Annotated in this window: 440 protein-coding genes, 10 tRNA genes, 2 pseudogenes and 1 other annotated feature (2 of these 453 only partly in view); of the genes and pseudogenes, 243 read left to right on the plus strand and 209 right to left on the minus strand. The window is 67.8% G+C overall.

The genetic code is table 11. The features are described from left to right. Together EO081_RS02650 and argJ are read right to left on the minus strand one after the other, a co-directional pair. Nucleotides 1–534, minus strand: the 5' portion of a protein-coding gene (locus tag EO081_RS02650; RefSeq protein ID WP_129340386.1) for an inositol monophosphatase family protein. 264 nt of this gene lie to the left of the window's left edge; the window shows 534 of its 798 coding nt (coding positions 1–534); it begins with the start codon at nt 532–534; its stop codon lies beyond the left edge, outside the window. Nucleotides 535–538: 4 nt separating this feature from the next. Further along, entirely contained in the window at nt 539–1,768 is a 1,230-nt protein-coding gene (gene argJ, locus EO081_RS02655; protein WP_129340387.1) for a bifunctional glutamate N-acetyltransferase/amino-acid acetyltransferase ArgJ, read from the minus strand. 191 nt (nt 1,769–1,959) lie between these two features. Between argJ and EO081_RS02660 the strand changes: the two genes are divergently transcribed. Together EO081_RS02660 and secA are read left to right on the plus strand one after the other, a co-directional pair. Continuing rightward, on the plus strand, nt 1,960–2,220 hold the full coding sequence (locus EO081_RS02660; protein ID WP_129340388.1) for a hypothetical protein: 261 nt from the start codon (nt 1,960–1,962) through the stop codon (nt 2,218–2,220). Between the two features lie 117 nt (nt 2,221–2,337). Further along, nucleotides 2,338–5,073, plus strand: a complete 2,736-nt coding sequence (gene secA / locus EO081_RS02665; protein WP_129340389.1) for a preprotein translocase subunit SecA — start codon at nt 2,338–2,340, stop codon at nt 5,071–5,073. Nucleotides 5,074–5,217: 144 nt separating this feature from the next. On the opposite strand, the gene EO081_RS02670 is transcribed toward secA, so the two are convergent. The 4 genes from EO081_RS02670 to moaA form a co-directional block, all read right to left on the minus strand. Next, the gene (locus EO081_RS02670) at nt 5,218–5,805 is read right to left on the minus strand and encodes a CC0125/CC1285 family lipoprotein (RefSeq protein WP_240697513.1); all 588 of its coding nucleotides are present in this window, start codon (nt 5,803–5,805) and stop codon (nt 5,218–5,220) included. A gap of 351 nt (nt 5,806–6,156) precedes the next feature. Next, nucleotides 6,157–6,231, minus strand: a tRNA-Asn gene (locus EO081_RS02675). A 123-nt stretch (nt 6,232–6,354) separates the two neighbouring features. Further along, the gene (locus EO081_RS02680; RefSeq protein ID WP_129340390.1) at nt 6,355–7,131 is read right to left on the minus strand and encodes an NAD kinase; all 777 of its coding nucleotides are present in this window, start codon (nt 7,129–7,131) and stop codon (nt 6,355–6,357) included. Further along, nucleotides 7,128–8,126: a GTP 3',8-cyclase MoaA gene (moaA, locus tag EO081_RS02685; protein ID WP_129340391.1), complete on the minus strand. Its 999-nt coding sequence runs from the start codon at nt 8,124–8,126 to the stop codon at nt 7,128–7,130. Before moaA ends, EO081_RS02680 begins: the two co-directional genes overlap by 4 nt. An 82-nt stretch (nt 8,127–8,208) precedes the next feature. Here moaA and EO081_RS02690 point away from each other — a divergent pair, with 82 nt between their 5' ends. Further along, on the plus strand, nt 8,209–10,281 hold the full coding sequence (locus EO081_RS02690; protein WP_129340392.1) for a putative bifunctional diguanylate cyclase/phosphodiesterase: 2,073 nt from the start codon (nt 8,209–8,211) through the stop codon (nt 10,279–10,281). Here the strand turns inward: EO081_RS02690 and EO081_RS02695 are convergent. Further along, nucleotides 10,187–11,818 (minus strand): M1 family metallopeptidase, encoded by a 1,632-nt coding sequence (locus EO081_RS02695; protein ID WP_240697514.1) that lies wholly within the window; start codon nt 11,816–11,818, stop codon nt 10,187–10,189. The genes EO081_RS02690 and EO081_RS02695 overlap by 95 nt on opposite strands. Nucleotides 11,819–12,031: 213 nt before the next feature. Here EO081_RS02695 and lon point away from each other — a divergent pair, with 213 nt between their 5' ends. The 3 genes from lon (at nt 12,032) to EO081_RS02710 (ending at nt 15,079) form a co-directional block, all read left to right on the plus strand. Continuing rightward, entirely contained in the window at nt 12,032–14,428 is a 2,397-nt protein-coding gene (lon, locus tag EO081_RS02700; RefSeq protein WP_129340394.1) for an endopeptidase La, read from the plus strand. Between the two features lie 214 nt (nt 14,429–14,642). Further along, nucleotides 14,643–14,915 (plus strand): HU family DNA-binding protein, encoded by a 273-nt coding sequence (locus EO081_RS02705; RefSeq protein WP_125962450.1) that lies wholly within the window; start codon nt 14,643–14,645, stop codon nt 14,913–14,915. An 89-nt stretch (nt 14,916–15,004) separates the two neighbouring features. Then, a tRNA-Val gene (locus tag EO081_RS02710) sits at nt 15,005–15,079 on the plus strand. A gap of 82 nt (nt 15,080–15,161) precedes the next feature. Here the strand turns inward: EO081_RS02710 and EO081_RS02715 are convergent. Next, a complete protein-coding gene (locus tag EO081_RS02715; protein WP_240697515.1) occupies nt 15,162–16,163 on the minus strand; it encodes a PQQ-dependent sugar dehydrogenase in 1,002 nt (333 codons plus the stop codon). A 598-nt stretch (nt 16,164–16,761) separates the two neighbouring features. Here EO081_RS02715 and EO081_RS02720 point away from each other — a divergent pair. Continuing rightward, nucleotides 16,762–17,151: a glycine zipper 2TM domain-containing protein gene (locus tag EO081_RS02720; protein ID WP_375781639.1), complete on the plus strand. Its 390-nt coding sequence runs from the start codon at nt 16,762–16,764 to the stop codon at nt 17,149–17,151. Nucleotides 17,152–17,199: 48 nt separating this feature from the next. On the opposite strand, the gene EO081_RS02725 is transcribed toward EO081_RS02720, so the two are convergent. Beyond that, complete coding sequence (locus tag EO081_RS02725; RefSeq protein ID WP_129340396.1) at nt 17,200–19,980, minus strand: TonB-dependent receptor; 2,781 nt, start codon at nt 19,978–19,980, stop codon at nt 17,200–17,202. A gap of 344 nt (nt 19,981–20,324) precedes the next feature. Then, nucleotides 20,325–20,867, minus strand: a complete 543-nt coding sequence (locus EO081_RS02730; protein WP_129340397.1) for a c-type cytochrome — start codon at nt 20,865–20,867, stop codon at nt 20,325–20,327. Nucleotides 20,868–21,089: 222 nt separating this feature from the next. Here EO081_RS02730 and EO081_RS02735 point away from each other — a divergent pair, with 222 nt between their 5' ends. From EO081_RS02735 to EO081_RS16740, 4 genes are all read left to right on the plus strand, one after another. Further along, the gene (locus EO081_RS02735) at nt 21,090–22,670 is read left to right on the plus strand and encodes a hypothetical protein (RefSeq protein WP_183947808.1); all 1,581 of its coding nucleotides are present in this window, start codon (nt 21,090–21,092) and stop codon (nt 22,668–22,670) included. Nucleotides 22,671–22,740: 70 nt separating this feature from the next. Continuing rightward, entirely contained in the window at nt 22,741–25,419 is a 2,679-nt protein-coding gene (locus EO081_RS02740; RefSeq protein ID WP_129340398.1) for a TonB-dependent receptor domain-containing protein, read from the plus strand. 218 nt (nt 25,420–25,637) lie between these two features. Next, nucleotides 25,638–25,805 carry a hypothetical protein gene (locus tag EO081_RS16735; protein ID WP_165284457.1) on the plus strand — a complete coding sequence of 56 codons (168 nt, stop codon included), beginning with the start codon at nt 25,638–25,640 and terminating at the stop codon, nt 25,803–25,805. Continuing rightward, nucleotides 25,795–25,965: a hypothetical protein gene (locus EO081_RS16740; protein WP_165284459.1), complete on the plus strand. Its 171-nt coding sequence runs from the start codon at nt 25,795–25,797 to the stop codon at nt 25,963–25,965. Before EO081_RS16735 ends, EO081_RS16740 begins: the two co-directional genes overlap by 11 nt. Before the next feature lie 28 nt (nt 25,966–25,993). Here EO081_RS16740 and EO081_RS02745 read toward each other — a convergent pair whose 3' ends face one another. After that, nucleotides 25,994–26,659, minus strand: coding sequence for a prolyl hydroxylase family protein (locus EO081_RS02745; RefSeq protein ID WP_129340399.1), 666 nt, complete (start codon nt 26,657–26,659; stop codon nt 25,994–25,996). A gap of 137 nt (nt 26,660–26,796) precedes the next feature. Between EO081_RS02745 and EO081_RS02750 the strand changes: the two genes are divergently transcribed. From EO081_RS02750 to EO081_RS02785, 9 genes are all read left to right on the plus strand, one after another. Continuing rightward, a tRNA-His gene (locus EO081_RS02750) sits at nt 26,797–26,873 on the plus strand. A gap of 31 nt (nt 26,874–26,904) precedes the next feature. Then, nucleotides 26,905–27,951 (plus strand): Glu/Leu/Phe/Val family dehydrogenase, encoded by a 1,047-nt coding sequence (locus EO081_RS02755; protein WP_129340400.1) that lies wholly within the window; start codon nt 26,905–26,907, stop codon nt 27,949–27,951. A gap of 234 nt (nt 27,952–28,185) precedes the next feature. Further along, nucleotides 28,186–28,911 carry a heme ABC transporter permease CcmC gene (gene ccmC / locus EO081_RS02760; RefSeq protein WP_129340401.1) on the plus strand — a complete coding sequence of 242 codons (726 nt, stop codon included), beginning with the start codon at nt 28,186–28,188 and terminating at the stop codon, nt 28,909–28,911. Continuing rightward, complete coding sequence (locus tag EO081_RS17165) at nt 28,908–29,036, plus strand: hypothetical protein (RefSeq protein WP_260153560.1); 129 nt, start codon at nt 28,908–28,910, stop codon at nt 29,034–29,036. The genes ccmC and EO081_RS17165 overlap by 4 nt, the downstream gene beginning before the upstream one ends. Continuing rightward, entirely contained in the window at nt 29,033–29,467 is a 435-nt protein-coding gene (ccmE, locus tag EO081_RS02765) for a cytochrome c maturation protein CcmE (protein WP_129340402.1), read from the plus strand. Before EO081_RS17165 ends, ccmE begins: the two co-directional genes overlap by 4 nt. Next, entirely contained in the window at nt 29,464–31,419 is a 1,956-nt protein-coding gene (locus EO081_RS02770; protein WP_129340403.1) for a heme lyase CcmF/NrfE family subunit, read from the plus strand. The genes ccmE and EO081_RS02770 overlap by 4 nt, the downstream gene beginning before the upstream one ends. Then, nucleotides 31,416–31,940: a redoxin family protein gene (locus EO081_RS02775; RefSeq protein WP_129340404.1), complete on the plus strand. Its 525-nt coding sequence runs from the start codon at nt 31,416–31,418 to the stop codon at nt 31,938–31,940. Before EO081_RS02770 ends, EO081_RS02775 begins: the two co-directional genes overlap by 4 nt. Continuing rightward, nucleotides 31,937–32,350 carry a cytochrome c-type biogenesis protein gene (locus tag EO081_RS02780; protein WP_129340405.1) on the plus strand — a complete coding sequence of 138 codons (414 nt, stop codon included), beginning with the start codon at nt 31,937–31,939 and terminating at the stop codon, nt 32,348–32,350. The genes EO081_RS02775 and EO081_RS02780 overlap by 4 nt, the downstream gene beginning before the upstream one ends. After that, a complete protein-coding gene (locus tag EO081_RS02785; protein ID WP_129340406.1) occupies nt 32,350–33,012 on the plus strand; it encodes a tetratricopeptide repeat protein in 663 nt (220 codons plus the stop codon). The genes EO081_RS02780 and EO081_RS02785 overlap by 1 nt, the downstream gene beginning before the upstream one ends. 3 nt (nt 33,013–33,015) lie before the next feature. Here EO081_RS02785 and EO081_RS02790 read toward each other — a convergent pair whose 3' ends face one another. Beyond that, the gene (locus EO081_RS02790) at nt 33,016–33,912 is read right to left on the minus strand and encodes an AraC family transcriptional regulator (RefSeq protein ID WP_129340407.1); all 897 of its coding nucleotides are present in this window, start codon (nt 33,910–33,912) and stop codon (nt 33,016–33,018) included. A gap of 160 nt (nt 33,913–34,072) precedes the next feature. Between EO081_RS02790 and EO081_RS02795 the strand changes: the two genes are divergently transcribed. Further along, nucleotides 34,073–34,810: an SDR family oxidoreductase gene (locus tag EO081_RS02795; RefSeq protein WP_129340408.1), complete on the plus strand. Its 738-nt coding sequence runs from the start codon at nt 34,073–34,075 to the stop codon at nt 34,808–34,810. A 47-nt stretch (nt 34,811–34,857) separates the two neighbouring features. Here the strand turns inward: EO081_RS02795 and EO081_RS02800 are convergent, their stop codons facing one another. Continuing rightward, nucleotides 34,858–35,823, minus strand: coding sequence for a DMT family transporter (locus tag EO081_RS02800; protein WP_129340409.1), 966 nt, complete (start codon nt 35,821–35,823; stop codon nt 34,858–34,860). A 237-nt stretch (nt 35,824–36,060) separates the two neighbouring features. Between EO081_RS02800 and EO081_RS02805 the strand changes: the two genes are divergently transcribed. Further along, nucleotides 36,061–37,407 (plus strand): glycoside hydrolase family 27 protein, encoded by a 1,347-nt coding sequence (locus tag EO081_RS02805; protein WP_129340410.1) that lies wholly within the window; start codon nt 36,061–36,063, stop codon nt 37,405–37,407. Here EO081_RS02805 and EO081_RS02810 read toward each other — a convergent pair. The 3 genes from EO081_RS02810 to ald form a co-directional block, all read right to left on the minus strand. Next, a complete protein-coding gene (locus EO081_RS02810; RefSeq protein WP_129340411.1) occupies nt 37,392–38,288 on the minus strand; it encodes an alpha/beta fold hydrolase in 897 nt (298 codons plus the stop codon). The two genes, EO081_RS02805 and EO081_RS02810, sit on opposite strands and share 16 nt — an antisense overlap. Before the next feature lie 106 nt (nt 38,289–38,394). Then, on the minus strand, nt 38,395–38,616 hold the full coding sequence (locus EO081_RS02815; RefSeq protein WP_129340412.1) for a DUF3072 domain-containing protein: 222 nt from the start codon (nt 38,614–38,616) through the stop codon (nt 38,395–38,397). Between the two features lie 36 nt (nt 38,617–38,652). After that, on the minus strand, nt 38,653–39,765 hold the full coding sequence (gene ald / locus EO081_RS02820; RefSeq protein WP_129340413.1) for an alanine dehydrogenase: 1,113 nt from the start codon (nt 39,763–39,765) through the stop codon (nt 38,653–38,655). A 200-nt stretch (nt 39,766–39,965) separates the two neighbouring features. Between ald and EO081_RS02825 the strand changes: the two genes are divergently transcribed. From EO081_RS02825 to queE, 6 genes are all read left to right on the plus strand, one after another. Then, entirely contained in the window at nt 39,966–41,864 is a 1,899-nt protein-coding gene (locus EO081_RS02825) for a potassium transporter Kup (RefSeq protein ID WP_375781648.1), read from the plus strand. Further along, nucleotides 41,861–42,400 carry a 2'-5' RNA ligase family protein gene (locus EO081_RS02830; RefSeq protein ID WP_165284461.1) on the plus strand — a complete coding sequence of 180 codons (540 nt, stop codon included), beginning with the start codon at nt 41,861–41,863 and terminating at the stop codon, nt 42,398–42,400. Before EO081_RS02825 ends, EO081_RS02830 begins: the two co-directional genes overlap by 4 nt. 54 nt (nt 42,401–42,454) lie before the next feature. Continuing rightward, nucleotides 42,455–42,531, plus strand: a tRNA-Met gene (locus tag EO081_RS02835). A gap of 96 nt (nt 42,532–42,627) precedes the next feature. Continuing rightward, entirely contained in the window at nt 42,628–43,173 is a 546-nt protein-coding gene (locus EO081_RS02840) for a DUF4142 domain-containing protein (RefSeq protein ID WP_129340415.1), read from the plus strand. A gap of 138 nt (nt 43,174–43,311) precedes the next feature. Further along, nucleotides 43,312–43,998: a 7-cyano-7-deazaguanine synthase QueC gene (gene queC / locus EO081_RS02845; RefSeq protein ID WP_129340416.1), complete on the plus strand. Its 687-nt coding sequence runs from the start codon at nt 43,312–43,314 to the stop codon at nt 43,996–43,998. 16 nt (nt 43,999–44,014) lie between these two features. After that, nucleotides 44,015–44,647 carry a 7-carboxy-7-deazaguanine synthase gene (gene queE, locus EO081_RS02850; RefSeq protein WP_129340417.1) on the plus strand — a complete coding sequence of 211 codons (633 nt, stop codon included), beginning with the start codon at nt 44,015–44,017 and terminating at the stop codon, nt 44,645–44,647. Between the two features lie 19 nt (nt 44,648–44,666). Here queE and EO081_RS02855 read toward each other — a convergent pair whose 3' ends face one another. From EO081_RS02855 to lipB, 3 genes are all read right to left on the minus strand, one after another. Further along, nucleotides 44,667–45,344, minus strand: coding sequence for a hypothetical protein (locus tag EO081_RS02855; RefSeq protein WP_129340418.1), 678 nt, complete (start codon nt 45,342–45,344; stop codon nt 44,667–44,669). 261 nt (nt 45,345–45,605) lie between these two features. Next, complete coding sequence (locus EO081_RS02860; protein WP_129340419.1) at nt 45,606–45,878, minus strand: hypothetical protein; 273 nt, start codon at nt 45,876–45,878, stop codon at nt 45,606–45,608. 66 nt (nt 45,879–45,944) lie between these two features. Beyond that, nucleotides 45,945–46,652 carry a lipoyl(octanoyl) transferase LipB gene (gene lipB / locus EO081_RS02865; protein WP_129340420.1) on the minus strand — a complete coding sequence of 236 codons (708 nt, stop codon included), beginning with the start codon at nt 46,650–46,652 and terminating at the stop codon, nt 45,945–45,947. A gap of 63 nt (nt 46,653–46,715) precedes the next feature. Here lipB and EO081_RS02870 point away from each other — a divergent pair, with 63 nt between their 5' ends. Together EO081_RS02870 and EO081_RS02875 are read left to right on the plus strand one after the other, a co-directional pair. Next, complete coding sequence (locus EO081_RS02870) at nt 46,716–47,549, plus strand: hypothetical protein (RefSeq protein WP_129340421.1); 834 nt, start codon at nt 46,716–46,718, stop codon at nt 47,547–47,549. Further along, on the plus strand, nt 47,546–48,274 hold the full coding sequence (locus tag EO081_RS02875) for a hypothetical protein (RefSeq protein ID WP_129340422.1): 729 nt from the start codon (nt 47,546–47,548) through the stop codon (nt 48,272–48,274). The genes EO081_RS02870 and EO081_RS02875 overlap by 4 nt, the downstream gene beginning before the upstream one ends. On the opposite strand, the gene EO081_RS02880 is transcribed toward EO081_RS02875, so the two are convergent. Genes EO081_RS02880 through EO081_RS02890 form a run of 3 tightly spaced genes read right to left on the minus strand, consistent with a single transcriptional unit; the run spans nt 48,250 to nt 50,184 of the window. After that, a complete protein-coding gene (locus EO081_RS02880; RefSeq protein WP_129340423.1) occupies nt 48,250–48,840 on the minus strand; it encodes a GNAT family N-acetyltransferase in 591 nt (196 codons plus the stop codon). The genes EO081_RS02875 and EO081_RS02880 overlap by 25 nt on opposite strands. Nucleotides 48,841–48,844: 4 nt before the next feature. Continuing rightward, entirely contained in the window at nt 48,845–49,687 is an 843-nt protein-coding gene (hemF, locus tag EO081_RS02885) for an oxygen-dependent coproporphyrinogen oxidase (protein WP_129340424.1), read from the minus strand. A gap of 41 nt (nt 49,688–49,728) precedes the next feature. After that, nucleotides 49,729–50,184, minus strand: a complete 456-nt coding sequence (locus EO081_RS02890) for a tRNA (cytidine(34)-2'-O)-methyltransferase (protein ID WP_183947809.1) — start codon at nt 50,182–50,184, stop codon at nt 49,729–49,731. A 224-nt stretch (nt 50,185–50,408) separates the two neighbouring features. On the opposite strand from EO081_RS02890, the gene petA reads away from it, so the two are divergent. Genes petA through EO081_RS02910 form a run of 4 tightly spaced genes read left to right on the plus strand, consistent with a single transcriptional unit; the run spans nt 50,409 to nt 53,735 of the window. After that, entirely contained in the window at nt 50,409–50,990 is a 582-nt protein-coding gene (gene petA / locus EO081_RS02895; protein ID WP_129340426.1) for a ubiquinol-cytochrome c reductase iron-sulfur subunit, read from the plus strand. A gap of 13 nt (nt 50,991–51,003) precedes the next feature. Continuing rightward, nucleotides 51,004–52,308 carry a cytochrome b gene (locus tag EO081_RS02900; RefSeq protein ID WP_129340427.1) on the plus strand — a complete coding sequence of 435 codons (1,305 nt, stop codon included), beginning with the start codon at nt 51,004–51,006 and terminating at the stop codon, nt 52,306–52,308. 15 nt (nt 52,309–52,323) lie between these two features. Then, a complete protein-coding gene (locus EO081_RS02905) occupies nt 52,324–53,190 on the plus strand; it encodes a cytochrome c1 (RefSeq protein WP_129340428.1) in 867 nt (288 codons plus the stop codon). Beyond that, a complete protein-coding gene (locus EO081_RS02910) occupies nt 53,187–53,735 on the plus strand; it encodes an adenine phosphoribosyltransferase (protein WP_129340429.1) in 549 nt (182 codons plus the stop codon). Before EO081_RS02905 ends, EO081_RS02910 begins: the two co-directional genes overlap by 4 nt. On the opposite strand, the gene EO081_RS02915 is transcribed toward EO081_RS02910, so the two are convergent. Then, nucleotides 53,732–54,640, minus strand: coding sequence for a DMT family transporter (locus tag EO081_RS02915; protein ID WP_129340430.1), 909 nt, complete (start codon nt 54,638–54,640; stop codon nt 53,732–53,734). The genes EO081_RS02910 and EO081_RS02915 overlap by 4 nt on opposite strands. 506 nt (nt 54,641–55,146) lie before the next feature. On the opposite strand from EO081_RS02915, the gene cas5 reads away from it, so the two are divergent. Next, nucleotides 55,147–55,710 carry a CRISPR-associated protein Cas5 gene (gene cas5 / locus EO081_RS02920; RefSeq protein WP_165284463.1) on the plus strand — a complete coding sequence of 188 codons (564 nt, stop codon included), beginning with the start codon at nt 55,147–55,149 and terminating at the stop codon, nt 55,708–55,710. An 8-nt stretch (nt 55,711–55,718) separates the two neighbouring features. On the opposite strand, the gene EO081_RS02925 is transcribed toward cas5, so the two are convergent. Together EO081_RS02925 and EO081_RS02930 are read right to left on the minus strand one after the other, a co-directional pair. Beyond that, entirely contained in the window at nt 55,719–56,738 is a 1,020-nt protein-coding gene (locus EO081_RS02925; RefSeq protein WP_129340432.1) for an NAD-dependent epimerase, read from the minus strand. Further along, nucleotides 56,738–58,099 carry a UDP-glucose dehydrogenase family protein gene (locus EO081_RS02930; RefSeq protein WP_129340433.1) on the minus strand — a complete coding sequence of 454 codons (1,362 nt, stop codon included), beginning with the start codon at nt 58,097–58,099 and terminating at the stop codon, nt 56,738–56,740. Before EO081_RS02930 ends, EO081_RS02925 begins: the two co-directional genes overlap by 1 nt. 510 nt (nt 58,100–58,609) lie before the next feature. Between EO081_RS02930 and EO081_RS02935 the strand changes: the two genes are divergently transcribed. From EO081_RS02935 to EO081_RS02955, 5 genes are all read left to right on the plus strand, one after another. Continuing rightward, nucleotides 58,610–59,071, plus strand: a complete 462-nt coding sequence (locus EO081_RS02935) for a hypothetical protein (protein WP_129340434.1) — start codon at nt 58,610–58,612, stop codon at nt 59,069–59,071. Between the two features lie 610 nt (nt 59,072–59,681). Continuing rightward, a complete protein-coding gene (locus tag EO081_RS02940) occupies nt 59,682–60,659 on the plus strand; it encodes a replication initiator protein A (protein ID WP_129340435.1) in 978 nt (325 codons plus the stop codon). Nucleotides 60,660–61,051: 392 nt separating this feature from the next. Continuing rightward, nucleotides 61,052–61,894: a helix-turn-helix domain-containing protein gene (locus EO081_RS02945; RefSeq protein ID WP_129340436.1), complete on the plus strand. Its 843-nt coding sequence runs from the start codon at nt 61,052–61,054 to the stop codon at nt 61,892–61,894. A gap of 204 nt (nt 61,895–62,098) precedes the next feature. Next, on the plus strand, nt 62,099–62,755 hold the full coding sequence (gene parA / locus EO081_RS02950) for a ParA family partition ATPase (protein WP_129340437.1): 657 nt from the start codon (nt 62,099–62,101) through the stop codon (nt 62,753–62,755). Then, a complete protein-coding gene (locus EO081_RS02955) occupies nt 62,752–63,042 on the plus strand; it encodes a ribbon-helix-helix domain-containing protein (RefSeq protein WP_129340438.1) in 291 nt (96 codons plus the stop codon). The genes parA and EO081_RS02955 overlap by 4 nt, the downstream gene beginning before the upstream one ends. Before the next feature lie 291 nt (nt 63,043–63,333). Here EO081_RS02955 and EO081_RS16990 read toward each other — a convergent pair whose 3' ends face one another. Further along, on the minus strand, nt 63,334–63,846 hold the full coding sequence (locus tag EO081_RS16990) for a type II toxin-antitoxin system ParD family antitoxin (RefSeq protein WP_240697516.1): 513 nt from the start codon (nt 63,844–63,846) through the stop codon (nt 63,334–63,336). A 371-nt stretch (nt 63,847–64,217) separates the two neighbouring features. Here EO081_RS16990 and EO081_RS02975 point away from each other — a divergent pair, with 371 nt between their 5' ends. Continuing rightward, on the plus strand, nt 64,218–67,565 hold the full coding sequence (locus tag EO081_RS02975; RefSeq protein ID WP_129340439.1) for a S8 family serine peptidase: 3,348 nt from the start codon (nt 64,218–64,220) through the stop codon (nt 67,563–67,565). A gap of 59 nt (nt 67,566–67,624) precedes the next feature. After that, entirely contained in the window at nt 67,625–68,074 is a 450-nt protein-coding gene (locus EO081_RS02980; protein WP_129340440.1) for a hypothetical protein, read from the plus strand. On the opposite strand, the gene EO081_RS02985 is transcribed toward EO081_RS02980, so the two are convergent. The 7 genes from EO081_RS02985 to EO081_RS03015 all read right to left on the minus strand — a co-directional run bounded on the left by EO081_RS02985 (nt 68,075) and on the right by EO081_RS03015 (nt 70,635). Then, the gene (locus tag EO081_RS02985) at nt 68,075–68,626 is read right to left on the minus strand and encodes a GNAT family N-acetyltransferase (RefSeq protein ID WP_129340441.1); all 552 of its coding nucleotides are present in this window, start codon (nt 68,624–68,626) and stop codon (nt 68,075–68,077) included. After that, nucleotides 68,623–68,931: a type II toxin-antitoxin system TacA family antitoxin gene (locus EO081_RS02990; RefSeq protein WP_129340442.1), complete on the minus strand. Its 309-nt coding sequence runs from the start codon at nt 68,929–68,931 to the stop codon at nt 68,623–68,625. Before EO081_RS02990 ends, EO081_RS02985 begins: the two co-directional genes overlap by 4 nt. A 51-nt stretch (nt 68,932–68,982) precedes the next feature. Then, the gene (locus EO081_RS02995; RefSeq protein ID WP_129340443.1) at nt 68,983–69,294 is read right to left on the minus strand and encodes a hypothetical protein; all 312 of its coding nucleotides are present in this window, start codon (nt 69,292–69,294) and stop codon (nt 68,983–68,985) included. After that, complete coding sequence (locus EO081_RS03000; protein ID WP_129340444.1) at nt 69,291–69,692, minus strand: hypothetical protein; 402 nt, start codon at nt 69,690–69,692, stop codon at nt 69,291–69,293. Before EO081_RS03000 ends, EO081_RS02995 begins: the two co-directional genes overlap by 4 nt. Next, nucleotides 69,689–69,916 carry a conjugal transfer protein TraD gene (locus EO081_RS03005; protein WP_129341407.1) on the minus strand — a complete coding sequence of 76 codons (228 nt, stop codon included), beginning with the start codon at nt 69,914–69,916 and terminating at the stop codon, nt 69,689–69,691. Before EO081_RS03005 ends, EO081_RS03000 begins: the two co-directional genes overlap by 4 nt. Nucleotides 69,917–69,977: 61 nt before the next feature. Next, nucleotides 69,978–70,259 carry a conjugal transfer protein TraD gene (locus tag EO081_RS03010; RefSeq protein ID WP_129340445.1) on the minus strand — a complete coding sequence of 94 codons (282 nt, stop codon included), beginning with the start codon at nt 70,257–70,259 and terminating at the stop codon, nt 69,978–69,980. Between the two features lie 13 nt (nt 70,260–70,272). Further along, nucleotides 70,273–70,635, minus strand: a complete 363-nt coding sequence (locus tag EO081_RS03015) for a hypothetical protein (RefSeq protein WP_129340446.1) — start codon at nt 70,633–70,635, stop codon at nt 70,273–70,275. A 140-nt stretch (nt 70,636–70,775) separates the two neighbouring features. Between EO081_RS03015 and traA the strand changes: the two genes are divergently transcribed. Both traA and EO081_RS03025 read left to right on the plus strand, forming a co-directional pair. Further along, entirely contained in the window at nt 70,776–73,688 is a 2,913-nt protein-coding gene (traA, locus tag EO081_RS03020) for a Ti-type conjugative transfer relaxase TraA (RefSeq protein ID WP_129341408.1), read from the plus strand. Between the two features lie 12 nt (nt 73,689–73,700). Then, on the plus strand, nt 73,701–74,399 hold the full coding sequence (locus tag EO081_RS03025) for a DUF6118 family protein (protein WP_183948014.1): 699 nt from the start codon (nt 73,701–73,703) through the stop codon (nt 74,397–74,399). 26 nt (nt 74,400–74,425) lie between these two features. Here the strand turns inward: EO081_RS03025 and EO081_RS03030 are convergent. After that, nucleotides 74,426–75,581 (minus strand): annotated as a pseudogene (locus EO081_RS03030) (IS3 family transposase). 57 nt (nt 75,582–75,638) lie between these two features. Between EO081_RS03030 and EO081_RS03035 the strand changes: the two are divergent. Further along, nucleotides 75,639–75,800 (plus strand): annotated as a pseudogene (locus EO081_RS03035) (IS3 family transposase); the annotation flags it as partial. A gap of 74 nt (nt 75,801–75,874) precedes the next feature. Here EO081_RS03035 and EO081_RS17310 read toward each other — a convergent pair. Then, the gene (locus EO081_RS17310) at nt 75,875–76,033 is read right to left on the minus strand and encodes a hypothetical protein (protein WP_183948016.1); all 159 of its coding nucleotides are present in this window, start codon (nt 76,031–76,033) and stop codon (nt 75,875–75,877) included. A gap of 250 nt (nt 76,034–76,283) precedes the next feature. Between EO081_RS17310 and EO081_RS03045 the strand changes: the two genes are divergently transcribed. From EO081_RS03045 to EO081_RS03060, 4 genes are all read left to right on the plus strand, one after another. Beyond that, complete coding sequence (locus tag EO081_RS03045) at nt 76,284–77,450, plus strand: nucleotide sugar dehydrogenase (RefSeq protein ID WP_129340448.1); 1,167 nt, start codon at nt 76,284–76,286, stop codon at nt 77,448–77,450. Between the two features lie 44 nt (nt 77,451–77,494). Further along, nucleotides 77,495–78,622, plus strand: a complete 1,128-nt coding sequence (gmd, locus tag EO081_RS03050; RefSeq protein ID WP_129340449.1) for a GDP-mannose 4,6-dehydratase — start codon at nt 77,495–77,497, stop codon at nt 78,620–78,622. Nucleotides 78,623–78,638: 16 nt separating this feature from the next. Next, nucleotides 78,639–79,607 (plus strand): GDP-L-fucose synthase, encoded by a 969-nt coding sequence (fcl, locus tag EO081_RS03055; protein WP_129340450.1) that lies wholly within the window; start codon nt 78,639–78,641, stop codon nt 79,605–79,607. A 68-nt stretch (nt 79,608–79,675) separates the two neighbouring features. Then, nucleotides 79,676–80,908 (plus strand): WcaI family glycosyltransferase, encoded by a 1,233-nt coding sequence (locus tag EO081_RS03060; protein WP_129340451.1) that lies wholly within the window; start codon nt 79,676–79,678, stop codon nt 80,906–80,908. A 9-nt stretch (nt 80,909–80,917) separates the two neighbouring features. On the opposite strand, the gene EO081_RS03065 is transcribed toward EO081_RS03060, so the two are convergent. The 5 genes from EO081_RS03065 to EO081_RS03085 all read right to left on the minus strand — a co-directional run bounded on the left by EO081_RS03065 (nt 80,918) and on the right by EO081_RS03085 (nt 86,177). Continuing rightward, on the minus strand, nt 80,918–81,931 hold the full coding sequence (locus tag EO081_RS03065; RefSeq protein ID WP_129340452.1) for an NAD-dependent epimerase/dehydratase family protein: 1,014 nt from the start codon (nt 81,929–81,931) through the stop codon (nt 80,918–80,920). Nucleotides 81,932–82,072: 141 nt separating this feature from the next. After that, entirely contained in the window at nt 82,073–82,693 is a 621-nt protein-coding gene (locus tag EO081_RS03070) for an LbetaH domain-containing protein (protein ID WP_129340453.1), read from the minus strand. A gap of 75 nt (nt 82,694–82,768) precedes the next feature. Next, nucleotides 82,769–83,602 (minus strand): GDSL-type esterase/lipase family protein, encoded by an 834-nt coding sequence (locus tag EO081_RS03075; RefSeq protein WP_129340454.1) that lies wholly within the window; start codon nt 83,600–83,602, stop codon nt 82,769–82,771. Beyond that, on the minus strand, nt 83,586–85,415 hold the full coding sequence (locus EO081_RS03080) for an acyltransferase family protein (RefSeq protein WP_129340455.1): 1,830 nt from the start codon (nt 85,413–85,415) through the stop codon (nt 83,586–83,588). Before EO081_RS03080 ends, EO081_RS03075 begins: the two co-directional genes overlap by 17 nt. A 132-nt stretch (nt 85,416–85,547) precedes the next feature. After that, the gene (locus EO081_RS03085) at nt 85,548–86,177 is read right to left on the minus strand and encodes an SGNH hydrolase domain-containing protein (RefSeq protein WP_129340456.1); all 630 of its coding nucleotides are present in this window, start codon (nt 86,175–86,177) and stop codon (nt 85,548–85,550) included. A gap of 363 nt (nt 86,178–86,540) precedes the next feature. Between EO081_RS03085 and EO081_RS03090 the strand changes: the two genes are divergently transcribed. The 6 genes from EO081_RS03090 to EO081_RS03115 are packed head-to-tail and all read left to right on the plus strand — an operon-like array spanning nt 86,541 to nt 94,156. Next, entirely contained in the window at nt 86,541–87,659 is a 1,119-nt protein-coding gene (locus tag EO081_RS03090) for a glycosyltransferase family 4 protein (protein WP_129340457.1), read from the plus strand. Between the two features lie 33 nt (nt 87,660–87,692). Further along, a complete protein-coding gene (locus EO081_RS03095; RefSeq protein WP_129340458.1) occupies nt 87,693–89,516 on the plus strand; it encodes a right-handed parallel beta-helix repeat-containing protein in 1,824 nt (607 codons plus the stop codon). Between the two features lie 9 nt (nt 89,517–89,525). Beyond that, on the plus strand, nt 89,526–91,121 hold the full coding sequence (locus EO081_RS03100) for an oligosaccharide flippase family protein (RefSeq protein WP_129340459.1): 1,596 nt from the start codon (nt 89,526–89,528) through the stop codon (nt 91,119–91,121). Further along, nucleotides 91,118–92,575: an O-antigen polysaccharide polymerase Wzy gene (gene wzy / locus EO081_RS03105; protein WP_129340460.1), complete on the plus strand. Its 1,458-nt coding sequence runs from the start codon at nt 91,118–91,120 to the stop codon at nt 92,573–92,575. Before EO081_RS03100 ends, wzy begins: the two co-directional genes overlap by 4 nt. A gap of 22 nt (nt 92,576–92,597) precedes the next feature. Further along, complete coding sequence (locus EO081_RS03110; RefSeq protein WP_129340461.1) at nt 92,598–93,104, plus strand: DapH/DapD/GlmU-related protein; 507 nt, start codon at nt 92,598–92,600, stop codon at nt 93,102–93,104. 2 nt (nt 93,105–93,106) lie between these two features. After that, on the plus strand, nt 93,107–94,156 hold the full coding sequence (locus EO081_RS03115) for a glycosyltransferase (RefSeq protein ID WP_165284465.1): 1,050 nt from the start codon (nt 93,107–93,109) through the stop codon (nt 94,154–94,156). Between the two features lie 64 nt (nt 94,157–94,220). Here EO081_RS03115 and EO081_RS17315 read toward each other — a convergent pair whose 3' ends face one another. Continuing rightward, nucleotides 94,221–94,388, minus strand: coding sequence for a hypothetical protein (locus EO081_RS17315; protein WP_165284410.1), 168 nt, complete (start codon nt 94,386–94,388; stop codon nt 94,221–94,223). A gap of 101 nt (nt 94,389–94,489) precedes the next feature. After that, entirely contained in the window at nt 94,490–94,684 is a 195-nt protein-coding gene (locus EO081_RS17260; protein WP_240697517.1) for a helix-turn-helix domain-containing protein, read from the minus strand. Here EO081_RS17260 and EO081_RS17265 point away from each other — a divergent pair. From EO081_RS17265 to EO081_RS03155, 7 genes are all read left to right on the plus strand, one after another. Beyond that, nucleotides 94,608–94,916 carry a TniB family NTP-binding protein gene (locus tag EO081_RS17265; RefSeq protein WP_375781676.1) on the plus strand — a complete coding sequence of 103 codons (309 nt, stop codon included), beginning with the start codon at nt 94,608–94,610 and terminating at the stop codon, nt 94,914–94,916. The genes EO081_RS17260 and EO081_RS17265 overlap by 77 nt on opposite strands. 124 nt (nt 94,917–95,040) lie before the next feature. Then, complete coding sequence (locus EO081_RS03130; protein ID WP_129340463.1) at nt 95,041–95,439, plus strand: hypothetical protein; 399 nt, start codon at nt 95,041–95,043, stop codon at nt 95,437–95,439. Nucleotides 95,440–95,888: 449 nt separating this feature from the next. Then, nucleotides 95,889–96,161: a hypothetical protein gene (locus EO081_RS03135; RefSeq protein WP_129340464.1), complete on the plus strand. Its 273-nt coding sequence runs from the start codon at nt 95,889–95,891 to the stop codon at nt 96,159–96,161. A 35-nt stretch (nt 96,162–96,196) separates the two neighbouring features. Further along, a complete protein-coding gene (locus EO081_RS03140) occupies nt 96,197–97,504 on the plus strand; it encodes an O-antigen ligase family protein (RefSeq protein ID WP_129340465.1) in 1,308 nt (435 codons plus the stop codon). 19 nt (nt 97,505–97,523) lie between these two features. Further along, on the plus strand, nt 97,524–98,231 hold the full coding sequence (locus EO081_RS03145) for a polysaccharide biosynthesis/export family protein (RefSeq protein ID WP_165284467.1): 708 nt from the start codon (nt 97,524–97,526) through the stop codon (nt 98,229–98,231). Nucleotides 98,232–98,248: 17 nt separating this feature from the next. Continuing rightward, nucleotides 98,249–100,459, plus strand: coding sequence for a GumC family protein (locus EO081_RS03150; RefSeq protein ID WP_129340467.1), 2,211 nt, complete (start codon nt 98,249–98,251; stop codon nt 100,457–100,459). A gap of 196 nt (nt 100,460–100,655) precedes the next feature. Next, nucleotides 100,656–101,615 (plus strand): hypothetical protein, encoded by a 960-nt coding sequence (locus EO081_RS03155; RefSeq protein WP_129340468.1) that lies wholly within the window; start codon nt 100,656–100,658, stop codon nt 101,613–101,615. A 143-nt stretch (nt 101,616–101,758) separates the two neighbouring features. Here the strand turns inward: EO081_RS03155 and EO081_RS03160 are convergent, their stop codons facing one another. Next, nucleotides 101,759–102,478 (minus strand): recombinase family protein, encoded by a 720-nt coding sequence (locus EO081_RS03160; RefSeq protein WP_206364341.1) that lies wholly within the window; start codon nt 102,476–102,478, stop codon nt 101,759–101,761. A 616-nt stretch (nt 102,479–103,094) separates the two neighbouring features. After that, nucleotides 103,095–103,646, minus strand: coding sequence for a GAF domain-containing protein (locus tag EO081_RS03165; protein WP_129340469.1), 552 nt, complete (start codon nt 103,644–103,646; stop codon nt 103,095–103,097). Nucleotides 103,647–103,830: 184 nt separating this feature from the next. Here EO081_RS03165 and EO081_RS03170 point away from each other — a divergent pair, with 184 nt between their 5' ends. Together EO081_RS03170 and EO081_RS03175 are read left to right on the plus strand one after the other, a co-directional pair. After that, the gene (locus EO081_RS03170; RefSeq protein WP_240697518.1) at nt 103,831–105,408 is read left to right on the plus strand and encodes a sensor histidine kinase; all 1,578 of its coding nucleotides are present in this window, start codon (nt 103,831–103,833) and stop codon (nt 105,406–105,408) included. Further along, nucleotides 105,405–106,001 (plus strand): response regulator transcription factor, encoded by a 597-nt coding sequence (locus tag EO081_RS03175; RefSeq protein ID WP_129340470.1) that lies wholly within the window; start codon nt 105,405–105,407, stop codon nt 105,999–106,001. Before EO081_RS03170 ends, EO081_RS03175 begins: the two co-directional genes overlap by 4 nt. Before the next feature lie 525 nt (nt 106,002–106,526). Here EO081_RS03175 and EO081_RS16995 read toward each other — a convergent pair. After that, entirely contained in the window at nt 106,527–107,813 is a 1,287-nt protein-coding gene (locus EO081_RS16995; RefSeq protein WP_240697519.1) for a sugar transferase, read from the minus strand. Between the two features lie 830 nt (nt 107,814–108,643). Here EO081_RS16995 and EO081_RS16755 point away from each other — a divergent pair. From EO081_RS16755 to EO081_RS03195, 3 genes are all read left to right on the plus strand, one after another. Further along, on the plus strand, nt 108,644–108,793 hold the full coding sequence (locus EO081_RS16755) for a hypothetical protein (protein ID WP_165284469.1): 150 nt from the start codon (nt 108,644–108,646) through the stop codon (nt 108,791–108,793). Between the two features lie 124 nt (nt 108,794–108,917). Further along, nucleotides 108,918–110,543, plus strand: coding sequence for an alpha-D-glucose phosphate-specific phosphoglucomutase (locus EO081_RS03190; RefSeq protein ID WP_129340472.1), 1,626 nt, complete (start codon nt 108,918–108,920; stop codon nt 110,541–110,543). A gap of 13 nt (nt 110,544–110,556) precedes the next feature. After that, nucleotides 110,557–111,657 carry a M48 family metallopeptidase gene (locus EO081_RS03195; RefSeq protein WP_129340473.1) on the plus strand — a complete coding sequence of 367 codons (1,101 nt, stop codon included), beginning with the start codon at nt 110,557–110,559 and terminating at the stop codon, nt 111,655–111,657. A 207-nt stretch (nt 111,658–111,864) separates the two neighbouring features. On the opposite strand, the gene EO081_RS03200 is transcribed toward EO081_RS03195, so the two are convergent. Next, nucleotides 111,865–113,208: a UDP-glucose dehydrogenase family protein gene (locus EO081_RS03200; protein WP_129340474.1), complete on the minus strand. Its 1,344-nt coding sequence runs from the start codon at nt 113,206–113,208 to the stop codon at nt 111,865–111,867. A gap of 565 nt (nt 113,209–113,773) precedes the next feature. Here EO081_RS03200 and EO081_RS03205 point away from each other — a divergent pair. The 7 genes from EO081_RS03205 (at nt 113,774) to EO081_RS03235 (ending at nt 122,635) form a co-directional block, all read left to right on the plus strand. Then, the gene (locus EO081_RS03205; protein ID WP_129340475.1) at nt 113,774–115,009 is read left to right on the plus strand and encodes an EAL domain-containing protein; all 1,236 of its coding nucleotides are present in this window, start codon (nt 113,774–113,776) and stop codon (nt 115,007–115,009) included. Between the two features lie 310 nt (nt 115,010–115,319). Beyond that, on the plus strand, nt 115,320–117,497 hold the full coding sequence (locus EO081_RS03210) for a sensor histidine kinase (RefSeq protein ID WP_240697520.1): 2,178 nt from the start codon (nt 115,320–115,322) through the stop codon (nt 117,495–117,497). A gap of 66 nt (nt 117,498–117,563) precedes the next feature. Further along, a complete protein-coding gene (locus tag EO081_RS03215; protein ID WP_129340476.1) occupies nt 117,564–117,956 on the plus strand; it encodes a response regulator in 393 nt (130 codons plus the stop codon). Nucleotides 117,957–118,216: 260 nt separating this feature from the next. Further along, on the plus strand, nt 118,217–119,785 hold the full coding sequence (locus EO081_RS03220) for an alpha/beta hydrolase (RefSeq protein ID WP_129340477.1): 1,569 nt from the start codon (nt 118,217–118,219) through the stop codon (nt 119,783–119,785). A 209-nt stretch (nt 119,786–119,994) separates the two neighbouring features. Next, the gene (rpsU, locus tag EO081_RS03225) at nt 119,995–120,201 is read left to right on the plus strand and encodes a 30S ribosomal protein S21 (protein WP_125961043.1); all 207 of its coding nucleotides are present in this window, start codon (nt 119,995–119,997) and stop codon (nt 120,199–120,201) included. Nucleotides 120,202–120,321: 120 nt separating this feature from the next. Continuing rightward, the gene (locus tag EO081_RS03230; protein WP_129340478.1) at nt 120,322–120,897 is read left to right on the plus strand and encodes an FKBP-type peptidyl-prolyl cis-trans isomerase; all 576 of its coding nucleotides are present in this window, start codon (nt 120,322–120,324) and stop codon (nt 120,895–120,897) included. Between the two features lie 328 nt (nt 120,898–121,225). Beyond that, nucleotides 121,226–122,635, plus strand: a complete 1,410-nt coding sequence (locus tag EO081_RS03235; protein WP_129340479.1) for an exopolysaccharide biosynthesis polyprenyl glycosylphosphotransferase — start codon at nt 121,226–121,228, stop codon at nt 122,633–122,635. 36 nt (nt 122,636–122,671) lie between these two features. Here EO081_RS03235 and EO081_RS03240 read toward each other — a convergent pair whose 3' ends face one another. Then, on the minus strand, nt 122,672–124,042 hold the full coding sequence (locus EO081_RS03240; RefSeq protein ID WP_165284473.1) for a sugar transferase: 1,371 nt from the start codon (nt 124,040–124,042) through the stop codon (nt 122,672–122,674). A 339-nt stretch (nt 124,043–124,381) separates the two neighbouring features. On the opposite strand from EO081_RS03240, the gene EO081_RS03245 reads away from it, so the two are divergent. The 3 genes from EO081_RS03245 (at nt 124,382) to EO081_RS03255 (ending at nt 127,866) form a co-directional block, all read left to right on the plus strand. Beyond that, nucleotides 124,382–124,774 (plus strand): hypothetical protein, encoded by a 393-nt coding sequence (locus EO081_RS03245; protein WP_129340481.1) that lies wholly within the window; start codon nt 124,382–124,384, stop codon nt 124,772–124,774. 169 nt (nt 124,775–124,943) lie between these two features. Further along, the gene (locus EO081_RS03250) at nt 124,944–126,101 is read left to right on the plus strand and encodes a hypothetical protein (RefSeq protein WP_129340482.1); all 1,158 of its coding nucleotides are present in this window, start codon (nt 124,944–124,946) and stop codon (nt 126,099–126,101) included. A 235-nt stretch (nt 126,102–126,336) separates the two neighbouring features. Next, on the plus strand, nt 126,337–127,866 hold the full coding sequence (locus tag EO081_RS03255) for a lipopolysaccharide biosynthesis protein (protein WP_129340483.1): 1,530 nt from the start codon (nt 126,337–126,339) through the stop codon (nt 127,864–127,866). A 5-nt stretch (nt 127,867–127,871) separates the two neighbouring features. Here the strand turns inward: EO081_RS03255 and EO081_RS03260 are convergent, their stop codons facing one another. After that, nucleotides 127,872–129,164 (minus strand): polysaccharide pyruvyl transferase family protein, encoded by a 1,293-nt coding sequence (locus EO081_RS03260; RefSeq protein ID WP_129340484.1) that lies wholly within the window; start codon nt 129,162–129,164, stop codon nt 127,872–127,874. Beyond that, nucleotides 129,161–131,065, minus strand: a complete 1,905-nt coding sequence (locus EO081_RS03265; RefSeq protein WP_129340485.1) for a polysaccharide pyruvyl transferase family protein — start codon at nt 131,063–131,065, stop codon at nt 129,161–129,163. The genes EO081_RS03260 and EO081_RS03265 overlap by 4 nt, the downstream gene beginning before the upstream one ends. A 163-nt stretch (nt 131,066–131,228) precedes the next feature. Between EO081_RS03265 and EO081_RS03270 the strand changes: the two genes are divergently transcribed. Then, nucleotides 131,229–132,575, plus strand: coding sequence for a polysialyltransferase family glycosyltransferase (locus EO081_RS03270; RefSeq protein ID WP_129340486.1), 1,347 nt, complete (start codon nt 131,229–131,231; stop codon nt 132,573–132,575). 74 nt (nt 132,576–132,649) lie between these two features. Here EO081_RS03270 and EO081_RS03275 read toward each other — a convergent pair whose 3' ends face one another. The 5 genes from EO081_RS03275 to EO081_RS03295 form a co-directional block, all read right to left on the minus strand. Further along, complete coding sequence (locus EO081_RS03275) at nt 132,650–133,927, minus strand: glycosyltransferase family protein (RefSeq protein WP_129340487.1); 1,278 nt, start codon at nt 133,925–133,927, stop codon at nt 132,650–132,652. A 167-nt stretch (nt 133,928–134,094) separates the two neighbouring features. Next, on the minus strand, nt 134,095–134,979 hold the full coding sequence (locus tag EO081_RS03280; protein ID WP_129340488.1) for an N-acetylneuraminate synthase family protein: 885 nt from the start codon (nt 134,977–134,979) through the stop codon (nt 134,095–134,097). 173 nt (nt 134,980–135,152) lie between these two features. Further along, the gene (locus tag EO081_RS03285) at nt 135,153–136,481 is read right to left on the minus strand and encodes an O-antigen ligase family protein (RefSeq protein ID WP_165284475.1); all 1,329 of its coding nucleotides are present in this window, start codon (nt 136,479–136,481) and stop codon (nt 135,153–135,155) included. Between the two features lie 208 nt (nt 136,482–136,689). Continuing rightward, nucleotides 136,690–137,664, minus strand: coding sequence for a hypothetical protein (locus EO081_RS03290; RefSeq protein WP_129340490.1), 975 nt, complete (start codon nt 137,662–137,664; stop codon nt 136,690–136,692). After that, nucleotides 137,648–138,997 (minus strand): acylneuraminate cytidylyltransferase, encoded by a 1,350-nt coding sequence (locus tag EO081_RS03295; protein ID WP_206364342.1) that lies wholly within the window; start codon nt 138,995–138,997, stop codon nt 137,648–137,650. The genes EO081_RS03290 and EO081_RS03295 overlap by 17 nt, the downstream gene beginning before the upstream one ends. A gap of 72 nt (nt 138,998–139,069) precedes the next feature. Between EO081_RS03295 and EO081_RS03300 the strand changes: the two genes are divergently transcribed. The 3 genes from EO081_RS03300 (at nt 139,070) to EO081_RS03310 (ending at nt 143,246) form a co-directional block, all read left to right on the plus strand. Further along, entirely contained in the window at nt 139,070–139,792 is a 723-nt protein-coding gene (locus tag EO081_RS03300; protein ID WP_165284477.1) for a polysaccharide biosynthesis/export family protein, read from the plus strand. Nucleotides 139,793–139,850: 58 nt separating this feature from the next. Further along, complete coding sequence (locus tag EO081_RS03305; protein ID WP_165284479.1) at nt 139,851–142,037, plus strand: GumC family protein; 2,187 nt, start codon at nt 139,851–139,853, stop codon at nt 142,035–142,037. Nucleotides 142,038–142,145: 108 nt separating this feature from the next. Further along, nucleotides 142,146–143,246 carry a tetratricopeptide repeat protein gene (locus EO081_RS03310; RefSeq protein WP_129340493.1) on the plus strand — a complete coding sequence of 367 codons (1,101 nt, stop codon included), beginning with the start codon at nt 142,146–142,148 and terminating at the stop codon, nt 143,244–143,246. Between the two features lie 204 nt (nt 143,247–143,450). Here EO081_RS03310 and EO081_RS03315 read toward each other — a convergent pair whose 3' ends face one another. From EO081_RS03315 to EO081_RS03325, 3 genes are all read right to left on the minus strand, one after another. Beyond that, on the minus strand, nt 143,451–143,726 hold the full coding sequence (locus tag EO081_RS03315; protein WP_221214946.1) for a hypothetical protein: 276 nt from the start codon (nt 143,724–143,726) through the stop codon (nt 143,451–143,453). A 109-nt stretch (nt 143,727–143,835) separates the two neighbouring features. Further along, a complete protein-coding gene (locus EO081_RS03320; RefSeq protein WP_129340494.1) occupies nt 143,836–144,930 on the minus strand; it encodes a glycosyltransferase family 4 protein in 1,095 nt (364 codons plus the stop codon). A gap of 76 nt (nt 144,931–145,006) precedes the next feature. Then, on the minus strand, nt 145,007–145,774 hold the full coding sequence (locus EO081_RS03325; protein ID WP_129340495.1) for a metallophosphoesterase family protein: 768 nt from the start codon (nt 145,772–145,774) through the stop codon (nt 145,007–145,009). A 113-nt stretch (nt 145,775–145,887) separates the two neighbouring features. Here EO081_RS03325 and EO081_RS03330 point away from each other — a divergent pair, with 113 nt between their 5' ends. Beyond that, nucleotides 145,888–146,892, plus strand: a complete 1,005-nt coding sequence (locus EO081_RS03330) for a M48 family metallopeptidase (protein WP_165284481.1) — start codon at nt 145,888–145,890, stop codon at nt 146,890–146,892. A gap of 3 nt (nt 146,893–146,895) precedes the next feature. On the opposite strand, the gene wecC is transcribed toward EO081_RS03330, so the two are convergent. Then, nucleotides 146,896–148,194: a UDP-N-acetyl-D-mannosamine dehydrogenase gene (wecC, locus tag EO081_RS03335; protein ID WP_129340497.1), complete on the minus strand. Its 1,299-nt coding sequence runs from the start codon at nt 148,192–148,194 to the stop codon at nt 146,896–146,898. Continuing rightward, nucleotides 148,178–149,317: a non-hydrolyzing UDP-N-acetylglucosamine 2-epimerase gene (wecB, locus tag EO081_RS03340; protein ID WP_183947811.1), complete on the minus strand. Its 1,140-nt coding sequence runs from the start codon at nt 149,315–149,317 to the stop codon at nt 148,178–148,180. Before wecB ends, wecC begins: the two co-directional genes overlap by 17 nt. A gap of 114 nt (nt 149,318–149,431) precedes the next feature. On the opposite strand from wecB, the gene galU reads away from it, so the two are divergent. Beyond that, entirely contained in the window at nt 149,432–150,301 is an 870-nt protein-coding gene (gene galU / locus EO081_RS03345; protein ID WP_129340498.1) for a UTP--glucose-1-phosphate uridylyltransferase GalU, read from the plus strand. A gap of 28 nt (nt 150,302–150,329) precedes the next feature. Here the strand turns inward: galU and EO081_RS03350 are convergent, their stop codons facing one another. From EO081_RS03350 to EO081_RS03390, 9 genes are read right to left on the minus strand one after another with little or no spacing between them, the layout of a single operon-like run. Beyond that, nucleotides 150,330–150,689 (minus strand): DsrE family protein, encoded by a 360-nt coding sequence (locus EO081_RS03350; protein WP_129340499.1) that lies wholly within the window; start codon nt 150,687–150,689, stop codon nt 150,330–150,332. Beyond that, a complete protein-coding gene (locus EO081_RS03355; protein WP_129340500.1) occupies nt 150,677–151,429 on the minus strand; it encodes a HesA/MoeB/ThiF family protein in 753 nt (250 codons plus the stop codon). The genes EO081_RS03350 and EO081_RS03355 overlap by 13 nt, the downstream gene beginning before the upstream one ends. After that, nucleotides 151,426–151,845, minus strand: a complete 420-nt coding sequence (locus tag EO081_RS03360; protein WP_240697522.1) for a hypothetical protein — start codon at nt 151,843–151,845, stop codon at nt 151,426–151,428. The genes EO081_RS03355 and EO081_RS03360 overlap by 4 nt, the downstream gene beginning before the upstream one ends. Further along, complete coding sequence (gene dut / locus EO081_RS03365; RefSeq protein ID WP_129340501.1) at nt 151,842–152,291, minus strand: dUTP diphosphatase; 450 nt, start codon at nt 152,289–152,291, stop codon at nt 151,842–151,844. The genes EO081_RS03360 and dut overlap by 4 nt, the downstream gene beginning before the upstream one ends. Then, nucleotides 152,288–153,079 carry an alpha/beta hydrolase gene (locus tag EO081_RS03370; RefSeq protein WP_240697523.1) on the minus strand — a complete coding sequence of 264 codons (792 nt, stop codon included), beginning with the start codon at nt 153,077–153,079 and terminating at the stop codon, nt 152,288–152,290. Before EO081_RS03370 ends, dut begins: the two co-directional genes overlap by 4 nt. Continuing rightward, complete coding sequence (gene coaBC / locus EO081_RS03375; RefSeq protein WP_129340502.1) at nt 153,066–154,241, minus strand: bifunctional phosphopantothenoylcysteine decarboxylase/phosphopantothenate--cysteine ligase CoaBC; 1,176 nt, start codon at nt 154,239–154,241, stop codon at nt 153,066–153,068. The genes EO081_RS03370 and coaBC overlap by 14 nt, the downstream gene beginning before the upstream one ends. Beyond that, nucleotides 154,238–155,341: a hypothetical protein gene (locus EO081_RS03380; RefSeq protein ID WP_129340503.1), complete on the minus strand. Its 1,104-nt coding sequence runs from the start codon at nt 155,339–155,341 to the stop codon at nt 154,238–154,240. The genes coaBC and EO081_RS03380 overlap by 4 nt, the downstream gene beginning before the upstream one ends. Then, nucleotides 155,341–156,873: a 2-polyprenylphenol 6-hydroxylase gene (ubiB, locus tag EO081_RS03385; protein WP_129340504.1), complete on the minus strand. Its 1,533-nt coding sequence runs from the start codon at nt 156,871–156,873 to the stop codon at nt 155,341–155,343. The genes EO081_RS03380 and ubiB overlap by 1 nt, the downstream gene beginning before the upstream one ends. 31 nt (nt 156,874–156,904) lie before the next feature. Then, nucleotides 156,905–157,636, minus strand: a complete 732-nt coding sequence (locus tag EO081_RS03390) for a class I SAM-dependent methyltransferase (protein WP_129340505.1) — start codon at nt 157,634–157,636, stop codon at nt 156,905–156,907. Nucleotides 157,637–157,694: 58 nt separating this feature from the next. Between EO081_RS03390 and mutM the strand changes: the two genes are divergently transcribed. From mutM to dnaA, 3 genes are all read left to right on the plus strand, one after another. Beyond that, nucleotides 157,695–158,507, plus strand: coding sequence for a bifunctional DNA-formamidopyrimidine glycosylase/DNA-(apurinic or apyrimidinic site) lyase (mutM, locus tag EO081_RS03395; RefSeq protein WP_129340506.1), 813 nt, complete (start codon nt 157,695–157,697; stop codon nt 158,505–158,507). A 97-nt stretch (nt 158,508–158,604) separates the two neighbouring features. Next, nucleotides 158,605–158,868, plus strand: a complete 264-nt coding sequence (gene rpsT, locus EO081_RS03400; protein ID WP_125961013.1) for a 30S ribosomal protein S20 — start codon at nt 158,605–158,607, stop codon at nt 158,866–158,868. Between the two features lie 394 nt (nt 158,869–159,262). After that, nucleotides 159,263–160,750, plus strand: a complete 1,488-nt coding sequence (gene dnaA / locus EO081_RS03405; RefSeq protein WP_129340507.1) for a chromosomal replication initiator protein DnaA — start codon at nt 159,263–159,265, stop codon at nt 160,748–160,750. Nucleotides 160,751–160,793: 43 nt separating this feature from the next. Here the strand turns inward: dnaA and EO081_RS03410 are convergent, their stop codons facing one another. Continuing rightward, entirely contained in the window at nt 160,794–161,171 is a 378-nt protein-coding gene (locus EO081_RS03410) for a winged helix-turn-helix transcriptional regulator (RefSeq protein WP_129340508.1), read from the minus strand. Between the two features lie 99 nt (nt 161,172–161,270). Here EO081_RS03410 and EO081_RS03415 point away from each other — a divergent pair, with 99 nt between their 5' ends. After that, nucleotides 161,271–162,332 carry an SDR family oxidoreductase gene (locus EO081_RS03415; RefSeq protein WP_129340509.1) on the plus strand — a complete coding sequence of 354 codons (1,062 nt, stop codon included), beginning with the start codon at nt 161,271–161,273 and terminating at the stop codon, nt 162,330–162,332. 31 nt (nt 162,333–162,363) lie between these two features. Here the strand turns inward: EO081_RS03415 and trpS are convergent, their stop codons facing one another. Genes trpS through secB form a run of 3 tightly spaced genes read right to left on the minus strand, consistent with a single transcriptional unit; the run spans nt 162,364 to nt 165,527 of the window. Next, nucleotides 162,364–163,368, minus strand: a complete 1,005-nt coding sequence (gene trpS, locus EO081_RS03420; protein WP_129340510.1) for a tryptophan--tRNA ligase — start codon at nt 163,366–163,368, stop codon at nt 162,364–162,366. 39 nt (nt 163,369–163,407) lie between these two features. Continuing rightward, a complete protein-coding gene (murJ, locus tag EO081_RS03425) occupies nt 163,408–164,970 on the minus strand; it encodes a murein biosynthesis integral membrane protein MurJ (protein WP_129340511.1) in 1,563 nt (520 codons plus the stop codon). Nucleotides 164,971–165,011: 41 nt separating this feature from the next. Further along, nucleotides 165,012–165,527, minus strand: coding sequence for a protein-export chaperone SecB (gene secB, locus EO081_RS03430; protein ID WP_129340512.1), 516 nt, complete (start codon nt 165,525–165,527; stop codon nt 165,012–165,014). Nucleotides 165,528–165,699: 172 nt separating this feature from the next. Here secB and EO081_RS03435 point away from each other — a divergent pair, with 172 nt between their 5' ends. From EO081_RS03435 to EO081_RS03450, 4 genes are all read left to right on the plus strand, one after another. Beyond that, nucleotides 165,700–166,344 carry a Tim44/TimA family putative adaptor protein gene (locus EO081_RS03435; RefSeq protein ID WP_129340513.1) on the plus strand — a complete coding sequence of 215 codons (645 nt, stop codon included), beginning with the start codon at nt 165,700–165,702 and terminating at the stop codon, nt 166,342–166,344. Nucleotides 166,345–166,349: 5 nt separating this feature from the next. Then, nucleotides 166,350–167,621: a murein transglycosylase A gene (mltA, locus tag EO081_RS03440; protein ID WP_129340514.1), complete on the plus strand. Its 1,272-nt coding sequence runs from the start codon at nt 166,350–166,352 to the stop codon at nt 167,619–167,621. A 163-nt stretch (nt 167,622–167,784) separates the two neighbouring features. Continuing rightward, entirely contained in the window at nt 167,785–168,171 is a 387-nt protein-coding gene (locus EO081_RS03445) for a Smr/MutS family protein (protein WP_311720195.1), read from the plus strand. A 61-nt stretch (nt 168,172–168,232) separates the two neighbouring features. Beyond that, nucleotides 168,233–169,918: a putative bifunctional diguanylate cyclase/phosphodiesterase gene (locus EO081_RS03450; protein WP_129340516.1), complete on the plus strand. Its 1,686-nt coding sequence runs from the start codon at nt 168,233–168,235 to the stop codon at nt 169,916–169,918. 3 nt (nt 169,919–169,921) lie between these two features. Here the strand turns inward: EO081_RS03450 and dapE are convergent, their stop codons facing one another. After that, complete coding sequence (gene dapE, locus EO081_RS03455; RefSeq protein WP_129340517.1) at nt 169,922–171,073, minus strand: succinyl-diaminopimelate desuccinylase; 1,152 nt, start codon at nt 171,071–171,073, stop codon at nt 169,922–169,924. Here dapE and EO081_RS03460 point away from each other — a divergent pair. Beyond that, nucleotides 171,073–171,516: a cupin domain-containing protein gene (locus EO081_RS03460; RefSeq protein ID WP_129340518.1), complete on the plus strand. Its 444-nt coding sequence runs from the start codon at nt 171,073–171,075 to the stop codon at nt 171,514–171,516. The two genes, dapE and EO081_RS03460, sit on opposite strands and share 1 nt — an antisense overlap. On the opposite strand, the gene EO081_RS03465 is transcribed toward EO081_RS03460, so the two are convergent. Continuing rightward, nucleotides 171,513–172,184 (minus strand): glutathione S-transferase family protein, encoded by a 672-nt coding sequence (locus tag EO081_RS03465; protein ID WP_129340519.1) that lies wholly within the window; start codon nt 172,182–172,184, stop codon nt 171,513–171,515. The genes EO081_RS03460 and EO081_RS03465 overlap by 4 nt on opposite strands. Before the next feature lie 64 nt (nt 172,185–172,248). Here EO081_RS03465 and EO081_RS03470 point away from each other — a divergent pair, with 64 nt between their 5' ends. Continuing rightward, nucleotides 172,249–172,875: an exopolysaccharide biosynthesis protein gene (locus EO081_RS03470; protein ID WP_129340520.1), complete on the plus strand. Its 627-nt coding sequence runs from the start codon at nt 172,249–172,251 to the stop codon at nt 172,873–172,875. 13 nt (nt 172,876–172,888) lie between these two features. On the opposite strand, the gene yihA is transcribed toward EO081_RS03470, so the two are convergent. Genes yihA through rpmH form a run of 5 tightly spaced genes read right to left on the minus strand, consistent with a single transcriptional unit; the run spans nt 172,889 to nt 175,984 of the window. Further along, nucleotides 172,889–173,548 carry a ribosome biogenesis GTP-binding protein YihA/YsxC gene (yihA, locus tag EO081_RS03475; RefSeq protein ID WP_129340521.1) on the minus strand — a complete coding sequence of 220 codons (660 nt, stop codon included), beginning with the start codon at nt 173,546–173,548 and terminating at the stop codon, nt 172,889–172,891. After that, complete coding sequence (yidC, locus tag EO081_RS03480; protein WP_129340522.1) at nt 173,545–175,245, minus strand: membrane protein insertase YidC; 1,701 nt, start codon at nt 175,243–175,245, stop codon at nt 173,545–173,547. The genes yihA and yidC overlap by 4 nt, the downstream gene beginning before the upstream one ends. Before the next feature lie 25 nt (nt 175,246–175,270). Then, nucleotides 175,271–175,483 carry a membrane protein insertion efficiency factor YidD gene (gene yidD / locus EO081_RS03485; RefSeq protein WP_129340523.1) on the minus strand — a complete coding sequence of 71 codons (213 nt, stop codon included), beginning with the start codon at nt 175,481–175,483 and terminating at the stop codon, nt 175,271–175,273. A gap of 43 nt (nt 175,484–175,526) precedes the next feature. After that, nucleotides 175,527–175,853 (minus strand): ribonuclease P protein component, encoded by a 327-nt coding sequence (gene rnpA, locus EO081_RS03490; protein WP_129341417.1) that lies wholly within the window; start codon nt 175,851–175,853, stop codon nt 175,527–175,529. Next, entirely contained in the window at nt 175,850–175,984 is a 135-nt protein-coding gene (rpmH, locus tag EO081_RS03495; protein WP_125961091.1) for a 50S ribosomal protein L34, read from the minus strand. The genes rnpA and rpmH overlap by 4 nt, the downstream gene beginning before the upstream one ends. 246 nt (nt 175,985–176,230) lie before the next feature. Here rpmH and EO081_RS03500 point away from each other — a divergent pair, with 246 nt between their 5' ends. From EO081_RS03500 to EO081_RS03510, 3 genes are all read left to right on the plus strand, one after another. Further along, nucleotides 176,231–177,736, plus strand: coding sequence for a YifB family Mg chelatase-like AAA ATPase (locus tag EO081_RS03500; protein WP_129340524.1), 1,506 nt, complete (start codon nt 176,231–176,233; stop codon nt 177,734–177,736). A gap of 80 nt (nt 177,737–177,816) precedes the next feature. Beyond that, complete coding sequence (locus tag EO081_RS03505; protein ID WP_129340525.1) at nt 177,817–178,215, plus strand: DUF805 domain-containing protein; 399 nt, start codon at nt 177,817–177,819, stop codon at nt 178,213–178,215. A gap of 90 nt (nt 178,216–178,305) precedes the next feature. Further along, nucleotides 178,306–178,390 (plus strand) — tRNA-Leu (locus EO081_RS03510). Between the two features lie 39 nt (nt 178,391–178,429). On the opposite strand, the gene EO081_RS03515 is transcribed toward EO081_RS03510, so the two are convergent. From EO081_RS03515 to EO081_RS03540, 6 genes are all read right to left on the minus strand, one after another. Then, nucleotides 178,430–180,103 (minus strand): sulfatase-like hydrolase/transferase, encoded by a 1,674-nt coding sequence (locus tag EO081_RS03515; RefSeq protein ID WP_129340526.1) that lies wholly within the window; start codon nt 180,101–180,103, stop codon nt 178,430–178,432. A gap of 5 nt (nt 180,104–180,108) precedes the next feature. Further along, nucleotides 180,109–180,969: a diacylglycerol/lipid kinase family protein gene (locus tag EO081_RS03520; protein ID WP_129340527.1), complete on the minus strand. Its 861-nt coding sequence runs from the start codon at nt 180,967–180,969 to the stop codon at nt 180,109–180,111. 124 nt (nt 180,970–181,093) lie between these two features. Then, nucleotides 181,094–181,645, minus strand: a complete 552-nt coding sequence (locus EO081_RS03525; protein ID WP_129340528.1) for a sugar O-acetyltransferase — start codon at nt 181,643–181,645, stop codon at nt 181,094–181,096. 59 nt (nt 181,646–181,704) lie between these two features. After that, nucleotides 181,705–181,780: transfer RNA gene (locus EO081_RS03530), tRNA-Thr, on the minus strand. A gap of 16 nt (nt 181,781–181,796) precedes the next feature. Next, nucleotides 181,797–182,702, minus strand: coding sequence for a hypothetical protein (locus EO081_RS03535; protein ID WP_240697598.1), 906 nt, complete (start codon nt 182,700–182,702; stop codon nt 181,797–181,799). Then, nucleotides 182,657–183,985: a replication-associated recombination protein A gene (locus tag EO081_RS03540; protein ID WP_129340529.1), complete on the minus strand. Its 1,329-nt coding sequence runs from the start codon at nt 183,983–183,985 to the stop codon at nt 182,657–182,659. The genes EO081_RS03535 and EO081_RS03540 overlap by 46 nt, the downstream gene beginning before the upstream one ends. Nucleotides 183,986–184,093: 108 nt before the next feature. Between EO081_RS03540 and EO081_RS03545 the strand changes: the two genes are divergently transcribed. Continuing rightward, complete coding sequence (locus EO081_RS03545) at nt 184,094–184,732, plus strand: PadR family transcriptional regulator (RefSeq protein ID WP_129340530.1); 639 nt, start codon at nt 184,094–184,096, stop codon at nt 184,730–184,732. Further along, nucleotides 184,729–185,058 carry a DUF2218 domain-containing protein gene (locus tag EO081_RS03550; RefSeq protein WP_129340531.1) on the plus strand — a complete coding sequence of 110 codons (330 nt, stop codon included), beginning with the start codon at nt 184,729–184,731 and terminating at the stop codon, nt 185,056–185,058. Before EO081_RS03545 ends, EO081_RS03550 begins: the two co-directional genes overlap by 4 nt. 21 nt (nt 185,059–185,079) lie before the next feature. Here the strand turns inward: EO081_RS03550 and EO081_RS03555 are convergent, their stop codons facing one another. After that, nucleotides 185,080–186,231 carry a glycosyltransferase family 4 protein gene (locus tag EO081_RS03555; RefSeq protein ID WP_129340532.1) on the minus strand — a complete coding sequence of 384 codons (1,152 nt, stop codon included), beginning with the start codon at nt 186,229–186,231 and terminating at the stop codon, nt 185,080–185,082. Nucleotides 186,232–186,321: 90 nt separating this feature from the next. Here EO081_RS03555 and EO081_RS03560 point away from each other — a divergent pair, with 90 nt between their 5' ends. The 6 genes from EO081_RS03560 (at nt 186,322) to EO081_RS03585 (ending at nt 191,206) form a co-directional block, all read left to right on the plus strand. Next, entirely contained in the window at nt 186,322–186,534 is a 213-nt protein-coding gene (locus EO081_RS03560) for a hypervirulence associated TUDOR domain-containing protein (RefSeq protein ID WP_129340533.1), read from the plus strand. Between the two features lie 70 nt (nt 186,535–186,604). Continuing rightward, nucleotides 186,605–187,975, plus strand: coding sequence for a DNA repair protein RadA (radA, locus tag EO081_RS03565; protein ID WP_129340534.1), 1,371 nt, complete (start codon nt 186,605–186,607; stop codon nt 187,973–187,975). Between the two features lie 65 nt (nt 187,976–188,040). Continuing rightward, a complete protein-coding gene (locus EO081_RS03570) occupies nt 188,041–188,583 on the plus strand; it encodes a CvpA family protein (protein ID WP_129340535.1) in 543 nt (180 codons plus the stop codon). A gap of 58 nt (nt 188,584–188,641) precedes the next feature. Beyond that, on the plus strand, nt 188,642–189,076 hold the full coding sequence (locus tag EO081_RS03575; protein ID WP_129341419.1) for an iron-sulfur cluster assembly scaffold protein: 435 nt from the start codon (nt 188,642–188,644) through the stop codon (nt 189,074–189,076). Then, complete coding sequence (locus tag EO081_RS03580) at nt 189,076–190,857, plus strand: cation:proton antiporter domain-containing protein (RefSeq protein ID WP_129340536.1); 1,782 nt, start codon at nt 189,076–189,078, stop codon at nt 190,855–190,857. The genes EO081_RS03575 and EO081_RS03580 overlap by 1 nt, the downstream gene beginning before the upstream one ends. A gap of 16 nt (nt 190,858–190,873) precedes the next feature. Then, on the plus strand, nt 190,874–191,206 hold the full coding sequence (locus EO081_RS03585; protein ID WP_129340537.1) for a DUF423 domain-containing protein: 333 nt from the start codon (nt 190,874–190,876) through the stop codon (nt 191,204–191,206). A 2-nt stretch (nt 191,207–191,208) separates the two neighbouring features. On the opposite strand, the gene aroB is transcribed toward EO081_RS03585, so the two are convergent. Both aroB and EO081_RS03595 read right to left on the minus strand, forming a co-directional pair. Beyond that, on the minus strand, nt 191,209–192,309 hold the full coding sequence (gene aroB / locus EO081_RS03590) for a 3-dehydroquinate synthase (RefSeq protein ID WP_129340538.1): 1,101 nt from the start codon (nt 192,307–192,309) through the stop codon (nt 191,209–191,211). Then, on the minus strand, nt 192,306–192,845 hold the full coding sequence (locus EO081_RS03595; protein ID WP_129340539.1) for a shikimate kinase: 540 nt from the start codon (nt 192,843–192,845) through the stop codon (nt 192,306–192,308). The genes aroB and EO081_RS03595 overlap by 4 nt, the downstream gene beginning before the upstream one ends. A gap of 81 nt (nt 192,846–192,926) precedes the next feature. Here EO081_RS03595 and EO081_RS16760 point away from each other — a divergent pair, with 81 nt between their 5' ends. The 4 genes from EO081_RS16760 to EO081_RS03610 all read left to right on the plus strand — a co-directional run bounded on the left by EO081_RS16760 (nt 192,927) and on the right by EO081_RS03610 (nt 196,770). Continuing rightward, nucleotides 192,927–193,064: a hypothetical protein gene (locus tag EO081_RS16760; protein ID WP_165284483.1), complete on the plus strand. Its 138-nt coding sequence runs from the start codon at nt 192,927–192,929 to the stop codon at nt 193,062–193,064. Then, the gene (locus EO081_RS03600) at nt 193,045–194,823 is read left to right on the plus strand and encodes a hypothetical protein (RefSeq protein ID WP_129340540.1); all 1,779 of its coding nucleotides are present in this window, start codon (nt 193,045–193,047) and stop codon (nt 194,821–194,823) included. Before EO081_RS16760 ends, EO081_RS03600 begins: the two co-directional genes overlap by 20 nt. Next, nucleotides 194,820–195,740: a tyrosine recombinase gene (locus EO081_RS03605; protein WP_276319821.1), complete on the plus strand. Its 921-nt coding sequence runs from the start codon at nt 194,820–194,822 to the stop codon at nt 195,738–195,740. The genes EO081_RS03600 and EO081_RS03605 overlap by 4 nt, the downstream gene beginning before the upstream one ends. 82 nt (nt 195,741–195,822) lie before the next feature. Beyond that, nucleotides 195,823–196,770 (plus strand): acetyl-CoA carboxylase carboxyltransferase subunit alpha, encoded by a 948-nt coding sequence (locus EO081_RS03610; protein ID WP_129340541.1) that lies wholly within the window; start codon nt 195,823–195,825, stop codon nt 196,768–196,770. Nucleotides 196,771–196,853: 83 nt separating this feature from the next. Here EO081_RS03610 and EO081_RS03615 read toward each other — a convergent pair whose 3' ends face one another. Further along, nucleotides 196,854–197,027: a Flp family type IVb pilin gene (locus tag EO081_RS03615; protein WP_129340542.1), complete on the minus strand. Its 174-nt coding sequence runs from the start codon at nt 197,025–197,027 to the stop codon at nt 196,854–196,856. A 128-nt stretch (nt 197,028–197,155) separates the two neighbouring features. Further along, entirely contained in the window at nt 197,156–197,344 is a 189-nt protein-coding gene (locus EO081_RS03620) for a Flp family type IVb pilin (RefSeq protein WP_129340543.1), read from the minus strand. Nucleotides 197,345–197,427: 83 nt separating this feature from the next. On the opposite strand from EO081_RS03620, the gene EO081_RS03625 reads away from it, so the two are divergent. Then, nucleotides 197,428–197,814, plus strand: coding sequence for a (deoxy)nucleoside triphosphate pyrophosphohydrolase (locus EO081_RS03625; RefSeq protein WP_240697526.1), 387 nt, complete (start codon nt 197,428–197,430; stop codon nt 197,812–197,814). 3 nt (nt 197,815–197,817) lie between these two features. Here EO081_RS03625 and EO081_RS03630 read toward each other — a convergent pair whose 3' ends face one another. After that, nucleotides 197,818–198,651, minus strand: coding sequence for a class I SAM-dependent methyltransferase (locus EO081_RS03630; RefSeq protein WP_183947813.1), 834 nt, complete (start codon nt 198,649–198,651; stop codon nt 197,818–197,820). A 44-nt stretch (nt 198,652–198,695) separates the two neighbouring features. Here EO081_RS03630 and EO081_RS03635 point away from each other — a divergent pair, with 44 nt between their 5' ends. Genes EO081_RS03635 through EO081_RS03650 form a run of 4 tightly spaced genes read left to right on the plus strand, consistent with a single transcriptional unit; the run spans nt 198,696 to nt 200,963 of the window. Beyond that, a complete protein-coding gene (locus EO081_RS03635) occupies nt 198,696–199,427 on the plus strand; it encodes a ComF family protein (RefSeq protein WP_129340545.1) in 732 nt (243 codons plus the stop codon). A 32-nt stretch (nt 199,428–199,459) separates the two neighbouring features. Continuing rightward, complete coding sequence (grxC, locus tag EO081_RS03640; protein WP_125960935.1) at nt 199,460–199,717, plus strand: glutaredoxin 3; 258 nt, start codon at nt 199,460–199,462, stop codon at nt 199,715–199,717. Next, entirely contained in the window at nt 199,714–200,538 is an 825-nt protein-coding gene (locus EO081_RS03645) for a nitrilase-related carbon-nitrogen hydrolase (RefSeq protein WP_129340546.1), read from the plus strand. Before grxC ends, EO081_RS03645 begins: the two co-directional genes overlap by 4 nt. Beyond that, nucleotides 200,535–200,963, plus strand: coding sequence for a DUF1178 family protein (locus tag EO081_RS03650; RefSeq protein ID WP_129340547.1), 429 nt, complete (start codon nt 200,535–200,537; stop codon nt 200,961–200,963). The genes EO081_RS03645 and EO081_RS03650 overlap by 4 nt, the downstream gene beginning before the upstream one ends. Nucleotides 200,964–200,967: 4 nt before the next feature. Here EO081_RS03650 and EO081_RS03655 read toward each other — a convergent pair whose 3' ends face one another. Continuing rightward, on the minus strand, nt 200,968–203,019 hold the full coding sequence (locus EO081_RS03655; RefSeq protein ID WP_129340548.1) for a hybrid sensor histidine kinase/response regulator: 2,052 nt from the start codon (nt 203,017–203,019) through the stop codon (nt 200,968–200,970). After that, entirely contained in the window at nt 203,009–204,508 is a 1,500-nt protein-coding gene (locus EO081_RS03660; protein ID WP_129340549.1) for an ATPase domain-containing protein, read from the minus strand. Before EO081_RS03660 ends, EO081_RS03655 begins: the two co-directional genes overlap by 11 nt. A 164-nt stretch (nt 204,509–204,672) precedes the next feature. Between EO081_RS03660 and EO081_RS03665 the strand changes: the two genes are divergently transcribed. After that, nucleotides 204,673–204,749 (plus strand) — tRNA-Arg (locus tag EO081_RS03665). A gap of 62 nt (nt 204,750–204,811) precedes the next feature. Here EO081_RS03665 and EO081_RS03670 read toward each other — a convergent pair. The 9 genes from EO081_RS03670 to EO081_RS03710 form a co-directional block, all read right to left on the minus strand. Further along, the gene (locus EO081_RS03670; protein ID WP_129340550.1) at nt 204,812–206,113 is read right to left on the minus strand and encodes an OmpP1/FadL family transporter; all 1,302 of its coding nucleotides are present in this window, start codon (nt 206,111–206,113) and stop codon (nt 204,812–204,814) included. Between the two features lie 32 nt (nt 206,114–206,145). Continuing rightward, nucleotides 206,146–206,556, minus strand: coding sequence for a DUF2147 domain-containing protein (locus EO081_RS03675; protein ID WP_183947870.1), 411 nt, complete (start codon nt 206,554–206,556; stop codon nt 206,146–206,148). A 368-nt stretch (nt 206,557–206,924) separates the two neighbouring features. Then, complete coding sequence (gene sugE, locus EO081_RS03680) at nt 206,925–207,242, minus strand: quaternary ammonium compound efflux SMR transporter SugE (RefSeq protein ID WP_129340551.1); 318 nt, start codon at nt 207,240–207,242, stop codon at nt 206,925–206,927. A 1,306-nt stretch (nt 207,243–208,548) separates the two neighbouring features. After that, the gene (locus tag EO081_RS03685) at nt 208,549–209,484 is read right to left on the minus strand and encodes an electron transfer flavoprotein subunit alpha/FixB family protein (RefSeq protein ID WP_129340552.1); all 936 of its coding nucleotides are present in this window, start codon (nt 209,482–209,484) and stop codon (nt 208,549–208,551) included. Then, nucleotides 209,481–210,230 (minus strand): electron transfer flavoprotein subunit beta/FixA family protein, encoded by a 750-nt coding sequence (locus EO081_RS03690; RefSeq protein WP_129340553.1) that lies wholly within the window; start codon nt 210,228–210,230, stop codon nt 209,481–209,483. The genes EO081_RS03685 and EO081_RS03690 overlap by 4 nt, the downstream gene beginning before the upstream one ends. After that, complete coding sequence (locus tag EO081_RS03695; RefSeq protein WP_129340554.1) at nt 210,227–211,135, minus strand: NAD(P)H-dependent flavin oxidoreductase; 909 nt, start codon at nt 211,133–211,135, stop codon at nt 210,227–210,229. The genes EO081_RS03690 and EO081_RS03695 overlap by 4 nt, the downstream gene beginning before the upstream one ends. An 11-nt stretch (nt 211,136–211,146) precedes the next feature. Further along, nucleotides 211,147–212,937, minus strand: a complete 1,791-nt coding sequence (locus EO081_RS03700) for an acyl-CoA dehydrogenase C-terminal domain-containing protein (RefSeq protein ID WP_129340555.1) — start codon at nt 212,935–212,937, stop codon at nt 211,147–211,149. Nucleotides 212,938–212,982: 45 nt separating this feature from the next. Then, nucleotides 212,983–215,304, minus strand: a complete 2,322-nt coding sequence (locus EO081_RS03705) for a 3-hydroxyacyl-CoA dehydrogenase/enoyl-CoA hydratase family protein (RefSeq protein ID WP_129340556.1) — start codon at nt 215,302–215,304, stop codon at nt 212,983–212,985. After that, a complete protein-coding gene (locus EO081_RS03710; RefSeq protein ID WP_129340557.1) occupies nt 215,301–216,440 on the minus strand; it encodes a thiolase family protein in 1,140 nt (379 codons plus the stop codon). The genes EO081_RS03705 and EO081_RS03710 overlap by 4 nt, the downstream gene beginning before the upstream one ends. A 228-nt stretch (nt 216,441–216,668) precedes the next feature. On the opposite strand from EO081_RS03710, the gene EO081_RS03715 reads away from it, so the two are divergent. Further along, nucleotides 216,669–218,360, plus strand: a complete 1,692-nt coding sequence (locus EO081_RS03715) for a long-chain-fatty-acid--CoA ligase (protein ID WP_129340558.1) — start codon at nt 216,669–216,671, stop codon at nt 218,358–218,360. Further along, complete coding sequence (locus tag EO081_RS03720) at nt 218,357–218,815, plus strand: MerR family transcriptional regulator (RefSeq protein WP_129340559.1); 459 nt, start codon at nt 218,357–218,359, stop codon at nt 218,813–218,815. The genes EO081_RS03715 and EO081_RS03720 overlap by 4 nt, the downstream gene beginning before the upstream one ends. A 13-nt stretch (nt 218,816–218,828) precedes the next feature. On the opposite strand, the gene EO081_RS03725 is transcribed toward EO081_RS03720, so the two are convergent. The 3 genes from EO081_RS03725 to EO081_RS03740 all read right to left on the minus strand — a co-directional run bounded on the left by EO081_RS03725 (nt 218,829) and on the right by EO081_RS03740 (nt 221,704). Continuing rightward, entirely contained in the window at nt 218,829–219,521 is a 693-nt protein-coding gene (locus EO081_RS03725; RefSeq protein WP_240697527.1) for a hypothetical protein, read from the minus strand. A gap of 136 nt (nt 219,522–219,657) precedes the next feature. Further along, complete coding sequence (locus EO081_RS03730) at nt 219,658–221,151, minus strand: SulP family inorganic anion transporter (protein WP_129340560.1); 1,494 nt, start codon at nt 221,149–221,151, stop codon at nt 219,658–219,660. Between the two features lie 66 nt (nt 221,152–221,217). Then, nucleotides 221,218–221,273, minus strand: a sequence feature (sul1 is cis-regulatory element that is thought to sense ions involved in sulfur or methionine metabolism; They are found in Alphaproteobacteria). Between the two features lie 152 nt (nt 221,274–221,425). Continuing rightward, a complete protein-coding gene (locus tag EO081_RS03740; RefSeq protein ID WP_129340562.1) occupies nt 221,426–221,704 on the minus strand; it encodes an SWIB/MDM2 domain-containing protein in 279 nt (92 codons plus the stop codon). Between the two features lie 392 nt (nt 221,705–222,096). Here EO081_RS03740 and folE point away from each other — a divergent pair, with 392 nt between their 5' ends. Continuing rightward, entirely contained in the window at nt 222,097–222,720 is a 624-nt protein-coding gene (gene folE / locus EO081_RS03745; protein ID WP_129340563.1) for a GTP cyclohydrolase I FolE, read from the plus strand. A gap of 233 nt (nt 222,721–222,953) precedes the next feature. Here folE and leuA read toward each other — a convergent pair whose 3' ends face one another. The 6 genes from leuA to miaA form a co-directional block, all read right to left on the minus strand. Further along, the gene (gene leuA / locus EO081_RS03750) at nt 222,954–224,624 is read right to left on the minus strand and encodes a 2-isopropylmalate synthase (protein WP_129340564.1); all 1,671 of its coding nucleotides are present in this window, start codon (nt 224,622–224,624) and stop codon (nt 222,954–222,956) included. A 283-nt stretch (nt 224,625–224,907) separates the two neighbouring features. Then, nucleotides 224,908–225,519 (minus strand): YceI family protein, encoded by a 612-nt coding sequence (locus tag EO081_RS03755; protein ID WP_311720229.1) that lies wholly within the window; start codon nt 225,517–225,519, stop codon nt 224,908–224,910. A 222-nt stretch (nt 225,520–225,741) separates the two neighbouring features. Continuing rightward, entirely contained in the window at nt 225,742–226,761 is a 1,020-nt protein-coding gene (ilvC, locus tag EO081_RS03760; RefSeq protein ID WP_125962288.1) for a ketol-acid reductoisomerase, read from the minus strand. Nucleotides 226,762–226,845: 84 nt separating this feature from the next. After that, complete coding sequence (gene ilvN, locus EO081_RS03765) at nt 226,846–227,361, minus strand: acetolactate synthase small subunit (RefSeq protein WP_129340565.1); 516 nt, start codon at nt 227,359–227,361, stop codon at nt 226,846–226,848. A gap of 52 nt (nt 227,362–227,413) precedes the next feature. Next, entirely contained in the window at nt 227,414–229,159 is a 1,746-nt protein-coding gene (locus tag EO081_RS03770) for an acetolactate synthase 3 large subunit (RefSeq protein WP_129340566.1), read from the minus strand. 82 nt (nt 229,160–229,241) lie between these two features. After that, nucleotides 229,242–230,171 carry a tRNA (adenosine(37)-N6)-dimethylallyltransferase MiaA gene (miaA, locus tag EO081_RS03775; protein ID WP_375781640.1) on the minus strand — a complete coding sequence of 310 codons (930 nt, stop codon included), beginning with the start codon at nt 230,169–230,171 and terminating at the stop codon, nt 229,242–229,244. Between miaA and serB the strand changes: the two genes are divergently transcribed. Further along, nucleotides 230,170–231,051: a phosphoserine phosphatase SerB gene (gene serB, locus EO081_RS03780; RefSeq protein WP_129340568.1), complete on the plus strand. Its 882-nt coding sequence runs from the start codon at nt 230,170–230,172 to the stop codon at nt 231,049–231,051. The genes miaA and serB overlap by 2 nt on opposite strands. Nucleotides 231,052–231,348: 297 nt before the next feature. On the opposite strand, the gene EO081_RS03785 is transcribed toward serB, so the two are convergent. Continuing rightward, nucleotides 231,349–232,356, minus strand: coding sequence for an SPOR domain-containing protein (locus EO081_RS03785; RefSeq protein ID WP_183947814.1), 1,008 nt, complete (start codon nt 232,354–232,356; stop codon nt 231,349–231,351). 203 nt (nt 232,357–232,559) lie between these two features. On the opposite strand from EO081_RS03785, the gene EO081_RS03790 reads away from it, so the two are divergent. Continuing rightward, complete coding sequence (locus EO081_RS03790) at nt 232,560–233,801, plus strand: SPOR domain-containing protein (protein ID WP_165284484.1); 1,242 nt, start codon at nt 232,560–232,562, stop codon at nt 233,799–233,801. A 12-nt stretch (nt 233,802–233,813) separates the two neighbouring features. Here EO081_RS03790 and EO081_RS03795 read toward each other — a convergent pair whose 3' ends face one another. The 5 genes from EO081_RS03795 to EO081_RS03815 are packed head-to-tail and all read right to left on the minus strand — an operon-like array spanning nt 233,814 to nt 238,242. Beyond that, the gene (locus EO081_RS03795; protein ID WP_129340571.1) at nt 233,814–235,031 is read right to left on the minus strand and encodes a dihydroorotase; all 1,218 of its coding nucleotides are present in this window, start codon (nt 235,029–235,031) and stop codon (nt 233,814–233,816) included. Then, nucleotides 235,028–236,017, minus strand: coding sequence for an aspartate carbamoyltransferase catalytic subunit (locus EO081_RS03800; protein WP_129340572.1), 990 nt, complete (start codon nt 236,015–236,017; stop codon nt 235,028–235,030). The genes EO081_RS03795 and EO081_RS03800 overlap by 4 nt, the downstream gene beginning before the upstream one ends. Before the next feature lie 56 nt (nt 236,018–236,073). Beyond that, nucleotides 236,074–236,622, minus strand: a complete 549-nt coding sequence (locus tag EO081_RS03805; RefSeq protein ID WP_129340573.1) for a hypothetical protein — start codon at nt 236,620–236,622, stop codon at nt 236,074–236,076. A 52-nt stretch (nt 236,623–236,674) separates the two neighbouring features. Further along, nucleotides 236,675–237,136, minus strand: a complete 462-nt coding sequence (ruvX, locus tag EO081_RS03810) for a Holliday junction resolvase RuvX (RefSeq protein WP_129340574.1) — start codon at nt 237,134–237,136, stop codon at nt 236,675–236,677. Then, complete coding sequence (locus EO081_RS03815) at nt 237,133–238,242, minus strand: DUF3089 domain-containing protein (protein WP_129340575.1); 1,110 nt, start codon at nt 238,240–238,242, stop codon at nt 237,133–237,135. The genes ruvX and EO081_RS03815 overlap by 4 nt, the downstream gene beginning before the upstream one ends. A 152-nt stretch (nt 238,243–238,394) precedes the next feature. Between EO081_RS03815 and gatC the strand changes: the two genes are divergently transcribed. The 4 genes from gatC (at nt 238,395) to EO081_RS03835 (ending at nt 242,962) form a co-directional block, all read left to right on the plus strand. After that, on the plus strand, nt 238,395–238,682 hold the full coding sequence (gene gatC / locus EO081_RS03820) for an Asp-tRNA(Asn)/Glu-tRNA(Gln) amidotransferase subunit GatC (protein WP_125962276.1): 288 nt from the start codon (nt 238,395–238,397) through the stop codon (nt 238,680–238,682). Then, nucleotides 238,682–240,166, plus strand: a complete 1,485-nt coding sequence (gene gatA, locus EO081_RS03825) for an Asp-tRNA(Asn)/Glu-tRNA(Gln) amidotransferase subunit GatA (RefSeq protein ID WP_129340576.1) — start codon at nt 238,682–238,684, stop codon at nt 240,164–240,166. Before gatC ends, gatA begins: the two co-directional genes overlap by 1 nt. Nucleotides 240,167–240,193: 27 nt before the next feature. After that, nucleotides 240,194–241,696: an Asp-tRNA(Asn)/Glu-tRNA(Gln) amidotransferase subunit GatB gene (gene gatB, locus EO081_RS03830; protein ID WP_129340577.1), complete on the plus strand. Its 1,503-nt coding sequence runs from the start codon at nt 240,194–240,196 to the stop codon at nt 241,694–241,696. Nucleotides 241,697–242,041: 345 nt separating this feature from the next. Continuing rightward, nucleotides 242,042–242,962 (plus strand): oxygenase MpaB family protein, encoded by a 921-nt coding sequence (locus tag EO081_RS03835; protein WP_129340578.1) that lies wholly within the window; start codon nt 242,042–242,044, stop codon nt 242,960–242,962. Between the two features lie 20 nt (nt 242,963–242,982). Here EO081_RS03835 and EO081_RS03840 read toward each other — a convergent pair whose 3' ends face one another. Then, entirely contained in the window at nt 242,983–243,201 is a 219-nt protein-coding gene (locus EO081_RS03840; protein WP_129340579.1) for a hypothetical protein, read from the minus strand. Between the two features lie 11 nt (nt 243,202–243,212). Further along, a complete protein-coding gene (locus EO081_RS03845; RefSeq protein WP_129340580.1) occupies nt 243,213–243,446 on the minus strand; it encodes a hypothetical protein in 234 nt (77 codons plus the stop codon). A 416-nt stretch (nt 243,447–243,862) separates the two neighbouring features. On the opposite strand from EO081_RS03845, the gene EO081_RS03850 reads away from it, so the two are divergent. The 7 genes from EO081_RS03850 (at nt 243,863) to EO081_RS03880 (ending at nt 249,122) form a co-directional block, all read left to right on the plus strand. Beyond that, a complete protein-coding gene (locus EO081_RS03850; protein ID WP_129340581.1) occupies nt 243,863–246,517 on the plus strand; it encodes a DNA-directed RNA polymerase in 2,655 nt (884 codons plus the stop codon). Between the two features lie 193 nt (nt 246,518–246,710). Then, nucleotides 246,711–247,337 (plus strand): DUF2815 family protein, encoded by a 627-nt coding sequence (locus EO081_RS03855; protein WP_129340582.1) that lies wholly within the window; start codon nt 246,711–246,713, stop codon nt 247,335–247,337. A 7-nt stretch (nt 247,338–247,344) separates the two neighbouring features. Continuing rightward, nucleotides 247,345–247,752 carry a hypothetical protein gene (locus tag EO081_RS03860; protein ID WP_206364344.1) on the plus strand — a complete coding sequence of 136 codons (408 nt, stop codon included), beginning with the start codon at nt 247,345–247,347 and terminating at the stop codon, nt 247,750–247,752. 17 nt (nt 247,753–247,769) lie between these two features. Beyond that, a complete protein-coding gene (locus tag EO081_RS03865) occupies nt 247,770–248,276 on the plus strand; it encodes a glycoside hydrolase family protein (protein WP_129340584.1) in 507 nt (168 codons plus the stop codon). An 11-nt stretch (nt 248,277–248,287) separates the two neighbouring features. Further along, nucleotides 248,288–248,524: a helix-turn-helix domain-containing protein gene (locus EO081_RS03870; RefSeq protein ID WP_165284486.1), complete on the plus strand. Its 237-nt coding sequence runs from the start codon at nt 248,288–248,290 to the stop codon at nt 248,522–248,524. Further along, nucleotides 248,508–248,693 carry a hypothetical protein gene (locus EO081_RS03875; RefSeq protein WP_129340586.1) on the plus strand — a complete coding sequence of 62 codons (186 nt, stop codon included), beginning with the start codon at nt 248,508–248,510 and terminating at the stop codon, nt 248,691–248,693. The genes EO081_RS03870 and EO081_RS03875 overlap by 17 nt, the downstream gene beginning before the upstream one ends. A gap of 228 nt (nt 248,694–248,921) precedes the next feature. Next, the gene (locus EO081_RS03880) at nt 248,922–249,122 is read left to right on the plus strand and encodes a hypothetical protein (protein WP_129340587.1); all 201 of its coding nucleotides are present in this window, start codon (nt 248,922–248,924) and stop codon (nt 249,120–249,122) included. Between the two features lie 36 nt (nt 249,123–249,158). Here EO081_RS03880 and EO081_RS03885 read toward each other — a convergent pair whose 3' ends face one another. Next, nucleotides 249,159–249,434 (minus strand): hypothetical protein, encoded by a 276-nt coding sequence (locus tag EO081_RS03885; protein WP_129340588.1) that lies wholly within the window; start codon nt 249,432–249,434, stop codon nt 249,159–249,161. 222 nt (nt 249,435–249,656) lie between these two features. Between EO081_RS03885 and EO081_RS03890 the strand changes: the two genes are divergently transcribed. From EO081_RS03890 to EO081_RS03905, 4 genes are all read left to right on the plus strand, one after another. After that, complete coding sequence (locus EO081_RS03890; RefSeq protein WP_165284488.1) at nt 249,657–251,237, plus strand: DnaB-like helicase C-terminal domain-containing protein; 1,581 nt, start codon at nt 249,657–249,659, stop codon at nt 251,235–251,237. A 42-nt stretch (nt 251,238–251,279) separates the two neighbouring features. Further along, the gene (locus tag EO081_RS03895; RefSeq protein WP_129340590.1) at nt 251,280–253,463 is read left to right on the plus strand and encodes a DNA polymerase; all 2,184 of its coding nucleotides are present in this window, start codon (nt 251,280–251,282) and stop codon (nt 253,461–253,463) included. A gap of 222 nt (nt 253,464–253,685) precedes the next feature. Next, nucleotides 253,686–254,150: a hypothetical protein gene (locus EO081_RS03900; protein ID WP_129340591.1), complete on the plus strand. Its 465-nt coding sequence runs from the start codon at nt 253,686–253,688 to the stop codon at nt 254,148–254,150. Then, entirely contained in the window at nt 254,150–254,410 is a 261-nt protein-coding gene (locus tag EO081_RS03905) for an amino acid ABC transporter substrate-binding protein (protein WP_129340592.1), read from the plus strand. Before EO081_RS03900 ends, EO081_RS03905 begins: the two co-directional genes overlap by 1 nt. A 7-nt stretch (nt 254,411–254,417) precedes the next feature. Here the strand turns inward: EO081_RS03905 and EO081_RS03910 are convergent, their stop codons facing one another. After that, nucleotides 254,418–254,720 carry a hypothetical protein gene (locus tag EO081_RS03910; protein ID WP_129340593.1) on the minus strand — a complete coding sequence of 101 codons (303 nt, stop codon included), beginning with the start codon at nt 254,718–254,720 and terminating at the stop codon, nt 254,418–254,420. A gap of 39 nt (nt 254,721–254,759) precedes the next feature. On the opposite strand from EO081_RS03910, the gene EO081_RS03915 reads away from it, so the two are divergent. The 11 genes from EO081_RS03915 to EO081_RS03965 all read left to right on the plus strand — a co-directional run bounded on the left by EO081_RS03915 (nt 254,760) and on the right by EO081_RS03965 (nt 259,330). Then, a complete protein-coding gene (locus EO081_RS03915) occupies nt 254,760–255,200 on the plus strand; it encodes a hypothetical protein (protein ID WP_129340594.1) in 441 nt (146 codons plus the stop codon). Next, nucleotides 255,190–255,561, plus strand: a complete 372-nt coding sequence (locus EO081_RS03920) for a hypothetical protein (RefSeq protein ID WP_129340595.1) — start codon at nt 255,190–255,192, stop codon at nt 255,559–255,561. Before EO081_RS03915 ends, EO081_RS03920 begins: the two co-directional genes overlap by 11 nt. Further along, the gene (locus EO081_RS03925) at nt 255,558–255,920 is read left to right on the plus strand and encodes a hypothetical protein (protein ID WP_129340596.1); all 363 of its coding nucleotides are present in this window, start codon (nt 255,558–255,560) and stop codon (nt 255,918–255,920) included. The genes EO081_RS03920 and EO081_RS03925 overlap by 4 nt, the downstream gene beginning before the upstream one ends. Then, complete coding sequence (locus EO081_RS03930; RefSeq protein WP_129340597.1) at nt 255,910–256,107, plus strand: hypothetical protein; 198 nt, start codon at nt 255,910–255,912, stop codon at nt 256,105–256,107. The genes EO081_RS03925 and EO081_RS03930 overlap by 11 nt, the downstream gene beginning before the upstream one ends. After that, nucleotides 256,107–256,346, plus strand: a complete 240-nt coding sequence (locus EO081_RS03935; protein ID WP_129340598.1) for a hypothetical protein — start codon at nt 256,107–256,109, stop codon at nt 256,344–256,346. Before EO081_RS03930 ends, EO081_RS03935 begins: the two co-directional genes overlap by 1 nt. Before the next feature lie 104 nt (nt 256,347–256,450). Continuing rightward, a complete protein-coding gene (locus EO081_RS03940; RefSeq protein ID WP_129340599.1) occupies nt 256,451–257,239 on the plus strand; it encodes an exonuclease in 789 nt (262 codons plus the stop codon). 238 nt (nt 257,240–257,477) lie between these two features. Continuing rightward, nucleotides 257,478–257,690, plus strand: coding sequence for a hypothetical protein (locus EO081_RS03945; protein ID WP_129340600.1), 213 nt, complete (start codon nt 257,478–257,480; stop codon nt 257,688–257,690). An 8-nt stretch (nt 257,691–257,698) separates the two neighbouring features. Then, entirely contained in the window at nt 257,699–257,893 is a 195-nt protein-coding gene (locus EO081_RS03950) for a hypothetical protein (RefSeq protein ID WP_129340601.1), read from the plus strand. Then, entirely contained in the window at nt 257,893–258,570 is a 678-nt protein-coding gene (locus EO081_RS03955; RefSeq protein ID WP_206364345.1) for a deoxynucleotide monophosphate kinase family protein, read from the plus strand. The genes EO081_RS03950 and EO081_RS03955 overlap by 1 nt, the downstream gene beginning before the upstream one ends. Next, nucleotides 258,570–258,866, plus strand: a complete 297-nt coding sequence (locus EO081_RS03960; protein ID WP_129340602.1) for a DNA ligase LigA-related protein — start codon at nt 258,570–258,572, stop codon at nt 258,864–258,866. The genes EO081_RS03955 and EO081_RS03960 overlap by 1 nt, the downstream gene beginning before the upstream one ends. Continuing rightward, nucleotides 258,863–259,330, plus strand: a complete 468-nt coding sequence (locus tag EO081_RS03965; protein ID WP_129340603.1) for a hypothetical protein — start codon at nt 258,863–258,865, stop codon at nt 259,328–259,330. The genes EO081_RS03960 and EO081_RS03965 overlap by 4 nt, the downstream gene beginning before the upstream one ends. Before the next feature lie 334 nt (nt 259,331–259,664). Here EO081_RS03965 and EO081_RS16940 read toward each other — a convergent pair whose 3' ends face one another. The 9 genes from EO081_RS16940 to EO081_RS04000 all read right to left on the minus strand — a co-directional run bounded on the left by EO081_RS16940 (nt 259,665) and on the right by EO081_RS04000 (nt 265,085). Then, complete coding sequence (locus tag EO081_RS16940; RefSeq protein WP_206364346.1) at nt 259,665–259,814, minus strand: hypothetical protein; 150 nt, start codon at nt 259,812–259,814, stop codon at nt 259,665–259,667. A 489-nt stretch (nt 259,815–260,303) separates the two neighbouring features. Beyond that, the gene (locus EO081_RS16765; protein ID WP_165284490.1) at nt 260,304–260,468 is read right to left on the minus strand and encodes a hypothetical protein; all 165 of its coding nucleotides are present in this window, start codon (nt 260,466–260,468) and stop codon (nt 260,304–260,306) included. Beyond that, complete coding sequence (locus EO081_RS03970; protein ID WP_129340604.1) at nt 260,465–261,352, minus strand: SprT-like domain-containing protein; 888 nt, start codon at nt 261,350–261,352, stop codon at nt 260,465–260,467. The genes EO081_RS16765 and EO081_RS03970 overlap by 4 nt, the downstream gene beginning before the upstream one ends. A gap of 80 nt (nt 261,353–261,432) precedes the next feature. After that, nucleotides 261,433–261,669, minus strand: coding sequence for a hypothetical protein (locus tag EO081_RS03975; RefSeq protein ID WP_129340605.1), 237 nt, complete (start codon nt 261,667–261,669; stop codon nt 261,433–261,435). 63 nt (nt 261,670–261,732) lie between these two features. Then, nucleotides 261,733–261,882, minus strand: a complete 150-nt coding sequence (locus EO081_RS16770) for a hypothetical protein (protein ID WP_165284492.1) — start codon at nt 261,880–261,882, stop codon at nt 261,733–261,735. Beyond that, nucleotides 261,882–262,115 (minus strand): hypothetical protein, encoded by a 234-nt coding sequence (locus tag EO081_RS03980; protein WP_129340606.1) that lies wholly within the window; start codon nt 262,113–262,115, stop codon nt 261,882–261,884. The genes EO081_RS16770 and EO081_RS03980 overlap by 1 nt, the downstream gene beginning before the upstream one ends. A gap of 404 nt (nt 262,116–262,519) precedes the next feature. Continuing rightward, entirely contained in the window at nt 262,520–263,839 is a 1,320-nt protein-coding gene (locus EO081_RS03990) for a hypothetical protein (RefSeq protein ID WP_129340608.1), read from the minus strand. Nucleotides 263,840–264,279: 440 nt separating this feature from the next. Further along, complete coding sequence (locus tag EO081_RS17240) at nt 264,280–264,606, minus strand: DUF6771 family protein (RefSeq protein WP_311720260.1); 327 nt, start codon at nt 264,604–264,606, stop codon at nt 264,280–264,282. Then, nucleotides 264,606–265,085, minus strand: coding sequence for a lyase (locus EO081_RS04000; RefSeq protein WP_129340610.1), 480 nt, complete (start codon nt 265,083–265,085; stop codon nt 264,606–264,608). Before EO081_RS04000 ends, EO081_RS17240 begins: the two co-directional genes overlap by 1 nt. A 184-nt stretch (nt 265,086–265,269) precedes the next feature. On the opposite strand from EO081_RS04000, the gene EO081_RS04005 reads away from it, so the two are divergent. The 10 genes from EO081_RS04005 to EO081_RS04050 all read left to right on the plus strand — a co-directional run bounded on the left by EO081_RS04005 (nt 265,270) and on the right by EO081_RS04050 (nt 276,202). After that, complete coding sequence (locus tag EO081_RS04005) at nt 265,270–265,458, plus strand: hypothetical protein (protein WP_129340611.1); 189 nt, start codon at nt 265,270–265,272, stop codon at nt 265,456–265,458. An 861-nt stretch (nt 265,459–266,319) separates the two neighbouring features. Continuing rightward, on the plus strand, nt 266,320–267,126 hold the full coding sequence (locus EO081_RS04010) for a phage tail protein (protein ID WP_129340612.1): 807 nt from the start codon (nt 266,320–266,322) through the stop codon (nt 267,124–267,126). A gap of 61 nt (nt 267,127–267,187) precedes the next feature. Beyond that, nucleotides 267,188–268,810, plus strand: coding sequence for a hypothetical protein (locus EO081_RS04015; RefSeq protein ID WP_129340613.1), 1,623 nt, complete (start codon nt 267,188–267,190; stop codon nt 268,808–268,810). Further along, on the plus strand, nt 268,810–269,046 hold the full coding sequence (locus EO081_RS04020; protein WP_129340614.1) for a hypothetical protein: 237 nt from the start codon (nt 268,810–268,812) through the stop codon (nt 269,044–269,046). The genes EO081_RS04015 and EO081_RS04020 overlap by 1 nt, the downstream gene beginning before the upstream one ends. Beyond that, nucleotides 269,021–269,341 carry a hypothetical protein gene (locus EO081_RS04025; protein ID WP_129340615.1) on the plus strand — a complete coding sequence of 107 codons (321 nt, stop codon included), beginning with the start codon at nt 269,021–269,023 and terminating at the stop codon, nt 269,339–269,341. Before EO081_RS04020 ends, EO081_RS04025 begins: the two co-directional genes overlap by 26 nt. An 8-nt stretch (nt 269,342–269,349) precedes the next feature. Further along, nucleotides 269,350–270,345: a hypothetical protein gene (locus EO081_RS04030; RefSeq protein WP_129340616.1), complete on the plus strand. Its 996-nt coding sequence runs from the start codon at nt 269,350–269,352 to the stop codon at nt 270,343–270,345. Nucleotides 270,346–270,369: 24 nt separating this feature from the next. Beyond that, a complete protein-coding gene (locus tag EO081_RS04035) occupies nt 270,370–271,206 on the plus strand; it encodes a hypothetical protein (protein WP_129340617.1) in 837 nt (278 codons plus the stop codon). Continuing rightward, nucleotides 271,206–271,850 carry a hypothetical protein gene (locus EO081_RS04040; protein ID WP_129340618.1) on the plus strand — a complete coding sequence of 215 codons (645 nt, stop codon included), beginning with the start codon at nt 271,206–271,208 and terminating at the stop codon, nt 271,848–271,850. The genes EO081_RS04035 and EO081_RS04040 overlap by 1 nt, the downstream gene beginning before the upstream one ends. Before the next feature lie 2 nt (nt 271,851–271,852). Further along, a complete protein-coding gene (locus EO081_RS04045; RefSeq protein ID WP_129340619.1) occupies nt 271,853–274,246 on the plus strand; it encodes a hypothetical protein in 2,394 nt (797 codons plus the stop codon). 150 nt (nt 274,247–274,396) lie between these two features. Next, nucleotides 274,397–276,202: a hypothetical protein gene (locus EO081_RS04050; protein ID WP_129340620.1), complete on the plus strand. Its 1,806-nt coding sequence runs from the start codon at nt 274,397–274,399 to the stop codon at nt 276,200–276,202. 29 nt (nt 276,203–276,231) lie between these two features. Here EO081_RS04050 and EO081_RS04055 read toward each other — a convergent pair whose 3' ends face one another. Beyond that, nucleotides 276,232–276,456 carry a hypothetical protein gene (locus tag EO081_RS04055; protein ID WP_129340621.1) on the minus strand — a complete coding sequence of 75 codons (225 nt, stop codon included), beginning with the start codon at nt 276,454–276,456 and terminating at the stop codon, nt 276,232–276,234. Nucleotides 276,457–276,491: 35 nt separating this feature from the next. Between EO081_RS04055 and EO081_RS04060 the strand changes: the two genes are divergently transcribed. From EO081_RS04060 to EO081_RS04160, 21 genes are all read left to right on the plus strand, one after another. Then, nucleotides 276,492–277,028, plus strand: coding sequence for a hypothetical protein (locus tag EO081_RS04060; protein WP_129340622.1), 537 nt, complete (start codon nt 276,492–276,494; stop codon nt 277,026–277,028). Between the two features lie 6 nt (nt 277,029–277,034). Further along, nucleotides 277,035–278,684: a terminase large subunit gene (locus EO081_RS04065; RefSeq protein ID WP_129340623.1), complete on the plus strand. Its 1,650-nt coding sequence runs from the start codon at nt 277,035–277,037 to the stop codon at nt 278,682–278,684. Nucleotides 278,685–278,691: 7 nt separating this feature from the next. Further along, entirely contained in the window at nt 278,692–280,746 is a 2,055-nt protein-coding gene (locus EO081_RS04070; RefSeq protein ID WP_129340624.1) for a portal protein, read from the plus strand. Nucleotides 280,747–280,754: 8 nt separating this feature from the next. Beyond that, nucleotides 280,755–281,072, plus strand: coding sequence for a hypothetical protein (locus EO081_RS04075; protein WP_129340625.1), 318 nt, complete (start codon nt 280,755–280,757; stop codon nt 281,070–281,072). A gap of 14 nt (nt 281,073–281,086) precedes the next feature. Continuing rightward, nucleotides 281,087–282,025, plus strand: a complete 939-nt coding sequence (locus tag EO081_RS04080) for a hypothetical protein (protein WP_129340626.1) — start codon at nt 281,087–281,089, stop codon at nt 282,023–282,025. Nucleotides 282,026–282,087: 62 nt separating this feature from the next. Next, complete coding sequence (locus EO081_RS04085; RefSeq protein ID WP_129340627.1) at nt 282,088–282,990, plus strand: SU10 major capsid protein; 903 nt, start codon at nt 282,088–282,090, stop codon at nt 282,988–282,990. A gap of 68 nt (nt 282,991–283,058) precedes the next feature. Then, nucleotides 283,059–283,418 (plus strand): hypothetical protein, encoded by a 360-nt coding sequence (locus tag EO081_RS04090; protein WP_129340628.1) that lies wholly within the window; start codon nt 283,059–283,061, stop codon nt 283,416–283,418. 6 nt (nt 283,419–283,424) lie between these two features. Then, nucleotides 283,425–284,033 carry a phage adaptor protein gene (locus EO081_RS04095; protein WP_129340629.1) on the plus strand — a complete coding sequence of 203 codons (609 nt, stop codon included), beginning with the start codon at nt 283,425–283,427 and terminating at the stop codon, nt 284,031–284,033. A gap of 3 nt (nt 284,034–284,036) precedes the next feature. After that, entirely contained in the window at nt 284,037–284,573 is a 537-nt protein-coding gene (locus EO081_RS04100) for a collagen-like protein (RefSeq protein WP_129340630.1), read from the plus strand. Between the two features lie 35 nt (nt 284,574–284,608). Then, on the plus strand, nt 284,609–285,538 hold the full coding sequence (locus tag EO081_RS04105; RefSeq protein WP_129340631.1) for a hypothetical protein: 930 nt from the start codon (nt 284,609–284,611) through the stop codon (nt 285,536–285,538). A 264-nt stretch (nt 285,539–285,802) separates the two neighbouring features. Further along, entirely contained in the window at nt 285,803–286,081 is a 279-nt protein-coding gene (locus EO081_RS04110; RefSeq protein WP_129340632.1) for a hypothetical protein, read from the plus strand. 146 nt (nt 286,082–286,227) lie between these two features. Continuing rightward, nucleotides 286,228–286,578: a MarR family winged helix-turn-helix transcriptional regulator gene (locus EO081_RS04115; RefSeq protein WP_129340633.1), complete on the plus strand. Its 351-nt coding sequence runs from the start codon at nt 286,228–286,230 to the stop codon at nt 286,576–286,578. An 85-nt stretch (nt 286,579–286,663) separates the two neighbouring features. Beyond that, on the plus strand, nt 286,664–287,812 hold the full coding sequence (locus EO081_RS04120) for a tyrosine-type recombinase/integrase (RefSeq protein WP_129340634.1): 1,149 nt from the start codon (nt 286,664–286,666) through the stop codon (nt 287,810–287,812). A gap of 22 nt (nt 287,813–287,834) precedes the next feature. After that, nucleotides 287,835–287,919: transfer RNA gene (locus EO081_RS04125), tRNA-Leu, on the plus strand. Nucleotides 287,920–287,988: 69 nt separating this feature from the next. Beyond that, nucleotides 287,989–289,653: a trigger factor gene (gene tig / locus EO081_RS04130; protein ID WP_129340635.1), complete on the plus strand. Its 1,665-nt coding sequence runs from the start codon at nt 287,989–287,991 to the stop codon at nt 289,651–289,653. 198 nt (nt 289,654–289,851) lie between these two features. Further along, nucleotides 289,852–290,595 carry a dienelactone hydrolase family protein gene (locus EO081_RS04135; RefSeq protein ID WP_129340636.1) on the plus strand — a complete coding sequence of 248 codons (744 nt, stop codon included), beginning with the start codon at nt 289,852–289,854 and terminating at the stop codon, nt 290,593–290,595. 17 nt (nt 290,596–290,612) lie between these two features. Further along, the gene (locus EO081_RS04140; RefSeq protein WP_240697528.1) at nt 290,613–291,038 is read left to right on the plus strand and encodes a hypothetical protein; all 426 of its coding nucleotides are present in this window, start codon (nt 290,613–290,615) and stop codon (nt 291,036–291,038) included. Between the two features lie 105 nt (nt 291,039–291,143). After that, on the plus strand, nt 291,144–292,061 hold the full coding sequence (locus EO081_RS04145) for a glycosyltransferase family 2 protein (RefSeq protein WP_129340637.1): 918 nt from the start codon (nt 291,144–291,146) through the stop codon (nt 292,059–292,061). Between the two features lie 89 nt (nt 292,062–292,150). Further along, the gene (gene clpP / locus EO081_RS04150; RefSeq protein ID WP_129340638.1) at nt 292,151–292,777 is read left to right on the plus strand and encodes an ATP-dependent Clp endopeptidase proteolytic subunit ClpP; all 627 of its coding nucleotides are present in this window, start codon (nt 292,151–292,153) and stop codon (nt 292,775–292,777) included. Nucleotides 292,778–292,921: 144 nt separating this feature from the next. After that, complete coding sequence (clpX, locus tag EO081_RS04155) at nt 292,922–294,187, plus strand: ATP-dependent Clp protease ATP-binding subunit ClpX (RefSeq protein WP_125960446.1); 1,266 nt, start codon at nt 292,922–292,924, stop codon at nt 294,185–294,187. Between the two features lie 114 nt (nt 294,188–294,301). Then, nucleotides 294,302–294,796 carry a DUF2141 domain-containing protein gene (locus EO081_RS04160; RefSeq protein WP_129340639.1) on the plus strand — a complete coding sequence of 165 codons (495 nt, stop codon included), beginning with the start codon at nt 294,302–294,304 and terminating at the stop codon, nt 294,794–294,796. 30 nt (nt 294,797–294,826) lie between these two features. Here the strand turns inward: EO081_RS04160 and EO081_RS04165 are convergent, their stop codons facing one another. Beyond that, the gene (locus EO081_RS04165; protein WP_129340640.1) at nt 294,827–295,597 is read right to left on the minus strand and encodes a helix-turn-helix transcriptional regulator; all 771 of its coding nucleotides are present in this window, start codon (nt 295,595–295,597) and stop codon (nt 294,827–294,829) included. 78 nt (nt 295,598–295,675) lie between these two features. Here EO081_RS04165 and EO081_RS04170 point away from each other — a divergent pair, with 78 nt between their 5' ends. Then, entirely contained in the window at nt 295,676–296,455 is a 780-nt protein-coding gene (locus tag EO081_RS04170; RefSeq protein ID WP_129340641.1) for a class I SAM-dependent methyltransferase, read from the plus strand. A gap of 24 nt (nt 296,456–296,479) precedes the next feature. Here EO081_RS04170 and mfd read toward each other — a convergent pair whose 3' ends face one another. After that, a complete protein-coding gene (gene mfd / locus EO081_RS04175; RefSeq protein ID WP_129340642.1) occupies nt 296,480–299,938 on the minus strand; it encodes a transcription-repair coupling factor in 3,459 nt (1,152 codons plus the stop codon). Nucleotides 299,939–299,990: 52 nt separating this feature from the next. Next, nucleotides 299,991–300,257: an FAD assembly factor SdhE gene (locus tag EO081_RS04180; protein WP_129340643.1), complete on the minus strand. Its 267-nt coding sequence runs from the start codon at nt 300,255–300,257 to the stop codon at nt 299,991–299,993. A gap of 106 nt (nt 300,258–300,363) precedes the next feature. Here EO081_RS04180 and recG point away from each other — a divergent pair, with 106 nt between their 5' ends. Continuing rightward, on the plus strand, nt 300,364–302,424 hold the full coding sequence (gene recG, locus EO081_RS04185; RefSeq protein WP_129340644.1) for an ATP-dependent DNA helicase RecG: 2,061 nt from the start codon (nt 300,364–300,366) through the stop codon (nt 302,422–302,424). Here recG and EO081_RS04190 read toward each other — a convergent pair. Both EO081_RS04190 and tyrS read right to left on the minus strand, forming a co-directional pair. Beyond that, entirely contained in the window at nt 302,376–302,762 is a 387-nt protein-coding gene (locus tag EO081_RS04190) for a PilZ domain-containing protein (protein WP_129340645.1), read from the minus strand. The two genes, recG and EO081_RS04190, sit on opposite strands and share 49 nt — an antisense overlap. A gap of 414 nt (nt 302,763–303,176) precedes the next feature. Next, a complete protein-coding gene (tyrS, locus tag EO081_RS04195) occupies nt 303,177–304,406 on the minus strand; it encodes a tyrosine--tRNA ligase (protein ID WP_129340646.1) in 1,230 nt (409 codons plus the stop codon). Between the two features lie 129 nt (nt 304,407–304,535). Here tyrS and EO081_RS04200 point away from each other — a divergent pair, with 129 nt between their 5' ends. Genes EO081_RS04200 through EO081_RS04210 form a run of 3 tightly spaced genes read left to right on the plus strand, consistent with a single transcriptional unit; the run spans nt 304,536 to nt 308,157 of the window. Continuing rightward, nucleotides 304,536–305,717: a hypothetical protein gene (locus tag EO081_RS04200; protein ID WP_129340647.1), complete on the plus strand. Its 1,182-nt coding sequence runs from the start codon at nt 304,536–304,538 to the stop codon at nt 305,715–305,717. Between the two features lie 35 nt (nt 305,718–305,752). Further along, nucleotides 305,753–306,796, plus strand: coding sequence for a DUF2336 domain-containing protein (locus EO081_RS04205; RefSeq protein WP_129340648.1), 1,044 nt, complete (start codon nt 305,753–305,755; stop codon nt 306,794–306,796). Then, nucleotides 306,793–308,157, plus strand: coding sequence for a PAS domain-containing sensor histidine kinase (locus EO081_RS04210; RefSeq protein WP_240697529.1), 1,365 nt, complete (start codon nt 306,793–306,795; stop codon nt 308,155–308,157). The genes EO081_RS04205 and EO081_RS04210 overlap by 4 nt, the downstream gene beginning before the upstream one ends. 17 nt (nt 308,158–308,174) lie before the next feature. Here the strand turns inward: EO081_RS04210 and EO081_RS04215 are convergent, their stop codons facing one another. From EO081_RS04215 to EO081_RS04225, 3 genes are all read right to left on the minus strand, one after another. Further along, entirely contained in the window at nt 308,175–309,590 is a 1,416-nt protein-coding gene (locus EO081_RS04215) for an aldehyde dehydrogenase family protein (protein ID WP_129340649.1), read from the minus strand. A gap of 133 nt (nt 309,591–309,723) precedes the next feature. Beyond that, entirely contained in the window at nt 309,724–311,136 is a 1,413-nt protein-coding gene (gene glnA, locus EO081_RS04220) for a type I glutamate--ammonia ligase (protein ID WP_129340650.1), read from the minus strand. A gap of 89 nt (nt 311,137–311,225) precedes the next feature. Next, nucleotides 311,226–311,564 carry a P-II family nitrogen regulator gene (locus EO081_RS04225; protein ID WP_129340651.1) on the minus strand — a complete coding sequence of 113 codons (339 nt, stop codon included), beginning with the start codon at nt 311,562–311,564 and terminating at the stop codon, nt 311,226–311,228. 306 nt (nt 311,565–311,870) lie between these two features. Between EO081_RS04225 and EO081_RS04230 the strand changes: the two genes are divergently transcribed. Both EO081_RS04230 and EO081_RS04235 read left to right on the plus strand, forming a co-directional pair. Beyond that, entirely contained in the window at nt 311,871–312,965 is a 1,095-nt protein-coding gene (locus EO081_RS04230; protein ID WP_240697530.1) for an energy transducer TonB, read from the plus strand. 79 nt (nt 312,966–313,044) lie between these two features. Further along, nucleotides 313,045–313,563, plus strand: a complete 519-nt coding sequence (locus EO081_RS04235; RefSeq protein WP_129340652.1) for a hypothetical protein — start codon at nt 313,045–313,047, stop codon at nt 313,561–313,563. An 83-nt stretch (nt 313,564–313,646) separates the two neighbouring features. On the opposite strand, the gene acs is transcribed toward EO081_RS04235, so the two are convergent. Then, entirely contained in the window at nt 313,647–315,605 is a 1,959-nt protein-coding gene (gene acs, locus EO081_RS04240; RefSeq protein ID WP_129340653.1) for an acetate--CoA ligase, read from the minus strand. A gap of 352 nt (nt 315,606–315,957) precedes the next feature. Here acs and EO081_RS04245 point away from each other — a divergent pair, with 352 nt between their 5' ends. The 3 genes from EO081_RS04245 to EO081_RS04255 all read left to right on the plus strand — a co-directional run bounded on the left by EO081_RS04245 (nt 315,958) and on the right by EO081_RS04255 (nt 319,814). After that, nucleotides 315,958–317,628, plus strand: coding sequence for an MFS transporter (locus EO081_RS04245; RefSeq protein WP_129340654.1), 1,671 nt, complete (start codon nt 315,958–315,960; stop codon nt 317,626–317,628). Nucleotides 317,629–317,763: 135 nt separating this feature from the next. Then, on the plus strand, nt 317,764–318,474 hold the full coding sequence (locus tag EO081_RS04250) for a response regulator (RefSeq protein WP_129340655.1): 711 nt from the start codon (nt 317,764–317,766) through the stop codon (nt 318,472–318,474). Continuing rightward, nucleotides 318,471–319,814 (plus strand): ATP-binding protein, encoded by a 1,344-nt coding sequence (locus tag EO081_RS04255; protein ID WP_240697531.1) that lies wholly within the window; start codon nt 318,471–318,473, stop codon nt 319,812–319,814. The genes EO081_RS04250 and EO081_RS04255 overlap by 4 nt, the downstream gene beginning before the upstream one ends. Nucleotides 319,815–319,826: 12 nt before the next feature. On the opposite strand, the gene EO081_RS04260 is transcribed toward EO081_RS04255, so the two are convergent. Both EO081_RS04260 and map read right to left on the minus strand, forming a co-directional pair. Continuing rightward, complete coding sequence (locus EO081_RS04260) at nt 319,827–320,396, minus strand: GNAT family N-acetyltransferase (RefSeq protein ID WP_240697532.1); 570 nt, start codon at nt 320,394–320,396, stop codon at nt 319,827–319,829. A 192-nt stretch (nt 320,397–320,588) separates the two neighbouring features. After that, entirely contained in the window at nt 320,589–321,416 is an 828-nt protein-coding gene (map, locus tag EO081_RS04265) for a type I methionyl aminopeptidase (RefSeq protein ID WP_129340656.1), read from the minus strand. A 64-nt stretch (nt 321,417–321,480) separates the two neighbouring features. Between map and EO081_RS04270 the strand changes: the two genes are divergently transcribed. Then, nucleotides 321,481–322,236, plus strand: a complete 756-nt coding sequence (locus EO081_RS04270) for a competence/damage-inducible protein A (RefSeq protein WP_129340657.1) — start codon at nt 321,481–321,483, stop codon at nt 322,234–322,236. 43 nt (nt 322,237–322,279) lie between these two features. Here EO081_RS04270 and EO081_RS04275 read toward each other — a convergent pair whose 3' ends face one another. Next, entirely contained in the window at nt 322,280–324,238 is a 1,959-nt protein-coding gene (locus tag EO081_RS04275; RefSeq protein ID WP_165284494.1) for an energy transducer TonB, read from the minus strand. Between the two features lie 45 nt (nt 324,239–324,283). Between EO081_RS04275 and EO081_RS04280 the strand changes: the two genes are divergently transcribed. The 3 genes from EO081_RS04280 (at nt 324,284) to EO081_RS04285 (ending at nt 325,404) form a co-directional block, all read left to right on the plus strand. Next, a complete protein-coding gene (locus tag EO081_RS04280; protein ID WP_165284495.1) occupies nt 324,284–324,733 on the plus strand; it encodes a TlpA family protein disulfide reductase in 450 nt (149 codons plus the stop codon). Nucleotides 324,734–324,850: 117 nt separating this feature from the next. Continuing rightward, the gene (locus EO081_RS16775) at nt 324,851–325,006 is read left to right on the plus strand and encodes a hypothetical protein (RefSeq protein ID WP_165284497.1); all 156 of its coding nucleotides are present in this window, start codon (nt 324,851–324,853) and stop codon (nt 325,004–325,006) included. Nucleotides 325,007–325,330: 324 nt separating this feature from the next. After that, nucleotides 325,331–325,404: transfer RNA gene (locus EO081_RS04285), tRNA-Gly, on the plus strand. Between the two features lie 43 nt (nt 325,405–325,447). Here EO081_RS04285 and EO081_RS04290 read toward each other — a convergent pair. From EO081_RS04290 to EO081_RS04305, 4 genes are all read right to left on the minus strand, one after another. Further along, nucleotides 325,448–326,302: an HpcH/HpaI aldolase/citrate lyase family protein gene (locus EO081_RS04290; RefSeq protein ID WP_129340660.1), complete on the minus strand. Its 855-nt coding sequence runs from the start codon at nt 326,300–326,302 to the stop codon at nt 325,448–325,450. Further along, nucleotides 326,299–327,336, minus strand: coding sequence for a tRNA preQ1(34) S-adenosylmethionine ribosyltransferase-isomerase QueA (gene queA, locus EO081_RS04295; RefSeq protein WP_129340661.1), 1,038 nt, complete (start codon nt 327,334–327,336; stop codon nt 326,299–326,301). Before queA ends, EO081_RS04290 begins: the two co-directional genes overlap by 4 nt. A gap of 30 nt (nt 327,337–327,366) precedes the next feature. Further along, complete coding sequence (locus EO081_RS04300) at nt 327,367–328,023, minus strand: peptidylprolyl isomerase (protein WP_129340662.1); 657 nt, start codon at nt 328,021–328,023, stop codon at nt 327,367–327,369. 90 nt (nt 328,024–328,113) lie between these two features. Then, on the minus strand, nt 328,114–329,931 hold the full coding sequence (locus EO081_RS04305; RefSeq protein WP_183947815.1) for an ABCB family ABC transporter ATP-binding protein/permease: 1,818 nt from the start codon (nt 329,929–329,931) through the stop codon (nt 328,114–328,116). 118 nt (nt 329,932–330,049) lie between these two features. On the opposite strand from EO081_RS04305, the gene EO081_RS04310 reads away from it, so the two are divergent. Then, nucleotides 330,050–330,286, plus strand: coding sequence for a hypothetical protein (locus tag EO081_RS04310; RefSeq protein WP_129340664.1), 237 nt, complete (start codon nt 330,050–330,052; stop codon nt 330,284–330,286). Nucleotides 330,287–330,367: 81 nt separating this feature from the next. On the opposite strand, the gene ctrA is transcribed toward EO081_RS04310, so the two are convergent. The 3 genes from ctrA to EO081_RS04325 all read right to left on the minus strand — a co-directional run bounded on the left by ctrA (nt 330,368) and on the right by EO081_RS04325 (nt 333,135). After that, nucleotides 330,368–331,069, minus strand: coding sequence for a response regulator transcription factor CtrA (ctrA, locus tag EO081_RS04315; protein WP_129340665.1), 702 nt, complete (start codon nt 331,067–331,069; stop codon nt 330,368–330,370). A 135-nt stretch (nt 331,070–331,204) separates the two neighbouring features. Next, complete coding sequence (locus EO081_RS04320; RefSeq protein ID WP_129340666.1) at nt 331,205–332,230, minus strand: AI-2E family transporter; 1,026 nt, start codon at nt 332,228–332,230, stop codon at nt 331,205–331,207. Then, nucleotides 332,230–333,135, minus strand: a complete 906-nt coding sequence (locus EO081_RS04325) for a LysR family transcriptional regulator (RefSeq protein WP_129340667.1) — start codon at nt 333,133–333,135, stop codon at nt 332,230–332,232. The genes EO081_RS04320 and EO081_RS04325 overlap by 1 nt, the downstream gene beginning before the upstream one ends. Before the next feature lie 128 nt (nt 333,136–333,263). On the opposite strand from EO081_RS04325, the gene EO081_RS04330 reads away from it, so the two are divergent. Together EO081_RS04330 and wrbA are read left to right on the plus strand one after the other, a co-directional pair. Further along, nucleotides 333,264–333,962: a pirin family protein gene (locus EO081_RS04330; protein ID WP_129340668.1), complete on the plus strand. Its 699-nt coding sequence runs from the start codon at nt 333,264–333,266 to the stop codon at nt 333,960–333,962. Nucleotides 333,963–334,076: 114 nt separating this feature from the next. Then, nucleotides 334,077–334,679, plus strand: coding sequence for an NAD(P)H:quinone oxidoreductase (wrbA, locus tag EO081_RS04335; protein ID WP_129340669.1), 603 nt, complete (start codon nt 334,077–334,079; stop codon nt 334,677–334,679). Nucleotides 334,680–334,713: 34 nt separating this feature from the next. On the opposite strand, the gene EO081_RS04340 is transcribed toward wrbA, so the two are convergent. Further along, complete coding sequence (locus EO081_RS04340) at nt 334,714–335,604, minus strand: M15 family metallopeptidase (protein WP_240697533.1); 891 nt, start codon at nt 335,602–335,604, stop codon at nt 334,714–334,716. Nucleotides 335,605–335,694: 90 nt separating this feature from the next. Between EO081_RS04340 and EO081_RS04345 the strand changes: the two genes are divergently transcribed. From EO081_RS04345 to EO081_RS04355, 3 genes are read left to right on the plus strand one after another with little or no spacing between them, the layout of a single operon-like run. Continuing rightward, nucleotides 335,695–336,345, plus strand: a complete 651-nt coding sequence (locus EO081_RS04345) for an RluA family pseudouridine synthase (RefSeq protein ID WP_129340670.1) — start codon at nt 335,695–335,697, stop codon at nt 336,343–336,345. A gap of 12 nt (nt 336,346–336,357) precedes the next feature. Continuing rightward, a complete protein-coding gene (gene arfB / locus EO081_RS04350; protein ID WP_129340671.1) occupies nt 336,358–336,783 on the plus strand; it encodes an alternative ribosome rescue aminoacyl-tRNA hydrolase ArfB in 426 nt (141 codons plus the stop codon). A gap of 29 nt (nt 336,784–336,812) precedes the next feature. Further along, complete coding sequence (locus EO081_RS04355; protein ID WP_129340672.1) at nt 336,813–337,301, plus strand: GAF domain-containing protein; 489 nt, start codon at nt 336,813–336,815, stop codon at nt 337,299–337,301. 7 nt (nt 337,302–337,308) lie between these two features. Here EO081_RS04355 and EO081_RS04360 read toward each other — a convergent pair whose 3' ends face one another. Both EO081_RS04360 and EO081_RS04365 read right to left on the minus strand, forming a co-directional pair. After that, on the minus strand, nt 337,309–337,926 hold the full coding sequence (locus EO081_RS04360) for an OmpA family protein (RefSeq protein WP_129340673.1): 618 nt from the start codon (nt 337,924–337,926) through the stop codon (nt 337,309–337,311). Further along, nucleotides 337,923–339,749, minus strand: a complete 1,827-nt coding sequence (locus tag EO081_RS04365) for a cation:proton antiporter (RefSeq protein ID WP_129340674.1) — start codon at nt 339,747–339,749, stop codon at nt 337,923–337,925. Before EO081_RS04365 ends, EO081_RS04360 begins: the two co-directional genes overlap by 4 nt. A gap of 76 nt (nt 339,750–339,825) precedes the next feature. Here EO081_RS04365 and EO081_RS04370 point away from each other — a divergent pair, with 76 nt between their 5' ends. Continuing rightward, complete coding sequence (locus EO081_RS04370; protein ID WP_165284499.1) at nt 339,826–340,863, plus strand: glycosyltransferase family 2 protein; 1,038 nt, start codon at nt 339,826–339,828, stop codon at nt 340,861–340,863. Here the strand turns inward: EO081_RS04370 and EO081_RS04375 are convergent. From EO081_RS04375 to EO081_RS04430, 12 genes are all read right to left on the minus strand, one after another. Further along, entirely contained in the window at nt 340,860–341,606 is a 747-nt protein-coding gene (locus tag EO081_RS04375; RefSeq protein ID WP_129340676.1) for a nucleotidyltransferase family protein, read from the minus strand. The genes EO081_RS04370 and EO081_RS04375 overlap by 4 nt on opposite strands. Then, on the minus strand, nt 341,603–342,517 hold the full coding sequence (locus EO081_RS04380) for a hypothetical protein (RefSeq protein ID WP_129340677.1): 915 nt from the start codon (nt 342,515–342,517) through the stop codon (nt 341,603–341,605). Before EO081_RS04380 ends, EO081_RS04375 begins: the two co-directional genes overlap by 4 nt. Next, nucleotides 342,517–343,503, minus strand: a complete 987-nt coding sequence (locus EO081_RS04385) for a diacylglycerol/lipid kinase family protein (RefSeq protein WP_129340678.1) — start codon at nt 343,501–343,503, stop codon at nt 342,517–342,519. Before EO081_RS04385 ends, EO081_RS04380 begins: the two co-directional genes overlap by 1 nt. Before the next feature lie 188 nt (nt 343,504–343,691). Further along, the gene (locus EO081_RS04390) at nt 343,692–344,165 is read right to left on the minus strand and encodes a DUF2141 domain-containing protein (RefSeq protein WP_165284501.1); all 474 of its coding nucleotides are present in this window, start codon (nt 344,163–344,165) and stop codon (nt 343,692–343,694) included. A gap of 72 nt (nt 344,166–344,237) precedes the next feature. Further along, entirely contained in the window at nt 344,238–345,581 is a 1,344-nt protein-coding gene (locus EO081_RS04395; protein WP_129340680.1) for a lipopolysaccharide biosynthesis protein, read from the minus strand. After that, nucleotides 345,578–346,708 carry a CDP-alcohol phosphatidyltransferase family protein gene (locus EO081_RS04400; protein ID WP_129340681.1) on the minus strand — a complete coding sequence of 377 codons (1,131 nt, stop codon included), beginning with the start codon at nt 346,706–346,708 and terminating at the stop codon, nt 345,578–345,580. The genes EO081_RS04395 and EO081_RS04400 overlap by 4 nt, the downstream gene beginning before the upstream one ends. Before the next feature lie 46 nt (nt 346,709–346,754). Next, nucleotides 346,755–347,882: a hypothetical protein gene (locus EO081_RS04405; protein ID WP_129340682.1), complete on the minus strand. Its 1,128-nt coding sequence runs from the start codon at nt 347,880–347,882 to the stop codon at nt 346,755–346,757. Beyond that, entirely contained in the window at nt 347,882–348,604 is a 723-nt protein-coding gene (locus tag EO081_RS04410; RefSeq protein ID WP_129340683.1) for a phosphocholine cytidylyltransferase family protein, read from the minus strand. Before EO081_RS04410 ends, EO081_RS04405 begins: the two co-directional genes overlap by 1 nt. Before the next feature lie 67 nt (nt 348,605–348,671). Continuing rightward, a complete protein-coding gene (locus EO081_RS04415) occupies nt 348,672–349,433 on the minus strand; it encodes a sulfite exporter TauE/SafE family protein (protein ID WP_240697534.1) in 762 nt (253 codons plus the stop codon). A 141-nt stretch (nt 349,434–349,574) separates the two neighbouring features. After that, nucleotides 349,575–351,956, minus strand: a complete 2,382-nt coding sequence (locus EO081_RS04420) for a TonB-dependent receptor (RefSeq protein ID WP_165284503.1) — start codon at nt 351,954–351,956, stop codon at nt 349,575–349,577. Nucleotides 351,957–352,124: 168 nt separating this feature from the next. Continuing rightward, a complete protein-coding gene (locus EO081_RS04425; protein WP_129340686.1) occupies nt 352,125–353,969 on the minus strand; it encodes a right-handed parallel beta-helix repeat-containing protein in 1,845 nt (614 codons plus the stop codon). 106 nt (nt 353,970–354,075) lie between these two features. Then, nucleotides 354,076–354,678 carry a peptidylprolyl isomerase gene (locus tag EO081_RS04430; RefSeq protein WP_129340687.1) on the minus strand — a complete coding sequence of 201 codons (603 nt, stop codon included), beginning with the start codon at nt 354,676–354,678 and terminating at the stop codon, nt 354,076–354,078. A 158-nt stretch (nt 354,679–354,836) separates the two neighbouring features. Here EO081_RS04430 and trxB point away from each other — a divergent pair, with 158 nt between their 5' ends. Next, a complete protein-coding gene (trxB, locus tag EO081_RS04435; protein ID WP_129340688.1) occupies nt 354,837–355,805 on the plus strand; it encodes a thioredoxin-disulfide reductase in 969 nt (322 codons plus the stop codon). Between the two features lie 147 nt (nt 355,806–355,952). On the opposite strand, the gene EO081_RS04440 is transcribed toward trxB, so the two are convergent. Genes EO081_RS04440 through EO081_RS04450 form a run of 3 tightly spaced genes read right to left on the minus strand, consistent with a single transcriptional unit; the run spans nt 355,953 to nt 357,816 of the window. Beyond that, a complete protein-coding gene (locus EO081_RS04440) occupies nt 355,953–356,741 on the minus strand; it encodes a hydrolase 1, exosortase A system-associated (RefSeq protein WP_240697535.1) in 789 nt (262 codons plus the stop codon). Further along, a complete protein-coding gene (locus tag EO081_RS04445; protein ID WP_129340690.1) occupies nt 356,726–357,547 on the minus strand; it encodes a hypothetical protein in 822 nt (273 codons plus the stop codon). Before EO081_RS04445 ends, EO081_RS04440 begins: the two co-directional genes overlap by 16 nt. Beyond that, nucleotides 357,544–357,816 (minus strand): acyl carrier protein, encoded by a 273-nt coding sequence (locus EO081_RS04450; RefSeq protein WP_129340691.1) that lies wholly within the window; start codon nt 357,814–357,816, stop codon nt 357,544–357,546. Before EO081_RS04450 ends, EO081_RS04445 begins: the two co-directional genes overlap by 4 nt. Before the next feature lie 113 nt (nt 357,817–357,929). Here EO081_RS04450 and EO081_RS04455 point away from each other — a divergent pair, with 113 nt between their 5' ends. The 12 genes from EO081_RS04455 to EO081_RS04510 all read left to right on the plus strand — a co-directional run bounded on the left by EO081_RS04455 (nt 357,930) and on the right by EO081_RS04510 (nt 373,209). Then, nucleotides 357,930–359,465, plus strand: coding sequence for an acyl-CoA ligase (AMP-forming), exosortase A system-associated (locus EO081_RS04455; RefSeq protein WP_129341432.1), 1,536 nt, complete (start codon nt 357,930–357,932; stop codon nt 359,463–359,465). After that, nucleotides 359,462–360,712, plus strand: coding sequence for a pyridoxal-dependent decarboxylase, exosortase A system-associated (locus EO081_RS04460; RefSeq protein WP_129340692.1), 1,251 nt, complete (start codon nt 359,462–359,464; stop codon nt 360,710–360,712). Before EO081_RS04455 ends, EO081_RS04460 begins: the two co-directional genes overlap by 4 nt. Before the next feature lie 185 nt (nt 360,713–360,897). Continuing rightward, complete coding sequence (locus EO081_RS04465) at nt 360,898–361,536, plus strand: XrtA/PEP-CTERM system exopolysaccharide export protein (protein WP_129340693.1); 639 nt, start codon at nt 360,898–360,900, stop codon at nt 361,534–361,536. A 10-nt stretch (nt 361,537–361,546) separates the two neighbouring features. Next, a complete protein-coding gene (locus EO081_RS04470; RefSeq protein WP_129340694.1) occupies nt 361,547–363,076 on the plus strand; it encodes an XrtA system polysaccharide chain length determinant in 1,530 nt (509 codons plus the stop codon). Then, nucleotides 363,073–363,981 (plus strand): AAA family ATPase, encoded by a 909-nt coding sequence (locus tag EO081_RS04475; RefSeq protein ID WP_129340695.1) that lies wholly within the window; start codon nt 363,073–363,075, stop codon nt 363,979–363,981. Before EO081_RS04470 ends, EO081_RS04475 begins: the two co-directional genes overlap by 4 nt. After that, complete coding sequence (locus tag EO081_RS04480; protein WP_183947817.1) at nt 363,978–365,597, plus strand: hypothetical protein; 1,620 nt, start codon at nt 363,978–363,980, stop codon at nt 365,595–365,597. The genes EO081_RS04475 and EO081_RS04480 overlap by 4 nt, the downstream gene beginning before the upstream one ends. A 13-nt stretch (nt 365,598–365,610) precedes the next feature. Next, nucleotides 365,611–366,696 (plus strand): AAA family ATPase, encoded by a 1,086-nt coding sequence (locus EO081_RS04485; protein ID WP_129340696.1) that lies wholly within the window; start codon nt 365,611–365,613, stop codon nt 366,694–366,696. A 10-nt stretch (nt 366,697–366,706) separates the two neighbouring features. Further along, a complete protein-coding gene (locus tag EO081_RS04490) occupies nt 366,707–367,546 on the plus strand; it encodes an XrtA system polysaccharide deacetylase (protein ID WP_129340697.1) in 840 nt (279 codons plus the stop codon). Then, a complete protein-coding gene (locus EO081_RS04495; protein ID WP_129340698.1) occupies nt 367,543–368,613 on the plus strand; it encodes a FemAB family XrtA/PEP-CTERM system-associated protein in 1,071 nt (356 codons plus the stop codon). The genes EO081_RS04490 and EO081_RS04495 overlap by 4 nt, the downstream gene beginning before the upstream one ends. Next, nucleotides 368,613–369,797: a TIGR03087 family PEP-CTERM/XrtA system glycosyltransferase gene (locus EO081_RS04500; RefSeq protein WP_129340699.1), complete on the plus strand. Its 1,185-nt coding sequence runs from the start codon at nt 368,613–368,615 to the stop codon at nt 369,795–369,797. The genes EO081_RS04495 and EO081_RS04500 overlap by 1 nt, the downstream gene beginning before the upstream one ends. Then, on the plus strand, nt 369,794–371,323 hold the full coding sequence (gene xrtA / locus EO081_RS04505) for an exosortase A (RefSeq protein ID WP_129340700.1): 1,530 nt from the start codon (nt 369,794–369,796) through the stop codon (nt 371,321–371,323). The genes EO081_RS04500 and xrtA overlap by 4 nt, the downstream gene beginning before the upstream one ends. Then, nucleotides 371,323–373,209: an XrtA/PEP-CTERM system amidotransferase gene (locus EO081_RS04510; RefSeq protein ID WP_129340701.1), complete on the plus strand. Its 1,887-nt coding sequence runs from the start codon at nt 371,323–371,325 to the stop codon at nt 373,207–373,209. The genes xrtA and EO081_RS04510 overlap by 1 nt, the downstream gene beginning before the upstream one ends. Nucleotides 373,210–373,239: 30 nt before the next feature. On the opposite strand, the gene EO081_RS04515 is transcribed toward EO081_RS04510, so the two are convergent. From EO081_RS04515 to EO081_RS04530, 4 genes are all read right to left on the minus strand, one after another. Beyond that, complete coding sequence (locus tag EO081_RS04515; RefSeq protein ID WP_129340702.1) at nt 373,240–373,488, minus strand: PEP-CTERM sorting domain-containing protein; 249 nt, start codon at nt 373,486–373,488, stop codon at nt 373,240–373,242. A gap of 122 nt (nt 373,489–373,610) precedes the next feature. Then, the gene (locus EO081_RS04520) at nt 373,611–374,591 is read right to left on the minus strand and encodes an alpha/beta hydrolase (RefSeq protein WP_129340703.1); all 981 of its coding nucleotides are present in this window, start codon (nt 374,589–374,591) and stop codon (nt 373,611–373,613) included. Nucleotides 374,592–374,696: 105 nt separating this feature from the next. Then, a complete protein-coding gene (locus tag EO081_RS04525) occupies nt 374,697–375,755 on the minus strand; it encodes a 1,9-bis(guanidino)-5-aza-nonane synthase (RefSeq protein WP_129340704.1) in 1,059 nt (352 codons plus the stop codon). A gap of 108 nt (nt 375,756–375,863) precedes the next feature. Further along, a complete protein-coding gene (locus tag EO081_RS04530) occupies nt 375,864–377,093 on the minus strand; it encodes a type III PLP-dependent enzyme (RefSeq protein ID WP_129340705.1) in 1,230 nt (409 codons plus the stop codon). A 144-nt stretch (nt 377,094–377,237) separates the two neighbouring features. Here EO081_RS04530 and EO081_RS04535 point away from each other — a divergent pair, with 144 nt between their 5' ends. Both EO081_RS04535 and EO081_RS04540 read left to right on the plus strand, forming a co-directional pair. Continuing rightward, entirely contained in the window at nt 377,238–378,206 is a 969-nt protein-coding gene (locus EO081_RS04535) for a threonine ammonia-lyase (protein WP_183947818.1), read from the plus strand. A 116-nt stretch (nt 378,207–378,322) separates the two neighbouring features. After that, on the plus strand, nt 378,323–378,766 hold the full coding sequence (locus EO081_RS04540) for a GNAT family N-acetyltransferase (protein WP_129340706.1): 444 nt from the start codon (nt 378,323–378,325) through the stop codon (nt 378,764–378,766). Between the two features lie 278 nt (nt 378,767–379,044). Here the strand turns inward: EO081_RS04540 and EO081_RS04545 are convergent, their stop codons facing one another. From EO081_RS04545 to EO081_RS04575, 7 genes are all read right to left on the minus strand, one after another. Then, the gene (locus EO081_RS04545; RefSeq protein WP_129340707.1) at nt 379,045–379,410 is read right to left on the minus strand and encodes a response regulator; all 366 of its coding nucleotides are present in this window, start codon (nt 379,408–379,410) and stop codon (nt 379,045–379,047) included. Next, nucleotides 379,397–380,086, minus strand: coding sequence for a sensor histidine kinase (locus tag EO081_RS04550; RefSeq protein WP_129340708.1), 690 nt, complete (start codon nt 380,084–380,086; stop codon nt 379,397–379,399). Before EO081_RS04550 ends, EO081_RS04545 begins: the two co-directional genes overlap by 14 nt. Further along, nucleotides 380,083–382,596, minus strand: a complete 2,514-nt coding sequence (locus tag EO081_RS04555) for a PAS domain S-box protein (protein ID WP_129340709.1) — start codon at nt 382,594–382,596, stop codon at nt 380,083–380,085. The genes EO081_RS04550 and EO081_RS04555 overlap by 4 nt, the downstream gene beginning before the upstream one ends. A 355-nt stretch (nt 382,597–382,951) precedes the next feature. Further along, nucleotides 382,952–383,290 carry a GFA family protein gene (locus tag EO081_RS17320; RefSeq protein ID WP_129340710.1) on the minus strand — a complete coding sequence of 113 codons (339 nt, stop codon included), beginning with the start codon at nt 383,288–383,290 and terminating at the stop codon, nt 382,952–382,954. 127 nt (nt 383,291–383,417) lie between these two features. Then, nucleotides 383,418–384,206, minus strand: coding sequence for a TerC family protein (locus tag EO081_RS04565; protein ID WP_129340711.1), 789 nt, complete (start codon nt 384,204–384,206; stop codon nt 383,418–383,420). A gap of 48 nt (nt 384,207–384,254) precedes the next feature. Further along, on the minus strand, nt 384,255–385,034 hold the full coding sequence (locus EO081_RS04570; protein WP_129340712.1) for a hypothetical protein: 780 nt from the start codon (nt 385,032–385,034) through the stop codon (nt 384,255–384,257). A gap of 88 nt (nt 385,035–385,122) precedes the next feature. After that, nucleotides 385,123–385,779, minus strand: coding sequence for an alpha/beta hydrolase (locus EO081_RS04575; protein ID WP_129340713.1), 657 nt, complete (start codon nt 385,777–385,779; stop codon nt 385,123–385,125). Between the two features lie 94 nt (nt 385,780–385,873). On the opposite strand from EO081_RS04575, the gene EO081_RS04580 reads away from it, so the two are divergent. The 5 genes from EO081_RS04580 to EO081_RS04600 all read left to right on the plus strand — a co-directional run bounded on the left by EO081_RS04580 (nt 385,874) and on the right by EO081_RS04600 (nt 390,907). Beyond that, nucleotides 385,874–386,929, plus strand: a complete 1,056-nt coding sequence (locus EO081_RS04580; protein WP_129340714.1) for a cysteine desulfurase family protein — start codon at nt 385,874–385,876, stop codon at nt 386,927–386,929. Further along, nucleotides 386,926–388,017 (plus strand): cysteine desulfurase family protein, encoded by a 1,092-nt coding sequence (locus tag EO081_RS04585; protein ID WP_129340715.1) that lies wholly within the window; start codon nt 386,926–386,928, stop codon nt 388,015–388,017. The genes EO081_RS04580 and EO081_RS04585 overlap by 4 nt, the downstream gene beginning before the upstream one ends. Further along, on the plus strand, nt 388,014–388,343 hold the full coding sequence (locus EO081_RS04590; RefSeq protein ID WP_129340716.1) for a 2Fe-2S iron-sulfur cluster-binding protein: 330 nt from the start codon (nt 388,014–388,016) through the stop codon (nt 388,341–388,343). Before EO081_RS04585 ends, EO081_RS04590 begins: the two co-directional genes overlap by 4 nt. Continuing rightward, nucleotides 388,343–389,218, plus strand: coding sequence for a class A beta-lactamase (gene bla, locus EO081_RS04595; RefSeq protein WP_129340717.1), 876 nt, complete (start codon nt 388,343–388,345; stop codon nt 389,216–389,218). Before EO081_RS04590 ends, bla begins: the two co-directional genes overlap by 1 nt. 234 nt (nt 389,219–389,452) lie before the next feature. After that, nucleotides 389,453–390,907, plus strand: coding sequence for an ATP-binding protein (locus tag EO081_RS04600; RefSeq protein WP_129340718.1), 1,455 nt, complete (start codon nt 389,453–389,455; stop codon nt 390,905–390,907). A 312-nt stretch (nt 390,908–391,219) separates the two neighbouring features. On the opposite strand, the gene EO081_RS04605 is transcribed toward EO081_RS04600, so the two are convergent. Genes EO081_RS04605 through EO081_RS04615 form a run of 3 tightly spaced genes read right to left on the minus strand, consistent with a single transcriptional unit; the run spans nt 391,220 to nt 392,823 of the window. After that, on the minus strand, nt 391,220–391,660 hold the full coding sequence (locus tag EO081_RS04605) for a cytidine deaminase (RefSeq protein ID WP_129340719.1): 441 nt from the start codon (nt 391,658–391,660) through the stop codon (nt 391,220–391,222). Then, a complete protein-coding gene (locus EO081_RS04610; RefSeq protein WP_129340720.1) occupies nt 391,657–392,331 on the minus strand; it encodes a glycoside hydrolase family 25 protein in 675 nt (224 codons plus the stop codon). Before EO081_RS04610 ends, EO081_RS04605 begins: the two co-directional genes overlap by 4 nt. 9 nt (nt 392,332–392,340) lie before the next feature. Beyond that, nucleotides 392,341–392,823, minus strand: a complete 483-nt coding sequence (locus tag EO081_RS04615) for a UPF0262 family protein (protein WP_129340721.1) — start codon at nt 392,821–392,823, stop codon at nt 392,341–392,343. A 126-nt stretch (nt 392,824–392,949) separates the two neighbouring features. Here EO081_RS04615 and EO081_RS04620 point away from each other — a divergent pair, with 126 nt between their 5' ends. Both EO081_RS04620 and EO081_RS04625 read left to right on the plus strand, forming a co-directional pair. Beyond that, nucleotides 392,950–394,464, plus strand: coding sequence for a replicative DNA helicase (locus EO081_RS04620; RefSeq protein WP_129340722.1), 1,515 nt, complete (start codon nt 392,950–392,952; stop codon nt 394,462–394,464). Next, on the plus strand, nt 394,457–394,822 hold the full coding sequence (locus EO081_RS04625; RefSeq protein ID WP_129340723.1) for a DUF3088 domain-containing protein: 366 nt from the start codon (nt 394,457–394,459) through the stop codon (nt 394,820–394,822). The genes EO081_RS04620 and EO081_RS04625 overlap by 8 nt, the downstream gene beginning before the upstream one ends. Before the next feature lie 799 nt (nt 394,823–395,621). On the opposite strand, the gene EO081_RS04630 is transcribed toward EO081_RS04625, so the two are convergent. The 7 genes from EO081_RS04630 to EO081_RS04660 form a co-directional block, all read right to left on the minus strand. Beyond that, on the minus strand, nt 395,622–396,389 hold the full coding sequence (locus tag EO081_RS04630) for a phosphoadenylyl-sulfate reductase (RefSeq protein ID WP_129340724.1): 768 nt from the start codon (nt 396,387–396,389) through the stop codon (nt 395,622–395,624). Beyond that, complete coding sequence (locus EO081_RS04635; RefSeq protein WP_129340725.1) at nt 396,382–396,834, minus strand: DUF934 domain-containing protein; 453 nt, start codon at nt 396,832–396,834, stop codon at nt 396,382–396,384. Before EO081_RS04635 ends, EO081_RS04630 begins: the two co-directional genes overlap by 8 nt. Then, nucleotides 396,827–398,458, minus strand: a complete 1,632-nt coding sequence (locus tag EO081_RS04640) for a nitrite/sulfite reductase (RefSeq protein WP_129340726.1) — start codon at nt 398,456–398,458, stop codon at nt 396,827–396,829. Before EO081_RS04640 ends, EO081_RS04635 begins: the two co-directional genes overlap by 8 nt. A gap of 58 nt (nt 398,459–398,516) precedes the next feature. Beyond that, nucleotides 398,517–398,813, minus strand: a complete 297-nt coding sequence (locus EO081_RS04645; protein ID WP_129340727.1) for a DUF2849 domain-containing protein — start codon at nt 398,811–398,813, stop codon at nt 398,517–398,519. Next, on the minus strand, nt 398,810–399,598 hold the full coding sequence (gene cobA / locus EO081_RS04650) for a uroporphyrinogen-III C-methyltransferase (RefSeq protein ID WP_129340728.1): 789 nt from the start codon (nt 399,596–399,598) through the stop codon (nt 398,810–398,812). The genes EO081_RS04645 and cobA overlap by 4 nt, the downstream gene beginning before the upstream one ends. Before the next feature lie 84 nt (nt 399,599–399,682). Continuing rightward, complete coding sequence (locus EO081_RS04655) at nt 399,683–401,098, minus strand: succinylglutamate-semialdehyde dehydrogenase (protein WP_129340729.1); 1,416 nt, start codon at nt 401,096–401,098, stop codon at nt 399,683–399,685. A 79-nt stretch (nt 401,099–401,177) separates the two neighbouring features. Then, nucleotides 401,178–402,566 carry a protein adenylyltransferase SelO family protein gene (locus tag EO081_RS04660; protein ID WP_183947819.1) on the minus strand — a complete coding sequence of 463 codons (1,389 nt, stop codon included), beginning with the start codon at nt 402,564–402,566 and terminating at the stop codon, nt 401,178–401,180. A gap of 18 nt (nt 402,567–402,584) precedes the next feature. On the opposite strand from EO081_RS04660, the gene EO081_RS04665 reads away from it, so the two are divergent. From EO081_RS04665 to EO081_RS04675, 3 genes are all read left to right on the plus strand, one after another. Beyond that, nucleotides 402,585–403,469, plus strand: a complete 885-nt coding sequence (locus EO081_RS04665; protein WP_183947821.1) for an alpha/beta fold hydrolase — start codon at nt 402,585–402,587, stop codon at nt 403,467–403,469. A gap of 10 nt (nt 403,470–403,479) precedes the next feature. Beyond that, nucleotides 403,480–404,619 carry a glycosyltransferase family 4 protein gene (locus EO081_RS04670; RefSeq protein ID WP_129340731.1) on the plus strand — a complete coding sequence of 380 codons (1,140 nt, stop codon included), beginning with the start codon at nt 403,480–403,482 and terminating at the stop codon, nt 404,617–404,619. An 88-nt stretch (nt 404,620–404,707) separates the two neighbouring features. Further along, a complete protein-coding gene (locus EO081_RS04675; RefSeq protein WP_129340732.1) occupies nt 404,708–406,111 on the plus strand; it encodes an NAD(P)H-dependent flavin oxidoreductase in 1,404 nt (467 codons plus the stop codon). A 74-nt stretch (nt 406,112–406,185) separates the two neighbouring features. Here EO081_RS04675 and EO081_RS04680 read toward each other — a convergent pair whose 3' ends face one another. After that, nucleotides 406,186–406,380 (minus strand): hypothetical protein, encoded by a 195-nt coding sequence (locus EO081_RS04680; RefSeq protein WP_129340733.1) that lies wholly within the window; start codon nt 406,378–406,380, stop codon nt 406,186–406,188. A gap of 149 nt (nt 406,381–406,529) precedes the next feature. On the opposite strand from EO081_RS04680, the gene EO081_RS04685 reads away from it, so the two are divergent. Together EO081_RS04685 and EO081_RS04690 are read left to right on the plus strand one after the other, a co-directional pair. Continuing rightward, on the plus strand, nt 406,530–407,018 hold the full coding sequence (locus EO081_RS04685) for an SH3 domain-containing protein (protein ID WP_129340734.1): 489 nt from the start codon (nt 406,530–406,532) through the stop codon (nt 407,016–407,018). Nucleotides 407,019–407,035: 17 nt separating this feature from the next. Next, on the plus strand, nt 407,036–407,797 hold the full coding sequence (locus tag EO081_RS04690; protein WP_129340735.1) for a prepilin peptidase: 762 nt from the start codon (nt 407,036–407,038) through the stop codon (nt 407,795–407,797). Nucleotides 407,798–407,800: 3 nt separating this feature from the next. Here EO081_RS04690 and EO081_RS04695 read toward each other — a convergent pair whose 3' ends face one another. The 4 genes from EO081_RS04695 to EO081_RS04710 form a co-directional block, all read right to left on the minus strand. Next, the gene (locus EO081_RS04695) at nt 407,801–408,280 is read right to left on the minus strand and encodes a TonB family protein (RefSeq protein ID WP_165284505.1); all 480 of its coding nucleotides are present in this window, start codon (nt 408,278–408,280) and stop codon (nt 407,801–407,803) included. Between the two features lie 229 nt (nt 408,281–408,509). Beyond that, nucleotides 408,510–409,112 (minus strand): DUF1989 domain-containing protein, encoded by a 603-nt coding sequence (locus tag EO081_RS04700; protein WP_375781649.1) that lies wholly within the window; start codon nt 409,110–409,112, stop codon nt 408,510–408,512. Next, a complete protein-coding gene (gene gntA, locus EO081_RS04705; RefSeq protein ID WP_125960349.1) occupies nt 409,112–409,795 on the minus strand; it encodes a guanitoxin biosynthesis heme-dependent pre-guanitoxin N-hydroxylase GntA in 684 nt (227 codons plus the stop codon). The genes EO081_RS04700 and gntA overlap by 1 nt, the downstream gene beginning before the upstream one ends. A gap of 95 nt (nt 409,796–409,890) precedes the next feature. Next, nucleotides 409,891–410,961, minus strand: a complete 1,071-nt coding sequence (locus EO081_RS04710; protein WP_165284507.1) for a YihY/virulence factor BrkB family protein — start codon at nt 410,959–410,961, stop codon at nt 409,891–409,893. 218 nt (nt 410,962–411,179) lie between these two features. Here EO081_RS04710 and EO081_RS04715 point away from each other — a divergent pair, with 218 nt between their 5' ends. Then, nucleotides 411,180–413,330 carry an autotransporter assembly complex protein TamA gene (locus EO081_RS04715; protein WP_129340738.1) on the plus strand — a complete coding sequence of 717 codons (2,151 nt, stop codon included), beginning with the start codon at nt 411,180–411,182 and terminating at the stop codon, nt 413,328–413,330. Further along, complete coding sequence (locus EO081_RS04720) at nt 413,330–417,574, plus strand: translocation/assembly module TamB domain-containing protein (protein WP_129340739.1); 4,245 nt, start codon at nt 413,330–413,332, stop codon at nt 417,572–417,574. The genes EO081_RS04715 and EO081_RS04720 overlap by 1 nt, the downstream gene beginning before the upstream one ends. 112 nt (nt 417,575–417,686) lie before the next feature. Here EO081_RS04720 and EO081_RS04725 read toward each other — a convergent pair whose 3' ends face one another. The 3 genes from EO081_RS04725 to hemN are packed head-to-tail and all read right to left on the minus strand — an operon-like array spanning nt 417,687 to nt 420,553. Beyond that, the gene (locus tag EO081_RS04725) at nt 417,687–418,910 is read right to left on the minus strand and encodes a flavin monoamine oxidase family protein (RefSeq protein WP_129340740.1); all 1,224 of its coding nucleotides are present in this window, start codon (nt 418,908–418,910) and stop codon (nt 417,687–417,689) included. Further along, nucleotides 418,907–419,191, minus strand: coding sequence for a hypothetical protein (locus tag EO081_RS04730; protein ID WP_129340741.1), 285 nt, complete (start codon nt 419,189–419,191; stop codon nt 418,907–418,909). Before EO081_RS04730 ends, EO081_RS04725 begins: the two co-directional genes overlap by 4 nt. Before the next feature lie 51 nt (nt 419,192–419,242). Beyond that, the gene (hemN, locus tag EO081_RS04735; protein ID WP_129340742.1) at nt 419,243–420,553 is read right to left on the minus strand and encodes an oxygen-independent coproporphyrinogen III oxidase; all 1,311 of its coding nucleotides are present in this window, start codon (nt 420,551–420,553) and stop codon (nt 419,243–419,245) included. A 124-nt stretch (nt 420,554–420,677) separates the two neighbouring features. On the opposite strand from hemN, the gene EO081_RS04740 reads away from it, so the two are divergent. After that, a complete protein-coding gene (locus EO081_RS04740) occupies nt 420,678–421,223 on the plus strand; it encodes a hypothetical protein (protein WP_129340743.1) in 546 nt (181 codons plus the stop codon). Between the two features lie 9 nt (nt 421,224–421,232). On the opposite strand, the gene EO081_RS04745 is transcribed toward EO081_RS04740, so the two are convergent. Both EO081_RS04745 and EO081_RS04750 read right to left on the minus strand, forming a co-directional pair. Beyond that, nucleotides 421,233–421,943: a Crp/Fnr family transcriptional regulator gene (locus EO081_RS04745; protein ID WP_129340744.1), complete on the minus strand. Its 711-nt coding sequence runs from the start codon at nt 421,941–421,943 to the stop codon at nt 421,233–421,235. Nucleotides 421,944–422,140: 197 nt separating this feature from the next. Beyond that, nucleotides 422,141–423,028 (minus strand): SMP-30/gluconolactonase/LRE family protein, encoded by an 888-nt coding sequence (locus EO081_RS04750; protein WP_129340745.1) that lies wholly within the window; start codon nt 423,026–423,028, stop codon nt 422,141–422,143. Nucleotides 423,029–423,355: 327 nt separating this feature from the next. Here EO081_RS04750 and EO081_RS04755 point away from each other — a divergent pair, with 327 nt between their 5' ends. Further along, the gene (locus tag EO081_RS04755; protein WP_129340746.1) at nt 423,356–424,087 is read left to right on the plus strand and encodes a hypothetical protein; all 732 of its coding nucleotides are present in this window, start codon (nt 423,356–423,358) and stop codon (nt 424,085–424,087) included. Between the two features lie 112 nt (nt 424,088–424,199). Beyond that, nucleotides 424,200–425,837, plus strand: coding sequence for a Na+/H+ antiporter (locus EO081_RS04760; protein WP_129341437.1), 1,638 nt, complete (start codon nt 424,200–424,202; stop codon nt 425,835–425,837). 166 nt (nt 425,838–426,003) lie between these two features. Here EO081_RS04760 and EO081_RS04765 read toward each other — a convergent pair. After that, a tRNA-Cys gene (locus EO081_RS04765) sits at nt 426,004–426,077 on the minus strand. Nucleotides 426,078–426,259: 182 nt separating this feature from the next. On the opposite strand from EO081_RS04765, the gene EO081_RS04770 reads away from it, so the two are divergent. Genes EO081_RS04770 through EO081_RS04785 form a run of 4 tightly spaced genes read left to right on the plus strand, consistent with a single transcriptional unit; the run spans nt 426,260 to nt 431,750 of the window. Further along, the gene (locus EO081_RS04770; RefSeq protein ID WP_129340747.1) at nt 426,260–426,925 is read left to right on the plus strand and encodes a protein-L-isoaspartate O-methyltransferase family protein; all 666 of its coding nucleotides are present in this window, start codon (nt 426,260–426,262) and stop codon (nt 426,923–426,925) included. A gap of 26 nt (nt 426,926–426,951) precedes the next feature. After that, nucleotides 426,952–428,520 carry a TolC family outer membrane protein gene (locus EO081_RS04775; RefSeq protein WP_129340748.1) on the plus strand — a complete coding sequence of 523 codons (1,569 nt, stop codon included), beginning with the start codon at nt 426,952–426,954 and terminating at the stop codon, nt 428,518–428,520. A gap of 33 nt (nt 428,521–428,553) precedes the next feature. Further along, nucleotides 428,554–429,015: a DUF2497 domain-containing protein gene (locus EO081_RS04780; RefSeq protein WP_183947878.1), complete on the plus strand. Its 462-nt coding sequence runs from the start codon at nt 428,554–428,556 to the stop codon at nt 429,013–429,015. Nucleotides 429,016–429,071: 56 nt separating this feature from the next. Further along, nucleotides 429,072–431,750, plus strand: coding sequence for a valine--tRNA ligase (locus tag EO081_RS04785; RefSeq protein WP_129340749.1), 2,679 nt, complete (start codon nt 429,072–429,074; stop codon nt 431,748–431,750). Between the two features lie 343 nt (nt 431,751–432,093). Here the strand turns inward: EO081_RS04785 and EO081_RS04790 are convergent, their stop codons facing one another. Beyond that, nucleotides 432,094–433,779, minus strand: a complete 1,686-nt coding sequence (locus EO081_RS04790; protein ID WP_129340750.1) for an alkaline phosphatase family protein — start codon at nt 433,777–433,779, stop codon at nt 432,094–432,096. Between the two features lie 84 nt (nt 433,780–433,863). On the opposite strand from EO081_RS04790, the gene EO081_RS04795 reads away from it, so the two are divergent. The 4 genes from EO081_RS04795 (at nt 433,864) to EO081_RS04810 (ending at nt 439,278) form a co-directional block, all read left to right on the plus strand. Then, complete coding sequence (locus tag EO081_RS04795) at nt 433,864–435,882, plus strand: protein-disulfide reductase DsbD family protein (protein ID WP_129340751.1); 2,019 nt, start codon at nt 433,864–433,866, stop codon at nt 435,880–435,882. Nucleotides 435,883–436,017: 135 nt separating this feature from the next. Beyond that, complete coding sequence (locus tag EO081_RS04800) at nt 436,018–437,517, plus strand: circularly permuted type 2 ATP-grasp protein (protein ID WP_129340752.1); 1,500 nt, start codon at nt 436,018–436,020, stop codon at nt 437,515–437,517. A gap of 10 nt (nt 437,518–437,527) precedes the next feature. Further along, nucleotides 437,528–438,463: an alpha-E domain-containing protein gene (locus EO081_RS04805; RefSeq protein ID WP_183947879.1), complete on the plus strand. Its 936-nt coding sequence runs from the start codon at nt 437,528–437,530 to the stop codon at nt 438,461–438,463. Continuing rightward, nucleotides 438,463–439,278 (plus strand): transglutaminase family protein, encoded by an 816-nt coding sequence (locus tag EO081_RS04810; RefSeq protein ID WP_129340754.1) that lies wholly within the window; start codon nt 438,463–438,465, stop codon nt 439,276–439,278. The genes EO081_RS04805 and EO081_RS04810 overlap by 1 nt, the downstream gene beginning before the upstream one ends. A 30-nt stretch (nt 439,279–439,308) precedes the next feature. Here EO081_RS04810 and EO081_RS04815 read toward each other — a convergent pair whose 3' ends face one another. Then, nucleotides 439,309–440,088 (minus strand): arginyltransferase, encoded by a 780-nt coding sequence (locus EO081_RS04815; protein WP_129340755.1) that lies wholly within the window; start codon nt 440,086–440,088, stop codon nt 439,309–439,311. Nucleotides 440,089–440,270: 182 nt separating this feature from the next. Between EO081_RS04815 and EO081_RS04820 the strand changes: the two genes are divergently transcribed. The 3 genes from EO081_RS04820 (at nt 440,271) to EO081_RS04830 (ending at nt 443,652) form a co-directional block, all read left to right on the plus strand. Further along, complete coding sequence (locus EO081_RS04820; protein WP_129340756.1) at nt 440,271–441,134, plus strand: NAD(P)-dependent oxidoreductase; 864 nt, start codon at nt 440,271–440,273, stop codon at nt 441,132–441,134. After that, nucleotides 441,131–442,804, plus strand: coding sequence for an amidohydrolase (locus EO081_RS04825; protein ID WP_240697536.1), 1,674 nt, complete (start codon nt 441,131–441,133; stop codon nt 442,802–442,804). Before EO081_RS04820 ends, EO081_RS04825 begins: the two co-directional genes overlap by 4 nt. Nucleotides 442,805–442,872: 68 nt before the next feature. Continuing rightward, nucleotides 442,873–443,652 carry a metallophosphoesterase family protein gene (locus EO081_RS04830; RefSeq protein ID WP_129340758.1) on the plus strand — a complete coding sequence of 260 codons (780 nt, stop codon included), beginning with the start codon at nt 442,873–442,875 and terminating at the stop codon, nt 443,650–443,652. 48 nt (nt 443,653–443,700) lie between these two features. Here the strand turns inward: EO081_RS04830 and EO081_RS04835 are convergent, their stop codons facing one another. The 5 genes from EO081_RS04835 to EO081_RS04855 form a co-directional block, all read right to left on the minus strand. Then, nucleotides 443,701–444,450, minus strand: coding sequence for a class I SAM-dependent methyltransferase (locus EO081_RS04835; protein WP_129340759.1), 750 nt, complete (start codon nt 444,448–444,450; stop codon nt 443,701–443,703). A gap of 171 nt (nt 444,451–444,621) precedes the next feature. Further along, a complete protein-coding gene (gene rpsI / locus EO081_RS04840; RefSeq protein ID WP_129340760.1) occupies nt 444,622–445,182 on the minus strand; it encodes a 30S ribosomal protein S9 in 561 nt (186 codons plus the stop codon). After that, nucleotides 445,182–445,661 carry a 50S ribosomal protein L13 gene (gene rplM, locus EO081_RS04845; RefSeq protein WP_129340761.1) on the minus strand — a complete coding sequence of 160 codons (480 nt, stop codon included), beginning with the start codon at nt 445,659–445,661 and terminating at the stop codon, nt 445,182–445,184. The genes rpsI and rplM overlap by 1 nt, the downstream gene beginning before the upstream one ends. 132 nt (nt 445,662–445,793) lie before the next feature. Beyond that, the gene (gene cutA, locus EO081_RS04850; protein ID WP_129340762.1) at nt 445,794–446,129 is read right to left on the minus strand and encodes a divalent-cation tolerance protein CutA; all 336 of its coding nucleotides are present in this window, start codon (nt 446,127–446,129) and stop codon (nt 445,794–445,796) included. After that, the gene (locus tag EO081_RS04855) at nt 446,126–447,193 is read right to left on the minus strand and encodes a COX15/CtaA family protein (protein ID WP_129340763.1); all 1,068 of its coding nucleotides are present in this window, start codon (nt 447,191–447,193) and stop codon (nt 446,126–446,128) included. Before EO081_RS04855 ends, cutA begins: the two co-directional genes overlap by 4 nt. Before the next feature lie 119 nt (nt 447,194–447,312). Between EO081_RS04855 and EO081_RS04860 the strand changes: the two genes are divergently transcribed. The 3 genes from EO081_RS04860 to dxs are packed head-to-tail and all read left to right on the plus strand — an operon-like array spanning nt 447,313 to nt 450,187. Beyond that, complete coding sequence (locus EO081_RS04860; protein WP_129340764.1) at nt 447,313–447,687, plus strand: MerC domain-containing protein; 375 nt, start codon at nt 447,313–447,315, stop codon at nt 447,685–447,687. Between the two features lie 55 nt (nt 447,688–447,742). Continuing rightward, nucleotides 447,743–448,201 (plus strand): Fur family transcriptional regulator, encoded by a 459-nt coding sequence (locus tag EO081_RS04865; protein WP_129340765.1) that lies wholly within the window; start codon nt 447,743–447,745, stop codon nt 448,199–448,201. 60 nt (nt 448,202–448,261) lie between these two features. Then, complete coding sequence (dxs, locus tag EO081_RS04870; protein ID WP_129340766.1) at nt 448,262–450,187, plus strand: 1-deoxy-D-xylulose-5-phosphate synthase; 1,926 nt, start codon at nt 448,262–448,264, stop codon at nt 450,185–450,187. Nucleotides 450,188–450,314: 127 nt separating this feature from the next. Here dxs and EO081_RS04875 read toward each other — a convergent pair whose 3' ends face one another. Both EO081_RS04875 and EO081_RS04880 read right to left on the minus strand, forming a co-directional pair. Then, nucleotides 450,315–450,728 carry a group II truncated hemoglobin gene (locus EO081_RS04875; RefSeq protein WP_129340767.1) on the minus strand — a complete coding sequence of 138 codons (414 nt, stop codon included), beginning with the start codon at nt 450,726–450,728 and terminating at the stop codon, nt 450,315–450,317. A gap of 86 nt (nt 450,729–450,814) precedes the next feature. Further along, nucleotides 450,815–451,816, minus strand: the 3' portion of a protein-coding gene (locus EO081_RS04880) for an acetyl-CoA hydrolase/transferase family protein (RefSeq protein WP_129340768.1). 510 nt of this gene lie beyond the right edge of the window; 1,002 of the gene's 1,512 nt are visible here — the last part of the coding sequence; its start codon lies off the right edge, out of view — the gene reads right to left on this strand; the stop codon is at nt 450,815–450,817.

Here is a 451,816-nt window from a genome sequence, read left to right on the forward strand (position 1 = left end):
GACGCGCTCGGCAAGCGCCGCGCGATCCTCCTCCGACATGAAATAGGTAGCGAGTGCGGCGACCGGCTCGGCCGCACCCGTTGTTCGCCCGGTCACCGGCTTTCCGTCGACGAAGGCGCCGCCGCCGCGAACCGCATGGCACATCCGGTCCGCTACCGGATCGTAGAGCCAGCCGGCTTGCGGCACCCCGTCTTCCACCAGCGCGATCATCATCCCGAAGGGGGTCCGGCCGGCTGCGAAATTGTTGGTGCCGTCGACCGGATCGATCAGCCACACGCGGCCGCTACCCACCGTCTCGAGCAGCGTCGGATCGGCCGCACAGGCCTCCTCGCCGACGATGCGCGCCTCCGGGTCGATGCCGGCAAGCCCATGGGCAAGCTGCACCTCTGCCTCCCGATCGGCGACCGTGACCAGATCGTCCTTCGCCTTTTCCTCGATGTCGGCGGCGTCGAGGTGGCGGAAGCGCGGCAGCACGACCGCCGCCGCCACCTCGCGCAGCAATGTGCAGACGGCGGTGTGGCGGGCATCGGTCATGCGGTCAGCTCCGATAGTCGGCATTGATCGAGATGTAGCCGTGGGTGAGGTCGCAGGTCCAAACCGTCGCCCGGCCATCGCCCAGCCCCAGGTCGACGCCGATCTCGACCGTCTGCCCCTTCAGGTGCTCGGCAACCGGCGCCTCGTCGTAGCCGGTGACGGCAAGGCCATCGCGCGCCACCTGCGTGGTGCCGAAGCGGATCGAGAGCTTGTCGCGCTCGGCCGGCTCGCCCGCCTTGCCGACCGCCATGACGACGCGGCCCCAATTGGCGTCCTCACCGGCGATCGCGGTCTTCACCAGCGGCGAGTTGGCGATGCTCATCGCGATGCGGTGGGCGCTGCGATCGCTCTCGGCGCCCTCCACGTCAATCTGGATGAATTTTGACGCGCCCTCGCCATCACGCACCACCTGCTGGGCGAGGCTCAGGCAGACGTCGAACAGCGCCGCGGCAAAGGCGTCGGCGCCGTCGCTGTCCGCATCCACCAGCGGCGTGTTTCCCGCCTTCCCGGTCGCGAATGCCAGCACCGTGTCGCTGGTCGAGGTGTCGCCGTCCACCGTGATGCACGAGAAGCTCTTGGTGTTGGCGGCCGACAGTGCCGACTGGAGGAAGGCCGGATCGACCGCCGCGTCGGTGAAGACGAAGCCGAGCATCGTCGCCATGTCGGGCGCGATCATGCCCGATCCCTTAACGATGCCGACCAGCGTCACGGTGCGGCCGGCGACGATCGCGGTGGCGGTCGCGGCCTTGGCGAAGGTGTCGGTGGTCATGATCGTCTCGGCCGCGGCTTCCCAGCTGCACGGCTCCGCGACAAAGGCGGCGTCCAGCCCGGCCTCGGCCTTGTCGATCGGCAGCGGGACGCCGATCACGCCGGTGGAGGCGACGAACACGTCCGAGGGCTGGCAGCCGAGGTGCGCGGCGGCGCGAGCGGCGACCGCCTCCACCGCCTCACGGCCGCGGTGGCCGGTGAAAGCGTTGGAATTGCCCGCGTTGACGACCAGCGCGCGCGCCTCGCCGAGCACCAGCGCCTTGCGGCACCATTCGACCTCCGGCGAGGGGCAGCGGCTCTGCGTGAGCACGCCGGCGACCGAGGTGCCGGGTTCCAGCGTGACGAAGGTGAGGTCGGTGCGATCCCACGCCTTGTAGCGCGCGCGGGCGACCCGGGGGGTCACGCCGGCGATCGGCGGCAGCAGGGGGAAGGCGGCGGGGGCGAGCGGGGAGCGGGCGGTGGACATAGCCGTTCCATGCGATCCCATGTGCGATCCGTCGAGTGGTTTGTGCCCAACGGAAGTGGTTGCGGCCCATCTCGTAGGCCGTTCGCGGAAAGGAAAGGAACTACCGGTGGACGGATCGACGCCCGGCCATTATCTCCACGCTGCCCGGTGCCGTTGCGGCACGGGCTAGCTCTTCGCCGATGGATCGTCGCTTGCGTCTCCTGCTGTTCCTCTCCGCGCTGCTGACCGGCCTCACCGGGGCCCTGGTCGGCGCGACTCCGGTGGAGGCGCGGCAGGTCGAGCAGGTCGCGGGCAAGATCGCGGCGGAGGTGGCGACCGATGTTGCCGATCATGCGCCTCTCGTCCGCCGCGCCGTGGGTGCGCTCGACGGCGCCCGCTTCTCGCCGGTGCCGGCACCCTATGCCGTACCTCCCGTCGATGTCCGCTCCCGGGTCGACAGCGCACTCGAGTGAGCGTGCCGCCCGCGTGTGCGGGCGTCCTCCACCCCAGTTTCGCCGCGCCTGACGGGCGCGCCTCTCGGGATGCCGCGCACCGGGCGCGGCTCCGCTCCCCATCATGAAGGAACAGCCATGTTCGGCGGCCTTGCCAAGTCCCTTTTCGGTTCTTCCAACGATCGTTACGTCAATTCGCTGGGTTCGATCGTCAACAAGATCAACGGCTTCGAATCGACCATCCAGGCGATGGACGACGAGGCGCTGTCGCAGCAGACCGTCCGCTTCCGCGAGCGGCTGGCGAACGGCGAGAAGCTCGACGCGCTTCTTCCGGAGGCGTTCGCGACCGTTCGCGAGGCATCGAAGCGCGTGCTCGGCATGCGGCACTTCGACGTGCAGATGATCGGCGGCATCGTGCTCCACCGCGGCGAGATCGCCGAGATGCGCACGGGCGAGGGCAAGACGCTGGTGGCGACGCTCGCCACCTATCTCAACGCGCTGCCGGGCGAGGGCGTGCACGTCATCACCGTGAACGACTATCTCGCGCGCCGCGACGCCGAGCAGATGGGTCGGATCTACGGGTTCCTGGGGCTCACCACGGGCGTGATCGTCCCCAACGTGTCGGACGGTGAGCGTCGCGCGGCCTATGCCGCCGACATCACCTACGGCACGAACAACGAGTTCGGCTTCGACTACCTGCGCGACAACATGAAGTATGATCGCGAGTCGATGGTGCAGCGGCCGTTCGCCTTCGCGATCGTGGACGAGGTGGACTCGATCCTGATCGACGAAGCACGTACCCCGCTGATCATCTCCGGGCCCACGGACGACAAGTCCGACCTGTACCTGTCCGTCGACGCCATCGTGAAGCAGCTCGAGGAAGCCGACTACGAGAAGGACGAGAAGCAGAAGAGCGTCATCCTGACCGAGGACGGCACCGAAAAGGCCGAGCGGCTGCTCGAGGCCGCCGGGCTGCTCCAGGGAGCGAACCTCTACGACTTCGAGAACACCCAGGTCGTCCACCACCTGAACCAGGCGCTGCGCGCGAACATGATGTTCCGCCGCGACGTCGACTATCTGGTGAAGGACGGCAAGGTCGTCATCATCGACGAGTTCACCGGCCGCATGATGGACGGTCGCCGCTGGTCCGACGGTCTGCACCAGGCGACCGAGGCCAAGGAAGGCGTGACGATCGAGCCGGAGAACCAGACGCTCGCCTCGATTACCTTCCAGAACTATTTCCGCATGTATCCCAAGCTGTCGGGCATGACCGGCACCGCGGCGACCGAAGCGGCCGAATTCTTCGACATCTACAAGATGAACGTCGTCTCCATCCCGACCAACGTGCCGGTGCAGCGCATCGACGAGGAGGACGAGTTCTACAAGACCACCCAGGACAAGTTCCTGGCGATCGCGCGCAAGATCCGCGAGCATGCCGAGCGCGGCCAGCCGGTGCTGGTCGGCACGGTCTCCATCGAGAAGTCGGAGCTCTTGTCCGAGTTCCTGACCCAGGAGAAGGTGCCGCACAAGGTGCTCAACGCGCGCTACCACGAGATGGAAGCGCACATCGTCGCCCAGGCCGGCCGGCTGGGGGCAGTGACCATCGCCACCAACATGGCGGGTCGCGGCACCGACATTCAGCTGGGCGGCAACCTGGAGTTCCGCATGCTCGACGAGCATCCGGAGTTGGAGGCCGGGACGCCGGAGTATGAGGCAGCGGCCGAGAAGATCCGCGTGGAGATCGCGGCCGAGAAGCAGGCAGTGCTCGCGGCCGGGGGCCTGTTCGTGCTCGGCACCGAGCGCCACGAGAGCCGCCGCATCGACAACCAGCTGCGCGGCCGTTCGGGCCGCCAGGGCGATCCGGGCCTGTCGCGCTTCTACCTGAGCCTCGACGACGACCTGCTGCGCATCTTCGGCCCGGACACGCTGTTCGCCAAGATGATGCGGTCCAACATCGCCGACGGCGAGGCGATCGGCTCCAAGTGGCTGTCGAAGGCGATCGAGACCGCGCAGAAGAAGGTCGAGGCGCGCAACTACGACGTGCGCAAGCAGGTCGTCGAGTACGACAACGTGATGAACGACCAGCGCAAGGTCGTGTACGAGCAGCGCGCCGACATCATGGATGCCGAGACCGTGGGTGACGTGGTTGCCGACATGCGCGCCGAGACGGTCAATGCGATCGTTGGTGCGGCGGTGCCGCCCAATTCCTATCCGGAACAGTGGGACGTGGCGGGCCTGACCGAGCGGGCCGCCGAGGTGCTGGGCGTCGACGTGCCGGTCGCGCAGTGGATCGCAGAAGAGGACGGGCTGGAGGCGGAGACGCTGGAAGAGCGCATCCGCACCCTTGCGGACCAGCTGGTCGAGGCGAAGGCAGCCGAGCTGGAGCCGACCGCCTGGACGCAGATCGAGAAGTCGATCCTGCTCCAGAACCTGGATCACCACTGGAAGGAGCATCTGGCGATGCTCGACGCGCTGCGCGCGGTGATCCACCTGCGCGCCTATGCGCAGAAGACGCCGATCAACGAGTATAAGCAGGAAGCGTTCGCGCTGTTCGAACGCATGCTGGGCAGCATCCGCGAGGATGTCACCCGCACGCTGGCGGTGGCGAACTTCAACTTCGCACCGCCGCCGCTGCCCGAGCTGCCGGACTTTCTGACCAGCCACTTCGATCCGCTGACCGGCGACGACGACACCTGGGACCAGGATGCAGGCAGCGGGTACCTGACCACCCGCATGCCGCCGATGCAGATGCCCCAGCCCGACGCACAGGCGCTGGGCGAGGATCCGGCCGAGTGGGTCGGCCGCGTGAGCCGCAACGCGCCGTGCCCGTGCGGCTCGGGCCTCAAGTACAAGCACTGCCACGGCCAGCTGTAAGGGCGGCCCGGGGGTGGGGCCGGTCGGCTCCACCTCCGATGGGATCGCCTGCTGGGGGCGGCTCCGCGTCGGCGGCAGTCGCCGACGCACAAAAAAGGGGTCGCTGCCGATGGGCAGCGACCCCTTTTGCTTGGCGCAATGTGCTTAGCGCGTTTCCGGCATCTGCACGCGCGGACCCAGGTTCTCGATCACCGCACGCGCGTCAAAGGCGCGGACGTTGTTCGCCGGCTTGGGCCCGCGACCGACGATGATCTCCGCCATCGCCTCGTACTTGTCGACGGTGCGGATGTCGTTGTTGAAGAACGGATCGCCGTAGGGGCCCCAGCCGCGCCAGCCGTAGCGCGGACCATGGAAGCGCCAGTAGGGGCTCCACGCGCCGAAGCCACCATAGCCGCCCCAATAGGGATCCGGCGTCGAATAGGTGCGGGTGCGGCGTTCGGTATCGCGATCGACCAGGATGAAGTGGTCGAAGCCGCGCTCGACCGTCAGCTGCGCGGCCCGGAACAGCAGGTAGCGCTCGACCGTCTCACGCGAGGTAAGGGTGTTACCCGCGAAGCTGACCTGGAAGCGATTGGGTTCGATCTGCTCGTCGGAGTAGCCGGTGCGGGCAAAGCCGCTTCCGGTGGCCGGCCGGTACGGAGTAGGCGTGGCGCAGGCGGCGAGCACCAGTGCGCCGACGATCGCAGTGCCGAACCCGGCGAGACGCTTGCGATCGAATCTGGATGACAGCATCGAGTTTCTCCACTGCCGCGTTTTTTCGCCGACGAAGGGGTGGCGGCACAACCTGAGGAACGATCGTCGGAGCGTTTGGGTTCTTTGACCCGCTACGATGAGTTGTGCAACTTCGTAGCTTAGCCGTTGCTGAACGTACGCTGGCCTGATCCGGAAAAAGCGCGGGACCACAGGGGCTTAGTGCTCTGCTTCCGGCATCGGGCTCCCGCCGGATATGGCGTCTCACGCGGGCTTTTCCAGAGCGGGCATCGCAGCTTTCGCGAGAGGGGCCTCGCAGGAGAGGGAAGCGCGCGTATCCAGGCCTCGGTTCGGAAGAACCCATGAGGCGATCCGGCGATGTCTGGAAGAGAGTGGCTCCCCGGGCCTGATTCGAACAGGCGACCGATCGATTAACAGTCGATTGCTCTACCGCTGAGCTACCGGGGAACGCTTCGGAGGCGCGCCTATAGCAGCGGGTTTTCGGATCTGGCAAGCGCCCTGCGCGGCTTTTTTCCGATTTTCGCCCAAGTGCCTGAACGGGCGTGGGAATATGCGAGAATGCGCCGCGCCTCAGGCGATGAACTGCTCCATCGTGATTCGATCGTCGAGCGCATGCTCGGGGTCGAACATCAGCGTCAGGTCGCGCATGCGGTCGATCTCCACCTGGACGCGCGCGACATCCCGCACCTCGCGCTGATCGGCGACCGCGCTCACGGGCCGCTTCTCCGCCTCCAGGACGCGGAGCGAGATGCGCGCACGGTCGGGCAGGATCGCGCCGCGCCAGCGACGCGGCCGGAACGGGCTGATCGGCGTCAGCGCCAGCATCGCGGAGCCCAGTGGCAGGATCGGGCCGTTCGCGGACAGGTTGTAGGCGGTCGAGCCCGCGGGGGTCGCCGCCAGGATGCCGTCACAGACCAGTTCGGGCATCACCACCCGGTCGTTCACGCTGACTTCGATCTTGGCGGCCTGGCGCGTCTCGCGCAGCAGCGACACCTCGTTGATGGCGGGGAGGCGGCGCACCTCGCCCGAGATCGTCTCCGTCAGCATTTCGAGCGGCGACACCTTGAACGGCTTTGCGCGCGCCAGCCGCTCGTCGAGGCCGCCGAGGCGCCACTCGTTCATCAGGAAGCCGACGGTGCCGAGATTCATGCCGAAGACGGGCACATTGGGCCGACGCTCCAGCAGCTGGTGCAGCACCTGGAGGAGGAAGCCGTCGCCGCCGAGGGCGACCACCAGCTCGGCCTCGTGCAGCGAGACCCACTCATAGTGTTCGCGCAGTTCCCGCTCCGCCTCCTGCGCGGCCGGGGTGGGGGAGGCGAGCAGCGCGCGGCGCAGCGTCGCGCTCATCCGCCGGTGACGCTCATGTGACGGGCGACGGCCGGTGCCGCGCCGGGCGCGATCCGGAAGTCGTGTGCGGCGGGCTTGCGCGCCATGGCAGCCTCGATCGCGGCGTCGACGGCGGGCGGACCGCCGTCGCGCAACGCCGCGCGGAGATCCACATGCGCATCCTGCCCCAGGCAGAGGTAGAGCAATCCTTCGGTCGTCAGTCGCACGCGATTGCACCCATCACAGAAATTGGCGGTCAGCGGGGAGATGAGGCCCAGCCGCGTGCTGGTGCCCGTGAGCTGCCAGTAGCGGGCGGGGCCGGCGGTGCGGAAGCTATCCCGCACGAGAGAGAACCGCGACGAAAGCGCCTCGAACACCCCAGGTAGCGGCAGGAACCGGTCGGTACGATCCTCGTCGATGACGCCGAGCGGCATGGTTTCGATAAGGGAGAGGTCGAAGCCCTGCTCCCCGCACCAGGCGAGCATCGGGGCGATCTCGTGTTCGTTGAGGCCCTTGAGCGCCACCATGTTGATCTTGATGGCGATGCCGGCCGCGCGCGCCGCCTCGATCCCGTCCAGCACCCGCGCCAGGTCGCCGGTCCGGGTGATGTGCCGGAAGGTGTCGGGATCGCGGCTGTCGAGGCTGACGTTGATGCGCCGGATCCCCGCTGCCGCCAATGCCCCGGCATGCCGCGCGAGCCGAGTGGCGTTGGTCGTCATGGTGAGCTCGTCCAGCCCATTGCCCAGCCGGCTTCCCAGCCGCTCCGCCAAAGCCACCGTGTCGCCGCGCATCAGGGGCTCGCCGCCCGAAAGGCGGATCTTGTGCACGCCGCGCGCGATGAAGCACTCCGCAAGGCTGGCGATCTCGTCGGCGCTCATCAGGCGTTCGCGCGGCAGGAACTGCATCGTCTCCGCCATGCAATAGCGGCAGCGCAGGTCGCATCGATCCGTCACGGAGATGCGCAGGTAGCGAATGGTGCGGCCATGCGCATCGATCAGGGCGGAGGCGCTTGCCATCCCCAAGAGCTAGGGCTTCCCCTCAGAGGAGACAAGGCCGCGGCGGATTGGCGAACCCGTGCCGGGCGGCTAGGGTCCGCCCATGGGGCAGATGGGCGCAGTGGGCACGAGCCAGGGCATCGCGAACCCGATGCTGTTCCTTCTCTCCTTTCGGCAGCGCGACGAATTGTCGAACCTGTACGCCAGGGCCGGGTGGCAGGTGATCGCCGCCCGGCGGAGGGATGGTGCTGCACAGCGGTTTCGAACCAGCGGCGCCCATGTCGCGGTGGTCGACGCGCGCGGGGCGCTGGAGGACGGGCTTTCCGCGCTGGCGGACCTCGCCACGCCGGTCGCCGATGCGCCGGGGGCGCTGTTGGCCCTGCTTTCGAAAGGGGATGCGGCACGCCTGGACGACGTGCTCGCCGCAGGCGCCACCCACTTCCTGGTGAGCCCCGTGACCGAAATCGAGCTGGCGCAGGCGGTGCGTTTCGCCTTTCGCCACGTCGAGCGCCTGGGCGGCGGCTGGCGGGACCTGGATGGCGGCGGTGGGGCGCTTGCCTGGTCCTATGACCGCGGGGGCGATCGCCACCGCCTTTCGCCTGCCTTGGCCTCGATGCTCCATCTCGATCTTGCGCCGACGACCCGCGCCCTGCTGGCCGCACTGCCGAGGTCGGCGCGCGCGAGCGTGCGCGATGCCCGCCGCAGCCTGGACCGCGGGCGTCCGGCGGTCGCGTTTGCGCAGACCGTCCCGGGGCGAGGCCGGATGGTGGTGCATCTGCAGCGCGATCTGCAGGGAGGCGGCATGCGCGCGCTGGTGGAGCCCCTCGTCGCGGACGGCGGCGCCCCGGCGCCGGCCGGGCCGGAGGTGTGCGACCTCGCCGGTGCGACCGCCTGGATCGACGGGCGTATCGGCGCGGGGCACCCCGTATCCCTGTCGCTGGTGGCGCTGGGCGGCGTGGAAGCGATCAACCGCGACCTTGGGCGTGAGGCAGGCGACTGGCTGCTGCGCGCGGCCTTGCGCCGGATCGAGACGGCGGTCGGGGAACCGCTCGGCCGGCGAGCGGTGATCGCGCGCGCGGAAGGCGCCGAGTTCCTGATCGGGGCGTTCGGCGCCGGCGAAGCGCAGCTGCAGCGGGCCGATACCGCCGTCCGGCATGCGCTGGCACGCCCGTTCGTCGCGGGCGAGCAGGTTGCGCGGCTCTCCACGCGGATTGGCCACGTGACGAGCGTGCCCGGCGAGACCGCGGCCCAACTGCTCCAGAGGGCGCGGTTCGCGGTCGACGCCGCGGAGGGCGATCGGCGGCGGCGCGAGGAGCTCGACGGCCTCGCGCTCGATATCCCGCAGGCGATCGAGCGGGACGAGGTGGAGATCCTGTTCCAGCCGCAGGTGGCGATCGGTGGCGGCCGCATCGTGGGCGTGGAGGCGCTCGCGCGCTGGCGGCATCCCACGCGGGGCGAGATCGGCGCGGAGGCGCTGTTCGGGGCAGCGGAGCGCGCCGGCCGCATCGTCGCGCTTTCGGAGCATGTCCAGCGTTGCGCCCTGCGCCGTGCCGCATCCTGGCCGGACAGCCTCGCGCGTCTGCGCCTGTCGATCAACGTGACGGCGGAGGATGTGGCGCATCCCGGCTTTGCCGACCGGCTGCTCGAGCGCGTCGACGCGAGCGGCTTTCCGCGCAGGCGGCTGACGGTGGAGATCACGGAAAGCGGGCTGATCGAGGATCTGGGGGAGGCGTCCGGCCTGCTCGCCGAACTGCGTACCGGCGGATGCCGCGTGGCGATCGACGATTTCGGGACGGGCTATTCGAGCCTTGCGTATCTGAAGGCGCTGCCGCTCGACTATCTCAAGATCGACAAGAGCCTGACCCAGGACATCACCGGATCGCCGCGCGACCGGGTGGTGGTGCGCGGGGTGATCGACATGGCGCGGTCGCTCGGTCTCGCGGTCGTCGCCGAAGGGGTCGAGACGGAGGAGCAGCTCGACCTGCTTGCCAAGGAAGGCTGCCAGTTCTTCCAGGGCTATCTCTGTGCCGAGCCGCTCGCCCTGCCGGCGCTGGAGGCGCTGGTCGGCGCCTCCTCAGTCGCTACTTCGCCGCCTGCTGCGCCTGATACCGCTCCACGGCTTCCGACCGGCGCAGGATCCGCGCCATCGGATCGAGGACCACATGGGTCCCGGTAGGGACGGTCAGGCTCCCCTGATTGCCGGTCATGGCAAGGGTCTCCAGACGTTCGCCCACCTGCACCTCGACCGGCATGGGGAAGGGGCGGTCGTTCGGCGTCTTCCAGCGCAGGTGCAACTGGTCCCCGTCGCGCGTCTCGACCAGCTCGGGCAGTGCCGCCTCGTGCAGATAGATGCCGAAGAACCAGTCGAGGTCGCGTCCGGCCGCCTGTGCCGCCAGCCTTTCGAACTCGGTGGTGGTGGCGAAGCGTGGCTCGAAGTTGCCCGGGCGCGGGTCCGGCCGTCCATAGACCAGCCGGCGGGTGGCGTCGAAAAAGGCGGCATCGCCGATCAGGTTGCGCAAGGTGTGGAGCACCCACGCGCCCTTGAAGTAGATGTCGCCGCCCGGGCCGCCCTTGCCGTCCTCATAGACTTCCTCGCTGGTGCGCGAAGTCCCGGAAACCAGCGGCGCCTTGTTGAAGATGCGCAGGCGCTGCTGCGCCATCATCGCGGCATAGCGGGCCTCGCCCTCGCGCCAGCGGCCGTAGAGCGGCTGCATGTACTGGCCGAAGCCCTCGTGCAGCCAGAAGTCGTCCCAGTCGGCCGCGGTCATCTGGTTGCCGAACCATTCGTGGCTCAGTTCGTGCTGGAACAGCCAGTCGAAGCCCTCGGGCGCCTGGGCATAATTGTTGCCATAGGCGTTGATGGTCTGGTGCTCCATGCCCATGTGCGGCGTCTCGACCACGCCCAGCTTCTCGGCGCCGAACGGGAAGGGGCCGATCAGCGTTTCGAAGAAATCGAGGGTGGGCGCGAACTCGGCGAACAGCCGCTTCGCCTGCGGCTCCTTTCCGGGCAGGTACCAGTAGTGCAGCGGCACGCTGTTGCCGAAGCGGCTGCGGTAGCTTCCGGATAGCTCGGCATAGGGGCCGACGTTCAGCGCGACGTCATAGGGGTTGATCGCCCTTGCCCGCCAGTTCCAGGTCGTCCGCCCGTCCGACAGCGTGTCGACGCCGAGCAGCACGCCGTTCGAGGGCGCCTTCAGCCCCTTGGGCACGGTGATGTGGAGCGTGACGACGGCGGGCTCGCCCTGGGGGAAGTCGAGGCACGGCCAGAACAGGTCGCAGCCATAGCCCTGTGCCGTGGTGGCCGCCCAGTGGGAGCCGTCCGGCGCCTGCGACCAGACGAAGCCATCGTCCCAGGGTGCGCGAACCGCAACGTGCGGCGTGCCCGCATAGGTGATGCGCAGGGGCAGGCTTGCACCGGCGGCAACGGGGCTGTCCGGCGTCACGGTCAGCACGCCGTCGACATGGCTCCAGGCCGCGCGCGGCAGCGTCTCGCCGGCGAGCGCCACCTTGGAAACGGGTAGGTTGGTATCGAGGTCGATCCGCAGCTGCTGGACCGGAGCCAGGGTGCGCAACTCCAGCGTCGCGACACCGGACAGCTGCTGACGGGTGGGGATCACTTCGATGGCCAGATCAGCCGAATGCAGCCGCAGGGCGGCGCGCCCGGCGGTCAGGGCGCCACCCGACCGCTGGGTCTGCGCACTGATGGGCGGCATGCCTTTTTCGATTGGCTGGGCGGACGCGGAGAGCGGGAGCAGAAGCGGGAGCAGCCGCGCGGCGATCTTGAACATCGATCCTTCATGGCCGACGTGGCTGCGCCTCACAAGCCAGCGGAACGCGCGCTCGCGGTCGAGCGGCGATTGATGCCGCCGCGCCACATCCCCATATACAAGCCAATGGCGCCGGCGTGCGGCGCCGCCGGAGTTTGCATGAACAAGTCCTATCCCGTCCTGCCGCTGCGCGACATCGTCGTCTTCCCGCACATGATCGTTCCGCTGTTCGTCGGCCGCGACAAGTCGGTCGCGGCACTGGAGGCGGCGATGGCGGCCGACAAGGAGATCTTCCTGGTCGCCCAGCTCGATCCTGCGGAGGACGATCCCAGCCGCGACGACCTCTATGACATGGGCGTTACCGCCGAGGTTCTGCAGCTGCTCAAGCTGCCGGATGGCACCGTGCGCGTGCTGGTGTCCGGCAAGGAACGCGCGGCGCTGGAAACGCTCGACGAGAGCGGCAGCTTCCTGACTGCCAATGTCGTCCCCGTGGAGGGTGCCGTCGCCGAGGGGACCGAAGTCCAGGCGCTGATGCGCTCGGTCGTCGACCAGTTCGAGAACTATGCCAAGCTCAACCGCAAGCTGCCGGCGGAAACAGCGGGCCAGCTCGGCGAGCTGGAGGACGCGTCGCGCCTCGCCGATGCGGTCGCCGGCAACATCGCCGTGAAGGTCGCCGACAAGCAGTCGCTCCTGGTCGAGGGCGATCCGGTCAAGCGGCTGGAGATGGTGTTCGCCTTCATGGAAGGCGAGCTGGGCGTGCTCCAGGTCGAGAAGAAGATCCGCAGCCGCGTGAAGCGGCAGATGGAGAAGACCCAGCGCGAGTATTACCTCAACGAGCAGTTGAAGGCGATCCAGCGCGAGCTCGGCAACGAGGGCGAGGAAGGCGAGGGCGACGAGGTCGCCGAGCTAACCCAGAAGATCGCGACGCTCAAGCTGTCGAAGGAAGCGCGCACCAAGGCGACCGCCGAGCTCAAGAAGCTCAAGACGATGGCGCCGATGTCGGCCGAGGCGACGGTCGTGCGCAACTATCTCGACGTGCTGTTGGGCCTGCCGTGGGGCAAGCGTTCCAAGCTCAAGAAGGACCTGCCGACCGCACAGGCCGTGCTCGACCAGGACCATTATGCGCTGGAGAAGGTGAAAGACCGGATCGTCGAGTATCTCGCGGTCCAGGCGCGCACCAACAAGCTCAAGGGGCCGATCCTGTGCCTCGTCGGCCCGCCGGGTGTGGGCAAGACCTCGCTCGGCAAGAGCATCGCCAAGGCGACGGGGCGCGAGTTCATCCGTCAGTCGCTGGGCGGCGTGCGCGATGAGGCCGAGATCCGCGGCCACCGGCGCACCTATATCGGCTCGCTGCCGGGCAAGATCGTCACCAACCTGCGCAAGGCGGGGGCGAGCAACCCGCTGTTCCTGCTCGACGAGATCGACAAGCTCGGCCAGGATTTCCGCGGCGATCCCGCCTCGGCGCTGCTGGAAGTGCTCGATCCGGAGCAGAACGCCAAGTTCAACGACCATTATCTGGAGATCGACGTCGATCTTTCGGACGTGATGTTCGTGTGCACGGCCAACACGCTCAACCTGCCGCAGCCGCTGCTCGACCGCATGGAGATCATCCGGCTGGAGGGCTATACCGAGGACGAGAAGGTCGAGATCGCCGAGCGCCACCTGATCGCCAAGCAGGTCGACGCGCACGGGCTTAAGGAAGGCGAGTTCGCGCTCACCAACGAGGGCCTGCGCGACCTGATCCGCTACTATACCCGCGAGGCGGGAGTCCGCACGCTGGAGCGCGAGGTTGCGAAGCTCGCGCGCAAGGCGCTGCGCCGCATCTTGGAAGGCAAGGCCGAGAGCGTGACCGTCACGCCCGAGAACCTCCACGAATTCGCGGGCGTTCGGAAGTATCGCTTTGGTATTGGCGAGGAGGAGCACCAGATCGGTGCCGTCACCGGCCTCGCCTGGACCGAGGTCGGCGGCGAGCTGCTTACGATCGAATCCGTGACCGTTCCCGGCAAGGGCGCGATCAAGACGACCGGCAAGCTGGGCGACGTGATGAAGGAATCGGTCGAGGCGGCGATGAGCTTCGTCAAGGCCCGCGCCCCGACCTATGGCATCAAGCCCAGCCTGTTCCACCGCAAGGACGTCCATGTCCACCTGCCCGAGGGCGCGGTGCCCAAGGACGGCCCGTCGGCGGGTATCGGCTTGGTCACCTCGATCGTCTCGACGCTGACCGGGGTTCCGGTGCGGCGCGAGGTGGCGATGACCGGCGAGGTGACACTGCGCGGCCGCGTGCTGCCGATCGGTGGGCTCAAGGAAAAGCTGCTCGCGGCGATGCGCGGCGGCATCACCACCGTTCTGATCCCGCAGGAGAACGAGAAGGACCTGGCCGACATCCCCGCGAACATCCGCGAGGGGCTGGAGATCGTGCCCGTCAGCCACGTCGACGAGGTGCTGCGCCTGGCGCTCACCGGTCCGCTGGAGGCGATCGACTGGACCGATGCCGACGAACTGGCGGTGCAGCCGCCGGCCGCGGTTCCGGGCATCGGCGAGGTACGCCACCACTGATCGCCGAGCTGCGGCCGTGAGCCGTGCGGGGGGCGGCGCAACCGCCCCCCGCACGGTCGCGCCGGTGCGGCTGGCTGGCGCATCTCTGGGACAGGGTGCGGGCGAATTGCTTTGACAGGGCCGAGGAGAGGCGCATTAACTGCCTCGGCTGCCGGGGGGGCGGATCGGCCGATCGCGTGCCCTGCTCCCCAACGACAAAAAGGGGTTAGAACGAATGAACAAGCAGGAGCTGATTGGTCAGGTCGCCGATCTTTCGGGGCTGGGCCGCGGTGATGCGACGAAGGCGGTCGAGGCGGTGTTCGAGTCGATCTCGGCCGCGCTGAAGAAGGGCGACGAGGTGCGTCTGGTGGGTTTCGGCACCTTCTCGGTCAGCAAGCGCAAGGCATCGACCGGCCGCAACCCGCGCACCGGCGAGCCGATGACGATCAAGGCGTCCTCGCAGCCCAAGTTCAAGGCGGGCAAGGGCCTGAAGGATTCGGTCAACTGATCGATCCTGCGGGTTTTTGGGTGAAGGGGCTGGACAGCCCGGTTTCCACCGCCTAAAGGCCCGCTTCCCGGTTTCGCCGCAAGGCGCACGGGCGCGTAGCTCAGTGGTAGAGCACTGTGTTCACACCGCAGGGGTCGCTGGTTCAATCCCAGCCGCGCCCACCATATCGAACCCTCGCCGTCCGGCCGCTTCAGCATCTTGCTGAAGAGACCGGGCGGCTTTGCGGTTTATGGGGCCGAGGCCCTTCTATCGCGGGGTGAGCTCGACCAGCGCGCCGTCATCGCCATCGCGCAGAACCCAGAGCAATCCGCCGGGCCCTTCCTCCACCTCGCGGGTGCGGGTGCCCAGGCCGATCCGGGCCACTTCGCGCGCCCGGTCGCCGGTGACGCGGACGCGCACCAGGCCCTGCTGCACCAGACCGGCGAGGAGGAAGTCGCCCGTCCAGCCGGTGAAGGCCGAGCCACGATATTGGATCATCCCGCCCGGTGCGATCACCGGCGACCAGCTGACCAGCGGGGCCATGTAGGCGCTGTTCGTCGCGTGCCTGGGGATCGAGGTCCCGTCGTAATTGTCCCCTTCGGACACCCGCGGCCAGCCATAGTTGCTGCCCGCGACGATCAGGTTGAACTCGTCCCCGCCGGCAGGGCCCATCTCGGATTCGAACAGTCGTCCGTCCGCTGCGAAGACGAGCCCATAGGGATTACGGTGGCCCAGGCTCCAGATCTCGGGCCGGGCGCCGGCTGTGGATGCGAAGGGATTTCCGGCGGCCGGGGCACCGTCAAGGGTGATCCGGACGATCTTGCCAAGGGTCCCCGCCATGTTCTGTGCGGGCGCCCCCTGCTGGCGCTCGCCGGTGCTGACGAACAGGTATCGGCCATCCGGCGCGAAGGCGAGCCGCCCGCCGAGCTGCCCGCCCGTCGTCGTCGGGGTGGCGCGCCAGACTACCACGAGATCATCGAGGCGCGCCGTGCCCGTGAGAGTGAGTGTCGCACGCGCCACCGCGAGCCGTTCGCCGCCTGAAGCGGGCTCCGCATAGGTGATCCAGATGCGGTTGTTCGAAGCGAATCCGGGGTCGAGCGCGACGTCCTGCAAGCCCAGCTGACCGGCATATCGCACGGAGGGCACGTTCCCGACCACGGTCTTGGCACCGGACCGGGTGACGAGTTGCAGGCGACCGGGCTTCTCCGTCACGAGCATGCGACCGTCCGGAAGGAACACCATCGCCCACGGGTTGTCGAAGGTGGCCACCACCCGTTGATCCACCGCCGCCACCGGTTCAGGCGACGGGGAGGGGGTGGGCGTGGGAGTCGGCGACGGTGTCGGCGTCGTGGTCGGCGGCGGCGAACTGCTCTCGCCGCCGTCATCGCCACCGCACGCTGCCAGGCTCACCGCCAAGAAGGCCGACAGAAACGAACTTGCCCGCATCCTGTGCTGCTCCATCCGTGCCCGCCCACCCGAGTGGATTAGCGCACCTCTCGCGTCCGGATGCAACGGGAACTCTCCGGTATCTTGTTGTCGCCGAACAATTTCATGTTCTCCGGCCTCTTCGCCCGGTGACGCCCCCGGCTATTCTTCCCCGCAAGGGCGATCGGGATCGGGGTTCCGGAGATGGGCGGCGTTTTGCTTTCCCCGGATCCCGGGGCGATCCCCGACGGGCGGCAGACCCGCACGAGTCTGCGCGAGCAGGCGATGCCAGCCGCGGCCGGGCGACGCGACCTCGGTCCGGCTCGTCGTTTTGCAATGAACCAAAGCCGGGGGCGGGGGTTAGCCACGAAGACGCGTTGCGGACCTCGATCCGGGCCCTCACGCGCCTTGGCACTTCCCGCTAGATAAGGGAGCTTTATCGTTGAACACCACCCTCTTGAAGATCGCCGTGGGCATGGCCTGCGCATTGCCGCTGGGCGCCTGCATGGGCGACGATTATGGCCGCCCCGGCTACAATAGCCAGAACGGCTATGGGCAGCCCGGCTACCGACGCGGGGATGATCGCCGCCGCGAGGGCGAGCGCAGGCGGCGCCTGTCCGAAAACGACCGGATCTATCGGGGCCAGGACGGCCGCTACTACTGCAAGCGCGACGACGGCACCGAGGGAACCATCATCGGCGGCCTTGCGGGCGGCGTGCTGGGCAACATCATCGCGCCCGGTGGCTCCAAGACGCTCGGCACGATCCTGGGTGCCGGCGCCGGTGCGCTGGGTGGCCGCGCGATCGACCGCAACAGCGTCGAATGTAACTAGGCCCGGAGGTCCGGCGCGCGATCAAGTTGCACGCCGGACCTCACGCCATCAGAAGCGCGTGCGCACGCCTACCGCATAGACGCTGTCGTCGGTACGCGTGTCGCGCCACAGGTAATCCTGGTCGATGTAGCTGCGATAGCGCGAGCGCAGGATGTTGCTGCCCTCGACGGTCAGCGTCACATGCTCGTTGACGTCATAGCCCAGGCTGAAGTCGAGGCGGCCGTTGGGGCGCACGTAATTCAGCCAGGTGTCCGTACCCACCGGCCGCACATCGCCGGCACCCGTGCGATCCTCGTCGAAATACTTCGAGCGGTAGGTGTAGACCAGGCGAGCCGAGATGCCGCTGCGGTCATAGAGAAGCCCGGCATTGAAGTTGTACTTCGATACGCCCTGCAGGCTGTAGCCGGCCAGCGCGTCCTCGCCCCCGATCTTGGAGTCGGCGAGGGTGAAGTTGCCGAAGACGCCGAAACCCGCGAGGTCGCCGGGCAGGAACGAGAAGAAGGTCTGAGCGCTGACCTCGATGCCCTTCAGCTTGGCGCTGCCGACGTTGCGCGGGCGCGAGATGTTGTAGACGATCCCGTCGATTTCCTCCGCCGTCACGCCATTGACGACGCGATCGCTGATGTCGCGGTAGTAGCCGGCGATCGCGAAATAGCCGTCGTTCCAGTAATATTCGAGCGTGGCGTCGAAGCTGTCCGACTTCTGCGGGCGCAGGTCGGGATTGCCTCCGGAGCCACTGTTGCGGATGTTGGGGTTGGTCGAGACGATGTAGTTCAGCCCCGGGTTGAGCGAGCCAAAACCGGGTCGGGCAAGCGTGCGCGCATAGGTCGCGCGGAGCTGGAGGCCGCCGCCGAGCTGGAGTCGTGCGCTGGCATTCGGCAGCCAGTCGGTGTCGCTGTTGGAGCTCGTGGTCGTCACCGGCGAGCCGCTGACCACGCCGGTGCCGGTGATATCCCGGTCGGTGCGCGTGTATCGGACGCCGAGCTTGCCGTCGAGGACCACCGGCCCGCTGCCGAACGGCACCTCGTAGCCGGCCTGAACATAGCCGGCGTAGCTCTTTTCCCCGACGTTGAATTCACGGGTCGGGTCGAAGGCCGGCTGACCATCCGGCGCGCCGAAGAAGTTCCGGATCGTGGCCTGACCGGAATTCGACAGCAGATAGTCGCGGGAAGGGAGCAGAAAGGGTGCTCCGTTGTTGATCTGCGGAATGCCCGGACCGCGCTCCAACGGCAGGTCGATCGCAGCGATCGGGGTTGCAAACGAGCCTCCCGGAGGTGCGACGCCAAGCTGCACCTGCTGGAAGCGGGCGCTACGATCAGCATAACGCGCGCCGACCTCGATCGTCTTCAGGATCGTGTCGACCTCGTACGTCGCGTCGCCCTTGACGGCGAGAAGTCCACCGCTGGAGCGCAGATAGTCCTGGAAGAGCGCGTTGATGAAGGTGAAGCCTGTCGGATCCGCCATCGGGTTGCCGGGCGCGGTGATCGTCGCGGTCTGGTCGTCGTTGACGAGCGCAAGCGTCGCCTCCGGCACACGCTTGCCGATGTCGACGATGAAGTTCTCGTTGTTGACGATCGAACGCTCGTAGCTGACGTCGACGTTCGCCTTCAGCCGGTCGCGATCGAAGCGGAAGCCGCCTGCCGCAAGCCAGGTGTCGGTGCGGTTGTTGTGCGCCTGGGTAGAGGTGAACGCCTCCAGGTTGTTGAACGTCGCGGAGGTGAAGCCGCAGAGCTGCTGCTGCGTGATCTCGGTCGGGCTGGTGGTGGCGTTCGGGTTGAAGCCGTCCGGGCCGACGTTTGCCGTGAAGCAATTGTCGCTGCGCACGATGTCGGAGACGCTCTGCGCCGTGCCGAGCCGGTATTCGTAGAAGCCGGTCGAGAACTTGCTGCGGTACGCCGAATAGAGGCCGTCGATGTAGATCTCGAGGCTAGGCGTCGCCTGCCACTGGATCGAGCCATTGGCCTGCGGGCGCTGGTAGCGGCCATATTCGTTGAGGCCGCCGGTCGAAATCGGCAGCAGGATGCCGGCGCTGCTGCCGCTGCCGGCACGGCGCTCCGCCACGTAGTTGTACGGCCGGTTGAACGGCATGTCGTACCAGGAAACGTTGAGCAGCGCGCCGATCTCGCCGACGCCGGTGTCCCAGCGATCGGTGGCGAGGAAGCTCAACTGCGGGCCCAGCTTCTCGGCGTTGGACGGATAATTGAGCTTGCCGCTGATCGCGATCGTCGGGTCGGTGTAGTTGAACGGCTTGTTGAGGCGCAGGTCGATGGTGCCGGCGACGCCGCCTTCGATCAGGTTGGCGGTGTTCGACTTGTAGACGTCCAGTCGCGCGATCGCCTCGGCGGGCAGATCCTGGAAGGCGAAGGTGCGGCCCTCCGCCGTGAAGATCTCGCGCCCGTCGAGCGTCGTCAGAATGTCGCCGAGGCCGCGCACCAGCGGGTTCTGGATCTCGTTGTTGCCCCCGACGGTCACCTGCACGCCCGGAACGCGCTGGAGCGCGGCGGCGGTGGTGGGGTCGGGGAACTTGCCAATGTCCTGCGCGACGATCGAGTCCACGACCTGGGCAGCGTTCCGCTTGATCTCGGCAGCGCGGGCGAGGCTGGCGCGGATACCGGTGACGACGATCTCGGAGCCGCTGTCGGCAGCGCCTGCGTCGGCGACCGCATTGGGCGCTTCGGCGGGCGAGCCCGCGGTCGTCTGCGCAGTGCCTGCGGCGGCGTTATCCTGCGCGTTGGGTGGGGTGGTCCCTTCCTGTGCTGCCTGGGCATGGGCCTGTCCGGCAATGGCAAGGGCGATCACGGACGCGGAAAACGCGGAAATCCTGCGCATGCATACTCTCCTGAACTCCCGGCGTGATCGTCAGGCACACTCCGCCGGTTCGTTCGCCCATTGTACGCCGCGCAGGCAAGCTGTTCAACCATACTTGTATTATAATAAATCACAGCGTTGGCCGAGCTCCCGTAAATGGGAGCGGGTAGCCGTTTCTCCGGCTGCTGCGCGAACGCGCTGCCGCAAGCCGCCGTGACGAGCCTCTCTCGGGCAAGACCGCGCAGCCGCGAGAACGACCGACCGCCGGCCCGGAACGGCAGACGAACCCCGGCAGGAGCGACGACGAATGGGGAGGCCAGGACCTCGGAGCGCGCGTGGCGCGGCCCGGACCCGGTGATTGCTGGCTACTCCACCGGCGGGGTAGCGCCTCCGGCGGGCGGGCCCTGCTGCCGCAGGAAGGCGATCACATCGGCGCGATCGACGCCGTTCGGCATGCCGGCGTAGATCATCGAAGTGCCGGGTGCGAACCGCTGCGGGTTCTGAAGCCAGGCGTCGAGCCGTTCCGGCGTCCAGGTCCCACCGGCCGCCTCCAGCGCGGCGGTGTAGCCGAACCGGCGGCTACCGGTCGCTACCGGGCGCCCCACGACTCCATGGAGGTTCGGTCCGTTCCGATCGCCGCCACCGGCAGCAATGGTGTGGCACGCCGCGCATTGCCGGAACAGCCGCTTCCCCTGCGCGACGTCCGCCTGCGCCAGGCGCTGGGCGAGCGGCGCGCGGGAGCGCTCCTCCGCGCGGCGAGGATCGCTGGACGAGTCGTCACAGGCGACCAGCACCGGGAGCGCGGCGAAAGCGGACCACCGGAGCGGAGTGCGGCCAGCGGCGGCCAGGCGCCCGAGGCCGCGGAGGAGCAATCCGCGCAGGTCTTGTGTGCCGAAGGAGCCGTTCATGCCCGGAGACATAGGGCGCGTCGGCGGCCCTGGCGAGCGGCCACGGCTCGCCGGGCGCGCTTGTCACGCTTCTGTAACGTCCGTGTCATCGCGCTGACCTCGAAATCGCATCAACGTGTCACCTCCGCTGCATAGCAGGGCCGCCGAGGCCGACGGGGGGAACGTCTCTCCGATCCGTCGCGCCTGTCCTGCAAGCCCGGGTCATCCCGGAACGGAGATTTCATGGCCGACCTGAAGCGCATGAGCCTGATCCTGCTGACGAGCTGCGCCGCGGTGGCGCTGGCCGGCTGCGACGGTTCCTCGAGTGTGGCATCGCCCGGCGAAGGGACGGTCGTCGTTCCCGGAACGCCGACCCCGACGCCGACTCCGAACCCGACGCCGACCCCGACGCCCGGCACGCCAGCCGCGGATTGCCCGACCGGCACCAGCAACGTCGGCGTCATCGGCAACTACCGCAGCTGCCGCCTGCCGTCGCAGATCACCTCGGCGCTGTCGCTGCCGAAGCTCGCCGGCGTCGCCTACGAGATGAACGGCCGCGTGGACGTGGGTGTTGACATCGGCGGTGCGGGCAATGCCCCGGGCGGCGTCAGCGCGACGCTGACCATCGCGCCCGGCGCGATCGTCTATGCCAGGGCGGAGGGCGATAACGACTTCCTGGTGGTCAACCGCGGCTCGCGCCTCGTCGCCGAGGGTACCGAGACCCAGCCGATCATCTTCACCGCGCAGCAGAACCTTACCGGCGAAGTGACCGACGAGACGCAGGGCCTGTGGGGCGGCATCATTCTTGCCGGTCGCGCGCCCATCTCGAACTGCAACGCGACTGTCGCGCCGGGTTCGGCGCAATGCGAGAACGTCGTCGAAGGCACCAGCACCGCGCTCTACGGCGGCGCGAGCGCGACCGACAACAGCGGCACCATCCGCTACGTGCAGATCCGCTATTCGGGCACCATCATCAGCCCGAACAACGAGCTGCAGGGCCTGACGCTGGGCGGCACCGGTTCGGGCACCACCATCGACCACGTCCAGGTTCACAACAGCTCGGATGACGGCATCGAGATCTTCGGCGGCCGCACCAACCTGCGCTACCTGGTGATGACCGGCGCAGACGACGACAGCCTGGATACCGATGTGGGTTGGCAGGGCTTCGTCCAGTTCCTGCTCGCGATCCAGAAGCCGAACAACACGCAGAGCGACAACTACGCGACCGAGATCGACTCGAACGGCAACGAGGACGTGCTGCCGCGCCAGCGCTACAACCTCGCCAACTTCACCTTCGTGCACACCTCAAGCGCGACCAACGCGGCGATCCGCATCCGCGGCGGCGCCGATGCGCGCTTCGTCAACGGCATCGTGGTGAGCCCGGTCGCCTGCCTCAACATCGTCGCGGGTGCCGATGCGGGCGGCAAGACCACGATCCGCCCGGCGAATCCGGCGCTCGAAGATCAGGGCCCGCCGCGGTTCGACTCGGTGCTGTTCGGCTGTGCGAGTCCGTTCGCGGAGACCACGGTCAACAACATCACCGTCACCAGCGCAGAACAGCGCGCGGTGTTCGCGGCCGGCACGAACAACCTGGAGAATGGGTCGGGCCTGCTGTCCAACACCTACTTCCCGGCGGGCGCCGCGCTTTCGGCGACGCCGTTCGACGCTTCCACCCTCAACCCGGCGGGCACCAGCTTCCTGGTGAAGACCAGCTACGTCGGCGCGGTGAACGGCGCGAACGACACCTGGTACCGCGGCTGGACCTGCAGCTCGAACCGGGCGGCCTTCGCGACCAGCGCCAGCTGCACCGCGCTTCCCAACTGAGACCGATGGGCGGGGGACGTTCGCGTCTCCCGCCCCGCAATTTCCCGATCAGACCGCCGGGGCAGCAGCCATGAAGAAGACCGTGTTCCTGACCACTCTGCTCGCCTCGACAGCCTGGGCGCTGCCGGGTCAGGCACAGACCACCGCCACGCCTGCGACCCCGCCGGCCGGCACGACCGTGGCGCCCGACGCCGGCGCGGTTGCCGAGCCGGACGTCGACGTCTCCACGCCCGGTGGAGACATGGGCGGAGAGATCGTGGTGGTCGGCCGCAACATCCCCGATGCCGTCCGTGCGACGCCGCAGGTGGTGAACGTGCTCTCCACCGCGGACATCGCACGTACCGGTGAAGGCGACATCGCCGGCGCCCTGCAGCGGGTGACCGGCCTCTCGGTGGTCGGAAACGGCTTCGTCTATGTCCGTGGCCTCGGCGATCGCTATTCTTCGTCGCTGCTGAACGGCTCCCCTCTGCCCAGCCCCGAGCCGCTGCGGCGCGTGGTGCCGCTGGACATCTTCCCCACCAACGTCATCGCCTCGGCGCTGGTGCAGAAGAGCTACTCGGTGAACTATCCGGGTGAGTTCGGCGGTGGTGTGGTGAACCTGACCACGCGCGCCGTGCCCCAGGAGACGTTCCTCCAGATCGGCGGGTCGATCAGCGCCGACACGGTCACGACCAGCGAACTCGGCTATGTCTATGACGGCGGTCGATACGACTGGACCGGCTTCGACAGCGGCGAGCGCGATGTGCCGGGCTTCGTCAACGGCGCAGGTGCGGACGGCACGTCGCTGACGCCGGCGCAACTCACCCAGATGTCGAATGCGCCGACGACGCTGCTTCAGGAGAATGCGCAGCTTCCGGCGAACTATTCAGGCGAGCTGAGCTTCGGCACGGCCAAGGACCTTGGCGGCACGCGCATCGGCCTGATCGCGGCGGCCGGGTTCAGCAACACCTGGCGCACCCGTGATGCGACCCAGCAGGTCACCGACAGCCCGGACGCGATCCTGCTGCGCGATTTCCACACGGTGCTCACCGACAACCGCGCGATCCTGAACGGGTTGCTGGGCTTGGGCGCGGAGTTCGGCGAGAACCGCATCCGTTTCACCAACCTCTATGTCCACGACACGCTGAAGCAGGCGCGACTGTCGCGCGGCTCGACCGCGAACATCGGGACGCTGCCGAACGGGGTGGACCCGTTCATCACCCAGAACACCAACTGGTTCGAGCGGCAGCTGATCGACAGCCAGGCCGTTGGCGAGTTCAAGCTCGGCGACGTTTCGCTCGACCTGCGCGGTGCCTATGCCAACACCCAGCGTAACGCGCCGTACGAGCGCGCCTTCACCTACCAGTACAATGAGGGGCTGGAGCGCTACACCAACAACCTGTCGGGTCTCCAGTCGGCCAGCGTGGCCTTCAGCGAGCTGGACGAGGACCTTTGGTCCGGCCAGGCGAACGTCAGCTGGAAGATCCCCGCCGCACGGGAGATCGTGCTGTCGGCGGGCTATGCGTACAACGACACCGATCGGGACTCGACCCGCTACACCTTCCAATATTCGGCGGCGAACAACGGCGCGCTCGACCCGGTGATCTCGCAGCTGCGTCCCGACTATCTGCTGTCCGACTACACGGTGCTGACCAACGGCATCTATCTGCGCAATACCTCCACCGGGCAGGGCGCGGCCGCTTATAGCGCGAGCCTGCGAGTCCATGCCGGCTACGCACAGGCCGAAGCGGAAGTCCTCGACGGCCTGCGTGGCACGCTGGGCGTCCGCTACGAGGATGCGGTGGAAGAGGTGCTGCCGTCGGGCGGTGCCGCCGGCACGCGGCTTGCGAACGATTACTGGCTGCCGGCCGCTACGATCACCTGGAACTTCGCGGAGGACATGCAGCTGCGCCTCCATGCCTCCAAGACGCTGGCGCGGCCGCAGTTCCGCGAGCTGGCGCCCCAGCTCTACCAGGATTTCGAGAGCGACCGCCTGTTCTTCGGCAACGCGTTCCTGAAGGACTCACAGCTGTACAACGGCGAAGTCCGCTTTGAATGGTATTTCGCGCGCGACCAGCGGCTTTCGCTGGCGGGCTTCTACAAGAAGATCGACGATCCGATCGAGGCCGTGGCGTTCTTCCCCGCAGGCACGGATACGCTGCAGACGGGCTTTGCCAACGCGCCGTCCGCACGGCTGTTCGGCGGCGAAGTCGAGTTCCAGAAATACGTGCCGCTCGCCGGATTGGGTGGCGACTTCTTTGCGACCCGCCGCCTCGTGCTGATCGCCAACTACACCTACACCGACTCCAAGATCAAAGCCGACGACAGCTTGATCGCAAGCCCGCTCCAGTCGGGTACCGAGCCGGTGCTCCGCCCCGCCAACGTGTTGTTCCAGGACGGTGCGCCGCTGGTGGGCCAGTCCGACCATCTGGTGAACCTGCAGTTCGGCATCGAGGATACCGAGCGGCTGTCCCAGCTGACGGTGCTGTTCAACTACGCAAGCGATCGCGTCACCAACCGCGGTCCCGTGGGCGGTGGCGGCGGCGTGCGCCTCCCGGACCTGGTGGAGCGGCCCGGCATCCGCCTGGATCTTGTCGGCCGTCAGGGGATCGTCGTCGCCGGCAAGACCATCGAGTTGAAGGCGGAGGCCCGCAACCTGACCGGCACCCGCTATCGCGAGTCGCAGACCTTCTCCGAAGGCCAGCGGGTCGACATCAACAGCTATCGCCTCGGCCGCATCTTCTCCCTGGGCGCGAGCATCACCTTCTGATCGGGAGGGGCAGGAGGCGGCGGAAATAGCGCTAACGAACTAGCAAAATCGGCCGAAAGCACCGCTCCAGTCGCTGTCATGGAATCTCCACCGATCGCGTGCATAGAAGAGGGGGCTCCTGCGGACTTTCGCAGTATATAACTCAGGTGAGTGTCGCGTGAGCTGAGGAGGATCATACTCGCGTCGGTGTAATTCCGGCACCGCCAATGGAGAGTACGATGCAGAGGGAAGACGATCTCCAGTATTATTACAAGCGCGCCGAGACCGAGCTGGAGCGGGCGCAGAGCGCGGCGGATCCAGCGGCGGTGAAGGCACATTATCTGCTCGCCGGCTATTATCTCGACCGGGTCTACAATCGCGAGCTTCCGGCCAGCCATGGCCGCTAAGCAGCCGCCGAGCCCGGAAGAGCTGGAGCGCCAGGCGCTCGGCACCCCTTCGCTGGCGCAGGCTCAGGCGATCGCCCAGCATGCCGACCAGCTCCGGCGGCGCAGCGGCGCGGGCGCGTTGCGGGCGCGCGGCGTGCTGTCGCCGATCTTCCGGAACTGACGACGGCCGATTCCGGCCAGGAGCCGGCTCACCAGCCCCAGGGACGCTCCCGAAACCATTTCGTGAGCACGTACTTCGTACCCGCCCGCACCTTCATGCCGTGGTGGATCGTGGACGGGTTGCACGTTCCGTCCGGCCGCTTGTTGTTCCACGCGAGCAGCTTGCCGATCTCGGGCTGAACGATCTTGTCGATCGCCTTGAACCGCGTCGCGCCGCCTGCCTCCGGCTCGTTGAGGTACAGCATGACCGTCCACGTACGGTTTCCCGCCACCCCGCAGTATCGCTGAAAGTCGACGCCCGTCGGCTCGAAATAGTCGGTATGGGCCTTGAACTCCTGGCCCACGGCATAGCGCTGGCCCTGCAGCGGCTCCCCATGTGCCGGGTCGATGCCGCAGAAGCGGTGGATCCGCGCCTCCACTTCCGCCACCTCGGGATCGAACCGGTCGAGATCGCAGGTCTCGCTGGTGCGAAAGGCCGCATCGCCGTTGGAGTCGGAGATGGTGGAGGGCCGGCGCTGGGCGTCGATCCGGCCGATCATCGCCGCGCAGAGTTCCGGCGGCAGGAAGTCGCGGACCATGAACAGCGTGAGCTTCGGGCTTGGCACCCGCTGCACCCCCGGCTGCGAGAGGATGTGCGCGATGATCGGCTCCGCCGGGAAGCCGGAACCGAGGGATGGGGAGGCCAGCGTCTGCATGAGGGTGTCTCCTGCCAAACTCCGGGCGGCGTTTCCAGCCGGGGCCGCATCGCGGGGCGGACGGACAATCTTTGCGCCGGATGTGCGACACGCGCTTGACGAAGTTCACCGACCGCGTCTAAGCGGCCGGCTTCGCGGCGACCGTAGTTCAATTGGTCAGAGCGCCGGCTTGTGATGCCGGAAGTTGCGGGTTCAAGTCCCGTCGGTCGCCCCACTCCTTTCCCTGACACGCGGATATTCAGCCAGTGCAGACCGACTGGGGCTTCCCCGATTTCGACGATCACGAAGGCGTGCATCTGTTCTCGGATCGGGAGACCGGCCTTCAGGCGGTGGTCGCGGTCCACTCGACGAAGCTGGGTCCTGCCGCGGGCGGCGTGCGCTTCTGGCATTATGCCGACAGTGCTGCCGCGATCACGGACGCGCTGCGCCTGTCGCGCGGCATGAGCTACAAGAACGCGATGGCCGGCCTGCCGCTGGGCGGCGGCAAGGGCGTGGTGCTGGCCGATGCGGCACGCACCAAGACGCCGGAAATGCTCCAGGCATTCGGCCGCGCGGTCGAGTCGCTGGGCGGGCGTTACATCACGGCCGAGGACGTCGGCATTTCCGAAGCCGACATGATCGCGATCGCCACTGCGACGCGCTACGTGTCCGGCCTTCCGGCCGAGGGCGAGAACGTCGGGGGCGATCCGGGCCCCTATACGGCCAAGGGCGTGTACCTGGGCGTTCGTGCCGCAGCCCGCCGTGCGCTGGGCGCCAGCGACATGAAGGGCGTTCGCGTCGCGGTCCAGGGCCTGGGCAGCGTCGGTGGCCGCCTGGCCGAGATGCTCGCCGCCGATGGCGCCGTGCTGACGGTTGCCGATGTGGATGCAGCCCGCGCGCAGCGCTTCGCCGAAGCGCATGGCGCGACCGTGGCGGCGCCCGACGCGGTGCTGACCAGCGAGGTCGACATCGTCAGCCCGAACGCGCTGGGCGCGATCCTCGATGCGGCGACCATCGACGCGCTGCGCTGCAAGGCGGTGGCGGGCGGTGCCAACAACCAGCTCGCGGCGCCCGGCGACGGTGCGCGGCTGCACGGCCGCGGCATCCTCTATGCCCCCGACTATGTCATCAACGCCGGCGGGATCATCAACGTCGCGCTCGAGTATCTCGGGCAGGGCGACCGCGCCGAAGTCGATGCGCGCCTGGCGCAGATCCCCGAGCGGCTGGTCGAGGTGTGGGACGAAGCGGACCGCACCGGCGACTCGCACGCCGACGTCGCCGACCGCATCGCCCAGCGCCGCATCGGGCGCTGAGCGGCACCCGTCCTCCCGACGAAAGTCAGGATTCATCGCCGCGCCGCGCGAGCCTCTTGCGGTGCGTGTCTGGATGCTGACTTCCGTCAGCAGGACGATGCTGGGAGGGAGTGCTCCCAAAGCTCCGGCATCACGTAATTTGATCGGGCGCAATGTTGCCGGGCGGCGGCTCGCCGAATAAGCGCACGCCGGGGTGACGCCCCGGGCAATTTCGCTTAACCCTTGTGGCTGATCGTGCCGACCCTCCACGCCTTTGCCAATCCGACGCGCTTCCTGTCGATCGCCCGTCCGCTGACGCCGGTACTGCTGGCGCTCGGCGCGGCGTTGCTGCTGTTCGGAAGCTGGGCGGGGCTGACCCAGACGCCGCCCGACTATCTGCAGGGCGAGACGGTCCGCATCCTCTACATCCACGTCCCCACCGCCTGGCTGGGGATGGGCGGCTGGACCGGCATCGCCGTCTCCAGCATCGTCTATCTCGTCTGGCGGCATCCGCTGGCGGCGATCGCCGCGCGCGCGGTGGCGCTGCCGGGCGCGGTGTTCGCGGGGCTGTGCCTCGCCACCGGTTCGATCTGGGGTCGCCCGACCTGGGGCACCTGGTGGCAGTGGGACGGACGGCTGACGTCGATGCTGCTGCTGTTCTTCGTCTATCTCGCCTATCTGGCGCTGTCGCGCGCCGATGCCGAGCGCGACGGCGACGGGCGCATCCCGGCGCTGTTCGGCATCGCCGGCACCGCGCTGCTGCCGATCATCCGCTATTCGGTGATCTGGTGGCGCACCCTGCACCAGGGGCCCAGCATCACGCTCACCAAGTCGAGCGTCGACAACAGCATCCTGTGGCCGCTGGGCTTCACGCTTGCCGGCTTCTCGCTGCTGTTCGTCGCGATCGTGCTGATGCGAATGCGCGCCGATCTCGCGCGCATCAAGGTGGAGGCGCGGATGCGCCGGATGGCCGCCGCATGAACCCGTGGCCCTTCGTGATCGGCGCCTATGCGCTCACCCTTGGCGGCACCGCGGCAATGGCCGCGGCCGCCTGGATCGCCATGCGACGCGCCGAAGGCCAGGCCGAGCGCCAGAGGAAAAAGTGAAGCCCAAGCATCAACGCCTGACCCTGGTGGGGCTTGCCGTCGCCGCCGTCCTCGGTGCGAGTGGGCTCGCGCTCTCCGCTCTCCAGGGGGAAGCCGCCTTCTTCTATGCGCCTTCGGACGTCGCGAAGGCCGCGCCTCCCGTCGACCGAGCCGTGCGGCTGGGCGGCATGGTTGCGCCGGGATCCATCCAGCGCCAGCCGGACGGGGTGACCATCGCCTTCACTGTGACCGACGGCGCGGCGCAGGTGCCGGTTCGGTTCAGCGGCATCGCGCCCGACCTGTTCAAGGAGAACTCCGGCGTGGTCGCCGAGGGTCGCTTCCGCCCCGACGGCAGCTTCGTCGCGGACAATCTGCTGGCCAAGCACGACGAGCGCTACATGCCGCCCGAAGTCGCGGGCAAGATGCACAAGAGCGAGACGCTGGAGCCATGATCGCCGAAGCCGGGCTCGCGGCGCTGTGGCTGGCCGCCGCGCTCGCGCTGTTGCAGCTGGTGGCAGCCGCGCTGGGGCTGCGCATGACCCGTACGGAAACGGCAGGAGCGGGGGGCGCCGAACTGATCGGCGCCGTTCGGCCGGTCGCGGTGGTGCAGGGGCTGCTGACCGCCTTCGCCCTTGGCGCGCTGGTGCTGGTGTTCGTCCGCACCGACCTGTCGGTGCTGCTGGTCGCGCAGAACAGCCATTCGGCCAAGCCGATGCTCTACAAGGTAGCGGCCGCCTGGGGAAACCATGAGGGCTCGATGCTGCTGTGGGTCACGGTTCTCGGGCTCGCGGGTGCTGCGATCGCGCTGCTGGAGAAGCGGCTCGATCCGCGCACGCTGGTCGCGACGCTGGGTGGGCAGGCGGCGATCGCGCTCGGCTTCTTCGCCTTCCTGCTGATCGCGTCCAATCCCTTCGCGCGGCTCGATCCCGCGCCGGCGGAAGGCATGGGGCTCAACCCGCTGCTGCAGGATCCCGGCTTGGCGTTCCATCCGCCGACGCTCTACTTCGGCTATGTCGGCCTGTCGGTGGCGTTCTCCTTTGCGATCGGTGCCCTGGTGACGCGAGACGTGGGCCCGCAGTTCGCCCGCGCGATGCGGCCTTGGGTGCTCGGCGCCTGGATCTTCCTGACGCTCGGGATCACCGCCGGCAGCTACTGGGCCTATTATGAGCTCGGCTGGGGCGGCTGGTGGTTCTGGGACCCGGTGGAGAATGCCTCGCTGATGCCGTGGCTCGCCGCCACCGCGCTGCTCCATTCGGTAACCGTGCTCGCCACCCGTGACGGCCTGCGTGCCTGGACGGTGATGCTGGCGGTGGTCGCCTTCTCCATGTCGATGGTCGGCACCTTCCTGGTTCGCTCCGGCATCCTCACCAGCGTCCATGCCTTTGCCGTCGATCCGAGCCGCGGCAGCTTCATCCTGGCGCTGCTGGTGCTCTACATCGGTGGCGCGCTGACGCTGTTCGGGCTGCGCATCGGCACCGTGCGGCAGGGCGCGACTTTCGAGCCGATCAGCCGGGAGGCGGGGCTGGTGCTCAACAACCTGCTGCTGTCGGTGATCCTCGGCATCGTGCTGATCGGCACGCTCTATCCGCTGGTCGCGCAGGCGCTGGACGTGCAGCTCTCGGTCGGTCCGCCCTTCTTCAACAAGACGGTGGGGCCGATCGCGCTGCTGCTGGTCGTGGCGCTCGCCGCCGGGCCGCTGCTGCGCTGGCGCCGCGACGATGCACGGGCGCTTGGGCGGCGGATGCTGGTACCGGCGGTGGTTACCGCAGTGGCGCTGGTGGCGGTGCTGCTGCTCGCGCCGGGGACCGGCGTGCTCTCGCTGCTCGGCCTGGCGCTGTCGGCCGGTCTTGCGGTCGCAAGCGTGGCGCCGCTGTGGGGTCGCAATCTGCGCCGCACGCCGCTGTTCACCTGGGGCATGGTGATCTCGCATCTCGGCGTAGCCGTCAGCCTCGCCGGCATGGCAAGCGAAAGCGCCTTCACCCGCGAGGTGCTGGTCGCCGCCGGGGTGGGGGAGACCCAGCAGGTAGGCCCGTATCGCGTGACGCTGGAAGGCGTCCGCCCGGTGATCGGTCCCAACTGGACCGCCATCGAGGGGCGGATGCGCGTCGAGCGCGGCAGCCAGCGATCCTGGATTGCGCCCCAGCAGCGCTATTTTGCGGCGCCGCCGACCGAGACGAGCGAGGCGGCGATCACCAGCGCGCTCGACGGCCAGCTCTATGTCGTGCTCGGCCAGGCGAGCGAGGGCGGCCGCCGCCAGCTGCGCCTGTGGTGGAAGCCGCTGGTGACGCTGATCTGGCTGGGCGGCGCGCTGATCGCGATCGGCGGCCTGCTGTCGCTGGTCGGACGGCTCTGGCGCGAGCGGCGCCCGGGCCGCCGCGCGAGGGATGCGGAGGTGCTGGCATGAAGCGGTGGCTGTTCTGGGTGCCGCTGGCCGCATTCGTCGTGCTGGTAATTGTGGTCGCGCTCAACCTGCGCCCCACCGATACCACCGTGCGCTCGCGGCTGGTGGGCAAGCCCTTGCCCGCATTCACCCTTGCCGCGTCCGTGCCGGGCAAGCCCGGCCTTTCGGATGCCGCCTTCCGCGACGGCAAGCCGAAGCTGCTCAACGTGTTTGCCAGCTGGTGCGTGCCGTGCCTGGCAGAGGCGCCCAAGCTGCTGCGGCTGCAGGAAGCGGGTGCGGACATTCGCGCGGTGGCGATCCGCGACCGATCGGCCGACGTGGAGCGCTTCCTGGCGGAGAACGGCGACCCCTATGCCGCGATCGGGGACGATCCGACGAGCCAGGTACAGCTCGCGCTCGGCTCGTCCGGCGTGCCGGAGACCTTCGTGATCGACGGCAAGGGGATCATCCGCGCGCAGCACATCGGCGACATTCGCGACAGCGACGTCCCCGAACTGCTCCGCACGCTGGAGGCGGCGCGATGAGCCGCACGACGCTGGCCGCGCTGGCGCTGCTGCTTGGCGCCCCCGCGCTCGCCCAGTCGGGCCTGCCGCCGGCGCCGCTCGCCTATACGCAGCTGCCGGACCCCGCCCAGGAGGCCGAGGCAAAGGCGCTGATGAACACGCTGCGCTGCCTGGTCTGCCAGGGGCAGTCGATCGCCGACAGCGATGCCGAAATGGCGGGCGACATGCGCGCGCTCGTGCGCGAGCGGATCGCGCAGGGCGAGAAGCCCGAAGCGGTGCGCGCCTGGCTGATCGAACGCTATGGCAGCTATGTGAGCTACGATCCGCCGCTCGATGCCGCGACGCTGCCGCTGTGGATCGCCCCGCTGGTGCTGCTGGCGGCGGGCATCCTGCTCGCGCGGCGCAGTATCCGCCGGCGCAGGAGGGCGTGATGGGCTGGGGGATGCTGGGCCTGCTGGCGCTCGCGTCGGGGGTGCTGCTGTGGCGGCTGCGGGTCGCGCCCGCGCTCTGGTCGCTGGTCGGTGCCGCGATGATGCTGGGCGCGATCGGCTATTCGGTGCAGGGCCGGCCGGGCCTCCCCGGCGTCTCGGCCGAAGGGCAGCGCGAACGCCGCACGATCGATCCGAGCCTGATGGACTTGCGGCAGGCGATGTTCGGCCGCTTCAACTTCGAGGAGAGCTATTTCATCGCCTCGGACGCGTTGCTGTCCTCGGGTGCGGTGGCGCCGGCCGCGCAGGTGATGCTGGGCGGCGTGCAAAAGGCGCCCCAGAGTGCGGCCTTGTGGACCTGGCTGGGCATGATGCTGGTGGAGAAGGACGGCGGCACGCTGTCCCCCGCCGCCAAGCTCGCCTTCGAGCAGGGGATGCGGCTGGCGCCCGAGCATCCCGGGCCCGCCTTCTTCTATGGCCTGGCCCAGGCGCGGGCCAACGACTTCGCCCGCACCCGCGCGCTGTGGATGCGGGCGCTGGCGCTGACGCCGAAGGACGTCTCCTACCGGGAGGACATTGCCGTGCGGCTGGTGCTGGTCGACCAGCTCCTGGCGTTGCAGGCGCGCGAGCGTGCCGCCGGGATCGCGCAGCCCCAGCGGGAATAGGCCTCAGGCAACCAGATGGTCTGTGGACGCCCGCAGCCGCTCGACATCGCGGCTGGGGGGTAGTCCCATGGTGCGGGCATATTCCCGGCTGAACTGGGAGGGGCTACCGTATCCCACCTGGAATCCGGCGGTGGCGGCGTCGAGACCCCGCGCGATCATCAGCCGCCGGGCCTCCTGGACGCGAAGCTGGGTGCGATAGCGCAGCGGGCTGAGCCCGGTCACGGTGCGGAAATGCTGGTGGAGGGCGGAGGGGCTCATGCCCGCCACCTCGGCCAGCGTGTCGATCGAGACCGGTTCGGCATAATGGTGCCGCAGCCACTGAAGGGCACGGTTGAGCTTGTCGCTCTGCGGCCCGCCCGCCATTTGCTGCAGCAGTTGCCCCGCGGGGCTGCGCAACAGGCGCCAGAGCAGCTCGCGCTCCAGCAGCGGGGCGAGGGCGTCCCGGTCTTCCGGGGCATCAAGCAACGCCAGCAGCCGGCAGGCGGCGTCGATCATCTCGGCGGTGGTTTCGCCCAGGATGAGCCCCGGGATCGGGCGGTCCTCTTGGCGATCCGCGATCGGGTGCTCGGCCACCATTTCGGCGACCCGCGCGGCATCCAGGTGCAGGACGAGGCAGAGATAGGGCGCGTCCGCACTCGCCTGGGTGACGGCGCCCACCACCGGCAGGTCGACCCCCGCGAGCAGGAAGCTGCCGGGATCATAGCAGAACCGGCTCCGGCCCAGCTGGGCTTCCTTGGCACCTTGCGCGACCATGCACAGCGACGGCGCATAGACGGTGGGCGTCGGCGTGGTCACCGCGGCGGATCGTATAAGCGTGACCGAGGGAAGCGCGGTATCCTGGAAGCCATCTTCCGGAGCGTGGCGCCCGATCAGCGCGGCAAGATCGGTGATGCGGTTCATGGCCTCCTTGCTTCCACGCGGGAGCTCCCTGCGCAAGCCGCCGAACGCCCGGATGGAGGATCGTGCAAGCATCACGGACTTCGCGTCTACCTCTCCTCGCGCCCGACGGGGCAAAAAGGCTGCGGGCCAGCGGCGGTCGCTGGCGGATGGAGGAAACACCATGTCCGACCTGAACGAGAAGACCATCCTGATCACCGGCGCCAGCAGCGGCATCGGCGAGGCTACCGCGCGCCTGCTGGCCGGTGCCGGCGCCCGCCTGATGCTGGGTGCCCGCCGGACCGATCGCCTGGAGCGGCTCGCCGCCGAGCTCGAAGCGGCCGGGGGCACGGTTGCATGGCAGCGGCTCGACGTGACCGATGCTGGCAGCTTCGCCAGCTTCGTGGGTGCCGCGGCCGAGCGCTATGGCCGCGTCGACGTGCTGGTGAACAATGCGGGCATCATGCCGCTGTCGCCGCTCGCGGCGCTCAAGACCGACGAGTGGGACCGGATGATCGACGTCAACATCCGCGGCGTCCTGAACGGCGTTGCTGCCGCGCTGCCATGTTTCGTCGAGCAGGGCTCGGGCCAGTTCGTGAACGTCGCCTCGCTCGCCGCGCACTATGTGGTGCCGACCGGCGCCGTCTATTGTGCGACCAAGTTCGCGGTGTGGGCGATCACCGACGGGATCCGGCGCGAGCATGACAACATCCGCGCCACGATCATCTCGCCCGGCGCGGTCGAATCCGAGCTTGCGGACGCCATCACCCACCTGGAGACGGCAAAGGCGATGGAAGTCTTCCGTGCGTCGATCCTGAAGGCGGACGCGATCGCCCGTGCGATCCTTTTCGCGGTCAGCCAGCCGGGCGATGTCGACGTCAGCGAAATCGTCGTTCGGCCGACCGCCAGCGACGCCATCTAGACCGCCCCGCCGCCGCTCGCCCAGGGCAGGGGCGTGCGGCGGCGCCCTCATGCGGCTGCGGCCGAGATCGCAAGGCCGGCGCGCCGTCGGTGGGCGGCGATGCAGGTGAGCACGCTGGCGACCACCAGCACGAACGCGGCCGCTTCGAGGGGGGTCGGCAGGCGCCGTTCCCAGGCGAAGGCGTAGAGCAGGCCGAACAGGGTCTCGAACAGGATCATCTGTCCGACCAGCGTGAGCGGCAGCAGCCGGCTCATCCGGTTCCAGAGCAGGTTGCCGCCGATCGACGCGAGAAGCGCGACCGCGATCGAGACGCCGGCATATTCGAGCCACGCCTGGGGCGCGTGGCTCAGCGGCTCGAGCAGCAGCGTCACCGGGATCAGGGCCGCTGCCTGGAGCCCCGTGACCACGCCGGTCAGCAGGTTCCAGTCCTGGGAGGAGATGTGAGCGAACCGGCCGAGCGAGCGGGTGTTGCCGATGGCGTAGGCCGTCCAGGACGTCAGCGCCCCGACGGCGAACAGGAGCCCCGTGACCGCGCCTGCGGCCGGTGCCGCGATCGCCTGCCAGCCGATGCAGACGGCACCTGCCACGCACAGCAGGAGGGACGGCAAGAGCTTTCGCAGCGGGACCGCGCCGGAATCGCGGCTGCCGATGATCGTCACGGGAACCGGCAGGAAGCCGAGCACGAGGGACGTCATGGCGATGCCGCCCGTCTGCACCGCAGTCGACAGCAGGACGTAATAGAGCGTGTTGCCAGCCAGCGAGAGCCAGGCAAGCGAGAGCCAGCCGCGCGCCGGCACCGCCGCGATCAGTGTACGCCAGCGGGAACCGATCAGCCCCGCCGAGATCAGCCCGAAGGCGAGATACCGTCCGATCGCGAGTTGAAGTGGGGTGAAGGCCCTCACGAGATCGGGAGCAAGAAACACCAGGCCCCAGAGCGCTCCGGCTCCCATGCCACAGGCGATCCCGAGAAACGTCCTGCTGGTGCCGGGAGCGCCGGCCGGGGTGCTGATCATTGTTCTCCTCGTCGCGAGTCCCATGGCCGATAGCACCGCCTCTGCGAGACGTTGCGCTTACTCTCGGCCTTCGATGCGACAAAGGCTCGCCAATGGTACCCGCGACTGCCCACCGCCGGATCGCCCAGGACCGGGTGACATTCGGGGCGGAGATCAGGATCCCTGATGCCGGCATGGCCCTTGCGCCGGGGCGCTGCTAGCGAGAGCTGGTCAGACCAAAAAAAGGAGAGGGAGACGATGCGGATCGGCCGGAGGGGATTGTTGGCGGCGGGCATGGTCGGAACGGCGGCCTCCGCCTTGCCGGGGCGCTCCCGCGCCGCACGGGCCGCGCCGGCATCGATGCTCGCGCCGACGCCGCCGATGGGATGGAACAGCTGGAACAGCTTCGCCACGACCATCACCGAGGCGCAGGCGCGAGAGACGGCTCGCATCATGGCCGACAAGTTGCTGCCGTTCGGCTATGATGTCTTCACCGTCGACATCCAGTGGTACGAACCCGACGCCGCGAGCTACACCTATAATGCGAAGCCGGTGCCGGCGATGGATGGCAACGGCCGGCTGCTGCCGGCACCGAACCGGTTCCCCTCCAGCGCGAACGGGCGTGGCTTCGCGCCCCTTGCGGCGGAGGTGCACGCCCTGGGCCTGAAGTTCGGCGTCCACCTGATGCGCGGCATCCCGCGCCTGGCGGTCGAGCGCAATCTTCCGGTGATGGGCACCAAGGTCCGTGCCGCCGACATCGCGGACACGGGCAGTACCTGCTCCTGGAACCCCGACATGTACGGCGTCGACATGCGGCGGCCGGGCGCACAGGCCTATTACGACAGCGTGTTCCGCCTGTTCGCGTCCTGGGGCGTGGACTTCGTCAAGATGGACGACATGAGCCGCCCCTATGACGCCCATGCGCTGGAGATCGAAGCCGCGCACAAGGCGATCGCGGCGAGCGGCCGGCCGATGCTCCTGAGCCTTTCTCCGGGGGAGACCCCGGTGACGCGCGGCGAGCACGTCCGTCGCTTCGCGCAGATGTGGCGGATCAGCGATGACTTCTGGGACGAGTGGCCGCTGCTGGAGGCGCAGTTCACCCGGCTGGAGAATTGGAATGCGTGGCGGCAGCCCGGCGGGTGGCCCGACGCCGACATGCTGCCGCTGGGGCGGCTCGCGCTCGGCGAGCGGAACACCAAGTTCACGCCGGACGAGCAGCGCACGCTGATGACGCTCTGGTCGATCGCGCGCTCGCCGCTGATCATGGGCGGGGACCTCAGGCACCTCGACGGTCCGACGCTGGCCTTGCTGACGAACCGCGAGGTGCTGGCGGTGAACCAGGCGAGCACGGACAACCGGCCGCACTTCCTGGCCGATGGCGTGCGGATCTGGTCCGCGCGCCCTGCGGACGGCGGCGGCCGCTATGTCGCGCTGTTCAACACCGGCAAGCAGGCGCGGGACATCACCCTCCCGCTCCGCGAAATCGGGTTGAGCGGCACCCAACGCGTGCGCGATCTGTGGGAAGGCAAGGCACTGCCACCCGCGAAGGATCGGCTCATCCGCCGTATCCCCTCGCACGGTGCCGGGCTCTACCGGGTCGGTTGAGCCCGCCCGGCCGGGCTCTGCGCGCGCACCGCCGCAACGCCCTGCAGGATGTTGTCCACCACGAACTGCGGCGCTTCGTGCGGCAGGCCGTGGCCGGCGGTCGCGGCGATGTTCTGGTGGGCGTTGGAGGAAAGCGCGAGGAACTGCTTCTGCATGCGCTGGCTGGCCTCTTCCAGGCGGATGGCGAGCGGCTCCGAAAGCCCAGGCACCATGCGGAAGCGCGGGCTGTGCGTCGCCACGATCACCGGCTTCTCGCCCAGCGTCTTCAGCAGACGCGCCTGTGCCGCGCTCGTACGCCAGTCGAGCCGTTCCTCGTTGCGGTTCGGCTCCTCGATCATGCCGGAGAGAAAGTCGCGCGTGTCGGTCAGCGGCTTCTCCTCCCCGGGTGCGGCAGCGGGCAGCATCGAAAGCCAGCTCGTCATCTGGTCCGGATGGGTGGAGGAGACGAGGACCAGCCCGGCCGTGTCGTTGGGAAAGCGGCTCGCGAACACCTGCGCGTGGAGACCGCCGATCGAATGGCCGATCAGCAGAAACGGACCCCGCACACCCGCTTCCTGCAAAACGGCGTGCAGATCGTTCGCCGCATCCAGGCTTGTCCGGATCCGCTCCGGCGCTCGGTCGCTGCTGCCCAAGCCGGCGCGATCATAGAGGCAGATCCGTGCGACGGGTGCGATCCGTTCCGCGATCCGTTGCCAGCCTGCGTCTTCGACGGGTGCGGTACCCATCCCGGCGTCCACGACCACCGTGGGCTCGCCGACACCCCGGCAATGGAGCCGGATCGCGAGGTTTCCGATGGCAAAGCGGCCGTCCACTTGCGGGGCTGGGCCTGCGGGTACCATCAGCGTCAGCGACGCAAGAAGGGCGGCAAGCAGGTCGTGCATCGCGCAGGGCTCCCGGTTGGACGCTGCAATCTACGCTGGCGCGAACAACCTGTCTCTAACCCTTGGCGAGGGGAAACGCCGCCACCCGAAGGTGACGGCGCCGTGCCTAATTCGCTCCGCGGCCGGTCTTTTCCTGCAGCGCATCGATGCGCTTGGAAGCCTCTGCCTTGGAGAGGCCTTGGTCGTATCCTTCGCCGGCCTCCTCACTCAGCGTCTTGAGGTAGGATGCCTGGGCACCGGTCATCGGCTCGTCACCAGTGGTCCAGTCGTCCGGGTCCTTTTCGGCGTTGGAAAAAGGCTCGCTCTTGGGGTTCTGGTCATTTGCCACGGGACATCTCCTTCCCCGGGACAAACGCCTTTGTTCTTACTCCGTTCCGGACCATGCTTCCATCGGAAGCGCCAGTGCCTCGGCCACCGCGGCATGCCGGATCTTGCCGCCCGACACGTTCAGTCCTGCTGCCAGGTGCCGGTCGGCCCGCATGGCGGCTTCGGCGCCGAGCTTCGCCAGGCGCATCACGAACGGCAGGGTCGCGTTGTTGAGCGCGAAGGCGGAGGTGCGGGCGACCGCCCCCGGCATGTTGGCGACGCAGTAGTGGATGACGTCCTCCTCGATGAACACCGGATCGTCGTGGGTGGTCGCGCGGGAGGTCTCGAAGCAGCCGCCCTGGTCGATCGCGATGTCGACCAGCACGCTTCCGCGCTTCATCGTGCGCAGCATCTCCCGAGTGACGAGCTTCGGGGCGGCGGCACCCGGGACCAGAACGGCGCCGATGACCAGGTGGGCGCGCGCCACCGCGGACGCGATCGCCGCGCGCGAGGCATAGGCGGTCTTGATCTGGCTGCCGAAATGGAGGTCGAGTTCCGCCAGGCGCTCGTTGCTGATGTCGTAGATGGTGACGTCCGCACGCTGGCCGACCGCCATCTGCGCCGCGTTGATGCCGGCGACTCCGCCGCCCAGGATCGCGACTCGTGCAGGTGCGACCCCCGGGACGCCGCCCAGCAGCACGCCGCGACCGCCCTGTTCCTTCTCCAGATAGTGGGCGCCGACCTGGATCGACATGCGGCCGGCGACCTCCGACATCGGCTTCAGCAACGGCAACGAGCCGTTGTTCGACGTCACCGTCTCATAGGCGATGCAGGTGGCGCCCGAACGCATCAGCCCCTCGGCCTGCGGCTTGTCCGCGGCCAGATGGAGGTAGGTGAACAGCGTGTGTCGCGGCTCCAGCAACGCGATCTCCGACGGCTGCGGCTCCTTCACCTTCACGATCATGTCGCTTTCGGCGAACACGGTCGCCGCATCCGCCACGATCCGCGCACCCGCCTCGACATAGTCCGAGTCGGTGAAGTCGATTCCGGCACCTGCGGACGTCTCAACGATGACCTCATGACCAGCCGCCGTGAGCTCCGCCACCGAGGGCGGGGTCAGTCCGACGCGATATTCGTGGTTCTTGATTTCCTTGGGAACACCGACGCGCATAAACCTCTCCGAAAAGGTAGATGACCCGCTATAGAACGGGTGGCCGGGCTTGTCCCGTTGCGACCGCATGTTGCGCGTGCTAACGGCCGGCGCTTTCACGGCGAAACGAGTAGCGTTCAGGCGATGGTCATGTTTCACGCGATCCTGCGATTGCCGCGCCCGTGAATCCCCCGGTTTCTGCCCCGACAGGGGCTGCCCTGCTGCCATCGGACCGCGTCGAGGACGGGCACGCCCATTCACGCGAGCAGGCAACGTGGAAGCTGATGCTAGGTGCCGTCGGCATCGTCTTCGGCGACATCGGCACCAGCCCGCTCTACGCGTTTCGTGAGACGTTCGACGGCCACCACAAGCTGGCGCTCGACCCGCTGCACATCATGGGCGTCATCAGCCTGATGTTCTGGTCGATGATGATCGTGGTGACGCTGAAATATGTGTCGATCATCATGCGTGCGGACAACAAGGGGGAGGGCGGCAGCCTGGCGCTGCTCGCGCTCGTCTCCGGTCGCACTCAGGGTAAGCGCTGGACCAGCGGCATCGTGCTGCTGGGGGTGTTCGCGACCGCGCTCTTCTATGGCGACAGCATGATCACGCCGGCGGTCTCCGTCCTTTCGGCGGTCGAGGGCGTCGCGATTGCAGCGCCCGCCTTCGGCGGCCTCGTCCTGCCGATCGCGGTGCTGATCCTGGTGGGCCTGTTTTCGATCCAGCGGGGCGGCACGTCGCGCGTCGGCGCCTTCTTCGGCCCGATCATGCTGTGCTACTTCACGGTCATCGCGGCGCTCGGCGTCGTCAGCATCGTCCAGACGCCGACCATCCTGCACGCGTTCCTGCCGACCTATGCGATCAGCTTCTTTGTCCATGATCCGCTGGCGGCATTTCTTGCACTGGGCTCGGTGGTGCTGGCGGTGACCGGCGCTGAGGCGCTGTACGCCGACATGGGCCATTTCGGACGCAAGCCGATCGCGTTCTCGTGGCTGTGGGTCGTGCTGCCGGCGTTGATGGCCAATTACATGGGGCAGGGCGCGCTGCTGATGCGCGAAGGCGCCGCGGCGCTGGAGAGCCCCTTCTACATGCTCGCGCCCGAAGGCTTTCAGCTGCCGATGGTGTTCCTGGCCACGGCCGCGGCGATCATCGCCAGCCAGGCGGTGATCTCCGGCGCCTTCTCCGTGACACAGCAGGCGATCCAGCTGGGTTTCATCCCGCGGCTGCGCATCGACCATACCAGCGCCGCCACCGCGGGGCAGATCTACATCCCGCTCATCAACTGGGCGCTGATGGTGATGGTGATCCTGCTGGTGCTCACCTTCCGCACCTCGTCCAACCTGACCGCCGCCTATGGCATCGCGGTGACGGGGGCGATGCTGATCGACACCTGCCTGCTGGCGGTGCTGCTGTTCGCGCTGTGGCGCTGGCCGGTCTACTACGCGCTGCCGCTGCTGGCCGTCTTCTTCCTAGTCGACGGCGCCTATTTCGCGGCCAACCTGACGAAGGTGCCCGACGGCGGCTGGTTCCCGCTGATGATCGGCATCATCGTCTTCGTGCTCCTCACCACCTGGGCCAAGGGGCGCAAGCTGATGATCGAGCGGCTGCGCGAGGCGGCGATGCCGATCAAGGTGTTCATCCAGTCGGCTGCGAACTCCGCAAGCCGGGTTCCGGGGACGGCGGTGTTCATGACCTCCACGCCCGATGGCGTGCCCCATGCGCTGCTCCACAACCTGAAGCACAACAAGGTCCTGCACGAGCGCGTCGTGCTGCTGACGGTGAAGATCACCGACGAGCCGTTCGTGGCCGAGGAGAACCGCGTGAAGGCCGACGACCTGGGGCAGGGCTTCCACCGGCTGATCCTGCGCTACGGCTTCATGCAGGATGCGGACGTGCCTGCCGCGCTTCGGCAGGTGAAGGTCGCGGGTGGTGACTTCCGGATGATGGAGACCAGCTTCTTCCTTGCCCGCCAGACGCTGCTGCCGTCGTCCCGGCCCGGCATGATGATCTGGCGCGAGAAGCTGTTCGCCTGGATGCTGCGCAACGCCGAAAGCGCGATGGAGTTCTTCCGCCTGCCCACCAATCGCGTGGTGGAGCTCGGCAGCCAGGTCGAGATTTGACCGGCGCCGCGCCCCCAGCCTCCGTGCCGGGCGCGCCGATCATCGTCTCGGCGTTGTTCGGGGCGGCGGATCATGCGGCGCTGGACGGGCTCCGCCGCCGCCACTTCCCGCCGGAGCGCAACCAGCTCCCCGCGCATCTGACGCTGTTCCACCATCTGCCGCCGCACCTGGCGCCCGAGCTGCGGCAGCGCCTCGCCGCGGAGACCCGCGGCATCGCGGCGCCGCGCGCCAGGATCGCGGGGCTGCGCAACCTCGGCCGCGGCGTCGCGCTGCGGATCGAATCGCCGGAGCTGGAGGAGATTCGCGCGCGCCTGGCAGACGCGTTTGCGATGCTGCTGACGCCGCAGGATCGAGCCGGCTGGCGACCGCACGTCACCATCCAGAACAAGGTCGAACCGGCAGAGGCGCGTGCGCTGCTGCACGCGTTGGAGGCCGATTTTCGTCCGCGTCCGCGTCCGCTCGCGATCGCCGGGCTGGCGAGCTGGTGGTATCGCGGCGGGCCCTGGGAGCCGATTTCCCGTCACATGTTCGCTTGACCGACGCGAAACGCCTTCGTATAGGCGCGCCCTCGCCACGGCGAGTGCCCATGGGGCGGAGTAGCTCAGTTGGTTAGAGCAGCGGAATCATAATCCGCGTGTCGGGGGTTCAAGTCCCTCCTCCGCTACCATTTCCCATTCAGAAGCAGGTGCGCGCGGATCGCTTCGGTCCGCCGGAACACTGTACCGCACCATCCGTTTCGCGCTCACCAAATTGGGAGACGAACATGCGGAAGCTGCTGATCACGATGAGTGCACTTGCGCTGGGGGCCATGCCCGCAGCCGGCATCGCGCAGACGATGACGCCCGAGCAGGTCGGCGCCGCGCCAATGAGCGGAACCCCGTCGGAAAACTATGCCGCCTGGGCGGCCGACAGCGACAAATACGAGATCCAGTCCAGCCGGATCGCTCTCTCGAAGTCCAAGAGCGATGCGACCAAGGCGTTCGCGCGCGAGATGATCGCGGATCATACCACGACCACCAAGGCGCTGATGGCGGCACTCCCGAATACGGAACCCAAGATCAAGCGCCCGCCGAGCGCCCTCTCGGAGCCGAATGCCGCGAAGATCGCCGCCCTGAAGGCTGCGGATGCCGACAGCTTCGACGCGCTCTACATGCAGCAGCAGGCCGAGGCGCACCGCGCGGCCTGGTCGCTGCACAAGGGCTACTCGACCGACGGGCAGGACCCGGCGCTGAAGCAGGTGGCGGACTCGGCCGTGCCGATCATCGAGAAGCACCTGGCGCATCTGCAGAGCGCACCGGGCGGCATGTGAGCCGTTCACGAGGGTGATCCGAAGGAGGGCTCGCCGGACCGGGGGCCCTCTTTTTTGGACAGGTCCGCCGGGCAGAACAATGGGTTGCGCGTCGCACGGTTGCGGTGCGGCGCATCTGGGCCTAGCGGATGCGGCATCATGACCGATCAGCCTCTTGCCGTCGCCCTCGTCTCGGGCGGCCTCGACTCCATGGTTTCCGCCGCGCTCGCACGCGAGGCGGGATATCGTCTCCTCGCGCTTTCGGTGGACTATAATCAGCGCCACCAGATCGAACTCGCCGCGGCCGGCCGAGTGGCCGCGGCGCTCGGTGCCGAACGGCACGTCACCTTGTCCCTGGACCTGTCCGCGTTCGGCGGTTCGGCGCTGACGGCCGATATCGCCGTCCCCAAGGACGGCGTGGCGCCCGGGATCCCGATCACCTATGTGCCGGCGCGCAACACGATCTTCCTGAGCCTCTCGCTCGGCTGGGCCGAGGCGGCGGGCGCGCGCGACCTGTTCATCGGCGTGAACGCGCTCGACTATTCGGGCTATCCGGACTGCCGTCCCGAGTTCATCGCCGGCTTCGAACACCTGGCAGCGCTGGCGACGAAGGCCGGCGTGGAAGGCGAGGGGTTCAAGATCCACGCGCCGCTCCAGCACATGACCAAGGCCGATATCGTGCGCGAGGGCACCCGGCTTGGGCTAGACCTGGGCATCAGCTGGTCCTGCTATGATCCGCAGGGCGACCTTCACTGCGGCCTGTGCGACAGCTGCCGGCTGCGCTCCAAGGGCTTCGAGGAGGCAGGCGTGCCGGATCCGACCCGCTACGCCACCGCCGCGGCCTGACAGGGACGCCGGGATCGTGAGCTACGCCGTCAAGGAGATGTTCCTGACGCTGCAGGGGGAGGGCGTGCATGCCGGTCGCCGGGCGGTGTTCGTGCGCTTCGCCGGGTGCAACCTGTGGAGCGGGCGCGAGGTCGACCGCGCCAGCGCCATCTGCCGCTTCTGCGACACCGACTTCGTCGGGACGGATGGCGAGGGCGGGGGCAAGTTCGCCGATGCGGCTGCCCTGGTCGCCGCGGTCGAGGGCTTCTGGGGGGCCGGCTTCGAGCGCCGGTTCGTCGTGCTGACGGGCGGGGAGCCCATGCTCCAGATCGACGATTCGCTGGTGGAGGCGCTGCACGCAGCCGGCTTCACCATCGCGATCGAGAGCAACGGCACGATCGCCGCGCACCCGGGAATCGACTGGGTCTGCATCAGCCCCAAAGCCGGCAGCACGGTGGTGCAACGCAGCGGCGATGAACTGAAGCTCGTATGGCCGCAGCCGGGTCTGGACCCGGCGGAGATTGAAGGCTGGAACTTCGCGAACTTCCTCGCCCAGCCGCTCGACGATCCCCAGGCAGACGCGAACCGCGAGGCGGCCGTAGCGCTGGTGCTCGCCCGGCCGAAGTGGCGCCTGTCTCTCCAGACGCACAAGCTGCTGGGGCTGCGCTGATCCGCAGCCCGGGTCCGGATCAGCCGAGCAGCGGATAGGCGCCGCAGCGCCTGTCCTGCCAGATGCCCTTCTTCCAGCATTTCGGCCGGGTGAGCGGCTCCACGTTGGTGAGCGGGCGCTGGTAGAAGCCGCCGGGGAACTGCTGCTCGCTGGCGGGAACCAGGCTGTTGCGCAGCTTGCGCATCTGCTGTTCCGCAAGCAGGCCGAACTGGCCCTTGGGCGTGAACACCGCCTCCTGGCCGATCTCGCCAGCTGCCTGGCAGAAGTTGAGCTGTGCCGACACCGTCGAGAAGCTCGAGTAGACGCGGGTGCCAAACTGGTCGAGCGCGGTCTGCCCTTCCTTCTTGGTCTTGGCATTGCGCTCGAAATATTTCGCCAGAACCTCATAGCTGCGCTTCAGCTCGTCCGCGTGCGTGTCGAGCAGATCATTGTAGTTGTTGAGCGTCAGCAGCGTGGGTTCGAACTGGCACTGGAGCGCGGCGACGTTGAGGCCGGCACGCAGGTTCCAGGCAAGGGCCGCGCGCAACTCGTCCCCGGTGGCGCCGGGAAGCGCCTGGACGGTGATGCCGGGCTCGGCGCCGGTCACGCGCGGGCCGGACAGCTCGGGCGACTTGAAGAAGAACTGCGCCGAGGCGGGGGCGGCGTAGGTCGCTGCGGCAAGGGCCGCGCCGGCGATCAGGGTTCGCACTGACTTCATGGGATCCTCTCAAGCGCCAATGCGGCGCCACGAGAAGGGGTTACGGGGTTTTGCCGTGCGTCGCCAAGACCCTTTTTGCTCGCCGGTGGCGATCGCCCATCCGCAGTCAGCTACTTGGGATTCAACGGATTCTTGATCCGGTCGCTTGCTGCGCTGCGGCAGCTGAGCAGGGCGGCTCCCAGGCCGTCCGCGGCGTCCCAAAAAACAAAGGCCGCCCGGTCGCCCGGACGGCCTTTGCTGAACAGACGCCGAAGCGTCTGATTACATCGCGTTGGTGGTCGCGGTGTCGTTGCCCAGCGCGGTGTCGTTCGCGAGCATGGTGTCGTTCGCGAGCATCGCGTCGTTGCCCATGGCGCCGTCAACGGCGGTCATGTTGTCGGTCATCGTGCCGTCGAGCGAGGTGTCGGTCGAGTTCAGATCGGTCACGATCGTGTTGTCGGTGGTGGTCTCGGCCGAGTCGCCGCAAGCTGCGACCATCAGCGCCGCACCGGCGACCATCGAGCTGGTAACGATCTTGGAAATGATTGCGCGCATGTAGAGCTCCCTAAACAAGTGGTTTGGCGGCTTATCTGCCGTTTAATACCCAACCAGGGATGGACATTAGTCGGTTCGCGAGCAGCCCTCAAGCGGGTTTTCGCGCGATGCGGTGAGTGACTCCAGCAACGTCGGAAATTCCAGCAAAAGTGCCGCGTCGAAGCTCTCCTGACGGGCATCCCGCCCAAGCTGTTCGAGGCTGGTTACTGGGAATTCGGGAAGGCCGCACGGCACGATCCCGCCGAAGTGGGCGAGGTCCGGAGACAGATTGACAGAAAAGCCGTGAAAAGTGACCCAGCGTCGCACGCGAACGCCGATCGCGCCGATCTTTGCCTCCTGCCCGCCATCGCGGGTCCAGATTCCGATCCGCTCGGGCACCGAGAACGCCTTTACCTCCAGCCGCGCGAGGGCGCGGATGATCCATTGCTCGACGGCGTGGACGAAGCAGCGGACGTCGCGCCCGCGCTGCGCGAGGTTCAGCATCAGATAGCCGACCCGCTGACCGGGGCCATGGTAGGTGTAGCGGCCGCCACGGCCCGCCGGATAGACCGGGAAGCGCGGGTCGAGCAGTTCGGCCGGATCGGCGCTGGTTCCCGCGGTGTAGAGCGGCGGATGCTCGACCAGCCACACCAGTTCGCCTGCGGCGCCGTCCGCGATCGCGGCTGCCCGCGCCTCCATGGTTGCCAGGGCCCGAGGATAGTCGGTGAGGCCAGGCTCGATGCGCCATTCAGGGAGCGGGGGGCGGGGCGAGGCGGGCGTGTCGGGGGTAAGCATTGGCAAGCCCCGGTAGCACAGGTACAGCCACGCGTCATGCAACCAGTGGGGAACGGGGCGCCGATGCGGGCCATGGTCGAGATGGAGCAGGTGTGGGATCGCACCGCTGCCTTCCTCCGTGCACGCCGCGCCGCGCTGGTCGCCTTGGCGCTGCCGGCACTGTTCGTGCCCGGGATGATCGGCGGGCTGGCCGAAGCTGCCGCTGCGCAGAACGTCGGCGCATCGGGCGGGGCCTGGATGCCGGTGCGGCTCGTAGCTGGGCTGCTGATGCTGTGGGCCGAGCTTGCGATCCTTGCCCTGGCCGCCGGGCTCGACAGTCCGCGCGCGGCGCTTCGTCAGGCCGGATTGCGCCTGCCGGTGGTGATCGGCTTTGCCGTTCTGTTGACCGCGCTGCTCTTGCTGCTGGCGATGCCGGCGGCGGGGATCCTCGTGGCATATGGCTTCGACTTCGTGGCCGCGGCAGCGGGCGAAAGCGTGCGGCCCAGCGTCGTCGCGACGGCATGGATCGCGCTCTACGGGCTGGTGCTGATCCCGCTGCTGCTGTGGGTCGCCGCACGGCTGAGCCTGGTGACGCCTGTCGTCCTCCAGGAACGGCGGGGGCTGGGCGCGATCGCGCGCACCGTTGCGCTGACGCGCGGCCTGGCGGCCAAGATCATCGGCATGTTCCTGCTCTACGGTATCCTGTCGATGGTGCTTACGGCTGCGGTCCGGTTCGCGGGCGGCACCATTTTTGCCGTCATCTTCGGCGGCGACGACGGCCTGGGCGTGGCGTCCGTGCTGACGTTGCTGCTCACCACCCTCGTGGAGACGGCGATGGCCGTTCTGCTGTGGGGGTTCACCGGCAAGCTCTACCTTGCGGCACGCGAACGGCAGGACGGAACGGCGGAACATCGATGAAGCTGAATATGGCCGCCGTAGTCGGCGGCGCGTGGACCCTGTGGCGGCGCGAGCGTGCGCTGCTGTTGCCACTGGCGGGTGTGTTTCTGGTGGTACCGACGATGGCGGCGACCATCTGGATGGTCGTGCCGGAGGCGTCGGATCCGGCGGCGCCGGCGGACGCTGCCACCTTGATCCAGTCGATGCAGGCCTATCTCTACGCCAATCTGCACTGGCTGCTGCTCCAGACCCTTCTCGGCCTGTTCGGAACCGGCACGATCCTGGCGCTGTTCCTCGATTCGAGCCGCCCGACGGTTGGGGGCGCGATGGGCGTGGCGCTCCGGCGGTTCCCCGCGCTTCTGGTGGCGCAGATCGCATGCCAGTTCGCGGTGGTGCTCGGGCTGATGGCGTTCGTGCTGCCCGGGCTCTATGCCGTCGGCCGTATCTTCCTGATCCCCGCGGCGATCGTCGCCGAGCCGCGGCGCAATGCGATCGAGGCCATGGCGCGCGGGCTTCAGCTTACCGCGGGCAACGGCTTCGCGCTCCTCGGGCTCCAGGCAGTCTTCTATTTCGCCGCGCAGATGGTGGTGGCGCTTGGCAGCGCCTTTACGTCCGCAGGGCAGGGCAACGCCGTCGCGGTTGCCCTGGGGGCGCTCGTCGCCGGCGTCGCGAACGGCGGGATGACGCTCGCCTATGCCCTGTTGCGAGTGTCCGCCTATGCTCAGGCGAGCGGCAGCCGCGGATAATGCGGCGCCGCGTCGGGCGAAAGGATGCCCGATGCGCGCGGATCGGCGAAGGTCTCGACGGTCCGCTTGAACGGCACGAAGCCGCTCTTGCGATAGAAGCCCAGGGCACGCGGGTGGTCGAGCGTGCAGGTGTGGACCCACAGCCGCTCCACGTCCTTGCGCCAGGCGAGGGTCAGCGCCTGTGCCATCAGCCACCGGCCCAGGCCGCGCCCGACCAGTTCCGGGACGAGGGCGAAATAGGACAGCTCGCATTCGCCCGCGCGACGGTGATCGAGTTCCAGCATGCCGACCTCGATACCCCGCGGGTCCACCGCGGCGTACACCGAGATGCCCGGATCGTGGAGGATCGCCCGCAGACGGTCGTCGTTCATCACCAGCCGCGAGAACCACAGCCACGGCTCACCGACGCGGCGGAACAGCGCCCGGTACTTGGCGAGATCCGGTTCGCGCCAGTGGACGAGCCGGAGCGGCGCGTCGGGAAGCGGGCGTAGCGGCGGCCTCGACCGCATCTCGAGCGAGGTGACGATCGTGGCGACCTCGTCGGGGCGGACCGGTATCAGCCCCACGGGATCAGCTCCAGCTCGCCATCGGCGGCAGGCTCATCAGGATCGCGTCGATGTTGCCGCCGGTCTTCAGGCCGAACAGGGTGCCGCGGTCGTAGACCAGGTTGAATTCGGCGTAGCGGCCCCGCCATTCGAGCTGCCGGACGCGGTCGGCCTCGGTGAAATCCTGATCCATCCGCCGGCGCACGAGTGCCGGGTAGATCGCGAGGAACGCCTCGCCCACGTCGCGGGTGAAGGCGAAGTTCGCGTCGAAGTCGCCTTCCAGATGGTCGTAGAAGATGCCGCCGACACCGCGATGCACGTTGCGGTGGGGGATGAAGAAATAGTCGTCCGCCCATTTTTTGAAGCGCGGATAGTGATCGGGATCGTGCCGGTCGCACGCGGCCGCCAGTGCCTGGTGGAAGTCGGCGGTGTCCTCGTCATAGGGGATCGGCGGGTTGAGGTCCGCTCCACCCCCGAACCAGCGCTTGGTTGTCACCAGGAAGCGGGTGTTCATGTGCACGGCGGGCACATGCGGGTTCGCCATGTGCGCGACCAGGCTGATGCCGGTCGCAAAAAAGGCGGGGTTCTCCCCCGCGCCGTGGATGGACTGCGCGAAGCCGCCCTCCAGCGTCCCGGCGACCGTGGAGACGTTGACGCCCACCTTCTCGAACACGCGGCCCTTCATCAACCCGCGCACGCCACCGCCGCCATGGCCTCCGGCCGAATCGACCCGGTCCCACGGGCTGTAGTCGAAGCGTGCGCCCGACCCGGCTTCGCGCTCGATCGCTTCGAATTCGGCGCAGATCCGATCGCGCAACTGCTCGAACCAAGTACGCGCGGCAAGTTGTTGGGAGTCGAGAGGTTCCATCGGGACGGCTTAGCTGCGCCGCCCGCGCGAAGTCGAGGGGCTCAGCCGAACGCCGGCCAGCCGCCGGTCTGGCGCAGCGCCTCGCCCACTACCATCGCCCCGGCGACGGCGACGTTCAGCGAGCGCATCTCCGGACGCATCGGGATGGCCACCGCAAGATCGGCGGCCGCATGCACGGCCTCCGGCACCCCCGAGCCTTCGGAGCCCAGCAGCAGCGTGTCGCTCGCCTCGAATCGCGTATCCGGCAGCGGAACCGCGCCGCGGGTGGTGAGCAGCACGAGGCGGCCGGGAAGCTGTGCGCGGAATGCGTCCCAGTCCACGTGGCGCACCACCGACGCTTGCGCCGCATAGTCCATGCCGGCGCGTGCCAGCGCACGGTCGCTCCAAGGGAAGCCCATCGGCTCGATCAGGTCGATGCCCACACCGAGGCAGGCCCCCAGCCGGAGGATGGTGCCGACGTTTCCGGCGATGTCGGGCTGAAACATTGCGATCCGCACCGCACGGCTTTGCCCTGCCTCAAACTCTTGCGCAACGAGGCCGTGTAGGGGCGCCGAGCAGGCAGCAGCTTGGGGGCAGTTGGCAAAGTGACACCCCCACGTCTATCACGTTGCGGAGGCGCCGGAGTTCAAGGCGACTTGACGCAGCCGAATAGATGGCAAGGCTGCCTGTAGTTCTGAGGCGCGTTCGCGCCGAATGGTTTGGGTGCAGGGGCAAATAGCGCATGGCGACAATAGACGAGGTTCCCCCCGGCGGAGCGACCGGCTCGCACGATGACGTGATCGAGAATCCCCGCCGACGCGATTATCTTTCCATTGGCGCGGTGGCATTTGCAGGTGTGGGCGTGGGCGTGGTCGCCCTGCCGCTCATCAACCAGATGAGCCCCTCGGCGGACGTGCTGGCGCTTTCGACCACGGAACTCGACCTGTCGGCGATTGAGCCCGGCCAGGCGATCAAGGCGTCGTTCCGCAAGCAGCCGCTGTTCGTGCGCAACCTGACCCCGCAGGAGATCGAGGCCGCCAACAAGGTGCCGCTGTCGGACCTGCGCGATCCCCAGTCGCTCGCCGAACGGACAAAGGAAGGCAAGGCCAATTGGCTCGTCACGTTGGGCGTGTGCACCCATCTGGGCTGCGTTCCGCTGGGTGCCGGCGAGGGCGAGAACAAGGGCCCGTTCGGGGGCTATTTCTGCCCGTGCCATGGCTCTGCCTATGACACGGCCGGTCGCATCCGGCAGGGGCCGGCACCGCTGAACCTGGCGGTTCCCGACTATTCGTTCACGTCCGACACCACGATCCTGGTCGGCTGAGGAGAGACACGCGATGAGCTTTCCCTGGGCCCAGCACTATGCGCCGAAGCACCCGCTGATGCAGTGGGTGGACAGCCGCCTGCCGCTGCCGCGCTTCGTCTACAACGCGATCGGCGGCGGCTATCCCGTCCCGCGCAACCTCAACTATTTCTGGAACTTCGGCATCATGGCGGGTGCCGCCCTGATGATCCAGATCGTGACCGGCATCGTGCTCGCCATGCACTATGCCGCCAACGGCGCGGTCGCGTTCGACTCGGTCGAATCGATCATGCGCGACGTCAACGCCGGCTGGTTCCTGCGCTATGCGCACGCCAACGGCGCATCGATGTTCCTGGCGGTGGTCTACATCCACATCTTCCGCGGGCTCTATTACGGCTCGTACAAGGCCCCGCGCGAAATGGTGTGGCTGCTTGGCGTGGTCATTTTCCTGCTTCTGATGGCGACCGCCTTCATGGGCTATGTGCTTCCGTGGGGGCAGATGAGCTTCTGGGGCGCACAGGTCATCACCGGCTTCTTCTCGGCGATTCCCGGCATTGGCGAGACGATCCGCATCTGGCTGCTTGGCGGCTATGCGCCGGACAACGCCGCGCTCAACCGCTTCTTCTCGCTCCACTATCTGCTGCCGTTCGTGATTCTGGGGGTCATCATCCTGCACATCTGGGCGCTGCATATCCCCGGCTCGGGCAATCCGACCGGCGTGGAGGTGAAGGCGGAGCAGGACACGGTGCCGTTCCACCCCTATTACACCGCCAAGGACGGCTTCGGCCTGGGCGTGTTCCTGATCGTGTTCGCCGCCCTGCTGTTCTTCGCGCCCAATTACCTGGGCCATGCGGACAACTACATTCCGGCCAACCCGCTCTCGACGCCCGCACACATCGTGCCGGAATGGTATTTCTGGCCGTTCTACGCGATCCTGCGCGCCTTCACCGTGGACTTCATCATCCCGGCGAAGCTGTGGGGCGTGCTGGCGATGTTCGGCTCGATCCTGCTGCTGTTCTTCCTGCCGTGGCTTGATCGCTCGCCGGTCCGTTCGGCGAACTTCCGCCCCATGTATCGCACGCTGTTCTGGGTGCTGGTGGCGGACGTGCTGGTGCTCGGCTTCTGCGGAGGTGCGCCGGCGGAACCCGCCTACATCATCGCCAGCCAGATCGCGGCGGCCTATTACTTCCTCCACTTCCTGGTGCTGGTACCGATCGTCTCCGCTCTGGAGCGTCCGCGCCCGCTGCCGAACTCGATTACCGAGGCGGTGCTGGAAGGGAAGAGCGGCTCTCGCATGCGCGAAACTGCAGTGACCGGCGCGCCGGCCGCGGCCGAATAAGGGGCATCGACTTTCATGATCTCTTCCCTTTTCCGGTTGGCGTTGCGCAACCTGAACATTCTGATCGGTCTCGCGTTCGCGGGCGTGCTGATGCTCGCGCTCATCACGACCGTCTACGGCCTGATCACCGAGCCTGCCGCACCCACCGCGGAGCATGAGTTCCACCGGGAGCACAAGCCGCTCAAGCTGGCGAGCGACGGGCCCTTCGGCCAGTTCGACCGCCAGCAGCTCCAGCGGGGCTTCCAGGTCTACAAGGAAGTCTGCGCCGCCTGCCACTCGCTCCGCCTGGTTGCGTTCCGCAACCTTGAGGACCTCGGCTACAACGAGGCCGAAGTGAAGGCGATCGCCACCCAGTGGGCGATCCAGCAGCCGAGCATCAATCCGGAGACCGGCGAGACGGCGACCCGGGCCAACATCCCCTCGGACCGCTTCCCGCTGGCCTTTGCGAACGACGTCGCCGCACGGGCTGCGAACAACAATGCGATCCCGCCGGATCTTTCGCTGATCACCAAGGCGCGAGAGGGCGGGGCGGCCTATATCTACTCGCTGCTGACCGGCTATCAGAACCAGCCGGCAGAGCTGGTGCACGAGTTCCCGGGCGCGAAGACGCCGGAAGGGCTGCATTACAACCCCTACTTCCCGAACCTGAACATCGCGATGCCGCCGCCGCTCACCAGCAACGATCAGGTGACCTATCAGGACGGCACGCGCGCGACGATCGACCAGATGGCAAAGGACGTCTCGGCGTTCCTGGTGTGGACCGCGGAGCCGAACCTGGAGACGCGACACCAGGCGGGATTGGCGACGATCCTGTTCCTGCTGATCTTCACGCTGCTGACCTTCGGCGCCTACCGCAACATCTGGCGGGGCGTGAAGCATTGACGACGACCGAGAGCGCCGCCGACGCAATCCGGCGGCGCATCCGGACGATCCCGGACTTTCCGAAGCCGGGCATCCAGTTCCGCGACATCACGACTCTGCTGCTCGACCCCGAGGGACTGCGCTTCGCCGTCGAGCAGATGGTCGCATCGGTCGAAGGGCCGATCGACCTGGTGGCGGGCATCGAAGCGCGCGGTTTCGTCTTCGCGCCGGCCGTCGCCCTCGCGCTGGGCGCGGGCGTGCTGCTGGTGCGCAAGGACGGCAAGCTGCCGGGCGCCACCATTGCCGAGGATTATGCCCTCGAATATGGCACCGATCGAATCACCATTCATGCCGATGCGTGTACCCCCGGGGCACGGGTGCTGCTGGTGGACGACCTGATCGCCACGGGTGGCACCGCACGCGCGGCGGTGCGGCTGCTGCGCAAGGCGGGCGCCACCGTCACTCAGGCAGCCTTCGTGATCGACTTGCCGGACTTGGGCGGTGCCGACGCGCTGCGGGGGGATGGCATCACCGTTCGCAGTCTGGTGGCGTACGAAGGGGACTAGGCGTCCTCGACGGCGCTGGCGGCGGCGACCTTCTGCCGCCCCAGCCGGTGCTCCCGCCAGACGATGAAGAGGCCGCTGGCGACAATGACGGGCGCGCCCAGCCACGTCGCGGATCCCGGAAGCAGGCCGAACAACAGCCAGCCGTAGAGCGTCGCCCAGACAAGGCCCGAATAATCCATCGGTACCACCACGGCGACGGGCGCATGGCGCAGCGCTGCGGTGAGGGCGATCTGGCCCATGCCGCCGACCAGGCCGATCGACACCAGGATAGCCCAGGTCGCGGCATCATGCGGCTTCAGGTTGAACGCGTAGAGCAGCGCAAGCGGCGGGAGCGACAGCAGCGAGAACCAGAACACCGTGGTTCCGCTGTTCTCCGTCCGCCCGAGCTGGCGCAGCAGGATGGCGACGATCGCCACGAACAGCGCGGCGAGGAGCCCGACGACCGTGCCGAAGGGCGTGACAGGATGCCCTGCACCGGGCTGCGCCACGATCAGTACCCCCGCAAAGCCCACCAGTACGGCACTCCACCGCTGCCAGCCGGTGGGCTCGCGCAGTACCAGCGCGCCGAGGATCGTCGCAAAGATCGGCACGGTGAACTGGAAGGTGGTCGCCTCCGCCAGCGGCAGCAGCAGCACCGAGCCGAAGGTGAACACCATGCCGAGGAGCCCGACTGCCGAGCGGCCCAGATGGGCACCGAAGCGCCGGGTGCGAAGCGTCGCCAAGCCCGGTCCCATCGCCACGAAGGCGACGACCACGGGCAGCGCGCAGAACTGGCGCCAGAACATGGTTTCGAACAGCGTCGCGCCCCGCACCTCGGCGAGCTTCACCAGCGCCGACATGGTCGAGAGGAAGAAGATCGCGAGCAGCCGCAGGCCCACGCCCTTGAGGATGGTATCGCCCGGCATGTCGCGGCTGTAGGTGGCGGAGGAACCGGGCACAACCGCGGCGGGTGAGCGGCCCGATGGTCCGCCTCTTGTGAGGCTGAGTTTAGTGTGCCGCTCCAGGAACTAGCGAGCGGGGTCGCCGGGCTCGCGGGGGCGCCAGTCTCAAGCGCTGGGGTGACCGGGTGACCGGGCGTCCGCGGCTTGCGCATTCAAGCTGGAGCTTCAGGCTCGGATGATCGACAGGGAAATCTCGAGCTTGGCTTTCCAGGACATCGCTTTCCCCCAAATCTTCAAGGTTACGCATCCATCTCGGAGGAGTGATTTGCACGGCTCATCCGGTACGGAGATAGTGCAGGGTGGAGGCGCGTGTTGCACCTCAAAGAGTGTCCATACTGGAACGAGTACGCTCAAGATCTCAGCAGCATGCGAAAACTCCCGCCGATGTGGAGGTAGATCAAATCGCTGATAGTGGCGCGCCCGTGCACAAAGCGCGAACGATTGACTCACGATAGCTGTTGGGGCGCAGAGTGCAGTTCAGGTTGCTGGTGTCCGGTGCGCTCGCTTGCTTTCCGCGTCCGGAGTTCAGCGATGCTCTGGTAAGCTATGACATCATAACGCCGATCGCGGCGCTTGGGCTCATTGAGAGGATCCACTGGAAGCCGGCGATCCGCTGGCGCATCCGAATGATCCATCTGCTCGCGCCCGTTCGGACCATTGACCTTGTGGGACCAAGGGGCGTCATGCGGGCGCTTGAGGCGCCGTGTTGGGCCCTGGACATCGGCTTCGAACTGACCCTGCGCGCCGGGCCGCGGGACAGCATCGATGCGCATGAGTCGATGTTTCTTCGCAAAGCGCGGCGCCTCGATCCCGAAAGCGGCTATTTAGGGCTGCTCGAGCTTCCGGCGACCCTGAAGCTCGTTTCCGTCCATACCTCGCTGGACAGCGCCTTCGATGGCCCGGCGCAACTGGATCTGGGTTGGCTGCCGTTCGAGCGAGTCCCGAAGGATCCCCGCCGCTTTCGCTACTTCCGGGCGCAGGCCGTCGATGGGGTAGTGACGCTCCCCCGGCAAGGAGAGGGTGTGTTCAGCTGAGACCGGGACTAGGCCGCCGCCTGTGCCCGCCACTCCCGGTACCACTCGACGAATCTCGCCACGCCGGTTTCGATCGGCGTGTCGGGCGTGTAGCCTGTGAGCGCGTGCAACAGCGTCGGATCCGCATAGGTGCGCGGCACGTCGCCGGCCTGCATGTCCATCATGTTGAGCTTGGCACTGCGGCCGGTCGCATGCTCGACTGTCCGGATGAAGTCCATCAGCGGGGTAGGCTGGCCGCCGCCGATGTTGACCACCCGGAACGGCGCCTGGTGCGATAGCGCGTCGATCGCTGCCTCGCCGACGACGCGGTTCTCTTCTGCGGGAGGGATGTCCACGAGCCGCACCACCGCCTCGATCAGATCGTCGACATAGGTGAAGTCCCGCGCCATCTGACCATGGCCGTATACGTCGATCGGCCGATCGTTCAGGATCGCGTCCGTGAACTTGAACAGCGCCATGTCGGGCCTGCCCCACGGGCCATAGACCGTGAAGAAGCGGAACATGGTGCTCGGAACCCCGAACAGATGGGCGTAACTGTGCGCCATCGCCTCCATGCCCTTCTTGGTCGCGGCATAGAGGCTCAGCGGTTCGTCCGCGCGATGGGATTCGCTAAACGGCACCGTCGGATTCGCGCCATAGATTGACGATGTCGATGCCATCAGCAGATGCTGTGGCTGGAGCGCGCGGGCGAGCTCCAGCACATTCCAGGAGCCGGTCAGATTGCTCTCGACGTAGGTGCCGGGCGCCTCGATCGAGTATCGCACGCCTGCCTGGGCAGCCAGGTGGATGATCACCTCCGGCTCCGCGATCTCGGCGGCCTGATAGAGCGCGGACCGGTCCTCCAGCATCCCCTCTACCATGCGGAACCGGTCGGACCGGGCGAGCATGGCGTTGCGGGCCTGCTTCAGGCGCACGTCGTAGTAACGCGTCATGCCGTCGAAGCCGGTGACGTCGTGCCCATCCGCCAGCAGACGGCGCGCCAGATGGAACCCGATGAAACCGGCGGTGCCGGTGATCAGGTACCGCATCAGTCGACCGTCGCTTCCGCCGGAGCCGCCTCACTGTCGGTCGCAGGCTTCGCGTGCCCCGGCCGACCTACGCCGCAATAGGTGAAGCCGGCCGCCTCGACCGCCTCGGGGCGGTAGATGTTGCGCAGATCGACCAGCACCGGCTGTGTCATGATGCGGCGCAGCCGCTTGAGGTCGAGCGCGCGGAAGGCATCCCATTCCGTCACGATCACGACCGCGCACGCGCCCTCCGCGGCGGCATAGGCCGAGTCGGTGTAGACGATGTCCGGCATCAGCCTGCGGGCGGCGTCCATGCCCTCCGGATCATAGGCTCGCACAGTGGCGCCGGCGTCCTCGAGCACCTGGACGATCGCAAGCGAAGGCGAATCGCGCATGTCGTCGGTGTTGGGCTTGAAGGTGAGGCCGAGCAGCGCGATCGACTTGCCGCGGACATCGCCGCCCAGTGCGGCGATGACCTTGCGCGCCATCGCGCGCTTGCGCGTGTCGTTCACGGCGACCGTCGTCTCGATGAGCCGTACCGGCGCTTCATAATCCTGCGCCGTTTTGACCAGCGCCAGCGTGTCCTTGGGGAAGCAGGATCCGCCGTAGCCGGGGCCTGCGTGCAGGAATTTGGATCCGATCCGGTTGTCGAGGCCGATGCCACGCGACACGTCCTTCACGTCCGCACCGACCTTTTCACACAGGTCCGCGATCTCATTGATGAAGGTGATCTTCATCGCGAGGAAGGCGTTGGCGGCGTACTTGATCAGCTCGCTGGTGCGCCGGCCGGTGAACAGCACCGGGGAGCGATTGAGGAACAGGGGACGGTAGACCTCCTCCATCGGCGCGCGCGCGCGCTCGTCCTCGATGCCCACGACGATGCGGTCCGGCCGCTTGAAATCCTCGATCGCCGCGCCCTCGCGCAGGAACTCGGGGTTGGATGCGACCGCGAACTCGGCCCCGGGGTTCACCTCGGCGATGATGCGCTCGACCTCGTCACCGGTGCCGACGGGTACGGTCGACTTCGTGACGACCACGGTGAAGCCCCGAATCGCGGCGCCGATTTCGCGCGCGGCGGCATAGACATAGGAGAGGTCGGCGTGGCCATCGCCACGACGGGAAGGGGTGCCGACGCCGATGAACACCACGTCGGCCTCCGCCACCGGCGTGGCCAATTCGGTGGTGAACGAGAGACGACCGGCCGCGACATTGCGCGCGACGAGCTGGTCCAGGCCTGGCTCATAAATAGGAATGCCGCCCGCGCGCAGCTTGGCGATCTTTGCCTCGTCCTTGTCGACGCAGACCACGTCGTGACCGAAATCGGCGAAGCAGGCCCCGGACACCAGGCCGACATATCCCGATCCAATCATGACAATGCGCATGAATTTTCCTTCGCGTTGTACGCTAATATTCGTTCGGGTATTTACGCAGATCATGCCCAATCACAACGTGAATTTACCACACCGACTGGATTGGTAGGGGCAAAGGCAGCCTCCCATGAGCACGATCTTGGTCATTCATTAAAAATGTCGGAATAGTTAAGGGAAGAGGTTTGCAGCATTTCCGGCCAGAGAACATCGCGACATCGATCACGACGCACACGATCGGCAATGGAGGGCAGCCGCCCATAATGCCAGCGGCAACTACGCCGTCCGTGCGACTAGCACGCCAAGGCCGGGCAGGATAGAATATGGGGTTCGATTTCGATTGCAGGCCTGATGTCCAAAGGGACCATGCACTCATCCGGTACATGACGGTGGGAAGTTGGGGCGAAGCTGTAGCTGAATGCGGACGACGGGTCTGACCGGCGCCTCCGCGGCAAGCCGGCAGGCGCTTCATTCAATGTCGTGATCCCCTTTCGTTCTGCTGCCGTTTGACTCATGGAGTCTATCATGCCGATCCGTCCGGAACATCGCTGGCTCTATCCGATCGATTGGCGCGAGCTTTCGACCTTTGTCCGGTTTCAGCGCGCTAAGGGGTGCTGCGAGCATTGCGGACGGCCACATGGGGCACGGGTGCAGCATCTCGGCGATGGCCGCTGGTATGACGAGGAGCGGCGGTACTGGCGAGACGCGCGCGGCCGGCGCGTGCGTGGGCTTGCGTCCCCGGACCGCTTGCCGGAACAACTGCGCATGATCGAGATCGCAGGCGAGACGATGCTGCCACGCACGCGGGTGGTGCTCGCCAGCGCGCATCTGGATCATAATCCCGGCAACAACCATCAGCGCAACCTTGCTGCTCTGTGCCAGCGCTGCCACCTGGCACATGACCGCCCCGAACACCGCCGTCAGCGCTGGAGAACGCTGTTTCGTCGCCGTGCGTCAGGGGACTTGTTTCTGGGCAGCTACCGATAACGGGTGGGCAGCGCGCCTGCGTTGCCGCAGCCCCGCCGGACGTACTTCCTAGCCGGAGCGTCCCACCCATTTCCGGACGGCTTCGAGGAGTTTGGTTCTCATCACAGCTGCGGCACGTGCAACGCTGTGCCCGCCGCATCGAAAATTTCCCGTCCCGGACGGCAGCGCACCATGGCGATTAGGGGCGATTGACCCTAGAAGGCGCCCTATGCAGCGCGGGCGGGTCGCCGACAGCTCGCGCCCGCTAGTCTCCGACATAAAGCGCCCGAGTGCTGAAAAACGCCAAACCACGTTCCCCGTCGCATTGCTGGACCGCCGCGCTTGAGGTGACCGCATACCACCAAGTAGGGCGCTTGAGCCATCCCGCCGCTGCTTGCGGTTTCCGCGCTTCTGAAAAAATAGCAGCTCGTTCCTGGTCATGCGGCGATTGGCCGCGGGTAAAGCGGTCTTAGGCTCGCTGAGCCCAACCCGCACCGAGCGCTTCAGAGACGGCTTGGTTGATCGGAAAATCATACTCGAAAGCACGAATGTTCGGATCCGGATGCCGCCTTCCCCTTCGTCACCTCCCCACCGGGCTGTGCGAATTCGTGCTTTCGAGTAGAAATAGCCCATGACCAAAACGCCCCCCGCCCCACGCGCCAAGAGCGGCAAGCCCCAGGCCAAGGCCAAGCCCCAGCCCAAAGCCAAGCCGGTGCCGCAGGGCGAGCTGTTCCTGCTCGACAGTCCCCTGCAGGGCGAGATCCGCGGCGAGCGGTCGCTGATGGCCTTTCCGTTCTTTGCGCTCGCCAAGAACGCATGGATGAAGCCGCTCGCCTACAATACCGAACGCGTCTCGATCGAGGTGCGGCCCAGTGCCAGCGGCGTTGCCACCATCTATGACAAGGAAATCGTCCTCTACATCGCCAGTTTGATGGCGGCCAAGATCGAGGCGGGCGAGGACGTCGCGCAGGATTTCGTCTTCACCGCGCACGATCTGTTCAGCGTGACGGGCAGCAACCATTCGGCGCGGTCCTATGGCCGGCTGTCCGAGGCGCTGGAGCGGCTGCAGGGCACGCAGATCAAGACCAACATCGAAGCCGGCGGCGAAGGCGAGGAAGGTTTCTTCTCCTGGCTGTCGGAAGCGAGGCTGCATTATTCCAAGACGCGGACCGGCGAGCGGCGGCTGAAGGCGGTCAAGGTGCGGCTGTGCGACTGGCTGTTTCGCGCGATTTTGCGCGACCGGCAGGTGCTCAACTATGCGCACGCCTATTTCCAGCTGGGGCCGATCGAGCGGCGGATCTATGAAGTAGCGCGCTCGACCTGCGACAGCGAGGGCATGGAGGTCGATCTCGCCACCTTCCGCCTCCAGATCGGCTATCAGAACCCGCTGGCGAACTTCCGCAACGCGCTCAAGCAGATCGCCGCGACCAATGCGATCCCCGACTATCAGCTCGAGCTGGTCGAGACCGTGGCTGCGGCCGAGCCCGGCCGGCGGGGGCGCAAGTCCAACCCGGTGCGCGTCGTCATCACCCCGCGCCTGCCCGAGCTTGGCGGCGAATCGGCCGAATCACCCGAATCGGCGCCGGAAGCGGCCGAGCCGGTCGCCTGATTTCCTACTCGAAAGCACGAATTGCCGGGCGAATTGCTACTCGAAAGCACGAATCCGTTGGACATTTTCTATCCGAAAGCACGAACTTTTTTGTGCTTTCCTACTCGAAAGCACGAACCGTAAACCCTTCCGACGCGCCGGCTTTGCTGCGAAAATCGGACTCGGTCGGCGCTGGTGCCGGCCACAGGATCGGAAAGCGGCTGTGACCCCATAAAGAAACGCCCGGCACGAAGGCCGGGCATCCCAGGTTTGATGGAGCGACGTCGCCAAACGTCGACCCGAGGTGTCACGAACCTCCTCCAGATACGCCTGTTCGAACTCCGGTTCAAGGATGCGCGTTTCGCGCCACGCCCTCTTTTTGTCTGGTCCCAGCCCCATCGAGGGGATGGAAGATGACGGCGTTTACCCTGGGGGAAGCGACCGCGCTGGCGCTCGGCGGGTTCTGCGGCGGCACCGCGCGCCGAAAACCCGCGCGCTCAGGCGCGCCGCATCGCACCGGCGCGCCGGTGCTGCGCGACAGCGTCGAGGCGGGAAGCTTCGAGGAGCATTTCTTTGCGGTCCCCGCCAAGGGCGAGACCGACCGGCTGCTGCGCATGGCACGTGCGGCGCTCGATGCCGGCCGCCGGCTCAAGCGCGCGGTGCGGGTTGAAGGGCGCACCCTGTCCGCGGCCGAGCGCGCGATCGCCGGCATGACTGCGGGCGCGGTGCGCGTGTACGAGGAGCTGCTGACGCTCGCGCGCCTCAACCGGGGCCGCGTCTACCCCAGCTACGACCATCTCGCCGCCGCCACCGCGCTCGGCCGCGCCACCGTCGCGCGTGCGCTGCACATCCTGGAGAACGCCGGCTTCCTGGTTCGCCAGCGCCGTTTTCAGCGGGTCGAAGGCGACGGGCCCGGTCCGCGCTACGAGCAGACCTCCAACGCCTATCGCCCCACCCTGCCCCAGCGGCTGCTGGCGCATCTGCCGCGCTGGCTGCGCCCGGCGCCCTTGCCGGATGATGTCGTGCACCAGGCAGCGGCCCGTGCCGAGGAGCAGGCCGCGATGCGTGCGCAGCTGACGTGCCGCGAACTGGCGGAGGTTACGGTCGGCGGCGCGCTCGGCAAGGTGCTCGCCAAGCTCGGCGCCCGGATCGATGGTCAGGAGCGTGAGTCTCAAAACCATCCGCAACCGCTCTTCCAATCTAGTTCAAAAGAAATGGAAGTCGCCGACCTAGCCGGTCGCCGGCGTCTGACCTGACGGCCCAATGCCGAAAGCATCCCACCTGATCACCGAACCTCCACTAGCCGCACTGTCGAAGCGCCGGCTACGCCGCCGCAGTGCTCCCCGACGGGAGCAAGCGGCCAAGGCAGGACCAATCACGCCTGGTGCGCATGCGGAACGCTGCGGAATCGCGACATTTCGTGTTGGACTGTCGATTTGTAGACATGTAGGATAGTCGTCATGCCGACGATCGCCATCATCAGCCAGAAGGGAGGCGCGGGGAAAACCACTCTGTCGCTGCACCTGGCCGCCGCCGCCCAGGATGCCGGCCGCGTCTCGCTCATCATCGACACCGATCCCCAGGCGACCGCCAGCCAATGGGCGGCGTGGCGCCAGGACGCGCCGCCCGAAGTGATTGACAGCCCGCCGCCCAGGCTCGCGGCCAAGGTCACGCAAGCCCAGGGGCAGGGGGCCGAGGTGGTCGTGATCGACACGCCGCCGCATGCCGACAGCGCCGCACGCGCCGCCGTCGAGATCGCCGACCTGGTGCTGATCCCGTGCCGGCCGAGCGCCTTCGACCTGTCCGCGATCCAGACCACCGCCAAGCTCGTCCAGCTGCTGCGCAAGCCCGCGTTCGTGGTCTTCACCGCCGGCCCGCCCAATGCGCCGCGCATCTACCAGGAGGCCGGCGAGCTGGTGGAGAGCTTCGGTACGCCACCGTGTCCCGTGCTGCTGCCCGATCGCGCCGCCTATCGCCACGCCAGCGCCGAAGGCCGCACCGTCATGGAGCTGGAGCCCGCCGGCAAGGCGGCCGAGGAGGTGCGTGAACTCTACAAGTGGACGTGTCGACAACTCTACATGCCGACGCCCCGTTTCAAGAAGAAGGTCGCCGCATGAGCCGCAAGCCCAGTTTCGCCAATCTGCGCGGGGCTGCCGCACCGGCAGCACCCGCCGCGGCGGTCTCGCCCCTGGCCGCCCCGCCGGAAGCCGAGCAGGGCAGGGCGGCAACGCCACGCCCGGCAAGCCGCGAGGGCCGCAAGCAGATCGCCGGCTTCTTCAGCCCCGAAATGTCGCTGGCGATGCACATGCTCGCCCGCCGCCAGGGCCGCAGCCTCCAGGCGCTGATGGCCGAGGCGTTTAACGACGTGCTGCGCAAGCATGGCGAGAGCCCGCTGGGGGACTGACGTGATGCAGGATCGAGAAGCCCTGGTCGCGCTTGACGCTTCGATCGCGCGTGGCATGGCCGACTGGGAGGAAGGCCGGACAAGGCCCGCCGCGGCGGTGTTCGACCGACTGGAGGTGAAATACGGCGCTGCGACAGGCAGCGCCGGTGACTGTCCACCTCACGGCCAAGGCGCGCGCGACATTGAGGATGCTCGCGACCATCCTACGCGCGCAGGAGTATGGCGCAATTCTTCTCCCCTAGAGGCAGCAGTCGCAGCGCTGCAGGGAACTGCGCCTACAGGTGCTGTCCTTCATCCATGCGCTGGTGCGGGATGCGGATGACGGCGATGCCGTAGCGTGTCGGTCGGAAGTAGAGGACATCCTGTCCGACACTGCGCCGCCAGATAGCCCCGGACAAATGTGGGCGCAGCCTTGCGCCTGCGGCGGCGCTTCGGCCAGATCGGCGCAGGCGGCTTCGATGCGGTCGGTGTAGCGCATCGCCTGGCCGGGCCCCAATGCACCACGCTATCGTCGAACACCCCATCAAGGTCGTGCTGCGCCCTGGGGGTGAGACGATATTCAGCCATGCTGTCGGCTTTACGCCGCTTGAACGCGGCGAAATCAAACGGCTCCGGCTCGCCGCTTTGCTCCCCTTCGATCAGCGCCTGGTGGATGCGCTCGATCTCGGGGCCGCGCTCCTGCTCGCGCCGGATGAGGTCTTGGATCGCCTCGCTGTCCTTGGTGTAGCTGCCGGCATCAACCTGGGCGGCGATCCACGCATTCTGCTGATCGGTCAGGGTGATGGTCTTTCGCACGGTCGCCATGCCTGCCTCCATAGGGATCATACTATCAGTGCAGTTTAGCATAGGTCGGCCACAGGCGAAGGTTTGCCCAAGACGGAGATCCCATCCCTCCACTAGCCCAAGCCAGCGGACTTCATTCCAGCGACATGTATAAATGTCGACACGTATGCATGTCGGAAGCGGTGGCGATATGTGACGGAAAAGACGCAAGTTTCGTTCGTCTGAGCCGTGCGCAGCTTGCGCATGGACAAGCTTTGAAGCTTGCGAATAGGCTCCTGTTTCGGGCGCACGAACAAGCGCCGCGCAACAGGGGGTATTGAATGGCCGTTGAGTCTCGTTGTGCGTCCGGGCGTCTCGCCCTGTCTGTTCTGGCCCTGTGCACCACCTGCCTGATGAGCATGCCCGCCGCGGCACAGACCGCGCCGCCGCCGCCGCCCACCGGCGGCTATTACATGGCCGATGGCGCGCGTACGACCGACTATGAAGCGGCCCTCGAAAGCTGGCGCCAAGATGCGCAGTTCGCGGTTGATTACAGCAAGACCTACCTCGGCCTGGAATATGCCTATGTGATGGGCATGACGGGTGCTGGGCAGACGATCGGCATCAACGATGCGGGCGTGCTGTTCGACCATCCACTGTTCGGTGGCGAAGGCAAGATCGCCGGCCTCAAGACCGGGGTGCCGGCCGAATATGGCAACGACGGCCGCGTTAATCCGCGCCGCCCGTGGGAGATCCACGGCACTCATGTCGCCGGTACGGCTGCCGGCGGGCGCGTCGCGGGCGAGCTGAGCTTCGGCAACGCCTATGGCGCCAACATCCTGGCGGCGACCACCAACTTCGCCGCTGGCGACTTCCTGTGGTGGAAGGACCAGATCCTTGACGGCGACAATGTCGCCACCGCGCAGCAGAACATCGTCGATTTGGCGAACACCGGTCAGGTCCGCATCATCAACAACAGCTGGGGCTCGGGCACCTCGCTGCCCTTCGATGCGTCGCTGGCCGACGTGCGCGCCGAATTCGCCGAGGACCTGGGCGACTATTACAAGCCCATCCTCGACAACGACGTGCTGGTCGTCTTCTCAGCCGGGAACGGCTATGGCGTCCATGCCAGCATTGATGCGGTGACGCCGCTCAACGACCCGCGGCTGCGTGGCAACTGGCTGTCGGTCGCCAATTATCTGGCGGACGGCACGGCGGCTGCCAGCTCCAGCCTGTGCGGCCAGACCGCGACCTGGTGCGTGGCCGGGCCGGGCAGCGACATCATCTCGAGCGCGAACAACTTCACCGTCGACACCGACGCGATCCGCGCGACCTATACGCCGGCCGCCTATCCCGGCATCTATGCCGCGCGGACCGTCGGCGAGCTGCAGAACGCCGCCACCGGCGCGTGGATCGACGCGCTCAACGGCTATCTCGATCGCCAATATGAGGCGCAAATCGAGGGCCGCGAATTCGACGAGGCGGCCGAGGCGAGCTTGCTTGCGCAGCAGGCGGTGGGGATCTCACTCGCCTATGGCGCACGCTTCGTCGGCGGCGACCCCGACGGCTATACCTCGACGCTCGCCAACATCTTGGTTTCAAACGCCGGCCTGTTTGGCACCGAAGTCGCGGCTGCAGTGCTGACCCAGGCGGATGCGCTGATCACCGCCGAGCTCGAACGCTTCATCACCTTCGAAGGCCCGGGCTATGCGGCGCTGACCGGCACGTCGATGGCGGCGCCCAACATCTCGGGCTTTGCGGCGCTGCTGATGCAGGCGTTTCCGGAATATAACACCGCGCTGATCTCCGACATTCTGGTGTCGAGCTCGGCCGACCTCGACGCGCCCGGCGTCGACCTGACCTCGGGCTGGGGGGCGCCGCAGATGGGTACGGCGCTGCGCGGGCCGACCGCGCTGCGCGCGACGCGCGAAGTCGGTGTCGCTGCTGGCACCGTTGACGTCTGGTCCAACGACATCGACGATGCGCGCGATCGCTATTCGGATGCGGTGCTGGAGGGATTCTCCGGCGACATCGGCGGCCTTACCAAGCGCGGTGGCGGCGAGCTGATCCTGGCGGGCACCAACCGCTACAGCGGCCCGACCCGGGCCGAACAGGGCCTGCTGACCATCGACGGGAGCCTCACGCGATCGGCGCTGACAGTTACGGATGGCGGGGCCTTGGGCGGCAACGGCACGCTTGCGTCGCTGGTCGCCGAAGCCGGCGGTATCGTGGCGCCGGGCAGCGCGGGCGCGATCGGCACGCTGTCGGTGGCGGGTACCGCGACGCTGAGCACAGGCAGCACGCTGCTGATCGACATCGACGCCAGCGGCAGCTCGGATCGCTTGGCAGTCGAGCAGGCGGAGTTGGGCGGCACGCTGACGCTGCGTGCCCTCGGCCAGCTGCCGCGCTATGGCAGCAGCTATACCGTGCTAACCGCGTCGGACGGTATCACCGGCAGCTTCGACGCCGCCACTGCGTTCAGCGCGATCCTGTATCCCGAACTGCGCTACGGCGCGGACCGGGTGCAGGCGACGATCGCCGCGCGACCCTATGCAGGCGTGGTCGCGGGGACGCCCGTGCAGACCGCCTATGCGCGGCTGCTCGATGGCAACCGTTCGGCCTATGCGGCACTGGCCGACACCTATGGCGTGCTCGACCTGGCGAGCGTCGGCGCGATCCGCGTCGGCCTGGAGGAGCTGGCGCCGACCACCGAGACGACGCGCCGCTCGATCGGCACGGTCGCAATGGACAATATGGCGCGCTTCTATCGCGAGCGGACCGCCGCCATGCGCCCGGGCAACTTTGCCGGCGGCCAGGTCGCGATGATCGGCAAGCCGCTCGAGTTCGCGGCCAATGCGATCGTCATGCCCGGCCAGGCCGACACCGTCAGCGACACGCCTACCGCCTATGTTCGAGATGGCATGCTGCCGAGCGACGTCTCGGCCTATCTGGCGGGCGGCTATCTGGAAGGATCGAGCCGGGCGATGCCCAACTCGATCGTGGGCGGCACGCGCGACCCGTTCGACGGCTTCTACATCGCCGGTGGCGTCGAGGCGCAGGTGAGCGACACGGGCGTGCTGGGCTTCGGCCTGTCCTATTCGGACATCGACGGAGAGCGCCGCGCCGGTCGCCTGACCGAGGGCGCGCTGATCCAGGGCACGCTCTATGGCCGGCTCGGCGGCGACCTGGGCCCGGCGCTCGATACGCAGTTCAGCGCCGGCGTCTTCCAGTCGGAGACGCAGCGTTCGGGCAGCGTCGCCGGCACCGCCTATAGCTTGCGCGGCAAGGACAATGCGCTGGCGCTGTCGACCGAGCTGGGCGCAAGCTATGCGTTCGGCAGCGAAGCGCTGCGCATCGCACCGCGGGTGGCGATCCGCGCGAGCCGGATCGACTTCACGGATATCGCCGAGACCGGCACCGGGCCTGCGCTGTTCCTCGACGAGGACAAGTTCCTAAGTCTTCAGGGGCGGGCAGGGCTGCATCTCGACGCCGACCAGGCCGGATTGCGGCCGGTGGTCTCGGCCTATTTCGTCCATGATTTCGAAGACCGGCCTGGCGTGTTCCAGGCAGGGCTGGCCGGCGGCACCGGTATCCGCGCGCCGTTCCAGCTGGCGGGCCAGGACCAGGACTGGGGCGAGATCTCCGCGGGCTTCGCCTATGCGGCCGATCGTTTCGAATTCTCGGTCGCGACCGACGCCACGGTCGGCCGCGAGGATGTGCGCAACCGCTCGTATCGGGCGGGCGTGAAGATGCGGTTCTAAGGGGATCGGGGCGGCGGTATACCGCCCCGGACCTTTGAGGGAAGGAGGGGCTCTTGTCGTTGCTGCTCGCGCTTGCGCTGCTCGCCACTGCACAAGGACCGGTACCCGCCACCTTCTACAACCGGCCGGGCGCGACCTCGGCAATATTGGCGGCCGAGCTGCGCCGCTGCCGGACGATCACTACCGGTCCGCAGGGCGAGGCGGGGAGGGCGCTCACCCCGCCTATCGCTGCGCCCGAAGATGTGGATGCCGCGCCCGCGCGATCCCCGGCGATCGAGGATTGCATGGTTATGCGCGGATGGCGGGTCTACGCGCTTGACCGAGGGGAGCGCGCGACCCTCGAGGCGCTGAGCCCGGATGCGCGGGCCAATGCGCTGGCGAAGTTGCGGGCCGCCGAAGACCCCGAGCGTGGCACACTGCTCCATGATCGCCCCCCGCATACGGCTGCGGCGCAGGTAAGATGTAGGCTTGTCGACACGTCGGCATGTCGGCATGTCTGCTTGTTGTGATCAATCTTCCGCGAGAAGCGCGCGGACCGTTGCCATCGGCAGGAAGAGCCGCAGGTCGTTGGAGGGCAGGGGCTGGAAGCCATAGCCGGTGTAGAGCGCCCGGCGTCTCGCGACCTGTCCCGGATTGCCGCAGTCGAGCACGTCGAGCATCACGACGGCGATGCCTAGCGCGTCGGCGGCATGGGCCAAGCGCGCTAGGCAATCGACCAGCAGGTCGCCGCCATAGCCCCCTCCCTGGAAGCGGCGATCGACCCCGATCATCGCGATATAGGCAGCCGGGATGCTGCCATGCGCCGGCCGGGTGCGGGCGAAGCGATCGGGCAGCTCGGCATAGTCGATGGCGTGTGCGTTGACGGCATAGAAGCCGATCACCGCGCCGCTTGGATCGACCATCACGAAGGTGCGCAGGTTTCCGGCGCGGGTGAGCTTGTTCGCGGTCTGGCGGAAGAAATTGTCGACCTGTGCCGTCCCGCAGGAGAAGGCCGCACGGTCATGCCGGGCGGGATCGAGCGGCTCGATACGGTTACCTGCAGCATCCTCGGGCGCGCTCACTTGCTGGTGAGCGTCTCGCGATGCCGGGTAAAGGCCGCGCGAAGTCGGTCGGTCGGGGCAGGGGGCGTCTCCAGGGCGGCGAAGAAGCCGGCATGGTCGACCGGTTGCAGACTGGTGCGTTCGTGCGCCGCAATCGTCTCCAGCGCCGATCGATAGGCGGCGGTCATGGTGAATACGGAATCGTCCACGCCGGAAAGGGCGGCAGCGCGCTGGATCGCCTGCTTGATGCCCGGCTTGATACGGAAGTGCATCCGCTCGCTGCTGCGCTCGTCGATGGCGCCAACCTGATCATCGAAATCCAGCATGGTGCTCTCCATTCGCTACGGAGGTGTATGTACGCCACACCGGCGTACACTTCAACCAAGGACGTGACATCCCGCTTCCCTCCCGGCGACAACACGCCTTGGCGGTTCATCGGCGTCGCCAGGCACAACAACCGCGGAAATGCCGCCCGAGCGTGCAATGCGGCGGAGCACATGGTCCGCTTCCTCCATCCGGCTGCTGGGCCAGTCCCGTGTCACATGGATGCGATGGTCGCCGACCTCGAGGGTCAGGTGGGTGATGGACGGCATCAGGTCGAGCAGCCGTTCCATGTCCAGGCGCACCTCGACGGGGACGTGCTCCAGTCCGTGCCCGGACATCATCAATTGCCAGCTGCGTTCGCTCATGGGATCGGTTGCGCCTCCATCGCGCGCGTCTGGCGTGGCGCCATTGTCAGGAACCCGATCGCTCCGATCAGGAAGCCGCAGAACAGGGTCTGGAGCTGGAGCGACAGAAATCCGAAGGGGAGGGCGATCCCGTACAAGGCATAGCTGTTGATCCGGACATCGCTCACGATGATGCCGGCGCCGAGGACCAGTCCCATCGGGCGGCGGACGATCAGCAGCACTGCGGCCAAGGGATCAAGGGCCGTCAACGTGGCCCAATAGACGTTCATCCAGGTCGGCGCGCTCTCGAACACGACCCACCCGGCATGGACGAGGTGGCGGACGTGCGTGATCGTGCCGATTGCGAAGCCAGCGACCAGCACGCCGACAACGGTCCGTTCGATCCACGGACGGGTCACGCGGTCCCCTCCCGCGCTGCCTCTTCCGCGTCGAACGCGCGCTTGCCGCGGCGCTTCCAGAGCGCGAGCGTGTCGCCGGCATCGTCGTTGCGAGCGCGCCCGGCCAGCTCCAGCAGCGCGCCGTAGATGGTCGCGCGATCGTCGTCGGTCAGATCGACCAAGCCGGCTTTCTGGACGAGGCCCCCCAGCTCGATCAGGTGGCGGGTGCGTTCGCGTCGTTGCACGATCCAGCCCCGCGTATCAGTCCGACGCCGCGCCGATTCCAGACGCTGGATCAGTACCCGGTTACGCGCCTGTGCTGTTGCCGTTGCCACCAGCAGGCTGTCCACCTTTGCGCCGGCGCCGCTGAAAGAAGGCCGCGCCTTTCGCGCGCCACGCCTCCTTTGCTTGTACCTCCTGCGCAGAGACCGCATCGAGCAGCGCGCCGGCGAGCATTTCCATGTCGAGCGCATCCGCGCCGGTTGCGGTGACGAGTACTCCAAGCTGTTCGACACGGCGTGCCTTCAACGCACGTGCCTTGTCTTCCAGCGCCTTCAGCTCGGCATGGTAGTCCCGGACCTTGCGCATATCCGTTGCTCCTTCAGAAAATTGCGAAAACGAGATGAAGTACGGCGGCGAGTTCACCGGTGGTTACCGGCCGATCGATGTGGCCGATCATCGTGCCGGCATCATCGGTAATCGATCCGTTGGCGTACGTAGCGAGGTGAGGGCCTGTCGCCCCGGCGTAAACCCTGCCACGCTCGATATGGGCAAGTTGCATGCTGCCCATGCCTTTGAATACACGATTACCTGCAATGTAGAGGATCTGGATCTGACCCGACCCTTTGCACACCTTGTCATTGTCTATCGAGGCGAGCTGCGGGCCTTCACAACCCTTGAGCAGGCGCATGCCATCAATCGTGGCGAGCGGTGTGCCTCGTGCTTCTCTGCTGATGCGGATCATTCCCATATCCTTAATCTGTGGGGCACCATGCCAGTCGAGCATAGAGGCAGCAAGTCAGTCAGGAGATGCAAAGCAGATCGTGAGTGCGCGCTTATACGTCGTTGCCGACGTGCGCTAAGAAGTGCATCATGCCGCGCACGATGGCGATCTATCATTTCAGCGCCAAGGTCATCAGCCGCGCGAACGGCTCCAGCGCCGTTGCGTCCGCTGCGTATCGCTCGGCATCCGAGCTGTACGACGCGCGGCTTGGACGTGCCCATGATTTCTCCAACAAGGCCGGCGTCATCCACTCCGAAGTGCTGTTGCCGAAGGACGCGCCGGAGCGCCTGTCGGATCGCACGACGTTGTGGAACGAGGTGGAGGCAGGGGAGAAGCGCAAGGACGCACAGCTTGCCCGAGAAGTGGAGTTCTCGATCCCGCGCGAGATGAACGAGAAACAGGGCGTGAGCCTCGCCCGCGATTTCGTGGAAAAGGAGTTCGTGAAGCGCGGGATGGTCGCCGACCTCAACGTGCATTGGGACAAGGCAAAGGACGGCAGCCCGAAGCCGCACGCGCATGTTATGCTGGCGATGCGCGAAGTGGGGCAGGAGGGGTTCGGCAAGAAGGTCCGGGACTGGAACGCGACCGAGCTGTTGAAGGGCTGGCGCGAAGCATGGGCGGCGCATGTCAACGAACGCATGGCGGAGCTGGGGCTGGAGGGGCGGATCGACCATCGTTCCTATGAAGACCAGGGCATTGCGCTAGAGCCGCAGCACAAGATCGGCCCGGCAGGAATGCGCCGGCTCGACCGCGGCGAGGACGCCGAGCGTGCCGAGGATCACCGGCGCATCGCGCGGGAGAATGGCGAGAAGATCGCGGCCGACCCGCGCATCGCGCTCGACGGCATCACCCGGCAACAGGCGACCTTCACCACCCGCGACCTTGCCGCGTTCGTCTTCCGCCATTCGGACGGCAAGGATCAGTTCGACCGGGTGATGGCGGCAGTGCGCTCCAGTCCCGAGCTGGTGGCATTGGGCAAGGACGGACGCGACCAGGAGCGGTTCACGTCCCGCGAGATGATCGCGACCGAGGCGCGTCTGGAGAAGGCCGGCGACGAGCTGGCGCGACGCGATGGGCATGGCGTATCCGAGCGGCACCGTGTCGGTGCGCTGGGGGCTGCTGAGGAGCGCGGGCTGGTGCTGTCGGGCGAGCAGCGCGACGCCTTCGACCATATCACTCAAGATCGGGGCCTTGCGTCGGTCATCGGCTATGCCGGCACCGGCAAGTCGGCAATGCTGGGCGTCGCGCGCGAGGCATGGGAGCGCCAAGGCTATCAGGTGCGCGGCGCTGCCCTGTCCGGCATCGCGGCCGAGAATCTGGAGGGCGGGTCCGGCATCCGGTCCCGCACCATCGCCAGCCTTGAACATGGCTGGGCGCAGGGCCGTGACCAGCTCACCCGCAATGACGTGCTGGTGCTGGACGAGGCGGGCATGATCGGCACCCGCCAGATGGAGCGAGTGCTGTCCCATGCCCGTGACGCTGGCGCCAAGGTGGTGCTGGTGGGCGACCCCGAGCAGTTGCAGGCGATCGAAGCCGGCGCGGCGTTCCGATCGATCGCCGAGCGCCACGGCGCGGCCGAGATCACCGAGGTTCGCCGGCAGCGTGACGACTGGCAGAAGGACGCGACGCGCGCGCTGGCGACCGGCCGCACGGCCGAGGCGATCCATGCCTATGCCGACCGCGACATGATCCAGGCGGCCGACACACGCGAGGGCGCGCGGGCCGAGCTGGTGGAGGGCTGGGATCGCCAGCGCCAGGCCGATCCCGACAAGACCCGCATCATTCTCACTCACACCAATGCCGAGGTGCGCGAGCTGAACCAGGAGGCACGCGAGCGGGTGCGCGCGTCGGGCGGGCTGGCCGAGGACGTGAGCGTCACTGTCGATCGGGGTGCGCGCGAGTTCGCGGCCGGCGACCGCATCATGTTCCTGCGCAACGAGCGCTCGCTTGGCGTGAAGAACGGCACGCTGGGCACGTTGGAGCGGGTCGAGGGCGGGCATATGGCGGTGCGGCTCGACGGGGGCGGGCGCGCCGCGTTCGACCTCAAGGACTATGGCGCGGTCGATCACGGCTATGCCGCCACCTTCCACAAGTCGCAGGGCGTGACCGTCGATCGCGCGCACCTCCTCGCGACGCCGGGGATGGATCGGCACAGCGCCTATGTCGGCATGTCGCGGCACCGCGACGGGGTGCAGCTCCACTATGGGCGCGATGACTTCGCCGATCAGCGCCAGCTTGCCCGCGTGCTGTCGCGAGACCGCGCCAAGGACATGGCCGGCGACTATGCCGTGCCGTCCGACGAGGACCGGACGCGCAGCTTCGCCGAGCGGCGGGAGATACGCTGGCCCGAGCGGGCGCGGGAAATCGTTCACCAGGTCCGCGACAGGGCCAGGGACATGTTCGCGGGCTTCCGGCCCAAGCCTGCCGCCACGCCGGAGGAGGCACCTATCCCGGATCGTGTCGGCGCGGCGATCGGCGGCAAGCCGGACCAGGCCAGGGCGATCGAACGCTATGCGCGCGCGTCTGCCGATATAGGCCGGATGCGTGCACAGGAGCTGCCGGTGCTGCCGCATCAGGAGAGCGCGTTGCGCCGCGCCGGCGAGGCGCTGGACCAGGTGCGGCCTGATGCCGCGCGTGACCTCGCTTCCGTCTTCCGCCGCGATCCCGGGCTGATCGGGCAGGCAGCCGGGGGGAACACAGCCGGCGCGGTGCGCGCGATGGCCGAGGAGCGCCGGGTGCGGCTCGACCCCGACGCGCGCGCCGACCGGTTCGTGGAGAGCTGGCAAAGCCTGGCGCGCGAGCGGGCAGGCGGGCACCAGGCACGGGCCGACAACGCCACCACGCGCATGGGCGCGATGGCCGAGGGCCTGCGCCGCGACCCCGAACTGACGAAGGCGCTGGAGCGCCGCGCGCCCGAGCTGGAGCTGAAACTGGAGCGCGGCCGAAGCATCGAAAAATCGCTGGAGCAGTCGATCGGGATCGGTCTCGAGCGCGACAGGGGCATGAGCCGATAAGGGGAAAACGTGATGGCGGATGACGAAGGGCCGAGTGAAGCCGCGCAGGCGTTCCAGGAGCTGCGCGCGGAGGTGACGCTGATGCGCCGTGCCGTCGAGCGTCTGACGGCCGAGCGCATGGAGGTGCCCGAGCCGCCCGATTATTCCGAGACGTTGGGCGTGATCGCCAACAACATCACCGCCACGGCGCAGCGCGTCGATATGCTGGTCAAAAGCCCGATGCTGGCGATGACGCCGGAGCAGTTGGCCGGGCGGATCACCGCGGCGGCAAGCACGGCGCGCCAGGAAGACCGGCAGACGATCGCTACGGCGCGCACCGGCCTGGAGGACGTGACCCGCCAGCTTCACGGTTATGTCGTCTCGGCACGGCGCAGCGACGAGCAGAACCGCTGGTTGATGTGGAGCGCGATCGGCGGGATCGTGGTCGGCATGATCCTGTGGGCGGTGTTCGCCGGCATTGTCGCGCGCGCCGTGCCCGCGAGCTGGCAATGGCCGGAGAAGATGGCGGCACGCTCGCTCGACCTGCCGATGTGGGAAGGCGGCCAGCGCCTCATGCGGGCAAGCGCGCCCGATGCTTTCGCCAGTATCGCGGCAGGCGATCGGATCGTCACTGCCAATCGTAAGGCACTGGAGGCTTGCCGGAAGCGTGCGGATCGGAAGGCCGTGACGGTTCGATGCACCGTCAACGTGGGAGCAAACCAGGCACGATAGTGCAGACTGACGTGCTCCCCGTCTTGTTACCGCTCAGACGTAGAGTCCTTGGGTTCATGCTTGACGGTTGAGGGGATGGCAACGTGGTCCGGGGCATGCCCCGGACCACGTTGGCCGGCGATCTGAGCGGGGGTGCGCCCGCCAAGCTGGGAATGCGGCCTGACGGTGTTGTAGTCGTGGCGCCAGGCAGCCAGCACCGTTCTGGCATGCGCCAGCGAGGTGAACAGCGTCTCGTTGAGGCACTCGTCGCGCAGGCGGCCGTTGAAGCTCTCCACGAAGGCGTTCTGGGTCGGCTTGCCCGGCGCGATGTAGTGCCACTCGACCTGCCGTTCCTGCGACCAACGCAGGATGGCGACCGAGGTGAGCTCGGTGCCATTGTCGCTGACAATCAGGAGCGGCTTGCCGCGCTCACCCAGCAGCGCCGTCAGCTCGCGTGCGACACGGGCGCCGGACAGTGACGTGTCCGCCACCAGGGCTAGGCACTCCCGGCTGAAGTCATCGAACACTGCCAGGATGCGGAAGCGCCGGCCGCAGACGAAGGCGTCTGATACGAAGTCGAGGCTCCAGCGCTGGTTCGGCTCCTGCGGTACCGTCATCGGTGCGCGCGTGCCGAGCGCCCGCTTGCGCCCGCCACGCCGGCGCACCTTCAGCCCCTCCTCGCGGTAGATCCGCAGCAGCTTCTTATGGTTGGGCGCCAGCCCCTCCCGGGCGAGGAGGTAACCCAGGCGCCGATAGCCGAACCGGCGACGTTCCGTCGCCAGCTCCCGCAGGCGCTGGCGCAGGGTGCCGTCGTCGGACCGCACCGGCTCGTACCGGACGACCCGACGCGCCACGCCGACGATGTCGCAGGCGCGGCGCTCGCTTAGGTTCAGCTTGTCGCGGATGAGATGGACCGCCCGCCGCTTCGCGTCGGGCGTCACCAGTTTTTTCCCGCGATCTCCTTGAGCGCCGCATTGTCGAGCATGGCATCCCCCAGCAACCGCTTCAGGCGCGCGTTCTCGTCCTCCAGCGCCTTCAGCCGGCGCGCCTCGGATATCTCCAGGCCGCCATATTTGGCCTTCCACTTGTAGAACGTCGCGTCGCTGATCCCGTGCTTGCGGCACACGTCCGCCGTCCTCGTGCCGGCCTCCTGCTCCTTCACGATCGCGATGATCTGCTCGTCCGAAACCTGCTCCGCTTCATCTGTCCATCTCCTGTCGAGGCGGACTCTACCTCATCGCGGTCACATTCCAGGGGAGCACGTCAAACGGCCTCTACAAAGCCGAGGTGATCCACAGACGCGGGCCGTGGCGGAGCTTCGAGGCCGTCGAATATGCCACGCTCGAATGGGTCGATTGGTTCAACCATCGCCGCCTGCTCGAACCCATCGGCAACATCCCGCCTGCCGAACCGAAGAGCAATATTATGCTGCCGCAGAGAACCTCGATATGGCAGCGTAACTTACAACCCACTGCCTCCGGCAAACCCGGGGCGGTTCAGACCGCATCAGCCGCCTCCCGCTTCCCGAAGCCGAGCGCTTGGTCGAAACCATTCGAGCCAAGGGCGCCCGTCTCGCAGTCCCCGGCATCCTCGATCTGTCCGAACTGCTCGCTGACACCATCGGCGTGTCGCGGATCGTCCTGGAAGCGGTGCAAGACATGCTCCTGCGCGTATGATGGCCTGTACAACGACGGGTTGCTTGGCGCATCGACGCAACCCGTGAGGTCCGCTTTCCACAAGCCCCTATTCGAGTTCGGTAGAACCTCGTATAGGCCGGCCGTGTGCAGTTGCAGCATAACGTGGACGTGGAAGCAGTCCTGTGTCTTCATGGCTCAAGGGCGCTAGGGCCGCGATCACAGGTGTGTTGGCCTTAGGATCAACTACCAAGTGGGGAAATTGGATTGGATGAAGATCGCGGTTTTCGGGCTAGGTTATGTCGGTCTTTCCAACGCCGTCCTCCTTGCGCAGCACAACGAAGTGGCAGCCGTGGACATTTCGGCCGATCGCGTCGAGATGCTCAATTCGCGTAAGTCGGCGATCATCGATGCCGAATTGGAAGAGTTTCTGACCACGCGGCCGCTCAATCTCACCGCCACACTGGACGCAAGGCAAGCTCTCGACGGCGCCGACTACGTGATCGTCGCCACACCGACCAACTACGACGTTGACACCAACAAGTTCGATACTTCGTCCGTCGAAGCGGTGATCCAGACCGCGAAAGAAGGTAATCCGGAAGCCACGATCGTGATCAAGTCGACAATCCCCGTTGGCTTCGTGGAGGACGTTCGGCAGCGCCTGAGAACGGACCAGGTCATCTTCAGCCCGGAATTCCTGCGCGAAGGCCGAGCCCTTTATGACAATCTGCATCCTTCACGCATCATCGTCGGCGAGCGCTCGGAGCGGGCGCGGATCTTCGCGAACCTCCTGTTCGAAGGTGCCGAGAAGAACGACGTCGAAATCCTGTTCACCGATCCGAACGAGGCGGAAGCGATCAAGCTTTTCGCCAACACCTACCTCGCCATGCGCGTGGCCTTCTTCAACGAACTGGACAGCTATGCGATCGCCCACGGCATGGATTCACGCCAGATCATCGTGGGCGTCGGCCTGGATCCGCGCATAGGTCAACATTACAATAATCCCAGCTTTGGGTATGGCGGATATTGCCTGCCGAAGGATACGAAGCAACTACTGGCAAACTACTCCGAGGTGCCCCAGAACCTTATTCGTGCTATTGTGGATGCCAACAGCACCCGTAAGGAATTTCTGGCCGACCAGATCATTGCAACATCTCCTAAGAAGGTCGGTGTGTTTCGTCTCGTGATGAAGTCCGGATCTGACAATTTCAGGCAATCCTCGATACAAGGCATTATGAAGAGAATCAAAGCCAAGGGTATAGAGGTGGTAATATATGAGCCCGCCATGGCTGAGGCGGAATTCTTCGGTTCTCGGGTAAGTCAAGACATCGACGCGTTCAAAGGCGAGTGCGACATAATAATCGCAAATCGCATTACCGATTCTCTCGCGGATGTGAAAGAGAAGGTTTTCACCCGCGATCTGTTCGGGTCGGACTGAGTGATGATTGTCACGAAAAGTCCTGCCATTGAAAGGGGCTTGAATTGAGCGGTAAGAAAGTAGCACTCATCACCGGGGTGACCGGGCAAGATGGTTCCTATCTTGCGGAGCTTCTGCTTGAGAAAGGCTATGAGGTTCATGGTATAAAGCGTCGTGCATCGCTGTTCAACACCCAGCGTATTGACCATATCTACCAGGATCCGCACACGCCCTCACCGGAACTGAAGCTGCACTATGGCGACTTGTCGGACACGTCGAACCTGACACGTATTGTTCAGGAAATTCAGCCCGACGAGGTCTACAATCTGGGCGCGCAAAGCCATGTTGCCGTGAGCTTCGAGGCTCCCGAGTATACTGCGGATGTCGATGCGATCGGCACCTTGCGCTTGCTCGAGGCCATCCGCTTCCTGGGCCTGGAGAAGAAGACCCGCTTCTACCAGGCATCGACATCCGAGCTTTACGGCCTCGTGCAGGAGATTCCCCAGCGCGAGAGCACGCCCTTCTACCCGCGCTCGCCCTACGCGGTGGCCAAGCTCTACGCGTACTGGATCACGGTCAATTACCGTGAAGCGTATGGCATGTACGCTTGCAACGGTGTGCTGTTCAATCACGAGAGCCCGCGCCGCGGCGAGACCTTCGTGACCCGCAAAATCACTCGCGGGCTTGCGAACATCGCCCAAGGCCTCGAGTCTTGCCTCTACATGGGCAACATCGATTCCCTGCGCGATTGGGGGCACGCCAAGGACTACGTCCGCATGCAATGGATGATGTTGCAGCAGGAGCAGCCCGAGGATTTCGTGATCGCCACTGGCGTACAGTACTCCGTTCGCGAATTCATCACATGGTCTGCCCGGCATCTTGGCATCACGCTTCGTTTCGAGGGTGACGGCGTCGACGAGGTGGGCATTGTCGAGACCGTGACCGGCGAAGATGCACCGGCGGTGATGGCAGGCGATGTGATCGTTCGTATCGATCCGCGCTATTTCCGGCCTGCGGAAGTCGACACGCTGCTGGGCGATCCTGCGAAGGCGAAGGAGAAGCTCGGCTGGGTGCCGGAGATCACCGTTCAAACCATGTGCGAGGAAATGGTGGGCGAGGACCTCAAGGTCGCCAAGCGCCACGCCCTGCTGAAGCAGCATGGGTACAACATCCCGGTTTCCCTGGAATCCTGATCGAGGAATACGGAAGATGCGCGTCTTCGTAGCGGGACACCGCGGAATGGTCGGTGGAGCCATCAGCCGCAAGCTGATGGAATGCGGCAACGATGTGGTGACACGCACTCGTTCGGAACTCGATCTGACGGATCAAGGCGCGGTTCGCCGGTTCTTCGCGGACGAGAAGGTCGACGCGGTCGTTCTGGCGGCCGCGAAGGTGGGAGGCATCCATGCCAACAACACCTATCCGGCCGAGTTCATCTACGAAAACCTGATGATCGAGTGCAACATCGTTCATCAGGCCTATACCGCGGGCGTGCAAAAGCTTCTCTTTCTGGGCTCCTCCTGCATCTACCCCCGGGCGGTCGCCCAGCCCATGCGGGAGGATGCGCTGCTGACCGGCACTCTGGAGCCGACGAACGAACCCTATGCCGTCGCAAAGATCGCGGGGATCAAACTATGCGAGAGCTACAACCGGCAGTACGGTACGGACTACCGGAGCGTGATGCCGACTAACCTGTATGGTCCTGGCGACAATTTCCATCCGGAAAATTCCCATGTCATGCCAGCGCTCATCCGGCGGTTCCACGAAGCCGTTCAGGACGGCCTCGGGCAAGTGGCGATCTGGGGCAGCGGCATGCCGCGCCGGGAATTTCTCCATGTCGACGATATGGCCGAGGCATCGTTGTTCGTGCTGGATTTGCCGCTCGACCAGTACCAGCTGAATACCGAGCCCATGCTCAGCCACATAAATGTCGGCTATGGGGACGACGTGACCATTCGCGAACTTGCCCTTCTGGTCGCGGATGTGACGGGCTTCACCGGTGAAATCGTGTTCGATTCATCCAAGCCCGACGGCACCATGCGCAAGCTCATGGACTCCCGGCGCCTCACGGCCATGGGGTGGAAGCCCACTGTCGATCTGACTCGCGGTGTGCAGGAAACCTATGAGTGGTTCCGGGCGAATGTAGCGGCATCGCAAGCCGTTCCCGTCGGGCATTGATCGAGCGGATCGGGAGTGTTTCAGGTCTGCCATGCGGCAAACGGGATCGGCCGGGGGAAAGCAGACCGATGAACGTACTAATCCTTGGCATCAACTATGCTCCGGAGATGGTTGGCATCGGCCCGTACACCGCGGGAATGGCGCAGTTTCTCGCCCGGGCCGGACATGCAGTGACGGTTGTATGCGCCAAGCCCTACTACCCCCAGTGGAAGGTCGATCCGGCGTTCGCAAGCGGTGGCCGCCGCGTCTCGGAGGAGCATGGCGTACGGGTCGTCCGCGTCCCCGTCTACGTTCCCTCGCAGCCGAACGGAACTCGGCGCCTGGCGCATCACATGAGTTTCGCGGCCCGAGCTGAAACGGCGATGATCGCGGAAACCCGGCGTTCGAAGCCGGATGTCGTCATCGGCATCGCGCCTTCGCTCATATCGACGATCGCCGCCCGCGACGCAGCTCGGCGGACTGGCGCGAAGTTGTGGCTGCACATCCAGGATTTCGAGGTCGAGGCCGCATTCGCCACCGGATTGTTGCGCGACAAAGGCATATTCGCGAACGCGGCACGCAAGTTCGAAGTCTGGGCGGTGAATGCCGATCGTGTGAGCACCATTTCACCGCAGATGTGCCTGAAGCTGGTCGAGAAGGGCATTCCCCGCGACCGGGTGACCGAATTTCGCAATTGGGCAAACATCGATGAGGTCGTGCCTCTCGATACTCCCTCTCCCTTCCGAGCGGAGTGGGGCATCGATCGGCCCCATGTCGCGGTATACTCCGGCAATATCGCCAACAAGCAAGGCATTGAAATCGTCGTAGAAGCGGCGCGTCTCCTGGACCACCGCAAGGATCTGGCTTTTGTGGTGTGCGGCAATGGCCCCAACCGCGCCAAGCTGCGGGAGAGTTCCGTCGGGCTGGACAACATACACTTTCACGATCTTCAGCCGCGAGAACGGCTCTCCGATCTGCTGGGCATGGCTTCCCTGCACCTTCTTCCCCAGATTGCCGGGGCCGCCGATCTGGTCCTTCCGTCTAAGCTCACGAATATGCTCGCGTCGGGAAGGCCGGTCGTCGCTACCGCTCTACCGGGCACCGGACTGGCCAAGGAGGTCGAGGGCTGCGGCCTGGTGACTCCGCCAGGCGATCTGCCGGCCTTCGTGCAAGCCATCGAAGCCCTGCTCGATGACCCCGAACTGCGCGAACGGACCGGCAAGGCCGCGCGGGAGCGCGCCCTCGAACGTTGGAGCCGGCCTGCTATTTTGAGCCAGTTCGAAAGTCAGTTGCGCGCCTTGACGGAGCCCCACGCAATATAAGGCCGGCAATCAGACCTCGTAGTACTCCCGGAACCACGTCACGAACTTATCGACACCTTCCTGCACGCTGGTCTGCGGGGCATAGCCGGTCAGCGATCTCAGCAACTGCGCATCGGCCCATGTCGCCGGAACATCGCCAGGCTGCATTGGCATGAGGTTGCGCTTGGCGGTACGGCCGGTCGCTTTCTCGATTGCCTCGATGAAGTCGGTAAGCTGGACAGAGTCCGAATTGCCGATGTTCACCACCCGCCAAGGCGCGACCGGTGACAGGCTATCGCCCGGCGCTACAGCCTCCTCGGGAGCCAGGCGCAGGGGGGGGGTGTCGATCAGGAGGCGGATCGCTTCGACCAGATCCTCGACATAAGTGAAGTCGCGCTTCATGTCGCCATAATTGTAGACGTCTATGGGCTTGTTCTCAAGTATAGCCTTGGTAAACTTGAATAGCGCCATGTCCGGCCGTCCCCACGGGCCGTAAACGGTGAAGAAGCGGAACATGGTAATCGGAAGATCGAATAGGTGCGCGTAGCTGTGGGCTATGTTCTCCGTCGCCTTCTTGGTGGCGGCGTAGAAGGACATCTGATGATCGGCCTTGTCGGTTTCCTGATAAGGCATCTGGGTATTGGCGCCGAAGGCAGATGACGTGGAGGCCAGCAGCATATGCTGCGGCGGGTACGCGCGCCCGGCTTCCAGCAATTCAAATGTGCCGATGATGTTGCTTTCCAAATAGGATCGAGGGTTCTCGATCGAGTAGCGCACGCCTGCCTGGGCCGCGAGGTGCACGACCACGTCGGGCGTCTCGCGCGCAAAGAGATCCATCAGCAGGCCCGGCGTCTCGACATAATCCTCGATGGCTTGGAAGTGCTCGGACTGAAGAAGCCGGCTCTGACGACGCTGCTTGAGTGAGACTTCGTAGTAATCAGTCATCGCATCAAGACCGATCACGCGAAATCCATCCCGGAGCAGGCGCTCGCAGACGAAGCTTCCGATAAACCCGGCCGAGCCGGTGACTAGCGCAGTACGCATTGATCTTTCAATTCCATGTCAAACAGGAGGTGGATGAAATACGGAAACCATGGAGCGTGATTTTTATTAAGCCGGTTTGTACATGATGCATGTCATGCCAATTATGCTGCCCTTCACGATACCGCCGGGTGCCTGTCGCAACTATGACAGGGGTTGCTCAACCGAAGCGGCTTGCCCGCCGACAAAGTTCGGCCGCTTCCGGATCTCGCGTGCGGGATTTCCGGCGTAAATCGTCCAGGTTGCGAGGCTCTTGAAGGCGACCCCGCCGCCGCCCAATACCGCGCCCTCGCCGATCGTCACGCCCGGGCCGACCAGGGCACCCGCCGCCACCCATGCGTGGGGCTCGATGGTGATCGGCTTGACGTAAAGCTGGAACGTCTCGGACGTTTCGTCATGTGTGCCCGTCAGCAGGCGCGACCATTGAGAAACCACCGCATAGTCGCCGATCACGATCGGCCCCTGCGTGTAGGCGTAACTCTGCCAGCCCAGGACCGCCCCCCGGCCCATCTCCAAGTTCGGGGGGTACCATATCCGTGCGCTGCCGTAGACGCGCGATCCCGGCGCCATTTTAGCGCCGAACAGGCGCAGCAGAAAGCGACGCCAGCCATAGAGCTGAGGCGGCGTCCATGCGGCGAACAGCAGCCAGACAAGGTTCCAGACCAGTCGAAGCGCCAAGTGCCGCAAGGCGAAACTCCGCTCCCGCCCGCGCGTGCCGTATTTCGTGCCAGGCAGGATGCCGCTGCTTGGATCATGCTCCGGCATAAACTTTCGTCCCCTTCAAAGACGGCAGGGCTCTAGTCGCTACGGCCCGGCCAGGTCGATGGGCAAGTGCGCGTGTCACGGCTTCACGTAAGTCCGCAGCGCCGGGACTGCCGCGACCAGGCGCGGCGCGATCAATCCGGCGATTGCCGCGGCTCCCCGGGAATTGAGATGGATGTAGTCCGCCGTGTAATCGCGCCGTGACGCGTTGCCCGGGGGCAGCGTCGTACCTGTGGCGGCCGCACGGAGCTCTGCGGCGCTCGGCGGTCGAAGTTCGAAGCCGAGCGCAGCCGCGGGCCCCATCTTTTGATAGAATGCACCGCTCAGCAGGTCGAGCTCGATGAGCGGGGTACCCGTTCGCGCCGCCACCTCGCGCACCTTCGCAGCGGATGGCGCCATTGTATCGGCGAGCTTCCCGTCGCGGAAGCCGCGCGTCGCCAGCGGGGTCAGCAGGATCGGCTCGCCGCCCGCGGCGCGCACCTGGGCTACGAAGCGCATAAGGTTGGCGGCGAATGCTTGCGGCGTCGTTCCAATCGCCGAGTCGTGGCTGAGGTCGTTGGCGCCAAACGCGATCATCACGTACCGCGCGCCGTAGCCCGGAACCGCCAGCTCGCCGAGCGCCAACTGCCAGCTGCCCTCGGCGCGGTAGCTCGCACTGCTGCGTCCGCCGCGACCGATCGGCACGCATGCAACAAGCGATGCCACGTGCGAGGCGCAGAAGGCGCCACCCCACCCGGTTCCCTGAGCGATCGTCGAGTCGCCGGCGAGAATGAGCTTGATCGGCTTCGGGGCCGTCTGCGCGGCGTGCGGCGCTGCATCGCTGCTGGTGGCCAGGATCGCGGCTGCCGCGGCGAGGAGGTGAAATCCTCGCGCCCGCGGCTTGCCGGGCGAGACGTCAGTGCCGCGGCGCATCGCCGCCGCTCTGCCCGGCCACCGCGACGATCCTGCGCCACGCGGGCGGCTGCTCGTCGTGCAGTCGCTCCGCCAGGAACGCGGCGCCGAAGCGCGTCAAGTGCCGCCGATCAGGGGTCATAGGGTTACCCCGATCGTCATAAAAGCGCAATTTCCGGCCGTCCGGGCCGAGCAGATGCAAGAGATTGAGGTAGTCGGCAGGGGGCAAAGTGCGCTGCAACTGCTCGTTCACGGCCTGCTGCTCAGCCGGAAAGGCAGCGAAGGCGTGTGGACGCTCGGCCATCGACACGCGGCCGAACGGGTTTATGTTGTAGCCGAAATTCTTCGATCCGATGTAGACTGGCGGCGCTTTCGTCAGCGGTGCCAGCACCTGTGCGTTGTCGGCGATCAATGCGGCGGCTCTATCGGGTTCGGGATCGCTCAGCGCGACGATGACGAGCGATGCGCTGCGCAGCAGCCCCGCCTTGCCCGCCGGCAAGGGGGATTTGGCAAGATCCGGACTGGAGTAGATATAGGCGAAATTCACCCGGTCGAGGATACCCGCCTCTGCGAGCACATTGCCGAAATCGCGCGCGAAGCTGTTGCCGATCAGGACGATATTCGGGCGACCATCGGCAGGGAAGACGCTCGTGTCATATTTTCGGATACGCTCATTGTAGTCAATGTACACATCTCCGGCACCGCTGATGTTTGGATAGGTCCAGCGCGGAAAACCTTCCGCTACGTGAAACAGCAGGCCGCAGGCGATCAGCGCAGCGGTGGCGAGGCCGACGATCGGCGCGAAGAGACGCAGCGACATCATCCGCGCGCTGCGGAACGGAGTCTCGACGAAGCGCCAGGTCAGCGTCGCGAGCAGGAAGGTCAGCAGAACGAGGCCTGCCAGCTCCGCCGCGCCGGGCGGCGTCAGGCTGGCGACCCGCGCGAAGGCGAAAAGCGGCTGATGCCAGAGATAGGCAGAGTAGCTTGTCAGCCCGATGAACACGATCGGCCGCAGCGAGAGCAGACGGAAGGCGATCGTGCCGGGGCGGCTGAAAAGCAGCACGCCGACTGCGCCGATTACAGGCACCGCTGCGTAGATCGACGGCGATGGGGTATGCTCGTCCAGTATGAACATCGGCATCACCAGCATCAGCAGGCTGACCAGCGAGACCGCGTTGTCCGCCACGCGCTCACGGCGTGGCGCATAGGAAGCGGCGCAGCCCGCCATCAACTCCCATGCACGCGAAGTAGGCAGGTAGAAGCTTGCTGCCGGGTAGGTCCGCCAGCCATGTTCGGAGACGGCAAAGCTTACCGCACCAAGAAGCAGTATCGCCGCCAGCTGCTGACGCGCGTTCAGTCGCCAGATCGCTACCAGAAACAACGGGAATACAAGGTAGAACTGCTCCTCGACGCCCAGGCTCCAGGTATGCAGCAGCGGCTTGAAGCCGCTCTCGAGCTCCCAGTACCCGCTGGTCTTGGCGAGCAGCAAGTTGTTGCAGAAGAGCAGCGTGGCGACGACGCTCTGGCCGAAATTCTGCAGAAAGTCAGGTAGCATCAGCCACAGTGCGAACGGCATGCAGCAGGCGAGCACCAGCATTAGGGCGGGCATGATCCGCCGTGCACGGCGCTCGTAGAAACCGAGCAGGGTATAGTGACTGTCCGCCATGTCGCGGCGCAGGATCGTGGTGATTAGATAGCCCGAGATGACGAAGAAGATATCCACGCCAAGGAAGCCGCCGCTCACCGCGGTCACACCCGCATGCGCCAGGATGACGGAGGTCACTGCGATCGCGCGCATTCCATCGATGTCGGCGCGATATTTCATCGTTGACATGCGACGTTTCTCCGCTCGCTCTTGGGCTTGTCGCCGTGAGGCTGCTTCATCCTGCCCGGCCCTTGCTGCAAACCAGGTGTCGGGCCAGGTGTGGGGCCAGCCTCCGACCTGGACAGGCCAAGCACACCGACGTCAAAACCTCAGCCGTGCCTGCTGGATGACATATCGAGCCCCATCCGGCGTCAGATGGCCGTAGTCGAACTGCATCACGCGGCCGCCTGGCGCGATGGTGCGGCATTGGCGGTCCGGGCACAGGATGTCTATGACCGAGATGTAGCGGGCGTTCGTCCGTGCGACCGCGGCGGCGATCTCCCTCTCCGTCTCGAAGGGTTTGCGGGCTTGGTAAATGGACAAGTCGACCGACGGGTCGAGCACCTGCATCGCGAGGATGCGCGGCAGCGGTTGCGTCCATTCGGGTGCAGGGCCCAGCACGATGACCTTGAAGCCCAGCTGTGTCAGGGCATCGACGCGACGGGTCAGCGGTCCGCCGTCCTGAGGCCGCCAGCGCGCGGCGATCACCACGGTGCCGACCTTCGATCCAGGCACCAGCACGTCGTCGAACACAGTGTCCATGACCTGGCGGCAGCGCCGCGCGGCATAGCCGTCGGCAACGGGCCGGCAACCCGATGCGGTGCCTTGCAGCACGTTGATGCCTTCGATCGCCTTCAGGCCGGGATACAGGTGGGCGGCATGGCTGTCGCCCACCAGCATCACGTTGGGCCGAGCCAGATCGATGCGGAAGCAGGCGTCCCGGTCGAACAAGTTGAAATCGGCGGCGTCGTTGTTGAGGAAGCACTGGCCCGTCGATGTCGGGCCGATAGGCGATAGCGGGATTATGCGGAGCCTTCATCTTGGCAGGTGCCGGGTCCGTCCACGGGCGGGCGCCTTGCTCCTGGCCATCGTCTTCCGAGCCACCGCACCGTCTTGCACCATCTCTCTCAGACCCAACGGCAGACGTCGTTCGGCATGGCGCGCAGCCCCCATTTGCTTAGCCATTGGCGGTTCCTTGCTGCAACTGCGAAAACAATGCAATGCCCTTAGGCGGCATCGGTCTCGGCGATGCCGCGGCATTTTCCGCCTCGGTGATGCCAGGAACCTGATGCTGTTCTGGAGGAGGTCTGGGTGATGAAGCGGTTGGTCGTTATTTTGGGGCTGCTGCCGCCGCCGGTCACCGGCGCCGCCAAGAACACCGCGCTCATGATCGAGGAAGCGAAGGTGGCTGGCGCCGAGGTCATCGCCATTCCGACCAGCGGCGGCGAACATGCGCTTCAGCGCTCCGTCCGCTATCACTTGCGAAGGCTTGGTCACGCCCGCCGGACACTCGGCCGGCTCCGTGCCGCCGCGCATGCGCCTGGGGAGATGCGGACGCTCTACCTCGTTCCCGATGGTGGCCGCGGGCTGGTCTATACCTATTTCTATCTCCGCTTCAGCGCTGCCCGCTTTGCGCAGGTCTTCCTGCATCACCGCACCTTCGGCTATATCGATGCGCCATCGCCCTGGATGACCAGGATCATTGCACTACTGGGCCGGCGCGCCACGCACATATTCCTCTCGGAAGGCCAGCGGGCCGCTTTCGAGCGCGTATACGGGCCGCAAACGGCAATGATCTCGACCAACGCGCTCTACGTCGAGCCGCGCCGGCCCGAGAAGGTGGCTGACGTGCTCACGCTCGGCCACCTCAGCAATCTGTGCGAGCTCAAGGGCTTCCACGATGTCGTCGCCACGTTCGAGGCTGCGGTGAAGGCCGGCCTGCCGGTCCGGCTGAAGCTTGCCGGCCCGGTCGTCGAGCTGACGGTACAGGCGGAGATCAATCGGCTGATCGAGCAATATCCCGATCTGGTCGAGGTGTTCGGGCCGCTGGGCGGCGTGGCGAAGGACGCGTTCTACGATCTGCTCGACGTGTTCCTGTTTCCGACCCGTTGGCCGCAGGAAGCCCAGCCCAACGTGGTATACGAGGCCTATGCCGGCGGAGCTTGTAACATCGCGTTCGGCCGAGGCTCGATCCCGGAAATGATCCCGGCGGATCTCGGCCTGATCGTCCCGGTCGGCGGCGATTTTGCGCAGGCCGCGCTGCCCTATCTCGAAGCCTTCTGGCGCGAACGGCACGATCCCGCGCCCCGGAACGCGAAGCTTCATGCCTGGATCGCGGAACAAGTGACTCTCTCGGCATCGCAGCGGCGCACGGTGATGGCAGCGATCGCGGGAGATGGCGGCATGACCGGCTCTGCTCCGCTCCACGCCTGACGCGTTATGCCGTTCCTGCGCACGCCGTTGTGGATGCTCGCTCTGGCTGCGAGCGCGGGCGGCGCATCGATGTTCGGTGGCGCGCTAGCCGCCCCTCCAGAAAAGCACGCGCTGGTCCTTCGCGTGGCCGCCGACGGCGACGACGCCAACGATGCGCTGACCCGCCCCGTTCGCACTGTTGCGCGCGCGCTCGCCATGGCGCGCACGTTGCGCGCGCGCGGGAAGGATGACCGGGTCATCGAGATCGCGCTCACCGGGGGAACCTATTGGCTCGACCGGCCGATTCGGATCGGCGCGGCGGATTCCGGCACCCCCGGTGCGCCGCTGACTCTCCGGGCGGAAGGCCAGGCGCCGGTGCTGATCGCCGGCGGCCCGGTGCTATCGCAGTGGCGTCCCGCCGGCGACGGCACGGTGGAGGCGGCACTGCCGGCCGGAGCGACCTGCCCGGCGCAGCTCTTCGTCAACGGTTCGCGCCGCGACCGGTCCCGTTTGCCGCAGACCGGCTTCTTCCTGATTGGCGCGGTTGCGCCTTCGTCCACGTATCTGGCGGATCGTTTCCAGGCACGATCGGGCGACCTGCCCCCCAATTTCGTGCCTGCCCCCGATACGCAGGCCGTCGTGCTCGACACCTGGAACGTCAGCCGGGTGCGCGTGATGGGCTATGACCCGGCGACACGTACACTCCGGCTGCAGCGCGGCATCCCCGGACACAATTCGCATCGGCTGGCCGCGGGCATCCCCTATTTCCTCGACAATGTTTCCGCTGGCCCGCTTCCGCTCGGGGCATGGCTGTGCAATCCGCGGGAGGGCCGTGTCCGCTATCGTCCGACCGCAGCGGAGGCGGGAAAGCCGCTCACCGCCGCGGCGCCTGTCCTCTCCAGCCTCTTGCGGATCGAGGGCGCGGCCGGCGTACCTGTCCATGACATCGTCGTGCGGGGACTCCGCTTCGCCTTCGCCGGGTGGGATATGCCCGCGACAGGCTGGGTCGGCCATGTCGACGAAGTGGGAGCCGGCGCGGCCATCGCGCTCGGCCGCTGCCGCGCGATTCGCCTCGAGCGGCTGGAGGTCGCGCACACGGGCGGGGCAGGAGTCGGAATCGCCGGAGGATGCAGCGATGTCGAACTCAGCGACGGCAGCCTGACCGATCTGGGCGGCGGCGGCGTGATGATCGGCAGCGGCATCCGGAGGGTGCCGGTGGGATCGGACTGGGCGGAGACCTTCGCGCGCGAGGGGGGCGTGACACACGATGTGCGCATCCTACGCAACCGCTTCGCCAGCTTGGGCCGAGTGCTGATCGGCAGCGCGGGGATATGGAGCGGACAGGCGCATCACGTCGCGATCGTCGGCAACGAGGTCTCCGACCTGTTCTACAGCGGTATATCCATTGGCTGGCACTACGGCGGCGGCCCCGGCGTGACTGAAGGAAACCTGGTCGAAAACAACAGCGTCAAAAACTACGGCCAAGGCGTCCTGTCGGACATGGGGGGCATTTACACCCTTGGCCCGCAACCCGGCACGGTCGTTCGCCGCAATCGCGTCTCGGCCGGCCGGGCTCGGGACTATGGCGGCTGGGGCCTCTATGCAGACGAGCTGAGCAGCGGCATCACGTTCTCCGACAATACCGTGAGTGACACATCGAGCGCAGGTATTCACGTCCACCGACCCGGCGCCACGCTGACCTTCGCGCGCAACATCGTGCGCAACGCCGGCGAGGCAGGCATCCGCTGTACCCCGCGCAGGGCGGAAGCGGACGTTCGCTTTGTCGACAACCGGCTGCAGCTCGCACCCGGCACGGCTGAGCGGCTATACTGCGAGCTTCCTCAATATCGCTTTGTACGCCGTGACGCGAAGGACTAGGCCGCTGCCATGAGCGTGAGCACCGACCCGACCGACCTGTCTGCCGCCGTGCTTGAACATGAGGAGGATCGGGCGGCATCGGCGCCGGCTCGGGCCGCCCGACGCGGGTTCATGGGGATCAGTGACATCCGCATGAACGCGATCGCGCTCTACGGCAATTTTCTTATCCTCGCCGTGATCGGCATCGTCATCAATCCGCAACTGGTGCGGCTGCTCGGGCAGGAGCAGTTCGGCATCTGGAAAGCGGCGCTGCGGCTGCTCGATCTCACCGCCGTGGCGGACGGGCGGGCGACGCAGGCGCTCAAATGGGTCGTCGCGCGAGGCGAGTCGGAGGAGGACGCTGCGGCAAAGCAGCGCGCAGTCGGTGCCGCGCTGGGCATCTGGATCGTCTGGCTGCCCTTTCTTCTGCTCGGCCTTGCGCTCCTGCTGACGTTCCTGCCCGCGTTGATCAGCGGCATCTCGCTCGAAAACACGGGGCTTGCGCGAACCGCCGTTGCGATTCTGGGCGCAAACATGGTGCTGACGGCCGTTCTGGGTGTACCTGATGCAGTGCTGGCCGGCACCAATCAGGGATGGCGCTCCTATATTCTGACCACCGCATGGCTGGTCGTGGCGAACGTCGGCATGGTCGCGCTCGCTTGGTTGGGCTGGGGGTTGGTGGGCGTGGTCAGTTCCACGCTTGTCTGTTCGCTGCTCAACGGCGCCACGACCTATCTCGTGGTCCGGCGGCGTGTGCACTGGTGGGGTGTCCGTTTGCCCGACCGGAAGGAACTGCGCACCATGCTGGGCTTCAGCAATCTCACGATGCTGTGGCAATTGGTGCAGATGTTCATGCTCACGTCCGACGTGTTGCTGATCGGCTATGTCAGCGGCGCCGCGACGGTCGCACGTTATACCTTCTTTGCCTATGTCAGCCAGTTCGCGCTGTCGATCTGCCTGATGACGGGTAGCGCCGTCGCGCCGCGGCTGGGGGCGTTGGTGGGCGGCGGAGACCTTTCGGGTGCGGCGCGGATGCTGCGGCAGACCCGCCAGCTCCTGCTGCTGATTGTCACACTGCTGGGTGGCGGGATGATCCTGTGCAACCGCGGCTTCCTTGGCCTGTGGGTCGGGCCGAGCTACTTCTTCGGAGTAGAAGCCAACGTGCTGATGGTGGCGGTGCTGCTACAGTTGGCGCTGATCCGGTTCGACGCGCAAGTGCAGGACATCGGGCTACAAATTGGCAGCAAGGTGCTGTGGGGCTGCGCCTGCGCCGTGCTATCCTTCGGGCTTGCTGCAGCCGCCTATTGGTGGACCACGTCGATCACCATGATGTTCGCGGGCCTGCTAATCGGCCGCCTGCCGCTGAACATCGTCTATCGCCGGCTAGTGCGCCGGATCGTGCCGGACGAGAAGGGCGGCATTATTAGCCAAGCGGCCGGTACAGGGCTCCTCGCTGGGTCTACCGCCGTGTCGCTGATGTTCGATCTCTCTAACTTGGCGGCGTTTCTAATTGCTGGGACAATTTGGACTATCCTGTGCGTTGTAGTGATGGCGCCATTGGCGCTCCCGTCAGATGTAATCCGGCGATTGCGGAAACGGCTGTCAGTAGGAGGCAGGAAACCATGAAGCATTTGCTGGCACTCCGACCGGTTTTCATTTGCATCGATATACTGTTGATGTTGATTGGGTGTATTGGTTTTTACATTGTTCCGGCTGGTTTTGACCCTTGGGTGGGATGGACTTGTTTAATAATATTCTACACGCTTTCCGCAACGCTACTTTCGTTCCCGGCAGGGCTGACTGCACGACTTCCTGTGTTGCTGACTACAGAGCTGGCTTTTACTCTATTCTTCTTCATACTTTTCTTTCTACCTTATCAGCAGGATTTGCTCGGTATTCTTGATTTTGCTGCCTCTACACGCCTGAGTTATACTTATCCGAGGCAAGCAAATGCAGCGCTGATCATCGCAACGCTGTCCTACTCTGCCTTCCATCTGGGCGCGCTACTGAATCGCGCGAAGCCGGCACAAGGCTTGCCCACTCCGAAAGAGAGCCTCGGGAGCTACGTGATCATTGATATGATCTTGCCGCTTCTGCTGATCTTCGGTTGCGTCGGTTACAAATTTGCGGGATTCCAGCCTGCCGACACTAGCCGCTATTCTGGTCAGAGTGCTGGCACGGAAGCGGGCAGCGTCGTGGCGGACGGGCTTTATACTGTCATCCTCACGTTGTGCTTGCTAGTTATCACACGCTTTATTGTCGTCCGCGCACGGGGATCGCGCGGGGCGCCAATGCTATGGCTAGGCATGCTCGCCGTCATAGTCTGGTCGCTTCAGATTCTCATCGCAGGTGACCGCAACAATTTCCTGATCGTGGCGCTTGCCGGCTTCGGCGGCATGGCCTCACTCTTAGTGCGCGTGCGCTTACCAATGGTGCTGATGAGCATCGTCCTCGCGTTCAGCGTTTACAACGCTATTGAAGTCATTCGGATGGCGCCGGCCGAGGATGTAACTTCCGTTCTCACAACACTGGAGAACTCGAGTGCGAAGCAGGATGAGCGCGAGAGCAGCTTCAACACCACGACCATCACGCTACGCGCCGCGCTCGAGATTGTCCCAGCGACAATTGGATTTGCCAAAGGCTCTTTCTTTGCTAACGGGGTGCTTGGGATAGTGCCGCTGGTGCGAGGTTATATAAATCCCGACCCACGGTTTAACACGACGTCAAGCCTCATAACATATTACACAATTGGCCCATATGCCGGCTGGTCAGTAGGCACCAACGTCATCTCGGATACCTATATTAATTTCGGTTTGGCAGGGGTCGTCATTTGCAGCTTGGGTATTGGCTTGCTGATCGGGACGACACGCAAAGCGGTGCAGCGCCATGGCCTCGGCACGCGAACAGCCTTTCTGTTCATCGGTACAATCGGGTTGATCGGCGAGATGCCGCGTTACACGCTTGACTCGCCAATCCGCATTGTCGTTTGGGGTTACGCCATCTTGTTTGTGCTGGAAGCGACTGTCGGCTTGCACCGACGTACGCAGGCGATGACCGACAATCACGCAACCTCCCGGTAAGCGATAGCTAGGAATCTGCTACGTGCTCAAAGCCATCCGCCAGGAACTCCGCCGTCGGCGCGACCCGGTGGGCTACGCCCGCAGTCTCGGCGTCACGGTCGGAGAACGATGCCGTCTGATCGATGTCAGCTTCTCCTCCGAACCGTATCTGGTGACGCTCGGCAATCATGTCAGTGCCACCGCCACGCGGTTCGAGACCCACGACGGAGGCGTCTGGGTATTTCGCGACGAGGATGCGGAGATCGACGTGGTGCGCCCGATCACCGTGGGCGACAATGTCTTTATCGGCTACGGCACGATCATCCTGCCGGGCGTGACGATCGGCGACAACGTGGTGATCGGGGCGGGATCGATTGTCACGAAGGACATTCCGTCAGGTTCTGTGGCCGCAGGCGTGCCGTGTCGGGTAATCCGGCCGATCTCCGAGTACCGTGCAGGTCTGGCCCGCTGGAGCGAACCGACCAAGGAACTGTCCCGGACCGAGAAGCGCGCCTTTTACTTGCGCAAGTTCCATCTGGCGCGGAGCTGATAGTGCGCATCTGCTTCCTTATCACCGGCTTTGCCGACGGCGGCGCGCAGAAGCAGAGCATCTTTCTGCTGAACGAGTTCCAGAAGCGCTCCGACATCGACGTCGTCCTGATCCACTTCACCGAAGGGGTTCACGACGAATTGCTCGAGCGCGACGGCATCGAGATCGTCCAATTGGCGGTGCGTTCGTTCTACGACTGGCGTATCCCCTTCAAGTTGCGTCGTGTGCTCCGGCGCACACGCCCCGACGTCCTCCTTTCCTGGTTGCCGAATTGCGACATCCCGGCCGCGCTGGTGCGCCGGGCGCATCCCAAGCTGCGCTGGGTCATGACCGAGCGCAATTCGGCCTATCCGTTGAAAGACCCGCGCTTCGCTGCCCGTCGGCTGCTCGGACGGCTCGCCGACGCGGTCGTCGCCAATTCGCTGAAAGGATCGCACTACTGGGCGCCCGTGGTGCCGGAGGCGCGGCGGTTCACCGTGCCGAACATCATACAGCCGGTCGCCTCCAGGCCGTTGATCGACCCTCCGACCGTCGCCATCATCGGCCGGCTCGAGCCGCAGAAGAATGTCGAGGCGGTGGTGCAGGCATTTGTACGCCTGGCGGCGCGCCGGTCGGACGTCCGCTTCGTCATCATCGGCAAGGGCAGCCTCGAAGACCAGATCCGGGCAGCGATCGCGGGGCATGACGCGATCGCATATCTGGGTTTCTGCAAGGACGTACACGAGCAGATCGGCCGTGCTAGCGTGATCGTGACGATGAGCCATCGGGAAGGCTTGCCCAATGTCGTGCTCGAGGCCGTGGCCGAAGACCGGCTGGTGGTCGCATCCGACATCGCGGAACATCGAGAAGTGCTCGGCCCTGACTACCCCTTCTATGTGGAAGAGCGCGGCGACCCGGCGACCATAGCCGGCGGCATCGAGCAGGCGCTGGCCCACCGCGGGGATACGAGTGCACTCGATTACGCACGCGGACGGCTGGCTACGATGAACGCCCCCGCGATCGCCGATCGCTATATCGAAATTTTTCGCCAAGTGTGCGCGGAGCCGAATTAAGGCGGCATCCATTCGTGCTTTCGAGTATGAATGCCCCAAGCACCCTAGGCATGAAATAGCCGGCTCATGATCCGCGCCCTGTCCCAACGCGACCTTTTCCTGCTTGAGCCCTCTCACCGGCGAGATCCGGGCACAGATCCTTCAGCACCACGTTGTCGAGCATCGCTTCGGCCAGCAGCTTCTTCAGCCGGCTGTTCTCTTCCCCGAGCGTGCGCAGGCGTCGGGCCCGCAATTATCTGTTCTTCGCTGAACGCGCTGCGCTTCATTACGTCCGACTCCTTCACGTCGGACTCTACTCAAGATCGGCCACATTTTGGGGAGCACGTCAAAGTTTCAGGCGGTACGGAGGCGTAAGCCGAGACGGACGCCCGCGTCGTCATCGGTCTTCCGCGCTGATGGTGTCCTGAACCGCTGCAGGAAGTGCCTATATAAGGTAGCCACGGCAACGCCGATGGTCGGCGCGATCTCGCGCGCCGGCATCCCCGACGCCAGCAGCTTGCGGGCTGCCTCGATCCGACGCGGGGTCATCACTGTTTTTCGGCCGCCTACCCTGCCCCCGCGCCGCGCGATGATCAGGGCAGCCGTGGTCCGCTCGCGAATGAGATCACGCTCCATCGTGCGGATCACGGGGGGAAACTTCCGCCTGCTGCACCGGCTGTTCGTACAGATCGAGCGCATTTTGCGGATCAACGGACTGAATGCGATCACCGAAGACGTGGTGGAAGCCGCGCGCAGCACCCTCGTGATTGGTGTCACTTAGCGCTAACAGAACCGTGCCAATTAGAGCGGTTTCCGCGCGTTCTGAATCGTTGAGGATACGCAGGGCCGAGATTTTCTGATTCAGGCTCTGTGCAGGATCGAGGAGGCCGGGATGGATGCCGCGAGTGCTGTCACAGGATCTTCGGGAGCGGGTGGTCGCCGCGATTGATGGCGGGATGTCGTGCCGGGCCGCAGCAGCGCGGTTTGGAGTGAGCGCGGCGAGCGCGATCCGCCGGCGGCAGCTGGTCCTTCAGAACGGCACGCCGACAGCCAAGCCGCAGGGTGGCGATCATCGCGCGGGCAGGATCGATGCGCACGCGGCCTTCATTCTGGGCGCGATCGAGTCGAAGGACGACATCACGCTGGTCGAGTTGCAGGTGCTGCTCGCCGAGCGCGACACGCCGGTCGGGATCGGCACGCTGTGGCGTTTCTTCGACCGCCACCGGATCACGCGCAAAAAAAGACGGCGCGCCAGGAAGATCGGCAGACGATCGCGACGGCACGCACCGGCTTGGACGACGTAACGCGCCGGCTCCACAGCTACGTCGTATCCGCAAGGCGCGGCGACGAGCAGAACCGCTGGCTGGCGGTGGTGGGCGTCATCGGGATGCTGGCGGGCATGGTGCTGTGGGCAACGCTTGCTGCACCGATCGCGCGCACCCTGCCGGCGAATTGGCAGCTACCGGAAGAGATGGCCGCGTCCACGCTCGACCTGCCGATGTGGGAGGCTGGCAGGCACCTAATGATCGCGGATGCGCCGCGAGCTGGAACGCGCTTGTTGATGCTTGGACCATCGTCGAAGAGGATCGTGAGACGATCAAGGCATGCCAGGAGGCCGCTGCTAAGGCGCAGGGCAAGGTGCGTTGCAAAATCACTATCGCGTCGGCTAAACGGTAGGAGCTCAGGTTTTCTGTTGCAATTTAGCTAGCGTGTCGGCTACGATGCGAATCGAGTAATATCGAAAGGTCTAGTCATGAAGCGAGTGAAACAGGCTGCTACTGCGCTTCTGATGGGCGCAGCGATGCTTTCGGCCCAGTCGGCAGTGGCGGGTCAGAGCGTTCGTGCCTCATCGGCCATGCCGGCAGCCAAGGCGCTTTCGACGTCTTCTGTCCGGGCGTCCACGCCTTCCAAGAAGGACAACTCGCTGATCGGCCTGCCCTTGATCCTGGCAGTTGCGGGCGCTGTGGCCGTAACCGCTGCCGTGGTTGTGGTCGCGGACGACGATGATAACGACAGCCCGGGTTAATAGTTTTCTAGCAGACTGATTGTGGAAGTGTCGCGTTGAGCAGTTTCAGGCTTTGCGCGGCACTTGTTTTTTTGGCGGTCGTCCTGGGTGGTGGCGGTACGCCTGCCCCTTGGCCTGAGCTCATTCTACAGCTCTTGTTCCTGGCCGCAGCGATTCTATGGGTCGCATTCGGGCGATCTGGGCAGCTGGCCCGTGGGCGCGGCATTCTTGATGTGCCAGTGCTGGCTGGCGTCACCTTCCTCCTCCTGCTTGTTGGCGCGCAGCTGATCGGGCTGCCGCCTGGCCTGTGGTCAGCACTGCCGGGCCGTGAACAAGTCGCTGCCACCTATGGCCTGTTCGATGCCCAATCGGCGTGGCATCCCATGACGGTGGCACCGGGCGATACCGTGGCTGCTGCTTTGTCGCTCATCCCACCACTCTTGATGCTGCTGTTCGTTGCACAGCTCCGGCTTGCAGACCGAACGCGTCTGCTGGCGGTGTTGGCGGGAGCGGCGCTGCTATCGGCCCTGTTGGGTGCGCTGCAGGTCGCGGAAGGCGGCAGCTTTCTGCGACTGTATGCGTATACCCATGTGGGGTTCGCTACCGGTTTCCATGCCAACCGGAACGCGGCCGCTGATTTGTTCTTGGTGGGGATCCTCGCCGCCATTACCTTTGCCGCCGCCAAGCGCCATTCTCCCGTCTCAGGACGGTGGCGTCTGGGGGCGCTCGGCGCCGGCGCGTTCCTGACGCTGGTGGTGCTTCTGACCGGATCGCGCACGGGCACGGTGCTGCTGTTGCCTGTGTTTGCGGTGGGCGCCGTGCTGCTTGCCGGCCGGGGCAGGGTATCACGTCGTACTCTGCTGGGCGGAAGCGGCGTGCTGCTCGCCCTGGCAGCACTGGTGATGGTCAACCCCATGCTCCGCCGCACCGCGGATCGCTTTTTTTTCGAGCAGGATGCGCGCGTCGATTTATGGACCGACAGTTATTTTGCTGTCGAGCAGACGTGGCCGCTTGGCGCGGGACTGGGCAGTTTTGTCCCGGTGTTTCTCACGGCCGAGCGCCTGGAGGCAGTAGATCCTTCCTACCCGAACCGCGCGCATAATGACTATCTGGAGTTTGCGCTGGAGGCGGGGCTGCCAGGACTTGTCCTGCTGGCGTTTGTGTTCGGTGCCGTTGTGTGGCGGGTGCGCAAGCATCTTGCGGCAGGAGGCGTTGTTGCACTTCATGCAACATTTGCTGCCATGGTTATTACCCTGTTCGCCCTCCACTCGATCGTCGATTATCCGATGCGATCCATGTCCCTGGCAGTGATTGCTGCAATGGCGATTGCGTTGCTGGCGCGCGAGCCGGTAGAGGATGCGTAAGAGCAGGGGAACGGTAAGAGTGCAGCTGAAATTGGGACACCCACAACGCGCGCGAGCGGCGATGCTGCTCGGCTTGCTGGCTGGTGGCTGTCAAACCGTTGCGGATCCGGCACTGCCGCGTGGGGCAGAGGCCTATGCCCAGATCCCGCCGCCCCGCACGGACGATGTCAGGCGCGAGTACCGGATCGGTCCGCGTGACGTTCTCGCCATCCGCGTCTTTCAGGAGCCGGAACTGACCTTTGAGGAAATCAGCGTCGATTCTTCAGGAAATCTTGGCTATCCGTTGATCGGGTCCGTGCATGCGGCGGGCCGGACACCCGCGATGCTGGCAGACGAACTCACCGCTCGATTGCGTGAAAACTTCATCCGCAACCCGAAGGTGACGGTGCTCGTCACCTCGTCCGTGTCGCAGAGCGTGACCGTCGAAGGCAATGTAACCGAGCCCGGCGTGTACGAGATCGGCGGCGGCGCGACGCTCCTGACTGCGCTTGCCCGTGCGCGGAGCACGACCCGCGTCGCGAAGCTGGACGAGATCGTCGTATTTCGCACGGTGGATGGCCAGCGCATGGGCGCGGTGTTCAACCTGGCCGATATTCGGGCCGGCCGTGCGCCTGACCCTGAGCTGCTGGGAGGCGACATCGTCGTCGTGGGCTTCTCGGCTGTGAAGGGCGCGTTCCGCGACTTCCTGGGGGCGGGAGCCCTCTTTAACGCCTTCCGCGCCTTTTGAACCGGACGTCTGACGCCATGCGCACCGCTATTTCGTCCCGGTCCGAAGCACTTCGCACGGACAGGTTGCTGCCGGATGACGAGGCCGATGATGTGGAATCGTTCAATATCGATTTAGGCTGGATCTTCGCCATCCTGCGCCGCAATCTGCTTTTGATTGCGGCAGTCGTCGTCGCGGCGCTGGTGCTAGGCCTTGTTGTCACGATGCTGATGACGCCCCGCTACACCGCCGCCTCCAGCGTTCAGGTCGAGCAACAGGCCGATCGCGTCCTCGGCACCGAAGACGTGCAGCCTGTGGCCAGCATTCAGGAAACGGCACGCTTTCTGCAGACCCAGACCGATTTGCTGACAAGCCGGGCAATGGCGGACCGGGTTGCGCGACGGCTCAACCTCTACCGCGATACCGACTTCCTCGAAGCCATGGACGCGTCGCCGGCGGATCCGGTTGCGGGCGCAACGCCGGCCGACGTGCAGCGCCAGCGGCGCAACGCCGTGCTCGGGCAGATCGCAGAAAACCTGTCGGTGCGATTGCCGAACAATTCCCGGATCATCGAGATTGCGTTCACCAGCCCTGCGTCCGACGTGGCCGCGGGCGTAGCGAACGCCTTTGCCGAGGAGTTCATCACCAGCAATCTCAGTCGTCGCTATAACAGCTCCGCCTATGCCCGGGAGTTCCTGTCGCAGCAGCTGGCCGAGGCCAAGCAGCGCCTCGAACAGTCGGAGCGGAAGCTGAACAGCTATGCCCGTCAGGCAAATCTGATCGACACCGGTGCGCCCAATGCGGAGGGCAACGGCGGCACATCGGTGACCACCTCCAGTCTGGTGCAGCTGAACCAAGCTGCGAACCAGGCGCGCGCGCAGCGGATCCTGGCCGAGGAAAAATGGCGATCTGCCAGCACTGCGCCCGCGCTCAGTATCCCCGAAGTCGTATCGAATAGTGCGGTGCAGCAGCTGCTTGCCCGACGGGCAGAGATATCGGCGCGACTGAGCGACGAACGGGCCCGACACCTCGAAGGCCATCCCAACGTCCAACAGCTCGCGGCGCAACGCGACGACATCACCCGCGAGCTGGACACGCTTTCCTCCGGGATTCGGCGTTCGATCCGCGACGCCTATGAAAGCGCGCGACGCCAGGAAGAGGCCCTGCAGGCACAGGTCCGCGATTTCTCGGCCGCCCGACTGGCCGAGCAGGACCGGTCGGTCGAATATCGAATCCTGCAGCGCGAAGCGGACACCAACCGCTCGCTGTACGACGGTCTCCTGCAGCGTTTCCGGGAAGTCTCCGCCGCAGCGGGGGTGTCGACCAACAACATTTCAATCGTCGATGCCGCCGAACCACCAGCCAACCCGTCCTCGCCGCGCCTGATGCTGAACCTGGCCTTGGCTCTTTTAGTCGGTTTGGCGGCAGCAGGCCTAGCGGTGTTCATACGTGAGCAGTTCGATGATTCGGTGCGCCTGCCGGATGATCTGCCAGTCAAATTGGGTGTCACCCCGCTTGGCGTCACGCCGAACCTCAAAGATGTGTCGCCGGCCGAGGCCTTGGCCGACCCACGGTCCTCGCTAACCGAAGCGTACAGTGCGCTGCGGATCGCATTGCAATATTCGACGTCGCAGGGACTGCCTCAGACGCTTCTGGTTACTAGCTCGCAGGCGGGCGAGGGCAAGTCCACGACCAGCTATGCGATCGCCGTCGGCATGGCGAAGGTCGGGCTGCGCGTTCTCCTGGTCGATGTAGACCTGCGGCGTCCGATCATGCACCGGCTGTTCGGCATGGCCAACGAGTCTGGCCTGACCTCGCTTCTGACCGGCCAATCAGAAGTCGAAGCGCAGATCCGGCACACGAACGTCGATGGTCTCGACTTTCTTTCCAGCGGTCCGATTTCGCCCAACCCGACCGATCTGCTGGGAACCGGCCGTCTGGCCGAGGCCGTCGCTGCCATGCGTCAGGGGTACGATCTGATCGTGTTCGACGGCCCCCCGGTTTTGGGGCTGGCAGATGCGCCGATCCTGGCGGGGCTGCTGGACGCCACGATGCTTGTGGTAGAAGCCAATCGCAAGCGCCATGGCGCCGGCAAGAACAGCCTGCGGCGGCTGCGGGCGGTGCACGCCAACATCTTGGGCGCGCTGCTGACCAAGTTCGATCCGGGCAAGGCCGGACTGAACGCGAACTACGGCTATTACGCCGAGTATTATCAATATGGGTCTCGTGCCGGGAACGATGCCGGTTAGGGCCCAATCCTGGGGAGGGCGCCGCCTGTTGCAGACAGGCGGTGCGACTGCAGTAGCCGCACTGCTGTCGATCTTGTGCATCAACAGTGCGACGCATCGGCTGCAGCAAGCCGGGAGTCCGGTGGGTGGTAAGGGGCGTGGCGCCGCGATCGGCGCCATACGCACCGAAGATTATGGACGCGCAGCGGCATTGGCGATGGCGGCGCTGACGCGTGCGCCGCTCGACCAGCGGCTCCTCGGCATCTGGGGTACTGCCGAGCTGGCCCGCGAGCGCGAGGCCGAAGCGCAGACAATCTTCGCCGTTGCCGGCGCGCTGGGCTGGCGCGATCGGGCGACCCAGCGCTACTGGGCGCTTGCCGCGCTGCAGCTGGGCGATTTCGCCGTTGCCGCGCAACGTACGGACGCGCTTTTGCGCATGGACGGACCAACGCCGCATGCCAGGCTGTTGAGCGCCTTGGAGGCAACGCCCGCCGGCCGGGCGGCGCTGGCGGACCGGTTGGTGCTGTCTCCGCCATGGGCGTCCGCCTGGATAGCCCAGGCCCAGCGTGGCACGCCGGCACTGGCGGCCAGTCGCGCTGCGGTGATCGAGCGCGCCGTGCGCGCGAGCTATGCTGCGCCGCCTGCTGCTGGAGGGCTGGTGCGTCGCTTGTTCGAAGGCGGCCGCGTTGCAGACGCGCAACGGCTTTGGGGCGTGCTGGAGAAGGGCCAGTCCGGGACGATGCTCGCCAATGGATTTGGTTATGCGACGACGTGGATCAAGTCGCCCTTTACCTGGGCGCTTACAGTGAACGGCAATGTCGATGCTCGGATCGAGGGTACGGGCATGGAGGCCGAACTGATTGTCGTATCCGTTACGGCAACCCGTCAAACGGCGGCAACGCATGGGATGGCATTGACCCCAGGGCGCTATGCGCTGGAGTGGAATGTCGTGGCGGAACCCGACGCCAACCGGCCCATGGAAGCGACGGTCCGCTGCGTGGTAGAAAACGCCGATCTGACCCGGGATGCCGAGCCCAAGATCCTCGGTACCCGCCGTCGGCAGGAGTTTACGGTGCCACCCGGCTGCGCGGGGCAGTGGATCGCGTTTCGCGTGCCTGCGGCGCCCGGCAGCAGCGAACATCGCATATCGCAGCCCAAGCTGGCACGGATCAGCTAAGCTTCAGATGCGTTACATGCGCCTGGCGTGCGTCCCTAAAATGCCGGCTGCGGGCCTCAAAGTCGCCGGCACGAGGCAAGATCGGCTACAATGCGGGCCGATTGGAATACGCTCCTGAAATGCGACGCTTGTCGAACTGGATATTAATCCAAGGAGATTGATCGGCTGAACGCCAATGGCAGGGTACCCACCGCAGCTCCCCGCTCACCCGCTCCCGAACCAGCTTTTGCCCGGTGCAGCGCGGTCACCCGCTTAACCTGCGAGATGCTGCACCCGGCCAGTTCGGCCGTGCGGGCGATGCTCATGCCCGTCTCGCGCAGTCCGACAATTCTCCTGTGTAGGGCCGTGTCCGGCTTGCGGCCGTTGTATCGCCCTGCCCGCTTGGCGATCTCGATCCCCTCACGCTGGCGCTCGCGCCGCGTTTCGTAATCGTCGCGCGCGGTCTGGAGTGCGATGCGCAGCAGCATGTCCTGCACCGCTTCGAGCACGATCCGGGCAATACCCGCGCTGTCGGCGACGAGCTCGGACAGATCGACAATGCCCGGGACCGCCAGACGCGCGCCCTTGGCTCGGATAGTCGCCACCAGCAGCTCGGCCTCGGCAAGTGGCAAGCGGCTGATCCGGTCAATCTTCTCGGCCACCACTACCTCGCCCGGTTGCAGGTCGGCAACCATGCGCAACAGCTCGGGCCGGTCGGACCGCGCACCCGACGCCTTCTCGCGATAGACGGCCGCGACATAATGGCCCGCCGCGCGCGCGGCGGCGACGATCGCCTCTTGTCGGGTCAGGTCCTGCGCGTCGGTGCTGACGCGCAGGTAGACGCGCGCGGCGCGGACGGAGGAGGGAAAACTGTCGTCCATCATGGTCAATCCGGGTACACCCAAGTGAGCCATTGGTGCGCCGTTTGGCGCATAATGGCAAGCGCCGATCCTGCTGCGCCTAGCCAACCTATCTGACTCTAAAGGGCTGGCGACATTTCATATGAAGGCCGATTGCAGACGGGCGTCACAAGGCAGAAGGTGAGTAGCAAGGTCGTACTCGAGGCCTCCGCGTTGTTCTGTCTGCCCAATGACTAGCCTGGCCGATCGGGGGGATGGACGTGCTGACTAGGTGCGTCATCGGAACGATGAACCTTGCCGAGGTCGTGTTCAAGCTCCGTGATCAAGGCTTGTCGCTTGGGGATTGAGCTTGCCTCGCTCTGGAGATGGACCTGCAGGCAGAGATGCTCACGATCGATGCAGCCCCTCTTAAGCGTCGACATCGGCGTCGCAATCACCGACGTACGCCGATCCGCGTAGCGTTCCGGTTCGTGCTTTGGAGTGCGAATAGGCGATGCCATGGGAGCGAGCGAGGGTGAGACCTTGCTGAGTTGGCCCTAAATGCTGAGAGGGCCTCGCTCTTGGATAAGAGTGAGCCATTGATCGAGCATACGACCAGGCGCCATTCAAGTATCGAGGTTCAAGAGATGAAGATCGATGCTTATCGTTGGATGTGGCGTTCGGCCTCGCGTGCCAAGATCGTGAGCAGCGTTGGGTCGAACGGCGCCACCCGTGGTTTGTTATCGGCGACGCATAGCGCGCCTAGCGCATAGCCAGCTTCGTCGAGCACCGGAACGCCGGCGTAGAAGCGCAGGAACGGTTCGGACACCACAGTAGCGTACCCGGCAAAACGCGGGTCAGCATGAGTGTCCGGGACGATGAGCGGCTCGCCTGGCTTTTGGATCGTGACAGCACAAATGGCGGTGTTCCGAGGGGTGCCGTTCGAGTCCATCCCGTGTTGGGCAAGCAATATCTGCGCGCGCTTGTGGATAATCGATACCGCCGCAAAGGCGGTGCCGTAATGGGCCGACGCCAGTTCGACGACCCGCTGCAGCTCAGGATGTCCTTGCAGGGCGAGCGCGCCGCTCTGGTCCACAGCTTCCTGGCGCCTTTGCTCCTTCTCGAACGCGCTCATCCACACGCTGGTGAAGCAGTGCGGGCGATCCTGCGTGGACGCGAGCCTGAGCGGCTGCTCGGCGCTATAGGTCAGCATGGGGGCTCCCGATGATAAATCAGCGAAGCATGACGCGCGCGACCGAAATGGAAATCGGGGAATTTCCCGGTCACGTCAGACGGGTAGCTTAGGGCTCGTTCCGGGAATATCCAGTAGGCGCAGCGATGCGGTTGCGTTTAGGCACGGGCTGATGTCCTCGCCTCCTGTCCTTTTGCTCCGTGGCATGCGCGACGCAGGTCGAGGCGCGCTGCCACAGTCAGCCGATCTGCTATGGATTGCCGGCTACGCCGCAGCCTTCATCCTTACGCACCGCTTCGCCGCGGCCTGGGGCGGGCAGGGCTTTTATTCGCTGCTCTATCCGCCTGCGGGCGTCCGAATGGCACTGCTCTGGAGCCGAGGGCCCCGGCTGACTTTGGCCATTGTCGTAGCGGAAATGGCCGTGCAGACGGCGACCGGATGGATTGTACCCGGAGAGCCCGGGTGGATTACCAATGCTATTGGGGTCGCCCGACCGCCGCTGGTCTACGGTGCCGTTGTCTGGTTGGTTTGCCGGATAGCCGCGCACGCGTCCTCCAGCCTGAGCATCGCGCCCATGCCGCTTGGCCTCGCCTCGGTTACCGCGCCGGTCGCAGTCGCGGTAGTCGCGCTGCCTTGGGCTCTTTTGAAACCAGAGCTGACCGGTGTTGTCGGCCTGCGCCAGACCTACGCATCGCTGGCCGGATACACAGTCGGCGATCTCCTAGGCGTGCTTTTGTTAACCCCGCCGCTGCTGTGGGTGATCCAGGCTGCGCGTGAAGGGCCGCGTCGGGTATTCTGGCCGGAGACGCGCCTGTTCTTCGTAATAGGCGAAGCGGTGCTTGTTCTGGGCGGGGCCATCGCGTTCGGCTTGCTGCTCGTCCGCATCGATTTGGGTGTCCCCTCGATCCCGGCGCTGCTGGCAGTGGCGTGGATCGGTCTGCGCTTTGGCCGCACTGCGGGTTGGTGCGCAATCGTGATCGTAGCGGCGATCGTTCTGCCCTGGACCACCGGTAACATGCCGCTGGCCGAGCGGTTGACATTGCACATGAGCCTCACGTCGGTGGTGGTGGTCGGCTACCTTGCCGGCAGCTTCGCCGACGCGCAGGCGCGTGCGCGGGCCGATCTGGCCCGTCGCGACCGGATGCTCTTTCAGGCTGAGCGGCTGAAGACGCTGCGCGCCATGTCGGTTGCCGTTATCCATGAAATCGGTCAACCGCTTTCGACCCTCGCGCTCGAAGCGAAGCACCTGCACGAGATCACCGTTGGAGCAGACCGCGAGATCGCCGAGACGGCTGCCCTGATCAATCGCAAGGCCGCTTCCCTCTCCATGCTCGTCCACCGCCTGCGGCGCTTCGGTGGACGCGCGCTCGACGAGCCAAGCGCCCTTCCCGTTTCGTCGCTGATTGAAACCGTCGCTGCCCTAGTGCGCCCCGAGGCAAAGGGTAGGCGTGTCCTGCTTGAGATCGCCCCAGTTGCTTCCAACCTGATTGTCCTGGGCCAAGAGATTGAACTGGTGCAGGCGATCGTCAATATCGTCCGAAACGCGATCCAAGCTGCGGATGGCTGCGTTCAGATTGATGCGGAGGGGCAGGGCGATCGGGTCGAAGTGACAGTCACGAACCGCTGCCCGGGGCACCAGGCGCCCCAGCCTGGCATGGGCGTCGGATCGCTCGTCGCGCGCGCCATCCTTGAAGCCCATGAGGGGACGCTGATACGCGAGACGGATGCCGCCGGCATGGTGCGCGCGACATTATCCCTTCCCTTGGTCGGAGCTGCCGGATGATTCCGAACCTCGATCCCGCCGGCCGAGCCATCGTCTATGTCCTAGACGATGACCACGATCTCGGTGCGGCGGTCGCAAGGCTGCTTGTGCGCCAGGGTCATGGCGCTAAATCCTTCGAAGATCCGGAGGTGCTGCTCTCGACCTATGCCGGGGCGCCCGCGCATTGTATCGTCACGGACATCATGATGGGCAGCCTCGACGGCTTTGCCCTCGCCGACCGTATCCGCACGATGGATACTGCCCTCGCGATTGTGTTCATGACGGCATGGCCGACGACCGCCAATGCGGTGGACTCGGTGCGTCGCTATGGCGGGCTCGATTACTTGGAAAAACCGCTCGACGAAGCGCGCCTTCTTGCCGCAGTCGCGGAAGGTGTCGCTTGGTCGCGGCAGCAGCGTGATATCCGCGCACGTACCGGGACGCTATCCCCGCGTGAGCGCCAGGTGTTCGACCTGTTGGTCCAAGGGCATAGCAACAAGGCTGTCGCCGCGATCCTTGCCCTGAGCCCTAAAACAGTGGAGGACCATCGCGCCGCAATCGTTGCCAAGACTGGTGCCAGTGGCTTAGCCCAACTGATCGCGCTTACACGGTGAACCTAGGGCCGCCGCCCCCATGCCGGAAGGCACAGTGGTGCGCGGGCCGTTGTGATCATGTCTGTAAGGGATGACGCGCCCGCGCGGGAACGCAAGCGACTGAGGAAAGCTGACCAGGCGGCGTGCTTGGTTTGGCCAATCTCGCCAACTCGAGATTAGGGTGAACGGCCCGGTGCCCGGTAACTCCACGCCTAACTCCAGTGTCCTGCCTGCAGCCTCGACGAACTTTCGCAAGGTAAAGACATAGAGGTCGGCTTGGCGCTCGTTCTTGACTGTCGGCGTCTGCTTAATGCCCATACTCTGGGCGATCTGCTCCTAGCTGCGCTCAGCGACTTTTGCCCCTCGGCCCCTGCAACTCGGCAGCCTAGGCTTGATGCCATCTTGACGATCCTTGGGAGGGCATACCGCCACGCCCGCACAGCACATGCCGGCACATGCAGCGGCAAGATGTCCGTCGCAGGGCGACGACGCGGTTCACGCGATACGCCGCTATGCTCGGTTTTAAGGGCGCTGCCTGTGTCCGGTTCAAAACGCGTTTTTGTGGACCAGAACCTGAAATGTCGCTACGATGATCTTAAAATCCCGCCAGATTGTCCAAGCTTCTAGATATTCGAGATCAGCCTGCAGGCGGTTGCGCAGATCATCCTCGACGATAGTCGCGCCGCGATAGCCGCGGACCTGCGCCAATCCTGTTAAACCCGGCTTGGCGGCGTGACGATGCCAGTAGCGCGTATCCACTTCCCAAAAAAGCTTGTCCGCAGCCCGCGAGCCGAGCGCATGGGGACGCGGGCCGACGATGCTCATGGTTCCGGCCAAGACGTTGAACAGCTGCGGCAGCTCGTCGAGGCTCGTCCGGCGAATGAACTTGCCGACCCGCGTGATCCGATCATCATCCCGCGATGCCGAGCGCGACCCATGGCCATCGGCGCCCTCAACGGTCATACTGCGAAACTTCAGAATCTTGAACACTTGGTTGGATCGGCCGATCCGGTCCTGCCGGAAGAAGACCGGGCCCCTGCTCTCCAGCTTGATGAGCAGAGCGATCAGCAGCAGCATGGGGGATAGCAGCAGCACGCTGACCGATGCCAGCGCCAGATCAAAGGCGCGTTTGACCAGGCGATCGGCAAGGTTCAGCGGCCCGTGCGAGACGACCACCGAGGCCATGGTGCCATGAAGGCTCATACCAAGCGGGGCCAGCGACTGAAGCTCTGGCATCAGGATCTCGCTCTGGATCCCGGCACCTTTGAGGGCATGGGTCCAGGCAGCGCGGCGATTAGCGTGGCAGGACACAACCACATTGTCGACGCCGCGAAGCGCCCTGGCCAACCGGTCGTACATGACCGGGTCGTGTCGTTCCGGATCGGCAAAGCCATCTGCTGCTATTCGTACGGAAAAGTCGATCGGCGGAACGGGCTGGTGCGGCTCCCAAATTAGAGCGACGCTATAAGGTTCCCCGCCGACGATCGCGCGGCGAAAGCGCACGAAATAGTAGCGACTTAGGGTCAATAGTGTCATTGCCAGCAATGAGGCTAGCGCAACCGTCAGGCGTGGGAACTCCTCGCTCACCTTTAGATAGAACCCGGCCAGCGTCATTACCCCGAGCGCGATCAAATAGGCGCGTAGCGTCCGGCCGACCGCTGGCCATGGCTGCGACAGCAGACGGATCGAATAGACTTTTCCATTCAAGGCCACCACCAGATAGGATGGCAGTATGAGGCCAAGGATGAAGATCCAGCTCATGTCGCTGAAGAGCATGTCGCGCGCCATGGCCGTGACAGCGAAGCTAATGGTGATGCACAGCAGGTCGAGCACCAAAGGGTACACAAAGGTGCGCAGACGAATGGCTGCGTTACTCGTGCGCCACTGACGGGACATCAAGTCCGAACCCCGCCCACCTCCTGGGTTGGACAAACCGCCACTTCCTTCCAGAAAATCCGCTCCGGCTGCGTTGCACTTCACCGTCGATCTGCTTTTGAGAGACATGGTGCGCAATAGCCGCTCCGACCCACCCGTCTGTTATTGGCACAGTGCCATAAAGGGAGGATTCCGAATCGGCCAGCGGTACTTACGTACAGATGCCCTCGACCGTCCCGACTTTGCGCATCTCCGGGGGGACTGGAGGGCATTGTTGCCGCTTACCTTGAGATGTTCACCCCGTGCTTGTACGCGCGGGGCTGTCTATGCACGCGCCGGAACCGCCGGCGCTGGCACCAGCACATGCTGCTCAGGTGCCGGCAGTGCTGGGATGCACGTGCCGGAACATCGGTGACACTAGGCCGCCTGGATGTCGTGCATGGTCAAGCGCCGCAAACGCCCCCAAGATTCGGCATCACCTAGACAAAGTGAAGATGTCGATGAACAAGACCACGGTCACCAGCATGAGCGGATGACGCTTCCTCGTCGTGCCTCGCAGGAAGGTGAGAACGTTGGCTGCCGCCGCCTAGCCGCTTTCCGCGTTGATGGTGCCGCAGGTCATCGTCGTAGCCTTTGAAATAAATGAGGGGGGCTGTTCGTGCTGCCCGGCGAAACCGGACAGCGAACTTTGTTCGAGATCGCGCGTATGGCATTCGGCCTATCGGTTTTGCCATAGGATGCCTGTTCAACATTCTGGCGACTACCATGGCAGGATTGTTGAGGCGCTAATGGGGCTCGTCGTCTATTATCCTATGTCCCCCGGCTCGCCGCTCGACCTGCAGGAGATCAACCCAGTTTATCGTGACAGCGTCGTCCTCACGCCGGCTGCAGTGCTGTCGGCGCTTGCGGTGATGATCGCCTATGGTTGGTTGCCCTAGGCATCCGCTGCGTGAGGAACTGTCGGCCCTCAACCAGGTTGCTGAAACGCGCGCGACCAGCTGATCCGTGTCCTTGCGACTGCGCTCCTGCCGCCGCAAACAGGGCATTCGACAGGAGACTTTCATGCCCGAGATCGCGACCACGCCCTTTGCGGACCAAAAGCCCGGCACGTCCGGCCTGCGCAAGAAGGTGAGGATCTTTCAGCAGCCGCATTATGCCGAAAACTTCATCCAGTCGGTGTTCGATGTGATCGAGGCGCCGGCGGGCGCCACGCTGGTGGTCGGCGGGGACGGGCGCTTCCACAACCGGGTGGTTATTCAGACCGCGATCCGCATGGCCGCGGCCAATGGCTTCGGCCGGGTGGTGGTGGGTCAGGGGGGCATCCTGTCGACGCCCGCCGCCTCTAACTTAATCCGCAAACGCCAGGCGTTCGGCGGGCTGATCCTTTCCGCCAGCCATAATCCAGGCGGCCCTGATGGCGACTTCGGTATCAAGTATAATGTCGGCAATGGCGGCCCCGCGCCCGCAAAGATCACCGACGCGATCTTTGCGCGCGCCTGCGAGATCGACCGCTATCGCATCATGGACGCACCCGATGTCGACCTCGGGACACTGGGCGAGCAGCGCGTCAGCGATCTCGTCGTCGAGGTGGTCGCCCCGGTCGCCGACTATGCCGCGCTGATGGAGCAGCTGTTCGACTTTGACGCAATCCGGGCGATGATCGCCGGCGGCTTCCGGCTGAGCTTCGATGCGATGCACGCCGTCACCGGCCCCTATGCGCACGAGATCCTCGAAAACCGCCTGGGTGCGCCCGCCGGCACGGTGGTCAACGGCACCCCGCAGGACGATTTCGGCGGCCACCACCCCGACCCCAATCTGGTCCACGCCCGCGCACTCTACGAGCGGATGATGGCGGCGGACGCGCCTGATTTCGGCGCCGCGTCGGACGGCGACGGCGACCGCAATCTCATCCTCGGCCGCGGCATCTTCGTGACGCCTTCGGATTCCCTCGCGGCGCTGGCCGCCGACGCGCACCTCGCCCCGGGCTATGCCGCGGGGCTGAAGGGCATCGCCCGCTCGATGCCGACCAGCCAAGCGGCCGACCGCGTCGCGGCGAAGCTCGACATTCTGCTCCACGAGACACCAACGGGATGGAAGTTCTTCGGCAACCTGCTCGACGCCGGCATGGCGACGATCTGCGGCGAGGAGAGCGCGGGCACCGGCTCCGACCATGTCCGCGAGAAAGACGGGCTGTGGGCGGTGCTGCTGTGGCTCAACATTCTAGCAGTGCGGAAAATTTCCGTCGCCGAGCTGATGACCGAGCATTGGCGCACCTATGGTCGCACCTATTATGCGCGCCATGATTATGAGGGGATCGCCACCCGAGGCGCCGACGCGCTGATGGCGGGCATCCGTGAACGGCTTGCGATGCTGCCCGGCGAAACAGTCGGAGATCTCACGGTCGAGACCGCGGACGATTTCGCCTACACCGATCCTACCGACGAAATCACCAGCAGCGGGCAGGGGGTACGCATCTGCTTTGCGGGCGGGTCGCGCATCGTGGTTCGCCTGTCTGGTACCGGGACCCAAGGCGCGACGCTGCGCGTCTATCTGGAGCGGTACGAGCCCGCCGATGGACGGCTTGATCTTGCCACTGGCGACGCGCTGGCGCCGCTGGTAGCGGCGGCCGAGGCGCTGCTGTCGATCCGCAGCCATACCGACCGTAAGGCGCCCGACGTCGTTACTTGAGCTTCCCCTGGCGTTGAAAGAGGAGTTTCGTGGGGATCGCGACTACATTACGCACTTTGTCATGAACAGCGAATGTCAGCAGATGGTGCGGCGCGGACGGCGCGGAAGCCTAAGGCGATCGACCGGCGCAGCGCTCGCCCTCTGCTTTGTTGCCCCTCCCGCACCGGCGGCCGACCCACTTTTTCTTGCCATCCGCGATGCCGATAGCCGCCTAGCGCGCATTGGATACAGGCTGGCAACGGCCAACGCGCCCTTGTGCGACCGACAGGAGCCGGGACTGGGCCTCGTGCTCCATACCCCAGAGCAATATTCCCGCGATTTGCGATCTGCCGCCCGCCGCTATTTCAAACTCGACGGTCCGGTCGGAGTTGAGGGGGTTGTGGACGGATCTCCGTCGGAGGAGGCAGGCATCCGCGAGGATGACACGCTGCTGGGCGTCGGCGTCGCCCGGTTCGCACCGGCTGACGAGGGAATAGAAGCCAGCACCGCCCCCTTACGTCGGGCCGTGGCACAGCTGGCTGAATTGCCGTCGGCCGAACCTCTGGAGGTACACGGCCAACACAACGGCGCCCCCTATGTGCGGGTCGTGCGTCCGGTGCCGGCATGTCGCAGCCGGTTCGAGGTGGAGATTGGTTCCCAGTGGACAGCCAGAGCCGATGGCGAGATGGTGCAGATTGGCAGCCGTTTTCTGGAAACCTATCCCGAAGACCAGTTGGCCGTGGTCGTTGCCCATGAGCTTGCTCATAACATCCTGCGCCACCGCGAACGGTTGGGTGCCAGGAACGTCGACTATGGCATGTTGTCGGGATTTGGACGCAACGTTCGTTACTTCCGCCAGACCGAGCTGGAAGCCGACATCCTCTCGGTGTCGCTGCTTGCCAATGCGGGCTATGATCCGGAGGTGGCGGTACACTTCTGGCAGGATTTTGGGCCCAAGCATGCCGGTGGCCTTCTGCGCAGCCGCTCGCATCCGGCATGGCAAGACAGGGTGACGACGATCCAGCAGGCGATCGCGACATTAGGCCCTGACCGGCCAAAGCGTCCGGCACTGCTGGACACGCGCGACCGGCCGCTCAATGGCGATTGGCAGGCGCTGCTCGTGCGGGCCCCATAGGCTGGGCGCCGGTAAGGCGTCGAAGAAAACCGCAACTTCGTCTGTGTTGAAGCGCGGAGCCGGATGACGGCGGCCATCCGACGCCGAGTCTTGGTACCCACCCCTAAATACGGGCTGACCCATGGCTTCAGTTCCGCTTGCCAAGCCTCGCTCACCGCAAGCCTTTGTCAAAGCCGGCGGGCGGTGCCGGTGAAAAGAATTCGAGTCTTATTCGGCGGCTTCGCGTAGCATGGGCTCCGAAGCGCCCGAGAACCGCCCGACGCCGCAATAGGTAAAGCCGGCGGCTTCGACAGCTTGGGGCTGGTAGATGTTGCGCAGATCGACCAGCACCGGCTGTATCATGATGCGGCGCAGTCGCTTGAGGTCGAGCGCGCGGAAGGCATCCCATTCCGTCACGATCACGACCGCGCACGCACCCTCTGCGGCGGCATAGGCCGAGTCGGTGTAGACGATGTCCGGCATCAGCCTGCGGGCGGCCTCCATTCCCTCAGGATCATAGGCTCGCACAGTGGCGCCGGCGTCCTCGAGCACCTGGACGATCGCAAGCGAGGGCGAATCGCGCATGTCGTCGGTGTTGGGCTTGAAGGTGAGGCCGAGCAGCGCGATCGACTTGCCGCGGACATCGCCGCCCAGTGCGGCGATGACCTTGCGCGCCATCGCGCGCTTGCGCGTGTCGTTCACGGCGACCGTCGTCTCGATGAGCCGTACCGGCGCTTCATAATCCTGCGCCGTTTTGACCAGCGCCAGCGTGTCCTTGGGGAAGCAGGATCCGCCGTAGCCGGGGCCTGCGTGCAGGAATTTGGATCCGATCCGGTTGTCGAGGCCGATGCCACGCGACACGTCCTTCACGTCCGCACCGACCTTTTCGCACAGGTCCGCGATCTCGTTGATGAAGGTGATCTTCATCGCGAGGAAGGCGTTGGCGGCGTACTTGATCAGCTCGCTGGTGCGCCGGCCGGTGAACAGGACGGGCGAGCGGTTGAGAAAGAGGGGACGGTAGACCTCCTCCATCGGCGCGCGCGCACGCTCGTCCTCGATCCCCACCACGATGCGGTCGGGCCGCTTGAAGTCCTCGATCGCCGCGCCCTCGCGCAGGAACTCGGGGTTGGACGCCACTGCGAACTCGGCCCCGGGGTTCACCTCGGCGATGATGCGCTCGACCTCGTCACCGGTGCCGACGGGCACGGTCGATTTCGTGACGACGACGGTGAAGCCCTTGAGCGCCGCGCCGATCTCGCGCGCGGCGGCATAGACATAGGACAGGTCGGCGTGCCCGTCGCCCCGGCGCGAGGGCGTGCCGACGCCGATGAACACCACGTCCGCCTCCGCCACCGGTGCGGCCAGTTCGGTGGTGAAGGAGAGGCGACCGGCCGCGACGTTGCGCGCGACGAGCTGGTCCAGGCCCGGCTCGTAGATGGGAATGCCGCCCGCGCGCAGCTTGGCGATCTTCGCCTCGTCCTTGTCGACGCAGACCACGTCGTGACCGAAATCGGCGAAGCAGGCCCCGGACACCAGGCCGACATATCCCGATCCGATCATGACAATGCGCATTGCGTGCTCTTCCTTACTGCCGGGCTAGCCATTCCAGCACGGCCGGAATGCATCACCATTCCCGGCACATATGGGCGAACGGCGCGGCTGGAAAGCGTGGATTAGTTCGGATGGGGACGATCAGGGATGCGCATCCTGCCGCCAAGCGGTCGTCGGTTCCCCCTGATACAAAAAAGGCCGCTCGGTTTCCGAGCGGCCTTTGTCAATCATCGGTCTCAATCGACCGCTGGTGCTTAGAACGGCTGAATGTCGTCGCCGTAGCTCTTCCGGAAAAAAGCGAAAATTTCGAACAGCATTGATGGTCTCCTCGGCTGCATCCACCCGGTAGTTAACAAGCTTTTAACCCTAATGCAAGGGTAACCATGCCGTGAGCTCGCATTAACCAGACCTTCAATCCTGCGTGGGATGGAGTGGAGGTATGTCGCCGCCCTCGCTCACGCCGATTAGGGATTCGAAAGGGGGAACCCTGCCTGTCGTGGGGCCCTCTGCGGCAGCGTGCGCTCTAGAAGGGCAGGCCAAAGGAACACTCGCCCCGGTTCCTCCACCGAGAGCGAGTGACGCCAGCATGCTTCGCATTCGCCTTTTGGTAGAATTGGCGAATTTCAGTGGGTTGCGCCGTCATCTTGGCCTCGCGAGAGCCGAAACTCTCATTGATGAGATATCGACGCGGTGCCACATCGAGCTTGGCGGAGCTCGCGTCCGGCCGTTGTCGGATCGGCTCGTAGCGGTCGAGTTCGAGGCAGGTGGGGTGAAGGATGCGGAGGCAGCGAGCGCGAGGCTGCAGCAGAGCTTCTCGAATCCCTTCAACTTCGATGGAGAGCTCCATCTCCTTCGTCTCCGAATCGGTGGCGCGGCAGGCCGGGACTGCGATTGCGAGGAGGTTCGGCTGGTCGAGGCTGCGGAGAAGGCGCTTGCCGAGGCGCGCGAGCAGGGGCGCGATGTCGTGCGGGATGATGCGGAGGACGAGAACCGTATCGATCCGCTTGAGCTCGTTCACGAACTTCCACGTGCGATCGAGGCGGGCGAAATATTCCTTCAGTACCAGCCGAAGGTGCATGTCCGCCGTCAGCAGGTCGCCAGTGCCGAGGCATTGGTGCGATGGCGCCATCCGACTCGCGGGTTGGTGCTGCCGGGCGAATTCATCCAAGCCGCCGAACAGAGCCGCGCCATCGGCAACCTGACGTTGTGGACACTGGAGCGCGTTCTAAAGGACCAGCGAAGGTTGGCCGACGAGGGGCATGACCTGCCGATCTTCGTCAACATGTCCGGCGTGCTGCTTGCGGATGCCTGCTTCGTCGAGCAGGCCTGTCGGGTCCTTGGGGATGAGGGGGCGCGAGTTGGATTCGAGATCACCGAAACGGCGGTGATCCGCGACCCCGAAAGTGCGATCCGCCACCTGCAGCGCTTCGCAGACATAGGTGTGGCCATCGCCATCGACGACTATGGTGCAGGTTTGTCCTCGCTCGCGTATCTCAAGCAGTTGCCTGCCAAGGAGCTGAAGATCGACAAGCTGTTCGTCACCCAGTTGACCAGCAGCAACCGGGACCCCCTGATCGTCCGCTCGACCATCGACTTGGCACACGCGTTGGACATGGAGGTGACGGCGGAAGGGGTCGAAACCCCTGCAGCGATGGCGCTTCTAAGCGTTATGGGTTGTGACATGATCCAGGGTTATCTGGTCAGTCGCCCAGTGGAGATCGAAGCCTTTCGGCTGTTCCTGGAGGAAGAGGCGCATCTCAAGGCGCTGGACAGCCAGCGGTTTTCGTTCCTGCGGTCGGATCGCCTCTGGAAGAGCGCCTGAGGTGACACACGCTGGTGCGCGGCCGCAGTCGAGCCGGTCGGGCGGGCAGGGCTCGTCGGTAATGGCGTACTTATTCGCCGCGGCGTGGCTCGGAGCAGTGCCAGCTATCGCGTCGGCCCGGCAGTTTGAAGTGCTGAACGCCGCCGCAGCAGCTCGCATGGTGTCTGATCCCCGACAGGCAATGAAGATCGCTCGTGAAGCGGAGCAGCGGGCGCGAGCGATACCTGGTGACCATCAGCGAGAACTAGCCCGAGCCCATTGGTTGCAGGCAGACGCTGCCATCCGGACCGGCCAGGTTGAGAGAGGGCGGGTGCTGGTCGAGATCGCAATGCGCGAGGCGGATGATCTCTCGGATCCGAGGTTCCATGGTGACCTGATGCTGACGCGGGGCGGCGCTTATGCTGCCGATGGGCAGGTCTCAGCGGCGCTCGCCGACTTCCAGAAGGCGCACCAAAGTTTTGTAGAGGCACAGGATCAGAGGGGCCAAGCTGTTGCGCTGGTACGCCTAGCCTCTCTTTATCGCGAGGGAGGGGATTTCGCCGGTTCCCTCCGTTATTACCGCCAGGCGGAGGAAGCCTTCCAGAGTGACCCGGGGCTGCTTCTTTCGATCTACAACGGGCGAGGCAACGTCCTCAACGAGATGAACCGCTTCCCGGAAGCCTCCGCGGCGTTCATCAAGGCGCTTCAGTATGCTCCCCGCGATGAGGCGGCCGTGCGCGTGCGGATCCTGGCGAACCTGGCGCGAGCGCAGCTCAACGCCCGCCGAGTCGATGCGGCCGCTGATACGGTAGCGGCTGGGATGCGGCTGGCCGAGGGCGCCGAAGCCAAGGAAATTCGATCCCAGATCTACAGCGTCGCTGCGCGGGTGCAGTTGGAGCGGGGGAACCTTTCCGCAGCGCGAACCCTGATCGAGCGAAGCTTCGACGGGATCCCTCCCACCGAAACCACCCTGGCCATGCGCGACAACCACCTTGTGGCGGCCCGCATCTACCAGCGCAGCGGGGAGTCGGAGAAGGCGGTCGAGCATCTGCTCGCGCTTCGCCGGCTGGACGAGCAGGCGCTGAGCGTCGCGACATCCGCCAAGGCGGCGCTGATGGGGGCGCGGTTCGATTTCCAGAACCAGGAACTGCGCATCGCCCGGCTGAAGGCCGAGGAACTGCGTCGAAACGTCGAGTTCGAGCGCTCGCGCACCCGGTTCCAGCAGATCCTGTTCGGCGGCATCGCCGCGGCAGTCGCGATCCTGATCGGCCTGCTCACCTTCGGCCTCGTCACGATCCGCCGCAGCCGCAACGAGGTGCGTGCCGTCAACGTCGACCTCGGCATCGCCAACACCTCGCTCGAAAAGGCGCTCGCCGCGAAGACCGAGTTCCTGGCAACCACCAGCCATGAGATCCGCACGCCGCTCAACGGCATCCTCGGCATGACCCAGGTCATGCTCGCGGATTCCGCGCTGGAACCTGCCACGCGCGAGCGGGTGGACATCGTCCATGCGGCCGGCATGCGGATGCGCGGCATGGTCGACGACATTCTGGACGTGGCCAAGATGGAGAATGGCCACTTCACGATCGACACCACCATCGTCGACCTGCCGGCCACCCTCCAGGAAGCGACGCGGCTCTGGGAGGAGCAGGCGCAAGGTCGAGGCATCGCCTTCTCGCTGGAGTGCGCCGATGTGCCGCAATGGATCGAAAGCGATCCGACCCGGCTTCGCCAGATCGTCTTCAACCTGCTCTCGAACGCGCTGAAGTTCACCCATGCCGGCAGCATCGGTGTCCGGGCAGCGGCCGTGGGAGAGGGCGACCGGCGACGCCTGCAGATCGTGGTGCACGATACCGGGATCGGCATTCCCGCCGACAAGCACGCGCAGATCTTCGAATCCTTCCGGCAGGTGGATGCCGGCACGACGCGCCAGTACGGCGGCACCGGCCTTGGGCTCACCATCTGCCGCAACCTTGCGGTTGCGCTGGGCGGCACCATCCAGGTGGAAAGCGTGGAGGGGGAGGGTTCGACCTTCACCGTCGACCTGCCGTTGGTGGAAGCGCCGGCACCCGTGATGGTGGATGCGGGCCAGGGGGAGGCAGCCGGCATGCTGGTGCTCGATCGCAACCCGATCGTGCGCGGCATGATGCGCACGCTGTTCGCGCCCCACGTCCTCGACCTGCGCTTCGCTGCAAGCCTCGAAGAGGCGCTGGACGAACTCGCCAGGGGCGGAATCGCGCGAGTGCTGATCGACGAGGCTGCATTGGCGGCCGGCACGGACGACCCGAAGCTGCGGGTCGAACCGATTGCAAGCGCTGCCTGCGCCGCCGGCGCGACGACCGCGATTCTCTGGCCCAACCTGGACGAAGCCACGCGCGCGGCGCTGAAAGCAGCGGGATTGGACCAGGTGATCGGGAAACCCGTGTCGGGTGCGCGGCTCGTGGAGGCGCTCTTCACGACGAAACGCGGGAATCCGGCCGATTCGCCCCTTGTTTCGCGCGCGGCATAGCGCAATAGCCTTAGGTACCATGCCCTCGCTGCTGACCCTCGCCACGCCCTTCAGGATCCGGGGGCGATGAACATCCTGTTTGTCGAAGACGATGCCATGAATCGCCGGGTGGTGCGCGACATGCTCGATGTGGCGGGCGCGACGATGGCCGAAGCTGACCGGGCAGAGGAGGGGCTGCGCCGGATCGATGAAGAAGACTTCGACGTGGTGCTGGTGGACCTGCGCATGCCCGGCATGGACGGGCTCGAGGCGATCGGCCGCATTCGGGCCCGCGAGGATGCCAAGCGCGACCTGCCCCTGATCGTCGTCACCGCGGACACGGCGCTCGACCTGCGCGAGCGCTGCATCGCCGCCGGAGCCGACGAGGTGCTGTTCAAGCCGGTCGCCATGGAGGCGCTGTTCGACGCGATCGGTCGTATTCTCGCAAGCAAGTCCGACGAGGACGCCATCCTCTTCTGACCGCCAGGCCCCGTGGCCCGGGCTGCCGACGACCGGTCGAAGCCTGGCCTGGAGCTCCTCTGATGATGCCGCCGGCCCCGCACCGGCCCAGCGCAGGCCGTCGGGGCGCCTCAGCGGGCGCATGACCCAGGTCCAAGGGGCGAACCGGGAAATAGCGGCCACTGCGCGGCTTCCACGGGGCGAGGCCCCCTCTTGACCGCTACGCTCCCGACGCGTTCGATGCGGCGAACCGAGCACCGCCTGGTCGAGGGAGGGAAGCCATGAAATGGGCGAGCAGGATCGTACCGAGCCCGCCGGTGCACCGTTTGTCGTCATTCCTCCTCTTGCTGGCGATCGCGGCCGGCATGGTCGTGCCGGGCCGGGCGGGTGCGCAGCATGCGGAGACCCAGAACGTCCTGCGCTGGCAGACCTACGGCACGACCTCCGCCCTCGGCCGCGACACTAGGGTGCCCGGGGGCGGAATGGTGTCGGTCCAGCCGCGGACGGTGCCAGGCGAAGCATGGTCCAGCGGCGCAGGGATGAAGATCCCGGGCGCGATCCCGTCCGGTGAGCGCGTGACCGCCGTCTTCTGGGCGCGTGCGGCAAGGCCGGTGCGCCTGACACTCGCATTGCAGGGCGGCGAACCCGGCTATGCACGCTTTGCGACGGCGGAAGTGGCGCTGACGCCGACGTGGCAGGTGGTTTCCGTCAGTGGGGTCGCTCCCCATCAATTCCCCGCGGAGTCTCAGTCGCTTTCGGTGCCGCTCGGGCTCTCCCGAGTCGAGGTCAACCTGGGACCAGTCGCGTTCCTGCGGGGAGAGGTAGACCGCGCCAGCGTAGCGCGAGCATTTGCAACCTTCCGCCCTGCCGAAGTCGCCGTCGATGTGCGCATACAATCCGAGCCCCGCGTGACCCTGGCGGGCACGCTGCACCTGCCGGCAGGGCAGGGCGAAGGTCCCTTTCCCCTCGCGGTGTTGATCCAGGGGCATGGACCCAACGGCCGCGGCGGATTTCCGGAGATCATCAAGCGGCTCACTGCCGATGGCACTGCGGCTCTTGAATATGACAAGCGCGGGATCGGCCAGTCGACGGGCACGTACGAGGAGGACATGGAGCGGCTGACCGCCGACGCGACTGCCGCCGTAGCCGCGATGCGCCGCCGGCCCGAGATCGACGGCAGCCGCATTGCGCTCGTCGGGCAGAGCCAGGGCGGTGTGGTCGCGCCCGCAGTCGCGGCTGCCGATCCGACCATCGCAACTGTGGTCACCCTTGCAGGATCTGTCGGCGACGGCCTGCCGTATCTTCGCCGCGCCATTGTCGGTCAAATGATCCTTGCAGGCTGGCCCGAGGCAAAGGTGAGCCCGGCAGTGGACGCGGCCATCGCGCTCCTCCAGGCGCGGATGGACGGCAAGGATGCCGCCGCGATCGAGGCGCTGCGCGCGGCGGTGATCGAGAAGTTCGAGGCGACCGGGTTTCCGCGCGCGACGGCACAAGGCGCGCTGGCGATGATCGACGTTCCGGCCGCGTGGAAGGCGAATCAGCTCCGCTCGGCCTCCGATCTCTCGACGCTGCGGGTCCCGGTTCTGGCGGTGTTCGGAACCAAGGACCCGCTCGTCGTGGCCTCTCACGAAGCCCCCGCCGCGCGCGCGGCGCTGGCAGATAATCCACGCGCACGCGTGGTGGTGATGGAGGGGATGAGTCACTGGTTCCAGGACGGCGCCGTCACCGGGACGGAAGAGGAAGTTGCGAAGCTGGGTTCCAATCTCGGGTCGCCGCGCGTGGTGATGCTCGTCGGGGACTGGCTGCGCGAGATGCTGGCGCCCGGAAGCGGCAACGCCAAGCCGCGCTAGACAAGTATAGCGGGCGATCGTCCGACGCTGATACCCACAGGCGGCAACCCGGTGGAGCGGCGCGATATTCCTGCTGCGCATCGGATGCGCGCTTGAGGGAAAAAGGTTGAACGCCGCGCGCCGCGCTGGTAGGGGCAGCGCATACCGCCGCGGCCTGCGCTCCGGCGACCTTTTGCTATTGCACGAACGAATCGGAGTTAGACGGCCTCATGCAAATCATCGTCCGCGACAACAACGTCGACCAGGCTCTGCGCGCGCTCAAGAAGAAGCTGCAGCGCGAAGGCGTGTATCGCGAGATGAAGCTTCGCCGCCACTACGAGAAGCCGAGCGAGAAGCGCGCTCGCGAGCGTGCGGCTGCCGTGCGTCGTGCTCGCAAGCTCGAGCGCAAGCGTGCGGAGCGTGACAACGCCCGGTAAGCGCTCCCGTACGGCACCCGCTTCCGGGTGCCGTACGTCGCGGCCTTCTCGGCTGCCCAATCTTTCTCATCGCCGTCGTGGCGCCGCTACGCGCGCCTGACGCAAGCGGGATCGCTGTTCATGTCCGTCACTGCCGTCCCGCTCCAGCCCGTGAAGCGCCGCTACCTCGTCTGGCTTTGGGTCGGCGTCGCCCTGATCGTTGCAGCAGCTGCGGCGCTCGCGTGGGCCGGAACCCCCCACAGCAAGGTGACGGAGTCCGGACTCCGGTACGAGATCATCGAGGCGGGCGAGGGGCCTGCTCCGACCGATGACGACGTCGCGCTGATCAACTATGTCGGCAAGCGTCCGGACGGAAGCGTCTTCGACCAGAACCAGCAGACTCCCATGCCGGTGCGTGGCGTGGTCCCCGGCTTTGCCGAGGCGCTGAAGATGATGCCCAAGGGCGCAAAGTACCGTTTCTGGATCCCGCCGCACCTGGGCTACGGCGCGCCGCGTCCGGCCGGTGCTCCGCCGCTCACCGGCGAGCCGGCAGAACTGGCGAAGATCACGCTCCAGTTCGATGTCGAGCTTCTCGATTTCATCCCCGAAGCGGTGCTGCGCCAGCAGATGATGCAGCAGATGATGCAGGGCGGCGCTCCGGCTGGTCCGGGGGGCGCAGTTCCCGGTGGTCCGGGGCCGGAGGGTCCGGGCCGCTAAGACCGGCTGGGCCGCGCCTACGCATCCCGCGCGGTCGATCCTTTCCTGGGCCCGGTGCGCCGTCGTGGCGTGCCGGGCCTTCTGCTTTATGGGAAGCGCGCTTCCTTCCCTTCAGGAATTGGCAGGTAGACAAGCCGCAGGAGCTCCCATGAAGCGAGGGCGCCTACAATTGGCCTATGTAGAGCGTCAGTATTTGCGGGATCGGGACTTGCGCCACATCGGGGCAGTGTCACCGAAGTGGATCAGTACTTCCGGCGTTTCGCTTGAGTTAACTATAATTGGCCTCTTATAGTCTGTTCGTTGCCGTGTCCGAACCGGGGGTGGGGGGATGAGCGGAGAGGCCGATCACTGGGTACTGCCGTCCGGGCCTCTGCTCGCGTCTGGACGCCGGGCCGTACGTTGGCAGCCCTCGCGCGGTGTCCTTAGGACGCGTCTGATCCTGTTCCTGGGCCTGCTGGATCTCCTGGCGATCCTGGGCAGCTTTCTCCTGGTCGGAATGCTCTACAGCCCGGGCGGTGGACGGCAGGGGCTGGTGATCGGGGTTGCCATGCTTCCAATCTATTTTCTCTCCGCCTTCAGCAGCGGCGCCTTTGCCGTCTCCGTGATCGACCGCAGGAGCACGGGAGTAGCCCGCGCGCTCCGATCGATGCTGTTCGCAGCCGGTGCGGTGTTGTTCGCTGCCTTCTACCTGCGAGCAAGTGCGGACCTGTCGCGGGTGGTGGTTGCAGCCGGAACGGTCGTCAATTTCGGTGTGCTGGCTGTCGCGCGGACCTTGTTCCTGCGGGACGCGCGGCGGATCATCGGCGGCAATCCGTACAATGTGGTCCTCCTCTCGGACGAAGGGATGTTCCCCCGATCGCGCGCGGCAGGTTTCTCGACGATTCTCGCCGCATCCAGCTTCGATCCGGGAGTGCACGACCCGATGATGTACGACCGCCTTGCCGTCGCGCTGCAGAAGGCGGACCGCGTCGTCGTTGCCTGTGCCGCCGAGCGGAGGCACGCGTGGGTGCATGCCCTGCAGGGCGCGAACGTGCAGGGAGAGGTTCTCGCGCCGGAACTGACGGCCCTGGCTCCGCTCGGCGTCGCCCGTTTCGGCGAGGACCCGACCCTGATCGTCGCCAAGGGGCCGCTCGGTATCGAGGAGCGCATGGTCAAGCGCCTGTTCGACATCGTGGTGGCAGGCGTTGCGCTGCTGCTGTTGGCGCCGATGCTGGGCGTGATCGCGCTGGCCATCCGGGTGGAGTCCCCGGGGTCCGTGTTCTTCGTTCAACGGAGAATCGGCCGCGGAAACCGAATGTTCCACATGTTGAAATTCCGCAGCATGCGGCCGGAACGATGCGACGAAAATGGCTGTACCTCGACGACGCGCGACGATGATCGAATCACGCGCGTCGGCCGCTTGCTCCGGCGGACGAGTCTCGACGAGCTGCCGCAGCTGGTGAACGTCCTCGCGGGCAACATGTCGATCGTGGGCCCGAGGCCGCACGCGCTGGGGTCCCGCGCCGAAGATCAGCTGTTCTGGGAGATCGACGAGCGCTATTGGCACCGCCACGCGGCCAAGCCGGGTCTCACCGGCCTGGCACAGATTCGGGGCTATCGCGGCGCCACCAATCACCGCAGCGACCTGGTCAACCGCTTGCAGGCCGATCTTGAGTATCTGCATGGTTGGACCATCTGGCGGGACATGCTGATCGTGGCGCAGACCGTCCGAGTACTCGTCCACCGCAACGCCTTCTAGGGCCCTGCGCTTCGGCTCCCGCGGCGGCAGCAGCAATCAAAACGCGTTGCGATGCACCAGGACGCGGAAGGTCTGGAGCACCAGCACGAGGTCGCGCCAGATGGTCCAGGAGTCCAGATAGGCCAGATCGGCCTGGAGCCGGTTGATCAGGTCACGGTCCGTTTCCGTGTTTCCGCGGAAGCCTCGGACCTGCGCCAGGCCGGTGAGACCCGGCTTCACCGCATGGCGGTTCCAATAGTGCGAGGAAACCTCCCAATAAAGGGAGTCGCCAGCCAGTGCGCCGGTGGCGTGCGGGCGCGGGCCGACGATCGACATGTCGCCCAGCAGGACGTTCAGGATCTGCGGCAGCTCGTCGAGGCTGGTCTTCCGGATAAATCGGCCGACGCGGGTCACGCGCGGGTCGTCCCTGGTGGTGAGCTTGTTCGCGTTGTGATCGAGCTTGCCGACATGCATGCTTCGGAACTTGAGCATGCGGAACAGCCGGTTGCCCTGACCGACGCGATTCTGTGCAAACAGCACGGGGCCGGGCGAGTCGAGCTTGATGGCAATAGCCACCAGCGCCATCACCGGGGCCAGCATCGGCAGGGCCAGCATCACCACGGAAAGATCGAACAGTCGCTTCAGGCAGCGATCGACGGTGTTGAGCGGACCCACTGCGACAAGGGCGGTGGACGTCCCGTGATAATGGGTGGCCCCGATCGCGCCGATTGCATCGAGTTCGGGGGCCAGCACCTCCACGTTCACGCCAGCACCCTTGAGTGCCAGGGACCAGGCTGCGCGCCGCTCGAGCGGGCAGGCGACGATCACGCGGTCAGCATGGCAGATCATGCCGCCGATCCGGCTGAGCATCATCGGGTCGTTGATGTCGGGCGCGAGGCCAATCTGCTCCACGTCGATCCGCAACGCGCTGCAGGCATCCGGTGGTTGGATGCCGTCGACCAGCACGATCTCGCTGTCCGGGCTGCCGCCAAGCCGTGCCAGTGCGAAGCGTGCATAGAGCGCGCGCGAGAGAACCAGGGCGACGCAGCTTGCCAAGGTGCCCGCGATGACGACGACGCGCGACAGGTCGTCGGAAGCCTTGAGAACGAAGCCGAGCCCAATCGCGATGATCGAGGCCGCAAGCATGGCGAAACAGGCCCGGCGCGTGCTGCGGGTGGCGCTGATCATCGCGGTCGGTCGATATGCCTCCCGCTGTACCGCCACGACGAAATACAGCGGCAGGATCAGGATGAGGAGGGTGGTGAGGCGGTTGCTGGTTACCTCGCCCAGCCGCAGCCAGCCTACAAAGCCCGTCGCGGCCGTGATGGCGAGCATATCCAGGAGGATGAGGCCGAGCGCCAGTCGAACCCGGATGGCGTGCTTGGCGGAGGCGCGCGGGGATTCGGGGCGGTAGTCGCCCTCGCTCAAGCCGGCCTTCCGTTCGCCCGATGTCCCCAGGACAGTAGATGCAGCCATACGGTTAATCCTGCGCCTTTAGTGCCCGAATGTCGAGACACGGCGGCATGCGATGCTGCTCTGCACCAGATCGCGCGTCGTTGCGCTTCGGATGGTGAGTATGGCTGATTTGAGGCGGTAAACGGCGGAAGATCAACCAAAAGTCGGGAACCGCCGGGCGTTCACGCGGAAAAGGCGTTCTCAAATCGGTGCGACAAGCCGTCCCGCTGGCACGCCGCGTTGTGCGGGTGCGCACAGGTGTCTACAGGCAATTTTAGGTAAGCACGTCGAAGGGGCAGGCAGAGATACAGCATGAGCCTGGTGGAGATGTACGAAGCCGTAAAGGATGTTGCCGCACCGTTCGGGCAGGTCGGCCGCTCGATCGCACACATCCACGTGGGGCTCGCCCTGTTCGTCGGCTGCTCGCTCCTAACCCGTCGCGGGATGGCATCAGGATGGCCGTTGTTCCTGCTGGTCATGCTCGAGCTTCTGAACGAAGCGGCCGATCTCGCAGAAGGCTGGCCGCACCTCCAAGCATGGCGCATCCGGGACACCGTCGGCGATTTCGCCAATACCATGCTCTGGCCAGTGCTTTTGTTCATGATCGCACGCGCTCAGGAGCGGAAGGCAGTCGGGGCAAAGGAAGCGATGACGTCGGATGCGACGTCTTCCATTCTGAGGGAGGATGACGCCGGCTTGTATTGACCGCCCCAGACAGGGCAAAGAGGCTCGATTTTTCCGTCAGAGTACCGCTCCCATGCAAGCTGCGCAGGCACCTTCCGCCACTTTCCCCGCGAGCGTCCATGCGAGAGCTCGGCAGATTGGCGCCCATTATCTCACCGGACAGCGAGGAACGGTGTTCTGGGCGTTCGTCATGCTGATGGTGACGAACGTCGCCCTGGCAAAGGCGGGCTTCAGCACGGGCAGTACGCCGGTCACCTTCGGATACCTGTTGATGGGAGCGTTGGCACCCTTTGCGCTGATTGGCCTCATCGTTCGGCCGGTGCTGTCGCCTGCCGCGCTTCTCCATGTCCTGCTCGCGTACCTGCCGGTCGGCCTGTTCGCGGTATACAAGGTGGAGACCGCGTTCGGCAGTCCCGCGGAACTGCTCGTTACCGGAACGAACTTCCTGATCCTCCCTGTCATCATCATCGGGTTGTTCTCTCCCTATCTGGAGGACCTGACGGAGGCGCAGATCTGCACGGTCCTGAAATGGTGCGTACGGTTCGCCGTCGCCTGGGGGCTGATGAACTTCTTCATGTATGCCCTGACGAAGAGCTTTATCGCCATCCCCTATCTGACCATGAATGCTGCGGATGCCGCCGAAGTGTTCGGGAAGAACAATCGCCGGGGCGGCTTCATGAAGCTGGTGTCGACGTACAATAACGGGAACATCTTTGGCGTCTGCATGATTGCCCTCGGACCAGTCTATCTTTACGCGGAAAAGTCGCGGGCCTGGATGGCGGCATTCCTGCTGGCGATCCTGTTGACCTTGAGCCGCTCGGCGTGGTTCGGGATGGTCGTGATGGGTGGGGTTATGGTTGCGCTAGGGCAGGTCCGCGTCAATCGAGGTCCTGTGTGGCTGGGGGGCCTGGCTGCGGTCGGCGGCATCGTGATCATCATGCCGTTCCTCGGCTGGACATCGGACAATTTGTTCGACTCCAACCTTGGCGGGCGCTTCTACCAGGTGGAGCAGTTGGTGATCACTTGGTTCGGTGCCCCGAGGGTTAGCATCAAGGAAATCATCTACCTCGGTCTCCTGCAGAGTTTCGGCCTGATCGGATTTCTGTTCGTGATGCTGGCATTGACGTTTCCGATATTGGTAAATGCCTCTCGGCTACGGACCCTTCCGATGTTGCGCAGGGCGGCGATCGGCGGAACGATCTGTTATCTGGCGATGGCTGCGCTGGATGGCGCTTTCATCTTCCCTCCTGTGCTCGCGATCTTCCTGTTCTTGGGCGCTCTCACGTATCGACGGGGCTACCGGGGTGCGGCGGGGCGGGCGGCGCTACCGGCTACCGCGGCGATCTGATCGCTGCCCGAGGCTCGGGGTCCCATCTCCGCACGTCGCTGTCTGGCGGCGCCGGGAGCATCAGGAGGGAGGGGCGGGCCTCTACCGTTGGCGGACTAGGTAGATTTCTGCTGCAACCAAGCCCGCTCTGGCTGTTCTGCTGCATTGCAGCGCCGTTTGATCGCCGTCTGCTTGCCACCGCGCAAAACTGCCGTCATGGCCGGTCAGCATATAGCGGAAACGGAATACCTGCCTCATGCTCGCCAAGAAATTCGGCCGCCTGAAACGTCGCCTTTCGGGAAGCGCAGGAGGGCAGGCGACCGGATCGGTCCTTGTGTACCTGGTCGGGTTCACCCTTCAGAAGCTGGTGCCGTTCGCCGTTATCCCGATCTACACACGCGTCCTGCCGCGGGCCGAGTACGGCCTCGTCAGCGTCTGCCTCGCGACGCTTGCTGCCGTGAACATCATCAGCAGCCTGGGCATCGATGCAGCCGCCACCCGCCTTTACTACGAGGAGCGGGATAGCGAGGGGCTCGCACGATACATCTACAGCAGCTTTGTGCTGCGGATGGTCTCATCGGTTGTGATCGGCGCAGTGATGTGCGTGCTGCTCGCCGTCGGGTGGCCCTATATCGTTTCCGATCCTACGCCCGCCTTTCCCTACGTCGGTCTGATTGCCGCAGGATCCGCACTAGACGGGACGTTGAGCTTCCAGCAGGCGCTGCTGCGGGCGCAGAAGCGCGCGTTCCGGTTCGTGTTCGTTCGCCTGGCGCAGCTGGTCCTTCAGGCGCTGATCGGAGTTTCCCTGATCCTCTGGGCAGGGTGGGGCGCAGAAGGACCGCTCACCGGGTATGTCGTAAGCTCGTTCCTGGTGGTGACGACCGTCTCCATCGGCTTCCTGCGCGATATCCCCCGCGGAACGCCGTTTTCCTGGTCGGACGTTCGGCGGAACCTCTCTTATGGGCTGCTGACTGTTCCGCAGAAGATCGGCAACTGGTTCAACAACCTGTCCGATCGCGTCATCCTCGCGCGCTTCCTGAGCCTGGACAATATCGCCATCTATCAGCTCGGCTATAGCGGCGGTCAACTCGTATCGTTCGTGACGACGAGCCTGAACAACTCATACGTCCCGCATTATTACGAAATGAAGCGGGACGGTGCGAATGCACGCACGATCGTCGCGATCGATTGCGCCATCATATCGATCATCGGCATCCTGTCTTTGGCAGGCGCCCTCTTGGCGCCAGAAATGATCGCGATCCTGGCCCCGCCGAGCTTCGCGGCGAGCACGGCCGTCATGCCGATCATCGTCGGCGCCTATTACATGAACGCCGTCTACACGCAGTTTCTGAAGGAGTTCTTCTACGCGAAGCGTACCGGCCTCGCGAGCACGGTGGTGACGATCCCTGCGCTCCTCACCGTGCCCATGAACCTGCTGGCCATCCCCGTGCTCGGCTATATGGGGGCGGCGCTCGTCACCATGGTGTCGTTCACGCTCATGGTCATCGGAGTGACCATGGTGGGGCAGTTCCAGATCGAACGTACCGCGCACCCACATGTGCGCCTTTGGATCCACCACTTCGCCCTTCTAGGGCTGACCCTGGCGCTGGGCTTCGATGTGCTTACCTTTAGTGAAGGCACTCTTGCCCGATGGGGCGAGCGTATCCTGTTGCTGTGCGGATTTGCGGGCTTCTCGGTTCTGCTTTTGGTATTGCCCCAGCGCGGCGCCCTGCTTCGGTGGTTCGCTCCCGCGAGCAAAACCGAAGCAGCCGCCGCACCGTTATAGCAGGATCATACCAATAGGTTCGAGAGGGAGGCTGCTTCCGCCGAGAGTTCTCGTGCTTTGGCAAGGATCGTGCTGCGCCTCGACGAGTCCGCGAACACCGCCTCGACATCCTCCACGATGGCCTCGATCTCATCCGTACTTGGGATCGCGGCATATTCCTGAACGCGGGGGTAGCCGATCTGCTCCTGCAGGCTCCGTGTCTTATGAGAGTTGGAGCCCATGAAGACGCAGGGAGTGCCGCCCAGTGTCGCCATGATCGACGGATGCCAGCGGCCGCTCACGAACACTTCGGCTCTCGCGAGCAGTGCCGCGCCTGCCATGACGGGGATGTCGACCGGCACAAACGGTACGTCCGTTTCCGTGGCGACGGATTCAAGGAAGGCGTCGCCTTCACAGGTTTGAACGAGAACAAGCGGAAGCCCGAGCTTCTTCAACGACCTGACGAGCTCTGCATATTGCACTCGTGCGGATTTCTGATCCCACGCTGCCGCAGAACTCCCACCGACAGCGATGTACCGCCCCGCCTGTGCAGTGGTCGGAACTTGCCAGCCGCTACGCTCCGCATACGGCCAAAGTGCGGAGCGATCTCGCGGAAGCTCCGAAATTGCCTCCACTCTGGGCTGCCACACAAAGAGCGCATCGGCGACTGTGCGGGCTGGCGCCCGCGGAAACCACTCGTCGGCAAAGCTTTTGGAAGCTGCTTCGCGAAGCGCGACTAACCGAGACTTTTCGAACACCGGCGCGGCGGCAGTGATCGTCTCTTCGTTGATGCCCGACTGAGGATCCGCCGACAACATCCCGTTCACGAAGAAGACTGGCTTCTGCAGTTCCTGCGCTAAAGCCGCCAACGTCATCATCATAAGGAAATGTCGCCGAGGCTCCGTTCGGAAAATCCCGTCCCCCTCAACATTGGCAATGACAACTTCGGCTTCATCTAGGCCGCGCAACATCGCCGCCACCGCCTCATCAAACCTTGCATACTCGCGCAGAAGTGCAATGTTATGATCAAAGTCGTGCGTTAATCCTCGGGGCCGTCCCAGGCCATTCAGGACGCCGCCTGCTACTGGCCCGATGCCAGGCGTCCGCAGAAGCTTCTGTCGGAAAAGCTTCCGGCAAAGTCTCTGATATTGCGAATGAGAAATCCGCGTTCCTTCGGGATACCACCGCGAAAGATAATTACCCCCGATTGAGAACGTAATCTGATGATTTCGGCTGATAATCTCACGTAATGCAGAGCTGGTCGCTCGAGCGCCCCAGTTGAATTTGTCGGTGTTATCGCGAATGAAGAAAGCCTTCATGACAAATCGCCGCTCCCAGTAGCAGGCTTGTATCCGAACACATCTCTTATCGTAGCCAGGTTGGTTTGCGTGATCTTCCAGAGCGTCTCGCGCGCCGCAGCGACCTGCTGGCGGCGCAGGTCGATGTTGTCTGCCGCTGCATCGAATGCGGCGACCATCCGATCGCGTACGTCGGGGCTATCGAACTCGACACCCCAATCGGAATGGCCAATGTCGTCGAGGAACCACTGCATCTTGTCGTGAGCCACCAGCGAGATGATCGGCGTCCCCATGCCGAACGGGATCATCTGTGCATGGCCGCGCATGCCGGCGACTAGGTCCACGCTCTCGTAGAAGGAGAGGATTTCCGCGGTCGACACGCCGGTGAAGTGGCGAACCTCATACGGAACGCCAGCCTGGTCGAGGTACGGCGCCACCGCCTCGTCATCGAAGACGTGGCCGACGAGGATAACGCGCCAGCCGCGGTCTGCAGCACGGCGTGCCATTGCCGCCATGCCGCCAAGCGTCGGCGCCTCCCGCCCCTTCAGGCGCAGGCCGAAGCGGTCGAAGGCGGCGTTCAGCACGAACGTCGGGCGGTCATCTCGCTTGGGGGGACGCGCCGCCCGCGGCATGTTGAGGTAGCTCATCACCGTGGTGGTGCAAGGCTGATAGACCAGCTTGTCCGCCAGGTGCTGCGGCAGATAGCCGCGGAGCGCCTCCATGCTGCCGCGGTTGCGGATGCCCACAAAGCCGCTCTTCTCGACCAGCAACTGCAGGCTCTCGACGAAGACCTCTGGGAACTCCACCTGGCCGCGGAAGCGGTTGTAGCCAACCGCAAACACGGCGATCGGCGCCTCGATCTGCTTGAGCAGCGGCGTCGGTACAGGCCATTGCCAGCCAGAGATGGCGCTGGTGCTGTTGTCGACGAGGAACAGGCCGCCACCACCGATCACCAGGCCGCTGCCGCGGTTGATGCGGGCGATGAGCGCCTCGTCCACGGGGTCGCGCACGTTCTTCAGATCCCAGCCGATGTCGGCTGGAACGTCGAAAGCGCTGCGGACCGCTTCGAAGAGGACGGCGTCACCGGCATTTGCCGCCACATGCACCCCGAGGTGCATGATCGGCGGCCGTCCGGAAGTTCGTGCTTGGGTCGATTGCTTCTTATATCGCCGTTCGAGCATCAGATTGACCGCGCGATATCGTGCGACCTCCGGTCGGCGCAGCTGTGCCGCTAGGCGCCAACCAGCGTCGAGCGCACTTGCGAGCGGCTGGCTTAGCTTGCCGAGCGCGGCAAGTCGCTGCCAGCGCTTCAACGCCTTGAGCGCCTTCGCCGCTTGCTGCTTCTCTATCTTCGCGGTCTTCTCGGCGACAATCCAGTAGGCATTGAGCACCGGGCGCGCCGCGTCGATTCGTGCGCCGGACAAGGAGGCCACGTGCTGTAATGCTGCTGTCGCCTCGCCAAGTTGCTTGGCGAGAAGCGTGCGCTTTCGATCGATGTCGACTTCCAGGACCAAAAGTGCGCCAAGCGGGAGCGCATCGAAGATCTCGTCCACCAACGCCCGCTCCGCAGCATCGAAACGCTGGATTCCTAGCTGGAGAGCGATGCGGCAGCCGTTCTCGTCTTGCGCCGCTGCTTCTTCAAGCTTGTACAGCATCCGCGCGTCTGCGGCCGTTTCCGGATGTGCTCGGCTGAACCCGACAGTCCACCCAAGGCCCCGCAGCAGGGGGAGCGGGGAGGCACCATCTACGCCAAATTGTACGGCGTTGCCGGGCGTGTGCAGTTTCTTACCGAGAAGGGCGTCGAGGCTCATGAACCTCAAGACGGCCCGCTGTTGAGCCTCCTTCAACGAGCTATGCGTGTCAGACAGTCTGCCGGCCGAAGCTGGAAGCGCCTCAACATGCGGGGCGGCAACGTCGGTCAAACTAGTCTCCTCGGCTCTGTGGGTCCGGCGTTATAGCGGCTCTACGCTGCGGTGCAAAACAGCTTGCGCTAAAGGGAGCGGCAACGGCGCTGCGCGGGTGGTTTCGCGATGCGCGCGCCGCACCATAGATTGGCGTCGCCTCGGTATCCGTATAGGAACACCGTTGCATAGCAGCGACCCGGGAGGGGCGCTCTGGATCCCACGCCCATTTCCGGGCCACTGCCGTTCGGGCCTGATGATGACCAACCTAGCAAGAAATCTCGCGCGGATCGCGCTGGTGGGGGCCGGCGGGTCGCACCCTGCCACCCTGGCCGCCGTCGAAGGCGCATTGGCGCGGGTCTCTCCGGAAACCCCCGTAACCGTCGTCGACATGTCGCTGTTCGACCGGCGGGGTGTCGCGCGCTATGAGGGGTTCAAGTCGGAGGTGCTGCGGCTTCGACCGGCAGACTTCGGCCTGCGCGAAATCTTCCGGACAGCAGGGCCCAACCTCATCATTTCCGGAGGGGCGCGCCGCTTCGAGCAGATGATCGACGCTTTCGGCAAGCTGCTGGAAGAACAGAGCGTCGGCGCAATGCTGATCTGTCACTCCAGGGGCTTCCCTGAGCAGGCGATGATCGCCGCTGCGTCTCGCGCAGGCCTCAAGGTCGCGCAGATCGACGAAGGGCCTTTCAGCATGCCGGTGCGTCCGGCGACCGCCCCCGAGTTCAGCAACCGGAAACAGAAGCTGGTGTTCGGCGGCTTGCGTCGGTTGGGTCTCGTCCCGCGCCGCGACCTGATCGGCGGCAAGGTCGACCGCTTCTTCATCACCTCTCCTGGACGCGGGCGTGTCGCGCTGGAACGCGGTTTGGACCCGGCGAAACTTGCCGTTGTGCCGTGTCCGCGCTTCGATGCACTGGCAGCACTCCGGGAGAAGTGGCGGGATCGGGTTCGCGCGTCCGAGACGAAGCGCGTGCTGTTCCTGCATCAGCCTTTTCGAGCCGACCGAAAGCTCGATCGCGCCGAGGCGGACAGGGCGGAACTGCTGCTGATGCACGGTCTTTCAGAACTGGCGCAGAAGCGGCCCATCCGTTTGGGCATCCGGATGCATCCACGTTCCGATGAGGCCGAGCGCGCGCGGGTCGCAGACCGGTTTTCACCGCTAGCGGATGTCCTCGCCCTTTCGGATGGGACTTCGCTCACGGACGACCTCATCTCCGCAGATGGGTTTGTCGGCTTCTATTCATCGGCGCTGCTGGAGGCTGCCGTCTGCGGAGCGCCGGTCGCAGCCGTGCGGCTGAAGGCGGAAAGCTTCGCGCAGCACGACGAGGCCATCAAGGCCGCGAACTTGTCGGAGCTGGGCTTGGCGGTGTTCGAGGAGGCTCCGGCGCTCGCAGCGTTCCTGGACGACAAACTCGGTTCGGGCGAGATGGCGCCGCCGACGGCATTGATCGAGGAGCAGATCGGGGACGTGCGACTGCACGGCTCGGACGAGGTGGCTCGCCAGTTGATGGCACTCCTGCAGGGTCGCTGAACAGGCCTGGGGCGTACCGGCGGAACGCAGGCCCCCTTAAGCGTTCCGCTGCGTGGGCATGGGCGACCGCTTCCTCAGCCTTGGTGGCTGGTCGCCCGTCCCCCGACCAATTCCTGGATGGCGTGCACCGTTCGCTCCAATGCCCTGCGATCGAGTGGCCCTACTTCCGCATCGATGTCCAAATCGCCGACTGCGTTTCCCTGCAGCGTGCCGAGAACGTGCCGCGAGACATCGTCGGGTGTATACGCACAGGGCACGCCCGTGGACTCGAACCATGCCTGTTTTTCGCCCTCTTCTTTCTCGGTGAAGGCCGAGACCGGGATCGGGACGCAAACGACGGGCGTCCGTAGGATCAAGCTTTCCAGAAGGCCTACCGAGTAGTGGCCAAGAACACAGGCGCAACTCGTCAGAACTTCCGGCAGCGGCAACTCCGGTGAGTAACGGAAAGGGATCCGAAGGTGACTTTCGAGGAACGAGAGCGTTTCTGGATCGCTACGCGGATGTTGTCGCAGGATCAGATCGAAGGGTGTTCTTTCATAGGCTTGGTTGAGGCCAGCCGCCATCATCGCGAGCACCGCCCGTGCCGGTTCTCCAGCAACGCGTCCCTGCCATACGAACGGCTGGAAGACGTAAAGAACCGTGGCAGGCTGTGCGTCGCTTCTGACGGCAGGCGCCAGAGCGTCGAACCGGGGTACGCCGGTCACTCGGATGTCCGCAGGCGCCACTCCGAGAGCCTCGAAGCGTCGTGCGTAGTGGGATGAGCAGGCCAGGACGAGATCATGGCCGAAGCTGCCATAGGGCACCTTTCTGGGAAGGATGCCCCAGCTGCGCAGGAGATGCCCGACTCGGCCAACCACTCCCGGGCGGATACCCTGATGCGCCGCGTGCACGATGGTGAAAGGTCCCTCCTGGATCAGGACCGTACTCGCGCCGACATCCTTTGCCGCCGTAAGGAACGCCTGTTCCACATAGGACGTGTCGTTACACGTGATCAGGATGTCGGCACCGATACCCCGCAGGAAAGCGGTCCCTCGCCGGACCAAGCGTTGGTATGCGAAGGGGCCGCCATTCAGGAGCAGGTTGAAGCCGGCCGGAATTTCCTTTCGCCGACTGAAATTGGCCAGACCGAACTGCTCCATCAGCAGGTGCAGCACCTCGCCAGAGCCTGGCCAGTGAAAGGACGACGTCGACTGAGTGTTGAACCGTTCGACGTCCAGCACAACCAGGCGTGCTTCAGGCCACTTCCTCTTCAGTTCATCCGCAACCATCGAAAGCGTCGTAGCCGCGGATCCCGCTACACCGATGAAGCAGATGGTAGGGCCGGGACGGCCCGGAAGTGCCGGACTGCTCATGCGCATCCTAAGGTCAGATGTACGACGCACGGGAGGCGGCGTCAGGAACCCAACGGGCGACATCGATCACCGTCGGCGGTGCCGTAAGGGCTGCTAGATGAGCCCCAAAGTAAAATGGCCACGCCGAACCCGAGTTCGGCATGGCCATTTAACTGTCAGGTGAAATCTTATGCCGCTTCGGCAGCCTTCGGCTTCGGACGCCACTTCAGCTTGTCGCGCTGGACCTGCTCGACCGGCAGGATCTCGGTCGACTTGTACTTGAGCGACTTGGCGACTGCGCGGACGTCGCGGCACAGGCGGCGCAGGCCGTCCGGCTCGAGCGAAGCGGAGTGGTCGGTGCCCTTCCAGGTGCGATCCATGGTGAAGTGGCGTTCGACCCACTCGGCGCCCAGGGCGACGGCGGCCATATCGGCAGCGATGCCCAGATGGTGGCCGGAGAAGGCGATCGACTTCACCTGATCGCCGAACTTGTCCTTCAGGCGGGTGACTTCGAGCAGGCACAGGTCGTCGAACGCAACCGGATAGCCCGAGGTGCAGGCATAGAGGACCAGGTCCTTCGCGCGGCCACGCTCGACGAAGAAGTCGACGATCTGCTGCTCTTCGTCATGGGTGGTCATGCCGAGCGACAGGTGGATGTCGCCGTCGAAGTCCTTGGCGAGCACGTCGAGCATCTCGAAGTGCAGGTTGCAGGCGGAGGGAACCTTGAGCAGCGACGGCTTCAGGGTCGCCATCTCGCGTGCCGAGGTCGTGTCCCACACCGACGTGGAATATTCGATGCCGAACTTCTCGCACTCGGCCTTCAGCTCGTGGTGCTGGTCGACGTTGAACTCGAGGAACTCGCGGTGCGCACCATAGGTGTCGCCATAGGAGTTGGCCGGGTTCGGGTGCGGCGCGTTATACTGCGCTTCCGTCAGGAGCTCGCGGTTGTTGCGCTTCTGAAACTTCACCACGTCGGCCTTGGCGTAGATCGCCGCGACCTGGATCAGCTCCTTGGCGATGTCCATGCTGCCCATGTGGTTGCAGCCAACCTCGGCGATAACTTTGACGCTCATAATCAACTCCTTGAATGACGTTGCGACGAGCCCCCGCCACGTCGCTGCGCCTGTGATCGCTTAATCCCCGCCGCTCACGGCATCACCCCGCGATGAACCACGAACTTCGTCATCCACCGATCCTTCCCAACCTGTGGTGAAGGAACCGCGATTAACCTTGCTTATACGAACTGCTACGGTGCAGCAACTCGGCGGCGCATTCTTTGCTGCGATGCGGCATCAGACGTGCGGCGAACGCGACGAGGAGCGGGAACGAGGAGCCCGCAGAGTAGGGCAAAGACGCACGCCATCGTAGTGGTCCGAAGCGGATAATCCCCTAGCGAGTGCAGCAGAACCGCCAAAATGGCGACGCTTGCCGCAGATCCCAGCAGGGAAGGGGAGTTGGCCCGGCCGAGCCATGCCGTAGCGGCCGCCCAAAGGAACCATGCGAGAAAGACCGCGACGAGTATCACACCGAACACGCCGTACTCGAGCGCGATCTCGTAGTAATCATTGTGCGCATGGTTCACGAAGGTGCTGGCGACCTGTTCTACGGGCTCCCGCATCGCATACACCTGCGTGAAGGTGGTGGGCCCCGAACCGATCGGAAGATACTGTTCGATCGCCTCGCCGGTGACCTTGTAGAAGCCGAGGCGACCCGCGTCGACCAGGCCTTGCGACTGTACGCGTCCAGTCAATGCCGCGCCGAAGGAATGAAGCGCCAGTGCCAGGCCGAGGATCAGCGCGAGGCCGAGCCCGACCGGCAGCATCCATCGACCTGCGGCGCGGTCCTCATCTCGGGAGTCGGACTCGGACAGCGTCAGCTTCCGGAACCGCACGAAAAGAGCCATCGCGCCAACGATCATGGGCAGAATAAGCACCAGCCCTGCGCGCGCGGTGGTCGCGGCGATTCCCAGGATGGCAAGTCCGATCAAGACGGCGCCGGCGATCGCCGCCATCCGTTCGATCGGCTCGCGACCACGCGACCACCGGATGCTGCAAGCTGCAGCCAAAGGGATAGCGCAGAGCAGAAGGGTGGCAAGATGATTGCGATTGGCGAAGAACCCGAGCGCGCCGTTGATGCTGCTCGTGCCGTACACCTTGATGGTGTTGCGGTTGCCCAGGGCAGCTTGCGCAAGCCCGAGGAAGACCGACACGGCAACAAGAGCGAGGAGGATGTAGACCAGGTTCCAGCGCTGTGTTTCTGTTGCACGCACCGTCGCGAATAGCACCGCGGCAGGAGCCAGCAGATAAAGCGCGGCGGCGATGCCCGTACCCGCCCGCAGTCCTGCCGCGTGCCAGGGAAGCGGAATGGAGGCCGCCTGATAGGTCTTCACCGCCTCTTCCCGCCCGGGCAGCGCAGTCCAGATGCTTGGCGGAAGCGGTACGGTGTACAGCAGAGGCAGGGCCGCCGCGAGGACCAGCAGAATCAGGACGACACGTCCGATCGGCCCGTCGGGAACACGATCGCGCCGGACAAAGGCGAACAGCAGCGCCCCCAATCCCATGAGTTGCAGTGCCATGTTCCCGAAGGAGGGGCGCGAGGACCCGCCCAGCAGGATAGCGGCTGCCAATAGCACGGCCGCCACGAGTGCGCTTGCTTCAAGGGCTCCGGAATGGCGGAGGCGGACCAGGATCGGCGTGTGCATAGATCTTTCAGTTTGCCGCGCAACGTTCGCGGGATGTCATGAACATGCGCTGGCTTCAAGGTTCGGGGGGAAGTTCGAGGGATCAGTGCTGGGCAAGGAATTCCCGCAGTGCTTGCCCGTCAGCCACGAGCCGCACCGGGTTCGCGGGCCATTGGCTGAGCGCTCGGGCCATCCGTGCACAGCCGAACATCTGCGGGACGTAGGCGCTTTGGTCGAAGCGTCCGAGATCCAGCAGGCCGGTGGAAATCGCCGCGGCATAGGCTCGGTAGCCGAACCTGCCCGCGTGCTCCATCAGTCCGCCGGCATTGGGCTCGATCTCCACGTTGCCGATGCCGGCAAGGTCCGCCTGTAGCCGGGTCAGATCTTCGCGCGGATGCGGCAGGTAGCGCACCGCCATCGGGCTTGCCGCCCCTAGCTGGCGCATCGCCGCTAGAAACCGTGCGTGCCGGATGATGCCGTCCTCGACCAGCGGCGACCCGACGAATAGCAGTGCGTCCCGTTGCTCACCAGGTTCGGTCGGGGGGCTCAGTACCAGATTGCGTTGCTCGAACCGGTCGCGCACGCGGACCTTCGATCGGTCGATCCGGCGGTTGAGGATCCCGCGAGGGTGAAAGCCGACCGCGGCCTGTACTGCGCCGCGCGCCGCGTACCACAGGGGACTGGTCAGGTCCGTATAGTGGGAGAGCCCGTCTTCCCACAGTTCCACGGCGCGGATTCCGGGCAAGGCCATCAGGAATCGTTCCAGCGGCTCACCCTCGAGGAACAGGATCAGTCGCTCGATCCCCAGCGGATGCAGGCTTGCCGCGACCGAGCGATAATAGGCCGCATTCGCCCGTCGCGCCGCCAACAGGCTCGAAAGCGAGCCTCGGGGGAGCGTCTCGCGGCCCAGGTCGAGGGCGCGCCCTGGATACTGGGTCTCAACCGGCCCACGCATGAAAGCGTCTCGGTAGAGTACCAGGTCAGGCTCAGCCCCGTTGTCGACCAGGAACTGGAGGTGCAGGCGGGAGCGGGGGAGGGCGGCGACCTTCCCCGCGCCGGGTTCACGCGCCGACGACATGTCCGCCCTTGATCAGGCGGTCGGCGAGCTCGCGGATAGCGCCGCGGCCGCCTTCGGCATCGAGTATCAGCTGCGCCGCTGCGAGCGCCTGGGGATGCGCATCGCGGGGTGCGACCGCACAGCCAACGGCCGCCATGCACTCCAGGTCGTTGATATCGTTGCCGACATACACGGCCTCGGCCGCGGAAATGCCGTTTTCGGCAAGCCAGTCGGTAAGAAGCGCCAGCTTGCCTTCGATGCCGTGGTGATGCGGAAGTTCGAGCTTCCGGCACCGTGCAGCTACCACGGGGTTCCGCTCCTTCGAGATGACGAGCATCGGCAGACCGCGTTTGCGAAGCTGTTCGATGCCCATCCCGTCCCGGCGCGAGCAGGCAACGGTTTCCTCGCCGGTCTCGCTCACGAACACGCGATCGTCGGTGTGCACCCCGTCGAAGTCCATGATCAAGGCCGAGACTTTCGCCGGCAGGTCTTTGGTAGCAGGGGGGGTCCGTGACAGTCGAGCGATGCGCTCCTCGGCCATGCGGAAGTCTTCCGGCTCGTCGATCTCCAGCCGCCGCTCGACCGGCGTGTCGAACAGCGCGGTCTTGCCGAAGAAGCGGTGCCTGGAGGCGACGAAGCCGTCGGTCTTCATGACGTAGACGGCGCCGGTCTCCAGATACTCCGGCTCCCGCTGCTGGCGCATCAGCCGCACGGACTTCTCATGATTGATGCCGACGGCTGAACCCTGTCCGTCCTCCTTCCAGAGGAAATAGTGGAAGGCGGTGACGGCGACGGCGCTGTCCGCGCCATGGGTCCGCAGCGCATCGACGGTCCCGTCGATGTCTTCGGGCGCAGTCAGGGGCGAGGTGCATTGCAGGAAGACAAGCAGGTCCGGGCGATAGCCTTCCGCCTGTTCCAGCGCTGCAAGCGTGTAGAGCAGCGCATCCTCTGACTTCGCCATGTCGGAGGCGAGCGCCTCCGGGCGGCGCACCACTTCGGCGCCATAGCGCTCGGCGACCTCGGCGATCTCGTCATCGTCGGTGGACACGACCACCCGCGTCACGTTGCGGGCAGCGCGGGCGGCATCGATCGTGTGCGCGATCAGGGGCTTCCCGCCGAGTGGCAGGACGTTCTTGCGCGGGATGCCCTTGGACCCACCCCGGGCAGGAATGATTGCCAGCACGTCTTCAGCTGCCTGTGCCATATGCCTCCCTTTCTGTTTCGTCGCTGCCATAGGCTCGCCAGGCGCTGCCTGTCGACGGGCTAGCGGTGTACGGTGGCACGTTGGCGTTAGCGGTGGCGTCCGCGAAGCCATGATGCTAGGCAGCCCGGCCGATAGAAACAAAACCGACACGGGTGCCGCGTCCTGCGAGCCCGAACAGAACGGGAAGTGTTGATGCGTACAGGGAGCTTTGGGCGATTGCCCATGCGTGCGGCAGTGATGTTGGGCTCGTGCAGTGCGCTGATCCTGTCTTCAGGCTGCGCCACCAAGAGCCCGATCAAGGAGGGGACCGCCTCCGCAGTCACGCCGGTTTCGCAGTTGCAGGTGCCGGACCCGCGTCAGGCCATCGGCGAGGTCTCCGATGCCTATTACATCGGTCCGCAGGACCAACTCGATGTCGCCGTGTACCAGCTGCCCGAGCTGACCCGCCAGGTCCGCGTCGACGCCGCCGGCAAGATCGCCTTGCCGTTCGTCGGCGAGATCAAGGCGAGTGGCATGACGCCCGCCGAAGTCTCGAACCTCATCGCGTCGCGTCTGCGGGCAAAGTACATGCAGCGCCCGGAGGTGACCGTCGGCATCACCGAGGCGATCAGCCAGCGCATCACGCTGGAGGGCGCAGTGACGCGGCCGGGCATGTACCCGATCCCGGGCAAGGTCACCTTGCTGCAGGCGCTGGCGCTCGCCGGCGGGACCAACAACATCGCGAACGAGCGGCTTGTCGCCGTCTTCCGCAACGTGGGTGCAGAGCGACAGGCCGCCATCTTCGACGTGCAGATGATCCGGCGCGGGGAAGTTCAAGATCCGACGCTGTACGGAAACGATCTTGTCGTGGTGGAACGCTCGCGTGGGAAGGTCCTGCTGCGCGACGTGATCGGCACGCTGCCGGTCCTCAATGCGTTCCGCACGGTCGATCGTCTCGCCAATTAATCTCAACGTCTAAGCTGGGCTGGCACCAATGAATGAACGAAGCGTATCGGGTGACCGCATGATCCCGGCTCCCGGTGACGTGTGGGAGGGTGACGGCGGCGCACGCGGCTTCAGCCGCGACGTCACCGCAGAGGACGGCCATCGGAGCGGCCTCACGCACTACGTCATGATCCTGCGGAAGCGGAAATGGCTGATCGTCAGCACGACGGCCATCGCCCTGCTGATCGGCCTGGTTGCGACCTTGCTGGCGGAGCCGGTGTATACGGCGCGCGCAACCTTCGAAGTGCAGCGGGAAGCGCCCCGCGTCCTGGACGTCAATAGCGTCGAAGCCGACAACAACGGCGACGCACTGTTCTTCCAGACCCAGTTCGCCCTGATCAAGAGCCGTGCGTCTGCTCAAGGGATCGTCCGTCGCCTGAAGCTCGACAGCAATCCGGAATTCGTGGACGTCAGCGGCGGGCTGTTCGACGCCAAGACCGGCTCTGCCGCCACGCCGCAGGAACGCCAGAGGGCATTCGACGCGGCAACGAACAAGGTGCAGGCGGGAATCGTCGCGGCACCCTACGCCGGTTCTTCCCTCATCGAGGTGACCTACGAGAGCAACGATCCGCGCATGGCGGCTGCGGTTGCGAACGCGGCCGTCGACGAGTTCATCGAGAGCACGATCGATCGCCAATACGCCGCGTCCAACTACGCCCGCAACTTCCTGGGTCGTCGCCTGCAGGAGTTGAAGCAGCGTCTGGGTGCTTCGGAGCGCGAGCTCGTCAACTACGCCGCCCAGCAGGGCATCGTGAACGTCACCGATGCGCGAAACGCGGGGCAGAGCCAGTCGCTCGATTCCGCAAGCCTGAGCGCGCTCAACGCATCCCTCGCGCAGGCGACCGCTGCCCGCGTCCAGGCGGAGCAGAACTGGCGGCTGGCGCAACAGCCGAGCGGGCGCACTCTGCCTCAGGTGTTGGCAGACCCGCAGGTCTCGGCGCTTACCGGCCAGCTTGCCGCGCTTCGGTCCGACTATGAGCAGCGCCTGCAGACCTTCAAGCCGGAATTCCCGGCAATGGTCCAGGCCCGCGCCAAGATCACCGAGACCGAAGGGGAGCTCGCCGCCGCACGCAACCGCGTCCTTCAGAGCTTGCGCGGCAGCTACGAGCTGGCCCTCAACCAGGAGCAGGCGCTGCAGAGGCAGATGGAGCAGTCGACCGGCAAGGTGATCGACCTTCAGGGCCGCAGCATCCAATACACCATCCTCCAGCGCGAGGTGGATACGAACCGCGCGCTCTATGACGCGCTGCTGCAGCGCTACAAGGAGATCGGGGTTTCCGGTGGTGCGGGTTCGAACAGCGTGTCCGTGATCGATCGTGCGCGTGTTCCCGGTTCGCCGTCGCGCCCGATCCTGTGGCTCAACCTTGCGCTCGCGTTCCTGGCCGGTCTCGGCCTCGGCGTCGCCATTTCGCTGATCCTCGAGTTCGTCGACGACACGTTCAAGCTGCCGGAGGATGTGGAAAACAAGCTGCATCTCCCGCTGCTCGGGATGATCCCCAAGCTCGAGGAGGATCAGGTCGCGGTCGAGGAGTTGGCCGACCCGCGCTCCGGCTTCTCGGAAGCCTATTTCGCGGTTCGGACGGCGTTGCAGATCTCGGGACCCAACGGCCTGCCGCGCAGCCTCCTGGTCACCAGTTCTAATCCGGCCGAGGGCAAGTCGACGACGGCCGTCGCGCTCGCTTACAGCTTCGCCGGCGGCGGCAAGCGCGTGCTGTTGATCGACGCCGACATGCGTCGTCCGAACCTGCACAAGCTGCTGTCGACGACCAACGTGCGCGGCCTCTCGACCGTGTTGAGCGGCGAGGCCTCGATGCGCGAGGCGGTGCAGACGATCGAGGCGGGCTTCGACGTGGTGCCGGCAGGACCGATCCCGCCGAACCCCGCACGACTGCTCAGCACCGGCCTTCGTCCGCTTCTGGCCGAGGCAATGGCGAACTACGACCTCGTCCTGGTCGACGGTCCGCCGGTGGTGGGTCTCGCGGACGTGCCGATGCTCTCGGCTGCGATCGAGGCGACGGTGCTGGTCGTTCAGGCGAAGAAGAGCCGCCGCGGCGTCGTGCTGTCGGCACTCCGTCGCCTGCGCGGGAGCCGCAGCCAGATCGCGGGCGTCGTGCTCACGAAGTTCGACCGGAAGGCTGCCGCCTACTCGGATTCGCTCGACTATTCCGAGTATTACTACAGCTACGGCGAGAAGACGGCGGGCTAAGCGATGGAACGGCGGCGAAGGAGAAGCGGGCAGAAGGCGCGCAGGCGCCTGGATCCGCGCATTATAGTCGCCGCGCTTGTCTTCGCGGGGGGCGCTTGGGAGATCGGGGTGAAAGGCTTTGCGGCCGAACCCCGATTGGCGCCCTCCGTCGCCGCACGGGTGGACCCTTCGAACGGAGCCGTGCTCGCACGCTTCGCGCAGAGCCAGATCTTGCGCGACGTCCCGGTCGCGCGCGATGCCGCGCAACGTGCACTGATCCAGGATCCGCTTTCGTCTCGGGCGACGCTCGTTCTTGCGCTTGCTGCGGTGGACTCTTCGGACATTGCAGCCGCCGACAAGCTCATGGCCCGCGCGGCCGAACTCAGCCGGCGTGAGTCCACGGCCGACGCGTGGATGTTCGACCTGGACATGACCCAAGGTCGCTACGCGGACGCTTTTCGCCGAGCGGACGTGATGCTTCGGCGGGAGCCCGGACTTGCGGCCCAGATCCTCCCTACCTTGGTGAAGGTGTCCACTTTCCCGCCGGCGCTGCCGGACCTGGCAGGCCGCCTCGCCAAGCAGCCGCCTTGGCGGGGAGCCTTCTTCCAGTCTTTCATCGGCTCCGCCGACGCGGATTACGCGGCGGTACTCGCTGCGCTTCGGGACGCGGGAGGGCGGCCTACTCCCTCCGAACTCGGCTCCCTGGTAGAGCGTCAGGTGCGGCTTGGCGACGCGGATGGTGCGCGCGCCCTCTGGCAGCAGGCGACTGGCCGTTCGCTGCCGTTGATCGTGAACGGCGGTTTCGAGGGATCGGCTTCGGCGGGCTCTCTTGACTGGCAGGGCGAGCGTGCAATTGGTCGTGCCGTCGGCATCGCGCCCCGTCCGGACGGGAAGGGACCCGCGCTCCGCATCGATCCGTACGCGGTTGGAAAGCCGAGAGCCGTGATGAGCCAGTCGCTGCTGCTTGCGCCTGGCAGCTATGCCTTGCGCTACGAAGGGCGTGCAGAGGGAGGCAACGGGTCGTTGGAGGTCTCCGTGCGGTGCGCCGCCTCGAACCAGCTTCTTGCGAGAGAGCGGAACGACTTCACCCAGGGCTGGGCGACGAGCGCGCTGACCTTTGTGGTTCCTGCCACCAATTGCGCCGTCAAGCAGGTCCGCATCGCCACCGTCTCCGGGCGTCGCAGCGACGTTCCGCTGTGGATCGACAGCTTCAGCCTCCGCCGCCAGTAGGCCCCAGGGAGCGGTTTCGTCAGCGATGCAGGACGGAAGAGGCCGTTAGCCTCTTCGGCCGGCGGATCGGGCTTCTCCACCCTCAGGCGGCCGCGTGTCCGCCCCAATTCTGTACGCCGACGAAAAAAGCCCGGGCGACCTCGCGGTCACCCGGGCTTCTTCGCAAGATCAACGCCTCGTTGCCGAGGCGCCGAAATCCCTGACTTAGACGCTCGCGGGAGCGTCGTCGTCCTCGTCAACCGCGACGTAGATGCCGAGGCCGACTGCGACCAGCGCCAGGACGCCGATCAGGATGCCGCCGCCGGCGAGGTTGCTCGCCTCAGCGTTGGTCGGAACAACCGTGCGGTTCACGGCCGCAGCGCGAACGCCGAGAGTCGGTGCCTGCGCCGAAACCGCCGGTGCGCGGTTAGCCGCCACTGCCGGAGCCGCCGCCATCATCAGGGCTGCGCACGAACTTGCTACAGCTACCAGTTTCTTCATAGACCATCTCCACTGTTACGTTGCGGAATTAGAGAGCAGGTCGCATGCTGCACTGCCGAAGTCAACGCGCTTCCGGCCCGGCCCCCATATTCCATCCTCGGTGATGCATTTAGATCACTTCCTCGTAAAGCCTTGAAATAGCGTTACTCATTTGTTCAACAGTGAACTTGGCGCGGAAGTGTTGACGAGCGGATACGCCCAGGCGCTGAAGCTGGGAGCGGCTCATCGAGCGGATCAACTCCGCCAACGCTTCTACGTTCCCGGCTGGAAAAATATATCCGGAAATACCCGGAACGACGATCTCGGGCAGCGCGTCTGCGTCGCTTGCGCACACCGGCTTGCCTTGTCGCATCGCTTCGATCGCCACGAGACCGAACCCTTCCCAGCGGGAGGGCATCATCACCACGTCGCAGGCTTCGAGGAACGCCGGGATGCGATCGATGGCGACCCATCCGTAGCGCGTCACGTTCGGCGGATCAGGCTCCGCCGAGGAGTCGCCATTCGACACGCTCCGGTCCCCAACGACGTGCAGATGGACCGGGATGTCGGCGACCTGCGCCATGGCGTGGCGCAGGTCGTCGAAGCCTTTCTGCGGGTCCTGGCGGCCGACGAACAGCAGGTTCAGGTGCTCGGTGTCGAAGTTCGGCAGTGTCGCCGTTGCCACCGGGGGCGTATCAGGTGCGATGCCATTGTAGACCATGTGCAGCTTGTCCCCGGGCAGACCGACTTCGGCCGCCCGGCGTTCCTCGAACTCCGAGATGCAGAGAATGGCGTCGGTCACCCGGGCTAGCAGCCGTTCTGCCGCTGCATAGGCACGGCGCTTTGCTTGCGACACCTGCATGTTGAAGGCCCACCCGTGGGCACAGTAGACGACCCGCGGCCGTTCGCCGCGCCGCAACAACAATGGCAGCCGCACGACCAAACCCGCAAAGGTGCTGTGGATGTGGACGATGTCCGGCTGCTCGCGCCGTATCAGCCGCGCGACCTCACGGCCCATGGCGGCTAGTGCGCCGGGGCTGCGAGCCGAACTCCTGAAAAGCCGCAGTGTCGAGCTCGGCAGGGAGGCGAGGTGTTCGATTTCGTCCGCCGCCACGGCGACCAGAACCTGATCCTTCCCGTATCGCGCCTGTTGATCGGGGATCAGTTCGCAGAGGTGTGTGGCGACGCCGCCCTTCACCTTCTGCGCTACGTGGAGGATCTTCATGGGGGCGCCTTCTAGTCGCCGCGCCCGTCCCTAGGGAAGGGGCGGTGCGACTACGCCTGGACCGAGGGATCCTCGGTCAGGCGTGGGTGGGCGCTTCGGTTTGCAGCACCCAGCGTTCCCCCGCTTCGAGGCCCAGGGCAGAGAGTACACCGCTGCGATAGGCGCCCGTGTCGATCCCGATCCGGTTCGGCTTTTCCTGGACCTCGGCTGCGATGGTGTGACCATGCACGATCATCATCGCATGATCGTGGTTGCTGTCGATGAACTCGCGCCGGATCCAGCGAAAATCCGAAGGATCCTGGTCGTCCAGCGAGACGCGCGGCCGGATGCCCGCATGCACGAAGAGATAATCACCGCTGCGATACCAGTCGCGTGCACGGTCCAGGAAATCGACGTCCGCGCGCGGGATACGATCGACCAGCAACTCGGCGAGATCGGCAAAGCTGCCGCGGTCGATCTCCTCCTGCGCGACCCCGTAACTCGCAAGCGTGGCACCCCCGCCGATCTGCAGCAGGCCGCGCGCGGCGCGCGCCTCCCCGCGTGCGGCCTGTACGAAGATCTCCTCGTGATTGCCCTTGATCAGAACCGCGCGTCCGGCCGTGACCAGTTCCCGCACCAGGGCGACCACTGCGGCTGAGTCGGGTCCGCGATCGACAAGGTCGCCAAGGAACACCAGCAGGACGGTTCCGGCAGTCGGTCGGGCTCGAAGGTCGGCATCGATCCGATCGAGCAATTCCCGCAACAGGTCGATGCGGCCGTGGATATCTCCGATCGCATAGATCCGCTGTCCCTCGGGAAGCTTGTAGCTTCGGCATTCCGCTTTTCGGCGTTTGAAGAACATCATCACCTTGAAATGTCGCAGAATCGCAGTGGCCGCCGCTCTTGATAAGAGTGCAGGCTGAACGCAAGGCGAATTGCGTGCGCTTGCCTCGCGGAGTCGAGATGCTAGCAGGGGGGATGCCGCGTTTTTCTCCGGTCCTGTGCGCCTTGCTGCTGTCGTTCACGACACCGGCCGCTGCAATCGGGGCCTTTGCGTCCGCCGTGTCCGCGAACGACGACCTGCTGGCACTGCGTACGCTGGATCGACGGATGGAGACGGTCGGCTATCGTCTGGCGGCACGGGCCGCGCGTTTGTGTCCGGAGAAAGCGCCGCTGCCGGGCTTTCTGCTGCACGACGTCAGCCAGTATGGCGAGTCGGATCGCGCGGAGGTGCGCACCACCTTCGGGATCGGCAATGCGCCATCGGTGCTGGCACTGGCGCCGGACAGCCCAGCCGCGCACGCGGGGCTTCGCGAGGACGATGGGATCGTCGCGATCGACGGCCGGCCCGTGCCCGATCTGCCGAGCGGCACCAGCGGGACCTTCACGCGCCTCGTGGCAGTGACGGACCAGCTCGAGAAGGCGCTGGCCGGCGGTGCGGTGACGCTGACGGTCGAGCGGAGCGGCGCGCGGCAGGAAATCCGGTTCACCCCGGAACAGGGATGCCCGTCGCGCTTCCAGACCCGGCCGTCGGATACGCTCGATGCCCGCGCCAACGGCGACTATGTCGAAGCGACCACCGCAATGGTCGCCTACGCCGGGGACGATGCCGAGCTTGCAGCCGTGCTGGGGCATGAGATGGCGCACAACATCCTGAAGCACCGCGCGCGCCTCAATGCCGCGGGTATCCAGCGCGGCCTGCTCCAGCAATTCGGCCGCAACGCGCGGCTGACTCGCAACACGGAGGTCGAGGCGGATCGGTTCGGCGTGTACCTGATGGCCCACGCCGGTTTCGATCCGCAGGCGGCGGTCCGCTTCTGGGAACGCTATGGCCGCGAACATGGCGCCGGCATCTTTCGCGCGGCAACGCACCCGAGCGAGCGGCGCCGCATCGAGATCATCAAGGCCGAGATCGCCCGCATGCGACGCCTGGAACAGGCCGGGCAGGAGCCGCTGCCCGACCTCGGCAGCCAGTCCGACTAGCGCTCAGCCTGCGACGCGCAGGCGAGGCGCCGTGGCCAGAGCCTTGGGTTGGTCCGGCCAGATGCCGCGCGCGTCGTGCACGCGCTTTTCGGCGCGCTCGTCCAGTGGCACCGAGCGGAAGATGTCGTGGTCGACCAGCACCACGAACGCGGGGCAGGTCTCCAGTGCGGTGTCGAGGTCGATCAACTGCGCGCCGGTGCCCTCGAACGCCTGCGGCAGGCGTGCGGCATAGGGCTCCACGATCCGGACGCGATCGCTGAACCGCTTCGCCAGGTGCAGCGCGACCTTGAGCGCGGGGCTCTCACGAAAGTCGTCGATGTTCGCCTTGAACGCGAGGCCCAGGCACGCGATCGGCGCTCCCGGCATCGCCTCTGCGAGTGCTTCTGCCCGGGCGATCGTGTGGGCGATCTTCGCGTCGTTCACCTCGCGCGCGGTGCGGATCAGCCTGGCATTCTCCTGGTCGGCATGCACCAGGAACCAGGGATCGACGGCGATGCAGTGGCCGCCCACACCCGGCCCCGGCGACAGGATGTTGACCCGCGGGTGGCGGTTGGCCAGCCGGATCACCTCCCAGACGTCGATGCCCATCGTATCCGCCACGACCGACAGTTCGTTGGCAAAGGCGATGTTGACGTCGCGGAAGGCGTTCTCGGTGAGCTTGGTCATCTCTGCCGCACGCGCCGTGGTGGTCACGCACGCGCCCCGCACGAAGCGGCGGTAGAAATGCAGTGCCTTGCGGGCACAGCGGGGGGTGATCCCGCCGATCACCCGGTCGTTGTCGATCAATTCGACGAGGATTCGCCCGGGCAGCACGCGCTCCGGGCAATAGGCGATCGCGACGTCCGCGGTTCCGCTGCAGTGGCCGGGGATTGCCAGGTCGGCCCGCCGTTCGGCGAGCAGTGCCGCTACCTTCTCGGTGGTGCCGATCGGGGAGGTGGACTCCAGGATCACGGCATCGCCCGCCTTGAGCACGGGCGCGATGGTGGCGGCGGCTTCGAGCACATAACCGACATCGGGCTCATGGTTCGGCCCAAAGGGGGTCGGCACCGCGATGACGAACACGTCGGCCGGCGCGACCTGGGTCGAGGCCCGCAGCAGCCCGCGTGCGACCACGCCCGAAACCAGGCCGTCGAGGTCGATCTCCTCGATGTGGACCTTGCCCGAGTTCACCGTCTCGACCACCCGCGGATCGACGTCGATGCCGAGGACCGAGGCACCGGAGCGCGCGATCACCGCGGCGGTGGGCAGGCCGATATAGCCCAGCCCCACCATGCAAACCTTCAGTTCAGAGTCCGAAATCACGTGCCACGATCTCCGCGATCCTTGCCGATGCCCGGCCGTCGCCGAACGGATTATGCGCGCGGGCCATGGCCGCATAGGCGTCATGGTCGTCGAGGAGCGTGGAGATTCCCGAAACGATACGATCTTCGTGCGGGCCGACGAGGCGCGCGGTGCCGGCGGTGACCCCCTCCGGCCGCTCGGTCGTCTCGCGCATCACCAGCACCGGCTTGCCGAGCGCGGGTGCTTCCTCCTGTACCCCGCCCGAATCGGTGAGGACGACGTGCGCGAGTTCGAGCGCGCGGATGAAGTTGGGGTAATCCAGCGGCGCCACGCGCGCGACATTGGCACGCTCTCCGAGCACCGCATCCATGGCCGCGACCACGTTCGGGTTGGGGTGCACCGGGAAGAGCACCGCCACGTCCGGGCGGTCGGCGATCCGCCCCACCGCCCGCGCGATCGCGGCCATGCCGTCCCCGAAGTTCTCGCGCCGGTGCGTGGTCACCAGCACCACGCGCTTGCCGGCGAAGCGTTCTGCGATCGGTCCGATCCCGGCGGCGAGAGCCGGATCTGCCGTGATACGGTTTCGGGTCGCGTGCAGTGCGTCGATGACCGTGTTGCCGGTGACGTGGATGGATGCAGGGGAGACGTTCTCCGCACGCAGGGCGGTGGCGGCAGTCTCGGTCGGCACGAAATGGAGGTCGGCGATCGGGGCGACGATGCGGCGGTTCACCTCCTCTGGCCAGGGCTGGTAGATGTCGCCCGAACGAAGGCCTGCCTCGACATGGCCGACCGGGATCTTGCGGTAGTAGGCGGCAAGGGCGCCCACCATCGCCGTCGCCGTGTCGCCCTGGACGATCACCCGGTCGGGACGCTCGCGGTCCATCACCTCGCCCAGCGCCAGCAGCAGACGGGCGGTCAGGCGATCCAGCGACTGACCAGGCTCCATCAGGTCCAGATCGATGTCCGGGGTGACGCCAGCGATCGAAAGCACCTGATCGAGAAGACCGCGATGCTGGGCGGTGACGCAACTGCGCACCGCAAGTCCGGGGAGCTCCGCGAGCGCGTGCAGGACGGGGAACAGTTTGATCGCTTCGGGCCGTGTACCGAATACGACCAGAATGCGTCGGTTTTGGTGCGGTGCCATGGCAGCCTTCTATCGCGGATGTTTAGGGAGTGCTAATCGCGCGAAGGTATCGGGCAGGGGGGCCTGACCGTCTATCGGCCGTCCGGCCGCGCTGGCACATCACAGGGAGCAAGCATGTCCATCAAACCACTTCGCAAGGCGGTGTTTCCGGTCGGGGGTCTGGGGACCCGCTTTCTGCCGGCAACCAAGGCCATGCCGAAGGAAATGCTTCCCGTCGTGGATCGCCCGCTGATCCAATATGCGGTGGACGAGGCGATCGAGGCGGGCATCGAGCAGATGATCTTCGTCACCGGTCGCGGCAAGCACGCGATCGAAGACCATTTCGACATCGCCTACGAACTGGAATCGACGATGTCGGGCCGCGGCAAGTCGCTCCAGGTGCTGGACGCCACGCGTCTGAAGCCGGGCCGTGTCGCCTATGTCCGTCAGCAGGAGCCGATGGGTCTCGGCCACGCCGTCTGGTGTGCGCGCGACATCGTCGGCGACGAGCCGTTTGCGGTGCTGCTCGCGGACGACTTCATGGTCGGCCAGCCGGGCTGTCTCAAGCAGATGGTCGAGGCGTACAACAAGGTCGGCGGCAACCTGATCTGCGCGCAGGAAGTGGCCGACGACCAGACCGACAAATACGGCGTCATCACGCCGGGAATGCGCGACGGCACGCTGACCGAAGTGAAGGGCCTTGTCGAAAAGCCCAAGGCAGGGACGGCGCCGTCGAATCTGGCGGTGATCGGTCGCTATGTCCTGCAGCCCGAGGTCATGCGCATCCTGGAAACGCAGGAAGCCGGTGCGGGTGGCGAGATCCAGCTGACCGACGCGATGGCGCGGATGATCGGCAACCAGCCGTTCCACGGCGTGACGTTCCAGGGCGTCCGCTACGACTGCGGCGACAAGGCGGGCTTCCTCCAGGCCAATCTCGCAACGGCACTGGCGCGCGAGGACGTCGGCCCCGCGGTCCGGGCCTTTGCCCAGGACCTGCTCGCCTGACCGACGGCGCCCGGTTTGCAGCCGGGCGTCAGAACGCCAGCAGGCGATCCTCGCCCAGGGTCGCCAGCAGGCTGACCAGCCCGCCGGCCGTCGTGCCGGCGGGGAGCTCGGCCATCGAAAGACCCGTCAGGGCTAGGCCCGACTGGCAGACCAGCAGTTCCACGCCGCTCTCACGGGCGATCGCGACGAGATCGGCCCGGCTCGGCAACCCGGCCACGGCAAATCGAGCGGCATCCGAATCGGCGGACGCTTGGAGCAGCACGACCGCGTCTTCATGAAGGAACACGCGCGCCCGGCCGCCCAGCGCGGCAGTGGCCGCAGCGGTGGAGAGCGCCGCCCGAAAGCGGACGGGATCGGCAGTCGCGACGAGGACGGTCAGCCCCCGCATGCGGGGCACCCCGGATCCTTGGGGAGCAGGAGCGTCCGGAAGCGCAGCGCCAGCGTGTCGATCAGCAGCAGCTTGCCCGCGCTATCCTCCCCGAAACCGGTGATCGCGCGGATCGCCTCCAGTGCGGCGAGGCTGCCGACCACGCCGGTCAGGGCGCCGAGCACGCCCGTGTCGGCACAGCTGCGATCCGGGCGTTCCGGGTCCTGGCCGACGAAGCAGCGATAGCAGGGCTTGTCCGCCTCCCAGCCGCGGAACACCCCCAGCTGTCCTTCGAACTCGCCGACTGCGGCGGCGACCAGCGGCACGCGAGCTGCAAGCGCCGCATCGGCGACCGCAAGCCGCGTGGCGAAATTGTCGGTTCCGTCGACCACCACGTCCATGCCGCCGACCAGCCCGGCTGCGTTGGCCGGATCAATCCGGACCTGATGCACCGTGATGGATACGTGCGGATTGAGGCGTGCGACCGCACGGCTCGCGATCTCAGCCTTCGACTGTCCCAGATCCTCGGTGCCGAAGAGGGTCTGGCGCTGGAGGTTCGACAGCTCGATCCGGTCGTCGTCGATCACGCTGAGCCGCCCGACCCCCGCCGCGGCAAGATACTGGATCACCGGCGAGCCGATGCCGCCTGCGCCGACCACGCATACATGCGCGGCGGCGAGCCTGGCCTGCCCGGCGCCGCCGACCTCCCTCAGCACGATGTGGCGGGCGTAGCGCTCCAGCTCCGCGTCGGTCAGGATCATTCGGGCAGGTCGAAGGTCATGCTCGCGCGGTACCACGTGCCTTCCACGGCGAACCGCGTGTTCAGATTGTCGCGCGCGAAGCCGAGCACCAGCCCGGCCGCATATTGTTCCACGGTCGGGCAGTTGATGGCGCGAGGAATGGTCGCCCGCACGCTCGCGCCGCTGCCGATCAGGACGGCAACGTCGGCATGGACGCGGCGCTTGCCGGCGATCGGCGCCGGAGGCGTGCAACGGCCATGGGCCATCTCCCCCTGGACGAAGCGGACCATCTGCGGCGTCACTTCCGGTTGGCTACGGTAGGGGAGCGCGTCCAGTGCATCCCAGTCGATCGGGGACGTACGAAGGGGATCGGGCTCCGCCGGCGGTGGCGTCAGCTGCGCAGCGAGCGCGGCCATCAGGGCGAAGAGGACGGTCACCGCCCGGTCGACCCGAAGCCGCCACCGCCACGCGCGGTCTCGTCCAGGCTCGTGACCTCGTCGAGCGTCGCGCGCAGCACCGGGGCGGGCACGAGCTGTGCGATGCGCTCGCCGCGGCGGATGGCGAACGGCTCCTGTCCGAGGTTGACCAGGATCACCTTCACTTCGCCGCGGTAATCACTGTCGATCGTGCCGGGCGTGTTGAGGCAGGTGATGCCGTGCTTGATTGCAAGGCCGGAGCGCGGACGGACCTGCACTTCGTAACCCGAAGGGATGGCCAGGGCGAAACCGGTCGAGACCGCGTGCCTGGCGCCCGGCGCGAGCATGCAGTCTTCGGCGGCGACGATGTCCATGCCGGCGGCACCTGCCGTCGCATAGGCCGGAAGCGGCAGTCCCCGGCCGTGTTCCAGGCGAAGGACGGCGATGCGAATCGCGCTGTCGCTCATTGGCTGGCCTGCAGCGAGGCGAGCATCCGGGTCGTGGCCGAGAGCACTTCCGGGTCGTTCAGGATCTCGTTGCCCTTGCGTGGAAGCACGCGGAAATCGGTCGCGATCCCGCGCAGCGCGAGCGCTTCCGCATAGCCGCGCGAGAATTTCGGGGGCGTGATCGGATCCTCGGAGCCGACCAGCAGCGCCGCCTTGGTCTGCGGGCGCACACCGCCTACCGTCATCAGCGGATCGAGACTGTCGGGCGCAGGCTTGAACGACGTGCCGGGCATCCGCTTCTCCATATGCTTGCGCCATTCGGGCAACATGCACGGACAGGCGGCGAGCACCATACCATCGATCAGCTTCGGCCGCAGGCCGGCGAGGTCCGCCACCAGTGCCGCGCCGCCGCCGTCTCCAACGAGGACGGTGGGGACGCCGCGATAGCGTTCGCGCCCGGCCTCGATCCGGTCGGCAAAAGCCGTAATGCGATCCCGCGTGAAACCGCGGGTCATGCCCTTGTCGGCATCTCCCTCCGGCACGGGCTGGGTAAGCGCCACCACCCGCGCGCCAGGGGCCGCCGCCGCCAGGTCGCGGGCGAAGCGGTGGTGATCGGCCGCATCCGAACTCGCGCCGTCCCGGTGCAGCACATAGACCAGCGCCTTGACCGAGCGCCGGCCGCTCGCACCGAACGCCTGCTCCTGCACGCGCACTACTGCCGCGCTGTCGGAGCCCGGACGAGCGCTGTCGCCGGCGCAGCTTGCGAGCGCGAGACCCAGGGCGACGGGGAGCAGCCTATGCCAGCCCATGCGCGATCCGTTCCGCCAGACGCTCCGCAACCAGGTCCTTGTCCATTCGCTCCCAACTTTCCACGCCATGTTCCGTCACCAGGTGGATCGCATTGGCGGTCCCGCCCATCACGTCCCCCGATACGTCGTTGGCGACAATCCAATCTGCGCCCTTCCGTGCGCGCTTCCCGGCGGCATGGGCGAGTACGTCGTGCGTTTCCGCCGCGAACCCGATCAGCAGGCGCGGCCGCCGCGGGCTATGCCCGAGCCTCGCGAGGATGTCCGGGTTGGGGACGAGCTCCAGCCGGTCGCCCATGTCCGCCTTCGCGCGCTTCAGGGGTGCGGCCTCGACCCGCCAGTCCGCAACGGCTGCCACCATCACCGCGGCATCGGCCGGAAGCGCCGCATCGACTGCATCGGCCATCTCGCGCGCGCTTTCCACGTCGACGCGGGACACGCCCGGCGGGGTCTCAAGTGTCGTTGGCCCCGACACCAGCGTCACGCGCGCGCCGAGCTTCGCCAGCGCGCCCGCGATCGCATAGCCCTGACGGCCGGACGAGCGGTTGGCGATGTAGCGCACCGGGTCGATCGCCTCATGCGTCGGCCCCGCCGTCACCAGCACGTGCCGCCCGGCGAGCGGCCGGGCTGCGGGCACCAGGGCGCGTTCGATCGCGGCCAGGATTGCCGCCGGTTCCGGCAGGCGGCCTGAGCCATATTCGCCGCACGCCATCGTCCCTTCGTCGGGTTCGAGCACGGCGACTCCGTCGCGACGCAGCTGCGCAACGTTGCGGACGGTGGCGGCGTGCTGCCACATGCGCACGTTCATCGCGGGCGCGGCGAGCACCGGCTTGTCGGTCGCGAGCAGAAGCGTCGTCGCCAGATCGTCGGCCATGCCGGCCGCCATCTTCGCGAGCAGGTCTGCCGTCGCCGGGGCGACGACCACCAGGTCCGCCTCGCGGCTGAGCTGGATGTGGCCCATCTCGGCCTCATCCTTCAGGTCCCACAGGCTGGTGTGGACTGGTGCCTCCGAAAGCGCGGCAAGCGTCATCGGGGTGACGAAGTGCGCGCCTCCGCCGGTCAGTACGCAGCGCACCGAAATGCCGGCCTTGCGGCACAGGCGGATCAGTTCGCACGCCTTGTAGGCGGCGATGCCGCCGCCGACGATCAGCAGGATGCGCTTCATCGCGTGATTCTCTGCACCCGAACCCGCCGCCTGTCGAGCAGCACGCGGGCGAGGTCGCGCAGCCCGTCCGGCGCGAACGCCAGGCCGACCAGCAGCAGGGGCGCGACGAGGAACGCCCAGTAGAAGCCGTCCGCGCCCGGGAGGATGGCTGTCGCGGCAGCATAGACCGCCAGCGTCACGGTCACACGCAAGGCGATCGGATCATCCCACATCGCCCAGCCGAACAGCGCGATCGCGACCAGCAGCGCGGCGATCGCGGCCGGCAGCAGGTGGAGCACGGTGGTGGTGATGGCGGCGCGCACGAAGAAGCCGAAGCCGTGCAGGCCCGCCGCGTCCGACGCGGCCGGATCCAGCGGGCCGACGACCTGCGCGACGGCCTGGGCATGGAACACCAGGACGATGGCCAGCAGACCGACGCCCGCCGCCCAGCCCAAAGCCTCGCGGCGGCGTCCCTCGGCAAAGGCGAGCAGCCCCATGGCGATGGCGTAGAAGGCCGCGGTCTCGCGGATCAGCATCGCCGCGGTGGCGATGGCGACTGCCTCTACCCAGCGCTCCTGGTGTCGGATCGCCAGCGACAGAGCGACCAGCATGCCTGCCCAGGTTTCGGGGAAGAGCGCCACGTCGGGGGCCAGCAGGCCAACCATTCCGCCCGCCAGGAGCAGCATGCCGCCGAACACCGGCAGCGGCCGGGCCAAGGCCGCGTGCAACCGCTTCTGCCAGGCAAAGGCGGTGCCGATCGCCAGCAGCAGGAGCAGCAGGATCGAAACCAGCCCCGGCAGCGCTGCGAGCACCACCGGCAGCGTGGGCAAGGGGAAGGTCAGGAACGGCTTGAGCGGATAGCCGCCGGCGCGCAGCATCCGCGCGGTTGCCGGGTAATAGGCCTCGCCACCGCGCAGCGCGCCGACGATGCCATCGTGCACGCTGATGTCGCTCTGCTCGATCGCGGCGCGCGGCGCTGGCACGCTCCCGCCGCGCACGCCCATCAGCGCACCGGCCGCGACCAGCAGCAGGAACAGGACCAGCGCCACTGCCTGGTTGGCCGAGAGGCCGCTGGCCCGGCTTGGGCGGACCAGCCACAGCGGGCGGGCGGGCCGCGCCATCAGCTGGCCAGCAGCGTCGCCGCTACCGCCAGCGCGGCGCTCACCACGGCCACGCCGATGTACCGCCATCCGCCGCCGACGCGGATGACCTCGATTTCGCGCAACGGCGGGGGAGGGGGCGCACCCCCTGGCGTCGGATAGCGCGCTTCCAGGTTGCGGATCAGCTGCGGCAGCCGCGCAAAGGTGCGCAGGTCGGTGACGATCCGGTCGGCGACCGCCGCCTCGGGGCCCAGCTCATCGCGGATCCAGCCGCGCACGAACGGCGCCGCCGTTTCCCACAGGTTGATGTCGGGATCGAGCGCGGTGGCCACGCCCTCCACCATCACCATGGTCTTCTGCAGCAGCAGCAGGTGGGGCTGGGTCTGCATGTCGAAGTCGCGCGTGATGTTGAAGAGGCTCTCCAGCATCATGCCGACCGACATGTCTTTGACCGCCAGCCCGCGCATCGGCTCGCCCACCGCGCGCAGCGCTGTTGCAAACTCCGCGACATTGTGGTGCGCGGGCACATAGCCCGCCTCGAAATGGATTTCGGCGACACGGCGATAGTTGCCGGTGATCAGGCCGTAGAGGATTTCGGCAAGCCACACCCGTGCCCGCCGGTCGATGCGACCCATGATGCCGAAGTCGATCGCGCAGATGCGCCCGTCCGGCAGCGCGAACAGGTTCCCCTGGTGCATGTCGGCGTGGAAGAAACCCTCCGCGATCGCCTGCCGCAGGAACGCCTGCACCAGCTTGCGCGCCATCGCCGGAAGGTCGTGGCCCGCCTCGATCAGGGCGGCACGATTCGACAGCTTGATGCCGTCGATCCACTCGATCGTCAGCACCCGGCTGGTGGTGCGCTGCCAATCGACCGCAGGAACGGTGAAGTCCGGCTCCGCCTGCATCGCCTCGGCGAGTTCCGAAGCGGAGGCCGCCTCGCGCCGGAGGTCGAGCTCGCGCGCGGTCCAGCGCTTCATGGTCTCGATGACGAGCCGGGGGCGCAGCCGCTTCAGCTCGCCGCCATAGGCCTCGAGCTGGGCGGCGGCCCATTCATAGGTGTCGATCGCCTGGTTGAATTCGTGCTCGACGCCCGGACGCAGCACCTTGACGGCAACCGTGCGGCCATCGGTCGTGACGGCGCGGTGCACCTGCGCGATCGAGGCAGCACCGACCGGCACTTCCTCGATTTCGGCAAACACGCTTTCGATCGGCCGGCCGAGACCGGCCTCGATCGCCGGGCGGATCACCGACCAGGGGAGCGGCGGCAGCGCGTCCTGCAGCGCGAGCAGGTCGTGCGCCGGACCCTCGCCGACCAGATCGGGACGGGTGGCTAGGGTCTGGCCGAGCTTGATGGCAGCCGGGCCAAGCGCCTGTAGCGCTTGCGCGTACCGCGGCTCCTTGGGCGCGAACATGCCCATCTGAAGGAGGCGTGCAACGCGGCGGAGCCCCGGCGGGGTGCTCGGGTCTCGCTCAAGTCCGCGCAGCGCGCCGTGGCGTGCCAGAGTGCGGCCCCATTTCCAAAGGCGCCAGCCGTGGGTGATCTTGGAGGTCATGCCCGATCCTCGATGCGGCGGGGACGGGGGCTCAGATCTTCCACCCGCTGTGGATCGCGACCAGACCGCCGAGCAGCGGCTCCACCTTGGTCCGGACGAAGCCAGCGTCGCCGATCATGCGCTCGAACGTCGGCATGTCGGGGAAGCGGCGGATCGATTCGATCAGGTAGCGATAGCTGTCCTCGTCATCGGCGAGGAGCTTGCCGAGCTTGGGGACCAGCTTGTGCGAATAGGCGTCGTACACCTCGGCGAAGCCCGGCCACTGAGTGGTCGAGAACTCCAGGCAGAAGAAGCGGCCGCCGCGGCGCAGCACACGGTGCGCCTCGCGCAACGCCTTGGGGATGTCCGTCACGTTCCGGATGCCGAAGGCAATGGTGTAGGCGTCGAAGAAGCGATCGGGAAACTGGAGCACTTCTGCGTTCGCTTCGGTCCACACCAGGCCGTCGATCCCGCGCTGCTGCGCGCGGCCCATGCCGACTTCCAGCATCGCCGGATTGATGTCGGCGACCGTGATCGATGCGCCCTTGGCCGCCATGCGGAAGGCGATGTCCCCGGTGCCGCCAGCCATGTCGAGGATCTGCTCGCCCGGCTGCGGCTTCACCCGCCGCACGAAGCGATCCTTCCAGAGCCGATGCATGCCCCCCGACATGGCATCGTTCATCAGGTCGTAGCGGGAGGCTACGCTGGCGAAGACGTCCCCGACACGGCGGGTCTTTTCCTCGGGGGCGACTTCTTCATAGCCGAACGAGACGGTGTTGGTCATGCAAGCGCCTTAGCCAAGCCTTGTGGCCCGGGCAAACCCTGCCTAGCTCCCACCCATCATGCCCGAGCTTCCCGAAGTCGAAACCACCGTGCGTGGGCTGCGCCCGGTGCTGGAGGGGCAGCGCATCGCGCGTGTCGTGCCCCGCCGCGCCGACCTGCGCCGCGCGATCCCCGAGGACCTGGGCCAGCGGCTCACCGGCGCGCAGGTGACCGCGCTTGGCCGCCGCGCCAAATACGGCCTGATCGATACCGACCGCGGGGACACCCTCGTCTTCCACCTCGGCATGTCCGGGCGATGGCGCGTCGATCCTTCGGAACTGCTGCCGCACGACCACCTGCTGATCGAGACCGAGGCGGGAAGGTCGCTCGCGTTGAACGATCCGCGGCGATTCGGCTCGCTCGATCTGTTGCGGACCGAATCGCTCGACGCATGGGCGCCGTTCCGCGCGCTGGGGCCGGAGCCGCTGGGCCCCGAGTTCACCGGCGGCCATCTGGCGCAGGCATTCGCCGGCCGGGTCGCGCCGGTAAAGGCGTTGCTGCTGGACCAGCGGATCGTCGCCGGGCTCGGCAACATCTATGTGTGCGAGGCGCTGAACCTGGCGCGAATCGCTCCGTCGCGGGGGGGCGGGCAGATCGCGCGCGCCCGGCTCGACCGGCTGGTGGAGGCGATCCGCACCGTCCTGCTCGCCGCGATCGAGGCGGGCGGCTCGACCTTGCGCGATTATGCGCGGCCGGATGGCGAATTGGGCTATTTCTCCAAGCAGTGGCGGGTCTATGGACGCGAGGGTGCCGCCTGTCCCTGTGGAGGGACGGTGCAGCGCCGCACCGAAGGCGGGCGTTCCACCTTCTGGTGCCCCAAGTGCCAGCGCTGAAAAGCTTGACCTTTTCGACGGTGCGCGGTAGGGGCGCCGCTTTCCCGGGCCGTGGAGTTTCTGCGCCCGTTCATGCAGCACAGGATCAGGACGGCACATGGCGAACACGCCACAGGCGAAGAAGCGTATCCGGCGCAACGAGCGTCGCGCGGAAATCAACGGCGCGCGGGTCAGCCGCATCCGGACCTTCATCAAGAAGGTCGAGTCGGCGCTGGCATCGGGCGATCGTGAGGCGGCTTCGGCTGCTTTGACCGCAGCGCAGCCGGAACTGGCGCGGGGCGTCGCCAAGGGCGTGCTCCACAAGAACACTGCGTCGCGCAAGTTCGCACGCCTGACCAAGGCGGTGTCGTCGCTCGCCTGAGCGCACGCACAAGCAGGTTGAAAAGGGCTTCGCCGGGGTGCCGGCGAAGCCCTTTTTTCGTGCCTGCAATCCGCGGTCCGGGACGAATCAAGTACGCGCAGGCAAGTCACGGACAAGTCACGGATTTGTCACGATTCGAACGTGACGGAAACGAACCAAGCCTGCTAAGTGCCTGTTATTGCTTGGTAAATCTGGAAAGTCCCGGATTTCCTCGGGTTCGGGCTGTCAATGCTCTATATTATTTTTTTGGCGCGAGCGGGCTCTTGATCTTCGTTCCGTCGGCTTTCTAAACATGCGCCATGCCTCGGCTCCGGGGCATCGGTTTTCGCGTGGTTTCGCGTGCGGTTCCGGTCGTTGCGACCAGGGTACCGCTGGAGCTTATCGCTAGTTTGAAATGTGGGCTGGAAGCGGGTGCTTTCGGCCGCGGGAGAGGTGTGTTCGCGTGACGGGAACGGGGGAAGCAACCGCAGCAGCCGTGGAAGCCGCGTGGGGGCGCGTGCGCCACAACCTGCGTCTGTCCGCAGGGCAGCGGCTGTTCGACCGCTGGCTGAAGCCGATGGTGCTGCTGTCGGACAGCGACGCCGACATGGTGCGCCTGGGCCTGCCCTCGGCGTTCATGACGAACTGGGTGAAGAGCCACTACGCCGACCGGCTGCTGTTCGAGTTCCGCGCCTGCCTGCCGGAGATCCGCACCGTATCGGTCGAGACCGTGAGCACGCTGGAGCCCGCGCGCGTGCTGACCGGCGAGTCGATCGCGCCTGCGGTCCCCGTGCCGGGCGCGACGCTGCTGGCCGATTCGCCTGCGCCCGCCCCGGCTGCCGAGCCCGTGCCCGCGCAGCCGATCGGCGCGCCGGGGCGCTCGCAGTTCGACCCGCGCTTCACCTTCGACCGATTCGTCGCCCATGATTCGAACCGGGTCGCGCGCAACGCGGCTAAGCTGCTGGCCGAGCCCGGCGTGCCCCGGTTCAGCCCGCTCTACCTTCACAGCGGCACAGGCCAGGGCAAGACCCACCTGATGCACGCGATCGGCCACGCGTTCCTTGCGGCTAATCCGCAGGCGACGGCGATCTACATGCCGGCCGAGCGCTTCATGTTCGAGTTCGTGAGCGCGGTGCGCGCCCGCGATACCCACAGCTTCAAGGCGCGGCTGCGCGCCGTCGACCTGCTGATGATCGACGACCTCCAGTTCGTGGCCGGAAAGGACGCGACCCAGGAGGAGTGCTTCCACACCGTCAACGCGTTCATGGACGCGGGCAAGCGGCTGGTGATCGCGTGCGATCGCAGCCCGCACCTGCTCGACGGGGTGGAGAGCCGGCTGGTGTCGCGCCTGGGTGCGGGCCTGGTCGCCGACATCAAGCCGCCGGCGCTGGAACTGCGCCATGCGATACTTGCGCGCCGCTTGGCGGAGAACGCCGCGGTGCCGGTGCCGGCCGATGTGCTCGACCTGCTCGCCAGCCGCATCCACGGCAGCGTGCGCGAGCTGGAAGGCGCGTTCAACCGCGTCGTCGCCTATGCGCAGCTGATCGGCCAGCCGGTGACGATGGACTTCGCGATCCAGACCTTGGGCGAGATGCTCCAGGGCCCCAAGAAGCGAATCACCATCGACGACATCCAGCGCGCGGTTTCCAGCCACTTCGAGCTCAAGCAGCTCGACCTGATCTCCGCGCGCCGTGCGGTCGCGATCGCGCGCCCGCGCCAGATCGCGATGTATCTCGCCAAGCGGCTCACAACGCGCTCGCTGCCGGAGATCGGCCGCAAGTTCGGCAACCGCGATCATTCGACCGTCATCCATGCGGTCAAGCGCATCGAATCGCTTCGCGGGCTGGACGGCGAGATCGACGGCGCCGTCCGCCAGCTGATGCGGCAGCTCGAGGGCGCCTGAGCGCCGCGCAGCTGGATCGGGCTGCTCCCTGCGACGACCGCCCCTAACGGCGCGACGTCGGACGGGGCCGCAGCTGGTCCAGCGCATCGGCGTTGTCGCGGCCCCAGGCGTACAGCAGCTCCACCGGCTCGACGAAGCGGCGCCCGAGCGGCGTCAGCGCATATTCGACCGCTGGCGGAATCGTCCCGTGGACATGGCGCGTGATCAGGCCGCTGTCCGCCATCTCACGCAGGGTCTGCGTCAGCATCTTCTTCGAAATGCCGGGCAGGCTACGGAGCAGCACGCCGGTGCGCGCAACCCCTGCGTGACGGACATGCAGGGTGTGCAGCACCATGCTCGTCCATTTGGTGGCAAAAAGCTCCAGCGTGCGACGGGGCGCGCAATCCTCGCGCCATTCCTCGTCGGCCGAACCGATCTGCATGTGGGTACCTCCTGGTGCCTATGTCCCTGAATGGTGCCGTCTAGAAGCCTTGCTCCGGGCTGCCTAGCTGGGGTGCCAATCGGACAAGGAAGCAGGATCATGACGAAGACGGGATTGGTGGTGGGCGCGAGCGGGATCGTGGGCAGCGCGACGACCGAGCTGCTGCTGGCGGAGGGCTGGCGCGTGCTCGGCCTCGCGCGGCGGCCGCAGGCGCAGTCCGGCGTGACGGCCATCGCCGCCGACCTGACCGACCGGGACGCGACCGCGGCGGCGCTCGCAGGCGTGCAGCCGGATGCGGTGTTCATCACCACCTGGGCGCGCCAGGAAAGCGAGGCGGAGAACATCCGCGTGAACGGTGCCATGGTCCGCAACCTGCTGGACGCCCTGCCGCCGACGCACGGGCCGCGCCACGTCGCGCTCGTCACCGGGCTGAAGCACTATCTCGGGCCGTTCGAGGCCTATGGGAAGGGCGCTCTCCCGCAAACGCCGTTCCGGGAAGAGCAGGGGCGGCTCGACGTGCCCAACTTCTATTATGCGCAGGAGGACGCCGTGTTCGCAGCCGCCGAGCGCGATGGCTTCTCCTGGAGCGTCCACCGCCCCCACACGGTGATCGGCAAGGCGGTGGGCAACGCCATGAACATGGGAACGACGCTGGCGGTTTATGCGACACTCTGCCGCGAAACCGGCCGGCCGTTCCGCTTCCCCGGATCGGCGGCGCAGTGGGAGGGGCTCACCGACATGACCGACGCCCGACTGCTCGCCAGCCATCTGCTCTGGGCAGCGACGACGCCTGCGGCGCGCAACGAGGCGTTCAACGTCGTCAACGGCGACGTCTTCCGGTGGCAGTGGATGTGGGGGCGTATCGCGCAGTGGTTCGGGATCGAGCCCGCGCCGTTCGACGGCACGGTGCAGCGACTGGAAGCGCAGATGGCCGGTGATGCCGAACTCTGGCGCACCATCGCAGCGCGCGAACAGCTTGCGGAGCCGGACCTCGCCCGACTCGCGTCTCCCTGGCACACGGATGCGGATCTCGGCCGCCCGATCGAAGTGGTGACCGACATGGGCAAGAGCCGCAGGCTCGGCTTCACCGGCTACCAGCCGAGCGACGATGCCTTCTTCGCTCTGTTCGAGCGGCTGCGCGCCGACCGGCTGATCCCCTGAGGGACGCCGGCCGGCGCGCGGCAGGATCGGCTCAGACCTGCAGGCCCAGAGCCTCCTGAGCCGAACGCAGCGTCGGGGCGGCAAGCGCGGTCGCCCGGCCGGCACCCTTGGCCAGGGCCGCCGACACCGAGTCGCGATCGTCGAGCAGCCGGGTCAGCCGATCGCGGATCGGGCCGAGCACGGTGACGGCCAGGTCCGCGAGCGCGGGCTTGAATGTCCCGAAGCCTTGGCCGGCGTATTGCTCCACCACCGACTGCGGCGTCGCGTCGGCGAGTGCCGCATAGATGGTGACGAGGTTCTTCGCCTCTGCCCGGCCTTCCAGCGCGTCGAAGCTGTCGGGCAGGGGATCCGGATCGGTGCGCGCCTTGCGGAACTTGGCGGCGATGGTGTCGTCGTCGTCGATCAGGTTGATGCGGCTCATGTCCGAGGGGTCGGACTTGGACATCTTGGCCGTGCCGTCGCGCAAGCTCATGATGCGCGGGGCGGCTGCGGAGATCAGCGGATCGGGCAGGGGAAAGAGCTCGACGCCGGTGTCGGTGTTGAACTTGGTCGCGATGTCGCGCGCCAGCTCCAGATGCTGCTTCTGGTCCTCGCCCACGGGCACGTGCGTCGCCTTGTAGGCGAGGATGTCGGCGGCCTGGAGCACCGGGTAGGTGAAGAGACCGGCGCTGGCACCCTCGCGGTTCTTGCCGGCCTTGTCCTTCCACTGGGTCATGCGGTTGAGCCAGCCCATGCGGGCGGTGCCCATCAGCAGCCAGCACAGCTCGCTATGCGCAGGCACGCGCGCCTGGTTGAACAGGATCGAGCGGTCGGGATCGATGCCGGCCGCCAGCAGCGTGGCCGCCATGCCGATGGTGTTGTCGGCGAGTTCCTTGGGATCCTGCGCGACGGTCAGCGCATGGAGATCGGCCAGGAAGAACAGGCAGTCGTCTCCCGGCTGCATCGCATCCTGCATCGCCACCCACTGCTTGATGGCGCCCAGATAGTTGCCGAGGTGCAGATTGCCGGTGGTCTGGATGCCGGAGACGACACGCATCTTGTGGTCCTTGCGCTTGGGCGGTGCAGCGGCCGCCGATCAGTTGGTGCTGCGGCGCCGGATCAGCGCCTTCACGTCCGCCACCCGGAACGCGCCGGTGACGAAGCAGGCCAGTCCATAGATCGCGCAGCCGGTTCCGACCAGCACCACCAGGGCTGCGTACCGCATGGCCATCGGGCCGACCAGATAAGGGTCCAGCAGGCTCTCCAGGCCGAACACGGCAGCTCCCATCAACAGCGCCGCGAGGGCGAGCCGGGGAAGCCGGCGGCGCAGTTGCGCGTCGACGGCGAAATGCCCGCGCTTGCGAAGCGTGCGATACAGCATCGCGACATTGACGGTGGAGGCGAGTGCGGTCGCGAGCGGCGGGCCGACATGGCCGAGCAGCGGGATCAGGACGATGTTGGCAGCGATGTTCACGCCCACCGACCACATCGCATAGCGCACCGGGGTGCGGGTGTCTTGGCGCGCGTAATAGCCGGGCGTCAGCACCTTCACGAGCACATAGGAGGGCAGGCCGACCGAAAAGCCGGCGAGCGCCCAGGCGCAGGCGCGCGTATCTGCCGCGTCGAACTCGCCATATTGGAACAGTCCGCGCACGATCGGCTCGGCCGCGACGATCAGCGCCACCATCGCGGGCAGCGTCAGGAATAGTGCGAGTTCCGTGCCGCGGTTCTGCGTCTCCATCGCCTCCACATCGCGCCCGGCGCCCAGCAGGCGCGAGATGGTGGGGAGGAGAATGGTGCCCAGCCCGATCCCGATCAGCCCAAGCGGCAACTGGTTCAGCCGGTCGGCATAGTAGATGTACGAGATCGAACCTGCCGCGAGCAGCCGGGCCGCAAGCGCGCTGGAGATCAGCAGGTTCACCTGCGACGCGCCTGCTCCCATCGCAGCCGGCAGGATGAGCTTCATCAGCCGCTTCACTTCGGGGTCGAGCCGGGGGAGGCGTGGGCGAAGCGAGACGCCCGACCGGCGGCATGCCAGCGCCAGCCAGCCGAGTTGCAGCAGCCCGCCGATCGGGATTGCCACCGCCTGCGCGCGCGCGGTTTCGTACGGATCGCCGTTGAAGAAGACGAGCGCGGTGACCATCGCGATGTTGAGCAGGATCGGCGCAGCGGCGTTCACCCAGAACTTGTCGAGCGAGTTGAGGATGCCGCCCAGGAGCGATGCCAGCGAGATCAGCATCAGATAGGGGATGGTGATCCGCGACAGCTGCACCGCAAAGGCGAACTGGTCGGGCGTGGCGTTGTTGAAGCCGAGCGACATCGCCCAGGTGATCGGCCAGGCCGCGATCAGCATGACCGCGGTGAAGCCCAGCAGCACCGCGAACAACATCGAAAGCGCGCGCTCTGCGAAGTCCAGGCCGGCCGAAAGCTCGCCGGTCTCGCCGACCTTGCGGTTGAACATGGGGATGAAGGCGGCGTTGAACGCGCCTTCCGCGAACAGCGCGCGGAACATGTTGGGCAGGCGGAACGCGATCGTGAAGGCGTCGGAGGCGAAGCTCGCCCCCACATAGCGCGCCTGCAGCGAATCGCGAACCAGAGCCAGGACCCGGCTGGCGAGCGTAAGCCCTCCAACCGAGCCGAGAGTGCGAACGAGCTTCATTCCGGTCAGCCGCCTTGGTCAGCCCGTCCGCAGGTCAGGGGTCAGGCGTGGCCGATCGTGCCGGCTGCGTTGCCCGACAGTTCGCCTGCAGCCGCCGCCGCCTGCTGCATGTAGAGCGCGCCGAAGTCGATCGGCTCCAGCATCAGCGGCGGGAAGCCGCCGTCGCGGACCGCGTCGGCGAGCACGCGGCGCGCGAACGGGAAGATGATGCGCGGCGCTTCGGCGAGCAGGAACGGCTGGAGGTGCTCGTCCGGGATGTTGCGCAGGCCGAAGAGACCGGCGTAGCTCAGCTCGATGAGGTAGAGCGCCTGGCCCTCGACGTCCGCACGTGCCTCGATCTTGAGCACTACCTCGTGCACGCCCTCGCCGACGGTGGTCGCGCCGATGTTGAACTGGACGTCCAGCTTGGGCTGGCCCTGCACCTGGTAGATGCCCGGCGCATTCGGGTTCTCGAACGACAGATCCTTCACATATTGCGAGAGGACGCCGACCTGCGGCTGATTGTCGGCACCGTTGGCGAAGCTTTCGTCGAGGCCGGCGTCGTTCTGGTCGTCCATGGGAATTTCCTTGCTGAAGGATAGCTTTGCGGCCTGCCGCGTTTTTCGGCTCGGCGCCTAGCAGGCGATCGGCGCCAGTTCAACGGCGGCGCCCGTGCGATGGGCCGCCCGCAGCCATTTGAAACTGGCCCTGCTTGCCCCTATGTTGGTCGCGTCAGATTTGGGAGGCGAAGTGCTGGTCGTTGTTCTTCTGGGAATGGTCGCGGGGTTCCTCGCACTGCGTCTCTACGCGGTGCTGGGCAAGCGCACCGGCCATGAACAGCCCCTTGCCCGCCCCGCCGAGGAGCGCGTCGGCGTGCCGCCGGTGCCCCGCACCATCGACGTGCAGCCGGAGCCGCGCGACGTCGCCCAGCGTCATGTCGAGCCCGCGGCCGAAAGCGGCCTGCGCGCGATCGTCGCGAGCGATCCGACGTTCGACGTCGCCGAGTTCCTGGAAGGCGCCAAGTCCGCCTACCGCATGATCCTGGAAGCTTTCTGGAAGGGCGACCGCGACACCCTGGCCTGGCTGACCGAAGCCGAGGTGCAGACCGCGTTCGCCGCTGCGATCGACGCGCGCGAGGAAGCGGGCCACACGCTGGACAACCGGCTGGTGTCGATCGAGCGCGCGGTGATCAGCGACGCGAGCGTTGCCGGTGGGCTTGCTCGCGTCACGGTGCGCTTCGACGCCGACATCGCGGCCGTCACCCGCGATGCGGAGGGCCAGGTGGTCGCCGGCTCGCTGACCGACGCGGTCGAGACGCACGACGTCTGGACCTTCGCACGGATGCTCAAGAGCGGCGATCCGAACTGGAAGCTTTCCGACACCGACGAGGCGTGACCTCGATGCGGATGTGGGGGGCGGCGGCACTGGCGGTGCTGCTGGCGGGTTGTTCGAACACGATCGTGCCGCGTGGCATGGAGACGGCGCCGGCGCCGGCGCGTCCATCTACCACCCGGCCGCCGTCGACGGCGCTGCCGGTGCGGCAGCCGGTGGCGGCGACGCCGATGGCACCCGCTGCGGTCGCGCCGGTCGCGGGGGCGGTGACTGCGGCTGCGAGCGGCGTCCTCGCCGGACCGTCCAGCTTGCCGATCACGCCGGAAAGCGCGGCGCGGGCGCTGGCGGCCTTTCGTATCAGTTGTCCTTCGCTCGTCCGCCGCACCGATGCGAGCGGCCTCACGCAGCCTGGCGATTGGGTCGCTGCTTGCAATGCCGCAGCGACGGTGCCGGCAGGCAACGCGATGCAGTTCTTCGCCACCCAGCTCGAGCCTGTTCAGGTGGGCGAGGGCCGCGCCTTCGCGACCGGCTATTTCGAGCCCGAGATCGCGGGGTCCCGCCGGCGCGAGCGCGGCTATGACGTGCCCGTCTATGCAAAGCCCAGCGATCTGATCGAAGTCGACCTCGGTCTGTTCTCGGACGCGTACAAGGGCAAGCGGATCCGCGGCCGGGCCGAGGGCAGCAGCTTTGTTCCCTATTACGACCGCACCCAGATCGAGGAAGGCGCGCTGGAAGGCCGCGGCCTGGAGATCGGCTGGGCGGCGGACCCGATCGAGTTCTTCTTCCTTCAGGTCCAGGGTTCCGGTCGCCTGCGGCTGCCGGACGGGTCCGTCATGCGGATCGGCTATGCCGGCCAGAACGGGCGCGACTATACCGGCATCGGCAAGCTGATGAAGGACCGCGGCCTACTCGGGCCCGGTCAATCCTCCATGCAGGGTATCGTCGCATGGCTGCGCGCGCACCCTGCGGAGGGGCGTGCGATCATGCGCGAGAACAAGAGCTTCGTGTTCTTCCGCGAGTTGACGGGGGCCGGGCCGCTCGGCGCTCTGGGCGTGCCGGTGACGGGCCAGGCGAGCGTTGCGGCGGATCCGAAGTTCGTGCCGCTGGGCGCGCCGGTGTTTCTGTCGATGGATCGCACCGATGCGACGGGACTCTGGGTCGCGCAGGATACCGGCGGCGCGATCAAGGGCGCCAATCGCTTCGACACTTTCTGGGGCGCCGGGGACGAGGCGCGGGCGATCGCGGGCGGCATGTCCGCGCGTGGCACCGCATTCGTGCTTCTGCCCCGTGGCGCTCTGGCGCGGCTGAATGCAGGGCGCGGTGGTCGGCCGACGCCTTAGCGAGGGCGAAGCGGCGCTCTGGGCGCGCGTAACCGCGGGCCTGAGGCCGCTGCACGCTGCGCCGGCGAAGCCAAAGCCGCTTCCCCCGCCACCAGCACCACCGCCGCCCGAGCCCAAGCCTGGGAAGCCGCCCCGGGGCCGGATACCCCCGTTGCGCGCGGCAGTGCCGGCGCAAGCTCCCTCGCCGCAGGTCTCAAATCTTCTCGACGGCAGCTGGGACCGCCGCCTCTCGCGCGGGCTTGTTGCGCCCGACAGCAGCTTCGACTTGCATGGGCACAGCCTGGCCTCGGCCCACGCGATGCTGGACCGCGCGCTGGAGCGGTCGATCGGGCGCGGCGACCGGGTCCTCCTGCTCGTGACGGGACGTGCACCCCGCCCGGACGCGGAGCGCCCCTTCGCGCGCGGGGCGATTCGCGCCGCCGTGCCGGACTGGCTTGCGGCGTCCCGCCACGCGGACCGGATCGCCGCGGTGCGCGGTGCCCACCCCCGGCATGGAGGTGCGGGTGCCCTTTACGTCATTTTGCGGCGCCCGACGGTACGTGGGCGCTGAAAGTTAACTTTTTCGCCGCACGCTGCTGCCCGAACGGAAGCGCAGACGGGAGGCGTTCGGGTTGCCACACGCGAAGTCGCTCAAACGCCGCGCAATCGTGTTCGCCGCCTGCGCCGGCGCGGTCAGCTTCTTTCTCGCCCTTTTGGCGACCACCCATGGTCGGCTGGATGCGCTGACCGCGTCCAGCGCACTGATCCCGGCGGTGGTGTGCGCGACCATGTGCTGGGCCTCGGCCGAACGGCACGTCTCCACCACCGCGGGTGCGGTGGACGAGGCCATCCTGAGGCTGAGCAAAGCGACGCGGGGCGATCTTCAGAGCCCGATCCCGCGGCCGGTGTGGAACTTCGTGCCAAGTCTCGCCCGCGCCATGCAGGCATTGTTCGATCAGCTGCGCACGACGCTCGAGGCGGTGGAGCGCGCCGCGCAGATCGACACCGTGACCGAACTGCCCAACCGCTCCCATTTCCAGCGACTCGTCGAGGCGCGGCTGGAGCGGCTGGGGCGCATGCAGCCCAGCCCGCCAGCGGCGTTGCTGTTCCTGGACCTGGACCGGTTCAAGGCGGTCAACGACACCTATGGCCACGCGACCGGCGACCTGCTGCTGGCGCAGGTGGGGGAACGGCTTCGTCAGGCAGCCGATCACTTGTCCGGGGAACTGCCGGAGGACCAGCCCATCGTCGGGCGGTTGGGGGGCGACGAGTTCAACATCCTGCTCTGCGGCCAGGCGGCAAGGGACCCGAAGCGGGTCGCGCTGGGCATCCTGAACGTGCTGGATGCGCCGCATCGACTTCTCGATTGCGAGATCCAGGCCGGCGCTTCGATCGGGATCGCGCAGTGGCCGGCGCACGGTTGCGACTTCGTCGATCTTACCCGGGCCGCCGACACCGCGATGTATGCCGCAAAGGCGGGGGGGCGGGGGCGAGTCCACGCCTTCGATGCGCAGCTCGCCGCCGCGCTCGCCGCGCGCAAGACGCTGGAGCAGGAGCTGCGGCGTGGCATCGATCGTGGCGAGTTCGGGCTGGTGTTCCAGCCGCAGGTCCTTGCCGTGACGGGCTCTGCCTGCGGGGCCGAGGCGCTGGTGCGCTGGCATCATCCGGACGGCATGCGTTTGCCGGCAAGCTTCCTGCCCTGCGCGGAGGAGACGGGGCTGATCATCGAACTGGGCGACCAGATCATCCAGGAGGTGGCGGCGACCATCGGGCGATGGCACGCGAAGGGAATCCGCCATCGACTGAGCGTCAACATCAGCGCGAGCGAGCTCGACCATGCGAGCTTCGTGCGCAAGCTGCGCAACGCGGTCGCAAGCGCCGGCGCGCCGGCGTCCATGCTCGAATTGGAACTCAAGGAGTCGCTGCTGATGCGATGCAGCGAGGACGCGCTGGACGCGGTGACGGTGCTGCGCGGAGACGGCGCCAGCGTGGCGCTCGACGATTTCGGCACCGGCTTTTCGAGCATCGCGCGCCTGCGCGAGCTTCCGATCGACCGCGTGAAGCTCGACCGGGCTCTCACCATCCATGTGGCCGAAAGCGATGAAGCGCGCGCGATCGCGCAGGCCCTGGTGGGATTGGTCCACGGTCTCGGCTGCACGGCGGTTGCCGAAGGCATCGAGAGCGCGGAGCAGGCGAAGATGCTGCGTATGATCGGCTGCGACGTGCTGCAGGGCTATGCGATCGCCGCGCCCATGGAAGAGGAAGCATTCCTCGACTGGCTCGATTCGCCCGCGGCCGGGCGCCGCCTCGCCGGCTGAAGCTCAGCCGAGTGCGCGGCGTATCAAGGTCGCGTAGATCGCCTGAAGGCTGCGAAGATCCTCTACTGCTACCGCCTCGTCCAGCTTGTGCATGGTGGCGTTCAGGAGCCCGAACTCCACGGTGGGGCAGAGCCGCGAGAGGAAGCGCGCGTCGGAGGTTCCGCCGGTGGTCGACAACTCCGGCGTGAGGCCGGTGTGTTCGCGGATGGCATCCGCGATCAGCGTCGAGAAGGTCCCCGGAGGCGTCAGAAACGCCTCGCCCGAAACCTTGCCGACGACATGGGCATCGGGCGTGTGCCGCTCCACGATCGCGCGGATGCGCTCCACCAGCGCTTCGCCGCGATGCAGGTCGTTGAAGCGGATCGACAGGCGGGCGGACGCCCGACCGGGGATGACGTTGGTGGCGAGGTTGCCGACGCTCAGATCGGTCGCCTCCAGGTTCGACGACTGGAACCACTCGGTTCCTTCGTCGAGGATCAAGGCGTCGATCTCCGCGAGGGCCCTGACGAGACGGGGGACCGGATTGTCCGCGAGATGCGGGTACGCCACATGTCCTTGGCGGCCGTTCACGTCGATCCAGATGTTGACGGAGCCGCGCCGCCCGATCTTGATCATGTCGCCCAGCCGGCCGGTGGAGGTGGGCTCGCCCACCAGGCAGAGATCCGGTGCCAGGCCGCGCTCGGCCATCCGATCGATGATCGCGCGCGTACCGAAGACGGCGGGGCCTTCCTCGTCGCCGGTGATCAGCAGCGACAGCGTGCCCGCATCGACCGGCACTTGCGCGCAGGCCGCGACGAACGCCGCGACGGCGCCCTTCATGTCGACGGCGCCGCGTCCGTAGATCAGCCCTGCGCGTTCCTCGCCCGAAAAAGGTCCTGCGGTCCAGCCGTCGCCCGCCGGAACCACGTCGACGTGGCCGGCGAACGCCAGGTGGCGGCCGCCGCTGCCGCGTACCGCGATCAGGTTTTCGACGGGGCCATCCGGAGCCTCGCCGCAGACGAAGCGATCGACGTCGAACCCCAACGGACGCAGCGCCGCTTCCAGCACGTCGAACACCGGCCCGCGGGCAGGGGTGACGCTTTCGGCTGCGATCAGTGCCTTGGTAAGTTCGACGACGTCTGCCACGCTGGTTCCTTCAGATGATGGAGGGGGCATTGCCCAAGCTCGAACTCGATACAATCCCGCAGACCAACGCGACCGGGTATCCGGCGCCGTTCGGGGAGGCGGTCCGGGGCCGCTGGTACCGTCGCCTGGCGCCTGCGGCCGGCCTCGAAGATTTCGGTGTCAGCCATGTCGTCCTGCGTCCCGGCGCGTGGTCGTCCCAACGGCACTGGCACGAAGGAGAGGATGAGTTCGTCGCGATCCTGTCGGGGGAAGCGGTGCTGGTCGACGACACCGGCGAGACGACGATGCGGGCCGGCGACTGCGCCGCATTCCCCAAGAACGACGGCAACGGGCATGTGCTGCAGAACCGCAGCGATGCCGACTGCGTCTTCGTGGCCGTCGGGCGGCCAGCGCAGAGCCGCTGCCACTATCCGGACATCGACATGGTGCTGACGCCCGGGGAGGGCTATCGCGTGGGCGGAAAACCGGCCTAGGGGGCGTCGGTCGCCTGTTCGAACCGCTCGATCACCCATTCCTCTTCCTGGGCGCTCGCGATCCAGTCCTGCATCCAGCGGTGGGAGAGTACCGCCTGCATATAGGCCGCGGCGAACGGCGGCATCGGAATCGAATAGGTGACGAAGCGGGTCACCACCGGCGCGAACATCGCATCCACGGCGCCGAACTCGCCGAATAGGAACTCGCCGGTGCCGCCGAACCGCGCGCGCGCCTGCGCCCAGAGCTCCAGCACCCGGGTGACGTCGTGCACCACGTCGTTGTCGAGGCGGGCAGGCGGATAGACCTGACGGATGTTCATGCTGTGCTTGCGGCGAAGCGCCTGAAAGCCGGAATGCATCTCCGCGGCCATCGAACGCGCCATTGCGCGCGCGGCCGTGTCCGCCGGCCAAAACCGTTCGCCACCCGACTTCTCGTTCAGATATTCGACGATGGCCAGGCTGTCCCAAACCACCACATCGCCATCCCACAGGATCGGCACCTTGCCCGAGGAGGGGGCGAACTCGTCGCCCTCGCGTCGGCGGTCCCAGCCCTCGTCGTAGAGCGGGACGACCATTTCCTCGAACGGAAGCCCCGAGAGCTTGGCCGCGAGCCAGCCGCGAAGAGACCAGGAGGAATAGGCCTTGTTGCCGAGGATGAGCTTGAGCATGCCGCGGTCTAGCCTGCCGCTTCCCGCAACGGAACCGCCTTGCGACAATTCCGTTGGCGCAACGATGACGGAGCAGAACAAGGATCCGCAGAGCGTCGGCGACGTGCTCGATCGGCTCAAGGAGCTCGGCGAGGAGGCCGGGCACGACAAGGCGAAGCTGGGCGACGCCGTCCAGGCGATGGGCCATCGCGCCTACGGCCCCTTCTTCATCATCTTCCCGTTGATCGACATCTCGCCGGTTGGCGGCATCCCGGGCCTGCCCACCGCGATGGCGGTGGTCATGGTGCTGCTCGCGCTTCAGTTGCTGTTCGGACGCAAGGACCTGTGGCTGCCCGGCTTTCTCGCGAACCGCGGCCTGAAGGGCGAGAAGCTGGTCAAGGTCGCCGACAAGATGCGGCCGGTCGCCAAGTGGCTCGACCGCTGGTTCCACGGCCGCATGCCGGCCTTCACCAAGGGGCCGATGATCAAGATCGCCGCGATCGCAATCATCGCGCTCTGCACCACGGTGCCGCCGCTCGAGTTGCTGCCGTTCGCCAGCACGCTTCCGATGGTGGCGATCCTGTCGTTCGGGCTGGCCCTGCTGGTGCGCGACGGGCTGCTGATGGTGATCGCCTGCATCCTCTCGGTTGCGGCGATCGGCGGCGGGCTTGGCTGGTTCTTCGGCCGCGGGGGGCAGGGCGGGGGCGGCTGAACCAGCCCGCGCCTCAGTCGATCGATTCGACGACCGCCGCGCGCAGCTCGGGGATGCCCATGCCCTTTTCGCTGGAGGTGGCGAGCACCTCCGGATGCGCGGCCGGCCGCTTGCGCGCCTCTGCCACCGTGGCGGCATGCACGGCGGCGAGCTCGCTCGCCTTGATCTTGTCCGCCTTGGTCAGGACGACGCGGTAGCTGACCGCTGCCTTGTCGAGCATCTCCAGCACCTCGCGATCGACATCCTTGATGCCGTGGCGCGAGTCGATCAGCACCAGCGTCCGCTTGAGCACCACACGCCCGCGCAGATAGTCGTTCACTAGGTAGCGCCACTTGCGCACCACGTCCTTGGGCGCCTTGGCAAAGCCATAGCCGGGCATGTCGACCAGCCGGAACCGCAGCGGATCGCCCACGTCGAAGAAGTTCAGCTCCTGCGTGCGGCCCGGCGTCACCGAGGTCCGCGCCAGGCTGTTGCGGCCGGTGAGCGCGTTCAGCAGCGACGACTTGCCCACGTTCGAACGTCCGGCAAAGGCGATCTCCGGCACCACCGGATCGGGCAGGTGCTGGAGCGCCGGGGCCGAGCGCAGGAAGGCGATCGGCCCGGCGAACAGCTTGCGCGCCGCCTCGATCGCTTCCGGATCGAACGCCTCTACGGGGACGGGGACATCCGTCACTTGGCGGGCGCCGTCTTCAGGCCGGGATGGCGCGAATAGAGCAGCTGCTGCTGCGCGATGGTCAGCAGGTTGGACGTGATCCAGTAGACCTGCAGGCCGACCGCGAACGGTGCCATGATGAACATCATCACCCAGGGCATCAGGCCGAATACCTGCTTCTGTGCGTCGTCCATCGGCTGCGGGTTCAGCTTGAACTGGAAGTACATCGACACGCCCAGGAGGATCGGGATCACGCCGATCGCGATGAAGCTCGGCGGCGTGAACGGCAGCAGGCCGAACAGGTTCACCGGCGTCAGCGGATCGGGTGCCGAGAGGTCCTTGATCCAGCCGACGAACGGCTGGTGGCGCATCTCGATGGTGAGCATTAGCACCTTGTAGAGTGCGTAGAACACCGGGATCTGCAGCAGCGTCGGCAGGCAGCCCGCAACGGGGTTCACCTTCTCCTGCTTGTACAGGCCCATCATCTCCTGCTGGAGGCGCGGCTTGTCGTCCTTGTAGCGCTCCTGAAGCACCTTCAGCTTGGGCTGGAGCGCGCGCATCGCCGCCATCGAGGCGAACTGGCGCTGGGCGATCGGGAACATCAGCAGGCGGATGGTGAGGGTCAGCAGGATGATCGCCACACCGAAGTTGCCGATCATGCGGAACAGCCAGTCGAGATAGGCGAAGATTGGCTTCTCGACGATGCCGAACCAGCCCCAGTCGATCGCATTGCCGAATTGGACCACGCCCGCATCCTCATAGCGGTCGAGCAGGTCGACTTCCTTGGCCCCGGCGAAGAAGCGCGAGGTCGCGGTCACCTGCTGCCCCGGCTGCACGGTCGTCAGGCTTGCGGGGCGATAGTCCGCCTGGTGGACGTTGTCGCCGGTGTTGCGGAACTGGATGACGTTGCTCTTGCCCTGATCCGGCACCAGCGCAGTCAGCCAGTAATGGTCGGTGAAGCCGGCCCAGCCGCCCTGGGTGTCGAACTTCTGCGGTGCCTCGTCGACGTCGGTGTAGTTGACGTCGAAGTTCACGCCGCCCTTGATCTCATAGATCGGGCCCGAATGGATGCTCCACGTGTCCTTGTCGCGCGGCGGGGCGCGGCGGCTCAAAAGGCCATAGGTCGCTGCCTGCACCGGCTGCGCGCCTGCGTTGCCGATCGTTTGGCGGACGGTGAACATATAGCCGTCGTCGACCGCGATCTGGATCTGGTAGCGCTGGCCGCCGACCTGGCTGGTGAGCGTCACCGGCGTCGTCGGGGTCAGGCGCGTGCCGCTGGCCTGCCAGACGGTGTCGGCACCCGGCGCCTGCACGCCGTTGCCCGACCAGCCGAAGCTCGCGAAATAGGCGTCGCCGGTGCCCGAGGGCGAGAGGATGCGGATCGGGTCGCTGTTCTTGGCGATCGTTTCCTTGTGGCGGGTGAGCACCAGATCGTCGATGCGGGCGCCCTTGAGGTTGATCGAGCCCTTCAGGCGCGGCGTGTCGATGGCGATGCGCGGCGTCTCGCGCAGCACGAGCGCGCGGTCGCGCACGGCCACGGGCGAATCAGCGGCAGGATCGGCGCCCGGGTTCGGCACCACCTCGCTCTTGCCCTCGACGATCTTGGTCGCGGGCGGGTTGGCGGCCGGGAAGAAATAGCTGGCGATCGGCTGCCAGCCGAACAGGATCACCGCGGCCAGCACCGCGAAGAGGACGAAGTTCTTCTGGTCGTTCTTCACCGACGTATCCCTGTGTGCTCGGTCGTCATGGTACCGGATCGTAGCCGTGGCCGCCCCACGGATGGCAGCGCGCGATCCGCCGCGCCGCAAGCCAGCCGCCCTTCAGCGCGCCATAGCGGCCAAGCGCCTCGATTGCATAGGCCGAACAGCTGGGGCTGTAGCGGCAGCTGGAGGGCAGGATCAGCGAAGGACCCAGCTGCCAACCGCGCGCGACGAGAATCAGCAGCCGTGCGATCACCACATGGCGCCGAATGAAACGGGGGGAGGAAGGCGCCCGGTGGTCACCGGGTCACCTTGCGCAGCGCCTTGACCAGTTCGGTCTTGAGCGACTCATAGGGCCGTTCGATCGCGGAGGTGCGTCCGATCAGCACATGGTCGGCACCGGCGATGCCTGCAGCCGGCAGGACTTCGCGCGCAAGCGCACGAAAACGCCGCTTCACCCGGTTGCGGGCGACGGCGTTGCCGACTTTCTTGGATACGGTGATGCCGATCCGCATCGTCGGATCGGCATCCTCGCGTGCGCGCACCAGCAGCACGAAGCCCGGCATCGGCGCACGCTTGCCTCCGTTCGCAGCGAGATACTCGCTGCGACGGGTAAGGCGCGTCAGGCCGACAGCTTCTTGCGGCCGCGGTTGCGACGGGCGCGAATCACCTTGCGGCCACCCGGCGTCGCCATGCGAGTCCGGAAGCCGTGGCGACGCGAACGCACCAGGTTGCTCGGCTGAAAGGTCCGCTTCATCACTCATTCCCCGGGATATCGAACGTCTACAATAACGGAAAAAGCCGCCCTGAACGGCGGCCGTGTGCCCGCAGCCCATAGGCAAGCCGCCTCCCCAAGTCAACGCGGCTGTGCCGGGACAGGAGCGGAAGAGGGGCTGCGCCACATCGCGCCGATGTGGACCCTGTGTATTGTTTGCGCAAGACACGGGCGGCTGTTTCCCTTCGCCCGAAACCGGCTATGCAGTGCCGGGGAGAGGGGGGCAGCATGGTCGCGATCGTATCGACGGCGGCGTATCTCGGGCTGGAAGCGCGCGCGGTCGAGGCGCAGGTGCAGCTGGCACCCGGCGTGCCGGCATTTGTCGTCGTCGGGCTTCCGGACAAGGCGGTGGGCGAAAGCCGCGAGCGCGTTCGCGCCGCCATTGCCGCGATCGGCCTGTCGCTCCCGCCCAAGCGGATCACGGTCAACCTCTCCCCGGCCGACCTGCCCAAGGAGGGATCGCACTATGATCTTCCGATCGCGCTCGGGCTGCTGGCGGCGATGGGCGTCGTCGATGCGGAGACGCTGTCCGAATATCTCGTCGTCGGCGAGCTCGGGCTGGACGGGCGCATCGCGGCGACGCCCGGGGTGCTGCTCGCGGCGCTTCACGCGTCGGAGCGCGGCCTGGGGCTGATCTGCCCGGCAGCGCAGGGCGCCGAAGCGGCGTGGGCGGGTGGCAGTATCTGCGCCGCGACGGACCTGATCGGCCTGCTCAACCACCTGAAAGGGACACAGTTGTTGCCCGAACCCGCACCGGGTGAGGCGGAGGAACTGGTCCCCGGACCGGACCTGCGGCGGGTGAAGGGACAGGAAACCGCGAAGCGCGCGCTGGAGATTGCAGCGGCGGGCGGTCACAACCTGCTGATGGTGGGCCCTCCCGGCGCCGGCAAGTCGCTGCTCGCGTCCTGCCTTCCCGGTATCCTCCCCCCGCTCGATTCGAGCGAGGCGCTGGAGGTGTCGATGGTCGCTTCGGTCGCAGGCACGCTGACGGGCGGCCGGATGACACGGGCGCGGCCCTACCGGGCGCCGCATCACTCGGCCTCCATGGCCGCGCTGGTGGGCGGGGGGCTTCGCGTGCGGCCGGGGGAGGTGAGTCTCGCCCATCTGGGCGTGCTGTTCCTGGACGAGCTGCCCGAGTTCCAGCGCGCGGTGCTCGATTCGCTGCGCCAGCCGCTGGAGACCGGCAACGTCAGCGTCGCGCGGGCCAACGCGCATGTGAGCTTTCCCGCGCGCATCCAGCTGGTCGCAGCGATGAACCCATGCCGCTGCGGACATCTGGGGGATCCGGCGCTGGCCTGCTCCCGGGCGCCGCGCTGTGCCGTCGACTACCAGGCGCGCGTGTCGGGCCCCTTGCTCGACCGCATCGATCTTCACCTGGAAATGCAGCCGGTGAGCGCCGCGGACCTGGCGTTGCCCGTCGCTGCCGAAGGATCGGCGGAGGTGGGGGCGCGGGTCGCCGCCGCCCGTGCCGTACAGGCGCGCCGCTACCGCCAAGTCGCGGCGCGCACCAATGCAGAGGCGGACGGCGAAGTGCTGGAGACGACCGCCACGCCGGACGCCGCCGGCGCGAAGCTGCTCGCCCAGGCGGCCGAGGCGATGCGGCTTTCTGCGCGCAGCTACACGCGCGTGCTTCGCGTCGCCCGCACCATCGCGGATCTGGCGGGCGCAGAAACCGTGGGGCGCCTCCACGTCGCCGAGGCACTCAGCTACCGCCGCCAGCCACCGCGCGCCTGAAAAGCCTTGCAGGCTCCCGATCCCGTGGCAGGTTGCCGCGCGGAACCGCCGCTGCGGTTCGATACAGGAGGGGGGACTTCATGCATTGGATGCTGTTGCCGTTGAAACGCTATGCCGACTTTTCCGGCCGTTCGCGGCGGCTGGAATTCTGGATGTTCCAGCTGTTCTACCTTGTGGTGATCACGGGACTGACCACGCTTGCGTTCCTGATGGGTGATGGACCGAACGATCCCAGCATCGTGCCGCTGCTGATGCTCGGGCTGTTCATCGTGGGCACGATCGTTCCGGCCATCGCCGTCCAGGTTCGCCGTTTCCACGATCAGGACCGGAGCGGCTTGTTCGTGCTGCTCAACTTCATCCCTTATGCGGGTGGGCTGATCGTGTTCGTCTTCATGGTGCTGCCGGGAACGCGCGGTTCCAACCGCTTCGGTCCGGACCCCGTGTTCGGCGAGAGGGAGGTGGAACGGGTGTTCACCTGATCCGCCGCAGGGGATTTGCAGACTCTGGCGTTTGCGGATGCCCTGCCGTATAGCGCCGCCACCAGCCGTCCGGGGGACGGCGCGCACCGTGCGGGTGTGGTGAAATTGGTAGACGCGCCGGACTCAAAATCCGGTTCCGCAAGGAGTGTCGGTTCGAGTCCGACCACCCGCACCAGCTCCTCGAGTGAACGGCATGAGCCAGTCGGCTCCCCCTTCACTTCGTGTCCCGCGGCGCTGGTGGGATCCTGCGCAGGTCGATCTTTTCCCACCGTGGATCCAGGCCCAGGCGCGCGTTGAACCGGGTATTGAAGGTGAAGGGATCTGCGGCGGATGCGGTCAGCGCGTCGCCGTAGAGGCGGCGGACTGCCGGCTCCGGATAGCCCATCAGCGCCAGCAGGGTCGGGAAGATCCGGTAGTGGCTCATCCGGTTGCGATTTGCGGCGACCGCCCTGACCCAGGGAGAGGTGGCCGGCGCCCCGCTGTCGATCACCACCAGCGGTACGAGCCCTTCCTGCGGCACCGGATCGCCGCTGCAATGGGTGTTACTGCCCGGGCTGCCCGTCTCGTGCAGGTCCTGTCCATGATCGGACGTGTAGATCAGCGTCGCGCGCGACAGGTCGACGCGGTCGAGCACCCGGTCGAAGAAGGCGCCGACGTTCCAGTCCAGCGTATTCCGATAGGCATTGCGGTAGCGGACCCATTCGGCAGCCGTGCCGCCGAAGCCGGTACGATCGCCGGTGTCGCTGATCCCCACATAGCGCCCGCGGGCAAGGGCGGGGCGGTGCCGCATATAGGCGTCGGGATATTTGTCGTGGACCGGGAAGTGCGCGCCGACCTTGTTGATCAGCACGAACTCCGGTGTGTCGTTGCGCAGCGATGCGGCAAGCGTGTCGGCCACCGCCATGTCCCGGTCGCGCACGGGGACCCGGTCGAACTGAACGAAACGGTCGATCTGCCGCCGCTCCTGCGCGTCCATCAGGTTCTGGAGCCTGCCGCCCGTGCCCTGCGCGTCCAGGTAGACGGTGGTGAGGCCAGCGGCCTTCGCATAATCGAAGATGGAGGGCATGGTGGCATTGATGCGGCGATAGTCCGCGCGGGTGCCGCCGTGGCGCAGCGTCACGTTGCTGCCGACGCTGCAGTTCGTGATCGATGCGGCGAGGCCGAAGTCGTGCACCGCAACACCCGGCCGCGGCTGGAGGAGCCCGCTGCGTGCCCCGTTCGGGGAGTTCAGGTCGAGGTAGTTGCCGGCTACGCTTTCGTCGACGATCAGCACGATGTCGCCGCTGGGCGGCCTGGCCGGGCGAAGCGCCACCGGCTCCCGATGCGGGGTACCCTCCGCGAGACGCTCGTAGAGGAAGAGGCCGGAGTAGGCGAGCGGCGTGAAGGGGCCGGGGAGCCCCGTGCCACCTTCGCCGCCGCGCGCGAAGAGAATGCCGGCGAGCAGCAGGACGCCGGCCACTGGCGCCGCTGGAGCGAGCCTGCCGAAGCGCAGGCTTCCCTGCGGCTGCAGGACGAGTCCCGCGAACAGCAGCACCGATCGCGCAAGCGTTCCCGCCAGCGCCCCGGCGTGCTGATCGACGGCGTCCGGCGCCGAGGCCGCCGAGTTCCACATGTTGATGAACGCGTCGTAGCTCATCGGCTCGCGCGTGATCGCCTCGTAGGAATCGAGGTAGAAGGCGGCAGCGCAGAGGAGCGTGGCGAGCCCCCAGCGCAGCGTCCAAGGCCGCGTGAACGCAGCGGCAACGAGCGCCAATGCCAGCAGCCCGAACAGCCCGAGGTAGATCGGTAACCCGGGCGAAAGGCCCAGCGACTGGAGTCGCTCGGCGATCCCGCTCGCGCCGGTGAGCAGGTAAAGCAGGATCAGGAGCAGCTTGGCAGTCGTTCGCATGGCGCTCAGCAGACGGAAAAGGAGACGGGATCGATCGTCATGCGCACGGGCAGAACGGCCTCCGCATCGCCGTCGACCTGCACCGGCAGCGGCTCGTCGGCCTTCACCCACAGGTCGGTGCACGAGAAGGAGACGAGATTGGCCGCATCCGAGGGGCAGCGCCCGCGCAGCACCGCCCATGCGAAGCGGGCGACGTCGCGCCGCTTAGCCGTCCGCAGCGCGATCACGTGCATGATCGGCTGGGTCCGGTCCGCTTCCGGCGCAAAGCTCCAGGGACCGCCGAAGAACCGGCCCTTGGCCACGTAGACCGCCTCGCACGGTTGTTCGCCGGCCTCCCAGACGAGCCGGATCGGCGTGCGCCGCCAGGTCAGCAGCACCCGGAAGAAGGCAACGAGATAGGCGAAGCGGCCGATCCGCCGCTTCAGCCGCGGCGACACGGCGGCGACCGCATGGCTGTCCGGCCCCACGCTGGCGCAGGAAAGGCACAGGGCGGAGCCCACGCGCAGGGCGTGGTGCCGCGCCCCGCTTTCGAGCGCATGGACGGCGAAGCGATCGGGATCGAGCGGGGACCGCAGTTCCCGATGCGCCAGGTTGATGGTTCCTGCCGGATAGATGCTGAGCGGAAGATCGCGCTCGGCCGTCCGCAATGCGGTTGCGACGTGCCGGATGGTGCCGTCGCCGCCGATCACGCAGAGGCGGCTGACATCCTCTGCGATGGTGACCGGCCGTCCCGGGCCGCATTCGGTGAGCACCACCTCCGCGCCGGCCCGCTCGAAGCCGGTGACGATCCTCGCCAGCGTTGTCCCGCGCACGCGGCCGGCGGACGGGTTGACCACGATCTGGATGCGGTGGCCGCCTTCGTTCAACTGGTTGCTTCCCCGAGCAGGCCTGCCGCAGCGGCAACTGGAGGAGACCCTAGTGGTCGCCGGCGCGCGATCAAGCGACGCGCGCGCGGGCGTGGCCGCGTCCTGCTCCTAAGTGGGACGGTCCTCAGCGCGCGCGGACCCGCGCCGGATTGCCGGCTGCGACGGTTCCGGGAGGGACGTCGCGCGTGACGACGCTGCCGGCACCGATCAGCGCGTCGTCGCCGATGGTGATGCCGGGCAACAGGATGGCGCCGCCGCCGATCCAGACGTTGGCACCGATGACGATCGGGCGGCCCCACTCCAGGCCGGCGGCGCGCTCGGCTGGATCGCGGGGGTGATCGGCCGTCAGGATCTGCACGCCGGGACCGATCTGCGTGCCATCGCCGATGCGGACCTCCACCACATCCAGGATGACGCAGTTGAAATTCAGGAAGACGCACGCGCCTAGATGGATGTTGGTGCCATAGTCGCAGTGAAAGGGCGGCCGGATCGTGGCGCCCAGACCGACCGAGCCTAGCCGTGCGCGCAGCAATGCGTCGCGCTCGGCCGTTCCGGTCGTGGCGTTGAACCGCTGCATCCACTCGGCGGCAGCTTCCTGATCGGCAACGATCTCGGGATCGCTCGCGCGATAGGGCTCGCCGGCGAGCATCTTCCGCTTCTCGGAACGTACCGTCATCGGACAAGCGCCTCCGCGGCAAAGCGCCGCCGTCGAGATGGCCGACCCTTCCGGAGGGCTGGTGCCGGTTGCAGGAATCGAACCCGCGACCTTCGGTTTACAAAACCGCTGCTCTACCAGCTGAGCTAAACCGGCGTTGGCCTCCCTTGCGTCAGAGAACGCCGAAGGTCCAGCCTTCGCTTCGCCGAATTGTGGGGGCGAGCGCCGGGGGCTGCCACAGTTCGGGTGTCCGGGCGACCCGCCGTAGCCAGGCCGCGGCCATGATCGCGTCGGTGGCGTGATCGTCGTACCGGTCGAGCGGCGTGTGGCGACCGCTGCCGAGCGCCTCCAGCGCGGCGTCGAGGGCGTGCGAATCCCGCAGCTTGCTGAGCCCCTTGCGCAGACCCGCCGCACGCGCCCCGACCGTGGTGTAGATCTCGACCACCAGAGCGCCGTGCACCGGCGGCGGGTCGAACGGCCAGATCGGAATCGTGGAGCCGAGATGGTGGAGCAGGCGCATGCCCGCGAAGCTCGCCTTGGCGACCTGGGCCGCCCCGATCGCGTCATAGAGCGTGGAGGCGCGGCCGATCCCGCTCGCGTTATAGGCCGCTTCGCACCGGCGGTAGTGCAGGAACTGCGCCTTCGCACCGTCGCGCGCGCCTAGATAGAAATGTGCCCCGCGCCGCCGCTCCAGGAAGGAAGCGGCGCCCAGGTCGGCATCGGGACAGTCGGCGTCGACATAGGCCCAGAAGGCACGCGCCGTCGAAGGGGTGATCTCGCCCGGCAGATACGCTTTGCGCTCGATCCACGGCGGTGCGAAGCTGAAGTCGAAGCCGACCAGCAACGGCGTGTCCGCCTGCGCCTTGAGCCAGTGGAGGACGTCCGTGCGCGACCAGACTCCGCGTGGTGGCGCGACGAGCTCCGGCGCGGCGCTTCCCGCCTCGCAGAGCGCAACCGCGATCCCCTTGTGGCGGTGCCCCTTGGCGCCCGACCAGTCGATCGCGGCGAAGCGGGTGAAGTGCTCAGGGACCGTCAGCGTGCCGCATCCGGATCGCGGCCATGGCGGCGGGCGTCCCACCACGCCATGCGCTCGCTCAGCCGTTTCTCGAAGCCGCGCTCGGTCGGCGCATAGAAGTGCTGCGGCGGCAGTTCCTCCGGCCAGTAGTTCGCGCCCGAAAAGCCGTCGTCGCTGTCGTGGTCATAGGCGTATCCCTCGCCATAGCCGATCTCCTTCATCAGCTTGGTGGGGGCATTGAGGATGTTGTGCGGCGGCATCAGCGATCCGGTTTCCTTCGCCGATCGCCACGCGGCCTTCTGCGCCTTGTAGGCGGCGTTCGATTTGGGCGCGGTCGCGCAATAAAGGCACGCCTGCACGATCGCGAGTTCGCCCTCGGGCGAACCGAGGAAGTCGTAGGCGTCCTTGGCAGCCAGGCACTGCACCAGGGCTTGCGGATCGGCGAGGCCGATGTCCTCGCTGGCGAAGCGCGTGATCCGCCGCAGGACGTAGAGCGGTTCCTCGCCCGCGGTCAGCATCCGGGCGAGATAGTAGAGCGCCGCCTGGGGATCCGATCCGCGCAGCGACTTGTGGAGCGCGGAGATGAGGTTGTAGTGCCCTTCGCGATCTTTGTCATAGACCGCCATGCGGCGCTGGAGCAGCGCGGAAAGGCTGGCGGGGTCCAGCGGGGCGTCGAGCTGGATGGAGAAAAGCGTTTCCGCCTGGTTGAGCAGGAAGCGGCCATCGCCGTCGGCACTGGCGACCAACGCCGCCCGCGCATCGGCGTCCAGCGGGAGCGGGCGGCCCTCGACCTCCTCGGCGCGGGTGAGCAGCGTCTCCAATGCCTCTGCGTCGAGCCGTCGCAGGATCAGCACCTGCGCGCGCGAGACGAGTGCAGCGTTGAGTTCGAAGGACGGGTTCTCGGTGGTCGCCCCGACCAGCGTCACGGTGCCGTCCTCGACATAGGGCAGGAATCCGTCCTGCTGCGCGCGGTTGAACCGGTGGATCTCGTCCACGAACAACAGCGTGCGGCGGCCGAGCCGGCCATGATCCCGCGCCTCCGCGAACACCTTCTTCAGGTCGGCGACCCCGGAGAACACCGCCGAGATCGAGGCGAAGCGCAGCCCAACGGCGTCCGCAAGCAGCCTCGCGATCGTGGTCTTGCCGGTGCCGGGCGGCCCCCACAGCACCATGGACGAAAGCTTCCCGGCCGCGACCATTCGGCCGATCGCGCCCTCGGGGCCAGTCAGGTGCGACTGGCCCACCACCTCCTCCAGCCGGCGCGGGCGCAACCGGTCGGCAAGGGGACCGGTGGTGGGCACCTCGGCTGGGGCAGGCGGATCGAAGGCGGCAAAGAGGTCGGCCATGCCGCCGATATAGGCGTCGGCGCGAAAATTCGCAGCCTCGTACGAGCCCCCTTGCGCGAACCGATCTAAGATATATCTTCGCGCTATCGAACTTACACAGGAGGTTCCATGTTCGGCATGCATCATCCTTCGCACCGCCACCAGGATGGTCGCGGCGGCTGCGGACCCGGCGGTCGCTTCGGCGGGGCTCGCCGCTTCGCCGGTCCCTGGGGACGCGGTCCCTTCGGGGGCGGCTTCGGCGGCTGGGACCATGAGGGGGAGGGACGGGGCGGTCGTGGCGGTCGCCGGCGCCTCTTCGACGGCGGCGATCTGCGGCTGGTCCTGCTCGCGCTCATCGAGCAGCAGCCGCGTCATGGCTACGACCTGATCCGGGAGATCAAGGAGCGCACCGGCGGCGTCTATGCCCCAAGCCCGGGCGTGGTCTACCCGACCTTGACCCTTCTCGCCGACATGGCTCTGGTCGAGGAGCAGGCGGAAGCGGGTGCACGCAAGGCCTATGCGATCACCGAGGCGGGCATTGCGCACCTCGACGAGCAGCGCGAGCAGGCGGAAGCGCTGCTCGGACGGTTGGCGCAGGTCGGCACGATGACGGCACGCACCAGCGGCGGGCCGGTGAAGCGCGCGATGGGCAATCTGCGAACCGTGCTGGGACAGCGGCTCGGTGGCGAGGAGGTCCCGCCCGAGACGCTGCACGAAGTGGCGGCGATCCTGGACGAAGCCGCCCGGCGCATCGAGCGCCTCGCATGAGCGCCGGCGCCTTCAGCGCGGTGGCCGAGGTGCCGACCGCATCCGGCAGCCGCTACCTCCAGCAGCTATGCAAGCATTGGAGTCACAATCTCCAGGTGGAGTTCACCCCGGAGAAGGGCAGCGTGGTGTTCCCGCACAACGCGCGCGGCGCGAACTTCCCAGGAGACGGGCGCGCCTCGTTCGACGCCGGCGAGGCGACGTTGACCGTGCGGATCGATGCGACTTCCGCGGAGCAGTTGGACGCCCTCAAGCAGGTCGTCGCGTCGCACCTCGACCGCTTCGCCTTTCGCGAGGCGCCGCTGGCCTTCGACTGGCAGGTCGCCTGATCCGGCGGCGCGGGCGCTTGATCAGCGCCCGCGCCGTTCCAGCATCCGGAGATAGGCGTCGAGCACCGCCTGATTGGCGGTGTCCCAGCGATAGCGCTGCGCCTTGGCACGGCCGGCGGCACCCATCGCGCTCCGCAGGTCCGCATCGTGGATGATCCGCTGGAATGCGTTGGCGTAGGCGGTGACGTCGCGCGGCGGCACCAGCACGCCCGTCACCCCGTCGTCGATCAGGTCTACCGCACCGGTGGCGCGGGCGGCGACCACCGGCACGCCGGCGGCCATCGCTTCCGACGTGACCTGCCCCCAGGTCTCGGTGACGCTGGGGTTGAACAGCACGTCCATCGACGCGACCGCCCGGCCTAGCGCATCGCCGCGCTGGAAGCCTGCAAAGGCGGCATCGGGGACACGCTCCGCAAACCATTCGCGTGCGGGTCCTTCGCCGATGACCAGCACCTTGTGCCGCACGCCGCGTTCGCGCAGCAGCGCCACCACATCGGCGAAGATGTCGAGCCCCTTTTCCAGCACCAGCCGGCCGAGGAAACCTATCGCCACCTCGTCATCGGCGATCCCCAGCGCCCGGCGCCATTCCGGGCTGCGCGCACCCGGGTGGAAGCGGTCGTGGTCGACGCCGCGGCCCCAGAGCTCGATCGGCGTCCTCACGCCCCAGCTGCGGATCAGTGCCTCGATGGAGGGCGTGGGCACCATCACCTGATCGGCCCGGTTGTAGAAGCGGCGCGACAAGGTCGTGAAGATCGGCTCCAGAAACCCCATCCCATAATAGCCGGCATAGGTTTCGAACCGGGTGTGGAGCGAGGCGAGGCAGGCGATCTCGTGCCTGCGTGCCCAGCTGACCGCGCGGTGACCCAGCACGTCGGGTGCCGAGACATGGACGATGTTCGGCCGGAACCTGGCAAGATCTCGGCGGATCGAGGCGGGCAGGCCTAGGCCGAGCCGGTATTCGCCGCGCCCGCCGGGCAGGCCGACCGAAGGCACGCTCACCAACTCGCCGGTCGGCTCGAAGGCTGCGGTTGCCGCGGTCGGGGAATAGACGCGCAACGTCACGCCGTGCGCGAGGAGATGGCCGGCAAGCAGGTTCAGCGCGTGGTTCGCGCCATCGCGCACGTAATTGTAGTTGCCACTGAAGAGGGCGACACGAAGGTCGGACGGCTGCATGGAGGCGGCCCATAGCCCCCCATGCCCGCGCACGCCACCGGAACGATTCCCCGCGAACGGCGCTTGCTCCCGAACAGACGGAGACACGCGATGGCGAACAGCTATTCCAAGGGTGACAAGGTCAGCTGGAGCTGGGGCAAGGGAACGGCCCACGGCAAGGTCGAGGAGAAGTTCGAGCGCCGGGTCCAGCGCACGATCAAGGGCAGCAAGATCGTCCGCAACGGCAGCAAGGAGAACCCGGCTTACCTCATCGTCCAGGAGGACGGCGACAAGGTGCTGAAGGAAGGCTCCGAGCTGCACTGACCGAGCGGCGCCAGGCGGCGGGCCGCCGCCCGATATTCCCCTTTCGTTCTGCGCGTGCTAGGGGCTGCCCATGGCAAAACCCCGGAAGCGCTACGTCTGTCAGCAATGCGGTTCGGTGACCGCGCAATGGGCGGGCCAGTGCGGCGACTGCGGGGACTGGAACACGCTGGTCGAGGACGCCGGCGCCGTCGTGACGCCCTTCCAGGCGCGGCATAACCTCCAGTCCGGCGGACGCGCGATCCAGCTCTCCGGGCTCGACAGCGACATCCCGCTTCCGGATCGGATGGCGACCGGCATCTCCGAACTCGACCGCGCGCTTGGGGGCGGTTTCGTTGAGGGCTCGGCGACGCTGATCGGCGGCGATCCGGGGATCGGCAAGTCGACGCTGCTGCTTCAGGCGACCGCGCGGCTGGCGCTGGCGGGCAAGTCCGTCGCCTATGTCTCGGGCGAGGAGGCGGCCGACCAGGTGCGGCTTCGGGCCCGCCGCCTCGGCCTCGGCAATGCCCCGGTCCAGCTGGCGGCGGCAACCTCGGTGCGCGACATCCTCACGACGCTGGGGGAAGGCAAGGCGCCCGACCTGCTCGTGATCGATTCGATCCAGACCATGCACTCCGACCTGATCGAGGGGGCGCCGGGAACCGTCAGCCAGGTGCGCGCGTCGTCGGGGGAACTGATCCGCTTCGCCAAGGAACGCGGCACGGCGCTGGTGTTGGTCGGCCATGTCACCAAGGACGGCTCGATCGCAGGCCCGCGTGTGCTCGAGCACATGGTGGACACGGTGCTGGCGTTCGAGGGCGAGCGAAGCCACCAATATCGCATTCTGCGCGCGGTGAAGAACCGCTTCGGGGGAACCGACGAGATCGGCGTCTTCTCGATGGCGACCGAAGGGCTGAGCGAGGTCTCCAACCCATCCTCGCTGTTCCTCACCAGCCGCGACGAGAGCGTGACCGGAACGGTGGTCTTCCCCGCGCTGGAGGGGACGCGTCCCGTGCTGGTCGAGGTGCAGGCGCTGACGGTGCGGCTCGCTTCGGGCGCAACGCCGCGCCGCGCGGTCGTCGGCTGGGATTCGGGCCGGCTGGCGATGATCCTGGCGGTGCTGGAGGCTCGCTGCGGCCTCGCCTTCGCGACGTCCGAAGTCTATCTCAACATTGCGGGCGGCTATCGCGTGCAGGATCCTGCCGCCGATCTGGCCGTGGCAGCGGCGCTCGTGTCCGCGCTCTCCGAACGGCCCGTCCCGACCGACGCGATTGCGTTCGGCGAAGTGGCGCTGTCGGGAGAGGTTCGTCCGGTGGCCCATGGTACGCTGCGGCTGAAGGAGGCTGGCAAGCTCGGCTTCGGACGGGCGATGGTGCCCGGGGCCCAGGCCGCGGAGGGGACCAGTCTCACCCTCTCGACCTTCCGCAGCCTTCCGGCCTTCGTCGACCATATGCTGGGCCGCTGAGGGCACGGCTCGACTTCGCGAGGGCGCCCGGATAGGGGGGCGAGCAGGCGCTGGGGAGGGCATCGATGGAACTGACCGCACTCGACATCGTGGTGCTGCTGATCGTCGGCGGTGCCGCCCTGCTGGGCCTCAAGCGCGGCTTCGTGACCGAAGTGCTGTCGCTGATGGCCTGGATCTTCGTCGTGTTCGCGATCAAGCTGTTCCACACGCCGGTCAGCGCCGCGCTGGTGGGCGTGATCGGCACTTCGGCGGGCGCTGCCACGCTGGCCTTCGCGCTGATCGCCGGCATCGTCTATTTCCTCGGGCGGCTCGTGGCCAACGGCGTGGGCTCGCGGACCCGCACCTCGATCCTGGGGCCGGTCGACCGCGCGCTCGGCTTCGGCTTCGGCGCGGTGAAGGGCCTGGTGCTGTGCAGCCTCGGCTTCCTGCTCCTGGTGCTGGCCATCGACACCATCGCGGGCGGCCCTAAGCGCCGGCCGGACTGGATCACCCAGTCGCGCACCTATGCGCTGCTCGACTCCACCAGCGCCAGCATCGCCGACGTCGTCTACCGGCGCCGTCGTGGCGAGCCGATGTTCGGGGACGCCCCGGCGAACACGTCCTACTGATGTTTTTTGGGGTGCGTTGCCCCTCGCACCCGGCGCATCGGCAGTCTACATGCAGGACGTGACCGCGCCGCTCTACAACACCGAGATCCTGCGGCTTGCCGCAACCATCCCCCACCAGCAGCGACTCGATTCCCCCATGGCGAGCGTGGAAAAGCGCTCTCCGGTGTGCGGCAGCCGCGTCACCGTCGACCTCAACCTAGATGCGGCGGGGCGGGTATCCGAACTCGGCATGCTCGTGCGCGCCTGCGCGCTCGGTCAGGCATCCTCGTCGCTGATGGCCGCGCATGCGATCGGCCGTACCCCCGAGGAGCTGGACGCGGCGCGGGCCGCGCTGTCGGATTGGCTCGCGGGCGGGGAGGGACCTCCCGACTGGCCGGGGCTCGCGCTGTTCGAGCCGGCGCTGCCGCATAGCGCCCGCCATGCCTCGATCCGCCTGGCGTTCGAGGCGGCGGCCGAGGCGGCCCGATCCGCTCGCGAGGGGCGACCCGGCTGATGGATGCGCATTCCACCACGTCGTTCGTCCGGGACTTCGCGCCGCTGCTTGGGGCAGCGCTTCTGTTCGTCCTGATCTTCCGCAAGCTGAAGCTCGGCGCGACCCTGGGCTTCCTGGTCGCGGGCGTCGTGGTGGGGCCGCAGGTCCTCGCCCTCGGGGGCGATGCCGAGGCCAAGATGGGCATCGCGGAGCTCGGCATCACGCTGCTCCTGTTCCTGGTCGGGCTGGAACTGAGCCCGTCGCGGCTGTGGCGGATGAAGCGCGACATCTTCGGCTTCGGCCTGCTCCAGGTGACCTTGTGCGGCATCGCGATCACCGGTGTCGTCTGGTTGTTCACGCGCTTCACCATCCCTGCAGCCCTTGCGCTCGGTCTGCCGCTGGCGCTGTCCTCGACCGCGCAGGTACTGCCGATGCTGCAATCGGCCGGGCGTCTGAAGACGCCCTACGGCGAGCGCGCCTTTTCGATCCTTCTGTTCCAGGATCTGTCGATCGTCCCGCTGATCACCATCGTGGCGGCGCTTTCGCGCAACCCGGCCGACGTCGGCGGACCACCGGGATGGATGCTGGCGCTCTACACGGTGCTGGCGATCACCGGATTGATCCTCGCCGGCCGTTTCCTGTTGCGGCCGCTCTTCCGCCTGATCGGCAATCTGGGCGAGCGCGAGATGTTCGTGTTCGCGGGGCTGTTCACGGTCATCGCGTCCGCGGCGGTGATGGAGGCGCTGGGTCTTTCGACCGCGCTTGGCGCCTTCATCGCAGGGGTGATGCTGGCGGACAGCCCCTATCGCCACGAGCTCGAGGCGGACGTCGAGCCGTTCCGCGCGATCCTGCTCGGCCTGTTCTTCCTCTCCGTTGGCATGCTGCTCGACCTCTCCGCCATTGCCGAGCGGCCGGTGTTCGTGACCGGCATGGCGCTGGCGCTGATCGCGACCAAGGCGGTGGTGATCGGGTTGCTGGCGCTGCTGTTCGGGATGCCGTGGCGCAAGGCGATGGCGCTCGGCCTGTTGCTGAGTCAGGGCGGCGAGTTCGGCTTCGTGCTGTTCGCCCAGGCCCAGCATGCGCTGCTGATCGCGCCCGAGGCTGCGAGCGTGTTCGGTGCCGTCGTCACGCTGTCGATGGCCACAACGCCGTTCCTGATGATGCTCACCCGCCGCTTCCGCGTGGAGCCCCAGGCGAGCACCGACGGCCTCGACGGGCCCAAGCACGACGGCGCCGCCGCGCTGGTGATCGGCTATGGCCGCTTCGGGCAGACCGTGGGGCAGATGCTGATCGGCCAGGGCGTCAGCGTGACGCTGATCGACACGGACCCGGTCACCATCGAGCGCGCCGGCGACTTCGGCATGAAGGTCTATTACGGCGATGGCACCCGCATCGATACGCTGCGCCGGGCGGGCGCGGACGAGGCGCAGTTGCTGCTGTTTTGCATCGATGGCCAACAGATGGAGCCCGGCGACATCGAAGCGGTGAAGCTCGCGTTCCCCGACGCCGTGATCTTCATGCGGGTCTTCGATCGCCTGTCGATCCTGCGCCTGAAGGGCGCCCCGGTGGAGGGCTACGTCCGCGAGGTGTTCGACGCCGCAGTCGCCATGGCGCGCAAGGCGATGGCGTGCGTCGGTGTGGACGAGGCGGAGATCGATCGGACCGAAGAGGCCTATCGCAAGCTGGACACCAAGCGGCTCTCCCAGCAGCTCGAGGCCCAGGACCTGTATGCCGGGCGTGAGGCGATGTTCAGCCAGGAACGGGGAAGCGCCGCACGCGACGGGCTTTCGCGCGAGGCATGAGGGAAAGGGATCGTCTATGAACCTGCTGATGCTTCTGGCCGCGTTGTCGGGCGCGCTCGCGGTCGCGGCCGGGGCCTTCGGCGCCCATGGTGCCGAGGGACAGGCGCGGGAATGGCTGCAGACGGGCGGCCAGTATCAGCTCGTCCATGCCGTTGCCGCACTGGTCGCGCTCCGGCTGGAGGCGCGCGGACCCGGTTGGCTGTTCGTAGCCGGGGCGATGGTCTTTGCCGGCACGCTTTATGCCATGGCCTTGGGGGCGCCGCGCTGGCTCGGCGCGGTCACCCCGATTGGTGGCACCTTGCTGATCCTCGGCTGGCTCTGGCTGGCCTGGACCGGCGTGCGCGGCTGAGCTTAGCGCGGCTGCGTGTCGAGGAACGCCGCGATCTCGTCCAGCGCCACGCCGCGGTCGACATAGGTCTGGCCGATCCCGCGCGCCAGTAGCAGCGCGAGCGTGCCGCTCTCCATCTTCTTGTCGTGGCGCATATGGTCGACCAGCCGAGCACCGCCCGCCGAAATGCCTGCGGCTGCAAGCCCGTCCGGGAGGCCCGCCGCGCGCAGATGGGCCGCCACCCGCGCCGAATCTTCGGGCGGGCACAGGCCGCGGCTCGCCGAAAAGGCGAAGGCGAGTGCCATGCCTGCCGCAACCGCTTCGCCGTGCAGCAGCGATCCGTCGAAGCCGGCCTCCGCCTCCAGCGCGTGGCCGAAGGTGTGGCCGAGGTTGAGCAGCGCGCGTCGGCCGCTCGTCTCGCGCTCGTCCTCCCCGACGATGCGCGCCTTGGCCGCGACCGATCGCGCGATCGCGATCTCGCGCGCTTCCGGGTCCCCCGCGAGCAGCCGGTCGGCATTGCCCTCGCACCAAGCGAAGAACTCGGGATCGTCGATCAGGCCGTATTTGGCCACCTCGGCATAGCCCGCGCGGACCTCGCGCAATGGCAGGGTGTCGAGCGTCGTCGGATCGATGAGCACGATCGCCGGCTGGTGGAAGGCGCCGACGAGGTTCTTGCCCGCCTGCGTGTTGATGCCGGTCTTGCCGCCGACCGACGAATCGACCTGCGCCAGCAGGGTGGTCGGCACCTGCACGAAGCCGCAGCCCCGCTTCAGGATGGCGCTCGCAAAGCCTACCAGGTCCCCGATCACGCCGCCTCCGAGTGCGATCACATGGTCGCGCCGTTCGACTCCGAGCGCGAGCAATCGATCCATCAGCAGTTCGAGAGTGGCCCAGCTCTTGGACCCTTCGCCGGCCGGCAGCACGATCGCCTCGCTCGCGATCCCCGCCGCGGCGAGAGACGCGCGCAGGGTCTCCAAGTGCGGCGCGACCGCCTCGTCGGCCACGATCGGCATCGGCCTGCCGCGTGCGATCGGCGCCAGCAACGCCCCGGCCCGCGCGAGCAGCCCCGCCTCGATGACGACGTCATAGCTGCGGGCGCCGAGCGAAACGGGAATGGTGGTCACGGGCGGATCGCCTCCAAGATGGCGTTGACGGTGGCTTCGTGCGGCGCCTGCTGGCTGACGATGTGCACGGGAGCCATGGCGTAGAACGGGTTGCGGATCGCGGCGAGCTCGGTCAGCACCGCCTTGGCATCCTTGCCGCGCAACAGCGGGCGGTGGTCGCGGCGGCCGACCCGCTCGGCGAGCACCGCCGGCGCGGCGTCGAGCCAGATGGCGAGGCCATGTTCCAGGATCAGCGCGCGCGTCTCTTCGTTGATGAAGGCGCCGCCGCCGGTGGCGATCACCTTGGGGCTGCCGTCGATCAACCGGGCGATGACGCGGCGCTCCCCGTCGCGGAAGTGCGCTTCGCCGAACCGCTCGAACATCTCGGCGATGGTCATGCCGGCGGCGCGCTCGATCTCATTGTCCGCGTCGACGAAGGGCAGGCGCATGCGGTGCGCCAGCCGGCGACCGACAGTGGATTTGCCCACGCCCATCAGCCCGACCAGCACGATCGGCTTTCCGCTCCACGGCGGTGTCGAGGCATGGGTTTGCAGCATCGTGGCCGGCGCTATACAGCGTGGCGGCGCGCGGGCAAAAAGCTTGTGCGCCCGCTTCGCAATCGTGAGTTTTCGTCCGCCATGTCCCGATCGCTTGTCCTTCTGATCGTCGTCCTGCTGGTTCTCGTCGGCGGGCTGTTCTTCCTGGCGGGTCGCCAGACGGAGAAGCAGCCGGTGCAGGTCGAAAAGGCGGTCTCGCTTGAAAATCTCCAGAACTAGCAGCTTCGCCTCGGTTCTGGTGCTGGCCGGCCTCGTCGGCCTGCCGGCGCTCGGCCAGGACGTCCCCGAATCACTGCTGCCGCCCGGGTTCAACGATCCGGTCGCGCCGGCGCCTGCGCCAGCGCAGCAGCCGGCGGCACGACCCTCCGGGGTGCCGCAGGCGCCGATCGCGGGCCCCGGACCCATTCCGACGCCCACGCCGACCCCGACGCCCACTGCAACGGCAAGGCCGGTCGACCCGAAGCTCCTCGCGCAGTACGAACTGCCGGAGTATGCGCGGCGGTCGACCGCGCACATCGGCATCGACGGCGCCGGGCTGGGGCGCAACGCCTTCGCCGGCGCCGACGGGCGCATGCTGGAGACGCTTATGCGCCGGCTCGACGCGCCGGTCGCATCGCGCTGGCTGTCGATCGCGCTGCGTCGCGCACTCGCCTCCGACGTGGACACGCCTGCCCGGGTCAGCGGGCCGGACTTTGCCGCCGAGCGTGCCTGGCTGCTGCTGCGGATGGGGGAAGCGCCCACCGCGCGTGCCGTGGTGCAGTCGGTCGATGCCGAAAACTACACGCCCAAGATGTACCAGGTCGCCATGCAGGCGGCGCTGGCGACGGCCGATCCGGCGGCGATGTGCGGGATCGTCGAGCCGGCGCAGCGTGTCTCGCAGGAGCGTGGTTGGCAGCTCGCCCGTGCGATGTGCGCCGGACTTGCCGGCGAGCCCAAGCAGGCGGGCATGTTGATCGACCAGGCGCGCCGTGCCTTTCGCCGGCGGGCAGTCGGTGCCGACATCGATCTGAAGCTCGCCGAGAAGGTGCTCGGTGCAGGGGCTCAGGGCCGTCGATCGGTCACGATCGAATGGGACGGCGTGGAGCAGCTCAGCGCCTGGCGCTGGGGCCTCGCGCACGCGACCGCGGTGGAAGTCCCGGCCGCGCTGTTCGACACGGTCGGGCCGCAGGTCCGGTATTGGAACGCGCTGATGCCCGCGGTTCCTCCCGAGCGCCGTGTGCCGGATGCCGAGCTTGCCGCTGCTCAGGGCGTGCTGTCCAGCGGCGCGCTGGTCGATCTCTATGCCGCCGTCGGCGAGCTGGACGATTCGCCGAGCGACTTGACCGCCGTCGCGCGCGACCTTCGCGAGGCTTTCGCGGCAGCGCAGGTGGCCGATCGCATGACGGCGCTGCGCCAGGTCTGGACCGGCGCGACCGGGGCCCAGCGCAGCTATGCGCGGCGCGTGCTCACCGCGCGCGCGGCCTCGGCGATCCCGCCGTCGGCCGACTATGCCGCGGATGCGGACGCGCTCGTCGCATCGATGCTGTCGGCCGGCATGGACCTGCGTGCGCTCCGCTGGCGCTCGGTCGCGCCGGAGGGCGGCGACGCCTGGGCGATGCTGGCGCTTGCCGATCCGCGTGCTCGGCAGGTCTCGCAGCGCGCCGTATTGCGCTACGCCGATGGCGACGCGCGCAAGGGGCAACTGCTGCTCGCCGGCCTCGCGGGCCTGGGCCGGCTTCCGGCAGAGGACGCGGCGGAACTCGCACAGTCGCTCGATGTGCCGATCGGGGCGGAGAACGCCTGGACACGCGCCATCACGCTTGCGGCCGGGCGCGACCAGCCGGGAAGCGTCCTGGTGCTCGCCGCGGCGGGCATGCAGACGCGGGACTGGCGCGGCGTTTCGCCCCAGGCACTGTTCCACATCGTCGCCGCCTTGCGGGCGGTCGGTCTCGAGGGGGAAGCACGCATGATCGCTGCCGAGGCGATCGCACGCGCGTGAGCGACGGCGGTGCGCCCGCCGGCAGCGATCGCATCCTGATCGACCGCTTCCTGGAAATGCTGGCGGCAGAGGCGGGGGCGGCGCGCAACACCTTGCTCGCCTATGGAACCGATCTGCGGCTCGCATCGGATGCGCTCGCGGGCCGGCTTGCCGATGCCGATCGTCCGGCGCTGGAACGGCTCGCCGAAGAATGGCGCGATCTCTCGCGGGCCACGGTCGCGCGCAAGTCGGCTGCCTTGCGGCGCTTCTTCGCCTTTCTTGCCGAAGAGGGGCTTCGCGCGGACGACCCCGGTCGTGCACTTCCGCGGCCGGGAAGCGCACGGCCGTTGCCGCGGACGCTGTCTTCGGCAGATGTGGACCGCTTGTTCGAGGCGATCGAGGCCCGGATCGCGCGCGATCCACCGAACCCCCTCGACCTTCGCCTCGCAGCGCTGGTGGAACTGCTCTACGGCTCCGGGTTGCGGGCAACCGAACTCGTGTCGCTGCCACGCACCGCCATTGCGACGGATCGGCCGTATCTGATCTTGCGCGGCAAGGGCGGGCGCGAGCGGATGGTCCCGGTCTCCGATCGCGCGCGCGCCGCGGTCGCCAGCTGGCGCGCCCATGTCCCGGCGGACAAGCCATGGCTGTTCCCATCGGGCAAGACGCATCTGTCGCGCATCCGCTTGTTCCAGCTGCTGAAGGCCCTGGCGGGGGAGGCGGGGATCCAGCCGGACCGGGTCAGCCCGCACGTCCTTCGCCACGCCTTTGCCACCCACCTGCTCGAAGGGGGTGCGGACCTGCGTGCGCTGCAGGCGATGCTGGGCCACGCCGACATCGCCACCACCGAAATCTACACCCATGTCGACAGCCAGCGCCTGGTCGAGCTGGTCAACGCCCGCCATCCGCTCGTTGACGCCCTCCGCCGCGCACCGTAACCGACACCCTGAAATTTGTTCGCCCCGCAGCCAGGTGCCGCGAGGAGCGGCAGCGCACCTAATCGAGACGGAACCCGAGTTGATGGCCACCTTTCTGGATTTCGAGAAGCCGATCGCCGAGCTGCAGGGCCGGATCGACGAGCTGCGCGACACCGCGGCCGGCGGAGAGGTCGACATCGAGGCGGAAATCTCCAAGCTGCAGGGGAAGTCCGATCGGCTGCTGCGCGACACCTATGCGAAGCTGACGCCGTGGCAGAAGACCCAGGTCGCGCGTCATCCGGAGCGGCCGCACTTCAAGCACTACGTCGCAGCGCTGATCGAGGGCTTCATGCCATTGGGCGGCGATCGCGCCTTTGCCGACGATTCGGCGATCATCGGCGGTCTCGGCCGGCTCAACGGCCGCAAGGTGATGGTGATCGGCCATGAGAAGGGCGACGACACCGCCAGCCGGCTCAAGCACAATTTCGGCATGGGCAAGCCGGAGGGCTATCGCAAGGCGATCCGCCTGATGCAGCTCGCCGACCGTTTCGGCCTGCCGGTGGTGACGCTGGTCGACACGTCGGGTGCGTTCCCCGGCATCCAGGCCGAAGAGCGCGGCCAAGCCGAGGCGATCGCCCGCTCGACCGAGGCGAGCCTGGCGCTCGGCGTGCCGATGGTCGCCGCGATCCTGGGCGAGGGCGGTTCGGGCGGCGCCGTGGCGCTGGCAGCCGGCAACCGGGTGCTGATGATGGAGCACGCGGTCTACTCGGTGATCTCGCCGGAAGGTTGCGCCTCGATCCTGTGGCGGACCGCCGATCGCGCGCCCGATGCGGCGGAGGCGATGAAGGTCACGGCGCAGGACCTGCAGGCGCTGGGCGTGATCGATACGATCGTGGCAGAGCCGCTGGGGGGCGCGCACCGCGACCCTGCTGCCGCGATCGCCTCCCTAGGCGAGGCGCTGGGCAGTGCCCTGGAGGAACTCGACGGCATCTCGGGCGAGCATCTCCGCCGGGAGCGCCGCGCCAAGTTCCTGAACATGGGACGCGGCTGAGGCGCCGACGCACCGGCAGGGGCAAAGAAAAAGGGGCGGAACCTGGGTTCCGCCCCTTTCGCGTTTCAGCGTTCGCGAGCGTCTTAGCTGGCTGCGTTCTGCAGCTTGCCGCTCACGTTGTTGAACGTGCCGCTCAGCGAGTTGCCGAGGCCGGACATGGCGGCGATCGCGGCGACGGCGATCAGGGCTGCGATCAGGCCGTACTCGATCGCGGTGGCGCCCTTGTTGTTCTTCAGGAAGGTGCGGATCTTCTGCATTGGGGTCTCCAACGTTCGTGCTTCAACATACCCGGCTGATCCGGGAGAGACCCGGTGCAGCATCCGTTGCTCTACCGACCTGTTCGTTGAAAAAGCGTTTAGGCGCGCGGACGGTGCGACGGGCGGGATCAGCGCGCGCTGGCGTCGGAAACTTCCGCGTCCGCATGGTCCCACATGCCGACCACCTGCCGCGCCATCGGCGCAAGGGTCGCCAGTGCCGCAAGTGCGATCAGCGCAAGGATCAGCGCATATTCGACCATCGTGGCACCGCGTCGATCATGCCGCAGCGCGCGGGATAGACTTGCAATGACACGCATACGCTGGTCTTTCGCTCGCTTCTGACGAGAGGCTAGGCGCGGCGGGTAAAGAAATGCTGAGTGGAACGGGCGCAGGGTTGTTGATGGTCGTCGCCGCGGCCCTGGTCGACGGCGATGGCCGGGTGCTGGTGCAGCAGCGGCCACAGGGACTGCCGATGGCGGGCCTCTGGGAGTTTCCCGGTGGCAAGGTCGAAGCGGGCGAACTGCCGGAGGCGGCGCTCATCCGGGAACTGCACGAGGAACTGGGCATCACCGTGGAGCACGCGTGCCTGGCACCCGCGACCTTCGCCAGCGAGCCGCTGGGCGGGCGCCACCTGCTGCTGCTCCTCTACGCCCTGCGCAAATGGTCGGGAACCGTGGAGGCGCGGCATGCAACCGCGCTCCGCTGGGTCCGGCCGGTGGAACTGCACCGGCTGGAGATGCCGCCGGCCGACCGTCCGCTCATCGGCCTGTTGGAGGCGCTGGTCTAAGCCTTACTGCTTGGGCCGCAGCGCCTCTGCCAGCGACACGGTGGCGCTGCCGCGACGCGCCGGCTTCGGCTGGTCGGGGGAGGGCGCCCAGCCGGTGAGATAGATCACCTCGAACTGTTCGGGGACGCGCCCGCCTGTATCGGCGCGTTCGGCAAAGCGGCCGGCAGCCTCGACGAGGGTCGCGCGGGACAGGGGAGCACGGTCGACCAGGAGGCTGGTACCGCCCATGCCGCGCAGGTCCCCGATCAACCGTTCGAAGCTTCCGTAACGCACGTTCAGGGTTTCCGAGTCCGCCACGGGCAGCGCGAAGCCGGCGCGCATCAACAGGTCACCGGCCGACTGCAGGTTCACCTGCGGGTGAACGCGCGCCGCGGGGCGCTCCTGCTCCGCCGCCATCAGCGTTGCCCGCAGCGTCGATAGCGTTCCGCCGCCGGTGAATGCGGCCAGGAACAGGCCGTCCGGGCGCAACGCGCGCCGGATGAGGGTCAGCGCCCCCGGAAGGTCGTTCACCTGATCCAGCGTTCCCGCCGAGACGACGAGATCGAAGGACCCGTCCGCGAAGGGCAGTCGATCCTCGTCGCACTGCACGCCGCCTGCCGCCCGGGCAAAGGCGAAGCCAGGGTCGACGCGCAGGATGCGGGTGCCGGGAAGCGGCAGGCCTGCGTCGAAACAGCCGAGGTCCAGCACGTCGGCGAACTCGCGGGTCACGGCATCGAGTCGTTCGCTCAACCCCTCGATCATGAAGCGGCGCAGGAAGTCGGATTCGCCGAAGCGGGCGGCGATCCGGTCGCGGCGCAGGCGGCGCGCGGCGCGGTGGAAGATCTCTGGCGGTTGCACGGGGGCGCTTGTGCGCCTTCGCGGACGCGACGACAAGGATCGGCGTGAACGTCGTCGCCGCCCTGGTCCGAGGCAGCATCGCACTGGCACTGCCGCCGCGCTGCCCCGCGTGCGGGCAGGTGACGGAGGCGGACCATCGCTTCTGTGCCCGCTGCTGGGACGGCCTCCATTTCCTGGGGCCGCCTTGGTGTGCCGGCTGCGCCCTGCCGTTCGATCACGACCGGGGCGCGGACGCCTGCTGCGCCGCGTGCCTGGCAGCACCGCCCGCCCACGCCGGTGCCCGGGCAGCGGTCGCCTATGGTCCGGTCGCGCGCGACGTCGCCCTGAAGCTCAAATACGGTGGCCGGCTCGCCGCTGCGGAAACCATGGCACGCCTGATGGCGCGGCTGATGCCGGCGGACGCGGAATTGCTGGTGCCCGTGCCGCTTCATCGGCGCCGCCTGTGGTCGCGCGGCTACAACCAGGCGGCGCTGGTCGCCGGAACCCTGTCGCGGATCTGCGGCGTTCCGGCAGAACTGCACTTGCTGGCCCGCACGCGGGCGACGCCGGTCCTCCGGGGAGTTGGCCGGCGCGAGCGCGCAAAGCTGCTGGCGGGCGCCTTTGCGGTTTCTGGCTCTGGCAGACCGCGGCTTGCCGGCAAGTCCGTCGTGCTGGTGGACGACGTCTACACCTCCGGCGCGACCGCCAACGCCTGTGCCCGCAGGCTGGCCGCCGCCGGTGCCAGCAAGGTGACGGTGCTGTGCTGGGCACGCGTGCTGGACGAGGCACATGATTGACAAGCGGGGCCCGCCGACACACCTCAGGCCGCATGGCAAAGATCGAAATCTACACCAAGGCTTTCTGCCCCTATTGCACCCGCGCGAAGCGGCTACTCGAGAGCAAGGGGGCCGCGTTCGAGGAATTTGACATCACCATGGGCGGCGAACGCCGCGCGGAGATGCTCCAGCGGGCGAACGGCCGCACCACCGTGCCTCAGGTGTTCATCGACGGCCGCCATATCGGCGGATCGGACGATCTCGCCGCGCTGGATCGGCAGGGGGGACTGGACCCGCTGCTCGCACAATGAGGATTGCCCTGCTGCAGATGACGAGCGGGATCGACCCGCTCGCCAATGCGGCGGTGCTGACGGACGCGGTGGCCCAGGCGGCCGCCGGGGGCGCCGCCATGCTGTTCACCCCCGAGATGTCCGGCCTGATCGATCGGGATCGGAGCAGGGCGGCGGCCGTCCTGACGGACGAGGCCGGCGATCCCGTGCTGGCGGCCGTCCGGACGGCCGCGGCGGAGCATCGCCTGTGGGTTCAACTCGGCTCCCTGGCGATCCGCCGGTCGGACGGAAAACTGGCGAACCGTAGCTTCGTGATCGAACCCGACGGCGGGGTTCGGGCCCGGTACGACAAGCTCCACCTGTTCGACGTGGCGCTGAAAAGCGGCGAACGCTGGCAGGAATCGGCCGCCTACGCCGCTGGCGACGCCGCAGTGGTGGCGGACACCCCGGCAGGGGCGCTTGGCCTCTCGATCTGCTACGACCTGCGTTTCCCGGACCTATACCGGGCGCTGAGCGACGCGGGTGCCGAATTGCTGGCCGTACCCTCCGCCTTCACCCGCCCGACCGGTGCCGCCCATTGGCACCTGCTGCTTCGGGCTCGCGCGATCGAGGCTGCCGCCTTCGTGATCGCCGCGGCACAGACGGGCGTGCATGCGGACGGCCGCGAGACCTATGGCCATTCGCTGGTGGTCGATCCCTGGGGCACGATATTGCTCGACATGGGAGACGCGCCCGGCCTGGGCTTTGCCGAACTCGACCGTGACCTCCTTCGCGACGTGCGGGAGCGTCTGCCGGTGCTGCGGCATCGACGCGCCATCCCAGCCGTCGAGCGCGTCGCATGATCGTTTTCGATCTTCGCTGCGACGGCGGCCACGTCTTCGAAAGCTGGTTCGGGTCGAGCGCCGACTACGCCGATCAGAAGGAGCGGGGGCTGGTTCGCTGCCCGATGTGCGACAGCGCCTCGGTCGAGAAGGCGGTGATGGCGCCCAACGTCGCCGCCAAGGGCAACCAGCGCGCGACGACGGGTGCCGACCCGATGAAGGCTGCCCTCGCAGCGCTTGCCAAGGCGCAGGAGAAGGCGCTCGAAGGTTCCGAATGGGTGGGTTCCCGCTTTGCCGACCGAGCGCGCGCCATGCACCTGGGGGAGGAGGCGACGGCCCCGATCCACGGTCAGGCGACGCCTCAGGAGGCCCGCGCTCTGGTCGAGGAGGGCGTGCCCGTGGCGCCGCTTCCCCTGCCGGTCGTCCCGCCCGGCGCCCGCAACTAAACCGTCAGCCGAGCATCTCGCGGATCTTGGCCGACAGCTCCTGGATCGCGAACGGCTTGGTGATCATCGCCATGTTGGTGCCCAGGAAGTCGGCTCGAATCGCGGCATTCTCCGCATAGCCCGTCACGAACAGGATCGGCAGTTCCGGGCGGTGCTGACGGGCCACTTCGGCAAGCTGGCGGCCGTTCATGCCGGGCAGCCCCACGTCGGAGACCATCAGGTCGATGTGCCGGTCGGAGGCCAGGACGGCGATCGCCGCATTGGGTTCTTCCGCCTCGATGGGCACATAGGCCAGTTCCTCCAGCACCTCGCGTACGAGCAGCCGGACGGAAGGGTCGTCCTCGACCAGGAGCACGGTCTGTCCGTTCCCCTCCGGCACGGACCGGCTGGATGCGGCGTGGTCGTGCTCGGGCTGTGCGTCGACCGCGCGCAGGTAGAGCGACACGGTCGTCCCGGCCCCGGCCTGGCTGTGGATGCGGACCTGTCCGCCCGACTGGCGAACGAAGCCATAGACCATGGAGAGGCCGAGGCCGGTTCCCTGGCCGATCGGCTTGGTGGTGAAGAACGGGTCGAAGACCTTCTGGACCAGCTCCGGCGCCATGCCGACCCCCGTGTCGGAGACGGCGATGACTGCGTAGCGGCCGGGCTTCACGTCGGGCCTGGTCGCCACATAGGCTTCGTCCAGCTCGACGGTGCGCGTCTCGATCGTCAGCTGCCCGCCCTCGGGCATCGCATCGCGCGCATTGATCGTGAGGTTCAGGATCGCGTTCTCGAGCTGGTTGGCGTCGGTCTCCGCCCAGAGCGCGTCGGCCGCAGGCGCGACGTGGAGCGCGATGTTCTCGCGGATGGAACGGCGAAGAAGCTGCTCCAGCGAGGCAATCAGCCCGTTGATCTCGATCGGGCGCGTGTCGAGCGACTGCCGGCGCGAGAAGGCGAGGAGCCGTGCGGTCAGCGCCGCCGCCCGCTGCGCGGAGGCCGTGGCCGCGTCCATGAAGCGGTCCAGGTCGTCGGTCCGGCCGGCAGCGATCCGGCGCTTCATGATGTCCATGGCGCCGATCACGCCGGTCAGCATGTTGTTGAAGTCGTGCGCGATCCCGCCGGTCAGCTGGCCGACCGCTTCCATCTTCTGGCTCTGGAGCAGGGCGGCTTCGGCACGCGCGCGGTTCTCCATCTCCGCCTGGAGCGCCGCGGTCCGCTCCGCCACGCGTTCGGCGAGCAGCTCTTCGGTCTGCTTGCGATCGGTGATGTCGATGCCGAAGACGTGGAAACCGTCGACTTCCCCTTGCGCGTTCCGGCGTGGGAGATAGCGGATCTCGGTGTCGCGGCGACGGCCGTCCCGGCGGGGCGTCGGGACCTCCATGCGCACCGTTTCTCCAGCGAGCGCGCGCCGGATGTCCGCCTGACGTACCTGATACGCTTCTTCGCCCAGCACCTCGCGGACATGGCGGCCGATGATCTGCTCCGGAGAGACGTAGAACCAGTCCTCATAGGCGCGGTTGCCGAACCGATAGCGTCCGCCGCGGTCGACGAACGCGATCAGCACGGGGAGGGAGTCCGCGATCCGACGCAGCTCGGCCTCGCTTGCGGCAAGGGCCGTGCGGCTGACCTCCAGGTCGTGCATCCGGTCGCGGGTCTCGAACTGCCGCTGGCGGGAGCGCATCGCGGAATCGGTGGCGCTCAGCAGCGAGGCGACGCTCAGCGGCCGTTCGAGCACGATGGCGTTGCCGGTCAGCTCCAGCAGGCGCGCGCGGAGTTCCTCCGAGCCCGTTCCCCTGCTGCGCTGCCGCGCCGCGAGCAGGATGAACGGAATGTCCGACCAGCTCGGCTGCCCTGCGAGCGCCGAGCGGAGGGCGTGGGTGCCGAACCGCATCGCCTCCTCGGTCAGCAACACCACGCCGGCATGTTCGTCGAGGCGCGCCGCGACCGCGTTCAGGTCGGCACAGGCATCGGCGTCATAGCGCTGGTCGCGGAGCAGCCCCACGACGGCTTCGGCATCGCGCCCGAATGGCGCGACCACCAGGACGCGATAGCCTTCTGCTGCGGTCCTATGCCCCACGTTCGCGGTTTTCCATCAAGGGCAAGCGCTCGCCCGTATACTCCGGAGTCCCGGTCAATACGCCCTGGAACGCCACCAGCGGTGTCCCTACGCGAATGCCCTCTGCATCGACGCGGAACTCGCGGATCGTGTCCTCATGCGCGCCCGCGCGGTTCTTGAGCACGGAAATCGCCTTGCGGATGCGGCCATCTGCCTCGAAGAAGCGCAGCAGCATCACCGCGTCGGCGACGTAGGAGATGTTGATGTTCGACGACATCGTTCCCAACAGGCCCTGCTGCGGGTTGATGAGGAAGGTGGCGACGGCCTGCTGGTTCAGGAATGACAGCAATTCGTGCATCTGGAGCACCAACTGCTGTTCCTGAGGCATGGCCGCGAGATAGCCGTTGAGGCTGTCGATCACGATCACCCGCGCCTGGTCTCCCTCCACCCGGCGGCGGACGCGCGCCGCGAACTCGCCCGGCGAAAGCTCGGCCGGATCGACCTGCTCCACGATCAGCAGCCCGGCGTCGACATGCTTCTGAAGGTCCAGGTTGAACGAACGGGCGCGGGCCAGGAGCGTGCCGATACGCTCGTCGAACTCATAGATCACGGCCCGCTCGCCGCGTTCGCAGGCGGCATAGGCATATTGCAGGGCGATCGTCGTCTTGCCCGTGCCGGCAGGGCCCGTGATGAGCGTGGAGGTACCCCTTAGCGGCCCGCCGCCCAGCAGCGCGTCGAGCTCCGGGACGCCGCTCGGAATCGCTTCGCCGACCAAGGCGCGCTGGTGAGCGCTAGCGATCAGCCGCGGGTAGATGTCGAGGCCACCCTTGCGGATGGTGAAGTCGTGGAAGCCCGCCACGAAGTCGACGCCGCGCAGTTTCTGGATCTGAAGGCGCCGGCGTGCCGCGCCGAACTCCAGCGTCAGCCGTTCCAGCGTGATGACCCCGTGGCACAGGCTGTGGAGGTGGCCGTCGCCCCCATCGCGCGAGGCGGTAAGGTCGTCGACCAGCAGCACGGTCGTGTCGCGGCCGGCGAAGAACTGCTTGAGCGCCAGCACCTGGCGCCGGTAGCGAAGCGGATCCTGGGCCAGGAGGCGCATCTCCGACAGGCTGTCGAAGACGACGCGGCGCGGCTTCACGCGCTCCACCTCGGCCTCGATCAGCTTGATCGTCTCGCCGAGCTCCATTTCCCAGGAATAAAGGATCGACTGCTCGCGGCCGACGCCCAACACCTCGTCGGCCATGCTCAGTTCGAAGACGTCGAACTCGTCGATGCTCCAGCCATGGGAGGCGGCGACGATCGCGAGCTCTTCCTTGGTCTCGGACAGGGTCACATAGAGCGCCCGCTCGCCGCGGCGCGCACCTTCGCGCAGGAACTGGAGCGACAAGGTCGTCTTGCCCGATCCCGGCGCGCCCTCCAGCAGGTAGAGCCGGTTCGTCGGCAGGCCGCCGCGGAGGATCTCGTCCAGTCCCTCATTTCCAAAAGGGATCAGCGAGGCGGGTTCGGTCATGTCGGGAATGTCCAGCAGGAGCAGTAACGCCCCCTAGCATCGTCTTGATCGGCGGGACAGCGACTAGATCGCCGCAACTCAGGCAGGCCGCTACTTGGTTCTCGCGCCGGAAGCCTTGTCCTGCGTTGACGGGCAACCCGCGCAAACTTAGTGGGTTGGCCGAGGCCCCGGTAGCTCAGCAGGACAGAGCAACGGTTTCCTAAACCGCAGGTCGGGAGTTCGAGTCTCTCCCGGGGCACCATCAGGCATCGGATCGACAGGCGCGCACCGCCCCCGGGCGGGGACGGTGCGCGCCCGGCGTGGTTAGAAGCGGACGCGGCCGCCGAGGGTGAAGATCAGCGCATAGGCGTCTTCCAGTCGGCCGTCCGTCACGACCGGCGTCTGCACCGGCGTGCCGGCATAGGCCGCGGTGATGCGGTCGACGGTCTCGTCCTTGAACGAGACGTAGTTGGCGCCTGCGTCGATCGTGAAGCTGGGGCTCAGATTGTAGGAGCCGCCGGCACCGAAGTTCCAGCGGTTCGAATCCGGCACGCGGGCGTCGCGCTCGCCGTCGCGGGTCGGGGTCAGCGTGCGCTGCACGCCGGCGCGTAGCGTCAGGTCCGGGGTCGCGGCATAGTCGAAGCCGCCGGCCAGGCTCCAGGTATTGCGGTAGTTCTCGGGGATCGCCGTGTTGAGCGGGGAGCCGAGCCGGATCGCGTCGAAGTCTGCCCAGGTGTAGCGGATGCCCTGGACGTTCAGCGTCAGCGCATCGGTGGTGCGGAAGCGGCCGCCGACGATGATCTGCGCGGGCGTCTTGAACTTCGCCTTCACCCCGTCCAGCGAGCGGTTCTGGCCCGCAAGCGGACCAACCAGGCCGCTGATCTCGAGATTGCCCTTCAGCGTGTGCTCGATCGCCGACTTGTAGCTGATGCCGACGGTTGCCCAGTCATTGTGCATCTGCACGCCCGCGGTCCAGCCAAGATCCCAACCGTCGCCGCTCAGGATCTGCTGGCCATCGGGCAGGGCTGCCGAGAGGTTCGGGAGCGCGTTGCCGAGCTCCGCATCGGTGTATTCGACGTTCACCGCCGCGCCGACGCGCAACCAGTCGGTGACGGCGACGCCGATCGACGGCTGGATGTCGATGGTGCGCAGCCGGGTCTTGTCCGCGCTGTAGCGGGCCCAGCTGTCCGAATCATAGTTGGTGGTGAAGCTGTAGGGCGAGGTCACCGCCAGGCCGATCGACACGCGCTCGTTGAGCGGCATGGCGACCGCGCCCGAGGGGAGGAAGCCGTTGTTGATCGGGTTCTTGGACACCGACTGGCCGCCGACCGGTGCCGGCGGCTGGCCCGGGCGCACGATCACCGTGCCGTCGTCGACGACCTTGCCGCGCGGCAGGATGGCGGAGATCGCGATCGAGGCTTCCGCGCTGTCCATCTCGGCGATCGCTGCCGGGTTCCACCACAGCGACTGCGGGCCGGTATCGGCGACTTCGCCCGAGAAGGCGCGGCCGGCGGCGCGCGCCGACTGCTCCTGGAGGTAGAAGGCCTGCGCATGGGCGACGCCGGTGGAGGCGACCAGCCACACGGGAGCGGCGGCGAGCAGCGAGAACTTGATACGAGGCGACATTGGTTCTTCCCTGACGGTTGATTCGAAGCGGATTAGCGGACGCGGGTCCAGGTCTGGGTCTTGCACAGCGGCACGAACACGCAGCCGCGGACCTTGAGCTGGTTGGCGCCGACCGGCGTCACCTTGGCGCTGTAGGTCTTGCCGTCGTCGGCATTGTAGATGGTGCCGTCGACCCATTCCTTGCCGTTGGACTTGAACCCGCCCAGGATCTGCATCCCCTTGAGCGGCCGGCTGCGAAGCTGCGGATTGCTGTTCTTGACGTCCTTGAGCGTGGGGTCCGTGCGCAGGTGATCGGAACTGATCAGGCGGCCGCAGATCGACTCTCCGCAGCGGCTGATCTCCACGATCCCGTTCTTGGTTTCGGCTTTCCAGCGGCCGAGGGCTGCGTCCTGCGGCTGGGGTGCGGCAGCGACCGCCGCCGCGGCGAGCAACATCGTCAGCATCATCGTTCCTCTCCTTACGCTCGCCTGTGATGGCAAGTCGTGTCCCGCCTTCGCCAGCGCCTCCGGACTATTGGTGCCGGTGGCTGACGAATGCGGAAGTTACGTGCACGCTACGGTACCGGCGCCGGCTGTCAACCCTCGTAACAGGGGTTCTTCGATCAGGACACGCGGTCCGTGCCGGAATGCCACAGTTGCGCCCGCGCAGGCGGGCTGCGGATCGGAAAGTTAGTCGAAGGTTAGGCCAAGACGACCCGCCGCAGCGGTGTCGGCGGGCATGTCGGGGAGCGGGGGCAGGGGAGGATGCGATCATGGTGCCAGGAGAGCAGATGGCAGCCGTGTAGGACAGCTAGCGGTCGCGCGCGGGCCGTTCAGCTCCCGGCGAGCTTCATCAGCGCCAGGCCGCTGACGATCAGCAACGCGGCGATCAGGCGCATGGGGCTGGCGGACTCGCCCAGCACCAGCACGCCGATCGCAAAGGCGCCGATCGCGCCGATCCCGGTCCACACCGTATAGGCGGTGCCGAGCGGCAGCGACTTCATCGACCAGGAGAGCAGGCCGAAGCTCACCAGCATGCCCGAGATGGTGACGACGCTGGGCCACAGGCGGGTGAAGCCGTGCGACTGCTTCATGGCGGAGGCCCAGACGACCTCGAACAGACCCGCGATGATGAGAACGATCCAAGCCAAGGCAACCTCCGGAAGACTGAGGTGCCGGGCCGTCCCGGTCTTGATGCCCATGATGGGGCGGGAACGTGGTCGCCGCAGGGGGGGAGATAGCGGTGGGGACGGGCGGGATCAATGGGGGGGGGGGCTCGGGTGCGCGCGCGTGAGCCGTCGCGAGGGCCCCGTGCGGTAACCCTAGGCTCCCGCCTCCGCGGGAGCACGTTGGGGAGTTGGGCGCGCGGATCTCGTAAGTTCTGTCGCAGGAAAGGGCGTTTAGGTCGTAGACTCATCAAGCCAAATGTCTGGAAACGCCCCGTTGCGGACGTTCCTTGGATCGGCTCTATAAGCTCGATAAGCCGTTCGTATCAGGGCGAGACTAAGGCTGTGCTAACAAACCAACTCAAGGCAGCGACAGTGGGCTTTGCTATCACGGTCGCGCCCTTAGCTATCGTCGCAGTAGCTCAGAATGTCCTTATGCCACAAGTCGTTGCGGTTGTACAAGAGGTGGTTAGTGATGACCAAGCTTGGATGGTTGCATCATTGCGCAGCGAGTGGCTGCGCATGCACACTATTGTGGTGATGCTAATAGCCATTTACTGGCTTCTAACAGCGCTATTCGGACGAGGGCAGCTGTTGAGCTCAAAGGCTGCAAATCTAAGCCTCGCCCTATGCGTCTTCACCTATTTGACGATGACTATTTACTTTACCTTTTTCCAGCGGCCTGATGACCTAAGGGGTGTATGCCCTTTCTTGAGTATCTCTGATACGGATGCACCTAGCTTCGCCTTTGATGGCCGATCATCTTGCGGTCATTTTATTTACGCGGCTCACCAACTGCTAATTCTAGGGATGTTGGGGCTGGTCGTGCCGCTCACTGGAAGCCTGATAGTCCGGATAGTCTCATCCCGCCGTGCCAGATTTGCTTGAGTATGACAGCCCTCCAACGTTTGTCGAAGGGAGCTCCCCACCCAAAATCGGCCGTTCAGCGCTCGATCTAGGGGATCGTCGTTCATTGGTTCACAACTTGCTTTTGGCGATCGCGAGACGTGCCGCGCCCGCGCGTGCTCCCGCGCAGGCGGGAGCCCACGAGGCGCGGGGGCGGCGCTTGTTACCCTTCAGGCAGGTAAACGCGCAGTCGTACCGCTCGTACCCCGGCGGAGGCCGGGGTCCTGTTGGGAAGTGGCGGATGGGGCGCGCTACTGCGACGGCGCCGCAACTGGGCCCCGGCCTTCGCCGGGGTACGGTGGTAGGGTGTGGGGCGGGCGTCCCGCGTCTGCCGGTCCGCGTCACGCGTAAACGAAGGGGCGGGATTGCTCCCGCCCCGTTTCGGTTACAGCTTCTCGGTCAGCTCGGGCAGGATCTGGAAGAGATCGCCGACCAGGCCGACGTCGGCGACCTGGAAGATGGGGGCGTCCTCGTCCTTGTTGATGGCGATGATGGTCTTGCTGTCCTTCATGCCCGCGAGGTGCTGGATGGCGCCCGAAATGCCGACCGCGACGTAGACGTCGGGGGCGACGATCTTGCCGGTCTGGCCGACCTGATAGTCGTTGGGCGCGAACCCTGCGTCCACCGCGGCGCGGCTGGCGCCGATCGCGGCGCCGAGCTTGTCGGCGAGCGGCTCGATCAGGGCGTGGAACTGCTCTTCCGAACCCAGCGCACGGCCGCCGGAGACGATCACCGCGGCGCTGGTGAGCTCGGGACGGGCGGACTCCTGGGTCTCGGCACCGACGAAGCGCGACTTGCCCTGGTCGCCCGGCGCGGTGACGGGTTCGACGCTGGCGCTGCCGCCTTCGGTCGCCGCCTTTTCGAAGCCGGTGGCACGCACGGTGATGACCTTCTTGGCGTCGCTCGACTGCACGGTCGCGACCGCGTTGCCGGCGTAGATCGGGCGCACGAACGTGTCGGCGCTCTCGACCGCGACGATGTCGCTCACCTGCATCACGTCGAGCAGCGCTGCGACGCGCGGCGCCACGTTCTTGCCGATCGAGGTGGCGTTGGCGAGGAAGGCATCGTGGTCGGCCATCAGCGGCACCACCAGCGCTGCGACATTCTCGGCGAGCAAGTTGGCATAGGCCGGATCGTTGGCCAGCAGCACCTTCGACACGCCCGCAACCTTCGACACGGCGTCGGCGGCCTGCACGGCGGCGTCGCCGCTGCCGGCGACCAGCGCGACCACGTCCCCCAGCTTGGCGGCTGCGGTGAGGGTGGCCAGCGTCGCGTCCTTCACGCGGCCGTCGAGCTGTTCGACCAGTACCAGCACGCTCATGCGATCACTCCCAGGCTCTTGATCTTGTCGACCAGCGCGTCGACGCTGTCGACCTTGACGCCGGCAGCGCGCTTGGCGGGCTCCTCCACCTTGAGGACGCTGATGCGCGGCGAGAGGTCGACGCCATAGTCGGCGGGGGTCTTCTGCGCGAGCGGCTTGGACTTGGCCTTCATGATGTTGGGCAGCGAGGCGTAGCGCGGCTCGTTCAGCCGCAGGTCGGTGGTGACGATGGCGGGCAGCGGCAGCGCCACCGTCTCGAGGCCGCCGTCGACTTCGCGCGTGACGTTGGCGGTGTCGCCTGCGACCTCGAGCTTGGAGGCGAAGGTGCCCTGGCCCCAGCCGAGCAGCGCGGCCAGCATCTGGCCGGTCTGGTTGTTGTCGTCGTCGATCGCCTGCTTGCCGAGGATCACGAGCTGCGGCTGCTCTTCCTCGACCACCTTGGCGAGGAGCTTGGCGACGCCGAGCGGTTCGGGACGCACGTCCGAGGTGATGAGGATGGCGCGGTCGGCGCCCATTGCGAGGGCGGTGCGCAGCGTGTCCTGCGCCTTGGGCTCACCGATCGAGACGACCACGACCTCGGTCGCGACGCCCTTTTCCTTCAGGCGAATGGCTTCCTCGACGGCGATCTCGTCGAACGGGTTCATGCTCATCTTGACGTTGGCGAGGTCGACCCCCGACCCGTCCGCCTTCACCCGCGGCTTCACATTATAGTCAAGCACCCGCTTGACCGGCACCAACAGCTTCATGTGTTCCTCTCCCAAGCACGGGCATAGCCCGCGATCAGATCCGTGCAGATGGCCGCCGCCGGGCGGATGGCGTCGACGGCGCCCACGCCCTGTCCGGCAGACCAGATGGTTTTCCACGCCCGCGCCTCTTCGGCGAGGTCGAGCGTCGGCGTCTCGCCCGGCTGCCAGCCATTGGCCTCCAGGCTGGGACGCAGGAAATTGGCGCCGACGCCGGTGACGGCGGCGGTATGGACGACATCGGCAGCAGAAGAACCGATCATCATCGCCTTTTGCTCCGCACCGGCGAGGCTTTCTTCCGAGGCGATGAAGTGGCTGCCGAGATAGGCGAAGTCTGCCCCCAGCATCTGTGCCGCAGCGATGTGGCGTCCCTCCGACATGGCACCGGCGAGCGCGAGCGGCCCGTCGAAGAAGCGGCGGATTTCCGCCACCAGCGCGAAGGGACTGAGGGTGCCGGCATGGCCGCCGGCGCCCGCCGCCACCGCGATCAGCCCGTCGACGCCGGCTGCGACCGCCTTTTGCGCGTGGCGGGTCGAGATGACGTCGTGGAAGACGAGCCCGCCATAGCCGTGCACCGCGTCGATCACTTCGGGCACGAGGCCGAGCGAAGTGATCACCAGCGGCACGCGGTGGCGGACGATCGCGGCCAGATCCTCCATCAGCCGCGTGTTGCTGCGATGGACGATCAGGTTGACGCCGTACGGCGCACAGCCGTCATCGAGTGCGCCCTCGATCTCCTCCAGCCAGGCGACGAAGCCTTCCGTGGTGCGCTGGTTGAGCGCCGGGAAGGTGCCGACGAGCCCCGCCCGGCAGCAGGCGGTGACCAGCGCCGGGCCGGAGATCAGGAACATCGGCGCCACGATCGCAGGGATCGCGAGCCGCTGTTCCCAGGCGGGGGGCATCGTCACGCCGGTGCCCTTCAGAAGGCGTCCTCGGCGAGCGCCATCGTCGAGCGCTTGCCGGACTTGATCGCCAGGAAGGCGGCGGTCGCCTGCGGCAGGATGCGGTCGAAGAAGAAGCCGGCGGTGGCGAGCTTCGCCTTGTAGAAGCCCGCCTCGTCGGTGCCCTCGGCCAGCCGCTGGCCTGCGATGCGCGCGCTCTTGAGGAAGCAATAGCCCATGCCGACGAGGCCGAGGAGGCGCAGATAGTCGGTGGCGGCCGCACCGGCCTCTTCCGGGTCCTTCATGCCGCGCTGCGCGATCATGCCGGTGGCGAGCTGGAGCGCGCCGAACGCCTGGCGCAGGCCCTGCGCCATCGGCTTGATCGCCTCTTCGCCTTCATGCGCGTCGAGGAACGACGACACAGGGTGGAAGAAGGCGCGCAGGTTGCGACCCATGCGGGCCGGCATCTTGCGGCCGACGAGGTCGAGCGCCTGGATGCCGTTGGTGCCTTCATAGATCATCGCGATGCGGGCATCGCGGACATATTGCTCGACGCCATGTTCGCGGATGTAGCCGTGGCCGCCATAGGTCTGCACCGCGAGGTTCGCCGACTCATAGCCGAGGTCGGTGAACAGCGCCTTCACGACCGGCGTCATCAGCGCGATGAAGTCGGTGGCGCGGGCGCGCACTTCCGGATCGGCCGAGGCCTTTTCCGCATCCAGCGCACGGCTGACCCAGCCGCCGAGCGCGCGGCACCCTTCCGTATAGACGCGCGCCGTCATCAGCATGCGGCGGACGTCGGGGTGGACGATGATCGGGTCGGCGGGGAGGTCAGGGCGCTTGGCACCGCCGAGCGCACGGCCCTGCAGGCGCTCGCGCGCATAGGCAACAGCGCTCTGATAGGCGGCCTCGCCGATGCCCAGGCCCTGGACGCCGACCGACACGCGCTCGGTGTTCATCATCGTGAACATCGCGGCCATGCCCTTGTGCGGCTCACCGACCAGCCAGCCCACGGAGTCGTCGAAGTTCATCTGGCAGGTGGCCGACGCCTTCATGCCCATCTTGTGCTCGATGCCGGCGACGGTGACGCCATTGGCATTGCCGAGCGTGCCGTCAGCATTGGGCAGGAACTTGGGCACCAGGAACAGGCTGATGCCCTTAACCCCAGGAGGCGCGTCCGGCATGCGGGCGAGCACCAGGTGGATGACGTTGTCGGTCAGGTCGTGGTCGCCGGCCGAGATGAAGATCTTGGAGCCGGTGACGCGGAAGCTGCCGTCCTCCTGCGGCACCGCGCGCGTGCGCAAAAGGCCGAGGTCGGTGCCGCAATGCGATTCCGTCAGGCACATCGTGCCCGACCATTCGCCCGACACCATCTTGGGCAGATAGGCCTGCTTCAGATCGTCGGAGGCATGGCCCTCGATCGCAGTGGTCGCGCCGTGGGTGAGGCCGGGATAGAGGCTGAACGACACGTTGGTCGCGCAGATCATTTCCTCGACCAGCTTGTTGATCGATTCCGGCAGGCCCTGGCCACCCCATTGCGGGTCGGAGGCAAGCGCCGCCCAGCCGGCTTCGCGGAACTGGTCATAGGCCGCCTTGAACCCGGCGGGGGTGCGGACCACGCCGTTTTCGATGCGGCAGCCCTCGATATCGCCGGGCGCGTTCAGCGGCAGCAGGATTTCCTGCGCCATGCGGGCGGCTTCCTCCAGCACCGCGTCGAGCAGGTCGGGCGTGAATTCGGCGTGGGCGGCGAGATCGCCGAACCCGTCGTCGCCGTGCAGCTCGTGCAGCACGAAGCGCATGTCGCGCAGCGGGGCTTCGTAGACTTGCATGTCGATCTCCTTTCCGGCCGGGTGCCCGAGCACCCGGCGGCAAAATCAGTTGCGCAGCGGCTTGCCGGTTTCGAGCATCTGCTCGATGCGGGCGACCGTGCGGCTATCGCGGACGCGGGTCATGAAGCCCTTGACCTCCAGCTTGAGGAGATCCGCTTCCTTGACCGTGTCGACCAGGTCGGCCTCGCCGCCGGTGAGCACTTCCGCGAGGCTGTCCGACACGACCAGGTCATAGTCGGTGGCGATGCCGCGCTTGTGGAAGCCCTCGGCCGCCATGCGCAGCGCCAGGCGGCCGCTGGCGCCGGGCAGCTTGAACTCGGGCGGGGCCGGCGGGGTGTAGCCGTCGACCAGCGACAGTGCCTTCGCCTTGGCATCCGCGAGCAGCCGGCTGCGGTTCATGGTGATGCCGTCCTTGGCCCGCAGGAACATCAGTTCCTTGGCCTCGGCCGCAGACTTGGAGACGGTGGCAGTGCTAACCGTCTCGAACACCTTGGCCACCGCGGGCATCGGCCCCTTGGGGAGCTGGCCCGACTGCTGCCAGCGGTCGATCATCTCGCCATTGCCGCCCCAGCCCGGGATCAGGCCGACGCCGGTTTCGACGAGGCCGATATAGGTCTCGGCATGCGCCTGGACCGCATCAGCGTGGAGGACGATCTCGCAGCCGCCGCCCAGCGCCATGCCCGCAGGCGCGGCGACGACGGGGAAGGGGGCGTATTTCAGCGCCTTGAGCGCCTGCTGCCCGGCCACGACCAGCGTCTGCACCTCGCCATAGGCGGCGATGTTCAGCGCGAAGAGCGCGAGGCCCAGGTTGGCACCGGCCGAGAAATGGCTGCCGTCATTGTAGATCACCAGCGCCTTGAACCGATCCTTGACGATCGGGATCGCCTGCTGGATCAGCTTCATGACCTCGCCATCGAGGGCGTTCATCTTGCCGGTGAACTCGATGCAGGCGACGCCGTCGCCCACGTCCCACAGTGCCGCCGAGCCGGTCTTGGCGAGCGGTTCGCCGGCGCGCTTGATATCCTCGAGCATCAGCACGCCGTCGGGGCGGACGATGTCGTGATAGGCGCCGTCGAGGCCGAAATACTGGCGCTTGCCGCCTTCGACCCGATAGAAGCTGCCGCTGCCGACCTGTTCCAGCAGCGCCGGGACCGTGCGGCCCTCTGCCTTCAGCCGCTCGACCAGCTTGGCCGCACCAATGCGGTCGACCAGCTCGAACGGCCCGAACTTCCAGTTATAGCCGAGCTTCATCGCGTCATCGATCGCGACAATGTCGTCGGCCGCTTCGGGCACCAGCATCGCCGCGTAGCTCAGCACATGGCTCAGCACCGTCCAGGCGTACTCGCCGACCTTGCCCTTGACGCCGAGCAGCTTGCCCAGGTCCCGGTCTGCGCCCGAGGGCAGCGACGCAGGCTTGCGGCTGTCGTGATACTCGCCGGTCTTGAGGTCGATCGACTGCTTGACCTTGCCGCCGTTCGAACGGTCGAGGCGGTAGAAGCCGCCCTTGCCCTTGCGGCCCGTATAGCCTTCCGCGATCATGCGATCGACGAGCGGCAACGGGCGCACGGTGTCGAAATAGGGATCGCCCTGCGACAGCGTGGACGTCAGGCTCTTGGACAGGAGCGGCATCAGGTCGATGCCGACGAGGTCGACCAGCCCGAAGATGCCGGTCTTGGGAACGCCCATCGGCTTGCCGCCGATCTGGTCGGCTTCCTCGACGGTGAGGCCCTGGTCCATCGCCGCGTTGATCGCGACCGCCAGCCAATAGGTGCCGACGCGATTGGCGATGAAGCCAGGCGTATCGTGCGCGGGAACCACGGTCTTGCCGAGGCTGCGGTCGGCGAAGTCCGACACGCGCGCCACCAGCTCGGGGTCGCTGTCCGGGCCGGCCACGACCTCGATCAGCCGCATGTAGCGTGGCGGATTGAAGAAGTGGGTGATGAGGAAGTCGCGGCGGAACTGGTCCGAACGACCTTCGACGAGCTGGCCGAGCGGGATCGTCGAGGTGTTGGACGATACCGCGGTACCGGGACGCTTGGCCGCTTCGATCCGGGCATAGAGCGCCTGCTTCAGGTCGAGCCGCTCGACGATCGCCTCGATCACCCAGTCGCACTCGGCGATGCGGTCGAGATGGTCGTCGATGTTGCCGGTCTCGACCAGCTTGGCCGCACGCTTCGACATGAAGGGGGCGGGGTCGGTCTTGAGCAGCTTGGCCACCGCGCCCTCGGCCACCGCATTACGGTTCGCCTCGTCGCGGACGATGTCGAGCAGCAGTACCGGCACGCCGGCGTTGGCGACCTGGGCGGCGATGCCGGCACCCATGGTGCCGGCGCCGATCACGCAGACCTTACAGATGGGCTCGCTCATTCGGCCGCCTCCAGCAGGGTCGCGATGCCCTGGCCGCCGCCGATGCACTGGGTCGCGAGCGCATACTTGCCGCCCTCACGCTTCAGGAGCGACGCAGCCTTGCCGACGATGCGCGCGCCGGTCGCGCCGAGCGGGTGGCCAAGCGCAATCGCGCCGCCGTCGATGTTCACCTTCGCCGTGTCGAGGCCCAGGTCATGGATGCAGGCAAGCGCCTGGCTGGCGAACGCCTCGTTGATCTCGACCACGTCGAGCGCATTGGCGTCGATGCCGCCACGCTCCAGCGCCTTGCGTGAGGCGCCGATGGGGCCGAGGCCCATCACCTCGGGCTCCAGGCCGGAGATGCCGACCGTCTTCAGCCGGGCGAGGATCGGCAGCCCGTGGGCGCGGGCATAGTCCTCGCTGGTGACGAGCACCGCGGCCGCACCGTCGGTGAGCGGCGAGGAGGTGCCGGCGGTGACCGAACCGTCCTTGTCGAACGCCGGCTTCAGGCCCGCCAAGCCCTCTGCGGTCGTGTCGGGGCGGACGGTGCCGTCTTCGCTCACGACGCCGTTCTTGGTCTGGATCGGCACGATCTCGTCGTTGAGCCGACCGCCGGCCTGCGCTGCGGCAGCCTTCTTCTGGCTGTCGACCGCAAAGGCTTCCTGGGTCTCGCGGGTGATCTGGTACTTGGTGGCGACGCGCTCGGCGGTCTCGCCCATGCCCATATAGGCGCCCGGCATCTTCTCGGCGAGCGCAGGGTTGGGGAGGGGGTTGTAGCCCATCATCGGCACGCGGCTCATCGATTCGACGCCCGCGCAGATGAAGACCTCGCCCGCGCCGATCTGGATCTGGCCCATGGCGATGTGGATCGAGCTCATCGAGGATCCGCAGAAGCGGTTCACGGTCATGCCGCCGACCGACAGCGGCAGGTCGCCGAGCAGACCGACGAGGCGCGCGACGTTCATGCCCTGCTCGCCTTCCGGGAAGGCGCAGCCGACGATCAGGTCCTCGATATCGCGGGCATCGACGCCGCTGCGCTCGATCAGGCCGCGAATCACCTGGGCCGCCAGGTCGTCCGGGCGGACCCGGGCGAGCGCGCCCTTGTGCGCGGGATGAAAGGGGGAACGGGCATAGCCCGCGATCACGACGCTCTTCATCTCAATCCTCTCCGAGGCTTTGGGCATCCTAACGGCACCTTTCGTTCCTAATGGTGCGAGATTTCCCTATACGTCAACCGATTTCTGTTTAAGGTAGGAACAGGCGCCGACATGTCGAGGGCTCGCGGAAAAGCGGGTTCGATGGAACGAGAGCAGGCGGCGCCGGAGAGGAGGCAAAGGCCGCATGTGCAGTTTGACGCAGCCCCGTTGGATGCTGGAGCCCGCCCGATGAGCGCGGCGGTGCCGGTGGCGGACCGCGCGCCCGAAAGCGCGGTGTCCGCGACGATCGAGCCGCGGCTGATCCCGAGCCTGCTGGATCGCGCCGCGACGGTGTATCCGCAGCGGACCGCGATCGATTTCCTCGGCCGCACCTGGACCTATGGCGCAATCGCGGAACAGGTGGAGCGTGCCGCCCGCGGGCTGCAGGACCTGGGCGTCCGGCCCGGCACGCGCGTCGGCCTCTGCCTGCCCAATACGCCCTATTATGTGATCGCCTATTTCGCGGTGCTGAGGATCGGCGCGGTCGTGGTGGCGATGAACCCGCTCTACGTGGAGCGCGAGCTGCATCACCTGCTGGTCGATTCCGGCGCCGAGGTGGTGATCGTGCCCGATCTGGTCGCGATCCACGACAAGCTGCTCGCCGCCTGCGCGGGGACCGGGGTGCGCCATGTGGTGGCAGCGCCGCTCGCGGACGTGCTGCCCTGGGCCAAGTCGATCGGCCTAAGGCTGTTCAAGCGGCGCGAACTCGCCCGCATCGGCAGCGATCCCAGGCATGTCCTGTGGAGCCGCCTGGTGTCGAACCGCGCCGCGCCCGACCCTGTCGCGCAGTCGCCGAGCGACCTTGCGGTGCTGCAATATACCGGCGGCACCACCGGCGAGCCCAAGGGCGCGATGCTCAGCCATGCGAACCTGACCGCCAACAGCCAGCAGATGGTGCTCCACGTCGGCCGCCCGCCCGACGAGCAGGAGCGCACGCTGGGCGTGCTGCCGCTGTTCCACGTCTTCGCGCTGACCACGGTGCTCAACTATTCGGTCGAGACCGCGGCCGAGATGATCCTGCTGCCGCGGTTTGAAATGGACCAGTTCCTCAGCACCCTGAAGCGCACGCGTCCGACGCAGATCTTTGCGGTGCCGACCATCTACAATGCGGTGAACCAGCTGGACGAGAGCCGGGTGCCGCGGCTCGATTTCTGCCACACCTGCATCTCGGGCGGCGCGCCCTTGCCGCTGGAGGTGCGCCAGGCGTTCGAGGAGCGCACCGGCTGCCGCGTGGTGGAGGGCTATGGCCTGTCCGAAGCCTCGCCGATCATCGCGTGCAACCCGCTCAACGGCGGCGTGGTGAAGAGCAACAGCACCGGCCCGGCGTTTCCCGGCACCGTGCTGGAGATCCGCGACCTGATCGACCCCACCAAGCTGATGCCGCAGGGCGAGCGTGGCGAGGTGTGCGTGCGCGGGCCCCAGGTGATGATGGGCTATTGGAAGCGGCCGGACGCGACCGAGGCGTGCTTCATCGAGGGTGCGCTGCGCACGGGCGATGTCGGCTATTTCGACGAGGACGGCTACCTCTTCCTGGTCGACCGGATAAAGGACATGCTGCTGTGCGGCGGCTATAACGTCTATCCGCGCGTGATCGAGGAGGCCTTGTATGAACATCCGGCGGTGGCCGAAGCGGTGGTGATCGGCCTGCCCGACCGCTATCGTGGACAGGCGCCCAAGGCGTTCGTGACGCTGCGCCCCGGCCACGCCGCGAGCGTCGAGGAACTGTGCGCGTTCCTGCGCGGGCGGGTCAGCAAGATCGAGATGCCGCGCGAGGTCGAAATCCGCGAGAGTCTGCCCAAGACGCTGATCGGCAAGCTTTCGAAAAAGGAACTGGTCGCAGAGGAACGCGCCAGGGCCGAGCAGGCGGGCGCGGTCGCATGAGCCGCGCGGCATCGACGCGCCAGCCGGAGGGGACCGCCGAGCAGTTTGGCGGCGAACAGCTGTCGGGCATCCAGGAAGTGTCGGCCGAGCTTGGTGTGACGATGCGCACGCTGCGCTTCTACGAGGACCAGGGGCTGATCGAGCCCCGCCGCGTCGGCACCACGCGCATCTATACCCGGCGCGAAGTGGCGCGGATGCAGCTGATCCTGCGGGGCAAGCGGTTGGGCTTCTCGATCCGCGAGATCAAGGAGTTCCTGGACCTCTACGACGCGGATCCGCAGCACCACGAGCAGATGCGCCAGCTGGCACTGCGCGTCCATGACCGCATCCAGCGGCTGCGTCGGCAGAAGCAGGCACTGGAGGAGACGCTGGGCGAACTCGAGCGGATCGAGCGCGAGGCGCTCGAGCGGCTTCCGCCGGAAGTGCGGCCGGTGGAGGTGGAGGGGCTGTCCTAGACCGGGTGAGAACCTATCGGGCCGGCTGAAACGCAGCGTAGGTCGCGGTCGAGTGGATCCGCCCCGACTTGCCGAGCAGCGATCCGGTCAGGGTGGTTTCGGAAGCGGCCGGCACGACCTCGCCACCCGGCAGCAGCGCAAAGCGGCTGACCACATCCATGCTCTTCACGGATGCGACCATCATCATCCGGAAGCCCTTGGTGGAGGTGAACCGGACGCGCTCGACGAATGGCGTCTTGGCTCGGACGTTTACCCATGCTTCGGCCTGGGTGTCGGCGGAAGCGTCGTGGGAGCCGATCTTTACGGCTCCGGCCGGTAGCCGGGCAAAGCGGTAGGTGACATAGCCCGGCGTGGGCTCGCTTCGGATCGCGGGCGCGCCGAACCACTTCGCAAGCTCGGCGTAGGACGGGACGGGGCCGCGCTTCGCCTTGCGCGACTTCTCGGCTTCCTTGGCGGTCGGCGCGCGCCCGTCCACGCTCACGAGCTGCCAGCCAAGCGCGGCCGGGCGGCCGGGATCATACTGCTCCACCACCGTCGTGCGGGCCGAACCGGTTCGGTCGGTGACGCTTGTCCGCTGGAAGCGGAACGCATCCGGGCGGCTGGCGCGCATCGCCGCCACGACGCGGTTCTGCAACTCGTCGGCCCGCGCCTCCGGCGCAGCGAGGGTTGCGGCAGCGGCAACGAGCAAGATGATATGGTTCAGCAAGTTCGGCCCTCCGGCGATGCATGGGCGCGCCCGGGCGGCAGCATCGCCGGGTTGCAGCGCGTTGGCGAGCGAATTCGCCCGGTTGCCACCGCCCGGCCGGCATTGCGATCGTGATTGCGGGGCTGCCTCGCGCGCCTCAGTGCGGCACTACCCCAAGCTCGACGCCGGTCTTGTCGTGGAGGGCGAAGCGGTCGACCAGGTCGGCGCTGGCGCGGTTGTAGCCGATCACCTCGACCTCGCGGCCGTCGCGCCGCAGGCGGGCGACGATCTTGTCGAGCGCGCCGACGCCCGAGATGTCCCAGAAATGCGCCGCGGAGACGTCGATCACGACGCGGGCGGCGGTGTCCTCTGCCTGGAAGGCGCGGGTGAAGCGATCGACCGAGGCGAAGAAGATCTCGCCCTGGACGCGGTAGGTGGCGGTGCCGTCGATGCCGGCCTCCCGTTCCACCGAGAACATGCGCCGCACCTTGCCGGCAAAGAAGATGCCCGACAGCAGCACCCCCGCCAGCACGCCGCCGGCAAGGTTGTGGGTGGCGACGACCACCGCGACCGTCACCAGCATCACTGCCGAAGAGGTGGGCGGGTGGCGGCGCAGGTTCAGCAGCGAGTTCCAGCTGAAGGTGCCGATCGACACCATCACCATCACCGCGACCAGCGCCGGCATGGGGATGCGGCCAACGATCGGCCCCAGCACGGCGAGCAGGAACAGCAGGAAGGTGCCGGCGGTGAAGGTCGACAGGCGCTTGCGCCCGCCCGAGGTGACGTTGATCACCGACTGGCCGATCATCGCGCAGCCGCCCATGCCGCCCACCAGCGCCGCGGCGATGTTGGCACCACCCTGGCCCATGCACTCGCGCCGCTTGTCGCTGTCGGTGTCGGTCATGTCGTCGACGATCTGGGCGGTGAGCAGCGATTCGAGCAGGCCGACGGCGGCCATGGTCAGCGAATAGGGGAGGATGATGCGCAGCGTCTCCCAGGTCAGCGGCACGTCGGGGAGAGCGAAGCTGGGGAGCCCTTCCGGCAGCTTGCCCATGTCGCCCACGGTGCGGACCGGCAGGCCGAGCGCGATGCTGATCGCGGCGAGCACCAGGATCGCGACGAGCGGCGAGGGCACCGCCCTGGTCACGCGCGGCACCAGGTAGATGATGGCGAGGCCGCCCGCGACCATCGCATAGGTGTGCCAGGTGACGCCGACGAACTGCGGCAGCTGCGCCATGAAGATGAGAATCGCGAGCGCGTTGACGAAGCCGGTGATGACCGAGCGCGAGACGAACTGCATGAGCAGGTCGAGCCGCAGCAGCCCGGCGACCATCTGGATCAGCCCCATCAGGATGGTGGCCGCGAACAGATATGCGACGCCATGGTCGCGCACCAACGGCGTCACGACGACGGCGACCGCGGCGGTGGCGGCCGAGATCATGCCGGGCCGGCCGCCCAGTATCGAGATCACGATCGCGATCGCGACCGAGGCATAAAGGCCGACGCGCGGATCGACGCCGGAAATGATCGAGAAGCCGATCGCCTCGGGAATGAGGGCAAGGGCGACGACGATGCCGGCGAGCACGTCGCGGCGCGCTTCTGCGGCGCTGGTGAACCATTCGGTCCGGAAGCGGGAAACGGGGTTGATCATGTCAGAAAACCACGGGCAGGCACATGGCGCCGCACGTTGCGCGGCGTCTTCGCGGTCCATGTGATCTGTTGTCCGGCGGATCGGCGGCCGGAATAGCCACCCGGGATTGCACCGGGTCCTTGCGAGTTGCGCTGCCACCTAGTGGCGCGATCCCGCGGATGCAAGCCCGTGCCAAAGGGACGCAGGGGCGGCTGTTGGAGGAAACAGGTGCCGGCACCCGGTGCCGGCGGAATGGCTGCGGAGCCGTCCGGATGGCCGGACGGCTCCGACAGGATCAGCTCATGTGGGCGTTGAGCAGCTTGTTCATCTCGAACATGGAAGCCTTCTTCTTGCCGAAGAGCTTCTCCAGCGTCTCGTCCGCCAGGATCTCGCGCTTGTCCTGCGGGTTCTGCAGGTCGTTCTTCTTGATGTATTCCCACATCTTGCTGACCACCTCGCTGCGGGGCAGCGGATCCTTGCCGGTGATCTTCGCCAGGTCTTCCGACGGCGTGACGGGCTTGGCGATACCGCCGCGAGCGGCGCCGGTCTTGGTCGTGGTCGAAGTCTTGGCCATTCTGGTTCTCCTTATATCCTGCGGTCCGAACCCTTGGATCGCCGCGTGGTTGCCTTGCTTATGCGCGGTTTGGGGAGGCTTGTCGCTTGTGAAGATCGTGCCGCACCGCCGGGACATCGTGCAGGATCGGCGCGTGGCGGGCGACGTGCGCGTGCGCATCGCTCGCGAGACCCCCCGGTTCGCTCGCCGGCCTGCCGTGCTCCCTGGTGCCGATGCGTCCGTCCTCCCCCTGCGCCACGCGGCCCGCCATGGCCGCGGTTCCCTTTTGCGCGACGAGGAATTAACGCTGCCTTCTTCGAGACGTCAACGCGGTGTGCGCCGGGCGCGACGTTTTGTGGCTCCGGCGGGGTGCTTTGCGCCGGCCGAGAGCGTGACCGGCCAAGGGAAGTAGAATGCAAGCCGACAATCCTGCGACCGCAGAGGGCGACCTGGTCGCGCCGCAGCCCAAGCTGCCCGTGCCGGACGAGGTCGCCGATGCGATCCGCACGCTGATCCGCTGGGCCGGCGACGATCCGACGCGCGAGGGGCTGCTCGACACGCCCAAGCGGGTGGCGCGCGCGTGGAAGGAATATTGCCAGGGCTATGGCGAGGATCCGGCCCACCACCTGGCACGCACCTTCGAGGAGGTGGGCGGCTATGACGAGATCGTGCTGCTGCGCGACATCCCGTTCCAGTCGCATTGCGAGCACCACATGGCGCCGATCATCGGCAAGGCGCACATCGCGTATCTGCCCAGGGACCATGTCGTGGGCATCTCAAAGCTGGCGCGGGTGCTGCACGGCTTCGCCCGGCGGCTGCAGGTGCAGGAGCGGCTGACCGCGCAGGTCGCCGACTGCATCTGGGAAAAGCTGGCCCCCCGCGGCGTGGCGGTGGTGATCGAGGCGAGCCATGCCTGCATGACCGCGCGCGGCGTGCGCACCCCGGGGGTGACGATGACCACCAGCCGGATGATGGGCGTATTCCGCGACGACGATCGCAGCCGCAAGGAAGTGCTGTCGCTGATGGGGCTGGGATAGGCCAAGTTGTGCTCCCGCGGAGGCGGGGAGCCCAGGGTGAGGGTGCGAGGCGCCTGTGGCCCTGGGCTCCTGCTTGCGCAGGAGCATTGGAGCGGTCGAACTACGCTTGAGCCATGACCGTACCCCGGCAAAGGCCGGGGTCCAGTTGCGGTGGTCTGGCCGGCCTGGCGTGCCCTCGCGAAGCCTTCCCGACTGTACCCCGGCCTTCGCCGGGGTACAGGTTGCGGATGGGGTTAGGCCGCCACGCGGTTGGCCGCGCTGAGCGCCGCGCGCACCGTCGCGGTCGCCACGTCGGCGTCGATGCCGGCGCCGAACACGCGGGTGCCGTCCGGCAGCGTGCATTCGAGATAGGCCGCCGCTTGCGCGTCGGAGCCGTTGCCGATCGCGTGCTCGCTATAGTCGACCACGTCGAGATCGATGCCGCAGTCGTCACGCAGCGCCGAGAGCAGGCTGGAGAGCAGGCCGTTGCCCTTGCCGGAGATCGACCGCGTCTCGCCGTCGAGCCGCAGCTCGCCCACGAAGGTGCGCGCCTGACCGGCGGCGCCATGGCGTTCCGTATAGTCGACCAGTTCGAAGCGGTCGCCGGCGCCCGGCAGATAGGCAGCCTCGAACGCGCCCCAGATGTCGGCGGCGTTCAGCTCGCGGCTGGTCTCGTCCGCCACCCGCTGGACGTGGCGGCTGAAGTCCGCCTGCATCCGCTTGGGAAGCTTGAGCCCCTTGTCCTGCTCCAGCACCCAGGCGACACCACCCTTGCCCGACTGGGAATTGACGCGGATCACCGCCTCGTAATCGCGGCCCAGGTCGGCGGGGTCGATCGGGAGGTAGGGCACGTCCCACAGCCCGTCGTTGCGCTGCGCCTGGGCGGCGAAGCCCTTCTTGATCGCGTCCTGATGGCTGCCGGAGAAGGCGGTGAACACCAGTTCGCCGGCATAGGGGTGGCGCGGGTGGACGGGCAGCTGGTTGCAATATTCGACGGTGTTGATGACTTCGTCGATGTTGGAGAAATCCAGGCCCGGATCAACGCCTTGCGTGTACATGTTCAAGGCCAGTGTCACGAGATCGCAGTTGCCGGTGCGCTCGCCGTTGCCGAACAGGCAGCCCTCTACGCGATCCGCGCCGGCCATCAGGCCGAGCTCGGCGGCGGCGACGCCGGTGCCGCGATCGTTGTGCGGGTGGAGGCTGATCACGACGCTGTCGCGGTTCGGCACGTTGCGGCAGAACCATTCGATCTGGTCGGCATAGACGTTGGGGCTGGCCGCCTCGACCGTCGCCGGCAGGTTAAGGATCAGCGGCTTTTCCGGCGTCGGCCGGAGCACGTCCATGACGGCCGCGCAGACCTCGACCGAAAAGTCGAGTTCGGCTGTCGAAAAAGTTTCCGGGGAATATTCGAAGCGCCAGTCGGTGTCGGGGCGCTTGCCCGCCTCGTCGCGCAGGATCTTGGCGCCGGTGATGGCGATCTCGCGCACCTCGTCGCGGCTCATGCCGAAGACGATGCGGCGCCAGGCGGGCGAGACGGCGTTGTAGAGGTGGACGATCGCGGTGGGCGCGCCCTCCAGCGCCTCGAAGCTCTTTTCGATCAGGTCGCGGCGCGACTGGGTCAGCACCTGGACGGTGACGTCCTTGGGCACACGGCCGTTGCGGATCAGGCTGGAGATGAAGTCGAACTCGGTGGCACCGGCCGAGGGGAAGCCGACCTCGATCTCCTTGATGCCGACCTTGACGAGCAGGTCGAAGAAGCGGGTCTTCTTTTCCGCATCCATCGGATCGATCAGCGCCTGGTTGCCGTCGCGCATGTCGGTCGACAGCCAGCGCGGCGCCCGCGTGATCGTCTGCGACGGCCACTGGCGGTCGGGCAGGTCCACCTGGGGGAAGGGGCGGTATTTGGTCGAAGGATCGCGCAGCATCGCAGCCTCTTTGCAGGTCGCCCGCGCGCAAGCAGCCGCGGGGCGTCGTTCAGCGGTTCGGTCGGAAGAAAGCAGCCCTTAGAGGCCACGCACGCACGCGCGACACGCCCCTAAGGGCGGATAAGTCGAAGAAGGCGCAGTGCTGCGATCACGGGCGCCGTCATGGCCCGTGGGGTCCGGCTTGTCCAGCCGCTTTGACGCGAGCGCGAAACGATCTGCGGCACCCCCTGGCGGTGCCGCGCACGGCCGGCGAGCGGAACGCGGACGTCCCGCTCGCGAGGCGTCAGGCCTTTTCGAAGGCGACGGTGATGTCGAGCTCGACCTCGTCCGACACGGCCGGGATGCCATAGGCCATGTTGAAGTCAGAACGCTTGAGGACGGCGTCCGCCTCGAAGCCGATGGTCTCCTTCTTCGACATCGGGTTGGCGCCGGCGCCGGTGAACCGGGCGTTGAGCACCACTGGCTTGGTGACGCCGTTCAGCGTCAGGTTGCCGGTGATCGCCGCGCGCGTGCCGTTCACCTTCACCGTCGTCGAGGTGAAGCGTGCGGTCGGCGTCACGTCCGCGTTGAAGAAGTCCTTGCTCATCATGTGCTTGGTGAGCCCGGCGCTGGCGGTGGTGAGCTTGTTCACCGGGATGGTGATGTCGAGCTTGGCGGCCGCCGGCTGCTTGGGATCGAGCACCAGCGTGCCGTCCGCGTCGCCGAAGATGCCGAAATAATCGTTGAAGCCCAGGTGGTTCACGCGCCAGCCGATCAGCGTGTGGCCGGGGTCGGTCTTGTAGGTGCCGCCGGTGACGCGGCTCGCGTCGGCGGTGCCGGGGATCGCCATCTGCTGAGCGAGCAGCGGGGTGGCGAGGGCAAGGGCGGCGCCGGCGAGGATCAGGGGCATGCGCATCGAAAGGTCTCCACCAACGAGAAAGGGACGGCGGATTTGTCTGCCGCCGCCCCCTCGCTGTCAAACCGGCCAATGCGAAACGGGTCGTTTCGGGAGCGTTCGTTTTCTCGCTCCCGCTGCCCGCCTATCTTCCCTGTTCCGTTTGCCTCGACAAGCTCGATGCCTACTCGAGACGAACGGGGGTGGGCTGGCGGGAGTGCATGCGCGCTCCCGTCCGACCCCTCAGTTCTTGTCCTTGTCCACCAGCTTGTTGGCGCCGATCCACGGCATCATCGCACGCAGCTCGCTGCCGACCTGCTCGATCTGGTGGCGCTTGGCGGCGCTGCGGCTGGCCTTGAGCTCGGGCTGGCCCGCGCGATTGTCGAGCACGAAGTCCTTCACGAAGCGGCCAGACTGGATGTCGGCGAGCACGCGCTTCATCTCCTTCTTGGTCTCTTCGGTGATGATGCGCGGCCCGGTCTTGATGTCGCCGTACTCGGCGGTGTTCGAGATCGAGTAGCGCATGTTGGCAATGCCGCCCTCATACATCAGGTCGACGATCAGCTTGAGCTCGTGCAGGCACTCGAAATAGGCCATTTCGGGCGCGTAGCCCGCCTCGACCAGCGTCTCGAAGCCGGCCTGAACCAGCGCGGTGGTGCCGCCGCACAGCACGGCCTGCTCGCCGAACAGGTCGGTCTCGCACTCCTCGCGGAAGTTGGTCTCGATGATGCCCGAGCGGCCGCCGCCGACACCCGAGGCATAGGCGAGCGCGATGTCATGCGCGTTGCCCGACGCGTCCTGATGGACGGCGATCAGGCAGGGCACGCCGCCGCCGCGGACGTACTCGGAGCGCACGGTGTGGCCCGGGCCCTTGGGCGCGATCATGATGACGTCTACGTCCGCCGGCGGCTCGATCAGGCCGAAGTGGACGTTGAGACCGTGGGCGAAGGCGAGCGCGGCGCCGGGACGCAGATTGCCCTTGATGTCGGCGTCGTAGACGGCGGCCTGGTGCTCGTCGGGCGCCAGGATCATCAGGATGTCGGCCCAGGCGGCGGCTTCCTGGTTGGGCAGCACCTTGAAGCCGGCGTCCTCCGCCTTCTTGGCGCTGGGCGAGCCGGGGCGGAGCGCAATGGCGATGTTCTGCACGCCGCTATCGCGCAGGTTCTGCGCATGGGCATGGCCCTGCGAGCCATAGCCCAGGATCGCGATCTTCTTGTTCGACAACAGGTTCAGATCGGCATCGCGATCATAGTAAACGCGCATGTTCTTCCCTTTCGGTTCGGTCTTGTGCGCCCGTGCGGGGCGGTTTGGTTCTGCGTTCCTGCGGTTGCAGGAGCGAGGATGGGATCATGCCGCGTCGCGGCCGCGGGCGATGGCGACGATGCCGGTGCGGGCGACTTCGACCAGCCCGACTTCGCGCATCAGCTCGATGAAGGTGTCGACCTTGCCGGTGCCGCCCGTCACCTCGAACACGAAGCTGGAGATGGTCGCGTCGAGCACCCGTGCGCGGTAGACCTCGGCCAGGCGGAGCGCCTCGATGCGGTGTTCGCCGCTTCCGACCACCTTCACCAGTGCCAGCTCGCGCTCGACGTGTGGGCCGAGCGCGGTCAGGTCGACGACCTTGTGCACCGGCACCAGCCGCTCGAGCTGGGCGATGATCTGCTCCATCACCGGCGCCGAGGCGGAGGTGACGATGGTGATGCGGCTGATGAGGTCGTCTTCCGAGATGTCGGTGACGGTCAGGCTCTCGATGTTGTAGCCGCGCGCCGTGAACAGCCCGGCGATGCGCGCCAGGATGCCGGGTTCGTTGTCGACGATGATGGCGAGCGTGTGCCGCTCGCGCACTTCTTCCTTGATGTGCATAGTTCAGCCGATCCGGTTGAAATCTGTGGGAAAGAGGGGAGGCGAACGGGCGTCAGACCAGCGCCTTGGCCTCGTCGTCCATCTCGCCCGATACCTCGCTCGCCCACAGGATCATCTCGGTGTGCGCCGCGCCCGAGGGGATCATCGGGAAGCAGTTCGCGAGCTTCGACACGCGGCAGTCGACCACCACCGGCCCGTCGTGCGCAAGCATCGCCGCGATCCCGCCCTCTAGGTCGTCCGGATGCTCGATGCGGATGCCCTTCCAGCCATAGGCCTCGGCCAGCTTCACAAAGTCCGGCAGGCTCTCGCTGTAACTCTCGGAATAGCGGCCAGAATAGGTCAGTTCCTGCCACTGGCGGACCATCCCCATATACTCGTTGTTGAGGATGAAGATCTTGACCGGCAGCCGGTATTGGGTCGCGGTCGCCAGCTCCTGGATGTTCATCTGGATCGAGGCTTCGCCGGCGATGTCGATGACCAGCGCGTCCGGTTCGCCCAGCTGCGCACCGATCGCGGCGGGCAGGCCATAGCCCATCGTGCCGAGGCCGCCGGAGGTCAGCCACTTGTTCGGCGCCTCGAACCCGAAGTGCTGCGCCGCCCACATCTGGTGCTGGCCGACTTCGGTCGAGATGATCGGCGCGCGATCCTTCGTCGCTTCGTACAGCGCACGGATCGCCCGCTGGGGCATGATCTCGTCGGCGCGATCCTCGAAGTCGAGGCACTGCTTCGCGCGCCAGCCGGCGATGCGGGCGAACCATTCCGTCAGGTCGGGCGTGGGATAGGCCCGCGCCTTCCAGAGCTGGATCATGGCCGCGAGCGCGCGGCCGCAATCCGCGACGATCGGCAGGTCGACGCGCACGTTCTTGTTCACCGACGAACGATCGATGTCGACGTGGATCTTGCGGCTGTGGGGGCTGAACGCGTCGAGCCGACCGGTGACGCGATCGTCGAAGCGGGCGCCCAGGCAGACGATCAGGTCGGCCTGGTTCATCGCCAGGTTCGCCTCATAGGTGCCGTGCATGCCGAGCATGCCCAGCCACTTGTCCGACGACGCGGGCAGCGCGCCCAGGCCCATCAGCGTCGAGGTGACCGGCGCGCCGGTGATCGCCACCAGCTCGCGCAGCAGCTGCGAGGCTTCCGGCCCCGAGTTGATGATGCCGCCGCCGGTGTAGAAGACCGGGCGCTCGGCCGCGGCCAGCATCTCGACCGCCGCCTCGATCGCGGCCGCGTCGGGCTCGACCTGCGGGCGATAGGTCTTGTGTTGGATCGGGCCCGGCGCGCTGTAGCGCGCGGTCGCGACCTGCACGTCCTTGGGAATGTCGATCACGACGGGGCCGGGGCGGCCGGAGGTCGCGATGTGGAACGCCTCGTGCACCACCGAGCCCAGGCGCTCCGGATCCTTCACGAGATAATTGTGCTTGGTGCAGTGGCTGGTGATGCCGACGGTGTCCGCTTCCTGGAACGCGTCGGTGCCGATCAGCCCGGTCGGGACCTGGCCGGTGATGACCACCATCGGGATGGAGTCGAGCAGCGCGTCGGTGATGCCGGTGACGGCATTGGTCGCGCCCGGGCCCGAGGTGACGAGCACGACGCCAGGCTTGCCGGTCGAGCGGGCATAGCCCTCCGCCGCATGGGTCGCCGCCTGCTCGTGGCGGACCAGGATGTGGCGGATCTTGGACTGCTTGAACAGCGCGTCGTAAATCGGAAGCACCGCGCCGCCGGGATAGCCGAACACGAGCTCCACGCCGAGATCGACCAGCGCCTCGACCAGGATTTCGGCTCCGCTTTTCTCGACCACGTCACGTCCTCCTCACTTCGCAGCTGCAGCAGCAGCCTCTCGGACGCAGGCCGCCTACCGACAGGAAAGCAAGGATGCAAGGCTAGTCGAACAACTTTTGTTCAAAAAACGCTTCCAAGTCGCATGATTCCATCGCGACCGCGCGGCGCCACTCGGCGGGCGGCTGGTTGCGGAACCAGGTATACTGGCGCTTGGCATATTGGCGCGTGGCGAGGCGGCTCTCGGCAAGTGCCTGTTCCCGGCCGATTTCGCCGTGGACATAGGCGGCGATCTGCGGCACCCCGATCGCGCGGCGCACCGGGGCGTCGGGGCCGAGATCCCTGCGGGCGAGCAACGCCGCCACTTCCTCGACCGCGCCCCCGGCGAACATCGCCTCCAGCCGCCGGTCGCAGCGCTCGACCAGCCACGCGCGATCCGGAAGCAGGACGAGCGGCACCAGGTCGATGCGGTCGGCGATGCCCCCTTCGCGCGCGGCCTGCCACTCGGCGAGCGGCCGGCCGGTGGAGCGCACCACCTCCAGCGCGCGGGCCACCCGCGTCGTATCGCTCGCGCGCAGCCGCTCGGCCGCCTGCGGATCGAGACGCGCGAGTGCGGCGTGCGCCTCTGCCACGGGGAGCGCGCGAACCTCTGCGCGAATGGCCGGGTCGATGTCGGGAACCGGGGCGATGCCGTCCAGCAGTGTGCGCAGGTAGAGGCCGGTGCCGCCGACGAGGACCGGCAGCCGCCCCTCGGCCAGCGTCGCGTCGATGGCGGCGCGCGCCTCTGCGGCCCAGCGGGCGGCGGAATAGTCCTTACCGCCATCGACATGGCCGAACAGGCGGTGGGGAACCCGCGCCTCTTCTTCGGCGCTCGGGCGGGCGCTCAGCACGCGCAGGTCGCGATAGACCTGGGCGGAATCGGCGTTGATGACGGTGCCGCGGTGACGCTCGGCGACGGCGATCGCCAGCGCGGACTTGCCGCTGGCGGTCGGCCCTGCAATGAGCGCGACCTTCGGCAGAGGGGTATGCACCATGTTCATCGCGACGCTGATAGCAGCCGAACGGATCGGCGCAGGCGATATTTCGGCAGCGGCGGACCGGCTGGCGGCGGCGGGCTGCGCGCCAGGCGCAGGGGCGTGGATCGAGGAGGGACGCGCGGCGGACGTGCCGTTCGCCCATGGGCCCGATCTCGCGCGCGGCGTGCTGGAGGGTGCCTTTGCGGCGACGGACGTGGTGGTGCAGCCCGCGGCGGGCCGGGCCAAGCGGCTGCTGATCGCCGACATGGATTCGACCATGATCACCGTCGAGTGCATCGACGAACTCGCCGACTATGCCGGCATCAAGCCGCAGATCGCCGAGGTGACCGAGCGGGCGATGCGCGGCGAGCTCGACTTCGCCGCTGCGCTCGACGCACGCGTCGCGCTGCTCAAGGGGCTCGGCGAGGACGCGATCGAACGCTGCCTGGCCGAACGTGTACGGATCACGCCGGGCGCCGAGGCGCTGGTGAAGACGATGCGCGCGAACGGGGCGGAGACGATCCTGATCTCGGGCGGCTTCACCCGCTTCGCCGAGCCGGTCGCCCGCCGGATCGGCTTCGGCCGGGCGATCGCCAACCGGCTGATGATCGCCGACGGCGTCCTCGACGGCACGGTGGCGAAGCCGATCGTCGATTCGGCGACCAAGGAAGCGACGCTGGTCGAGGCGATCGCGACGCTGGCGCTCGATCCGGCGGCGACGCTGGCCGTGGGCGACGGGGCCAACGACCTGGCGATGATCCGCCGGGCAGGGCTGGGCGTCGCGTTCCATGCGAAGCCGATCGTGGCCGCGGCGGCGGGCGCGCGGATCGATCATGGCGATCTGTCGACGCTGCTCTACGCGCAGGGCTATGCGCGGGACCGCTGGGTGCTGGAGTAGCCCGTCGGACCCAGGCGGAGGCAGGTTCGGTTGCGGTGGTGGCGCGGTGGCGCGCGGCCATTGGGGCCTTCCCGACTGAGCCCCGGCCTTCGCCGGGGTACAGTAAGGGAGCGAGGCGTTCCGTCGCTGCAGCTACGCCGCGTCGCGTTCGTGGGCTCCCGCCTCCGCGGGAGCACGGTTGTGGGAAGAGCGCGCCGGCGAGTGGGGAGGCGTACTCCCGCGCAGGCGGGAGTCCAGGATTGCTGGGGCTCCGGCTGCGGCTTGCTCTGCGCTTGCGTCAGCGCAGCACGGCCCTCGTCAGCGCTTCACCGGGAGGCAGGACTTGACCGCGGAGCAGGCGCGCGTGGCCTCCGCGCTGGAGGCGTAGGGGCCGACCAGCAGCTTGGTGACGGCGCCGGCCTGGACATATTCGGGCGTGCGGCCCGGGAACTTGGCGCGCACCTGCGACCACAAGGCCTGGGCGCCGCCGCTCTCGCGGAAGGCGCCGAGCTGGACGCGCCAGCCGCCGCTGGTGACGGGAGCGGCGGCCGGCGTGGACGGGCGAGCGGCCACCGTGGTTGCGGCCACCGTGGTTGCGGCCGCCGCGGGTGCCGTCCGCACAGGAGCAGGGGCTGATGCGGTGCGTACCGGAGCCGGCGTCGCTGGTGCGGCCCGGGGAGGTGCCACAGCGGCGGTGCGCGCCGGGGTTGCGGCTGCTGTCGGCGCTGCCGCAGCGACCGTCGTGGCGGTCACCGGCGCGCGTGCCGCCTGCGCCTCAAGGGTGCGGGCCATCTCCAGGCCGCGCTGGCGATCCTGGAGCGACACGTACTTGTCCATCTGCGCGAGGGTCTGCGACGCCTGGGGCAGCCCGGAACTGGAGGCGCGGGTCATCAGCGCATAGGCGCGGACCCAGTCCTTCGACACGGCATCGCCGTTGAACAACATGGTGCCGAGCACGAACTGCGCGCGCGCCTCGCCGCGGGCGGCGGATTGTTCGAGCCACTTGGCCGCTTCCTGGCGGCGGCCGTTCTGGAACAGCGCCAGGCCATAGTTGGTCACCGCCTGCGGATGGCCCTGGGCGGCGGCCTTGGCATACCATTGCTCCGCCTGGACGAGATCGGCGGGCACGCCGCGGCCGAGCTTATAGGCCTGCGCGAGGTTGAACTGGGCGTCCGGATCGCCCTTCAGCGCCGGGCCGCGCCATTCCTTCACCGCGCGGGCGAAGTCGCCGCGGGTCCAGGCGTCCACCCCGTCCTTGACGTCGGCAAATGCCGGCTGGCCGAGCAGCAGCAGGGCTGCGGTCCCGAGAAAAAGCTTGGCTCGCATGGTCTTCATCCTTCCGCGTCGCTGCCCGCTTATCGCGGCAAGCATCCGGGCGCCACCCTCGCGGGCAATGCCGTGCGTGCGCGTGCGGGCATGCTCGTGCCGCCTCCATTAACCCAATCTTATCCGGAAACGGGACAGGTTGCGCGCGCAATCAAGGGACCGGGAATGGGCGACGTGCAGGCGGCTGGGGCAGGGACGAGATGGTGAGGAGCCGTGCCCTGTTTTCCGTGGGCGCGTCCGCCCTGTTGCTGGGCGCGGGATGTAGCACGAGCGGCTCCGGCGACCTGGCCGTGGCGAGCGACGCTGCAGGGGCGCGCAGCCAATCGCGGATCGACAAGCTCGTCAACAAGGCGGAGGTGGCGATCGCCGAGCATCGCGGCTCGGCTGCCGTGAAATATGCCGAGCAGCTCGTGGCGCTATCACCCTCCGACCCCGCGCATCGTGCGCTGTTGGCGCACGCCTATCTGCAGGCTGGCCGCTTCCCCTCGGCCGCGCAGGCGGCGGGCGATGCGCTGGCGCTCGATCCGAGGGAGCCGCGTGCGGCGCTCGACCTGGCGCTCGCACAGACGGCGCTCGGCGACTGGACCGCGGCGCGGGCGACCCTTGCCACTTATGCGGAAGTTCTGAGGCCGGCGGATCGCGGGTTGGCGCTGGCGCTGGCGGGCGATCCGATCGGCGGCGCGGTGCTGATCGGCGAGGAGGCGCGCGGTGCCGCCGGCAGTGCGACCGCGCGGCAGAACCTGGCGCTGGCGCTTGCGTTGGGCGGGCGCTGGGCGGAGGCCCGTGCCGTGGCGGCCGTCGACCTGACCGGTGACGAACTCGAGCGACGAATGCGCGAGTGGATGGTGTTCGTGCAGCCGACGACCTCCTCGCAGCAGGTGGCGACGCTGCTTGGTACCGAGGCGGTGGCCGACCCGGGGCAGCCGCTGGCGCTCGCGCTGGTGCGCCCGGCTGCGGCGGCACCGGTGGCAGTGGCGCAGGCGCCCGCGCCCGCGCCGGTGGCGGTGCCAGTGCCGGCGGACGTGGCGGACGCGGCGCCTCTTGCCGCCGTCCGCTTCGCGCCCCGGCAGGAGATCGTGCAGCCGATCGCCGCGCGCGTGGCGGTTTCGCAGGATGTGCCGCGGCGGATCGAAGCGGCCGTGCCCGCGCGGGGGCGCTATTATGTGCAGCTCGGCGCGCACGACGACGCGGCCGTGGCGAGAGATGCATGGGAGACGGCGCGGCGTCGCTATCGGGCGCTGGCAGGGCTTACCCCGTCCGGTGTCGAGGCGCGGGTCGGCGAGGGGCGCTTCTACCGCCTTTCGGTGGGCGGCTTCGCGCGGCCGGAGGCGGTGGCGCTGTGCGAGCGGTTGCGCGCGCAAGGCGGCCGCTGCTTCGTGCGCGAGCAGGCAGGCGACCAGGTCGCCGACTGGGCCAAGCCCGGGCGGCAGCTCGCCGCCCGCTGACCTGGCGGCCGCCTAGAGGAAGCGGCCGCCCTTCATGACCTTCAATGCCTTGCCCTGCACCGGCAGGCCGTCGAACGGCGTGTTGCCGGCCTTTGCCGCCATGCGCTCGGCCGAGATCAGCCAGGGCGCGTCGGCGTCCGCGATCACCAGGTCGGCGGGGCTGCCGGCGGCCAGCGTGCCCGTATCGATGCCGAGCACGCGCGCCGGATTGACGGCGAGCAGCGCGAAAAGGCGATCGAGCGACAGCACCTCATCGCGGACCAACCCGAGGCCGAAGGCGAGCAGCGTCTCCGCACCGGCCATGCCCTCGCTCGAATCGGTGAAGGGCAGGCGCTTCTGCTCCGGCCCGCGCGGGTCGTGGCCCGAGCAGAGCACGTCCACGGTGCCGTCGCGCACCGCGGCTAGCGCCGCCTGCCGGTCGCTCTCCGACCGCAGCGGCGGGGAGAGGTGGGCAAAGGTGCGATAGTCGTTGAGCGTGTTCTCGGAGAGCAGCAGGTGTGCGGGCGTGATGCCGCAGGTGACCGGCAGCCCGCGCGCCTTGGCTCGGCGGACGAGGTCGAAGCTGGCGGCGGTGGTGACCTGGCGGAAATGGAGCGCGGCGCCGGTCTCCTCGACCAGCATTAGGTCGCGCGCGATCGCCAGTGCCTCCGCCATCGACGGCGCGGCGGGGAGGCCGAGCCGGGTCGCGGTCTCGCCCGCCGTCGCCACCGCACCGTCGGTGAGCCCGCCGTCCTCGGCATGGGCGATGACCGTCAGGCCGCAGTCGCGGGCATAGCGCAGCACCTTGCGCATCACGCCCGAGTCACCGATCCAGCGGCGACCGGTCGCAACCGCGCGCGCACCGGCACCGGCGTTGATCGCCATTTCGGCGAGGTCAGTGCCCAGGAGGCCACGGGTGGCGGCGGCGATGGGGTGGATCCAGAGGTCAGGCTTGCCCGCCTTGGCAGCGCGCTCGACGATGCCGGGATCGTCCAGCACCGGCGACTGGTCCGGCATCAGCCCGACGCGAACGATGCCGCCGGCGCGGAATGCGGCGGGGTCGACCGCGAACACGCCCAGGTCGACGATGCCGGGAGCGAGCAGCTTGCCGCGCACATCGATGCGCTCGGCACCCTCGGGCACGACGACATCACCGACGGCGGCGATGCGATCGCCCTCGACCAGCAGCGTGCCGGTGGAGACGCCGCTGTTGGGGCAGACGAGCGTCGCGTTGACGAAGGCGCGGGTCATGCCCAGCCCTCCACGCCGAGCGAGCGCCGGGTGAGCACGTCCAGGCAGGCCATGCGGACGGCGACGCCCATCTCGACCTGCTCGGTGATCGCCGAGCGTTCGAGGTCGTCGGCGACCTCGGAGGTGATCTCGACGCCGCGGTTCATCGGGCCGGGGTGCATGACGAGGGCGCCGGGCGCCGCGCGCTTCAGCCGTTCGGAGGTGAGGCCGTAGCGCATGTGATACTCGCGGGTGGAGGGAATGAAGCCGCCGTTCATGCGCTCGTTCTGGAGGCGGAGCATCATCACGACCTCGGCGCCTTCGAGCGCGGCGTCGAAGTCGGTGAAGGGGGTGACGCCCATGCGCTCGATCTCCGCCGGCATCAGCGTCGAAGGGGCGACCACGCGCACCTCGGCAGCCAGCGTCGTGAGCGCCAGGATGTTGGAGCGGGCGACGCGGCTGTGCAGGATGTCGCCGCAGATCACGACCTTGCGGTGGGCGATGGCACCCGTGCGGCGGCGGATGGTGAGCGCGTCGAGCAGCGCCTGCGTCGGATGCTCGTGCCAGCCGTCACCGGCGTTGAGCACGGGGCAGTCGACCTTGCCGGCGATCAGCTTGACCGCGCCCGAGGCGGAATGTCGGATGACGATTACGTCGGCGCGCATCGCGTTCAGCGTGACGGCCGTGTCGATCAGCGTCTCGCCCTTCTTCACGCTCGATTGCGCGGCGTGCATGTTGACGACGTCGGCGCCCAGCCGCTTGCCCGCGATCTCGAACGACAGCAGCGTGCGCGTCGAGTTTTCAAAAAAGGCGTTGATCTGGGTGATGCCGTCCAGCCGTCGGTCGCCCGGAGCGCGGCTGCGGTTCGCCTCCACCCATTGTTCCGCCTCGTCGAGCAGGAACAGGATCTCGTGGGGCTGGAGGCCTTCGATGCCAGTCAGGTGGCGGTGCGGAAACACCGCGCCCCCGGGGATCTGGGCGGCGGGGCTGTGATCGGAGATGTGCATCGAGGGGACCGCCTAATCCCCGCGGCGGACACGCGCAAGGCGTGCCCGGTCCCGGCTCAGGCGAGGCGCAGCTGCGGGCGGCGGCCGAATACCGACGGGGCACTGGCGGTGAGCGCCAGGTAGAGCGCCATCAGGCCGGTGAACCACATCGCGTCGTTGCGGGCCAGCATCCACACGATGGCGGGGGTGAAGTTCTCCGTCCCCCCCAGCACCATCGCGGTGAGGTAGGTCACGACCTCATAGGCGACGAACGCACCGGCGATCGCGGCGACCATGCGCGCGAGCGACAGCGTGCCGGCGGAGCCGCGCACCGCATGGGCGACGCCGAAGCCGGCGAGCGCGCTCACTGCGATCGCGACGCCGCGCAGGATCGTCATCGGGTCGGTCGGATAGCCGAGAAAGCCGAAGCCGATGATCTGGTTGAGCAGCCAGGCGCCGAGCACCGCCATGACGCCGGCGCGGCGCGAGAGCGTGAGCGCGGACGCCGCGGCGAGCGCTGCGAACGGGGTCATGCAGGCGAGCGCAAAGCTGCCGAGGACGGCAGCGCCGTCGATGGCGACGAGCCAGCTGAGGTCGCGGGCGGGGCTGCTGCTGCGGGATGCCATGAATAGTGTCCTGTCTATGTCCGGTGCCCCATAGCGCGGAGCCAAGTGCGCGTCAGCTGTTCACCAGCGCGTCGATTGCCGCCTGCAAAATATGCGCGGCGGCCATTTTGTCCACTGCCTCGGCGCGCTTCGCCCGGCTCATGTCCTGCTCGATCAGCACGCGCTCGACGGCGACCGTCGACCAGCGCTCGTCCCACAAGAGGATCGGCTGCCCGAGGTCATCGAGGTTGCGGGCGAAGGCGCGGGTCGACTGGGTGCGCGGCGAATCGCTGCCGTCCATGTTGAGCGGCAGGCCGATGACGAGGCCGACCGTCTGACGCTCGGCGATCAGCGCTGCCAGCGCGGCCTTGTCCTTGGTGAACTTGGTGCGGCGGATCAGGAGAGCAGGGCTGGCGAAGCTCCAGCCCGCATCGCAGGCGGCGGTGCCGATCGTCTTGGTGCCGACGTCGAGGCCGAGCAGGCGGCCGCCGTCCGGAAGCGCCGCGCGAAATGCGGCGGAATCGGTGGTGATCATCGTGCCTTCCACGCCTTCAGGCGGCGCGCGGCGTCGGCGCGCACGCTGCCCCAGAACAGGCTGTAGTCGTAGACGTGATAGTTGTTGCCGGGCAGCACATAGCTGCCGACGTCCGGCGCGCTCGGGCCGAGCAGCAGGAAGCCGCGGGCGTCGCAGCGTGCCGACACCCGGCCCGGCTCCAGCGTCGCGGTGGTGAGGTTCGCATTCGGGAACAGCGTGCCGAGGTTCGCGCTCGCCGGCGCATCGGCGCCCGGCGTGCCGGTGATCGGGTTGGTGCACACCAGCGGCGTGCCCCTGCGCGACGCGCCGTTGAAGCCGGTGGTCGCATCGAAGGTGTCGGTGACGAGGCGGGGGTCGGCCGGCTCGGCGAAGCTCTGCCACGACAGGATGCAGCCGGGCTGGTCGGCGGCGGTGCATTCGGGAAGGCCGAGGGCGGGGAGATCGGCGGTGCGGGAGACCGGCCAGCCCACGACATAGGCGGCGACGATGCGGCGCGCGAGCGGCTTGCCCGCGACCCGGTCGTGCAGCAGGCGGGTGAGGTGCAGCGACCCCTGGCTGTGGCCGGCAAGCACGATCGGGCGGTTCGGGTCGATCTGGCTGAGGAACGAGTCGAACGCCTGCAGCACGTCGGCATAGGCGAGGTCGAGCGCGCGCCCGGCATCGCTGGCCGTGGTCAGGAACGCGCCGAAGGTCGCCTGGCGGTAGCGGGGTGCCCAGACCTCGCCCATGTCGTTGAATGCGCTTGCCTGGCCGCGCAGGAACAGCGCGGCGCGGGCGTTCGCCTCTTCGTCAGCGAGCGGCGCGTTCCACTGGTTCTTGCGGAGGTAGGAGGTGGGGTGGATGAAGAACACCGCCGCCTCGGCCCGTGCCGGGACGCCGATGCCGGGCGGCGTCCAGCGTGCCGGGTCGTTCGCCGTGCCCGGCCGCGCGAGCCACATGTCGGGTCGGGCATAGGCGTCGGGCGCCGCCGCCGGCTGGTCTGCGAAGCGGCCGCTCGGCACCATGCTCCAGCGCAGGAGCTCGGCGCCGAACATGCGGTATGCAAAGGTGCCGCCGAGCGCGAGCATGACCAGAATTGCCACTCCGTAGAGGAATTTGCGGGCCACGTGGGCTCTCCATTGTGCAGTGCAGCATCGGTGAGGCCGACGCAACCGGCTTCCCGTGCGGCAAGCATGCGCATTACGCAACCGTCCGTCCGCCCGCCACGGAGGCCGCCGCCCGCTTGTGGCACGGGTGCGGGGATGCTAGCCGCGGACCCATGTCCGTAGACACTGCAACCGTGAAGCGCGTGGCGAGCCTTGCGCGCATCGCCATCACCGATGCCGAAGCGGAGCGCCTGGCGCCCGAACTCGGCAACATCCTGGGCTGGATCGAGCAGCTGGGGGAGGTGGATACCTCTGCCGTCGAGCCGATGACCGCCGTCATCCCCAACACGCTGCGCCTGCGCGAGGACGTCGTCACCGACGGTAACGTGCGCGACGCGGTGCTGGCCAATGCGCCCCAGGCCGAACATGGCTTTTTCACCGTGCCCAAGGTGATCGAATAGTGACCGAGCTTACCGACCTGACCGTCGCCGGCATCCGCGACGGCGTGCGCTCCGGCGCCTTTTCCGCGCGCGAAGTCGCCGACGCGTTCGTGACCGCGGTGTCGCGCGCCAAGGATCTGAACGCCTTCCTGGTGGAGACGCCCGACCATGCGCTCGCCGCCGCCAAGCAGGCGGACGAGGCGCGTGCCGCCGGCGAGACGCTGAAGCCCCTGGCCGGCGTGCCGATCGGCATGAAGGACCTGTTCTGCACCAAGGGCGTGACGTCGACCGCGGCGAGCCACATCCTGGAGGGCTTCACGCCGACCTATGAATCGACCGTGTCGCAGCGGCTGTGGGACGCGGGCGCCGGCATGCTCGGCAAGCTCAACATGGACCAGTTCGCGATGGGCTCGTCCAACGAGACCTCGGCGTTCGGCAACGTGATTTCGCCCTGGCGGCGCGGCGGCGGCGACAATGCCCCGCTCGCACCCGGTGGTTCCTCGGGCGGCAGCTCGTCGGCGATCGCGGCGCGGCTGTGCCCGGCGGCAACCGGGACCGACACCGGCGGCTCGATCCGCCAGCCCGCCGCCTTCACCGGCATCAGCGGCATCAAGCCGACCTATGGCCGCTGCTCGCGCTGGGGCGTGATCGCCTTCGCCTCGTCGCTCGATCAGGCGGGGCCGATGGCGCGCGACGTGCGCGACTGCGCGATCATGCTGGAGGCGATGTCGGGCTTCGACGTGAAGGACTCGACCTCGCTCGATCTGGCGGTGCCGAAGTGGGAGGCGGGGCTTTCGTCCAACCTCGCCGGCAAGCGCGTGGGCATCCCCAAGGAATATCGCGTCGACAACATGCCGGCCGAGATCGAGGCGCTGTGGCAGCAGGGCATCGACTGGCTGAAGGATGCCGGCGCCGAGATCGTCGAGGTCTCGCTGCCGCACACCAAGTATGCGCTGCCGGCCTATTACATCATCGCGCCGGCGGAAGCGTCGTCCAACCTCGCGCGCTATGACGGCGTGCGCTACGGCCAGCGCGAGCTGCCCGAGGGCGCGAACCTGCAGGACATGTACGCCGCCACCCGCGCCGCCGGCTTTGGCGACGAGGTGAAGCGCCGCATCATGATCGGCACCTATGTGCTCTCGGCCGGCTTCTACGACGCCTATTACACCCAGGCGCAGAAGGTGCGGACGCTGATCGCGCAGGATTTCGAGAAGGCATGGGGGCAGTGCGACCTGCTGCTCACGCCGACCGCGCCGTCGGCGGCGTTCGCGCTGGGCGAGAAGTCGGACGATCCCATCGCCATGTACCTGAACGACGTTTTCACCGTGCCGTCGTCGCTCGCCGGCCTGCCGGCGATGAGCGTGCCGGGCGGGCTGGACGCGGGCGGCCTGCCGCTGGGCCTGCAGGTGATCGGCAAGCCGCTCGACGAGCAGGGCGTGCTCAACGCCGGCCTCGCGATTGAAGAGCGCGCCGGCTTCACCGCACGTCCCGAGGCGTGGTGGTAAGGTGCGGTGCTCCAGGAAGAACGAACGATGACTGACTCCACTTACCGCATTCGTGGCGAGACTGGCGACTGGGAGGTCGTGATCGGCCTGGAGGTCCACGCCCAGGTGACCTCCAACGCCAAGCTCTTCTCGGGCGCGGCGACCGCGTTCGGTGCAGAGCCGAATACGCAGGTTTCGCTGGTCGACGCGGCGATGCCCGGCATGCTGCCTACGCCCAACAAGGAGTGCATCCGCCAGGCGGTGCGCACCGGCATGGCGATCGACGCGCAGATCAACAAATGGTCGCGGTTCGACCGCAAGAACTATTTCTACGCCGATCTGCCGCAGGGCTACCAGATCAGCCAGCTCTACCACCCGCTGGTGGGTGAGGGCCGCTTGCTGATCAGCCTGGACGAGAAGGATCCGGACGCCGATACCAAGGAGATCGGCATCGAGCGCATCCACGTCGAGCAGGACGCGGGCAAGCTGATGCACGACCAGCATCCGACGCGCTCCTATGTCGACCTCAACCGCTCGGGCGTGGCGCTGATGGAGATCGTCAGCCGCCCGGACATGCGCTCGCCCGCCGAGGCCGGCGCCTATGTCCGCAAGCTGCGCACGATCCTGCGCTATGTCGGCTCGTGCGACGGCAACATGGAGGAAGGCTCGATGCGCGCCGACGTGAACGTCAGCGTGCGCAAGCCCGGCGAGCCGTTCGGCACCCGCACCGAGACCAAGAACGTCAACTCCGTGCGCTTCGTCATGCAGGCGATCGAGTATGAGGCGAAGCGTCAGGTAGAGGTGCTGGAGGACGGCGGCCGCATCGTCCAGGAAACGCGGCTGTTCGATCCCGACAAGGGCGTGACCCGTTCGATGCGGTCGAAGGAAGACGCGCACGACTATCGCTACTTCCCCGATCCCGACCTGCTGCCGCTCGAACTCGACGACGCGTTCCTGGAGGAATGCCGCCAGTCGCTGCCCGAGCTGCCGGACGCCAAGCGCCAGCGCTACGAACAAGCGCTGGGCCTGTCCGCCTACAACGCCGCGGTGCTGACCGCCGAGGCGGAGACGGCGCGCTGGTTCGAGGCGCTGCTCGCCGAAAGCGCGCTGGTCCAGAAGAAGGGCGAGGCCGAGGTCGCGAAGGCCGCGGCGAACTGGCTGATCTCCGACCTGTTCGGTGCGCTCAACCGGCTGGGCAAGGACATCGGCGAGAGCCCGGTGAGCCCCGCCCAGGGCGCCGAGCTGCTGGGCCTGATCGCGGACGGCACCATCTCCAACACGCTCGGCAAGCAGGTGTTCGAGATCATGCTGGAGACCGGCGACGGCGCCGGCACGATCGTCGAGGAGCGCGGGCTCAAGCAGACCAGCGACACGGGTGCGATCGAGGCGGTGATCGCCGAGGTGATGGAAAAGAACGCCGACAAGGTCGCCGACTATCGCGGCGGCAAGGACAAGCTGTTCGGCTTTTTCGTCGGCCAGACGATGAAGGCGATGGGCGGCAAGGCCAACCCGGCGGTGGTGAACGAGCTGCTGAAGAAGGCGCTGGGGTAAGGCGCTTCGGAGGGGCGGGGGGCTTCCCCCCCACCACTCGTGTACCCCGGCGAAGGCCGGGGCCCAGTTGGGAGGCGCGCGAAAGGGCGCGCACGCTTTCACTCCATCTTCGTATTCCCGCGTAGGCGGGAATCCAGGGCCAAGCACAACAACGGGTGCCGGGCGTTCGGAACCCTGGGCTCCCGCCTCCGCGGGAGCACAAACGGCTGTGGGAAAGGGAGCGGCCTTAACCTCCGTCCCGCACCTGGGTCCCGGCCTTCGCCGGGATACGGGTTGCGCTTTGGGCGAGCACCGGCGGGCTGACCACCGGCGGAACCTCCCGCAGCATCGGCGCGTCGAACGGCCATGACTGCCGCTACCCTCTCGCTTCCCCTGCCGCTCCAGCGCCGTCTGGAACGGGAAAGTGCGTCGCTGTTCGGGGGCGACGGCATGCCGCAAATCGACTTTAGCCACCCGGCCGGGGAGCCCGCGCTTGCCGCTGCCGACTCGGTCTCCTGGCGGGTGTTCAAGAACCCGGTGTCGCTGTTCATCGGCGGCGTGGCCGCGGTGCTGCTCGAGCTCGGCGAGCCGCGCGTGCGGTCCGGCGTGTGGGAGCATAGCAGCTTTCGCAGCGATCCGGTGACGCGCCTGCGCCGCACCGGGCTTGCCGCTATGGTCACCGTCTATGCGCCGGCAAGTGCGGCGGAGGCGATGATCACTGGCGTGGGCCGCCAGCATGCCCGCGTGCGCGGGGCGACGCGCGAGGGGCAGGCCTATGCGGCGATGGACCCCGAGCTGCTCGACTGGGTGCAGGCGACCGCCTCCTTCGGCTTCCTGAACGCCTACCACCGCTTCGTGCATCCGCTCGCGCCTGCCGAGCGCGACCGCTTCTGGCGGGAAGCACAGCCGGGCGCGCGGCTGTTCGGCGCCACCGGCACGGCGGACAGCGAGGCAGGCTGGGAGGTCATGCTCGCAGCCATGTTGCCCAAGCTGCGTGCCGCGCCCGAGATCCGCGAGTTCCTGGCGATCCTGCGGGACGCACCGGCGTTCCCGCGCGCGCTGCGTCCGATGCAGCGGCTGCTGCTGCGGGCGGCGATCGACCTGCTGCCCGCGAGCGCGCGCGAGGTTCTGGAGCTTGGGCCGGAGGCGGGGCTGTCGCGCGGCGGTGCGCGGCTGGTGCGGGCCGCGGGCATGGTGGCCGACCGGCTGGTGATCCGCAGCGCGCCGCCGGCACAGGCGTGCCGCAGGATGGGATTGCCTGCGGAGTGGCTGTACCGCGCCGCCTGAGCGACGCGGTACCCGGCCGATTACTGCTGCGTCAGGTCCTGGTTCTTGACCACGCCGCCGGTGCCGGCGGTGCCGGCGAACTCGCCCGGCGGGTCGAGCGGGGAGGTGGTGCCGACCTTGGACCCGAGCCGCTCGACGTCGTCCGAACGGGCCTGCACGGCCTGCTCGATGTCGCTGCGGGTGTCGTTGTCCGCTGCGGGATCGCTGTCGGGGTGGGGGCTGCGTTCGCGGTCGCTCATGAAACTCTCCTTTACGCGTGCATGATCGGCTGGCCGGGGGCCGGCGTGATCACCGGGTCGGCGCCCGGACTGGGGTAGTCGATGTCCGGGCCCGGCGGGCTGATCTCGGGCGGGGGCGCTGAAGGCTGGCCGGGCTCGGCCGGCTGCGGCGGTGCCTCGGGCTGGGGCGCGTCGGGCGCAGCCGGGTTGCCGGGCGGGGGCGGCGCCTCCGGCGGGGCGGCCGGGATGGGGGGCTCTACGGGCATGATGTCTCTCCTTGGACGCGCCTTGAACGCGCCAGGGATGCCCGCGGTTGCCACGACGCTTGCTCCAGCCTGTGTGGCTGCTATAGACGCCGCCGTGCCGGCGGTGTCCGCTCGCGGGCGTGGCGGAACTGGTAGACGCGCTGGATTTAGGTTACAGTCTGCAATCGTAGACTAGTCTGCCATCCGAGACGTTCCGCAATCGCAGACTTCTGCGGCTTACAGCGATCATTGCTTAAACGTAACAAGGCGGTCTCCCATCAGCTCTGGTGGGGGACCGTTTCCCGTTGGGGCTCCGCCCGTCTTCTCCGACATTAGTGCGACCCTGCGGGATTGACCGCGGGAATCGCTGCGTCTAATTGGTCGGCATAAGCAGACGGTATCACATTCCCGACGTTCCGCGAAGCAAGAGGCACACCATGCACGACCACGACACGCTTGTAGCCGCTCAGCGCCTGATGGAAGCCAATGACCTCCAGGAAGGCGCCAACCTGTTCAAGGCGGCCCAGGACAAAAAGGCAGAGAAGGAAGGCTTCGACAAGCGGGACGAGGTCGCGAAGCTGATCCGCGGCGCCCTGCCGCTGGTCTCCCAAGGCATCGCGGCTTGGGTCGAGGAGACGAAGAATAAGAAGGGCCGCCCTCCGGCCGCCTTGGCCCCGCTGTCCACTGTAGACCCCGACGTGGTCGCTTTGGGCGCCCTGTCGAAGACCTTTGCAACCGTCGCCAAGGGCAAGGCGCTCTCGGCGACCTGCTGCGCGATCGGGCGGACGGTCCAGGTCGAGGTCGAGGCGAGGATGATCGAGGCGGAGGACGCGAAGGCGGCCAAGCGCTTCCTCGCGATGGTCGAGACGGCCGGCGAGCGTAAGGCAGCCAAGCGCCACGAGGAGCTGGCGGAGCAACTCGGCATCGGCCTGGAGTGGAGCCAACGCACTCAGGTCCTGGTGGGATCGACGGTCCTCAACGTCATCCTGACGGTGCTCGGCGAAATCTTTGAGCGCGGCACGGTGACCGACCACCGCGGCACCGTTCCAGTCGTGAAGTTCACCGAGCGGGGGATTCAACAGCTCTCGCACATGACGGAGGCCGCGGCCTGGATGCAGCCGATCCTGCGCCCGATGATCGTGCAGCCGCGCGTATGGACCCACTTCGACACCGGGGCGTACCTCGAATACCGCCTGTCCAAGACGGTGCCCCTGGTCCGCACGTTCAACCGCGAGCACCAGATGATGGTCCGTACGGCCCTGAAGGACGGCTCGGCCCAGGAGCTGCTCGACGGCGTCAACGCGATCCAGGGGACGGCCTTCGCGATCGACCGCCGCGTCTACGACGTGATGGCATGGGTTCGCGGCGAGAACCTCCGCCCCTCCAAGAGCTTCCCAGTCTCGGACCCGGTCGAGATGCCGGCAAAGGTCAGCAAGGAGGAATGGGCGATCCTCTCCATGGAGGCCCGCACCGCCATGTCGCGCAAGCGCAAGTCGATCCGCAACATTCAGGAGGCGTCAGGGATCAACTGCGGTCTCTTTGCGACGGACCTGCAGGAAGCCGAGCGCCTGCTCGCCGTTCCAGAGTTCTACCTGCCGCACAGCCTCGACTTCCGCGGCCGGGTCTATGCCGTGCCCTACTTCAACCCGCAGCGTTCCGATCACGTCAAGGCGCTGTTCCGCTTCGCCGGCACGGTTCCCATGGGCCCCGAGGGCGGGCAGTGGCTTGCGGTCCACCTCGCCAACTGCGGCGACTTCGACAAGGTCAGCAAGGAGGATTTCCAGACGCGGCTCGACTGGGTCTATGCGAACGAGGCGGCAATCTTGGAGGTCGCGCAGGACCCCAAGGGCACCTATGCCTACTGGTCGACTGCTGACAGCCCCTTCTGCTTCCTCCAGGCCTGCTTCGAGTGGGCGGAGTGGGCCGCCAGCGGCTACAGCGGGGACTGGGAGGGCTGCATCGGCATCGCCCTAGACGGCTCCTGCTCCGGCCTGCAGCACTACTCGGCGATGACCCGCTCGGCGGAGGAGGGCTATCACGTCAACCTGCTGCCCCGCGAGAAGCCCGGCGACATTTACCGCACGGTCGCCGACGCGGCCCGCCCGACCCTGGAGTACCAAGCGTCCGACCAGTGGCTGGCCGTCCAGATCGACCGGGCCGAGGGCGACAAGGCGAAGGAGGACGCTGCCGTGCTCAAGAACCGCGCCGCTCGCATCATCCTCGACCAGGGCTTCGGCCGCAGCGACGTCAAGCGGAACGTGATGACCTACTTCTACGGCTCGGGGAAGTTCGGGATGCGCGACCAGCACATGGTCGACACAATGCGCCCGCTGGCCGACGAGGTCGCGCTGGGCGAGCGTAAGGAGCACCCCTACGCCATGCTGACGACCCGCAAGAACAAGGAGACCGGCGAGGAGACTCAGGCGCTGGACGGCGGCTTCACCTGCGCGGCGTCGCTGGCGGCTCACGTCTATGCCGCGGTCGTCTCCGTGGCTCCTAAGGCGGACGAGGCGGCTAACTGGTTCCAGTCGGTCGCCGCCACTCTGGCCCACGAGAGCCTGCCGGTCGTCTGGCGGACCCCCACGGGCCTGCCGGTCATGCAGAAGTACAGCGAGTACACCTCCAAGCGGGTGAACCTCTGGCTCTACTCGCGTGCCGTCGACGTGCCGACTGGGGCCAAGCTGGACAGCTCCGGCAACGTCCTATCCCGTATTGAGTGCCTGATCCGTGAGGCGCCTACGAAGCGTATCGACAAGAAGAAGGCACGCTCGGCCATCTCGCCGAACATCGTCCATAGCCTCGACGCGGCCCACCTGATCCGCACGGTCGTCTTCGCGTACCGCGAGGGCATCCGCTCATTCCAGCTCATCCATGACAGCTTCGCCACCCACGCGGGCAACACCGGCCGCTTCTTCCAGATCATCCGGGAGGCCTTCGTGAACCTGTACGAGACGTACGACCCGTTCGTGGAGCTGGACCGCTATGCCCGTAGCGTCCTCTCTGAGGAGGGACAGGAGAAGCTGCCGCCGATCCCGAGCAAGGGCACGCTGGACCTGAAGCAGGTCCTAGAGAGCGCGTATGCCTTTGCCTAAAAGGTCCGCAATAGGCGACTGTCGCCATTAGTGCGACCATTTGCACAACTGGCTTCGGCCGGTGCCCTGTGTCCCTCCTGATACTCATGACCGGGGGTCGTCCACATCGACGGCTCCCGGTTCCTTTTTCTCTACCATTGCAGACTGTCGCCGATCGGCAGCTCACCTGCACCTACGGAATCATCACGCCACAATGGCAAAACGACCCACTATCGACGCGACCTTCGGCCCGCTCATCCTCTCGTTCCCTTGCCTGAACGAGCCGGACGAGAAGTACAACGTGTACACGGCCAACGGCGTGGAGGACCCCAACTCCGCCGCGATGAAGAAGGCGAAGGCGATCCTCGCTGACGCGCTCAAGAAGTTCGACCTCGACCCCGAGGAGGCCAAGCTGCCGCTCGTCCGCGAGATGCAGAAGGACCCGAACGCTCCCGAGGGCGCCCGCAAGCCCAAGAAGGTGGCGACCGGCAAGCTCGTGCTGAAGAGCAAGAGCCAGCGCCCCCCGACGCTGTTCGACGCTGCCGGCAAGGAGATCGACCCGAGCACCGTGAGCGTCGGCGGCGGCACCAAGGCGCTCGTGCAGGGCTTCCTGGCGCCGTACGACATGAACGGTAACGAGGGCATCTCCTTCACGCTGACCGGCGTGCAGATCATCGACCTCAAGGAGAAGGGCGGCCGGAAGGCTTCCTTCGGCGCCTATGAGGGCGGCGGCTTCACCCAGGACAGCGCAAGCTCCGCGGGTGCCGACCTGAACCTCGGCGACGACAGCGACGACTCCTCGGACGACGCCACGGACGATGCCGGCGGCCTCGACATTTAAGGGCCGGATGCGGGGCCGCTCTGGCCTCGAAGACAAGACGATGGAGGACCTCGCCAAGCGCGGGGTCTCCTATCGCTACGAGCAGGTCCGCCTGGGCTACGAGAAGCCCGCGAGCCGCCACAAGTACACGCCCGACTTCATCCTGCCGAACGGCATTATCGTCGAGACAAAGGGCCTCTTCGACAGCGACGATCGCAAGAAGCACGAGCTGGTCCGCCAGCAACACCCGCGTCTCGACATCCGCTTCGTCTTCTCCCGGTCGGCCTCGCCGATCCGCAAGGGCAGCAAGACCACCTACGGGACCTGGTGCGCCAAGCACGGCATCCCGTTCGCCGACAAGGCGATCCCCCAGACCTGGATCGACGAACCCGACGACCCGGAACGGCACGCAGCGATCACCGCCGCGGCCACCTGACCCCTGAAAGGACACCCATGGACTCGCTGAACCGCGAGGTGCTCCGCGCTGAGCTGAAGCGCGACGAGGGGTGGGTGCTCAAGCGCACCTACCGCTGCACCGAGAACAAGCTCTCTGCCGGCTGCGGCCGAAACCTCGACGACGTCGGTCTCTCGCCGGCCGAGTTGGACCTGTTCGGGGTCACGCTGGCCTACGTGCGCCGGAACGGCCTCACTGCCGCGCAGGCGGAGGTCTGCCTCGACAACGACATCGACCGCTCGATCGCTGACCTGGACCGGCGGCTGCCCTGGTGGCGCCAGCTCGATCCGGTGCGGCAGCGGGTCCTGGTGAACATGTGCTTCAACATGGGGATCGGGAACAGCTCCAAGGGGCTGCTCTCCTTCCGCAACACCCTGCAGCTCATCCGCGACGGCAACTACCAGTCCGCCGCGAGGAACATGCTGGTCTCCAAGTGGGCCCGGCAGGTCGGCAAGCGTGCCGATCGTCTCGCCGAGCTGATGCGCCTCGGTCCCCGCAAGCTCTGAAAGGAAACGACGTGTCCAATAAGTCCAAGCCCCTCAGCCCCCGCGCCAAGGAGGTTCTCGACTACCTCCAGGCCAAGGGCTCCGCTTCGCCCCGCGAGGCCCTGCTCGACCTCGACATCAACAGCGGCTCGTTCACGCGCCGGATCACGGAGCTGCGCGACGCCGGCTACAAGATCACTGGGGAGGTGAAGTCCCACCCCGTCACCAAGCGTCGCTACAACGTGTACACGTATGGCGCCCACGCCTGAGGCGCAGCTCTCGCTACCGCTGCCGGCAATGGTCTCGATCCCACGGGACGAGTACCTAAAGCTCCAGGAGGCCGCCGAGAAGCTCGCGGCTCTGGAGGCCGGCGGCGTCGACAACTGGGAAGGCTACGCGGAGGCGCTTCGAGCCCTCTACGAGGACGAGGGCTTCTAGTGCCCGATCCTTTCGAGGAGGAGGCACGCCGCCGCGGAGTGTCCGTGGAGACCCTCAAAGCCTTCTATGCTCACCGCAGCGAGAGCCTCCGCAACTCCCACACGACCACGGGGCCCGTCCGGGCCACCCCGCGACCCACGCCAACACCCACGCCGACCCGGCGGCCTGGCATCCTCGGCCTCGTCGCCGATCGAGTGACCGGCGTCCTCTCGGGCCGATAGGAGACCTATGTCCGACACCCCGAAGCCCAAGGCTGCCGCCAAGGCTGCCCCATCGCCGACCGAGGCTCTCGAAGCGGCGCTGGCCAATCTCATCACCGCCGCGGAGGCCTTCGCCGCCGCTGACGGCACCACCTCGCACAGCTTCGCCGCTGGCGAGTACCGCATCCGCTTCCAGGGCAATCAGCTGCTGAAGGTGGAACGCGCCTGATCCTAAAGGGGTCGACTGATTAAACCCGGTCGACCCTCATTTTTTCGGCAGCAGGTCCATGAGTAGTTCGCCCCACCACTGCTTGTTCTTCCACCACTTAGCTTGGCTTACTTCGTCCACGCCGTATGCGACCATCGGTTCGTTTCCGCCATCTACTTCGGTAGGGAAATGAACAACCGTAGACACCCTGTAAATGCGCGTTCCCTCCTCGCTTCTTAGGACGAAGCTGGTTCCCTCGTTCAACGGGTAGGCGAACAAGCAGTCGGCAAGGTGAACGCTGCCTGCGCCGATAATCCTCGCTTTTACAGCCATGCCCCTCTCCTTCGTGAAGGGCCTACCCGAGAATTTCTGATGACCCAAGAGCGCGACGAGAGCGCCTTCGTGGGCCACGAGCCGTGCCCAAAGTGCGGCTCCCGCGACAACCTGGCTCGCTACGCCAGCGGCCGAGGGCATTGCCACGGCTGCGGGCACAACGAGTTCCCCGACGACGACGACGGGGCCCCGCGGAAGCGGCAGCCCTCCACCAGGAACCAAATGACCGAACCCTACCGGCCGTACGAGGGAGACCTCGGCGGCGACGATTTCACCCGCGCCTACGGGATCACCACCTCCAACCGCCGGACCCTCGGCATCTCCCTGGTCCCGATGGGCGTCGAGCATCTCGGCGTTCAGTACCCCCGCAAGGCCTGCGTAGCGTTCGACTACCGGCTCGCCGATGGCACCCTCTGGGGCCAGAAGATTCGCTACAAGCTCCCGGAGGAGGCGGAGGACGACAAGACCTTCCGGTTCCCGCACGCCAAGGGCTCGGCCAAGCCGCCGCTCTGGCTCATGCAGAAGTGGCCCGTGGGCACCGACCGGCGCTCGCTGACTATCTGGGAAGGGGAGGGCGACTGCTCTGCCTACTTCCAGGTCACCCAGGGCAAGTACCCGTGCGTCTCGCTCCCTAACGGGGCCAAGGGCGCCGAGGAGAGCATCCGGGACCACTACGAGTGGCTCTCGGGCTTCGAGAAGATCGTCCTGGTCTTCGACGGCGACAAGACGGGCCGCGAGTGGGCCCAGCGTGCCGCAGCGCTCCTGCCGCCCGGCAAGGCCTTCATCGGGGAGGTGCCGGGCCACAAGGATGCCCGCGAGGCGCTCCTGGCCGGCGACGCTAAGGCCATCCAGTCCGCGTACTGGAACGCCACGGCCTATCGGCCCGAAGGTATCTTCCGGGTCCGGGACCTGATCGACGAGGCCCGCAAGCCCGTCGTCATGGGGATGCCCTGGTGGAGCGAGACGCTCACCCGCTGGACCTTCGGGCGCCGGCCGGGCGAGCTGTACGTGCTGGGCGCTGGCAACTCGATCGGCAAGACCGACTGGACGACCCAGTCCATCGCTTACGACGCCCTGGTGCTCGGGATTATGACCGCGGTCATCTACCTGGAGCAGCCGCCCGTCGAGACCCTCAAGCGGCTCGCCGGGAAGTTCGCGGGCAAGCCCTTCCATATTCCGATGGAGGAGGGGGGCTACACCCAAGACGAGCTGGACAGGGCGCTAGACGAGCTGGAGGCCAGCCCGAACCTCATCTTCGGCGGCAACTTCGCGTCCACCCAGTGGGACGAGGTGAAGGAGAAAATCCGCTACCTCGTCGTCGCTGAGGGTGTCCGTGTCGTCTACCTCGACAACATGACGGCCCTGATCGACGAGACCAACGAGCGTGCGTCGGTCGAGGGCATCATCAAGGAGATGGCGCTGCTCTGCCAAGAGTTGGGCATCAACATCATCCTGCTCTGCCACCTCGCCACACCGGACGGGAAGAGCCACGAGGAAGGCGGCCACGTCAGCCTCAAGCACTTCAAGGGCTCCCGAGCCATGGGCGCTTGGCCGCACTACGCCTTCGGCCTGGAGCGGAACACCCAGCACCCCGACCCGGCGATGCGTAACTACTCGACCTTCCGATGCGTGAAGGACCGCTACACCGGCCGCGCGAACGGCAACACCATGTGCCTCCGCTTCGAGGCCGACACCGGGCAGCTCGTCGAGACCCCGTTCCCCGAGGGCTACGAAGAGGCTCCCAAGAAGCCCGGCTTCGCACCCTACGATCCTGCCGACGACGACAACGCTCTCGGCATCTAAGCCAACACCCCGAGGCGTCCAGCGAGACGCCTGAAAGACCACATGATCGACCTTCTGACTGCTCGCTCCCGCGGGCGGTACGTCTTCGACTTGGAGACGAACGGCCTCCTGGCCGGCGTGACCCGTGTACACTGCGCGGTTCTCTACGACATCGACACCGACGAAATCCTGGACTTCCGGCCTCACGAGATCGGCAAGTTCCTGGAGATTTATCAGCGGGCAACCCTGCTGATCGGCCACAACATCATCGGCTACGACATCCCGGTCCTGGCCAAGCTCTACGGCGTTCGGCACTCGCCGGACTGCGAGATCATCGACACCTTGCCGCTTGCTCGGCTGGTCTACAGCGACATCAAGCAGACCGACTTCCCGCTGGCGAAAGCCTGGAAGGCCTACAAGGCCAAGGTCGACGCCTGGGACCAGAAGCGCGAGCGTTCGCGGCTGGATCACGAGGCCGACATCGCGGACGTGGACTTCACCGAGGAGCCGCCCGAGTGGCGCGATCCGGGACCCTATCCGTACACCGCGAGCGCCCCGCTGGAGTTCCCCGGCCAGTTCGTCGGGTCGCACTCGCTGGAAGCCTGGGGCTACCGCCTCGGGGCCGAACGCAAGGGCGACTACTCGAAGGAGATGAAGGCCCAGGGGCTCGATCCCTGGGAGTCCTGGAACGAGGCGATGCACGCCTACATGATCCAGGACAGTCGCGTGAACGTGACGCTCTACCGCCACCTGATGGAGGAGGGCGTCGAGCCCCTCGCGGTGGCCCTGGAGATGGCCTGCCAGGCCCTTGTGTGCCGCATGGAGCGGAACGGCTGGCCCCTGGACGTCCGCAAGGCCCAGGAGCTGTACGCCCGGCTCTCGCAGCGCCGGCACGAGCTGGAGGTCGCCCTCCGGGAGGCCTTCCCGCCGTGGCAGGTCCAGCTCGAAGACTTCATTCCGAAGCGCAACAACAAGGCCAAAGGCTACATCGCCGGGGTCCCTGTCGAGCGCTGGGAGACCCGCGAGTTCAATCCGGCTTCACGCGATCACATCGCGGACCGGCTGACCGCAAAGTACGGCTGGGAGCCGACCGAGTTCACCGATGGCGGTTCGCCAAAGGTCGACGACGACATCCTCCAGTCTCTTCCGTTCCCCGAAGCAAAGCTCCTGGCCGAATACTTCCTGATCCAGAAACGGGTCGGGCAGCTCGGCGAGGGGAACAATGCTTGGCTCAAACTCGTCACGAAGAAAGGGCGAATCCATGGTCGTTACAACAGCAACGGCGCTCTCACGGGCCGCGCGACTCACAGCAGCCCCAACATCGCCCAGGTCCCGAGTGTGGGTGCGGAATATGGATGGGACTGTCGAGTTCTGTTCCATGTCCCGATCGGCTGGAAGCAACTCGGCGCTGACCAAAGCGGCCTAGAGCTTCGCTGCCTCGGCAGCTTCCTCGCCGTCTTTGACGGTGGCGCTTACATCAAGACCGTCCTCTTCGGTGACATTCACTGGGAGAACGCGAAGGCTCTGTTTGGTCTCGACCCTGACCTTTTGAGGGACGAGAAGAACCACCCGGAGCACAAGAAGTACCGGGACGTCGCCAAGACGTTCATCTACGCCTTCCTCTATGGCGCCGGGCCTGAAAAGCTCGGCTCGATCCCCGGTGTCACCGCCGAGGAACGCAAGCTCTGGAGGAGCGACCCCAAGCACCTGAAGGCCCTCCGGGCCATCCAGGACCGCTTCCGCCGCCGCCGGCAGCCCGTGCCCAACGGCACGCAGCTCTGCCACATCTACAAGGGCGAGCAGCTCACCGAACGGTTCCTGAAGTCCTTCCCGGCGCTCAAGCGCTTGCTGAAGGTCGTCAAGGACGCCGCGAAGAAGGGCTGGCTCAAGGGACTCGACGGCCGAAAGCTGCCGATCCGCAGCGAACATGCCGCCCTCAACACCCTCCTTCAGTCCGCCGGTGCCGTCATCTGCAAGAGCTGGATCACCATGGCCGAGAAGGCCCTGGTCGAAGCCGGCTTCAAGCTGAGCGAGGGCCTCGGAGAGGACTGGGACCGAGACGCTGACGTCGTGTTCCTTGGATGGATTCACGACGAGTTGCAGGTCGCCGTCCGCGAGGGCCTAGAGGAGAAGGTCTCTGCAATCCTTATCGAAACTGGCCGTCAGGCGGGCGCTCCGTTCGCTTCCTGGAAGTGCCCCACGGACGTCGAGGTCAAACCCGGCGCCAACTGGGCCGAGTGCCACTGACGATCACCCCGAGTTGCTCCCCGTCCTCCGAAGGGCCTGGGAGCAGCCCTTTCTAACCCGTTCCGACTTCGCCCGCAGTCACGCGGATCAAGTCGCCATCGCTGCTTGCCTCGGTCTCCTGACCGTTCGGCACGACCAGCACCTTTGGGGCCGCGCCTGGCGAATAACCGCCCGCGGCCTTGCCCTCCTGGACATCCAGGAAACCCCCATGGAGCTATTGCCATGAAGTTCTTCCGTGCCCTGAATATCTTCGCCACCGTTCGTGACCTCCGCGCAGCCAATGCGTCCCTGTCGGCGAACCTGAGCGACGCTCGTAGCTCCAACTATCTGCTGCGCGTGCAGCGCGACTGCGCGATCGACGCGGGCCACGCTACGGCCGTGATGGCCGATACGGCCCTGGAGGCCTTGGAGATCGCCGACCGTGTCGTCGATGCCCACATGGACGAGCGCGAGGAGCTGAAGGCCCGCATCGTCATCCTGGAGTCCGAGGCCCGCGTGCAGGCCAGCGAGACCCTTGAGGTCGTCTCGTACGTCAAGAGCGTCGAGGCAGCCCTGAAGGCTGTCGGCATCTCGATCACGGACGCCCCGAGCGGTCCCCAGGTCGTGGCCGAAGAAGCCGCTTTCCTCGCCGCCGTCCGCGGCAGCCGCTCGATCCTGAACGGCCAGCGGCTCCTCCAGGCCGCCTGATGCGCTGCCCCCGGTTCCGCAAGGTCCGGGCGTTCATCAAGGACCTGCTGACGACGAAGGACGGTGTCACCTACGCACCGTCCCGCGTCTACTGGATGCTCGGGTCCGTCGCCCAGATCATCCTGTCCGTCTGGCACACCGCCGTCCTGGGTAAGGACTTCTCCTCAACCGACTTCGGGACGGGGATGGGGCTCATTCTCACTGCCGGAGGCGTTGGCGTCTGGATCACCCGCCGGACCGAACCCGACCACGAGGACTGAGATCATCTCAGTGCTTTCTGATCCAGTCTCCGAGTGCCCATCCGATGGAAGCGATCGGGATAATCATCATCCCGGCGATATAGTTCAGCAGAGAATAGAACTTGGTCGTGTCCGCCGTCGCAAGCTCCAAGAGCTTTGCGCGTTCTGCCGGCGAGAGCCCCGGCGTCTTGAGGATGGCCATAACAGCCTCCGAAGGCGCCGGAGAGTTCATGTAGCGAGTAGCTAGGGCCGAGACCACGGCGCCCAGCACCGCGCAAGAGATGGGCACCACGCCCATTAGAACAATTCGCTCTCTCTTGCTGGCTTCCATCTCGGTTCCCCTTGTTTGCCCGAACATAGGAGGCAAATCGTGCCTTTCGCAATCACCACCAAGCTGCTCGGCTACCTGTCGGGCGGGCTCGGCGCGGCTGCGCTCGCCGCATCGGCGTTCGCCGGCCTTCAGACCCACCGGCTCCACGGGGCGCAGGGGGACATCGCCACGCTCGGCCAGTCCCTCAAGGACGAGAAGGGCCGCGCCGACCTCGCCACCACGACCGCCAACCAGCGCGGCGAGGACCTGAAGGCCCGCGACGCGATCATCCGGCAGCAGTCGGAGTCCCTCGACGGCCTCAAGGCCCGATCGGACGCTGACCGGCAGACCTACGTCTCCGGCATCCTGGCGGCCGACACTGGCGCCAAGACCCACGAGGCCCGTGCGACCGAGCTGGTCCGCGTGCCCGTGAAGGTCCCCGACGACCGCTGCGAGGCGGCGAGGGCGCTGATCGAACAGGAGATGCTCAGTGTTCGCTGACATCCCTGAGGGCTGGGGAGGCACCCGCCACCACGAGGGCCTCGGCGGCATCCTGCGCCGCTGGGTCCTCCGGGGCCTGATCCTGTTCGCACCCGTGCCCCTGGCGGCCTGCGGGGTCACCCCGGAACGCCCGCAGCTCAACGCCGCCCCGCCGGCCCCCGTGGTCGCCAAGGTGGCCCTGCCGGTCCCCTGCGCGGTCGAGCAGGTCCCCATGCCTGCCTATCCCGGCGACCTGATCCGCAAGGGTGACGATGTGTACACGCTGGCCCGCCTCGCGATGGCCGACCGCCGTGTCCGCATCGCCGAGCGCGATCGTCTCCGGGCCGCCAACAACAATCCATGTCCCGAGGTGACCCCATGAACCAGACACAGGTAAAGTACGCCCGCACCCGAGCCCAGCGTATCTTCGAGAGCCGCAAGCAGGCGCTCGCAGTCAAGCACACCACCCCCGCCATCCGCCTGAGCACCGAGGCCAAGCTGGCCGCCTTGAAGGCGGGAGCGTTCCGCATCGACGCGACCCACGACGAACGCCGCTACGGCTGGTCCCATTGCGTCATCTTCACGGCCGAGCGCGGCGAGGAGATCGACAAAGCCGCGTTAGAGGCTGAAACCGCCGAGCTGACGGAGACCTACCGCAAGCACGAAGACGAGCTGGTCCTGGGCGACAACGAGGCAGCCCTAGCGCTCCTCCGGGCCTTCGAGGCTGCCGATGCTGCTTAACAACCAGCGCGGCCCCAAGGTCACCTACGAGGTCCGCTACCAGGGCGGTCGGAAGACCTTCGATCGCCTGGAGGGCAACGACCCCGACGTCTTCGCCCGAGCCTTCGCGGCCCAGCAGCGTGCCAAGGACAAGGGGTGGGCCGAGATCGCCCGCGTCTCCACCGAGATTATCGAGCGGAAACGCTGATGAGCGCCACCCGCATCCGCTTCCCCACGATGTGGGCAAATGGGGCAGGGGGCGAGGCGTGCGGCATCGCCGACTTCAAGCTCGGCAAGGGACCCTGCGGCCTGACCGTCTCGCGCCTCGACTACGAGGTCGCGGACGGGTGCCTGCACATCCTCCAGCAGCACGCGGACGGGCCGCCTAAGCGGTTCGTCTATCCCCTCACCACCATCACCGGCCGGATCGAGGCCGACCTCCCATGATCCAACTCATCGCCGCAATCGCGGTGCTCTTCGGCGGCGTGAACCCCACGCCTGCCGTGATCCCGCAGCCCCCGCGCTGCACCTCACGCCCCCGCTAGGACCCTATGACTACCCAGCTCCTCATCGACGCGGACTTTGTCCTGTACCGCGACTGTTGCGTCGTTCGCCGCGATCACGTCTGGACGAACCTCGCCGGCCAGAAGGTACACACCCAGTCCGCCAGCCACGACGAGGCGCTGGAGAAGTTCACCCAGTCCGTGGAGAGCTACGTCACGAAGCTCCACGCCGACGAGGCCATCCTGGTCTTTTCCGGCGACGCCAACTTCCGCAAGGACGTCTGGCCGCAGTACAAGTCGGGCCGCGCCTCCCTGAAGCCTCCGGCTTACTGGGCAGTCATCGACAGCCTGCGCGAGGCCGGCAAGTACCGGGTCGTCTCCGAGCCGTGCCTGGAGGGTGACGATTACATCGGCATCCTGGCAACCAGGCCCTCTGGTGTCCGCCGGGTCATCGTGTCCGAGGACAAGGACATGCAGACGCTGCCGGAGACCGAAATCTGGCGGCAGGACAAGCTCGTCGAGACCACCGAGGAAAGCGCCGACCACTTCTGGCGCCTCCAGACCCTCATGGGCGACACGACGGACGGCTACCACGGCTGCCCCGGCCTGGGGCCTGTCAGTGCCGCCAAGGTCCTGGAGAAGCCTGGAGACCCCTGGGAGAACATCCTGGAGGCCTACCGCAAGGGCTGCGCCAAGAAGCCCGAGGCGCTCACCAAGGCCGGCGTGGAGACCCCCGATGACCTCGCCCTCCTCAACGCGCGGCTCGCCCGCATCCTCCGCCACACCGACTGGGATGGTGCCGCTCGCCGGCCGATCCTCTGGAGCCCCGAAGAATGATGTTCTCTTTCCTCCGCCGCGAGGCGAAGCCGCCCCGTGTCCGCGGGTTCTGTGCGGACTGCCGGTACCGTTCGGCCCAGTCCGGGCAGGAGGAGTGCCGCCGGCCTACGTCGAAGCGCCGTGATCCGGTCTCGGGCCAGCCTTCGGACATCGTGGGCCGGTCCTGTCATGTGGAACGCGCGGACGAGGCCCTAATCGCCTGCGGCCCCTACGGGCGCTTCTACCAGCGGTGGGACTGGTGACCGTCCTCGCTGACCACCTGGACGCTCAAGCCCAAGTGCTCCGCAACATGGCGGCCAACGTGATGCTCACCGGACAGCCGGTCGATGTGCCGTGGCCTTTCGCTGACGGCGGTAACCGCACGCTCCACCAACTGACATCCCTGGACCTGCTCGCCGACGCCGAGGCCTTTGAGGCCGACGCAGTCAAGCTCCGCACGCTCTACCATTGAGGTTTCCCATGCCTGAACTGAACACGACCAATTCCGTCGAGGTCTTCGACGAGGACAGCTACGACTCCCTGACCGTGGTGGACATGGGCGACGGCATCCTGGCGCTCAACCAGATGGGTGAGGACGGCCAGTCCCACGACGTCATCCTCGGGCCCTCCCAGTCCCGGAAGCTGGCGGACCTGCTCAAGCGGGTGCTGGCCTGATGATCGACCACGGCTTCCGCTATGAACAGCGCTCACTGAGCCGCCACGGCAATCCCTCCGGCCCTCCCGAGGGCCCCCGTGGTCTCGTGCAGCCCGGCATCCTGATCGCCCTCACGTCCCCCGCCATGCTCTCGGGCAAGTCGGAGGTCGCGAAGGTCCTGATGGGCCGCGGCTTCGAGCCGTTGAAGTTCGCCGGCACCCTGAAGGCCATGACCCGCACGTTCCTGGAACACGGCCTGGGCATCGTCGACCCCTACTTGATGGAACGCATGGTCGAGGGTGACCTGAAGCAGGCACCGATCGAGGGTCTGGGCGAAATCACCACGCGGCACCTGATGCAGACGCTCGGGACCGAATGGCGCCTAACCGTCCGGGAGGACCTCTGGTCCCGCATGATCCAGGTTAAGGCCGCAGCCATGCTCGCTAAGGGCATCTCGGTCGTGATCGACGACATGCGGTTTCCGGTGGAGCTGGAGGCCATACAGGCGATCGGCGGCCATGCGATCCGCGTCGTCCGCCCTGGCGTTGCTCCGGTCAACGGGCACTCCAGCGAGGGCCTGCTCGACGCCTGCGAGATGCCGACGATCCTGAACGACTCCACGCTGGAGGTTCTCCGCGCCCGCACCCTGGGCGTGCTCGATAGCCTCCGGGCCCCGGCAGTGCCCACGCGGCACTAATGGCGGCCTGGGGGACCCCGCAGGAGGTCGAGAGGCGCCGCCGCATTCGTGTGGCCGTCTGGGCGTATGCCTACGAGGTCCTCGACGTCTCCCTGGTGTCCGACGAGGTCTTTGATCGCGAGTGCAAGCTCGTCGACCCGAAGGTCTCGACGGGCAACCGGCGCCTCGACGCCTTCTTCCGCAAACACTTCGCCGACTACACCGGCCAGTGGGTCCACAAGCACCCGGACCTTCCTCGGCTGGCTCAACTAACCCGTGCCGTCATAGACGGCTTCAAACCGAAAGCATCACCATGAAGAACTTCAACCGGGGCCTCTTGGTCCTGATCGCTGCCGCTTGCCTCGTTGCCGCCGCCGGTCCGCTGCTGGCCCTCGGCCTCCTGGTGGGCGCGGCTTCCGGCCTCTTCGCGTTCGCCGTCTCGGCCTGGGCGCTCGTGCTGCTGATCGAGGATCGGTGCAAGTTCGGCCGCACCGGCTACAGCTACTGGGACGCGCACGACGATGCGTTCGACGATGTCTCGGCCGCGACGCGGAACGCCGTCACGAAGGTTGCCCGCAACCTGAGCCCCTCGGCCCTCAAGGCCCGCTTCAAGGCCGCGCTGCCGATCCTCACCGGCCGGGCCAAGCTCGTCGTCGCTCTGGGCATCCTTCCGTTCGCGATCGTCTACTGGACGATCCTCGACGGCGCCCGCTCGGTCCGCCGTGACCTTCAGGGCCTGGGCAGCGACATCGCCACCGTCTGGAAGACCGGCCGCCTCTAACCCGTGTACACCCCCTGGTTCCTTCGTGGAGCTGGGGGGTATTTTTTCACCTGTCGGGGTCTTCGGGAGCATCGCCGGGGAAGCGCCAAGCCCAATCGCTCGGACGCTGCTTCGTCTCCTTCTTGTCTGCCAAGCGCTTCCAGCCCTTCTCGGCGTTCCAGGCCCACACAGCGCCGAGCGCCAGAAGGCCTACAGTTACCCACCCCCACCAAGGCATCGCGCTCTCCTGAGTCTCCCAGGGCCGTTTGGGGCCATCCAGGACCGCAGGCAAGAGATAGGGGCCGGAAGGCAACCCCTCCGACCCCTCTCTGTCGCCTGTCGATCCGCGCGGCGCCTAGCAGGCGTCCAGCATCCTCGCGAGATCGTCCCTGCTCAGCGTGACCGACTGGGGCGCCCCGTCGAGCGTCTGGAACAGGACGAACATGCCGTCCCCCATGTTCTCTGCATGTCCGTCGTCCAGGGCCACACGAAGGCTAAGACCCACTGCTTCCACGCTATCCTTGTCCACGTTCACCCGTTACTCCCACGCGCCGAGTCACCATCTGTTCCTGATACGTTCTTGTACCTCAATCGAAGGAAGTAGGAAAACTCCTACGACCTGGAATTTCGTAAGACATTGAGAACGCTAGAAAGAAAGTGCCGACATCCACACGACAATGGCCCGTTTCTCCGGTCGGGCCGTTAGCCGGGGGGTGGAAACCTGCTGAACAGACAGGTCGACGGTTTTTAAGCGCAAGCGCTCTGGACATGGCGCGTCGCCCCCGGCTACTCGAAAGCCGAAGTCGCCACGCGCCGCCAAGCGTCGGGCCAGGGGAGGGCAAGCCTCCTCAGCAGCGCCCGCGCCAACGGGCCGCCTGCCTATGTTCAGTCCGGGTTTCCACACCCACGGACGCACATGCCACAGACCGATTCGGGGCGCTAGGGGCTTGAAATCCCTAGCGTACGATCGGCTGTGACCTGTGGCCCGCACGACTCAGTTCCCCACCAGTCCCGCCTGGGCCCGCTGCTCTTCGGAGAGCCACAGGCCGCGCTCCCTCAGCTCCGCGAGGCAGGCTTCCTGGTCCGCTCCGCGCTGGTGGATGCACCGCAGGACGAGCTGCCAGTCCTTGAGGCGCTCCGGGGGCACGAGGGGGCTCATGCGGCCTGCTCCAGCGTGCCCTCGCAGGCATCGTCGGGGCACCGCAGGGTCCGGCCCTCCAGGTGCTTTGCAGTCACCCGCGCGGTCCAGTCGCACATCGAGCAGCAGACCTTGAGGTAGCGGGTCGTCTGGGTCTTCTTGCCGCCGGCCAGGAGCATCCCCGCGTTCAAGCCGGCACCAGGGAAGGGCCCGAGGGCCTCGACGATCGGCAGGGCCCAGGAGCGCCAGCCCTCGCCGGCTACCGTGGCAGTCGCTTTGCCCTCCAAGCCCAGGCGCTTCATCACGCGGCGGAAGGTTGGCCCGTGGCCCTCCTCGGTCCCGAGGGCGGCATGAATTAGCTCATGGGTCAGGACGTCGGCCACGCGGGCCGGATCGGCCTGGAGGCCCGGCACGATGAACACTTCGCTGACGCCGTCGTCGCTCGCCGAGGCGTTCCAGCACTCGCCGATGACCTTGGAGCGGGCGCCCTTGGACGGGAAGCCGACCGAGACGCGGACCAGCTTGGGCAGCTCGGCCTCCGCCGCAGCGAAGACCGGGCGGGCGGCCTCAACGAAGGCCTTGAGCCAGCCCTCACGGGTCGCCTGGGCCCCGCGGGTCTCCATGATGGACATAAGGTCCGGCTTGGCCTCGACGGGCGCCGCGGGAGCCTTGGCCTTGCCGGTGGCGGCCATGAAGGCCTTGCGGTCGACCAGACGGACCTCGACGACCTCCAGGTTCGCGGTGCTCGTGCGCTGGAGGTTCTCCCAGGCCCGCGAAACAGACGTGCTGAAGGTCGCCCAGGCGCCGGTCTCGATGTTCGCTATGGCGACCGTGAAGTCGTCGCGGGTGCTCGTGCGGCTCACGGTGGCGCCCTGCGAGGTCTTTCCGAGGTAGTAGTGCGGCATGGCTCAGCGGGCCTCCCGGATGGTGCTGACGATGGCGAGGACGGAGGTCAGGGCGACCCCTGCGAAGACGAGAGCGGTGTTCACGCGGACACCTGAAGGCCGGCGTCCATGGCGCCCCCGAGCAGCGTATCCACCAGCCGGGGCTCGCAGGCGAACCCTTGGCCCATCCATGCCCAGCTAGGCACCTCGACGGCCTCGTCGACCCAGTCGCGGGCTGCCGGCGTGAGGAGGTTGATAAGGGCCAGCGTGCCGCACTTGGTGACGATGAGGTCCGGCGAGGGGGCGGGGAGGCTGTCGAAGAGAGCTGCAAGGTTCATGGTCGTTTCCACTTGAGAGACGGTCTGGGATTGCAGACCTTTAGGGCAAATGAAGGGAGGGGCTCAGCGGCCCCGGTGCTCGGGGAGGAGGATGTCGCCGGCCTCCAGCAGCTCGACGAGCCGGGCGGTCCACTTGCGGGCCTCCTCGGGCTTGCCGCACTCGGTGTAGGCCTGAGCCTTGGCGAGCGCCTGGGCGATGCCTTTGCGGTCCATCAGCGTACCTCCAGGCCGAAGGCTGCTAGGGCACGCTCGGCTGCCTCCAGGGGGTCGGGGGTGCGCCAAAACCCACCCTGATGCGTGATCGTGTGGTCCTTCTCGATCCAGCCGTAGACTTCCGGGACGCTGGTCCCCTGGATGAGGAAGCGGAAGGCGCCGAGGCTGCCCAGGGCTACCTCGCCAGACCGATCGGTGTACTTCGTGACCTCCAGAGTGTGCTTGTGGGCCATGTTGCGGTTCCTTGGATTGTGCCCGTGGGCGGCGCCCCGTCTGCGATGTGAGACAGTCTCTACATGCGCTCCAGCGTGTACACAATCCCATAATGTCGCCAAACGCAGACTATCTGCGCGGCTCGTCGCAAGTTTGACTCTGTCCGACTCTGTGGCTGTCTCGTGGTACGCTAAGCCCATGACGGACTCCGCCCCCGATCCCGTGACGCTACGAATGGCTGCCCGGTTGCCCACGGCGAGGGCCAGCAGGCCGCGCTCGGTGGACCAAAGGGACGGTCTGGAACGGCTAGGCGCCGAGCGTGCCCTGAAGCAGCTCGCCAAGGACCTGGAGGCTACTGCGGATCATCTGGACCGGAAGGGCCGGTGAGGGGGGCCGCTATTCCGCTAGGTAGGTGTGCGGCCGATCAAGACGCCACCGGCTGCAGGTCAAACTCAAGGTCAGACTCATATCCCGCACCGGTTTCGTCCACCTGCTCGATGATGCTCTCCCAGGGCCATTTCGCTGTCGCGTATTGACGATAGAAGAAGAGCTGCTTGTCGACGACGAATACCTCGTCCTTCTGCTCGTCGTAAGAGAGAACAAGCCCGCGACCTTCCCCGTCGACCTGAAGCCCGTCGATCTTTAAGAGTATCTGCCGCAGGTTGGGTTTCTGTATTCTCGGCTCGCGTTGCGCGGCGAGGCGGTAGATTTGGTCTCGCGGGAAACCGCTGGAGAGGTCAGCGACAGACGCTTCCATCACAACTTTGAGCATATGTGCATAGATGCCCGTGGCATTCGTGCGCCTGCGAATCCCCGCAGCCACCCGAGCCGCAAAAGTTTGGTACTGCGCGTTGAGTTGGTCGGCGTATGCCATCGCTGCGCTCTCGTAGGCACCTTCATCGGAGATTTCCACGCGAGACGGTTGGCGCCGTTCGACGCCTGCTTCGTCCAAAATCCCTAAAGCGAGTGTCTGCAGGATTCCAACCGTGCCATAAGAGTCATGGATCAGCCGGCCGCATATCTGCCTCGAAAAGGAGATGTTGAGTGCTTCTGAGCCTTGCTCCAGCACCGCTCTCAGGTCGTCTGCCGACCAAAAAATTGAGACCTCGCGCACCCGCCCCGTAAGGTCGGAATTAAGATGGAGAAGTAGATTGTTTTCGGACCAGATGCCGATGATAACTACGTAAGTACGATAATCCCATAGAGCCTTCAGATCGAAGGCGAAGGCTTTTCGTGCATCATGAGGCAGGTAGTGAAAGTCCTCGATTACGAGCCGCCGACCAGATTCGTTTATAATCTCGGAGACGAACCGTAGGTCGTCCAAGTCTCTGCCGACCGGTATGGACTTCGCGGATGTCTTTAACTCCCCTTCCAGCCCAAGCTTAACCGCAATCTTGCCCAGCAGTTTAACCGCAAACTCACCGGAGGCTTCAAGATTCGCTTTGAACCCTTTCTCGGATGTGCGCTCGGTGACTAGCTGAAGCCCGAGCTGAGCCAACGCATCGGTGTAGAGGTCGCGCACTCCCTTACCGAGCCGGCACTGGACCGTAATGGCGTCGGGGATGTTCTTTTTCCTAAGCCAGCTCTTCCCGCACTTCGATTCGCCACGAAGAGCGATGTGCGTATCGCGGCCCAGCAACTTCTCAATCCGCGCGTCCAGCCCGCCGCGGTTAACATACGAAGGCGTCAGGATTTCGGTCGTTACGCCGAAGACCTCCTGCGATTTATATTGCTGCTCGAACATCCCCAGCCCCCCAACGTCGCAAACGTGAGACTTACAGATTGCCGAGAGGGCGGCAAGGTGCGAGCGGCGAGGAAGGGGCGTGCTGGATCGGCTTGTTCATGGGGTGACGGAGAGGGGCGGCGGATTGAGTGTTGGAGCCGCTTCAGCACCTCAGTCGTCGCCGCAGTGCCCTCCAGGCCCCCTCATCCCGAGGGAATGGATCGGCGAGCGTAGCAGGCTGCGGTGTGGCACTCAGCCGCGGTCCTCGCTTCCCGCAGGTCCTACAGCGGATGTAGTGCCCTAGTGCCCCAAGCTGGGTGCTCCAGCCCTTCAGCATCGCATAGCGCCAGAAGCGGTTCGCATCGAAGACATGCTCTGCACCACACGAGCAGCGGACCCGCAGGTTCGCACGGTGCTTCGTCAGGTCACTCAGGCTGTCCAGCCGGGTATTCGCGGACACCTCAGAGCGGCAGCGGCATCTGCCGTGCGTCGTGGGCTCCCTGGGGACGCGCTATGGCGTCGAGGATCGTCTCGGCCAGCTCGGCTGCCGCTTGTTCCCGTAGGCGCTGAGAGGGCGCTGTGAGGCCCATACGGGCCCATCCTGGTGCCTGGAGGAGGGTCTGGGCGAGGCTGGAGGAGTCGGGGTTCGTCATGCCCGGTGTTCTCGTCTTGTTCTCCGATTCGTGCAAGCGGGTTTGTGGGGCGCCTGGGGGAATGCGGGGGACGTTGAGGGCCGGCGAGGGTGCAAAAAGCCGGACGGCAGCTAACGCCCAGTTCCGGACATCCATCAACTAAGCGGTTCGTGTGCCTTTTCGCAGGCGGCCAAGGCGTCGCGGGCGAGCTGGTCCAGCCACACGTCATCCGATGGCTCAGTCCAAGGCCGGAGCACCTCCACCAGAAGGGGATCAGCGATCAACTCGGCGGCCTCGAACACGGCCATGCTCGCCTGTTCGCCAGATAGTGCGTCCAAAGCGAGTGGCAGCGCTAGCTTCCGATCGCGCTTGGCGATCCCGAGCAGCGCCTCCGCTCTTACGACATCATTTTCATCGTTGGCGGCTGACAGCAGTGCCTCGCGGATTTCGGGCGTATCGGCATCTTCTGATGCCAAAAGCATCGTCGCCCAGTCGCGGTTAGACAGGTCACCGTCCCGCGTCATCGCGATTAGCTTCCGCATGTTCCCATTGGCGAAGGCTGAGCCGGAAAGCGGTACCTCCTCAGCGATCACCGCCTTCAAAAAGTCAGAAGTGGGCTCATAGCGGTCGGTCATCAGCGTAAGCTATCACCAACGCCGCACGGCAGCTATCCACCTACTTTCGGCCGTCCGCCCCTCGTGCTCGTCAGTGCCCGATCGTCCCTGGTTGTGCCTGAATGTCCCGGTGAGGGCCGGCGAGGGCCTGTCTAATCCTTCGGTGCTCCGAGGACCGATCCGCTCTCCCCGCACGTTGAGGGGCATGCGCGACAACATTGTGGCCGTGGGCCTCCTCACCCAGCGAGACCTCCAGGCCCTCGGGTCTGGCTTTGATCGCGCGTTCCCCGTCGATGGCCTTGAGGGCTTCAGGGACCTGCTGGCCCAGCTCGATCAAATCGAGGCACTGTCGGCGGCAGGACAGCAAGGGCCGGCGAGGGACGGCAAGCCCTAGGTCCCTCTGTCCCCTTGCGTGTACACGCCCCTCATCCCGCACCGGCACACTGGGCCCTAATGTCCCCAGCCGGAGACGGCGAGGCCCGCTGGATCGCCGCAATGTGCTGCCAATCCCCTAGGCTGTGGGGGACGCAGCGGCTTCAGCATCCAGTGACAAACCGCAGAAACCTGCTGGTCTCCGTTATGGTGGGGGACGTCGTTGTGGGGGGCATTGCCTCTCCGGGTCCCCTCCGGGGGCTGGACGGGAGCCCGCTGGCCGCTCGCCGATCGCGTTCGCAACTGACGGCTTCGCTGCACGCCCATAAAAACGGGTCGGACCTCTCTGACATCCGCAGTTTCCCTGGAGTTTCTGCGGGTCCCATGCGGCTCTTGCGGGTCCCAGAGGCGCTTTGCCGGGTCCCTATGTGCCATCCCGGCCACCACCCGATTATTTCTCGGGTCCCATCGGGTCCCATCCAGGCTCCGGGAGTCCCTGAAAGGACCGACCCGGCCCTAAACGGAGGACCCTTAGTCGCTTGATCGGGAGGGGACCCAGGGGCACCCAGGAGGCCGGGTAGGACCTCCTGTAACCGACTGTAAAATGACGGGAAATCAGGGGAGGTGCATTAGTGCGACCATATGCACAACTGTCTGCAGATGGCGACCGTCCTCGATTGTGCGTCAAGGGTCCTCAGGGGCCCTTTAAGACCCTCAAGAGTCCTTATGGTAAGTCATATAGGAATCTATCCCTTTAGGTCCTCAGGGCCTTTAGGTCCTTAGGGTCTCTCGATCCCCCAAGCTGCTCGCCACTGATGCGAGCCTTCCACGAAATCACCCCCATTATAGGCGTCCGGCCCATCGGTCCGCCGCAGGACCCCGTATGTCTCTCGAAACCGCTCAGTACCTCCACCAGCTCAACCCGGCCAATCCGTCCGGCGCCGATAGGCTGAAGGAGGGCGACGACCACATTCGGATGCTCAAGGCCGTCCTCAAGGCGACCTTCCCCGGCATCACCGGCCCCTTGTCGACCAGCGTGACCCACACGTTCCTGAACGGCCTCGCGGGCCTCTTGGTCCCTGTAGGAGCCATTGTGCTCTGGCACGGGGCCCCCGCTGACGTGCCGAAGGGCTGGGCCATCTGCAACGGCGACAAGGCCGCTAAGAGCGACGGCACCGGCACGATCACGACGCCGGACCTCCGCAACCGGGTGCCTGTAGGCGCCAGCGCGGACCACGAGTTGCTGTCGACCTTCGGCCAGACCAGCGCGACCTACACCTCGTCGGTTGCGGGGAGCCACACGCACACCGGAACCGCCGCAGAGGCCGGCTCGCACTCGCACTCGGGCAAGACAGGGGATCACTCCCTGACGACTGCCGAGATGCCTGCCCACAGCCACATGGTGGCGGCGCCCGGCACCGCGACGTCGCTGCTGAGCAACAGCAACACCCTGGCCACCGGCAAGCAGGACGGCAGCGACTCCAACTACACCCTCACGGGTCGGAGCGAGTCCGCCAGTTACGGCAAGACCTCGGACGGCGGCGAGGGCAAGGCCCACAGCCACCCCATCACGGCGGACGGTGCCCACACGCACAGCCTCACGGTCTCACAGGTCGATGGGCACAGCCACACCGTCACCGTTGATGCGACCCAGCCGTCGATCGCCCTCCACTTCATCATCAAGGTCTAGGCGCTCCTGTCCCCGCTGAGGGGCACCAGGGCACCCGCGGGCCTCCAACACGAGAGCTGATATGTCTACCTTCCCGGTCCGCCGACTGGGTCAGGCCGGGGTCGTGACTGACATGCACCCCGCAGACCTTGAGGACCCCGCGGTTTTCACGGCAGGGGTCAACGTGCGCTTCCGCAACGGTCGCGTCACCCGAGGCCCTATCCCCCGCACCGTGGCGACGCTCGACTTCGAGCCGGGCCACGCGGTTGCGATCCCGCCATCTTCCGGCGGCTACGACGAGATCATCATGGCCTCGGCGGACTTCGGGACCGTTAAGCGCCTCAACGGCGCCGAGCTGGAAGACCTGACGCCTCCAGGGCAGGTCGCCGGCAGCGAAGGCTACCCGATCACGAGCTGCTTCCTCGGAGGCGTCTCATACCTGAACCGCGAGAGCCACGACCCCATCTGCAAGGTGCCGGGCGACAGCACTTACAACGTGCTCCCCAACTGGCCTGAAGGCTACCGCTGCAAGGTGCTGCGCTCCTTCAAGGACCAGCTTGTCGCGCTGGGCGTGACCAAGGCGGGCGCCTATTACCCGACGATGGTGAAGTGGTCCGACCTGGTCGGCTTCGGCACCCCGCCGGGCGACTGGTCGACCGATAGCACCACCAACTCGGCCGGCGAGAACATCGTCAACGAGATGCAGCACACCATTGTCGACGGGCTGGCCCTTCGGAACAGCTTCGTCATCTACTGCACCAACTCCGTGTGGCAGATGGACTACGTCGGCGGCGACTTCATCTACCAGTTCACCAAACTCTTCGACGAGCGCGGCGTCATCAATCCCAACTGCGTCGTGCAGGTGGGCGGGTCGCACTTCGTCTTCGACCGCAACGACATCTACGTCCATGACGGCGTCTCCCCGACGTCCATCGCCGACCAGAAGGTGCGCGAGTTCATCTTCGACGCACTGGACACCGCCAAGAGCCACCTGTGCTTCGTCAACCACGATGCGCGGCTCAGCGAGATACGCTTCTGCTATCCGTCCGCCGACCGCCTGGTGGGCTGGCAGGGCCCGACCAACGGCTGCAACCGCGCCGCGGTCTACAACTACGCCAACGGCACCTGGACCTTCTACGACCTGCCGAACGTGACCGGCGCCTGTCGCTCGGCCCTCATCTCCGGCAAGAGCTGGGATGACGACCAGGAGGTCACCTGGGACGGCTCGCAGGGCCTCTTCCTCACTTCGGAGGGCGACGAGGGCCAGCACGTCCTCTTCGTGGGCCGCTCCGACCCCTCCATGGGGCTCACGGCCCCGCGGCTCTATGGTCTCGACCTCCTGCGGGGTGGCACGCTCACCCAGCCGGTAGAGCCTGAGGCCGTCAAGCCCGCCTTCATCGAGCGCGTGGGCCTCGACCTCGACATCATCGGCAAGAACCTGACGCAGTACACCCATCTGCAGGCCATCTGGCCCCAAGTGTGGGTGGAGGCGCCGGCCGACAGCTACTGGCAGTTCGGGGGCAACGACTTGGTGAACCAGGAGCCGACGTGGTCCGACGAGACCACCTTCGACCCGAACGCCGAGGCCAAAATTGACATCAACGAGGCCGGAAAATACCTCGCGTACCGCTTCGGCGTCCGCGGGACCGGAGACTTCCAGCTTTCCGGCTTCGACATCCAACTTGTGATCCGCGGGAGGCGCTAATGACAGGCACCACCTTGATCGACGCGGTACGAGCCAAGCTCGCCAGCCTGGTGCCCTTCCGCAGGCAGGTCCGGCCGGCGGCGGCAGCGAGCTACGCTCCCTTCATCGACGGCGAATTGCAGCGGCTCGCGGCCACGACCCGAGACATTGTCGAGGCTCTGCAGGCTCTCGACCCTATCCTCGCAGGCCTCGCAGAGCAGGGGGGAGCCGATGGGCGCACCTCTTCCGGCTCCTAGCCACCAGCTCAAGGTCCCGGTTGTCCGCCGCTCCGTGTACACGCTGTACCTGGAGCAGGCCACGCCGCAGCACACCTTCATCCATTGCGACGTCCATCACCCCTGGAGTGGGCGCGTTAAGCGACAGCTCGCCGCCGACTTCGAGGCTCTCAAGGCTCTCCACGGCGGCCCGCTGTACGCCCTGCACGAGCGGGGCGACACCAAGCACTCCAAGTTCCTCGCCATGTTCGGCTTCCGTTGGGCCGCGTCGTTCGTCGACCACCACCACCGCCACATGGAAGTCCACCAGACGTAAAGAACACCATGGGCTCTCTATTCGGTGGCTCCAACACCACCAAGACCGACCAGACGACCAACACCGGGCCGTCGCAATTCCAGCTCCCCTATCTGCAGACCGCGTTCAACGGGGCGCAGAACCTCTTCAACTCCCAGTCCGGCACGCCCTACTATCAGGGCGAACTTTATGCCGGCATGTCGGAGGCCCAGAAGGCGGCCCTGCAGGGGCAAGTCAACTTCGCCACCGGCACCGGGCTCTCCTCGGCGGCCGACCTGACGAAGATGGGGCAGGGGCTTCTCGGCAACGGGGCGAAAGCCCAAGGCCTCCTCGACCAGTACACCTCGCTCGCGAACACGGACGCCACGGGCGCCAATATCAAGGCAGCGAGCCAGTACGCGGACAATCCGTACCTCGACGGCCAGATTGATGCGGTCAACCGCGACGTGTCGCGTCAGCTCACGGAGAGCACGCTCCCGTCGATCGACCGCTCTGCGTCCGGCACCGGCAACCTCAACTCCAGCCGAGCCGGCGTCGCCGCGGGCATCGCCCAGCGCGGCGCGGCGGATCGCATGGCCGACAACGCCGCCTCCCTCCGGGGTCAGGCGTACAGCCAGGGCCTGAACCTCGCGTCCCAGGACCGCTCGACGAACCTCAACGCTCTAGCGACGGGCGCCAGCGGCTACGCAGGTCTCGCGAACCAGGGCCTCTCTGCCATCTCCGCCGGCAACCAGCTTGCGAACAACTCCTTTGGTGTGATCAACAACGCATACTCGCAGGAGCAGGCGGACCGGCAGGGTCAAACCTCGGCCGACTTCCAGAAGTGGCAGGGCAACGACCAGCGCCAGTGGGACATCCTCAACCGCTATTACGGCATGGTTGGCGGCAACCAGTGGGGCCAGTCCGGCACCACGACGGGCACCCAGGTCACCAAGCAGAACCAGGGGCTCCTCGGGGGCCTAGCGGGCCTTGCCACCACGGGCCTCGGCTTGGCCGGCGGCCTCGGCTGGAAACCCTTCAACTAACACGAGCGAACCATGAACCCTCTTATGATCCCCGCGGGCCTCGCCGCCGCTGGGGCGGCTACGGGTGCCTCACGGCTCCCCGCAGCACCTCCGCGCCCCGCGGGCCTCTGGGACCACGGAAACCGCCACAAGACCCTTCTGGCCATCGGCGCGGGCCTCCTGTCCGGCGGAAACTTCGGGGAGGGCATGGCCCGCGCCGGGCAGAACGTGCTCGGCCTGGAAGAGTCCCTGAGGACGTCCAGCAAGGCTGGCCGTGAGTTCGGGGGGCCCGACGACGCCTTCGAGATCATCACCGACCCGGTGACAGGCGAGCGCTCCGTCCAGCCCGTCCCGGCCTTCCAGGAATACCTGGAGGCGAAGCGGGTGAAGCAGAAGGACGTAGCCGACATCAACGGCCGCGCCATGTTTGCCCTGCAGCAGCTTCCCGAGGATCAGCGGCCCGCAGCGTACGAGCAGATGCGGCAGAACCCGGAGCACTTCGGCGTCGACCCGACGAAGATGCCCGAGGCGTACGATCCGAACTACGCCGCCGTGACGAGCGGCATGGGCATGACGGTCTCCCAGGCGCTCACCCGCCAACAGGCCAAGGACAATGCCGCGGCCCTGCAGGACTACCGACAGGACGTCCAGGCCGACCGCACCGCGCGGACCGGCATCTACCGCGACCGCTCCATCGCCACCACGGCGCAGGGCGCCCAGCGCATCGCCCAAGGTGACGCCCGCATCGCGCAGGGGGCTCAACGCCTCGCCATCAGCAAGACGAAGGGCTCCGGCGGCGGCAGCAGCAGGGGCGGCCTCGATAACCGCTACGAATACCGCATCGGCCCGAACGGGCAGGTGCAGAAGAGGCTCAAGAAGTAATGGTCGATCAAGACAACGACGGCTGGGAAGACGTCACCGACGCCCGCGAGGTTAAAGCTCTCGTGGGCATCAAGGGCCTCCAGCAGCAGACGAAGAGCCTGCCGAAGGCTCCCCCGAAGGGGGGCGCGTTCGACATCAACACCCCGGAAACCCGCCCCACCGGCCAATCCGCTCAGGCGGCCTACACCAAGGTTGGTGCCGCCCGCGCGATGCTCAAGCAGCTCAGCCACGTCCGGTCGCTCTACGACAAGAATATGTCGGCGGGAGGCCTCGCAGGCGTTCGGGAGTTCAACCCGCTCAACCGGCAGAACCAGGAGTTCGACGGCGCGGTGTCGGCTATCCCGCTGCTAGCCCGGCAGGCCTTCCGCGTCGCGGGGTCCGGCTCAGACTCCGACCGTGAGCTGAAGCTCATCACCGACGCCCTGCCGAACCGCTGGTCCTTCGACGCGACCAACGCCGAACGCTTCAAGACGCTCGATAGCGTGCTGCGGGGCTTCATCACCTCCTACGGAGGCCTCGCCGGCTACTCGCCGGCCCAGCTCAAGGCTCTCTCACAGGAGCACACGTACGGCCGACCGCTTCCTAAAGCGCCGGTCTCCCGACCCAACAGCGACGCTCTGCGCCGCAAATACGGACTGAAATAACCATGCCTGACATCGCCAGGATTAGAGCCAACGTCGGCTCCATGATCGAGCAGGGCGCACCTGAGGCCGAGATCGACACCTATGTCGCGTCCGAAGGTGTCTCCGCCGAGGACCTGCGCGATGCCCGCATGGATGCAGGTGACGAGCAGGCCTACGCGGCCCTTGCCGCCGACCCTCGCACCACCGCCGCCGACCTCAAGGGGTTCGTCAAGCAGCGGGGGTTCTCACTGAACGACGCCGACATCGACGCCTTCATGGCCGCTCGGCAGCAGGGCTCGAAGGTCGGCCGCAAAGTCGTCTACGAGGGCGAGGCACATCCTCCCGTCTCCTTGGCGCAGAACCTGGGGGCCGCGGCAGGCAAGTTCGCCGACGCCATCCTCCCTGGTGTCGCGGGGCTCGATCGTGGTGTCCACAAGGTCACCGCGAACGCCGCGCAGGCCCTGCTCGGCAACGAGGAGTTCGACCCGTCCGCCGCCTTCCAGCAGGGCAAGGACGAGCAGGACTTCTCGCAATCCCTCTTTGATGCCCAACACCCGAACGCCAGCACCGCTGCCTCCGCGGCTGGGCTCGTCGGCTCGCTTCTCCTTCCCGAGGCTCGCGTCCTTCGTGGCTCCGGGATGCTCCCCGGCATGGGTAACGCTGCCCTGACCGCGGGGGGCTACGGGGCGCTTTCGGGGGCGCTGAACGATTCCGGCGGAGGTCGCGTGGAGAACGCGATCCTCGGCGGCGTCGCAGGTGCCGGGCTCGGGGCCGCCGCTGCTCCCGCCTTCCGGGGCGCAGCCGCGATCGGATCGGCAGCCCGCCGCAACGTGCCGGGTGTCGACGCGACCGCTCGGTTCCTTGAGAACGTGCCCCGGCGCTTCCGCAACCAGCCGCTGGCGCAGCCCGGCGACGCCGCGGCGGCCCAGGGCGAGCGCATACTGGCCGACGAGCTGCCGCAGGGCACCATAGCGACCGGCATGGGCACTGGCGGCGCCCAGGCGACCCCTCAGGCTATCGAAGCCGAGGTGGCCCGCCGAGCAGCCATGAACGTGCCTGCAATGCCGGTCGACGTGTCCGAGAAGGGCCGCCGGATCACCGGCTGGGCACTTCAGGGCAATGGCCCCATGGCGACCCGCGCCCGCAACATGCTCCTGCAGCGGCAGGCGGCCCAGGGTTCTCGCATCCGCGGCCACCTAGCCGAGGAGCTGGGGCCGGCTGTCGACCCGGTCCAGGCGGTCGACCAGATCAACCGGCGTGCTTCTGCGGCTTCCGGCCCAGGCTATCAGGCCGCGTACGCTCAGCCCATGGTCCTGACGCCGGAGATCGAGGGCATCATGCGGACCCCGGCGTTCCAGGACGCCCTCCCGCAGGCCCTCCGCAACATCCGCAACGCCCAACGCGACCCGGTCGAGCTGGGCTTCCGCCTGGACCGCGACGGGAATATTGCCGGCACCCGGACCCTCACCGTCGAGGGCTTCGACCAAGTCATCCGCGCCATGCGGGACGCCGGACAGGCCGCTATGGACACGAGCGGGTTCCGCCCACGGAACACGACCAACTCGGTCCACATCAACGACCGCGTCCGCGACCTTCGCGGCCACCTCGCGGACCAGAACGAAGCCTACCGAGACGTCACGGCGAACTATGCCGACGAGATGGCACTCCGCGATGCACTAGGCGCCGGGCAGGAGGTCTCGAAGCTCACCGGCCCCGAGATCGCCGGCCAAATGCGCGATATGCCGCAGCACGCCCAGGAGGCCTGGATGACAGGGGCCCAGACGGCCCTTGCGGATGAGGCGACCCAGGCAGGCTTGAAGCCGACCGCCAACGTGGCCCAGCGCACCCGCCAGTCCCTCGGGATGTCCGGGGCAGGGGCCCACGCCTCCATGGGCGACCAAGCCAAGCAGCAGGCGCTCGAAGCTATGTCGGGCCGCCCTGGCTTGATGAACCGGCTGGCCGACCGTCTGGAGGCTGAGGACCAGGGGTTCAAGGCCTTCCACGAGGCCTTCGGCAACTCCAAGACGCAGCCCCGGCAGGCGATGGACGAAGCCCTCTCGGGCCAAGCCCTTCAGGTGGCCGGCAGGGCCGCCCGCGGCGACATCATTGGCGCAGTGGCCTCGGTCCTGTTCCAGGGGAATCCTCGCGGCACCCTGCGCTTCAAGCAGGACGTCCAGGACCGCATCTCCGAGCTGATGACCGCAACGGGCGCTGCCGACGTGCAAACCGCAATGCGGGCCATCGCTCGGCGGGCGCAGCAGGACGCCGCGTTCGCGGATGCTCTCAACCGCGCCGGCATCAAGCCTTCGAAGATCGCAGCGATCCTCGCCGCGTCTCAAGACACCTCGCCTACCTCCACCTCGGAGGGCGAGGACGAACCTCTGATGCCACCCGTGTACACGCGGGCCAACCAGTAGGGGCTGGGGGTCACACCCTGGCCCCCTCAGCCTCACCAGGACAATATGCCAACCAAGAAGCCTGCGCCTGCGGGCCGCTCCCGTGCGCCTAAGGGCCATGACTTCTCCACGTTCCGACGCGGGGCCCTTTCCAGTTTCAGCACGCCCACCATGCGCTCCCTTCGGGACCCCGAGGCCAAGGGCCCCAAGGCCGGCGCGACCATCCGCACGGCTTCCAAGCCGCGGGGCGTGCTGACGCGACTGGCCTCCGACGCAGTCGCCGGGGTCTCGCGTGCCCTCGGCAGTTCCGAGCGTGACGCAGCCCAACGAGCCGCTCGCTTCGAGGAGCTGAACCACGAGTGGAACCCGCTGTCCTCCGCCGACACGATCGGCACGCAGCTCCGACGCCTCGCCGACGACGACCGGGACTTCAGCAAGCGCGACTTGATCCAAGGGGCCGTTACCGGCGCCCTCACGCTCGCCCCTGAAGTCGCCGCACCGGCCGCAAAGGCCTTCGCCCGGACAGGTGCCGGCAAGCGCATCCTCGGAGCCCTCTCGAAGGTAGAGCCGATCGTCGAGGACACCGCGATCGAAGGCAGCTCTAAGCTCGTCCGCTCGGCCCCGAAGCAGCCGCTCCGGGACGTCCGCACCAAGGACGGCGCCGTCGTCACCCCGGCACCTCAGCGCCCCGCGGGCGTCCTCTCCGACGAGTACGTCCAGAAGCCGCTCGCAGGGCAGCCGCGGGGCCCCCGAGGTTCGGGGCCCGACAGTGTCCTCCGGGACGTTGCGCGACGCTACGCCGAGAAGGCCGGCATCCAGTACGATCCGCCGACAGAGTACCTCCGCGTCGATCCCAAGCGGGCTGGGGCCATCGCCAAGGCCTTCGAAGCCATGCCGCACGACCCTCAGAACCCCGCGGTGCGGGGCTCCTATGAGGCACTCGCTCGCGAGACCCTGGAGCAATATCGGGCTCTGCAGGAAGCAGGCTACAGCTTCGGGTTCTACCCGGAGAACGGCGACCCCTATCCGAGCCCCTGGGACGCAGTCCGCGACCTCCGGGACAACCGCCAGATGCGGGTCTACCCCACTGACGCCGGCTACGGCTCACAGGGCATCTCCGCGGAGGAGCTGGCGAACAACCCCCTCCTGGCGGAGGTCCCCGGCGAGACCTGGGACGGCAAGCCGGTCAGGGTCAACGACGTCTTCCGCGCCGTCCACGACGCCTTCGGTCATGCCAAGAACGGCGTGGGCTTCAGGGCGGACGGCGAAGAGAACGCATGGCGTGCTCACCTCGGCATGTTCAGCCCCGAGGCGCGGCCGGCGATGACGACCGAGACCCGCGGGCAGAATAGCTGGCTTAACTTCGGGCCTCACGGCGAAGCCAACCGCAACGCCTCGACCGCGGACACCGTCTTCGCCGACCAGAAGATCGGCCTGCTCCCGGAATGGGCCCTTGACCCTCAGGGCGTCCCACCGGCCCCCGCGGAAAGCCGCCTGGGCTATTGGTCCCCCGAGATGGTCGAGGCCATCAAGCAGAAGCACGCAGGCAGCAACAGCGCTTACGTCGTCGAGATGTCCCCGAGCGAGTTCCTTGGGCTCACCGCGAGCCCCGAGGGGCGGCAGGCGCTGAACAGCACCTCGTCGATCGGCGATTTCTCGCAGGAGCTGTACGAGGCATCTCCGCCCCCGATGCTGGGCGTAACGCTCGGCAAGGAACCCAGCGCGGTCCAGCGCTCTATGGGCGTCGAGAGCCTGCCGAACCTCGTAATGTCGCACGACGGGCGTCACCGCATGGCTGCTCTAGACCGTGCCGGCGTCAAGTCCGTGCCCGTGATGGTACAGCTTAACGGTGCGGCGCCGAGCGCTCTCTCGGAGCTACCGCTGACACCTCAGCGTTCCCGCAACTCCCCACTGGAGAGTGGCGACACGCCGGCCGTGCTGCGGAACATCCGACCGCTCAGCAAATACCAGCCGTAACGGACAGGGCCCTTGGGAGACCAGGGGCCCTAGTTCGCCCGTGGGCGGCACCCCAGCGCATGGATTACCATGGTGCTGTGATCGTTAAGCAGCTCGCGGATTTTCGGCGTGCGCTCGACCTTACCCTCGACGAGGATCGCCTCAAGTATCCGGCCGAGCGTCTGATAGGTCTCGACCATATCTTCGCCGACATCGTCCATCTCCCGGTCTTCCACGGGGATTTCCGACCGGCTCTTTCGCGGGGCTAGGCTCATGCCGCTCCAGATAACACCTGACATAGAGTTTCGCCATGCCCACTAAGCCGACCGGCCGCCCCCGTGGCCGCCCGCCGGGCGTGAAGAACAAGCCCAAGACGATCGAGCAGTTCGTGGTCGAGCACATCCGCTCCCCGATCGCTCCGCCCCCGGCGCCGCCCAAGAAGGCCGCGCGGGGACCTTGGGCCAACATGACCCCCGAGGAGCGGAAGGCCTACAGCCAGAAGCTCGTCGCCGCCCGCAAGGGCAACCACCCGAACACCAACATTCCCGGCAAGCCCCGGCACCTCACCCACGCGCAGTGGGCTGCGGTCCAGGCAGAGGCTCGGCGGGACGCCAAGAGGATCATCCAGAAGATGAAGGACGCCGGCCAACTCCCGGACGATCCCAGGGCCGTCGAGGCTCTGGAAAAAGCCGTCACCACCCTCCGTACCGCGGAGACCCCCAAAGACGTCGCCGCGCTCGGCCGTCTCATTCTCGACTTCACCAAGGCCAAGCCGGCCCAGAAGATCGAAGCCACCGTGCGGAGCGCCGAGGACATCCTCGACGAGATGGCGGCGGACGAAGAGTAACACCCTATGGCCAATGCGCCCTCTCCAGGGGACGCCGAGGCCCGCCGCAAGGCTACCCGCAAGCGCCTCCTAGACGACTTCCAATTCTACGCCCGCAAGGCCCTGAAGATCAGGACCAAGGACGCGAAGATCATCCCCTTCGTGCTCAACCGGGCCCAGCGCCGGCTTATCGAGGCGCTCCTGAAGCAGTGGCAGGAAACCGGCCGTATCCGGGTCGTGATCCTGAAGGCCCGCCAGCTCGGGTTCTCCACGGCCTGGGGCGGCTTCATGTACTGGTGGATCAGCCAGCACCGCGCCACCAAGGGGATCGTCGTCACCCACAAGGCGGAAGCCTCGACGGCGCTGTTCGACATGACGAAGCGCTACCATGCCGAGATGCCGGGGTTCCTCCGGCCCTCGACGTCGAAGGCGAACGGGCGAGAGCTGAAGTTCGACAGGCTCGACAGCGGCTACATGATCGCCACGGCAGGCGCCGATACGGTCGGCCGCGGTGAAACCCTGCAGCTCGCCCACCTCTCCGAGGTCGGCTTGTGGCCGAAGGGCAAGGCCCGTGAGATTATGAACGGCCTCCTGCAGGCGGTCCCCGACGTTCCCGACACCTTCGTCGCGATCGAGAGTACCGCCCGCGGCATGTCCGGCCCCTTCTACGAACAGTGGAAGGCCGCCGAGGCCGGGGAATCCGGCTATCTCGCCTACTTCGCGCCCTGGTTTGAGGACGAGAAATATCGCGTCTCGCCTCCAGAAGACTTCCAGCGCACCCCCGACGAGGAGGACTACTGCGCCAAGGTCTACGACGAGTATGGCGAAGTCCTCGACGACGCCCAGCTCCTCTTCCGGCGCCGGAAGATCGCCCAGGATGGCCCCGACCTGTTCAAGCAGGAGTACCCGACGTTTCCAAAGGACGCCTTCCTGACCTCCGGGTCCCCGGTGTTCAACCTTGAGAAGCTCGCCGCCCGCATAGAGGAGGCCCCCGACATCCTCCACCGGATGGAATACGACCCGGTCGCCGGCTGCTTCAAACCTGACCCCCGCGGCCGGCTGTTCCTCTACCGCGAGATCGACCCGCACCAGGAATACACCCTGGGCGCCGACGTCTCCAAGGGCACCGCCGAGGGCGACTGGTCCGTCGTGCAGGTCCTAGACCAGCACAAGCGGCAGGTCGGCATCTGGCGTGGCCAAGTCGAGCCGGACTACTTCGCCCATATTTGCTACCACCTGGGCGAGTTGTTCAACTGGGGCCGACTGGCGATCGAATTTAACAACCACGGCATCCTGCCGAACACCATGCTATACAAGGGCCTCATGGTCCGTGGGGAGCTGAAGACCTACCCGAACCTCTACACCCGTGAGGTCTACGACAAGACCAACGACGAGACGAAGGAGGAGCTAGGCTTCTACACCGACGTCAAGACTCGCCCCCTCATCATCGACGAGCTGCGCCAAGCAGTCCGCGACGCCACCATCTGTCTCTATGACAAGACCACGCTCGACGAGATGACGACCTTTGTCGCCGACCCTAAGTCGGGGAAGATCGAGCACGAAGTCGGATGCCACGACGACACGATCCTCGCCTTGGCAATCGCTAACCACATCCATGAGGGTCACTGGGAGCAAATCGCTTCCACTGACGACCTCTACTTTGAAATGACCGGATAAACTCCCCATGAAACTGAAGCCCCGTGTCCTCACCGATGAGGACTTGGTTGGCGCGTGTGTTGCGCGGGCAGAAGCCGGCTCCTCGTTCGTAGACAGCAACCTCCAGGCCGAGCGCCGGGAGGTCACGATGTACTATCAGGGCAAGAAGCCCTTTCCGCTTCGCGAAGGCGGCTCGCGGTTCGTCAGCCAGGACGTCTACGAGAGCGTCGAGGCCATGAAGGCCCAGATCACCGAGGCGTTCGCCGCCGGCAACAACATCGTCTCCTTTCGCCCCCAGAACGCGGGGGATGTCGACCTCGCCCAGCAGGCCACCGAGTACTGCGAGCACGTCATGTTCGCCCAGAACGATGGCCTGGAGATCATCAACGGCGTCACCCACGACAGCGCCTTGAACCGTGTCGGCGTCGCCCAAGTCTACTGGGACCGCTCGTCGATTACGACCGGGCACACCTTCGAGGACGTGCCGCTCGAAGAGGCCAGCCAGCTCCTGTCGGACTCTGCGGTGCGCCTCACCGACAAGCCGGTCCAGAAGGACGCCGGGAACGGTGTGTACACGGTCTCCGGCGAGTTTGAGAGGATCGAGGACACTTCCCAGGTTCGCATCGAAGTGGTGCCGCCTGAGGAGTTCATCGTCTCGGGACGCTTCAAGGACCTCGCCCGTGCGCCTTACGTCGCCCGCCGCCGCCGAGTGACCCTCGGGGAGCTGGTGGATGACGGATATGATCCCAAGGTCGTCTATGCGATCGAAGGGGAGGAAGACGACCTCGCCCTGGACGAGGAGAGACTCCAGCGCGAAGAGGACACGGTCGTCACCGGCCTTGACGACGAGAGCGAGGACGAGGCGGGGCGCCTGGTTACCGTCCACATGTCCTTCATCCGCATCGACGCGGACGGGGAGGGGCGCCAGCAGCTCTGGAAGGTCGTTCACGTCGGCCGCACCCTGCTCGACAAGCAGAAGGTCGCCGACCATCCCTTCGTGACCTACTCCATGCTGCCGGAGCCCCACACCTTCTACGGGGGCAACTTCGCGGCCCGTACGATCCAGCACGCCAACACCAAGACCACCCTGACGCGAGCTATCATCGAGCAGGCGGTCGAAGCGACCAACCCGCGCTGGCAGGTAGCCCGTGGCGGCGTTGCGAACCCACGAGAGCTTATCGACAACCGGCGCGGCGGAATCGTCAACGTGCGGTCCGTTGTAGATAGCGTGGCGCCACTACCGCAGACCCCGATCAACCCCTTCGTCCTCCAGACGATCGGCATGGTCGACCAGGCGCGGGAGGATACCACCGGCATCAGCCGGCTCAGCCAGGGCTTGGACAAGAAGGCCCTCAGCCACCAGAACAGCGCCGGCTTGGTCGAGCAGCTCACCAGCAACAGTCAGGTGCGCGGCAAGGTCATGGCGCGGCACTTCGCGGTCCAGTTTCTCACGAAGCTGTACCTGAAGGTTTACGCCATCGGCATCGAGAACGACCGCCAGCGCATCCTTGAGATCGCGGGCAACTTCGTCGAGATCGCCCCGCAACAGTGGCGTAGGCGCTCGCACGTCCAGGTCGACATGACCCTGGGATACGACGAGCGCGACCAGCAGGCCCAGGAGCTGCTCGCGTACGACAAGTACATGACGCAGACCCACCCGCGGCTCTACGGCGAACAGCAGCAGTACAACGTGCTCCGCAAGGCCCTGCTCGCGAAGGGGCACAAGAACGTCCAGGACTTCCTGGCCGACCCCGCCACCCTGCAGCCTCCCCAGCCGGACCCCAAGGTCGCCGCTGAGGTCGCCAAGCTCCAGAAGGAGGTGGAAGTGGCCGAGCGCGAGATCGTCCTCAAGGAGGCCACCGCGCAGCACAAGGTACAGCTCGCAACCTTCGAGGCGCAGCTCAAGGCAGCGCTGCAGGAATCCGACATCGACCTGCGGAACCGCGACGCGGACCGCCGGGACGACGAGACTGCCAACCGGATCGACACCGCTCAGGCGGAGCTGGAGCTGGCAATCTTCCAGGCTCAGAACGCGCCGGAAGGGAACAGCAAGGTCTCGGCCATCATCAGCCCGAACAGCTAAAAGAGCCCATGTCCAACCTCGTCCTAAGCGAGGCGGAGCAGGACGCGATCGAACAGGGGGAGGCCGCCGGTCTCCTCCTCGATCACCCCATGTTCCTCCGCGCGATCGAGGCGGTGCGCCTCCAGTGCGCCGAAGCGATCCTTATGTCCGAGCCGGCTGCCCAGCAGTCCCGCGAGGATGCCTACAACCTCTCCCGAGGCCTCTCCGCGATCACCGCGGAACTGGCAGCCCTGGCCGCCCGTGGCGAGCAGGTGCTTGCCGAGGCTGAAGCCCAGACCGAGTCCGACGACCCCGACGAGGGCGACACGGAACCGGCCCCCTACTGAAAGAACCCCCGACCTTGTCCACCGAGACTTCGGACGACAATTCCACCAGCATGAGCGAGGAAGCCGCGGAAGCAGCCCTCCTCGAAAGCCTGGGAGGCGACCCCGCTGACCAGAACGATGACGACCAGGATGCCGACGAGGACGAAGACCCGAGCGGCGGCCCTGCAGACGACGACGAGGGCCTCGACGAGACCGAAGAGGTGGACGAGGACGCCCCGGAAGACGACGAGACCCCTCCGGCAGCGCTCGACGACGACGCGGTCGTGGCAGTCGAGATCAACGGCGAAGCGAAGGACTTCAAGCTCGCCGACCTGAAGCGACTCGCGACCGAAGAGGCCGTCATCACCCAGCGGGGGCAGGAAGCCGACCTTCTGGGCGGACGGGCCGCAGCGACCCTCCAGGCGGCCTTGGAGGCCGTGCAGGAAGACCTCGCGGCCTATGAGGGCGTCGACTGGCTCGTACTGCAGCAGGAGCTGGACCCCGAGACCTTCGCTTGGCACCGACAGAACGCCCAGCGGGCCCAGGGCCGCTTCCAGAAGCTCGTCGGCGCCGCCCAGGGCTTCGAGGCTGTGGTGGCCGAACGCAGGCAAGCCGAAACCACCCGTGCGGCCCAGGCTTGCGTCGCTGAGCTGCGGTCCGATCTGCCGGGTTGGAACGACAAGCTGTACGGCGAGATCATGGCCTACGGCATCGAGGCGGGCCTTCCCGAGGCCGACGTCACAGCGATCACGAACCCGAAGGTCATCAAGCTCCTGCGGAAGGCGATGCTGTTCGATCGCGGCCAGAAGGTCGCAACGAAGAAGGTCCAGGCTGCCCCGACCAAGGTCATCAAGGGCGGCACCCGCGAGGACGGCACGGCCCGGATCGCCGACACCAAGAAGGCCGCACAGCGCCTGAGCCGCACCGGCTCGGACGACGACGCCGTCGCAGTTCTCATGGGGCGCTGGGGCTAAACGGCCTCCGCATCCCAACACCCATTTCAATACCCACTCTCAAAGAAGAAAACACACCCACCATGGCTACTTTCAAGACCTACGACTCGGTCGGCGCCAAGGAAGACGTCTCGGACGTCATCTCGATGCTCAACAAGCACGAGACCCCGTTCACCAGCTCGCTGACGAACCGCACGGTCGGCCAGAAGACCTACGAGTGGCAGGAAGACGAGCAGGAGGGCGGCCAGGACAACGCGCAGGTCGAGGGCTTCGACGCGGTCGAGGAAGACCTCACCACGACCGAGATGCGGTCCAACACCACGCAGATTTTCTCGCGCACCATCCGCCTGTCGGGTTCGGTCGAGGCGACGGAGCACTACGGCCGCAAGTCGGAGCTGGCCCGTCAGCTCGTCAAGAAGGGCAAGGCCCTGAAGCTCGACCGCGAGCGGGCCTGCGTCGGTGTCGACCAGGTGGCAGTCCTGGGCAGCTCGACCACGCCGCGCCGCCACGCCTCGGCCTTCCAGCTCATCGACGCGGGCAACAAGATCGAGAACGCGGCCACCGCAGCGCCGCTGGCGGAGACCACGCTGCGCTCGGCGATTCGCAAGAACTATGACGAGGGCGGCAAGGCCCGCCGGTTCATGGTGGCCCCGTACGTTGCGGAGCAGACCGCCGAGTTCGCCGGCAACGCCAGCCGCACCCGCGAGATCACCGGCAAGAACGCCAAGGAGATCGTGCATGTCGTGGACGTGTACACCACGGCGCTCGGCACGCTGTCGATCGAGACCAACCGGGAGATGAAGCGGGACTACGGCCTGCTCTGGAACCCGGAGGACTGGAAGAACGTGACCCTGAAGGGCCGCGGCTGGTTCCGGGAGACGCTGGCGAAGACCGGCGACAACACGAAGATCATGCTGGCCGGCGAGTACGGCCTGCAGCACAACAACTTCAAGGCGTCGACGCTCGTCACCAACATCGGCGAGTAATCGACCTCAAGGCCCTCGGTCCCTTCAAAAGGGGCCGGGGGTTTCCTTTCACCCCGATTCAGTTGCGAATGACCACGACCTCCCGCTTCGTCGGACTTGACGAAGACTTCGTACTCGACACGGTCGATGCCGACCTACAGGTCACCGGCACGATCGTCACCGAGCAGCATATTCCGCAGTCCTTCTTGGACCGCGTCGCCGCCAAGAGAAACTGGCAGGACGCCCAGTCCTTCTCGGCGCTTACCAAGGGCGACGACATCGAGAAGATTCACCTCGCCCGCATCCCGGTCGCAGTCGTGAACAAGTGGAGCCGTGAGGGCTTCGACCTCTTCCAGGCCCTCCACGACCCCAACGGTGCCGCCCTGATCCTCGCGAAGCTGCGCTCCGAGGACCTCACTGCCTTCCAGACCACCTCCCGGACCTTCTAGCCCCTTATGAGCTTCGGCAAACTCAAGACTGCCCTGAAGGGCATTATCAACCGCAAGGACCTGACGGACGAGCTGGCCGGAGACTTCATCAACCGGGCAGTGACCGAGATGGAACGCATCCTCCGGGTCGGCTCCATGGAGGCTCTCCTCCAGGCCACCTTCGACGGCACCTCAAACACCATCACGATCCCCAGCGCCTACATGGAGCTGATCGACATGTTCACCGCCGAGGGCACGTTGGAACAGGTCGACAAGGACCGCTTCTTTCGCGAGTGCCCCGAGGGCCGCCCCCGCGTCTTCATCAAGACCGGCGCGAGCTGGCTCCTCAAGCCTACCCCGGCGGCTGGTGTGACCGTCTACGTTCACCACTATGCCGAGACCCCTCCGCTCCAGGTCGACACCGACGAGAGCGTCTGGACCCGGTCCGGTTTCAACGCGGCCCTCTACGCCGCAGCGGCCCTAGCGGCCGATTATTTTCAGATGGAGGACCAGTACGTGCAGCGCTTCCAGAGCAAGTCTGACGGCTACGTGGTCGCCATCCAGAACCAAGACCTCGGCGAGAAGATGAGCGGCCCGACCCGCATCGGCCGCCCCGAATATCGAGGAGACTACTAAGCCATGGCAGACTTCCCCGCTGCCTCCTTTTACGGGCAGGGCCAGAACGACCTGCGCGGCCCCAAGGGCGACAAGGGCGACAAGGGCGACCAGGGACCTCCGGGCCCCCGCGGCGAGCAAGGCATCCAGGGCCTCACCGGCCCTGCAGGCACCGATGGCACCGATGGCATCGACGGGACCGATGGCCGCGCAGGCAAGGACTCGCAGTACCGCTACGGTGCCTTCGCTGTCGCCGGCATCCAAGCCGCGGAAATCCTAATGGATCACCCAGTGATCGAGGGCCACGTTCTTGGCGCGGACTTCGCCGGGTCCGCGGCTTCCTGCGGCATCCCGCCGAACGACATGTGGCTCGCGACCGTCTCCAAGAACGACGAGCCCATCGGCACCCTGACGATAACCCCGATGGGCGCATGTACATTGGGAACGCTGGGGCATCTTCCAGTCACCGTTTCGGCGGGTGACGTAATTAGCGTGGTTGCTCCCGACGAGCCTGACATGGCGATCGGGCGAGTGCGCTTCACCTTCGCAGGACAACTCTAATGGCCGCTACGGCTACCTACTTCGTGGGCTCCGGCGTGGACGCCTTCACCCCGAGCCCCGCGGGCGTCACGGACACTGGCTCGGCAATCACCCTCCAGGGTGGGGACCCTTACCATGTACGCGGGCGTCTCACCGATCCCGCTACCGGCGAGCCCACTGCGGTACAGGCGTGCTGGTTCCACTTCGTAGTGAGGGGCACCGGCATCACCGACAAAGCTCCGTTCCTGACGTTCCTCAACTCCGAGGACGTCGAGGTGCTCAAGGTACTGGGCAGCGGGACGGACTCCTTCACCTTGCAGGTGCTCACCGCCGCCGGCTTTCAACAGCTCGGAAAGTGGGCGATGCCCGACTTCTCGGCCGATGTTGCGGTGGATGTGCAGGTCGACCTCCCGAAGGGGCTGATCGCGCTCTATTGGAACCAGGGCGAGACCGTGCTCAAGCGCGGCGTGGACGTCTCGAAGATCGGCGACATCGCCACCTTCAGGATTGGGGTGCCATCTACATTTCGCGGTTGCACCTTCTCGCAGGTCATTGTCGCGGCCTACAACACCATTGGACATACCGTCCGCATCCGGCGCCCTAGTGCGGTGGGCTCTCTAGCAGGCTGGAGCGGTGACGCCGCCGCGGTCAGCGAGTCCGCGATCAATGACGCGACCGCAATCAGCACCTCTGCCGAGGGCGCTATCACGACCTTTGCCGGGCCCGCTCTGCCAGCGACGGCGGCAGGTAGCGTCATCAAAGCCGTGGCCGTCGCCGCGCGGGTCCGCAAAGACACCGCTGTTGCCCCGACTAATATCAGGGCGGTGCTGAAGGTAGGCGGTCAAGTGTGCGAGGCTCCCGCGAACGTCCCGATCAGCGACGGCTATGCGGGCACCTCTACGGTCTTTCCGAAGAACCCGCAGACTGGTGAGCGCTGGCAGATCGCCGAGGTGAACAGCGAGTTCGGCCTCAAGGCAACGGCGTAGCCTCATGGCTGTTTCGGCTTCTAGGCTTACCCAGTCGATCGTAGAGGGACGAAACGATCATCTCATTGCCTCTCGGCTGTCTCACTACCTGGTGGAGGGACAGAACGCCTCTGTCCTGTCCTCCCGGCTGTCCCACTACCTGGTGGAGGGACAGGAGAAGCACGTCCTGGCCTCCAGTTTGTCCCTCTACGTCGTCGAGGGGCCCCTACCTCCCGCTCCTGACCCGCCTCCGCGGCGCCGGCAGGTCCACCTCGTCTGAGACCAATGAACCCCAACGACACCACCCCGCTCATCCTGGACCTTCGGGACCGGATGGCCCGCATCGAGACCAAGCTCGACGGGCACAACGAGGCGCACATCACGATCGACCGGCGCCTCGACAAGCTCGAAGCCACTCAGGAAGCCCAGGCGATCCTGGTGGCCGAGAACCGCTCTGCGATCGAGACCGGCAAGGCCCGCGTGGCCACTGTCGGAGCTATCGCGGGCGGTCTAATGGCCGTCCTGACGTTCCTGGGTGACCACTTTTGGAACATCCTGGGCTGACGGCCCCGCAAAGAACCTCCCATGTTTGGGGGGTTCTTTTTTCGTTCACGTTGACGACAGAAAAGCGTCGGCTATCTGGAACAGTCGGTGTAGGATGACGTTTACCGATTGCAGACTGTCGCCGAAGGCTATACATGGAGACCCACATGTCCCGCGAAGACCAAGCCACTGCCGCCCTGCGGAAGCTGAATCGCCTCTTCTCGACCATCCGGTCGTCGATGGGCGAGAGCATCCCGCTGCAGGTCGCGCACACTTTCGTCCTGGCCTGCCAGAACGAGGGCATTGGCGTCGTGGAACTAGCCGAACGGGCAGGGGCAACCAAGGCAACCATGAGTCGCCACCTGCTCGACCTCTCTGAGCGCCTTCGGAACGGCCAGCCGGGCTACGGCCTCCTACAACGTACGCAGGACCCGAATAACCTCCGGTCCATCATCTACACGGTCACTCCGAAGGGGAAGCTGCTCAAGAACCAGCTCGTCGACATACTGGAGGACTAATGGCGCCAGCCACCACCCCCACAAACCATCCGATCACCAGGGGCTTGCCGCCTCACCGGGGTCGTCACCGCAAGGAGGACTGACCATGGCCATCTACCCGGATAAGAAGGACGGCAAGCTGACTGGCCGTTTCCGCGTGGAGTTGCAGAAGGGAAAGCAGCGCTACCGGAAGCGGTGGGACACTTATGCGGAGGCTCAGAAGGACGAGGCAGCAGTCCAGGCAGCCTGGGAAGCCGGGGAGACCCCGCCGGCCCCTGGAGCGGCCCCTGGGGCCCCTGACGTCCACACGTTCGGCTCAGTGATCCCGCTGGCCAAGGGGAAGCTCTGGGTCGGCCAGTCCACTGAGGAGACCTCTTGGGCCCGTCTGGAGAAGGTCGCCGGTATCCTCGGGCGCAACACGCGACTCGACGACGTGGACACCCAGGCGGTCGACCGGGTCATCACGGCCCTGCAGAAGGCGGGCACAGCGGACGGTACGATCAACCGCTACCTTTCGCACCTCCGCACGTTCCTCGTGTGGGCCAAGCGCCGCAAGTACCGGACCGTCCCCATCAAGGACGAGATCGAGTTCGCATGGCGCAAGGAGAGCGTAGGGCGCATCCGCTGGATCACCGATAAGGAGGAGCAGGGCCTGCGCGAGTTCCTCACGACCCGCACCGATCCGAAGGGGCAGGGGCCAGCGCTGGCCGTCTGGAAGCTCATCTACGTGGCGATCCGTACCGGATGCCGGCGGGACGAATTGTTGACCGCAGAGCTGTCACAGATTAACGGCACGCGCTTGCACCTATGGGAGACCAAGACGGACACTCCCCGAACCGTGCCGATGACGCAGGAGACTACAGACGTGCTTCTCGACCTGATCCGGTCAGGGACGATGCCCTCACAGCGGAGCCTCCGCTCGTGGTGGGACCGTGCCAAGGCTGCGATCGGCCTCGCGAAGGATGACGAGTTTGTCTTCCATGTCACCCGGCACACTTGCGCCACCCGGCTAGTCGACGCAGGCGTAAACGTCTTCGTCATCAAGGAATGGATGGGCCACAAGCGTATCGAAACGACCCTTCGGTATGCACATGTGAAGCCGCAAAACCTTGAGGATGCACTGGTCCGGGTGGGGGACTACGTATCGGCGGCGAACGAAAACTCACGGTTTTCCGCCAATAATTCACTCCCCCACGCTCACCCCACCGGGGCGGGAATGGGTTCACTATCACCGGAAAGGGTTGTCGCGGCCTGAGTGAAATCAGGTACTTAGCCTTGCGGGCGTGGCGGAATTGGTAGACGCGCTGGATTTAGGTTCCAGTATCGAAAGATGTGGGGGTTCGACTCCCTTCGCCCGCACCAGCTTCGCTCTCGCAAGCGAAGCTTGTAGGACACCGTGATCCCGATCCTATTGGACGAAAGCTGTCGAGAATGCAGACTGTCGAGACGTTGAACGAGGGTTTGAAGCGGGCCTACACGCTCACCATCACCGCGGCCGAAATCGACGCCAAGGTCGATGCCGAGGTGAAGCGCGTGTCGCCGCAGATCCGCATGCCCGGCTTCCGTCCCGGCAAGGTTCCGGCGAACCTGGTGCGCAAGATGCACGGCCCGGCGCTGACCCAGGAAGCGCTCAACACCTCGATCCAGGAAGGCGTGCAGACGCTGATGGCCGAGCAGAAGCTGCGCCCGGCGCTCCAGCCGCAGGTGTCGCTGGACGAGGGCTTCGAGCCGGGCAAGGACGCGGTCGTCAAGGTCGAGCTGGAAGTGCTCCCCGACGTGCCGGCGCCCGCCATCGACGGCATCAAGCTTGAGCGTCTGACCGTTCCCGCAGACGAAGCGGCGATCGACGAGCGCATCCAGCAGATCGCCAGCCAGAACAAGCAGCACAACGACGCGCCCGAGGGCCATGCTGCCGAGACCGGCGACGTCGTGGTGATGGATTTCGCCGGCAAGGTCGACGGCGTCGCCTTCGAAGGCGGCACCGGCGAGGGCATGTCGATCGAGATCGGCTCGGGCCGCCTCATCCCCGGCTTCGAGGACCAGCTGGTCGGCGTGAAGAAGGGCGACGAGAAGACCATCGAGGTCAATTTCCCCGAGGACTACGGTGTCGACACGCTCAAGGGCAAGCCGGCGACCTTCGACCTCAAGGTCACCGACGTGCGCGTGCCGGCCGGCGAGACGGTCGCGGACGACGAGTTCGCCAAGTCGCTGGGCCTGGAAAGCCTGGAGCAGCTGCGCGGCATCCTGAAGGATCAGGCGGGCCAGGAGCTCAACAACCTCACCCGCACCCACATGAAGCGCAAGCTGCTCGACCAGCTCGCCGCCGACCACGACTTCGAGGTTCCGCCCTCGATGGTCGAGGCCGAGTTCAACCAGATCTGGGCACAGCTCGAGCACGAAGCGACCCACGAGGCCGATCCGGAAGCCGCCAAGGCCGAGCTGGAGAACGAGCGCGAGGATTACCGCGCGATCGCGGTGCGTCGCGTCCGCCTGGGCCTGCTGCTGTCGGAAATCGGCCAGGCGAACGGCGTCGAGGTCAGCCAGCAGGAGATGCAGCGCCTGATCCTGCAGGCAGCGCAGCAGTATTCGCCGCAGGACCGCGAGCGCTTCATCCAGTACGTCCAGCAGGAGCCGATGGCGGCCGCCCAGCTGCGCGCGCCGCTGTATGAGGACAAGGTCGTCGACTTCCTGTTCGACAAGGCCGAGATCACCGACCGCGAAGTGACCCGCGAGGAGCTGGAAGCCGCGATCGAGAGCGAGGACGGCTTCGCCAGCGGCACCCACGTCCACAACCATGATCACGACCATGACCATGATCACGCGCATGGCCACGACCACGATCATGCCCACGACCATGCTGCCGAGGCGGGCGAGGAAGCGGCTGCCGAGCCGGTGAAGCCGAAGCGCAAGTCGACCAAGAAGGCCGAAGCCGCCGACATCGAGCCGGCCGCCGCCGCCGCCGAGGCGGCACCCGCCGCGCCGAAGAAGAAGGCTGCGACCAAGAAGGCTCCGAAGGCCGAGGGCGACGACGCCGCCGCCGCCGAGGCAGCACCGAAGAAGAAGGCTGCCAAGAAGAAGGCCGACGACGCCGCCTAAGCGCGGGTCCGACCGGATCGAAGAAGGGCTGCAGGTCGCGACCGATCTGCAGCCCTTTTTTGTTGGCCGGGACCGGCGGCGGGGCCACGTCGGCCGATTCCGCCGGGGGGCGGCACGATCCCCGGTCCAAGGGAACGCTGTTCCCGGGCGGGGCCAAGGCTCTATGGGCACTCTCCCCGGACCCATGAGGATGAGCGGATGATCTTGCGCAGCGACGAGACCCAGGATGTGGACGTGCCCGGCAGCGGCGCGATGCGGATGCATCTGTTCCGCCCCGCCATCGAGGGACGCTTCCCGGGCGTGCTCCTGTTTTCCGAAATCTATCAGGTGACGGCGCCCATCCGCCGGCTTGCGGCGATGATCGCGGGCAACGGCTTCGTCGTGGCGGTGCCGGAGGTCTATCACGAGTATGAGCCCGCCGGCACGGTGCTTACCTACGACCCCGTCGGCACGGACCGCGGCAACGCGCTGAAGTTCACCAAGCCCGTCGCCGCCTATGATGCCGACGCGAATGCCGCCGTGACGGCACTCCTCCGCAACCCGGCGTGCAACGGCCGGGTGGGGACCTTCGGCGTGTGCCTCGGCGGGCATCTCGCCTATCGCGCCGCCTTCGATCCGCGGGTGTCGGCGGCGGCCTGTTTCTACCCTACCGACATCCATTCCGGGACGCTGGGCGAAGGCCGATCGGACGACAGCCTGGCGCGCATGGCCGAGCTGAAGGCGGCCGTGATGTTCGTGTGGGGCCGGCAGGATCCGCACGTGCCGTTTGCCGGAAGGGAGGCGATCCGCCGGCGCCTGGAGGAAGTCGGCGCCGCCTATGAATGGCACGAGGTCAACGCGCAGCACGCGTTCCTGCGCGACGAGGGGCCGCGCTACGATCCCGCACTGTTCCTGCAGACGATGGGGCTGACGCTGGAATTCTACCGGCGCACCCTGGGATGAACCGTGCGGCGGGGTCGATGGCACAGGGGGAGCGGATGTTGCAGAGGATTGGCCTGACGGTCGCACTCCTGCTGACGGGCTGCGACGGCGCACACGCCCCCATGCCAAGCGAGAAGGCCGGCGCGGTGCCGACGCCCGTCAGGCCGAGTCCAGCCGAACCCGCCTCGCCCGTGGTCGAGCCTCTCCCGGCCACGCCTGGCGCGGAGCCCGCGCCTGATGCATCGCTGCCGTCGGAGGTGGCCGCATTTCGCGAACGCCGGGACGAGTGCGATCACTTCCGTGGGGAGGACCCGTATGACGAGGAGCGCGCGGCCTTCCTGAGCGAGGCGCTGACACGAACCTGCACGGGCACCGATGCCGCGTTGAAAGCGTTGCGGGCGCGATATGCGGGCGACCCGCGGGTCCTGGCCGCGCTCGCCGATTATGAGGACGAGGCCGAATAGCCGCATCGCACGCCTTTCCGGACCGGGCACTCCTCCCTTTTCTGCTGGCGGAGGCGGGGCGGGATGGGTAGTCGCGGGCGCAGTCCAGACGCTACCGGAACCTGCATGAAGATCGCCGTCCTGCTGCCCTGCTACAATGAAGAGGCTGCGATCGCGCAGACGGTGGCGGGGTTCCGCGAGGCGCTGCCGGACGCGACGATCTACGTCTATGACAACAACAGCCGCGATCGGACGGTCGCGGTCGCGCGGGAGGCGGGGGCGGTGGTCCGCTCGGAGCGCATCCAGGGCAAGGGCGCGGTCGTGCGCCGCATGTTCGCCGACATCGAGGCCGACGTCTATGTGATGGCCGACGGCGACGCGACCTATGACGCCAGCGTCGCACCGGCGATGGTGGCGCAGCTCGTCACCGAGCAGCTCGACATGATCGTCGGATCGCGCGTCGAGCAGCACCAGGCGGCCTATCGCCGCGGGCATCGGTTCGGAAATCGCGCGATGACGGGCATCCTCGCGCGGCTGTTCGGGCGCAGCTTCACCGACATCTTCTCGGGCTACCGGGTGTTCTCGCGCCGATTCGTGAAGAGCTTCCCCTCGCTGTCCGGCGGGTTCGAGATCGAGACCGAGATCAGCGTCCATGCGCTGGAACTCAAGATGCCGGTCGCCGAGGTCGAGACCTGCTATTTCGCCCGGCCCGAGGGGTCCCACTCCAAGCTCAGCACCTATCGCGACGGCTGGCGGATCGCGCGGACGATCGCGACGCTCTATCGGTTCGAGCGGCCGCTGTGGTTCTTTGGCGCGTTGGGCCTGCTCCTCGCGGCGGTCGCGCTGCTGCTGGCGGTACCACTGGTGGTCACCTATCTCCAGACCGGCCTCGTGCCGCGCTTTCCGACGGCGATCCTGGTGACGGGCCTGATGATCCTCGCATCGCTGTGCGGATTCTCGGGGCTGATCCTCGACACGGTGGTGCGCGGGCGGGTCGAGGTGCGGCGGCTTGCCTATCTGGCGCATCCGGCCCCCGGCAACTGACGTCCCGCCGCGGATCGCGCCTCCCGGCCCTTGCGCCGGACGATCCGAGCGCCGATGTTGTATTTCGAACCTTACCAAGCGGGAACCCAATGCAGGACATCCACGACGCCCTCGTCCCCATCGTCATCGAACAGTCGAGCCGCGGCGAGCGTAGCTTCGACATCTATTCGCGCCTGCTGCGCGAGCGGATCGTGTTCGTGACCGGTGGCGTCGAGGATCACATGGCGTCGCTCATCACCGCCCAGCTGCTCTTCCTCGAGTCCGAGAACCCGAAGAAGGACATCTGGATGTACATCAACTCGCCGGGTGGCGTGGTGACCGCCGGCATGGCGATCCACGACACCATGCAGTACATCCGTCCGCGCGTCGGCACGGTGTGCATCGGCCAGGCCGCGTCGATGGGCAGCTTCCTGCTCGCCAGCGGCGAGCCGGGGATGCGCGTCGCGCTCACCAACGCCCGCATCATGATCCACCAGCCGTCGGGCGGCGCCCAGGGCATGGCCTCCGACATCGAGATCCAGGCCAAGGAGATCCTGCGCATCCGTCGCCGGATGAACGATCTCTATGCCAAGTACACGGGCAAGCCGCTGGAGGAGATCGAGCGGGCGATGGACCGCGACACCTTCCTGGAGGCGGACGAGGCCAAGGCATTCGGCCTGGTCGACCAGGTGTTCGACAAGCGTCCGACCCCGACCGAGGAAGCGCCTGCGGCCTGATCCGCGGCTGGAACATGCCCGCGCCTGAATCCGGCGGCGCGGGCAACGTCCTGATAACCCACGTGTTTTATGGATTGCCGGACCGGTGCCCGAGTGTAGACTGTCGGGCGGTGTAACGCGCCTAGGTGCGCGGGAGAGAAGTGAATGACCAAGCTCAGCGGCGGTGACTCCAAGAGCACGCTCTATTGCTCCTTCTGCGGCAAGTCGCAGCATGAGGTGCGCAAGCTCATCGCCGGCCCCACCGTGTTCATCTGCGATGAGTGCGTGGAGCTGTGCAACGACATCATCCGCGAGGAGACCAAGTCCGCGCTGGTGTCGAAGAAGGATGGGGGCGTCCCCACGCCGCAGGAGATCTGCGACGTGCTGGACGACTATGTCATCGGGCAGAAGCAGGCCAAGCGCGTGCTGTCGGTGGCCGTCCACAACCACTACAAGCGCCTGAACCACGGCCAGAAGGGCGCCGACGTCGAACTGGCGAAGTCGAACATCCTGCTCGTGGGCCCGACCGGCTGCGGCAAGACGCTGCTCGCCCAGACGCTGGCGCGCATCCTCGACGTGCCGTTCACGATGGCGGATGCGACCACGCTGACCGAGGCCGGTTACGTCGGCGAGGATGTCGAGAACATCATCCTCAAGCTGCTCCAGGCATCCGACTACAACGTCGAGCGGGCGCAGCGCGGCATCGTCTACATCGACGAGATCGACAAGATCAGCCGCAAGGCAGAGAACCCGTCGATCACGCGCGACGTGTCGGGGGAAGGCGTGCAGCAGGCGCTGCTCAAGCTGATGGAGGGTACCACCGCGTCCGTTCCGCCGCAGGGTGGCCGCAAGCATCCGCAGCAGGAATTCCTGCAGGTGGATACGACGAACATCCTGTTCATCTGCGGCGGTGCGTTCTCGGGCCTGGAAAAGATCATCGGCGACCGCCTGCAGGGCAAGTCGATCGGCTTCGGCGCCTATGTGGCCGCTCCCGAGGAGCGCCGCACGGGTGAGGTGCTGCGCCAGACCGAGCCGGAGGATCTGCTCAAGTTCGGCCTGATCCCCGAGTTCGTCGGCCGCCTGCCGGTGATCGCGACGCTCGAGGACCTCGACATCGACGCGCTGGTCAAGATCCTGACCGAGCCGAAGAACGCGCTGGTCAAGCAGTACCAGAAGCTGTTCGACATGGAGGGCGTGCGCCTGGGCTTCAACGACGATGCGCTGGTCGCGGTGTCGAAGAAGGCGATCGATCGCAAGACCGGCGCGCGTGGCCTGCGCTCGATCCTGGAGGGCATCCTGCTCGACACCATGTTCGACCTGCCCGGCATGGACGGGGTCGACGAGGTGGTGGTCGACAAGGACGTGATCGAGGGCCGCAAGGAACCCGTCCGCGTCTACGCCGAAAAGCAGAAGGCGGGCGACGCCGCCTGACCGGCAGCCCGTCCCAAGAACGAACGATGGAGACGGGCGCCCGCAACGGCGCCCGTTTCTGCATGAAGACTGCGAGGTTGGGGGACTCGCGGCGAACAACGGAGATTTGGAATCATGAACGCGACAATCGCGACGCTGCTCGGTTCGGCGCTTCTCGCCCCCGCGCTGTTCGCTGCCGCCCCTGCCGCCGCCGATCCGGGCGATCCGGGCGCCTGCACCGCCGCCACCCCGAACCGGGTGATGGTAAGCGTGCGCGGCCTCAAGAACTCGACCGGCAAGGTCCGCGTGCAGATCTACGACGCCGCCGGTTTTCTCAAGAAGGGCCGCTGGCTTGGGCGGGTCGAGGTGCCGGCGCAACGCAGCGGCGTCACCGTCTGCGTGGCGGTGCCGCGCGCCGGGCAATATGGCATCGCCGTCCGGCACGATGCGAACGGCAATGGCAAGTCCGACTGGAACGACGGCGGTGGCTTCTCGCGAGACCCCAGGCTGTCGCTGACGAAGTTGCAGCCGGACTTCGCGAAGGTCGCCGTCCCGCTCGACGGGGGCGTCAATCGGATCGCGGTGACGATGAACTACCGCCGCGGCCTGAGCATCGGGCCAATCGGCTAGGTTCTTCGTCCCCGCCCGAAGCGGCCGGTCCTAGCAGGGCACCAGCGTCACGAGCTTGTGGTCCGGCCGCTCCGCCATGCTGAACGTGTGCTGGGAAAACCGGATCAGGCCATCTTCGGGATGGGCGAACGTCCTTGTGCCGCCTTCGCGGCCGGAGACGCTCTGCGCCTCCCACTCCTGCGCGAAGAGCTCGGACTCGCGGCACAACTGGTTGGTCAGGCGCTCCAGCGCAGGGTCGTTCAGCATCCGGGCGCAATCGGCGCGGAACTCGGCCAGCAGGCGCCGCGCCCGATCTTGCCAGTCCGGCAGCAGCGTGCGCGCGGATGGGGACAGGAAGGTATAGCGCAGCAGGTTGCGGTCCCCGTCCGGGCCGAGCCAGCCGCCGAACAGGCGCTCCGCCGTTGGGTTCCAGCAACTCGCGTTCCACAGCCGGTCCAAGCCGTAGGCCGGGAAGGGCAGCGCCAGAACGAGCGCCGACACGCCCTCCGGTGCGGCGGAGGTCGTCGTTGCGGCCGGCACGGCAGGATCGCGTCTGGCGGCGAGTTCGAACAGATAGGCCCGCTCGGCCGCGGTGAGGGCAAGCGCCTGCGCCAGGCGCGCAAGCGCTTGCGGAGACACGCTGACGTTGCGGCCCTGCTCGATCCATGCGCACCAGGTGACGCCGATGCCGGCACGCGCCGCCAGTTCCTCGCGTCGCAGGCCCGGCGTCCGCCGGCGGGGGGTCGCCACGTCCGGCGTCATCCGCTCGCGGTGGGAACGGATGAACTGACCCAGCAGCTTGCGTCGGTCCTCGTCGTGCATGGGTGTTCCTATACCAGGATAACTGCTCCTCTTGTACCAGGCTGAGCGCTCGGCTCGAACGGGGCAGGAGGAAGTACCATGACCCGTTCCCACGATGCCGTCGTCGAAGCGCAGTTCGGCAGCCAGGCGAGTGCCTATGTCGCCAGCAGCGTCCATGCCGAAGGGGAGGACCTCGACGCCCTGGAGGCCATCGCCGCGCGCGAGCGGCCCAGCCGCGCGCTGGACCTCGGCACCGGCGGCGGGCACGTCGCCTATCGCCTCGCCGCGCACGCGGGCTCCGTTGCCGCCGTCGATCTTTCCGCAGCCATGCTGGAGGCCGTGAGCGAGACTGCCCAGGCCCGGGGTTTGGCGAACGTCGAGACCTGCGTCGCCTCGGCCGAACGCCTGCCGTTCGCGACCGCCTCGGTCGACCTGCTCGCGTGCCGCTATTCCACGCATCACTGGCAGCAATGGGGCGCCGGCCTGCGAGAAGCGCGGCGGGTGCTGAAGCCCGGTGCCCCGGCGATCTTCATCGACGTGATCTCGCCCGGCTACCCGGTCTTCGACACGCATCTCCAGGCGATCGAACTGCTGCGCGATCCATCGCACGTGCGGAACTACACCGAGGCGGAATGGACCGCCGCGCTCGCCGATGCGGGCTTTCGCGTGCGGCGGAGCGAGAAGCGGCGGGTGCGGATGGACTATGCGTCCTGGGTCGATCGCATGCGGACTCCCGACGCGCATCGGGCGGCGATCCGCTCGCTCCAGCAACGCGCCTCCGCGCAGGCGTCCGCCTATTTCGCCATCGAACCCGACGGCTCGTTCTCGATCGACGTGCTGCAGATCGAGGCGACCGCCTGCCGCGCCCGCGAACTCTGAGCGCGCGCGGGGGGGGGCGCGGGGTTACCCCGCCGCCTTCGCCAGCCCCCGCGAGAGTTGCAGCGCGCCGTGGAGGCGGCTGGCGGGGTCGGGCCAGGCGCGCGAGATCGCGAGCTTCATGTCGGGCCGCAGCTTCGCCGCGCCGCCCAGGCGGTCGACATAGGCGAGCAGGTTGGGGACGTTCGGGAAGTTATCCTCGTGGAACGTCACGATCGCGCCGCGGGCGCCGACGTCGATCTTGGCGATGCAGGCGCGCTTGGCGTTGAGCTTGGTCTCGATGAGCTTGAGCAGGTTCTCGGTCGCCTCGGGCAGCTTGCCGAAACGATCGATCAGCTCGGCCGCGAACGCGTCGATGCCGGCGCGGTCGTCCACGTCGTTGAGGCGGCGATAGAGGCCCATGCGCAAGTCGAGGTCAGGGACATAGTCCTCCGGGATCAGGATCGGCGCATCGACGGTGATCTGCGGCGAGAACTCCTTGGGCTTGTCGTCGCGCAGGCCGCCCGCCTTGGCGTCGAGGATCGCCTCCTCCAGCATCGACTGGTAGAGTTCGTAGCCCACTTCCTTGATGTGCCCCGACTGCTCGTCACCCAGGAGGTTGCCGGCGCCGCGAATGTCGAGATCGTGGCTGGCCAGCTGGAAGCCGGCGCCTAGCGATTCGAGGTCGGACAGCACCTTCAGCCGTTTGGTCGCGGCCTCGGTCATCTGCCGCTCGGGCGCGGTGTTCATATAGGCGTACGCACGCGTCTTGGCGCGGCCGACGCGCCCGCGCAGCTGGTAGAGCTGGGCGAGGCCGAACTTGTCGGCGCGATTGATGACCAGCGTGTTGGCGGACGGGATGTCGAGCCCGCTCTCGACGATGGTGGTCGACACCAGCACGTCGTAGCGCTTGTCGTAGAAGGCGGACATGCGCTCCTCGACTTCGCTCGGGCTCATCTGGCCGTGGGCGACGACGTAGCGGACCTCGGGAACCTCGTTGCGCAGGAACGCCTCGATGTCGGGCAGGTCGGCGATGCGCGGCGTCACGAAATAGGCCTGGCCGCCGCGATAATGCTCGCGCAGCAGCGCCTCGCGGATCACCACCGGGTCCCAGGGCATCACATAGGTCCGCACCGCCAGGCGATCGACCGGCGGGGTCTGGATCACCGACAGCTCGCGCAGGCCCGACATCGCCATCTGCAGCGTGCGCGGGATCGGCGTTGCGGTCAGGGTGAGCATGTGGACGTCCGCCTTCAGCGCCTTCAGCCGCTCCTTGTGGGTGACGCCGAACCGCTGCTCCTCGTCGACGATGACGAGGCCCAGGCGCTTGAAGTCGATCGTCTTGGCGAGCACCGCGTGGGTGCCGACGATCACGTCGATCGTGCCGTCCGCCAAGCCTTCCTTGACCCGCTTGGCCTCGGCCGCGGGGACGAGGCGGGAGAGGCGGCCGACGTTGATCGGGAAGCCCTCGAACCGCTGGGTGAAGTTCATGTGGTGCTGGCGCGCGAGCAGCGTGGTGGGGCACACCACCGCCACCTGCATGCCGGCCATCGCGGCGACAAAGGCGGCGCGCAGCGCGACCTCGGTCTTGCCGAAACCGACGTCGCCTACGACCAGCCGGTCCATCGGCGTGCCGGCGCCCAGATCGTCGAGGACGTCGCCGATCGCGCGGTCCTGGTCCTCGGTTTCCTGGTACGGGAAGCGGTCGACAAAGGCGGGGTAGCCGCTGGGGTCGGGCTCGGCGACCTCGGCCGGGCGCAGCGCGCGCTTGGCGGCGGTGGCGATGAGCTCGCCCGCGATCGCGCGGATGCGCTCCTTCATGCGGCTCTTGCGCCGCTGCCACGCCTCGCCACCCAGCTTGTCGAGGCTCGCGCCTTCCTCGCCCGAGCCATAGCGGGTGAGCACTTCCAGGTTCTCGACCGGCACGTAGAGCTTGTCGCCGCCGGCATAGGAGAGCGCGACGCAGTCGTGCGGCGCGCGCGACACCGGGATCTGGGTCAGTCCCTCGTAGCGGCCGATGCCGTGCTCGCTGTGCACCACCAGGTCGCCGGGCGAGAGCGTCGCCAGCTCCTGCAGGAAGGCGTCGGTGTTCTTGCGGCGCTTGGCGCGGCGCACCAGCCGGTCGCCAAGCATGTCCTGCTCGGTGAGCACCGCGACGTTGGGCGCGGTGAAGCCGTGGTCGAGGGGGAGGACGATCAGCGTCGGCCCGCGCTCGGCGGCGCCCAGCGCCTCCTGCCAGCCGTCGGCGGCGATCGCGCCATTGAGGCCGTGGTCGGCGAGCAGTCCGGTCAGCCGCTCGCGGGCGCCCGGCGAATAGCTCGCGAGGATCGCCTTACGGCCCTCACGCTTGAGCTTGGCGAGATGCGCGACGACCGCTTCGTAGACGTTGCTGCCGCCGGTGCGCTCGGGCGCGAAGTCGCGCGGGCCGTCGACGCCGAAATCGAGCACGGTCGCGCTCTCCGGCTCGTGGAACGGCGTCACCTGATGCGCGGCCGCCTCGTCCAGCCGCCGCGTCCACTCCTCGGCATTGAGGTAGAGCTGGTTGGGAAGCAGCGGGCGATAGCTGCCCGGGTCCGCCGACTGCGCGCGGGCGCGGTTGGCGTGATAGTCGGCGATCCCCTCGAAGCGCGCCTCGGCGGCGCCGGGGACGCCGGCGTCGCGCACGATCACCGCGTCGGCGGGCAGATGCTCGAACAGCGTCTCCAGCCGTTCCTCGAACAGCGGCAGCCAATGCTCCATGCCCGACAGGCGGCGGCCATCGGAGATCGCCTGGTAGAGCGGGTCGCCGGTCGCGGTCGCGCCGAAGGTCTCGCGATAGCGTGCGCGGAAGCGCTTGACGCTGTCCTCGTCGAGCAGCGCCTCGGAGGCAGGCAATAGGGTGAAGCCGTCGATGCGGCCGCTGGTGCGCTGGTCGGCGGGGTCGAAGGTGCGCACACTCTCGATCTCGTCGCCGAAGAAGTCGAGCCGCAGCCCCTGTTCGGCGCCGGAGGGAAAGAGATCGACCAGCCCGCCGCGTACCGCGAATTCGCCGGCGTCGTGCACCGTCTCGACGCGGACATAGCCGTTGCCCTGCAGTAGCTCGGCCAGGCGATCGAGCGAGATGCGCTCGCCCGGCGCCAGCCGCGCCACCAGCTGGCGGATGCGGAACGGGGTGAGCACGCGCTGGGTGGCGGCGTTGACGGTGGTGACCAGCAGCCGCGGCGCCTTGCCGGGGCTCTGGAGCGCGTGGAGCGTCGCCAGTCGTTCCGCCATGGCGCGCAACGTGGGGGAGGCGCGGTCGTACGGCAGGCAGTCCCACGCCGGGAAGGACAGGATCTCCAGCTCTGGCGCGAAGAACGGCGCGGTCGCCGCCACCGCCCGCATCGCCGCCTCGTCCGGGGCCACATAGACCACCCCGCCGGCGCTTCCACGCGCGAGATCGGCGAGCAGGCTGGGCAGGAACCCCGCCGGGACGCCCGAAAGCGTGAGCGGGCGGCTGGCGGAGAGGATGGTCTGGAGATCGGGCATGTCGGGCGCGGGCGTTCCGTTCGGTCTGGGACGGGGGAAGGCGAGGTCGCCGTCAGCGGGCGATCGGCACGTAGTTCAGGGTCTTGAGCGCCGCCATAACCGTGCCCTCGAACTGCGGCGGCACCGGCTGGGTTCCCATCGCCCAGGCCATGATGTCGACGTCCTGTTCCTCCAGGAAGGTCTCGAACCAGAGGATCTCCTGGTCGGTCCAGCTCTCGCCATGCGCGTCGAAGAAGCCGCCGATCATCAGGTCGGCTTCCTTGGTGCCGCGGTGCCATGCGCGGAAGCGCAGGCGCTTGAGACGGGTTTCGCGGTCCATGGGATCTCCAACGGCAAGGAGCCGGCGGGCGCAAACGGCCGTCGGCGGATCAGTGCGACGCCGCTTCCCGACATGGGCCGAAACGCGGTAGGGGCAGCAGATAGTCATGCGTCCCCAACTTCTCAATCCGCTGTTCGCCGAGGTCACCGCGCTGAAAGGTGTCGGCGCCGCCATGGCCAAGCCGCTCGACCGGCTGGGCCTGTCGCGCGTGGTCGACGTCGCCTTTCACCTGCCGAGCGGCTGGGTCGACCGGCTGCCGCGCGACACGCTCGACATGGCCGACGCGGGGCGGATCATCGCGATCACGCTTACGCCGGTCGACTATCGGCTGAGTGCCGGGCGCGGACCGACGCGGGTGCAGGCGCAGGATGCGGCGGGCAATGTCGTCAGCCTCGTCTATTTCGGCGGCAACGCCGGCTGGGTGAAGAAGCTGCTGCCGCTGGGCGAGCCGCGCCGGGTGTCGGGCAAGCTAGAGACCTATGGCCAGAGCTTGCAGATCGTCCACCCGGACCAGGTGCTGCCGCTGGAGGAAGCCACTGGCCTGCCGGAGCGCGAGGCGGTGTATCCGCTGTCCGAAGGCCTCACCTCGCGCCGCGTCGCCGGCTTGGTGGAGCAGGCGATCGAGCGGGCGCCCGAGCTCCCCGAGTGGATCGAGCCGAGCCTGCTCTCCACCAAGGGATGGCCCGGCTGGCGCGAGGCGCTGGTGCGCATCCACGCCGATCCCGCCGATGCCAAGGCGCGCGAGCGGCTCGCCTATGACGAGGTGTTCGCCAACCAGCTCGCGCTGCTGCTGGTGCGGGGCGAGGCGCGGGCCAAGCGCGGGCGGCCGCTGACCGGCGACGGCAGCATCCGCGCGCGGCTGAAGCTGCCATACGCTCCCACGGGTGCGCAGGCGCGCACCATCGCCGAGATCGAGGGCGATCTGGCACAGGTGCAGCCGATGCTGCGGCTGCTCCAGGGCGATGTCGGCTCCGGTAAGACGCTGGTGGCGATCATGGCGCTCTTGGTCGCGGTGGAGGCGGGGGCGCAGGGCGCGCTGCTCGCGCCGACCGAGATCCTGGCGCGCCAGCATGGCGAGACGCTGACCCGGCTGCTCCAGCCGATCGGCGTCAACGTCGCCGTGCTGACCGGCCGCGACAAGGGTCGCGCGCGCGAGGCCACGCTGATGGGGCTCGCCGACGGATCGATCGACATCCTGGTCGGCACCCACGCGATCTTCCAGGAGGGCGTGGGCTATCGCGACCTGGGGCTGGTGGTGGTGGACGAGCAGCACCGCTTCGGCGTCGCCCAGCGGATGATGCTCCAGGCCAAGGCACAGCGCCCGCCGCACCTCTTGGTGATGACCGCCACCCCGATCCCGCGCACGCTGACGCTCGCCCAATATGGCGAGATGGACGTCAGCCGCCTGGACGAAATGCCGCCCGGCCGCGAGCCGATCGAGACGCGCGTCGTGTCGGAGGACCGGCTCGACGAAGTGGTCGACGCGCTCGCCCGCCACCTGTCCAACGGCGGGCAGGCCTATTGGGTGTGCCCGTTGGTCGAGGAGAGCGAAAAGAGCGACCTCGCCGCCGCCGAGGCGCGCGCGGAGGCCTTGCGCAGCCGCTTCGGCGCGCGGGTCGGCTTGGTCCACGGCCGCATGAAGGCGCCCGAGAAGGATGCCGCCATGGCCGATTTCCAGGCGGCGCGCACCGGCGTGCTGGTCGCGACCACGGTGATCGAGGTCGGCGTCGACGTGCCGAACGCCACGCTGATCGTGATCGAGGCCGCCGACCGCTTCGGCCTGGCCCAGCTCCACCAGCTGCGCGGGCGCGTCGGGCGGGGCGGGGGCACGTCGCGCTGCCTGCTGCTGCGCGGCAATGCGCTGAGCGAGACGTCACGCGCGCGGCTGGCCTTGATGCGCGAGAGCAACGATGGCTTCCGCATCGCCGAGGAGGATCTGCGGCTGCGCGGCGCGGGCGAGATCCTGGGGACGCGCCAGTCGGGCGAGATGCAGTTCCGCATCGCAACGCCGGAGATGCTGGGCGAGTTGATGCCGGCCGCCAACGGCGACGCGCGGCTGCTGGTCGACCGCGACGGTGGGCTGCACGGCCCCCGTGGCGAGGCGGCGCGGCTGGCGCTCTACTTGTTCGAGCGCGATGCCGCCGTGGGACTGCTGCGCTCGGGCTGAGGGTCGACGGGCGGCAGCGGCTCCAGCACCTTGGCGAGCAGCTCGAAATAGCTCGCACGGTCGATCGGCATGTCGAACATGCAGCCGAAGCGCTTGCCCTTGGCCCAGCGCACCTCGGCCGCCATCACCCCCACCACCGGCAGGATCAGCCGCAGCCGGTCGCCGGGCTGGAACGCCAGGTGCGTGCGCGCGGAAAGACCGTGAGAGGAGAGGTTGAGCACCCGCAGCTGCAGCGCCTCGGCCGCGGGACCAAAGCCCCGCGCCTCGAACTGCACTTCGTCGCGCACGTGCGACGGTTCGACCGTCCCCGCCGCCGTCTGCCTGAACTTCTCGTCCATGGCGCCCCCTTGCGACAAATGGATAGCAGCAATGGCGGGTAGGGGGAAGGATTGATGCTTGGGCGGTACTTGGCACGGTCTTGGGGAGGTGCCGGTTTCTCTCGTACCCCGGCGAAGGTTTCTCTCAGTACCCCGGCGGAGGCCGGGTTCCAGTTGGAGAGGGCGCAGTGGAGGTCCGCACCCTCGCAGCCGTACCCACCTGGGCCCCGGCCTTCGCCGGGTTACGAAGAAGGAGGGCCGTCCTCCGTGCTCCTGCGAAGGCAGGAGCCCAGGGTCACGGGCGCAACCGGGCGTTGCCCCGTCTGGCCCTGATTCCTGCCTGCGCAGAGATACGGTGGTGGGCGGTGAGAGGTCCCACATTCCGCCGAGGCCGCCTCACGGGGTACGCCAGCAGCCTACGCCACTGGCGCTCTCTCAAGCCGCCGGCAGCAGGATGCCGTGGTGCTTCTTGCCCGACGACAGACGCACGGGCGCCGAGACCGCGATCTGCATCGCCTCGTCGGTGATCTTCTCGCCGTCGACGCGAGCGCCGCCGCCCTTGATCAGCCGGCGCGCCTCGCCCTTGGAAGCGGCCAGGCCCAGCGCCACCAGCGCGTCGACCGCGGCGATGCTGCCCTCCGCCAGCTGGTGCGTGGGAAGCGCGTCGCCGGCCGCACCCTCTTCGAAGGTGCGGCGCGCGGTCTCGGCGGCCTGGGCCGCCGCATCCGCACCGCGGCACAGCGCGGTCGCGGCATCGGCCAGGATCTTCTTCGCCTCGTTGATCTCGGCGCCCTGCAGCGCCTCCAGCCGGGCGATCTCGTCCAGCGGCAGGTCGGTGAACAGGCGCAGTCGGGAGCCGACGTCGCGATCGTCGGTGTTCCGCCAGAACTGCCAATAGTCGAAGTGCGACAGCAGGTCCTCGTTCAGCCACACCGCGCCGCCCACGGTCTTGCCCATCTTGGTGCCGTCGGCGTTGGTGAGGAGCGGCGTCGTCAGGCCGAACACCGGCGTGCCGTCCACGCGGCGCGAGAGGTCCACGCCGTTGACGATGTTACCCCACTGGTCCGACCCGCCCATCTGCAGGCGGCAGCCGGCGCGGCGCGACAGCTCCAGGAAGTCGTACGCCTGGAGGATCATGTAGTTGAATTCGAGGAAGCTCAGCGACTGCTCGCGATCCAGGCGCAGCTTCACGGAGTCGAAGCTCAGCATCCGGTTGACGGAGAAGTGCTGGCCGATGTCGCGCAGGAACGGGATGTACTCGAGCTTGTCGAGCCACTCGGCATTGTCGAGCATAATCGCGTCGCTCGGCCCGTCGCCGAACGTCAGGAAGCGCTCGAACACGCGCTTGATCGAGGCGACGTTCGCCTGGATCGTCTCCTGCGTCATCAGCTTGCGCGCTTCGTCCTTGAAGCTGGGGTCGCCGATCTTGCCGGTGCCGCCGCCCATCAACACGATCGGCTTGTGGCCGGCACGCTGGAGCTGGCGCAGCATCATGATCGAGACGAGATGGCCGACGTGGAGCGACGAGGCGGTCGGATCGAAGCCGATATACCCCGGCACCACCTGGCTGGCGGCAAGCGCGTCGAGCGCCGCCGCGTCGGTCACCTGGTGGATGTAGCCGCGCGCGTCGAGCAGGCGGAGGAGGTCGGAGGTGTACTGGGTCATCGCTCGATCATTCTGCTGTTTGCGGGGCCTCCCTAGCCGCTCGGCGCCCGCGAAGTCGAGAAGATGCGATTTTCCGCACATGCGCGCCCCGTGCGCCTCTTGGCAGCGCCGCTGCGCCCGCCTAACCCGATGCCCATGCTTGCAGGGCTTATTTTCGCGACCGAGGACGCCGAGGGGCGCGCCGGCACGCTCGCCGCGACGCTGCCGTTCGGGGGCATGACGCTGATCGAATATCAGGCGCGGCTGCTCGCCGCAGCCGGCGTGGGACAGATGGTGGTGGCGGTGGGACGGGTGACGCCCGCACTGCTGGGTGCCGTCAGCCGCATCGCCAAGCGCGAGGTGACGGTCGACATCGTCCGCTCCGCCGAGGAAGCGTCCGCCAAGATCCATCCGCTCGCCACCGTCGTCGTGATCGCCGACGGGCTGGTGACCACCGACACGATGCTGCACGCGATGGCGGGCGAGGCGCCCGACGCGATCCTGGTCACGCCCGAGGCGGAGGCGAGCGGCGCGGTCGAGCGGCTCGACCGCGGCCAGTGCTGGGCGGGCGTCGCGACGCTCTCGGCGCAGCGGCTCGCCGAAGTGGCGGCGCTGCCCCGCGAATATGACTTCCAGTCCACCGTGCTCCGCATCGCGGTGGAGGCGGGCGCCCGCCACGTGGCGCTCCCTGCCTCCGCCCGCCGATCGGGCCATGGGGTGGAGCGCGACGCGGAGGTGCTGGCCGGGCGCAGCAACGACGTGCTGGGGGCGCTTGCCAACCAGCGCACCGGTTGGGCGGATCGCTGGTTCTTTACCCCGATCACCCGCTTCCTGCTGCCCCAGCTCGTGCGGCGCGAGGTGCCCGCCTGGGCGACCGCGGCGGCGGGCGGCGGCGCGGGGCTGCTCGCGCTGGGGACGCTGGGGCTGGGGCATCCGGCGCCGGGCATGCTGCTCGCCCTCCTATCCGTGATCCTGCTTTCGGCCGGATCGCTGCTCAGCTGGCTGCGGGGCGACAACGTCCGGGCGGGCCAGCAGGAGCGGGGCATCCTCCTGCTGGCGGTGCTCTCCGCGCTGCTGCTCGGCATCATCGCCTCGCTCGCCGCGGGCCACGCGACCCCGTTCGTGCTGGCGCTGTGGGGCGTGGCGAGCAACACCGTGGCCGATCGCGTGCCGGTGCGCCCGCGCCCCTGGTATGCGAGCGCCGCGTCGCAGGTGCTGCTGCTAACGCCGTTCGCGCTGGTGGGCCTAGCGACGCTGGGCCTGGCCTTTGCGACGCTGCACGCGGTCGTCAGCCTTGCCGCGGCGGTTGAAGCCAGCCGTCACAAGGCTTAGGTCGGTCTTAACGACCGCACGCTAGGCGAGGGTGCATGGCCGCCCGTTCGACCCAGATTGATCCCGATCCCGCAGCGCTGCTCTCCCATGCGGCGGCGCGCGGCATGCGTGCGCAGGTGCGGGCCGCACCGCCGGTGGCCGTGTTGTTCGCGCCGCCGTCCGACCCGCTCGACGATCGGACCCGCGCGGCGCTCTGCGACCGGCTGGAGCGGCTGGTCCGCACCTCGGCCGATCGGCTGGCCGAACTGGCGGCCGCGCGGCTGGATGCCGCCGCCGAGCCGGCGCTGGCCGCGCGCGTCCGAGGCGAGGCCGGACAGGTCTGGGACCGGCTGGCCGCGGTGCCGACGCTGTGGGACGAGACGCTGCTTGCCGAACTGCTGGCCGAGACGCGGCTGGCGCTGCTTGCCGCGGCGCTTCCGGTGCGCGCGCCCTTCAACCCCGACCAGCCGAGCCTGCTCGCGCGCCTGGCCCATTCCGATGATGCCATGATCGCCGAGGCGGCCAAGCTGCTGCTGCTCCATGGCAGCGGTGCCGAGTTCGCGACGCTCCAGCAGCTGTGCTGGCCGATCGCGGCGGCGCTGCGCCAGAATGCGACCGATCCGGAGGAGATCGCGCTGCTCGACCGCGCGCTGATCTCGGCGGTGGAGCAGCTGCGCGGGCAGGACAACGAGGCGCCGGCCGCAGCCCGGCTCGCACGCGCGCTGCGCCGCGACGTGGCCACGCTGCCGGAACTGATCGAACAGGCGCTCGCCGATCGCCGGCTCGAACTGGTGGTGGCGCTGATTGCGGACGCGGGGGGCCTCGGCCCTCGGGCGGTGCGGGACCTGGTGCTGGAACGGGATCCGGCGCCGCTCTGCATGCTCCTGCGCGCGCTAGACCTGCCGCGCGAGACGCTGGCACGCATCGGCTTCGCGCTGTGCGAGGCGGATCCGGCCCGGGACCTGGACGCGTTCGCCGACCTGATCGACACGGTCGCCGCGGTGCCCCTGCAGGCGGCATGGCGGGCGGTGGCCGCGATGGCGCTTCCCGCCGGCTATCGCACCGCGCTGCTCGCGCTCGGCGCGGAAGCAGGCGCATGAGCAGCTTCGACCGCTACCACCAGCCCGCGTCGGCGATGCTCGATGCCGAAGGGCGGCTGCGCCATGCCGAACCGCGGCTGGCGGGGCTGAACGCCCGTGCCGGCGGCGAGCCCGGCCAGCCGATCGCGGTGCCCGCCATGGCGGAGCTGGTGCGCATCAGCCGCCGCCTGGGCATCGACGTCGCACGCAGGATCCTCGTCGCCGATGGCGAGGACGACGTCGAGCTGTGGGTGCAGGTCGAACCCGATGGGGACGGCCTGCGGCTGACCGTCGGCGCCTGGGGGCTTGCGGGCGAAGGCGAGGGGGCGCACGACGATGCCGACGCCGCCGAGTTGCTGGCGCTCGATGCCGACTGGCGGTGGGAGGCCGATGGCGGGCTCCACCTGACCTATGTCTCGCCCGCCGCCGGTAGCCGCTTCGGCTTCGATGCGACGGACGTGCTTGGCCGCCCGCTCACCTGGCTGTTCCAGCTGACCGACGATGGCGAGGGCGGCTTCCCGATGCTGGGCGCGATGGCGTCGCAGCAGCCGTTCGAGGGACAATATGCGACGCTGCGCGATACCGGGCGCACGGTGCTGCTGTCCGGGGTGCCGCGCACCGACGCGGGCGGGCGCTTCGCGGGCTTCAACGGCGCTGCCCATGCCGTCGAGCCGGACGCGCCCGAGACGCAGCCGGAACCGCAGGGCCTGCCGCAGAACTTCGGCAAGCGGCTGCGCGAGGCGCTGCGCCACCCGCTCGACCAGATCGTAGCCCATGCCGACAGCATCAGCGCGCAGGCGGACGGGGCGCTGCTCCAGGACTATGCCGACTATGCCGGCGACATCGCGAGTGCCGGCCGCCACCTGATGGGCCTCGTCAACGACCTGGAGGACGTACAAGCCGTCGAGGATCCGGACTTCGCCATCGCCGTGGAGTCGCTGGACCTGGCCGACGTGACCCGCCGTGCGGCCGGGCTGCTGGCGGTGCGGGCGGAGCGGGCCGGGGTGACGATCGACCGTCCGGGCGCCCACGAGACGCTGGCGGCACGCGGGGAATTCCGCCGCGCGCTCCAGATCCTCGTCAATCTGATCGGCAATGCGGTACGCTATTCGCCGCCGGGCGCCACCGTGTGGGTGCGGCTGGAGCGCGAGGGGCAGATTGCCTGCGTGATCGTGGCCGACCAGGGCAAGGGCATCGCGCCCGAGGACCAGGCCCGCATCTTCGAGAAGTTCGAGCGGGTCGACCCGAGCGAGCAGGGCGGCAGCGGGCTGGGCCTCTACATCGCCCGGCGGCTCGCCCGCGCGATGGGAGGCGATATCGTGGTGGACAGCGCGCTGGGAGAGGGCGCCCGCTTCGTGCTGACCCTGCCGCTGGAGGAGTAGAAGGAGGCGCCCTGGGCTCAGCCGCAGCCCAGCACCGACTTCACCTCCAGATATTCGGCAATGCCGTGCGCGCCATATTCGCGGCCGTTGCCGGATCGCTTGTAGCCGCCGAACGGCATGTCGGCGTCCGGCACGCCGCCGTTCACATAGATCATGCCCGCGCGCAACCGGGGGACCAGCCGGCGGGTCTCCTCGGCCGCGCCGAACACGACTGCGGAGAGGCCATAGTCGGTGTCGTTGGCGATGTGGACGGCCTCTTCCTCGTCCGCATAGGCGATCACCGTCACGACCGGGCCGAAGATCTCCTCGCGCGCGATGGTCATGTCTGGGGTGACGCCAGAGAAGAACGTCGGGCGCACGTAGAAGCCGCGCTCGAAGCCCTCCGGGTGGCCGAGGCCGCCCACCTCCAGCGTCGCCCCCTCCGCAATGGCGCTCGCGATCAGCCGCTGGACCCGCTGCCATTGCGCCAGGTTCACCAGCGGGCCGATGTGATCGCCCGGTTCGCGCGGATCGCCGGGCCGGATCGCCGTCATCGCCTGCCGTGCGATCGCGACCGCCGCCTCCTGCTGGGCTGCCGGCACCAGCAGCCGGGTGGGGGCGAGGCAGCTCTGCCCGGAATTGAAGGCGACGCTGCCGACGGTCGCACGTATCGCGGCCTCCAGATCGGCGCTCGGCAGGACCAGTGCGGGTGCCTTGCCGCCGAGCTCCTGGTGGACCCGCTTCACCGTGGGCGCGGCGGCCTGCGCCACCGCGATGCCCGCGCGGGTGGAGCCGGTGAAGCTCACCACGTCGACCTGCGGATGAGCGGCAAGCGCCTCGCCGGTGACGCCATCCCCCTGGACCAGGTTGAACACGCCGGCGGGAACCCCGGCCTCGGCCATCACCTCGGCGAACAGCGCGGCACAGCTCGGCGCTTCTTCCGAGGGCTTGAGCACCATGGTGCAGCCGGCGGCGAGTGCGGGCGCGACCTTGGCCACGATCTGGTTCATGGGCCAGTTCCAGGGGGTGATCAGCGCCGCCACCCCGATGGGCTCGCGCAGGATCGCGTGGCGGCCGCGGCGTTCCTCCCATGCCACCTCGCCAAGGGCGCGAAGCGTCGCCCGCAGGTGATCGACGCCGGACATGGCCTGCGCGTCGCGCGCCATGCTCGCAGGACAGCCGACCTCGCGCGTCATGGCGGCGGCGAAGGCGTCCAGCCGCGCCTCGTAGCGGGCGAGGATCGCCTCCAGCAGCGCGGCGCGCTCGGCGACGCTGGTGCGCGAGAAGCCTTCGAACGCCCGCCGTGCGGCCGCAACCGCGCGGTCGATGTCGGCGGGGCTGCCCAGCGTCAGCTGGGCGCAAACCTCGCCGGTCGCGGGATCGCGTACCTGGGCAGGGCGTCCGCCGAGGCTTTCCACCCAATGGCCGTCGATGAAATGGGGAGTGCTGCGCATGTCGGGGTCCTTCCGGCCCCCGCGATGGCGTGCGATCGGCGCGGGGGCAAGTCGCGGCGCGCCGCCGCCGGCACGCAAAAGGGGCGCCCGGATCGCTCCGGACGCCCCCCGTGTTTGCCGATCGTGTGGACGATCAGGCCGAGTAGTACATGTCAAATTCGACCGGGCTCGGGGTCATCTCCCAGCGGGCGACCTCGGCACGCTTGACCTCGACATAGGCCTCGATCTGGTCTGCCGAGAAGACGTCGCCCTTCAGCAGGAAGTCGTGATCGGCTTCCAGGCTGTCGAGCGCCTCACGCAGCGACCCGCAGACGGTCGGGACCTGCGCGAGCTCTGCCGGCGGCAGGTCGTACAGGTTCTTGTCCATCGCCTCGCCCGGGTGGATCTTGTTCTGGATGCCGTCGAGGCCGGCCATCATCAGCGCCGCATAGGCGAGATAGGGGTTGGCCATCGCATCCGGGAAGCGGATCTCGACGCGCTTCGACTTGGGCCCGGTGCCGTACGGGATGCGGCACGATGCCGAGCGGTTGCGCGCCGAATAGGCGAGCAGCACCGGCGCCTCATAGCCCGGCACCAGCCGCTTGTAGCTGTTGGTCGACGGGTTGGTGAAGGCGTTCAGCGCCTTGGCATGCTTGATGATGCCGCCGATGAAGTAGAGGCAGGTGTCCGACAGACCCGCATAGCCCTCGCCCGCGAACAGGGGATTGCCCTCGTTCCAGATCGAGAAGTGGGTGTGCATGCCCGAGCCGTTATCTTCCTTGATCGGCTTGGGCATGAAGGTCGCGGTCTTGCCGTACGCATGCGCAACCTGGTGCACGACATACTTGTAGATCTGCATGCGGTCGGCAGTGGTGGTCAGCGTGCCGTAGGTCAGGCCCAGCTCGTGCTGCGCGGCCGCCACCTCATGGTGGTGCTTGTCGCAGGGGAGGCCCATTTCGAGCATGGTGGAGACCATCTCACCGCGGATGTCGACGGCGCTGTCGACCGGCGCGACCGGGAAATAGCCGCCCTTGGCGCGCGGACGGTGGGCCATGTTGCCCGACTCATATTCGCGGCCGCTGTTGGTCGGCAGCTCGATGTCGTCCAGCTTGTAGTAGCTGCTGGAGTAGGTGTTCTCGAACCGGACGTCGTCGAACATGAAGAACTCGGCCTCGGGGCCGACATAGACGGTGTCGCCGATGCCGGTGGTCTTGAGGTAGGCCTCGGCCCGCTTGGCGGTCGAGCGCGGGTCGCGCGCATAGAGTTCGCCGGTCGACGGCTCGACCACGTCGCAGAAGACGATCAGCATCGGGGTGGCCGAGAAGGGATCGACGTACACCGCGTCCAGATCGGGCTTGAGCACCATGTCGGACTCGTTGATCGCCTTCCAGCCCTCGATCGAGGAGCCGTCGAACATCAGGCCGTCGGTCAGCTCGTCCTCGCCGAGGATCGACGCCACCATCGACAGGTGCTGCCACTTGCCCTTGGGATCGGTGAAGCGGAGGTCGACCCACTCGATCTCCTCGTCCTTGATCTTCTTGAGGATCGTGCTGGCGGTATTGGCCATGGAACTAAGCCCTTTCTGGATAAAACCATTACCCCGCGAGGCGCCCCCCCGCGGCGGATTCCGTGCAATGCGTCGAAAGAAATGTCCGGTCAGATGGCGTCTTCGTTCCGCTCTCCGGTGCGGATGCGAAGCGCCGTCTCCACGGGGATGACGAAGATCTTGCCGTCGCCGATGCGGCCGGTCTGGGCAGCGCCCGCGATCGCCTCCACCACGCGCTCGGCGAGGCCGTCCTCGACGACCACCTCCAGCTTCACCTTGGGGAGGAAGTCGACGACATATTCGGCGCCGCGATAGAGCTCGGTATGGCCCTTCTGGCGGCCGAAGCCCTTGGCTTCGGTGACGGTGATGCCACTCACGCCGACCTCGTGCAGCGCCTCCTTCACCTCATCCAGCTTGAACGGCTTGATGATGGCCTCGATCTTCTTCATGCCTCGCGTAATCCCCCCGGCCGAACACGGCCACGCATACAGCTGCCGACAATCAAGAACCGTGCCAGAGCACGAATCATGGGGGTGAGCATCCCCGATCCGGCTGCGCCTGTCGATCCTGCCCGCCTTTTCGGCAGAACGCCGGAAAGTGCCTGGTTTTTGTGCAGGCGGAGAGCGGGGGGCCGTCTGGCCTCGTGCGAACTCTCATCGCCGCGGACCTCCAGCGGAAGTATCCGCTGGAAGATCCTCCATTTCAGGCTCGGGCTTTACTTGCCGATGTAGTCTTTTTCTGTGCAAACTGGCCGCATGAAGAGGGCGCTGCTGTTCATGAGCCTGGTGGTGCCCTTAAATACGGCATCGTCGCAGTCGTTTTCGCCGCCTCAGCCGCCGTCGTGGCAGCTGGTCGCCTGGATGCCCGGGGAGGTGCGCTGCGGCGGCACCGCCATCGCGGCGGCCGGGGTACGGCGTCCGTTCACGGCCATTCGCTGGGGCACCGGCCACGCCACCCCGGCAGCGGCGACCTATCGCTTCCGCATCGATGCCGCCGGTCGGCCGCTGTCGATCCGCCGGGAGGGGATGGCGGCACCGTGGAGCGAGGATGTCGCGCCCTCCCTCGCCGCCAGCCGGTTCGCGGCGGGCGCGCCGCAGGCGGACTGCACCATCCGCTACACGCTGCGCGCGACCCCGCCCGAGGAGACGCCGGTCGGGGACCTGATCTCCTATTCGCTCACGCCGCAGTCCGGGAAATTGCCGCCCGACGGCTGGGCCCGGATCCAGTCGCCCACGGCGTCGTGCCTCGCGGAACCGCGGCCCAGGCCGCTGGTCGCGGCCTATCCCAATTTCGACACGCTGCCGGCCACGCCGGGCGTGAAGCACTGGACGATGGTCGCCTATGACCAGGATAGTCGTGGGCGGCCGATCCATGTCCGCACGACACAGGGCACGGGGAGTGCAGCGCTGGATCGCGCGGCGGTGAGGGCGATGCGCAAGTCCCGCTTCACCGGCGGCGCCACTACCGGCTGCCTCTATCCCTATTGGCGGGCGCCGATCACCCTTGCCGCCCCGGAGCCGCCTGCCCAGGATGCCCTGCGCCCCGTCGACGGCAACTGCCCGCATTCGGACGATTGGACCACGCCGCCGACGCTGCGCTATCCGGCCGCCTACCAGCGGCGCGCCATCGAGGGCTGGGCGGTCGTCGCGTTCGACGTGGCGTCCTGGGGGGAGCTCGGCAATCTGCGCGTGCTGGCGAGCGAACCGACGGCGGATTTCGGCGAGCAGGCGATCCACGTCCTGCGTTCGGCGCGCAAGCCGGCGTCCGCGACCGGGCGCTCGGGCTGCGTCGACCGGGTGATCTTCAAAATGGGCTATGGTGGCTTCCCGCCTGCCGAAGATCCGGCCTGAGGGGGCGGGGCGACGTCTCTGTTCTTCGTCCCCGGTTCGTGCGACCAGCCGATACCCCTTTGCCTTGGGTGAAAAGAAGATGAGCATTCCGACCGCAGCGTTCCTTGCACTCGCGCTGCAATCCCGGGCGGCGGCGCCTGCCCCCGCGGTCGCGCCCGGCACGATCGCCGTCGAGGTGGCCGAGGATGCCTCCGCGACCGATCGGCTGTTCACGGATGCGGTCACCCGCGCGCTTTCCGACGCGCGCTTCGTTCCGCTGCCGCTCGACAGCCACAGCCGCTACGTCGCGCGCGTGACGGTTACGCGCACCGAGAGCGGCACGGTGGCCGCGAATGCGAAGGAGCCGCCGGCGATGGCGGCGATGGGCCAGGTGTTCGTGCCGCTGCCCTCGGGCAAGAGCCAGATCCGTGGTCTGGTGGCGACCGACCTGACGGTCGACATCCTGCTGCGCGGCGGGGATGCGCCCGTCTGGAGCGGCCGCGCTTCCACCGTGCAGGTGGAGGGAAGCGCGGCCGATGCCGCCGAAGCGGTCGCGACGAAGCTCGCTTCCGCGCTGATGCGCCAGTTCCCGCGGCGCGATCCCGTCTCGGTGCCGTGATCGACCCAGGGGCGGTGCCGTCGGGTGAGGGAGTGCGCCGGCCGGAACGGTGATCGATCGTCCGCGGCCGGGCCGGCGCAGGGCTATGCCGCCAGCCGGGTCGCATCCTCCCGGCCGGCGATGAGCGCGTCGACCACGCCCGGATCGGCGAGCGTGGAGGTGTCCCCCAGGCTGCCGAAGTCGTTCTCGGCGATCTTGCGCAGGATGCGGCGCATGATCTTGCCCGATCGCGTCTTGGGCAGCGACGGGGTGAACTGCAGCGCGTCGGGCGTGGCGATCGGTCCGATCTCGCGCCGGACCCACTGGATCAGTTCCTTGCGGAGCGCGACATCGCCTTCCTCGCCGGCGTTCAGCGTCACATAGGCGTAGATGCCCTGGCCCTTCACGTCGTGCGGCATGCCGACCACCGCCGCCTCCGCGACCTTGGCATGCGCCACCAGCGCGCTCTCCACCTCGGCGGTGCCCATGCGGTGGCCCGAGACGTTGATGACGTCGTCGACACGGCCGGTGATCCAGTAATAGCCGTCGGCGTCGCGGCGGCAGCCGTCCCCGGTGAAATACTTGCCCGGATAGGTGGTGAAATAGGTCTGGAAGAATCGGTCGGCGTCGTTCCAGACGGTGCGCATCTGCCCCGGCCAGCTGTCCGCGATCACCAGATTGCCCTCGGTCGCGCCCTCCAGCACCACGCCTTCGGAATCGACCAGCTGCGGCATCACCCCGAACAGCGGCTTGCTTGCCGAACCGGGCTTGAGCGGCGTCGCGCCGGGCAGCGGCGTGATCATGTGGCCGCCGGTCTCGGTCTGCCACCAGGTGTCGACGATCGGGCAGCGGCTGTCGCCGACGACACGGTAATACCACTCCCACGCCTCCGGATTGATCGGCTCGCCGACCGAGCCCAGCACGCGCAGCGACGCGCGGCTGGTCTTCGTCACCCATTCGTCCCCCTCGCGCATCAGCGCGCGCAAGGCGGTCGGCGCCGCATAGAAGCTCGTCACCTGGTATTTGTCGACGATCTGCCAGAAGCGCGAGAAGTCGGGGTAGTTGGGCACGCCCTCGAACATCAGCGTCGTCGCACCGTTCGCGAGCGCCCCATAGACGATGTAGCTGTGTCCCGTGACCCAGCCCACGTCGGCCGCGCACCAGAACACCTCGCCCGGGCGATAGTCGAAGACGTACTGGTGCGTCATCGATGCCCACACCAGATAGCCGCCGGTGGTGTGCAGCACGCCCTTGGGCTTGCCGGTCGAGCCCGAGGTATAGAGAATAAACAGCGGCTTTTCCGCGCCCATCGGCTCGGGCGGGCAGTCGGTAGATTCCGCCTGGACGACATCGTGGTACCAGAGGTCGCGGCCCTCCTGCATCGCCACCTCGGCGCCGGTGCGGCGCACGACGATCACCGTCTCGACGATCTTGCCGGCATCTTCCCCCAGCGCCGCGTCGACATTGGCCTTGAGCGGCACGCGCTTGCCGCCGCGCAGGCCCTCGTCGGCGGTGATGACCAGCTTCGACCCGCAATCCTGGATGCGGTTGGCCAGGCTGTCGGGGGAGAAGCCGGCGAAGACGATCGAATGCACCGCGCCGATCCGCGCGCAGGCGAGCATCGCGAACGCGGCTTCCGGGATCATCGGCAGATAGATGGTGACCCGGTCGCCCTTCTTGACGCCCGCCGTCTTGAACGCGTTGGCGAGGCGGCTGACCTCGTCCTTCAGCTCGCCGTAGCTGATCTTGCGCTCTTCGCCGGGCGTATCGCCTTCCCACAGGATGGCGACGCGATCCGGGTTCTTGGCGGCATGCCGGTCGACGCAATTCTCGGCCACGTTGAGGATACCATCCTCATACCAGCGGATGTGGAAGTCGGCTTCCTCGAACGAGGTGTCCTTGATCCGCTTGGGAAAGCGCACCCAGTCGAGCCGCTCGGCCTCGCGCGCCCAGAAGCCGTCGGGATCGGTCGCGGCCTCCGCGTACATGGCGGCGTAGCGGTCCTGGTCGATCAGCGCCCTTTCGGCCCATTCGGCCGGCACGGGGTAGCAGGACTGGGTCATCATCCTCTCCATTCTCTTCGGTTCGAACGCGCCGCCAGCGGGCATGTCGCCACGACCGGACGGGGCCGGCGCGCGACCGGTGTCCCCGCCATTCTCCCGCGCCCGCGCCCCCGGGCGCAAGACCAAAATGGGACGAAGGGAGCGGATGGAAGGATCAGCGATTCGCGACCGGCCGGCGTGGGGCTGCGATTTTCCGGATCCGGCCGATCAAGTGGCTCGACCCGCAATTCGAATGCCGCCACCATGGCCGAAACCGGGTCCGGGGCGTGCGCGGCGCCCCGGCAGCCGACCGGCGATGGCCCCGCAGAAAGGGTCACGCCGCGCATCGCGAACCGAAGGAGAGGGGCAGCACATGGCGACCGCACAGGGGGACATTCCCAAACACCACCCTGCCACCCAGGGCGAGAAGCTCGTCATCGCGGCGTCCTCGCTGGGCACGGTGTTCGAGTGGTATGATTTCTACCTCTACGGCCTGTTGGCGACGATCATCACCGCCCAGTTCTTCTCCGGCGTGAACGAGACCACCGGGTTCATCTTTGCCCTGGCCGCGTTTGCGGCGGGCTTTGCGGTGCGGCCGTTCGGGGCGCTGGTGTTCGGGCGGATCGGCGACATGGTGGGCCGCAAGAACACCTTTCTCGTCACCATGGGCATCATGGGCCTGTCGACCTTCATCGTCGGCCTGTTGCCGAGCTATGCCACCGCAGGCGTCGCGGCGCCGATCGCGCTGGTCGTGCTGCGGCTGCTCCAGGGGCTGGCCTTGGGCGGCGAATATGGGGGTGCCGCCACCTATGTCGCGGAGCATGCGCCCAACAACAAGCGCGGCCTCTACACCAGCTTCATCCAGACGACGGCGACCTTCGGTCTGTTCGCGGCGCTGCTGATCGTGATCGGGACCCGCTTTGCGGTCGGCGAGGAAGCGTTTGCGAGCTGGGGATGGCGGGTGCCGTTCCTGATCTCGATCGTGCTCCTCGCGGTGTCGATGTGGATCCGCCTGCAGATGAGCGAGAGCCCGGTGTTCCAGCGGATGAAGGCCGAGGGCAAGACCTCCAAGGCGCCGCTGACCGAGGCGTTCGGCACCTGGCGCAACCTGAAGGTGGTACTGGTGGCGCTGCTCGGCGCGGCGATGGGGCAGGGGGTGATCTTCTACACCAGCCAGTTCTACGCGCTGTTCTTCCTGGAAAAGACGCTGCGGGTGGACGGGGCCACGGCCAACATCCTGGTGGCGGTCGCGCTGCTGATCGCGACGCCGGCGTTCGTCTTCTTCGGCTGGCTGTCCGACAGGATCGGCCGCAAGCCGGTGCTGCTGAGCGGCTTCCTGCTGTCGGCGCTGCTCTATTATCCACTGTTCCAGGCGATGTCGCATGCCGCCAACCCGGCGCTGTATGAGGCGCAGCGGACGACGCCGGTGTCGGTGGTGGCGGACCCGAACGAATGCTCGGTCCAGTTCGACCCCGTGGGCAAGAACAAGTTCGACAGCAGCTCGTGCGACATCGCCAAGGCCTATCTGGCCAAGGCAGGCATCTCCTACAGCAACGTCGTCGCGCCGGCGGGAACGATCGCCAGCATCCATGTCGGCGGGCAGGTGCTGCCGGCGGTGGACCCGGCGGCGGTGACCGGCCCCGCCCGTGCCGATGCGATCAAGGCCTATGGCGCGAGGGTGCAGCAGGCGCTCACTGCCGCCGGCTACCCGGCTGGGGCGGCCGATCCGGCGCGGATCGACAAGCCGATGGTGGTCGGCATCCTGATCGTCCTCGTGCTGCTGGTGACCATGGCCTATGGCCCGATCGCGGCGCTGCTGGTCGAGCTGTTCCCGACCCGGATCCGCTACACCGCCATGTCGCTGCCCTATCACATCGGCAACGGCTGGTTCGGCGGCTTCCTGCCGACCACGGCGTTCGCGATGGTGGCTGCCACCGGCAACATCTACTACGGCCTGTGGTATCCGATCGTGATCGCCGCCGTGACGCTGGTGGTCGCGCTGCTCTTCCTGCCCGAGACCTTCCGCCGCGACATCGACTCCTGATCCGCGGCAGGAGGCGGGATCGGGCGGTCGCGAGGGCCGCCCCTTCTTCCTTCCTGGCACGGCGCGTTGACCAACGCCCGGCCGCTGCCTACCTCCGAACCCCATGAACCGCCCCGTTCCGGATCGACGAACCGCATGAGCGCCCCTTCCATCGTGCTCGTCGAGGACGACGCCGCACTCCGCACGCTGACCGCCCGCGCCCTCCAGGAGAACGGGTATCTCGTCCGCACCGCATCCGCGGCGCAGGAGATGTGGGAGGCGCTGGACGCGCATCCTGCCGACCTGGTGCTGCTGGACATCATGCTTCCGGGCCCCAGCGGGATCGAGCTCTGCCGGCAGCTGCGCGAGCGCAGCAACGTCGCGATCATCTTCATCAGCGCCAAGGGCAACGAGTCCGACCGGGTGGCCGGCCTGGAGCTCGGCGCCGACGACTATCTGCCCAAGCCGTTCAGCACCCGCGAACTGCTGGCGCGCGTCCGCGCGGTGCTGCGGCGCGGCGGCCGCGAGGTACCCCCAGGCGCGCGGGAGGAGGGGCTTCGCCGCTTCGACGGGTGGACGATCGACCTGCGGCGTCGCGAGACCCGCTCCCCCACCGGCGCGGTCGTCGACCTGACCGGCGCGGAGTTCGACCTGCTGGCCGTGCTGCTCGACCATGCCCAGCGCGTGATCGCGCGCGAGCGGCTGATCGAGCTGTCCCGCACCCGCCTGGGCGACAGTTCGGACCGCAGCATCGACGTGCTGGTCAGCCGTCTGCGCCGCAAGCTCTCGGGCGCCGGCGGCAGCGCGCCGATCATCACGGTGCGCGGCGTAGGCTACATGCTCAACGTGCCGGTGGAGCGCGCTTGACCGGATTCGCGCGCTTCGTGCACCCGTCCTTCGGGCTGCTCGGCCGCATCGTTGCGATCCTGCTGCTCACCACCGCGCTCGAGTTCGGCGTCAGCACGCTGCTGTACGAGCGCGCGAGCCAGTTTTCGGTCCGTGACGACGAGGCACGGCGGCTGGCCGAGCACCTCGTGATCGCACGCCGGCTGATCGCCGAGAGTCCGCCCCCGCGCCGCGAGGCGATGGCGGCCGAACTCACCACCGACCGCTACGAGCTGCGCTGGAGTCCGGAGCTGCCGGCCCCCGCACGCATCTCCCCGTCGCTGGACGGGATGCGCGAGCAGGTCCTGGATTGGGAGCCGTCGCTGGCGACCTCGGACCTGCGGTTGCGGCTGACCTCGCCCGGGCGCAGTTCGGTCGTCACCGGGGGATTGCGCCTGCCGGACGGCAGCTGGCTGCATTTCCGCACCCTCGAATCACTGCGCACGCTCAACCTCGCGTGGGAGCGGGTGCTGCTGGCGCTGATCCCGGCGATCGCGCTGATCGTGATCGGCGGCCTGCTGGTGCGGCGCACGCTGCTGCCGATGCGCCAGCTGGCGACCGCCGCCGACCGGGTGGGCCGCAGCGGTCCCGAAGGGGCGCCGATCCGCGTGTCCGAGGCGGGGCCCGGGGAGGTGCGCCGCGTGGTGGCGGCCTTCAACCGCATGCAGGCGCGCATCCACCGGCTGATCGACGATCGCACCCGCGCGCTGGCGGCGGTGGGCCACGACCTGCGCACGCCGCTGGCCCGGTTGCGGCTGCGTGCCGAGCGGGTGGCGGACGACGAGCTTCGCGAGACGCTCGATTCGGACCTTGCGGAGATGGAGGCGATGATCGCCTCGCTGCTCGCGTTTCTGGGAGGGGAGGGCGAGCCCGAGCAGCCCGTGCTGATCGACCTGGCGGTGCTGAGCGCGACGGTGGCGGACGAGGCGGCCGACCTCGGCCAGAACGTGACCTATGATGGGCCGGACCATTTCGAGTGCCGGCTGCGTCCGTCGGGGATGAAGCGCGCGCTGGTGAACCTGGTCGAGAATGCGGTGCATCACGCGGATACCGTCTGCATCCGCCTGGCGGTGCAGGACGAGGCGGTGGTGCTGTCGGTCGAGGACGACGGGCCGGGTATTCCGGAGGACTCGCTGCCGCTGGTGCTGGAGCCGTTCGTCCGCCTGGACACCGCCCGCAAGCGCGACACGATCGGCTTCGGCCTGGGGCTGTCGATCGTCGTGCGGGCGGTGGAGGCAGAGGGCGGGCAGTTCCACCTGTCGAACCGCCCAGCCGGCGGGCTGTGCGCGGAAATCCGCCTGCCGCTACCGGGCGCTGCCTGACGGACCGGCCGGTCAGCCGAGCGTGCGGCGGACCAGCACCAGCGTCGGATCGTCCTCCAGCGGATGGGCGGTGAAGCCCATTTCCTGCTCCAGCTCGATGGCGGCACGATTCTCGCGCGCCTCGATCGATTCCAGCGTCCGGATGCCGCGCGCTTCGGCATAGGCGGCGATGTGCTCGAGCAGCGTCCAGCTGATCCCGCGGCGCTTGTGGTCGGTGCGGATCGAGATCGCGACCTCGCCCCGCTCCAGCTGCGGATCGGCCGCGAGCATGCCGGTGGCGAGGATGCGGCCCTGGTCGTCGAGCGCCAGGAAGTTCTCGGTGCGGTCATGGTCGACCGCGGTCATCGCGACGAGCCGGTCGTGGCCCACCTTGTCGAGCGCGATCAGGAAGCGGAAGCGGATGTCGTCTTCGGAAACATGGCGGAAGAATTCGGCAAGCCGCTCCTCGTCGCCGGGACGAGCCGGACGGACGTGGAAGGTGAAGCCGCTCCGCGTCGTCAGCGATCCCGTCCATCGATCGGCGTTCGCCACCGGCTGCCCGGTGCCGACCCGCGCCATGTCTTCGCTGTTGTGATCGCTCATTCTGGCCTCTCCCTCGTTGCGGCGCGCCTTGCCGGGGCGTGTGCGCCAGCATGCCCCAAGCCCTGGTCCATGCCGACAAGCCCAGGCTAGGGGATGCGGCGACCCGCGGCCAGCCCGCGATGGACGGCTTTGCCGCGGCTGCCCTTGTCCTGGCGCAAGGAACGCCGCAGCCGAAGCGGCGGCGCCCCGCCATCAGAGATAGGGCGGCTTGGTGTATCCGGCCGGGCTGAGCGTGAAGATCTCGCAGCCGTCCTCGGTGATGCCGATCGAATGCTCGAACTGCGCGGAGAGCGAGCGGTCGCGGGTCACCGCCGTCCAGCCGTCGTCCAGCACCTTCACGTCCGGCTTGCCGATGTTGATCATCGGCTCGATCGTCAGGATCATGCCCGGCTTGAGCTCCGGCCCGGTGCCTGGACGCCCGGCATGCACCACCTCCGGCGCGTCGTGGAACAGCCGGCCCACGCCATGTCCGCAGAAGTCCCGCACCACGCCATAGCGATGGGCCTCGGCATGCTGCTGGATCGCATGGGCGACATCGCCCAGCCGGTTGCCGGGCCGCGCCTGCTCGATGCCCAGCATCAGGCAGTCGTAGGTCACCTCGACCAGCTTGCGCGCCTTGATCGGCACGTTGCCGACCAGATAGGTGCGGCTGGTGTCGCCGTGCCAGCCGTCGAGCAGCGGCGTCACGTCGATGTTGGCGATGTCCCCATCCTTGAACACGCGGTCGGACGGGATGCCGTGGCACACGACATGGTTGATCGAGATGCAGGTCGAATGGGTGTAGCCGCGATAGCCCAGCGTCGCCGGCACCGCGCCCGCATCGTCGATCATGCGGAAGATCATCGCGTCGATCTCGGCGGTGGAAACGCCCGGGACCACGTGCGGCGTCACCGCGTCGAGCACTTCGGCCGCCAGGCGCCCCGCCTTGCGCATGCCCTCGAACGCTTCGGGGCCATGCAGCTTGATGGCGCCAGTGCGCGCCAGGGGAGTGTCGGCGGTGACGGTTACATATTCGGTCATGCCCCGCGATATAACCGCTCGGGTGCCGCTTTGCGAGGGCGGGGACGGGCGCTATGCAGGGCACATGACCGTGCGCACCTGGACCGCCGCCCTGCTCGTCATCGGGGACGAGATTCTTTCCGGACGGACGCAGGACCGCAACGTGGCCCAGCTCGCGTCCTGGCTGAACGTCCAGGGCATCCGCCTCGCCGAGGTGCGGATCGTGCCCGACCGGCAGGCGGCGATCGTGGAGGCGCTCGATGCGCTGAGGACGCGCAACGACTATTGCTTCACCACCGGCGGCATCGGGCCGACGCATGACGACATCACGGTGGACGCGGTGGCGGCGGCGCTGGGCGTCCCCGTGGTCGTCCATCCCGAGGCGCAGGCTATGCTGGAGGCGCATTATGCCGGGCGCGGGGGGGTCAACGAAGCGCGGCTGCGCATGGCGCGGGTGCCGGAGGGGGCGACCCTGATCGCCAACAGCCAGTCGGGCGCGCCGGGTATCCGCGTCGGCAACCTCTTCATCCTGGCCGGGGTGCCGCATATCGCCGCGGCGATGCTCGACGCGCTGACCGGTACGCTGGAAGGTGGGCTGCCGGTGCTTTCCGCGACGCTCGGCTGCTGGGTGGGGGAGAGCGAGGTCGCCGAACTGTTGCGCGAGGCGGAGCGTAGCCACGCTGGCGTCTCGATCGGGAGCTACCCCTTTTTCCGCGAAGGCAGGGTGGGCGCCAATTTCGTGGTCCGCGCCACCGAGCAGCCGTTGCTGGACGCCTGCGTCGAAGACCTAGCGGCGCGGCTGGTCGCCGCCGGCTACGCGGTGGTGACGGGCGGCATCTGAAGGCGGAGCGCGGCGTCCGGACGGGCGCCGCGCTCCGCTCCCCTCAGAACCCGGAAAGCTGGAACGTGATGGAGGCTTGCTCGGCGGTGCAGGCCAGGCCGCCGCTCGGCCGGTAGCTGCTCTCGTACCGCGCGCCCCGGAATACCCCGGCTGCCGCTTCGTTGAAGACGAAGGGCGGGTAGGCGGCGATGACCCGCGGTGCGATGGTGCGTCCGTCGGCGGCGATGTCGAACTCGGTCATTCCCCAGCCCTCGAAGCCCATCCGCTGAGCTTCCATCGGATAGTCGCTGCTCGACACGCCCGAGCGGCGCATCGCCGGCTTCAAGCCGATCAGCGCGCACTGACCCTCGTCCAAGCCGGTCCGGTCGAACCTGGCGCGGGCCGCGACCAGATCGCCCTTGTCCGCCAGGATCGTCGCCTGTTGCAGCAGGGCGTTGACCTTGAGCGGGTGCTGCGCCGGAAGCGAAGACGCTTCGGTGACGCTCTCCAGCAGCGCCATCGCATCGGCCGGGCGCGACTGGCGGTAGCCGGGAACCGCGACCAGCAGCCGCAGTGTCGCCGCACTCAGTGGGTCGGACGCAACGGCCGGAACAGACAGAAGCGTCCGGAGCCCCGTTCGGTCGCGCTTGCCCCAATCGCGATCCGCATAGGTCCGCTTGACGGTGAGATAGGTACTGGCCGCGACCGGCGCCTGCGCTGCAGCCGCAGACCGCATCGCTTCGTCGAGCGCATCGGTCCGTTCCTTGTCCGCGGCGGCGCGGTTGTCGCCAAGCGCCGCCAGCGCCTGGATCAGCGCCAAGCGGTCGCCGGAGGCGCGTGCCTGCTCTACGGCCGGACGGATCAGCGCGATGGCAGCGGCGTCGGGCATGCCGGACCAGGCCGGCTCGCGCTTCCCCGCCCCGGCGAGCCAGGCGTGGAACTGCTCTGCCAGCGGGGCGGTCAGGTCCGGACGCTCGCCCACGCGGGTGCAGCGAAGCTCGACACGGGTGGCAAAGCGGAACAGCGGCGGCACCGCCTTGGCATCCTCCGGCTTCCACGACCATTCCGACACCGCCTGTGCAAAGGCGATCGCGACGTTCCGGCCGCCCGTGGTGTAGATCGGCAGCACGCCAGAGATGGCGCCATCCTCGCCCAGCGAGAACTCGACGATCGCGAAATCCTCGGGCTTCAGCCCGGTGGCGCCCCCGCACAGCGGCGGCTGCATGCTGGCGGCGCGGCTGAACGGCGTGTCGCGCATGCGCCCGGCGCCGGTGTAGGCCAGATAGCGGCGAGCGCCTTCCTTGTCGCCGTTCAGCATGGCGGCGATCGCTAGGTCGGACCGGGTGACGATGTCGCTGATGTCGACCCGGTTGGTGAGCCCGCCCTGGTTCTTCAGGCCTTCCTTCAGCTCCGCATAGGCTTCCTTCAACTGCCCCTGGTTGAGCAGCGTGCGGCCATAGATCGTCTGAACGGCGGCCTTGCTGTCCTTCGACATGGTGGGGTCGGCGAACACGATGCTGCGCGCCTCGGCAGCGTAGCGCACGGCCGCGCCATCGCCGTCGAAGGACAGGGTCTGCCCCAGCTGCATCAGCGGCTTGATGCGGTCGGCCCCTTGGGAGCGTTGCAAGGCCTCGCGATAGGCCGTGGCCGCCCCGGCATAGTCGAAGCGCCGCATCAGCACGCCGCCGAGCGCCATCTGACCGTCGCGCACGTCCTTGGTGAACTCCACACCCTGAGCCGTCAGGACGGGCAGGCCGCGGCGGAGCGCCGCTTCGCCCTCTTCCACCCGGCCGAGGGAGATCAGGCACGCGCCCTTGCGCACGTCGATCGCACCGGTGAGCAGCGCGTTCTTCCTGCCTTGTGGTCGCGCCTCGATCGATGCGTAGTCACGGACCGCATCTTCGCACTTGCCGTTGGCAGCCGACTCGTTCGCGCGATCGAACAACTGCTGCAGGTTGGTCGCAGGTGCAGGTGCCGCAGCGGCTTGACCTGCCGCAAGTACGTGCAGAATAGTTGCGAGCATTGGTGTTTTTCCCCCCGCCATCACGAAAGCATGAGACGAAGCATCGTGTCGACCGCATTTTTCTTTACGCGTCGGCTTCATGCTGTTCTCGCGGGCGTGGTCCTGTTGTCGGCCACCTCGGCAGCGGGCGAGCCGCCCGCATATCCGACGCGAACCGTGCTGCTGTTCGTGGCCGGCTGGTGCGCGCCGTGCCGTGCGGAACTGCAGCAGTTGCCGCAGATCACCGCCGCCGCGCGCCCGTATCGAGTGCTGGTCGTGCCGGTCGACAGCGGCAGGCGGGTCGAACAGATGCTGGCGGGGGTTCCCGCCGTCCAGCGCTGGCGGCCGCAAGGGGAAGGGTGGACGCGCGTGCAAGCGGACCTTCTCTCCGCAACCGCAGGGCTTCCCTACAGTGTCGCGCTCGGTGCCGACGGCCGGCCCTGCGCGAGCAGCCGGCGCGGTCTGGATCCCGCGCGGGCGGCGGACCTGGTCTCCCGCTGCGAGGCGAGCCTCTGACCGGTCGGGCAGGCTGTTCCACGGACGCGCCAGCGACGAAGAAAGTCTCGCAAAGTACCGACTCGACACGCGTCCTGTCCCTTGGCAAGTTGCGCGCAGAAAAGAAGGAGATAGGGGATGGGTGCCATTCTTCGTGTCGCGCGTGCGGTCTTGCACGCGCCGCGTCGCTACTTCGACCAGGCGCTACGGGCGCCCGATCCCGGCCAGTGCCACTGCGGCGCGCAGGCCGAAGTGGGTCGCACCAAATGCCATGAGTGCTGGCTGGAGGAATAAGGCGGCACGAAGGTTCGCTTCGGCCGGCGATCGCGTCCCGGCGTGCGAGGCCGGCCCCGCCGTTTTGCGTGCGCCAGCGGCTGAGCGGAGGGGCGATCGCACGCCGCGCCTGTCTCCTGCCACGCGCCGCCACGCGTCTTTGCGCGAGGTGGCAGCAACGATGCGGGCGCGCTTCCGCCCGGGAGCGGCCTTTGGCGGGTACACGGGATGGCTTGCGCCGAATCATTTGGCGGCCTAATGCCGGCACAGCCGTATCCGGTGGTGTCTTCGCCGCCTGGATCGGAACTGCCGAAGGGCAGGAACTTGTTGCTTTGTCAGCAGGTCGCGGGTGTAGCTCAATGGTAGAGCAGAAGCTTCCCAAGCTTACGACGAGGGTTCGATTCCCTTCACCCGCTCCATGCCTCTCCGTCGCATCGCTGGCTTAGCCCCTTAGGGTGGCCGTCACTGGCCGCGGGCCTGCCCCGCCAGCGCGAGGATGCGGTGGGCTTCCTCCAGGTGCAGCCGCTCGACCATCGCTCCACCCAGGCGGATAGCGCCTTTTCCGGTGGCGTCCGGCGTCGCGAAGGCGTCGACGATCGCCCGTGCCTGCGCGACCTGCTCGTCGGTAGGGGAGAAGGCGACGTTGCAGGCGGCGATCTGGCGCGGGTGGATCAGCGTCTTGCCGTCGAAGCCCATGGCGGCGCCCTGGCGACACACCGCCTCGAACCCCGCATCGTCGTCGATCGCGTTGTGGACGCCGTCGAGCACCGTCAGCCCCCAGCCGCGCCCGGCGGCGAGCGCGAGGCTCAGCAGCGGCAGCAGCTCGGCGCGATCGGGGGAGAGCCGGCAGCGCAGTTCCTTGGCAAGGTCGTTGGTGCCGATCACGAACGCCTGGAGCCGCATGCGCTCGGCAGCCGCGGCGATGGCGCCGAGGGCGGGGATGGCGCGGCAGGTCTCGATCATCGCCCAGATCGGGGCGCGCTGCAGCTGTGCCTGGACCGCATCGATGTCGGCCGCGGCATTCACCTTGGGGACCAGCACGGCGTCGAAGGGGGCACTGCCGGCGGCGGCGAGGTCGTCGGCTGCCCAGGGGCTGTCGAGGCCGTTGACGCGCAGCACCAGCTCGCGCGCGCCGAAGCCGCCCGTGCGGGCCGCCGCGACTGCCGCCTCCCGCGCCGCCTGCTTCTGCTCGGGCGCGACCGCATCCTCCAGGTCGAGGATCACGACGTCGCAGGGAAGGGTGCGTGCCTTCTCGATCGCGCGCGCGTTCGACGCCGGCAGGAACAGCGCGCTGCGGCGGGGGCGAAGGTCGCTCACGCCGGCCGTGCGGGCAGCAGCAGCGAGGCGTCGCCATAGCTGTAGAAGCGATAGCCGCTCGCGATCGCATGCGCGTACGCCGCCTGCATCCGCTCCAGCCCCATCAACGCCGACACCAGCATGAACAGCGTCGAGCGCGGCAGGTGGAAGTTGGTCATCAGCCCGTCGATGCCGCGGAAGCGATAACCCGGCGTGATGAAGATGGCGGTATCGCCCTCGAACGGACGGATGATGCCGTCCTCTCCGCTCGCGCTTTCGATCAGGCGCAGGCTGGTGGTGCCGACCGCGATCACGCGTCCGCCGTCGCGCCGCACCTGGTTGAGCCGTTCGGCCGTCTCCGCGTCGAGCCGGCCCCACTCCGCATGCATGCGGTGCTCGTCCGTGTCCGACGCCTTGACGGGCAGGAAGGTGCCGGCACCGACATGCAGCGTGAGCGTCGCGTGGCCGATGCCGCGTGCCTCCAGCGCCGCCATCAGCCCGGGCGTGAAGTGGAGTGCTGCGGTGGGGGCGGCGACGGCACCGGCCTCGCGCGCGAACAGCGTCTGGTAATCCTCGGCATCCCGTGCGTCGGTCGAGCGCTTGGAGGCGATGTAGGGCGGCAGCGGCATGCGGCCGGCGCGCTCCAGCAGCAGTTCGACCGGCTCGTCGCCCGCGAACTCCAGCAGCACGCTGCCGTCGTCGCCGCGCTCGCCGGCAGCCGCGGTGACGCCGGCGCCAAAGTCGATGACGTCGCCATCGCGCAGGCGGCGGGCGTTGCGGACAAAGGCGCGCCAGGCGCGCGGCCCTTCGCGCTTGTGGAGGGTGGCACCGATCCGCGCCTCGCCGCGGCGGCCCTCCAACTGCGCAGGGATGACGCGCGTGTCGTTGAACACCAGCAGGTCGCCGGGGCGCAGCGCGTCCGGAAGATCGGTGACGACCGCGTCGCGGGTGGTGGCGCCGTCGAGCACCAGCATGCGCGCGGCATCGCGCGGCGCCGCCGGGCGAAGCGCGATGCGCTCCGCCGGCAGCTCGAAGTCGAAATCGTCTACGTTCATCTCAGGTCCGCCGAATGCCCGGCGCTTGCCTCAGCGCTTGGCGGGGCCGGACGGCAGCGTCAGGTTCTGGTCCTCGGCCGGCACGGCGGGGGCGGCGGGCGCCGCCTGGTACGGCGGGGGATTGTCGGAGGCGATATAGGCGTGGATCACGCGGGTCGGGTTCGCCGGCGGCTCGCCGCGCTGGATCGCGTCGACATACTGCATGCCCTCGAGCACGCGGCCGAACACCGTGTACTTCTTGTCGAGGGCCAGGCGCGGCGCGAGCATGATGTAGAACTGGCTGTTGGCGCTGTTCTCGTCCTGCGCGCGCGCGGCGGCGACGGCGCCGCGGACGTGGGGAAGATAGTTGAACTCCTTCTCCAGGTCCGGAAGCTCCGAGCCGCCGGTGCCGTCGCCCTTCGGGTCGCCGCCCTGCGCCATGAAGCCCTCGATCACGCGGTGGAAGGGCAGGCCGTCGTAGAACTTCTGGCGGGTGAGCGTCTTGATCCGCTCGACCGCCTTGGGGGCCACGTCGGGGCGCAGCCAGACGGTGACGCGGCCACCGCTCGACAGGTCGAGCAGCCAGAGATTTTCCTTGTCCGTGGTCGCGGGCGGTGCCGCGCGGCCGGGAACATCGATCAGCTGGGCTGCGGCCGGCAGCGCGAACAAGGACGCGAACAACGCGAAAACAACGGCAAACAGGCGCATTTCCACCCCGGGGATAAGTTCTCGGCCAGCGGCTTAGAGGATTTCCCGCGGCGGGGGTAGGGGCCCGTTGCCCCGCACCCGCACCCCGTCTCAGGCGGCGGCGAGCGCCTCCTCGCGCTCGGCGGCCTGGCGCGCCCACATCTCGGCATAGACGCCGCCCTTGCGTAGCAGTTCGGCATGGGTGCCGCTTTCCACCACCTGGCCGGCCTCCAGCACGACGATGCGGTCGGCGTGCACCACGGTGGAGAGGCGGTGGGCGATGACGATCGTCGTGCGGCCCTGCTCGATCGCCTCCAGCGTGGAGAGGATCTCCGCCTCCGTCCGGCTGTCGAGCGCGCTGGTCGCCTCGTCCAGGATCAGCACGGGCGGGTTCTTGAGCAGGGTGCGGGCGATCGCGACGCGCTGCTTCTCGCCACCCGAAAGCTTCAGCCCGCGCTCGCCGACGCGGGTGTCGTAGCCGTCCGGCAGGCTCTCGATGAACGGCGCGATCGCCGCACCGCGCGCGGCGGCGGCGATCTCCTCCGCGGTCGCGCCGGCACGGCCATAGGCGATGTTGTAGCCGACCGTGTCGTTGAACAGCACCGTATCCTGGGGAACGATGCCGATTGCCGCGCGCAGCGAGTCCTGCCGCACCCGGGCGATGTCCTGCCCGTCGATGGTGATCCGCCCGCCGGTGGGATCGTAGAAGCGGAACAGCAGCCGCGCGAGCGTCGACTTGCCCGCACCCGAAGGACCCACCACCGCCAGCGTGGTGCCGGCCGGCACGTCGATGTCGATGCCCTTCAGGATCGGCCGCTCCGGATCATAGCCGAAGCGGACGTTCTCGAACCGGACATGGCCGTGCGATACGGCAAGCGCCGGCGCCTCGGGGGCGTCGCGCACCTCGGTCGGCGTGTCGATCAGGTCGAACATCGCGCCCATGTCGGTCACGCCCTGGCGAATGGTGCGATACACCATGCCGAGCAGGTCGAGCGGGCGGAACAGCTGGGTAAGGAGGGTGGAGACCAGCACCACGTCGCCGGGCGAGAAGCGCCCGCTCGCCCAGCCGAACACCACCAGCGCCATGCCACCGGCCAGCATCACGCCGGTGATCAGCGCCTGGCCGATGTTGAGGAGGGCAAGGCTGTTCTCGCTGCGCACCGCCGCGGTCGCATAGGCGGCGACCGCACGCTCGTAGCGCTCGGCCTCGCGGCCCTCGGCCCCGAAATACTTCACCGTCTCGAAGTTCAGGAGCGAGTCGACGGCGTGGGCGACCGCGCCCGTGTCGAGGTCGTTCATCCGCTCGCGCAGCGCGTTGCGCCAGTCCGTCACCCAGCGCGTGAAGAGGATGTAGGCGGCGACCATCACGACCGTGCCGACCACCAGCCACCCGCCGAAGCGGATGCCGAAGATGCCCAGCACCAGCGCCAGTTCGAGCACCGTCGGCGCGATGTTGAACAGCAGGAAGTAGAGCATCGTGTCGATGCTCTTGGTGCCGCGCTCCACCACCTTGGTGACGGCGCCGGTGCGCCGTTCCAGGTGGAAGCGCAGCGACAGGCCGTGGAGATGGCGGAACACCGCGCCCGACAGGCGCCGCGCCGCGTCCTGGCCCACGCGCTCGAACACCATGTTGCGCAGGTTGTCGAACAGCGTCGCCCCGAAGCGCGCGGCCGCATAGCCGACGATCAGCGCGACCACGAGCCACAGCGCGTCGCGGCTGCCCGCGCTCATCGTGTCGATCGCGTTCTGCAGCGCAAAGGGTGCGCCATAGACCTGCACCAGCTTCGACAGGACCACGAGCAGCAGCGCGCCGACCACGCGCAGCTTCAGCCCCGCCTGGCCCTGCGGCCAGAGATAGGGAAGGAAGCGCCGGAGGGTCGCGATCATCGGCCGCTGGGATGCGGCGGGAGCAGAAGTATCAGGAGGCATCGGATCCCGATTTGGGATGTCCAGGCCCGGTGCGCAACGGAGCCGGCAGGTCGCGGCCGCGCACGGCAGAGGGAACCGGATGTAATCTCAATCGCTTGACTCCCCGAAAGGAAGTCGAATGAGCTCGATCTTGTACGTCATCGCGATCATGGGCTGTGCCGATGATTCCAGCCAGTGCCGCAGCGCGCGGATCGAGCCGGCGACCTATACCAGCATCCAGTCGTGCCAGGCGGCGATGCCCGACGCGCTGGTCCGCAACACCGACCTGAGCTACCCCACGATCGCCGCCGCCTGCCAGCAGCGGAGCGCTCGCCTCGCCAGCAACGAGCCGCCCCAGCCGAGCCGCGGCGGCTGACCAGCGCTCTTTCCGGCCAACGGAAAAGGGCCGCGGCTTGCTTGAAAGCCGCGGCCCTTTTCGTGTCCGGCACGGGCGGGATCAGGCGACCTGAGCCGCCGGCTGCTCGTTGGGATCGCGCAGCACATAGCCGCGGCCCCACACCGTCTCGATGTAGTTCTCGCCCTCGCAGGCGGTGCTGAGCTTCTTGCGGAGCTTGCAGATGAACACGTCGATGATCTTGAGCTCGGGCTCGTCCATGCCGCCATAGAGATGGTTCAGGAACATCTCCTTGGTCAGCGTCGTGCCCTTGCGGAGCGAGAGCAGCTCCAGCATCGCATATTCCTTGCCGGTCAGGTGCACGCGGTTGCCGTCGACCTCGACCGTCTTGGCGTCCAGGTTCACCGCCAGCTTGCCGGTCTTGATGACCGACTGGGAATGGCCCTTGGAGCGGCGCACCACGGCGTGGATGCGGGCGATCAGCTCTTCCCGGTGGAACGGCTTGGTGACGTAGTCGTCCGCGCCGAAGCCGAACGAGCGGACCTTGGTGTCCATCTCGCTGATGCCCGACAGGATCAGGACCGGCGTCTGCACCCGGGCCACGCGGACCTTCTTCAGAACCTCGTAGCCGTGCATGTCGGGCAGGTTCAGGTCGAGAAGGATGATGTCGTAGTCATAGAGCTTGGCGAGATCGAGCCCCTCCTCGCCGAGATCGGTGGTGTAGACGTTGAACCCTTCGGCCTCGAGCATCAGCTCGATCGCCTTGGCGGTGGTCGGCTCGTCTTCGATCAACAAAACGCGCATCGCAGTCCCCCTGTGCGGCGAGCGGACCGGAGGCGGCGCGCCGTAGGACAATCATTAACCTAAACGGGGGTGAAGGCAAAAGGTTAACGCGTTCCTAAATCCTTCTTAGCGCGAACGCGTACGGATGCCGAAATGTCACACGTCCTCGCCAAGCGTCTCCCGCAGGTAGAGGCTGCGGATCAGCGTGAAGATCACCACCAGCAACGCCGCCGAGAAGAAGAGGCCGAACAGGCCGAATACCATCCCGATGCCGATGATCGCGAACAGGGTGATGGCAGGCGGGATCGCGATCACACGCGCCTGGACGAAGGGCGTGATGAAGTTGGTCTGTAGCAGGCGCACCACCGCATAGGTGACCAGCGCGCCGATCAGCGGCCCCGTGCCCTGGGTGGCGCCCAGGCCCAGCGCCGGGATCATCGCCGCAGTCGGGCCGACATAGGGGATGAACTCGCTGAGACCCGCCAGCAGCCCCAGCGCGGCCGCGGACGGCACGCCCGAGATCCACAGGCCGACGCCGATCAGCACCCCCATGCTGGTCATCAGGATGATCTGGGCGCGCAGCCACAGCCGCAGCGTCTCCGCCGTGTCGTCGAGCGCATCCGAAAAGGCGTCTCGCTTCGAACGGGGGACCAGCAACAGCGCGCCGCGGCGGTATATCGCGGGATCGGCGGCAAAGAACATGGCGCCGGCGAGCAGCAGGATGCAGTTGAGTAGCAGCTCGCCCGAGCCCTGAACGAGGCCGCCGATGTCCTGCGCGATGCGGGAGCCGGCGAAGGCCGCCTCCACCGCCTCGACGATGCGCGCGCCGACGGGCGAGTGCGACATCCAGGCGGCAAGGTCGAAGAGCAGGCCCGGCAGCGCCAGCACCAGCGCGTTCACCTGCGATCCGAACTGATAGCCGAAAAGCCACACCAGGAAGCCGACGGACGCCAGCACCGTCACCATGCCGGCCGGCACCCGCGCACGCTCCGGAACGCGCAGGCGTCGCCCATAGATGTCGGCCAGTGCGTGGATGACGGTTGCGCCCAGCATCGAGCCGAACGCCAGGATCAAGAGGTTGAGCGCGCGGTACAGCGCGACCGCGACCGCCGCGATCAGGATCAGCAGGACGACGCGGCGCAGGAAGCGGGCGTCCTCCGCATCCGGGCGAAGCCGGTTCACTAACGGCTCGCGCACAGCTGGCGGAAACGTTCCGCCAGGAACTCGATCAGCACCTCGACTCGGGCCGGGCGCAACGTGCCGGGCGGGGTGAGGAGGTGCAGCGCCATGTTGGTCTCCCGCCAGTCCTGAAGCAGTTCGACGAGCGTGCCGTCCGCCAGATCCTGGTCGACGATGAAGTCGGGCAGGCGCGTGATGCCGAGACCTGCCCGGAGCGCCGGGAGCATCGCCTCGCCGCTGTCGGTGCAGAGCGGCCCCGCCGGGCGGATCGCGACTTCCTCGTTGCCGCGGCGGAACTGCCAGACGAACGGGCGGCTGGCGTTGGTATAGGCCAGGCAGGCGTGGTGGGCGAGGTCGGCGGGGTGCTCGGGCCGGCCGTGCCGTTCCAGATAGGCGGGCGCCGCGACCAGGTGCAGCGTGACGGGCGCCAGCCGGCGGACCCGCAGGCTGCTGTCCGGCAGTTCGGCGACCCGCAGCGCGACGTCGATCCCTTCTGCGACGATGTCCGTCGGGGCGTCCGACAGCGTCAGGTCGACCTCGATGCCGGGGTACAGGGTCAGGAAGTCGGCGAGCGCCGGGGCGACGCGGGTGAGGCCGAAGTTCATCGGCGCCGCCAGGCGCACGCGCCCGGTGGGCGTGCTGTTGGAATCGCGCGCGACTTCCTCGGCCTCGCGCGCTTCGGCCAGGATGCGGGCGGCGCGCTCGGAAAGGGCACGGCCGCTTTCGGTCAGGGTCAGGCGGCGCGAGGTGCGGTGGAACAGCGTGGCGCCCAGCCGTGCTTCCAGGCGGCTGATCGCCTTAGAAACCGTCGCCTTGGAAGTGCCGAGCGCCTGCGCGGCACCGCTGAAGGAACGGTGTTCGACCACGGACGCAAAGATCGCCCAGGCCTCGAAGTCGGGTAGCATCATCGGACCAGCACCTCCGTCCCGAGCAGCTATAGCGCCGCAACGATCAGTTTCCAACGTTTCCGTTTACGTTGCGATGGGAGTGCCTACCTTTCCACCAACGGCTCGATGCCAGCGGAAAGGACTTTCCCATGATCGACAAGCGCAGTTTCGCAAGCCTGGGACATGCCGACCATGGTTGGCTGAACGCACGGCACCATTTCTCCTTTGCCAACTACCATGATCCCAAGCGGATGGGATGGGGTGCGATCCGCGTCTGGAACGACGACGAGATCGCGCCCAACAGCGGCTTCCCGCCGCATCCGCACCGCGACATGGAGATCATCACTTTCGTTCGCAGCGGCGCGATCACCCATCAGGATTCGATGGGCAACACCGGGCGCACGGCGGCGGGCGACGTGCAGGTGATGAGCGCCGGCACCGGCGTGCGCCATGCCGAATATAATCTCGAGCCGGAGACGACCCGGATCTTCCAGATCTGGATCGAGCCGCGCGTACAGGGCGGCGCGCCCGCCTGGGGTGCCAAGCCCTTTCCGCGCGACGATCGCTCGGGCCGGTTGGTGACGCTGGCGAGCGGCTTTGCCGAGGACGCCGACGCCCTGCGGATCCGCGCCGACGCGCGGGTGCTGGGCGCGACGCTGAAGGCGGGAGAGACCCTGACCCACGAGGTGGGCGCAGGCCGCCACGCCTATCTGGTCCCGGCGACCGGCGCAGTGGAGATCGACGGCGTGCGTTTCGACGCCCGCGACGGCGCGGCGATCGACGGCGGTACGACCGTTGCGATCACGGCGCTGGAGGATGCGGAGATCGTTCTGGTCGACGCCGAATAACGAGTTTCCCGGGCCGCGACGCGCGGCCGGGGAAGGGGGCCTGCCGATCTCTCCCTCCCTGGGCGGGCCCCCGAATACCAGCCCGACGGGCGGGCAGAAGCAAGGAGACATGCGATGGCGAAGGTTCTGGTGCTCTATTATTCGTCCTACGGCCACATCATGAAGATGGCCGAGGCTGTGGCCGAGGGCGCGCGCGGCGCCGGCGCCGAGGTCGACATCCGCCGCGTCGCCGAGACGGTGCCGGAGGATCTCGCCCGCGCCTCTCACTATGTGATGGATCAGCCCTATCCGGTGCTGGAAGACGTGAACGAGCTCGCCAATTATGACGCGATCATCGTCGGTACCGGCACCCGCTATGGCCGCATGACCAGCCAGATGGCGGCGTTCTGGGACAAGACCGGCGGCGTCTGGGCGCGCGGCGCGCTGATCGGCAAGGTGGGCGGCGCCTTCACCTCGACGGCCAGCCAGCATGGCGGGCAGGAGACGACGCTGTTCTCGATCATCACCAACCTGCTGCACCACGGCCTTGCCATCGTCGGGCTCGACTATGGCTTCCAGGGGCAGATGGGCGTGGACGAGGTGCGCGGCGGATCGCCCTATGGCGCGACCACGATCGCGGGCGGCGACGGCAGCCGCCAGCCGCACGAGGAGGAACTCGAGTCGGCGCGCTACCAGGGCCGCCGCATCGCCGAGACCGCGGCCAAGCTCACCGCCTGATCCGGGGTACCCGCCGCTCCCGAAGCGGCGGGCCTCAGCCCTGCGGCGTCGGTCCCGTGGCTTGCACGGGAGCCGGCGCCGCCGGTTGCTTCGGGGCCGGAGCGGCAGGTGCCGCAGGCCGCGGCGCCAGCAGCCGCTTGTCCTCCGGACGGTTGGGATAGGCGGGGAAGCGCGCGGCGGCCGGCGCGAACACCCCGCGGGCGGTTGCCGCGCCCGGCGCGTTCGGCGTGCGGCCGACCCAGCGCCAGTGCCAGGGCTCCCACTTCACCTGCTGCTTGTTGCCGGCCGGGAAGGACTGCTCGAAGCCGAACTCGGCGGCATTCGCGATCAGCCAGCGGCCGGCGGGGGTGGCGGCGAAGCAGGCCTCCGCATCCGGGCAGCCGCCGCGGTCGCGCGTGCCGAAGTCTACCACATAGCCGGTCGCATGCTCGCTGAACCCCGGCGGCGCCGATGCCCAGGCGCGCTCGCGAAAGCTGCTGCTCCCGTCCGGGTTGATGCCGCCGCAGAAGGTTTGGCGCTGCAGGCGGACGGAGCGGTGGCAGGACACCGCCCGCAGCTTGCCCGCGATCGCCGGATCCTGGTTGGCGCGGGCGAGCAGTGCCTGGAGGTCCGCCAGCATCGCCGGGTGGATGCGACAGCTGCCGCCCGGCGCGAACTCCTCCGGCGCCGGGATCAGCGCGGTTTCCACCGTGTCCGGGTAGGGGAAGTGGTTGAACAGCCGGCCGTCCGGTCCCGGCTGGACGATGCCGCGGTCGCACAGCGCGATCGGCGCGCGGTTGACGGCGACGGCGGGCGGCGGTGCTGCCGGCGCAGGTGTTTGCGCGGGCGCCGGTACCACCGGCGCCTCGACCGAGGCGGGCTTGGGCGCCGAGCAGGCGGCAAGCGCCAGCACCAGCGCAGCGGACATCCGCAGGGAGTTACGCAATCCGACCTCCTGAACCGCACGCGACGGCGCTGCCGCCTTTCGGTGCCTGCGCTCTGGCATGTGGGCGACGGCGGTGGCAAGGGACCTCCCATGCTGGATGACCTTGTGCTCTTCATCGATGGCGAAGCGATCGTGATCGACAAACCGGCGGGGCTGCCGGTCGACCGCCCGCGGGATCGCAGCCCGAGCATCGAATCGCGGCTGGACGAGCTGACCTTCGGCTTCCAGCGGCTGCCGACGCCGGTCCACCGTCTGGACCGGGATACCAGCGGCTGCCTGCTGCTCGCCCGCAATCCCAAGGCGCACGCCCGCTTCCAGCAGGCGTTCGAGGGCGGGCTGGTGCAGAAGCGCTACCTGGCCGTGCTCGACGGCGTGCCCACGGAAAGCTCCGGCACGATCGACCTGCCGCTCGCCAAGGTGAGCAGCGCCGAAGCGGGCTGGCGGATGGTCGGCGATCCCGAGGGAAAGCCGGCGCGCACCAACTGGAAGCTGCTGCGCGCCGAAGGCGGCCGCGCGCTGGTCGCCTTCTTCCCCGAGACGGGCCGCACCCACCAGATCCGCGTCCACGCCGCCGAGGCGCTGGGCGCGCCGGTGGCGGGCGACCCGGTCTATGGCCGGCCGGGCGGCGCGATGCTGCTCCACGCCGCGCAGCTGACCGTGCCCCGCGCCAACAAGCCCCCGGTGGAGGCGACCGCGCCGCTGCCGCCGAGCTTCGCAGCCGCTGGCTTCGGGGACAGCTGAGGCGCCGCCCGCATGGCAGCCATCCCGATCACCCGCTCGATCAGCATCGACAGCGACGAGCTCGTCGAAAGCTTCACGCGCGCGAGCGGGCCGGGCGGGCAGCACGTCAACACGACCGACAGCGCGGTGCTGCTGCGTTTCGACGTGGCGGCTTCCCCGAGCCTGCCGGAAGCCGTGAAGAACCGGCTGGCCGAGCTGGCGGGATCGCGGATGACGCGCGAAGGCGTGCTGGTCTTGCGCAGCGAGGGGGCGCGTTCCCAGCTCCTCAACCGAGAGGAAGTGCGCGAGCGGCTGGTCGCCCTGATCCGGGAGGCGACCTTTGTCCCGCGCAAGCGCAAGCCGACCAAGCCCAGCCGCGCGGCAAAGGCGCGGCGGGTGGACGAGAAAAAGGGCCGCAGCGCCGTCAAGGCCGGACGCGGCAAGGTCCGCGTCGACTGAGCGCCGGGCCGCAACGAAAAAGGAACGCCATGTACGTCTTCGACATCGCCGCCGGCTCCAAGCAGGAGCTGTACCGCGAACTCGCCAATGCGCTCGATGCGCTCACCGCCGACGAGCCGGATGCGGTCGCCAACATGGCGAACGCGGCGGCGCTCTTGTGGGAATATCTGCCCGACCTCAACTGGTCCGGCTTCTACCGCAACGTCGCCGACGAACTGGTGCTGGGGCCGTTCCAGGGCAAGGCCGCCTGCATCCGCATCCCGTTCGGCAGGGGCGTGTGCGGCGCCGCTGCGTCCACCCGCGAGACTCAGCGCGTGGAAGACGTGCACGCCTTCCCCGGGCACATCGCCTGCGACGCCGCCAGCCGCTCGGAGCTGGTGGTGCCGATCGTCCACGACGGCCGCCTGCTCGGCGTGCTCGATCTCGACAGCCCCTCGCCGGCGCGCTTCGACGCCGAGGACGCGGCCGGCTGCGAGATGCTGATGCAGCGGCTCGCGCCGCGCATCGCGGGCGCCTGACCTCGCGTCACTCGGTGGGAGTGGGCTCCGGCGTGGGGCTCGGCTGCGGCTCGGGAAGCGCGACCGCGATGTCGACGCGGCGGTTGCGCGCGCGGCCGGCTTCGTCGTCGCTGCCGTCCGGATTGGCGTTGGGCGCCACCGGCCGGTTTTCACCGAGCGCGATCACGGTGATGCGATCCTTGGCCACGCCTTTTGCGATCAGATAGTCGCGCACCGCCTCCGCGCGGCGCCGCGACGCGCGCAGGTTGTCCGCGTCCGAGCCCTTGGAGTCGCTGTGGCCGCTCAGCCGGATGGGACCGCCGGCCTGGAGCGCGGGTTCGGCCAGCAGCGTGTCGAGCATGGCCTTGGCCGGGTCGTCCAGGGCGGCGCCCTTGGGGAACTGGACGGTCCTCTCGATCGGCTCGAGCGGCGGCGGCGTGGGTTCGGCATCCGGTTCCGTTTCCGGGCGGATGATCGACTTGCCTTCGGGCGTCGGCTCGGGCGCCGGGGTGACGTTGGCGACGTCCGGCTCGGCGCTGTTCTCGGCCGGAGCGGGGTCGGCGCGGTTGCCCTCGGAAGGGCCGCATCCCGCCAGAAGCGCGGCCAGCCCGCCGGCCGCCACCGCGTGGCACAAGGTCCGTTTCATCGTTCCTCCCCAATCAGGTTCTCGTTTCGGGTCTCCGGCTCGCGCACGCGGGGCGGGGCGTAGGAGACGATCACGTCGCCGGGCTGCGGCGTCGGCCGCGTGGCATGGGTGAAGAAGCGCAGCGTCCCGTTCTTGCGCAACAACAGCAGCATGTCGGCTTCGTCGGGCAGCACCGCCTTTGCGTCGGCAAAGTCGAACTGCTCGCTGATGCGGGTCTTGCGGAACGACCAGCCGGCTCGTTCGCGCTCGGTGATCTCCTCGACGCCCAGGCCTGAGGTGAACAGCGCGCGGCCGCGCAGCGCCTCCGGCAGAGCCCGCGGATCGCCGCTCGCGTCGCCCAGCTGGTATACCGCGTCGCGGCCGATCTGCGGCGCGAATTCGCTGCATACCAGCGCGTTATAGGCTTCGTTCTCGGAGGTCGCGGCCAGGACCTGGAACTGGCTGAGGTCCAGCTGTTCCTCGGTCGCCTCCGCCAGGATCTCGCCGTGATAGGTCGGGATGCCGCGCTGCCGGGCGGGCGCAAGCCGCTGCCAGCTGCTGTCGCTCACCAGCACCGGCACCTCGAGCGAGCGGAGGTGCTCGGCGAGCGCCAGGCTCCAGTCGGTGCTCCCCACGATCAGCAGGCCGCGCTCGCTCGCGCCGGTGACCTTCAGCCAGCGTGCCACGGTGCGGATGCTGAAGCCGTGGGCGATGATCGTGGTGACAACGACCGCAAAGGACAGGGTCACCAGGATGTCGCCGTCGCTGTAGCCGAGCCGGTCGAGCCGGAGCGCGAACAGCCCCGACACGGCGACCGCCACCACGCCGCGCGGTGCGATCCAGGCGACCAGCAGCCGCTCGTTCCAGGGCACCCGGCTGAACGCGAGGCTGAGGAGCACGGTCGCCGGCCGCACCAGCAGCAGCAGCGCCACCAGGAAGCCGGCGAACCGCCATTCGAAGCGGCGCAGCACCTCCAGGTCGAGCTGTGCGGAGAGCAGCACGAACACCCCGGAGATCAGGAGGACGGTGATGTTCTCCTTGAACGGGTGGACGTCGCGCAGCGAATCGAGCTTCATGTTCGCAAGCGCGACACCCATCACCGTGACCGCCAGCAGCCCCGTCTCCTGCTGGATCAGGTTCGACAGCACAAAGGTGCCGATCACCGCGACCAGGAGGACGGGCGCCTTCAGATATTCCGGCACATGCCCGCGCGGGAACGCCCAGGCGATCGCCCGCGCCACCGCATAGCCGATCAGGCCAGCCAGCACCGCGGCCGCCAGCAGCGACACGATTACGCCGCCGAGCGAGGCGCCGGCTTCCGATCGGCGGAGATATTCGTAGGTGATGACCGCGCAGAGCGCGCCGAAGGGATCGTTGACGATCGCCTCCCACTTCAGGATCGCGCGCGGGCGCGGCGCGACGTTGCTCTGGCGCAGCAGCGGCAGGACCACGGTGGGGCCGGTGACCACCATGACGCCGGCGAACAGGATCGCGACCGGCCACACCAGCCCGGCGACATAGTAGCAGGCGACCGCACCCAGCGCCCAGCCGACCGGGATGCCTATCAGCGCCAGGCGGGTGACTGCGCCCTCGGTCTTGCGCAGCTCGCGGAAATTGAGGCTGAGCCCACCCTCGAACAGGATCACCGCGACCGCGATCGAGATAGCGGGTTCGAGCAGCGGGCCGAAGGCGGCATGCGGGTCGATCAGGCCGGTCACGGGACCCGCGAAGATCCCCGCCACCAGCATCAGCGCGATGGCGGGCCAGCCCGTTCGCCAGGCGACCCATTGCGCGCCGATGCCGAGCACGCCGATGAGCGCGAAGAGGAGAGCCTGTTGTTCCATGGGAGCGCGATACCCGCCCGGGCCGGGTGTCGCAAATTCGCGTGGCTTTGCCGGGGCAGGCGGCTATCCCCGCGGCATGGCAACTCCGACCGTCTCCGTCGTCATTCCGGTCCACAATCGGGCGCATCTGGTGGGGGATGCCGTCCGCAGCATCCTGGCCCAGTGGTTCGGCGACTTCGAGCTGGTGGTGGTGGACGACGGATCGACGGATGAATCGGTCGCGGTGGTCGAGGGCTTCGGCGATCCGCGCATCCGGGTGGTGCGGCACGCCCGCAACCTCGGGATTCCGGACGCACGCAACACCGGCCTGGATGCCGCGCGGGGCAGGCTGATCGCCTGGCTCGACAGCGACGACATCGCCCGGCCGGAGCGGCTGGGCGCACAGGTCGACTTCCTTGCCCGCAACCCCGACATCGCCCTGGTCGGCAGCTGCGCGGGCAAGATCGACAAGGACGGCCGGCGCAAGCGCGGCGTGCGCGTCCCGCCGCTCGAATCCGGCGACATCGCCGCATGGCTGCTGTTCCGGTCGGCCTTCCAGCAATCCTCGGTGATGGGCCGGGCCGAGGTGCTCAAGGCGCATCCCTACGACCGCAGCTTCGACGTGTGCGAGGACCTCGACGTGTTCGTGCGCCTGTCGCGCAGCCACCGGCTGGCGAACCTGCCGCAGGTGCTGGCGGACCGGCGGGTGCATCCGGGGCAGACCGTCTCCCAGCGGCAGGACCGCATCCGCGAGCGCAAGACCCTGCTCTACGCGGGGCCGCTGGCCGAACTCGGCATGGGCTTCGAGGCGGAGGATCTTCGCCGCCACACGCTCTTGGGCAAGACGAAGCTGAAGGGGGTCGAGGCGCCGCCGGATTTCCTGCAATGGGCCGACGACTGGCTGCAGACGCTGCGCGCGCGCAACGCGGAGAGCCGCTATGTCCCGCCCGAGGGGATGGCTCTGGCGACGGGCTGGTTCTGGCTGCTCGCCTGTCGCGTGGCGATGCCGACGCTGGGGCGGGCTGCGGCGGTGCGGGCCTACCTGCGCTCGCCGCTGGCGCGGGGATTGATCCGCGGGCCGGCACGGGGCTGGCTGGCGGCGAGCGCGCCCGTGCTGCTGGGCTTCAGGCGCTAGTCGATCAGGCGGCGGACGAGGTCCAGGTCGGCAGGCTTGTCGACATCCACCGCCGCCAGGCCGAACGGGCTCGCGACCGCGCGGGCGGAGATGCCGGCGGCGGCTCCCAGCCGCATGAGCGCCTGGTCGAGCGTGAGCCGCCCGACCAGATAGCGCAGCAGCGTTCCGGTGCCGAGCCGCCGCACGATCCGCCACGGGCGCTTGCGATCCGCCTCCACCTGCGACCACAGGTCGAGTGCGGCATTGGCCCTGGGCGTCGCCAGGTAGAAGAGGTTGCACCCCGACCAGCTTCCATCGGCGAAGCGCAGATAGGTGCGCTTGGTCTCCGGCACCGCCGCCTCGATCACGTCCCGGCGGGCGAGCAGCGCGGTCACGTCCGCACCCGCCGGCGTCGCCGCGAGGAAGCGGGTGATCCACTCCGGTTCGAGCAGCGCATGGTCGGCGGTGGTGACCAGCAGCGGCGTGCCCAGGGTTGCGAGTCCGCTGCGGGTGCTGCGGCTGGGGCCGGCCTCGGCGGTCAGCACCTCGACCCCGAGCGTTCCGGCATGGGCGGCGACGGCCGGGTCCGAGACGGAGACGCCGATGCGGGTGGCGCCGGCGGCGCGGAGCGACCGGACGACGCGGGCGAGCATCGTCACGCCGCCGACTTCGATCAGCGCCTTGGCGGGCACGCCGGCATAGTCGGCCACCGGATCGGCACCGCCCCGCGAGCCCGCGAGCACCAGGGCGTTGAACGCGCTCATGCCCGCGCCCGCGCGCGCCAGACCTTCCACAGCACGCCGGGGGCGGCGAGCAGGGGGTGGCGTTCCGCCCAGGGAGTCAGCTTGACGGGCACGCCAGTATGCCGCTCGACCTTCCACGCGCCGTAGCGCGCTGCACCATCGAGCAGGAAGGCCGCCTTCACCAGCCGCAGCGCGTTGAGCGGCTTGCCCAGCCGCCGCCGCGAACGCCACCGGCGCAGCAACTGCGCCCGTGTCTCCGCATCCAGGACCGGCGACACGCCGTCCGGCGTCCGGCGGACCTCGATCCCGGCCGCTTTCCAGGCGAGCAGGAGAAGCTCGGCATAGCGTTGCGGATCATAGGCGAGGATCTGGTCCTCGCGTCCTGGCTGTTCGACCCGCAATTCCGCGCGATAGGTCTCCCGGAACAGCGCCTTCCAATAGGCAGACGGTGCGCCATGGGCGGGGCCGAGCACGGCGGCGAAGCGGGCGGCGGTCATCGCCGCCGCCGCGATCGCGTCGACGACCGCCTCCGCCTGCGCGGCGCCGGCAATCCACAGCAGCGCACTCGGCTGCACGAAGCGGGTCCAGATGGTCGTGTCGGCCAGTTCGCCGCCGGCGGCCTCCACGAAGACGGAGAGCGGCATCGTCGCGACCTTGGCCTGGAGCATGCGGCCGCCGACGCGGACCTCCTCGAAGCTGATGTCGGGCCAGATCCGATGCGACACCATGCCGCGGATGCCGGGTGCCGGCGGCCCTTCGGTCAGCACATAGAAGTCGAGCAGCCCGTCCAGGTCCCCGGTCCGCAGCACGGAACCGTAGAACAGCACCGCCGATCCGCTGAGCCGGCCGGCGACGACGGCGGCGGCCTCGACGATCTCCGGCCGGACCTCGGCCGCCAGCATGTCGGCGATGGCGCGACGGAGCGGGCGCATCACGGCGTCACGAACTGGAGCGGCCGGCCCTGGCGCACCGTGATGGTGCCGCCGTCGTAGAGCTCGCCGTCGAGGATGAAGCCGCCCTCCAGCGTGACGGTGAAGGAACGGACGTCGTGGCGGCGGTAGCCGGCCTGCTCCAGCCATGCGGCCTCCGACCCGCGCAGCAGGGCCGGCACGGCACGCGAAAGCCGGGCGGGGGGCGCATCGACCGCCAGCATCTTCAGCCCCGCACGCTCGTGGCCGAAGGGCTTGAGCCGAAGCGGCAACCGCTCGAGCGTCGAGCTGAAGAGGATGTAGAAGGTCTTGTCGACCGGCGTGCCCCCGTCCAGCTGCAGCCGCATCGGCTCGCCCGCGCGCCACTGGTTGGCCTGGCCGCCGAACATCGTCTGGGCGACGCCCCAGAACAGCGAGATGCCGACCGCGAAGCTGTTGAAGGCGCCGGCCTTGTGCGTGCGCTGCGCCAGCTCCGTCGCGCGCACGAAGGCGCCTGCCCCGAACAGGAAGCCGCATAGCTCCGGCCGGGTTGCATCGCCGCGCAGGATCTCGACGGACGCCCGGGCACGGACTCCGCCATGGGCGCCGGCATCCAGCGCGTCCTGCACCGTCCAGTCGCTCGGGATGCCGAGGTCGAGCGCGAGCGCGTTGGTCTTGCCCGAGGGAACGACGGCCAGCCGCGGCAGGGCGTCGCCGAAAACCTCCTGCGCGCAGGTCAGCACGTCCCGCACGGTGCCGTCGCCGCCGTCGACCACCAGCAGCTCGATGCCCGCGTCGCGGAACTCGCGCAGCGCCTGGGCGAGCGCCGGGTGGGTTCGGGGGCCGCGGTACAGGAGGTTGGGCGTATCGGCCGGCACCACCGCCGCCTCGGCACCGCGGGTGCGGTTGCGATGGCTGCGGCTGTTGCTGATGATCCCGGTGCGCGGATGGCCGGCCCGGCGCGTGCCGGGCCCGGGGACCGTCGTTCCAAGGGGAGTGGGGGACGTCATCTGCTCTGCCGGTTCCGAGGTAATCTTCTTCAAACGCGCCCCCGGGTCACGATGCTTGAACGGGAGGCGGGCCCATGCACCGCACGATTGGCCCGTCCGCGCCCATATCGTGGCAGTTTTGTGGCGACCGCCGCGTTCGGCAACCCCTTTTGCACGCTTTGGCCGGGGAAGCGCCCGGCTTTTGCGACCTAGCGGCCGTATCGCGTGCGGATGGCGATGCTGCCGCCGCCGGCAGGAACCGGGAAGCGCGTCGCCTTGAACGAGGGCAGACCGAGCGCGGTCGGCGCGTCGTTGGAGAAGCCGAACCCTTCCTTGGGGGCAAAGGCGGTCCGGTTGAACTTATGGTCGCCGTTCTCGTCGTGATAGGTGGCGAGCGCATAATGGCCGGGCGCGAGCCAGAAGCAGGCGCGGGTCGTAGGGGCCGTCGTCTTGACCCTGGCGCGCGCGAGCTTGGCGCCGCCTTTCAGGAAGCGGCTGCTGTCATCCGGGTAGACGGTGAATGCGACCTCGCCATCGGCGCTGCGCAACTGGGTGGCGGCGACCTCCAGCTTCACCTTGCCGGTGCCGGGCGTGCCGACGCAGGCCGGCGCAGCCTGGGCCGGAGCGGAAAGGCCGGCGGCGCCCGCAACCAGGGCGATCGCGGCAAGAGCGGTACGGGACATCGAAGACTCTCGTTGCAACATCATGCCGTCCACCATGCACCCGGCCGGATGAACTGGAGATGGGCGGCCCGTTCAGGCCGGCACCCCCTCCGAGCGCAGCCGGTCCCGCCGGATCGCAAGGCCCAGCATCAGCGCGAGCAGGACGGCGGTGACGACCGAGGCGATCAGCACCCCGGCGGCGATGCCGTTCGCGCCCATGCTCGGCGACAGCAGGAATGCCGCCGCGAACATGGTGCCGGTGGCCGCCAGCCGAACGAAAAAGGCGCTGCCGGCACGATTGGCGGCCATCAGCACGGGTTCGAAGCCGACGGTGCACAGGTCGATGCAGCCGGCGGCGGTCAGCCACAGCAGGCTGGAATAGGCGTTGGTGAACTCCGATCCGCCGACCAGCGCCAGCACATGCTGCCCGGCCAGCAGCAGCAGTCCGAACACCAGCGCGGCGACCAGCGTCGCGACCGAGACCGAGCGCACCAGGAAGCGGCCGATCTTGCGCAGGCCGCCCGCGTCGATCGAGCGCACGATCTCGGGGAAGGCTGCGCGGGCGAGGAGCTGCGACAGCTTCGTCATTGCCTGCGCCAGCTGCACCGCCAGGCGGAACTCGCCCGCCGCGGTGGTGCCGGCGACGCCGCCCACCAGCAGCAGCGGGAACTGCTTGCTCGACAGGGTGAAGGTCGCATTGGCGTTGGTGCTGACCGCGAACTGGACGATGCCGGGGTTGTCGGTGACCACCGCGCGCAGTCCGTGGCCGTGCTGGCGCATCAGCCGCAGGTTGCCCGTCCGCGCGACCATGATCCAATAGGCGGTGGCGGTCAGCAGCTCGGCCGCCATCCACGCCACCAGGAAGCCCTGGAGCGTCGGGTGGATCAGTGCGACCAGCCCCGCGCCGACCAGCCGCACCACGGGCGTCGCGCTGTCGGCGAGCGCGGCGAGCGAGAAATTGTCGTTGAGCCGCAGGATGCCGAGCGGCGTCGAGCGCAGCGACAGCAGCTGGATGATCGTGAAGATGAAGGTCGCCCGCCACAGCGTCGGGCCGATGCCCAGCATCTCGCCCCACAGGCTCAGGATGGTGGCGGCGACGCCCACGCCGACCACCGCGCTCGTCGCGTCGAGCGCCGTGCAGGCCCGGAACAGCCGGCCCAGCCGGTCGAGGTCGCCCGCCGAGCGATGGGCGGTGCCGTAGCGGACGATGATCTGCCAGGTCTGGAAGCCCACCAGCGCGACCAGCACCTGCGAGGCGCCGACGATGATCGAGAAACGCCCGAAGTCGGTCACGCCCAGGGTGCGCGTGACGATCGCCAGGTAGAAGAGCGACAGCACGGCGGTGACGCCGCGCCCGGCGAGCAGCCATCCCAGATTGTGCGCGACGCTGCCCAGCCCCTTGCGCGGGGTGCCGGTGCGCGCGGCGAACGGGTTCACGCGAGCCAGCTGGTGATCCTTTCGCCCTGACGAGCCGTCCACATCGCCTGGAACAGCCGGACGAGGTGTACCACCAGCGAGATGGCGGTCCAGGCCGCCACCCCGATGATGCCCCAGTCGGGACGCTGCACCAGCAGCAGGAAGAACAGGATCACCATGTTCGGGTTCCGGCGCGCGGTGATGAGCCGGAACCAGCTGTCGAACCGCTCCCAAACATGGATGTGCATGCCGAAGCGCACGATGAAGGCGCCTTCGATCAGCCGCTGGGCGACATAGCCGAACAGCATCGTGCCGATCACCAGCCAGAACATCTGGTCGGAAAGCGGCCGGCCGTAATCGGCACAGCCCGCGGCCCAGGCCCACCACCAGAAGGGCGGGTGGACCAGGTCGACGCCATGGTCCCAGGCGTTGCCGAGCTTGGACGACGTGATCGTGCAGCGCGCGAGCTTCCCGTCCACGGTGTCGAACACCATGAAGACAAGGCCGGTGGCAAGGCCCGTCCAGAACCAGCCGTGCCAGAAGGCGACCGTCGCCACGATGCACAACAGGCTTCCGGCGGCCGTCACCTGGTTGGGGGTGATCCCCAGCCGTGCGGCGATGCGGGTGAGCGCGAACGCCCATTCCGGCCAGAGATATTTGGTGAGGAGGTCGGTCACCCCCTTGTAGGCGCCGGTATAGCTCGCCCGCTCGATCGCGGGCACGGCCTCGGGCACCAGCAGCTCGACGAACGGCTGCTCGCGCTTGCGAAGCGCCTCGTTGAAGATGCCTTCCTCGGCCTCGGCGCGGATCTCGTCCATGCCTGCTTCGAGCGGGACGGGCGCCTGCGCCTGCATCGCGGCGAGCACCGCCTCGCGCTGCGCCTCGTCCGCGACATGGGCGAGCGCGGGCACGCCGTTGCGGCTCACCAGCGTTCCCGGCCTGCCGGTCAGGTGCGCGACCCAGACGGGATCGAACGCGAACCGCAGGTTGACTAGGATCGTCGGGCCCGCCGGCCGGTCCGTGAAGGGCAGGTCGCGCGAGGCGGCGATCCGCCGCACGCGCTCTTCGTTGGTCATGCCCCACAGCAGCGTCGGGTTGCTGCCGACGGGCGTGACTGCCGGCCGGGGCTGGGCATCCTTGGGTGTCATAACCGGGCCGATACCCGATCGTGCGCCGATTGCGAGAGGAAAGCCGTCATCCCGCGTGGCGCCCCGCCAATACGCGCAGGATTTCGGATGCGGCGCGCGCTGGCGCCGCGCCGCTGGTGTCGCCCAGCGAATCGCTCGCGAGTGCCGCCTGCGCATCCGCAAAGCGCGGGTGCTCGGTCCCGGCACGGGACAGGGCGGGGAGAAGCCCGTCCAGGTTGTCCACCACTTCGCCCGCCACCCACATCGCGTAGGAGGGATCCTGCCGCCAGGCTGCGCCGCCCGCGTTCAGGAACACGCACGGACGCGGCCGCACCAGAAATTCGAGCAGCTGGCTGGACGTGTCGCCCAGGTAGAGGTCGGCCGCGGCGGTGTAGCTGCCGTCCACCGCGGCGAAGCTCTGGTAGTCGCAATGCGTGTCGCCGCGCCCCTTCAGTTCCTCGCACAAGGCGCGAACCTCGGGCGCGCGCTCGACGAGCCGCTGGTGCGGCGCGAAGATCAGGTTCCACCTGCCCTCGGCCAGCACCCGCCGGACGACCTGCTGGCCCCACTGCCACCAGGAAGAGCGGTGCTGTTGCCAGTGCGGATTGTAGAGCAGGACCGGCCGATCCTCCGCAAACTCCGGCTTGGCATAGCTGCGCTGGCGGAATCCCGCCTTCACGTAGCCGGTCGCGACGATCCGCTCCGGCGGCATCCCGCGTTGCAGGTAGGTGCGGCGCTCGCGCTCGCTCGGGACCAGCGTGTGCCAGGCAGCACGGCGGCGGCGGTCGTCGCGCGCGCTCATCGAGCCAACCCCGTGCGACGTCTTGACGAACCGGGTGGGGAGGAACGGCAGCAGCCGCGGCAGCCACAGGCTCGTCTGTTCGGCGCAGACGGCGACGGGCACCCGCGCGAGCCGGGGAGCAAGCCGGGCGAGCATCGGCAGCTTGGGCGGGAGCGGCGGGTTCGTGCCGTCGTCGACCGCCACCGTGCGGAAGCCGGGCGCGCGGCGGATGCGGATCGGCGCGTGCGGCCGCTCGGCGAGCCAGCCGCCGATCAGCGCCTCGTGCATCGACGTGCTGACCCACAGGTCCTGCGGCAAGTCGGGGGCGAGATCGCCGAGCGCCTCTACGATCGGGAAGAGGTGCGGGATCAGCAGCGTTTCGCCCAGGAACAGAAAGGCGACCCGGTCCCGCATCAGGCGGGCGTCCCCTGTGCCACGCCCCAGGCGTCGATGTCCTCGGGCCGGTCGATCTCCTGCCAGTTGCCGGCGTGATGTTCGATGGCGGTGACGCCGACCGTCGCCGCCAGTTCGGCGACGATCGCATGATGATAGGCGGCATGGCCGCTGTCGCGCTCGATCACCGTTTCGAGCGCGCGGGCATAGGCGCCGTCGTGGCCGGTGCTGGTGATGACGCCGAGCGAGCGGTGGGTGGTGCGTGCGGAATCCAGGTCCTTGGCAACCGCCGTCACGCGCCCCTCCGCCACCGCCACGCGCATGTCATCCAGCACATGGCCGCGGGTGGCCTCCACCACCAGGCCGATCCCCGGCGGCGGCTGGCGGAGCGCCTCGCTCAGCACCGCCTGCTCGAACACGGTGTCGCCGTTCAGCAGGCAGAAGGGCTCCAGCAGGTGCGCGCGCGCGACCCACACGCTGCCGATGCTGTTGCTGACCGACCAGAACGGGTTGAACACGGTCGAGACGCGCAGCGGCAGGGCGCGTTCGGCGACGAACCGGCGCACCTGGCGGTGGCGATAGCCGACCACGACTGCGGCTTCCTCGATCCCCGCCTCGGCCAGCGCAGTCAGCTGCTGCAGCAGGATCTCGCGCCCCTGCACCTTCACCAGGCACTTGGGGATTTCCATGGTGAGGGGCAGCAGCCGGGAGCCATAGCCGGCGCTCAGGATGACCGCTTTCATGCAGGGTGCCTTAGCCGCTGGGCCCGCGCTTGTCAGCTTCGGCGGCGCCAGGGAGCGCTGCGCCGCCTCAGCCGAGCGCGCGGATGAAGCCGTAGGTGCTGGTGATCGTCAGCACCGCGCCGACCAGGATCAGCATGGTCTTGGTGGGGATGCGCTTGGCCATGATGGCGCCGAACGGGGCGGCAACGATGCCGCCGATCAGGAGGCCTAGCGTGGCAGTCGCGAAGTCGCGGACGCCCAGATGATAGATGAAGGTCGCCGATACCGTCAGCGTCAGGAAGAATTCGACGCTGTTTACCGTGCCGACCACCTTGCGCGGCTCGACGCCCTGCACCAGCAGGTTGGAGGTGACGATCGGGCCCCAGCCGCCGCCGCCCGCCGCGTCGAGGAAGCCGCCGACGAGGCCCAGCGGTTCGACCACCTTGGGCTTGGCGTTCTTGGGCGGGAACAGGATGCCGCGGATCAGCAGGTAGACGCCCACCGCGACCAGATAGCCGAGCACGAACGGCTTCACCGCATCGCCGTCGACGTTGGTCAGCAGATAGGCGCCGCCCACGCCGCCGATGATGCCCGGCACCAGCAGCCGCAGGAACAGCTTCTTGTCGACGTTGCCCGAGAGGACGTGGCTGATGCCGGAAACCGCGGTGGTGAAGGTCTCGACCACATGGACGTTGGCGGAGGCGCGTGCAGGGGGAAGCCCGATCACCGCCACCAGCAGCGTGTTGCAGATGACGCCGAACGCCATGCCCAGGGCCCCGTCGACGATCTGGGCCCCGAATCCCACGGCAATGAACGGCAGCAACGCTTCTACGCTGAACGAAGGATCCACGGCATCTTCCCTGTTGTTGCGGTGCGACCATGCCGTGGCGGAGTCCGCCCAACAACATAGATATGGTTTAAACTGGTCCGGGCACCCGGACGCCGGCGCGGTGGGGGAGCCTGTCCACGGCGCCGGCATCGCCCCCTTTCTTCAGAAGCGATAGCGTGCCGTCACCTGGGCGGTGCGCGGGTCGCCGGGCACGCCGGAGAACATGCCCGAGTTGCCCGACTGCGGGGTGAGCAGGGTCATATAGTCCTTGTCGAACAGGTTGCGGACCAGCCCGAACACCTCCCAGCCGGCGTCCGCGGCGAAGCCGACGCGCAGGTTGACGGTCGTGTAGCCGTCGATGCGGAGGTACTTGGAATCCGATGCATCGGCGAAATAGCCGGTCCGCGACTGGCCCTCGATGCCGACATAGGCGTCGCCGTTCAGGCCGGTCGGCCGGCGATATTCCGCGCCATAGGAGAACGCCCAGCGCGACGTGCCCGGGAGCTGCTTGCCCGACAGGTCACACACCGTCGTTCCCGACGCGATCAGCTCGAGCGGGCAGGGGGCGTTCTCGAACGATTCATAGTCGGCGTCGGTGAAGGCCGTGCGGAAATAGCCCGAAAAGCCCGAGATCGGCGCCAGCACCAGGTCGAGTTCCGCGCCCTGCGAGCGGACCGAATCGATGTTGGCGAGATAGCCGCGCAGTGCGCCGGGCCCCGTGTCGACGACGTTCGCCTGGAAATCGTCCACGTCGGTGCGGAACAGCGCGAAGTTGGCGGTGAGCTTGCGCCCGAACCACTGGCTTTTGATGCCGAGCTCGTAGGATTGCGACTTCTCCGGGCTGACGATCGCGCGGTCGAGCGCCGGGTTGTTGGTGGCGTTGAACGGCAGGCCCGCCAGGTTGATGCCGCCCGACTTGAAGCCGCGCGCATAGCTTGCATAGGCGAGCAGGTTCGGCCGCGCCTGCCACGACAGGTTGATGTCGCCGGTCAGCGCGTCGTCGTTGAAGCGCACGTCATAGGCCTGCGGGCGGAAGATCGAGAGCTTCGCCGCCTGGAGCGCCGGATCGTCGGTCTGGAGACCGCCGGACACGACCGCCTCGTAGTCGGCTGTCTTGTGCTCGTAGGTATAGCGCAGCCCCGGCGTCAGGCGCAGCGTGTCGGTGATATGCCAGGTGACCTGCGCAAACGCCGCATAGCTCTGGATGGTCGACAGCGCCTCGGACGTGGTGATGTAGCCGTCGAGCAGGTTGCGCGGGATGGCCGTCCCGTTCGCCGTCTGGGTGCCCAGCAGCCAGAAGGCGGCGTCCGAACCCCATTCGGTGACGTTCTGCCCGCGCAACTCCTGGTAATAGGCATAGAGACCGAGCGTGTAGTCGAGCCGGTTCTGGCCGTTGGAGGCGAGCCGGATCTCCTGGCTCAGCTGGTCCTGCTGCACCGGGTTCGCCGACTGCGGCAGGATGTCGAGCGCGGTATAGTCGCGGTCGTTCGCCGGCTGCCAGTCCCACCAGCGATAGGCGCTGACCGAGGTGAGCGTGGCGCCCCCCAGGTCGATGTCGGCGATCGCGGAGATGCCGCCGATCTCCGAACGTGCCTTCAGCTCGCCGTCCGCATCGGCAAGGCGGTCATAGGGATCGAGGCTCGGCGGCCGGTACCCCAGGGCGGCGGCGAGCGCCGGGAACTGGCGCCCCGGCGAGCGCAGCGTCTCGCCATAGCCGGCGTAGACCTGGGTGCAGCAGTCCGCGTCCGACAGGTTGTAGTCGGCGATCAGGCGCACCCGGACGTCGTCGTTCGGCTGCCACAGCAGCTGCGCGCGCGTGGCGAAATTGTCGAGGTCGTTGACGTTGCGGCCGGTCAGCGTGCTGCGCACGAACCCGTCGCGGGTGGTCTTGCCCGCCGCCACGCGGAACGCCAGCGTCTCGCTGATCGGGCCGCTCACCGCCGCCTTGATCTGCCCGAACTTCTGCGTCCCGACCGACGCCTCGAACTCGCCCTCGGGCGTGAAGCTCGGCGACTTGGTGGTGATGTTGACGGCGCCGGCGGTCGTGTTCTTGCCGAACAGCGTGCCTTGCGGCCCGCGCAGGATCTCCACCCGTTCGATGTCGAGCAGGTCGAAGGCGGATGCGGCCGGGCGGCTGTTGTACACCTGGTCGACATAGAAGCCGACGCCCTGCTCCAGCCCGTCGTTGGCGAGCCCGAACGACACGCCCAGGCCGCGGATGTTGAGCGCGGTGTTGCGGGGGTTGGACGAGGTATATTGCAGTGTCGGCGCCTGCTGCGACACCTGCTGGATCGTGAAGGTGCCGGTGCGGGCGATCTGCTCGGACCCCAGCACCGACAGCGCGATCGGCACCGACTGCGCCCGCTCGGCGCGGCGGCGCGCGGTCACCACCACGTCCTCCGGCCCGCTCGCGCCTTCTGCGGCGACCGGCTCCGCCGGCGCCTCCTGCGCCTGCACCGCTTCGGCAGCGGGGGCGGGTGCCTCCGTGCTCGCCAGCGGGGCCGTGGTCTGCAACGCCAATATCACCGCAAGCGAACTCGGCACACTCAACCTCCCTGTTGTCTGTCCGCGCTAATCTCCACTGATCTGGTGGAGTATCAACATGGATGCTGCTTTACCAGCGACAAGCAGGGCTATCGGACGGGCGATGGCACCGTTTCGGCGGGGCTGGGCAGGTGCGGCAGGAGGAAGTCCGGGGAGCGGGCGGCGGCGCTAGTCCTCGCGCGCCTCCTCCGGGGGTTCCTGGGTCTCCGGCTCCTTCGGCTCCTTGGGCTTCGGGAGGTATTTCGTTGGGAGGGACGCAGGTGTCACCGGGCGCCCGGCCGGATCCTTGTTCGCCGACGCCGACACCTGCTCCGGCGCCATCGCGTAGATCGGCCCGACGCTGTTGCCGTTGATGCGGTAGCGCGCGGCCGTCTTTGGAGGCGCGAACAAGGCGATCGGCAGCGGCGCCACGCCTTTGCCCAGGATGAAGCGGTTGTCGCTCACCTCGATCGTCGGGTTGGCCCCGAGCGGGCGTGCGCGGATGCCGATCGACTCATCCGCCTGCGGGGTCAGGACGCGCACTTCGTTGCCGCGGATCACGGTCCGCGTGGCGCCGCCGCCCAGCATGCGCACCGGATCGCCCGCGGGCTTGTCGAAAACCAGGCGGTTGTCGAGCATCTGCAGCTGCCCGGTGCTGAGGTAGGAGAAGTCGCAGCCGACGTTCTCGAAACGATTTCCCTGCACCAGCATCCGGCTGAAATAACTGGCGGTGCAGGTGCCGGCGCCACGTTCCCCGGCCCACACCAGATGGTTGTTGAGGAACTGGACGTCGATGCTGCCGTCGTTGCGGCGGAAGCCGGAGCTTCTGAGGGCCAGCAGCGAGGCGCCCCTCGGCTTGCCGTACCGCCCCTTGCCGAAGCGGATGTGGAGCGTGGAGCCGCTGCCGTCCTGGCTCGCATAATTGTCGCGAAACACGATGTTCTTGGCCGCGTAAAAGGTGACGTAGCAGAAATTGCCTACGTTCTTCACGATGTTGTGGTGGGCAAGCGCGTTGAAGCAGCCCTCGAAGTCGACGCCCACGTCCGTCATGGAATCGATTTCGTTGTAGGCGACGAGGATCCCGTCGCCGTTGTTGCCGTAGACGCCGCCGTTCGCGCCCGAGAACTTGTTGCGGGTGATATAGACGTCGCGAACGCGGCGCATGAACTGCGGGGCGCCGCCCTCGCGATAGCGGGCGCCGCCGCCCCACCAGCTCACCTTTGCGAAGCGGCCGACGTTGCCGACGGCGGCGACCCGGCGGGCGAAGTTGAACCGCACCACCTGGCTCATGTACGATCCCGCATCGACCCGATTGTCGTAGACGAAGATGTCCTCGTTCAGGTCGTCTGGCCGGGTGGGGTGGAAGCCCGCGGCGACGGCCGGGTCCACCATTTCCTTGCGCCCCTTGTTGTAGTTGCGGTTCACCTTGCGCAGGTGCGTGACCAGCAGCGCGCCCATGCGGTCGGTCGAGCAGCGGGTGACCGAGACGTTGCGCAGATTGTTGCCGACCAGGATCAGCCCCAGCGGCTTGAGCGGTTCGGGCCGCACCACGCGGATGCTGTCGATGTGGATGTCGCGCAGGAAGTCGGTCGGGTCGCCGCTGGCGGGCGCTGCGGTGAACAGGCCGGTATCGGTGCCCTCCACCCGGATCACGGAAGCGTCGCCGGCCCCCAGGATCGTGATCGGTGCCGAAAGCTTGATCAGGCGGGTCACGCGAAGGGCGCCCGCCGGGATCAGCAGGACCTTCACCCCGCTGGCGATCGCCTTCTCCAACGCCTCGGTATCGTCCGTCTTGCCGTCGAGCTTCGCGCCGAAGCTGCGGATGTCGCGCCCCTTGCTGCGCGCCGCTGCGAAGCCGGCGTAGAGCGCGCGCCGGGTCGGGGCCCAGCTCGGCCAGTCCGCATCCTCGCCGTCGGCACCAGCACCGCCGCCAGCACTCGAATGCGTGGCCGCAAAGGCGCCTACTGCGGCAAGCCCGGAGAGCGGCAGGAGCGAACGGCGGGTGAAGCGAAGGCGGTTCGGGGCGTCGGACATGAAGGGCAAACTCGTTCAACGGAAACGACGTTCCCTCTCGGCGGGGCGGCCGAGCGAGGCACGCGGCTTGCGGCGGCCGGTGCGCAGCCTCCGCCGAAGCGGGCGGTCAGTCGATCCGGCGGGCGGACAGGATGCGGACGGGATCGGCGATCATCTCGCCCTTGAAGTGGCCGCCTTCGCTCACCGGCGCATTCAGGATGCGGTGGATAACTTCCATCCCCTCGATCACCCGGCCGAAGGCCGCATAGCCGAGGTTGTCACCCTCGCGGCTGGGATCCGCGTCGAGGGAGGGCTGCGCGCCCACGCTGATGGTGAAGTCGCCCTGCGCGGTGCCGGGCGCCAGCCGCGCGATGGAGATCGCGCCGTCGACGTGGCGCACGCCGGTCTGGGTGGTCGGCTCATGCTTGATCGGCGGCAGCACCCGCTTGGGAGCGTTCTGCACGCCGAACTGGACGAAGCCGAAGGTCGGGGTGACTCGCACGGTCCGATAGAAGACGGTGCCGTCCAGCCGCTTCTCGTCGACGTAGCGCAGGAAGTTGGCGGTGGTGATCGGCGCCCGCGCCTTTTCCAGCTCCAGCACGATGCTGCCCTCGCTGGTCTCGACCTTCACGCGCGCCGTTTCGGCGGCGGGAGGGGCGGCGGCGGGCGTCTGGGCGAGGGCGGGAGCGGCGCACAGCGCCGCCACGAGCAGGAGCAGGCGTTTCAACATGGGGCACAGCCTATGCGCTCGGGCACCGCGACGCCAGCCGGGGCGCGGCTTTGCGCAGCCGGAGCTTTTCTTTGCTGGGACAGCCCGCGCCACATCCCCATGTTGCGGTCACACCCGCCGTGCCGTTAATGGCGCGACAGTTTCGAGACGGAAAAGAGATGACCACCCACACCACCCGCATGCTGATCCTCGGCTCCGGCCCGGCCGGGCTCTCCGCCGCCATCTATGGCGCGCGCGCCGGCCTGAACCCGATCGTCGTGCAGGGCATCCAGCCCGGCGGGCAGCTCACCACCACGACGGATGTCGAGAACTATCCGGGGTTCGCGGAGGTGATCCAGGGCCCCTGGCTGATGGAGCAGATGCAGGCCCAGGCCGAGCATGTCGGCACGCGGATGATGTACGACACCATCGTCGAGGTGGACGTGAGCCAGCGGCCGTTCCGCCTGATCGGCGACGGCGGCGACGTCTATGAAGGCGACGTGCTGGTGATCGCGACCGGCGCCCAGGCGCGCTGGCTGGGCCTGGAGAGCGAGGAATCGCTGAAGGGCAAGGGCGTCAGCGCCTGCGCGACCTGCGACGGCTTCTTCTACCGCGGCAAGAAGGTGGCGGTGATCGGCGGCGGCAACACCGCGGTCGAGGAGGCGCTGTACCTCACCAACCATTCGCCCGACGTGACGATCATCCACCGCCGCGACAGCTTCCGCGCGGAAAAGATCCTGCAGGAGCGGCTGTTCGCGCATGACGCGGTCAACGTGCTCTGGAACAAGAAGGTCGAGCGGTTCATCGACGGCGGCGGCAACGCCGGGCTGGTGGGCATCGAGCTCAAGGACACGGTCACCGGCGAGCTGTCGCAGATCGACGTGGACGGCGGTTTCGTCGCGATCGGGCACCATCCCGCGACCGAGCTGTTCCGTGGCCATGTCGAGCTGGACGAGGACGGCTATATCGTCGTGGAGAAGGGCTCGACCCGCACCAACGTGCCGGGCGTGTTCGCGTGCGGCGACGTGACCGACAAGGTCTATCGCCAGGCGGTGACCGCCGCCGGCACCGGCTGCATGGCCGCGCTCGATGCCGAGCGCTTCCTGGCCGAGGCGGACTTCGAGAAGATCGCCGAAGCGGCCGAGTGATCTGCCTCTCCTCCGTTTGTCTCGAGTAGGGATCGAGCTTGTCGAGAGCCCGTATCGAGAGAGCCGCAACGACCGACCTCTCGATACGCCGTCTCGACAAGCTCGACGGCTACTCGAGGCGAGCGGAGAAAGAGCCAGCGGCGTAGCCTACCCGAGCGCCTCCCGCACGCGCGCGTGCAGCCATTCGGCGTCGGCGGCGCGCGCAAAGCTGTGGCTGGCGGTGTCGTGTTCCAGCACGGGGATGCGGCCCCGCACGGCGTCGAACGCGCGACCGCGCCATGCGTCGGCGCAGGCGATCGCCGTGTTGTCGCGTCGCGCAAGCAGGAGCGTGATCGGGACCTCGCTGTTGGCGACGCTGGCGGCAACCTGGTCGATAAGTCCTCGGGATCGCGGGCGCGCCAGCGAGCGCACGCCCCGTGCCAGCTTGCCCAAATCGACCTGCCCGCGCAGCAGCCGGAGCCACTGGCTCGGGTCCCGCAGCCGCTCGGCATAGCGCGCGCGGACCGCGGCGGGCGGGGGCGTGTCGCCCTCGCTCTCTGCCAGCCACGGATTGGCGAGGAGCAGCGCGTCGATGCTCGCCGTTTGGTGGAACAGCGCCAGGGTGGTCGCGGCATCGCAGTTGCCGAAGCCGAGGATACGGGAGACGCCGGGTGCCTCCGCGCGAAACGCCGCGGCGGCGGCGGCGAGGTCCGCGCCGCTGTCGGCAAAGCCGCGGTTCTCGCCCGCCGAATCGCCGATGCCGCGCCGGTCGTAGCGGAACACGGGCCAGCCCGCGGCCGCGATCCGCTGCGCGAGCAGTGCCATGCCGCGGTGCGCGCCCACCCGCAGTTCGTTGCCGCCGGAGACGATTAGCAGCCCGGTGCTGCCCGGCGCCTCGTCCAGCGTGGCGGCAAGGCGCTCGCCCGCACAGGGGAACGCGATCAGGCGGCGCGCCACGTTCGCACCCATTCGGCGATGTCGTCGGCAAGTGCTTGCGCAAGCGCGGCATTCGCGTCGGGCTCCGCTCGCCGCCAGGGCGGTGAAAAGGGAAGGCGGCGGTCTGCCGCGCGGGCATCGCTCTCCAGCCGGACGATCCGGTCCGGCGTCCCGATGTCGGCGTCGGCAAGCGCATCGAGCAGGCCAATGGCGATCCGGTTGCCCGCGATCTCGATGGCGCCGCCTGGGCGGGTTGTGCCTGGTTCCATGTCATGCTCCTGCGCAGGCAGGAGCCTAGGGTTTCTCTGCTCAGCCAATCGGTCTTCGGCCTGGCCCCGGATCCCTGCCTGCGCAGGGACACGGCTGTCTGCTGAGCCCGGTTGCGCACCGCGTGACGCTCCCGCGCCGTCCGGCGCCCCGGCCGCCTGCGCGGTGCGGTGCAGCTCGCGTGACAGTTCGGCGCCGGTCTGCGGCGACAGCGACCAGCGCGCCTGCACGTCTGCCGCCCCGTCGACCAGCGCCCCGGCGCGTATGCTCAGCGAGAAACGGGGCCGGGGCAGCGTGGCGACGCACGCGGCGAAGGCGGCCCGCCAATCGGTCAGGGTCGCCTCTTCGGTGGCGATCAGGCTCTCGCCCTGTCCCGGCAGGTCCGGGAGCGCGCCGCCGATGCCCGCCTCGGCCAGCTGGCGCAGCACCGACACCATCAGCGTACGGGTGCGGTTCGCCTCCTCGAAGGGCGGCAGGGCAAGCACAACGACCGGCCCGGTGGCGGGACCGAAGCGAAGCATCGCCTCCGTGCCGCCGGGCCAGTCATAGCGGTCGATCAATGCACCGCCTTGCCCATGGCGAAGCGGGTCAGCGAGCCGAAGGTCGCCAGCGTGTCGCCGTCGATGTCGTCGTCCTCAATCAGGATGCCCAGCCGGTCCTCGATTTCGGTGAGCACGCCCGCGACGGCCATGGAGTCGAGCTCCGGCAGCGCGCCGAACAGCGGCGTTTCCGCATCGAACGCCGCCACCCGCTCGGCCGACAGGCCCAGCACGTCGCGCAGCACGGCCCGCACGGTGTTCTCGATCTCGCTCGCCTGTTCCGGAACCAAGGGAATTTCCTCTTGCTGATTGGACCCGCTGTTAGTCGTCGCAGACCCGAAAGCCAAGCTGCGCGCGTGATGCGGGCGTGGCTTTGGTGACGGCATCGGCTATGCGCTCGCCCATGGTTCCGCTCGATCCTGTGCCCCGGCCCTTGGACACGCTGCTGCTGCGGGGAAACCCGGCGGCGCCTGCGCTGGCGGGCAAGGAAGGCACGCTCTCCTACGCAGGGCTGGAGGAGGCGGTGGGCCGCCTCGCGCACTGGCTGGACTCGCGCCGGCTGGCGCCGGGCAGCCGCGTCGCCAGCTGGCTGCCCAAGTCGCGGGCGGCCTGCCTGATGCCGCTCGCCGCCGCCCGCGCCGGGCTGGTGCACGTGCCGGTCAACCCGGTGCTAAAGCGGGCGCAGGTGGCGCATATCCTCGCCGACAGCGGCGCCGCGCTGCTGCTGACCCAGCCGATGCGTGCCGGGCTGCTCGCGCCAGCCGACGTCCCGCAGGGCTGCGCGATCGCGGTGGAGGAAGAGGCGCTAGCCCACGCGGCGGGGGCATTGCCGCCGTCGCGCGGCGACATGGACGCGCTTGCCGCGATCCTCTATACCTCCGGCTCCACCGGGCGGCCCAAGGGCGTGATGCTCAGCCACGCGAACCTGTGGCTCGGGGCGATCTCGGTCGCCCATTATCTCCGCCTTACGCCCGCCGACCGCGTGCTCGGCGTGCTGCCGCTCAGCTTCGACTATGGGCAGAACCAGCTTTTCTCCACCTGGGCGGCGGGCGGTTGCGTGGTGCCGCTCGACTATCTGACCGCGCGGGACGTTGTGAAGGCGGTGGAGCGCGAGCGAGTCACCAGCCTGGCCGGCGTCCCGCCGCTGTGGACGCAGCTGCTGGAGGCGAACTGGCCTGCCGAGACGGCAGCGCGGTTGCGCCGGCTCACCAATTCGGGTGGCGCGCTGACGACCCCGATGGTGCGTGCGCTCCGCCAGCGGTTTCCGCGGGCCGATCTCTACCCGATGTACGGCCTGACGGAGGCATTCCGCTCGACCTTCCTCGATCCCGCGCTGGTGGACGGCGCACCCGACGCGATCGGCCGCGCCATTCCCTTTGCCGAGGTGCTGGTGGTGCGCCCCGACGGCAGCCGGGCCCAGGCGGGTGAGCCGGGGGAACTCGTCCATGCGGGCCCGCTGGTGGCGCAGGGCTATTGGCGAGATGCGGAGCGCACCGTCCAGCGCTTCCGGCCTGCGCCCGCCTTTGCCGACTACGGCGGCACCGCGGTCTGGTCCGGCGACACGGTCGTGGAGGGGCAGGACGGCCTGCTCCGCTTCGTCGGCCGCGACGACGAGATGATCAAGAGCGCCGGCAACCGCATCAGCCCGACCGAGGTGGAGGAGGCGGTGCTTGCGGGCGGGGAGGTAGCGGAGGCGGCGGCATTCGGCGTGCCCGATCCTCGGCTCGGCCAGGCAGTGCTGGTCGTCGCCCGCGCCAACGGCCCCGCCGAAGCGGCCGAGGCGGCCCTGCGCGACCGGCTGCGCCGCGAGCTCCCCGCCTTTCAGCAGCCCGCCCAGTATCGCTGGCGCGATGCGCTGCCGCGCAACGCCAATGGCAAGCTCGACCGCAGCGGCCTGCGCGCCGCCGTGCTCGCCGAGTTCCAGGAGACGCCGCAATGAAGCCGATCGGCCCGATCCCGCCCGCCTTTGCCGGGCAACGGCGGCTGACCATCGGCGGCGAGGATGCCGAGGCGCTGGTCGCCCGCGCCGGCGACACGCCGCTGTTCGTCTACGACCTGGGCCTCGTCGCAGGGCGGGTGGACCTGCTGCGAACGGCGCTGCCGCCCGGGGTGGGCATCCATTATGCGATCAAGGCGAACCCGCATCCCGAACTGCTCGCCGGCATCGCGCCGCTGGTCGACGGGCTCGACGTCGCGTCGGGCGGGGAACTGGCGCACGCGCTGGCGGTGAAGCCCGCGGCCGAGATCAGCTTTGCCGGCCCCGGCAAGCGCGACGACGAACTCGCGGCGGCGATCGCGGCGGGCGCCACCCTCAACGCGGAGTCCGAGGGAGAGGTCGCCCGCGCCATCGCCATCGGCGAGCGGCTCGGCATCGGTCCGCGCGTAGCGGTGCGGGTGAACCCCGATTTCGAGCTGCGCGGCTCGGGCATGCGGATGGGCGGGCGCGCGTCGCCCTTCGGGGTCGACGCGGCGCGCGTCCCGGCGCTGGTCCGCACGATCCTCGCCTCCGGTGCGGCGTGGCGCGGCTTCCACATCTTCGCCGGCTCCCAGGCGCTCGACAGCGCCGCGATCGTCGAGACCCAGGCCGCCACCGTGGCGCTCGCCGCCCGGCTGGCGGACGAGGCCGGGGCCGCGCCCCCGCTGGTCAACCTGGGTGGCGGCTTCGGCATTCCCTATTTCGCAGGCGACCTGCCCGTCGACGTCGCAGCGGTCGGGGCGGCGCTCGGCGAGGCGCTGGGCGCGCGCCCGGCGGTGCTGGCCGACAGCGCGTTCGCGATCGAGCTCGGGCGATGGCTGGTGGCCGAGGCGGGGGTGTATCTCACGCGCGTCGTCGACGTGAAGGACAGCGGCGGCGAGTGCTTCGTGATCGTCGACGGCGGGCTGCACCATCAGCTCGCCGCCAGCGGCAATCTCGGAACCGTGGTGCGCCGCAACTACCCGGTCGCCGTCGCCGGGCGGATGGGGGAGACGGCGACCCGGACGGCGTCGGTGGTCGGCTGCCTGTGCACGCCGCTCGACCGGCTCGCCGACAAGATCGCCTTGCCCGAGGTCGCGGTGGGAGAGCTGGTCGCGGTGTTCCTGGCCGGAGCCTATGGCGCGACGGCCAGCCCGGCGGCCTTTCTCGGCCATCCGCCGGCACGCGAACTGGTCGTCGGGCGGGGAACCGCCGGCCCCGGAGGCCGTTGAGCCGCTTCCGAACGGCCGCTGGGGGGCTGGAGCGCGGCAGGCAGGCACCGGGAGGCTTCCCGATATGGCACGCCGGCCCGCGGGAATCGCCGGTTTCTACCTAACCCTATCTTTACCGGGCCGGGTATAGGGCGGCAACGATCCTGCGCCCCCTGGGCGGCGGGCGATGGAGCGAGGGGTTCGATATGCGCGTGCACAGTTTCCCGGCGGTGGCCGGCATCATGGCCATGGCAGCGACGCTGCTGGGCGGATGCGCCGCGACCCGCCCCGAACTGCCGGCCGCGCCCTTCGTCACCGCGCAGGAGACGCCGGGCGAGGATTATGTGATCGGCCCGCTCGACCAGCTCAACGTCTTCGTGTGGCGCAACCCGGAGCTGTCGGCAAAGGTGCAGGTCCGCCCCGATGGGCGCATCACGACGCCGCTGATCAGCGACATGCCCGCCGTGGGCAAGACGCCGGCGATGCTCGCCCAGGACATGAAGCTCGCGCTCGGCGAGTATATCAAGGACCCGCTGGTGTCGGTGATCGTGGAGAATTTCTCCGGCACGTACAGCCAGCAGGTGCGCGTCGTCGGCGCCACCGAGAAGCCGGCTTCGCTGCCGTATCGGGCCAACATGACGCTGCTCGATGCGATGATCGCGGTCGGTGGTGTGAACGAGTTCGCGGCCGGCAATCGCGCGCGGCTGGTGCGCTATGACCGGACCACCGGCAAGCAGCAGGAATATGGCCTGCGCATCGCGAGCCTGCTGAAGGACGGCGACACCTCCGCAAACGTGCGGCTGGCACCGGGGGATGTTATTATCATCCCGGAAACCATGTTCTAAAGGTCGGCTGGTGGAGGGTCTCTTCGACGAACTGCGGGTCGCCGCGCACCTGGTGTGGCTCCGTCGCTGGGTGGCGCTGGGCGTCGCCTGGGCGATCTGCCTGGTCGGCTGGCTTGCCGTGTCGCAGATCCCCAACCGCTACACGTCCACCGCGCGTCTCTCGGTCCAGCTGCGCTCCATCCTGCCCACCAGCACCGCGACGGGCGGCATCCAGGAACAGCAGGCGGAGGACATCGACCGCGTCCGCCAGACGCTGGCCTCCGCCTATAATCTCGAAAAGGTCGTCCGCGGCACCAGCCTGGCGAGCACCGTCGCGAGCGATCGCGACGTCGCCGAACGCATCGCGATGCTGCAGAAGGCGATCCGCATCGTCGCGCAGCAGGACAATCTGTTCGAGATTTCGGCGACGCTGGGCGATCCCCGGCTGGCGCGCGAAGTGGTGCAGAAGATGATCGACCTGTTCGTCGAGGACAATCTGGCGAGCGGGCGCGATGCGACCAGCCAGTCCCTCCGCTTCCTGGACCAGCAGCTGGGTGCCCGCCAGCAGCAGCTCGCCCAGGTGGAGGCGAAGCGCCAGGGCTTCCAGGCGCAGTTCCTGAACCTGCTGCCGGGCACCGGCTCGCTGGACGAGCGGATGAGCCAGGCGCGCGAGCAGCTGGCGCAGATCGACGGCGAGCTTGCAGCCGCGAACACCAGCCTGTCGGCCGTGAACAACCAGCTTGCCGCCACGGCGGCGACGGTCGCCGGCGACGCGGGAAGCGTTGCGGCCGGCCCGGCGCGTGCACGCGTCGCGGCGATCGAGGGGCAGCTGGCGGAAGGCCGCGGGCGCGGCTGGACCGACCAGCACCCGGACATGATCGCGCTCAACCGGCAGCTTGCCGCCGCACGCGCCGCGGCACGCAACGAGCCGGTCACGCGCAGCGGCGGATCTGCGGCCCAGACGAACCCGCTCTACTTCCAGCTCCAGTCGATGCGCACCGAGCGTGCCGCCCGCGTGGCCGAACTGGCGCAGCGCAAGGGCCAGCTGGAGGCGCAGCTCGCCGGCGTCCAGGCCCGCATGGCCCGCGATCCGGCGGCCGCCGCCCAGCAGGCCCAGCTCGACCAGGACATCGCGGCCATGAAGACGCAGTACGACCAGCTGCTCGCCGACCGTGAGCAGGTCCGCCTGCGCCGGCAGGTCCAGAACGAGACCGATGCGGTGAAGTTCAGCCTGATCGACCCGCCCAGCCAGTCGAGCGTGCCTGCCTCTCCCAATCGGCCGCTGCTGCTGTTCGGAGTGCTGATCGTCGGGCTGGGCGGCGGCGTCGCCAGCGCCTTTGCACTCGGCAAGCTGCGGTCGGGCTTCTCCACCGCCGCGCGGCTGGAGCGGGCGAGCGGCCTGCCGGTGATCGGCTCGATCGGCGAGGTGCTGACGCAGGCGCAGCACCAGCTGCGGCAGCGGCGCCTGAAGCTGTTCACCGGGGCCACCGCGGCGCTGGGCGTGGCTTTCGTCGCGCTGATCGCCGTCGAGTTCCTGATGCGGGGGCTCGCGGCGGCATGAGGGGGGATCCGATCCACGGCGCTCCGCCGCCGCCGCCGCCGCGCCGTCGCGGCTCGCTGCTCGAGCGGGCCGTCGAGCGCTACGGTTTCCAGCCGGGCGCCGGGCTGCGTCCGATGGGCCCTGCACCGGCACGGCAGCCGGATGCGGCCGAGCCGCCGCCGCCGCCGGTTCCGGCCCGCGCGCCTCAGCCGATCGACCGCGCGCGTCTGGCGGAGCGCGGCATGCTGGTGCCGGGCGGGCCCGTCTCGGCGCTGGCCGAGGAATTCCGCCTGGTGAAGCGCCAGCTGCTGCTCGCCGCGCGCGAGGGCGACGCCGCGCGCTCGCGCAGCGTGCTCGTCTGCTCGGCCCAGCCGGACGAGGGCAAGACCTTCTGCTCGGTCAACCTCGCGCTGTCGCTCGCGGCCGAGCGCGACTTGGAAGTGCTGCTGGTCGACGCCGATTTCGCCAAGCCCGACGTGCCGGACACGCTTGGCATCTCGAGCGGGCCGGGATTGCTCGACGCGCTCGCTGACCCGACGATCGACGTAGAGGGCTGCATCATCCCGACGGACGTGCCGAACCTGTCGGTGCTGCCGGCCGGCGCCCGCAGCGACAACGACACCGAACTGCTGGCGAGCGACCGTGCCCATGCCCTGCTCCAGCGGCTGGAGCGGGCGAACCCCCGCCGGCTGATGGTGTTCGACTCGGCGCCGGTGCTTGCGGCGTCCACCGCGGCGGCGCTTGCGGAGCATGTCGGCCAGGTGCTGGTCGTGGTGCGCGCGGATCGCACCAGCGAGAGCGATCTGCGCGAGGCGGTGGCGCTGCTCGATGGCTGCGACACGGTGCAGCTGCTGTTGAACGCCGTGTCCCTCCAGCCGCGCGGCCGCCGCTTCGGCAGCTATTACGAAGCGGAGGAAGAGGCGTGAACCGAGCCGCGTGGCTGGCCGGTGCGGGCGTGCTGGTGCTGACGATGCCGGATCCGGCCCAGGCGCAGGGGCGCCGGGTCGAGGTGTCGCCCTATATCGAGGTCGGCCAGGTGCTGTCGGCGGACCTCACCAACGACGATGTGCTCACCTACACCCAGCTGACCGCCGGGGTGGACGCGGTGGTGCAGAGCCGGCGGGTGCAGGTGCAGCTGTCGTACCAGTATCAGCGCACCATCGGATGGGGCGACGACGCCCGGGACAGCGACGTCCATTCCGGCCTCGTCCGGGCGAACGCACAGCTCACCCGCACCATTTCGGTCGAGGCGGGGGCGCTCGCAACCCGCACCCGCGCCGGCATCGGCGGCGGCTCGCCCGCCTATCTCGCCGGCTATGACGGCAGCAGCACGCAGGTCTACTCGCTCTACGGCGGGCCGACGCTCTCGACGCGGGCCGGCCCGGTCGCGGTCAACGCCGCCTATCGTCTCGGCTATACCAAGGTGGAAGCGCCGGACCTGTTCCGCGACGAAACCGGTCGCGGGCTGGACTTCTATGACGATTCCACCAGCCACCAGCTGACCGGCAGTCTCTCGACCCGGCCGGGCACGGTGCTGCCGGTCGGCCTCACGCTTTCGGGCGGGCTGGTGCGGGAGGACACGAGCCAGCTCGACCAGTTCTACGAGGGCAAGTTCCTGCGCCTCGACGCGCTGATGCCGGTCAGCCGCGAACTGGCGGTGGTCGGCGGCGTCGGCTGGGAAAAGATCGAGGTGGGCCAGCGCGATCCGCTGCTGGACGCGCAGGGCTTCCCCGTCCTGGACGGGTCCGGCCGCTATGTGACCGATCCCGATTCGCCCGTCCGGCTGGCCTATGACGTCGATGGCGTGATCTGGGACGCAGGCGTCGTCTGGCACCCGAGCCCGCGCTTCCAGCTCGAGGCGCGGATCGGCCAGCGCTACGGCAGCATGATCTATACTGGCTCGCTCACGTGGCAGACGGCACCCAATGCCGGTCTTCAGGTGCGGGTCTACGACACGGTCACCACCTTCGGGCAGCAGCTGACCAGCGGGCTCGCGTCGCTGCCGACCAGCTTCTACAACGGCGGTACCGATCCGTTCGGCAACCGCTACAGCGGCTGCGTGTTCAGCGGCGGCGCCACCCCCGGCGGCGTCCCGCAGCCCGGCACCTGCCTGACCCCGGTGTTCCAGTCGATCTCCACTGCGGTCTACCGGGCGCGCGGGGTCGACGCGGTCTATGCGGTCAGCCGCGGCAACACGCGGCTGGGGGTGGGGGCAGGCTATACCAACCGCCACTATTTCCTGCCGGAGGTGCCGGGTGCCGACATCTACCGCAGCAACGACGAAAGCTACTATGCGCAGGCGTTCGCGCAGCGGGCGCTGGATTCGCGTTCTGGGGTGACCGCGGACCTCTATGCCAACTACTTCACCAGCGGGATCGACGGGGCGCTCGACAGCTGGGGCGGCGGTGCCCAGGGCGCCTATTATCGCAACTTCGGCCGGGCCTATGGTACCCTGTCGGCCGGGCTGTACACTTTTGATGTCGAACGGAGCGAAAGCGCCTGGATCGCCCAGGCACTGCTCGCTTTCGGCTACCGCTTCTGAGGAGGCCGGGACGATGTACGACGATTTCTATGGCCTTTCGGGCAAGCCGTTCCAGCTCACGCCGGACCCGGCCTTCTGGTTCGACACCGGCACGCATCGCAAGGCGATGGCGTACCTCACCTACGGCCTGAGCGAGGGTGAGGGCTTCATCGTCATCACCGGCGAGCCGGGCGCGGGCAAGACCACGCTCTTGGGCCACGTCCTTTCCACCATCGACCCGGCCCGCCTGAACGTGATCCGCCTGGTGACGACCCAGCTGGAGCCGGAGGACCTGTTGCAGGTGATCGCATCGGGCCTGGGCACCGATCCGGCGGGGCTTTCCAAGGCGCAGCTGCTGTCCGCGATCGAGCGCGGGCTCCACGCGGTTGCGCGCGCCGGCCGCCGCACGCTGCTTGTGGTGGACGAGGCGCAGTCGCTGCCGCTCTCCGCGATCGAAGAGCTGCGGATGCTGTCCAATTTCCAGGCCGGCGGCCACGCGCTGCTCCAGATATTCCTGCTCGGGCAGCCCGAGTTCCGCGAGCGGCTGCAGGGCTCCGGCCGGGTCGAGCAGCTGCGCCAGCGCGTGATCGCGATGCACCATCTCGATCCGATGGAGGCGCACGAGGTCGAGCCCTATGTCGTCCACCGCCTGTCGCTGGTCGGGTGGAACGGCCGGCCCGATTTCACGCCCGAGGCGATCGAGGCGCTGCATCGCTGGTCGGGCGGCGTTCCGCGCCGGCTGAACCTCTTGATGAGCCGCGTGCTCCTGATGGGGGGCGTCGAGGAGATCGAGCGCTTCGACGCGGCCGAAATCGACGCCGTCGGCGCCGAACTGGCCGAGGATGTCGGCCATTCGGAAGAGGCGGAGGAGCAGGTGCCTGCCGCTGCGCCCTCGCCAGAGGCGGCCCGGCCGGCCCGGGGCGTGCTGCACGCCGTGCCCTCGCCCGGCACCGCGCAGACCGCGGAGCTGGCGGTGCTGACCGATCGCATCGCCAAGCTGGAGGCGCGGCTTGCCGACCAGGACGAGACGCTGCGCCGCGTGCTGATGCTGCTGGTCGACTGGGTGGAGGGCGAGGAGCGCCGGCCCAACATCGACCGGCTGCGCGGCAACGCCGCCTGAGCCGCCGCCCATGCGCAACGCCATGTCGGTCGATGTCGAGGACTGGTTCCAGGTCGGCGCCTTCGAAACGGTGATCGCCCGCGAGGACTGGCCGCGCCTGGAAAGCCGGGTCGAGGCGAATACCGATCGCGTGCTGGCGTTGTTCGCCGAGACCGGCACGCGGGCGACCTTCTTCACGCTCGGCTGGGTGGCGGAGCGGGCGCCCGGCCTGATCCGCCGCATCGCCGAGGCCGGGCATGAGGTCGCGAGCCATGGCTGGGATCACCGCCGCGTCTTCACCTTCACGCCCGATCAGTTCCGCGCCGATGTCGCCAGGGCGCGGGCGGCGCTGGAGGATGCGGGCGGCGTCGCCGTTACCGGCTATCGCGCGCCCAGCTTCTCGATCGACGCGCGCACTCCTTGGGCGCATACGGAACTGGCGGAGACGGGGCACCGCTATTCGTCGAGCGTCGCCCCGGTCCGCCACGACCATTATGGCTGGCCGGACGCGCCGCCGCATCCCTTTCGTCCGCTTGCCGACAGCGACCTGATCGAATGGCCGATCACCACCGCGCGGTTGCTCGGGCGGCAGGTGCCGGCGGGCGGCGGCTTCTTCCGGCTGCTGCCGGGGGCCATCACCGAACGAGCGGTGGCGCAGGCAAATGCCGGGGAAGGGCGGCCGGCGATGTTCTATTTCCACCCGTGGGAGATCGACGCGGGCCAGCCGCGGGTGGCCGGTGCGGCGATGCGCTCGCGCCTGCGCCATTACGCCCGCCTAGGCGCGATGGAGGGCAAGCTGCGCCGGCTGCTGCGCCGGCATCGCTGGGAGCGCGCCGACGCGATCGTGGCCGCGGAGGCGCAGCGCGCGTGACGCAGCTCGCCGCGGGATTGACCGTCCGCACCGCCCGGCTGGACGATGCGGCCGAGATCGCGCGCATCGCCGGCTTCGTGGCCGGGCAATCGGGCGGCACGCCCTTTCACCTCCCGGCCTGGGGTGCGGCGACGGCGCGGGCGACCGGCCAGCATTTCGCCATGCTGGTGGCGGAGCGCGGCGACGCCGTGGCGGCGATCCTGCCGCTCACCACCCTGCGATCGCGCCTGTTCGGCACCGCGCTGGTCTCGACCGGCTTCGGCGTCGCCGGCGGCCCGCTCGGCGACGATCAAGTGGCGCAGGCAGCGCTGATCGAGCAGGCGCTGGCGATCGCGGAGGCGGAAGACGCGCCGACGATCGAGTTGCGCGGCGGCCCCGCGCCCGTTGGCGCCGGTTGGACGGTGGACGAGGGCCGCTATCTCGGCTTCGTCCGCCCGATCGCCGCGGACGATGCGGCAGAACTCGCCGCCATCCCGCGCAAGCAGCGCGCCGAGGTGCGCAAGGCGCTCGCCGCCGGCTTCGAGATCGCAACCGGGCGAAGCCGCCGGGACCTGGCCGAGCACTTCGCCGTCTACGGCGAGTCCGTCCGCAACCTGGGCACGCCGGTCTTCCCGCCGGCGCTGTTCCGCGAGGTCCTCGACGCGTTCGGGCCGGAAGGCGCCGATATCCTGACCGTGCGCCATGGCGGCAGGCCGGTGGCGAGCGTGCTCAGCCTCTATTGGCGCGGCACCGTGTACCCCTATTGGGGCGGCGGGACCCGCGCCGCCCGTGCCCTGCGCGCCAACGACGCCATGTACTTCGCGCTCATGCGGCACGCCCGCGATCGCGGCTGCACTGCCTTCGACTTCGGCCGGTCCAAGGCCGGAACGGGGCCGGCCGCGTTCAAGAAGAACTGGGGCTTCCCGCCCCGGCCGCTCGCCTATGCGACCTGGACCCGCGACGGCGCGGCGCCCCGCGACGCCAGTCCGCTCAACCCGAAGTATCGGCTGAAGATCGCCGCCTGGCAGCGGCTGCCGCTCGCCGTCGCCAACCGGGTCGGCCCCTGGATCGCGCGCGGGCTCGGCTGATGGCATCGATCCTGTTCCTGGCGCACCGGGTGCCCTTCCCGCCCGACCGCGGCGACAAGATCCGCGGCTGGCACGTGCTGCGGCACCTGGCCCGCAGCCATCGGGTCCATCTCTGCGCCTTTGCCGACGATCGCCGCGATCTGCAGCCGCGTGCCCAGCTCGTGGAGGCGACCGCCAGCCGCACGATCCTGTGGCGCGGCAAGGGCCGTGTCCGGGCGGTCGCCCAGGCGCTGGCGACCCGCCGCCCGTTCTCACTTACCGCCTTCGATGCCGCCGCGATGCGCGCGGCGGTGGGCGACGTACTGGCGCGCGAGCCGATCGACGCGATCTACGGCTTCTCCGGCCAGATGGCGCAGTATCTTCCCGCCGGCTCCAGGGCACGGATCGTGATGGACTTCGTCGACATGGATTCCGCCAAGTTCGCGCAATATGCGGGCGAGGCGAGGGGGCCGATGCGCTGGCTGCTCGCACGCGAGGCGCGGTTGCTCCAGGCGTTCGAGGCTGACGTCGCCGCACGCGTCGACGCCAGCCTGTTCGTCAGCGAGGCGGAAGCCGCGCTGTTCCGCAAGGCGACGGGTGCGCCACGCGTGCGGGCGATCGGCAACGGCATCGACACCGGCTTCTACGATCCGGCTGCGGGTGCGCCGGTGTCCGAAGCCGGGCCGCTGATCGTCTTCACCGGCCAGATGGACTATCGCCCCAACATCGATGCGGTCGCCTGGTTCGCAGAGACCGTGCTTCCGGAAGTTCGGGAACGACATCCCGGCGCCCGCTTCGCGATCGTCGGCCGGGCGCCGACGCCGGCGGTCCGGGCGCTTGCGCAGGTGCCCGGCGTGCTGGTGACCGGCGAGGTGCCGGACGTCCGCGGCTGGCTGGCTGCGGCAAGCGTCGTGGTCGCGCCGCTCCGCATCGCCCGGGGTGTCCAGAACAAGGTGCTGGAGGCGATGGCCATGGCGCGTCCGGTGGTCGCCTCGCCGGAAGCGGCGGAGGGGATCGACCACGACGGCTGGCTTTCCGTGGCGCGCGCGCCGGGAGACTTCGCGAACGCGATCTCGGCATTGCTCGCCGATCCGGCCCAGGCGTCCGCGATCGGGGCTCGGGCACGCAGGCAGGTGCAGCGTCGCTACGGCTGGGATGCGCAGTTGGCACCGCTCGATGCGCTGCTGGAGCTGGAGGCGGCATGAGCGGGACGCTCGCATCGCCGCCGCTCGCCGCCGGCCTCGGCTCGCGGTGGCTCGCCTCGCTGGCGGGCCTCGCCGGCACCTGGGCCGCGTTGCTGCTGATCTTCCGGCGGGACGTCGCGCACATGCTGGGGATCTGGTGGAATTCCACCACCTATGGCCATTGCCTGTTCGTGCCGCCGATCCTCGGCTGGCTGGTGTGGCAGCGGCGGCGGGAACTGGCGCAGCTGCGCCCCCAGGCCTGGGCACGCGGCTTGCTGGCGGTGGCGGCCGGCGGATTCGCCTGGCTCGTCGGCGATGCGGCCGCCGTGGCGCTGTTCCGCCACGCCGGGCTGGTGACGATGCTCGCGGGCGCGGTGGTGGCGCTGCTCGGCCCCAATGTCGCGCGCGGACTCGCCTTTCCGCTCGGCTACATGGCGTTCCTGGTCCCGTTCGGCGATTTCCTGGAGATGCCGCTCCAGGCGCTGACCGTCCGCCAGACGATGGGACTGCTCCACCTGCTCGGTGTCCCGGCCGTCGTCGATGGCGTGCTGATCACCATCCCGAACGGCTATTTCGAGGTGGCGGAGGCCTGTTCGGGCACAAAGTTCGTGATCGCAATGGCCGCCTATGGCGTGCTGGTCGCCAACGTCTGCTATGTCCGCTGGCGGCGGCGCGCGGCCTTTCTGGCGATGGCGCTGATCGTGCCGGTGCTGGCAAACGGCGTGCGCGCGGCGGGCACCATCTATGCCGCGCACCTGACCTCGGTGGAGGCGGCCACCGGCTTTGACCACATCGTCTATGGCTGGGTGTTCTTCGCGCTGGTGATGGCGGCGGTGATGGCGATCGGCTGGCACTGGTTCGATCGCGATCCCGACGCACCCTGGTTCGACCCCGCCGCGCTGCAGGCGCCCGTCACCCGGACCCTCGCCCTGCCGCTCGCAAGCGGGCTGGTGCTCGGGATCGCGCTGCTGTTCGCCGGCTGGGGCTGGGCCGCCGAGGGCAGGGCTGCGTCGCTGCCTGCACGCTCAACCCCGCCGGCGGTCCCCGGCTGGCGGCAGACGGCACCCGCCGACGGGCCGGCTTGGACGCCCAACTATCCCGGAGCCGATCGCCTGGTGCTGGGCCACTATGTCGATGCACGCGGACGCCGGGTCGACCTGGCGATTGCGGTCTATGCGGGCCAGCGGGAGGGCAAGGAACTGGTCGGCTTCGGCCAGGGCGCCATTCGCGAGAACGATCGCTGGGTGCGGGTCGAGGACCTGCCGCCGCTCGCCGGCAGCAGCGGCGTGCGCATGACCGCGCCCGGCCCGGTCGAGCGCCAGACCTTCACCTGGTATCGGCTGGGCGACGTCACGACCGGCAGCGCCCGCCGGGTCAAGCTGGAGACGCTCAAGGTGAAGCTGCTCGGCGGATCGCCGCTGGCCGTCGCCGTTCTGGTCTCGGCGCAGGGCGGCGGCCCGGCTGCCCGCGCGGCGGCCGAGGACTTCGTTGCCGCCGCAGGACCGATCGACCGGCTGGCCGCCTCCGTCGCGGGGCGTGCGCGCTGATGTGCGGCATCGCCGGCCTCTATTATCCCGCGCTCCCCAAGCCGATCGAGCCGGCGCGGATCGCGACCATGACCAACGCGCTCGCGCATCGCGGGCCGGACGGATCGGGCATCTGGACGGCACCGGGCGTCGGGCTCGGCCACCGGCGCCTTTCCATCATCGACGTGGCCGGCAGCCCGCAGCCGATGGCGACGCCCGGCGAAAGCCACGTCGTCGTCTTCAATGGCGAGATCTACAACTACCGCGAGGTGCGCGCCGAACTCGCGGGCCTCGGCGCCCGCTTCACGACCGACGGCGATACCGAGGTGCTGCTCCACGGCTGGCGCGCCTGGGGGCCGGGGCTGCTGTCGCGGCTGAACGGCATGTTCGCCTTCGCGCTCTACGATGCCGAGGCGCGCAGCCTGTTCCTCGCCCGCGACCGGCTGGGCGTGAAGCCGCTCCACTATGTCGGGCTGTCGGACGGCGCGGTCGCCTTCGCGTCGGAACTCAAGGGCCTGCTCGCCCATCCGCTGGTCCGTCGCGCGCCCGATCTGGGCGCGATCGAGGATTACATGGCGCTCGGCTATGTGCCCGACGACTCGAGCATCGTCGCCGGCGTGCGCAAGCTGCCCGCCGGGCACTTCCTGCTGCTGGAGCGCGGCCGGCCGGTGCCGGAGCCGGTGCGGTGGTGGGACGTGGATTTCTCGCAGCGCGCCCGGGGCTCGACCCGCGACCTGACCGCGCAGCTGGTGCACCACCTGCGCGAGGCCGTCCGCTCCCGCATGGTCGCCGACGTGCCGCTCGGCGCCTTTCTTTCCGGCGGCGTCGACAGCTCGGCAGTGGTCGCGCTGATGGCGGAGGCGAGCCGCCAGCCGGTCAAGACCTGCACCATCGGCTTCGAGGAAGCCGATCATGACGAGCGTGCCCATGCCGATCTGGTCGCCCGCCGCTTCGCGACGGAGCACCGCACCCGCGTCGTCGCCTCCGACGACTTCGGCCTGATCGACACGCTGGTGGACGCCTTCGACGAGCCCTTCGCCGATGCCTCGGCACTCGCCACCTATCGGGTCTGCGCGCTGGCGCGGGAGACGGTCACGGTGGCGCTGTCCGGCGATGGCGCGGACGAGGCGTTCGCCGGATACCGCCGCCATCGCTTCCATGTCGCGGAGGAGCGGGTTCGGGGAATCTTGCCGGCGCAATGGCGTTCGCGCCTCTTCGGCGCCCTCGGCAGAGCCTATCCCAAGGCGGACTGGGCACCGCGGCCGCTGCGCGCCAAGACGACGCTGCTCGCGCTCGCCGACGATGGCGCGACTGCCTATGCGCGGGCGGTCGGGGTCACGGCGCCCGCAACCCGGGACCGGCTCTATGCGGCAGCGACGCGCACGGCGCTCGGCGGCTATCGCGGCGAGCAGCGCTATGTGGCGACGATGCGCGCGGCGCCGGCGCGCGACGCGCTGGACGCCGCCCAATATGCCGACATGCAGCACTGGCTGCCGGGCGACATCCTCACCAAGGTCGATCGCACCAGCATGGCGGTGAGCCTGGAGGCGCGCGAGCCGCTGCTCGATCATCGGCTGGTGGAATTCGCGGCGACGCTGCCGCCGGCCCTTCGGCTGCGCGGCGGGCAGGGCAAGTGGCTGATGAAGAAGGCGCTCGAGCCCTGGCTGCCGAAGGAGATCCTCTACCGGCCCAAGATGGGGTTCGTGACCCCGGTCAGCGCCTGGTTCCGCGACGCGCTCGCGGCCGAGGCGGCGACGCTTGCGCGCTCACCCGTGCTGGCGAACTGGTTCGAGCCGGCCGCGGTCGAGCGGCTCGCCGCCGATCACCGGGCCGGCCGGGCCGAGCATGGGCGTACCCTGTGGCAGCTGGTCATGCTCGACCGGTCGATGCGCCGCCTGTTCGGCTGAGGGGCAGGGCGGCCGGAGCCGCCCGACCGCTTACTTCGCGCGGCGCTTGCGGGCGAAGGCGAGTGCCGCCGCGCCGCCGCCCAGCAGCAGCATGGTGGCCGGTTCCGGCACAGGCGCCGGGGTTCCGCCGGACGATCCGGTGTGCCCGCCGCTCGATCCGGTGTGGCCGCCGCTGGAGCCGCCCCACCAGCCGCCGCTTGAGCCCTTGCCGGTCGCCAGCGCGGGCGTGCTTGCCGCCGCAGCGAGCAGTGCCGCGCAAACCATGGTGGAAAGCTTCATCTCGATTCCCCTGTCACCTCTGTTCCGGCCAAAGTATCCCGGGGCCGGAAACGAAGTAAACGAGGACGTAACTTCCACCCGGCCGCGGTTGTGCCAGCCTGGGACCGGAAGTGCCCGGCGGTTCAACTCAGGTGCGTGCGAACCCACAGGTCGAACAGGCGGAGCCAGTCGCGGCCCGGCGCCGTCTCCGGCAGGTGCTTCGCCCCGAAGCCGTGGCCGCCCTTTTCGAAGAGATGCACCTCCACCGGCACCTTGGCCGCCCGGGCGGCGGCGAGCACGTCCAGGCTCTGCTCCAGCGGCACCAGCGGATCGTCGATGGCGTGGACCAGGAACAGCGGTGGGGTCGCGCCCGTGATGCGGGGCGGGGTGTCGTAGCGGCGGCGGGTCGCCTCGTCCGGGTTGGGCCCGAGCAGGTTGTTCGCCGAGCCGCTATGGGTCCCCGGCTTCGAGAGGCTGGTCACGGGATAGACGAGGCCGGAGTAGGTCGGGCGAGCGGACTGACGGTCGGCGGCGTCGACCGGCGTGTAGATCGGGTCATCATGCCCGACCGTCAGCGACGCGGCCAGGTGCCCGCCCGCCGAGAAGCCGAGCACGCCGAGCTTGGCGGGGTCAATGCCGTAGCGCCCGGCATTGGCGCGGATCAGCCGCATCGCGCGCTGCGCATCCTGCAGCGGCACATCCGCGCGGTTTGCCCAGCCGTCGCCCGGCAGCCGGTAGCTCAGCACGAACACGGTCACGCCCAGCCGGTTGAGGACGCTGGCGACGTCGATCCCCTCATTCTCCAGCGAGACGAAGCCATAGCCGCCGCCCGGAATCGACATCACCGCGCGCCCATCCGGCCGCTCTGGCCGGTACACCGCGACGATCGGATCGGCGGTGCCGCGCATCCACAGCTCCGGCTGCGCCGGGTTGCCGCTCATCTCGGGCCTGGGGGTGGGGAGCTTGGCCGGCGCGCCGGGCGCCTTGCCCGGCCACAGCCGGAAATGCTCCGCCGGCGGCCACGGCGTCATGCCCGTGCGGGCCTGTGCCTGCGCGCCCTGGCTGGCGGCCGCGACCGGCAGTGCGAGTGCGGTGCCGAGCAGCGTGCGGCGGTCGATCGTCATGGTGCCTCTCCCTGTCTTTGGAACCACAGGTACCGCGACGAGGCCCAAAGAAAAACCCGCCCGGGGCATGCCCGGGCGGGTTCGTTCCTTCAGGTGCGAAGAGGCTTACTTGCCGCCGAACAGCTTGGCCCAGCCGCGCTTCGCACGGTTCTTCCAGTGGCCGCGGTGAAAGGCGTCGGACGCCAGCAGCGGCATGACCGAGCCCGCTTCCGCGAACACCATCTGCTCGATGCCGGTGTTGACCTTGCCCCAGCTCGCCGCCTCCTGGAGGGTCGAGGACGAGCAGGCGCCGTCGCGCACGTCGGCGACGGTGATCTGCACCGCGTACTTGTGCACTTCGACGTCGTCGTGACCCAGGATCTCGGCGCAGACGACCGTGTCCTGGATGAAGTTCTTCGGCACGCCGCCGCCGATCATCAGCAGGCCGGTGGTGCCGGCCGCGATCTTGATGTCGGTCAGCTCGCGGAAGTCCGCGATCGAGTCGATGGTCAGGTAGGGCTTGCCCGCCTTCATCGCATCGACCTGGTGCTTCACCAGCCCGAAGCCTGCCGAGGAGTCCGTGAACGCCGGGCAGAAGATCGGCACGTCATGCTCGTAGGCGAGCTTGACGAGGCTGTTCTCCTTCTTGCCGTGCTCGACGAGATACTTGCCCATCTCGCGGATGAACGCGCGCGAGCTGTAGGCGCGGGGCTCCAGCGTTTCGGCGATCTCGAAGATCGTGTGGTCGACGTTCTGGAGGTCTTCCTCGTCGATGTAGGTGTCGTAGATGCGGTCGATGTAGAGCGAGCGCAGCGTGTCGTCGTCGGGGATCTCCAGCGCCTGATAGTGCTTGTGGCCAAGCCCTTCGAAGAAATCCATGTCGACGATCGTCGCGCCGGTCGCGACGATGCCGTCCACCATGTTGTTGCGCACCAGCTCGGCATAGAGGTCCATGCAGCCGGCGGCCGAGGTCGAGCCCGCGATCACCAGGAAGATCGAGCAATTCGGGTCTTCCAGCATCTGGTTGTAGATGCCGGTCGCGCGCGCCAGGTCGCGGCTGGTGAAGCTCATCTTCTGCATCGAATCGATGATCGGACGCGCGTCGAAGCTCTTGATGTCGATATGCTCGACGACGGACGAGAGCAGCTCAGCCTTGCGGTTGTCGTTGATCGTGGTGTCGGTCATGGTGTTCCCAGTTTCAGGACCGGCGTCGTTCAAGGGGACGCACGAAACCCGTCAAGGGCGGCGGAGGCCGTCAGCGCCCGCCGCCCATATAGGTAGGCCTTGCGGCCGTTAAAGCTTGATGACGTTCGAGCGCGTGGCCCGATCGGCCGTTTCCAGCGCGACGTAGAGCGAGTCCATCGGCTCGTCGGTGACGATCACCGTCTCTTCCGAACCGAAGCCGTTGAACGCCGTCCGCATCGCACAGCCATAGGCGCCGAGCATGCCGATCTCGACATAGTCGCCCGCCCGGATGTCCGCCGGCAGCTCGAACGGACCCGCCATGTGATCCATGTCGTCGCAGGTCGGGCCGTAGAAGCTGAAGCCCACGTCCTTGGCGTCCGACTCCGGCTCGCGCAGCAGTTGCACCGGGAAACGCCAGCCGATGTGCGCCGCATCGAACAACGCGCCATAGGCGCCGTCGTTGATGTAGAGCTCGGCCCCGCGGCGCTTCTCCACGCGCACCACCAGCGAGCTGTACTCGGCGCACAGCGCACGGCCCGGCTCGGCCCACAGCTCGGCCGAATAGGACACCGGCAGGCTTTCGAACGCGCGGTGGATCGTCTCGAAATAGCGCTCCAGCGGCGGCGGCTCCATGCCCGGGTAGGTCGACGGAAAGCCGCCGCCCACGTCGATCACGTCCACCGTCACGGCTGCCTCCACGATGGCGGCGCGCACGCGCTCCATCGCATTGCCATAGGCTTCCGGGCTCATCGCCTGGCTGCCCACGTGGAAGCAGATGCCTAGCGCGTCGGCCGCCTGGCGCGCCGCGAACAGCAGGTCCTTCGCCTCGTGCGGCGCCGCGCCGAACTTCGACGCGAGGCTGAGCTTGGAGTGATCCGACGACACGCGCAGCCGGACGCACAGCGTCAGGTCTTCTGCGCCGCGGGTCGCGCGGACGATCTTTTCCAGCTCCTCGATCGTGTCGAGCGAGAAGACGCGCACGCCGTGGGTGAAATACGCCTCCGCGATCGCTTCCTCGGCTTTGACCGGGTGCATGAAGCACAGGGTCGCGTCCGGAAGCGTGCGCGCGACGAGCCGCACCTCGGCGATCGAGGCGACGTCGAAATGGGTGATGCCGCTGTCCCACAGGATCTGCAGGAGATCCGGCGACGGGTTCGCCTTCACCGCATACATCGACCGGCCCGGAAACTTCTCGACGAAGAATCGGGCGGCCCGACGCGCGGCGTGCGGACGGACGAGCGTTACCGGCTGGACCGGGGCACGCTGGGCGATGTCGACGCCGCGGACGGCATCGGAGTGGGCGATTGCTAGCCCCAGCGCGCTATGGTGTTCGGCCAATTCAAGGGACCTCCAACGGGGTAGTTCGACACAAGAGCTGCCTTGCGGTTGGAAGTCCCATGGGGCAGCGGATGGCGCACATAGGGTCGGTGAACCGGCGTGTAAAGCGCCTGACTCGCATCACGCCCGCTGCGGAGACGAAATGTGACCATCGTGCGACAGCCCACACGCGCCGGAGTGCGGGATGCGGCCGCAAAGATCGCCCAAATCCTTCCCCCGACACCGCTTTTCGTGGCCGAGATCCGCGGGTGCCGGGTCGCGTTCAAGGCCGAATCGCTCCAGCCGATCGGGGCGTTCAAGATCCGTGGCGCGTGGCATCGCCTGACGGCGCTCGACGAAGCGGCGCGCGCGCGCGGCGTCGTCGCCTTCTCGTCGGGGAATCACGCGCAGGGAGTCGCCTGGGCGGCGCGGCGGCTGCGGATGCCGGCCACGATCGTCATGCCGGCCGATGCGCCGGAGGTGAAGCGGGAGGCGACGCTGGCACTCGGCGCCGAGGTGGTGCGCTACGATCGCCGCACCGAGAGCCGCGAGCGGATCGCCGGCGAACTCGCCGCCGCGCGCGGCGCGACGCTGGTGCCGAGCTTCGACGATCCCTGGGTGATCGAGGGGCAGGGCAGCGCCGGGATCGAGGCCGCGCAGCAGATGGAGGCGCAGGGCCTGGGACCCGTGCGCCACGTGGTGACGCCCTGCGGCGGCGGTGGCCTGGCCGCCGGCCTCGCGCTCGCCCTGCCGGACGCCGAGCTGACGGTGGTCGAGCCGGAGGGCTGGGACGACATGCGTGCGTCGCTGGAGGCCGGCTGGATCGAACCGGTGGCGCCGGACGCGCCGGACACCGCGTGCGACGCGCTCCAGACGCAGCGGGTGTCGCCGCTCACCTTCGAGGTGATCGCACGCCGGGGCGCGACCGGCGTCGCCGTCAGCGAGGCCGAGATCCGCCAAGCCCAGCGCTGGGCCGGGCGCCAGCTGCGCCTGGTGGTGGAGCCCGGCGGCGCGGTCGCCCTCGCGGCGCTGCTCGCCGGCAAGCTGGCGCCGGCAGACGGCATGCTGGTGCTGCTGTCGGGCGGGAACGTCGACCCGCAGGACTATGCGGCCGTGCTGGCGGGAGAAGACTAGGGCGTGAACCTATCCACGACAGCTTCAAGGTCGAGCACTGAACGGCCGAGCTTGGTGAACATATTGTACCCGTTCCGCTCACCGTCGGACTGGTAAACCGCTGCGGGAGTCCGTTGTTGATCGTTCGCCAAGCTACTATCGCTGATCTGGACACACTGGTGCCGCTGTTCGACGACTATCGGCAGTTCTATGGGCAGCCGTCCGATCCGATCGGCGCTCGATCTTTCCTCGGTGATCGCTTCGAACATCAGCAGTCGATCATCCTGCTTGCCTTTGATGGAAGTCACGCGGTTGGTTTCGTGCAGCTATTTCCGTCGTTCTCTTCGACAAGACTCGCGCGCACGTTCATCCTGAATGATCTGTTCGTCGCTCCTGACGCGCGCGGCACTGGAACTGGTCGAGCTTTGCTGAATGGGGCATGTGAGTATAGCCGGAACGTAGGCGCGGCGCGGCTCTCACTCTCTACCGCTGTAACCAACACGGCCGCTCAATCTTTATACGAGCGGGCCGGATGGACGCGGGACACCGATTTTTACGCTTATGGCATCCCTTTACTCTGACGCGGGTGCGCTATCCCGAAAACGAACCCAACCGGGAAAGCCGCCCCGCCTATCGCGCTGATGGGCCTCCGGGCCCGGCGGCGATAGGCTGTAGCGGTATGAATGGAGCGGCAGGGATTGGGTGGGAAGCGGAAAGGCCGCTGTCAGGCAGGTAGGCGGCGTCAGCGCACTTCGATTTAGAAGGCAGGGCACGGGCTCCCCCTGCAGGTGGATTTCTGCCTGTCCACTTATGGGTGAGTGAAAGCGATCACCGTCACCGATCCCTTCCATGCAGCCGGTCAGAATGCCTCACCTAATATCGTCGTTAGTCGGCCAATGCGGATTGGCTTCTCGCACCTCGGAAGGTGCCTGAACCGCTCGGGTATCGCGTCTTCATCGTATCCGGTAGAAAGGACGACGAAGACTGAACGCTCGAGCAGCGTATCGATGACAGGAGAGGCAGGCTCCCCTCCCAGGTTCATATCGACCACCGCGGCGTCCAGATGCGATTGCGATGCGATCAGGTCCATGGCGTCTTCAACGCTGCCGGCCGGGCCGATGACGATGGCGCCAGCATCATCCAATTCGGTCCTAAGATCGTCGGCAAGATAATACTCGTCCTCGATGACGAGGACGCGGCAACCTTCAACACTATGCTGAAGCATTTTCCTCTACCTCCATTGCGGTTTCCGAAACTGGCATAGCAATCGTGCAATGCACGCCGTCCGGTCCGAGTGTGTACGTTGTCTTGGCATTGAGCTGATAAGGCAGCGCCCTTTCGATCAGCTCGCGCCCCTGTCCGGTTCCAGCCGTGCGCACTCCGGGAGTTGGCATTTTTACTCCGCTCTCGCGCCAGTCGATATGAAGCCACGGCTTGTTGTCGACGCTTGATCGTTCGAACGCCCATGAGACGACAAGCTGCCCCTGTGGCTGCCCCAATGCCCCATATTTCACGGCGTTGGTCGCAAGCTCGTGCAGCGCCATGGCGAGGGTCTGGACGGTCGAGGAGCGCAGCCGAATGCCCGATGGTCCGTCGAGCGTGGCCCGGCTGATCCCGCCATCCATAGCGGCAAGCTCCGTTTGGATCAGTTCATCGAATGTCACCCGATCATGTTCGTTGAGCCGTGAGAGCAGCCCCTGGACCCGGGCAAGCGCGTCGAGGCGATCGCGATAGCGGCTACGGAAATCCGCAAGGTCAGCGCTCGCTCGAACGGTCTTGTCCGCGATCGAGCGAACAACGCCCATTAGGTTGCGCGTCCGGTGTTGAAGCTCGGCGATCAGCACCTGCTGACGTTCCTCCCATTCCCGCCGCTGGGTCGTCTCGACCATCGCGCCGATCATGCGAACCGGCTCGCCTCGTTGTTGTAGAAAAACCGGCCGCGCCCGGAGAGCCAGTGCACCGACCCGTTTGGATGGACGACGCGAAATTCATGCGCGAACACCTCCCGATGCTCCATTGCCCGCTGAAGCGCTCCTTCAGCGCTCTGCCGGTCATCAGGATGAATGCGAGACGCCCAGGCCTCGTAGCTGGGCTTTACTTCACCGACTGCATACCCCTCCATCCGGTAATGCTCGTCCGACCAGTGGACCTCCCCAGTGGTGACATTCCAGTCCCAAAGACCCAGGCCACCTACTTCGGCGGCGTTGCGCAACCGCTCCTCACTTTCGGCCAACGTCTGCTGCGTGCGACGGTCTTCGGTGATGTCCTCTCCGACCTTGATGAGCTCGCGAATCTCACCGTCCGCGCTCAGGAGAGGTTGTGTCGAGCCATTGATGAAGATGCGCTCGCCGTCTTTGCGCACATGCCAGCGGACGTTCGGCGCGCAGCCCTCGCAAGCGGCAATCCGCCGCTCCTCCTCCGGAGCGCCTTTCGCGATGTCTTCCGGCAGGAACGTGCGGTCCATGGATTCGCCCAACATCTCGGCTGCCGACCAGCCGTAGACGGCCGCCGCCCCAGCGGGCCACGAAGTGATGATCCCATCGCGATCGGTCGTGAAGATGGCGTAGCTGTGGACGCTCTCGACGATCAGCCGGAACCGCTCTTCACTTTGGCGCAGTGCTGCGGCGTCGCTTCTACGCTGTGTGATGTCGTTGAACAGGATCGCCACGCGCCGCTGTTCCGGCTCGCCTACGCGGAACGCGTTCAGATCATACCAGCGGTCTCCGAGCGCCTTTGCAGGCGCCTCGAGCCGCCTCGCAGCGCCGGTCAGGGCAATCTCACCGTAGACATCGAACCAATGCTGCTCATGCTCGGGTGCGATGTCACGCATGAGGCGGCCTTTGCCGTCCACAATGCCGGTCTGGCGTTCGAAGGCGGGATTCACCTCCAGGAACCGGTAATCGACCGGCGCATCGCCATCGAAAACGACTTCGATGATGCAGAAGCCCTCGTCGATCCGCTCGAATAGCTCGCGATAGCGCTCCTCGCTTGCTAGCAGCGCCGCCTGGGCGCGGGCGCGCACCACCTCCGCCCATAACCGCTCGGCAACGTCTTGGACGAGCGCAACCTCCGCGTCCGTCCAGCGGCGTGCCTCCTGCTGATGGATGCTGAGATTTACAAGCAGCGTGCCATGCACAAGCAGCGGGACACTGAGCAGTGCTCCCACACCCACGCTTGCAATCGCGGCAAGCGCCGGCTGATCGGCGAGCAGGTTTACATCATTGATCCGCACTGTGCGGCCCGCGCAAAGGTCGTCCAGAACCGGACCGTCATGGTCCTCTAGACGCATGACCGTCGGGAAGGGGCGCGTACCGTCGGCAGACCAGCCGGCGAAGACATCGGCGACGCCCATCGCGTGGTCGAACTCCGCAAACAACACTCGCGTTGCGCTCAGCCGCTCGCCCAGGTGCCGGGCCGCCACTTCGATCTTTTCGCGCGCCCCGGGTTGCGCTCGCATGGCGTCGCCCACGGCAAGCAGGAACGCCTGTCGCTCCTCACTCGCACGCAGTGTTTCCTCGGCCCTCTTGCGTTCGGTCACGTCCCGCCAGAAGACCGCGAGTGCACCGCCAGCCGTCGGATAGGCACGCATGTCGAGCCACAACGCACGCGCAGGGTCAGAAGCGTCTTCATGCTCCAGGACAACCGGCACCCGCTGAGCCATCGCCGTTTTGAGACATTGTCCGACCGCAGACCCCTCGCTGCCGCGATGAACCTCCCAATACGACCGCCCGATCACTTCGTCACGGCGGCGCCCGCTCAGTCGAAGAGCTTCGCGGTTCTGCTCGAGGATGGTGAAGTCTGGGCCGATTATACCGAACGCCTCACCCATCCCGTCCAGAAGCCGACCGAGGCGCTCCTCGCGTGCAGCCAGTCCGCTGCGCGCCTGCTCCCGTTCCGCAGCGACGAAAAAGCGATCGATGACCGGCCCCAGCACCATCGAATAGGTCTTGAGGAACTCGATACTCTGGTCGTCGAACTCGCGGGGCTCGCGTGCGTCGACTTGCAGCACGCCCCAGGGCCTGCGTCCCGGCAGCAGGATCGGCACATTCACCAGAGCGACCACGCCGTGTTCGCGGAGGAATAGCGGGAATTCGAACCGCTCCTCGCTCGCGATGTCGTTGGTGATGACCGGTTCTGTTCTTTCGATCGCATAGGCTTCGGAAGAGCGCTCGCTGAGATCAACGCGTTCATGGCCAACGACCCCCGGGCGCCAACCGACGCCCGCCCGCACAAGGCCGGTGTTCGTCTCCCGGTCGATCTCCAAGACTTTGGCCAGATCTACGCCAAGCGCCTCGGCGACAAGGCGGCAGCCCTCGTTGAGGATTTCGTCCAGGTCCTCGTGATCCAGCACGAAGTCCCCGAAATCGGCCAGCGCGCGCTGGCGCCGCATCATCTCGCTGTGGTCAGCCATCTTCCCTGAACGCCCCGCAAGCTATTCGGTTTAACCATCGCCGCGAGCAGGCTTTTTAAGCGCTCGAGTGAAGGGCGGAGGTTCGCTCCAAGTGGCGCAACAAGCAATCGAAGGCTTCGGCGGTTCGCAACGCCGGCCACCACGCGCGCGTTATCTCCAGTGACATGAAAGCCGCTGACGTGGCTGTCACACTGGAACCTTGAGACCCATCACTGAGAGGCTAATTTGAGGCTCCGTCCAAATCGCTGTGGACGACCGCATTTGGGCGGTAGCTGACCGTCCGCTTCTGGGGTCCGGTTTCGCCGCGGCGAGCGGCGACCGGTGGGTGGAAGGCGGACGTTCAAACCCAAACCTGCTAGTAGCTCGCTCCATCGACCATTCGTCGCGGCAGGCCGCTCCAGACCTCGGGATCGAACATCCGTAGGTTGACACCCATCCGCAGGTAGCAAGGGTCTGTCGGCGTCCAGTGCGTTGTGCAGCCACATGCGACGCAGTGCCATAGGTCGAGCGCACAATCTCCTTGACGGTAAGCCACTCCAGATCCTTCAACGCTCACCAGATCAGGTGAGCAATAGTGCCAGAGCCCGGCAGTACGCCTGCAGATCGAGCAGTTGCACTCACTCGCTTCGACCGGTGTATCGCGAAGGATGATCTGAATACGACCGCAATGACAGCTTCCCCGAAGCTTGTTCAAGTCAGCGCTCCTTCGTCTTCTTCAGCTGAACTTTGCACCCTGGGTGAATGTCTGCAATTAGCGCGTTTCCAGGCCGTCCGCTTGATGAGTCCACGACCTGGCCGGCGCCGCCGCGGCGGGACCGGACTTAGCGCTTCTCACCCTTGCGCTGCTGCGCGCGGCGGGAGAGCATGTTCAGCAGCTCGACCAGTACCGAGAAGCCCATCGCCGCGTAGATGTAGCCCTTGGGCACATGGACGCCGAAGCCGTCGGCGATCAGCACCGCGCCGATCATCAGCAGGAAGCCCAGCGCGAGCATCACGACCGTGGGATTGCGCGCGATGAAGTTCGCCAGCGGATCGGCCGCCAGCACCATGGCGCCGACGGCGGCGAGCACGGCGATGATCATCACCGCGAGATTGTCGGTCATGCCGACCGCGGTCAGGATCGAATCGATCGAGAACACCATGTCGAGCAGGATGATCTGGACGATCGCCGATCCGAAGGTGATCGCCGCCACCTGCTTCTTGTCGAGCAGGTCGTCGCTCGGGGTGGCGTCCACATTGTGGTGGATCTCCTTGGTCGCTTTCCAGATCAGGAACAGCCCGCCGGCGACCAGGATCAGGTCGCGCCAGGAGAAGGCGGTCTCGAACGCCGGCTGCCCATAATCGTTGAGCGGGCCGGTGATCCCCAGGTCGAAGACCACCGCGGTCAGCCCGACGAGCCAGGCGATCATGGAAAGCAGGATCAGCCGCATCCCGAGTGCCAGCCCGATCCCCACCCGCCGCGCACGGGCGCGCTGCTCCTCCGGCAGCTTGTTCGAAAGGATCGAGATGAAGACGAGGTTGTCGATGCCGAGCACCACCTCCATCACCACGAGCGCGATCAGTGCGGCCCAGGCCGTCGGGTCGGAGAAGAGGGCGAGCAGGCTTTCCATTCCCGCAGTCTATGCGGGGCCCGGCGCCGGCACAACGCCGCCGCGAGGCTAGGGCTGGGGGCGGTGGGTGAAGTCGATGCGGATGCGGACCCAGGCGCCGATCATCGGCTTTCCGCCGACCCGCGGCGGGCGGACGCGGAACTGCCATGCGGCCTGTCGGATGGCGCCCGCCAGCCGCGATCCCCGCGGAGAGTCGCCCAGCTCGCGGCAGTCCTCGACGCGATAGTCGGCGACGGTGCGGCAGGCGATTTCCGCCCAGGCGCCGGCCGGCGCGCCCTGCGGCGGCATATAGGCGCCAAGCTCCCGATCGGTCGGGCGGCGATACCATTCCGCCCGGTACAGCCGCTCGCCGCCGGGTCCTTCGCCCGGGCCATAGGCCGCACCGCTGTGCGCCGCGTCGCCGCCCTCGTCCGCAGCACCGCTGTCGGCAAGCTCCGTGCCGCGCGTCGATCGGATCGCGCCGATGTCGGAGGCCGCGAAATCGTCGCTGCTCAGAACCAGCATGCTGGGGGTCGGCTGCGGGGCGGGGGGTGCGCTGGGCGGCGGCGGCGGCGCCGTCACCGCGGCCTTGGGGCGGCTGCGCGCCGTGGCGCCGCCGCCGGTCTTCGGCACCTCCGGGTCGCCGGCGGCCTGGGTCTCGGGGAGATCGGGGGTGATGTCGAAGACTGGGGGCTGCGCTTCCGGCGGCGGCGGGGCCGCCAGCCGGGGCGCGAGCGTCAGCAGCATGATGAGGATCAGGACGTTGATCCCGACCGCCAGCAGCAGCGCGATCGTGCGGGGCCGGCGGGACGCGCGATACGACGAGATGGGATCGGACGCCGCGCGCATTGCTGGCGCGCCTACACCGCGCGCGCAGGCGCCGCAATCATGTGTTGGAAACGGCCCCGGGGACGCGCGGCGCCCCCGGGCTGCCGGGTCAGCGGATCGGCGAGTTCGGGTCGAGCCGCATGTCGAGATAGCGGTCCACGCTGCCCATCAGCTCCGGCATCTCGTCCGCGAAGAAGTGGTTCGCGCCCGGGATGACGTCGTGGTGGATGGTGATGTGCTTCTGGGTGCGCAGCTTGTCGACCAGCTTCTGGGTCGCGGCCGGCGTCACCACCTCGTCCGCCTCGCCCTGGATGATGATGCCCGAGGAGGGGCAGGGCGCCAGGAAGGTGAAGTCGAACATGTTGGCCGGCGGCGCGATCGAGATGAAGCCGCGGATCTCGGGACGGCGCATCAGCAGCTGCATGCCGATCCAGGCGCCGAAGCCGAAGCCGGCGACCCAGGTCGTCTGCGCTTCCGGGTGGAAGCTCTGCACCCAGTCGAGCGCGGAAGCGGCGTCCGACAGCTCGCCGACGCCGTTGTCGAACGTGCCCTGGCTCTTGCCGACGCCGCGGAAGTTGAAGCGCAGCGTCGCGAAGCCGCGGCGCTGGAAGGTCTTGTAGAGCTCCTGCACGATGCGGTTGTTCATCGTGCCGCTGGCGTTGGGGTGCGGGTGGAGGATCATCGCCACGGGTGCGCGCGGGCGCGGGGCGGGGGCAAAACGACCTTCGAGGCGCCCTTCCGGGCCGGGAAAGATGACTTCGGGCATGGGCTTCCTGCCGAGAGAAATGGGGCGCGCGGTTGGGCGCAGCAAGCTGCGCGCTATATAGGCGGCAAGCTTTCCCGCGCAATCGGAACGATTCTTGGCCGAACGACTCTATCTGGATCATGCCGCGACGACGCCGATGCGACCCGAGGCGATCGCCGCCGTGGCGGACGGCATGGCGCGCTGGGCCAACCCCTCGTCTCCCCATGCCGAGGGGCGCGCCGCCCGCCGCAGGCTGGAGGACGCCCGCGCCCGCATCGCCGCCGCGCTCGGCTGGCAGCATGAGGTGATCCTGACCAGCGGCGCGAGCGAGGCGATCGCGCTGGCGCTCGGCCGCGCCAAGGGCGTGCGGATCGCGGTGTCGCCGACCGAGCATGACGCGGTGCTGCGCGCCGCGGGCGACGCGGAACGGTTGCCGGTCGACGCGGCAGGACGGGCTTCGCTGCCCGAGCCCTCCGGCGAGCGGCGGTTGTTCGCGATCCAGGCGGCGAACTCGGAAACGGGCGTGCTGCAGCCGCTCGACGCGCTCGCCAGCGAAATCCGCGAACGCGGCGACCTGTTGTTCACCGACTGCGCGCAATCGGCGGGCAAGCTCCCGCTGCCCGACGCGGACCTGATCGCGGTGTCCGCGCACAAGCTGGGCGGGCCGCCGGGCATCGGTGCGCTGCTGGTCCGGGACTTCGGCGTGCTGGAACCCGGCGGCGGCCAGGAGCAGGGCTATCGCGGCGGGACGGAGAACCTGCCGGGCGTGCTCGGCTTCGCAGCCGCGCTGGAAGCGCCGCGCGACTGGCTGGAACAGGCGGCCGAGTGGCGCGCGATGCTCGACGCGGCGGTGGTCGCAGAAGGCGGCGAGCTGGTGGCCGCCGCCGCGCCGCGCCTCGCCACCATTGCGGCCTATCGCATGCCCGGCGTTCCTTCGGCGGCGCAGCTGATCCGCTTCGACGGCAGCGGCATCGCGGTGTCCGCCGGCAGCGCCTGCTCGTCGGGCAGCCTCAAGCCCAGCCATGTGCTGGGGGCGATGGGCTGGGAAGCGCAGGCCGCGCGCGAGGTGGTCCGGGTGAGCTTCGGCTGGAACACGCGGGCCGAGGACGTCCGTCGCTTCGCCGACACCTGGACCGCGATCGCCCGCGAGGCGCGGAGCCGCGCGGCATGAGCTACCTCGACTATCAGGCGACGACTCCGCTCGCGCCCGAGGCGCTGGCGGCGATGCTCCCCTGGCTGGAGCGCCAGCACGCCAACCCGCACTCGCCGCACCGCGAAGGCCGCGCCGCCCGCGCCGCGGTCGAGGTGGCGCGCGGGCAGGTGGCCAGACTGCTGCCGCCCGGCGGCCGGGTCACCTTCACCTCCGGCGCCACCGAGGCGCTCAACTGGGCGATCCAGGGCAGCGAGGGCCCGATCGTGACGCTCGCGACCGAGCATGCCGCCGTGCTCGACACCGTCGCTGCCGAGGCGCGAAAAGGCCGTGCGGTCACCGTCCTGCCGGTCGGCAGCGACGGCCGCGTTGACCTGGAGGAAGCCGCCCGCGCGATCGCGCCCGGCACCGGCCTGGTGGCGGCGATGCTGGTCAACAACGAGATCGGCGTGATCCAGCCGATCGCGGAGCTCGCGGCACTCGCCCACGCCGCAGGTGCGCGGTTTCTGTGCGATGCGGTGCAGGGCTATGGCCGGGTGCCCATCCCCGACGGCTGCGATCTGGTCGCCGTTTCCGCCCACAAGATCCATGGGCCCAAGGGTGTCGGCGCGCTGTGGGTCCGGGACGGCGTGCCGCTCGCGCCGCTGCTCCACGGCGGGGGACAGGAGGCGCCGGGACGTTCCGGCACGCTCTCTCCGGCACTGTGCGCCGGCTTCGGCGCCGCCGCCGGGCTCGCGGTGGCGCGGCACGACGACGACATTGCGCACGTCGCCCGCCTCGCCCAGGCGGCACTGGCCGCGCTCGGACCCGGTTGGCACGTGAACGGCTCGACCGAGCACCGCTACCGCGGCAACCTCAACCTGCGGCGCGCAGGGCTCGACGTGGCGCGGTTGATGAGCGACCTGCGCGACATCGCCTTTTCCGCCGGCTCCGCCTGTGCCAGCGGGTCGGGCCGGCCGAGCCATGTGCTCAGCGCAATCGGCCTGTCGGACGCGGAGGCGCGGTCGAGCATCCGCATCGGCTTCGGCCGCACCACAAGCGAGGAGGAATTGTTGAACGCCATCACCCGGATCGATGCGGCGGCGCGCGCGCAGCAGGTGGCGGCATGATCGTCCGCTTCATCGGCGTCGACGGCGCGGTGGAGGAGGCGCGCGGCGCCGCCGGCGACCGGCTGCTCGACCTGGCGCAAGCCTATGGCCAGCCGCTGGAGGGCACCTGCGACGGTCAGATGGCCTGTTCGACCTGCCACGTCATCGTCGCGCCGGAGTTCGCCGACCTGCTGCCGCCGCCCTCGGAGGAAGAGGAAGACATGCTCGATTTCGCCCCCGGCGCCACCCGCACCAGCCGGCTCGCCTGCCAGATCACGCTCACCGAGGCGCTCGACGGCCTCACGGTGCGCATGCCCGGCCAGCAGGCCGACGCGAGGCGGCGCTGATGCGGCGGCGCGAGTTCGTCGGCGGTGCCGCGGCCACGGTGCTGCTGCCCGCCTGGCTGGAGGCGCTGGGCGGCGCCGCCTTCGCCGCGCCCGCGGATCCACTCGCCGCGATCGCCAGTGAGGCAGGCGGCCGCCTCGGCGTGTCCGTGCTGGACACGGGCACCGGACGTCGCCTGTGGCTCGACCCGCTGGCCCGCTATCCCTTGTGCTCGACGTTCAAGGTGCCGCTTGCCGCCGCGATCCTCGCGCGGGCGGACCGCGGCGAGCTCGACGTCCAGCGCCCGATCCGGTTCACCCAGGGCGACCTCCTCGAATATGCCCCGGTGGTGCGCGAGAACCTGTCGCGCGGGGAGATGACGCTTGCGGAGCTGTGCGCCGCCGCCATCGAGTGGAGCGACAACGCCGCCGCCAACCTGCTGCTTCCGCAGCTCGGCGGCCCCTCCGGCCTGACGCGCTTCCTGCGCTCGGCAGGGGATTCGATCACCCGTCTCGACCGCGTGGAGCCCGAGCTCAACGAGTACAAGCCCGGCGAGCTGCGCGACACCACCACGCCGATGGCGATGACGACGCTGCTGGCGGCGCTGCTGACGGGCGACGTGCTCCAGCCGACCTCGCGCAAGCAGCTGGCCGACTGGATGATCGGCAGCCGCACCGGCGACAAGCGGCTGCGCGCCGGGCTGCCCAAGGGCTGGCGAGTCGGCGACAAAACCGGCACGAGCGGCAACGGGCAGGCCAACGACATCGCCATCGCCTGGCCGCCCAACCGTAAGCCGATCCTGATCGCCTGCTATCTCGACGCGCCCGGCATCGCGCCGGAGAAGGCGGATCGGGCGATCGCCTCGGTCGGCGCACTCGTGGGTCAGTTGTTCGCCTGAGAGATCTTCCGCGGCCCCACCATTCCCCACCCGTTTGTCTCGAGTAGGGAACGAGCTTGTCGAGAGCCCGTATCGAGAGAGCCGCGCGCGCCGACCTCTCGATACGGGCTCTCGACAAGCTCGACGGCTACTCGAGGCGAACGGAAAAGGAAGACGCGGGCAGGAATAGTGCCGACCGCGAAAACACACGCTTCCCCCTTGCCGCAGCCCCCCGCCATCGTCCAAACGCGCCGCATGACCGTTGCCGTCGACATGGGAACCGATCCGGCCGGCAAGCCGGTCCCGATTGATCTCGAAGAACTTCTCGCCACCCGCCTGCTGGTTCAGGGCAATTCGGGCTCAGGCAAGTCGCACCTGCTGCGCCGCCTGCTCGAACGCAGCGCGCGCCACGTCCAGCAGGTGGTGATCGACCCGGAAGGGGACTTCGTCACCCTGTCCGCCGCCTATGGCCACATCGTCATCGATGCGGTCGACCACAGCGAGCGCGAGGTCGCAAAGTTTGCGGCCCGGGCGCGCGAACATCGCGCCTCCGTCGTGCTCAGCCTGGAAGGGCTGGAGGCGGAAGGGCAGATGCGCTGCGCCGCCGCCTTCCTGTCCGCCTTGTTCGATGCCCCGCGCGAGCATTGGTATCCGGCGCTGGTCGTGGTGGACGAGGCGCAGCTGTTCGCCCCCACCACCGGCGGCGAAGTGGCCGAGGAAGTGCGCCGCGCCTCGCTGTCGGCGATGACCAACCTGATGTGCCGTGGCCGCAAGCGTGGTCTGGCCGGCGTGATCGCGACCCAGCGTCTGGCGAAGCTTGCGAAGAACGTCGCGGCCGAGGCGTCGAACTTCCTGATGGGCCGTACCTTCCTCGACATCGACATGGCGCGCGCCGCCGACCTGCTCGGCATGGAGCGACGCCAGGCGGAGCAGATCCGCGACCTGCAGCGCGGCACGTTCCTGGCGCTCGGCCCCGCGGTGTCGCGCCGGCCGGTGGCGGTGCGGATCGGCGCGGTCGAGACCTCGGCGCGCAGCGGCAGCCCGAAGCTGACGCCGCTCCCCTCCGGCCAGGTCGCCGACATCAAGGACCTGCTGCTCGCCCCGGTCGAGGAGATGCTGCCGCTCGCCATGCCGCCGCGCCCCGCGCCCCCTCCGGAAGAGGTGATGGCCGCGATCGAGCGGCCCGCAGGTCCCGTCGCCACCCCGGCGCTGCCGCAGCGTTCGGAGGAAGAGACCGACACGATCATCGCCGACGTGCTGCGCGCGATACTGTCGGACGACGACGCGGCGCAGCGCCCGGCGGCGATGCTCTACCAGGACTTCGGCGTGCGCTGCCGCATGGCCGGGCTGTCGCGCCCGCCGCTCGACCTGCCGGGCTTCACGCGCCGGCTGTCGTGCGCGCGCGCCGGCATCTTCGAATCGCCGGAAGCGGAGTGGGGCGACGCGCTCCAGCTCGCCGCCTCGCTGCCCGATGACATGCTGGGGCCGTTCCTGCTGATCGCCCGCGCCGCCCGCGCCGGCGAGCCGTGCCCCAGCGACGAGGAGATCGCGCGCACCTATGGCACCAGCTCGATGGGCCGGGTGAAGCGGCTGGTCGCCTATATCGAAAGCCGCGAGCTGTTCGTGTGCCGGACGGACCTTTCCGGCCGGAGATCGATCACCCTGCCGCACCTGGGGTGGACCACGGAGGCTTCAGAGGTCGCGGCGTAACGCCCACGCTCTCGCTACCCCGTATCCCCGCGAAGGCGGGGATCCAGGGCCAAGCAGAACACCGGCCGGTGGTGCTTTGGATCCTAGGCTCCCGCCTTCGCGGGAGCACGAGAGGGGAAGGGTAGGCTCAGGAGTCGCCGCGTCCCATCTTCCCTGGCCGGAACCCGTCGGATCGCAGCGCATCGCTGAACACCCAAACCCGTACCCCGGCGAAGGCCGGGGCCCAGTTGGGAAGGTGTCGGTGAGGCACGATCCGGCCAGATCACCCCACCTGGACCCCGGCCTCCGCCGGGGTATACCCTAACGGCGCCCCTACAGCCCCAGATCCGCCGGCCCGAACGCCTTCGGCAGCAGTTCCGACAGCCGATGCTCCTCGACGGCATCTCCCTCGGCACCCGCGCAGAACACCCGCAGGTCCCGCCGCCCGATCTGCGCCGCCTCGTTCAGCACCTGGCGGCAGCGCCCGCACGGCCGCACCGGCACGTCCCCGGTCGCCACGCCGTCGACCATCATCCCGCCGATCACCGCCACCTCGGCGATCTCGCTCAGCCGCCCCTGGGCGCTGGCGGTCGCAACGGCCACCGTCTCCGCACACAGCGACAGGCCGTAGCTCGCATTCTCGAAATTGGCGCCGGTGATGACGCTGCCGTCGGTCATGCGCAGCGCGGCGCCAACCGCAAAGCGCGAATAGGGCGCATGGGCGTTCCGGGCGGCGGTGCGCGCCGCCGCGATCAGGGCTTCGGTATCGGTCATGGTGCTACGACATCCCAATGGACGGGGCGGTCGACGCCGTCGATCCGCCGGATGGTGCTCGCCTGCCACATCCGCCACGGACGTGCCAGATAGAGGGGCGCGAAGAACTCCTGGGCGGCCCACAGCGGTCGCTTAACGGCGCCGCTCACCTGATAGGCCTTTTCGAACGGCTCGGAGACCTTGAGCAGCATCGGCGAACCGGTGTGGTGTTCCACCACCTCCAGGAAGCGGCGAATGCCGGCAAGGACCTGCGCGCGCTCCGGGCGACGAGTGCAGCCTTCGTCCAGTTCCAGCTCCAGCACCGTCGGCAAGGCATCGATCGCGCGGGGCACGAAGGTGACGAACGCGTCGGCCTGCGCCTCCGCCGGCCGGCACAGCGAGAACTGGTGGATCACGCCGCGGCGGATGCCCGCTTCCCCCAGCGCCGCCCAGTTGGACTGGAACAGCCGGTCGCGGCGGGTGCCGTCGCCGATCGCGCGGACATAGGCGAAGTCCACGCCGCGGGCGCGCGCCGTCAGCCAGTCGACCGGCCCGGTCTCCTCCGACACGTCGATGCCTTGTACCGGATATTCCCCCGTGGAGGGGCGCCAGTCGGTCGCATAGTGCCAGCCCGCAGCACCGGCGAGACACAACGCCGCTGCGATGGCGAGCACCGCCTTCAAAACCCGCATTCCCTGAATTCAACCCCTGATGTGCAGCACGCAGATGAGCGTAAAGAGGCGGCGCGCCGTATCGAAATCGATCTCGATCTTGCCGCGCAGCCGCTCGATCAGCAGCTCGGCCCCCTCGTTGTGGAGGCTCCGGCGCGCCATGTCGATGGTCTCGATCTGCTGCGGCGTCGCCTGGCGGATCGCCTGGTAGTAGCTGTCGCAGATCGCGAAATAGTCGCGGATCGGCCGGCGGAAGCGGGCAAGGCCCAGCACCAGCGTCTCCAGCGGGCTGTCGTCGGCGCGGCGGGTGTCGATCACCAGCCGTCCGTCCTCCACCCGCAGCCGGACCCGGTAGGGCCCGGCATAGCCGTCCGGCTGCACCCGCTGCGGCGCGAAGTGGTTGCCCTCCAGCAGGTCGTAGATCGCGATGCGCCGTTCCTGCTCGACGTCCGCGCTGCGCCAGAGAATGGTGCGCTCGTCGAGCGAGACGTCGATGATCCGCGGATCGGCCATGGTGGGAGCAGCGCTTAGCCGTTTGGCGCGCCTTGGCAACGCCCAAGCCGGCAAAACGCACCTGTCCACAGATGTTTCGCCTCGGGTCGCTTGAGCTTGGCCGCCGCGTCTGGGAAAAGCGGGCCCATGGCCACACTTGCACATATCGGCGGTTCGTCCGCTCCGTCCCCGGCTGCGCGCCTGCCCCAGAACGTCGAGGCGGAAGCGGCGCTTCTGGGCGCGATGATGATCGACAACCGGCTGGCCGACGACATCGTCGAGCGACTCGAGCCGGACCATTTCTTCGAGCCCGTCCACGCCCGCATCTTCGAGCGCATCCGCGACGTGCGCCGCCAGAACATGCTCGCCAACCCGGTCACGCTGCGCCCGTTGTTCGAGGACGACGCCGGCATGCGCGAGCTCGGCGGCCCGGGCTATCTCGCCCAGCTGACCGGCAGCGGCGCCGGCCTCCTCGGCGCCAAGCAGTTCGCCGAGCAGATCTACGACCTCGCCCAGCTGCGCGCGTTGATCACCGTCGGCACGACGCTGGTCGAGAACGCGCTCGACACCAGCCAGACGATCGACCCGCGCAAGCAGATCGAGCAGGCCGAAGAGGCGCTGTTCCGCGTCGCCGCCGAGGGCACCACCGCCAATGCGGTCAAGAGCTTCGCCCAGGCGACGACCATGGCCGTGCAGATGGCCGATCGCGCGCTCAACTCGGGCGGCGGCCTGTCGGGCGTCACCACCGGCCTCGACAGCGTCAACTCGCGGATCGGTGGTCTGCACCATTCCGACTTGATCATCCTCGCGGGGCGCCCCGGCATGGGCAAGACCTCGCTTGCCACCAACATCGCCTTCAACGCCGCGCGCCGCTTCATGGACGACCAGCGCGCGGGCGTGGAAAAGGGCAAGTCGGTGGGCGCCAAGGTCGCCTTCTTCAGCCTCGAAATGTCGGCCGACCAGCTCGCCACCCGCGTGCTTGCCGAACAGTCGGGCATCAGCTCCGAAGCGCTGCGCATGGGCAAGATCAGCAAGGCGGAGTTCGTGAAGCTCGCCGATGCCGCGGCCGATCTCGAATCGCTGCCGCTCTATATCGACGACACCGCCGGCCTCTCGATCAGCGGCCTGCACACGCGCGTGCGGCGTCTCCACCGGCGCCTGGACGACCAGCTCGGCCTGGTGGTGGTCGACTATCTCCAGCTGCTGCAGGGCACCGGCCGATCCGACAACCGCGTCAACGAAATCTCGGAGATCAGCCGCGGCCTCAAGACGCTCGCCAAGGACATCGGCGTGCCGGTGATCGCGCTCTCCCAGCTCAGCCGTGCGGTGGAGCAGCGGGAGGACAAACGCCCGCAGCTTTCCGACCTTCGCGAGTCCGGCTCGATCGAGCAGGACGCCGACATGGTCTGGTTCGTGTACCGCGAGGATTATTACGTCGCCGCCAAGGAGCCCAAGCGCCCGCGCGACGGCGACGACGCCCGCGTGTTCGAGGATCACGCGAAATGGGCGGTCGACATGGAGCGCGTCTATGGTCTCGCCGAACTGATCATTGCCAAGCAGCGTCACGGCGCCACCGGCAAGGTGACGCTGAAGTTCGAGCCGACGATCACGCGCTTCAGCGACTATGTCGGCGAGGGCTATGGCAGCTTCGACAATGAGTGAGGCGGGGCAGGGGACGCGCGACCGGCTGATCCTGATCGACCCGGCGAGCACCGACCCGGGCTACCCGGATGCGCAGTATTTCTGCTTCGACTGCATCGTGATCGAAGGCGTCCTCGCCGCCTATCCACAGCTGCGGGAGCGCTTGGACGTCGAGCACGTCGCCTGGGGGCGCCCCCGCGAGCGGGTGGTCGCGCTGGTGGGGGAGGCGCACCAGTCGCTGCCGCTGCTGATCCTGGGCGACGATGCACCGGCAAGCTTGGCGACCGGGGAGGCGAACGGCCTGCGCTTCGCCGACACCCGCGACGCCATCCTGGAAGCCCTGGCGGTGCGCCACGGCATCCCGCGGCGGCATCCGTAACGGGGTGGCGTAGCGAGCGGCGAGGGGCGCCCCCTCTCGCCGCACGTCCCAGTCTGCCGCCATCCCCGGCCCCAAGCGTACCCCGGCGAAGGCCGGGGCCCAGCTGCGGCGTCATCGGAAATGGGCAACCCCTCTGACGAGTGTCCCCCCTGGGGCACGGGCGTGGCAGAGCCTCCGCAACGATCCCCCGAAGTATCCCTGCGAAGGCAGGGATCCAGGGCCAAGCAGAACCATCGCTCGCGAAGTCTAGAAAACCCTCGGCTGCTGCCTGCGCAGGCGCACGGCGAGGGCTTACGCTTAAATCCCCACCAGAGCCGCCGGGCAGTACAGCGTCGACGGTCGGGCGCCCCTCGTACCACCTCCCCATCTGGGCCCCGGCCTTCGCCGGGTACGGCGGCTCGTTTGCAGCGCGCGCCGGCCCCCAAAAGCGATCTCCGCGTCGCAGCGCTCCGCCACCTTTCACACCTTATCCACAGCCTGTTGCCCCAGCCATCCACGGGCCTATGCCCGCGCTCCTGAACGCCTTGCCCACAGCTTATCCACAGGGTTGCGCACGGGCTCTCCACACGTCGCCCACAAACACGACGTGGCTGTCCGCTGGTCGCTCACACGGTGCCAACGCACCGCGAGCCGCTTGCCAACGAGTTATCCACAGGTTTGCGCACAAGCACGAGATGCGAGAGCGCCCGCGGCGACACGCGCGCAGGTCTTCGGCGAAGGGGGCGCGTGGCCCTGGGCTCCCGCTTTCGCGGGAGCACGGGAGGGCGCAGCGGGCAGCGCGGCCGGGGGCCGCGGCCGGTCAGAAGACGGGCTGGTTGGGGTCGCCGTCGGGAATGGGGGTGTGGATCCCGCATTCGGTCTTGTTCCAGCCGCTCCAGCGGCCGGAGCGCGGGTCTTCGCCCGGCGCCACCTTGTTGGTGCACGGCTGGCAGCCGATCGACGGATAGCCCATCGCCACCAGGGGGGTCACCGGCAGGTTGTGCGCGGCGAAATAGCCGTCGAGCTCTTCCTTGGACCAGGTGATGAGCGGGTTCACCTTCAGCCGGTCGCCGTCGAGTTCGAAGCGCGGCAGGTTCGCGCGCGTGGCCGCCTGGAACGCCTTGCGCCCGGTGAAGCTCGCGTCGAACCCGGCGAGCCCGCGGGCGAGCGGCTCGACCTTGCGGATCTCGCAGCAGCCGTCGGGGTCGTAGGACCAGCGCAGCCCGCTCTCGTCGCGCGCCGCCAGCCGCTCGGCGTCGGGCTGTAGGATGCGCAGGTCGGTGAGGCCCAGGAAGCGCACCAGTTCGTCGCGGTAGGCGATCGTCTCGGGAAAATGCTTGCCGGTGTCGAGGAACAGCACCGGCACCGAACGGTCGACGCTCGCCACCAGGTGCAGCAGCGCCGCCGACTCCGCGCCGAACGACGACACCACCGCCACTTCGCCCAGCAGCCCTTCGCCCAGCGCCACCCGCAGCATCTCCTGCGTGTCGACGCCCCGGAACCGCTCGTTCAGGCGCGCGGCATCGGCCGCGGTGAAGCGCGGCGCGAGGTCGAGCCGGTCGGGGATGCGCAGCGCCGCATTAGCCATGACGCAGCTTCCACACCGGTTGCACCGGGTCGGCCGCCCGCTGGTAGAAATGCTCGTAGCGCGCGAGCGCCGCTTGCGCCGTCGCCTGGTCGATCGGCGCCTCGGGCGCGAAGCTGTCGAATCCGCAGCGCCGCATCGGCAGCAGCTGGTCGACCAGCACGTCGCCCTGCGCGCGCAGCTCGCCCTCGTACCCCGCCTCGCGCAGCACGCGCGCCGAGGAATAGCCGCGGCCATCGCGGAACTTGGGGAAGCTCACCTCCACCAGCGCGAGGCGGTCGAGATAGGGCAGCAGCGCCCGCGCATCGTCGCCCGCCTCCAGCCGCACGGCGGTGGCGTTGGACTGGCCCAGGAACGCGTCCAGCGTCACCGCCGGTTCGTCGTGCGGGGCATCGTCGCGGAAGCGCAGGAAGCCCGCGTCGGCCGGGTTGGTGGTCAGCTCAGCCATAGATCGCCTCCTTGAACGGCTCCATGCCGATGCGCCGATAGGTGTCGACGAAGCGCTCGCCCTGCTGGCGCTCGGCCAGATAGCGGTCGGTAACGCGCTCGATCGCGTCGACCACGCCGTCCTCGGAAAAGCCCGGTCCCGTGATCTTGCCCAGGCTCACGTCTTCGGCGCCCGATCCGCCCAGCAGCAGCTGGTAGTTTTCGGTGCCCTTCCGGTCGACGCCCAGGATGCCGATGTGGCCGGCATGATGGTGGCCGCACGCGTTGATGCAGCCCGAGATCTTGAGCTTCAGTTCGCCCAGATCCCGCTGGCGACCGAGGTCCGCAAACCGCCCCGCGATCTTCTGCGCGAGCGGGATCGAGCGCGCATTGGCAAGGCTGCAATAGTCGAGCCCGGGGCAGGCGATGATGTCGCCGATCAGGTCCAGGTTCGCCTCGGCGAGCCCCGCCTCCACCAGCTGCTGCCACACCGCGTACAGGTCCGCCTTGCGGACATGCGGCAGGACGATGTTCTGCGCATGCGTCACGCGCAGCTCGTCGAAGCTGTAGCGCTCGGCCAGGTCGGCCATGCGGTCGATCTGGTCGGCCGAGGCGTCGCCCGGAATGCCCTCGACGGGCTTCAGGCTGATGTTGACGATCGCATAGCCCGGCTGCTTGTGCGCCTTGACGTTCTGGTCGAGCCAGACCGCGAAGTCGGGATCGCTGCGGTCGACCGCGTCGGACAGGCCCTGCTCGAACGGCGGCGGCGCGAAGTGCGCGGCGATGCGGTCGAACTCGGCCTGCGGCGGGTCGATGCCCAGCGCCTTCACCGCGACAAACTCTTCCTCCACCTGGCGGCGATATTCGTCGGCGCCCAGTTCGTGGATCAGGATCTTGATCCGCGCCTTGTACATGTTGTCGCGCCGGCCGTAGCGATTGTAGACGCGCAGGCACGCCTCCAGATAGCTGACGAAATCCTCGAACGGCACGAAGTCGCGGATCAGCGACGCGATCATCGGCGTGCGGCCCATGCCGCCGCCCACGTATACGGCCGCGCCCAGCTTGCCCTCGCGCTCGACGATCTGCAGCCCGATGTCGTGCAGCCGCATCGCCGCGCGATCCTCGTCGGCCGCGATCACCGCGATCTTGAACTTGCGCGGCAGGTAGGTGAATTCGGGGTGGAAGGTCGACCACTGGCGCAGCAGCTCGGCCCAGGGGCGCGGGTCCGTCACCTCGTCGGCGGCGGCGCCGGCATACTGGTCGGACGAGATGTTCCGAATGCAGTTGCCGCTGGTCTGGATGGCATGCATCTCGACGGTCGCCAGCTCGCGCAGGATCGCGGGCGTGTCCTCCAGCTTGATCCAGTTGAACTGGAGGTTCTGGCGCGTGGTGAAATGGCCATAGCCGCGGTCGTACGTGCGCGCGATATGGCCCAGCATCCGCATCTGCCGGCTGTCCATCGTGCCATAGGGCACCGCCACGCGCAGCATATAGGCGTGCAGCTGCAGGTAGAGGCCGTTCATCAGCCTGAGCGGCTTGAACTGGTCCTCGGTGATCTGCCCCGACAGGCGCCGCGCGACCTGGTCGCTGAACTCCGCGATCCGGGCTTCGACAATGGAGCGGTCGTATTCGTCGTACTTGTACATGCTACCCTCATCACACCGGGCGAGCCGGCAGGTCGTGCCCGCAGGCTGCGGCGGCGGTTCAGATCACCCAGCTGCCGGCGTTCGGATCGGCGGGCTTCAGCGTCAGGTCGGCGCGGACGGTGGGGCCGAGCGCGCGGATGCGGTCCTTGATATGGGCGGGGCGGGGGCCCTCGGCCGTCTGCTCGCCGTCGATCACATAGGGCACGTTCACGCGCAGCGCGGCTTCCTCGACATGGGCGATCGCCTCGCCGTTGCTGCCGACGTCGACCGCGTCCGCCAGGTGCCGGGACCAGCCGTTGCCGGTCCACCACACCACATCGCCGCTCGCCAGATCATTGCCCGTCAGGATCTTCACGCCATTGCCTCCGCTGCGGTCGCCCAGGCGCCCAGCTTGTCCTCTGCATCCGCCAGCTGGACCACTTCGCCCACCACGATCACCGCCGGGCTCTGCACCTGCTCGCGCGCGACCATCGGGCCGAGGTCGGCGAGCAGCGTGCGCAGCGCGCGCGCACCCGGCAGGGTCCCGCGCTCCAGCACCGCCACCGGCATGTCAGGAGCGACGCCGTCCGCCATCAGCTTGTCCGCGATCGCGTCGGCGGTCGCCACGCCCATGTAGATCACCAGCGTGCGGCCCTTGCCGGCAAGCCCCGACCAGTCCTGGTCGGTCAGCCCCTTGCACTGGCCCGCGACGAAGCTCACCGCCGACGACCAGTCGCGGTGGGTGAGCGGCAGCATGGCACCGGCCGCACAGCCAAGCGCTGCCGAAACGCCCGGAACCACCTCCAGGGGCAGGCCCGCGGCACGCACCGCTTCGACTTCCTCGCCGCCGCGCCCGAAGATGAAGGGATCGCCGCCCTTCAGGCGAACGACGATGGCGCCCGTCTTCACATGCGCGACGATCAGCGCGTTGATCGACTCCTGCGGCAGCGTGTGGCGCGAGCGGCGCTTGGCGACCGAGATGCGCTGGGCGGAAGCCGGGGCGATGTCGAGCACGCGTGCGTCCACCAGCCCGTCGTGCACCACGACGTCGGCGCTTTTCAGCGCCTCCACCGCGCGCACGGTCAGCAGGCCGGGATCGCCGGGTCCTGCGCCCACCAGGATGACGCGCCCACGCGCGTGCGGATCGAGTAGCGTCGGCATGCTGGGCAGATGGCGGTTCGCGCGCGCGGTCGCAACGTCACCCTTGCTTCGCGTGCCCCTAGCGAAACTTTGCGGGCCCTGCGCTCAGCCGTCGCGCAACCCGACGCCGATCGACGCGCGGGCCTGCTCCGCCTCCGAAGAGGTCACCGGATAGGCGCAGTGATCCGCCGCATAGAAGCCGCCCGGACGGTGGTTGCCGGACCAGCCCAGGCCCCCGAACGGCGCCTTGGGCGAGGTGCCGATGGTCGGCCGGTTCCAGTTGATGATGCCTGCGCGGATGTTCGCCCAGAAGGCGTCGTAGCGCCTGGGGTCCTGGCTCACGAGCGTGGCGCACAGGCCGTAGCGGGTGTTGTTCGCCTCCGCCACCGCCGCCTCGAAGCTCTCGGCACGGATGACCTGGAGCAGCGGCCCGAAGACTTCGGCGTCGGGGCGCTCGCTCGTCTCGGTCATGTCGATCAGCGCGGGGGTGAGGAAGGGGCGCCCCTCGACCGGCCGCTCCAGATAGCGGATCGGGCGGCCGCCCTTTCCCGACAGGGTCAGGAACCGCTCGGTGAGGCGATCGGCCGCATCATTGTCGATCATCGGCCCCATGAAGGGGGCGGGATCGGCATGGGGGCCGTCGAGGATCATCCGGTCGATCAGCGCATTCACCTGCTCCAGCAGCGGATCGGCCAGCCGCTGGTCGACGATCAGCCGGCGGGCGGCCGTGCAGCGCTGCCCTGCGCTCAGGAAGGCGGACTGCACCACCAGCACCGCGGCCGTGTAGAGATCGGGCGTGTCCCACACCAGGATGGGATTGTTGCCGCCCATCTCCAGCGCCAGGATCTTTTCCGGATGCTCGGCGAAGCGCCGGTTGAGGGCAAGGCCGGTGCGCGCCGACCCGGTGAACAGCAGGCCGTCAATCCGCGGGTGTTCCGCAAGCGCCTGGCCGGTCTCCGGCCCGCCGATCAGCAGCCGCACGCAGCCTTCCGGAATGCCCGCCGCGCGATAGCAGTCGACCAGATAGGCGCCGGTCGCCGGCGTCTTTTCCGAAGGCTTGAACACCACCGCATTGCCCGCCAGCAGCGCGGGCACGATGTGGCCGTTGGCGATCTCGGCGGGAAGATTGTACGGAACCAGCACCGCCAGCACGCCGTGCGGCTTGTGCCGCAACGCCAGGCGCGAACCCATCTGGGCGTCCAGCCGGCGCTGGCCGGTGCGCTCGGCAAAGGCGGAGATCGCGATGTCGACCTTCGCCATCACCGCCTCCACTTCGCCGCGCGCTTCCCACAGGGGCTTGCCGGTCTCGCGCGCGATCAGGTCGGCGAAGTCCTCGGCACGCGCCCGCACCACGTTGGAAAAGCGGCGCAAGGCCTCCGCGCGGTAGGACAGGGGCTGCGCTGCCCAGGCGGCCCAGCTCGCGCGCGCCCGCGCGACTTCCGCGTCGACGTTGCCGCAGGTGCCGCGCCACAGAAAGGCGCCGGTCGCGGGTTCGGTCGAGACGAGTTCGGTGTCGCTCATTGGCCCTCGTGGTACAGCGCGCGAACCCGTGTGCCCCAAAGCCGCGGCGGACGCCAGTTCGCCAGCCCGGACGTCGCGCCTAGCGCAGCGCCTCGCCCAGCTGCCGGATCTGCGCCACCTTGTCGTGGAGCGCCGACCAGTCGTCCGCCTCGGCGATCGGCGCCCAGATCGCCTCCACTTCCTCAATCGAGAGCTTGCACGGCGCCGCTTCCCAATGCGGGTGGTCGCGCGGCTTGCGCGGCGCATAGCCGGCGAGCGCCGCCCGCACCGCGGCAAAGGCCTCGCCGTAGCGGGGCTCGTCCGGCAGGCTGCCGCCGAACGCGTCGTGGAAGAAGGAATCCACCGGTGCGCTCGTTTCGCGCAGGGCAAGCTCCATCTGCCCGACGAGCGTGCGGTCCTCGGCCTCCCCGCGCGGCGTGACGCCCAGCCGCCACAGCATCGCGGCCCGCACCGCCTCCTGATAGCGCGGCGCGAACTGCTCGAGCACCGCGATCAGCGGCTCGGACTCCGCCAGCGTGCGCAGCGCCACCGCCAGCTGCATCGCGTCCCAGTAGATCGCCTCCGGCTGGCGCCCGAACGCATAAAGTCCGGCATGGTCGAAATAGGCGGCCGTGAACGCCGGGTCCCAGGTCTGGGCAAAGCGCCACGGGCCGTAGTCGAAGCTCTCGCCCGTCACGTTGATGTTGTCGGTGTTGAGCACGCCATGGACGAAGCCCGCCGCCATATATTGCCCGGCAAGCCGCGCGGTCCGCGACACCACATGGTCGAGCAGCCGCACCGCGCCGTCCTCGCCCGGCTCCTCGCCATAGAAATGGCGCAGCACATAGCCCACCAGCCGCTCCATCGATTCTGCGTCCTGGTGGTAGGCGAGGCGCTGGAAGGTGCCGATGCGGATATGCCCGTGGCTCAGCCGCACCATTACCGCCGATCGGGTGGGGGAGGGCTCGTCGCCCCGCGTCAGTTCCTCGCCGGTCTCGATGACCGAGAAGGTGCGGCTGGTCTCGACCCCCAGCGCCTCCAGCATCTCGGTCGCCAGGATCTCGCGCACGGCGCCCTTCAGCGTCAGCCGCCCGTCGCCGAAGCGGCTCCACGGCGTCTGGCCCGATCCCTTGGTACCCAGGTCCATCAGCCGGCCGCGATCGTCCCGCATCTGCGCGAACAGGAAGCCGCGCCCGTCGCCCAGGTCCGGGTTGTACGACCGGAACTGGTGCCCGTGATAGCGCAGCGCCAGCGGCGTCTGGAGGTTGTCCGCCAAGGGCTGGAACCGCCCGAAATGCGCGATCCATTCGGCATCGTCGAGCGCGTCGAGCCCGACGCTCGCCGCCGCGCGATCGTTGCGGAAGCGCAGGATCGTCTTGGGAAAGTCCGCCGCCGCAACGGGATCGTAGAATTCAGGCCCAAGCTCCAGGATCGCCTGTTCGGGCCGATAGGGGGCGGGCGACGGATTGGGTTGCGAGGGATTGGCCATACGGCGATATGGGGAGCGATGACCGACAGACGCAACCCGCCCCGTGCCGGCGCCTGGCAGGATGATTTCTGGTGGTCCAACGACGGGCTCCGGCTGCACTTCCGCGATTACGCAGGCCGTGCCGACCGCCCGCCGATCCTCTGCCTCCACGGCCTTACCCGCAACGCCCGCGATTTCGAGGGCGTGGCGGCCCGCCTCTCCGGCGACTGGCGGGTGATCGTGCCGGAGATGCGCGGGCGCGGCGAAAGCGCCTATGCCCGCGATCCCATGACCTATGTCCCGCTCACCTACCTGCAGGACATCGACGCGCTGCTCGGCTATCTCCAGCTCGACCGGGTGATCCTGATCGGGACCTCGATGGGCGGCATCCTCACCATGCTGCTCGCGGCCACCGAGCGCGGGCGCGTGGCGGGCGCGCTGCTCAACGACGTGGGGCCGGAATTGTCGCCGGCGGGTCTCGGCCGCATCCGCAGCTATGTCGGGCGCCAGCTGTGGCATCCGACCTGGATGCACGCCGCCCGATCGCTCGCCGAGGCCCACGCTGATACCTACCCGACCTACGACATCGCCGACTGGCTCGTCATGGCCAAGCGCCTGTACCGGCTCAATTCGTCCGGCCGCATCCTCCTCGACTATGACATGAAGATCGCCGAGCCGTTCCGCGTGCCGGGCAACGAGGCCGGCCCGGACATGTGGCCCGCGCTCGACGCTTTGCGCGGCAAGCCCGTGGCGCTGGTCCGCGGCGACCGCTCCGACATCCTCTCGGCCGAGGTCGCCGGGCGCATGGCCGAGCGCCTGCCCGAGGCGGAGCTGGTCACCGTCGCCCACACCGGCCACGCGCCGACGCTGGAGGAGCCGGAGGCGGCCGCCGCGATCGACCGCCTCCTCGCCCGCCTCGCCTGAAGGTCCCCCGATGCCCGTCCGTATCCTCCATCTCCACTCCAGCTTCGCGCCCGGCGGCAAGGAGCAGCGCGCCGTCCGGCTGATGAACGCCTGGGGCGACCGCGCCGTCCACACCATCGTCTCGGGCGTGCTCGGGCAGACCGGCGCGCGCGACTGGATCGCCAAGGGCATCCGCTACGAGATCGCGCAGAATCCGCCGCCGCTCACCGGTAAGCCCTCGGTCGCGCGCTACGAAGCGATCGCCCGCTATGCCTCGCGCTTCGACCTGGTGCTCACCTACAACTGGGGTGCGATCGACGGGGTGATGGCGCGCCGGGCGTTCGGCAAGAACATGCCGCCGGTCGTCCATCACGAGGACGGTTTCAACGAGGACGAAGCCCGGCGGCTCAGCCCCGTGCGCAACATGTACCGCCGCTTCGCGCTGGGCGCCGCGCACGCGCTGGTGGTGCCGAGCCAGGCGCTGGAGACCATCGCGCTCGACACCTGGCGCCAGCCGCGCGCACGCGTCCACCGCATCGGCAACGGCATCCCGGTCGAGAAATACGCCGCAGGCTGCGCGCCCGACGCGATCCCCGGCTTCCGCCGCAATCCCGGCGAGGTCGTGATCGGCTCGCTCGCGGGCTTTCGCGACGTGAAGGATCTGCCGCTGCTGGTGCGTGCCGTCGGCGGCATCGTCGAGGACGTGCAGCTGGTGCTGGTCGGCGAGGGGCCGGAGCGCCAGGCGATCCTGGACGCGGCCGAGGGGATGGGGATCGAGGATCGCGTCCACCTCCCGGGATTCCTGCCCGAACCGCATCGCTACATGGGGCTGTTCGACATCTTCGCGCTGTCGTCGAAAAGCGAGCAGCAGCCGATCTCGGTCATGGAGGCGATGGCCGCCGGGCTCCCCGTGGTGGCGCCGCCGGTCGGCGACATCCCGCAGATGGTGGCAGAGGAAAACACCCCCTACATGGGCATCGACCGGCACGAGGTGCACCTGCGCGATCGGCTCCAGGTGCTGGCGCAGGATCCGGCCGCGCGCGGCCGCGTTGGCGCTTCGAACCAGGCGCGCGCTCGTGCGTTGTTTGACGAGAAGACGATGATTGCGGCCTATGCGGCGCTGTACGAGCAGGCGATGGGCAAGCCGGGGGCGCTGTCCCCCCAAGCGTAATTCTCTCGCGTGCCAGGAATTTGGTCAGTAAAGGCGCGGCATCGCTGGTCCGCCGCGCAGGTTCGTCGGGCATCATTCGGAGGTTGGTTTGTTCAAAGGTCTGTCCCCCATCAGCTACAACGGCCGTGAGGTCTGGCCGCTGGTCGAGGGAGGGAAGGGCGTTGCCGCCACCAACCACGCATCCGCCGGAGCCTGGGCTGCGGCCGGGGGCATCGGCACCGTCTCGGCAGTGAACGCCGACAGCTATGATGCCGAGGGGAAGATCATCCCGCAGGTGTATCGCGCGCTCACCCGCCGCGAACGCCACGAGGAACTGGTCGAATATGCGATCGAGGGCGCCGTCCAGCAGGTGAAGCGCGCCTGGGAGATCGCCGGCGGCAAGGGCGCGATCAACATCAACGTGCTCTGGGAGATGGGCGGCGCGCAGCGCGTCCTCCAGGGCGTGCTGGAGCGCACCCGCGGCATGGTCGCGGGCGTCACCTGCGGCGCCGGCATGCCCTACAAGCTCAGCGAGATCGCGGCCGAGCACAACGTCCATTATCTCCCGATCGTCAGCTCCGGGCGCGCGTTCCGCGCCTTGTGGAAGCGCGCCTATTCCAAGGCGGCCGAGTGGCTGGCGGCCGTGGTCTATGAGGATCCCTGGCTCGCCGGCGGCCACAATGGTCTTTCGAATGCAGAGGACCCGCTCGCGCCGCAGGACCCTTATCCGCGCGTGAAGGCGCTGCGCGACACCATGCGCGAGGGCGGCATTTCCGACGACGTGCCGATCGTGATGGCGGGCGGCGTCTGGTACCTGCGCGACTGGAACGACTGGATCGACAATCCGGAACTCGGCAAGATCGCCTTCCAGTTCGGCACGCGCCCGCTGCTGACCCAGGAAAGCCCGATCCCGGAAGAGTGGAAGCAGCGCCTCATGCAGATCGAGGAGGGCGACGTCCTTCTCCACCGCTTCTCGCCGACCGGCTTCTATTCGTCCGCGGTCCGCAATCCCTTCCTGCGCAGCCTGGAGGCGCGTTCGGACCGGCAGATCGCCTTCACAACGCAGGAAGCCGGCGACCACAGCTTCCAGCTCGACGTCGGCGTGAAGGGTAAGAACTTCTGGGTGACGCGCAACGACCTGCTGCGCGCGCGCGAATGGTTCGGCGCGGGCTTCACCGACGCGCTCAAGACGCCGGACAACACGCTGGTGTTCGTGACGCCCGAAGAAAAGCAGATGATCCGCAAGGACCAGGCCGACTGCATGGGGTGTCTGAGCCAGTGCAGCTTCTCGTCCTGGGCGGATACCGAGACGAACTCGACCGGCCGGCTGGCCGATCCGCGCAGCTTCTGCATCCAGAAGACGCTGCAGGACATCGCCCATGGCGGTCCCGTCGACAACAACCTGATGTTCGCGGGCCACGCCGCCTACAACTTCAAGCGCGATCCCTTCTATTCGAACGGGTTCGTGCCGACGGTGAAGCAGCTGGTCGACCGCATCCTGACCGGCGATTGATCGGAAGAAGGGCACGGCCGCCATCGCGACCGTGCCCTTCCTTCTCCCCGGGCGCGGGAAGCGCCCGTGCGGGCTCAGTCGTCCGCGATCGTGCCGACGACCGCGCCGCCGACGCCGCCGACGGCAGCACCCTTCTCCACGTCGCCGTTCGTCGCCGCAGCAACTCCGGCGCCGCCCGCCGCGCCGATGCCGGCACCGGTCAGCGTGGAACAGGCACCCAGCGGCATCGCGCAGGCGATCAGCAGGGCAGGGGCAATCAGCTTCTTCACGGCAGCGTCTCCGGTTGTTGGGGGTATTCGACCAAAGCATCGGCTGCGCCGAGGTTCCCGCCGCGATGTTCGCTCCCTGGCGCGCACGGCGGTTGAAGGCAGCGACCCGAACGCACTACGGTGCGCCGGGGGACAACAGAGGACGACACATGCGGCATTCGGTGGTTTGGCTTGGCGGAGCGGCGATCCTGGCCGCGGCGGTGCTTCCCGCCGGCGAGGCAGCCGCGCAAAAGCGCAAGCCGCCCTATTACGCCTCCATCGCCGCGGGCGAGGCACGGATGCGCACCGGCCCCGGCAAGAACTACCCGGTCAGCTGGACCTTCCGTCGTGCCGACCTGCCGATCAAGGTGGTCGACATCTATCAGGACTGGCGCAAGGTCGAGGATCCGGACGGCACCCAGGGGTGGATGCAGGTCGGCCTGCTTTCCGACCAGCGCACCGGCTATGTGAACGGCGGCCTCGTCGAGCTTCGCTCCGCCCCCAACGCCTCGGCGCACGTCGACTGGCGCGCCGCACCGGGCGTCGTCGGCCGGCTCAGCCGCTGTTCGGCCGGCTGGTGCTATTTCGACGTGAAGGGGCGCGGCGGCTATGTCGAGCAGTCCCGTCTGTGGGGTGTCGACGCCGGCGAGGATATGTAAGCCCCGGCGCGACCTCCATGGTTGATCCCTGGATCTGGCCCGCCGCCCTGGGGCTGCTCGGGCTGGTGTTCGGCAGCTTCATCGCCACGCTCGCCATCCGCTGGCCGGAGGGGCGTTCGAGCCTCGTCGGCCGCTCCGCCTGCGATGGCTGCGGCCGCACGCTCCGCGCGGTCGAACTGGTGCCGCTGGCGAGCTTCCTCGCCCAGCGTGGCCGCTGCCGAAGCTGCGGCGCCGCCATCGCCCCCAGTCATCTCGTGGTGGAGCTGCTCGGCCTCGCCATTGGGGTCGCGAGCGGGCTGGCCGCTCCGGGGCTTCCCGCGATCGCCGGGGCGGTGTTCGGCTGGCTGCTCCTCACGCTCGCCGCGATCGACCTGCGCGCCTTCTGGCTGCCCAATCCGCTCACCGCTACGGTGGCGCTCTTAGGGCTAGGGACCGGGCTGCTCGGCATCCCGCCGTCGCTTCCGGATCGGCTGATCGGAGGCACCGCCGGCTTTGCGGCCCTGTGGCTGGTCGCAACCGCCTACCGCCGCCTCCGCGGCCGGGTGGGTCTGGGCGGGGGAGACCCCAAGCTGTTCGGTGCGATCGGCCTGTGGCTCGGCTGGCACGCGCTGCCGCTGGTGCTGCTGCTCGCCTGCCTGCTGGGGCTGGCGGTGGTGCTGGTCACCCGCATCCTTGACCGCCCGCTCGCCGCCACCGACCGGCTTCCGCTCGGCACGCTGCTGGCGCCGGCCGCTTTCGTGCTGTGGCTGGTGGCGACGACGGCGATCGAGGTTGGGTGAGTACTAGGCGCAAAGCCGCATGTCGGGCGGCAGGTGCATCTGATCGATCTGTTCCTGCGAAAGCGCGGCCGTCTCAGGCGTGATCGGGAGCAGGGTCGGGCATGTCGGGCTTGTTTCCCGAGCAAAGTTGATTGCCAGGTGCCAGGTCACGCTAAGGGGATAGTCCGAGGCGATCGGCTTCCCCGCGCTGTCGGTGGCCGGCGAGAAGGAGAGGTGTTGGACGATCAGGTCGCAGGTTCCCTTGTCCAAGGGAGCGAAGCCGCTGGACGTCGAAATGGTGCAGCCCGCAACGGCACCATGGTCGTCCACCCGCAGGATGGTAGAGACCCGACCGGCCTTCCGCGCAGCCGCGGCTTCCGCGGGATAATGATCCGCCGAGAACCACTGCGCCGGGTTCCCCAGGATGCGGGCCTTTTGCGGGCCCGATGGCGGCGCCGCGGTCTCTGCTTGAAGAAGCAGGGCCATGACAGACAGGATCAACAAGACAATTCTCCCCCCAGAGAACAGCGCCGAAGCACTGCTGAGTCCGTTTGAGCACGCGTGCATCACGCCGTCCACTGGCGGGGAAGGGGGAAAACGAATGCCCGCGCCGGGCCTGTCCTACACGCGCGCTAGCTGCTTCAGTCGCGGCATGGCCGCCGCACCCCTTCCAGCCCTTCTTCCCGCCTGCGAGAAGCCCGGGTGCAGCGGGCTGCGTTGGCCTAACCTTAGACTAACTTTCCGATCCCATCGGCTCCACACGATAGTGGATCGGCTTGAACGTGCCGCCGTTGGAATCCGGGGCCGAACAGGCGGTGAGGCCGATCACCAGGTCCATGTGCGCGCGGAAGCGGATGAAGTCGCCGGCCTTGCTGAGCGGCGGCAGCACCTTGAGCTTCCCCGTCTCGCCGTCGATCGGCACGTTCATGAAGCAGTTGAACGCCACCGGAATGCGATCGGGCGCGATGCCATGGGGCTCCAGCGCCGCGGACAGGTTGCCGAAGCAGCCGCGATGCGGCGGAAGCTTGGGGTAGAAGTGGTGGAAGGTGTCGTAGGAGCACGGCGTCAGCAGGAAATCGTGCCGGCCGACCGTATCCTCGACGATCTCCAGCATCACCTGCGACCGGTTCGAATAGAGCCGGTGGCCGGTCGTGAGATAGATCGTCTCGGCATAGTCGAGCGTCCGGCCCGACGAGATCACCTCGTCCAGATCGTGCGCGTTGAACGCCAGCAGGTCGGAAACCTGCTCGCCGCGCGGATCGATCACGGTCAGCGTCTCGCCCTTCGCCAGTCGAAAGGCGGTGCCGCTGCGTTCGGGAATGACTTGGGTCGAAATCAGGCGTCTCCGGAATAATGGAACGGGCAGCGCCAGCCCGCGTCGACTTCGCGCCCGCTGTACTGGCGTGCTTCGCTGGACGTGCCGTGGGGGGCCAGCATCGGGTTGCGCGATCCTGCCAGCGCCTCGTCGCGCACCAGGATCTTCTCGCGCATGCTCTCGTACTTGCCCTCCGCGCGCAGCCGCTCGAACTGGTCGTGGAGGTTGAAGACCATCGCCGGCCGCTCGAATCGCCGCGCAGGGCGGCTGGAGTTGGGATGGAGGCCGACCACGAAGAACGCCTCGCCGCCGAAGCTCAGCGAGAAGTGCGGGTTCTCCGGGTCCGGGCTGACGCGCGTGTCATACTCCTGGCCCCGCCACACGTCCTTATCCGACAGCGACTGGACGCGCTGCCACAGCGCCCGCTCGAATGCGGCCTCCGACAGGTCGTCGGGGCCGTCGAATACCACGGCGAAGCTGCGGTACATGGTCTTGTCGCGGCGATAGGCCTGGGCGAAGCGCAGCAGCGCGTCGTGGATGCGCACGTCGTCCCAGGCGCTGTCGATGCGGGTGCAGCCGAACACTTCCAGCGTGCCCTTGGCGAGCGCCGCCTTGGCGCCGACGCACGGGAAGTCGCGCTCCCCGACATGGGCGAACATCATCGCTTCCAGGCGCTCCTGCGCCTCGTGCTTCCAGCTAAACATAGGTTTAGATTTGATCCCTTCGAGCCGCCACTACGCCCGGCACGCGAGTCGAGTTCCGCCCCCCGGGCCATGCCGGCTTGGGGGCGGCGGTCCGCTCAATATTTGTCGCGGCGGGGCTTGTGCTGGCGCTTGCTGGGCAGCTGGTCGGCCATGGTGGCGCCGCGACGGCCCTGCGGGCGCGGGCGGCCGGTCGTGGAGTCCACCCCGGTCTGGCGTTCGGACTCCGCGTTGATCTCCGCTCCGATCAGCACGGCGTAGCAGGAGACATAGAGCCACATCAGCAGCACCACGACCGCGCCCAGCGCCCCATAGGTCGCGTTGTAGTTCGCGAAGTTCGCGGCATAGACACCGAACCCCAGCGTCGCGATGCCCCACAGCAGCGTGGCGGCGACCGATCCGATCGACAGCCACTGCCACTGCGCCCGCGCGCGGTCCGGCGCGTAGCGATAGATGAAGGCGAAGGTGCTGCTGGCGATGACGATCGCGACCAGCCACGTCAGGATCTGGATGGTGATGACGCCCGCGCGCCCCAGCACGTCCACCGCGGTCTGGAGATAGCCGAGCGCACCCGCGGAAAAGAGACCGACCAGCGCGGCCAGCACCGCTCCGATCGTCAGCAGGGCGGAGGCGAGGGTGGTCTGGATGATGTTCCGGCTCTCCTCCTCCTCGTAGATGACGTTCAGCGCCTGGATGATCGCGCTAGACGCGCGCATCGCGCCATAGATGGAGAAGAACAGCGCGATGGCGAGGCCCAGTCCGGCCTTGGAGGCGGCGGTGGTCGCGACCGAGATCAGCTGGTCCGAGATCAGCCGCGCCGCGTCCGCCGGCACCAGCTCGAAGATCGTCTTCATGTGCTCGGCGACGGTGGCCGGGTCGGCGATCAGGCCATAGGTCATCACGATGGCGCCCAGCAGGGGCACGAAGGATAGGAAGCAGTAGAAGGCGACCCCGGCCGCCATCAGCGACAGGTTGTGATAGCCGTCCATCGTGTACACCCGCTTCAGGATGGACTTCCATGCGGCCCAGGGGTGCTGCCAGGGATGGGTGGATTCCACGCCCGGCACCTCGTGAGGCTCCGGGTGGAGCTTGGTCTCGGTCGGATCGACGTCTGGTGCGCTCTGGCCGGCAGCAGGCGCGCTGCCGGAAGGGGTCGCGGCGTCGGTCATCGTATCATCCCTCGGTTTCGGTCGTCCGGGGTGCAACGCGCGCCGTCGCGATCTGGATGCAACCGAAACGATTCCCCGTCCGGCGGGAACCAAGGTACGTTGCGGGGGGTTTAAGGCGCTTCGGGGGCAGGGGCGTACGGGCGCCTGGATACAAAGGGGAGCGTGTGGGGGATACTCGTCGACAGCTGTACTGGAGCCTGCTGGCCAGTACCTTTGTGATGCCGTCCGCGCTTGCCGCTCCGGTCGCCCAGCTTTCCTCACCGCCTGCCACTGCGGCCGGCGGAGCCCCTGCCGCGGATCCTGTGGATGCCCGCACGCAGGACGGGCAGGCCCCTGCCGCCCAGCCGCAGGGCGACATCGTTCCCGAAGCGGAGTTCGACAGCTCGCTTCCGCCGCTCAGCGGCGACATCGACGCGCCGCTCGAGGCCATGCCTCCCGCCACCCCGTCCGCGCCCGGCTCCGCCCAGCCCAACGCGCCGGCAGCCGCGCCGGCGACGGGTGCGCCCCAGGCCGGCACGACGGTGGGCGAGGCGATCCCGGACGCGCCGCTGGCGGAAGAGCCCGAGCTCGCGCAGCCGCTGCCGCCGATCGCGACCTTCGACGCCAACCCGGTCGAGGTCGCGGGCGTCGACGACAAGGCGGGCACCGAGATCCGCTACAAGGTCGCCGTCAACGGCCTGGACGAGATCGACACGCTCGGCCGCTTCGACTCGCTTTCGTCGCTCAAGAAGGACGGCACCAAGGCGGCGAACGCGGCCATGATTAGCGCCCGCGCCAAGGAGGACGAGCAGCTCGCCGTCCGCATCCTCCATGCCGAGGGCTATTACGACGGCACCGCCGTCTCCACGGTGGAGCAGCGGGAAGGCGGCTCTGTCCAGGTCACGATCAACGCGACCCCGGGGCCCCAGTACAAGCTGGCTTCCATCAAGGTGGACGCGGCGCCGACCACGCCGCCCAACCTCGTCGAGAAGGAGCTGCCCCTCAAGGTCGGCGAGCCGATCATCGCCGAGCGGGTGCAGGCGGCGGAGGCCAATGTCAGCCTGAAGCTGCCGCAGCAGGGCTATCCCTTCGTCAAGGTGGGCGAGCGCGACATCCTGCTCGACGAGCAGACGGTGACCGGCGACTATACGCTGCCGGTCGACACGGGCCCGCGCTCCTCGTTCGGCGGCTATACGACCGACGGCAAGCTCGCGTTCGACGCCGAGCATGTCGGCGTGCTGGCGCGCTTCGAGCGCGGGCAACTCTACGACACGCGCAAGGTCGACGACCTGCGCGATGCGCTGGTGGGCACGGGCCTGTTCTCCAGCGTCTCGGTCGAGCCCAAGCGCACGGGGCAGATCGCGCCGGACGGCACCGAGATCGTCGACCTGGCCGTGCACCAGACGGCCGGCCCGGCGCGGACGCTGGCGGCGGAGGCCGGCTACGGCACCGGCCAGGGCTTCCGTCTCGAGGGTTCCTGGACCCACCGCAACCTCTTCCCGCCCGAAGGCGCGCTGATCATCGCCGGTGTCGGCGGTACCCAGGAGCAGGGCCTGAGTGCGACCTTCCGACGCCAGAACGCCGGCCAGCGCGATCGCACCGTCAGCCTGACCGCGTCCGCCAACCACTCGAACTACGAAGCCTATGAGGCGTTCACCGGCACGCTCGCCGGCAAGATCTCCTACGATTCCACGCCGATCTGGCAGAAGCGCTTCACCTATGCCTACGGCTTCGAGCTGACGGGCACCAACGAAGACGTCTGGAGCTTCGAGAAGAACAAGCGCGACCGTGGGACCTATTTCGTCGCGGCGCTGCCGTTGTTCGGCGGGTTCGACACCTCCGACGACCTGCTCAACCCGACCAAGGGCTTCCGCCTGAAGCTCAACGCCAGCCCGGAAACCTCGGTGCGCGGCAATGTGAAGCCCTATGGCCGCTTCATGGTCGAGGGCACGGCCTATTATCCGGTGAGCGACAGCATCGTCTTGGCCGGCCGTGCGCGCGCCGGCAGCATCGCCGGCGTCGCGCGCGACGACCTTGCGCCTTCGCGGCGGTACTATGCCGGTGGCGGCGGCTCGGTCCGCGGCTTCGGCTATCAGGAACTGGGCCCGCGCGATCCCGAGGGCGATCCGATCGGCGGCCGCAGCCTCAACGAGTTCGCGATCGAGGCGCGCTACCGCTTCGGCAACTTCGGGATCGTGCCATTCCTCGATGCGGGGCAGGTCTATGAAGGATCGCTGCCCGACGCCTCCAACCTGCGCTTCGGCGCGGGTATCGGCGGCCGCTTCTACACCAACTTCGGCCCGCTCCGCGTGGACGTCGCAACGCCGCTGAAGCGGCGCGAAGGCGAGTCCAAGGTGGCCCTCTACATCTCGATCGGGCAGGCGTTCTGATGGCCGAAGAAGTGATCCGCGAAACGGGCGCCGGCGAAGAGCGCGTCGTGGTGGTCGATCGCCGTCCGCTGTGGCAGCGGATCGCCAAATGGGTCGCCATCGCCCTGGCGGGCCTGGTGCTGCTGCTGGTCGTGCTGGTGCTCGGACTGAACACCCGCCCCGGCCAGGGCATCCTGGTGCGCCAGATCAACAACTTCTCGACCGCTTCGGGCTTGAAGGTCCATGTCGGCCGGATCGAAGGATCGCTCTACGGCGCGATGGTGATCCACGACCTGCAGCTGCGTGACACCAAGGGCGTCTTCGCCTCGTCGCCGCAGGTCGCGATCGACTGGCGTCCGTTCGCCTTCATCCGCAGCCATGTAGACGTGCGCTCGCTGACCAGCCCGTTGATCCGCTACGATCGGAACCCAGAGCTGCTGCCGACCCCGCCGAGCGAGGATCAGGGGCCGCTGCTCCCGGACTATGACATCGACGTCAACAAGCTGTCGGTCGGCCGGCTGGAGATCGGGCCGGCGGTAGCCGGCCAGCGCTACGTTGCGAAGATCGACGGCCAGGCGCACATCGCCGATCGCCGCGCACAGATCCAGGCGAACGCCGGGACGGTCGCGGGCGGTGGCCTCGCCGGAGGTGACCGGTTGGTGCTGCGCCTCGATGCGGTGCCCGACGACAACAAGCTCGACGTCGACTTGCGCGTGACCGCGCCCAGCAACGGCCTGGTCGCGGGACTGGCCGGGCTGAAGGCGCCGCTGGTGCTGAACGTCGACGGCCGTGGCGCGTGGAGCGACTGGCGCGGTCGCGCAGCCGGCACGCTCGGCGGGCAGCCGCTCGTCGATCTCAACGTCCTCGGCCGCTCGGGCAATTTCCAGGTGCGCGGCTTCGCGCGTCCGGGGCTCTACCTCGAGGGACCGGTGGAGCGGCTGACCGCGCCGCGTCTGAAGATCGCGCTCGACACCGCACTCGACGAGCGGGTGATGGACGCCAAGCTCCGCCTGCGCTCGGACGCGCTCGCGGTCGCGACCGACGGCAAGGTCGATCTCGGCCAGAGCCGCTTCGGCGACTTCCGGGTGGAGGCGATGCTGCTCACCCCCGGCTCGATCGCGCCCAACCTCAACGGCCGCTCGGTGCGGGCCGCCGTTGTGCTCGACGGGCCGTTCCGCACGCCGACCGTCGACTACAAGGTCCAGGCCGCCGCCATCGGCTTCGGGGAAACCGTCGTCGAGCAGCTCTATGCCGAGGGCAAGGCGACGATCGACAGCGAGCGGATCCTGATCCCGATCAACGCCAAGGCACGGCGCATCTCCGGCCTCAACGCTGCGGTCGGCGGGCTGGTGACCAACGTCGCGATCAACGGCGACCTGGCGATCAGCAACGGCGACCAGGTGCTCTCGGACAACCTGCGCCTGCGCTCCGACCGGATCGACGCGACCGCGATCATCGCTGCCAACCTCTCGACCGGCCGCTATACGGGCGCGCTGAAGGGGCGGATCAACAATTACGAGATCGCCAGCATCGGCATCATCAACCTGCAGACCGATGCCGATCTCTACACCGCGGCCAACGGCGGCTACGGCATCCGCGGCCGCGTGGTCGCGCAGACCAAGCAGCTGTTCAACGAGGGCGTCCGCAACTTCCTGGGCGGAAATGCCACCACCTCGGCCAACATCGCCTATAGCCCGGAAGGCATCATCAGCTTCTCCAACCTGAAGCTGAGCGCGCCCCAGTTCCGCATCCTGCGCGGCTCGGGCCGCTACGATCCGGCCGGGCCGCTGCTGGTCAACGCGGACGCCTATTCGACGCAATATGGGCCGCTCACCGCGCGCGTGTCCGGCTCCATGGCGGCGCCGGTGGTGTCGCTCAGGGCACCGCGTCCGGGGGTCGGCATCGGCTTGGTGGACCTGAAGGCGGACGTGCGCGGGCAGGGCGATCGCTATGCGATCGTCGCGTCCGGCGGCACCAACTATGGTCCGTTCAACGCGAACGTTCTGTTGAGCACGGCGCCGCGCCTGACGGCCGACATCCGCTCGGCGCGCTTCGCGGGCGTCGACATCAACGGCCGGGTGCAGGCAACCGACGCGGGGCCGTTCGCCGGTCGGCTGAACTTCTCGGGCTCGGGGATCAACGGCTTCGCCAACCTCGGCGCCGTCGGCAAGTACCAGCGTGCCGACTTGAACGCGCGCGCCTACAATGCCCGCATCCCCGGGCAGGACGGCATCACTATCGGGCAGGCGATCGTCACCGCCTCGGCCGTGCTCTACGACCAGCCGCAGATCGTGGCGGACGCGCAGCTCGGCAACTTCCGCAGCGGCGAGATGGTCGTGACCCGCGCCCGTGCCAAGGTGAACTACCGCGGCGGCAACGGCACCGCCCAGCTTCTGGCAGAGGGTTCGTCCGGCGTGCCGTTCCGGGTCGCCGCCAACACCCGCCTGAGCCCGAACGAGTATCTCGTGGCGCTGCAGGGCGTCGGCAACAACGTCAACTTCCGCACTGCCAACCCCGCGCGCATCGTGCCGGGCTCGGGCGGCTACCGCCTCTATCCGACGCGCATCAACTTCGATCGCGGATCGGTGCGGATCGCGGGCTCCTACGGCGCCGGCATGACGCTCCAGTCGCGGCTCGACAGCCTCGACCTGAGCCTCCTCAACGCCTTCATGCCCGGCCTGGGCGTCGGCGGCACCGCCACCGGCAGCCTGGACTACGCGCAGCCGAGCGGCGCGAGCTTCCCGCAGGCGGATGCGCGGCTCACCGTGCGCAACTTCACCCGCTCCAGCCTGGCGGCAGTCTCCGATCCGGTGGACATCGTCTTCGCGGGCGACCTGCGGCCGGAGGGCGGCAGCGGCCGGGCGCTGATCCGGCGGGGCACTACTACCGTCGGGCGCATGGTCGCGAACCTGCGTCCGCTGGCGCCCGGCGCCGGATCGTGGACGACCCGCCTGATGGCGGCGCCGCTCTCCGGTGGCATCCGCTACAACGGTCCGGCGGGCGTGCTCTTCTCCTTCGCGGGGCAGGCCAACCAGCAGCTGTCGGGGCCGATCGGCATCGCGGCGGACTTCGGCGGGCGTGTCCAGGCACCGCGCCTGGTCGGCGTCGTGCGGGCGAACAACCTCACCTACGAAAATGAGTCGCTGGGCACCCGCCTGACGCAGATGAAGATCGACGGCCGCTTCAACAACGACCGCTTCGAGCTGGTGACGCTCACCGCCCGCGCGGGCGACGGCAGCATCTCGGCACAGGGCAACGTCGGCCTCGCCGCCGACAGCGGCTATCCGATCGACGTCCGCGCCAGGCTCGACAAGGCGCAACTCGCACGCAGCGATGCCCTCGGCGCGTCCGCGACCGGCGAGATCCGCGTGCTCAACAATGCGCAGGGCGGCTCGATCACCGGACAGCTGAGCATCCCGGAGGCGCGCTACCAGCTCGCCTTCCAGGGGGCCTCGGAAGTGCCGGAGCTCACCGGCATCCGCCGGAAGAGCGAAATCCGCGCGGTCGCAGCCAACCCGCGTCCGGCAGCCCCGGCGGCTCCGGCTGGCCTGTTCAAGCTCGATCTGCGCGTGCGTGCGCCCAACCAGCTCTACGTCTCTGGCATGGGCCTCGAATCGGAGTGGAAGGCGGACCTGCGGATCGGCGGCACCTCGGCGGCGCCCCGCATCGCCGGCGGCCTGGACCTGATCCGCGGCACCTATTCCTTCGCGGGCAAGGAGTTCGACGTCGAGCGCGGCAAGATCAGCTTCGAAGGCGACGATTTCACCAACCCGGTGATCGACATCGAGGCGAACACGACCGTCGAGGACGTCACGGCCACCATCCTGGTTGCCGGTACCGCGCAGGCGCCGCGCATCTCCTTTACCTCAACCCCGGCGCTCGCGCAGGACGAGGTGCTGGCACGGCTGCTGTTCGGCCGCTCGGTGACCGACCTGTCGGCCACCGAGGCGATCCAGCTGGCGGCGGCGCTCAACTCGCTGCGCGGCTCGGGTGGCGGCGGGCTCAACCCGCTCGGCAAGCTTCGCTCGGCGACCGGCATCGATCGGTTGCGGATCCTGGGCAGCGACGAGGCGACCGGCCGCGGCACCGCACTGGCGGCGGGCGAGTACCTCACCGACGACATCTATATCGAGATCATCACCGATGCGCGCGGCTTCACCGCCACGCAGCTCGAGGTGGCGCTGACCAAGGCGCTGAGCGTGCTCTCGCAGACGGGGTCGTTCGGCGGATCGAACGTCGGCGTGCGTTACTCGAAGAACTACTGACGGGATGGCCGGCGCGCTTGGGTGCGCCGGCCGCCCAGCCTGCCAAGACTGCGTGCTCGGCGCGTGCGTCGGCCTGCGCAGGGAGCGCGGTTCGGAAGGGGTGGGGGGTGGCTTACGCCAGCGCGGCGAGTGCCGCTTCGGCCGCGGCCTCGCCGGTGGCGAGGGCGCCGTGCGCGGTCGAGAAGTCGCTCGGCGAACAGGCCTCGCCCGCAAAGAACAGCCGGTCGTCCGGAGCGGCAAGGACGGCGCGGGCATTCGCATGGCCGGGAAGGGCATGGCTGTACGATCCGGCGAAGCCGTCCGCCTGCCCCCAGGCGGAGGCGGCGATCAGCCGCAGGCCGCGCGCGAAATCGGCGCCGAGCAGCGCGCCCAGTTCGTCCCGCGCACAGGCGGCGGTCGCGTCCGCGCCCGCAGCCTCGAGTGCCGCAGCGCCGCTGCCGCCGAAGAAGCACTCCACCACCGGCCGCCCGAACGGGCGCAGGTAATAGCTGCCGGTCTGGCTGGCGTGCGGGTTGCCGAGCAGGTGACTGTCCGGCGGCACCGCCTCCGGCTCCTCCAGCCGCAGGAACAGCTTGTTGGCAAGCCCCAGCGGCAGCTGCGCGGCCGCATGGCAGCGGGCGTCGTAGCGGCCCGGAAGCGCGATCCCTCCGCAGGCGAGCACCGGCGTCGCGACGGTCACGATCGCCGTCCGCGCGCGCACGGCGCCGCGCGGGCTTTCCAGGACGAGCCGGTGCGCCTCGTCGCGGATGCGTCGCACCGGGGTGCCGAGTGCCACCGCCACCCGCGGCAACTGCGAGGCGACCAGCGTTCCGTAGCCGGCGGGCACGCGCCAGTTCTCGTCGCTCGCGGCGTCGTCATAGGCGAGGTAATCGGCCACCGACAGGTCGGCGAGCCCCGTGCCGTTGATGTAGCCGCTCAGCGCCTCGACATAGGCGTTCCACTCGTCCCCGGGCGGCAGCGCGTCAGCGGCGCGATCGCTCGCGGGCGGGTCGCTGCGCAGGCGCGCATCCCATGCCTCGAACGCCCGGTTCGCCGCGGCGCGCTCCGCGGGCGGGAAGCCCAGGTCGCGCAGCTGCTTGCCCCAGGCAGACTCGCTGCGATCGATCGCGAAACCCGCATCCCCTGCGATCTTCACCCACGGGTTGCGATCCGCGGAGTGGAGCCAGCCGCAGCCCATGTCGAGCGGCATGCCCTGGACGCCCAGCGTCCACGCGCGCCCGCCGATGCGGTCGCTCGCCTCCAGCACCAGCACCTCCAGGCCGCGCCCGTGCAGCCGGCGTGCCGCGCCGATGCCGGCAGCACCGGCGCCGATGATGGCGACGTCGACGTCCGTCATTGCGTGCGCGGGTGCGGCTCCGCGGTGGAGGACTGGGCGCGTGCCTCGGCTTCGGGCTTGCCGGGCATGTCCGCCGTGTCGGCGGCTCCCGCCTGCGGCGTGGCCGCCTGCGCGGGGCGCGCCCGTTGCGGGTCGGTCTCCGCGGCGGCGGTGCCGCCCAGGCCGCCGCCGCCCGGCGTTTCGTCCATGCGTGCGTCCGTCAGCACCGCCGCTGCGGTGGTGTCGTCGCGCGCGTCCTTTTGGGGGGTCTCGGGGGCGTTGCTCGGCTGGTTGGTGGCCACAGGCGATCTCCTTGCGGCATTCCAACGCATGAGGCGCCGAGCCTTTCCCCGTCAGACCGCCTTGCTGAAGCGCTGCGCGTCGGGCTGGCGATAACGGTCGAACGCTGCGGCCGCGAGCCGTGCGTAGGGGCGGCCGTCCGGCAGGACGGTCACGCGGGTGCCGTCGATCCGGACGAGGCCCTCGTCCACCAGATCGGCAAGCGCGGGCAGTGCGTCGGGGGCCGGGGCGGCGTCGACGATTCCGTCGCACAGCAGCCGCTCGATCAGGCCCGAGCGCAGCCGGTCGTCCGCCGAGCGTGCGACGCCGCGGACCGCCGCCAGGCCGCCGTTCGCGACCCGCATGCGGTAGCGGCCGACGTGCTTCTCGTTCTGCACCAGCAGCCCGTCGTACTGGCTGATCGAGGAGGCCCCCAGACCGATGATCGCCTCACCCGGCTCATCGGTGAACCCCTGGAAGTTGCGGCGGAGCGCCCCCGTGGCGGCGGCCCGCGCGAGGCTGTCCTGCGGCCGCGCGAAATGGTCGAAGCCGATCGCGGCATAGCCCGCGCCGACCAGCATGTCATAGGCAAGCGCGCTCTGGGCGAAGCGCTGCGCGGCATCCGGCAGCGTTTCGTCCGGGATCATTCGCTGCCGCGGCAGCAGTCGCGGCATGTGCGCATAGCCGAACATGGCGATGCGATCGGGCGCAAGGTCGAGCGCGGCCACGAGCGTCTCGGCGAGGTCCTCGGAAGTCTGGTGGGGCAGGCCGTACATCAGGTCCAGGTTGACCGCGGCGATGCCGGCAGCGCGCAGATCCAGCACCGCCTGGCGCACCATCTCGTACGGCTGGATGCGGTTGATCGCACGCTGCACATGCGGCGCGAAGCACTGCGCGCCCAGGCTCACCCGGGTCACGCCGGCGCGCGCGAGCGCCTCGGCATAAATCGAGTCGAGGGTCCGGGGATCGAGCTCCGCCGCGATCTCCAGTCGTTCGGCGCAAGCGAAGCTCCGGCGCAGCAACTCGGTCAGCCGCACGAAATCTTCGGGCGGCAGCGCATTGGGGCTGCCGCCGCCGAAGTGGATGGCCACGACCCGCCCGCGCATCCGTGCCGCTACCGCGCCGATCTCCTGCTCCAGCGCCGCCAGATAGGCGTCCAGGCGCGAGGCGCGACCGATCGCCCCGGTGTTGCACCCGCAATACCAGCAGATCTCGTGGCAATAGGGGATATGGACGTAGAGCGAGACCGGCGTCTCTGGGGCGATCGCCGCGAGCGCCTCCGCCTGTTCGGCAGGGCCGACGCCGGTGTGGAACTCCGCAGCCGTGGGATAGCTGGTGTAGCGGGGCACGGAGCGGCGCGCGAAATCGGGCAGGTAGCGGTGCATGGCGCCCGCTTTCTGCTCCCGTACGCGCGGACACGTTGACGCGCGTCAAACTCGGGCGCGGGCGTTTGATGCCGGTCAACGCGCCCCACGGCGTCCGACCGCACAAGGCTGGGCGGAGACCCGAGTGACCGACATCCAGCACCTGTTCGAACCAACGCGACGGGCCACCCGCCGCTGGCACGTGATCGACGAGATCGACCTCGTCCCGCTGCTTTGCGAGCATGCGCGCGGCGAACAGCTCTGCCGCCGGCTGGAGGCATGTGCGGACGCGCTGCCGGACCTGCCGGATGCGGAAGCGATCGCAGCGCTTTGCGATGCGCTCGAGGCACAGGCCGTCGAGCGGCCGAGCCGGGAAGACGCGCTGCTGGACGTCCTGTTCGGGGCGGAGGCGCCGCCGCTGGCAGACACGTTGCTGGCGTACATCCGCGCGCAGCACGTCACCTGCGCGGTGCAGGCGCAGGACCTTCTTGCGGTACTTCGCCCGCACGCCGTCGATCGAGGGCCGTGCGCGGCCACCCTGGGTTACATGCTCCGCTGCTTCTTCGAGGGCTGCCGCGCTGCCATGGCGTTCGAGGAGCTGGCGATCCGCACGCTGGCGGAACGCAGGCTCACGCCCGCCGCCCGCCTGCTGCTGGACGACCGGCTCCAGGCGCGCTGCCGGGGCGCCTGAGCCGCAAGCTCAGGCCGGTTCGGCCCGCTCCTCCAGCGCGGCCCGGTCGCGCAGCGTCACCGCACGGCCACCGGGCAGGCCGATCACGCCGGACGCCTTGAGCTTGGTCATCTGCCGGCTCACCGTCTCGATGGTGAGGCCCAGCACGTCGGCGATCTGGCCCCGGGTCAGCGGCAGGTCGAAGGTGATCGGCCCTTCGGCGGTCGCGCGGCAGGCGCTGCTGCCGGCGCGGTCCGCCATGTCGAGCAGGAAGCCGGCGATCTTTTCCTCCGCGGACTTGCGGCCCAGCATCAGCATTCGGCCACGCGCCTCGTCGAGTGCGGCAAAGGTGCGCTGCAGCAGCAGCCGCTCCATGCGCACATGGTCCTCCAGCACCTGCTCGAACTGCTTGCGCGGGAAGACGCACAGTTGGGCATCAGTGAGCGCCGTCACGGTGAAGTCGGCTGCGTCGGCATAGGGGCGGCCGATGAAATCGGCGGGATAGTGCAGGCCAACGATCTGCTCGCGGCCGTCGGCGGTGGAGGCGCTCAGCTTCAGCACGCCCGACAGGAGGTTGGCGCAGATGATGCTCTCATCGCCCGCCCAGATGACCGTCTCTCCCTTGGAGAGCCGCTGGTGCCTACCGAGCGCGTTCAGCGCTTCCAGTTCATGATCGGTAAGGCTGCCGCACAAAGCCAGGTCCCGCACCGAACAATCGGCGCAAATCTCAATCGCTGCCATGCAGGGCCTATACGGAACGTGGATCGATTTGTCGCGCGAAACGCGCCGGTGCCGGAGTTGATGCGGGTCAAGGCGGAGCGAAGCCGGGCGGGAAGATAGGGAGGGGGTCACCGCGCAGCGGCATGTCGCCCGCCGCCCGATGATCCTCCCGCCTTCGACGGGCTGCCGGAGCCTTCCGACAGCCCGCCGCTTTGCGTTCAGATCCCGTGGCGGATCTCGACGCCGGGAATGCCGGGGACGTCCACCTCGAACGCGAACAGGTCGCCTGCATGCGGCTGCTCGGCACGTTCGGCGGCCAACAGGTGCTTGGAGGCGGTGGTGGCATAGAGCGTCTTGCGCTCTGGCCCGCCGAACGCGACCTTGGTGATGGCGCTGACCGGGAAGCGGATCTGCTCCAGCAGCTCGCCCGCGGGCGAGTAGCGGCGCACGCCCCAGCCGTTGTAGAGCCCCACCCAGACGCAGCCTTCCGCATCGACGGTGGGTCCGTCCGGATGACCTTCCGAATTCGGGATCGAGGCGAACAGCCGGGCGTCGCTGAGCGTGCCGTCCTCGCCCACGCTGCACGCGTAGATCAGGCCCTTGCCGGTATCGACGTGATAGATGGTGCGGCCGTCGGGGCTGAACGCTGGGCCGTTGGTGATCGCGCACGACGGCGTGGATGCGACGCAGCGCCCGTCCGCGCCCAGGCGATAGATGGTGCCGCTCTCCGCGGTCTCGCCGTCGTCCATGGTGCCGAACCACAGCCGGCCGTGCGGATCGACGGTGCCGTCGTTCAGCCGGTTGCCCGGATGCTGCGGCTCTGGGTTCACCAGCGGCACGAATGCCCCCGTTGTCGGATCGAAGCGGGCAAGTCCGCTCTGCAGCCCCGCGATCATTCCCCCGTCGGCCGAGGGCAGCACGAAGCCGCATTGCCCCGGCGTCTGCCAGCTCTGGATCGCATTGGTCGCCGGTTCGAGCCGGTGGATGCGGTAGCTCTTGATGTCGACGAACCAGAGCGCGGCATCGCGCTCCACCCACACCGGGCCTTCGCCCAGCGGAGCGCCGAGCTGGACGATGCTGACGGGTTCGCTGCGCTGGACCGCCATCACAGCGCCTCCATGCCACGGGCGCCAAGCGGCGCGGGCACGGGGGACGGATAAGCAAAACGCACGAAGATCACCGGATACTGGCCCTCTTGTCGCGGGGAGGGGGCGTGCGGCCGCAGCAGCGCGACGGGCCCGCAGCGTCCTCTCCTGCCGCCGGTTATGATGGTTCCTGGCAGCATCCGTGGCTCCCCACCAGCTGTCAAGCGGCGGAAGCCACGGCCTTCCGGGCTAGAAACCAGAGAGGAGGCCGCAGTCCACCGCATCGTTAACCCCTCGGTTACCCTGACCTGCGAAGCCAGAAGCGGTTCAGGGGAATGGAAGCGTATCATGTACAAAGCCCACAAGCTGCAGCTGCTCGTCGCCGCTGGTGCCCTCGCCATCGCCGGCTGCGCCCGCAAGCCCGAGCCGGCACCACCGCCGCCGCCCGCGCCGGCTCCGACACCGGCGCCCGCGCCGATGCCCACGCCACCCGCCGGCAGCGCCGCAGGGCTCAGCACGCCGACCGCCTTGCCGGACGGCGGCTATCCGACGCCCAATCGCGCGCTCTCCACGGCCGGGCAGGTGTGGCACCTGCGCAGCGCGCTCAACGTCGCCGCGCTTCAGTGCAACGTCTCGGACCCGACGGTCGTCGCCCAATACAACGCCCTCATCAAGACGCAGGCGAAGAGCTTCGCCGCCGCCCACAAGACGCTGTCGGCCGAGTATCGCGCCGCCGGCGGCGACTGGCAGGACCGGTTCGACGATTCGATGACGCGCCTGTACAATTTCTTCGCCCAGCCGCCGGTGCAGAAGGAGTTCTGCGCCCGCGCCGTGCCGATGATCGCCACGGCCGCCGCACTTCCGGCCGGCGCGTTCGAGAGTTTCGCGACAGGCGCGCTGGCGCAACTCGATCAGCCCTTCGTGGACTTCTACCGCCGCTACGACCTCTACCGGGTCGAGCTCGCGGCCTGGAAGTCGGGCCAGCAATCCCCGATCCCGCGGCTTGGCGTCGATCCGGTGGTGCTGCTCGGCTCCAACGAGGTGACGCTGGCCAAGGGGGTGCGCGTCGCGTCGCGCTGACCCGCACCCGCAGCCCGGCGATTTGCATCGGGCGACCCCCGGCCGCTAGGGGAGGGGAAGGAGACGGGTGCACGCATGGGCCCATTCCTTCACCTACGCATTGGAGTGGCTGTTGGAATCAGTAACGATCGTTCTTGTGCTGCTGCTGGCAGTGGTGATCAGCGGTGCCGTCTCGCGGATGGTGCCCTTCACGGTGCCGGCGCCGCTGGTGCAGATCGCGCTCGGCGCGACGATCGGGCTCGCGGCGGATTGGCGGGTCGCGCTCGATCCGGAACTGTTCTTCTTCCTGTTCCTGCCCCCGCTGCTGTTCCTGGACGGCTGGCGCATTCCCAAGGACGAGTTGCTCAAGGATCTGCCCACGGTGGTCGAGCTGGCGCTCGGCCTGGTCGTGATCACGGTGCTGGGCATGGGGCTGTTCATCCACTGGATGATCCCCGCGATGCCGCTGGCGGTCGCCTTCGCGCTCGCGGCCGTCGTCTCGCCCACTGACCCGATCGCGGTCTCTGCCATCGCGGCGCGCGTGCCGATCCCGAAGCGGATGATGCACATCCTGGAGGGGGAGTCGCTGCTCAACGACGCCTCAGGCCTGGTGTGCCTGCGCTTCGCCATTGCCGCAGCGCTTACCGGCACCTTCTCTGCCTCTGGTGCCGCCCTCAACTTCCTGTGGGTGGCGTTCGGCGGCCTCGCCATCGGCGTTGCCGTAACGATGGCCGTGACCTGGGCCAAGTATCGCTTGTCCAGGCGTTTCGGCGAGGAGATCGGCTCACAGATCCTGGTCAGCCTGCTGATCCCGTTCGGCTCCTACCTGCTGGCGGAGCACTTCCATTGCTCCGGCATTCTGGCGGCGGTGGCGGCCGGCGTGACGATGAGCTTCGCCGAAATCTCGCGTCAGGCGCTCCCCGCCACGCGCGTTCGCCGCAACTCGGTGTGGGACACGATCCAGTTCGCCGCTAACGGCATCATCTTCGTGCTGCTGGGTGAGCAGCTGCCCGGCATCCTGCACGGCGCGCGGGAGACGGTGGCGCAGACCGGGCACCAGAACGTCTGGTGGCTGGCGGCGTATGTGCTCGCGATCACCGTCGGTCTCGCCGCGCTGCGGTTCGCCTGGGTGTGGGTCTCGCTAAGGCTGACGCTGCTGCGCCGCCGCCGCCGCGGCGACGCCGGGCAAAGCCCGGAGTGGCGGCTCGTCGCCGCCATGTCCTTTGCGGGAGTGCGCGGGGCGATCACGCTGGCCGGTGTGCTCACCCTGCCGCTGCTCGCCGCCGACGGAACGCCGTTCCCGGCGCGCGACCTCGCCATCTTCCTGGCCGCAGGGGTGATCGTCACTTCGCTGGTGGTCGCCAGCATCGGGCTTCCGCTGCTGCTGCGGGGCTTGAAGATGCCGGCGGACGCCTCCGCCCAGGCGGAAGAGGATGCCGCGCGCGTCGCCGCTGCCGAGGCTGCGATCCGCGAGATCGAACGCGTCCAGCACGACCTCGCCGCCGGCCGCAATGACGCGGATATGTACGCGTCCGCCGGGGCGCGGATCATGGACCTCTATCGCGAGCGCATCGAGGCGCGCAGCCAGGAAGGGGAGGCGGCGGAGGCGGCACGCCGCGAATATGGCATCGAGCGCGAACTGCGCCTCGCCGGCCTCAAGGCCGAGCGGGCCGCCATCTTCCGCAGCGCGCGCGAGCGACGCATCGGCAGCGCTAGCACCAGCAAGCTGGTGCGCGAGCTCGACCTGATGGAGGCGCGCTACCGGAGTTGAGCGCCGGCGGTGTCCTGTGCCTGGCACCGCGCCAGCATCACGACGCCGCCGAGCAATGCGGGCCGCATCATGAAGAGGATCATCCTGCTCCCGTCCTTCCGCTCGGAAGCATGGACGTGAGATGTTGGGGGCGCCCGGACGTCGTGCAGCCTTGCGCGGCGGAAGATGGAGGCCCGACCGGGAATCGAACCCGGGTGCAAGGATTTGCAGTCCTCTGCGTCACCACTCCGCCATCGGGCCTCGACGTCGGGAGGCGGGCACTTGCTCGGTTTTCGCCTCGCGGTCAACCGGGTTTCGGCCCTCGCTCCACTGTGGGCCAGAAATTGGCGGCGGTCGCTTGGCGGCATCGTGCGCGCGAAGTACATAGCAGCCTTCACAACTAGTGTATTGCACGAATAATACAGACGTGCGACAGGAGCATCATGGACGGTTCGGCAGATACCCTTCGGTTCGAGGAAATGCGCGCGGCGATGGTGGCGAGCCAGCTTCGCACCACCGCTGTCGACGACTCGCGGGTGATCAAGGTGATGGGCGAGGTCCCGCGGGAGCGCTTCGTGCCCGCCGCCGCGCGTCCGATCGCCTATTATGATCGTGACATCGCGCTGGGCAACGGCCGCGCCATGAACGCGCCGCTCGCCTCCGCCCGCCTGATCAACGAGGCGGAGATCGCCTCGACAGACCGGGTGCTGCTGGTCGGCGCCGCCACCGGCTATGTCGCAGCGGTGCTCGCGGAGCTCGCCGGCTCGGTGGTCGCGCTCGAGGAGGATGCGACGCTCGCCGCCCAAGCGCGTGAGGCACTTGCCGGCATGGCCAATGTCACGGTGGTCGAAGGGCCGCTGGTCGAGGGATGGGCCCAGGGCGCGCCCTATGACGCGATCGTCATCGACGGCGCCGTCGAGTTCGTGCCGGACGCGATCGTGCACCAGGCCAAGATCGACGGCCGTGTGACCACCGGCGTGATCGACCGGGGCGTCAGCCGGCTTGCGGCCGGTCGGCGCAGCGAAGGCGGCTTCGGCTTGGTCGACTTTGCGGATGTGGACTGTGTTGTGCTGCCGGGGTTCTCCAAACCGCCCACCTTCCAGTTCTAAAGCCGCGCAAAACCATGGGGGGGAGTATGCGCGCGTTTCGTTGGATCGCCGGGGTCAGTCTCATCGCCTGTGCGGCATCGGCCGCCCAGGCGGAGACGCTGCGTGAGGCGCTGGTGCGCGCCTACAGCAGCAACCCGCAATTGACCGGGGAGCGCGCGAATCTGCGCGCCACCGACGAGGGGGTGCCGCTGGCGCGGGCCTCCGGCCTGCCGCAGCTGAGCGCCGACGGCTCGTATAGCGAGAACGTGCTCAACACGGCGAACAACAGCATCGCCCAGCCGCAGCGGACGGCGGCAGCGGGGGTCAACCTGTCGGTGCCGCTCTATAGCGGCGGCGCGGTGCGCAACTCGGTGCGTGCGGCCGAGCGGCGGGTGGAGGCGGGGCGCGCCAACCTGCGCAGCGTCGAAGCGAACGTGTTCACCCAGGTGGTCGCCGCCTACAACGACGTCCTGCGGGACGAGGCGATCGTGCGCCTCAACCAGCAGAACGTCCGCGTGCTGGAGGTGAACCTCCAGGCCTCGCGCGATCGCTTCGAGGTCGGCGACCTGACCCGTACCGACGTCGCCCAGTCGGAGGCGCGGCTCGCCTCGGCCCAGGCGCAGCTGCGCAGTGCCGAGGCGCAGCTGATCACCAGCCGCGAGAATTACGTCGAAGTGACGGGCGCCCCGCCCGGCACGCTGGCGCCGCCGCCAGAGCTTCCGAACCTGCCGGGGAATCCGCAGGGCGCGGTGTCGGTCGCGGTGGATAACAATCCCTCGCTCCAGGCCGCGCAGCGGGAGAGCGACGCCGCGGGCTTCGATGTCCGCGTCGCGCGCGCGAGCCGCCTGCCGCGGGTGGCCGCGGTGAGCGGCGGCAGCTACTCGACCGTCCTCAACTCGATCCCCGACATCAACGGGATCCGCATCTCGCCGGACGGCGCGTCCGTCACGGCCGGCTTGCAGTTGTCGGTGCCGCTGTTCCAGGGCGGCGGCCCCGCCGCTCAGGTCCGGCGCGCGCAGGCGGTGGAGAGCTCGGCGATCGAGCGGGTGACGCAGGTCGAGCGGGCGGTCGTGTCCGACGCGCGCTCCGCCTTCGCCGCCTGGCAGTCGTCGCTGCGCGTGATCGAGTCCTCGGAAGTGCAGGTTTCCGCCAACCGCCTGTCGCTGGAGGGCGTCCGCGCCGAGAACAGCGTCGGCACGCGCACCATCCTGGACATCCTGAACGCCGAGCAGGAACTGCTCAATTCGCAGGTCCAGCTCGTGTCGGCGCGACGCGACGCCTATGTCGCCGGCTTCGCGCTGCTCGCGGCGATGGGCCGTGCGGAGGCGCAGGACCTGGGGCTGGACGGCGGCGCCCTCTACGACCCGACCACCAACTACAGCCGCGTGCGCAATCGGATCTGGGACTGGGACAGCGATCCCACGCCCAAGCCGGTCGCCACCACCACGGTGGGGACGCCCGCCCAGACGCCGGTCGTCACCCGCGAGCTGGAGCCGGAGTTGCGGCACGATGCCAACCCCTATGGCATCACGGACGGCGCCGATGCCGCCAATCGCCGGGGTGGCGATGCAGCGACGCGCCCCGTTGACACCAATCGTGCAAACCCCGACAGCTGATCGGTCAGGAAGACGGTAACCATGAGGTTCGCGGTGGGGGACATGAGTACCGAGACGTCGATGGAGGACATCCTTTCGTCGATCAAACGGATCATCGCCGAGGAAGGCGACGGTCCCGTCTCGCGCGTCCGCAAGCCGGTCCGTACCCCGGCCCCGGTCTATGACGAGGACGACGAGGACGAGGTGCTGGAGCTGAAGGACGCGGTCAGCGATCCGCTGCCGCCGCGGGCCGCCGCCGCGCCCGTTGCCCCCGCGCCGCAGCCCGAGGTCGATCCCACCATCCTCTCCGCCCGCGCTGCCGAGGCGAGCCGCGGTGCGCTGGAAGCCCTGTCGCGGATGGTGGTGAAGCCGGAAGCCCCGGGCGCCGATTCGCTCGAGGCCTTGGTGCGCGAAATGCTGCGCCCGATGCTCAGCGACTGGCTCGATGCAAAGCTGCCCGCGATCGTCGAGGCGATGGTCGCGCGCGAGATCGCCCGCATCAGCGGCCGCGAGTAAGCGCCCCGGCGCGGGCGCGCTTGCGTCCGCGCGGTGGCTGCGCCATGCGCTCGGCCATGACCGAGCTTGCAAAGACCTTCGATCCCGCCGCCATCGAAACGCGCTGGTATGCGCATTGGGAGGAGCAGGGGCTGTTCCGCCCGGACCGCTCCGGCGCCGAGCCTTGGACGATCGTCAACCCGCCGCCCAACGTGACGGGCAGCCTCCACATCGGCCACGCCCTCGACAACACGCTGCAGGACATCCTGGTCCGCCACGCGCGGCTGCAGGGCAAGGACGCGCGCTGGGTGGTCGGCACCGACCATGCCGGCATCGCCACGCAGATGGTCGTCGAGCGCAACCTCGCCAAGGAAGGCGTGAAGCGCACCGACCTCGGCCGCGAGGCGTTCGTCGACAAGGTCTGGGAGTGGAAAGCCGAGAGCGGCGGCCAGATCACCGGCCAGCTCCGCCGGCTGGGCTGCTCGATGGACTGGGCCAACGAGCGCTTCACGATGGACGAGGGCTTTTCGAAGGCCGTCCTCAAGGTCTTCGTCCAGCTCCATCGCGACGGGCTGCTCTATCGCGACAAGCGGCTGGTGAACTGGGACCCGCATTTCGGCACCGCGATCAGCGACCTGGAGGTCGAAACCCGCGAAGTGCAGGGCAGCTTCTGGCACCTGCGCTATCCGCTGGCGGACGGATCGGGCGAGATCCGCGTCGCCACGACCCGGCCGGAGACGCTGCTCGCCGACATGGCGGTGGCGGTGCATCCCGAGGACCCGCGCTACACCGCGCTGATCGGCAAGCAGGTGCGCCTGCCGATCACCGGCCGGCTGGTGCCGATCGTGGGCGACGAACATGCCGACCCCGCGCTCGGGTCGGGCGCGGTCAAGATCACGCCGGGCCATGACTTCAACGACTTCGAGGTCGGCCGCCGCGCCGGCATCGAGGCGCGCGACATGCTCAACATGCTTGATGCCAAGGCGCAGGTCACCCAGACCGCCGACGGGCTGATCCCGGCCGAGCTGCTCGGCCTCGACCGGTTCGAGGCGCGCAAGGCGATCGTCGCCCGGTTGAAGGAAGAGGGCTTCCTCGTCCCCCACCTCGACAAGGACGGCAACGAGCACGACGCCGAGCCGCGCACCATCCAGACGCCCTATGGCGACCGTTCGGGCGTGGTGATCGAGCCGTGGCTGACCGACCAATGGTATGTCGACGCCAAGACGCTCGCCCAGCCGGCGATCGAGGCGGTGCGCTCGGGCAAGACCCAGATCGTGCCCAAGAGCTGGGAAAAGACCTATTTCAACTGGATGGAAAACATCCAGCCGTGGTGCGTCTCGCGCCAGCTGTGGTGGGGCCACCGGATTCCCGCGTGGTTTGCCGAGGACGGCCGCGCGTTCGTCGCCGAGACCGAGGAGGAGGCGCAGGCACAGGCGGGCGAGGGCGTCGCGCTTACGCGCGATCCCGACGTGCTCGACACCTGGTTTTCCTCCGCGCTTTGGCCGTTCGCGACGCTCGGCTGGCCGGAGAACACCGACCCGACGCTCGGCGGGCGCTACGCCAACGACGTGCTGATCTCGGGCTTCGACATCCTGTTCTTCTGGGATGCGCGCATGATGATGCAGGGGCTGCACTTCATGGGCGAGGTGCCGTTCCGCAAGCTCTACCTGCACGGCCTCGTGCGCGCGGCCGACGGCGCCAAGATGTCCAAGTCCAAGGGCAACACCGTCGATCCGCTCGGGCTGATCGACCGCTATGGCGCCGACGCGCTGCGCTTCTTCATGGCGGCGATGGAAAGCCAGGGCCGCGACATCAAGATGGATGAGAAGCGGGTCGAGGGATACCGCAACTTCGCGACCAAGCTGTGGAACGCGTCGCGCTTCGCCCAGGCGAACGGCATCGGCGCGTCCACCACGCTGGAGCCGCCGGCAGCGACGCTCGCGGTCAACAAGTGGATCGTCGCGGAGACGGTCGCCTGCGTGCAGGCAGTTGACCTGGCGCTCGCCGACCTGCGCTTCGACGGGGCGGCCAACACGATCTACCAGTTCGTCTGGAGCCGCTTCTGCGACTGGTATCTCGAGCTCATCAAGCCGGTGCTGCAGGGCGAGGGAGCCGAGGGCGCCGACGAGACCCGCGCCGTCGCCGGCTGGGTGCTCGACCAGATCCTGGTGCTGCTCCACCCGTTCATGCCCTTCATCACCGAAGAGCTGTGGCATGCGATGGGGACGCGCTCGAACGACCTGATCGTCGCGCGCTGGCCGATCGCCGACGCGCGGGCGCTCGATCCGGCGGCGAGCCAGGAGATCGACTGGGTGATCCGGCTGGTGAGCGAAGTGCGCGCGGCGCGGACCGAACTCAACGTGCCGCCGGGCGCGCGGCTGCCGATCCATGTCCGCGACGCCTCGGCGCTGACGGCCGAGCGGCTGGCAGCGGAGGGGAACGTGCTCGCGCGCCTCGCCCGCGTCGACGTGGCGACGGGCGAGGTGCCTGCGGGCGGCGCGCTGCAGATCGTCGTCGACGAGGCGACCTTCGTGCTGCCGCTGGAAGGCGTCGTGGACCTCGACGCCGAGCGCGCCCGCCTGACCAAGGCGATCGCGGCGGCGGAGAAGGAGCGGGACTCCTTGGCCGCGCGGCTCGACAACCCGAGCTTCGTCGGGCGTGCAAAGCCGGAGGCGGTGGAAAAGGCGCGCGCCGACCACGCCGACAAGGCGGCGGAAGCTGCGCGGCTTCAGGCGGCACTCGGCCGACTAGGGTAAGCGGCCGCGGCAACCGGAGCTTCCGAAGAGGACGGGAGTTCAGGGCCGCGGACTGGCGCTTGTGGCCCTGGGCTCCTGCCTGGGCAGGAGCACGGCCTTGCTGCTTCGGCACCCGGGCGGAAGTCGGGATTCATTAGCCGGTCCGGCAGGAAGCGCGAGCGTTGCGCGACGGGATGCTGACGTTCGTCAGCATGACGGGGGAGGCGCGGAATGCCGTGGTCCCTCGAGTCCCCTCTCAAGCAATCCGCGCTCCTGCGCAGGCAGGAGCCCAGGGCCACTAGCGCACCGTCTGCCTCCCGGTGCTCCTGCTTTCGCAGGAGCACCGGGCGCTACAGGAACACCCTTACCGCCGGCAGCTGTCGCCCGGCCCGGCGTCCAGATCGAGGCACCGCCCGTCGATTTCCTCAGCCGGCACCGGCAGGTGGATCAGCGCGGCGAGCGTCGGCAGGATGTCCACCGTCTCCACGCCGAAGGGCTGTTCGAAACCGGTCATGCCCTTGCGCCAGAACAGCATCGGCACCCGCCGGTCATAGTCCCAGAAGCTGCCGTGCGACGCGACCGTCGAGCCCACCGGCAGCGGCACCGGCGTGACGCGCGGCTTGAGCGGCACCAGCAGGTCGCCCGAACGCTCGGGATCGAACGAGGCGCGCGCGCGCTCCAGCAGCGACCAGGTCTGCGGATCGGTATGGCCCGGCATCCGCGTCGCCAGCACCTGCGCGCGGGTGAAGACCGTTTCCACCTGCGGACTGGCGGAAAGCCGGGCGATCGCCTCGCGCTCCACCGCGGCGCGCTGCGCTGCGGTCAGCTTGGTGTCGTACCAGATGTCGCCGTTCACGCCGCCCAGCAGCACCGGGCCTGCGATCCCCAGCTTCCGGCCGATCTCCTGCCCGACCACCTTCACGTCCAGCGTGCCGCCCTGGCGCGTCGCATCGGGCATGGCGTGGATGGCGTGGCGCTCGGCAATGTCCTGGCCGCCATGGTCGGCGGTCAGCACCACCTGGTAATCGACGCCGGTCGCGTCCAGCACCGCGAAGAAGTCACCGAGCGAGCGGTCGAGCGACAGCATCTGCAGGCACATCTCGCTACCCTCGGTGCCGAAGCCGTGGCCGACATAATCGGTGGCCGAAGCACCGATCGAGATGATGTCGGTGGCCTGGCCCTGGCCAAGCTTCATGTCCTGGATCAGCCCGGCGGCGAGCGCGAGCACGGCGCCGTCGAACTCGGGCGAGCGGCGGAAGGCGTTGGTGTCGCCCGCAGCCCGCTCGAACCGGCCGCTGCCGACCGTGCGGGTGCCGACCTGGATCGGCAGCGAACGCGCCTGGCATAGCGCCGGCAGATCGAGCCCCGGCTGCGCCCGCGCGATCTGCGCGGCGACGGCGGCATTGGCCCGTTGCACCACGGCGGGCATCGTGCGGCCGGCATAGGAGACGAAGCCCTTGCCGCCCCACCACCACAGCTCGTCCACCTTATGGCCGCCCATCATCACGGCAGCCCGATCCTTGCCGGCGACCGAAACGACGCGGGTGGCCGGATCGGCGTTCTTCATCCGCTCGCCCAGCGTCGGCACCTTCAGGTGGCGATCCGAGACCGTGTAGTCGTCGGAGTTGCTGCCGGGCACCGTCTCGTCCTCAGCGCAATAGATCTTCTTGTCCGCGCGCGCTGCCTTCTGGTCGTACCAGTCGTTCGCCATGATGCCGGTGCGATAGGGCCGCGAGCCGGTCAGGATCGTGGAGTGGCCGGGACAGGTCTCGGTCGCGGCATGGCTCTGATAGCCCGAGGGGAACACCGCACCGTCCAGCAATCGCGCGAACCCGCCGGTGAAGCGATTGCGATACTCGGCAAAAAGGTTGGCGGAGAACTGGTCGACCGAGATCGCGACGATCAGCTTGGGGGGCGTGGTCGGGGCCGCAGCCGGTGCAGCAGGAGCCGCTGGCGCTGCGGGGGCTTCCTGCGCGCGCAGCGGTGCCATCGCGGTGCTGCTGAGCAGGCCGGCCGCAATCAGCGACGCAAGCGGACGAACAAGACGCATGAACAAAACTCCTGAGAAAGGCAGGGTGCATCCGGGATGGGACAGGGCTATCCCCGATCGCGGCCGATGCGGCAAGGAAGGTTGATGGCGCGCTTCTATTTCATGCTTCTGGCGGTGCTGGCGCTGCTCGGCCCAGGGGGCGCCCGCGCCCAGGCGCCGAACCAAGGGCCGCACATCGCGATCCGGCTGGTCGCCGAAGCGGAGACGCCTGCCGCCGGCGACACCGTCACGCTGGCGTTCGATTCCACGCCGCAGCCCGGCTGGCACGGCTATTGGCAGAACCCCGGCGACGCCGGGGTGGCTACCCGTCTCGACTGGACGCTTCCGGCAGGCGTGACGGCGGGGCCGCTCCTCTACCCGATTCCCCAGCGGCTGACCGTCGCCGGGCTGATGAACTATGTCTATGAGGGGCCCTTCGCGCAGCTTGTGCGGCTGAAGCTGCCGGAGGGGCTTGCGCCCGGAACCCGCCTGCCGATCCGCGTGCGCAGCGACTATCTGGTCTGCACCGAGCAGCTGTGCGTTCCCGAACATGCCGATCTCGCGATCGATCTCACCGTGGGCGATGGCCGCGTTCCGCCGGAGCGCCGCGCCATGTTCGATCGCTGGCGCGCGGACCTGCCGCGGCCGCTCGGCTCGCCCGCGCAGTTCGCGGTCGTGCAGGAGGGGCAGGCGGCGCGGATCCGCATCGGCGTTCCCTTTCCGGCGAGCCAGAGCGCCGCGGACGCCTATTTCTACCCGAGCACGCAGGGTGCGCTTTCCTACAGCGCACCGCAGAAGGTGGCGCGCGACGGCGACCTGCTGGTCATCGAGACAGAGGCCGCGGAAGGACCCGCGCCCCGGCGGATCGAGGGCGTGCTGGCGACGGGCACGGGGCAGGCGTTCGCCGTGTCCGCCCGGCCCGGCACCGTCGCGGAACCGAAGGGGCAGGGCGGCGCCATTCTGCTGGCGCTGCTCGGCGCGCTGGTCGGCGGCCTGATCCTCAATGTCATGCCCTGCGTCTTCCCGATCCTGAGCCTGAAGGCGCTGCATCTGGCGCGGGCGGGCGGGGCCGAGCGGGACGCCCGCCATGAGGCGCTGGCCTATACGGCCGGCGTGCTCGTGACGTGCCTGGCGCTGGGCGGGGCGATGCTTGCCCTGCGCGCCGCGGGTGTCGCTGCCGGCTGGGCGTTCCAGCTCCAGGATCCGCGTGTCATCCTGCTGCTGTTGCTGCTGGTGACCGGCGTGGCGCTCAACCTCGCCGGGCTGTTCACCCTGCCGACCCCGCGGTTCGCCGGCGAGAGCGGCGCGGTCGGCGCCTTCGCCACCGGGGCGCTCGCCGCCTTTGTCGCGACGCCCTGCACCGGACCCTTCCTGGGGGCGGCGCTCGGCGCTGCGCTGGTGCTTCCGACGCTGGCGGCGCTCGCGGTGTTCGCCGGGCTGGGGCTGGGGCTGGCGTTGCCGTTCCTGCTGCTGGGCTTCGTGCCGGCGCTGCGGCGCCGCCTCCCGCGCCCCGGCGCCTGGACGGGGCGGCTCCAGCGCATCCTGTCGGTGCCGATGTTCGCAACCGCGCTCGCGCTCGCCTGGATCCTGGGCCAGCAGGCCGGGGTGGACCGCATGGCGTTTGGCCTCGGTGTCGCGCTGCTGCTCGGCCTCGCCCTTTGGTGGACGGGGCTTCGCCAGGCGAGCGGCCGCCCCCGCGCCGGGTGGCCGATGCTGCCCGCCTTGGTGGTTGCCGCGATCGCGATCGCCAGCGTCCAGCGCGCGCCCGCCCGCGCCGAGTCCGCCTCTGCCGGCACCGAGCCGTTCAGCGAAGCCCGCCTCGCCGAACTGCGCGGCGCGGACAAGCCCGTGTTCGCCTATTTCACCGCCGACTGGTGCGTCACCTGCAAGGTCAACGAGAAGACGGCGATCGAGACCGCGCGCGTTCGCGACGCCTTCCGCGCCAAGGGCGTGCAGGTGCTGGTCGGCGACTGGACCGACGGCGATCCGGCGCTCGGCCGCTTTCTGGAGGCGCACGGCCGTGCCGGTGTGCCGCTCTACCTTTGGTACACCCCCGGCGAAGAGGCGCCGAAGGTGCTCCCCCAGCTGCTGACCGCGGACATGCTCGCGCAGCTGCCGGGCTGAACGGCCAGAGCAGATTGTCTGAAACTTACACAGGTTATCTGTCCTAGACTTCCCATCGAACCTTTTCGTCTTGTGCGGCGCACAAAGCTGTCCCAGCATGGAACTATGTTGCTTGCGGAGGCTTCAGCTTAGTTGATGAAGAGGGCGGCGTTCGACGAAATTTGGGGCCATGGCGGACCACAGGCATCGGGGCCAGAGCTGGAGGCGCTCGCGCGCTGGATGCGGGAAACGCCGGAGCGTGAGCTCGGCCGCAGGCTGCAATCGGCAGAGGCGACCTTTCGCCAGCTGGGCATCACCTTCGCCGTCTATGGCGAGACCGAAGCGGCGGAGCGCATCATCCCGTTCGACGTCGTGCCGCGCGCGTTCCTGGCGGACGAGTGGGAGCGGCTTTCCCGCGGGCTGATCCAGCGAGTGGAGGCGATCAACGCCTTCCTGAACGACATCTATGGCGAACGCCGCATCCTGAAGGAGAACATCCTTCCGCCCGAGCTGATCTGGGGCAATCCCCAGTTCCGCTCGGAGGTCGTCGGCATCCGCCCGCCCCACGACGTGTGGGCGCACATCTGCGGCATTGATCTGGTGCGCACCGGGCCGGACGAGTTCTGGGTGCTGGAGGACAATGCCCGCACCCCCTCCGGCGTCTCCTACATGCTGGAGAATCGCGAGGCGATGATCCGGCTGTGTCCGGAGCTGTTCCGCCAAATGCGCATCGCGCCGGTCGATAGCTATCCGGACCTGCTGCTGGAGACGATGCGCTCCGTCAGCCCGAACGGCTGCGTGCGCAATCCGGTCTGCGTCGTGCTCACGCCCGGCCACTTCAACTCCGCCTATTACGAGCACAGCTTCCTGGCGGATTCGATGGGCATTGAACTCGTCGAGGCCGCCGACCTGCTGGTCGACGACGACGTGGTCTACATGCAGACGATCGCCGGCCGAGTGAAGGTGGACGTGATCTACCGGCGGATCGACGACGACTTCCTCGACCCGCTGGTGTTCCGTCCGGATTCGATGCTGGGGGTGCCGGGCATCATGGCCGCCTATCGCGCGGGCAACGTCACCCTCATCAACGCGCCCGGCAACGGCATCGCCGACGACAAGGCGATCTACAGCTACATGCCGGAGATCGTGCGCTTCTATTCGGGCGGCGAGCCGCTGCTCCCGAACGTCGAGACCTGGCGCTGCCGTGAGCCGCAGGCGCTGAAGTACGTGCTCGACAACCTCGATCAGCTGGTGGTGAAGCTGGTCGACGGCTCGGGCGGATACGGCATGCTGGTCGGGCCCACGGCCAGCCGTGCCGAGATCGAGGCGTTCCGCGCTGCGCTGGTCGCAGAGCCGCACCGCTACATCGCGCAGCCGACGCTCGCGCTTTCCACCGTGCCGACCATGACCGACAAGGGGCTGAGCCCCCGCCATGTCGACTTCCGCCCCTTTGTCCTCACCGGAAGTGGGGGCGTGAAGGTAGTCCCCGGCGGCCTCACCCGCGTGGCGCTCCGAGAAGGGTCGCTGGTGGTGAACTCCAGCCAGGGCGGCGGCACCAAGGACAGCTTCGTGCTGCTTCCCGACACGCCCGCACCCGCTGGAAGCAAGCAACAGCAGAGCCAGGGCGGCATGCCCCAGACTCAGGGCGAGGGCTGACCCGATGGCGATGCTCTCCCGCACCGCGGCGTCGCTCTACTGGCTCGGCCGCTATGTCGAGCGGGCCGACTTCATCGCCCGGCTGGTGGAGGCGACGGTGCGCCTCGACGCGCTCTCGGCCCGCCCGGCGGGCGATGCGGCCTGGGCGAGCGCGCTCAGCGTCACCTATACGGAGGATGCGTTCGCCGAGACCGGCCTATCGGTGACGCAGGCGGATGTCGCCCGCTTCCTTACCTGCGACCGCAGCCACCCGGGTTCGATCCTCTGGTGCCTGGATGTGGCGCGCAACAATGCCAAGGCGGTGCGCACCGCGCTCACCCGCGACGCGTTTTCGGCGATCAACCGCGCCTGGTTGCAGTTCAACACGCCGACCGCCGGAGACGAACCGGCCGAGGTGCTGGGCCTTGTCGAAGGGATCAAGGCCGAGACGCGCGGGTTCGAAGGCGCCGTCCATCGCATGATGAAGAACGAGGCGACCTGGTTCATCCAGCTGGGCGCCGCGATCGAGCGGGCCGACAACACCGCGCGGCTGATCGATGTGAAATACCACCTGCTGCTGCCGGAGGGCGAAAAGGTCGGCGGCGTGGTCGATCGCGATCAGTGGACCACCATCCTCCAGACCGTCTCGGCCGTCACCGCCTATCGCTGGCTGTACAACGAGGGGCTGCGGCCCAGTCTCGTGATCGAGCTGCTGCTGTCGCGCGGCGAAGTCCCGCGCAGCCTCGCCGCCTGCGTGGCCGAGACCGTGGAGATGCTCAACCTGCTCGGCAAGCGCGCCGGCTTGCAGGGCGAGGCCGACCGGATGGCCCGTACGCGGCTGGCGCGCATGCAGAAGACGCGCGCGGACGAGGTCATCGTCAGCGGTCTCCACGAGTATCTGAATGCCTTCATCCGGGAGAACGCGATGCTCGACGCCGCAATCGCCCGCCAGTTCCGGTTCATCTGATGCGTATCGAGGTCGAACACCACAGCCGCTACCGCTTCACCGAGCCCCAGGCGCGCGTGGTGCAGTTGCTCCGCATGTTTCCGGACGACACCGACAACCAGACGGTGGTCGCCTGGCGGATCGACGTGGACTGCGATGCTCGGCTGCGCGAGAGCCGCGACGGCTACGGCAACCTCACGCGCATGCTCTATGCCGAGGGTCCGCTGGAAACGATCGGCATCACCATCTCGGGTGAAGTGCTGCTGAGCGATAACCCCCGCCGCCTCGAAGGTGCGGACGAGCCGCTGCCGCCGGCCTTCTATCTCCGCACGACGCCCCTGTCCGCGGCGGATGCGGCCATGACGGCCTTCGCGCAGGAGGCTGCGGGTAGCGGGGACGACCAGGTGCGCACGGCGCGAATCGTCGAAGCACTGCACGGGCGCTTCACCATCGAACGCCGCCGCGGCGATGGCGTGCTGCCGGCGGCGGAAGCCTTTGCCGGGGAGCGCGCAAGCCCGCGCGATCTGGCCCAGATGCTGGTCGCCTGCGTCCGCGTGATCGGCCTGCCGGCGCGCTATGTCTCGGGCTACAGCCTCGGCGGCTGCGCGCGGCGCGAGCGTCCGGCGCCGCACGGCTGGGCGGAGGTATACCTGGACGGACAGGGGTGGCAGATGCTCGATCCTACCGTCGGCGGAGCTCCCGGCCTGGACTATGTCCGGGTCGCCGCCGCCCTCGACAGCGCCGGCGCGGCGCCGATCTCCGGCACGCGCATCGGCCATGGCGACGAGGAGCTCGACGTGGACGTGGCGGTCGGCCTGCTCGGCCGCGAGCGCTGAGCCGGGACGCCGCCCCGCAACTCGGAAAAGTCAGGCGAGGACGACCGCTTCCACCGGCCTCGCGGACACGGTTTCCATTTCCTTCAGCCGGGTCCAGCCGGCCGGCCCCAACGCCTCGATCGGGCGGTAGCGGGTCTTGTACGCCATCCGCGCCGACCCCTTAACCCAATAGCCGAGATAGACGTACGGAAGGCCCGTCGCCCGCGCGCGCAGGATGTGGTCCAGGATGATGTAGGTGCCCAGCCCCGGGCGCAACGGATCGTCGGTGCGGAAGAAGCTGTAGATCATCGACAGCCCGTCCGCGTGCTGGTCGGTGATGCAGGCGCCCACCAGCGCTCCCGGGCGCCCGTCGACGCTCGGCTCACGATATTCGATGATGTGCGAGTTGACGGGCGTCTGCTCGACCATGTCGGCATAGTCGCTTTCGTCCATCATCGTCATGCCGCCGCCCGGATGCCGCGCGGAGAGATAGCTTCGCAGCAGCTGGAACTGCTCGTCGGTGGCCCAGGGGCGGCAGGCGGTGACCACCAGGTCGCTGTAGCGCCGCCGAAGCTTGCGCTGGGTCGCGTTCAGCTGGAACTCGCCCGCGACCACCCGCACCGAGACGCAGGCGGTGCAGCTGCCGCAGCTGGGCCGATAGGCGACCGACTGGCTGCGGCGAAAACCGATGCGGCCGAGCGCATCGTTGAGTTCGCCCGCATGGGGGCCGGTCAGCTCGGTGAAGACCTTCCGCTCCTGCCGATCGGGCAGATAGGGGCAGGGAGAGGGGCTGGTGACGAAGAAACGCGGAAACCGAAACGGAGCTGTCACCTCTCGACCCTTCCACCGCCGTTCCGCGGACTTGTCCTGAAGCGGGATTATGGAACGGCCCGCCGCCATATGCAAAGTCGTTTACCATCAAAACGGCGTCGCAATCTGAAACAGGTTGCCGAAGGCCGCGAATAGCTGCGGCACCGCTGGCGCCCGGCCGCGCAAATCCCTATGCGGCGGCCATGAAGATCGCATTCATCGGCATGGGCGTGATGGGCGCCCCGATGGCGGGGCACCTGGTGCGCGCCGGGCACGAGGTCACCGTCTACAATCGCACCCGCGCCAAGGCGGACGCGTGGGCGGAGCAGCATGGCGGCAGGGTCGCGGGCTCCCCCGCCGAGGCGGCCGAGGGCGCGGACGCGGTGCTCGCCTGCGTCGGCAACGATGCGGACCTGGAGCAGGTAACGCTCGGGACCGATGGCGTCTTTGCCGCGATGCGCCCCGGCGCGCTGTTTGCCGATCACACCACGGTCTCCGCCGCGATCGCGCGCCGCTTGGCGGGCGAGGGGGAGGCACGCGGACTGCTGGTGCTCGACGCGCCCGTGTCCGGCGGCCAGGCCGGCGCGGAGAAGGGGGCGCTGTCGATCATGTGCGGCGGCTCGCCCGAGGCGATGGCCGCGGCGGAACCGATCTTTCAGCGCTATGCCGCGCGCATCGTCCATGTCGGCGCGGCGGGTGCGGGGCAGACGACCAAGATGGTCAACCAGATCTGCATCGCGGGCGTGCTGGGCGGCTTGAGCGAAGCGCTGCGCTTTGCCCAGGCGTCCGATCTCGATCTCGCGAAGGTGTTCGACGCCATCTCCGGCGGCGCGGCGCAGAGCTGGCAGATGGTCAACCGCTGGGGGACCATGGCGGAGGACCAGTTCGACTTCGGCTTCGCCATCGATTGGATGCGCAAGGACCTGGGCCTCGCGCTCGATGAAGCGCGCAGCAACGGCGCGAGCCTGCCGGTCTCGGCGCTGGTCGATCAATGGTACGGCGAGGTGCAGAAGATGGGCGGCGGCCGCCAGGACACGAGCGCACTGGTGCGGAGGCTCGCCAAGTGAGCCACTCCGCCAAATGCTGGACCGCCGCGCTCCTCGCCTCCCTGCTCGCCACCGCACCGGCCCATGCGGACGCGCTGGTCGACAACGTCGACGGTGTCGCCCTCGACGCGCGCGGCAACGTCGTGCGCTTCGCCGGTGTGCTGATCGGGCCGGATGGCAAGGTCACCAAGCTGCTCAAGAAGGGGGACAAGCGCCCGGACAAGCTCGACTGGCGCACCGACATGAAGGGGCGCGTGCTGATCCCCGGCATGATCGACGCGCATGGCCACTTCATGGAACTGGGCTTCCGCGCGCTCCAGCTCGACCTGTCGAAGACGCGCTCGCTGGCGGAGGCGCAGGCCGCGATCGCCCATTACGCGCAGGCCAACGGCAACCGTCCCTGGATCGTCGGGGGTGGCTGGAACCAGGAAGTCTGGGGCCAGGGCTTCCCGACCGCCGCCGACCTCGACGTGGCCTATCGCGACAAGCCGGTGGTGCTCGCACGCGCGGACGGCCACGCGGTCTGGGTCAACTCGGCCGCGCTGAAGGCGGCGGGCATCACCGCGAAGACCGTGGCCCCGGCCGGCGGCCGCATTGAGAAGCTGCCGAACGGCCAGCCGAGCGGCGTCCTTGTCGACGCGGCGGTGTCGCTGGTCGACCGCCATGTGCCGAAAGCCTCGCCGCGCGAGCGCAACGCCGCGTTCCTGAAGGCGCAGGAACTGCTGCTGTCGAACGGGTTCACCGCGACCGCGGACATGGGCACCACGCTTGACGACTGGCTGACCTTCCGCCGCATGGGCGACATCGGCCAGCTGCGCGTGCGCATCATGAGCTATTCGGCCGGTGTCGACGTGGCGCTTCAGGTCGGCGGCAACGCACCGACGCCCTGGCTCTATGCGGACAAGCTGCGCATGGGCGGCATCAAGCTCTATGCCGATGGCGCGCTCGGCTCGCGCGGTGCCTGGCTCAAGCGGCCCTATGCCGATGCCGCCAAGGAAACCGGCCTCGGCTTCCTTGCCGACGACCAGCTGCTCAACCTGATGAGCCGCGGCGCGATGGACGGCTTCCAGATCGCGATCCACGCGATCGGGGATCGCGCCAACACTCAGGCGCTCGACGCGATCGAGGAGATCGCCTCGACCTACAAGGACGATCGCCGCTGGCGCATCGAGCATGCGCAGATCGTCGACCCCGTCGACCTGCCGCGCTTCGGCCGGAACGGCATCATCCCGTCCATGCAGCCGGTGCACCAGACGTCGGACCGCCTGATGGTCGAGGCGCGCCTGGGTCCGGACCGGCTCGCCGGCGCCTACGCCTGGGCAAGCCTGCTCAAGCAGAGCGGCCATATCGCCTTCGGCTCCGACTATCCCGTGGAGAACCCGAACCCCTTCGTCGGCTGGGCGGCCGCCTTCACGCGCCAGGATCCGCAGGGCCAGCCGCCCGGTGGCTGGCAGCCGCAGGAAGCGGTCAGCCGGCTGGAGGCGTGGCGCGGCTTCACCAGCGATGCGGCCTATGCGGGCTTTGCCGAAAAGCGTTTCGGCACGCTGGCGCCGGGCATGCGCGCCGACTTCGTGATCGTCGATCGCGATCCGAGCGAAGCGACGCCCGAGGCGCTGCGCGAGACCCGTGTGCTGGAGACCTGGGTCGGCGGTGAAAAGATGTGGAGCGGCTCGGGCTCGGCGCCTCGCTGACCCATCTGCCTTCTCGTGCGTTCGTTGGGGGCAGGGGCGGCGCGCCCCACCCCAGCGGAGGAGAAGGCATGATCCGGCTGTTTCACGTCAGCGACGTCCATTTCGGCGCGGAGGACCGGGCCGCCGTCGCCTGGTTCGATCGCGCGGTGAAGGCGGAAAAGCCGGACGCGATCATCATGACCGGCGACCTGACGATGCGCGCGCGCTCCCGCGAGTTCGAGCAGGCCTCGGCGTGGCTCGAAGGGCTGCAGCGGCCGACCACGGTCGAGGTCGGCAACCACGACCTGCCATACTTCAACCCCTTCGCGCGCTTCCTGATGCCCTACCACCGCTACAAGCAGCTCGAACGCGTCATCGAGCAGCCGCTCGACATCCGGGGCATCACGGTGGTGCCGCTCAAGACCACCGCCCGGTTTCAGATGCGGTTCAACTGGTCGAAGGGGTTCGTCGGGAAGAAGGCGCTGCAGACGTCGCTCGGGCTGCTCGATGCCGTGCCCAAGGGCGACCTAGTGTTCGTGGCAGCGCACCACCCGCTGATCGAGGCCGGCACCCGCTCGACCGGCAAGACCCGCCACGGGCGGGAGGCGCTGGAGGCGCTGGCGGCGGCCGGCGTCGATGCGGTGCTTTCCGGCCACGTCCACGACCCCTTCGACGTCGAGGAGGTCGTCAACGGCCGCACGATCCGGCTGGTGGGCGCGGGAACGCTGTCGGTGCGCACCCGCGACAACCCGCCCTCCTTCAACGAGATCCGCATCCAGGACGGCAAGTTCGAGACGATCGCCCGGCGCATGGGCGAGGCGGACTATACGGTCACGGAGCCGCAGGTCGCCGCCGAGCCGGTGGGCTGAGGCGGCGGCATCCGGCCGACGTCGGTCCCGCTCACATGGAGGCGCCGCTCACCAGACGCGGGTGCCGATCAGCGTTCCCTTGGTGCCGCGGTTGACCAGTTCGAATCGGAAGTTCGGCCAGCGCCGGCGCCAGCGCGCGGCGATCACCCGTTCGCCCGGACGCGCGGCATCGTCGAGCAGCACGGTGCCGCCGACCGGCATCCGCTTGAACAGCGTCTCCGCCGCCCCGCGCACGAACGGGTGGATGGTCCAGGGCGGACCGTCGATCAGCAGCAGGTCGATCCTGTCCGGCACGGGGCTGGTGTCGTACCAGACGCCATGCCAGTCCCTGGGTGCTGGGCGCAGTGGCACCGCGTGCAGCGCCGCGTCCACGCCATGATCGTGGAGCCAGCCGAGCGTCGCCCGCACGAAGTCCGCATGCTGGTCCAGGCTGGTGAGCCGGCCGCCGCCGTGCAGCTGCAAGGCCTTTGCCGTCACCAGGCTCGACGCGCCCGAGCCGAGCTCGACGACGCTTTGCGGGTGCATCGCCTTGATGTGGTCGACGATCAGCGAAAGATAGCCCGTATCCGCCTTCCAGCTGCCCAGGTTGGGCAGCGCGTCGGGGGCGAGCTCGAGGTCCGCGAGCAGCGCGGTCTTGGCCGCATCCGATCCGCCCGACAGGCTCCGCAGCAGCCACGGCCACTGGATCAGCGCGAAGCCAATCGTCTTCAGCGTCTCCAGAAGGGTGCGGTTGAGCTCGTCCTGCCAGCCATCGGCATGGGCGAGCGGCAGGAACGACGTCGTCTCGCGCGAAGTCATTCGGCGCGGCTCCGAACGGCCAGGCGCCGGAGGAGGTGCGGGATCGTCAGGGTCGGCACACGGGTCCTTTCACGCGACTACCGGGGCGCTGCTACCACCCGATCATGACCGGGCAAATAAAAAGGGCGGCCCCGCACGGGGGCCGCCCTTCGATATGCGATGAGCTGTCGCTTAGCGCTTCGAGAACTGGAAGCTGCGGCGGGCCTTCGCCTTGCCGTACTTCTTACGCTCGACGGCGCGGCTGTCGCGGGTCAGGAACCCGGCGGCCTTGATCGGCGCGCGCAGCACCGGCTCGTAGCGGGTGATCGCCTGGCTGATGCCGTGCTTCACCGCACCGGCCTGGCCGGACAGACCGCCGCCCTTGACGGTGCAGATCACGTCATACTGACCTTCACGCTCGGCAACGCCGAACGGCTGGTTGATGACGAGACGCAGCGTCGGACGCGCGAAATAGACTTCCTGGTCACGGCCATTGATCGTGATCTTGCCCGAACCCGGCTTCAGCCAGACGCGAGCAACCGCGTCCTTGCGGCGGCCGGTGGCGTAGGCGCGACCGTACTTGTCGATCTCCTGCGCGCGCAGCGGCGTGGTCGGCTGGGCCGGCACCTCGGGAGCGGCAGCGTCCGGCGCCGGAGCTGCGGCCGCCGGTGCGGCGTCCTGCTGCTGCGGAGCGGCCGCGGCCTGCTGGGTCAGGCTGGCCAGGTCGGAAAGGGACTGGCGATTGTCAGACATCAGGCGCCCACCTTGTTCTTGCGGTTCATGCCCGCGATATCGAGGACTTCGGGGTTCTGGGCCTCGTGCGGGTGCTCGGTGCCCTTGTAGATGCGCAGGTTGCGCATCTGCTGGCGGCCGAGCGGGCCGCGCGGGATCATGCGCTCGACCGCCTTCTCCAGGATGCGCTCCGGGAAACGACCCTCGAGGATCTTGTCCGCACGCACTTCCTTAAGACCACCAGCATAGCCGGTGTGCTTGTAGTAGAGCTTCTGCGTCAGCTTGCGGCCGGTGAACTTCACCTTGTCCGCGTTGATGACGACGACGTTGTCGCCGCAATCGACGTGCGGGGTGAAGCTCGTCTTGTGCTTGCCACGCAGGACATTGGCGATGATCGTCGCCGCGCGACCGACCACCAGGCCTTCGGCATCGACGATATGCCACTTCTTCTCCACCTCGTGCGGCTTGGCCGACTTGGTGGTCTTCATCAGCGCCTTCATAGGCTTGAGACCTCTTTGCTGGGTCGTTGCACCATGCAACACGCCGCCCCGATTCCAGGAGCGGCGCGAACAAGGGCCGAATGCGGGAGGGGGCGCGCAAAGTCAAGCAAACTGCGGCTTTGCTGACGGGTATTATGATACCGGGGGGCCTAGCTCGGCCGTCTCCCGCGCTATCCAGTCGACCACCGCGGCGGAAGCCTCCGCGCTCCACCACTCGATCGCCGGCAGGTCATAGCCGTGCAGGGCCGCGATCCTGGCGGCGAGCCTTTCCACCAGCTCCGGCCGCGTCTTGAACAGGGCCGGCACTTCGGACGCCGTCTCGACTGCCCCCTGCCAGCGATAGATCGACGTGCAGGGCGCGAGCAGGTTCGCGCAGGCGGCGAGGCGTTCCTGGACCACCGCCCGGCCGATGCGCTCCGCCTCGGCGGCGTCGGCGAAGGTCGCCTGGAGCAGCGCGATGCGGCTCATGCGCGCTGCGGACGCCGGCCGATCGCGTGCGCGCCCCAGGCGACGCTCGCCACCAGCAGCGCACCGACGAGTTGGTGGAGGGCGGCGAGGGGGATGTTGACGCTCGTCATCACGGTCGCGATGCCGAGCAGGATCTGGATTCCGAAGGCGCTGTGGATCGCGATGGAGGCGCGGCGGTCGCCTGCGCGCCGGGCGAGCCGCGCCAGCACCACCAGCGCAGCCACCGTCACCCAGGCCCACCAGCGATGGACGAAGTGGATCAGGAAGGGGTCGTTCAGCAGCGCGTCGCCCAGGCTGCGATGCTGCAGCACGCCTTCGGGGAAGAAGCGGCCGTTCATCAGCGGCCACTCGTTGGTGACCAGCCCGGCGTTCAGCCCCGCGGTGAAGGCGCCGAACACCAGCTGCACGAACAGCACCAGCCCGACGAGCAGCCCGACGCCGGTTAGTCGTGCCGGCCGCGCACCCGGATCGCGCGCCAGGTCGCGCAGGTCGAGCGCGGTCCACACCAGTCCTGCCAGGATGAAGAGCGCGGTCAGCAGGTGAGTCGCCAGGCGGAAGTGGCTGACGTCGGTCCGCTCGACGAGGCCGGAGGCGACCATCCACCAGCCGATCGCGCCCTGCAGCCCGCCCAGCGCCAGCAGTGCCACCAGCCGCCATCCATAGCCGCGCGGGATCGCGCGCCTCCATGCGAACCATAGCAGCGGCAGGGCAAAGGCGACGCCGATCAGCCGCCCCAGCAGCCGGTGGAGATATTCCCAGAAGAAGATCGCCTGGAATCCGGCCAGCGTCATGCCCTGGTTCAGCTGCTGATATTCGGGAATGCGCTTGTAGTTGTCGAACTCCGCCTGCCACTGCTCGGCGTTGAGGGGCGGGATGATGCCGGTCAGCGGCTTCCATTCGGTGATCGACAATCCCGATTCGGTCAGGCGGGTGATGCCGCCCACCACCACCATGACGACGATCAGCCCGGCGACGGCGAGCAGCCAGGTCGCGATCGCGGCGGGGCGGGAAGGGCGGGCGGTGGGCGCCACGACGTCGGGCGCGATCGAGGGGCTGTGTGCCATGCGCCTGCTCTACGCTGCCCGGGCCGGCGCGTCGATGCCGCGGCCGGGCCCCGCACGCGCGGAAAAAATCGAAAATGTGATGTTGTAACGTGTGTCGGGCAGGACTATTTGCATCGGCCATGGCCAGCAGCATCCCCTTGCGGCGCGACGGAGTGCTCGATCGGTTCGCGATCGGGCTTTCCGGCCTGTGCGTGGTGCACTGCCTGGCAAGCGCGCTGTTCCTGGGGCTGTTCGCCTCGGCCGCGGGCGCGCTGATGAACCCTTTGTTCCACGAAGTGGGTCTGGCGCTCGCGATCGGCTTCGGCGCGCTGGCGCTCGGTCGCGGCATGATGATGCACGGCTATATGATGCCCGCGGCGATCGGCGGCCTCGGCCTCGGCGTCATGATGGGCGCGCTCCACCTGCCGCACGGCGGCGGGGAGACCTTTTGGACGATCATCGGCGTCGGCCTGCTGGCGCTGGGGCACGACCTGAACCGCCGCGCGGTCGCCTGATCGGCAACTCGGGAGGCGGCTTGCCGCGGCCCCGGCGGAGGCTTATCTCATCGCCATGCACGCGCACGACCATCATGAACATTCGGGCGAGGCGCTTTCGCGCGTCGCGGAAGCCACGCTCGTTCGTTCCGGCGAGCAGTGGACGGCCATGCGTGCGCGCATCTTCTCCGTCCTCGCCGGGTTCGAAAAGCCGGCCTCGGCCTATGACATCGCCGATGCGGTGTCCCAGGCGGAGGGGCGCCGCGTCGCCCCGAACAGCGTCTATCGCATCCTGGACCTGTTCGTGAACGCCAACCTCGCGCGGCGGGTCGAAAGCGCCAACGCCTATGTCGCCAACGCGCATCCGGACTGCCTGCACGACTGCATCTTCCTGGTGTGCGACAGCTGCGGTCAGACCACGCACATCGATGACGACAGCATCACCCGCACCGTGCGCTCGGCAGCGAGCGGCGCGGGCTTCTCGCCCACGCGCCCGGTGATCGAGGTGCGCGGCAAGTGCGCGGACTGCCGCTAGGCGCCCGACCTTCCGTTTCGGGCAATCGACACTGCGCGCAGCCCGCGCTAAGCCCTGCCGATGGTAGACGTTCCTAACACGCCGCTGCTCGACACGGTCCGGACGCCGCAGGATCTGCGGGCGCTGAAGCCCACGCAGCTGCGCCAGCTTGCCGACGAACTGCGCCTGGAGACCATTTCGGCGGTCGGTACGACGGGGGGGCACCTCGGATCGGGCCTCGGCGTGGTCGAGCTGACGACGGCGATCCACTATGTGTTCAACACGCCCGACGACCGGCTGATCTGGGACGTCGGGCATCAATGCTATCCGCACAAGATCCTGACCGGCCGCCGCGATCGCATCCGCACGCTGCGCCAGGGCGGGGGGCTGTCCGGCTTCACCAAGCGCAGCGAGAGCGAGTACGACCCGTTCGGCGCCGCTCATAGCTCGACCTCGATCTCGGCAGCGCTGGGCTTCGCCATCGCCAATAAGATCGCGGGGCGACCCGGCAAGGCGATCGCGGTGATCGGCGACGGATCGATGTCGGCGGGCATGGCCTATGAGGCGATGAACAATGCCGAGCAGGCGGGCAACCGGCTGGTCGTCATCCTCAACGACAACGACATGTCGATCGCGCCGCCGGTGGGCGGGCTCTCCGCCTATCTGTCGCGTATCGTCTCCAGCCGCGGCTTCCTCGGCCTGCGCGAGACGCTCAAGAAGGTCGCCCGCCGCCTGCCGCGCCCGCTCCATTCGGCCGCGCGCAAGACGGACGAGTTCGCCCGCGGCATGACGATGGGCGGCACGCTGTTCGAGGAGCTCGGCTTCTACTACGTCGGCCCGGTCGACGGCCATAATCTCGACCACCTCATCCCGGTGCTCGAGAATATCCGCGACGCGGAGGAGGGCCCGATCCTGCTCCACGTCGTGACGCAGAAGGGCAAGGGCTATGCCCCGGCCGAGGCGTCGGCGGACAAGTACCACGGCGTCCAGAAGTTCGACGTCATCACCGGCACCCAGGCCAAGGCACCGCCGGGTCCGCCCAGCTACACCAATGTCTTCGCCCAGGCGCTGACGGCAGAGGGCGAGCGCGACGACCGCATCTGCGCGATCACCGCCGCGATGCCGGCGGGCACCGGCCTGGACAAGTTCCAGGCGCGCTTCCCGGCCCGCACCTTCGACGTCGGCATCGCCGAGCAGCATGCGGTCACCTTTGCGGCCGGCCTCGCCGCGCAGGGGATGCGCCCCTTCTGCGCGATCTATTCGACGTTCCTCCAGCGCGCCTATGACCAGGTGGTCCACGACGTCGCAATCCAGAACCTGCCGGTCCGCTTCGCGATCGACCGCGCCGGGCTGGTCGGTGCCGATGGTGCGACTCACGCGGGAAGCTTCGACGTCACCTATCTGGCGACGCTCCCCAACATGGTGGTCATGGCCGCCGCCGACGAGGCGGAGCTGGTCCACATGACCCATACCGCCGCGCTGTACGACGACGGGCCGATCGCGCTGCGCTACCCGCGCGGCAGCGGCGTCGGCGTGCCGCTGCCGAGCACGCCCGAGCGACTGGAGATCGGCAAGGGCCGCGTGGTGCGCGAGGGCAAGAAGGTCGCGATCCTGTCGCTCGGCACGCGCCTGGAAGAGGCGCTCAAGGCCGCCGAGCAGCTGGAGGCCAAGGGCCTGTCGACCACGGTCGCCGACCTTCGCTTCGCCAAGCCGCTGGACGAGGCGCTGATCCGCCGACTGCTCACCACCCATGAAGTGGCGGTGACGCTGGAGGAGGGCGCGATCGGCGGCCTCGGCGCCCATGTCCTCACCTATGCGAGCGACGAGGGGCTGATTGACGCCGGGCTGAAGCTGCGCACCATGCGCCTGCCCGACGTGTTCCAGGACCAGGACAAGCCCGAGAAGCAGTATGACGAAGCGGGCCTGAACGCTCCGCAGATCGTCGACACGGTGCTGAAGGCGCTGCGCTGGAACGAGGGCGTCGAGGAAACCCGCAAGCCCGCCTGAAGCGGCTGCGCACGGGGCGGAAAGCGTACTCCTGCGAAAGCAGAAGTCCAGGGCCGCGGGCGCGTTCGCCTGAGGCTCTGGGCTCCTGCCTGCGCAGGAGCACGGCGCTGGTTTCCTCGCTGGCCCCTCACTCCCCCCGCAGCATCATCGCATGCGCCATGCGCAGGAACGACTGCTGCATCTGCGCGCCGAGCGCCGGCTCGACCCGGTTCTCGGCCAGCGCACGGCTCATCGCGTGCACCCATTGCCGGGCGGTCTCCCGCGTGATCGGCATTTCCCGGTGCAGCGACATGATGCAGGCGCCGGGCCGCGCGACGAACCAGTCCCTCGGGCCGCCCAGCCAAGCGGCAAGGAACTGCGTCAGCGACACCCGCACCGGCAGCAGGTCGGCGTCGTGCATCGCGCGGAGCTCGGCGTATTCGGGCGCATGCTCCATCAGGTCGTAGAAGCGGTCGACGACCAGCCGCACGCCGTCCGCCCCACCGATGCGGTCGTACAGGCTAGGCGGAGCCTTGGCAGGAGAGGCGGGGGCGGCGGTCATCATCGTCTCCAGGCGCGGCGGCGCAGGATCGCGTCTAGGCGGACCGGCCTCGATCCGCCTTGATCTCGCGCAACCGGTTGCAGGCCTCAGGGCCGCATCGTCCCCCTGTCCATGAAGCGCTGGTGCCAGGACAGCGCCTCGCCCGGAAGCGATGGCGCGTGCAGGCCATAGCTCCCCTTCAGGGCGCGCGCGTAATAGTCCGCCAGCATCGGGCGGTAGTCGGGATGCGCGCACTTCTCGATGATCAGCCGCGCCCGCTGCTTGGGGCTGAGCCCGCGGAGGTCGGCGAGCCCCTGCTCGGTGACGATCACCTGCACGTCCTGGTTGATGTGGTCGACATGCGCCACCTGCGGCACGATCGCGGAGATGGCGCCGCCCTTTGCGGTCGAGGGCGTCATGAAGATCGAGATATAGGCGTTGCGGGCGAAGTCGCCCGATCCGCCGATGCCGTTCTGGATGCGCGATCCCATCACATGGGTCGAGTTCACGTTGCCGTAGATGTCCGCCTCGATCAGCCCGTTCATCGCGAGGCAGCCGAGCCGCCGGACCAGTTCCGGGTGGTTGCTGATCTCCTGCGGGCGCAGCACCATCTTGGTCCGATACACACCCATGTTCGCGTTGAGCCGTTCCGCCGCCTCGGGGCTCAGCGAAAAGCCGGTGGCCGAGGCCATGCGCAGCCGCCCGCTGTCCAGCAGGTCGAGCATGCCGTCCTGGATCACCTCGGTAAAGGCGGTCATGTCGTGGAACGGGCTGTCGACCAGGCCGGTCAGCACCGCATTGGCGATGTTGCCGACGCCTGACTGGATCGGCAGTAGCGACGCCGGCAGGCGCCCGCGGCGCACCTCATGCCCGAAGAATTCGAGCAGATGACCCGCGATCGCGCGCGCGGTCGCGTCCGGCGGGGTGAAAGGCAGGTTGCGATCGGGCGCATCCGTTTCCACGATCGCGACGATCTTGCCCGGATCGCAGCGGAAATAGGGCTCGCCGATGCGATCGTCCGGCCGCACCAGCGGGATCGGCACGCGCGCGGGCGGCAGCGCGGTCCCGTAATAGACGTCGTGGACGCCATCCAGCCGCGCGTCCTGCCA

It is taken from the genome of Sphingomonas desiccabilis, assembly GCF_004135605.1.
GTDB classification, from domain to species: Bacteria; Pseudomonadota; Alphaproteobacteria; order Sphingomonadales; family Sphingomonadaceae; genus Sphingomonas; species Sphingomonas desiccabilis.

Coding starts and splice junctions, on each gene's coding strand:
- EO081_RS04355 (WP_129340672.1), top strand. CDS start 336,813: ATGTACGTCTTCGACATCGCCGCCGGCTCCAAGCAGGAGCTGTACCGC.
- tyrS (WP_129340646.1), bottom strand. CDS start 304,406: ATGACCCAGTACACCTCCGACCTCCTCCGCCTGCTCGACGCGCGCGGC.
- moaA (WP_129340391.1), bottom strand. CDS start 8,126: ATGGCAAGCGCCTCCGCCCTGATCGATGCGCATGGCCGCACCATTCGC.
- EO081_RS04245 (WP_129340654.1), top strand. CDS start 315,958: ATGGCGACCGCACAGGGGGACATTCCCAAACACCACCCTGCCACCCAG.
- EO081_RS02860 (WP_129340419.1), bottom strand. CDS start 45,878: ATGCGCGCAATCATTTCCAAGATCGTTACCAGCTCGATGGTCGCCGGT.
- EO081_RS03545 (WP_129340530.1), top strand. CDS start 184,094: ATGTTCGGCATGCATCATCCTTCGCACCGCCACCAGGATGGTCGCGGC.
- EO081_RS03645 (WP_129340546.1), top strand. CDS start 199,714: ATGAGGATTGCCCTGCTGCAGATGACGAGCGGGATCGACCCGCTCGCC.
- EO081_RS04055 (WP_129340621.1), bottom strand. CDS start 276,456: ATGAGCCTAGCCCCGCGAAAGAGCCGGTCGGAAATCCCCGTGGAAGAC.
- EO081_RS03350 (WP_129340499.1), bottom strand. CDS start 150,689: ATGCGGGGGCTGACCGTCCTCGTCGCGACTGCCGATCCCGTCCGCTTT.
- EO081_RS03570 (WP_129340535.1), top strand. CDS start 188,041: ATGGAACTGACCGCACTCGACATCGTGGTGCTGCTGATCGTCGGCGGT.
- EO081_RS03855 (WP_129340582.1), top strand. CDS start 246,711: ATGGCAAAACGACCCACTATCGACGCGACCTTCGGCCCGCTCATCCTC.
- clpX (WP_125960446.1), top strand. CDS start 292,922: ATGACCAAGCTCAGCGGCGGTGACTCCAAGAGCACGCTCTATTGCTCC.
- EO081_RS04205 (WP_129340648.1), top strand. CDS start 305,753: ATGGCCGCCCGTTCGACCCAGATTGATCCCGATCCCGCAGCGCTGCTC.
- murJ (WP_129340511.1), bottom strand. CDS start 164,970: ATGAAGCTCGTTCGCACTCTCGGCTCGGTTGGAGGGCTTACGCTCGCC.
- secA (WP_129340389.1), top strand. CDS start 2,338: ATGTTCGGCGGCCTTGCCAAGTCCCTTTTCGGTTCTTCCAACGATCGT.
- arfB (WP_129340671.1), top strand. CDS start 336,358: ATGGCAGCCATCCCGATCACCCGCTCGATCAGCATCGACAGCGACGAG.
- EO081_RS04670 (WP_129340731.1), top strand. CDS start 403,480: ATGCCCGTCCGTATCCTCCATCTCCACTCCAGCTTCGCGCCCGGCGGC.
- EO081_RS03245 (WP_129340481.1), top strand. CDS start 124,382: ATGAGCCTGGTGGAGATGTACGAAGCCGTAAAGGATGTTGCCGCACCG.
- bla (WP_129340717.1), top strand. CDS start 388,343: ATGCGGCGGCGCGAGTTCGTCGGCGGTGCCGCGGCCACGGTGCTGCTG.
- EO081_RS04520 (WP_129340703.1), bottom strand. CDS start 374,591: ATGACGATCGACCGCCGCACGCTGCTCGGCACCGCACTCGCACTGCCG.
- EO081_RS04570 (WP_129340712.1), bottom strand. CDS start 385,034: ATGCGCGCGGCGTCCGATCCCATCTCGTCGTATCGCGCGTCCCGCCGG.
- EO081_RS03730 (WP_129340560.1), bottom strand. CDS start 221,151: ATGATCAACCCCGTTTCCCGCTTCCGGACCGAATGGTTCACCAGCGCC.
- EO081_RS02730 (WP_129340397.1), bottom strand. CDS start 20,867: ATGAACGGCTCCTTCGGCACACAAGACCTGCGCGGATTGCTCCTCCGC.
- EO081_RS03900 (WP_129340591.1), top strand. CDS start 253,686: ATGAAGTTCTTCCGTGCCCTGAATATCTTCGCCACCGTTCGTGACCTC.
- EO081_RS03285 (WP_165284475.1), bottom strand. CDS start 136,481: ATGGCACTGCAACTCATGGGATTGGGGGCGCTGCTGTTCGCCTTTGTC.
- EO081_RS04145 (WP_129340637.1), top strand. CDS start 291,144: ATGAAGATCGCCGTCCTGCTGCCCTGCTACAATGAAGAGGCTGCGATC.
- EO081_RS04330 (WP_129340668.1), top strand. CDS start 333,264: ATGATCGACAAGCGCAGTTTCGCAAGCCTGGGACATGCCGACCATGGT.
- EO081_RS03260 (WP_129340484.1), bottom strand. CDS start 129,164: ATGAAGGCTTTCTTCATTCGCGATAACACCGACAAATTCAACTGGGGC.
- lipB (WP_129340420.1), bottom strand. CDS start 46,652: ATGCTTACCCCCGACACGCCCGCCTCGCCCCGCCCCCCGCTCCCTGAA.
- EO081_RS03540 (WP_129340529.1), bottom strand. CDS start 183,985: ATGGCCGACCTCTTTGCCGCCTTCGATCCGCCTGCCCCAGCCGAGGTG.
- EO081_RS03205 (WP_129340475.1), top strand. CDS start 113,774: ATGCTTCGCATTCGCCTTTTGGTAGAATTGGCGAATTTCAGTGGGTTG.
- EO081_RS03835 (WP_129340578.1), top strand. CDS start 242,042: ATGACTGCCGCTACCCTCTCGCTTCCCCTGCCGCTCCAGCGCCGTCTG.
- EO081_RS04060 (WP_129340622.1), top strand. CDS start 276,492: ATGCCCACTAAGCCGACCGGCCGCCCCCGTGGCCGCCCGCCGGGCGTG.
- EO081_RS03215 (WP_129340476.1), top strand. CDS start 117,564: ATGAACATCCTGTTTGTCGAAGACGATGCCATGAATCGCCGGGTGGTG.
- EO081_RS04000 (WP_129340610.1), bottom strand. CDS start 265,085: ATGACCGACCGCTATGAGCCCACTTCTGACTTTTTGAAGGCGGTGATC.
- hemF (WP_129340424.1), bottom strand. CDS start 49,687: ATGGAACCTCTCGACTCCCAACAACTTGCCGCGCGTACTTGGTTCGAG.
- EO081_RS03155 (WP_129340468.1), top strand. CDS start 100,656: ATGGCGGCGCTGACGCGTGCGCCGCTCGACCAGCGGCTCCTCGGCATC.
- EO081_RS04025 (WP_129340615.1), top strand. CDS start 269,021: ATGGGCGCACCTCTTCCGGCTCCTAGCCACCAGCTCAAGGTCCCGGTT.
- EO081_RS03500 (WP_129340524.1), top strand. CDS start 176,231: ATGGTCGCGATCGTATCGACGGCGGCGTATCTCGGGCTGGAAGCGCGC.
- EO081_RS03860 (WP_206364344.1), top strand. CDS start 247,345: ATGCGGGGCCGCTCTGGCCTCGAAGACAAGACGATGGAGGACCTCGCC.
- EO081_RS04385 (WP_129340678.1), bottom strand. CDS start 343,503: ATGACGTCCCCCACTCCCCTTGGAACGACGGTCCCCGGGCCCGGCACG.
- hemN (WP_129340742.1), bottom strand. CDS start 420,553: ATGCACCGCTACCTGCCCGATTTCGCGCGCCGCTCCGTGCCCCGCTAC.
- argJ (WP_129340387.1), bottom strand. CDS start 1,768: ATGTCCACCGCCCGCTCCCCGCTCGCCCCCGCCGCCTTCCCCCTGCTG.
- EO081_RS04300 (WP_129340662.1), bottom strand. CDS start 328,023: ATGCGCCTGTTTGCCGTTGTTTTCGCGTTGTTCGCGTCCTTGTTCGCG.
- EO081_RS04120 (WP_129340634.1), top strand. CDS start 286,664: ATGGCCATCTACCCGGATAAGAAGGACGGCAAGCTGACTGGCCGTTTC.
- EO081_RS02870 (WP_129340421.1), top strand. CDS start 46,716: ATGCGGGCCATGGTCGAGATGGAGCAGGTGTGGGATCGCACCGCTGCC.
- EO081_RS04035 (WP_129340617.1), top strand. CDS start 270,370: ATGATCCCCGCGGGCCTCGCCGCCGCTGGGGCGGCTACGGGTGCCTCA.
- EO081_RS04085 (WP_129340627.1), top strand. CDS start 282,088: ATGGCTACTTTCAAGACCTACGACTCGGTCGGCGCCAAGGAAGACGTC.
- EO081_RS02775 (WP_129340404.1), top strand. CDS start 31,416: ATGAAGCGGTGGCTGTTCTGGGTGCCGCTGGCCGCATTCGTCGTGCTG.
- EO081_RS03515 (WP_129340526.1), bottom strand. CDS start 180,103: ATGCGAACGACTGCCAAGCTGCTCCTGATCCTGCTTTACCTGCTCACC.
- dut (WP_129340501.1), bottom strand. CDS start 152,291: ATGAGCGACAGCGCGATTCGCATCGCCGTCCTTCGCCTGGAACACGGC.
- EO081_RS02915 (WP_129340430.1), bottom strand. CDS start 54,640: ATGCCGGGCGATACCATCCTCAAGGGCGTGGGCCTGCGGCTGCTCGCG.
- EO081_RS04490 (WP_129340697.1), top strand. CDS start 366,707: ATGCGCAACGCCATGTCGGTCGATGTCGAGGACTGGTTCCAGGTCGGC.
- EO081_RS03905 (WP_129340592.1), top strand. CDS start 254,150: ATGCGCTGCCCCCGGTTCCGCAAGGTCCGGGCGTTCATCAAGGACCTG.
- EO081_RS04360 (WP_129340673.1), bottom strand. CDS start 337,926: ATGAAACGGACCTTGTGCCACGCGGTGGCGGCCGGCGGGCTGGCCGCG.
- EO081_RS04200 (WP_129340647.1), top strand. CDS start 304,536: ATGCCCATGCTTGCAGGGCTTATTTTCGCGACCGAGGACGCCGAGGGG.
- EO081_RS04640 (WP_129340726.1), bottom strand. CDS start 398,458: ATGTACAAGTACGACGAATACGACCGCTCCATTGTCGAAGCCCGGATC.
- EO081_RS04160 (WP_129340639.1), top strand. CDS start 294,302: ATGAACGCGACAATCGCGACGCTGCTCGGTTCGGCGCTTCTCGCCCCC.
- EO081_RS04005 (WP_129340611.1), top strand. CDS start 265,270: ATGCGCGACAACATTGTGGCCGTGGGCCTCCTCACCCAGCGAGACCTC.
- EO081_RS04260 (WP_240697532.1), bottom strand. CDS start 320,396: ATGAGCGATCACAACAGCGAAGACATGGCGCGGGTCGGCACCGGGCAG.
- gatB (WP_129340577.1), top strand. CDS start 240,194: ATGACTGACTCCACTTACCGCATTCGTGGCGAGACTGGCGACTGGGAG.
- EO081_RS03755 (WP_311720229.1), bottom strand. CDS start 225,519: ATGCGCATGCCCCTGATCCTCGCCGGCGCCGCCCTTGCCCTCGCCACC.
- EO081_RS03045 (WP_129340448.1), top strand. CDS start 76,284: ATGAAGATCGCGGTTTTCGGGCTAGGTTATGTCGGTCTTTCCAACGCC.
- ilvC (WP_125962288.1), bottom strand. CDS start 226,761: ATGCGCGTTTACTATGATCGCGATGCCGATCTGAACCTGTTGTCGAAC.
- EO081_RS03660 (WP_129340549.1), bottom strand. CDS start 204,508: ATGACCGAACCCGCCTCGCTGATCCCTTTTGGAAATGAGGGACTGGAC.
- EO081_RS04600 (WP_129340718.1), top strand. CDS start 389,453: ATGACCGTTGCCGTCGACATGGGAACCGATCCGGCCGGCAAGCCGGTC.
- EO081_RS03010 (WP_129340445.1), bottom strand. CDS start 70,259: ATGCGCAAGGTCCGGGACTACCATGCCGAGCTGAAGGCGCTGGAAGAC.
- EO081_RS03980 (WP_129340606.1), bottom strand. CDS start 262,115: ATGGCCCACAAGCACACTCTGGAGGTCACGAAGTACACCGATCGGTCT.
- EO081_RS02705 (WP_125962450.1), top strand. CDS start 14,643: ATGAACAAGCAGGAGCTGATTGGTCAGGTCGCCGATCTTTCGGGGCTG.
- EO081_RS04140 (WP_240697528.1), top strand. CDS start 290,613: ATGGCACAGGGGGAGCGGATGTTGCAGAGGATTGGCCTGACGGTCGCA.
- EO081_RS04400 (WP_129340681.1), bottom strand. CDS start 346,708: ATGACACCCAAGGATGCCCAGCCCCGGCCGGCAGTCACGCCCGTCGGC.
- EO081_RS04370 (WP_165284499.1), top strand. CDS start 339,826: ATGGCAACTCCGACCGTCTCCGTCGTCATTCCGGTCCACAATCGGGCG.
- EO081_RS02790 (WP_129340407.1), bottom strand. CDS start 33,912: ATGAACCGCATCACCGATCTTGCCGCGCTGATCGGGCGCCACGCTCCG.
- EO081_RS04270 (WP_129340657.1), top strand. CDS start 321,481: ATGACCGTGCGCACCTGGACCGCCGCCCTGCTCGTCATCGGGGACGAG.
- EO081_RS16770 (WP_165284492.1), bottom strand. CDS start 261,882: ATGGACCGCAAAGGCATCGCCCAGGCGCTCGCCAAGGCTCAGGCCTAC.
- EO081_RS03960 (WP_129340602.1), top strand. CDS start 258,570: ATGGCGGCCTGGGGGACCCCGCAGGAGGTCGAGAGGCGCCGCCGCATT.
- queA (WP_129340661.1), bottom strand. CDS start 327,336: ATGAACGTAGACGATTTCGACTTCGAGCTGCCGGCGGAGCGCATCGCG.
- EO081_RS03190 (WP_129340472.1), top strand. CDS start 108,918: ATGCCCGAGATCGCGACCACGCCCTTTGCGGACCAAAAGCCCGGCACG.
- EO081_RS03705 (WP_129340556.1), bottom strand. CDS start 215,304: ATGAGCGAGCCCATCTGTAAGGTCTGCGTGATCGGCGCCGGCACCATG.
- glnA (WP_129340650.1), bottom strand. CDS start 311,136: ATGGCCAATACCGCCAGCACGATCCTCAAGAAGATCAAGGACGAGGAG.
- EO081_RS04050 (WP_129340620.1), top strand. CDS start 274,397: ATGCGCTCCCTTCGGGACCCCGAGGCCAAGGGCCCCAAGGCCGGCGCG.
- EO081_RS04565 (WP_129340711.1), bottom strand. CDS start 384,206: ATGGAAAGCCTGCTCGCCCTCTTCTCCGACCCGACGGCCTGGGCCGCA.
- cutA (WP_129340762.1), bottom strand. CDS start 446,129: ATGAGCCGCATCGCGCTGCTCCAGGCGACCTTCGCCGACGCCGCCGAG.
- EO081_RS03930 (WP_129340597.1), top strand. CDS start 255,910: ATGCTGCTTAACAACCAGCGCGGCCCCAAGGTCACCTACGAGGTCCGC.
- EO081_RS03075 (WP_129340454.1), bottom strand. CDS start 83,602: ATGCGCCGCGGCACTGACGTCTCGCCCGGCAAGCCGCGGGCGCGAGGA.
- EO081_RS03255 (WP_129340483.1), top strand. CDS start 126,337: ATGCTCGCCAAGAAATTCGGCCGCCTGAAACGTCGCCTTTCGGGAAGC.
- EO081_RS03685 (WP_129340552.1), bottom strand. CDS start 209,484: ATGAGCGTGCTGGTACTGGTCGAACAGCTCGACGGCCGCGTGAAGGAC.
- clpP (WP_129340638.1), top strand. CDS start 292,151: ATGCAGGACATCCACGACGCCCTCGTCCCCATCGTCATCGAACAGTCG.
- dapE (WP_129340517.1), bottom strand. CDS start 171,073: ATGCCCCCTCCATCATCTGAAGGAACCAGCGTGGCAGACGTCGTCGAA.
- EO081_RS04275 (WP_165284494.1), bottom strand. CDS start 324,238: ATGCTCGCAACTATTCTGCACGTACTTGCGGCAGGTCAAGCCGCTGCG.
- EO081_RS02735 (WP_183947808.1), top strand. CDS start 21,090: ATGGCCGACCTGAAGCGCATGAGCCTGATCCTGCTGACGAGCTGCGCC.
- EO081_RS03580 (WP_129340536.1), top strand. CDS start 189,076: ATGGATGCGCATTCCACCACGTCGTTCGTCCGGGACTTCGCGCCGCTG.
- EO081_RS04610 (WP_129340720.1), bottom strand. CDS start 392,331: ATGCGGGTTTTGAAGGCGGTGCTCGCCATCGCAGCGGCGTTGTGTCTC.
- EO081_RS04380 (WP_129340677.1), bottom strand. CDS start 342,517: ATGCGCCCGCTCCGTCGCGCCATCGCCGACATGCTGGCGGCCGAGGTC.
- acs (WP_129340653.1), bottom strand. CDS start 315,605: ATGACCCAGTCCTGCTACCCCGTGCCGGCCGAATGGGCCGAAAGGGCG.
- EO081_RS03850 (WP_129340581.1), top strand. CDS start 243,863: ATGCACGACCACGACACGCTTGTAGCCGCTCAGCGCCTGATGGAAGCC.
- trxB (WP_129340688.1), top strand. CDS start 354,837: ATGACCACCCACACCACCCGCATGCTGATCCTCGGCTCCGGCCCGGCC.
- EO081_RS03895 (WP_129340590.1), top strand. CDS start 251,280: ATGATCGACCTTCTGACTGCTCGCTCCCGCGGGCGGTACGTCTTCGAC.
- dnaA (WP_129340507.1), top strand. CDS start 159,263: ATGTGGGCTGGAAGCGGGTGCTTTCGGCCGCGGGAGAGGTGTGTTCGC.
- EO081_RS04020 (WP_129340614.1), top strand. CDS start 268,810: ATGACAGGCACCACCTTGATCGACGCGGTACGAGCCAAGCTCGCCAGC.
- EO081_RS17265 (WP_375781676.1), top strand. CDS start 94,608: ATGGTCGGCGCGATCTCGCGCGCCGGCATCCCCGACGCCAGCAGCTTG.
- EO081_RS04575 (WP_129340713.1), bottom strand. CDS start 385,779: ATGCCCGAAGTCATCTTTCCCGGCCCGGAAGGGCGCCTCGAAGGTCGT.
- leuA (WP_129340564.1), bottom strand. CDS start 224,624: ATGCTGCGCGATCCTTCGACCAAATACCGCCCCTTCCCCCAGGTGGAC.
- EO081_RS03740 (WP_129340562.1), bottom strand. CDS start 221,704: ATGGCCAAGACTTCGACCACGACCAAGACCGGCGCCGCTCGCGGCGGT.
- EO081_RS04635 (WP_129340725.1), bottom strand. CDS start 396,834: ATGGCTGAGCTGACCACCAACCCGGCCGACGCGGGCTTCCTGCGCTTC.
- mltA (WP_129340514.1), top strand. CDS start 166,350: ATGCGGATGTGGGGGGCGGCGGCACTGGCGGTGCTGCTGGCGGGTTGT.
- EO081_RS04660 (WP_183947819.1), bottom strand. CDS start 402,566: ATGGCCAATCCCTCGCAACCCAATCCGTCGCCCGCCCCCTATCGGCCC.
- EO081_RS04305 (WP_183947815.1), bottom strand. CDS start 329,931: ATGCCTCCTGATACTTCTGCTCCCGCCGCATCCCAGCGGCCGATGATC.
- EO081_RS02855 (WP_129340418.1), bottom strand. CDS start 45,344: ATGAAGTCAGTGCGAACCCTGATCGCCGGCGCGGCCCTTGCCGCAGCG.
- EO081_RS04525 (WP_129340704.1), bottom strand. CDS start 375,755: ATGACCGACACCACGATCAACGACAACCGCAAGGCTGAGCTGCTCTCG.
- EO081_RS04875 (WP_129340767.1), bottom strand. CDS start 450,728: ATGACCGCCGCCCCCGCCTCTCCTGCCAAGGCTCCGCCTAGCCTGTAC.
- mutM (WP_129340506.1), top strand. CDS start 157,695: ATGCCCGAGCTTCCCGAAGTCGAAACCACCGTGCGTGGGCTGCGCCCG.
- EO081_RS04755 (WP_129340746.1), top strand. CDS start 423,356: ATGTACAAAGCCCACAAGCTGCAGCTGCTCGTCGCCGCTGGTGCCCTC.
- EO081_RS03080 (WP_129340455.1), bottom strand. CDS start 85,415: ATGTCAACGATGAAATATCGCGCCGACATCGATGGAATGCGCGCGATC.
- EO081_RS03560 (WP_129340533.1), top strand. CDS start 186,322: ATGGCGAACAGCTATTCCAAGGGTGACAAGGTCAGCTGGAGCTGGGGC.
- EO081_RS03610 (WP_129340541.1), top strand. CDS start 195,823: ATGGCCACCTTTCTGGATTTCGAGAAGCCGATCGCCGAGCTGCAGGGC.
- EO081_RS04515 (WP_129340702.1), bottom strand. CDS start 373,488: ATGAAGCTTTCCACCATGGTTTGCGCGGCACTGCTCGCTGCGGCGGCA.
- EO081_RS04770 (WP_129340747.1), top strand. CDS start 426,260: ATGGACGGTTCGGCAGATACCCTTCGGTTCGAGGAAATGCGCGCGGCG.
- EO081_RS04720 (WP_129340739.1), top strand. CDS start 413,330: ATGGCCGAAGAAGTGATCCGCGAAACGGGCGCCGGCGAAGAGCGCGTC.
- EO081_RS03505 (WP_129340525.1), top strand. CDS start 177,817: ATGCATTGGATGCTGTTGCCGTTGAAACGCTATGCCGACTTTTCCGGC.
- EO081_RS04425 (WP_129340686.1), bottom strand. CDS start 353,969: ATGTCCGACGCCCCGAACCGCCTTCGCTTCACCCGCCGTTCGCTCCTG.
- EO081_RS03690 (WP_129340553.1), bottom strand. CDS start 210,230: ATGAAGCTGTTGGTGCCGGTCAAGCGGGTGCTTGACTATAATGTGAAG.
- EO081_RS03355 (WP_129340500.1), bottom strand. CDS start 151,429: ATGATCCTGACCGACGCGGAGCTGGAGCGCTACGCCCGCCACATCGTG.
- EO081_RS04095 (WP_129340629.1), top strand. CDS start 283,425: ATGAGCTTCGGCAAACTCAAGACTGCCCTGAAGGGCATTATCAACCGC.
- EO081_RS03615 (WP_129340542.1), bottom strand. CDS start 197,027: ATGCAGAAGATCCGCACCTTCCTGAAGAACAACAAGGGCGCCACCGCG.
- rpmH (WP_125961091.1), bottom strand. CDS start 175,984: ATGAAGCGGACCTTTCAGCCGAGCAACCTGGTGCGTTCGCGTCGCCAC.
- recG (WP_129340644.1), top strand. CDS start 300,364: ATGCGTCCCCAACTTCTCAATCCGCTGTTCGCCGAGGTCACCGCGCTG.
- EO081_RS04070 (WP_129340624.1), top strand. CDS start 278,692: ATGAAACTGAAGCCCCGTGTCCTCACCGATGAGGACTTGGTTGGCGCG.
- EO081_RS16775 (WP_165284497.1), top strand. CDS start 324,851: ATGGGTGCCATTCTTCGTGTCGCGCGTGCGGTCTTGCACGCGCCGCGT.
- cobA (WP_129340728.1), bottom strand. CDS start 399,598: ATGCCGACGCTACTCGATCCGCACGCGCGTGGGCGCGTCATCCTGGTG.
- EO081_RS16735 (WP_165284457.1), top strand. CDS start 25,638: ATGCAGAGGGAAGACGATCTCCAGTATTATTACAAGCGCGCCGAGACC.
- EO081_RS04375 (WP_129340676.1), bottom strand. CDS start 341,606: ATGAGCGCGTTCAACGCCCTGGTGCTCGCGGGCTCGCGGGGCGGTGCC.
- EO081_RS16990 (WP_240697516.1), bottom strand. CDS start 63,846: ATGGCGACCGTGCGAAAGACCATCACCCTGACCGATCAGCAGAATGCG.
- EO081_RS03170 (WP_240697518.1), top strand. CDS start 103,831: ATGCGCGACGCAGGTCGAGGCGCGCTGCCACAGTCAGCCGATCTGCTA.
- EO081_RS16755 (WP_165284469.1), top strand. CDS start 108,644: ATGGGGCTCGTCGTCTATTATCCTATGTCCCCCGGCTCGCCGCTCGAC.
- EO081_RS04475 (WP_129340695.1), top strand. CDS start 363,073: ATGAGGGGGGATCCGATCCACGGCGCTCCGCCGCCGCCGCCGCCGCGC.
- coaBC (WP_129340502.1), bottom strand. CDS start 154,241: ATGAAGCGCATCCTGCTGATCGTCGGCGGCGGCATCGCCGCCTACAAG.
- EO081_RS04310 (WP_129340664.1), top strand. CDS start 330,050: ATGAGCTCGATCTTGTACGTCATCGCGATCATGGGCTGTGCCGATGAT.
- EO081_RS03150 (WP_129340467.1), top strand. CDS start 98,249: ATGCGCACCGCTATTTCGTCCCGGTCCGAAGCACTTCGCACGGACAGG.
- EO081_RS03550 (WP_129340531.1), top strand. CDS start 184,729: ATGAGCGCCGGCGCCTTCAGCGCGGTGGCCGAGGTGCCGACCGCATCC.
- EO081_RS03675 (WP_183947870.1), bottom strand. CDS start 206,556: ATGCTGACGATGTTGCTCGCCGCGGCGGCGGTCGCTGCCGCACCCCAG.
- EO081_RS04365 (WP_129340674.1), bottom strand. CDS start 339,749: ATGGAACAACAGGCTCTCCTCTTCGCGCTCATCGGCGTGCTCGGCATC.
- EO081_RS04210 (WP_240697529.1), top strand. CDS start 306,793: ATGAGCAGCTTCGACCGCTACCACCAGCCCGCGTCGGCGATGCTCGAT.
- ald (WP_129340413.1), bottom strand. CDS start 39,765: ATGCGCGTCGGTGTTCCCAAGGAAATCAAGAACCACGAATATCGCGTC.
- EO081_RS03845 (WP_129340580.1), bottom strand. CDS start 243,446: ATGCCCGTAGAGCCCCCCATCCCGGCCGCCCCGCCGGAGGCGCCGCCC.
- EO081_RS04500 (WP_129340699.1), top strand. CDS start 368,613: ATGGCATCGATCCTGTTCCTGGCGCACCGGGTGCCCTTCCCGCCCGAC.
- EO081_RS03650 (WP_129340547.1), top strand. CDS start 200,535: ATGATCGTTTTCGATCTTCGCTGCGACGGCGGCCACGTCTTCGAAAGC.
- EO081_RS04250 (WP_129340655.1), top strand. CDS start 317,764: ATGAGCGCCCCTTCCATCGTGCTCGTCGAGGACGACGCCGCACTCCGC.
- EO081_RS03100 (WP_129340459.1), top strand. CDS start 89,526: ATGAGCGTGAGCACCGACCCGACCGACCTGTCTGCCGCCGTGCTTGAA.
- EO081_RS04510 (WP_129340701.1), top strand. CDS start 371,323: ATGTGCGGCATCGCCGGCCTCTATTATCCCGCGCTCCCCAAGCCGATC.
- EO081_RS04800 (WP_129340752.1), top strand. CDS start 436,018: ATGAAGAGGGCGGCGTTCGACGAAATTTGGGGCCATGGCGGACCACAG.
- EO081_RS04830 (WP_129340758.1), top strand. CDS start 442,873: ATGATCCGGCTGTTTCACGTCAGCGACGTCCATTTCGGCGCGGAGGAC.
- EO081_RS04325 (WP_129340667.1), bottom strand. CDS start 333,135: ATGATGCTACCCGACTTCGAGGCCTGGGCGATCTTTGCGTCCGTGGTC.
- ilvN (WP_129340565.1), bottom strand. CDS start 227,361: ATGCACATCAAGGAAGAAGTGCGCGAGCGGCACACGCTCGCCATCATC.
- EO081_RS04075 (WP_129340625.1), top strand. CDS start 280,755: ATGTCCAACCTCGTCCTAAGCGAGGCGGAGCAGGACGCGATCGAACAG.
- grxC (WP_125960935.1), top strand. CDS start 199,460: ATGGCAAAGATCGAAATCTACACCAAGGCTTTCTGCCCCTATTGCACC.
- EO081_RS04030 (WP_129340616.1), top strand. CDS start 269,350: ATGGGCTCTCTATTCGGTGGCTCCAACACCACCAAGACCGACCAGACG.
- petA (WP_129340426.1), top strand. CDS start 50,409: ATGGCGACAATAGACGAGGTTCCCCCCGGCGGAGCGACCGGCTCGCAC.
- ctrA (WP_129340665.1), bottom strand. CDS start 331,069: ATGCGCGTTTTGTTGATCGAAGACGAGCCGACCACCGCCAAGGCGATC.
- EO081_RS04390 (WP_165284501.1), bottom strand. CDS start 344,165: ATGTCCCGTACCGCTCTTGCCGCGATCGCCCTGGTTGCGGGCGCCGCC.
- trpS (WP_129340510.1), bottom strand. CDS start 163,368: ATGCGTGTCGTCTCCGGCATCCAGACCACCGGCAATCTGCACCTCGGC.
- EO081_RS04430 (WP_129340687.1), bottom strand. CDS start 354,678: ATGTTGAAACGCCTGCTCCTGCTCGTGGCGGCGCTGTGCGCCGCTCCC.
- EO081_RS04665 (WP_183947821.1), top strand. CDS start 402,585: ATGACCGACAGACGCAACCCGCCCCGTGCCGGCGCCTGGCAGGATGAT.
- serB (WP_129340568.1), top strand. CDS start 230,170: ATGTTCATCGCGACGCTGATAGCAGCCGAACGGATCGGCGCAGGCGAT.
- radA (WP_129340534.1), top strand. CDS start 186,605: ATGGCAAAACCCCGGAAGCGCTACGTCTGTCAGCAATGCGGTTCGGTG.
- rpsI (WP_129340760.1), bottom strand. CDS start 445,182: ATGTCTGACAATCGCCAGTCCCTTTCCGACCTGGCCAGCCTGACCCAG.
- EO081_RS02995 (WP_129340443.1), bottom strand. CDS start 69,294: ATGAGCGAACGCAGCTGGCAATTGATGATGTCCGGGCACGGACTGGAG.
- EO081_RS17240 (WP_311720260.1), bottom strand. CDS start 264,606: ATGGATGTCCGGAACTGGGCGTTAGCTGCCGTCCGGCTTTTTGCACCC.
- EO081_RS03950 (WP_129340601.1), top strand. CDS start 257,699: ATGCCTGAACTGAACACGACCAATTCCGTCGAGGTCTTCGACGAGGAC.
- ruvX (WP_129340574.1), bottom strand. CDS start 237,136: ATGATCACCACCGATTCCGCCGCATTTCGCGCGGCGCTTCCGGACGGC.
- EO081_RS04805 (WP_183947879.1), top strand. CDS start 437,528: ATGCTCTCCCGCACCGCGGCGTCGCTCTACTGGCTCGGCCGCTATGTC.
- EO081_RS03465 (WP_129340519.1), bottom strand. CDS start 172,184: ATGCTCAAGCTCATCCTCGGCAACAAGGCCTATTCCTCCTGGTCTCTT.
- EO081_RS03840 (WP_129340579.1), bottom strand. CDS start 243,201: ATGAGCGACCGCGAACGCAGCCCCCACCCCGACAGCGATCCCGCAGCG.
- EO081_RS03805 (WP_129340573.1), bottom strand. CDS start 236,622: ATGGCATCCCGCAGCAGCAGCCCCGCCCGCGACCTCAGCTGGCTCGTC.
- EO081_RS03305 (WP_165284479.1), top strand. CDS start 139,851: ATGATCCCGGCTCCCGGTGACGTGTGGGAGGGTGACGGCGGCGCACGC.
- EO081_RS03220 (WP_129340477.1), top strand. CDS start 118,217: ATGAAATGGGCGAGCAGGATCGTACCGAGCCCGCCGGTGCACCGTTTG.
- EO081_RS16740 (WP_165284459.1), top strand. CDS start 25,795: ATGGCCGCTAAGCAGCCGCCGAGCCCGGAAGAGCTGGAGCGCCAGGCG.
- EO081_RS03555 (WP_129340532.1), bottom strand. CDS start 186,231: ATGCAGCCGTCCGACCTTCGTGTCGCCCTCTTCAGTGGCAACTACAAT.
- EO081_RS04710 (WP_165284507.1), bottom strand. CDS start 410,961: ATGACCGACGCCGCGACCCCTTCCGGCAGCGCGCCTGCTGCCGGCCAG.
- EO081_RS04810 (WP_129340754.1), top strand. CDS start 438,463: ATGCGTATCGAGGTCGAACACCACAGCCGCTACCGCTTCACCGAGCCC.
- map (WP_129340656.1), bottom strand. CDS start 321,416: ATGACCGAATATGTAACCGTCACCGCCGACACTCCCCTGGCGCGCACT.
- EO081_RS04615 (WP_129340721.1), bottom strand. CDS start 392,823: ATGGCCGATCCGCGGATCATCGACGTCTCGCTCGACGAGCGCACCATT.
- EO081_RS17165 (WP_260153560.1), top strand. CDS start 28,908: ATGAACCCGTGGCCCTTCGTGATCGGCGCCTATGCGCTCACCCTTGGC.
- EO081_RS03885 (WP_129340588.1), bottom strand. CDS start 249,434: ATGGCTGTAAAAGCGAGGATTATCGGCGCAGGCAGCGTTCACCTTGCC.
- EO081_RS02680 (WP_129340390.1), bottom strand. CDS start 7,131: ATGAGCGCGACGCTGCGCCGCGCGCTGCTCGCCTCCCCCACCCCGGCC.
- EO081_RS03670 (WP_129340550.1), bottom strand. CDS start 206,113: ATGTCGCCTCGTATCAAGTTCTCGCTGCTCGCCGCCGCTCCCGTGTGG.
- EO081_RS04590 (WP_129340716.1), top strand. CDS start 388,014: ATGATCGTCCGCTTCATCGGCGTCGACGGCGCGGTGGAGGAGGCGCGC.
- EO081_RS16765 (WP_165284490.1), bottom strand. CDS start 260,468: ATGAGCCCCCTCGTGCCCCCGGAGCGCCTCAAGGACTGGCAGCTCGTC.
- EO081_RS03250 (WP_129340482.1), top strand. CDS start 124,944: ATGCTGATGGTGACGAACGTCGCCCTGGCAAAGGCGGGCTTCAGCACG.
- EO081_RS02810 (WP_129340411.1), bottom strand. CDS start 38,288: ATGCACGACCTGCTTGCCGCCCTTCTTGCGTCGCTGACGCTGATGGTA.
- EO081_RS03910 (WP_129340593.1), bottom strand. CDS start 254,720: ATGGAAGCCAGCAAGAGAGAGCGAATTGTTCTAATGGGCGTGGTGCCC.
- EO081_RS03200 (WP_129340474.1), bottom strand. CDS start 113,208: ATGCGCATTGTCATGATCGGATCGGGATATGTCGGCCTGGTGTCCGGG.
- EO081_RS04090 (WP_129340628.1), top strand. CDS start 283,059: ATGACCACGACCTCCCGCTTCGTCGGACTTGACGAAGACTTCGTACTC.
- EO081_RS02900 (WP_129340427.1), top strand. CDS start 51,004: ATGAGCTTTCCCTGGGCCCAGCACTATGCGCCGAAGCACCCGCTGATG.
- EO081_RS03710 (WP_129340557.1), bottom strand. CDS start 216,440: ATGAAGAGCGTCGTGATCGCGGGCTATGCCCGTTCCCCCTTTCATCCC.
- EO081_RS03160 (WP_206364341.1), bottom strand. CDS start 102,478: ATGATGGACGACAGTTTTCCCTCCTCCGTCCGCGCCGCGCGCGTCTAC.
- EO081_RS03370 (WP_240697523.1), bottom strand. CDS start 153,079: ATGGGCTGGCATAGGCTGCTCCCCGTCGCCCTGGGTCTCGCGCTCGCA.
- EO081_RS03275 (WP_129340487.1), bottom strand. CDS start 133,927: ATGAGCAGTCCGGCACTTCCGGGCCGTCCCGGCCCTACCATCTGCTTC.
- EO081_RS02940 (WP_129340435.1), top strand. CDS start 59,682: ATGACCAAAACGCCCCCCGCCCCACGCGCCAAGAGCGGCAAGCCCCAG.
- EO081_RS02745 (WP_129340399.1), bottom strand. CDS start 26,659: ATGCAGACGCTGGCCTCCCCATCCCTCGGTTCCGGCTTCCCGGCGGAG.
- gntA (WP_125960349.1), bottom strand. CDS start 409,795: ATGTTTAGCTGGAAGCACGAGGCGCAGGAGCGCCTGGAAGCGATGATG.
- EO081_RS04405 (WP_129340682.1), bottom strand. CDS start 347,882: ATGCGGGACCGGGTCGCCTTTCTGTTCCTGGGCGAAACGCTGCTGATC.
- secB (WP_129340512.1), bottom strand. CDS start 165,527: ATGGACGACCAGAACGACGCCGGCCTCGACGAAAGCTTCGCCAACGGT.
- EO081_RS04775 (WP_129340748.1), top strand. CDS start 426,952: ATGCGCGCGTTTCGTTGGATCGCCGGGGTCAGTCTCATCGCCTGTGCG.
- EO081_RS03410 (WP_129340508.1), bottom strand. CDS start 161,171: ATGCAGATCGGTTCGGCCGACGAGGAATGGCGCGAGGATTGCGCGCCC.
- EO081_RS04460 (WP_129340692.1), top strand. CDS start 359,462: ATGAAGCCGATCGGCCCGATCCCGCCCGCCTTTGCCGGGCAACGGCGG.
- EO081_RS02955 (WP_129340438.1), top strand. CDS start 62,752: ATGAGCCGCAAGCCCAGTTTCGCCAATCTGCGCGGGGCTGCCGCACCG.
- EO081_RS03935 (WP_129340598.1), top strand. CDS start 256,107: ATGAGCGCCACCCGCATCCGCTTCCCCACGATGTGGGCAAATGGGGCA.
- rpsT (WP_125961013.1), top strand. CDS start 158,605: ATGGCGAACACGCCACAGGCGAAGAAGCGTATCCGGCGCAACGAGCGT.
- EO081_RS04750 (WP_129340745.1), bottom strand. CDS start 423,028: ATGGCGGTCCAGCGCAGCGAACCCGTCAGCATCGTCCAGCTCGGCGCT.
- queC (WP_129340416.1), top strand. CDS start 43,312: ATGACCGATCAGCCTCTTGCCGTCGCCCTCGTCTCGGGCGGCCTCGAC.
- EO081_RS04620 (WP_129340722.1), top strand. CDS start 392,950: ATGGCCACACTTGCACATATCGGCGGTTCGTCCGCTCCGTCCCCGGCT.
- EO081_RS04555 (WP_129340709.1), bottom strand. CDS start 382,596: ATGGCTGACCACAGCGAGATGATGCGGCGCCAGCGCGCGCTGGCCGAT.
- EO081_RS04100 (WP_129340630.1), top strand. CDS start 284,037: ATGGCAGACTTCCCCGCTGCCTCCTTTTACGGGCAGGGCCAGAACGAC.
- EO081_RS04820 (WP_129340756.1), top strand. CDS start 440,271: ATGAAGATCGCATTCATCGGCATGGGCGTGATGGGCGCCCCGATGGCG.
- lon (WP_129340394.1), top strand. CDS start 12,032: ATGAACAAGTCCTATCCCGTCCTGCCGCTGCGCGACATCGTCGTCTTC.
- EO081_RS04465 (WP_129340693.1), top strand. CDS start 360,898: ATGCGCGTGCACAGTTTCCCGGCGGTGGCCGGCATCATGGCCATGGCA.
- EO081_RS04795 (WP_129340751.1), top strand. CDS start 433,864: ATGGCGCGCTTCTATTTCATGCTTCTGGCGGTGCTGGCGCTGCTCGGC.
- EO081_RS03325 (WP_129340495.1), bottom strand. CDS start 145,774: ATGATGTTCTTCAAACGCCGAAAAGCGGAATGCCGAAGCTACAAGCTT.
- EO081_RS03290 (WP_129340490.1), bottom strand. CDS start 137,664: ATGTCGTCGGCGCGTGAACCCGGCGCGGGGAAGGTCGCCGCCCTCCCC.
- EO081_RS03470 (WP_129340520.1), top strand. CDS start 172,249: ATGACGGAGCAGAACAAGGATCCGCAGAGCGTCGGCGACGTGCTCGAT.
- wecB (WP_183947811.1), bottom strand. CDS start 149,317: ATGGCACCGCACCAAAACCGACGCATTCTGGTCGTATTCGGTACACGG.
- EO081_RS03975 (WP_129340605.1), bottom strand. CDS start 261,669: ATGAACCTTGCAGCTCTCTTCGACAGCCTCCCCGCCCCCTCGCCGGAC.
- EO081_RS02975 (WP_129340439.1), top strand. CDS start 64,218: ATGAGCATGCCCGCCGCGGCACAGACCGCGCCGCCGCCGCCGCCCACC.
- EO081_RS03230 (WP_129340478.1), top strand. CDS start 120,322: ATGTCCGTCACTGCCGTCCCGCTCCAGCCCGTGAAGCGCCGCTACCTC.
- EO081_RS04230 (WP_240697530.1), top strand. CDS start 311,871: ATGAAGAGGGCGCTGCTGTTCATGAGCCTGGTGGTGCCCTTAAATACG.
- EO081_RS03165 (WP_129340469.1), bottom strand. CDS start 103,646: ATGCTGACCTATAGCGCCGAGCAGCCGCTCAGGCTCGCGTCCACGCAG.
- EO081_RS03925 (WP_129340596.1), top strand. CDS start 255,558: ATGAACCAGACACAGGTAAAGTACGCCCGCACCCGAGCCCAGCGTATC.
- EO081_RS04550 (WP_129340708.1), bottom strand. CDS start 380,086: ATGATCGGCGCGATGGTCGAGACGACCCAGCGGCGGGAATGGGAGGAA.
- EO081_RS02905 (WP_129340428.1), top strand. CDS start 52,324: ATGATCTCTTCCCTTTTCCGGTTGGCGTTGCGCAACCTGAACATTCTG.
- EO081_RS02725 (WP_129340396.1), bottom strand. CDS start 19,980: ATGCGCAGGATTTCCGCGTTTTCCGCGTCCGTGATCGCCCTTGCCATT.
- EO081_RS03970 (WP_129340604.1), bottom strand. CDS start 261,352: ATGCCGCACTACTACCTCGGAAAGACCTCGCAGGGCGCCACCGTGAGC.
- EO081_RS02695 (WP_240697514.1), bottom strand. CDS start 11,818: ATGCCGCCCATCAGTGCGCAGACCCAGCGGTCGGGTGGCGCCCTGACC.
- EO081_RS04180 (WP_129340643.1), bottom strand. CDS start 300,257: ATGGACCGCGAAACCCGTCTCAAGCGCCTGCGCTTCCGCGCATGGCAC.
- folE (WP_129340563.1), top strand. CDS start 222,097: ATGCAAGCCGACAATCCTGCGACCGCAGAGGGCGACCTGGTCGCGCCG.
- EO081_RS02935 (WP_129340434.1), top strand. CDS start 58,610: ATGCCGATCCGTCCGGAACATCGCTGGCTCTATCCGATCGATTGGCGC.
- EO081_RS03065 (WP_129340452.1), bottom strand. CDS start 81,931: ATGCGTACTGCGCTAGTCACCGGCTCGGCCGGGTTTATCGGAAGCTTC.
- EO081_RS03955 (WP_206364345.1), top strand. CDS start 257,893: ATGATCGACCACGGCTTCCGCTATGAACAGCGCTCACTGAGCCGCCAC.
- traA (WP_129341408.1), top strand. CDS start 70,776: ATGGCGATCTATCATTTCAGCGCCAAGGTCATCAGCCGCGCGAACGGC.
- EO081_RS02770 (WP_129340403.1), top strand. CDS start 29,464: ATGATCGCCGAAGCCGGGCTCGCGGCGCTGTGGCTGGCCGCCGCGCTC.
- EO081_RS03315 (WP_221214946.1), bottom strand. CDS start 143,726: ATGAAGAAACTGGTAGCTGTAGCAAGTTCGTGCGCAGCCCTGATGATG.
- EO081_RS04225 (WP_129340651.1), bottom strand. CDS start 311,564: ATGAAGAAGATCGAGGCCATCATCAAGCCGTTCAAGCTGGATGAGGTG.
- EO081_RS04235 (WP_129340652.1), top strand. CDS start 313,045: ATGAGCATTCCGACCGCAGCGTTCCTTGCACTCGCGCTGCAATCCCGG.
- EO081_RS03715 (WP_129340558.1), top strand. CDS start 216,669: ATGAGCGCGGCGGTGCCGGTGGCGGACCGCGCGCCCGAAAGCGCGGTG.
- EO081_RS04605 (WP_129340719.1), bottom strand. CDS start 391,660: ATGACCGATACCGAAGCCCTGATCGCGGCGGCGCGCACCGCCGCCCGG.
- ubiB (WP_129340504.1), bottom strand. CDS start 156,873: ATGACCTCCAAGATCACCCACGGCTGGCGCCTTTGGAAATGGGGCCGC.
- EO081_RS03990 (WP_129340608.1), bottom strand. CDS start 263,839: ATGTTCGAGCAGCAATATAAATCGCAGGAGGTCTTCGGCGTAACGACC.
- EO081_RS04170 (WP_129340641.1), top strand. CDS start 295,676: ATGACCCGTTCCCACGATGCCGTCGTCGAAGCGCAGTTCGGCAGCCAG.
- EO081_RS03015 (WP_129340446.1), bottom strand. CDS start 70,635: ATGATCCGCATCAGCAGAGAAGCACGAGGCACACCGCTCGCCACGATT.
- EO081_RS03940 (WP_129340599.1), top strand. CDS start 256,451: ATGACTACCCAGCTCCTCATCGACGCGGACTTTGTCCTGTACCGCGAC.
- EO081_RS04855 (WP_129340763.1), bottom strand. CDS start 447,193: ATGGCACACAGCCCCTCGATCGCGCCCGACGTCGTGGCGCCCACCGCC.
- EO081_RS04165 (WP_129340640.1), bottom strand. CDS start 295,597: ATGCACGACGAGGACCGACGCAAGCTGCTGGGTCAGTTCATCCGTTCC.
- EO081_RS04715 (WP_129340738.1), top strand. CDS start 411,180: ATGCCGTCCGCGCTTGCCGCTCCGGTCGCCCAGCTTTCCTCACCGCCT.
- EO081_RS03175 (WP_129340470.1), top strand. CDS start 105,405: ATGATTCCGAACCTCGATCCCGCCGGCCGAGCCATCGTCTATGTCCTA.
- EO081_RS02785 (WP_129340406.1), top strand. CDS start 32,350: ATGGGCTGGGGGATGCTGGGCCTGCTGGCGCTCGCGTCGGGGGTGCTG.
- EO081_RS04010 (WP_129340612.1), top strand. CDS start 266,320: ATGTCTCTCGAAACCGCTCAGTACCTCCACCAGCTCAACCCGGCCAAT.
- EO081_RS02930 (WP_129340433.1), bottom strand. CDS start 58,099: ATGCGCATTGTCATGATTGGATCGGGATATGTCGGCCTGGTGTCCGGG.
- EO081_RS04630 (WP_129340724.1), bottom strand. CDS start 396,389: ATGGCTAATGCGGCGCTGCGCATCCCCGACCGGCTCGACCTCGCGCCG.
- EO081_RS03095 (WP_129340458.1), top strand. CDS start 87,693: ATGCTCGCTCTGGCTGCGAGCGCGGGCGGCGCATCGATGTTCGGTGGC.
- EO081_RS02780 (WP_129340405.1), top strand. CDS start 31,937: ATGAGCCGCACGACGCTGGCCGCGCTGGCGCTGCTGCTTGGCGCCCCC.
- rpsU (WP_125961043.1), top strand. CDS start 119,995: ATGCAAATCATCGTCCGCGACAACAACGTCGACCAGGCTCTGCGCGCG.
- EO081_RS03090 (WP_129340457.1), top strand. CDS start 86,541: ATGAAGCGGTTGGTCGTTATTTTGGGGCTGCTGCCGCCGCCGGTCACC.
- EO081_RS03595 (WP_129340539.1), bottom strand. CDS start 192,845: ATGCTGCAAACCCATGCCTCGACACCGCCGTGGAGCGGAAAGCCGATC.
- EO081_RS03025 (WP_183948014.1), top strand. CDS start 73,701: ATGGCGGATGACGAAGGGCCGAGTGAAGCCGCGCAGGCGTTCCAGGAG.
- EO081_RS03525 (WP_129340528.1), bottom strand. CDS start 181,645: ATGACGGTACGTTCCGAGAAGCGGAAGATGCTCGCCGGCGAGCCCTAT.
- wzy (WP_129340460.1), top strand. CDS start 91,118: ATGAAGCATTTGCTGGCACTCCGACCGGTTTTCATTTGCATCGATATA.
- EO081_RS03415 (WP_129340509.1), top strand. CDS start 161,271: ATGACGAAGACGGGATTGGTGGTGGGCGCGAGCGGGATCGTGGGCAGC.
- EO081_RS03865 (WP_129340584.1), top strand. CDS start 247,770: ATGGACTCGCTGAACCGCGAGGTGCTCCGCGCTGAGCTGAAGCGCGAC.
- EO081_RS04015 (WP_129340613.1), top strand. CDS start 267,188: ATGTCTACCTTCCCGGTCCGCCGACTGGGTCAGGCCGGGGTCGTGACT.
- EO081_RS04790 (WP_129340750.1), bottom strand. CDS start 433,779: ATGCGTCTTGTTCGTCCGCTTGCGTCGCTGATTGCGGCCGGCCTGCTC.
- EO081_RS03300 (WP_165284477.1), top strand. CDS start 139,070: ATGCGTGCGGCAGTGATGTTGGGCTCGTGCAGTGCGCTGATCCTGTCT.
- EO081_RS04115 (WP_129340633.1), top strand. CDS start 286,228: ATGTCCCGCGAAGACCAAGCCACTGCCGCCCTGCGGAAGCTGAATCGC.
- EO081_RS03880 (WP_129340587.1), top strand. CDS start 248,922: ATGTCCGACACCCCGAAGCCCAAGGCTGCCGCCAAGGCTGCCCCATCG.
- EO081_RS04745 (WP_129340744.1), bottom strand. CDS start 421,943: ATGGCAGCGATTGAGATTTGCGCCGATTGTTCGGTGCGGGACCTGGCT.
- EO081_RS02690 (WP_129340392.1), top strand. CDS start 8,209: ATGGGGCAGATGGGCGCAGTGGGCACGAGCCAGGGCATCGCGAACCCG.
- mfd (WP_129340642.1), bottom strand. CDS start 299,938: ATGCCCGATCTCCAGACCATCCTCTCCGCCAGCCGCCCGCTCACGCTT.
- EO081_RS04345 (WP_129340670.1), top strand. CDS start 335,695: ATGCTGGATGACCTTGTGCTCTTCATCGATGGCGAAGCGATCGTGATC.
- xrtA (WP_129340700.1), top strand. CDS start 369,794: ATGAGCGGGACGCTCGCATCGCCGCCGCTCGCCGCCGGCCTCGGCTCG.
- fcl (WP_129340450.1), top strand. CDS start 78,639: ATGCGCGTCTTCGTAGCGGGACACCGCGGAATGGTCGGTGGAGCCATC.
- EO081_RS02795 (WP_129340408.1), top strand. CDS start 34,073: ATGTCCGACCTGAACGAGAAGACCATCCTGATCACCGGCGCCAGCAGC.
- EO081_RS04625 (WP_129340723.1), top strand. CDS start 394,457: ATGAGTGAGGCGGGGCAGGGGACGCGCGACCGGCTGATCCTGATCGAC.
- EO081_RS03320 (WP_129340494.1), bottom strand. CDS start 144,930: ATGAAGATCCTCCACGTAGCGCAGAAGGTGAAGGGCGGCGTCGCCACA.
- gatC (WP_125962276.1), top strand. CDS start 238,395: ATGTCCGTAGACACTGCAACCGTGAAGCGCGTGGCGAGCCTTGCGCGC.
- EO081_RS04655 (WP_129340729.1), bottom strand. CDS start 401,098: ATGAGCGACACCGAACTCGTCTCGACCGAACCCGCGACCGGCGCCTTT.
- EO081_RS03070 (WP_129340453.1), bottom strand. CDS start 82,693: ATGCCGGAGCATGATCCAAGCAGCGGCATCCTGCCTGGCACGAAATAC.
- EO081_RS17260 (WP_240697517.1), bottom strand. CDS start 94,684: ATGACCCCGCGTCGGATCGAGGCAGCCCGCAAGCTGCTGGCGTCGGGG.
- EO081_RS04785 (WP_129340749.1), top strand. CDS start 429,072: ATGACCGAGCTTGCAAAGACCTTCGATCCCGCCGCCATCGAAACGCGC.
- EO081_RS02740 (WP_129340398.1), top strand. CDS start 22,741: ATGAAGAAGACCGTGTTCCTGACCACTCTGCTCGCCTCGACAGCCTGG.
- dxs (WP_129340766.1), top strand. CDS start 448,262: ATGGTAGACGTTCCTAACACGCCGCTGCTCGACACGGTCCGGACGCCG.
- EO081_RS04485 (WP_129340696.1), top strand. CDS start 365,611: ATGTACGACGATTTCTATGGCCTTTCGGGCAAGCCGTTCCAGCTCACG.
- EO081_RS02670 (WP_240697513.1), bottom strand. CDS start 5,805: ATGCTGTCATCCAGATTCGATCGCAAGCGTCTCGCCGGGTTCGGCACT.
- EO081_RS03965 (WP_129340603.1), top strand. CDS start 258,863: ATGAAGAACTTCAACCGGGGCCTCTTGGTCCTGATCGCTGCCGCTTGC.
- wrbA (WP_129340669.1), top strand. CDS start 334,077: ATGGCGAAGGTTCTGGTGCTCTATTATTCGTCCTACGGCCACATCATG.
- EO081_RS02990 (WP_129340442.1), bottom strand. CDS start 68,931: ATGCTGGATTTCGATGATCAGGTTGGCGCCATCGACGAGCGCAGCAGC.
- EO081_RS04585 (WP_129340715.1), top strand. CDS start 386,926: ATGAGCTACCTCGACTATCAGGCGACGACTCCGCTCGCGCCCGAGGCG.
- EO081_RS03875 (WP_129340586.1), top strand. CDS start 248,508: ATGGCGCCCACGCCTGAGGCGCAGCTCTCGCTACCGCTGCCGGCAATG.
- EO081_RS03390 (WP_129340505.1), bottom strand. CDS start 157,636: ATGACCAACACCGTCTCGTTCGGCTATGAAGAAGTCGCCCCCGAGGAA.
- EO081_RS04545 (WP_129340707.1), bottom strand. CDS start 379,410: ATGCTTCAGCATAGTGTTGAAGGTTGCCGCGTCCTCGTCATCGAGGAC.
- EO081_RS04835 (WP_129340759.1), bottom strand. CDS start 444,450: ATGACTTCGCGCGAGACGACGTCGTTCCTGCCGCTCGCCCATGCCGAT.
- rplM (WP_129340761.1), bottom strand. CDS start 445,661: ATGAAGGCGCTGATGAAGACCACCAAGTCGGCCAAGCCGCACGAGGTG.
- EO081_RS03330 (WP_165284481.1), top strand. CDS start 145,888: ATGCCGCGTTTTTCTCCGGTCCTGTGCGCCTTGCTGCTGTCGTTCACG.
- parA (WP_129340437.1), top strand. CDS start 62,099: ATGCCGACGATCGCCATCATCAGCCAGAAGGGAGGCGCGGGGAAAACC.
- EO081_RS02840 (WP_129340415.1), top strand. CDS start 42,628: ATGCGGAAGCTGCTGATCACGATGAGTGCACTTGCGCTGGGGGCCATG.
- EO081_RS03620 (WP_129340543.1), bottom strand. CDS start 197,344: ATGCGTGTCATTGCAAGTCTATCCCGCGCGCTGCGGCATGATCGACGC.
- EO081_RS16760 (WP_165284483.1), top strand. CDS start 192,927: ATGTCCCGATCGCTTGTCCTTCTGATCGTCGTCCTGCTGGTTCTCGTC.
- EO081_RS02945 (WP_129340436.1), top strand. CDS start 61,052: ATGACGGCGTTTACCCTGGGGGAAGCGACCGCGCTGGCGCTCGGCGGG.
- galU (WP_129340498.1), top strand. CDS start 149,432: ATGTCCATCAAACCACTTCGCAAGGCGGTGTTTCCGGTCGGGGGTCTG.
- EO081_RS04860 (WP_129340764.1), top strand. CDS start 447,313: ATGGCCAGCAGCATCCCCTTGCGGCGCGACGGAGTGCTCGATCGGTTC.
- EO081_RS04690 (WP_129340735.1), top strand. CDS start 407,036: ATGGTTGATCCCTGGATCTGGCCCGCCGCCCTGGGGCTGCTCGGGCTG.
- EO081_RS02800 (WP_129340409.1), bottom strand. CDS start 35,823: ATGATCAGCACCCCGGCCGGCGCTCCCGGCACCAGCAGGACGTTTCTC.
- EO081_RS03135 (WP_129340464.1), top strand. CDS start 95,889: ATGAAGCGAGTGAAACAGGCTGCTACTGCGCTTCTGATGGGCGCAGCG.
- EO081_RS03625 (WP_240697526.1), top strand. CDS start 197,428: ATGGTCGTCGCCGCGGCCCTGGTCGACGGCGATGGCCGGGTGCTGGTG.
- EO081_RS03800 (WP_129340572.1), bottom strand. CDS start 236,017: ATGCACATCTCCGATCACAGCCCCGCCGCCCAGATCCCCGGGGGCGCG.
- EO081_RS03700 (WP_129340555.1), bottom strand. CDS start 212,937: ATGCAAGTCTACGAAGCCCCGCTGCGCGACATGCGCTTCGTGCTGCAC.
- EO081_RS04215 (WP_129340649.1), bottom strand. CDS start 309,590: ATGCGCAGCACTCCCCATTTCATCGACGGCCATTGGGTGGAAAGCCTC.
- EO081_RS04455 (WP_129341432.1), top strand. CDS start 357,930: ATGGTTCCGCTCGATCCTGTGCCCCGGCCCTTGGACACGCTGCTGCTG.
- EO081_RS03280 (WP_129340488.1), bottom strand. CDS start 134,979: ATGAGCGTCAAAGTTATCGCCGAGGTTGGCTGCAACCACATGGGCAGC.
- EO081_RS04135 (WP_129340636.1), top strand. CDS start 289,852: ATGATCTTGCGCAGCGACGAGACCCAGGATGTGGACGTGCCCGGCAGC.
- EO081_RS03795 (WP_129340571.1), bottom strand. CDS start 235,031: ATGACCCGCGCCTTCGTCAACGCGACGCTCGTCTGCCCCAACAGCGGC.
- EO081_RS02805 (WP_129340410.1), top strand. CDS start 36,061: ATGCGGATCGGCCGGAGGGGATTGTTGGCGGCGGGCATGGTCGGAACG.
- EO081_RS04410 (WP_129340683.1), bottom strand. CDS start 348,604: ATGAAAGCGGTCATCCTGAGCGCCGGCTATGGCTCCCGGCTGCTGCCC.
- EO081_RS03720 (WP_129340559.1), top strand. CDS start 218,357: ATGAGCCGCGCGGCATCGACGCGCCAGCCGGAGGGGACCGCCGAGCAG.
- EO081_RS04040 (WP_129340618.1), top strand. CDS start 271,206: ATGGTCGATCAAGACAACGACGGCTGGGAAGACGTCACCGACGCCCGC.
- EO081_RS02875 (WP_129340422.1), top strand. CDS start 47,546: ATGAAGCTGAATATGGCCGCCGTAGTCGGCGGCGCGTGGACCCTGTGG.
- EO081_RS04190 (WP_129340645.1), bottom strand. CDS start 302,762: ATGGACGAGAAGTTCAGGCAGACGGCGGCGGGGACGGTCGAACCGTCG.
- EO081_RS03235 (WP_129340479.1), top strand. CDS start 121,226: ATGAGCGGAGAGGCCGATCACTGGGTACTGCCGTCCGGGCCTCTGCTC.
- EO081_RS04865 (WP_129340765.1), top strand. CDS start 447,743: ATGCACGCGCACGACCATCATGAACATTCGGGCGAGGCGCTTTCGCGC.
- EO081_RS03785 (WP_183947814.1), bottom strand. CDS start 232,356: ATGCGAGCCAAGCTTTTTCTCGGGACCGCAGCCCTGCTGCTGCTCGGC.
- miaA (WP_375781640.1), bottom strand. CDS start 230,171: ATGGTGCATACCCCTCTGCCGAAGGTCGCGCTCATTGCAGGGCCGACC.
- EO081_RS04685 (WP_129340734.1), top strand. CDS start 406,530: ATGCGGCATTCGGTGGTTTGGCTTGGCGGAGCGGCGATCCTGGCCGCG.
- EO081_RS03060 (WP_129340451.1), top strand. CDS start 79,676: ATGAACGTACTAATCCTTGGCATCAACTATGCTCCGGAGATGGTTGGC.
- EO081_RS03380 (WP_129340503.1), bottom strand. CDS start 155,341: ATGGCGCGGCCCGCCCGCCCGCTGTGGCTGGTCCGCCCAAGCCGGGCC.
- EO081_RS04110 (WP_129340632.1), top strand. CDS start 285,803: ATGAACCCCAACGACACCACCCCGCTCATCCTGGACCTTCGGGACCGG.
- EO081_RS03890 (WP_165284488.1), top strand. CDS start 249,657: ATGACCGAACCCTACCGGCCGTACGAGGGAGACCTCGGCGGCGACGAT.
- EO081_RS04045 (WP_129340619.1), top strand. CDS start 271,853: ATGCCTGACATCGCCAGGATTAGAGCCAACGTCGGCTCCATGATCGAG.
- EO081_RS03585 (WP_129340537.1), top strand. CDS start 190,874: ATGAACCTGCTGATGCTTCTGGCCGCGTTGTCGGGCGCGCTCGCGGTC.
- EO081_RS04725 (WP_129340740.1), bottom strand. CDS start 418,910: ATGACGGACGTCGACGTCGCCATCATCGGCGCCGGTGCTGCCGGCATC.
- EO081_RS04065 (WP_129340623.1), top strand. CDS start 277,035: ATGGCCAATGCGCCCTCTCCAGGGGACGCCGAGGCCCGCCGCAAGGCT.
- tig (WP_129340635.1), top strand. CDS start 287,989: ATGCAGACTGTCGAGACGTTGAACGAGGGTTTGAAGCGGGCCTACACG.
- EO081_RS02925 (WP_129340432.1), bottom strand. CDS start 56,738: ATGCGGTACCTGATCACCGGCACCGCCGGTTTCATCGGGTTCCATCTG.